At 43.8% G+C, this 461373-nt stretch carries 396 protein-coding genes, 1 tRNA gene, 1 other RNA gene, 6 pseudogenes and 1 riboswitch (2 of these 405 only partly in view); of the genes and pseudogenes, 155 read left to right on the top strand and 249 right to left on the bottom strand.

What is annotated here, in order from left to right; genetic code table 11:
* The 18 genes from hypE to BM528_RS04980 all read right to left on the bottom strand — a co-directional run.
* Positions 1-175, bottom strand: partial view of a hydrogenase expression/formation protein HypE gene (gene hypE, locus BM528_RS05070; protein ID WP_044447455.1) — the start only. Its footprint begins 878 nt before the window's first position; 175 of the gene's 1053 nt are visible here — the first part of the coding sequence; its start codon is at positions 173-175; its stop codon lies off the left edge, out of view.
* A complete protein-coding gene (hypF, locus tag BM528_RS05065) occupies positions 172-2481 on the bottom strand; it encodes a carbamoyltransferase HypF (RefSeq protein ID WP_071978953.1) in 2310 nt (769 codons plus the stop codon). The genes hypE and hypF overlap by 4 nt, the downstream gene beginning before the upstream one ends.
* The gene (hypD, locus tag BM528_RS05060) at positions 2478-3614 is read right to left on the bottom strand and encodes a hydrogenase formation protein HypD (RefSeq protein ID WP_071978952.1); all 1137 of its coding nucleotides are present in this window, start codon (positions 3612-3614) and stop codon (positions 2478-2480) included. The genes hypF and hypD overlap by 4 nt, the downstream gene beginning before the upstream one ends.
* Positions 3615-3618: 4 nt before the next feature.
* The gene (hypB, locus tag BM528_RS05055) at positions 3619-4365 is read right to left on the bottom strand and encodes a hydrogenase nickel incorporation protein HypB (RefSeq protein ID WP_071978951.1); all 747 of its coding nucleotides are present in this window, start codon (positions 4363-4365) and stop codon (positions 3619-3621) included.
* Entirely contained in the window at positions 4355-4732 is a 378-nt protein-coding gene (locus BM528_RS05050; RefSeq protein WP_232230631.1) for a hydrogenase maturation nickel metallochaperone HypA/HybF, read from the bottom strand. Before BM528_RS05050 ends, hypB begins: the two co-directional genes overlap by 11 nt.
* A 1-nt stretch (position 4733) precedes the next feature.
* Positions 4734-4961 (bottom strand): HypC/HybG/HupF family hydrogenase formation chaperone, encoded by a 228-nt coding sequence (locus BM528_RS05045; protein ID WP_071978949.1) that lies wholly within the window; start codon positions 4959-4961, stop codon positions 4734-4736.
* Positions 4962-5195: 234 nt separating this feature from the next.
* On the bottom strand, positions 5196-7079 hold the full coding sequence (locus BM528_RS05035; protein ID WP_071978947.1) for a nickel-dependent hydrogenase large subunit: 1884 nt from the start codon (positions 7077-7079) through the stop codon (positions 5196-5198).
* A 19-nt stretch (positions 7080-7098) separates the two neighbouring features.
* Positions 7099-8097: a hydrogenase small subunit gene (locus BM528_RS05030; protein WP_071978946.1), complete on the bottom strand. Its 999-nt coding sequence runs from the start codon at positions 8095-8097 to the stop codon at positions 7099-7101.
* Position 8098: 1 nt separating this feature from the next.
* Positions 8099-8533, bottom strand: a complete 435-nt coding sequence (locus BM528_RS05025; RefSeq protein WP_071978945.1) for a hydrogenase expression/formation C-terminal domain-containing protein — start codon at positions 8531-8533, stop codon at positions 8099-8101.
* Positions 8530-9084, bottom strand: a complete 555-nt coding sequence (locus tag BM528_RS05020) for a HyaD/HybD family hydrogenase maturation endopeptidase (RefSeq protein WP_071978944.1) — start codon at positions 9082-9084, stop codon at positions 8530-8532. Before BM528_RS05020 ends, BM528_RS05025 begins: the two co-directional genes overlap by 4 nt.
* Positions 9085-9100: 16 nt before the next feature.
* A complete protein-coding gene (locus BM528_RS05015) occupies positions 9101-10324 on the bottom strand; it encodes a hypothetical protein (protein WP_071978943.1) in 1224 nt (407 codons plus the stop codon).
* A gap of 12 nt (positions 10325-10336) precedes the next feature.
* A complete protein-coding gene (locus BM528_RS05010) occupies positions 10337-11131 on the bottom strand; it encodes a multiheme c-type cytochrome (protein WP_071978942.1) in 795 nt (264 codons plus the stop codon).
* Positions 11128-11886 (bottom strand): hypothetical protein, encoded by a 759-nt coding sequence (locus tag BM528_RS05005; RefSeq protein ID WP_013755285.1) that lies wholly within the window; start codon positions 11884-11886, stop codon positions 11128-11130. Before BM528_RS05005 ends, BM528_RS05010 begins: the two co-directional genes overlap by 4 nt.
* Positions 11886-13823, bottom strand: coding sequence for a 2Fe-2S iron-sulfur cluster-binding protein (locus tag BM528_RS05000; protein ID WP_071978941.1), 1938 nt, complete (start codon positions 13821-13823; stop codon positions 11886-11888). The genes BM528_RS05005 and BM528_RS05000 overlap by 1 nt, the downstream gene beginning before the upstream one ends.
* Positions 13820-14665: a hypothetical protein gene (locus BM528_RS04995; protein WP_071978940.1), complete on the bottom strand. Its 846-nt coding sequence runs from the start codon at positions 14663-14665 to the stop codon at positions 13820-13822. Before BM528_RS04995 ends, BM528_RS05000 begins: the two co-directional genes overlap by 4 nt.
* Positions 14666-14694: 29 nt before the next feature.
* A complete protein-coding gene (locus BM528_RS04990) occupies positions 14695-15051 on the bottom strand; it encodes a hypothetical protein (RefSeq protein WP_071978939.1) in 357 nt (118 codons plus the stop codon).
* Positions 15052-15115: 64 nt separating this feature from the next.
* Complete coding sequence (locus tag BM528_RS04985; RefSeq protein ID WP_071978938.1) at positions 15116-15571, bottom strand: hypothetical protein; 456 nt, start codon at positions 15569-15571, stop codon at positions 15116-15118.
* Between the two features lie 93 nt (positions 15572-15664).
* Positions 15665-16009, bottom strand: a complete 345-nt coding sequence (locus BM528_RS04980) for a c-type cytochrome (RefSeq protein ID WP_232230577.1) — start codon at positions 16007-16009, stop codon at positions 15665-15667.
* A gap of 253 nt (positions 16010-16262) precedes the next feature.
* On the opposite strand from BM528_RS04980, the gene BM528_RS04975 reads away from it, so the two are divergent.
* The 5 genes from BM528_RS04975 to BM528_RS18780 all read left to right on the top strand — a co-directional run bounded on the left by BM528_RS04975 (position 16263) and on the right by BM528_RS18780 (position 19880).
* Positions 16263-18383 carry an SDR family NAD(P)-dependent oxidoreductase gene (locus tag BM528_RS04975; protein WP_071978937.1) on the top strand — a complete coding sequence of 707 codons (2121 nt, stop codon included), beginning with the start codon at positions 16263-16265 and terminating at the stop codon, positions 18381-18383.
* Between the two features lie 75 nt (positions 18384-18458).
* Entirely contained in the window at positions 18459-18743 is a 285-nt protein-coding gene (locus tag BM528_RS18795; protein WP_232230576.1) for a hypothetical protein, read from the top strand.
* Positions 18710-19093 carry a hypothetical protein gene (locus tag BM528_RS18790; protein WP_232230575.1) on the top strand — a complete coding sequence of 128 codons (384 nt, stop codon included), beginning with the start codon at positions 18710-18712 and terminating at the stop codon, positions 19091-19093. The genes BM528_RS18795 and BM528_RS18790 overlap by 34 nt, the downstream gene beginning before the upstream one ends.
* Before the next feature lie 115 nt (positions 19094-19208).
* Positions 19209-19379, top strand: coding sequence for a hypothetical protein (locus BM528_RS18785; protein ID WP_232230574.1), 171 nt, complete (start codon positions 19209-19211; stop codon positions 19377-19379).
* Positions 19380-19418: 39 nt separating this feature from the next.
* Complete coding sequence (locus BM528_RS18780; RefSeq protein WP_232230573.1) at positions 19419-19880, top strand: hypothetical protein; 462 nt, start codon at positions 19419-19421, stop codon at positions 19878-19880.
* A 187-nt stretch (positions 19881-20067) separates the two neighbouring features.
* Here BM528_RS18780 and BM528_RS04965 read toward each other — a convergent pair whose 3' ends face one another.
* From BM528_RS04965 to BM528_RS04910, 12 genes are all read right to left on the bottom strand, one after another.
* Positions 20068-20772 carry a DUF1624 domain-containing protein gene (locus BM528_RS04965; protein WP_071978936.1) on the bottom strand — a complete coding sequence of 235 codons (705 nt, stop codon included), beginning with the start codon at positions 20770-20772 and terminating at the stop codon, positions 20068-20070.
* A gap of 11 nt (positions 20773-20783) precedes the next feature.
* Positions 20784-21269: a nuclear transport factor 2 family protein gene (locus tag BM528_RS04960; RefSeq protein WP_044447436.1), complete on the bottom strand. Its 486-nt coding sequence runs from the start codon at positions 21267-21269 to the stop codon at positions 20784-20786.
* Positions 21270-21295: 26 nt separating this feature from the next.
* Positions 21296-21775, bottom strand: a complete 480-nt coding sequence (locus BM528_RS04955; protein WP_071978935.1) for a YybH family protein — start codon at positions 21773-21775, stop codon at positions 21296-21298.
* Positions 21776-21787: 12 nt separating this feature from the next.
* Positions 21788-22702 (bottom strand): copper resistance D family protein, encoded by a 915-nt coding sequence (locus tag BM528_RS04950; protein WP_071978934.1) that lies wholly within the window; start codon positions 22700-22702, stop codon positions 21788-21790.
* Between the two features lie 14 nt (positions 22703-22716).
* Entirely contained in the window at positions 22717-23118 is a 402-nt protein-coding gene (locus tag BM528_RS04945; RefSeq protein ID WP_071978933.1) for a copper resistance CopC family protein, read from the bottom strand.
* An 18-nt stretch (positions 23119-23136) separates the two neighbouring features.
* Positions 23137-24969, bottom strand: a complete 1833-nt coding sequence (locus BM528_RS04940) for a 2Fe-2S iron-sulfur cluster-binding protein (protein WP_071978932.1) — start codon at positions 24967-24969, stop codon at positions 23137-23139.
* A gap of 1 nt (position 24970) precedes the next feature.
* A complete protein-coding gene (locus BM528_RS04935; protein WP_232230572.1) occupies positions 24971-25540 on the bottom strand; it encodes a peptidase in 570 nt (189 codons plus the stop codon).
* 131 nt (positions 25541-25671) lie between these two features.
* A complete protein-coding gene (locus BM528_RS04930) occupies positions 25672-28806 on the bottom strand; it encodes an efflux RND transporter permease subunit (RefSeq protein ID WP_071978930.1) in 3135 nt (1044 codons plus the stop codon).
* The gene (locus BM528_RS04925) at positions 28803-30803 is read right to left on the bottom strand and encodes an efflux RND transporter periplasmic adaptor subunit (protein ID WP_071978929.1); all 2001 of its coding nucleotides are present in this window, start codon (positions 30801-30803) and stop codon (positions 28803-28805) included. The genes BM528_RS04930 and BM528_RS04925 overlap by 4 nt, the downstream gene beginning before the upstream one ends.
* Positions 30803-32164 (bottom strand): TolC family protein, encoded by a 1362-nt coding sequence (locus tag BM528_RS04920; protein WP_071978928.1) that lies wholly within the window; start codon positions 32162-32164, stop codon positions 30803-30805. The genes BM528_RS04925 and BM528_RS04920 overlap by 1 nt, the downstream gene beginning before the upstream one ends.
* A complete protein-coding gene (locus BM528_RS04915) occupies positions 32164-32679 on the bottom strand; it encodes a DUF411 domain-containing protein (RefSeq protein WP_071978927.1) in 516 nt (171 codons plus the stop codon). Before BM528_RS04915 ends, BM528_RS04920 begins: the two co-directional genes overlap by 1 nt.
* Positions 32680-32778: 99 nt before the next feature.
* Complete coding sequence (locus tag BM528_RS04910; protein ID WP_071978926.1) at positions 32779-33138, bottom strand: hypothetical protein; 360 nt, start codon at positions 33136-33138, stop codon at positions 32779-32781.
* A 334-nt stretch (positions 33139-33472) separates the two neighbouring features.
* On the opposite strand from BM528_RS04910, the gene BM528_RS04905 reads away from it, so the two are divergent.
* Both BM528_RS04905 and BM528_RS04900 read left to right on the top strand, forming a co-directional pair.
* Positions 33473-34150 carry a heavy metal response regulator transcription factor gene (locus BM528_RS04905; RefSeq protein WP_071978925.1) on the top strand — a complete coding sequence of 226 codons (678 nt, stop codon included), beginning with the start codon at positions 33473-33475 and terminating at the stop codon, positions 34148-34150.
* A complete protein-coding gene (locus BM528_RS04900; RefSeq protein ID WP_071978924.1) occupies positions 34140-35552 on the top strand; it encodes a heavy metal sensor histidine kinase in 1413 nt (470 codons plus the stop codon). Before BM528_RS04905 ends, BM528_RS04900 begins: the two co-directional genes overlap by 11 nt.
* A gap of 43 nt (positions 35553-35595) precedes the next feature.
* Here the strand turns inward: BM528_RS04900 and BM528_RS18775 are convergent, their stop codons facing one another.
* From BM528_RS18775 to BM528_RS04880, 4 genes are all read right to left on the bottom strand, one after another.
* On the bottom strand, positions 35596-36141 hold the full coding sequence (locus BM528_RS18775; RefSeq protein WP_071978923.1) for a TonB-dependent receptor: 546 nt from the start codon (positions 36139-36141) through the stop codon (positions 35596-35598).
* Positions 36138-36884 carry a hypothetical protein gene (locus BM528_RS18770; RefSeq protein ID WP_071978922.1) on the bottom strand — a complete coding sequence of 249 codons (747 nt, stop codon included), beginning with the start codon at positions 36882-36884 and terminating at the stop codon, positions 36138-36140. The genes BM528_RS18775 and BM528_RS18770 overlap by 4 nt, the downstream gene beginning before the upstream one ends.
* Positions 36885-36995: 111 nt before the next feature.
* The gene (locus BM528_RS18765; RefSeq protein WP_071978921.1) at positions 36996-37619 is read right to left on the bottom strand and encodes a TonB-dependent receptor plug domain-containing protein; all 624 of its coding nucleotides are present in this window, start codon (positions 37617-37619) and stop codon (positions 36996-36998) included.
* On the bottom strand, positions 37585-38073 hold the full coding sequence (locus BM528_RS04880) for a DNA-binding protein (protein ID WP_071978920.1): 489 nt from the start codon (positions 38071-38073) through the stop codon (positions 37585-37587). The genes BM528_RS18765 and BM528_RS04880 overlap by 35 nt, the downstream gene beginning before the upstream one ends.
* A gap of 258 nt (positions 38074-38331) precedes the next feature.
* Here BM528_RS04880 and BM528_RS04875 point away from each other — a divergent pair, with 258 nt between their 5' ends.
* Positions 38332-39162, top strand: coding sequence for a hypothetical protein (locus BM528_RS04875; RefSeq protein WP_083595207.1), 831 nt, complete (start codon positions 38332-38334; stop codon positions 39160-39162).
* A gap of 10 nt (positions 39163-39172) precedes the next feature.
* The gene (locus BM528_RS19045; protein ID WP_157812665.1) at positions 39173-39325 is read left to right on the top strand and encodes a tyrosine-type recombinase/integrase; all 153 of its coding nucleotides are present in this window, start codon (positions 39173-39175) and stop codon (positions 39323-39325) included.
* Positions 39326-39670: 345 nt separating this feature from the next.
* Here the strand turns inward: BM528_RS19045 and nhaC (BM528_RS04870) are convergent, their stop codons facing one another.
* The 5 genes from nhaC (BM528_RS04870) to BM528_RS04850 all read right to left on the bottom strand — a co-directional run bounded on the left by nhaC (BM528_RS04870) (position 39671) and on the right by BM528_RS04850 (position 45687).
* Complete coding sequence (gene nhaC, locus BM528_RS04870) at positions 39671-41098, bottom strand: Na+/H+ antiporter NhaC (protein WP_071978919.1); 1428 nt, start codon at positions 41096-41098, stop codon at positions 39671-39673.
* A gap of 28 nt (positions 41099-41126) precedes the next feature.
* Positions 41127-42434 carry a DUF2254 domain-containing protein gene (locus BM528_RS04865; RefSeq protein ID WP_071978918.1) on the bottom strand — a complete coding sequence of 436 codons (1308 nt, stop codon included), beginning with the start codon at positions 42432-42434 and terminating at the stop codon, positions 41127-41129.
* 159 nt (positions 42435-42593) lie between these two features.
* A complete protein-coding gene (locus tag BM528_RS04860; RefSeq protein ID WP_071978917.1) occupies positions 42594-42734 on the bottom strand; it encodes a DUF2256 domain-containing protein in 141 nt (46 codons plus the stop codon).
* Positions 42721-44259, bottom strand: a complete 1539-nt coding sequence (locus BM528_RS04855; protein WP_071978916.1) for a cryptochrome/photolyase family protein — start codon at positions 44257-44259, stop codon at positions 42721-42723. Before BM528_RS04855 ends, BM528_RS04860 begins: the two co-directional genes overlap by 14 nt.
* 3 nt (positions 44260-44262) lie before the next feature.
* On the bottom strand, positions 44263-45687 hold the full coding sequence (locus BM528_RS04850) for a cryptochrome/photolyase family protein (RefSeq protein WP_071978915.1): 1425 nt from the start codon (positions 45685-45687) through the stop codon (positions 44263-44265).
* 113 nt (positions 45688-45800) lie between these two features.
* Here BM528_RS04850 and BM528_RS04845 point away from each other — a divergent pair, with 113 nt between their 5' ends.
* From BM528_RS04845 to BM528_RS04835, 3 genes are read left to right on the top strand one after another with little or no spacing between them, the layout of a single operon-like run.
* The gene (locus BM528_RS04845; RefSeq protein ID WP_071978914.1) at positions 45801-47111 is read left to right on the top strand and encodes a DASH family cryptochrome; all 1311 of its coding nucleotides are present in this window, start codon (positions 45801-45803) and stop codon (positions 47109-47111) included.
* Complete coding sequence (locus tag BM528_RS04840) at positions 47099-47296, top strand: hypothetical protein (protein WP_071978913.1); 198 nt, start codon at positions 47099-47101, stop codon at positions 47294-47296. The genes BM528_RS04845 and BM528_RS04840 overlap by 13 nt, the downstream gene beginning before the upstream one ends.
* Before the next feature lie 8 nt (positions 47297-47304).
* On the top strand, positions 47305-48855 hold the full coding sequence (locus BM528_RS04835; RefSeq protein ID WP_071978912.1) for a cryptochrome/deoxyribodipyrimidine photo-lyase family protein: 1551 nt from the start codon (positions 47305-47307) through the stop codon (positions 48853-48855).
* Between the two features lie 45 nt (positions 48856-48900).
* On the opposite strand, the gene BM528_RS04830 is transcribed toward BM528_RS04835, so the two are convergent.
* The gene (locus tag BM528_RS04830; RefSeq protein WP_071978911.1) at positions 48901-49188 is read right to left on the bottom strand and encodes a hypothetical protein; all 288 of its coding nucleotides are present in this window, start codon (positions 49186-49188) and stop codon (positions 48901-48903) included.
* 130 nt (positions 49189-49318) lie between these two features.
* Between BM528_RS04830 and fabA the strand changes: the two genes are divergently transcribed.
* Positions 49319-49837, top strand: a complete 519-nt coding sequence (fabA, locus tag BM528_RS04825; RefSeq protein ID WP_071978910.1) for a 3-hydroxyacyl-[acyl-carrier-protein] dehydratase FabA — start codon at positions 49319-49321, stop codon at positions 49835-49837.
* 76 nt (positions 49838-49913) lie between these two features.
* Here the strand turns inward: fabA and rmf are convergent, their stop codons facing one another.
* The 28 genes from rmf to BM528_RS04680 form a co-directional block, all read right to left on the bottom strand.
* On the bottom strand, positions 49914-50090 hold the full coding sequence (gene rmf, locus BM528_RS04820; RefSeq protein ID WP_071978909.1) for a ribosome modulation factor: 177 nt from the start codon (positions 50088-50090) through the stop codon (positions 49914-49916).
* Between the two features lie 325 nt (positions 50091-50415).
* Positions 50416-52188 (bottom strand): DUF3466 family protein, encoded by a 1773-nt coding sequence (locus BM528_RS04815; RefSeq protein WP_071978908.1) that lies wholly within the window; start codon positions 52186-52188, stop codon positions 50416-50418.
* 12 nt (positions 52189-52200) lie between these two features.
* Entirely contained in the window at positions 52201-54141 is a 1941-nt protein-coding gene (gene uup / locus BM528_RS04810; RefSeq protein ID WP_071978907.1) for an ATP-binding cassette ATPase Uup, read from the bottom strand.
* The gene (locus BM528_RS04805; RefSeq protein ID WP_071978906.1) at positions 54138-54371 is read right to left on the bottom strand and encodes a glutaredoxin family protein; all 234 of its coding nucleotides are present in this window, start codon (positions 54369-54371) and stop codon (positions 54138-54140) included. Before BM528_RS04805 ends, uup begins: the two co-directional genes overlap by 4 nt.
* Entirely contained in the window at positions 54368-56464 is a 2097-nt protein-coding gene (gene rlmKL, locus BM528_RS04800; protein ID WP_071978905.1) for a bifunctional 23S rRNA (guanine(2069)-N(7))-methyltransferase RlmK/23S rRNA (guanine(2445)-N(2))-methyltransferase RlmL, read from the bottom strand. The genes BM528_RS04805 and rlmKL overlap by 4 nt, the downstream gene beginning before the upstream one ends.
* A gap of 60 nt (positions 56465-56524) precedes the next feature.
* Positions 56525-57532 carry a quinone-dependent dihydroorotate dehydrogenase gene (gene pyrD / locus BM528_RS04795; RefSeq protein WP_071978904.1) on the bottom strand — a complete coding sequence of 336 codons (1008 nt, stop codon included), beginning with the start codon at positions 57530-57532 and terminating at the stop codon, positions 56525-56527.
* 71 nt (positions 57533-57603) lie between these two features.
* Positions 57604-62442 (bottom strand): NAD-glutamate dehydrogenase, encoded by a 4839-nt coding sequence (locus BM528_RS04790; RefSeq protein WP_071978903.1) that lies wholly within the window; start codon positions 62440-62442, stop codon positions 57604-57606.
* A gap of 174 nt (positions 62443-62616) precedes the next feature.
* Entirely contained in the window at positions 62617-64935 is a 2319-nt protein-coding gene (locus BM528_RS04785; RefSeq protein ID WP_071978902.1) for an efflux RND transporter permease subunit, read from the bottom strand.
* A gap of 15 nt (positions 64936-64950) precedes the next feature.
* Positions 64951-65997, bottom strand: coding sequence for a WD40/YVTN/BNR-like repeat-containing protein (locus BM528_RS04780; protein ID WP_071978901.1), 1047 nt, complete (start codon positions 65995-65997; stop codon positions 64951-64953).
* A 79-nt stretch (positions 65998-66076) separates the two neighbouring features.
* Positions 66077-67444 (bottom strand): DUF1329 domain-containing protein, encoded by a 1368-nt coding sequence (locus tag BM528_RS04775; protein WP_071978900.1) that lies wholly within the window; start codon positions 67442-67444, stop codon positions 66077-66079.
* A 12-nt stretch (positions 67445-67456) separates the two neighbouring features.
* On the bottom strand, positions 67457-69520 hold the full coding sequence (locus tag BM528_RS04770; protein WP_071981164.1) for a DUF1302 domain-containing protein: 2064 nt from the start codon (positions 69518-69520) through the stop codon (positions 67457-67459).
* Between the two features lie 272 nt (positions 69521-69792).
* Positions 69793-70035 carry a DUF2835 family protein gene (locus tag BM528_RS04765; protein WP_071978899.1) on the bottom strand — a complete coding sequence of 81 codons (243 nt, stop codon included), beginning with the start codon at positions 70033-70035 and terminating at the stop codon, positions 69793-69795.
* A complete protein-coding gene (pepN, locus tag BM528_RS04760) occupies positions 70022-72634 on the bottom strand; it encodes an aminopeptidase N (RefSeq protein ID WP_071978898.1) in 2613 nt (870 codons plus the stop codon). Before pepN ends, BM528_RS04765 begins: the two co-directional genes overlap by 14 nt.
* Before the next feature lie 31 nt (positions 72635-72665).
* Positions 72666-74141 (bottom strand): Na+/H+ antiporter NhaC, encoded by a 1476-nt coding sequence (gene nhaC, locus BM528_RS04755; RefSeq protein ID WP_071978897.1) that lies wholly within the window; start codon positions 74139-74141, stop codon positions 72666-72668.
* 42 nt (positions 74142-74183) lie between these two features.
* The gene (locus BM528_RS04750) at positions 74184-75518 is read right to left on the bottom strand and encodes a sodium-dependent transporter (protein ID WP_071978896.1); all 1335 of its coding nucleotides are present in this window, start codon (positions 75516-75518) and stop codon (positions 74184-74186) included.
* Positions 75519-75601: 83 nt separating this feature from the next.
* Complete coding sequence (gene prc / locus BM528_RS04745; RefSeq protein ID WP_071978895.1) at positions 75602-77644, bottom strand: carboxy terminal-processing peptidase; 2043 nt, start codon at positions 77642-77644, stop codon at positions 75602-75604.
* Positions 77645-77646: 2 nt separating this feature from the next.
* Positions 77647-78315: an RNA chaperone ProQ gene (proQ, locus tag BM528_RS04740; RefSeq protein ID WP_071978894.1), complete on the bottom strand. Its 669-nt coding sequence runs from the start codon at positions 78313-78315 to the stop codon at positions 77647-77649.
* Positions 78316-78331: 16 nt separating this feature from the next.
* Positions 78332-78622 carry a hypothetical protein gene (locus BM528_RS04735; RefSeq protein WP_071978893.1) on the bottom strand — a complete coding sequence of 97 codons (291 nt, stop codon included), beginning with the start codon at positions 78620-78622 and terminating at the stop codon, positions 78332-78334.
* Positions 78619-79077 (bottom strand): GAF domain-containing protein, encoded by a 459-nt coding sequence (locus BM528_RS04730; protein WP_071978892.1) that lies wholly within the window; start codon positions 79075-79077, stop codon positions 78619-78621. The genes BM528_RS04735 and BM528_RS04730 overlap by 4 nt, the downstream gene beginning before the upstream one ends.
* Before the next feature lie 12 nt (positions 79078-79089).
* On the bottom strand, positions 79090-79815 hold the full coding sequence (locus BM528_RS04725) for an SIMPL domain-containing protein (protein WP_071978891.1): 726 nt from the start codon (positions 79813-79815) through the stop codon (positions 79090-79092).
* Positions 79816-80035: 220 nt separating this feature from the next.
* Entirely contained in the window at positions 80036-81115 is a 1080-nt protein-coding gene (locus tag BM528_RS04720; RefSeq protein ID WP_071981163.1) for a pyridoxal-phosphate-dependent aminotransferase family protein, read from the bottom strand.
* Between the two features lie 817 nt (positions 81116-81932).
* Positions 81933-82457: a gamma carbonic anhydrase family protein gene (locus BM528_RS04710; RefSeq protein ID WP_071978890.1), complete on the bottom strand. Its 525-nt coding sequence runs from the start codon at positions 82455-82457 to the stop codon at positions 81933-81935.
* 48 nt (positions 82458-82505) lie between these two features.
* Positions 82506-83366 carry an acyl-CoA thioesterase II gene (gene tesB, locus BM528_RS04705; protein WP_071978889.1) on the bottom strand — a complete coding sequence of 287 codons (861 nt, stop codon included), beginning with the start codon at positions 83364-83366 and terminating at the stop codon, positions 82506-82508.
* The gene (locus BM528_RS04700) at positions 83353-85242 is read right to left on the bottom strand and encodes a protein kinase domain-containing protein (RefSeq protein ID WP_071978888.1); all 1890 of its coding nucleotides are present in this window, start codon (positions 85240-85242) and stop codon (positions 83353-83355) included. The genes tesB and BM528_RS04700 overlap by 14 nt, the downstream gene beginning before the upstream one ends.
* Positions 85243-85244: 2 nt before the next feature.
* On the bottom strand, positions 85245-86096 hold the full coding sequence (locus tag BM528_RS04695; RefSeq protein WP_071978887.1) for a 23S rRNA (adenine(2030)-N(6))-methyltransferase RlmJ: 852 nt from the start codon (positions 86094-86096) through the stop codon (positions 85245-85247).
* A 163-nt stretch (positions 86097-86259) separates the two neighbouring features.
* Positions 86260-88056: a dihydrolipoyllysine-residue acetyltransferase gene (locus tag BM528_RS04690; protein ID WP_071978886.1), complete on the bottom strand. Its 1797-nt coding sequence runs from the start codon at positions 88054-88056 to the stop codon at positions 86260-86262.
* 17 nt (positions 88057-88073) lie between these two features.
* A complete protein-coding gene (locus BM528_RS04685) occupies positions 88074-89051 on the bottom strand; it encodes a transketolase C-terminal domain-containing protein (protein WP_071978885.1) in 978 nt (325 codons plus the stop codon).
* Positions 89051-90238, bottom strand: a complete 1188-nt coding sequence (locus tag BM528_RS04680) for a thiamine pyrophosphate-dependent dehydrogenase E1 component subunit alpha (protein ID WP_083595204.1) — start codon at positions 90236-90238, stop codon at positions 89051-89053. Before BM528_RS04680 ends, BM528_RS04685 begins: the two co-directional genes overlap by 1 nt.
* Before the next feature lie 675 nt (positions 90239-90913).
* Here BM528_RS04680 and BM528_RS04675 point away from each other — a divergent pair.
* Together BM528_RS04675 and BM528_RS04670 are read left to right on the top strand one after the other, a co-directional pair.
* The gene (locus BM528_RS04675) at positions 90914-93277 is read left to right on the top strand and encodes a S8 family serine peptidase (protein ID WP_071978883.1); all 2364 of its coding nucleotides are present in this window, start codon (positions 90914-90916) and stop codon (positions 93275-93277) included.
* Positions 93278-93290: 13 nt separating this feature from the next.
* Positions 93291-93824, top strand: a complete 534-nt coding sequence (locus BM528_RS04670) for a hypothetical protein (protein WP_071978882.1) — start codon at positions 93291-93293, stop codon at positions 93822-93824.
* Positions 93825-93949: 125 nt separating this feature from the next.
* Here the strand turns inward: BM528_RS04670 and rmuC are convergent, their stop codons facing one another.
* Positions 93950-95335, bottom strand: coding sequence for a DNA recombination protein RmuC (rmuC, locus tag BM528_RS04665; protein ID WP_232230571.1), 1386 nt, complete (start codon positions 95333-95335; stop codon positions 93950-93952).
* A 212-nt stretch (positions 95336-95547) separates the two neighbouring features.
* Positions 95548-97077 carry a fumarate hydratase gene (locus BM528_RS04660; RefSeq protein WP_071978881.1) on the bottom strand — a complete coding sequence of 510 codons (1530 nt, stop codon included), beginning with the start codon at positions 97075-97077 and terminating at the stop codon, positions 95548-95550.
* 200 nt (positions 97078-97277) lie between these two features.
* Here BM528_RS04660 and pabB point away from each other — a divergent pair, with 200 nt between their 5' ends.
* The 3 genes from pabB to BM528_RS04645 all read left to right on the top strand — a co-directional run bounded on the left by pabB (position 97278) and on the right by BM528_RS04645 (position 100859).
* Entirely contained in the window at positions 97278-98777 is a 1500-nt protein-coding gene (gene pabB, locus BM528_RS04655) for an aminodeoxychorismate synthase component I (RefSeq protein ID WP_071978880.1), read from the top strand.
* Positions 98774-99346 carry a CoA pyrophosphatase gene (locus BM528_RS04650; RefSeq protein ID WP_071978879.1) on the top strand — a complete coding sequence of 191 codons (573 nt, stop codon included), beginning with the start codon at positions 98774-98776 and terminating at the stop codon, positions 99344-99346. The genes pabB and BM528_RS04650 overlap by 4 nt, the downstream gene beginning before the upstream one ends.
* A gap of 139 nt (positions 99347-99485) precedes the next feature.
* Complete coding sequence (locus tag BM528_RS04645) at positions 99486-100859, top strand: L-serine ammonia-lyase (RefSeq protein ID WP_071981160.1); 1374 nt, start codon at positions 99486-99488, stop codon at positions 100857-100859.
* A gap of 135 nt (positions 100860-100994) precedes the next feature.
* Here the strand turns inward: BM528_RS04645 and cysB are convergent, their stop codons facing one another.
* Positions 100995-101969, bottom strand: a complete 975-nt coding sequence (gene cysB / locus BM528_RS04640) for an HTH-type transcriptional regulator CysB (RefSeq protein WP_071978878.1) — start codon at positions 101967-101969, stop codon at positions 100995-100997.
* Positions 101970-102178: 209 nt separating this feature from the next.
* Here cysB and BM528_RS04635 point away from each other — a divergent pair, with 209 nt between their 5' ends.
* Together BM528_RS04635 and BM528_RS04630 are read left to right on the top strand one after the other, a co-directional pair.
* Positions 102179-102880, top strand: a complete 702-nt coding sequence (locus BM528_RS04635) for a sensor histidine kinase (protein ID WP_071978877.1) — start codon at positions 102179-102181, stop codon at positions 102878-102880.
* A gap of 96 nt (positions 102881-102976) precedes the next feature.
* Entirely contained in the window at positions 102977-103738 is a 762-nt protein-coding gene (locus BM528_RS04630) for a hypothetical protein (RefSeq protein ID WP_071978876.1), read from the top strand.
* 19 nt (positions 103739-103757) lie between these two features.
* Here the strand turns inward: BM528_RS04630 and BM528_RS04625 are convergent, their stop codons facing one another.
* The gene (locus BM528_RS04625; protein WP_071978875.1) at positions 103758-104699 is read right to left on the bottom strand and encodes a LysR family transcriptional regulator; all 942 of its coding nucleotides are present in this window, start codon (positions 104697-104699) and stop codon (positions 103758-103760) included.
* A 104-nt stretch (positions 104700-104803) separates the two neighbouring features.
* Here BM528_RS04625 and BM528_RS04620 point away from each other — a divergent pair, with 104 nt between their 5' ends.
* From BM528_RS04620 to BM528_RS04600, 5 genes and pseudogenes are all read left to right on the top strand, one after another.
* Positions 104804-105511, top strand: coding sequence for a CoA transferase subunit A (locus tag BM528_RS04620; protein ID WP_071978874.1), 708 nt, complete (start codon positions 104804-104806; stop codon positions 105509-105511).
* Positions 105511-106209 carry a CoA transferase subunit B gene (locus BM528_RS04615; protein ID WP_071978873.1) on the top strand — a complete coding sequence of 233 codons (699 nt, stop codon included), beginning with the start codon at positions 105511-105513 and terminating at the stop codon, positions 106207-106209. The genes BM528_RS04620 and BM528_RS04615 overlap by 1 nt, the downstream gene beginning before the upstream one ends.
* 84 nt (positions 106210-106293) lie before the next feature.
* Entirely contained in the window at positions 106294-107631 is a 1338-nt protein-coding gene (locus tag BM528_RS04610; RefSeq protein ID WP_071978872.1) for a DEAD/DEAH box helicase, read from the top strand.
* A 120-nt stretch (positions 107632-107751) separates the two neighbouring features.
* A pseudogene (locus tag BM528_RS18455) lies at positions 107752-107850 on the top strand (IS1595 family transposase); the annotation flags it as partial.
* Between the two features lie 32 nt (positions 107851-107882).
* Entirely contained in the window at positions 107883-108116 is a 234-nt protein-coding gene (locus BM528_RS04600; RefSeq protein WP_071978871.1) for a hypothetical protein, read from the top strand.
* Positions 108117-108226: 110 nt separating this feature from the next.
* Here the strand turns inward: BM528_RS04600 and BM528_RS04595 are convergent, their stop codons facing one another.
* Entirely contained in the window at positions 108227-110191 is a 1965-nt protein-coding gene (locus tag BM528_RS04595) for a cation:proton antiporter domain-containing protein (protein ID WP_083595203.1), read from the bottom strand.
* A 231-nt stretch (positions 110192-110422) separates the two neighbouring features.
* Between BM528_RS04595 and BM528_RS04590 the strand changes: the two genes are divergently transcribed.
* On the top strand, positions 110423-111322 hold the full coding sequence (locus tag BM528_RS04590; RefSeq protein WP_071978870.1) for a GGDEF domain-containing protein: 900 nt from the start codon (positions 110423-110425) through the stop codon (positions 111320-111322).
* Between the two features lie 151 nt (positions 111323-111473).
* On the opposite strand, the gene tilS is transcribed toward BM528_RS04590, so the two are convergent.
* The 17 genes from tilS to rpsB form a co-directional block, all read right to left on the bottom strand.
* Positions 111474-112784, bottom strand: a complete 1311-nt coding sequence (gene tilS / locus BM528_RS04585) for a tRNA lysidine(34) synthetase TilS (protein WP_071978869.1) — start codon at positions 112782-112784, stop codon at positions 111474-111476.
* Positions 112785-112814: 30 nt separating this feature from the next.
* A complete protein-coding gene (accA, locus tag BM528_RS04580) occupies positions 112815-113771 on the bottom strand; it encodes an acetyl-CoA carboxylase carboxyl transferase subunit alpha (RefSeq protein WP_071978868.1) in 957 nt (318 codons plus the stop codon).
* A 68-nt stretch (positions 113772-113839) separates the two neighbouring features.
* On the bottom strand, positions 113840-117304 hold the full coding sequence (gene dnaE / locus BM528_RS04575; protein WP_071978867.1) for a DNA polymerase III subunit alpha: 3465 nt from the start codon (positions 117302-117304) through the stop codon (positions 113840-113842).
* Between the two features lie 45 nt (positions 117305-117349).
* Positions 117350-117925 (bottom strand): ribonuclease HII, encoded by a 576-nt coding sequence (gene rnhB / locus BM528_RS04570; protein WP_071978866.1) that lies wholly within the window; start codon positions 117923-117925, stop codon positions 117350-117352.
* Positions 117918-119066 carry a lipid-A-disaccharide synthase gene (gene lpxB, locus BM528_RS04565; RefSeq protein ID WP_071978865.1) on the bottom strand — a complete coding sequence of 383 codons (1149 nt, stop codon included), beginning with the start codon at positions 119064-119066 and terminating at the stop codon, positions 117918-117920. The genes rnhB and lpxB overlap by 8 nt, the downstream gene beginning before the upstream one ends.
* Before the next feature lie 2 nt (positions 119067-119068).
* Positions 119069-119839, bottom strand: a complete 771-nt coding sequence (gene lpxA, locus BM528_RS04560; RefSeq protein ID WP_071978864.1) for an acyl-ACP--UDP-N-acetylglucosamine O-acyltransferase — start codon at positions 119837-119839, stop codon at positions 119069-119071.
* A 1-nt stretch (position 119840) separates the two neighbouring features.
* A complete protein-coding gene (fabZ, locus tag BM528_RS04555; RefSeq protein WP_071978863.1) occupies positions 119841-120290 on the bottom strand; it encodes a 3-hydroxyacyl-ACP dehydratase FabZ in 450 nt (149 codons plus the stop codon).
* Positions 120291-120462: 172 nt separating this feature from the next.
* Positions 120463-120978, bottom strand: coding sequence for an OmpH family outer membrane protein (locus BM528_RS04550; protein ID WP_071978862.1), 516 nt, complete (start codon positions 120976-120978; stop codon positions 120463-120465).
* 72 nt (positions 120979-121050) lie between these two features.
* On the bottom strand, positions 121051-123528 hold the full coding sequence (bamA, locus tag BM528_RS04545) for an outer membrane protein assembly factor BamA (RefSeq protein WP_071978861.1): 2478 nt from the start codon (positions 123526-123528) through the stop codon (positions 121051-121053).
* Between the two features lie 58 nt (positions 123529-123586).
* On the bottom strand, positions 123587-124939 hold the full coding sequence (gene rseP / locus BM528_RS04540; RefSeq protein ID WP_071978860.1) for a sigma E protease regulator RseP: 1353 nt from the start codon (positions 124937-124939) through the stop codon (positions 123587-123589).
* Entirely contained in the window at positions 124933-126120 is a 1188-nt protein-coding gene (gene ispC, locus BM528_RS04535; RefSeq protein WP_071978859.1) for a 1-deoxy-D-xylulose-5-phosphate reductoisomerase, read from the bottom strand. Before ispC ends, rseP begins: the two co-directional genes overlap by 7 nt.
* Positions 126120-126983 (bottom strand): phosphatidate cytidylyltransferase, encoded by an 864-nt coding sequence (locus BM528_RS04530; RefSeq protein WP_071978858.1) that lies wholly within the window; start codon positions 126981-126983, stop codon positions 126120-126122. Before BM528_RS04530 ends, ispC begins: the two co-directional genes overlap by 1 nt.
* A gap of 54 nt (positions 126984-127037) precedes the next feature.
* Entirely contained in the window at positions 127038-127820 is a 783-nt protein-coding gene (gene uppS / locus BM528_RS04525) for a polyprenyl diphosphate synthase (protein WP_071978857.1), read from the bottom strand.
* A gap of 9 nt (positions 127821-127829) precedes the next feature.
* The gene (frr, locus tag BM528_RS04520; RefSeq protein ID WP_071978856.1) at positions 127830-128387 is read right to left on the bottom strand and encodes a ribosome recycling factor; all 558 of its coding nucleotides are present in this window, start codon (positions 128385-128387) and stop codon (positions 127830-127832) included.
* Positions 128388-128408: 21 nt separating this feature from the next.
* The gene (gene pyrH / locus BM528_RS04515) at positions 128409-129149 is read right to left on the bottom strand and encodes a UMP kinase (protein WP_071978855.1); all 741 of its coding nucleotides are present in this window, start codon (positions 129147-129149) and stop codon (positions 128409-128411) included.
* A gap of 279 nt (positions 129150-129428) precedes the next feature.
* Complete coding sequence (tsf, locus tag BM528_RS04510; protein ID WP_071978854.1) at positions 129429-130301, bottom strand: translation elongation factor Ts; 873 nt, start codon at positions 130299-130301, stop codon at positions 129429-129431.
* 116 nt (positions 130302-130417) lie between these two features.
* Positions 130418-131149 carry a 30S ribosomal protein S2 gene (gene rpsB, locus BM528_RS04505; RefSeq protein ID WP_071978853.1) on the bottom strand — a complete coding sequence of 244 codons (732 nt, stop codon included), beginning with the start codon at positions 131147-131149 and terminating at the stop codon, positions 130418-130420.
* 355 nt (positions 131150-131504) lie between these two features.
* On the opposite strand from rpsB, the gene map reads away from it, so the two are divergent.
* From map to dapD, 3 genes are all read left to right on the top strand, one after another.
* Entirely contained in the window at positions 131505-132299 is a 795-nt protein-coding gene (gene map, locus BM528_RS04500; protein ID WP_071981158.1) for a type I methionyl aminopeptidase, read from the top strand.
* Positions 132300-132684: 385 nt separating this feature from the next.
* Entirely contained in the window at positions 132685-135336 is a 2652-nt protein-coding gene (gene glnD / locus BM528_RS04495) for a [protein-PII] uridylyltransferase (RefSeq protein ID WP_071978852.1), read from the top strand.
* Positions 135333-136157 (top strand): 2,3,4,5-tetrahydropyridine-2,6-dicarboxylate N-succinyltransferase, encoded by an 825-nt coding sequence (dapD, locus tag BM528_RS04490; RefSeq protein WP_071978851.1) that lies wholly within the window; start codon positions 135333-135335, stop codon positions 136155-136157. The genes glnD and dapD overlap by 4 nt, the downstream gene beginning before the upstream one ends.
* 81 nt (positions 136158-136238) lie before the next feature.
* Here dapD and BM528_RS04485 read toward each other — a convergent pair whose 3' ends face one another.
* From BM528_RS04485 to BM528_RS04475, 3 genes are all read right to left on the bottom strand, one after another.
* Positions 136239-136688 carry a flavodoxin domain-containing protein gene (locus tag BM528_RS04485; protein ID WP_071978850.1) on the bottom strand — a complete coding sequence of 150 codons (450 nt, stop codon included), beginning with the start codon at positions 136686-136688 and terminating at the stop codon, positions 136239-136241.
* A 42-nt stretch (positions 136689-136730) separates the two neighbouring features.
* Complete coding sequence (locus BM528_RS04480) at positions 136731-137504, bottom strand: pseudouridine synthase (protein WP_071981157.1); 774 nt, start codon at positions 137502-137504, stop codon at positions 136731-136733.
* Between the two features lie 62 nt (positions 137505-137566).
* Positions 137567-137905, bottom strand: a complete 339-nt coding sequence (locus tag BM528_RS04475) for a YqcC family protein (RefSeq protein ID WP_071978849.1) — start codon at positions 137903-137905, stop codon at positions 137567-137569.
* Positions 137906-138274: 369 nt separating this feature from the next.
* Between BM528_RS04475 and BM528_RS04470 the strand changes: the two genes are divergently transcribed.
* Together BM528_RS04470 and BM528_RS04465 are read left to right on the top strand one after the other, a co-directional pair.
* Positions 138275-139333 (top strand): DUF3549 family protein, encoded by a 1059-nt coding sequence (locus tag BM528_RS04470; RefSeq protein ID WP_071978848.1) that lies wholly within the window; start codon positions 138275-138277, stop codon positions 139331-139333.
* A gap of 1 nt (position 139334) precedes the next feature.
* Complete coding sequence (locus BM528_RS04465; protein ID WP_071978847.1) at positions 139335-139637, top strand: DUF3301 domain-containing protein; 303 nt, start codon at positions 139335-139337, stop codon at positions 139635-139637.
* A 707-nt stretch (positions 139638-140344) separates the two neighbouring features.
* On the opposite strand, the gene BM528_RS04450 is transcribed toward BM528_RS04465, so the two are convergent.
* Both BM528_RS04450 and BM528_RS04445 read right to left on the bottom strand, forming a co-directional pair.
* On the bottom strand, positions 140345-143155 hold the full coding sequence (locus BM528_RS04450) for a bifunctional aconitate hydratase 2/2-methylisocitrate dehydratase (RefSeq protein WP_071978846.1): 2811 nt from the start codon (positions 143153-143155) through the stop codon (positions 140345-140347).
* Positions 143156-143545: 390 nt separating this feature from the next.
* The gene (locus BM528_RS04445; protein ID WP_071978845.1) at positions 143546-144670 is read right to left on the bottom strand and encodes a PQQ-dependent sugar dehydrogenase; all 1125 of its coding nucleotides are present in this window, start codon (positions 144668-144670) and stop codon (positions 143546-143548) included.
* A 235-nt stretch (positions 144671-144905) separates the two neighbouring features.
* Here BM528_RS04445 and BM528_RS04440 point away from each other — a divergent pair, with 235 nt between their 5' ends.
* The 5 genes from BM528_RS04440 (at position 144906) to BM528_RS04420 (ending at position 151957) form a co-directional block, all read left to right on the top strand.
* Entirely contained in the window at positions 144906-145229 is a 324-nt protein-coding gene (locus BM528_RS04440; protein ID WP_156844030.1) for a hypothetical protein, read from the top strand.
* A 134-nt stretch (positions 145230-145363) separates the two neighbouring features.
* Positions 145364-146932 carry an AMP-binding protein gene (locus tag BM528_RS04435; protein WP_071978843.1) on the top strand — a complete coding sequence of 523 codons (1569 nt, stop codon included), beginning with the start codon at positions 145364-145366 and terminating at the stop codon, positions 146930-146932.
* A gap of 237 nt (positions 146933-147169) precedes the next feature.
* Complete coding sequence (locus BM528_RS04430) at positions 147170-148342, top strand: FIST signal transduction protein (RefSeq protein ID WP_071978842.1); 1173 nt, start codon at positions 147170-147172, stop codon at positions 148340-148342.
* Entirely contained in the window at positions 148339-150879 is a 2541-nt protein-coding gene (locus BM528_RS04425; protein WP_071978841.1) for a hybrid sensor histidine kinase/response regulator, read from the top strand. The genes BM528_RS04430 and BM528_RS04425 overlap by 4 nt, the downstream gene beginning before the upstream one ends.
* A complete protein-coding gene (locus tag BM528_RS04420; RefSeq protein ID WP_071978840.1) occupies positions 150869-151957 on the top strand; it encodes a response regulator in 1089 nt (362 codons plus the stop codon). The genes BM528_RS04425 and BM528_RS04420 overlap by 11 nt, the downstream gene beginning before the upstream one ends.
* Positions 151958-152061: 104 nt before the next feature.
* Here the strand turns inward: BM528_RS04420 and BM528_RS04415 are convergent, their stop codons facing one another.
* From BM528_RS04415 to BM528_RS04380, 7 genes are all read right to left on the bottom strand, one after another.
* Complete coding sequence (locus BM528_RS04415) at positions 152062-153384, bottom strand: tetratricopeptide repeat protein (RefSeq protein ID WP_071978839.1); 1323 nt, start codon at positions 153382-153384, stop codon at positions 152062-152064.
* Between the two features lie 9 nt (positions 153385-153393).
* Positions 153394-154002: an energy transducer TonB gene (locus BM528_RS04410; protein WP_071978838.1), complete on the bottom strand. Its 609-nt coding sequence runs from the start codon at positions 154000-154002 to the stop codon at positions 153394-153396.
* Between the two features lie 3 nt (positions 154003-154005).
* Positions 154006-154413, bottom strand: coding sequence for an ExbD/TolR family protein (locus BM528_RS04405; RefSeq protein ID WP_071978837.1), 408 nt, complete (start codon positions 154411-154413; stop codon positions 154006-154008).
* A gap of 31 nt (positions 154414-154444) precedes the next feature.
* Positions 154445-154963, bottom strand: coding sequence for a MotA/TolQ/ExbB proton channel family protein (locus BM528_RS04400; protein ID WP_071978836.1), 519 nt, complete (start codon positions 154961-154963; stop codon positions 154445-154447).
* A gap of 2 nt (positions 154964-154965) precedes the next feature.
* Positions 154966-156330 carry a MotA/TolQ/ExbB proton channel family protein gene (locus BM528_RS04395; RefSeq protein WP_071978835.1) on the bottom strand — a complete coding sequence of 455 codons (1365 nt, stop codon included), beginning with the start codon at positions 156328-156330 and terminating at the stop codon, positions 154966-154968.
* A 13-nt stretch (positions 156331-156343) separates the two neighbouring features.
* Positions 156344-157102 (bottom strand): DUF3450 domain-containing protein, encoded by a 759-nt coding sequence (locus BM528_RS04390; RefSeq protein WP_071978834.1) that lies wholly within the window; start codon positions 157100-157102, stop codon positions 156344-156346.
* 1148 nt (positions 157103-158250) lie between these two features.
* Positions 158251-159525, bottom strand: coding sequence for a sensor domain-containing diguanylate cyclase (locus BM528_RS04380; protein WP_083595201.1), 1275 nt, complete (start codon positions 159523-159525; stop codon positions 158251-158253).
* Positions 159526-159754: 229 nt separating this feature from the next.
* Between BM528_RS04380 and BM528_RS04375 the strand changes: the two genes are divergently transcribed.
* Positions 159755-160312: a hypothetical protein gene (locus BM528_RS04375; RefSeq protein ID WP_071978832.1), complete on the top strand. Its 558-nt coding sequence runs from the start codon at positions 159755-159757 to the stop codon at positions 160310-160312.
* A gap of 207 nt (positions 160313-160519) precedes the next feature.
* Here BM528_RS04375 and BM528_RS04370 read toward each other — a convergent pair whose 3' ends face one another.
* Both BM528_RS04370 and BM528_RS04365 read right to left on the bottom strand, forming a co-directional pair.
* Positions 160520-161167, bottom strand: coding sequence for a GNAT family N-acetyltransferase (locus BM528_RS04370; RefSeq protein WP_071978831.1), 648 nt, complete (start codon positions 161165-161167; stop codon positions 160520-160522).
* A gap of 259 nt (positions 161168-161426) precedes the next feature.
* Positions 161427-161792 carry a DUF3192 domain-containing protein gene (locus tag BM528_RS04365; protein ID WP_071978830.1) on the bottom strand — a complete coding sequence of 122 codons (366 nt, stop codon included), beginning with the start codon at positions 161790-161792 and terminating at the stop codon, positions 161427-161429.
* 315 nt (positions 161793-162107) lie between these two features.
* On the opposite strand from BM528_RS04365, the gene BM528_RS04360 reads away from it, so the two are divergent.
* A complete protein-coding gene (locus BM528_RS04360) occupies positions 162108-162401 on the top strand; it encodes a hypothetical protein (RefSeq protein WP_071978829.1) in 294 nt (97 codons plus the stop codon).
* A 66-nt stretch (positions 162402-162467) separates the two neighbouring features.
* On the opposite strand, the gene syd is transcribed toward BM528_RS04360, so the two are convergent.
* Entirely contained in the window at positions 162468-163022 is a 555-nt protein-coding gene (gene syd, locus BM528_RS04355) for a SecY-interacting protein (protein WP_071978828.1), read from the bottom strand.
* Between the two features lie 96 nt (positions 163023-163118).
* On the opposite strand from syd, the gene queF reads away from it, so the two are divergent.
* The 7 genes from queF (at position 163119) to BM528_RS04315 (ending at position 171238) form a co-directional block, all read left to right on the top strand.
* On the top strand, positions 163119-163988 hold the full coding sequence (queF, locus tag BM528_RS04350) for an NADPH-dependent 7-cyano-7-deazaguanine reductase QueF (protein ID WP_071978827.1): 870 nt from the start codon (positions 163119-163121) through the stop codon (positions 163986-163988).
* A gap of 69 nt (positions 163989-164057) precedes the next feature.
* On the top strand, positions 164058-165647 hold the full coding sequence (locus BM528_RS04345; RefSeq protein ID WP_071978826.1) for a GGDEF domain-containing protein: 1590 nt from the start codon (positions 164058-164060) through the stop codon (positions 165645-165647).
* An 11-nt stretch (positions 165648-165658) separates the two neighbouring features.
* Entirely contained in the window at positions 165659-167020 is a 1362-nt protein-coding gene (gene ppnN / locus BM528_RS04340; protein WP_071981154.1) for a nucleotide 5'-monophosphate nucleosidase PpnN, read from the top strand.
* A gap of 356 nt (positions 167021-167376) precedes the next feature.
* Positions 167377-167751: a DUF3192 domain-containing protein gene (locus tag BM528_RS04335; protein ID WP_071978825.1), complete on the top strand. Its 375-nt coding sequence runs from the start codon at positions 167377-167379 to the stop codon at positions 167749-167751.
* A gap of 6 nt (positions 167752-167757) precedes the next feature.
* Positions 167758-169425 carry a hypothetical protein gene (locus BM528_RS04330; RefSeq protein WP_071978824.1) on the top strand — a complete coding sequence of 556 codons (1668 nt, stop codon included), beginning with the start codon at positions 167758-167760 and terminating at the stop codon, positions 169423-169425.
* Between the two features lie 294 nt (positions 169426-169719).
* Positions 169720-170727, top strand: a complete 1008-nt coding sequence (locus BM528_RS04320; protein ID WP_071978822.1) for an isocitrate dehydrogenase — start codon at positions 169720-169722, stop codon at positions 170725-170727.
* A 196-nt stretch (positions 170728-170923) separates the two neighbouring features.
* Positions 170924-171238 (top strand): ComEA family DNA-binding protein, encoded by a 315-nt coding sequence (locus BM528_RS04315; RefSeq protein ID WP_071978821.1) that lies wholly within the window; start codon positions 170924-170926, stop codon positions 171236-171238.
* A 63-nt stretch (positions 171239-171301) separates the two neighbouring features.
* On the opposite strand, the gene galU is transcribed toward BM528_RS04315, so the two are convergent.
* On the bottom strand, positions 171302-172192 hold the full coding sequence (gene galU / locus BM528_RS04310) for a UTP--glucose-1-phosphate uridylyltransferase GalU (RefSeq protein ID WP_071978820.1): 891 nt from the start codon (positions 172190-172192) through the stop codon (positions 171302-171304).
* 556 nt (positions 172193-172748) lie between these two features.
* On the opposite strand from galU, the gene BM528_RS04305 reads away from it, so the two are divergent.
* From BM528_RS04305 to galE, 3 genes are all read left to right on the top strand, one after another.
* A complete protein-coding gene (locus tag BM528_RS04305) occupies positions 172749-174275 on the top strand; it encodes a peptide MFS transporter (protein WP_071978819.1) in 1527 nt (508 codons plus the stop codon).
* 168 nt (positions 174276-174443) lie between these two features.
* Positions 174444-174746, top strand: coding sequence for a DUF6170 family protein (locus tag BM528_RS04300; RefSeq protein ID WP_071978818.1), 303 nt, complete (start codon positions 174444-174446; stop codon positions 174744-174746).
* Positions 174743-175765, top strand: a complete 1023-nt coding sequence (gene galE / locus BM528_RS04295) for a UDP-glucose 4-epimerase GalE (protein ID WP_071978817.1) — start codon at positions 174743-174745, stop codon at positions 175763-175765. Before BM528_RS04300 ends, galE begins: the two co-directional genes overlap by 4 nt.
* Before the next feature lie 155 nt (positions 175766-175920).
* On the opposite strand, the gene BM528_RS04290 is transcribed toward galE, so the two are convergent.
* The 10 genes from BM528_RS04290 to ccmA form a co-directional block, all read right to left on the bottom strand.
* Positions 175921-176850, bottom strand: coding sequence for an MlaA family lipoprotein (locus tag BM528_RS04290; protein WP_071978816.1), 930 nt, complete (start codon positions 176848-176850; stop codon positions 175921-175923).
* 2 nt (positions 176851-176852) lie between these two features.
* Entirely contained in the window at positions 176853-178133 is a 1281-nt protein-coding gene (ccmI, locus tag BM528_RS04285; protein WP_071978815.1) for a c-type cytochrome biogenesis protein CcmI, read from the bottom strand.
* The gene (locus BM528_RS04280; protein ID WP_083595200.1) at positions 178130-178594 is read right to left on the bottom strand and encodes a cytochrome c-type biogenesis protein; all 465 of its coding nucleotides are present in this window, start codon (positions 178592-178594) and stop codon (positions 178130-178132) included. Before BM528_RS04280 ends, ccmI begins: the two co-directional genes overlap by 4 nt.
* A complete protein-coding gene (locus BM528_RS04275) occupies positions 178594-179265 on the bottom strand; it encodes a redoxin family protein (protein WP_071978814.1) in 672 nt (223 codons plus the stop codon). Before BM528_RS04275 ends, BM528_RS04280 begins: the two co-directional genes overlap by 1 nt.
* Positions 179262-181328, bottom strand: coding sequence for a heme lyase CcmF/NrfE family subunit (locus BM528_RS04270; RefSeq protein ID WP_071978813.1), 2067 nt, complete (start codon positions 181326-181328; stop codon positions 179262-179264). Before BM528_RS04270 ends, BM528_RS04275 begins: the two co-directional genes overlap by 4 nt.
* Positions 181328-181849 carry a cytochrome c maturation protein CcmE gene (gene ccmE, locus BM528_RS04265; RefSeq protein ID WP_071978812.1) on the bottom strand — a complete coding sequence of 174 codons (522 nt, stop codon included), beginning with the start codon at positions 181847-181849 and terminating at the stop codon, positions 181328-181330. Before ccmE ends, BM528_RS04270 begins: the two co-directional genes overlap by 1 nt.
* Positions 181850-181923: 74 nt before the next feature.
* Positions 181924-182136, bottom strand: a complete 213-nt coding sequence (ccmD, locus tag BM528_RS04260; protein ID WP_071978811.1) for a heme exporter protein CcmD — start codon at positions 182134-182136, stop codon at positions 181924-181926.
* Between the two features lie 2 nt (positions 182137-182138).
* Positions 182139-182891, bottom strand: a complete 753-nt coding sequence (locus BM528_RS04255) for a heme ABC transporter permease (protein WP_071978810.1) — start codon at positions 182889-182891, stop codon at positions 182139-182141.
* Positions 182891-183556, bottom strand: a complete 666-nt coding sequence (gene ccmB / locus BM528_RS04250; protein WP_071978809.1) for a heme exporter protein CcmB — start codon at positions 183554-183556, stop codon at positions 182891-182893. The genes BM528_RS04255 and ccmB overlap by 1 nt, the downstream gene beginning before the upstream one ends.
* On the bottom strand, positions 183556-184179 hold the full coding sequence (ccmA, locus tag BM528_RS04245; RefSeq protein ID WP_071981152.1) for a cytochrome c biogenesis heme-transporting ATPase CcmA: 624 nt from the start codon (positions 184177-184179) through the stop codon (positions 183556-183558). The genes ccmB and ccmA overlap by 1 nt, the downstream gene beginning before the upstream one ends.
* A 347-nt stretch (positions 184180-184526) precedes the next feature.
* Here ccmA and BM528_RS04240 point away from each other — a divergent pair, with 347 nt between their 5' ends.
* The gene (locus BM528_RS04240) at positions 184527-187058 is read left to right on the top strand and encodes a flagellar hook-length control protein FliK (RefSeq protein ID WP_083595199.1); all 2532 of its coding nucleotides are present in this window, start codon (positions 184527-184529) and stop codon (positions 187056-187058) included.
* A 22-nt stretch (positions 187059-187080) separates the two neighbouring features.
* On the top strand, positions 187081-187404 hold the full coding sequence (locus BM528_RS04235; RefSeq protein WP_071978808.1) for an EscU/YscU/HrcU family type III secretion system export apparatus switch protein: 324 nt from the start codon (positions 187081-187083) through the stop codon (positions 187402-187404).
* Between the two features lie 111 nt (positions 187405-187515).
* Here the strand turns inward: BM528_RS04235 and BM528_RS04230 are convergent, their stop codons facing one another.
* From BM528_RS04230 to BM528_RS04215, 4 genes are all read right to left on the bottom strand, one after another.
* Positions 187516-188724 carry an ABC transporter permease subunit gene (locus tag BM528_RS04230; RefSeq protein WP_071978807.1) on the bottom strand — a complete coding sequence of 403 codons (1209 nt, stop codon included), beginning with the start codon at positions 188722-188724 and terminating at the stop codon, positions 187516-187518.
* Positions 188708-189514: an ATP-binding cassette domain-containing protein gene (locus BM528_RS04225; protein ID WP_071978806.1), complete on the bottom strand. Its 807-nt coding sequence runs from the start codon at positions 189512-189514 to the stop codon at positions 188708-188710. Before BM528_RS04225 ends, BM528_RS04230 begins: the two co-directional genes overlap by 17 nt.
* 541 nt (positions 189515-190055) lie before the next feature.
* Positions 190056-191090, bottom strand: coding sequence for a recombinase RecA (recA, locus tag BM528_RS04220; protein WP_071978805.1), 1035 nt, complete (start codon positions 191088-191090; stop codon positions 190056-190058).
* Between the two features lie 391 nt (positions 191091-191481).
* Entirely contained in the window at positions 191482-192021 is a 540-nt protein-coding gene (locus tag BM528_RS04215; RefSeq protein ID WP_083595198.1) for a CinA family protein, read from the bottom strand.
* Between the two features lie 114 nt (positions 192022-192135).
* On the opposite strand from BM528_RS04215, the gene mutS reads away from it, so the two are divergent.
* The 8 genes from mutS to leuD all read left to right on the top strand — a co-directional run bounded on the left by mutS (position 192136) and on the right by leuD (position 204081).
* Positions 192136-194739, top strand: a complete 2604-nt coding sequence (gene mutS / locus BM528_RS04210; protein ID WP_071978804.1) for a DNA mismatch repair protein MutS — start codon at positions 192136-192138, stop codon at positions 194737-194739.
* 192 nt (positions 194740-194931) lie between these two features.
* A complete protein-coding gene (locus BM528_RS04205) occupies positions 194932-196563 on the top strand; it encodes a CTP synthase (protein WP_071978803.1) in 1632 nt (543 codons plus the stop codon).
* Positions 196564-196622: 59 nt separating this feature from the next.
* Positions 196623-197915 (top strand): phosphopyruvate hydratase, encoded by a 1293-nt coding sequence (eno, locus tag BM528_RS04200; RefSeq protein WP_071978802.1) that lies wholly within the window; start codon positions 196623-196625, stop codon positions 197913-197915.
* A 230-nt stretch (positions 197916-198145) separates the two neighbouring features.
* A complete protein-coding gene (locus BM528_RS04195; protein ID WP_071978801.1) occupies positions 198146-198898 on the top strand; it encodes a hypothetical protein in 753 nt (250 codons plus the stop codon).
* 506 nt (positions 198899-199404) lie between these two features.
* Complete coding sequence (leuA, locus tag BM528_RS04190) at positions 199405-200964, top strand: 2-isopropylmalate synthase (RefSeq protein ID WP_071978800.1); 1560 nt, start codon at positions 199405-199407, stop codon at positions 200962-200964.
* On the top strand, positions 200965-202062 hold the full coding sequence (gene leuB / locus BM528_RS04185) for a 3-isopropylmalate dehydrogenase (RefSeq protein ID WP_071978799.1): 1098 nt from the start codon (positions 200965-200967) through the stop codon (positions 202060-202062).
* A gap of 9 nt (positions 202063-202071) precedes the next feature.
* Positions 202072-203472 (top strand): 3-isopropylmalate dehydratase large subunit, encoded by a 1401-nt coding sequence (gene leuC, locus BM528_RS04180; protein ID WP_071978798.1) that lies wholly within the window; start codon positions 202072-202074, stop codon positions 203470-203472.
* A 3-nt stretch (positions 203473-203475) separates the two neighbouring features.
* Positions 203476-204081: a 3-isopropylmalate dehydratase small subunit gene (leuD, locus tag BM528_RS04175; RefSeq protein ID WP_071978797.1), complete on the top strand. Its 606-nt coding sequence runs from the start codon at positions 203476-203478 to the stop codon at positions 204079-204081.
* Between the two features lie 142 nt (positions 204082-204223).
* On the opposite strand, the gene nhaC (BM528_RS04170) is transcribed toward leuD, so the two are convergent.
* Positions 204224-205711 carry a Na+/H+ antiporter NhaC gene (gene nhaC / locus BM528_RS04170; protein ID WP_071978796.1) on the bottom strand — a complete coding sequence of 496 codons (1488 nt, stop codon included), beginning with the start codon at positions 205709-205711 and terminating at the stop codon, positions 204224-204226.
* 321 nt (positions 205712-206032) lie between these two features.
* Here nhaC (BM528_RS04170) and BM528_RS04165 point away from each other — a divergent pair, with 321 nt between their 5' ends.
* Positions 206033-207247: an HD-GYP domain-containing protein gene (locus tag BM528_RS04165; protein WP_071978795.1), complete on the top strand. Its 1215-nt coding sequence runs from the start codon at positions 206033-206035 to the stop codon at positions 207245-207247.
* A 72-nt stretch (positions 207248-207319) separates the two neighbouring features.
* On the opposite strand, the gene BM528_RS04160 is transcribed toward BM528_RS04165, so the two are convergent.
* Complete coding sequence (locus tag BM528_RS04160) at positions 207320-208546, bottom strand: general secretion pathway protein GspB (RefSeq protein WP_071978794.1); 1227 nt, start codon at positions 208544-208546, stop codon at positions 207320-207322.
* Positions 208539-209450, bottom strand: a complete 912-nt coding sequence (locus BM528_RS04155) for an ExeA family protein (RefSeq protein ID WP_071978793.1) — start codon at positions 209448-209450, stop codon at positions 208539-208541. Before BM528_RS04155 ends, BM528_RS04160 begins: the two co-directional genes overlap by 8 nt.
* A gap of 144 nt (positions 209451-209594) precedes the next feature.
* On the opposite strand from BM528_RS04155, the gene BM528_RS04150 reads away from it, so the two are divergent.
* A complete protein-coding gene (locus tag BM528_RS04150) occupies positions 209595-210749 on the top strand; it encodes a CCA tRNA nucleotidyltransferase (RefSeq protein WP_071981149.1) in 1155 nt (384 codons plus the stop codon).
* Positions 210750-210767: 18 nt separating this feature from the next.
* On the opposite strand, the gene msrA is transcribed toward BM528_RS04150, so the two are convergent.
* Positions 210768-211376, bottom strand: a complete 609-nt coding sequence (gene msrA, locus BM528_RS04145; RefSeq protein ID WP_071978792.1) for a peptide-methionine (S)-S-oxide reductase MsrA — start codon at positions 211374-211376, stop codon at positions 210768-210770.
* Positions 211377-211694: 318 nt separating this feature from the next.
* On the opposite strand from msrA, the gene srmB reads away from it, so the two are divergent.
* The 3 genes from srmB to hemW all read left to right on the top strand — a co-directional run bounded on the left by srmB (position 211695) and on the right by hemW (position 214794).
* Entirely contained in the window at positions 211695-212954 is a 1260-nt protein-coding gene (srmB, locus tag BM528_RS04140) for an ATP-dependent RNA helicase SrmB (protein ID WP_071978791.1), read from the top strand.
* A 105-nt stretch (positions 212955-213059) separates the two neighbouring features.
* Positions 213060-213662, top strand: a complete 603-nt coding sequence (gene rdgB / locus BM528_RS04135; protein ID WP_071978790.1) for an RdgB/HAM1 family non-canonical purine NTP pyrophosphatase — start codon at positions 213060-213062, stop codon at positions 213660-213662.
* Positions 213655-214794, top strand: coding sequence for a radical SAM family heme chaperone HemW (gene hemW, locus BM528_RS04130; RefSeq protein ID WP_071978789.1), 1140 nt, complete (start codon positions 213655-213657; stop codon positions 214792-214794). The genes rdgB and hemW overlap by 8 nt, the downstream gene beginning before the upstream one ends.
* A 45-nt stretch (positions 214795-214839) precedes the next feature.
* On the opposite strand, the gene BM528_RS04125 is transcribed toward hemW, so the two are convergent.
* The 9 genes from BM528_RS04125 to BM528_RS04085 form a co-directional block, all read right to left on the bottom strand.
* Positions 214840-215640, bottom strand: coding sequence for a DUF2884 family protein (locus BM528_RS04125; protein WP_083595197.1), 801 nt, complete (start codon positions 215638-215640; stop codon positions 214840-214842).
* A 174-nt stretch (positions 215641-215814) separates the two neighbouring features.
* A complete protein-coding gene (locus tag BM528_RS04120; RefSeq protein WP_071978788.1) occupies positions 215815-216375 on the bottom strand; it encodes an Lcl C-terminal domain-containing protein in 561 nt (186 codons plus the stop codon).
* A 1-nt stretch (position 216376) separates the two neighbouring features.
* The gene (locus BM528_RS04115; RefSeq protein WP_083595196.1) at positions 216377-218179 is read right to left on the bottom strand and encodes an Lcl C-terminal domain-containing protein; all 1803 of its coding nucleotides are present in this window, start codon (positions 218177-218179) and stop codon (positions 216377-216379) included.
* Positions 218180-218279: 100 nt separating this feature from the next.
* Positions 218280-218768, bottom strand: a complete 489-nt coding sequence (locus BM528_RS04110) for a PAS domain-containing protein (protein ID WP_071978787.1) — start codon at positions 218766-218768, stop codon at positions 218280-218282.
* A complete protein-coding gene (locus tag BM528_RS04105) occupies positions 218768-219763 on the bottom strand; it encodes a response regulator (protein WP_071978786.1) in 996 nt (331 codons plus the stop codon). The genes BM528_RS04110 and BM528_RS04105 overlap by 1 nt, the downstream gene beginning before the upstream one ends.
* A 235-nt stretch (positions 219764-219998) precedes the next feature.
* Positions 219999-220709, bottom strand: coding sequence for an LrgB family protein (locus tag BM528_RS04100; protein ID WP_071978785.1), 711 nt, complete (start codon positions 220707-220709; stop codon positions 219999-220001).
* Positions 220710-220715: 6 nt separating this feature from the next.
* Complete coding sequence (locus tag BM528_RS04095; RefSeq protein ID WP_232230570.1) at positions 220716-221102, bottom strand: CidA/LrgA family protein; 387 nt, start codon at positions 221100-221102, stop codon at positions 220716-220718.
* 112 nt (positions 221103-221214) lie between these two features.
* Positions 221215-221544, bottom strand: a complete 330-nt coding sequence (locus BM528_RS04090; RefSeq protein ID WP_071978783.1) for a hypothetical protein — start codon at positions 221542-221544, stop codon at positions 221215-221217.
* A 229-nt stretch (positions 221545-221773) separates the two neighbouring features.
* Positions 221774-222583 (bottom strand): MbnP family protein, encoded by an 810-nt coding sequence (locus BM528_RS04085; RefSeq protein ID WP_071978782.1) that lies wholly within the window; start codon positions 222581-222583, stop codon positions 221774-221776.
* 434 nt (positions 222584-223017) lie between these two features.
* Between BM528_RS04085 and BM528_RS04080 the strand changes: the two genes are divergently transcribed.
* Positions 223018-223094: transfer RNA gene (locus tag BM528_RS04080), tRNA-Ile, on the top strand.
* A gap of 144 nt (positions 223095-223238) precedes the next feature.
* On the opposite strand, the gene BM528_RS04075 is transcribed toward BM528_RS04080, so the two are convergent.
* The gene (locus BM528_RS04075) at positions 223239-224147 is read right to left on the bottom strand and encodes an NYN domain-containing protein (RefSeq protein WP_071978781.1); all 909 of its coding nucleotides are present in this window, start codon (positions 224145-224147) and stop codon (positions 223239-223241) included.
* Between the two features lie 253 nt (positions 224148-224400).
* Entirely contained in the window at positions 224401-227709 is a 3309-nt protein-coding gene (locus BM528_RS04070) for a type I restriction endonuclease subunit R (RefSeq protein WP_198033609.1), read from the bottom strand.
* 523 nt (positions 227710-228232) lie between these two features.
* Between BM528_RS04070 and BM528_RS04060 the strand changes: the two genes are divergently transcribed.
* Entirely contained in the window at positions 228233-228592 is a 360-nt protein-coding gene (locus BM528_RS04060; protein WP_071978778.1) for a hypothetical protein, read from the top strand.
* Between the two features lie 161 nt (positions 228593-228753).
* Here the strand turns inward: BM528_RS04060 and BM528_RS04055 are convergent, their stop codons facing one another.
* Together BM528_RS04055 and BM528_RS04050 are read right to left on the bottom strand one after the other, a co-directional pair.
* Entirely contained in the window at positions 228754-230730 is a 1977-nt protein-coding gene (locus tag BM528_RS04055) for a M1 family metallopeptidase (RefSeq protein WP_071978777.1), read from the bottom strand.
* Between the two features lie 189 nt (positions 230731-230919).
* Positions 230920-231348, bottom strand: coding sequence for an organic hydroperoxide resistance protein (locus BM528_RS04050; RefSeq protein ID WP_071978776.1), 429 nt, complete (start codon positions 231346-231348; stop codon positions 230920-230922).
* Positions 231349-231506: 158 nt separating this feature from the next.
* On the opposite strand from BM528_RS04050, the gene BM528_RS04045 reads away from it, so the two are divergent.
* Positions 231507-231947, top strand: a complete 441-nt coding sequence (locus tag BM528_RS04045) for a MarR family winged helix-turn-helix transcriptional regulator (RefSeq protein ID WP_071978775.1) — start codon at positions 231507-231509, stop codon at positions 231945-231947.
* 70 nt (positions 231948-232017) lie between these two features.
* Here BM528_RS04045 and BM528_RS04040 read toward each other — a convergent pair whose 3' ends face one another.
* Positions 232018-232392, bottom strand: coding sequence for a hypothetical protein (locus BM528_RS04040; protein ID WP_071978774.1), 375 nt, complete (start codon positions 232390-232392; stop codon positions 232018-232020).
* A 448-nt stretch (positions 232393-232840) separates the two neighbouring features.
* Here BM528_RS04040 and trhA point away from each other — a divergent pair, with 448 nt between their 5' ends.
* Both trhA and BM528_RS04030 read left to right on the top strand, forming a co-directional pair.
* A complete protein-coding gene (gene trhA, locus BM528_RS04035) occupies positions 232841-233497 on the top strand; it encodes a PAQR family membrane homeostasis protein TrhA (RefSeq protein WP_071978773.1) in 657 nt (218 codons plus the stop codon).
* Between the two features lie 8 nt (positions 233498-233505).
* Entirely contained in the window at positions 233506-234024 is a 519-nt protein-coding gene (locus tag BM528_RS04030; protein WP_071981146.1) for a hypothetical protein, read from the top strand.
* Positions 234025-234088: 64 nt separating this feature from the next.
* Here the strand turns inward: BM528_RS04030 and BM528_RS04025 are convergent, their stop codons facing one another.
* Positions 234089-234997: a hydrogen peroxide-inducible genes activator gene (locus tag BM528_RS04025; RefSeq protein ID WP_071978772.1), complete on the bottom strand. Its 909-nt coding sequence runs from the start codon at positions 234995-234997 to the stop codon at positions 234089-234091.
* 202 nt (positions 234998-235199) lie between these two features.
* On the opposite strand from BM528_RS04025, the gene BM528_RS04020 reads away from it, so the two are divergent.
* Positions 235200-236180: a universal stress protein gene (locus BM528_RS04020; RefSeq protein ID WP_071978771.1), complete on the top strand. Its 981-nt coding sequence runs from the start codon at positions 235200-235202 to the stop codon at positions 236178-236180.
* Positions 236181-236278: 98 nt separating this feature from the next.
* Here the strand turns inward: BM528_RS04020 and BM528_RS04015 are convergent, their stop codons facing one another.
* The 5 genes from BM528_RS04015 to BM528_RS03995 all read right to left on the bottom strand — a co-directional run bounded on the left by BM528_RS04015 (position 236279) and on the right by BM528_RS03995 (position 243192).
* Positions 236279-237550 (bottom strand): inorganic phosphate transporter, encoded by a 1272-nt coding sequence (locus BM528_RS04015; protein ID WP_071978770.1) that lies wholly within the window; start codon positions 237548-237550, stop codon positions 236279-236281.
* Positions 237551-237876: 326 nt separating this feature from the next.
* On the bottom strand, positions 237877-238593 hold the full coding sequence (phoU, locus tag BM528_RS04010) for a phosphate signaling complex protein PhoU (protein WP_071978769.1): 717 nt from the start codon (positions 238591-238593) through the stop codon (positions 237877-237879).
* A gap of 60 nt (positions 238594-238653) precedes the next feature.
* A complete protein-coding gene (gene pstB, locus BM528_RS04005; RefSeq protein WP_071978768.1) occupies positions 238654-239460 on the bottom strand; it encodes a phosphate ABC transporter ATP-binding protein PstB in 807 nt (268 codons plus the stop codon).
* A gap of 8 nt (positions 239461-239468) precedes the next feature.
* On the bottom strand, positions 239469-241031 hold the full coding sequence (gene pstA, locus BM528_RS04000) for a phosphate ABC transporter permease PstA (protein WP_071978767.1): 1563 nt from the start codon (positions 241029-241031) through the stop codon (positions 239469-239471).
* Complete coding sequence (locus BM528_RS03995; RefSeq protein ID WP_071978766.1) at positions 241024-243192, bottom strand: ABC transporter permease subunit; 2169 nt, start codon at positions 243190-243192, stop codon at positions 241024-241026. The genes pstA and BM528_RS03995 overlap by 8 nt, the downstream gene beginning before the upstream one ends.
* Positions 243193-243412: 220 nt before the next feature.
* Between BM528_RS03995 and BM528_RS03990 the strand changes: the two genes are divergently transcribed.
* From BM528_RS03990 to BM528_RS03975, 4 genes are all read left to right on the top strand, one after another.
* On the top strand, positions 243413-243919 hold the full coding sequence (locus BM528_RS03990; protein ID WP_071978765.1) for a glycine cleavage system protein R: 507 nt from the start codon (positions 243413-243415) through the stop codon (positions 243917-243919).
* A gap of 113 nt (positions 243920-244032) precedes the next feature.
* Complete coding sequence (ppk1, locus tag BM528_RS03985; protein WP_071978764.1) at positions 244033-246105, top strand: polyphosphate kinase 1; 2073 nt, start codon at positions 244033-244035, stop codon at positions 246103-246105.
* 16 nt (positions 246106-246121) lie between these two features.
* Positions 246122-247654 (top strand): exopolyphosphatase, encoded by a 1533-nt coding sequence (ppx, locus tag BM528_RS03980; RefSeq protein WP_071978763.1) that lies wholly within the window; start codon positions 246122-246124, stop codon positions 247652-247654.
* 288 nt (positions 247655-247942) lie between these two features.
* Complete coding sequence (locus BM528_RS03975) at positions 247943-249109, top strand: DUF418 domain-containing protein (protein WP_071978762.1); 1167 nt, start codon at positions 247943-247945, stop codon at positions 249107-249109.
* On the opposite strand, the gene BM528_RS03970 is transcribed toward BM528_RS03975, so the two are convergent.
* The 5 genes from BM528_RS03970 to tkt form a co-directional block, all read right to left on the bottom strand.
* The gene (locus BM528_RS03970) at positions 249087-251243 is read right to left on the bottom strand and encodes a S9 family peptidase (RefSeq protein WP_071978761.1); all 2157 of its coding nucleotides are present in this window, start codon (positions 251241-251243) and stop codon (positions 249087-249089) included. The genes BM528_RS03975 and BM528_RS03970 overlap by 23 nt on opposite strands.
* A gap of 299 nt (positions 251244-251542) precedes the next feature.
* The gene (locus tag BM528_RS03965) at positions 251543-252442 is read right to left on the bottom strand and encodes a fructose bisphosphate aldolase (protein ID WP_071978760.1); all 900 of its coding nucleotides are present in this window, start codon (positions 252440-252442) and stop codon (positions 251543-251545) included.
* 282 nt (positions 252443-252724) lie between these two features.
* Entirely contained in the window at positions 252725-253900 is a 1176-nt protein-coding gene (locus BM528_RS03960; RefSeq protein ID WP_071978759.1) for a phosphoglycerate kinase, read from the bottom strand.
* A 93-nt stretch (positions 253901-253993) separates the two neighbouring features.
* The gene (gene epd / locus BM528_RS03955) at positions 253994-255004 is read right to left on the bottom strand and encodes an erythrose-4-phosphate dehydrogenase (protein ID WP_071978758.1); all 1011 of its coding nucleotides are present in this window, start codon (positions 255002-255004) and stop codon (positions 253994-253996) included.
* Positions 255005-255021: 17 nt separating this feature from the next.
* Positions 255022-257013 (bottom strand): transketolase, encoded by a 1992-nt coding sequence (tkt, locus tag BM528_RS03950; RefSeq protein ID WP_071978757.1) that lies wholly within the window; start codon positions 257011-257013, stop codon positions 255022-255024.
* Between the two features lie 396 nt (positions 257014-257409).
* Between tkt and metK the strand changes: the two genes are divergently transcribed.
* Both metK and BM528_RS03940 read left to right on the top strand, forming a co-directional pair.
* On the top strand, positions 257410-258555 hold the full coding sequence (gene metK / locus BM528_RS03945; RefSeq protein ID WP_071978756.1) for a methionine adenosyltransferase: 1146 nt from the start codon (positions 257410-257412) through the stop codon (positions 258553-258555).
* Positions 258556-258888: 333 nt separating this feature from the next.
* Positions 258889-259359, top strand: coding sequence for a hypothetical protein (locus BM528_RS03940; protein ID WP_156844029.1), 471 nt, complete (start codon positions 258889-258891; stop codon positions 259357-259359).
* 47 nt (positions 259360-259406) lie between these two features.
* On the opposite strand, the gene BM528_RS03935 is transcribed toward BM528_RS03940, so the two are convergent.
* Both BM528_RS03935 and rnpB read right to left on the bottom strand, forming a co-directional pair.
* Positions 259407-259916 (bottom strand): 3'-5' exonuclease, encoded by a 510-nt coding sequence (locus BM528_RS03935; protein WP_071981144.1) that lies wholly within the window; start codon positions 259914-259916, stop codon positions 259407-259409.
* 292 nt (positions 259917-260208) lie between these two features.
* Positions 260209-260560: RNase P RNA component class A (rnpB, locus tag BM528_RS03930), an RNA gene on the bottom strand.
* 179 nt (positions 260561-260739) lie between these two features.
* Between rnpB and BM528_RS03925 the strand changes: the two genes are divergently transcribed.
* On the top strand, positions 260740-261534 hold the full coding sequence (locus BM528_RS03925) for a peptidylprolyl isomerase (protein WP_071978755.1): 795 nt from the start codon (positions 260740-260742) through the stop codon (positions 261532-261534).
* A gap of 90 nt (positions 261535-261624) precedes the next feature.
* Here BM528_RS03925 and BM528_RS03920 read toward each other — a convergent pair whose 3' ends face one another.
* Entirely contained in the window at positions 261625-262743 is a 1119-nt protein-coding gene (locus BM528_RS03920) for a zinc-binding dehydrogenase (RefSeq protein WP_071978754.1), read from the bottom strand.
* Positions 262744-263050: 307 nt separating this feature from the next.
* Between BM528_RS03920 and BM528_RS03915 the strand changes: the two genes are divergently transcribed.
* Together BM528_RS03915 and BM528_RS03910 are read left to right on the top strand one after the other, a co-directional pair.
* A complete protein-coding gene (locus BM528_RS03915; protein ID WP_071978753.1) occupies positions 263051-265918 on the top strand; it encodes a M16 family metallopeptidase in 2868 nt (955 codons plus the stop codon).
* Positions 265919-266120: 202 nt separating this feature from the next.
* On the top strand, positions 266121-267149 hold the full coding sequence (locus BM528_RS03910) for a branched-chain amino acid aminotransferase (protein WP_269529693.1): 1029 nt from the start codon (positions 266121-266123) through the stop codon (positions 267147-267149).
* A 162-nt stretch (positions 267150-267311) separates the two neighbouring features.
* Here the strand turns inward: BM528_RS03910 and BM528_RS03905 are convergent, their stop codons facing one another.
* Complete coding sequence (locus BM528_RS03905) at positions 267312-267851, bottom strand: GGDEF domain-containing protein (protein ID WP_071978751.1); 540 nt, start codon at positions 267849-267851, stop codon at positions 267312-267314.
* Between the two features lie 759 nt (positions 267852-268610).
* Here BM528_RS03905 and BM528_RS18450 point away from each other — a divergent pair.
* Both BM528_RS18450 and BM528_RS18445 read left to right on the top strand, forming a co-directional pair.
* Positions 268611-268775 (top strand): hypothetical protein, encoded by a 165-nt coding sequence (locus BM528_RS18450; RefSeq protein WP_156844027.1) that lies wholly within the window; start codon positions 268611-268613, stop codon positions 268773-268775.
* Positions 268776-268861: 86 nt separating this feature from the next.
* A pseudogene (locus BM528_RS18445) lies at positions 268862-268960 on the top strand (helix-turn-helix domain-containing protein); the annotation flags it as partial.
* A gap of 95 nt (positions 268961-269055) precedes the next feature.
* Here BM528_RS18445 and BM528_RS03895 read toward each other — a convergent pair.
* From BM528_RS03895 to zapE, 9 genes are all read right to left on the bottom strand, one after another.
* Positions 269056-269883, bottom strand: coding sequence for a M48 family metallopeptidase (locus BM528_RS03895; protein WP_198033592.1), 828 nt, complete (start codon positions 269881-269883; stop codon positions 269056-269058).
* Between the two features lie 5 nt (positions 269884-269888).
* Positions 269889-273182, bottom strand: coding sequence for a type I restriction endonuclease subunit R (locus tag BM528_RS03890; RefSeq protein WP_071978749.1), 3294 nt, complete (start codon positions 273180-273182; stop codon positions 269889-269891).
* Complete coding sequence (locus BM528_RS03885; protein ID WP_071978748.1) at positions 273179-273796, bottom strand: SLATT domain-containing protein; 618 nt, start codon at positions 273794-273796, stop codon at positions 273179-273181. Before BM528_RS03885 ends, BM528_RS03890 begins: the two co-directional genes overlap by 4 nt.
* 8 nt (positions 273797-273804) lie before the next feature.
* Complete coding sequence (locus BM528_RS03880) at positions 273805-275085, bottom strand: SMODS domain-containing nucleotidyltransferase (protein ID WP_071978747.1); 1281 nt, start codon at positions 275083-275085, stop codon at positions 273805-273807.
* Positions 275086-275099: 14 nt separating this feature from the next.
* Complete coding sequence (locus tag BM528_RS03875; RefSeq protein WP_071978746.1) at positions 275100-276308, bottom strand: restriction endonuclease subunit S; 1209 nt, start codon at positions 276306-276308, stop codon at positions 275100-275102.
* Positions 276298-277818 carry a type I restriction-modification system subunit M gene (locus tag BM528_RS03870; protein ID WP_071978745.1) on the bottom strand — a complete coding sequence of 507 codons (1521 nt, stop codon included), beginning with the start codon at positions 277816-277818 and terminating at the stop codon, positions 276298-276300. Before BM528_RS03870 ends, BM528_RS03875 begins: the two co-directional genes overlap by 11 nt.
* Positions 277819-277872: 54 nt before the next feature.
* Complete coding sequence (locus BM528_RS03865; protein ID WP_232230569.1) at positions 277873-278520, bottom strand: restriction endonuclease subunit S; 648 nt, start codon at positions 278518-278520, stop codon at positions 277873-277875.
* Positions 278521-278782: 262 nt separating this feature from the next.
* Positions 278783-279505, bottom strand: a complete 723-nt coding sequence (locus BM528_RS03860; RefSeq protein WP_071978744.1) for a YebC/PmpR family DNA-binding transcriptional regulator — start codon at positions 279503-279505, stop codon at positions 278783-278785.
* A 197-nt stretch (positions 279506-279702) separates the two neighbouring features.
* A complete protein-coding gene (gene zapE / locus BM528_RS03855; RefSeq protein ID WP_071978743.1) occupies positions 279703-280800 on the bottom strand; it encodes a cell division protein ZapE in 1098 nt (365 codons plus the stop codon).
* Positions 280801-281063: 263 nt separating this feature from the next.
* Between zapE and BM528_RS03850 the strand changes: the two genes are divergently transcribed.
* The 3 genes from BM528_RS03850 (at position 281064) to BM528_RS03840 (ending at position 284277) form a co-directional block, all read left to right on the top strand.
* Complete coding sequence (locus tag BM528_RS03850; protein WP_071978742.1) at positions 281064-281501, top strand: ZapG family protein; 438 nt, start codon at positions 281064-281066, stop codon at positions 281499-281501.
* Positions 281502-281583: 82 nt separating this feature from the next.
* The gene (locus BM528_RS03845) at positions 281584-282954 is read left to right on the top strand and encodes a DegQ family serine endoprotease (RefSeq protein WP_071978741.1); all 1371 of its coding nucleotides are present in this window, start codon (positions 281584-281586) and stop codon (positions 282952-282954) included.
* 243 nt (positions 282955-283197) lie between these two features.
* A complete protein-coding gene (locus BM528_RS03840; RefSeq protein ID WP_071978740.1) occupies positions 283198-284277 on the top strand; it encodes a trypsin-like peptidase domain-containing protein in 1080 nt (359 codons plus the stop codon).
* Positions 284278-284400: 123 nt separating this feature from the next.
* Here BM528_RS03840 and murA read toward each other — a convergent pair whose 3' ends face one another.
* The 7 genes from murA to mlaF all read right to left on the bottom strand — a co-directional run bounded on the left by murA (position 284401) and on the right by mlaF (position 289145).
* Complete coding sequence (gene murA, locus BM528_RS03835) at positions 284401-285663, bottom strand: UDP-N-acetylglucosamine 1-carboxyvinyltransferase (RefSeq protein WP_071978739.1); 1263 nt, start codon at positions 285661-285663, stop codon at positions 284401-284403.
* Positions 285664-285675: 12 nt separating this feature from the next.
* A complete protein-coding gene (locus BM528_RS03830; RefSeq protein ID WP_071978738.1) occupies positions 285676-285933 on the bottom strand; it encodes a BolA family protein in 258 nt (85 codons plus the stop codon).
* Between the two features lie 30 nt (positions 285934-285963).
* Entirely contained in the window at positions 285964-286281 is a 318-nt protein-coding gene (locus BM528_RS03825; RefSeq protein WP_071978737.1) for an STAS domain-containing protein, read from the bottom strand.
* Positions 286278-286916, bottom strand: a complete 639-nt coding sequence (locus tag BM528_RS03820; protein WP_442855909.1) for an MlaC/ttg2D family ABC transporter substrate-binding protein — start codon at positions 286914-286916, stop codon at positions 286278-286280. The genes BM528_RS03825 and BM528_RS03820 overlap by 4 nt, the downstream gene beginning before the upstream one ends.
* 176 nt (positions 286917-287092) lie before the next feature.
* The gene (mlaD, locus tag BM528_RS03815; protein WP_071978735.1) at positions 287093-287563 is read right to left on the bottom strand and encodes an outer membrane lipid asymmetry maintenance protein MlaD; all 471 of its coding nucleotides are present in this window, start codon (positions 287561-287563) and stop codon (positions 287093-287095) included.
* 8 nt (positions 287564-287571) lie between these two features.
* Complete coding sequence (gene mlaE / locus BM528_RS03810) at positions 287572-288348, bottom strand: lipid asymmetry maintenance ABC transporter permease subunit MlaE (RefSeq protein WP_071978734.1); 777 nt, start codon at positions 288346-288348, stop codon at positions 287572-287574.
* Positions 288345-289145, bottom strand: a complete 801-nt coding sequence (mlaF, locus tag BM528_RS03805) for a phospholipid ABC transporter ATP-binding protein MlaF (protein ID WP_071978733.1) — start codon at positions 289143-289145, stop codon at positions 288345-288347. Before mlaF ends, mlaE begins: the two co-directional genes overlap by 4 nt.
* A gap of 390 nt (positions 289146-289535) precedes the next feature.
* Here mlaF and BM528_RS03800 point away from each other — a divergent pair, with 390 nt between their 5' ends.
* The 14 genes and pseudogenes from BM528_RS03800 (at position 289536) to BM528_RS19040 (ending at position 301589) form a co-directional block, all read left to right on the top strand.
* Complete coding sequence (locus BM528_RS03800; RefSeq protein ID WP_071978732.1) at positions 289536-290492, top strand: calcium/sodium antiporter; 957 nt, start codon at positions 289536-289538, stop codon at positions 290490-290492.
* Positions 290492-291469 carry a KpsF/GutQ family sugar-phosphate isomerase gene (locus tag BM528_RS03795; RefSeq protein ID WP_071978731.1) on the top strand — a complete coding sequence of 326 codons (978 nt, stop codon included), beginning with the start codon at positions 290492-290494 and terminating at the stop codon, positions 291467-291469. Before BM528_RS03800 ends, BM528_RS03795 begins: the two co-directional genes overlap by 1 nt.
* The gene (gene kdsC, locus BM528_RS03790) at positions 291470-292030 is read left to right on the top strand and encodes a 3-deoxy-manno-octulosonate-8-phosphatase KdsC (RefSeq protein ID WP_071978730.1); all 561 of its coding nucleotides are present in this window, start codon (positions 291470-291472) and stop codon (positions 292028-292030) included.
* Positions 292027-292605 carry an LPS export ABC transporter periplasmic protein LptC gene (lptC, locus tag BM528_RS03785; protein WP_071978729.1) on the top strand — a complete coding sequence of 193 codons (579 nt, stop codon included), beginning with the start codon at positions 292027-292029 and terminating at the stop codon, positions 292603-292605. The genes kdsC and lptC overlap by 4 nt, the downstream gene beginning before the upstream one ends.
* Positions 292574-293167: a lipopolysaccharide transport periplasmic protein LptA gene (lptA, locus tag BM528_RS03780; RefSeq protein ID WP_071978728.1), complete on the top strand. Its 594-nt coding sequence runs from the start codon at positions 292574-292576 to the stop codon at positions 293165-293167. Before lptC ends, lptA begins: the two co-directional genes overlap by 32 nt.
* Entirely contained in the window at positions 293167-293892 is a 726-nt protein-coding gene (gene lptB / locus BM528_RS03775; RefSeq protein WP_071978727.1) for an LPS export ABC transporter ATP-binding protein, read from the top strand. The genes lptA and lptB overlap by 1 nt, the downstream gene beginning before the upstream one ends.
* A gap of 77 nt (positions 293893-293969) precedes the next feature.
* Entirely contained in the window at positions 293970-295469 is a 1500-nt protein-coding gene (locus BM528_RS03770) for an RNA polymerase factor sigma-54 (protein WP_071978726.1), read from the top strand.
* Between the two features lie 28 nt (positions 295470-295497).
* Positions 295498-295785, top strand: a complete 288-nt coding sequence (gene hpf / locus BM528_RS03765; protein ID WP_032096336.1) for a ribosome hibernation promoting factor — start codon at positions 295498-295500, stop codon at positions 295783-295785.
* A 13-nt stretch (positions 295786-295798) separates the two neighbouring features.
* Positions 295799-296245, top strand: a complete 447-nt coding sequence (locus BM528_RS03760) for a PTS sugar transporter subunit IIA (protein WP_071978725.1) — start codon at positions 295799-295801, stop codon at positions 296243-296245.
* A 124-nt stretch (positions 296246-296369) separates the two neighbouring features.
* Entirely contained in the window at positions 296370-297212 is an 843-nt protein-coding gene (rapZ, locus tag BM528_RS03755) for an RNase adapter RapZ (RefSeq protein WP_071978724.1), read from the top strand.
* A gap of 34 nt (positions 297213-297246) precedes the next feature.
* Positions 297247-297519: an HPr family phosphocarrier protein gene (locus tag BM528_RS03750; RefSeq protein WP_071978723.1), complete on the top strand. Its 273-nt coding sequence runs from the start codon at positions 297247-297249 to the stop codon at positions 297517-297519.
* Positions 297520-297724: 205 nt separating this feature from the next.
* Positions 297725-299083 carry a magnesium transporter gene (mgtE, locus tag BM528_RS03745; protein WP_071978722.1) on the top strand — a complete coding sequence of 453 codons (1359 nt, stop codon included), beginning with the start codon at positions 297725-297727 and terminating at the stop codon, positions 299081-299083.
* A gap of 54 nt (positions 299084-299137) precedes the next feature.
* Positions 299138-299866, top strand: a complete 729-nt coding sequence (locus tag BM528_RS03740; protein ID WP_071978721.1) for a CBM9 family sugar-binding protein — start codon at positions 299138-299140, stop codon at positions 299864-299866.
* A gap of 222 nt (positions 299867-300088) precedes the next feature.
* Positions 300089-301589: pseudogene (locus BM528_RS19040) on the top strand (transposase).
* 299 nt (positions 301590-301888) lie between these two features.
* Here BM528_RS19040 and BM528_RS03730 read toward each other — a convergent pair.
* The 6 genes from BM528_RS03730 to petA form a co-directional block, all read right to left on the bottom strand.
* Positions 301889-303265, bottom strand: coding sequence for an MBL fold metallo-hydrolase (locus tag BM528_RS03730; RefSeq protein WP_071978720.1), 1377 nt, complete (start codon positions 303263-303265; stop codon positions 301889-301891).
* Between the two features lie 681 nt (positions 303266-303946).
* The gene (locus BM528_RS03725; protein ID WP_083595192.1) at positions 303947-304414 is read right to left on the bottom strand and encodes a ClpXP protease specificity-enhancing factor; all 468 of its coding nucleotides are present in this window, start codon (positions 304412-304414) and stop codon (positions 303947-303949) included.
* The gene (sspA, locus tag BM528_RS03720) at positions 304411-305043 is read right to left on the bottom strand and encodes a stringent starvation protein SspA (protein ID WP_071978719.1); all 633 of its coding nucleotides are present in this window, start codon (positions 305041-305043) and stop codon (positions 304411-304413) included. Before sspA ends, BM528_RS03725 begins: the two co-directional genes overlap by 4 nt.
* A gap of 114 nt (positions 305044-305157) precedes the next feature.
* The gene (locus BM528_RS03715) at positions 305158-305892 is read right to left on the bottom strand and encodes a cytochrome c1 (RefSeq protein ID WP_071978718.1); all 735 of its coding nucleotides are present in this window, start codon (positions 305890-305892) and stop codon (positions 305158-305160) included.
* Positions 305889-307154 carry a cytochrome b gene (locus tag BM528_RS03710; protein ID WP_071978717.1) on the bottom strand — a complete coding sequence of 422 codons (1266 nt, stop codon included), beginning with the start codon at positions 307152-307154 and terminating at the stop codon, positions 305889-305891. Before BM528_RS03710 ends, BM528_RS03715 begins: the two co-directional genes overlap by 4 nt.
* A 4-nt stretch (positions 307155-307158) precedes the next feature.
* The gene (gene petA, locus BM528_RS03705) at positions 307159-307788 is read right to left on the bottom strand and encodes a ubiquinol-cytochrome c reductase iron-sulfur subunit (protein WP_071978716.1); all 630 of its coding nucleotides are present in this window, start codon (positions 307786-307788) and stop codon (positions 307159-307161) included.
* Positions 307789-308366: 578 nt separating this feature from the next.
* On the opposite strand from petA, the gene BM528_RS03700 reads away from it, so the two are divergent.
* Complete coding sequence (locus BM528_RS03700) at positions 308367-309779, top strand: choice-of-anchor U domain-containing protein (RefSeq protein ID WP_071978715.1); 1413 nt, start codon at positions 308367-308369, stop codon at positions 309777-309779.
* A gap of 22 nt (positions 309780-309801) precedes the next feature.
* The gene (locus BM528_RS03695; RefSeq protein ID WP_071978714.1) at positions 309802-311613 is read left to right on the top strand and encodes a tail fiber domain-containing protein; all 1812 of its coding nucleotides are present in this window, start codon (positions 309802-309804) and stop codon (positions 311611-311613) included.
* Between the two features lie 146 nt (positions 311614-311759).
* Here the strand turns inward: BM528_RS03695 and BM528_RS03690 are convergent, their stop codons facing one another.
* Entirely contained in the window at positions 311760-312506 is a 747-nt protein-coding gene (locus BM528_RS03690) for an alpha/beta hydrolase (protein ID WP_231401162.1), read from the bottom strand.
* Positions 312507-312575: 69 nt separating this feature from the next.
* A complete protein-coding gene (locus tag BM528_RS03685) occupies positions 312576-313079 on the bottom strand; it encodes a SixA phosphatase family protein (RefSeq protein WP_071978713.1) in 504 nt (167 codons plus the stop codon).
* 115 nt (positions 313080-313194) lie between these two features.
* Between BM528_RS03685 and BM528_RS03680 the strand changes: the two genes are divergently transcribed.
* Positions 313195-313671 (top strand): low molecular weight protein-tyrosine-phosphatase, encoded by a 477-nt coding sequence (locus tag BM528_RS03680; protein WP_071978712.1) that lies wholly within the window; start codon positions 313195-313197, stop codon positions 313669-313671.
* Between the two features lie 52 nt (positions 313672-313723).
* Here BM528_RS03680 and BM528_RS03675 read toward each other — a convergent pair whose 3' ends face one another.
* From BM528_RS03675 to BM528_RS18980, 3 genes are all read right to left on the bottom strand, one after another.
* The gene (locus BM528_RS03675; protein WP_071978711.1) at positions 313724-314227 is read right to left on the bottom strand and encodes a hypothetical protein; all 504 of its coding nucleotides are present in this window, start codon (positions 314225-314227) and stop codon (positions 313724-313726) included.
* A gap of 58 nt (positions 314228-314285) precedes the next feature.
* A complete protein-coding gene (locus BM528_RS03670) occupies positions 314286-314666 on the bottom strand; it encodes a nuclear transport factor 2 family protein (RefSeq protein WP_071978710.1) in 381 nt (126 codons plus the stop codon).
* Between the two features lie 80 nt (positions 314667-314746).
* Positions 314747-315592 (bottom strand): hypothetical protein, encoded by an 846-nt coding sequence (locus BM528_RS18980; RefSeq protein ID WP_332249004.1) that lies wholly within the window; start codon positions 315590-315592, stop codon positions 314747-314749.
* 341 nt (positions 315593-315933) lie between these two features.
* Between BM528_RS18980 and BM528_RS03660 the strand changes: the two genes are divergently transcribed.
* From BM528_RS03660 to BM528_RS03610, 11 genes are all read left to right on the top strand, one after another.
* Positions 315934-317343 (top strand): aldehyde dehydrogenase family protein, encoded by a 1410-nt coding sequence (locus BM528_RS03660; protein WP_071978709.1) that lies wholly within the window; start codon positions 315934-315936, stop codon positions 317341-317343.
* 93 nt (positions 317344-317436) lie between these two features.
* A complete protein-coding gene (gene peaA / locus BM528_RS03655; protein ID WP_071978708.1) occupies positions 317437-319047 on the top strand; it encodes a quinohemoprotein amine dehydrogenase subunit alpha in 1611 nt (536 codons plus the stop codon).
* Between the two features lie 18 nt (positions 319048-319065).
* Positions 319066-320511 (top strand): quinohemoprotein amine dehydrogenase maturation protein, encoded by a 1446-nt coding sequence (gene peaB, locus BM528_RS03650; protein WP_071978707.1) that lies wholly within the window; start codon positions 319066-319068, stop codon positions 320509-320511.
* Positions 320512-320513: 2 nt separating this feature from the next.
* Complete coding sequence (qhpC, locus tag BM528_RS03645; protein ID WP_071978706.1) at positions 320514-320876, top strand: quinohemoprotein amine dehydrogenase subunit gamma; 363 nt, start codon at positions 320514-320516, stop codon at positions 320874-320876.
* 10 nt (positions 320877-320886) lie between these two features.
* Positions 320887-322062 (top strand): quinohemoprotein amine dehydrogenase subunit beta, encoded by a 1176-nt coding sequence (gene peaD / locus BM528_RS03640; RefSeq protein ID WP_071978705.1) that lies wholly within the window; start codon positions 320887-320889, stop codon positions 322060-322062.
* A gap of 64 nt (positions 322063-322126) precedes the next feature.
* Entirely contained in the window at positions 322127-323746 is a 1620-nt protein-coding gene (locus tag BM528_RS03635) for an acyl-CoA synthetase (RefSeq protein ID WP_071978704.1), read from the top strand.
* Between the two features lie 84 nt (positions 323747-323830).
* A complete protein-coding gene (locus BM528_RS03630; protein ID WP_071978703.1) occupies positions 323831-324808 on the top strand; it encodes a hypothetical protein in 978 nt (325 codons plus the stop codon).
* A complete protein-coding gene (locus tag BM528_RS03625; RefSeq protein WP_071978702.1) occupies positions 324786-325844 on the top strand; it encodes a U32 family peptidase in 1059 nt (352 codons plus the stop codon). The genes BM528_RS03630 and BM528_RS03625 overlap by 23 nt, the downstream gene beginning before the upstream one ends.
* 14 nt (positions 325845-325858) lie before the next feature.
* Positions 325859-327577, top strand: a complete 1719-nt coding sequence (locus BM528_RS03620; protein WP_071978701.1) for an ABC transporter ATP-binding protein — start codon at positions 325859-325861, stop codon at positions 327575-327577.
* 1 nt (position 327578) lies between these two features.
* Positions 327579-328301 carry a subtilisin-like serine protease QhpE gene (qhpE, locus tag BM528_RS03615; protein ID WP_071978700.1) on the top strand — a complete coding sequence of 241 codons (723 nt, stop codon included), beginning with the start codon at positions 327579-327581 and terminating at the stop codon, positions 328299-328301.
* 42 nt (positions 328302-328343) lie between these two features.
* Positions 328344-329678, top strand: a complete 1335-nt coding sequence (locus tag BM528_RS03610; RefSeq protein ID WP_196897291.1) for an MFS transporter — start codon at positions 328344-328346, stop codon at positions 329676-329678.
* A gap of 108 nt (positions 329679-329786) precedes the next feature.
* Here the strand turns inward: BM528_RS03610 and BM528_RS03605 are convergent, their stop codons facing one another.
* Positions 329787-331232: an arylsulfatase gene (locus BM528_RS03605; protein ID WP_071978699.1), complete on the bottom strand. Its 1446-nt coding sequence runs from the start codon at positions 331230-331232 to the stop codon at positions 329787-329789.
* A 205-nt stretch (positions 331233-331437) separates the two neighbouring features.
* On the opposite strand from BM528_RS03605, the gene BM528_RS03600 reads away from it, so the two are divergent.
* Positions 331438-331806 carry a hypothetical protein gene (locus BM528_RS03600; RefSeq protein WP_071978698.1) on the top strand — a complete coding sequence of 123 codons (369 nt, stop codon included), beginning with the start codon at positions 331438-331440 and terminating at the stop codon, positions 331804-331806.
* Positions 331807-331835: 29 nt separating this feature from the next.
* On the opposite strand, the gene BM528_RS03595 is transcribed toward BM528_RS03600, so the two are convergent.
* Positions 331836-332876: an AraC family transcriptional regulator gene (locus tag BM528_RS03595; RefSeq protein ID WP_071978697.1), complete on the bottom strand. Its 1041-nt coding sequence runs from the start codon at positions 332874-332876 to the stop codon at positions 331836-331838.
* A gap of 261 nt (positions 332877-333137) precedes the next feature.
* Here BM528_RS03595 and BM528_RS03590 point away from each other — a divergent pair, with 261 nt between their 5' ends.
* The 4 genes and pseudogenes from BM528_RS03590 (at position 333138) to BM528_RS03575 (ending at position 339311) form a co-directional block, all read left to right on the top strand.
* A complete protein-coding gene (locus tag BM528_RS03590) occupies positions 333138-335501 on the top strand; it encodes a TonB-dependent receptor (protein WP_071978696.1) in 2364 nt (787 codons plus the stop codon).
* Between the two features lie 224 nt (positions 335502-335725).
* Complete coding sequence (locus BM528_RS03585) at positions 335726-337174, top strand: flavin monoamine oxidase family protein (protein WP_071978695.1); 1449 nt, start codon at positions 335726-335728, stop codon at positions 337172-337174.
* 24 nt (positions 337175-337198) lie between these two features.
* Entirely contained in the window at positions 337199-337618 is a 420-nt protein-coding gene (locus BM528_RS03580; protein ID WP_071978694.1) for a c-type cytochrome, read from the top strand.
* A 43-nt stretch (positions 337619-337661) separates the two neighbouring features.
* A pseudogene (locus BM528_RS03575) lies at positions 337662-339311 on the top strand (AMP-binding protein).
* Positions 339312-339708: 397 nt separating this feature from the next.
* On the opposite strand, the gene BM528_RS03570 reads toward BM528_RS03575, so the two are convergent.
* The 5 genes from BM528_RS03570 to rplM all read right to left on the bottom strand — a co-directional run bounded on the left by BM528_RS03570 (position 339709) and on the right by rplM (position 344323).
* Complete coding sequence (locus BM528_RS03570; RefSeq protein WP_071978693.1) at positions 339709-340773, bottom strand: patatin-like phospholipase family protein; 1065 nt, start codon at positions 340771-340773, stop codon at positions 339709-339711.
* A 51-nt stretch (positions 340774-340824) separates the two neighbouring features.
* Complete coding sequence (locus tag BM528_RS03565) at positions 340825-342036, bottom strand: acyl-CoA dehydrogenase family protein (RefSeq protein ID WP_071978692.1); 1212 nt, start codon at positions 342034-342036, stop codon at positions 340825-340827.
* A 127-nt stretch (positions 342037-342163) separates the two neighbouring features.
* A protein-coding gene (locus BM528_RS03560) for an IS3 family transposase (protein ID WP_085929716.1) occupies positions 342164-343338 on the bottom strand; the annotation gives its coding sequence in 2 pieces (ribosomal slippage) (positions 342164-343068 and positions 343068-343338; 1176 coding nt in all).
* A gap of 151 nt (positions 343339-343489) precedes the next feature.
* Positions 343490-343882 carry a 30S ribosomal protein S9 gene (gene rpsI, locus BM528_RS03545; protein ID WP_071978691.1) on the bottom strand — a complete coding sequence of 131 codons (393 nt, stop codon included), beginning with the start codon at positions 343880-343882 and terminating at the stop codon, positions 343490-343492.
* Positions 343883-343894: 12 nt separating this feature from the next.
* Entirely contained in the window at positions 343895-344323 is a 429-nt protein-coding gene (gene rplM / locus BM528_RS03540) for a 50S ribosomal protein L13 (RefSeq protein ID WP_071978690.1), read from the bottom strand.
* A gap of 315 nt (positions 344324-344638) precedes the next feature.
* Between rplM and BM528_RS03535 the strand changes: the two genes are divergently transcribed.
* Complete coding sequence (locus BM528_RS03535) at positions 344639-345586, top strand: transporter substrate-binding domain-containing protein (protein ID WP_071981137.1); 948 nt, start codon at positions 344639-344641, stop codon at positions 345584-345586.
* 74 nt (positions 345587-345660) lie between these two features.
* Positions 345661-346827, top strand: coding sequence for a hydroxymethylglutaryl-CoA reductase (locus tag BM528_RS03530; RefSeq protein WP_071978689.1), 1167 nt, complete (start codon positions 345661-345663; stop codon positions 346825-346827).
* A 71-nt stretch (positions 346828-346898) separates the two neighbouring features.
* Here the strand turns inward: BM528_RS03530 and BM528_RS03525 are convergent, their stop codons facing one another.
* The 12 genes from BM528_RS03525 to djlA form a co-directional block, all read right to left on the bottom strand.
* Positions 346899-347291, bottom strand: a complete 393-nt coding sequence (locus BM528_RS03525) for a YbaN family protein (RefSeq protein ID WP_232230568.1) — start codon at positions 347289-347291, stop codon at positions 346899-346901.
* A gap of 155 nt (positions 347292-347446) precedes the next feature.
* Positions 347447-348274, bottom strand: coding sequence for a nucleoside triphosphate pyrophosphohydrolase (gene mazG / locus BM528_RS03520; protein ID WP_071978688.1), 828 nt, complete (start codon positions 348272-348274; stop codon positions 347447-347449).
* A complete protein-coding gene (gene relA, locus BM528_RS03515; RefSeq protein ID WP_071978687.1) occupies positions 348252-350435 on the bottom strand; it encodes a GTP diphosphokinase in 2184 nt (727 codons plus the stop codon). Before relA ends, mazG begins: the two co-directional genes overlap by 23 nt.
* Before the next feature lie 21 nt (positions 350436-350456).
* The gene (gene rlmD / locus BM528_RS03510; protein ID WP_071978686.1) at positions 350457-351881 is read right to left on the bottom strand and encodes a 23S rRNA (uracil(1939)-C(5))-methyltransferase RlmD; all 1425 of its coding nucleotides are present in this window, start codon (positions 351879-351881) and stop codon (positions 350457-350459) included.
* 30 nt (positions 351882-351911) lie between these two features.
* Positions 351912-352292 carry a holo-ACP synthase gene (gene acpS, locus BM528_RS03505; RefSeq protein WP_071978685.1) on the bottom strand — a complete coding sequence of 127 codons (381 nt, stop codon included), beginning with the start codon at positions 352290-352292 and terminating at the stop codon, positions 351912-351914.
* A 64-nt stretch (positions 352293-352356) separates the two neighbouring features.
* Positions 352357-353094: a pyridoxine 5'-phosphate synthase gene (pdxJ, locus tag BM528_RS03500; protein WP_071978684.1), complete on the bottom strand. Its 738-nt coding sequence runs from the start codon at positions 353092-353094 to the stop codon at positions 352357-352359.
* Between the two features lie 192 nt (positions 353095-353286).
* The gene (recO, locus tag BM528_RS03495; RefSeq protein ID WP_071978683.1) at positions 353287-353997 is read right to left on the bottom strand and encodes a DNA repair protein RecO; all 711 of its coding nucleotides are present in this window, start codon (positions 353995-353997) and stop codon (positions 353287-353289) included.
* Between the two features lie 15 nt (positions 353998-354012).
* Positions 354013-354294 (bottom strand): hypothetical protein, encoded by a 282-nt coding sequence (locus BM528_RS03490; protein ID WP_071978682.1) that lies wholly within the window; start codon positions 354292-354294, stop codon positions 354013-354015.
* Positions 354295-354346: 52 nt separating this feature from the next.
* Positions 354347-356068, bottom strand: coding sequence for a single-stranded-DNA-specific exonuclease RecJ (gene recJ / locus BM528_RS03485; protein ID WP_083595190.1), 1722 nt, complete (start codon positions 356066-356068; stop codon positions 354347-354349).
* A 196-nt stretch (positions 356069-356264) separates the two neighbouring features.
* Complete coding sequence (dsbC, locus tag BM528_RS03480; RefSeq protein ID WP_083595189.1) at positions 356265-357023, bottom strand: bifunctional protein-disulfide isomerase/oxidoreductase DsbC; 759 nt, start codon at positions 357021-357023, stop codon at positions 356265-356267.
* A gap of 203 nt (positions 357024-357226) precedes the next feature.
* Positions 357227-358153 carry a site-specific tyrosine recombinase XerD gene (xerD, locus tag BM528_RS03475; protein WP_071978681.1) on the bottom strand — a complete coding sequence of 309 codons (927 nt, stop codon included), beginning with the start codon at positions 358151-358153 and terminating at the stop codon, positions 357227-357229.
* A complete protein-coding gene (gene djlA / locus BM528_RS03470; RefSeq protein ID WP_071978680.1) occupies positions 358154-359017 on the bottom strand; it encodes a co-chaperone DjlA in 864 nt (287 codons plus the stop codon).
* Positions 359018-359436: 419 nt separating this feature from the next.
* On the opposite strand from djlA, the gene BM528_RS03465 reads away from it, so the two are divergent.
* From BM528_RS03465 to BM528_RS03430, 8 genes are all read left to right on the top strand, one after another.
* Positions 359437-361683, top strand: a complete 2247-nt coding sequence (locus BM528_RS03465) for an LPS-assembly protein LptD (RefSeq protein ID WP_071978679.1) — start codon at positions 359437-359439, stop codon at positions 361681-361683.
* A 60-nt stretch (positions 361684-361743) separates the two neighbouring features.
* The gene (gene surA, locus BM528_RS03460) at positions 361744-363027 is read left to right on the top strand and encodes a peptidylprolyl isomerase SurA (protein WP_071978678.1); all 1284 of its coding nucleotides are present in this window, start codon (positions 361744-361746) and stop codon (positions 363025-363027) included.
* Positions 363028-363042: 15 nt separating this feature from the next.
* Positions 363043-364029, top strand: coding sequence for a 4-hydroxythreonine-4-phosphate dehydrogenase PdxA (gene pdxA, locus BM528_RS03455; protein ID WP_071978677.1), 987 nt, complete (start codon positions 363043-363045; stop codon positions 364027-364029).
* Positions 364026-364853 carry a 16S rRNA (adenine(1518)-N(6)/adenine(1519)-N(6))-dimethyltransferase RsmA gene (rsmA, locus tag BM528_RS03450; RefSeq protein ID WP_071978676.1) on the top strand — a complete coding sequence of 276 codons (828 nt, stop codon included), beginning with the start codon at positions 364026-364028 and terminating at the stop codon, positions 364851-364853. Before pdxA ends, rsmA begins: the two co-directional genes overlap by 4 nt.
* Before the next feature lie 9 nt (positions 364854-364862).
* Complete coding sequence (apaG, locus tag BM528_RS03445) at positions 364863-365237, top strand: Co2+/Mg2+ efflux protein ApaG (RefSeq protein WP_071978675.1); 375 nt, start codon at positions 364863-364865, stop codon at positions 365235-365237.
* Between the two features lie 9 nt (positions 365238-365246).
* Entirely contained in the window at positions 365247-366062 is an 816-nt protein-coding gene (locus BM528_RS03440) for a symmetrical bis(5'-nucleosyl)-tetraphosphatase (RefSeq protein ID WP_071978674.1), read from the top strand.
* 293 nt (positions 366063-366355) lie between these two features.
* Positions 366356-368380, top strand: a complete 2025-nt coding sequence (locus BM528_RS03435) for a methyl-accepting chemotaxis protein (RefSeq protein ID WP_071978673.1) — start codon at positions 366356-366358, stop codon at positions 368378-368380.
* 263 nt (positions 368381-368643) lie between these two features.
* Positions 368644-369237 (top strand): SOUL family heme-binding protein, encoded by a 594-nt coding sequence (locus tag BM528_RS03430; protein ID WP_071978672.1) that lies wholly within the window; start codon positions 368644-368646, stop codon positions 369235-369237.
* A gap of 138 nt (positions 369238-369375) precedes the next feature.
* Here BM528_RS03430 and lysC read toward each other — a convergent pair whose 3' ends face one another.
* From lysC to phoB, 12 genes and pseudogenes are all read right to left on the bottom strand, one after another.
* Positions 369376-370725, bottom strand: coding sequence for a lysine-sensitive aspartokinase 3 (gene lysC / locus BM528_RS03425; protein ID WP_071978671.1), 1350 nt, complete (start codon positions 370723-370725; stop codon positions 369376-369378).
* Positions 370726-370788: 63 nt separating this feature from the next.
* Positions 370789-371241 carry a DUF192 domain-containing protein gene (locus BM528_RS03420; protein ID WP_071978670.1) on the bottom strand — a complete coding sequence of 151 codons (453 nt, stop codon included), beginning with the start codon at positions 371239-371241 and terminating at the stop codon, positions 370789-370791.
* A gap of 222 nt (positions 371242-371463) precedes the next feature.
* Positions 371464-372339, bottom strand: a pseudogene (gene mltF, locus BM528_RS03415) (membrane-bound lytic murein transglycosylase MltF); the annotation flags it as partial.
* A gap of 12 nt (positions 372340-372351) precedes the next feature.
* The gene (locus BM528_RS18330) at positions 372352-372558 is read right to left on the bottom strand and encodes a transporter substrate-binding domain-containing protein (RefSeq protein ID WP_083595187.1); all 207 of its coding nucleotides are present in this window, start codon (positions 372556-372558) and stop codon (positions 372352-372354) included.
* Positions 372559-372564: 6 nt separating this feature from the next.
* On the bottom strand, positions 372565-372861 hold the full coding sequence (locus BM528_RS03410) for a hypothetical protein (RefSeq protein ID WP_071978669.1): 297 nt from the start codon (positions 372859-372861) through the stop codon (positions 372565-372567).
* Between the two features lie 240 nt (positions 372862-373101).
* On the bottom strand, positions 373102-374028 hold the full coding sequence (locus BM528_RS03405; protein WP_232230567.1) for a DNA ligase: 927 nt from the start codon (positions 374026-374028) through the stop codon (positions 373102-373104).
* Between the two features lie 413 nt (positions 374029-374441).
* The gene (locus BM528_RS03400) at positions 374442-377192 is read right to left on the bottom strand and encodes a TonB-dependent receptor domain-containing protein (RefSeq protein ID WP_071978668.1); all 2751 of its coding nucleotides are present in this window, start codon (positions 377190-377192) and stop codon (positions 374442-374444) included.
* Positions 377193-377286: 94 nt separating this feature from the next.
* Positions 377287-381375 carry a hypothetical protein gene (locus BM528_RS03395; protein ID WP_071978667.1) on the bottom strand — a complete coding sequence of 1363 codons (4089 nt, stop codon included), beginning with the start codon at positions 381373-381375 and terminating at the stop codon, positions 377287-377289.
* Between the two features lie 145 nt (positions 381376-381520).
* Complete coding sequence (locus tag BM528_RS03390; protein ID WP_071978666.1) at positions 381521-382231, bottom strand: hypothetical protein; 711 nt, start codon at positions 382229-382231, stop codon at positions 381521-381523.
* Positions 382224-383249, bottom strand: coding sequence for a PstS family phosphate ABC transporter substrate-binding protein (locus BM528_RS03385; protein ID WP_083595185.1), 1026 nt, complete (start codon positions 383247-383249; stop codon positions 382224-382226). The genes BM528_RS03390 and BM528_RS03385 overlap by 8 nt, the downstream gene beginning before the upstream one ends.
* Before the next feature lie 30 nt (positions 383250-383279).
* Positions 383280-384581 carry a phosphate regulon sensor histidine kinase PhoR gene (gene phoR, locus BM528_RS03380; RefSeq protein WP_071978665.1) on the bottom strand — a complete coding sequence of 434 codons (1302 nt, stop codon included), beginning with the start codon at positions 384579-384581 and terminating at the stop codon, positions 383280-383282.
* Between the two features lie 68 nt (positions 384582-384649).
* A complete protein-coding gene (gene phoB, locus BM528_RS03375) occupies positions 384650-385339 on the bottom strand; it encodes a phosphate regulon transcriptional regulator PhoB (protein ID WP_071978664.1) in 690 nt (229 codons plus the stop codon).
* A gap of 268 nt (positions 385340-385607) precedes the next feature.
* On the opposite strand from phoB, the gene BM528_RS03370 reads away from it, so the two are divergent.
* Together BM528_RS03370 and rdgC are read left to right on the top strand one after the other, a co-directional pair.
* Positions 385608-387338: a sensor histidine kinase gene (locus BM528_RS03370; RefSeq protein WP_071978663.1), complete on the top strand. Its 1731-nt coding sequence runs from the start codon at positions 385608-385610 to the stop codon at positions 387336-387338.
* 104 nt (positions 387339-387442) lie between these two features.
* Positions 387443-388354 carry a recombination-associated protein RdgC gene (rdgC, locus tag BM528_RS03365; RefSeq protein ID WP_071978662.1) on the top strand — a complete coding sequence of 304 codons (912 nt, stop codon included), beginning with the start codon at positions 387443-387445 and terminating at the stop codon, positions 388352-388354.
* A 137-nt stretch (positions 388355-388491) separates the two neighbouring features.
* On the opposite strand, the gene BM528_RS03360 is transcribed toward rdgC, so the two are convergent.
* Positions 388492-389328, bottom strand: a complete 837-nt coding sequence (locus BM528_RS03360) for an HDOD domain-containing protein (RefSeq protein WP_071978661.1) — start codon at positions 389326-389328, stop codon at positions 388492-388494.
* 370 nt (positions 389329-389698) lie between these two features.
* Between BM528_RS03360 and BM528_RS03355 the strand changes: the two genes are divergently transcribed.
* Positions 389699-391396, top strand: a complete 1698-nt coding sequence (locus tag BM528_RS03355) for a dipeptidyl-peptidase 3 family protein (RefSeq protein WP_071978660.1) — start codon at positions 389699-389701, stop codon at positions 391394-391396.
* 141 nt (positions 391397-391537) lie between these two features.
* Here BM528_RS03355 and BM528_RS03350 read toward each other — a convergent pair whose 3' ends face one another.
* The 4 genes from BM528_RS03350 to folB are packed head-to-tail and all read right to left on the bottom strand — an operon-like array spanning position 391538 to position 393614.
* On the bottom strand, positions 391538-391909 hold the full coding sequence (locus BM528_RS03350) for a histidine triad nucleotide-binding protein (RefSeq protein ID WP_071978659.1): 372 nt from the start codon (positions 391907-391909) through the stop codon (positions 391538-391540).
* Between the two features lie 48 nt (positions 391910-391957).
* Positions 391958-392758 (bottom strand): undecaprenyl-diphosphate phosphatase, encoded by an 801-nt coding sequence (locus BM528_RS03345; protein ID WP_071978658.1) that lies wholly within the window; start codon positions 392756-392758, stop codon positions 391958-391960.
* An 8-nt stretch (positions 392759-392766) separates the two neighbouring features.
* The gene (gene folK / locus BM528_RS03340) at positions 392767-393261 is read right to left on the bottom strand and encodes a 2-amino-4-hydroxy-6-hydroxymethyldihydropteridine diphosphokinase (protein WP_071978657.1); all 495 of its coding nucleotides are present in this window, start codon (positions 393259-393261) and stop codon (positions 392767-392769) included.
* Entirely contained in the window at positions 393261-393614 is a 354-nt protein-coding gene (gene folB, locus BM528_RS03335; protein ID WP_071978656.1) for a dihydroneopterin aldolase, read from the bottom strand. The genes folK and folB overlap by 1 nt, the downstream gene beginning before the upstream one ends.
* Before the next feature lie 281 nt (positions 393615-393895).
* Here folB and plsY point away from each other — a divergent pair, with 281 nt between their 5' ends.
* A complete protein-coding gene (plsY, locus tag BM528_RS03330; RefSeq protein ID WP_071978655.1) occupies positions 393896-394498 on the top strand; it encodes a glycerol-3-phosphate 1-O-acyltransferase PlsY in 603 nt (200 codons plus the stop codon).
* Positions 394499-394583: 85 nt separating this feature from the next.
* Here plsY and BM528_RS03325 read toward each other — a convergent pair whose 3' ends face one another.
* Together BM528_RS03325 and tsaD are read right to left on the bottom strand one after the other, a co-directional pair.
* Entirely contained in the window at positions 394584-395879 is a 1296-nt protein-coding gene (locus BM528_RS03325) for an alkaline phosphatase family protein (protein WP_083595184.1), read from the bottom strand.
* 43 nt (positions 395880-395922) lie between these two features.
* Positions 395923-396936 (bottom strand): tRNA (adenosine(37)-N6)-threonylcarbamoyltransferase complex transferase subunit TsaD, encoded by a 1014-nt coding sequence (gene tsaD, locus BM528_RS03320; protein ID WP_071978654.1) that lies wholly within the window; start codon positions 396934-396936, stop codon positions 395923-395925.
* Between the two features lie 367 nt (positions 396937-397303).
* On the opposite strand from tsaD, the gene rpsU reads away from it, so the two are divergent.
* From rpsU to rpoD, 4 genes are all read left to right on the top strand, one after another.
* Positions 397304-397519, top strand: a complete 216-nt coding sequence (gene rpsU, locus BM528_RS03315; RefSeq protein ID WP_012517258.1) for a 30S ribosomal protein S21 — start codon at positions 397304-397306, stop codon at positions 397517-397519.
* 561 nt (positions 397520-398080) lie between these two features.
* Entirely contained in the window at positions 398081-398527 is a 447-nt protein-coding gene (locus BM528_RS03310) for a GatB/YqeY domain-containing protein (RefSeq protein WP_071978653.1), read from the top strand.
* 142 nt (positions 398528-398669) lie between these two features.
* On the top strand, positions 398670-400448 hold the full coding sequence (dnaG, locus tag BM528_RS03305) for a DNA primase (protein WP_071978652.1): 1779 nt from the start codon (positions 398670-398672) through the stop codon (positions 400446-400448).
* A gap of 450 nt (positions 400449-400898) precedes the next feature.
* On the top strand, positions 400899-402731 hold the full coding sequence (gene rpoD, locus BM528_RS03300) for an RNA polymerase sigma factor RpoD (protein ID WP_071978651.1): 1833 nt from the start codon (positions 400899-400901) through the stop codon (positions 402729-402731).
* 236 nt (positions 402732-402967) lie between these two features.
* On the opposite strand, the pseudogene BM528_RS03295 reads toward rpoD, so the two are convergent.
* From BM528_RS03295 to BM528_RS03275, 5 genes and pseudogenes are all read right to left on the bottom strand, one after another.
* Positions 402968-404586: pseudogene (locus BM528_RS03295) on the bottom strand (methyl-accepting chemotaxis protein).
* Between the two features lie 190 nt (positions 404587-404776).
* Positions 404777-405931 (bottom strand): topoisomerase IV, encoded by a 1155-nt coding sequence (locus BM528_RS03290; protein WP_071978650.1) that lies wholly within the window; start codon positions 405929-405931, stop codon positions 404777-404779.
* Between the two features lie 61 nt (positions 405932-405992).
* Positions 405993-406397: a phosphate ABC transporter substrate-binding protein gene (locus tag BM528_RS03285; protein WP_071978649.1), complete on the bottom strand. Its 405-nt coding sequence runs from the start codon at positions 406395-406397 to the stop codon at positions 405993-405995.
* 577 nt (positions 406398-406974) lie between these two features.
* Positions 406975-410085 carry an efflux RND transporter permease subunit gene (locus BM528_RS03280; protein ID WP_071978648.1) on the bottom strand — a complete coding sequence of 1037 codons (3111 nt, stop codon included), beginning with the start codon at positions 410083-410085 and terminating at the stop codon, positions 406975-406977.
* A gap of 10 nt (positions 410086-410095) precedes the next feature.
* On the bottom strand, positions 410096-411145 hold the full coding sequence (locus BM528_RS03275) for an efflux RND transporter periplasmic adaptor subunit (RefSeq protein WP_071978647.1): 1050 nt from the start codon (positions 411143-411145) through the stop codon (positions 410096-410098).
* Between the two features lie 315 nt (positions 411146-411460).
* On the opposite strand from BM528_RS03275, the gene BM528_RS03265 reads away from it, so the two are divergent.
* The 3 genes from BM528_RS03265 to BM528_RS03255 all read left to right on the top strand — a co-directional run bounded on the left by BM528_RS03265 (position 411461) and on the right by BM528_RS03255 (position 414284).
* A complete protein-coding gene (locus BM528_RS03265; RefSeq protein ID WP_232230564.1) occupies positions 411461-411895 on the top strand; it encodes an NUDIX hydrolase in 435 nt (144 codons plus the stop codon).
* 256 nt (positions 411896-412151) lie between these two features.
* Positions 412152-412919, top strand: coding sequence for a class II aldolase/adducin family protein (locus BM528_RS03260; protein WP_071978644.1), 768 nt, complete (start codon positions 412152-412154; stop codon positions 412917-412919).
* Positions 412920-413099: 180 nt separating this feature from the next.
* Positions 413100-414284: a mandelate racemase/muconate lactonizing enzyme family protein gene (locus BM528_RS03255; RefSeq protein ID WP_071978643.1), complete on the top strand. Its 1185-nt coding sequence runs from the start codon at positions 413100-413102 to the stop codon at positions 414282-414284.
* A gap of 89 nt (positions 414285-414373) precedes the next feature.
* Here the strand turns inward: BM528_RS03255 and BM528_RS03250 are convergent, their stop codons facing one another.
* Entirely contained in the window at positions 414374-415252 is an 879-nt protein-coding gene (locus BM528_RS03250) for an amidohydrolase family protein (RefSeq protein ID WP_083595356.1), read from the bottom strand.
* A 56-nt stretch (positions 415253-415308) separates the two neighbouring features.
* Positions 415309-416058, bottom strand: a complete 750-nt coding sequence (locus BM528_RS03245) for an SDR family NAD(P)-dependent oxidoreductase (protein WP_071978642.1) — start codon at positions 416056-416058, stop codon at positions 415309-415311.
* A 191-nt stretch (positions 416059-416249) separates the two neighbouring features.
* Between BM528_RS03245 and BM528_RS03240 the strand changes: the two genes are divergently transcribed.
* The gene (locus BM528_RS03240; RefSeq protein WP_071978641.1) at positions 416250-418010 is read left to right on the top strand and encodes an acyl-CoA dehydrogenase family protein; all 1761 of its coding nucleotides are present in this window, start codon (positions 416250-416252) and stop codon (positions 418008-418010) included.
* 98 nt (positions 418011-418108) lie between these two features.
* Here BM528_RS03240 and BM528_RS03235 read toward each other — a convergent pair whose 3' ends face one another.
* Positions 418109-418582: a DUF3016 domain-containing protein gene (locus BM528_RS03235; RefSeq protein WP_071981129.1), complete on the bottom strand. Its 474-nt coding sequence runs from the start codon at positions 418580-418582 to the stop codon at positions 418109-418111.
* 126 nt (positions 418583-418708) lie between these two features.
* On the bottom strand, positions 418709-419008 hold the full coding sequence (locus tag BM528_RS03230) for a hypothetical protein (RefSeq protein WP_232230563.1): 300 nt from the start codon (positions 419006-419008) through the stop codon (positions 418709-418711).
* A 742-nt stretch (positions 419009-419750) separates the two neighbouring features.
* Between BM528_RS03230 and ccoG the strand changes: the two genes are divergently transcribed.
* The 5 genes from ccoG to BM528_RS03205 all read left to right on the top strand — a co-directional run bounded on the left by ccoG (position 419751) and on the right by BM528_RS03205 (position 426188).
* Positions 419751-421181 (top strand): cytochrome c oxidase accessory protein CcoG, encoded by a 1431-nt coding sequence (gene ccoG, locus BM528_RS03225; RefSeq protein ID WP_071978639.1) that lies wholly within the window; start codon positions 419751-419753, stop codon positions 421179-421181.
* Entirely contained in the window at positions 421178-422164 is a 987-nt protein-coding gene (locus BM528_RS03220) for a serine/threonine protein kinase (protein ID WP_071978638.1), read from the top strand. The genes ccoG and BM528_RS03220 overlap by 4 nt, the downstream gene beginning before the upstream one ends.
* A gap of 102 nt (positions 422165-422266) precedes the next feature.
* Positions 422267-422583, top strand: a riboswitch (cobalamin riboswitch).
* Positions 422584-422658: 75 nt separating this feature from the next.
* On the top strand, positions 422659-424599 hold the full coding sequence (locus BM528_RS03215) for a TonB-dependent receptor plug domain-containing protein (RefSeq protein WP_071978637.1): 1941 nt from the start codon (positions 422659-422661) through the stop codon (positions 424597-424599).
* 225 nt (positions 424600-424824) lie between these two features.
* A complete protein-coding gene (locus BM528_RS03210; RefSeq protein ID WP_071978636.1) occupies positions 424825-425457 on the top strand; it encodes a thiol:disulfide interchange protein DsbA/DsbL in 633 nt (210 codons plus the stop codon).
* A 128-nt stretch (positions 425458-425585) separates the two neighbouring features.
* Entirely contained in the window at positions 425586-426188 is a 603-nt protein-coding gene (locus BM528_RS03205) for an HD domain-containing protein (protein WP_071978635.1), read from the top strand.
* A gap of 34 nt (positions 426189-426222) precedes the next feature.
* Here the strand turns inward: BM528_RS03205 and BM528_RS03200 are convergent, their stop codons facing one another.
* The gene (locus BM528_RS03200) at positions 426223-427215 is read right to left on the bottom strand and encodes a glycosyl transferase family protein (protein ID WP_071978634.1); all 993 of its coding nucleotides are present in this window, start codon (positions 427213-427215) and stop codon (positions 426223-426225) included.
* Between the two features lie 203 nt (positions 427216-427418).
* Here BM528_RS03200 and BM528_RS03195 point away from each other — a divergent pair, with 203 nt between their 5' ends.
* Positions 427419-427658: a hypothetical protein gene (locus BM528_RS03195; protein ID WP_071978633.1), complete on the top strand. Its 240-nt coding sequence runs from the start codon at positions 427419-427421 to the stop codon at positions 427656-427658.
* Between the two features lie 64 nt (positions 427659-427722).
* On the opposite strand, the gene BM528_RS03190 is transcribed toward BM528_RS03195, so the two are convergent.
* Positions 427723-428094 (bottom strand): VOC family protein, encoded by a 372-nt coding sequence (locus tag BM528_RS03190; RefSeq protein ID WP_071978632.1) that lies wholly within the window; start codon positions 428092-428094, stop codon positions 427723-427725.
* A gap of 218 nt (positions 428095-428312) precedes the next feature.
* Positions 428313-429878: a SulP family inorganic anion transporter gene (locus BM528_RS03185; RefSeq protein WP_071978631.1), complete on the bottom strand. Its 1566-nt coding sequence runs from the start codon at positions 429876-429878 to the stop codon at positions 428313-428315.
* A 328-nt stretch (positions 429879-430206) separates the two neighbouring features.
* Here BM528_RS03185 and BM528_RS03180 point away from each other — a divergent pair, with 328 nt between their 5' ends.
* Complete coding sequence (locus tag BM528_RS03180) at positions 430207-430494, top strand: hypothetical protein (RefSeq protein WP_071978630.1); 288 nt, start codon at positions 430207-430209, stop codon at positions 430492-430494.
* Here BM528_RS03180 and BM528_RS03175 read toward each other — a convergent pair.
* The 4 genes from BM528_RS03175 to BM528_RS03160 form a co-directional block, all read right to left on the bottom strand.
* Positions 430491-431117 carry a nucleotidyltransferase family protein gene (locus BM528_RS03175; protein WP_198033591.1) on the bottom strand — a complete coding sequence of 209 codons (627 nt, stop codon included), beginning with the start codon at positions 431115-431117 and terminating at the stop codon, positions 430491-430493. The genes BM528_RS03180 and BM528_RS03175 overlap by 4 nt on opposite strands.
* 54 nt (positions 431118-431171) lie before the next feature.
* Positions 431172-431870: a phosphatase PAP2 family protein gene (locus BM528_RS03170; protein ID WP_071978629.1), complete on the bottom strand. Its 699-nt coding sequence runs from the start codon at positions 431868-431870 to the stop codon at positions 431172-431174.
* Positions 431871-431995: 125 nt separating this feature from the next.
* Positions 431996-432316: a BolA family protein gene (locus BM528_RS03165; RefSeq protein ID WP_071978628.1), complete on the bottom strand. Its 321-nt coding sequence runs from the start codon at positions 432314-432316 to the stop codon at positions 431996-431998.
* 24 nt (positions 432317-432340) lie between these two features.
* Positions 432341-433012, bottom strand: coding sequence for an alpha-ketoglutarate-dependent dioxygenase AlkB family protein (locus BM528_RS03160; protein ID WP_071978627.1), 672 nt, complete (start codon positions 433010-433012; stop codon positions 432341-432343).
* Between the two features lie 214 nt (positions 433013-433226).
* Between BM528_RS03160 and BM528_RS03155 the strand changes: the two genes are divergently transcribed.
* A complete protein-coding gene (locus tag BM528_RS03155) occupies positions 433227-434426 on the top strand; it encodes a methyltransferase (protein WP_071978626.1) in 1200 nt (399 codons plus the stop codon).
* 20 nt (positions 434427-434446) lie between these two features.
* The gene (locus BM528_RS03150; protein WP_071978625.1) at positions 434447-435067 is read left to right on the top strand and encodes a peptidylprolyl isomerase; all 621 of its coding nucleotides are present in this window, start codon (positions 434447-434449) and stop codon (positions 435065-435067) included.
* A 157-nt stretch (positions 435068-435224) separates the two neighbouring features.
* On the opposite strand, the gene BM528_RS18435 is transcribed toward BM528_RS03150, so the two are convergent.
* Positions 435225-435362: a hypothetical protein gene (locus BM528_RS18435; RefSeq protein ID WP_156844025.1), complete on the bottom strand. Its 138-nt coding sequence runs from the start codon at positions 435360-435362 to the stop codon at positions 435225-435227.
* A 208-nt stretch (positions 435363-435570) separates the two neighbouring features.
* On the opposite strand from BM528_RS18435, the gene BM528_RS03145 reads away from it, so the two are divergent.
* From BM528_RS03145 to BM528_RS03135, 3 genes are all read left to right on the top strand, one after another.
* Positions 435571-436269 (top strand): rhomboid family intramembrane serine protease, encoded by a 699-nt coding sequence (locus BM528_RS03145; RefSeq protein ID WP_071978624.1) that lies wholly within the window; start codon positions 435571-435573, stop codon positions 436267-436269.
* Complete coding sequence (locus BM528_RS03140) at positions 436266-436724, top strand: acyl-CoA thioesterase (protein WP_071978623.1); 459 nt, start codon at positions 436266-436268, stop codon at positions 436722-436724. The genes BM528_RS03145 and BM528_RS03140 overlap by 4 nt, the downstream gene beginning before the upstream one ends.
* Before the next feature lie 249 nt (positions 436725-436973).
* Positions 436974-438524, top strand: a complete 1551-nt coding sequence (locus BM528_RS03135; RefSeq protein ID WP_071978622.1) for a hypothetical protein — start codon at positions 436974-436976, stop codon at positions 438522-438524.
* A gap of 13 nt (positions 438525-438537) precedes the next feature.
* Here the strand turns inward: BM528_RS03135 and BM528_RS03130 are convergent, their stop codons facing one another.
* The 5 genes from BM528_RS03130 to efp form a co-directional block, all read right to left on the bottom strand.
* Entirely contained in the window at positions 438538-439041 is a 504-nt protein-coding gene (locus tag BM528_RS03130; protein ID WP_071978621.1) for a GNAT family N-acetyltransferase, read from the bottom strand.
* A 137-nt stretch (positions 439042-439178) separates the two neighbouring features.
* Complete coding sequence (locus tag BM528_RS03125) at positions 439179-439856, bottom strand: gamma-glutamylcyclotransferase (protein WP_071978620.1); 678 nt, start codon at positions 439854-439856, stop codon at positions 439179-439181.
* A gap of 243 nt (positions 439857-440099) precedes the next feature.
* Entirely contained in the window at positions 440100-442475 is a 2376-nt protein-coding gene (locus BM528_RS03120) for a TonB-dependent receptor (RefSeq protein ID WP_071978619.1), read from the bottom strand.
* 258 nt (positions 442476-442733) lie between these two features.
* Positions 442734-443702 carry an elongation factor P--(R)-beta-lysine ligase gene (gene epmA / locus BM528_RS03115; protein ID WP_071978618.1) on the bottom strand — a complete coding sequence of 323 codons (969 nt, stop codon included), beginning with the start codon at positions 443700-443702 and terminating at the stop codon, positions 442734-442736.
* A 134-nt stretch (positions 443703-443836) separates the two neighbouring features.
* Positions 443837-444406, bottom strand: coding sequence for an elongation factor P (efp, locus tag BM528_RS03110; protein WP_071978617.1), 570 nt, complete (start codon positions 444404-444406; stop codon positions 443837-443839).
* A gap of 36 nt (positions 444407-444442) precedes the next feature.
* On the opposite strand from efp, the gene epmB reads away from it, so the two are divergent.
* A complete protein-coding gene (gene epmB, locus BM528_RS03105) occupies positions 444443-445468 on the top strand; it encodes an EF-P beta-lysylation protein EpmB (RefSeq protein WP_071978616.1) in 1026 nt (341 codons plus the stop codon).
* 1 nt (position 445469) lies between these two features.
* On the opposite strand, the gene BM528_RS03100 is transcribed toward epmB, so the two are convergent.
* Positions 445470-445661 (bottom strand): hypothetical protein, encoded by a 192-nt coding sequence (locus BM528_RS03100; protein WP_071978615.1) that lies wholly within the window; start codon positions 445659-445661, stop codon positions 445470-445472.
* Positions 445662-445808: 147 nt separating this feature from the next.
* Between BM528_RS03100 and BM528_RS03095 the strand changes: the two genes are divergently transcribed.
* Positions 445809-446126, top strand: a complete 318-nt coding sequence (locus tag BM528_RS03095) for a hypothetical protein (protein WP_071981127.1) — start codon at positions 445809-445811, stop codon at positions 446124-446126.
* 54 nt (positions 446127-446180) lie between these two features.
* Here the strand turns inward: BM528_RS03095 and BM528_RS03090 are convergent, their stop codons facing one another.
* From BM528_RS03090 to nudF, 7 genes are all read right to left on the bottom strand, one after another.
* A complete protein-coding gene (locus BM528_RS03090; protein WP_071978614.1) occupies positions 446181-447476 on the bottom strand; it encodes a hypothetical protein in 1296 nt (431 codons plus the stop codon).
* 507 nt (positions 447477-447983) lie between these two features.
* On the bottom strand, positions 447984-450059 hold the full coding sequence (locus BM528_RS03085; protein WP_071978613.1) for a hypothetical protein: 2076 nt from the start codon (positions 450057-450059) through the stop codon (positions 447984-447986).
* Positions 450060-450222: 163 nt separating this feature from the next.
* On the bottom strand, positions 450223-452118 hold the full coding sequence (gene parE, locus BM528_RS03080) for a DNA topoisomerase IV subunit B (RefSeq protein ID WP_071978612.1): 1896 nt from the start codon (positions 452116-452118) through the stop codon (positions 450223-450225).
* A 184-nt stretch (positions 452119-452302) separates the two neighbouring features.
* Entirely contained in the window at positions 452303-452884 is a 582-nt protein-coding gene (locus tag BM528_RS03075; protein ID WP_071978611.1) for a YqiA/YcfP family alpha/beta fold hydrolase, read from the bottom strand.
* 24 nt (positions 452885-452908) lie between these two features.
* On the bottom strand, positions 452909-453661 hold the full coding sequence (locus BM528_RS03070) for a metallophosphoesterase family protein (protein ID WP_071978610.1): 753 nt from the start codon (positions 453659-453661) through the stop codon (positions 452909-452911).
* On the bottom strand, positions 453658-454053 hold the full coding sequence (locus BM528_RS03065) for a DUF1249 domain-containing protein (RefSeq protein WP_071981126.1): 396 nt from the start codon (positions 454051-454053) through the stop codon (positions 453658-453660). The genes BM528_RS03070 and BM528_RS03065 overlap by 4 nt, the downstream gene beginning before the upstream one ends.
* Positions 454054-454094: 41 nt before the next feature.
* Positions 454095-454721, bottom strand: a complete 627-nt coding sequence (gene nudF, locus BM528_RS03060) for an ADP-ribose diphosphatase (RefSeq protein ID WP_071978609.1) — start codon at positions 454719-454721, stop codon at positions 454095-454097.
* A 309-nt stretch (positions 454722-455030) separates the two neighbouring features.
* Here nudF and tolC point away from each other — a divergent pair, with 309 nt between their 5' ends.
* Both tolC and BM528_RS03050 read left to right on the top strand, forming a co-directional pair.
* Positions 455031-456404 (top strand): outer membrane channel protein TolC, encoded by a 1374-nt coding sequence (tolC, locus tag BM528_RS03055; RefSeq protein ID WP_071978608.1) that lies wholly within the window; start codon positions 455031-455033, stop codon positions 456402-456404.
* 241 nt (positions 456405-456645) lie between these two features.
* Entirely contained in the window at positions 456646-457473 is an 828-nt protein-coding gene (locus tag BM528_RS03050; RefSeq protein ID WP_071978607.1) for an ion transporter, read from the top strand.
* A gap of 105 nt (positions 457474-457578) precedes the next feature.
* Here the strand turns inward: BM528_RS03050 and prsT are convergent, their stop codons facing one another.
* Positions 457579-460365, bottom strand: a complete 2787-nt coding sequence (gene prsT, locus BM528_RS03045) for an XrtA/PEP-CTERM system TPR-repeat protein PrsT (RefSeq protein ID WP_071978606.1) — start codon at positions 460363-460365, stop codon at positions 457579-457581.
* A 226-nt stretch (positions 460366-460591) separates the two neighbouring features.
* Here prsT and BM528_RS03040 point away from each other — a divergent pair, with 226 nt between their 5' ends.
* Positions 460592-461373 carry the 5' end (the start) of a DEAD/DEAH box helicase gene (locus tag BM528_RS03040; protein WP_071978605.1) on the top strand. Its footprint extends 991 nt past the window's final position, so the window shows 782 of its 1773 coding nt (coding positions 1-782); it begins with the start codon at positions 460592-460594; its stop codon lies beyond the right edge, outside the window.

Genomic DNA, 461373 nt, shown 5'->3' with positions numbered 1-461373 from the left:
CGAAGGTTACCGAAGCCGCGTCGTGTAGCAGATCTAGTTCTTTATTGGCAGTATTTTTAAACACATCATTAATAAGTTTTTTGGTCAATATTCCACCATTGCCTTGCGCTAACCGAATAGTATCGGTGTCCAACGGTTCTGATGATGCTCGATTATTACGCTCTATGCCTTTCATGATGATCTCCTTGAGCAATATTCGTGAATTTGCCCGACACTTATTGCTGCATCGTTTAAAGGTAAACTGCTTGGGATAACAACAGGAATGTCTGATTGTGCAAAACGTTCAGCTAGGCCATCGCATAAAATGCGGTTTTGGAAGACGCCTCCGGCCAAACCAATATGTTTGAAGTCATACTTTTTGCGACAACGCTGGGTTAACTCCCACGCAGTTTCAATGAGTGATGCGTGAAAATTTGCGGCGCGGATTTGTGCGGGTACTGTTTTATCAAATAGGTCAGGCACCATCGTTCGCCAGTCCATTAGAATGAAATCATCACTTTTCTGTATCAAGGATAACGGCACAATCTTGGATGGCGTGGATGCAACACTCTCAAGCATCATCGGTGCTTGCCCTTCATATGAGACTTCACTTTGTTCACAACAGGCAAACGCAGCTGCATCAAACAGTCTTCCCATCGAACTACTAAAATAACAATTAAGTTCGTTTTTCCATGCCTTGAAACTCAGGTGCTCTGGGTCAAAGGGGGTCAAATCGACCTCCGTGAAACTAGTCTCCCATGCAAGTGCTGCGGCACTGCGCCAAGGCTGATATGGTACTTTATTCCCGCCTTGCAGTTTCATAGGAGCCAATGATGCAATGCGTTTCCAATTGCCCGGTGAGCCCCAAAACACTTCACCACCCCACAAATCACCATTACTGCCTATCCCTGCCCCATCCCATACAAAAACCAAACTAGGTGACGAGACTTCAGCAGATAACGCCCAGGCGGATGCGTGGGCACGATGATGTAAAATTTCACTGGACGGTAATGGGCTTTCCTTGGCCCAACGAGAACTAATATAGCCAGGATGTCGGTCACACAGAATACGCTGCGGACTGACATGATAAAGGTCTTGAAAATCACTGATACACTTTTCAAAATGTTCCTGCATTATAGGCGAATCTAGGTCGCCAATATGCGGCGTTACCACTAGTCGGTTCTTCCATGCGAACGATACCGTGTTTTTCTGATTCGCCCCCACCGCAAGAAGGGGTTCTTCCACGTCATAGGGAAGCGTTAATTCCAGGGGACTTAAGCCCCGCCCCAGACGAAACGGTATAGCGCCTGACATCACAGTTCTTAGAACGGAGTCGTCAAGTTTGTGACAGATATCGCGATTATGATGAACAAAAAAATCAGCCAACATGGAAAGCTGTTGTTGTGCAGACGACGTCGATGTGACCATAGGTTCACCGTATTCATTGCCTGAGGTTGCGATCATCGGACGATTGAATTGCTTCATGAGCATCAAATGCAAACCACTGCATGGTAACATCACCCCCAAATCACTAAGCATTGGCGCTACGTTTTCTGCAATGGGTGCATTGCGTTTTTTTGGTGCAAGCAAAATAGGTCTTATAGGGCTTGATAGGAGCGCTTTATCTTGACTGTTTACCACCACACAGTTATCGAGCCAACTCTGTCCAGGAACATCGCTTTGCGGCTCTGGAAGCATCACCGCAAAAGGCTTGTCGGGTCGATTCTTTCGTCGCCGCAGTAGATCAACCGCTTCAGTGTTTTGCGCGTCACAAATTAAGTGATACCCGCCGACACTTTTTAACGCAATGATTGCACCTTGGTTAAGGCATCCCACAACCGCAGTCACAACATCGTCATCACCTTGCGCGATCACACGACCGCCAACTGTTGAACAAAACACTTCAGGTCCGCATGCGCGACAACTGATAGGCTGTGCGTGAAAGCGCCTGTCATGCGGGGATTGATATTCTTGGTGACACGTCTCACACATAGGAAACGCGGACATACTAATATTTTTTCTGTCATAGGGCATTGCCCGCAACATCGAGAATCGTGGTCCACATTCACTGCAAGCGATGAAACTATAATCACTGCGCCGGTTATCTGTAGACAGTAACTCGGACTGACACGCGTCACACAAATACAAGTCTTTGGGCACTGATACCGTCCCGCTTAATGGGTCATGACTGCTTTCTTCTATCGAAAATGTACCTAAGCCATTGGGTTTAATGCTTTTCTTTTCGAGTAAATACAACGATACCAGTGACGCATTATTTAGTAATTCATATAAAAACTGTTCAACATCTAATTCTGAGCCTTCAATATGTATGCACACACACCCACAATCGTTTTTGACCCATCCCACAAGGTTTTTTTCATGGGCTAAACGGTAAATCAAGGGTCTAAAGCCAACGCCTTGGATCATCCCTGTAATGATTAGCTCATACGCAATCGTTTTTGCATTATTTTGATTTGCTTCGTGTGAGCCGGAAGCCGTCATGACTTTATCTCCACCTTTTGCATACTTCCCTTCTCAATAACTTCTATTACTGAGCGCTCGCCAGCGCTATACCAGATTCTGCAAGCCCCCTCGTCGGAAACCATACAGGCTCCTTTGGGCGAAGCCGGTATACATTCCTTACCGAAAAACGGGCACCCATCAGGTGCCATTTGCCCAAGTATCACTTGCTCACAGGGCGGGGGTGTTTTTAGACCGGTTTGTATAATTCGTGAACTAGAATCGATTGGCTCATAATGGTTGGTAACGTCTAAGTGCGACAATTTTGCAGCCAATGAAAATCCAGAACGCGGTATGACACCAATTCCACGCCAATGCGCATCAACCTGAGTAAACGCTGTTTTTAAAAGAGTTTTAGCCGCTGAGTTACCATGGTGCTTGACCACTTCGGGATAGCTATTGTTCAGCGTAATGACTCTGTTAGAAAAGTTTTTGATAAGTGCATGGATCGACAAAAGCAGACTTTCTGGATGAAATCCTGAAATACTGACGGGTAAATCATGATGGTCGATAACAAATTGCCATTCTTCACATCCCATAATGGTTGCGACATGGCCTGGTGCAATAAGGGCGTCAAATGTATCTTTTTGACTTCTAAGCACATGGGCAACAGCTGGCCAAGTAAGACGTCCAGACAATAAAACTTTAAGGTTATTGGGCAAATCAGCAAGCAATGCTGCTGCAACCGGTGCCATGGTGGTTTCGAAACCGACCGCAAAAAATACAACCGCCTTTTCAGGTTCACCTATCGCAATAGATACTGCTTCTTGCACAGACGAAATAGGACGAACATCTGCTCCACTATTTTTTGCTGCTATCAATGAATCACAACCATCGATAGCACAATCGATGGGCACGCGGAGCATATCACCAAAACTCGCAATGACGACGTTTTCGTTGAGTGCTAAGTGAATCGCGAATGCGATATCTTCTTCTGGACAAATACAGACGGGGCAGCCTGGGCCGGGGATCAGATGAATATTGTGTTGAAATAACGTTCTAAAGCCAGCGCGCGTGATCGCGCGCTCATGACCACCACAGACATTGAGAATACGGAGCGGTTTTGTAAGCGGCGTTTTCTTGATCAGAGATAGTAACGATTCAACACTATACATACTCTTAAGCTCCCCGTTCTTGCAATGAGCGAGAGTCACGAGCATTAATGGTTTCTATAAAGTAAGCAAACCATGCCTCAAGCTGGTTACTTTGCGTTGAAGACACTTCTATAACAGGGGCGTTATTGCCCACTTTACGAAATGACTGGATCGCACGCGCCACATTGAATTCGTCGTGGAACTGCAAGTAGTCGGTCTTTGAAATCAGCATGACATCTGCGGCACGAAACATAACGGGGTACTTTTCGGGTTTATCGTCGCCTTCTGGTACCGACAACAAGATCACATTCAAGTGCTGCCCTAAATCAAAACATGCGGGACAAATTAAATTGCCAACGTTTTCAATAAACAAAACGTCTAGCTTTTCGAGGTTAAATTTCCCGAGTACCTTAAACACCATATTAGCGTCCAAATGGCACCCTTGCCCTGTCGCAATTTGCTCAGCCTGCACACCATGACGCCTAATCCTGTTAGCATCATTTTCAGTTTCGAGATCGCCCTCAATCACCGCCATGTTGTATTGAGATTTGAGCGCAGTGATGGTTTCTTCCAGCAACCGTGTTTTTCCGCTGCCTGGCGATGACATCAAATTAATCACCATCACATCATGTGCATCAAACAAAGCACGATTTGTGATCGCTTGGGTATCATTGCTACTTTTTAGATTCGCATGAACCTCAACGACGTTTGTCATTTGCTGAATAGGCTTTTCGATTTTCCTAGGTGTTTCACACCCACAATTACCGCACATATTGTCTTTCCTTTGGTTCGGTTGATATTTCGGACGGGATGAATTCAATTCGCTGTAAAACAAACTCATCGCCTTGAATGAGTTCTGTCTGCCACGAACCACAGCTAGCGCATATGATACGGTTTACTACTGCACGGCTATGTTTGCCACACAATGTGCAGCGCACTGTGATAGCGCTAGTGTGTATTTGAAGCGCTGCCTGATCGCCGATAGAGTGAGTCCTACACGTCAAGAAAGCCTGATGCAGTAAATCAGGCTCAACACCTGAAAGTGGGCCGATTTTGACGTGGACAAGACCGACACACTTATCCATATTTGCGCGTTGGTAAACGGCAATTGTGTCAAGCAAGCTATAGCACAGACTCATTTCATGCATCGTAAGCAATCACCTGATCGAGCAACTCCCACGTCACTTGCGCTTCATCATACGTGATCACTTGCAGTGCATAACCCACATGCATCATTACATAGTCACCCACCTTGACACCTGATCCTTGTATTAAATGTAAACTGACCTCGCGAGAAACACCTTTGGCTTCGCATATCGCATTAAAGCCTTTTATTCCTGTGACTTTCATTGGAACAGCGAGGCACATTACTGTGGTACCCGTATTGCGTCACTTCTCACTCTCGCTCTGTACACAAAGAGCCCAACCGCCACTAACACTGTGACTGACAGGAGTGCGACTAACAGTAAGGAATGATCGCCTTGGTGGCCCGGATGCGCGTGGCTCGCTGGTGAGCCCAACACCGAGTAGAAAATTAATATTAGTGGGTTAGTAAGATGCTTTGTAATATTTTGGATGCTCATAATAGTTCCTCAACTATGACTAACGAACTTTCAGTTGCAGACGCTCTTCACCAGTTTCGTCCATCACGTGCACAGCACATGCAAGGCACGGATCGAAACTATGAAGTGTTCGCAAAATCTCTAAAGGTTGGTCAGGATCATGTAGTGTATGTTTATCTTGTAGCGCGGCTTCATAAGCGCCGGCCTGTGAATTAGGATCCCTAGGTCCTGCGTTCCATGTAGTGGGCACGACACATTGGTAGTTATCAATCTTTCCATTTTGCATGACTAACCAATGCCCTAAAGCGCCTCTGGGCGCTTCCATAACCCCGACGCCTTGACCTTTTACAGGCCAATTCGCTGGGTTAAAATATAAAGGGTTGAACGTATCGGTATCGCCTCTCGCAATATTATCAAGCAATTGGTCATACCAATCCTGTAGCTGGTTGACGATAATTTTGGTTTCAACCGCTCTGGCGAGCGTTCTGCCGAGTGTCGAGAAAAGTGCTGAGGGCGCTAAATCCAAGATAGAAAGAGAGCGGTTGACGATGTCTTGCGCTGCAGCATCCTTTTTCGCATACATCATTAATACACGCGCTAACGGACCGACCTCCATTGCATGGCCTTTCCAACGCGGACTTTTCAACCATGAATATTCAGCACTCGTATTAAGGTGCTTATAAGGGGGCCTTGGGCCCGTATATTCAAGGTTTGTTTGCCCTTCGAAAGGATGTAAGCCACTTGTATTTCCGCCGCTATAGCGATACCAAGATGAAGAAACGAATTCTTGAATTTCAGATGGATCATCTAAGTCGACTTCATATACCTTGCTCAAGTCGCGACCCAGTATTGCGCCTCTGGGAAATAAAAATGACGCGGGATCATCCATTGAGGTCGTCGGTAGGTCCCCATAGGTTAGAAAGTTACCCAGCCCCTCGCCTCGTGTACCCCACTCTTTGTAATAACCCGCAATGGCCAAAATATCTGGGTAGTACACTTGATCGACAAATGTCTTCATTTGGGTGATGGCATCTTGTAATTGCACTAATCGTCGTGTGTTAATTCCTGTTGATGCATTCAAATTAATGGGTGACGGTACACCGCCGACGACAAAATTGGGATGAGGGTTTTTGCCACCAAATATGGTGTGAACTTTGACAACGTCACGTTGCCACGTTAGCGCATCTAGATAATGCGCTAGCGCCATTAAATTTACTTCAGGTGGCAGTTTGTAGCCCGGATGCCCCCAATATGCATTGTTAAATATTCCCAGTTGTCCCGACTCAACCAGCGTTTTAACTTTTTGTTTCATATCCTTAAAATAACCAGGAGATGAACGAGGATAATCGCTAAGTTGACCAGCAAGCGCTGCCGTTTTAGCTGGATCCGCATCTAAAGCCGATACAACATCAACCCAATCAAGGGCATGTAAGTGATAAAAATGCATCACGTGATCATGCACATACTGGGTGCCGATCATGATGTTTCTGATTAATTGTGCATTTTGTGGGATAGCCATCTCAGCTTCACTCAGTGAACCTATCACGGTGCCTGAATGACGGTGCCCTTTGCCTTTTTTACCATGTTGCAACGGCCCTTTTGGCATGGACGTCATGGCCGGATGTCCAATAGCGACTCCTAACTTGGCGTTTGTACGCCACGCTTTTCTGAGGGCATCTTCGACTGCGCGAACCGATGCCATGCCATGTACCAATGTACAAACGCCACAGATACGCTGAGCAAACGCCCACGCATCCCGAGGATCTCTGCCTTGCAGGATCAGTTCAATTCCTCGTACAGAGGTACCCGAAGAGAACGCCTGTTTGATCGTATTCCCATCCAAGTCAGCTTCTATCCTAAGATGGCCTTCGATTCGAGTGATGGGATCGACGACCAACCGATCATTATTTGATGTCTTGTCCATATGCTTTGCCTATTGTGTTTTATGCGTTTTTACCGGCGTGCTTCTGTCCACCTTTACCCGGTTTAGATTTGTATCGTTCCCATGGGAAAAGGGCTTGGTAAAAACTGCCTTTATCCCAGAAGTCGGGCTCAGAGCAGCCAAGACACGGGTGCCCAGATTCAATAGGAAAACTGGTGCCTTGATTCCACTTAACGGTTGCACACGCATTAAAAGTTTCAGGCCCCTTGCAACCCAGCTCAAACAGACACCAGCCCTTCTTAGCCCCCTCGTCATCAAACGATTTTGCAAATTTACGTTGTTCAAAAAACGGACGCCGGTAACATCGGTCGTGAATGGTTTCACCAAAAAAGGCGAGTGGTCGTTGCAGTGCATCAAGGTCAGGAAAACGCTTAAATGTCAGGTAGTGAACCAACACTGCTGTTATCGCGATAGGCAGTGGTGGGCATCCTGAAATATTGACGATTGGTTTATCAGTAATGATGTCGCTGACTGCAACAGCGCCCGTAGGATTTGGGTTAGCTTTGGGGATCCCGCCAAAAGATGCGCAGGTACCAATGGCAATAATACCTGCAGCCTCTTTGGCCGATTCACGCAACATATCAACATTACTCATTCCACTGATCGTTGAGTAACCGGGATTCCCCATCGGAACCGAACCATCGACCAACAGCAAATATTGTCCCTTGTGCGCTTCCATTGCTGCGTGTCGTGCCTCCTCTGCTTGCTCTCCAGCGGCAGCCATTATTGTATGTTGATAATCCAATGAAATGTGATCGAAGATAAGGCTTTCCAGAGTGGGGGCATGAGAGCGTAAAATTGCCTCGGTGCACCCAGTACATTCTTGAAAGGGCAACCAAATAACAGAAGGTCGTTTTGCATTCCCCAGTGCATTGGCGAGATCGGCAACCGCACTTTGAGGTAAGGCGAGCAATGATGCTGTCGTAGCGCAGAACTTAAGAAATGTGCGTCTGGATATACCTGACGCTTGTAACTGCGCATTTAATGTGGGTAGAGACATATTAATCCTCCTCAGCCGCGTCATTCGTCGATGTATCAGACATTGATTGAATGTCTGACACGATATTATTGAGCGATAACACCATATCTTCTGGTTGAGATTTTATTAGCTGTGGACAGTCACAGATATGCACATATTTGCCCATGATCTCGGCTTCCTCGTTGTAATGCGTTTCAAGCCAGACACCTGTATATCGTGATTCGATTAGCACTGTGTCACCCAGTGCCTGAATATCTGCTTTCACCTCTCCATGGCCCAGAAAAGTCTCCAACTGTGATTCTTCACTTGCACTCAATGGTAATCGCCGCAGGTCTATCGTGGTTTCTTCTTGCTGCGCAAGTAACTGGGATAAGGCATGACGAATCTGATGCAAAAGCGGGATCACATTGCCCGTAGTGTCAGCATTAGATGTTATAAAAATGAGTTCTTCGTTCATCGTGACTCCTTTTCAATCGCTGGAGTATTGGCGTGAAAATTATCGGTAGAAAGACACGCACACGCGATATCCATGATGGAAGAGAGCGCGACACTGACTTTTGGACTTAAGGACGTCCCCCACTCGATTGTTTCAGGCTCTACGCCAATTAACGTCACTTCAGTCGGTTTTGAGAACAATGTTTGGCTGGTTAATAAGGTATCGCGTAACGTAATTTGGTGAACAGAGTGCGCCGTTGCCTGTTCAAATTGCTGCGCGATTTCATCATCTTTGAAGACTTTAACCGTGCCAGCTGGACATCGCATATAGGCGGCATCTATGACAATGGTATGATCTGAATTTGACACCCATTCTAATAATTCGTAGCTCAGTGTCCCAGCATCAATGCACGACACATTTGAATAGTCTTCAAACATGGGCTGTAAGGCTTGGATAGCATGTATACCAACGCCATCATCACGCTGTAAAATGTTTCCTACCCCTATTATGGTATATTGCTTAACCTTGTTTGCGACGCGGACTGCTGGCGTACATGTTTTTGCGGATTGCATTAGCCTCTGTCCTCTATTAACTGTGCGGTGCTGGTATTGACCAGCCAATCACAAAGGATAAGGAAACAACAATCGCGCAAAGACCAAGCAATTGAAGCGATTTGAAGCGTTGTTCTTTGGGCCGCAGTAGTACGAGCTTGAATGCGATGAGTGTTTGTATAAGGTAATAAAGTGCAAATCCCTTTGACGCGAGATTAATGATTTCAAATACGTTGGATGACCAAACTAATATGCCGGCAATCGCGATGACAAGAACATAATAAAACTGAGGAGATATAGATAAATGGAAGAGCTCTTTTAGCAAACCACCGCCACCTATGGTATCGGCTAATGCGGCACTTAACTGGCTTGCCGTCGCGGCCACAAGTAATAATATCGGCAATACCCAAATGGCTTGACCCAGGGTATAACTAATGGTTGTTTCATTCAGTTCGGTTATCGGAAAATCGAGAAAAATGGGACAGGTTAAACCAATAAAAACAACGTAAAGGAAAATGGCAATCCACTGGGCATATCGTCCCGCTTTAATACGCTGCTCTGCATTATAGCTATTGCCCATAAAACGCGTGGTTTCGAACCCTTGTGTCACCATGAGCATACCGGCAAGCATGCTAAGGGTTTCAAAATGGCTGAGGGATTGTATCGCCTCATGTTTAAACCACGCACTTTTTACTTGTATATCGTAAGTTGCTAGTGCTGTTAGTACACCAATAATAATCGCCAACTTAATTGTGACTGCGAATAACTCGATGGTTTCCAATCCTCTTGCACCACGAAGCCAAGCGACCAACATAATGATGACAAGCAGCCCACTGGTAAACAATTTGATGAGCGTTGTATCGTCAATAGCAAAGCGGTCAAAGACAAACGCGGCAAACAAGCTAATGTAAAACGCCACAGAAATTGCGTATGCAGCACCGAGGGCCCATTGACTGGCTTTCTCAAGCGTTGCGATACTGCCGTGTGAATTGCGAGCAAGCTCAGGCTCTGCATGACGTATATTGAAGCGAATGACTGAACCCAACAAATATGCCAGAGTCGACAATAAAATAATGCCCAGTAGCGCCCATTTACCCATTACCGAATGCAGCAGTGGTGCAATGATCAAAAAGCCACTGCCAATAATTGAAGCCAGCGGTGTTACTGTCGCTCGCCATTGGACAGATTGTCGTAGGCGAGGCAGAAACAATACTATTGCTACCAACAGTGAGGTTGCCAGGGCAATGGAATTTGTGATCACAGTTTCTCCCCCTTAATGATGCTTGTACCAGCCGGCACGCTTAATATCGTTCCAGGAAGTCGATTGATGACAGGCATAACACGCCTCCACTTTGGCTTTTGGCTCGCCAGCGACTTTGGCGGAAATCATTTTAAAATGTTGCATGTAGTGACTGGGCGGCGCTTCATGACATTGATTGCAATCACGAGATTGACTCGAGGGGTGAATAAACGTCGGCAGTGACCACTTGTCTGTACTGTGGCATTGCACGCAATCCTCTCCGAACAACGTGAAGTGGCGATCATCGTTGCTGTGGCACTGTGAACAATTCAATAATGCTTCTTTATCACTGACGTCGGGATGCACAAATAGGGGATCAGCCGTTTGCTTATTCGCTAGAACATTTTCTAAAAAAGCCATCGTGGCTGCGCCTTCGTCAAATGGCACGTTTGGGTTGGGGAGCATATTGAACCCAATATCGACCAATGCAATATGGTTCATCAGTGAAATCTTAGCATCCTCACCTTGATGCTCAGTATGACAACTAGCACATTCTGTTATGTCGGCGTGAAACGCAGTAGGTTGACGCGCGACGATATGGGTATCATTTGCATGACAGGCGACACACTTGTCGCGCTCAACGCCTTCTACTGGCGTGTGACAACTCAAGCAGTCATCCGCCAAAAACGCATGCGCTTTGCTCAGTGAACCAGGCTCTACCATTTGTTCCCACGGAATTTTTGCAAGATCCTCTGGTGTGTGAAAAAAATGGCTAACACCAAAGCCCGCTGCAACTAAGCCCAGAATAACTATTATCCACTTGCTCATAACCAGCGTAGTCCAAAATAAACTTCACTAAAAATGTGAAAGAACAATACGCCATAGAGCGTTATCGAAATCACGATATGAAACTTCAACCAACGAGCAAACCAAGTTTTCGCAGTGTCGTGAATCAGAATGCTGTATTCAACATCAGAAATGGCATCGATAATGGATAGAACCTTACTCTCTTGTCGAAACAGCTTACTTTGCGCTGAAGTAGGTACACTTAAAGCAATGTATGGAATGTGTCTCGCTGATGTTTGGGCGAAAGTCGAATATCTTACGTCGCAGACCGCGTCTTTAAGCGATTGTTTGGCGCTTGAAAGTGCACCTTGGAGTTCTGTCACTTGACGCTTTTTCTCTTTTACATTTGAGGAAATAAGCCCTAGCACATACCGACCAACAAACCCACTGATCACAACGACCATCATAAAGATGATGATGGAGACTCCAGTAGCACTATCAAAACGATGAGCGCTATGGATGAGTGCAAGAATAGGTCCCAATACTCCAGCATAAATATGAATGCGCAGCAGCGTAGGCATGGCTATTTGCTTGGTCACGACTTTCTTTAGTGCTTTGTTGCGTTTAATGATCATGTAAAGCAACGGAATAAACATTAATACCAGCGCAGTCAAACCAACGACAAATCCAGCAAAGCTGCCAGGGAATGCTGGGTCACGGTGCCACACAAACCCTAGCCAAAGTAAGATCATTAAGACCACCAAGCTGCCTACAATGGTTCGCTCTTGACTATTCACTATGCTTCCACCTCCACATCAGTTTTAGGGATGGCTTGACAGGCTAAAATATAACCACTGACCCTATCTTCTGGCTCCAACCCATCATCAACCTCCATATCAACATCGCCGCGCAGTAATTTCACTTTGCAACTGCCGCAAGAGCCTGCCCGGCACGAATTCTCAATATCAACATCAAGTCCATCAGCAACGTCCAATACGGTTTCATCTGTGCCGGCTTGTGCCTGTGCATTTGATAAACTAAATCGCACTTGGCGCGTATTGTTTACAGGCGTGTTTGGGGCGACCTCCGTTTTAGTGGCCGTTTTCTTCGGACTCGCACCACCGAAAGCTTCTGTTTTAATATTCGCTTCAGGCATACCCAATTCAGATAAAATATCCTTGGTTGCATCCATCATTGCCGGCGGCCCACAAATGTGTGCTGTTTTTAATGCTATGTCCGGCACGAATTCATTTATCAATGCCGATGAAAAACGCCCCTGAGGTCCCATCCAAGATGTGCCATCCGCCTGTGTCATACTGACGAGTACTTTCAACCTTGGGTGACGTGCTTGTAGATATTTTAATTCCTGTTCAAAAATAAAATCGTTAGACGTTCGCGTACAAAACAGAAAATAAATGTCACCGTCCCAGCACGTCGTGGTTAAGTAACGTACCGCGCTCATCATGGGCGTGATCCCAACCCCCCCTGAAATCAATACAACGCTACTTGCATCTTGACCATTGAAGTAAAACTTGCCGCCAGGCGCTTTAATTGAAAGCGTATCTCCCACATTTACGACGTCATGCATATGACGAGAAACAACACCGAATTCCTCGCGTTTGATGGTGACTTCAAAGTAATACTGCTCAGTGGGTGATGATGCGATGGTGTAAGACCGCTTCACCGGTTTTTCAACACCATCAATCGTGAGCGTAAAAGTCACAAATTGTCCAGGTTCAAAACTAAATGGGATGACTTGACCATCGGCGCTGGCAAGTCGAAACGTTTTAACATCATGGGTCTCATGAAAAATACCGGTGACTTGCATACTGCCACTATAGACACCTTTACGCGGTGACATAGTCGTAGAAGATAATGCCTGCGCTGTAGCGGGTATTAAAACAGCGTCAGTCCCTACAGGTGCGTTAGTAGGTATCTCGTTAGGTGATGTTTGCTTCGTGGGCGCAGCAGCGCTTGCGGTCTCAGTGGACCTAAGCTCTTCAAGCAATGCGGCAGCTCTGCGCATTTTAAATCCATAAACATACACCATGACGACAGTGAAGATCAGCAGAACAAGCATCACTGCAGTATGAAACGGCGTCATGCCAAACAGTGTTGAGGAATCATTCACTGGTGAACTGGGTAGCAAATTCATTTGCGATTTAAACCAGGTTAATGCCACTCTTCTGGGCTCTTGCCCATCTTGTATTGCCCGTTTTGCCGCCAGACCACTATCAAAATGCGCGATCCCTTCTTTAACGGTCTCAACAGCTACTTGCATTTGGGTATAGTCATCAACGGCTGCGGCACGGGCGAGCGATTCAAACCCGGTAGTCAGTTGTTCACTTCCTTGTTGCATACGCGCCGACGCTTTGCCTAAGATACTATCTCTTTGTTCCGTCGTGGTTGATTGCATCCGCATTAAAGTTGGATAGAGATCTTTAGGTTTAGGCGCTCCCATTTTCTCCATCATTTTATCCATTCCTTTTGCCATACCTGGCCCCATCATTGCGTTGGCATTGCCCGGCTGACCTTTAACTTGATTGGCCAAAGGTGGAGAATCTGTACTTACCGCAACACTCGGCCCATTCGCTGCCTCAGTATGATGGCTGGCATGCTCACTATCCTCAGTCTGTTGCTGTGCGTGCGCATTTATAATCACGAAAAAAAGAACGACGTTTAGAATGACACAATAGCGGTGAATCATTGATGCGCGTTTACTCCCCCTAGTCATGACGCATCCTTTTGTTCAGCCGCCCACAGCGCATTTATTTTCGCAATCTGCGGGGGTGTTAATACAGAGACGGCTTTCCCCACCGAAGCAATAAACTGTAGGCGTAGGGTGCTGTTTATGGCCTCTATTTTACTAATGGTGTCTTTAATATTGTCGTATTGAGGCAATCCTTGGGCTGTCAATTCCCACAATAATGCCTCTAATGCACTACGCTGCTGCGCAAGGCTTTTTTGGGAAGACTCCCACTCAGATTGAATCGATAACAACGTTTGATACTGCGTATCTGTTAGTTCTAATGTTGTTGTGTGGTTTAAGAAAAAGGCTTGTTCACCAAGGTGGTAAATATGAGGTGCACTACTCGCACCTGGCAAGCTTATCGTTGATGAAGGTTTGGATATCTCCGGTGTATTTTGTTCAGGAGGCATACCCATCATCGAACTATTTTTCATCATCATCTTACACATCATCCCCATGCAAGACTTTCCGTTCATTGTCATCTTCTTTTTCCCTTTTCCCATGCCCATCTTCATCTTGCTCGTCGCTTGGGGGGGCGTAGATGATTCATTGAGTTGAGGGCTGGTATCGCTCTGTTTAACGCCGGTATTGCTTTTTGATTGCGCTGCCAGTGAGTTGTCTAATGAGCGCAAAGCTGATTGGATCTTTGCAAAGTCAGCCGGCGCTAACTCGGGCGTAGTGTCTGAAGATTGTGTTTCTTTAGGTTTTTCTTTCGGACTAGTTTGTTGTGTTATCGCTGAACACGCGGTTGTGAATAAGACACTAGATAATACCAGACTCACAATAGCCGCTAAACGGTAGGTTTGGTGACACTCTCTAATCTTCACAACGGCATGCTCCTATTCAAAAATATCGACTAAAACCCACGATCAAACTCGACCATGTCATAACGTGCTAGTTCGCCATCAAGTACAATAGCCTCTGCAAAATGCTCATCCTTCGTTTTACCTAATCGTATTTTGCCAACAAATTTTCGTGAGTAGCCGTCATCAGCCTCTGAGGTCGAATAAGGATCGTACACGGTGCGATAGACATTGAAGACTTGATGTTCTTTGAGAGCATCGGTGTCAGAGACACACACCACTACTTGTTTATCATCGACGGTAACAACCTGCCCACTCATGATGTAGTCATGGTATATCTGGCTTGCACAGCCCCCTAGTAGCCCAACAGACAAGATTGCAATTGATAAAAGCTTGATTAATTTGTTCATGTAAAACTCCCGCGATTATTAAAAGAAAAGAGGCAGTCGCTTTTCCTGCCTCATAACGCATTGATTAGTTCTTTTTATGCTTGTGTATTGGCTTCGCTTTTTCAGCCGTATGTCCCATCATTTGCCCCATCATGTCTTCCATCATGGCCATACGCTGTTCCATCATTTTCATTTTGTCATCAGTCGACATATCACTGTGTTTATGCTTCATGCCCATGCCGCCTTTCATTCCTTTTCCATCTTTCATTCCCATCGAATCTTTGCCTTCCATCATGCCCATCATGTCTTGCATCTTTTGGGCATGCTCATGCAACATGGCTTCGCGCTTTTCAGGATCAGATTCACTTTTTACTGCATCTAAAACTGCTTGCATTTCTTCCATATGTGTTTGCATTTTCTTCATCATCTGACTGTCCATCATCGGCATGTCAGATTTATCAGTGTGTTGATGCGCGTAAGAAGTCGCAATTGGCGCAGCAACAAGGGCGCTGGCTAGTAATAATGACGTTAATGTTTTCATAATTTTTCCTTTAGTTGTGCTCACATGAGCGATTTAGGTTTGAAATAGACGACTTGTCACCTTAATCCTATGTCTTAGTCTCAGGTCAAGGTGCTATTTGGGCGATAAAAATTCGGCCAAAACCTCAAGCTCTTCATCTGTTATAGGCATTTGTGGCATTGCAGAAGAAGCGTTATTAAATTGAGGCTCTTTGACCTTTCGTAAAAAGAAGGCTTTGCCTCTATCGCTGATAACATTGTCTAACGATGGGCCAAGTGTTCCGCCCGCACCTTGCACCTGATGGCAGCCTTGGCAGCCATAGCGTGTGAGGACTTCTCGTGGATCCACCGCAATAACGTGCGTATGAATTCCGACATCTTCAAATGCATGCACACTGACTGATACAGAATTGATCAGTAATATGGCAATGCAGAATAGTGCTATCGTAATTTTTCGCACCCGATTTATCCTTTGCTTTTGATGAAATCCATCCTATAAATCACACGATAAATGTAATTGATTTAGATCAATCCTTCACGACAATCGGATTACAGAATCATTACATTTCCGTAATCAAATTATCGATTTATTTATCCTTGGTTCAAAATTATCTATGCTCAAGCTGCGTCAACAGGTCTCCTCATAGCTACTTTGCAGCGGCATATGCTGAATACCAGATGCAATTTTTAATTGGGTGAGCGGATAATAAGAAATGACGAAACACAAAATTGCGGTAATTACCGGTGCAGGATCAGGGATTGGATTAGCATTGACTAATGAATTCTTATCAAGGGATCCAAATATGCTTGTTGTTGCACTGTGTCGTGATAGCTCAGAACTAGGAGCGTTCAATGAAAAATTTGAACCCCGCCTCATCATAGAACACGTTGATTTTAATCACGAAGCGGCAACGATTGAAATTCAAGAAACGCTTAGCCAATACGAACAGATTGATTACTTAGTGCATTGTGCAGGTATTGTCACACCGCTTAAACCTATTCAATCAATAGGCTACAAAGAATGGCGCACGGCACAAAGAATCAACTGCGATATCCCCTTTTTGATAACACAACTGTGCCTGGATAAGTTTAAACATAGCCGCGTACTGTATTTGACAAGCGAGCAACCCGTTAGTGCAGTGAAAGGCGCATCAGCATACTGTGTGAGTAAAACGGCTTTAAATATGGTGTGTAGTTGTTTTAGACAAGAAGTTAATGAAGATGTAGCTGTTTTTGCCACCGCAGCTCCCGGAAATGTTGATACAGCGATGCAAAAAAAAATCCGGCAAGTGCCAAGCGATGTACTGCCGATGTCGGCCTTTTTAAGAGGCTTACATGAAGAGAACAAGCTACTACCGCCGCGCCTTGTTGCACAATACCTTTGGCAATTGTTAAATCGTATAGACCCAAAGACATTTAGCAGAACAAATTGGGATTTATTGCAAAGCATTGACGAAGCGCCGCTCAACCCAATTGATACCAATAAAACTATTTCAACGAAGCCAACTGAATCTGACTTACTGTCGTTGCGAAACAAGTTAAGCGGCAGTGTCTGGGACGTTGGAAGTACAGGCTATTCAGCGCGGCGTCATGTTTTTAATCGAGCCATTTCACATTTTCCATATGCGATAGTCGTGCCTGAGTCAGACGTCGATATCATTAATACAATTGACTATGCCAATCGCCTTAATTTACAAATATCAGTTAAAGGCGGCGGCCATGGGGTAACGGGTGCGGCCGTTATTGACGGTGGCATTGTCCTTGATATGTCTGCCTTTCAAAGTATAGAACTTTGCGCAGTTGGTCAGTCAGTAAGAGTGGGCGCGGGTGTGAAAAATCATAATTTGGATCTGTTCTTATCGAAATATAAGAAAGTGATCCCATTAGGCACCTGCCCGGATGTCGGTGTTGTAGGAGCAACGTTAGGCGGCGGGATCGGTTTTTTGTCACGCAAACATGGGTTAAGTTGCGACAATGTCTTGGCGTTTAATCTGATCACAGCAGATGGTCAGCAAAGAGTTATAAACACTTTGGAACACTCTGATCTTTTTTGGGCACTACGCGGCAGTGGCGGCTCTCAATTTGGCGTTATCACCCACATAACATTTAGGCTGCACCCGGCTCCAGCTTATGTTCAAGGAGGTATCATTGAATGGCCAATTCAAAAGGCAAAGCCTATTTTAAAGCAATACAGCGATGCTGTACTGCAGGGGCCGAGAACGCAATTCTTATATGCATACATCGCTCGTTCAGCGTTACAAAATGCAAAAATATCAATTATGGGGTTTAGTGAAGACCCTGACTCCAACCTAAATAACATAGCAAAATGGGAAACGGATGCCGATATCTCTGTTACGCATAAACAATACATAGAGTGCCAGTCAAATGAATATGAACAAGGGCACGCACTTTATTGGCGCAATGGGATCATTGAAGGTGAACTTACGGAACAGTTTATTGATGCGCTTTTGCAATGCTATCAGTCTTGCCCAGACAACGCAGCGGGCATTATGCTCGATCCGTTATGTGGCGCGATCCAGGATATCGAGACCCATGAAACCGCATTTATTCATCGCGATGCCTCATTTGTATGTAGCATCACGGGTGTGACTCTGCCCGATCAAGACAATACCAAGGTTATAGACTGGGTTAATCAAACCTATGAACGATTATCCCCATTTTTTAATGGCCATGCCTACCAAAATTATGACATGGGCAACGACTGTCCATTGACCAGTTATTTCGGTCACCATGTAGAGCGTTTGATTGCTTTAAAAAAGAAATACGACCCTCAACTTAGGTTTGCAGGCTCTTTGCAGCGGGATTTACAATAAACCGTTAAGCTGGTGTAATACTTACTCAAGCGCTATGGCGATCAACCGTCAGTTGCAGTAATTAGGATATATACAGTGTTTAAATGGATGTTAGTTTTTACTCTACTTCTTCCCACCATTTGCTTTGCCGATACCGATGACTATGTTCACGCAGACTTCTATCGCGGATTAGTTGGCCTTAAGAAACAGGTTGATGAGATTAATCGAGATTTACTGTTGTTGGAGAATGCTACGCTTTCCAATGCAGAAGTTAATCGTCGACTTGCGCGTATTGAACAAGATATTGATGCGGTGAAAACGTTATATAATGAAATGAAGCGATCAAAATGCAACCCTCAACGCTTAGCGCATCTGAGTTAGAGCAAATAAAATCATCTTTGGATATTCTTGATATGCAAGAGATTCGCTTACGATTGCAATCCGAGTTAACGCAACAGCATCAATCTGTTAAATCAGAGACATTGTTAGCTTCGCGCGACTTTACTAATGAAGCTACACGCAGTTTGGCCACCACAGTATTAACATTAACAGCCATCCTAGTTGCCGTTATTTCTGCAGTTATTGCTTGGATGAACCACATTCAAAGTACTCGAACTCAAGCAGTAAAAAACAAAGCAGAACAAGACTTGGAGGCGCTAAAAGAGGCAACAGATCAAGATCTACTAGCGTTAAGGGGGGTTAAAACAACGTCAAATTTCAGCGCTCACTGAGCGGCATGAGAAAGATATTAAGAGGCTCACAGACGGACACCAACAAAAAATTGAACTTTTGGAGCAGATAAATTTAGAAAAAGTTCAGTACGCGGCAAACGCTTTCGATAAGTTAATGAGTGAGACGGAGACGCAAAACGGTCTTGTTTTTAAAAATTTAGCGATATCGATTTATCTTCGCCGGTTTCTAATTGAAGACGGTTATGACCGTTTCTTTGATGATCTAAGCATGACGTCAGTTGAAGACAGCACTACCGCTCGTTGCGATCCGAGTGTTCTTAGATAGGTCATCGCAATACAAGAACATGCTATTTCACGCTTCGAAATGGTCAAAGACAAATTAGATGACGCAAGAATGCTTTACTATGAAGCGCTACTCGATTTAGCATTTTACGAAGCAGAGATGACCCGCTTTGGTGTATTAAATGACAATGCCTTGCAGAGTATTAACAAACGGTTAAAAAGTTTTGAAGAGAATTTAAATTTTTGCTTGACCGAAGAGCGCAGTGAATACCAAGATCCTGAGCGGCTTCCGCGGTTCATTTTTCGGGTGATATGCATGGTCGATAGTCTAATTTTTATTAGAGTCTGTTTACGTGATAAAAGCCTTTTTACGAAACAAGCGGCGATGCATGAAATTTCTTGTCAGGTGAGACTATTATTTGCAGAAAAAGAAATGGCCACAGACGACGCTATCACTAACGTACTCGCGGGAGCACAATGTAACAGTCTATGGCAAAAATATACTGGATTCCAGAAAGAGCGCCCAAGATTGTTTGAAGACTAGCGGTAATCTGGGTTTGTTGGCACTAAAAGCACAGCGGTCCCTACCTAAAAATGTTGTTGTACGCTAAGAATATCCACACTATTACTGATATACAAGTGCTAGAAACGCCGAGACTACTTGTAAAACAAACAACGCTCTACTTTTGTCAAAGGTCCCTTATTATCATTGTCTCATCTTCAACTTAGACTCACATAACCGAATGCGAAAGCCAATACACGCTGCCTAATGTTACAAAAAACAGAGGTTGATGTAACACATACACAGCAAGACTGTGACGTCCTAAAAACGTGATTTTAGTTGATAATTTCAGTGAAGCACAGGGATCTATACCCTTAATAAACATATGGCCAACGCCAATGCCCAGCAATACAACGCCAACCCAAGGAAATAGTGCAACATAATCGTTGGGTGATGACGGCAGCCCCAATTCCCATAAGTTAAACGGCCATTTACTTGTAACCACATTCGTTAAGAACAGTGTAATAATCCCTATCCCAATAAAACAAGCCATGACTGGATAACGTGCGAAGGGAAAGCATAGTACACTGGCCACGGCGATAAAGTGTAAAACACCAAAAAATATCCAATTAGTATTGAAAAACCAATAAGTAAATAGTGATATAACGCATGCCCATACCACTATCCACATTATTCGCTTCGCAAAGGATTTCAAATCCACGCGTTGGTGATGAGCGAACACCAATGATGCACCCACACTTAAGAAAAAGAGTGATAAAATGACATACCGAAATTGTTTCCAGCCAGGACCATTTGGCACACTCCAATCTACCCAGCCAAAGAACCGCAAGTCATACGCGAAGTGAAAGATCACCATTAATACAATGGCGACCGTGCGCATGATGTCTAGGGTAACGTTGCGAGTGATGGGCATACTGACGTCGCTTAATGATGCTTGTGGGGCTTTTTATCGCGGGTAGACGAATGTGAATGTATGACTTTCCATCCATTACTCGTTCGTTTAAACAAGTACGTTTGGTAGCCCTTTTTGTCAAATGTTGAGCCAGTTTTTCTTACTTCACCAGACACATTTACGGTCGTAATCGCCCATGCCATATCGTCATCAATTGTAATATCCATATCCAATATATCGATGGTGAGGCGTTTGAGTACTTCTTTCTCTGGCTCCACATGATTTTCGACGAGATCACTTAATCCTGTGTTTTGGCCGCCTGATTCAATGTATCGAGCACCTTTATGGTCGAGATAGTGTTCATAAAAAGGCCGTCCTTGGCCCGACTCCCAACCGTTTTCAATAGCAATGATAATTTCTTCAATCGTCGCTTTGTCTTCATCTGCCTGTGATGCAAAGACGCCCAGTGTAGTTGTGCTTAACATCAGGACGAGTGAGATTCGCATAAGTAACGTCATTTAAAGTTTTCCTATAAATTAAAGTGTTAATGGGACCAATGGATATGACTTATTTTCCAATGACCATTGATAAGGTTAAGTACCAGTGTTTCATTTCCTTGCTTATCAATTTGTTTACCTTTGTATGTGCCAAGGGTGTGGCTTCTGGCAATTGAGACCGCCGTATCCCCATAAACGCGAACATGATGTTCAATTGTTGTGGTTTTGACAGCCGCAGAAAACCGCACATCAGCGTGTAAATGATGTTGTCGATATTCTTCAGCACTGCGTTCTATTCGCGATCCCTCTAAAATAATGACTTCGGATGTCAATGCACTCATGACGTCATCCGCTTGTCCATTAGATAATGCTTCGTGATAAGCGAGCACACTGCGACCCGCTGCAGTATCCAAGCCACTGAAGTGAGTTGCAGAGCGCTCTATTGATTTGAGTGGCTCATGAGCAAACGTACTAAATGAAAGCAGCGCAATAGACAAAACAGTCGTTAAAACGTAATTAATTTTCATATAAATCCAAAGTTAAGATTGAGGACCAAGAACAGTAGTCAAAACAGCGGTGATCAGAAAAATGCATAGTCCAATGAGCATTTCAATTTGGATCGAACGGCGCATGTCTATCGCTGCGTTACTGTGCGTTAAAAGCTTGGGCGTTAATTTTAATTTATGCCATGCGGCAAGCAGCAGGATCGCATTGACAAAGCCCAGCTTTAACAGCAGGCTTTGTCCATAGATTTGATTGAATAAATTACCTACAGAACCAACTAGCTCCCATGCTAGCAGAGTGCCGGCAAGGAGCAGCAGGCTCACCAGTCCTATAGCAAGATGACCAAATTGCCGCATCAGACTGTATAGCGGTGTAGGCGATAGGTGTAGGCATGCTGCTGACAACGGCCAAAGAGCGCCCATCCAGCTTAGCGCGATGATAACATGCACAGCTAATGCATAACCATATGAACGTTCCAGTTGCACGGTATGCCCGGAAAGCATGAATACATATCCAATACTCCCCCACAGAATTATTGCACCAAGAAGAGTCACGATAAATTGAGGCGTTTTTTTGCGAGCGAGTTGCCAATAAAACGATCCACAAAAAGCAATGCCGACGATGAATATGCACAGCCGACTTATTGCAATAGTCCCTAAAGTAGATTGTGCAACCATACGTCGCATGACCGCATCAAACATGCCTGTGAAACCCGTTTGAGATAGCGACCCCACTTGGAAAAAGAAATCCAACGTAGTCGCGAAAACACCAACTAAACCAAACATAGCCATATACTTAATAATATGACCTTGCAGAAGCAGACGAACTTGAGATTGTTTTTCCAGACTAAATGGCACTAAAAGAAGGATAAGAAATCCGCCTAAAAGCGCCGACAGTCCTAGATAGACAGTAAGCTTGGTGGATAGGATCAATACTTCCCAAATTGCCATTTTAATCTTCCTCTTTAATGGTCTTTGTGTTGACTATGGGCTTTTTTGTCATCTTGCATGGACTTGCTTCCGTGAACCATGAAGTCAAATGAACCGTCCATTTTGTGCCCATCCTCACCAAGTAACATCCACTGTGCGGTATAGTTACCCGGCGATAACGTCGGTAAGTCGTAATTAAAGAAAGTGCTAGACTCCATCGATGGAGAAAAATTAAAGTCGACAGGCTCGCCGTTTTGAGAATTTAACGTCAATTTGGCCAAACGAACTGGCTCAGTAAAAACAACGGACAATTGTGGAGGCGATGACATTAACATCGCATTGTTTTTTGGCATGGATGTTTTCAACGATGTGTGAGCATAACTGCTTGTGCTCAAGAAAAGAGCGGTCAGTAAGAACGTTGACAATAGTGTTTTCATAAATAAACCTCGGTAGTTTTAAGTAGTAGTAAATGGTGAAAATGAATCGATTTGTATAGCATTTTCATTGACGGAGTAGCGTAATAGTAATTGGGTTACATCGTTCATCATTGCCGGAGGACCGCAGAGGAAAAACAAACACCGATGGAGGTCGCGGTGTGTATCTAAAAATACGGCCAAAGGTATTTGCACGCGCCCCACCGGTCCACACCAAATTGAAGAGGCGTTTGAAACAATCGGTTGATAGGTAAAATTAGAATGCTGTGTTTCAACCGCTTTTAACCAGCAATGATTTGCCAATTCAACAGGGTGTTTGGCGCCATAAAAGAGGGTTATAGGCAGTGTCGAATGCAAGCCAAATATTAGTTCATCGATTAGAGCTTTTAGAGGTGCTATACCCGAGCCCCCACCGACCAACACAATTTCTCGTACACCAAGGTCATCAAGTAAGTTAAATCCCCCTCGAGGCGCAACTATATCAACCACCGTGCCGATGCTTAAATTACCAAGGTGAAAAGAACCGATGCCAGGTCTTTGGTTGTTAGATTGTGCCGGTTGCATTTTTATATTGAATGTAAGCACGCCACTACCATCATTTCGGTTTGCAACTGAATAATGCCTGACAGTGTTTGGATGGGAAAATGTAGCTGATTCAAAACGCGGCCAATAAGGCTGATAGCGTCTCGGTAAGTCTTTCGGAAACGCTAAAGATTGACCTTCTTTAATCGTGAATTGAACAAAACTGCCAGGCTTAAAATCCAGTGGAACACTGCCTTGATATTTAAATCTTAATTCTTTGATAAAGGGTGTAATGAATGTGTTTGAGAGCAACTCGCATGATACTGTTTTGGGGTTTGGAGACTCTACAAGCTGAACGTTGCCTTTCAAATCAGTGTTTTGCTGACAAGCTAAACGATACCCGGACAACAACCTGTCTTGAGATAAGCGGTATCGTTCTGCAACTGAAATGGCAGCCGATGGATCAAGGCGCACAATACATTGGCCGCATGTTCCCCCTCCCCCACATACTGACCCAATAGAAAGGGCGTTGTGCTGTAGACAATCCAGAAGTGATTCATTGTCCTTAGCAACGACGTTTTGGAGGTAACCTTGCTGATCTCGTACCACTAAGTCTTGCTTTCTATACGACCACCCAATGAATACTTGCTTATTTTTAACGAGGCTAACCAGCCACGTAATTCCTGAAATACTCAACAGCACAGTCAGTAACGCGAGAGCCTTGATCCACCAGTGATTAAATGAGCCGGTGTTCTGATAATCCATAAAGTGCAATAGCATCAACAAGTTTGTCCATTCCCTGTTGCTATCGACGACGCCGGCTAATTCCCCTGTCGATGCTCGGACATAAATGTGTGTCGTTTCTCTGTCTGATAAACGTACATGCCAAACCGATTGTTGCTCTTTGGGTAGATGCTCTATCGGCGGATCAACACGGCGCAAATCTTGAATAGGCGAAGTTAGCCGGAACTGATTGTTGACCAGATCACGGATATCGTTCGCTGTTAGTTCTATTTTATTTCCCTTTATCGCGTCTATTAACTCATACTCTCTTTCATTGGCATGTCTAGCATAGTGCGTCATAACCTTATAGGTCGGGTTTCCCAACAAGCTAAGCAGCTCAATAGAGAGTGCATTGGGTGAGCGTATAAGGACGTTCTCGACGGATATTAGGTTTGGCGTTAATACACTTCCTGCAATAGCGTCACTTGCGATTCTGGAGAGCGGTTTACTGTGCTCAGCCTGTCCAAGTAAAAAACCCGTAGCGAGCCAAACCATTAATTGTGAAAACACAATTAATGCAAGGTATTTGTGAATGATCCGCCAGAACATTTCAGTCAGCTGCCTTTCGCGATGACGAAAAGGAATAAGGCAGCAATAGCAAGCCTGCTAATGCGGCCAACAGCCCTATGATAGTCATGCTCACTAATAGTGTATTACTAACGTCTTCACCTTCTTGGTAATCCATAATATGGAGGCGCCATAACCAATCAAATACTTGCCAAGGGGCATGTCGAATATATTCAACCGTACCTGTGTCTTGACTGACGTAAAATGTTGGCGCAAGTGCGCCTTTAAATTCAACACGCCATAATGGACGTCCTCGTTGCCCAACCGCACTATCCTCTTCGTTTTCACGCAGCAAGGTCACATTGTCGACCTCATACGACCGACTTGACCTGGACATTGCGATGGCGGCGGCTTGTTTGTCTGACAACGGTTGGATGACGTCTCCTGATAAGCCGCTGATCAGGTGCGTCTTACTGGCGAGGGTTAATCGGTAAACCGGCATCTCCCCCACACTGCCCAAAACGATTGACTTAGCATCAGGGTAGCGAGCGACTATCTCATCAAAGCCAACGTTTACCGTTGACAATGATGAAAGCGCGGGCGAACTTTTCATGAAATGATCGCCATGAATATAGTGGATATCAAACCAGACCATGTAGAGTCCACTCACTGACCAGAGGAGCATCTGCACACCGACAATCAACAGTAGGTATCGGTGTAACCGACGAGCAAGGCGACGCATAACTACCAATTACTCATCGTTTTGAGCTGCTGTTTTCGCCATATTAAATAAATGGCTGGTAAAATAAGTAGCGTCAATAAAATCGCACTGACCATCCCGCCCACCATGGGCGCAGCGATACGACTCATCACTTCAGACCCCGTACCTGAGCCATAAAGTACCGGTAATAGTCCGAATATAATGGTTGCGGTCGTCATCATGACTGGCCGGACACGCAAACCCGCGCCATGCAATACGGCTTCGGTTAGCATTCCTACGGTGGGTTTGATACCGTCCATTTTGCATTTGTCGATTAACGCCTGGTACTCATGATTCAAGTACACCAGCATAATGACGCCAATCTCGACAGCGACCCCGGCCAATGCAATGAAGCCAACGCCCACTGCCACTGAAAAGTTAAACCCCTCTAAGTACATAAGCCAAATACTACCGACCATCGATAAAGGCAACGTTCCCATGATGATCGCTACTTCAATAAAATTGCGGAAGTTGAGGTATAACAAGATCACGATAATAGCTAAAGTCAATGGCACTACATAGGTTAATTTTTCTTTTGCCCGCATCATATATTCATATTGTCCCGACCACGTTATGGAGTATCCTGCAGGCAATACCAGCTCCTCACTGACGACCTGCTGCGCCGCGACGACATAAGAGCCAATGTCTACGCCATCAATATCCACATACACCCAGCCATTAAGGCGTGCATTTTCACTTTTAATGCCTGGGGGACCATCTTCAATATACACATCCGCGACATCAGCCAACGCAATGCGTTTGCCTTGTGGTGTGACAATAGGCAACAATGACAATGATTCAGGTGATGAGCGATATGATTGTGGATATCGAATATTCACTGGGTAGCGCTCTAATCGTTCGACGCTCTGTGTAACATTCATTCCTCCAATGGCACTAGAAACAACTTGTTGAACGTCTGCTATGTTTAGACCATAGCGAGCGGCCCGTTCACGTTGGATATCGACTTTGACATAACGCCCGCCGGCAACGCGCTCTGAATAAACGGATGCCGTGCCCTCAACATCTGAAAGTATCGTTTCAATTTGTTGACCAATCTTTTGAATTTCCATAAGATCTGGACCTCCAATCTTGATGCCAACGGGGGTCTTAATACCGGTAGCCAACATATCAATCCGCGTTTTAATTGGCATAACCCATGCGTTCGTTAACCCCGGCAAATTAACCACAGCATCAAATTCTTTGATCAGATCCTGTGTCGTCATGCCTTCGCGCCATTGATCTTGAGGTTTTAATTGTATAAACGTTTCTATCATTGTTAATGGCGCAGGATCGGTTGCCGTATCGGCTCGGCCGACCTTGCCAAACACCGTTTCGACCTCAGGAACGGTCTTGATCAGTTTATTGGTTTGTTGCAATAACTCGCGTGCTTTACCTATCGAAATACCGGCATAAGTCGTCGGCATATACATTAAGTCACCTTCATCAAGCGGCGGGATAAATTCGCTACCGATCTTATCAATTGGCCAAAGCCCAATTCCCAGTACTATAACGGCGACCAGCATGGTCAACTTGGGAAAACGTAATACCGTTTTCAGTGTTGGCATGTATAAAAACGTCAAGAACCGATTTACAGGATTCTTATGCTCCGCAAGTACTTTACCGCGCACAAAGTACCCCATCAAAACTGGCACCAAGGTGATAGCAAGAGCTGCGGAAGCGGCCATCGCATATGTTTTGGTGAATGCAAGCGGCGAGAACATCCTGCCCTCTTGCGCTTCTAGTGTAAACACTGGTACGAAACTAACGGTGATGATCAACAAACTGAAAAACAGCGCAGGTCCGACTTCAGACGCTGAATCCATGACGACCTGCCATCGATTTTCTTTCGTCAGGGGGGTTCGCTCCATATGCTTATGCATATTTTCGATCATGACAATGGCCCCATCGCTCATTGCACCAATAGCAATAGCGATCCCCCCCAAGGACATGATGTTCGCATTGATACCTTGCATATACATCACGATGATTGCCGTGATGATTCCGACAGGAATACTTATAATTGCGACCAACGAAGAGCGTACATGAAATAAGAACGCGATACACACTAGGGCAACGACGATAAACTCTTCTACCAGTTTAGAGGCCAAGTTATCTACCGCCCGTTCAATCAAAGCTGAGCGATCGTAAACCGTGACGATTTCGACGCCATCCGGCAATCCTTTTTTAAGATCGTCGAGTTTAGCTTTGACTCCGTTAATGGTTGTTTGAGCATTTTCTCCAAATCGCATAACAACGATGCCGCCTACGGTTTCTCCTTCGCCATTCAGCTCAGCGATACCCCTGCGCATTTGGGGACCTAATTGCACATCCGCGATATCCCTAACCAACAGCGGCGTACCATTTTCATTCACGCCGAGAGGGATCGTTTCGATATCTTGTTTGCTTGAAATATACCCTGTCGCCCTGACCATATATTCAGCCTCAGCCATTTCAATAACAGATGCGCCAACTTCTTTGTTGCCTCTTTTGATGGCCGTTTGAATATGCGATAGCGGGATCCCATAAGCCCGCAGTTTTTCAGGATCAACTTTAACTTGATATTGCTTTACCATACCGCCTAACGCAGAAACCTCAGAGACACCGGGAACGGTTTGCAGTTCGTACTTGAGAAACCAATCCTGCAGACTACGTAGTTGTGATATGTCGTTTTTGCCTGTGCGGTCAACCAATGCATACAAGTAAACCCAACCCACACCCGTTGCATCTGGGCCTAATTGTGGCCGAGCATTTTCAGGCAAATTGGGAGCAACTTGAGACAGGTATTCTAATACGCGGCTTCGGGCCCAATATAGATCCGTGCTGTCATCAAAAATGATGTAGACATATGAGTCGCCAAAGAAAGAATAACCCCTGACTGTTTTAGCGCCTGGTACCGACAACATCGCTGTTGTAAGCGGATAAGTCACCTGATCTTCAACCACCTGAGGTGCTTGTCCAGGGTAACTCGTCTTAATGATGACCTGGACATCAGATAGGTCGGGCAATGCATCAATTGGTGTATTCTTTATCGTGAATAAACCACCGCCGATAATAATTAAGGTCGTCAGTAATACGAAGAAGCGGTTGGAAACTGACCATCGAATAATAGCAGCGATCATTCGTGTGCTCCTCCATGGTTGCTATGATCCATCGAAGCATCTTGGCTTTCAGACTGAATGCTCAGGATCCTAAAGTTGCCGTCAGTGATCTCAAACGTAAATGTAATGTCAGCACCGACCGTAAATTGGCTGATATCGATATCGTCGCTCACGGTAAAGTCAAGAGTTGCCGCAGGCCTATCCCACTTTGGGATCGCTTCACGTGAAATATTGACTACACGAGACTGCGTATTGATGGCATTAATGGTGCCTGTCACCATTGCGCTTTGCGCTGAACTTGGTTCTGCTGATTTTACATGGATGGTTGTTACCAGATAGTCGCTATCACCGGTTTTGGTGATTTCAATATGCAAATCCATACCAGCTTTCAACTGTGATAAATCGATAGTGTCAGCAACAAAGAAATCCATTGTCATCGCGGGCCAATCCCACGCTTCAATTGCTCCGTGGTCAAGATTTAGCATTTTGTGTGAGGGCATAACCGAATTAATCGTTGCTTCAGTCCATATAGTGCGTCCATTTATCGTCTGTGTATCAGCATTGTCGTCAATGATATGCACCGTCGTTACCACATACTGACCATCGTTTTCTTTACTAATTTCAATATGCGCCCCCATACCTTGCCGCAAACTCGTTAGGTCTACGTGGTTAGCGACAGTAAAATCCATTGTCATTTCTGGCCAATCCCATTCACTGATGGCGCCATGGTTCACTGTTATCATGTTATGTGAGGGCATAACATCGGTGATGGTGGCTTCGGTAAAAACCGACGACGGGAGTGCACCAGGTGCTTCCATCCGTTTAAAATCTGAACTGATACTGCTTTCTGAATCGAGTAAAAAGTGTGCCGAGGTGACAATCTGATCCCCGTCGATGAGACCTGTAGTAATCTCAGTGTAGTCCTCTACCACTCGACCTACATCTACGGCAATGGACTTGAATTGCCCGTCACCCAACGCCAAGACAACACGATCTTGCGTGCCGGTTCTGATAACCGCTTCTGATGGCACAAGAACGTTGTCTGAGTCAAAGTCTGAATGTATTGTGATCTGGGCAAACATGTTCGGCTTAAGCGCGTAATCGGCATTTTTAAAGCGTAACCGAACCCGTAGCGTTCGAGTGCTCTGTTCAAGTGTGGGGTAGACGTAATCAACCTCACCCTCCCATGTTTTGCCGGGTAAAAAATCTAACGTCATTGTGACGGGAAGTCCAACAGTGACTTGCGCGGATTGCCGTTCAAAGATTTCAGCATCAACCCACACCTCATCCAACGCACCAATGGATAGGAGGGTATTGCCTGGCTTGATAAAGAATCCTTCGCGGATATTTAAATTGTCAACAAACCCGGTTTGCGGTGCCGAAAAAGTGATCGTTTGACGAACTTTTTTGCTCGATATTAAGGACTGAATCGCTTCATTTGGCATTTGCAACGCATCTAACCGCGACCGAGCAGCATTGATCAAATCGTCGCTCCCGCGGCGCATCGCGATCAGCAGCTCTTCTTGCGCATTGACCAATTCTGGGGAATAGAGCGAATACAATGGTTCGCCTTTTTTGACATACTCTCCCGAGGCTTTCACATGCAGTGTATCTACCCAACCTTCAACGCGTGGGTGGATATGTATCAAGGTGTCTTCATTGTATTGCAAATAGCCAACCGTACGAATAGGGACATGCAGCGAGCGGCGTTGAACCGATGCTGTTCTTACCCCTAAATTATTAACTACATTGGGTGATATGCTAATGGTTCCCGGACCTTCATTACCTCCGGTGCTCTCCTCATAAACGGGGACGAGATCCATTCCCATCGGAGATTTACCCGGTTCATCACGACGGTAATTGGGATCCATCGGTGCCACCCAATAGAGTGGCTGGGGTTCTGTGCTTTGCCCTGCTGCGTTAGATGGTGCATCAGAAGGAAGTAGGGATGTATATGCTAACGCAGTCATTGCACCGCCGATAACACATCCTAAAATAATGGCTTTCGTGTTATTCATTATTGTTCTCCGAATTGAGTCTTGGAAATACCTGCGGTGGTATTGAAATAATAATTAAGTCGAATGTTTGTTCTGACGAGATCCACATCGATATCCAATGCATCAATACGCGCATTCAAATCCGCGATACGCGCGCGAGCAACTTCGGCGAAATCGCCGTCATCATTGGTGTAGGCATTCAAGGACGCATCTGCTTGTTCTTGCATTTGTGCTAATAACTCGTCGTTGTATAACGATTGCCTGTCAGTTAAACGTTCTCGCTCAGCGTATAACGACTGGATGGCAGACATCATTTCGCGCAGTGCGAGTAACTTGTCAGTCTTTATGGCTTCTGATTGATTTACGGCTGCAGAGACTTCTTTGTCTTGACGGTTTTCAGTAAAAATAGGTAAATCAAAACTAACACCGACTGACAAGAAATCAGCTCGACTTGCACCTGCCGGGGTATCATCGCGAAAAGCGTAACTGGCATTTACGCCCCATTGGGGTTTGTATTTTTCTTTAGCTAACTCAACCCCGGTTTGACTCGCTCTGATACGTTGATTAATGGATAAAATATAAGGATGATCTGCGAGTAATTCCGCGAGCTGTTGTTGGTTTTTTCTTTCTACCATTAACAACGTGTTGTCAGTGATTTTTGCAATGGCAGGTAATGTATTAGGCAACTGCAACGCGCTAAATGCATCAAAGCCAAGTTGGCGTGCAGACTGCTGGTTTTTTAGGATCCATTCCAATAACTTACCTGTTGCGCGTTCTTCCAGTGCTTGTAGTTTTGTTAATCTGTCATCTAACCGCGTCAATTCTAACTTTGCCCTAATGATGTCTTGCTGTTGCACGCGTCCAAGGGCGGTCGCATAATTCGCTTTGGCAATGTCACTGAGTTGCTCAAACAATGCCCAATCTTGATGGATTAGCTTAATACTCTGCTGCGCGCGATAAATTTCAAGCCAAATATCAGAGACCTGCACACGTGTGCGGGCGATGCGATCAGCACGCATTAATGGGTGCTCGGCGGCTTGCTCTCTTAATTGACGAGAACGAATATCTAACGAATCCCCTCTGGGGAACATCTGTGAAACCCCTGCCTTAAGTTGCGTCATGGGTTCTTGATCGAATGCTAATCCATCTGTTGGTAAGTTCGCTAAACCAATATTAACTACCGGGTCCGGCAAACTAGCGGCTGCCACGCTACTTGAAACAATGGCTTGCTCGCGATACTCACTGCCTACAAGCCAAGGATCGTTGTTAATCGCGATTTCAACAGCCTGCTCCAATGTCAATACCGACTTGGTTTGACTTTGGGCGAGCCCAGTATTCAAAAGCGTCATTAGTACAATGACATGAAATGAAAAGCGTCTCATTAGAATTGCTCCTCATAGGTATTAACTTCGGCATAAGTGGTTGCGCTGCCATCGTCATTGAGTTGCAGAACAAGATAAGGGTGAAATTGATCACCGACTTCCATACCAGGTGAGCCAATTGGCATAGCCGGCACACTGAGTCCGATGGCGCCTTCAGGTATATTGTCTAAAAATTGCTGAATGAATTTTGCTGGAATGTGACCTTCAAAAACAAAACCGTCTGGGGACAATGCCGTATGGCACGAACGGTAATTAGGCGCAACACCATATTTGTCTTTAATTCGAGACATTAACGTAACATTGGATACGTCTGCGTCGAACCCGTGCTCTTCAATATGGTTCACCCACTTTTGGCAACACTTACAAGAACGGCTTTTGTAAACTGTTAAGGACGTTATCGGGGATTCAGTCACTGCCTCTGAATCGTTATTTGTCTGTGTTGCGTCGGTACATGCTGATAAAAACAGTGCAAACACCAAGGCTATCCACATCGAGCGATGCGTAATAATTGACATAATTACTTTCTCATTTCTATTGTTTAAATAAATGGCTTGCTACGAACATTCGACTAACAAGCGATATCATTGCCCGAATTCTAGACGGACTTATCCTGCTTAAATGAGAGAGTGTTTCGGAGGGCGCTGCAATCCACCTAAAAAGATTTGGTTTAGGTTTGGGTTAAGAGACTGAATACTCAGCGACACGCCTTCGGGTGACGAATGAGCATGACTAGAGAGAAGACCAATATGAAACATCGCCATTGGACAACAGCAATCTTGCTGACAACAATCATTCATATCATCGCTTTGCGAGTGTTTCATCATGTCATGAGCGCTGTGCATATCGTGAGATCCGACCTCCATCTCCGCTGCCATTTCGTCACTGCATGGCATTTGCGCGAATGCAAATGACTCGCTCATTTGCACACTGAGCAATGCAATCACAATAATTAAGTGAATGAAGGCGCTTTTCACGGTCTCGTCGTTCCTTGGTGTTTGGCAGACAGTAGTCAATGACTGTTTATTAATGGCTGGTGATGTTAGCACCCTCGCCTGACAACCAGATTACCCCTACATTACAATTCGGTAATAAATGCAATTAGACGGATTATCATAGATCAAAGGCAAGGATTTCATTGCATAATCAGCGACCTAAGGGCTAACATCTTGATAGCGCTCAGCATTAAGATTACGGGACATTAGCGAAATTACAAAGCGACCTACATAGTAGGTGTTTCGTTTCACGGTTTCGTTACGTACATTAATATTGTAAGCGGGCTTATCATAAGTAAAACGGGCGGAACATCGCATGAAAATATTAGTCGTTGAAGACGAAACAAAAACTGGAGACTACATCAAACAAGGCCTTGCCGAATCGGGCTTTGTTGTTGAGTTAGTTCGGACCGGCCTCGATGGCCATCACAAAGCCATGCTCGGTGAATATGAGTTGATCATCTTAGACGTCATGCTGCCTGATATCGATGGTTGGAAAATATTGTCATCGTTACGAGAGTCTAACAATCATACACCGGTTCTTTTTCTTACTGCTCGTGATCATGTGAATGACCGTGTTAAAGGTTTAGAGCTCGGCGCAGATGATTACTTAGTGAAGCCGTTTGCATTTGCTGAGCTGCTAGCGCGTGTGCGCACGTTGATCCGCCGCGGCACGTCCGTGCCCAATAATATTTTACACATAGCCGATTTGGAGCTCGACATTCCTTCGCGTATTGCCACGCGAAGTGGGCGCACAATAAACCTGACAACTAAAGAGTTCACCTTATTAGAATTAATGGTGAGACGCCAAGGCGAGGTATTGCCGCGTTCTCTTATTGCTTCGCAAGTATGGGATATGAATTTTGATAGCGATACCAATGTGATTGATGTCGCCATTCGCCGTCTTCGAGCAAAAATCGATGATGACTTTTCACCAAAGCTCATTCAGACTGTGCGAGGGATGGGATATAAAATGTGCAGTAATGAATCTTAAGGATCTATCAAAGCGACCAAGCTCTCTCGCCTTTCGGGTCACTATACTTGTTGGGCTCACTATCTTTGTGTGCCTAACGTTTATAAGTCTTATTGTGCAGCAATCGATTGCTCAGCATTTTGAAGAGCAGGATGCAGATGAGCTGAATGAGGTGTTTCTAGCCGTGAAACGCAAGCTTAATACAGCGTATAGTGAAGGGGTTGCACCGTCTAGCATATTATTCCAAGCTGTCTCTGGGCATCACGGTGTCTATTATTTAGTTAAAAATAAAGACAACGAAGTTATTTTTAGCAGTGAGAGTGCGGTGCTAGAAAAATACCCTGGGGATACGTATGAAATAGAACAAATAACGCCATCCATGTTAAGCCTCTTTTTCGACGGCGAACATATGTTACGGGCAACGGAAATAACCGTGCGTATTGAAGACGGCAACATCCAAACACATTATCAAGTCATCGTTGCCTCGAACATGGAATTTCATATGAACTATATGGAAGACTTCGAGACAACATTGTGGGGGATCATTGTATTGTCTGGGGCTATTACGATCTTAGCCGCGCGGTTTGCTGTTTATCGTGGTCACTCCCCCTTACGACGTCTCAGTCGCAAAATCGGTTCCATCACCGCGGATAAATTGGATATCAGGTTGGAACCCACCGAAGTCCCAGTGGAGCTTGCTAATCTGGTGGAGTCCTTTAATGCGATGATTGAGAGACTTGAAAGCGGGTTTGAGCAGCTGTCCCATTTTTCCGCTGACATAGCTCATGAACTAAGAACGCCTATCACCAACCTGACTACACAGACCCAAGTCATACTCAATCAACCACGCTCGACGAATGAATACACTGACATCTTATATTCTAACTTAGAAGAGTACGAGCGAATGTCGAAAATGGTCAGTGACATGTTGTTACTAGCACAAACGGAGCATGGCTTGATCAAACCCAACGCTGAGCGGATAGACTGTCAGAAAGAAATCGGTGGATTAATCGAATACTTTGAGCTCTTGGCCGAAGAGAAGCACATCAGCATTCAACTTATTGGTCACAAAATAACGTTAATGTGCGACAAATCGATGTTTCTACAAGCACTGAGCAACTTGTTATCTAATGCCATTCGGTACACTCCCGATAATGCAGAAGTAACCGTATCTACTCAAATACAGGATAACGAAGCATTGATATCGATTTCAAACCCAGGTAATAAGATCCCTGACATTCAACTTTCTCGCCTTTTCGATCGTTTCTACCGCGCGGATCCATCTCGAAAACGTGACGGGCAAGGCGCTGGATTAGGATTAACCATTGCGAGATCTGTTCTTGAAGTTAACGGTGCACATATACAAGTGGGATCAGATGAGCAGGCAACCACGTTCACGGTCATCTTTCCATTGCGTAGCTGACGCCTCGAACACACGCAAGTGTTAGTTCGAGACGCCCGTTGGACTAAAAGGTATACACGCCTTTTAAATAATAGAAACCGCCGTTAATGCCAATGGGTGACGTCGTTGGGTACTTTGAACCCGCCACTTCGGTATCATAAAGCACATTTTCATCAGGGAGGTTATCAAACGCATTTCGAGCGCCTAGTGTCATAATAAATGATTCATTAATATGATAACCAACTTCAAAATCGACCGTGTATTCCGCACCCACTTCCTCTATGGGTAAACCGGCATCGATGTGATCTTCAAAAATGTCACTAAAATAATTAAGGCGCGTTAATACCCGCCAATCGCCATTCGTATGATTGCCAGTCAGGCTGAAGCGGTATTCAGGCAAATTATCCTCAATCATTCGAATGCGAGTGGGTGAAATGTTTTGGACTTGCTCACCATTCACATCGAACGTTTTAACATCATCAACTTCTGTACCGGTCCAGTTCCCCGCAAACGAGAAAACCGTATCTCCTCCCAACATTTCCATTGAATAATTAGCGACGACATCAATACCTTGTGTTGACGTTGCAAAGTCATTTGTGAAGAAACTCACTTCACTAAAGTCCTCGTACCGAATAGCTGCCCCACCATAAAATCGTCGCTAAAGAAATACTCCGAATCAATATACAGCGCTGCGCTATTACGACTATTCTTGCCTTGGAACCGAGCGGCTAGCCCAGGAAAGCCGTTTGAACCGATACCAAATCTCTGTGCGGCTAAAGGGCCTACTTCGTAGGACTTTGGATCCCCAGCGATGGCTTCAAACGCTTCATATCGATAATCAATGCCCCCGGCTAAGAACAACGGCTCATTCCCGCCAATATCAATATACTTATTGATGTCGATATTGAAGCTCGCTTCTGTTTGAATGTAGCGCCCGGGATTAAACGATGTTGGTGTCTCCGGTCCTAATGACGGATTTATGGTGTTGCTAATGGCATAATCGATTTCATTAGTACCATAAGCACCACTGACATCGTAATTTAGCTCGTTATCCAATTCTCCACGAGTACCAACAACCAATAAAGCATCAGTAACGATCCCCCCAAATTTGGGGGTAAATCCACCAGGAAAGAGTTCGTTGAATGCAAAACAATCAGGATTGTTTGCAACTTGGTTGATATAAACATGGTTGTCTAGCACGTTTGAGCCGACGGCTATATCGGTCGGACAGTTGCCCGATAGATCTGGCGTCAAGTCGGCTACCAGTAATAATTGCTCACCACTGTCATTGGTTCCGCCATCATTGACACCACCGCGGTTGTGTGGGTTTCGAAAGTAAAACCCGCCCTCCACTTCTCGTCTCGCATAGTTACCAAATAAATACGCTTCACTGTTTTAATCAAGCTCCAAACCTGCATTGGCAAAAAACTTGAGATCCCCTTTTATTTCAGGACTCCCCCAGACTTACGCCGGATCTTCAACGAACGTGTTGCCATTGTTAATCAGCGCCGCCGCATCATCGCGTTGTACGCTTCGTGACGTGGGATCGGCCGTTCGATATTCTAGAGAGAGATTGACAAACCCTTGATCAGTCAATGGCAACCCAACATTGCCCGCGACCATCGTCGTTGCGCCATCCCCTTCATAATATTGACCTTTATTAAATTCCACTAGGCCTCCTTCAGCGTCATCTTTAAGCGCAAAGTTGATCACGCCAGCAATTGCGTCAGAGCCATATTGCGCTGCCGCACCGTCCCGTAATACTTTAACTTGTTTAAGTGCAACAGACGGTATGACGGATATATCAGGCCCTTGCACACCGTCGGATATTAGACCACCTAAAAACGTAATAACCGCTGAGCGATGACGCCGTTTTCCATTCACCAGTATCAAGGTGTGGTCCGGCGCGAGCCCTCTTAAATTCGCGGGACGTACTAGGGTTGAAGCATCATTAATTGGTTGGTCGTTAACATTAAAGGATGGCACGGCGGCTTGCATCATTGTCGTGATGTCGGTGGACCCGGTACTTTTAAATTCTTCTGCGCTGATAATGTCAACAGGTACCGCTGAATCCCCTATCGAGCTCAAGCGCCGCACGCGCATCCACGTGCTTGTCCTCTAATGATTGATTATGCGTTGTCAGTAACTGGATTTCCTGTGTCATTGATGCGAGCCGTTGTTCGTAACGATCACACTCGCGAAGTGCTGTATCGCGCGCCGCTGTGATGTCAGTCACATATTGAGTCAATTCAGCGATGTCATTGTTAGCTCGCGCAATCTGAGCCTGCAACGTATCGTTTTGCTCCGATAGTGCGACTGCGCAAGCCGCCTGCTCGTCAAGTGACTTTTTAAACCTACTTTCACGTTCAACCAACGTGGCATGCGTCTCCTTTTTTAATCGCGCCGCAACGTGGCTTACAAGCTGCTGTAATTCTTCAGACAGTAAGACTTCTACCGGCGCATTTGCGCCCCCTTCGGTTAAGCGTTTCAAATGCTTATGAATAGTGCTCTTTGAGCCCGTATTCCCGAGCTCTGCGCGCACAGCGTCGATCTACACACTGTTACCGCGCGCAATGATGGCCTCTGTGGCTTGTTTAACGTTTGTCAGCGTCACGCCGGTTCGCGCCATTATAATGTACTTTATTACGTAATATGTATATACAGTATAATGTTTGAAGCATTCGAAATCAAAATAGGGAAATATAAACAAGCGATAATCATGGTTTATGCTATCTTGACTGACTAATATGCCCTATTCTTGCTAACCAGTACTGTACTGACCGGATGGTGTCATCTCTTCGTGGCGAAATCACTCTCTCAACACAATGAAGCGCATGAGCAGGAACTCGCCGAGCGAATTTCACGGTATATCAATGCGGCTACCCGGGATAACACGCGAGAAACGTATCGTTCAGCAGTCGAGCATTTTGAGGTGCATTGGGGTGGCAAGTTACCGACGACGCCTGAGAATATCGGACGTTATCTGGTGTCGTATGCTGATAGCTTGGCCCCCAGTACGCTGAGGACACGACTAGCTGCACTCAGTCAATGGCATAAAACGCAAGGGTTTGCTGACCCCTGCTCTTCTGTACACGTCCGTAAAATCATGCGAGGGATCCAGGCAGTTCACAGTAAAAAGCCAAAGCAGGCGCATCCATTACAAATAGAACATTTGCAACAGATCACTGCATCGTTGGACGCGCAAATTAGCGCTTCTGTAAACAATGCCAGCGTAATACGCGGCTACCGTGATAAAGTTCTGGTGTTATTGGGATTTTGGCGAAGGTTTCGAATTGACGAGTTATCCCGGTTAATGCTTGAGGATTTGGAGATCATCGATAATGTCTGTCTTCGTGGTTATGTAAGGCAATCCAAAACCGACCGGCATAACCAAGGGATGTACTTTGAAGTACCTGCACTTAAAACATTATGCCCAGTCAACGCTATTTCAGAGTTTGCAGCGCAGATGGAGCTGGATGATGGACCGGTATTTCGTAAGATTGATAGATGGGAGAAAATCAATACAAACGCTATCAGTGCCGGCAGTATCCCGGCAGTATCCCGGCAGTATCCCGGCAATACTCCGGCGAGTTTAATTCCAATCAAACATACCAAATTCCAAGGCATTTAGTAGCCACTCATTGCGGCGCGGATTTGCTCATTGGGCAAACCATCAAGGATGGTCATTACATGAATTGATGCAGTATGTGGGCTGGAAAGACATCCAATCTGCAATGCGATATCTCAATCATAGCGAGGCTTTTCCAAATCGAATAACTGCGAACGAGCCTTAAAATCGCTATTTTCAACATCGAAATTAGCTGGATTAGATTAGTTAGTGCTTAATTGTACTAGCACTTTACTATGCTGACTTATACCTTTAGTATGACCGCTAATTAATAAAGAAAAACGGTTTAGTATTTAGCTTAGTTTTTCCTTTTACTTTTTCTTTCAATTGTACTTATCGTTTGTCCTTGGCTCTGGCTTTGTATTGGTTGTTATTGCCTAAGGTTTAAAAATTCACGTATATCTTTCAAGCGACCCAAGCCAAGCGCCCTACTTTTTACTTGCCGCTTTTCGACTCGCTTTTAAAACCAATTAGCTCAATGGTTATGTAAGTGTTGTGGCAGTTTAAAGAGTTACTTTTTCAATAGACCTATGCCAACGGCGGCCATTATCACTGCGACTATCGCATTTAAATAATTAAAGAACGCGTAAGGTAAATAAGATAGAACATCCACTCCCAAAGTGGCTGCGTAAAAAGCGCCTGCCGTAGTCCAAGGAATTAATGCTGTTGTCATTGTTGAACCTTCTTCCACAGAACGTGAGAGTATGGCGCCTTCTAATTTTTGGTCGTCATACTTTTCCTTAAACAATTGGCAGTTGAGTATTATTGATATGTAAGCTTCACCCATCGCAATATTTCCGACAAACCCCGATACTATAGTTGTGGCGATAAGGCTTGCCGTCCGTTTTACTCTTGCAATACTGCCTTTTAGTAAAGCGCTTAAAAAGCCTGCACCATGCAGAATGCCGCCAAGCGCGATGGCCATGAGCGCTAACAGTAAAGTCCAACTCATGCTGGTGATACCACCGCGACCTAAAAGTGCGTCCAGGTTAGCTATACCTGTCGATGCTGGCGTATTTTCCCACAGTGCGTTTAATACAATTACCGTGCTTTCTATATTACTTTCACCCTGATAAAAAATGGCAATCAGTACGGCAAGTACAATGCTGCACGACATACTGACTTCTGCCGCTACTTTTTTAATGCTGAGCGTGGCAAGTAGTAAAAGAGGAAGAAGCGTTATTAAAGGCATCAGCTTATATTCTTTATTTAGCGCTGTTTGAATTTGGGTAATAGAACTAAAGGTAAGATTTTGATCGGCATTCCCAAAACTGTGGCTAAACCCGATTATTAAAAAGATTATCAAAGTGAGAATAAACGTAGGCACAGTGGTAAACAGCATGGCATAGATGTGCCTGAATAAAGTGGTTCCAGCGCTCATGGCAGCAAGATTAGTGGTATCTGAAATGGGAGACATTTTGTCGCCAAATGTTGCACCACACACAATCATGCCTGCTACTAACGGAAGTGGAATGCTCATAGCACTTCCGATACCGATGAGTACCACGCCCAAGGTTCCCACAGTTCCCCATGAAGTACCGGTAGCGACAGACATAATGGCACAAAGTACTAATCCAACGGCTAAAAACAAACTTGGGCTAAGCCAGCTAAGACCGTAGTACATCAAGGTAGCTATTGTACCGCTATGCATAAAACTGGAGATCACCATGCCGATAAGTATAAATATGTAGATAGCAGGCATGGCTTTCGATAGCGACGAGGTCATTAATTCGCGGATTTGTAGATAGTTAAATCCGATAAAAGCCGCGTTTACACCAGTCCATAAAAGGCAAACAAACATCAGCGCATGTAAGCTTATCCCAAGACCAAAAAGACCGCCCGCTATGGTAATAACGACAGCGGCGAAGCACACAAGCGAGTGTTGAAATGATGGCTGTTGTGAAGCAGCAATTGAAGACGTAGACGTTTGATTGGACATTTTAACTCTCAAGAGGGCCAGAATTAATTTACTGCTCTATAAAAGAATCAGAAAAAACATTCTCTAAACGCTCGATATCCGGTTCGAAATTTAACTGCTGCTTACTGCGCTCGAAGCTAAGCTTTGCAAAGTGTTTAGCATTTGTTTTGAAATCTTCAGCCACATGACTATCGTTGTTTTCGAAGCACTGTGCTAGTGTTTGAAGAGATTTTTGGATGCGAATTGCTACTTCAATATTGTCGGCGCCATCTCTTGATATACTGGTATATGCATCGTCAAATATGTCTTTAACAGATATTTCTGGTACCGAAATGCAGCTGTATTTTACTTCGTAATCGGGCTGCTGCTGTCTATCCTCATTACTTGCCACGTTATCTTTAGACCATAAAAGCAGCAAACGGGTAATGCTGCTTATAGTGCCTATGGCAGTACCATGATCGTTTACCGATGGCGATAGTGCCCTAGATGCAATCTCCGCCAATACGATAAAACCAAACCTGGGGTCGGCTTCAAATGAGCGTGATGTACTTATGCTAAATGCACTTTTTATTACATCGACATCAACGTCTTTATCTACAAACGCGATATTTTTATCCGGTGTGACAAACTCACCGGGAAGCATGGCAATATTCACAAAAACATTATTATCTGACGCCCATTCCTGTATTTTAGCGATATCAATCAATTGAATATATCCAACCTCATTTGATTGAACGGCATAACTCCCCTGCTCGCTTATTTCGCTTGCGGGAACAGCGCCTAAACACGGTGTTTCAATGCGTTGCTTAATTGCCCGCTCAGTTGCGCTTTCCACCTTTAACATGGTTGACTCTACTCGCCCCAAGCGGGCAACGCTGTCTACCCAACGAATAAAAGTAAGAATAACGATAGCAAACGCAAGGCAAGTGATACAGAAGAGGAAAAATACACCAGCTTCTCCATAAAACTTCTGGCTCATGGCCGTCAATGCCACAGCACTGTATATAAATGCGCCCACAAACGTTGAAAGTGCGTTTTGCGACACATCATCTGAAATAGTAAGCCCGAGAGAGCGAGGCGTAGAAGACTGACTTGCAGACGCATAGGCGTTTACCATGGTGCCGGCAGAAAAGGTAGCGATGACCATCATGCTTGATGCCATGATAGAGAGCAAGGTAGTCACTGAATCGGGCTCAATCTTTGGGATATGCTCGGCTAATGATGTTCCATCAACTATCTTTGCCGCAAATACAGCTAGCAAGGAAAGCACACAAAAACCTAGAGGCTTTATCCAAAGTTTCTCTTTAAAACTAAATAATAAAAACCGTACTTTGTCTACCGACAGCGGTGTGTCCATACCCTAACTCCAAAACCTGTATGATACCTAGTGTGGCGAGTACGCCAGTTTGGCTGTACTCTCTGTAACATTTCTTTTTTGTATCAGCTACATTACCTCTGCAGCTTAACTAGCACCACTGTTTAATTTGTATTTATAACGGAGTTGCGCTGACAAGTGTTACTGTGTCTTATTCTTATTACCTGCGCAGCGTTTTGAGCAATATCGCACGTTTTCCCAATCCCGTTCCCACTTTTTACGCCAAGTAAAAGGACGGTTACACACGGGGCACATTTTTGTGGGTAAATCAGACTTCTTCATTTTTCGTGATCTTCGTCAAAAATGCAGCGGCGTCTTCTTTCATTGCATTAATATTATCTTCTTTCATTCTTCCGTAGGTTTTTAAAATCATCGCCATACGGTGATTGTTGCTTAATTTATCTTTGTTCTTGTCTATAAAGTGCCAATACAAATAATTAAATGGGCACGCTTTTGGCCCTGTCTTTTTGGATACTTGGTAGCCACAGTTTTTGCAGTAATTCGACATCTTGTTGATGTAACTACCGCTAGCCACATAGGGCTTACTAGCAAGGTTTCCACCATCGCTGTACAAAATCATGCCTGCCACATTTGGCAGTTCTACCCATTCATATGCATCGGCGTAAACAGAAAGGTACCATGCTTGCACTTGCTCTGGGCTAAGTTCAGTCAGCAGACTAAAATTACCTATAACCATCAGCCTCTGAATATGGTGGGCATACGCATTCTGTTTTGTTTCTTTAATACACTGACGCATACAGTTCATATTAGTCTGTGCATCCCAATAGAAATTGGGTAAGTCACGCTGGTTGTTAAAGTAATTGTCAGTTTTGAGGCCGGGCATAAAATACCAATAAAAACCGCGAATATATTCTCGCCAGCCTAATATTTGCCTAATGAAACCTTCCGCAGAATTTAGTGGTACTTGACCGCTATGGTACGCCTGTTCGGCAGATTCAATTGCTTCTTTTGGCGTTAACAGTCCACAATTCAGATAAAACCCGATATGTGAGTGGTACAACCATGGTTTGCCTTCCACCATTGCGTCTTGATACTGACCAAAGTTGGGCAATCGTTCTTCTATAAATGTATTCAACACTTCCAGTGCGTCTTTTCGCGTAACGGCGAAAAAGAAGTTGTCTAGGTCGCCAAAGTGATCAGAGAATTGTGACTCTACAAGCGCCAAAACGTCTTTTGTGATCTCATCTATGGCAAAGGTGCTGTGCTTTGGCACCTTATGAGCCTCGGGCATGGACTCACGATTTTGTGCGTCGTAATTCCATTTTCCGCCTACAGGATTTTTACCGTCCATTAGCACATCATGCTTTCTGCGCATTTCGCGATAAAAAAACTCCATGCGTAATTGTTTTTTGCCTTCAGCCCAGTCGCTAAACTCTTGTGGCGTCGCTAGAAACCTGTTGTCCTCGCATATATGAACTGGAACACCTAGCGTACTTTCCCATTGTTGAAAACTATTCAACAAACGATGTTCACCTGGCGATGTAACAACCACGCTTTCAAAATCACCGTTATCTAAACTGTATTTGACTTGTTCCAGTAAACTACCTTGATTGTGCTTGTCATCATATTTTACATAGTCAACATTGTAGTTCTGCCTTTCAAGCTCACGAGCAAAGTGGCGCATGGCACTAAACAAAAACGCAATCTTCTTTTTGTGATGCTTTACATAGGTGGCCTCTTCTCTCACCTCTGCCATTAATATGGTATCTACGGTTTTTTTAGCTTCGGCAATAGCAGGAAGTGTTTCAGTTAGCTGGTCGCCCAATACAAGAATAAGTGAAGCCATGAGCTATCCTTTAATTTCTTGAAAAGCATCAAGCGCGCGCTGTCTCGAGGCTTTCAAATCAACAATGGGTTTGGGGTAATTTTTACCTAGCTCAAAATTAGCATCTTTCGCAATCACACCCGGAATTTCCCATGGTTTATGTATGTATTTATCTGGAATATCTTTCAATTCTGGGCAGTACTTACGTACGTACTTACCTTTCTTGTCAAATTTTTCGCCCTGAAGTACCGGGTTAAAAATTCTAAAATAAGGGGCTGCGTCTGCGCCAGAGCCCGCTACCCATTGCCATCCAGCGCTGTTACTCGCTAAATCTGCGTCTAGTAATGTATCCCAAAACCAGCGCTCGCCTTCGTGCCAGCTCAGCAGCAGGTTTTTTACTAAGAACGAACCTACAATCATTCTTACACGGTTATGCATATACCCGGTTTGCCATAATTCGCGCATACCCGCATCTACAATAGGAATACCGGTGTTACCGGTTTGCCATGCTCTTAAGCTTTCAGCGTCTTTTCGCCAAGGAAAGTTATCGAACTTGTCGTTGAAGTTTTTGTTTGGCAGCGTTGGAAAATGATAAAGCAAGTAATAGCTAAACTCGCGCCAGCCAAGTTCACTTAAGTAGGTGTCTATACTTTTATCTTCTGTGGAGCCGAACTTATCTTTTATGGCGTACCACACTTGATTTGGCGACATCTCACCAAAATGTAAGTGTGGTGACAATCGTGAAGTCCCCTTCATCGACGGTATATCTCTCCCGTCACGATAGTGTCTGGCGGCATGCTCTATAAAATCAGACAAATTATCGGCAGCGCCATCTTCACCGGGCTTCCACATTTTTTCGATTGTGCCGTACCACTCAATTTCTGGCATCAGGTTCAAGGCATCTAGCCCATCATCTTCGCATTGGGTGTCTGCGTAGGTAATTCTCGCTGGTGGGGCCTTTGGATAACGCGGCTGCTCAACGTTTAAGCAGCCGTTTCGATAATATGGTGTGAAAACGCGGTATGGTGTGTCATCTTTTTTGAGAACCTTCATGGGTTCCCACAATAAACTACCGTTGCTGCTATGTGCCTCAAGACCGTTGTCGATAACTTGTTTTTTTATCTCTTTATCGCGATTGATTTGCCACGGCTCATAACAGCGGTTCCAAAATATTGCTTTTGCATCAACCTCTTTCATAATTTGAGGAATGAGCTTTTTAGGATCGCCTTTGTAAAACTTCAAATGACCGTTTAGCCGTTTATTCAAAGAGGTAAGAGAGTGATGCAACCACCACTTACTCGCGCCGCCTGGCACTCTACCATCGGGGGTAGTATCGTCGAATATGTAAATAGGAAGAATTTTCCCCATGTCGCAGGCAGCGTTTAATGCTGGGTTATCATTCACTCTAAGGTCTTGTCTAAACCACATAATACTTACAGGAACGGTCACATTTTTTCCTTTTGATGTTGCTCTAATTTTTAATTACTTACGTAATTGAACTTGTACGCATTTCTACGGATTCAGGATCCGTTCGTGTTATAAAAATAAAATAGAGAATTATTATGCCAAATCATACTCTTAGCGATAATAATACGACAAAAAAGCAGCGAGGGCTGTTTTGGTTTAGACACGATTTACGCCTTCACGATCAACCTGCGCTCATTGAGTTGTGTGAAAAGGTTGATGAAGTCTCATTTATTTATATTCTGGATGAAACGCATTTTTCCCCGACTAAATACGGATTGCAACGTATGGGTGATAATCGTTATCAATTTTTGATAGCGACATTAGCAGACTTAAAACGCTCTCTTGAAAACCAAGGACACAGCTTGACTGTGCTTAAAGGGAATACTTCAGAATGTTTAGCTAATGTATTGAAGCAGGGACACTTTGTCTACCTTGGGCTGAACAAGCACAGTGGCTTTTATGAACGAAAGCACGTGGATGAATTAGCTTATAATTATCCGAATCTTTCAATTATTGAAGGCGAAGCCCTTACCTTATTCAATGAAAACGATCTGCCTTTTTCAGTTGCAGAAATGCCCGATGTGTTCAGCCCTTTCAGGCGCAAAGTTGAGAAGAAACTAACGCCTAGAGAAGCTATCGGCACTTTAGAAAACTTCCCCTCTGCGTTTGTGCCTGAGTTTGCTGAACAAGATAAGCTCGACGTAAATGCAGAGCTTGATAATGGGGTTAGCAACGAATTCAAAGGCGGTGAGACCGCAGCGCTTGAGCATTTAAACACGTACCTTTTCGATTGGCATGCAGCTGCAACCTATAAAGAAACAAGAAATGCGCTAGACAGTTGGAAAGACAGTACTAAGCTGTCACCTTGGCTTGCAGTAGGCGCACTTTCACCGAGAGAAGTGGTTCGACAGGTAGCCAAGTTTGAACAACAAGTAGAAAAAAATGAGTCAACGTACTGGATTTATTTTGAGTTACTGTGGCGAGAGTTTTTTCACTGGTTACAAACAAAATACGAAGAGAGATGGTTTAAATTTGGCGGTATTCAGCGGGCAGCTCCCAATACAAAGCATAACCCAAAAGTGTTTGTTGATTGGTGTAACGGCGACACTGGCTACCCAATTATTGATGCCTGTATGAAACAGCTAAAAGCAACGGGCTATATGTCCAATCGTGGAAGGCAGCTTGTCGCTAGCTGCTTTGTTCACGAGTTGCAGCAAGACTGGCGATATGGTGCAGCGTGGTTTGAAAACCAGCTGCTCGATTTTGATGTGGGTAGCAACTGGGGCAATTGGCTTTACCTTGCTGGTGTGGGAAGTGACCCGAGAGGACACAGACAATTTAACTTGGATAAGCAAACAGCAACTTACGATCCAGACGGTGCGTTTAGGCAGAAATGGCTGGGCTAATTGTTATTGCTCAGTCTCAAAGCGCTATGTCTCAAAGCGCTGGCGCACTAAGAGCCAGCGCTAAAGAAACTAGTAGTGTTAAGGCTCATTACGTTAGCGCCCCCTTGATGCGAGCTCCACTGCTGATAGCTTCTTTGCTGATAGGTCCTTTGCTGATAGCCCCCTTGCTGAAAGACTATGGCTAAGTAATATAATGAGTGCCTCTAACGTAAAGACTGCCACAGTAATCTGGTTAAAGCGCGACCTCAGGCTTCGCGATCACCAGCCCCTATTCGACGCTGTTCATCAGGGCGAAAATATTATATTACTCTACTGCTGGGAGCCATCGCTCTTAGCAGACCCACACATGGACGACCGCCATTGGCGTTTTGTCGAACAAAGCATTAACGATATTAACGAGCAACTTCCTGGTGAGGCGAAGGTACTTGAGCTTAATTTGGAAGTAGAAAGTGCGCTTACCTTAATCAATGAACAAGTCAGAATTGCAAGCCTGAGAAGCTATCAAGAAGTTGGTTTACTGGTTACGTATAACCGGGACAAAAGAGTAGCAAGATATTGTAATAAAAATAAAATTTCTTTTTGTGAGTGTAATTCAGGGGCTGTAATTAGAGGCTTGCCCAATCGGAAACATTGGCAAGAAAATTGGGAGGCTCACTTTAATTCTCCCACGTATGATTTCGATATTAAGGCCGCAAAGTGGCTGCCTTGGTGGAATAATAACAAGCTATCAGAAATGGCCACTACCTACTCTGCCTTTACCAAAACCTCTTTGATTAATGAACATATGCAGCAAGGCGGTGAGCGACGTGCTTGGCACGTAATGAAACACTTTTTCAAAGAACGCGGGAAGATGTATCACAAGAATATTTCTCGTCCCCACGATGCCAGGCGTTCATGTTCCCGTCTTAGCCCCTACTTAGCGTGGGGAAACGTATCGATAAGGCAGGTCTATCATTTCGTTGAAACTGAAAAGAAGCACAAGAAAACACTTTCGGCGCCAGACAAAGCTTTGTGGGCAAGAGCTCTTTCGGCGCTAACCTCTCGTCTTCATTGGCATTGTCACTTTATTCAGAAATTTGAGAGCGAACATGCTATCGAATGGCGGCCCATGAATTCAGCCTACGAAAACTTTCCGTTTATTGACGGACCAGAGGCGGAGCGGCGTTTTCTTCATTGGAAAAGAGGCACCACAGGTTATCCTCTTGTCGATGCCTGTATGCGCGCACTGTCAAAAACCGGATATATCAACTTCAGGATGCGCGCGATGGTTACCAGCTTTTTGTGCCATCATTTAAACGTTCACTGGATAAAAGCCGCTCATTATCTCGCTACACAATTTTTAGATTTTGAACCTGGTATTCATTATCCACAAATCCAGATGCAGGCCAGTGTGACAGGCATTCACACCGTGCGCTTGTATAATCCTCATACTCAGTCTATGAAATTAGATCCAGAGGGTGAATTTATAAAGAAGTGGGTTCCGGAACTGGCTGCCCTACCCGGTGATGCAGTGCATGCTCCCTATGCCATTCCGCCTTTAGAAGCCATGATGATAGACTTCGATATTGAAAGGGACTATGTATTACCTGTGGTTGATATTGTGAGTACCACTAGGCAGACTAGCGAGCGGTTGTGGACCTATAGAGAACGAAAAGATGTGTTGCAGGAGGCAAAACGGATAGTGCAGCGCCATACCATGCAAAATAGTCCAAGTAGGCAATGGTTAAAGAAAAAAGTGAAATAAACCACCTTAACAACTTAGATGCTGCTCACTTTTATACACTAACCGCTACCGTTCGTTTTTTCTTAACCATTCGGTAAGAAGCTTAATTTGGCCGCATTTATAGGCCGCATACATAAGCCGCATGGCGTTTGACATGGCTTCACTGTCTGTCCAGCCAGTTTTTTCTCTTATTTCGTCATAGCAGACTTTTGCCTCGGGTGTTACGTAGCCCCGGACGAGTTTTTTACCTGCTTCCTTCTGACGTTCTCTAAAGCGTCGCTGTTTCTCTGCATTCGCTTTTGCTCTATCGCTAATATTTCTGTTTCGCGCTGTTTTTAGTGGTTTTTCTGTCATAATCGTTACACTTATTATTGAGAATTTAGTGTACCACGCGTTTTTCTTTATAAAAATGACTGTTCGGAGTTGTTTAGCGAACAACTGTTCGCTAAATTAGCACTGAAATTTAAAACAATACGAGTTGGGAATGTCAGAGAAAAAAAATAGCTTTACTAGAGACGACTTATTAGCGTGCAGTCGAGGCGAGATGTTTGGTCCAGGTAATAGCCAACTTCCTGCACCGAACATGTTAATGATGGACCGCGTGGTTTCCATCACCGAAGATGGCGGTGAGCACGGAAAAGGCGAAATTATTGCAGAATTAGATATCAAGCCAGATTTATGGTTTTTTGACTGCCACTTTCCAGGCGACCCAGTAATGCCGGGGTGTTTAGGCTTAGACGCTATGTGGCAGTTGGTTGGTTTTTTCCTAGGATGGAGCGGCGGACCTGGTAAAGGCAGAGCACTGGGCGTGGGCGAAGTAAAATTCACAGGGCAAATTTTGCCAACGGCAAAAAAAGTGACGTATAAACTTACTATGAAGCGCGTTATCAAGCGCAAACTCTTTATGGGCATGGCTGATGGTAGTGTAGAAGTTGACGGAAGAGAGATATATGTCGCAAAAGATCTCAAAGTTGGCTTATTCCAAGATACATCTAATTTCTAAAGAATTTTAGAGATAAAAAAAGCCCCTTTATTAAAGGGGCTTTTCCTTTTGCATAATCAGTATAAAAGAGAAAATGTTATTTTACACTTAGTCCTAAGTGCCTATCTTCTACCGCCTCGCGCCATCCACCTAACCACTGTGAACGAGCATCGTTTTGCTGAAATGGACAATTTTCTTTTGCACGGCCACTGATGCCAGCTTGATAGCCTTTAGAATGTGCACGTGTCATTTTATCTCTTTTTTGTCTTTTCATTGACTAGCCTCTTTTGTCTGTTGGAAGTACAACAACGTCAGTTCGCGGGCGCTCTACATCTTTAGTTATCGAAAGTGCCGGAAAATATTTTGTGTACACTACTTAGATAGTGCACTTAGCCAATTGGTTCAAGGGCATTTTGAAATTAAAGTTCTTGACATTTAATAAATTGATGAACTTTATATGAAATTTTTTTGACAATTTTTAAAATTTTCTATTACACATTAGTCGTGGTTTTAAAATGAAAAAAGGCTACTCAACAGAGCAGCCTTTCGATTTTTATCACAAATTATGTGAGATCAAATATTCAAGTATAGCGGCTTTATTATTTACTCAGCGCTTTACTTTTTACCCTGCGACGGAATACTCCCGCACATAAAATACCGAACATAGCTAACCACCCCATAGATGCAGCCTGCCTTTCGTAAGGCTGTTCATCTTCTGGTACCTCACAATCGTCTATCTCACCGTTTGCTATGGGTGAGAGCTTGACCGCCACTATTGCATCAATATCAGTAGTTTCACCGGCGCTGTCTAAAATCTCGACACCAGTAACTTCCTTGGCAGTGGTTCTTATCCGCGCATTAACCAAAATTTCATTGTTGTCGTTAATATCTACCGCTTCAATTAGCTCATAAGTATTATCACACGCTACTAAGTCGTTAAGATTAACCAGCTCTTCAGTATCAATGTTATACATGAATGCTGCCTGCTCGCGCTGAGTTTCATTGGTTGCCGCTACGTCGGCACTGCCCACAACAATATTATTGTTGTTTATAGCATTAGGCGTTACCCCCGCACTGGTGAAGAAACCGTCAGGATAGAATTTTTCTTGCGAGTCTAGGTTGTAAACAAATAGCTTAGAGCGAGATGCCGTGTCTGATGGCGGCAATACTGCGCCAGTTACCCAATTGTTATCATTAATTGCAATTGCTTGGCTGATAATGTTTTCGTCACGTGGCAACAGTTCAACAGTTTCACCGTCTCTGAATACCGTTGCGACACGCTCACTTTCCGCTCTTCGCGACTGATTCGGACGAGTAATGGCAACGAATTCACCCGTTAGGCTCTCACCTACTGCAATACCTTGGTTGTTGATATCAAAAGCGTAAGTGTAAAGATAAAAGGTATTGTCTTCAGCCGGTTCTTCAAGCAGTGGGTATGTCTGTGTGCTTATTACGTCACCGTTAACATCAAGCTGCCAAATAGTGGCATTAACTTCTGACAAATTGACAAAGGCTGGCGCGGTTGCAACTTGCGTATTAATAAAGGGCGACGTAATACGGGGCGCGGTGAAATCGCCGGTATATAAATTAAATAAACAGCGACCGATGGAAATATCGCCGCGCTCTTCATCGTCATCACAGCGTTCTCTCGCCTCGTCTACTGATGTTTGGAAACTTACAGTACTGAAACCCGCAACTTGTAGATTGTTGTTAATCGCCCGTGCTGAAGCGAAGCCACCTAAGGTATCGTCTACTGGTGGTAATACTTTGGTTTCCCCTGAGACTTGAACAAAAGCTTGCTGCGAAGACTCTGGATACGTGTATTTAATGATATCGCCGTCTTCATTTTCGTATTCATCAAGAATAACTAAGCCACCCGAATCACCCACAATGTAATCACCACTCAGACTGTCTCGTCCAAATGCTTCAACAGACTGTGTGTAATCATCGAATTTATCGGTAATCTTATCTAACCCTGGTACTAATTCAGCATCTACTGTATCGGTAACATAGGTTCTAAATTGGGCTAACTTTTGAATTTGAGGAAGCGTTGGGTTAGAAATTAAATAACTGACTATTGACGAGTAATCTGAGTCAGTAAATACACCTTGGCGAGCTGACTCTTCGTCTTCAAGCGCGGGACCAAATTGTTCAAAAAACGTGGTCCCCTCGATGAGTTGGTCTACGTCAATAGGCGGGCTGTATTCAAGCTGCGCTATAGTAAGCATTTGTCCGGCCTCATCTATAGAGCGACCAAAGTTACTGCGTGCAGTATCCTGTAATGGAAGAGGTGTCACTGAATAAGTGGCGGCAAACGCCGAAACACTTCCTGTTGCCAACAGAACGGCGGCGGCAAGCTGAGTTCGTTTCATCTAAAATCCTATTTACTGCTGATTATCTTCCAGCATACTTTCTAATTCGTCCCAGCGCGCATATTTCTGGGACAGCAATAATTCTTTATCCGCTAAAAGTGCAAGCGTTTTTGCGGTAGCGTCACTGTCTTGTTTGAAAAAGTCAGGATCATTAACCTGCTCCTGCATTTCTTCTAACTCTGCTTCAAGGTTTTCTAACTCGGCAGGAAGCGATTCCAGTTCACGCTGATCTTTATATGATAACTTTTTCGTCTTACGGGGAGAAGACTTAGCACTAGGACTGTCTGAAGCGGAATTAGTTTCATTCCTCGTCTTGGCTTTCTCTTCTCTTTCAATTTGAAGACGCTTTTCCTGCTGCCCTTTATACCAGCTTTCAACGTCTGAGAAACCCCCAATAAATTCCCTTAACTGCCCTTGGCCCTCAAATACCAGACTGCTGTTGGCCACATTATCAACAAACTCTCTATCATGGCTTACTAATAACACTGTACCCGTGTACTCGTTTAGCAGTGTTTCTAGCATTTCCAATGTTTCTACATCAAGATCGTTTGTCGGTTCATCGAGAACAAGTAAATTGCTTGGCTTTAGCATCAACTTTGCCAGCATAAGACGATTCTTTTCACCACCCGATAAGGATTTTACCGGTGCATTTACCCGCTCTGGTGTAAAAAGGTAGTCTTGTAAGTAGCTGATCACATGTCTAGGGTGGCCGTTAACCATGAGGTCACGCTTCCCATCGCCAACCGCATCGATAACGGTTTGCTCAAGGTCCAGGCCGTGCCTATGTTGGTCAAAATAGGCCACTTCTAAATTTGTGCCGCGCTTGCAGCTCCCTGCGTCTGGCTGCAACTCCCCTAGCAGCAATTTGATAAGCGTACTTTTGCCGCTTCCGTTAGGGCCAATAAGCGCAAGTTTGTCGCCACGCAAAACGTTGAGACTGAGTGATTTGACAATGCAAAGGTCGCCAATGTTGTACGACAAGTTTTCCACTTCAAAAACCATTTTGCCAGAGCGAGCAGCCTGGTGCTGACTTACCACCGCGCTGCCTTGTACTGCACGCCTAGCTTTGCGTTCATCTCGAAGTTTTTTGAGGGCTCTCACACGACCTTCGTTTCTCGTACGACGAGCTTTAATTCCCTGCCGAATCCACACTTCTTCTTGCGCTAGTTTTTTGTCAAACTCCGCATTTTGTGAAGACTCTACCTCTAAATCGTGCTGTTTTTTCTCTAGGTAGGTTTCGTAATTACCCGGATAACTGGTTACGGAACCTCTGTCTAAGTCAATGATCCGCGTTGCCATAGACCGAATAAAGGCCCGGTCATGACTGACAAAGACAATCGCGCCATTATAATTACTTAAGCTCGACTCCAGCCAACGAATCATTTCAATGTCTAAGTGGTTGGTAGGTTCATCAAGTAACAATAGGTCTGGTGAGCGCACCAAGGCTCTTGCAAGTGCCGCTTTGCGACGCCAGCCACCGGATAGTGTAGACAACGAGGTGTCTGGCTCTAGTTTCAGCATGGTTAAGGTTTGTTCTATTTGTTGCTCGAACTGCCATGCATCTCGCGCCTCTAATGCTTCTTGAAGGCGCTGTAACTTATTGAGGTTAGCCTCGCTTGGGTCATCACCTACAAGTCGGGTTTGGTGAAAATAGGCTTTTAGCGTCTCGCCGATATCAGACAGTCCCTCAGCAACATAGTCGAAAAGAGTAACATCGGTGGTTTGTGGAGGGTCTTGTTCTAGGCGCGCAATAACAATATTGTTCTCTATGATCCGCTGGCCTTCATCGGCAATAACATCCCCAGAAATAACTTTCATTAGGGTTGACTTACCACTGCCGTTTCGACCAACCAAGCACACTCTCTCTTTCGGTTGAACGATAAGCTCTACACCATCTAATAACGGCGGATTACCGTAAATAACAGTAATATTTTTTAACTGCAAAATACTCACTGCAGAAATGCCTCCACGTCAGCTGTAGTAAATGGCCAACCTAATTCTTTGCCATTATCCTCCCGTTTTAAAACGGGAATGCGGGCACCATATAAATGGTACAAATCGGTGCTGTCTCTAATGTTAAGTTTTTCTACGTTTAATTCTGAAAAGCTGCTGGCGTTTTGCAATTCCACATCTGCCAAATCGCATAGGCTGCATTGAGGACCGGTGTAAAAAAATATCTTCATAGTTTTAGCGTCCAACACTGGTGTATTTTGCCCTTTCTTGCGAAGTCTTCTGGAATAGTTTGTTGGGTTATATTTTCGATTGTAAAACCGAGAGCCTCGAGAGCCGAATTATCGAGCTTAAATCCGCGCTTGTTATTAGAGAAAATCACTGTACCGTTTTCATTCAAGCATGCATGAGCGCGGGTAAGCATATCTACATGGTCTCGTTGCACATCCCATGTATTACTCATTCTTTTAGAGTTTGAAAATGATGGCGGGTCAATAAAAATTAGGTCGTATTTGCCTTTGTGGTCGGCTAACCATGTAGTGCAATCGGCCTGCACGAACGCATGAGGACCCTCGAGCTTATTTAACGCTACGTTTTTCTTTGCCCAATCTAGATAGGTGTTCGACATATCTACCGTGGTAACTGATTTAGCGCCACCTTTTGCAGCAAATACCGACACGCTGCCTGTGTAAGAGAAGAGGTTAAGTACGTCTTTCCCTTTCGCCATTTTCATCACAATTTGGCGCGTATCGCGGTGATCTAGAAACAGTCCGGTGTCTAAGTAATCGGTAAGGTTCACCAAAAAGCGAGCACCGTTTTCATACACTTCCATCATGTCGCCAGACTGATTAATCTTTTCGTACTGCTTGGTTCCTTTTTGCTGACTGCGTACTTTCAGCACAATATTTTTAGGCGCTATACCTGTTACCGCAGGTAAATGTAGCAAAACCTCTTGCAGGCGTTTACGCGCTTTATCTTCAGAGACCGTTTTCGGTGGAGCGTACTCCTGCACTACCAACCAGTCGTCATACTTATCGATAGCCACATTGTAATCTGGTAGGTCAGCATCATAAATGCGATAGCAGTTGGTATCGGCATTTTTTAACCAAGGTTTCAGCTTTTTTAGGTTTTTCTTGAGTCGGTTTGCGAACTCATGATTACCCGCATCTTCACTAAATTGGACGGTATTCTCTTCGTTAAGCACATAATTAGCTAAGCGACATTCTAGTTTTCCGTTGTTCATTGCGTAATCTTTCGAGGCGCGTAATTTAAGCACGCGCAACAGATCGCGATTACTGCTTAACAGCGATACATGCCAACCTTTCCAAGCTTCTTTAAAGCGCTTTCCCCATTCACTGAATAGAGGAATGAGGGATGTAAGTTCGCCAAGTCGCTCGCCGTAAGGTGGATTAGAAACTATATATCCCGGCGTTGATACCGGAGGCGATGATTTTGTGGCGTCTTGCTGACTAAACGCAATATCGTTGTACACACCAGCATAATCGGCATTAGCTTTAGCAATGGATACCATCTTTCTGCTGAAATCTGCAGCATAAATTCCGCTCGCCGAAGGTTTCTGATTAGCCAACGCGTCATCTACTAGGGTATCCCATAGTTTTTCTTCGTGGCCCAACCATTTGGTAAAGCCCCAGTACGAGCGCTTAATTCCTGGTGCTATATTTCTCGCAATATAGGCCGCTTCAATAGCAATAGTTCCTGAACCACACATTAAATCAACCAGAGGTGCTTCGGTATTTTCGGTCCAGCCACTGCGCATGAGCATGGCACATGCAATATGTTCTTTAAGAGGAGCATCACCGGTTTCTTGTCGATAAGCGCGCTGGTGCAAACTGGCACCGGACAAGTCGATACCCATAATCACGTTGTCACGTTGTAGCTTCGCGTAAACTGAAATGTCAGGGTGCCTGCGCTCCACAGACGGTCTTGCCAACCCTTGTTCTACGAAGGTATCAACGATAGCGTCTTTGATGCGAACCGCGCCAAACTGAGTGTTTTTAATCGCGAAATTTGTTCCTACAAATTGTACTGACAGTGTATGACGAGAGTCCATTTGCATCTGCCAATCTACGCTCATCGCCGTATTGTAAAGACTCTCTGCGTTGTTAGCTTTACCAGAGGCTAAGACCCATATAACCCGGTTAGCCAGCCGAGACCATAAACAAAGTTTATAGGCATCTTCCTTAGTGCCCTCGAACTGCAGCATGCCCGGCGCCTGCTTTATTTGTGCCTGTGGACATAAATTAAGTATTTCTTGTTTGAGCAGTTCGTCGAGACCGCGGCTGGTAGTCACCAGAATTGTATTCATTCATTTACCTGTAGTGGCAAGGGGCACTAATACCCCGTGCTTTATGTGAAATCGAGCGTATTATAACGCGTTTACGATACGTTTAACGAGTGATGGCCCTTGATAAATAAAGGCAGAGTAAAGTTGAACGAGCGATGCGCCTGCATCTAAGCGGGCTTGAGCCGCCTCAGGAGAATCAATACCACCTACCCCAATAATTGGCATTGATTTATCGAGGGCTTTATCGAGCTTACGAGTAACCTCTAGGCTCATGTCCGTCATCACTGAGCCACTTAGCCCACCCATTTCATCAGCATGAGGAAGACCTTGAACGGCATCCCGGGACAACGTGGTATTGGTGGCAATGACGCCGTCCATCTTACTGTTCATTAACGACACCGCAATGCTGCTAATTTCTTCATCAGTCAAATCAGGTGCAATTTTGATAAACAGCGGAACATATTTACTGTGGGTTTGCGTCAAGGTTTCTTGTGCAGCTTTAAGACCCGCTAAAAGCGAATCTAGTGCCTCACCGTACTGAAGGTTTCTAAGCCCTGGGGTATTCGGAGATGAAATATTTATGGTGATATAACTCGCGTAAGGGTAAACCTTGTTCAAGCATATAAGATAGTCGTCCAAGGCTTTCGCATCTTCAGTATCTTTATTCTTACCGATATTTATTCCAATGGGCCCTTTAAAGCGCGCATTTTTTACTTGCTCAATAAGATGATCTACGCCCTTATTATTAAAGCCCATTCTGTTGATAATGGCTTGCTTTTCAGGCAGTCGGAACAAACGAGGTTTTGGATTACCAGGCTGCGGACGAGGTGTTACAGTACCAATCTCAACAAAGCCAAAGCCCATGCTAGAGAAGGCATCTATACAATCGCCATTTTTATCCAACCCTGCGGCAAGACCAACAGGATTATCAAACGTTATCCCTGCAACTGTTACAGGACGCGCAATTGGCGTGGTGCTGTACATCCATTTCAGCGGTGTATGTTGCGTTTTATTCAGCCAATTTATGGTGAGATCGTGACTTTTTTCAGGTTCGCACTGAAGCAGCAGCTTTTGCACAAGAGATTGCATGGGTAGTAAAACACTCGCTAATATAAAAAAGCCCTGATGAACAGGGCTTAAATCATTAAGGTGCGTGTATTCTAATGGTTAGACTTCACGCTTAAAAGCATCAATTCACGTAAAGCGACAGAAAACTTCGCAAATTCGTGTGTAGAGCTGGTTTTAAACTCTGACATCATATGATACCAGCGCTTTAACAGCACCTGATTGCTGTCTATCCACTCATCGAGAATTTGATCTGCATCTGCGGTATCACTGCGAGATTGCAGTAGATTTGCAGCGATAGAACGCTGTTGCCAATCTAACTCTTCACGATAAGACGCACGAGCAAGAGCTTGCCAGTGGTTGCTTACAGCCTGATTATTAATTTGATCGAGGAACCAATGTAACTCCAATCGCGATCCTAATTGATAGTAAAGCTTCGCTACCACATCGGTTTCGTGTTTATCAGCATCAACAATTTGTGCCAAATCAAAACTTGAGAACATGTTAGAGAAGCTGGCTACTTGATACGCAATATCTGCAGGTACATCCTGTTCAATATATCTTTGCGTTGCGGCTTCAAGCTGAGCGTATTCACTTTCTACTAAGTAGTGCTGCAAGTTCTCAGACAGCTTTTTGAATGTTCCACGATAGCTTTCGATGGCATCCTCAATAGACTGCGTTTTGCTACCGTGCCTTATATACCAGCGTGCACCACGACGCATAATGCGTCTCGCTTCATCTAGCATAGTAAGCTGAAGTTTTGCGCAAATAACATTGTCTAGTTCTTCAATGCGGGCCCATAGGTTTTCCATATTGAAAATCCCGTGAACAATGGCATAGGCATCGGCAATTTCACTCACGCTTGCCCCGGTCTCTTCCTGCAGACGGAACACAAAATTGAGCCCCATATCATTCACCATATTATTGGTTAATTTGGTGGCAATAATTTCGCTGCGTAGCGGATGCTGTTGCATATGCTCGTTAAATCGACTGCGCAGTACTTCTGGGAAAGCGTGCAGCAGCAATCTAGCGTGATAAGGATTTTCGGTTATTTCAGGAATGTTCAATGCATCCTTCATAACCATTTTTCCATAGGCAATAAGAACACTTAGCTCTGGACGTGTAAGCCCTTGATCTGTTGCCACCCTATCTGATATTTCATCATCGCTGGGGATAAACTCCAGCTCTCTGTTTAACTGCCCTTCTCTTTCTAAGCCGTGAATAAAGCGAAGCTGCTCTTTTAGCTGTTTTACGTCGGCTAGTTCGGTAATAGAAATAGACTGAGTTTGGCGATAGCAGTCTTTCAATACAATGGCAGAAACATCATCTGTCATATCGTAAAGTAGCTTATTACGCTGTTTTACCGTGAGTTCGCCATCGTTCACCAAGCTATTGAGCAAAATTTTGATGTTAACTTCGTTATCTGAGCAATCTACCCCGCCCACGTTGTCAATGAAATCGGTGTTAATGCGACCACCATTAGCGGCGTATTCAATACGCCCAAGCTGTGTTACTCCTAAATTGCCGCCTTCTCCGACAATTTTAGCCTGTACTTCTTTACCGTTTACTCGCAAATCATCGTTAGCGCGATCGCCTACAGAAGGATGAGACTCTTTCGAGCTCTTAATGTAAGTACCAATGCCGCCATTCCACATAAGGTCTACTGGCATTTTCAATACATTGTGGATGAGCTCATTCGGCGTCATTGTCTGCTGTCGTGTACCCAACCATTTCTTCATTTCCGGAGAAAGTTTTATGGATTTTGCCGAGCGGCTAAATACACCCCCACCTTTTGAGATGAGCTTGCTATCGTAGTCTTCCCACGACAGACTGGGGTTTTCGAACAGACGCTGACGTTCTTTATAACTGGCTGCAGCATCAGGGTTAGGATCGAAAAATATGTGCAGGTGGTTAAACGCACAAATCAGCTTTGTATGCTCTGAAAGTAACATGCCGTTACCAAATACATCACCGGCCATGTCACCCACACCGATACAAGTGAAGTCGGTGGTTTGACAATTAACCCCCATTTCACGGAAGTGACGTTTAACAGACTCCCAACCACCGCGAGCAGTAATGCCCATTTTCTTATGGTCGTAGCCAATGCTGCCACCGGATGCAAATGCATCGCCTAGCCAGAAGTTAAACTCATCGGCTATACCGTTAGCAATATCAGAGAAAGTTGCTGTTCCCTTATCGGCGGCAACAACCAAATAAGGGTCATCATCATCCAAGCGAACCACATCTTTTGGTGGCACGATTTCGCCATTTACAATATTGTCTGTTATGTCTAGTAAGCTGGTAATGAACGTACGGTAACAGGCTTGTCCTTCTGCTTGAATAGCCTCACGCCCTTGGCCAATAGGCGCTTTTTTACAGACAAAACCACCTTTCGCACCTACAGGTACAATAACCGTATTTTTAACTTGCTGTGCTTTTACCAGGCCTAACACTTCAGTACGGAAGTCTTCTTGACGGTCAGACCAACGCAGACCGCCGCGCGCTACTTTACCGCCTCGCAGGTGAACACCTTCAACACGAGGACTGTAGACAAAAATTTCATACTTAGGTAATGGCAGAGGCATATCGGGAATAAGCTCTGGAAGCATCTTAAACGACACGTAAGACTTTTCGTTACCTGCTTCGTCTAGTTGATAGAAGTTGGTACGTAATGTGGCTGACATCATGTCTAGATAACGACGGATAATTCTGTCGTCATCGAGATTGCTCACGCCATCGAGCTGCGATTTTATGTCAGCTAAAATTCCGTCTTCTTTTTTCTTGTTACGCTTTTTCTTAGGGTTAAAGCGCTGGTCGAAAAATTCAACTAATAAGCGGGCTATATCAGTGTAGTTGGCTAATGTATTGGCAATGTAATCGTGGCTAAACGAGCTTCCTGTTTGACGCATATATTTTGCATAAGCGCGCAAGATAGTCACCTTACGACCGGTGAGATTAGCGCCAAGTATGAGACGGTTGAACGCATCGTCTTCAAGCGTGTTGTACCAGACCTTCGCAAATGCGTCTTGAAACAGAACTTGAGCGTTTTCCATATCAAAATGCTGACCGCTTTTGTGCAGCATTTTGAAGTCCATTATCCAGTTGTGCTCTCCGCCTGAACACGTGATTTTATAAGGGCTTTCATCAATTACGCGTAACCCGAAATTCTCCAGCATAGGCAGTACATCTGATAGATGAATAGGCTCTGCTCTATGGAAAAGCTTCAGCTTAACGATTTGGCTTTCAGAGTCTTCTTCTTGAGGACGATAAAACAGCATATCTAACGTATGCTCGTCATCTAACATCTCAAGTTTACCGATGTCGACAAGTGCTGCTGAAGGAAGGTTATGCTCCATATAGCTACGAGAAAACGCATTGCTGTATTTCCGCTCTAGCGACTTGCCAGACGCTTCGCCGTGGGAAGCCGATATTGCAGAAGCAAGTCTGTCGTTCCAAGTCTTGGTTAACTCGATGATATTTTGTTCTATTTCCTTCACGTCAAATTCCGCATTGTTATCGTTCACTCGCGCGATATAGTGTGTTCTCGCATACACTGATTCAGAAAAGAAGGTGGTAAATTCAACTTCTTCAGAAGCATTAAGTGATGCCTTTAAAAGCTCCTGCGTTTCTTTTCGCAGTTGTGTGTTATAGCGCTCACGAGGAACGAATACCATGCATGAGAAAAAGCGACCAAAGGTGTCTTTACGAATAAATAAGCGAGAAATGCCCCGCTCTTGCATTTGAAATATTCCCATCACAATTTGCGCTAGCTCTTGAGCAGGCGTTTGCAGTAATTCATCTCTGGGATATGTTTCAACGATATTGACAAACGCTTTGTATGCGTGAGTTCCAGGCTCAAAGCCCGACAACGCGCAAATTTTCTCAATCTTTTCTTTCAGAATGGGCAGTTCAACAACACTCTGGTTGTAGAACGAAGCAGAGTAAAGACCTAAAAAGCGGTGCTCACCAACTACTTGACCGTTTTCGTTAAACACTTTTACACCCACATAGTCCATGTAGGCAGGACGGTGAACTCGCGCTCTTGAATTGGTTTTGGTTAAAATTAGCGGGTTCTCACTTAAGGCTTCGGTGCGTGCCGATGCCGGCAGCTTTGATAACAACCGTTCTCGGTTGTTAATAGAATTCTTTAATAAACCTAAGCTACTGTCGTTATTTGGGATCCAGCGGTGATCGCCCTCAATGGCTTTCACGTCGTAATAACGGTAGCCCATCATGGTAAAGTTGTGGTCGCTTAACCAGTTAAGGAAACGATTAACTTGTTCTTTTTCATCACTCGAGATTGGCCAGTTGAAACTTTCACTGGTTTTAATCACGTTCTGTAAAGTATTAGTCATATCTTGCCAATCAGCAACGGCAAGGGAAACCTCATCTACCACTGAGCGCAATTCTTTGGTAAGCAGTTCTATGTCTTTCTTAGACGTTTGGCGGTCTACCTCAATGAAAATCACCGTTTCTTTTTTAGCACCGTTTAATGTCTTACCCTGCTCTGAAAAACTTTCTACCTTGTTGCTCTCGTCACGCTTAATGCCAATAGGACTATGAAGAAACAAGTGCGCAGTGATATTTAATCGGTTCAAAGACATGCGAACCGAATCGACTAAGAACGGCATATCAGACACAATCACTTCAACAATAGTGTGACTTGAGTGCCAGCCATGTTTGGCAATTTCCGGGTTAAAAACTCTTATGTGGGGTGCAGAGTGGTCGAATCGTGAAAGTGCGTTCCATAAACTGAGGGTGGCACCGTAAAGGTCGCTGTCGTTGCGATTTTCTAAATCATCGCTTGATATATTTTTATACAACAGACGTCCGAATTGCTGCACAAGAGACTTCTGCTTCGCATCTACTTTTTTGTCGATAAGTTCGAATACGTTATCTAGCAGTACTGAGTGTCGCTGTGAGGTGACTGTCATTTGTTAACCTTTTAGTAATATCGTAAGTGCTGAAAACCTTTGTATTTTCTCTAATAAAGCGGCCTATTAAAAGCCCCTTTTTAACCTTATATTAACAGCATAGATAACTATGCAAAAAACACCTAAAAAAAGGGCCAAAAGGCCCTTTTTTTTGCTTAGCTATGCAAAAATAATTTATGCATCTGGGTCATTTTTGTTCCACCAGAGGAAGCGTGCCAAGGCTGGCAGTACAATAATTGCACCAAGCATGTTTACGACAAACATAAATGTAAGCAATATTCCCATATCCATTTGGAATTTAAGCGATGAGAACACCCATGTGCTTACACCAATTGCCAGTGTTACGCCTGTAAACAACACCGCACTACCACGTTCTTTCAGTGCCGCAAAATACGCTTCTTGGACTGTTGCACCCTGCTTGAGCATTAAACTCTTTGTAGAAAGTATATAGATACCATAGTCAACACCAATACCCACACCCAGTGCGATAACTGGCAAGGTAGAAACGGTGAGACCAATCTGTAGGTATGTCATTAGTGCCTGAGCAAGGACCGATACAACATACAGAGGTATAACCACGACTAACGTTGCTCTAATCGAACGGAAGCTGATTAAACACAATGCGATAACAGCGCCGAAGACATAAAGCATCATAGGATCTTGTGCTTCACTCACCGCTTCGTTTGTTGCTGCCATTACGCCAACAGGACCTGAAGCAAGGCTAAATTTCATATCGTCTGTTTCATAGTCGCTGCGGTAGTCTTTCACTGCATCAACAACCCGTGAAATAGTTTCTGCTTTATGATCTTCCATGAACAGGATGATTGGCATAACTGAACAGTCACCGTTTAATAAACCCGATGAGGTAGGTACGCGTGAAATTGCCTGCACTAAAGTCTGCTGATTACGAGGGATAACTTGCCACTTCACATTCCCTTCGTTGTAACCTGCGTTTACAATTTTTGCGACCGATGCCAAAGACACAGCAGACTGCACACCATCAACGTTTTCCATTTTCCATTGGAAGTCGTCCATGGCTTTCATCACGTTATGCGAGGTACAGGCCTCTGGTGTGGTTTCTACAAGAATAGAAATATAATCGACAGTAACTTCGTATTTATCGGTAATTAAGAACGTATCTTGGTTATATCGCGAGTCTTCATGAAGAGCTGGCGCACCGGCATGTAGGTCGCCTATTTTCATCTTTTGAGCTTGGAAATGACCAAAAACAAACAAAATAGCAGTAATGGTTAATATGATAGCCGCCGGCTTCTTACGAGAGCACGCCGCAATCATATCCCAGAATTTACTGTTTGATTTTTCTTTACCCGCGAACTTTTCTACGTAGCGTTCATCAAGCTTCAAAAAGCTCATAAGCACAGGTAATAAAAGAAGGTTGGTTAAAATAATAACCGCAACACCCATACTGGCTGTGATAGCTAGCTCTCTAATAATACCTATGTCGATAACCAATAAGGTCATGAAACCTACAGTGTCAGAAAGCAATGCAATACCGCCTGGTATAAGCAAGCTTCTGAAGGCTGCCATAGATGCTTGTTTTGCACCAATCCCTTTAACAGCTTGCTTCTCTACCGCATTTATCATCTGCACACCATGGCTTACGCCAATGGCAAACACAAGGAACGGCACTAGAATAGACATGGGGTCCATGCCGAAGCCAATAGAGGTTAGTAGGCCAAGTTGCCAAATCACCGCGATGACTGAACACAGCAATGGAAGCACGGTAAGCATTATACTGCGAGAGAAGAAATACACCATGATGGCCGTAATTGCGATTGCGATGGCGAAGAAAACCAACACATCTTTTGCACCATTTGCTACGTCGCCAATCATTTTAGCGAAGCCAATAATATGAATAGACGTTTGCTCGTTCTCATACTGGCCGCGAAGCTGCTCCTCTAGCTCTGCGGCAAGCGCAAGAGTATCGAGAGGTTCGCCGGTTTGTGGGTCGATGTCAAGCAATTGCGCAGTTACCATTGCGCAGCTGTAATCGCTGGATACTTGGCGACCAACAATATTCGCTTTTTCAATGTTCGCTGCTACAAGTTCAAGCGCCTCAGGATTTGAGGAATTGAAGTCGGCTGGAATTACCGGCCCCCCGGCAAAACCACCTTCTACAATTTCGGTAAAGCGTGTAGAAGGAGAAAATAAAGAAATAACTAAAGAACGATTTACACCATTGATAAAAAACAACTGGTCATGCACGTTCTTCAACGTGTCGAAAAAGTTTTTATTGAAGATGTTATCGTTTTTATCGCACACAGAAACAAGAATATTGTTTGCGCCACCAAAATCTTGGCGATGCTCAATATAGGTTTGCATGTATTCGTGATTGAGAGGAATATTTTTTTCAAAGCCTGCGTCTAAACGCATTTGAGAAGCTTGATAGCCTAAGAAAACCGTAGCAATAGCAAAAAGTGCGACTACCACTTTGCGGTTACTGAAGACTAATTTTTCTAGAAAATGGGTCATTTTTTTTATACTGCCCTATTTTAAGTTCAACGTTTTCACGCCGTTCGCTGACACCGCGATGTTGAGGCCTTTAAACTGCTTTGCATTGAGAATTGCAGCTTTATCGTCAATTTGCGAAACGGAAATACCTTCTCCAGGCTTACAGTCGGTAGGATTAGCATAAGGGTCGCGCATGCTTGTAGGTATTGGGCGCGTCGCCTTTACCATTTTACCGTTGTTACCTAATGCATAAACTTCAGAGTCTGAGCTTATAAGAATGGAGTTTAATGTGCTTGTTGAACACGTTTGTATGTATTCCCAAGACGACGACTCGCGACTAACAAACATGTTTCCACGTAGGCCAACGGCTAACACGGTTTCATCATCTAATGGCTTGATGTCAAAAAACGAACCTGTGTAATCTACGCTGTAACGCTGCCATGATTTTCCAAAGTCATCGCTTTTTGCTAATAAACCAGCCTCTCCAGCAAGGTACAGCGTATCGTTATCTAGCGTTATTCGATTTATGTGAGGAAGAATAGATTCTAACTCTTGCTGATAAAAAGCTTCGTCTTCTTTTCTAATCTCTTCTAGATATTCCCTATCATAAGGGTCTAAAAGACTGGCATGCCGTTCCGCACTCCACGTTTTACCGCCGTCTAATGTACGATAAAAAAGGCCATAGGCGCCCGCTGCAATACCGTGTTCTTCATCAAAGAAAAGAACATCAAGAAATGGACGCTGTAAGTCGGGCTGATACTGTTGTACTTCCCAAGACTCACCTTTATCTGATGAATGGATAATGGTTGCGTCGTGACCCACCGCCCAAATGTTGCTTCCAACCACGGTATTGGCCGTTAAGGTTGACTGCGTTGGTACTTGTTTTTGGTTAAAGTCGCTGCCGTTTTCAGAAATAAGCACATGCCCACGTTCACCGACAATAACAACATATTCATCAGCGTCTATATCCAGTAAAACAGATTGTTCTACTAATGGTGCCATAAATGCTTCTTCAGCAATTGCAGTACTTACGTTATTCACTGCAAAGGTGGCGGCAATGCACGCTGCAATGGTTTTTTTCATATTGAACCATTCCCCCTAATAATAATTGTCTGTAAACAAAAACGGTTGGCAAGTGCCAACCGTTAGTTGTGTAAGGCTGTTAGCGCATACCTTCTCGTCGTAACGCTTGCGGTGTAAATTCAACATCTCGAGGACGTACGGTAAAGTCGTACATCTGCTCTTCGTTGTCTAAACCGATAGCTAAGTATCTACGCGAGTTTAAGTCGTGATATGAATCTAGCGTAGACCACTGCGTTGGCACTTCGTAATAGTTTACACCATACGCTACAGCAACACGATAGAGTTCGCCACGATTGTCATACATATCAGCAACTTGAATTTGCCAGCTGTCTTCATCTATAAAGAACACACGCTTTTGATAGATATGGCGGAAGCCCTCTTTCAATGTAGCTTCAACTACCCAAACACGGTGCTTTTCCCAACGTGTTAGATCAGGGTTAACGTGGTTTGGCGTAAGAATGTTCTCATAGCTAGCATTGTCTGAGTGTAATGCATAGTTGTTATACGCCACGTACATTTCTTGTTTACCTACCAGCTTCCAATCGTAACGGTTAGGTGAACCGTTAAACATATCAAAGTCATCGGTAGTGCGCAGGCCATCAGCTGCTGTTCCTGGTGTGTCATAGGCAATGTTTGGTGCTAGACGAACACGACGCTGACCCGTGTTGTAAGTCCACGCTTTACGAGGCTCTTTCACTTGGTCTACAGTTTCGTGAACAAGCAATGCCGTACCTGCAAGACGAGCAGGCTGAGTGACTTTCTGTTTAAACATAAACAAAATATTGTCTTCAGTAAGTTGCTCTGGAGTTGCATTTTCTTCGGCGTACTTAATGAGAAGCTGCTCGTCGAAACCAATGACGTTGTAGTCACCACCGGTAGTAACCGCTGCTTGGCCACCATTACGCTGAACGGCTTCACCGCGATAACGTAAGATGTGGTTCCATATAGCTTCCAACCCGTTTTGCGGAATAGGGAACGGAATGCCAATAGCAGCACCTTTAATACCGTTACCACCATCTAAAAGCTCAGCGCGCGTAGCGTTTACTTTAGTTGCGTCGTATATAGCCTGCGGGTTTGAGGCCGAGCGACGAGTTGGATAAACCGGCATACGGAACGTGTCAGGGTATGTTTCGAACAGCTTCTTCTGCCCTTCCGACAAGTACTCAGCATATTCTTTGTAGTTATCAGCTGTTATTTCAAATAAAACTTTATCTTCTGGAAATGGGTCTGGGTGGTGATCGCCCACCGAGTAGCCTGCAGGTGCTGAGGTAATACCGCCAGTCCATGCTGGAATACTGCCATCGGCATTGGCTGCAACTTCGCCTCCAAGCGGCGTTAACTCATTACCCAATTTGTTCGCCTCAGCGTCTGAGACTTTCGCCATTACACTTGCACCAGATAGTGCCAGTGACAAGGCGGCTGCAATAATTCCTACTTTTCTAATCATAAGTACCACTCTTTAGATTGCATATTTGATGTTAAATGAAACAAAGTCTCTATCTGCAAGCGCATTAGTTGTACCAATACCGCCCCAGAATGCACTGTATGACGCTGTTGCCGACCACTTGCTTAAGTAGTCTAAGGTCATAGAAAAAGCAGCAGACTTAACATCTTCTGTGAAAAGGAATAGAGGATCGGGTGTGGTGCCCTCTACATCATGTGAAAACGTTGCTCTTACACGTAAGTTCATACCGGCATAAATTGAATTGTAATCGGCAACCGCCAATAGACGATATCCCCATGCATCGTCAGTAGCGAACGGATTGGTTTCCGGTCCGTCTGACAAGCCTAGGTGAAGCCCCTGACGAGCATTACCCGTGGCCGTTGGCTCTAGTGATGGCGTTCTTGCCGTACCAGGTGCATTCAGTCTCACTACGTTTGGATCTGGCATATCAACAATATTTACGTAACCGGCTTCACCAAGGAGTACAAAATTGTCTGCACCAAACTTAGGTCCAAATACGTGAGACGCTGTAAACTGCATCTGCCATGTATCAGAGAAAATAAAGCCCTGCGCTGTTTCACCCGGACCCACTGCGCGACCAATGTTATTCAACTGAGAAATACCGGCTAAGTCAGGACGCAGACCTGCATTTGCAAGCTGTTCTGGCATACCCATGTACAGTAATTCAACGTCGTCAATCTGCAGTGGCTCGTCTACACGATATGCAAATTCACCCGCAAGCGCTGTTGTACCAATATTAGTGTTAAAGCTCATACCATAGAGCTTAATATCTTCAGGGTAGAAGAATTCAGACTTTGTAAACGCACGTAAGTCTGTGATGTTGTCACGAGTAATTTCATTGCCAGCAATAAACGCTAGATCGGCACCAATACCCGCTTGAGTAAAGTCTGATGTCACACCAGAGATAAGCGGACGTTGGCTGTGATAATTAATGTGATAAAAGCTAAATTCAGTTTCATTAATTTCAGGTGCAAACCACGTTAAACGTAAACCGTACTGACCTTGGTCATCTGCTTCATTGTGAGGGTCATCACCGAAACCGCGAACCGCAACCTTGGTTGGGTAGGCTAAATATGCCTGAGATAAATCGGCTGGGTTGGCCCCTGAACGTAACAAATCGCCATACCCGTTAAGCGCGCTCAGCAAGTGCTCTAGGTCGATATCTGGGTTACCACTGAAACCTAGCTGAATGTTTTGGCGTTGGCCGCCGTCACCCGCGAAGTCATTTACGGCAAAATAGCTGCCTGACACAGGCAACCAACTGCGTTGGAATTCGTATTGATAGTAACCAGAGATACTTACGTCTGGTGTTAGACCTAACGAGGCGTAAACCATGCCTACCGGTAGATATACTTCTCTTAGTTCGGCACCAGGTGCACGGGCCCGAGTTACATCAACAGGGTTTGTTGTGTTGATGCCATGCTGAATAAATGTACTCTCACCCCAGTTGATAACCTGACGACCTACGCGAAGTGTTAGCGGCTTATCGCCTACCCACCAATCACCGTAGAAGAAAGCATCGTATAGACGCACATCGGTACACAGCAAGTCTTCTGCTTCAGGGTCTTGACAAAGATCATACTGGTTGCCTGTTATTGGGTTTGAATATGGGCGGTCGCCGTCCATTTGCTCAAAATCATAAAACCAGAATCCGCGAGCAAAGAAACCGTAATCACCAAAGTTGATGTCTAACTCGTGAGTACCTGAAATCTGAGTGGCAAACGCATCGCCTGGATCGTGAGCCAAGTTACCAAGGTCGCCATTCGTAGAGTAGCCACCGTCAGCTAAGGCCCAGACATCACCGCTCGTGTAAATAGGATTAAATGCTGCTTGATAACCCGACCAATTGAATTGAGGCTGGTTACTGTTACCGATAAGATCATAATCTCTCGCCTCGGTACGAATACTTGTAGCCAGTGAAAATGTTGAATCTAACGTGATGTTTGCATCACCTACTTGCCAACTGGCGGCGTGAGCAGGAACTGCAGCAGCACCTAGCAGAGTGAGAACCCCTGCTGCAATTGGTGAAATCTTAAAAGCGCTAGGCCTGTTTTTCATATTTTTATACTCCCAAGTCGACGCGATAGCATGCTCGACATCATGACCAACCATAACGATTAACAAAATCATTACATCATTTGACCAGAACCGCAAGAACTAATCCTACCAGTTAACAATTTTTACAACATTAATCGTATCAAATAGTTATTGCTTTATCCTGAGTATAAAAGGCATTTATGCACTTGCACAAAAAATTATGAAAAAGTGAGTAAATTTCACCCACTAGTTACTGTTTTAAAAACTTTAAAAAAAAGAAACTGAGTGTAGTGCTAGCGGATGCGCTCGAAGGATTTGATTTTGTTCTGTTGATTCACAATCATTCTAAACCGCCCTTTTACTCCATCAGAGGTAATAAATTGGCGTAAACGACCGGTAGGCACCTGCACGCGCACGCCAGATTCCGCAACCATCACTACGTTGGGTACTGATGGCGAATAGAGCGCCTCACACTGGGTGTAAGGCACACTTATCGAAAAATAAAACACACTATCTGTTTGTTCAATCCGCGCCATAAGCAAGGCTCTTGCTCACTTTTTCGAACACGTCTTTACTTAACCCTTTATGGTTGAGTAGTCGACCTAACTGCTCTTTCATTAAACGTTGATGTTGAGACGCAAACCCTTGCCATTGAGTTAACGGCGTAACTATCCTTGCCGCTACCTGCGGATTGAGTTTATCTAACTTAAGTAAGTAGTCAGCAACAAACTTATATCCGCTGCCATCTAATGCATGAAACATTTCACTATTATAAAAAGCAAAACTGCCGATGACTGAGCGCACTCGGTTAGGGTTACTCATAGTAAACTGGGGGTGTTCACACAGCATGGTAATAGTAGCGAATATATCTTTTGTTGGCTGTGTGGCATGTAACGCAAACCATTTATCTAAAACCAACGGGTCCTTGTTGTACCTTTGTTCAAATTTTGCCATTAATGAATCGAACACTTCTTTACGGCAGAACTGCGCACTGCGAAGGGCGCCTAGTGTGTCTGTCATATTATCAGAAGCCTCAAACTGCTCAATAACAAGATGTTCGTGTTGCGGCAAACGAGCTAAATGCGCTAGCACGACATTTTTACAGCGGCGCTGATTTACCGCGCTTTGTTCATAACTATACGGCTTGCTCTCAATACTATTAAAAACGTCAAGAAGCGCTGCTTCTAATTGTTGAGCAAATTGATGGCAAAACTTAGTTCGCGCTTTGCTTAATTCGGCCACATCAACAGAAGTTCTCAATTGGCAGAGTGTTTCAAATGATGGAATAACGAGACATTCACCAAGAAGTTCTACATTATCTATTTCTCTGAAGATTGCACTGCGAATACCAACCCAAATATTTTCGTCGATAGAGGCTTCGGGCGATTGCTCAAGCTCTCTAATACAACGATCATAGATAGACTGCATTGCATCCCAGCGATTAAAGGCATCCTTCCCATGCTTAAATATGGTCAGGAGTGACTCAGTGGACAAGGGGTTATCGACCTTGGCCGGTGCAGAAAAGTTCCCTAATACCGCCGGAGTAAGGACGTTACCTGATGCATCCACGGTGAATGACATAGATTCTTTGTCTAATATCACCATGCCGTCGTTTATTACACCCTCATTATCTGAATACAGTTCACCGCCCTGGCCGATGATTTCAATATTAATCGGCATATACAATGGCTGTTTGTCGTGCTGATCAGACGTTTTAGGCGTGCGTTGCGATAGCGTAAACTGTACTTTCCCGTTTTCGAGCTCTTGTTGTTGAACACTTATAACGGGAGTGCCCGATTGACTGTACCATAGTGAAAACTGGCTTAAGTCTAATGATGTTGCAGACTGCATAGCAGAAACAAAGTCATCGCAGGTGACAGCTTGTCCATCATGTCTCCTGAAGTACTCATCCATCCCCTGCCTAAAGCCATCAACGCCCAACAGGGTGTGGAACATGCGAATAACTTCTGCACCTTTGTCGTAAACCGTTACTGTATAGAAGTTATTCATTTCAATAACTTCATCAGGTCTAATTGGGTGACTCATTGCACTTGCATCTTCCGCAAACTGGTGCTCGCGCATCACTCTTACATGCTTAATTCGGTTACTGAGTTCTGACGTCATATCTGCGCTGAACTGCTGGTCGCGAAATACCGTTAGCCCTTCCTTTAAGCTCAATTGAAACCAGTCGCGGCAGGTTACTCGGTTCCCAGTCCAGTTATGGAAATATTCGTGGGCAATAACGGCTTCTACATTGAAAAAGTCATCATCTGTCGCGGTATCTTGATCTGCTAAGACAAACTTACTGTTGAAAACATTTAGCCCTTTATTTTCCATTGCGCCCATGTTGAAGAAATCGACAGCGACAATCATGTAAATATCAAGGTCGTATTCCAGGCCGAATACATCTTCATCCCACTTCATTGCCCGCTTTAAAGACTCGAGCGCGAACGTGCCCTGATGCTTTTTACCTTTATCAACGTAAAGCTCTAACGCAACCTCTTTACCGCTTATGGTGGTATAGCTATCTGTTAATAAGTCAAAGTCTCCTGCCACAAGTGCAAATAAATAGCAGGGCTTAGGATGTGGGTCGTGCCATTTAACAAAATGTTTGCCATCACTCAGCTGCCCCTTATCGACAGGGTTGCCGTTTGAAAGCAGCATTGGGTATTTTTCATCGCCAACTACCGTTACTGTATATACCGATAGAACATCTGGACGGTCTAAGAAAAATGTTATTCGCCTAAAACCTTCTGCCTCACACTGAGTACAGTAAGCCCCACCTGACAAATACAAACCTTCCAAGGCTTTGTTGTTATCAGGGGCAATGCTGGTTTCTATGTAAAGCGTAAACTCGTTTTTATCGACAGGAATAGAGAGCGATGAGTCGGTAAGGATATAGCCGTCGTTATCGTCAGATTTCGCCGCAAGCGGTGCGTTGTCGATAAGCAGTTTATGTACAGGAAGATTATCGCCGTCTAGCACTAACGGCTGATTGTGACTGCCCTGCCTTGTTACTTTCAGAGTACTGATTACGCGAGTGTCTGTTGGATGAAGTGTGACGTGCAAGTCAACGGTACTGATTAGAAAAGCGGGCGGCTTATAATCCGCCCGGCGTTTAATTTGAACTGACATAGAACCCCTTTTTGAAGTGCCTATATGAATGTTATACAGACCCTTCGCTTTTAGTTTCAAATGTTGGCGGCGTGATACGTAATATCTTAATGCCTAAATACGCGTAAACAATCGCAAGAATTGGGTTAATAACGTTGAAAAACGCATAAAAAATATAATCGAATGGATTTATCAGTAGTACGCTGTGCATATAAGCACCGCAGGTATTCCACGGGATCAGCGGAGACGTTAGCGTTCCGCCATCTTCTAAGCTACGGGACAAGTTTAATTGGTCGAGACCACGTTTGCTGAATTCTTCTTTGTACATGCGCCCAGGCATTACAATCGATATGTATTGGTCTGCAGTCACTAAGTTGGTGGCAAAACAGGTTAATATGGTACGACTGACCATATCGCCAGCAGACTTAGCGCCCAATAAGATAGTGGCGACAGCGCGTTTAAGTAAGCCCACGCGTTCGAGCACGGCACCAAACGACATGGCACAGATAATAAGCCAAATAGTATTAAGCATTGAAGACATGCCGCCGCGAGAAAGTAAGCTATTTAGGTTTTCATCTGGCGTAGAAAAGCTGACACCATCAAACAGTGCTGTCCACACTACCTTTAGCGCACCAATGCTGGCGCTATCGTCTGTACTGGCCATTTCTGCTACTACATCCCATTGAAATACAACGGCCCAAACACCGCCCAACAGTGCGCCAATAAAAACCGCAGGAAACGCAGGCATCTTTTTAATCGCGAGCGTAAGCAGAACAACAAGCGGGACTAGCAAATGCCAGCCAAGGTTGAAAGACTCATTAAGTAAAAGCTGCATCTGCTCGATTCTGTCTGCTTTCGCTTCACCCACCTCGCTAAAGCCGATAACGGTAAACAGGATGAGTGCAATAACAAAGCTAGGAATTGTCGTCCACAGCATATAGCGAATGTGATCGAATAAGTCAGTACCCGCAACAGCAGGTGCAAGGTTTGTGGTTTCAGATAAAGGTGATATTTTATCTCCAAAATACGCGCCCGACACCACCGCCCCCGCGGTAATTGCGGCCGACATTTCCATGCCTGCCGACACACCCATAAGCGCGACACCTACGGTAGCTGCTGTTGTCCACGAGCTTCCAATACTCATAGCGACCACTGCACATATTAGGCAGGTTGCGGCATAGAAAAACGATGGGTTTAATAGTTCGAGACCATAATAAATAAGCGTAGGCACGGTACCCGCTAGCATCCATGTTCCAATAAGAGAACCAACAGCAAGCAATATCAGGCAAGCCCCCAGGGACATTGAAATGCCGTCAACGATGCCTTTTTCTATGGTTTTCCAACTGTAACCGTTCTTCATCCCAATGATGGCGGCCATTCCCATTGCTAGTAATAAAGCTATTTGGTTTGGACCATAAGACGAGTTGTCTTCAAAAAGATAAACGGCAGTGCCCATCATCAGAACAAGCGCCACAATTGGAATAAAAGCGTCTAGAAGTGAAGGAGTTTTTAATTCTTTATTTGTCATTGTTATTGTTTTAATAAACCTTAATTGAAAACGTCGAGTGTCTTAAAAAACAGAACGATAAAACATCAGCGCGATAATAACCGGACACACAAAGCGCACATACCAAGGCCAAATTTTCCAAAATAGGCCGTGTTCTACGTTTTCATTTCCTTGTTTAAGCTCTGCCAGTATTGCATCTCTTCGCCACACCCAACCCGCGAATATACACAGGGCAAGGCCAAGAAGAGGTTGGCTGTATTCTGTGGTAAGCGCAATAACAAAACCGAATAGCAATTCGAAATTGAAAATAACAATACAGCTTAGAATAAAGATAACCGCTGCGATAAATATCACGGCCTTGTGACGTTTCATACCTTTACTCTCAACCATGAACGCCACGGGCACCTCTAACATAGATATTGATGATGTCACGGCAGCAATGGCCATTAAAGCAAAAAAGGTAAACGAAACAAAAATGCCGACAGAGCCTATAGTATCGAAAAGCGCAGGCAACACCTTAAAAATCAGCGTGTCACCTTGTATTAACGCACCATGATCGGTGAATATTTCTACGCCGTTATTCAGCGCTACATACATAGCGGGTATGATTAGCATGCCTGCAATAACGGCAACGCCAATATCAACTAAAGCTACCGAAGCTCCTATTGTTGGCAAATTTTCATTTTTACTGAGATAAGAACCATAAACCAACATAGTACCTACACCCAGTGACATCGAAAAGAATGCCTGCCCCATGGCATTGATAAGCAGCTCTGGGTCGAGCACTCGAGAAAAGTCTGGAACTAAATATGCACTCCAGCCTTCTACAGCACCCGGTTGCATGCTCACGTAAACGATCAGCGCTAAAATGAGAATCACCAAAGTCGGCATTAACCTTACCGACCATTTCTCTATTCCTGACTTTACCCCACCAACCACGATAAACGCGGTCAACATCATGAACAAAGCACAGAATATTACGTTACGCGTAACCGATGAGGTAAGTAGCCAGTCGCTCGCAGACTGCATTCCTACAAGGCGCACTGCAGAATCGGCAAAGTAGACCAACATCCAGCCACCAACGATGGCATAAAAAGCTAAAATAAGAGAAACGGTGACACAACCCCATATCCCTGTGGCTCTACCGACAAAGTTTCCAGATATTTTTCCCAGTGCATCAACCATATTTGAACGCGAGCTTCTTCCAATAATTAACTCTGCCATCAACACTGGATAAGCAAGTACAAACGCAAGCAGTAAGTAAACCAATACAAAAGCTGCGCCGCCGTTACTCGCTACTTTTGTTGGGAACCCCCAAATATTTCCCAGACCCACTGCTGAGCCTGCTGCTGCTAGCACGAAACCTATTCGAGAAGAAAACTCGCCTCGTATCGCCATATTATTTGCCTTTATTATTGTTGTAATATTTATATAGACACAAAAAAAGGGCTGGCCCTAGACCAGCCCTTTTTCGATAGCGCTTAATTTGTTGTTATAGCGTATCGACCTGTCTCAATCATATCAAAGGTGATGTTAGCTGCCTCATCTAAGAACGGGTCTAACTCTTCCATATCTTCTGGAAGGTCATCAAGCGTAGCGACTGGCTCTAACCCCATTCTTTGGAGACGTTCGTTAGCGCGGGCTAAGGATTTTGCCTCGCCCTCTTTTTTCTTCGCTTCTCGCTCTGCCTTCACCAATGATATAAAGTTTTTATCTTTATTCTCTTTGTACTCCTGAATATCCTCGTCGATATACGAAAACTCAGGATTTTGCATAATTCGTTTATTATGTTTTGCCGTTAACACATCTAGTGCCGATCTATCATCCGCAAAAGTTGTGTAATTGGCTCGATTAATACTGTCCCAAGGTAGTGCGTTATCAGCTTGACTTTCACCCCACTCAGCCGGTTCAATTGCCGATGGATATAAGATGTCTGGAATAACTCCCTTGTGTTGGGTACTTCCACCGTCTATGCGATAAAACTTCGCGATGGTAAACTGAACACTACCTAGCGGATTGTCGTATAGGTCGTAAATTTTTCCTAAGCCGCGATGCTGCTGAACCGTTCCCTTACCAAAGGTTTGCTCTCCAACAATAAGCGCACGATTGTAATCTTGCATTGCCGCTGCAAATATTTCGGATGCTGAAGCACTGTAACGGTCTACCAACACAGTAAGCGGCCCGTTATACGCAACCTCACCATCAGTATCGCGATTAACACTCACTTTCGACTGCCCGTAGCGAATTTGTACTACCGGGCCTTTCTCAATGAACAGCCCAGAAAGTAATGTGGCCTCAGTTAATGAACCGCCACCATTACCTCGTAAATCAACAATAATGCCCTTCACATCTTGAGATTTAAGAGAGTCAATTTCTTTGGCTACGTCTGCACTTAAATTGTTGTAAAAGCTTGGGATAGTTATCACACCTAACGACTGACCAGCATGTGGCCCTTCATCAGGAACATAAACTTCTGATTTCGCAGCTCTGTCTTCAAGTTTGATTTTATCGCGAGTTAACTTAACCACCGACGTTGATTTAGATTCTGTTGCGCCTTTTTCAACTTGCAGGCGAACTGTGCTACCCTTTGGCCCCTTAATGAGTTCAACAACTTCATCAAGTCTCCAGCCGATAACATCAACAAATTCCTCGTCGTCTTGCGCTACACCAACAATTTTATCTTCAGGCTTAATAGCACCTGATTGATCAGCTGGACCACCAGGCACAACGCTTTTGATAATGGTATAGTCGTCTTCGCTTTGCAGTACTGCACCAATTCCCTCAAAGGAAAGGTTCATCTCCATTTGAAAACGATCAGCATTTCTGGGGGACAAGTAACTGGTATGCGCTTCAATAGTTCTTGCAAACGCGTTCATAGCAGTTTGAAAAACATCTTCGCTTTTTGCCTGTTTCGTGCGTTTAATTGCACGAGTATAGCGCTTGGTAAGAAGCTCTTTCGCTTCTTCCCAGGTTTTGTCAGCTAGAATAAGGTTGAGCGCGTCGTATTTAACTCGCTGACGCCATATTTCGTCAAGCTCTGCAGTATCTTTTGCCCAGTCAGCATCTTCTCTGTCGTAATAGAACTTATCGTTCTCTTTCGCAAAGTCGAAAGGTCCCTTTTCTAATAGGGCTAGAGCATATTCGTAGCGTTCAACCCTTCGCTGCGCAGATACGTTGTACATATCGTATGCAATAGACAGATTGCCCTTGCTCAACGCATCGTCGAACAAATCGCGATACTTTTCGAAACTCACCACATCTTCAAGTAAAAGCACTTGTTTGTTATGGTCAAGGGATTCTATGAACCTTTGATATACTCTTGCCGAAAGAAGATTATCCAACGATATTTCTTTATAGTGTGCACGTGTGAATAACGCGCTCACTCGTTTTGCTGCAACACTGTGCTGAGATTCTTGTTGGAGTATTGGTAGCTCATCAACGTCAGGCGTTGATGTTACAGCACCAGCACCTACACCAACGGTAAGGAATGCGCTAGCAATAGAAATTCGAAGGATATCTTTCATATTTACGACCTCTTGGAACGTGCCAAACGTAAAGCGTCTGCTTTTACTTTTACCACCATACCGGTATCGAGCTGAACATGGATGCCATCTTTAGCAATTTCGGTAATCACTGCCGGCATGGGTTCTTTACCCAGCTTTACCGTTACGCGAGTACCTTGCTTCATGTCACCGTCTGTCAATTTGGCAGGGGGTGTTGTAGTTGGTCTATTATTCTTCGGTTTAGTTCCGCGCTTACTCTCAGGTTGAGCAGAATTGGCCGGCTTTTCGCCCTTTGGACGATTAAACTGACGCTTTTCTGAACGCTTAGGTTGCTGAGCCATTTTGGCCTTGCGTTTTTCAGCTGCCTTCGCCTTACTCTCTTCAAGTTGTTTTTGCGCGTGATCCGAATGCTCTTTTTCAATCGCGTCACCTTCAACACCATCTAAGTCGACGCGATGGGCACCTTCTTTAATGCTGTACAGGTACCGCCAGCTGTTTGTGTAGTGACGAAGCGTAGAGCGTAATAGCGTTTTGCTAACCCGTTCATCATCGTCTAACCGCTGAGCAAGATCTTGGAAAATACCGATCTTAAGTGGAAGGGCCTCTCCTTCAGTGCTAAAACACTTTGGGAAGGTCTCTGCAAGGAAAGCAATAACTTCCTTACTTGTAGTAAACTTCTCTGTTGATTCCATTAACTTTCTAAATTATTCAGGAGATTTCTTCGTTATTTGCATCATCCCAAGTTGCCAGCGTGTGGTCAACCCAATCGAGCAATTCGTCGTCATCAATTTCTAATAAATGTGCATCTTGTTGCCAAGACTCCCAAGCGTAGTGCAAAATTTGCTCTAAACGCTGTGTTTCTATATCTTCTTCTGCGGCATCATATATTGCATGAAGAATAAAGTTTAAACGTTCCGACGCCTCATCTGGGTCATCGTGAACGTCTTCCATATCTTCATAGGTAGACAATACTACATGAATATCGACGCTTATTTTCATGATGGCTGTTGAGATTGGACAAGTATTTGCGCTATTTCTACCAAACCGTTTTCATCTTCTTGCGAGAAACGACCGTGGCTTGGGCTGTCAATATCGAGAACGCCTATAAGGTTTTCATTGACGATGAGCGGCACAACTATTTCGGAGTTTGACGCAGCATCACATGCAATGTGACCATCAAATGCGTGAACATCATCTATGCGTTGAACAGTTTGTGTTGAGGCACTGGTGCCACACACTCCCCGCCCCATTGGAATGCGTATGCACGCCGGCTGCCCTTGAAATGGCCCAAGGACAAGCTCTCCCTCTTTGTATAGATAAAAGCCCGCCCAGTTCACATTCTCTAAGCCATTGAACAATAATGCGCTCAGGTTTGCCATATTGGCAATTAAATCGTGCTCGCCCGATACTAAGCTTTTTGCTTGGCTTATAAGCTGGCTGTAATCTTGTTTCAAACGGTAACCCTGTTATTGTTTAATTTTAAATGTGACATTCACTCGTGCTTCAACATTACTCTGACCTGGCAAAGATACTGACATTTCCTTTGCAAATGTATCGGCACGCATGACTGGAATCGGCATATTGCCACCAGATTCAGATATTGCAACCACTTCACCTACTTCAACGCCTAATTCTTTCGCTAAAAGCTGTGCTCTATTCTTTGCATCACCTACTGCAGCGATTAGCGCTTTTTGATAGAACGACGTTTCACCGAGAGTTATAAAGTTAAACTGCTGAATACGATCAACTCCCCGTTTAAGCACGCCATCTAACACTCGGTCATAATTATCTAGGTTGGTTGAAGTAATAGAAATTTCTCTTGAAAGAGTAAACCCATCTTGATTTCTTCCTTGTGGCGTATTCACATAACGGGGCGTTAAACGCACTTCCATGCTTTGAATATAACGTTCTTCTATACCCTCTTTCAGTAAAAATTTAACGATGGCCTTTAAATCACTCGCCAGCGACTGACTTAATGGGCTAACCGTCTTACCTTGTGCCTCTATAACAAAGGTAACCGAAAATGCATTAGGAACAACATCAATAGAGCCAACACCTTGCACACTCACTGTTGCCGCCGGCAACACTTCTTTTGAGTTCACACCTTCAGAATGCGCCCACAGAGAAGTTGAAACGAAACTAGTAAGAAAAGAAAACAGAATTAACGATGTTACTGCATATTTATTTTTCATGGGGCGTCCTTAACTATTTTTTGTTATCCACAATGCCGCAACGCGGCCTATTAACGTTTTTGTGCACCGAAGACTATATTCTAATATAAATGAACATGGAGTGAATGATGAAGCAGTTTACCCGTTTGAAAATGAAAAAAGGTGAGCAGCAACGCTCACCTTACACTTCATTAGAATGAAGGATTACTTGTAACAAGCACTAATTTAAACAGGATTGGGGTTAATTTAGCACGCTTTTCAACGATGCTATGCAATGGTCTATATTACGCTGTTTGCAGGCATAACCCATTAATCCGATTCGCCATACTTTTCCAGCGTGCTCCCCCAAACCTGCGCCAATCTCTAAATTGAATTCGTTGAGAAGGTGACTTCGTACTTTGGCATCATCCACTCCCTCAGGGATACGAACCACGTTGAGCTGAGGTAACCTGAAACGGCTGTCTACAGTAAGCTCTAAACCTATTTCATTTAGCCCTTGGGCTAACCTGTCATGACCCGAAGCATGTCTTTTCCACGCATTCTCTAAGCCCTCTTCTTTTAGCATTAGCAAAGATTCATACATGGCATACATACTGTTTACTGGTGCGGTGTGATGATAAGCACGCTTTGCACCTTTGCCCCAATAACCCACAATAAGATTCATATCTAAGAACCAGCTTTGTACCTTGGTTTTCCTGTTTTGAATTACTGATACGGCTTTTTCACTAAATGACACCGGAGCGATTCCAGGAACACAACTTAGACATTTTTGTGACCCTGAATAAATAGCATCAATCCCCCACCCGTCAACGTCGAGCTCTATGCCGCCTAATGAGGTGACCGAGTCAACAATCGTAAGGCAATTGTGTTTTTGAGCAAGCTCGCACAATAACTTTGCTTCGTTACGTACACCCGTTGAAGTTTCTGCGTGAACAAACGCTAGTATTTTGGCGTCTGGGTTGGCGTTAAGCGCGTCTTCAACCGCGTTTAGATCGGTTTGCTCTCCCCAGGCGTTGTTAATAGTGACGGCCTCGCCGCCGCATCTTTCGACGTTTTCGACCATGCGCATACCGAAAACACCATTTATACACACAATCACTTTATCGCCCGGTTCGATAAGATTCACAAAACAGGCTTCCATCCCAGCAGAACCCGGTGCAGATATTGGCATAGTGAGCGGGTTTTCAGTTTGAAATGCGTACTGAAGAAGATTTTTTGTTTCGTCCATCAGTTGAATAAACAGAGGGTCTAGGTGCCCAATTGTTGGACGTGCCATCGCATTGAGGATACGAGGGCTTACATCTGATGGACCCGGCCCCATAAGTGTGCGTTCAGGTGGTAAAAATGTGGCGTTTGACGGTAGTGGCATGCTCAATTCTCTAACTTTTAGAATGCTTAATCATGCAGACATACTACTAGGATAGCTCTCTGGTACAACCATCTGTAGTCAACATAATTTATATGAATGGTAAGTCTGCTGCACATTAGTCTTCGTCTTAGGCGTTGAACTCATATTTTGCGGTGCGACTTTTAGTGACAATCCTTAATGGTTGATGAAGTTTATAATCTGCCCGTTGAGGGATTGAGTAAGCCAGATTCTCTAGTATGTGTATATTCTAGCTATCGATAGAAACGGAATAGAGTGAGGTTATGTGGTTAGACCAGAGTTTTTATAAACATTAACCAATTGATTTTAATCCAGTTATTTATAATTTTGAGCCTGTAATAAAAAATTAACACCTATTTTGTTTATAAAATGAGCAAACATCATCTATAATTGAGATTCGTGCAAGATTTACGTTAAATCTCTCCCTTTAAAAGTTAGCGCACGGCTCAGCAATGGGCCATTTCCCTAGGCCCAGAACGGTTGTTCTGGGCGTTTTTTGTTTGCCCAGCGAAGCTGGCAAACCCGTCAGGTTGAATGAAACCTGAATCACCCTGACTGAGGGGAAGATAATCCGAATGGCAAGGGCGTTGTTGGCCAACGGCAGGGTCTGAAGGAAGCCATAGGAAGTTAGAGGTTTAGCAAGTGATATGAAGTATGCAGGAGCCGTATACGAGGCCCGTACGTACGGTTCTGTGAGAGGGATGAGGCGCAAGCCTCACCCTACTCGATATGCACAACACATAATATCTACCTATACATCAGTCGCCTTTAGCGAATGTGCGTAATGTTGAGCGTTATCCTTATAGTGTGCAGCCGAGGCTTCTAACTTAGGTTTAACACTTTCATCCAAGGTTTTAATGACTTTTCCCGGGGAGCCGACGACTAAACTAAAGTCAGGAATATCCATATTTTCTGTAATTAAGGCGTTTGCGCCAACGATACAATACTTTCCTATATTTGCGCCATTGAGCACCACTGCATTTATGCCAATAAGCGAATAATCGCCAATAGTGCAACCGTGTAGCATTACTTTATGCCCCACTGTCACCCCCGTACCAAGGGTTAAAGGTACACCAGCGTCAGTATGTAATACGCTGCCGTCTTGAACATTACTTTTTTCACCTACAGTAATAAGGTCCATATCGCCGCGTATAACAGCATTGAACCAAACGCTGCTGCCTTCACGCAAATCGACGTTTCCAATAACATGAGCACCTGGTGCAATATAGGCGCTTTTATCGATTTTAGGGGTTAAATTGCCCAGTGAATATTGCATATCATCTTCCTTTTTTGCCCATAACTATTTTGAAATTATCGGTCAATTTTATGAATCAACCTGACGCATAAGACCTTCTTGTGTGGTCGATGCCACGAGTTCGCCTTGCTGCGTAAAGATCTGCCCTTGTACCAAACCTCGAGCACCGCCACTGAACGGACTTTCCATCGCGTATAGCAACCATTCATTTAAGTTAACAGGGCGGTGAAACCACATAGCGTGATCAATAGTGGCCATTCGTAAAGACTTATCAGTAACCGCGACGCCATGAGGTTGCAAAGAGGTGCTTAAAAAGTGGTAGTCTGACGCGTAAGCCAGCGCCGCTTGATGAACAGATAAAGACCCACTGAGCGTATCTCTCGCCTTCATCCATATATAGCGCGTTGGCTCGTGTTTAACAGGTTGATAAGAGTTGGCCGCATTAACCGTGCGAATATCAACTGGCTTGTGGTAGCTCAAAGCCTCTCTCATTGGGCGAGCGATTTTATTGAAATTCTCTTGATAGAAATCGATGTCAGACTGAACCTCCTCTGGCGGAGGAACATCTGGCATTGTTGGTTGCTGATGGTGCATACCCTCTTGAGGTACCTGAAAAGATGCTGTCATATAGAAAATGTTTCTACCGTCTTGAATTGCTTTAACTCGGCGAGCAGAGAAACTACGGCCATCTCGAACAATTTCGACGTCATAAACCACAGGTTTTTGTGCGTCTCCTGGCAATAAAAAGTAGGTGTGAAATGAGTGGGCCACTCTTTCTTCGTCAACGGTCTCGTAAGCAGCGGCTAGCGCCTGTCCAAGAACTTGTCCGCCAAATAATGCCCGAAAACCCAAATCCCAGCTCTCACCTCGATAAAGGCCTGCTTCTATGGTTTCTAACTCAAATAGCGAAGATAGTTTAATATCCGACATGTTGTGCGTTCTCTTGTTTCATTGCTTTGGGATTTCTTGGGTAGTACTTTTCTGGCAGTGTTGCCTTATGCTCAAAAAAGCGAGTGTCTTTATAGGGTAACTTCATAAACCCTGAAATACCTAACCCTTTTATAAGCGGTATCTGCTTAACCAAATCATTAAGAAGCGCTCTGAATGACGCCTCTTGGCTGTGATCGAGCAAGGTATAATAATTGTGAATTTTTAGATGGGTAGCTAATGACTCGAAAATAATACACCCCGTATGATGGATGGCGTTAAGCGCTTTTATCGTATCTATTATTGTATCCGGTAATTTTAGTAGCTCGTCTGGATCATCACCATCTTCAAAATAAGAGTGTGTGCGACTATCGTCTTTTGATAAGGACGTTTTAGACAACTCATAGGGAATTTCAAGACCTTCTGATGGTATGAAATCTTCATCCTCACTTTCTCGCTCAATGTGCACCGTGTTTTTCGCATTGAACATACAACATTTAAATACAGCGGGCTTATGTATGGCGCGAGCAAGGGTAATTACATTATTAACCGCCTGTTCGAAGGCAGACTTTAAACCAGGATCGTGAAGGTTAAGACTTGAATCTACATAAATACCTTCAGGCTCCCACCTCACGGCCATTCCACCAACCACTGGATAGCGACCCAAGCGACTTATTGCAGAAACGAAGGCTTTTTCGGTATCGCCCATACCTTGAAGATAATTTTTGTAGTACCGGTCAAACTGCGCATCATCGATATAGCGCAACTCTTCGCTCTCAAGCGCGGCTTGTTGTCGCAGATAAGACTTTCTTGAGCTATACACTACCGTTTCTATATCCTGCCCGGTTTGATGTACCCATGTTGGAATAAGCGGTGTATACACCGCCTCTTTATCTTCAGAAAACACCATGTTTTTTAAAACATGTAGGTGATTAAGAAAATAATCGCCTCCCTGTCGGCGTTTGGTAGCGTCGTCATCGAGCATGTAGGTTAAAATGTCTGCGAGCATTTTCGGCAAGCCTAAAGACGAGGGAGTAATAACTTTGCTGCCGTATCGACATGACTGCCCAGAGGCCAGTGCATAAAGGGTACTTGCTAAGCCCTGTTCATCAAAACGGGGGCTAGAAAGCGCACCATTTAACTGTTCTTCACCAATAAAATACACATCGCCAAGCCTAGCATTTGTTTGCTGCAGCTCGCCCGACATTAAATCCATTACATTGTTGGTAACGAATTGCCCAGAGGCATCTGTTTGTGCAAATACGGAAGACCCCCAATCTATCAAACCAATACTTTCATTTTCGCCGTCCCATACCAGATTAGATGGCTTTATGTCCCCATGTACTATGGGCTTGTCCATTCCTTTTGCCATATATTGCCGCAGGTAGACCAGTATTTCCCCTACTTGAACGGCTATTTTGACGATGACTCGCGGTGATAATGGCCCCACGTGAAGACTTACTTTTTCTAAGTCTTCCCCCGGCGCTTGTGCCATGACAAGTATGGACTGCTTTCTTATTTGCTGGTACTCAATAAAACGAGGAACGTACTTGTGATCGACATGAGACAGCATAAAGCCTTCTTCCTCAAGCCGTTCTCGTATGTGCTGTGGTAACGTAATTCGGGAAAATTTAAATACGCGTTTTTCTCCATTAGAAAGCGCGCCATTAGCAAGCACGCCAGAAGGAGACTCGCCAGAAAAAGCAAACCCAAAAGCCCCCTTGCCTAACAACTCAATATTTATATATCCAAGGCTTTTCAGCTCAGCAATACAAAGGCTAACCCAATCTTTTAGCTTTTTCGCGTCTGCGTGAGAAAGCAAATAAATAGATTGTTCATCAGGTATGTAAAAGTGTTTGAGTCCCTTGAGTTGCGACATAGTTAATTATCTTTATTGACCCAAATAACACTGCTACTGCTCTGCTCTCCCATGTGTTGCGTCACTTCAAGCATTGCTTCACTAAGCTGTGTGTCAAGCTGCCAAGCAGGGTTTAACACCATTACTCCTGAGCCGTACATGCCCGCATCATGAGTATTTTCAGCAATTTGCATTTCAGCTTTAAAACAGGGCACCTGCAACTCGCTTAGCTTTTCACACATTGTTTCACTAGCGCCATGCTTGTTGCCAGAACGGGCCGAAAGCAAAGGATACCAGATAACAATCTGAGCCTGCTGCCATCGCTTCAGCACTCGTTCTACGTTTGTAACAACATCTTCATATTCATTCACCCTTTCATAAGGAGGGTCAATTAATATTGCACCTCTATTAGGCTTAGGTGGAGTGAGAGCAATGAGTCCTTCAAAGCCATCGCGCTTATGGGAATGGGCGTTACTGCTGGCATAAGCAGCAATATTTGATTCTAATTTTGCGAACTCCCCAGGATGAAGCTCCATAGCGTGCAGCACATCACTCTCTCTTTTTAACTCTGCACTAATAACAGGTGAGCCTGGGTAAGCATCTTTGCTAACAAAAGACTGACAAAGAGACACATAGTCGTTTAAGAGGGAGCTTTTCGCAACAACATCCTGCAAACTGGCAATACCATTTAAATACTCTTTATTTTTTGACGATAAATCATCTGTGAAGTCATACAGTCCTGCACCAGCATGAGAGTCGTATAACGTAAAAGGCTTTTCTTTCTTTTTAAGCGATTTTATAACGCCTAACCAGCACAGGTGTTTGATAACGTCGGCATGATTGCCAGCGTGAAATGCATGTTGGTAACTTAACACAATTTTCCTAGGTAACGTTGCGTTCAATGTATTTCGCTATAATAGCGTTTTGCGTTAACCGAGTACATGACTTACCAAGAGGGCAAACAAAAAGGGCCAACTTCCATTGAAGTTAGCCCTATCGTGTTATCTCTCTTACCCTGAAAAGGTTATTTACGAGATGTTATTTTAAATGCATAAGCATCTTTTCAGGCGAGGTAAGATAGCTCATCCACAAGTTGTTAAACCTTACCATGGTAGCGCCATCAATAATGCGATGGTCTCCTGACCAGTTCACCGCCATGATGTTTTGTGCCGTCACGTTGTCATTGTCATCGAAGCGAGGAAGCTTCTGAGTTTTTCCAAGTGCAACGATCGCAGCTTCTGGCTTATTAATGACCGGCGTTGCCGTAATGCCGCCAATTGCACCTATATTAGAAATGCTTATCGTGCCGCCTTTTAAGTGCTCGCCTGATACACGACCGGCTCTTGCCTGCTCAATGATATCCTGCATCTGTACCGCGATGTCAAACAAAGACAATCTTTGCACGCCCTTGATGTTTGGTACTAATAGCCCAATTTTCGAGTCTACAGCAAACCCAATATTGTGGTCTTCAAAATAGGTTTGCTCTGAGCCTTCATCATTAAGCTGGCTGTTAATAACAGGGAATTCAGTCAACGCCAAAGACATAGCTTTTACGAAAAACGGCATAAAGCTGAGTTTCACATTTTTCTTTTCAAACTCAGGCTTCAAGTTTTTGCGAAGTGCAATCAAGTTGTCCATCACGACTTCGTCGCTTACCGTAAAGTGCGGAATGGTGTAAACGGACGCTGCCATTTGCTTAGCCATTGCTGATTGAATGCCGCGTACTTTTTCTACGCGTGTACCACCTGTGGCTTGGTTGTTATTAGAATTAGCACTAGTTACTTGTTGAGATGATGTCCCACTCTTCAATTCGTAGGTATTACTTGCATGTGATCTCGTATTCTCTGATACCGCATCCTGCGATGCCTTTGCCAGTTCAAGAACATCGGTTTTTAATATTCGACCTTTTTTACCAGAGCCCGATACTTCGGATAAGTCCAAGTCTTGCTCGCGAGCAATACGTCTAACGGCCGGACTTGCCAAAACTCTTCCCGGGATAGCAATAGGCGGCTCGAATTCCCCATCCTTCCATTTAGCTTCGTTTTCTAGACGAGCTGCGGCTTTGCTTTTTGTCGATGCCTTATTTGAAGAAACGCTATTGGCCTGCTGTTCTTTTGCTACTTCAGGCGCACTAAGTTTTGACTCACTGGGTACTGAACCACTGTTCTCTGATCCACTGATCTCTGACCCACTGAGATTTGTTCCGCTGCGCTCTACCATCAGTGCAAACAAGGGGGTGTGTACTTTGGCAATGTCGCCCTGAGCGTGATAAAGCTTATGAACAGTGCCGGCATTTTTGGCTGGAATTTCTACCACGGCTTTGTCTGTCATTACTTCAACAACGGCCTGGTCTTCTTCAATACTGTAGCCTTCTTGAACGTTCCACTTCACTATTTCACATTCAACGATACCTTCTCCGATATCTGGCAAAATAAAATCTTCAATGGCGCTAGTTGAAGATGAAGCCCGCGTTTCGCCTACATTCGAGTTTTCGGAGCCCGAATTTTCCGAAGCGGTATTCTGTGGATTATCATCAGTCGATGTTAGGTTTGCTGTTGCGTCTTCAGACTCAACACTATCTGCACTAATAGACGAGTCATCTGTGACCATGGCAAAAAGAGGCTCGTGTACCTTTGCAATATCACCAACAGCGTAATGCAGCTTTTTTACCGTACCGGCGTGCATGGCCGGAATTTGCACTGTCGCCTTGTCCGTCATCACTTCAGCAACCGGCTGATCCTCTTCAATGTGTTCGCCTTCGCTAACAAGCCACTCAAGCAACTCGCATTCAACGATACCTTCACCAATGTCGGGTAAAATAAATTCAATTGTCACTGCTACTTCTCCCGTTATTAATAGTGAAGCGTACGCTTGATAGCTTCATACGTTTTTGTTTCATCAGGCATGTATTCTTTTTCATGCGCAAGAGGATATGGCGTGTCCAAACCGCACACCCTAGCGATAGGTGCTTCTAGGTAAAGAAAGCAACGCTCTTGAGTACTGGCAGCTATTTCACTAGCGAAGCCGCCTGTCAGAGGCGCTTCATGGTTTATTAATAAGCGCCCTGTTTTCATTACAGATTGCATCACTGTGTCCACATCCCAGGGTAGAATGCTTCTTAAATCTACGATTTCGCAAGAAACGCCATCTTCTAAGGCCATGTCCGCAGCTTTTTGTAGAATTTCGATTTGAGCACCCCAGCCTAGTAAGGTAATGTCATTACCTTCTTGAACAATATCCGCTTTCCCTAACGGTAATTCGTAATCATCTTCAGGCACATCGGCCACAGACGCACGGTAAAGCCGCTTTGGCTCCATAAATAGCACGGGGTTTTTATCTCTGATAGACGCAAGAAGAAGACCTTTCGCATGATACGGATCTCTTGGAACGACGATTTTCAGACCCGGACAGTGAGCAAAAAATGCTTCCGGCGACTGACTGTGGTAAAGCCCTCCTGCAATTCCACCACCATAAGGCGTGCGAATAGTGAGAGAGCCAACATCAAATTGGCTTCCTGAGCGATAGCGCCATTTCGCGGTTTCATTTACAATTTGGTCAAACGCTGGAAAGATGTAATCTCCAAATTGAATTTCAGCCACAGGCACTGAGCCTTGCGCAGCTAAACCATTGGCAAAACCGATAATACCCTGCTCAGTAAGTGGGGTGTTGAAACACCGCCCTTTTCCAAACTTTTCTTGTAAATGGCTAGTTGCGCGAAATACGCCACCGAAATGGCCAACGTCTTCACCAAACACCATTACTTTTTCATCGTCGGTCATGGCAGTAATGAGTGCGTTGTTTATTGCTTGTAATAGATTCATCTTTGCCATTATTTCACTCTCCCTGATGTTTTAGGGTATCTCTTGGGGTACTTCTTAATGTGCGCTTTTAGTGCGGTGAGTTGCTCTTTCAAATGCCAAGGTGGTGTATCGTAAACATCTTCAATAATGTCATCGATAGCACATACATCTGTTTTTTCGCAGGCTTTCATTGCAGCTAACACATCTTGTCTGGCCTGCTCTACGCGCTTGTCGTTTTCTGTTTTATCAAACCAGCCTTTACCCTCCAACCAGTTTGCCATTCGAGTGATGGGATCCTTCGCTCTCCACTTGTCCTCTTCATCTCTTGAACGATATCCCGTAGGATCATCTGAGGTAGAGTGCGCTGCTAAGCGATAAGTCATCGCTTCAATAAGGACTGGGCACTTTTCTTCGACAGCTAACGCGCGCGCTTCCTTGGTTGCCGCATACACAGCAAGCGGATCATTACCGTCCACTCTTATTGTTTTAATACCGTAGCCCAACCCACGAGATGCAATACCATCGCCAGCAAACTGCTCTTCTGCGGGCGTTGAAATAGCATAGCCATTGTTACGGCAGAAAAAGATGACCGGGCAATTCAACACCGCAGCCATATTGAGGCCAGCATGAAAATCACCTTCAGACGCGGCACCCTCTCCGAAATAGCATATTGTCACAACGTCTTTACCCGACATCTTTTGCCCATATGCATAGCCCGACGCCTGTGGAATTTGAGTACCAAGGGGAGATGATATGGTCATAAAGTTTAATTCTTTATCACCGTAGTGAATGGGCATCTGGCGGCCCTTATTCGGATCATCCTTATTACTGAACATTTGGTTCATAAACTGATTGGTCGTATAACCGCGATAAGCCAATGCACCCTGCTCACGATACTGCGACATAATCATGTCATCTGGAGAAAGAGCTGCTGCGCTTGCGACCGAGGCCGCTTCTTCACCGGTACTGGCAAGGTAAAAGCTAATTCGCCCTTGGCGCTGTGCGCCTACCATACGTTCGTCAAGAACCCGGATGTATTCCATTGTGTTATAAATTTTTAATGATTCGTCTTTAGAAAGCGAAGGCTCAACGGCACCTTCAATAACATTTCCTTCAGCAGATAAAATCTGCAGCATAGGTATATCAACCACACCATTTTTAATTATTTCTACGTTGGTAACGGTTTTTACATCAGCGAGATGATTTCTATCTTTCACGATTTTTCCTCTTTATTTGAGGGCTAATAGCATCAAATTTAGTGGATACCATGCTAGTTGAAACAAAGAGGGAGTGTCTTTCTCATTAGAATTGAATTTGTTTAAAGGAAGAATGTAGCGACCTAGAAACAAGGCTAAAAATAGGATGCGCATCCTAAAAACGTAAAATGATTGTAAATTTTGTGACAGAGATGAGAATTTTTATATTCTCTAAAATTAAATATCGAAATGCCCGGTAATCTCGTTCCTAGACAGTTCGCAAGCGTTTAACATATTTAGTTACAAACTTGTTTTGTCGTCTTGCCGATGAAGAATGCTTCAGTTTTTTTAAGGAAATAATTTGGAATAACGATAGAAGTATCAATCTTCATAACCAACGACACCAATCTTTACAAGGCCTCCAGCAATACTAACGACCGGCAATCATTCTCAACACATAAAACAAATACTGACTACAATATTGTTCAGAGCCGTTGATTCCGGCAGATAGAATTTACGATTACTTGCATGCGATTCATTTTCAAACTTTCAAAAGGTTTCACGCTATGATAAATCTGTAAACGAAGCGTCTCACAACCGAAATGTTATTGTTAATAAAAGACGTAAGCATTGGGTGTACCTTGTTGAAATCAAAAGTTGTGATTTTCAGGGGCACAGCATAAAAAGGGAAAATCAATGAATAAAAACGTATTTAAACTATCTGGGATTAGCGCAATCGTTGCTTTGACGCTTGCGGGCTGTGGGGGGAGTGGCAATAGTGACTCGTCAAGCACAGAAATTGTTGACTCTGCACCATCGGCACAGAGCATAGTCATCGCGGAAGCTCTTCAATGGATACCAAGCCAAGTTGAACTATTGGGGGCAGATCCTGACGGTGACCCGATTAGTTACAGTATAATGGAAAACGGCGAACAAATTGAACCGGTAGAAGGTGTTTATACGCTAAGCCACGGCCAGGTTACCATTGAACGAGAAATGCTCACATATACATCGTTTTCTGGCGAACCAGCATCTTTCGAATACGTTGTATTCGCAAAAGGAAAGTCAGCTTCTGCAACAGTGAGCGTTCAATCTGTTATTAACGATCCCTTGGCAGTTCAACAGTGGCACTTGAGAAACACTGGTCAAAAAGCGTATGCTTTAAGCGATGAAATGAAGCAGGGATGGTTTGATTACCTCATATCACTTGGGTTTAGTGAAGAAGGTGCTAAGGCAAACGTTGAAGCACAAAGCGAACCTGGCGAGGCGGCTCTTGTAGCGGGTGAAGATATTAATGTTGTTGGAGCATTCGCGAAAGGTGTTACTGGTAAAGGGGTAACCGCTGTAGTTGTTGATTCGGGACTCGAGCTTCGTCATGAGGACTTATCACCAAATGTCGTTCCAAATAGATCACTCAACCTCGAGACAGAAGGCGTACTTGATAGAACGGACCCTACTAGTCAAAGCACCACTGGTGACCACGGGACCAGCGTTGCGGGCTTAATAGCAGCGAAAGGTTGGAACGGAAAGGGTGGTAGAGGCGTTTCGCCCGATACAGGTCTGATCGGAATGGATTACATTGGTCAACCATCTCCGTTAGTACCTCAGGCAGAGTTGTTAGTCCATGGATTTCCTGGTAGTGGCATTAGTGTTGACGAAGAGGTTTCAACTTTCAATCGCAGTTATGGGCGCTCTATCCCCTCATTTATCGGCTATTCGTTTTTGAATGAAGCCATAGAATCATATCCAAATCGGATTTTGCGTAGTGGAAAAGGTGCTGTTAACGTCAAATCTAATGGAAACAGTTTTGGTGATGGAGGGGGGTTCGATGGTAGTTTGTGTCAGGACAATGGTGCAATCGCCTTGGGCTTAACTTGCCTAAATGGGAATTTCGATTCAACACAAGGGCACCCATATTATTTCAGCGTTGCTGCGGTCAACTCCGACGGAAAACATACTAGTTACTCTACTGCTGGAGCCAACACACTTGTGGCGGCCCCTGCGGGTGAATTTGGACGTTGGTTTCCCGCAATGGTTACTACAGACCAGGCTACATGTATCAATGGCTATTCTGGATTCAATGGGTCAAGCATTTCCATATTTTCAAATGCAGGTGGTGAAGAGTTCGCTCAAAGCCAATTCCCATTCAACTATCCAGGCCACCCCGATAATGCAGGCTGTAACTATACGTCAACTTTTAATGGCACCTCTTCTGCAGCGCCTAATGCATCAGGTGTAATATCTCTCATTCTTTCGGCCAACCCGTCACTTACTTGGCGCGATGTTCGTCACATTTTGGCCTCAACGAGTACTGTAAACGATCCTGAGAACTCACCTGTAGTTATTGAAATGGGTGAAGAGGACGTATTTGTGGCACATGATGGCTGGGTCGAAAATGGAGCAGGCTTTAATTTTAACAATCTGTATGGTTTTGGTCGAGTTGATGCAGGTTTAGCTGTTTCAATGGCGCTAGCATATGAAGAAAATCTTGGCGAAGAAGTTATCACTGACTGGACCGGCTTAGGTACAGCAATCGGTGTAGAAGAAACGCCTGTTAACAGTGCGATACCAGACAACAATGCACAGGGTCTTACCGTTGAAGTTGAAATGACTGATGATGTAGTAATTGAAGCAATGCAATTTTCGTTTGATGTATTCAACCAAGATATGGGCTTTGGTTTTGTGACTACTGATGAATTAGGAACTCGCTCTGTTCAGACATCGGCGGGTATGGATTTAGCTATTGAGGTAATATCTCCCTCTGGCACTCGTAGCGTTTTGTTATCTTCAAAACAATCATTATTCCTGCCTGCTCTCTCCTCAGATTTTGCGTTCTTACCCGAGTATATATTAAATGACTCTGTCTTTCTGTCTAACGCGTTTTATGGGGAAAGTGCAAAAGGTACTTGGACGATCCGTTTGATAGATACCGGAAACACATCATTTAATTTCAGTGACGGCGGAAACAACTTCTTTGGCGTATCAGGAATAGCTAACAATACAGCTGACAGCGTTTTAGAGGGATTATCTATGAGAGCGTTCGGTCATGTTGAACAATAAAAAGGAAACGAGAATGAAATTAAATAAAATGATCATTTTAGTGGCGTCGATAGGTTTTTCATATAACGCACTTGCTACCGAGCAGACAGCTGTAATCAAAGACCCAAATCAGCAGCCGGTATATCAAGCTTTTAAGAATGAAGTTCCCGACTTTGGCCCTTACAAAGTAGAGCGCTCAATGAGTAGTGTACCCACATCCATCGTTAATCCTGCGGACGTTGTGGCCAAAAAGGGAGCTTTGTCTTTCGTTAGTGGGCAAAAACTTCAAAAAATTGGAAAAGGCGCCGTAGTCAGGAACCTTCTTACAGGTGACTTAAGCACTGTGACTGGAAATTTTATCTTGTTGCTTGAAGATGGAACTAGCGCAAATGAAATTGCCAATGCTGCAGGACTAAATCTAGTATCTGTGTTTCCGGGAACACCGATAGCCGTTTTCTCTATTCCTGAGAGCGGTGACCTTTTGACGGCATTTGAACAATTGAAAGCTATAGATGGAGTTTTAGAGACGAAAATCGAGGTAGCAGAGAACATGTTCAAATCAAATTAACTGTTGAATGTGATATTCGCACATAAATATGTTGAGACCACTTCATTTTGAAGTGGTCTTTTTTTATTAGCTTTTTAACATTTACAGGAACCTTAGACATATCACCTTTGTCAACGTCATCACTACTAGTCTATGTCTAATTCGCTGTCTTGATGCACATTATCCAAACGCTTAGTTGGTTGCACTCCTAATTCTCTGAAATGCTCTATTTGACGAACAATATTTCCTCGTCCACGGCTAAGCTTATTCATTGCTTGTTCGAAACTTCCTTGGGCACTGTCTAACGACTTTCCTACTTTCTCCATATCGTTAATAAAGCCCACGAATTTATCGTAAAGCTTTCCAGCTTGTTCGGCGATTTTCTGTGCATTCTGGTTTTGATATTCATATTGCCAAATATTGTTAATTGTCCTTAAAGCTACTAACAGATTAGTTGGACTTACCAGCATAATATTGTGGTTAAGGGCTAGGGTAACTAGTTCTGGTTCCTCCTCAACTGCTAATAAAAATGCAGGCTCGATGGGGATAAAAAGAAGTACATAATCTAGTGTCCTCAACCCTTTGAGATTTTGATAGTCTTTCGCGCCTAGCCCTTTGATATGTCCCTTAATAGAAGCTACATGCTGGGTGAGAAAATGTGCTTTTTGTGAGTCATCATCACAGTTATAAAAACGCTCGTAAGCGGCTAGGCTCACTTTCGAATCGATAATTACGTCTTTATCGTTGGGTAAATGAACGACGATGTCTGGCTGTAAACGCTTACCTTCTTCCGACTTTGCAGAGACTTGAGTTTCGAACTCGTGCCCCTCTCTTAACCCCGACTCTTTTAGTATACGTTCTAACACCACTTCGCCCCAGTTTCCCTGTTTTTTATTGTCACCTTTCAATGCGCTGGTTAATGCAGACGCTTCTTCGGTTATTTTACGATTGAGCTCTTTTAAGCTAAGAATTTCAGTTTTTAATGAGGCACGCTCTTGCCCTTCTCTTATGTGTTGCTCTGAAATTTGCCGCTTAAAACCTTCTAAGTCATTTTTAAATGGTGCCAGCACGGCTTCTATGTTTTGTTTTGTTTGAGTACTGTATCGCTGCTGTTTTTCTTCAAAAATTTTGTTGGCCAAGTTTTCAAACTGTGTATGCAACCGCTGCTCAGAGGCGGCCATGTTGGCAAGCTTTTCTTCATGACTTTCGTGCAGTGCTTCAATTCTTGATTGCTGCGCTTCATTCTGTGCTTTGACTTTAGCAAGGGTAATACGTTCTTCCTGAAGGGATTGATGAAGCGCTTGATTAGACTGCTCTAAGTACTCAACTTTTTCTGATTTCGCGCTCATTACAGCATATTCCTGCTTTAATTCTGTAAGGGCATCTTGCAGTGTTTTTGTCTCTGCAGTCTGTGCATTTAGCTGAGACTTTAATGATAAAGAACGAAGAAAGAAAAGAATACAAAGTGTGAAAATGAGTAACGTAAGTGCAAGTAACGTTGAAGCATGAGAAGTTAAAGATTCGATGGTCATAAAGCCTTTACACCGTATTGATTTGAAATATGTGTTAGTACGAGTATTTAAAACTCGAAAACACTGGCATTTTATACAGCACTATAAACAAAAACAGGTGCCAATGGCACCTGTTTTTATTATTCCGCGTTGACCTGTAAAACGCTGATATAAAGTGAAGCGTGTTTGCGCATCGCTCCATCAACGTCAGTCGTGTACTGCGGTAAGTGGCTTTATTTACTTAATGAAGCATCTAAATCTTCAATCTTTGCTTTCCAGATAGCGGGGCCATTCTTATGCGCGTTTGCACCTGTACTGTCTACCGCCACCGTTACCGGCATGTCTTCAACATCGAACTCGTAAATTGCTTCCATACCCAGTTCTTCAAAAGCAACAACACGAGACTTTTTAATTGCCTTAGACACTAAGTATGCAGCACCACCTACAGCCATGAGATACACCGCTTTGTGCTTCGCAATTGAATCTACCGTTGCTGGGCCGCGTTCTGCTTTACCAATCATGCCAATAAGGCCTGTTTTCTCAAGCATCATATCGGTAAATTTATCCATGCGGGTTGCAGTGGTTGGACCCGCCGGCCCAACTACTTCATCGCCAACAGCATCCACAGGACCTACGTAATAAATAAAGCGGTTTGTAAGATCAACGCCCTCAGGCAAACCTTCGCCGTTGTCCATCATCGTTTGAATGCGTTTATGCGCTGCATCGCGGCCGGTTAGCATCTTTCCTGAAAGCAGTACGGTTTCCCCTACTTTCCACTCCTGAATGTCTTCTTTAGTAACCTCATCGAGGTTTACGCGGCGTGTGTTCTCGCCAACTTCCCATGTTACTTCAGGCCAATCTTCTAGTTTTGGTGGCGTTAGTTCGGCAGGACCAGAGCCGTCAAGGTAGAAATGCGCATGACGCGTTGCCGCACAATTAGGGATCATCGCAACAGGTTTTGACGCCGCATGCGTAGGCAATGATTTTATTTTCACATCCACTACCGTGGTTAAACCACCTAGCCCTTGCGCACCTATCCCTAATTTATTTACGCGCTCGAAAATCTCCAGACGTAATTTTTCATCCGTTGTTTGGGGGCCACGCTCGATAAGCTCTTGAATATCCACCGGGTCCATAAGACTTTCTTTGGCAAGTACAGCTGCTTTTTCTGCAGTACCACCAATGCCTATTCCCAACATGCCAGGTGGACACCAGCCAGCGCCCATTGTTGGGAGCGTTTTGACCACCCAATCAGCAATGTCATCACTAGGGTTTAACATTACCATTTTAGATTTGTTTTCTGAGCCACCGCCCTTCGCTGCAATCATTACCTCGATTTTAGCACCGGGTACCATATCAATATGCACAACTGCTGGAGTATTGTCTTTGGTATTTTGTCTGGCTCCTGCGGGGTCGGATACAATAGACGCACGTAGAGGGTTATCGGGATTGGTGTAGGCACGTCTCGTACCCTCATCAACCATTTCCTGAACGGTCATGTCAGTTTTATCCCAAGAAACTTCCATTCCTACTTTAACAAAGCAAGTCACTATTCCCGTGTCTTGGCATAGAGGGCGTTTTCCTTCGGCCGACATGCGGGAGTTGATAAGAATTTGTGCCATAGCGTCTTTTGCCGCTTGGCTCTGCTCTTTGTTATAGGCCTCTTCAACTGCTTTTACATAATCTAATGGATGGTAGTAAGATATGAACTGCAGGGAATCTTCAATACTATCAATGAAGTCTTGTTGACGGATAACGGTCATGACATCCTCTTTTTATTTGGCTTTCGTGGTCTTAGCTAGCTAAAAAAGCGTATACTAGCGCATCTATTATCGTCGTACCATGCAAAAGCGCGTGCTGAGCGACAATTATCAATATTGGCTGCGCTTAATGCGCTAATGCAAGGCTGTCGGATATGCATTAGTAAGCTCAGTATAGAAACAACCTAATACTAATAACATTTATGTCTCTTATTGCCGGTATATCTAAAATTACAGTAACACCTTTAACAGAGAAACAGTTACGCCACGTTATTTCAAACGACACAGGTGAAAACGCTGCTTTTTTCCTTCAGTTGTTTAAGCGCATTGCCGAACTAGAGTGGTCTCTTCTATTTGACACCGCCGGCTCTGAAAAAAGCAATGGCCGTTTTAATATCATGGTATGGAACCCTGCGTTGGTCGTAACGGCTAAAGAGGGTCAAACAGAACTCATCGACATCCAGCAACAAAAGCGGTACGACTTAGATGAGAAGCCCTTTGAGGCATCTGAAAAATACTTACACGCTCACGTCGTAAAATTGAGAGCAACCATAGACGTAAAATTTGAGCATCTGCCATTCATTGTTGGTGTTGCGGGTATGGCGGGTTATGATGCTGGAAGGTTTTACGAAAGCTTGCCTAGCAAGGCGTTAAACGATTATACGACTCCCGATTTCGCCGCCGGTCTTTATTTAAATTCGTTTATTGAAGATACCAAAACTGGTACGTTTTATTATTGCTCTACAGACGACAGTACGTTTCCTGACATTTTAGATACGGAACTTGATAATACGCCAACCTCACCTGCATGTTCTAGTAATGGTGCTTCTGAAGCCATCTATGACAAAAAGACTTTTAATATTACAGAACCCTTCGCATCGAATTTATCTCAAGAGGAGTACGAGCGATGCATAGACGCTATTCATCGATACCTCAAGGCGGGAGATTGCTACCAGGTTAATATGGCGCAGCGGTTTACAGCGCGTTTTCAGGGTGACTTTTATAGCGCATATTGTCGATTGCGCAATGAGAATCAAGCTCCCTTCTCCGCATATTTCAAGCTGCCAGAAAGTGCGATAGCAAGTATATCGCCAGAGCGCTTTCTAAGCGTGAAAGAGGGTTTAGTAGAAACAAAACCTATCAAAGGAACCAGGCCTCGATACGCTGAAAAGCAGCGAGACGCTGAGAGTGCATATGCTCTACAGCATGCCGAGAAAGACCGCTCTGAGAATTTGATGATAGTAGATTTACTACGCAATGATATTTCAAAGCACTGTAAGGCGGGTTCGGTTAATGTACCCGCGTTATTTGCCTTGGAGAGCTATGAGGCTGTTCACCATTTAGTGAGTACGATAACCGGCGAATTAGCAGAGGGTAGCACGCCCCTTGACCTATTGGCTTCGTCATTTCCTGGCGGCTCTATAACCGGCGCACCCAAAATTAGAGCTATGGAAGTCATTGATGAGTTAGAGCCCCACCGCAGAAATATCTATTGTGGAAGCATTTTCTACATGGGGTGTCGTGAAGACATGGACTCTAGCATTTGTATTCGCACCGTTTTGGCAGAGGATGACAAGCTACATTGCTGGGCAGGCGGTGGTATTGTTTTAGACTCGCAAGCTGATGAAGAGTATCAAGAGACCCTCGATAAGGTATCAAAAATTGTGCCCGTATTGGCTAAATTTAACGAGAGGTATGAATGAAAAAAGCCGAGTTTCTCAATCAGTTTCACCATTTAAGGCTACCGCACAGTGAACCAGATTTTCCGTTAAAAAAAGCTGGGCGACCTGCAGCTGTGCTTATCCCACTGATTGATTACGGCACATCATTGCATGTACTTCTTACAGAGCGAGCGCATCACTTACGGCACCACCCTGGTCAAATTAGTTTTCCCGGGGGGGCTGTCGAAGACGCCGATAATTCGTTTTTTGACGCGGCTATGCGGGAAGCAGACGAAGAAATAGGCTTGCCGCCACACCACGTTGAAATTGTGGGGATGCTGCCTCGATACCGTACGGTAAGTGGGTATGAAATAGCGCCTGTTGTGGGTTTTGTAGAGCCAGGCTTTGAATTGAAATTAGACGCAAACGAGGTGGAAAGTGCTTTTGAAGTGCCCCTCGCCCATGTGTTAAATCGAAAAAATCATTTAATCCATAGAACTCATTTAGGTTCGCGTTCTTTCCCTATTTATTTCATACCTTGGCAAAAGCGAATGATTTGGGGCGCTACCGCAGCAATTATTCGCAACCTTTCCCATCATATACATCCATAAGTACTGTTATAGACTAGCCACTATCAATTTATCTTTACAGGCCATTAGCAAAACTAATCATATTATTAGCATTTCTGTATTGTAGTTAATGTTTGGTAGATGCATGATCTACACATTATTGATTAACGGCTTGAAGTTTATGATTAGTGTATTTGACATGTTTAGCGTTGGTATCGGTCCTTCTAGTTCACACACAGTAGGCCCCATGAAAGCAGGAGCAGAATTTGCCGGCGCACTTGCAAAGGATACTTCGCTCTTTGACAGTGTCGATAGCATTAAAGTTGAGCTGTTTGGGTCGTTAGGACAGACCGGAATTGGGCACGGTACAGGCAAAGCCGTTATTCTAGGGCTATTAGGACACACGCCAGAGCACGTAGATGTTGATAAAATTGACGCTATGCTTGAGCAAGTTCGCCTGTCAGAAACACTCTGCTTAAATGGCACAAAAGACATTAATTTTCCTAATAAAAACGCCATTGTTTTCCACAGAAGAAAAACGTTACCTAAACACGCTAACGCACTCACTTTCTTTGCTATGCGAAACGACACCGTAGTTGCACAACAAACGTATTACAGTATTGGCGGTGGTTTCATCATCAAAGATGAAGACTTTGACGAAACTAAAGCCCATGCTGCAACCCTACAAGCCTCAGTTCCCTACCCGTTTAAAACAGCCGAGGCACTGTTACACCTTTGTAAAACAAACGGGCTAAGTATTAGTTCGTTAATGCTCAACAATGAAGCCACTTTTCGGCCCAAACATGAAGTAAAACAGGCGCTGTACAATATTTGGCTTGTGATGAAAGCATGCATTCAAAGGGGTATAGAGAGCGAAGGCATTCTTCCGGGAGGACTCAAAGTTGTTCGCCGAGCTCCAGGCCTCTATCGCCGCTTGCAGACTGAGCACACAACCGATCCTATGCAAACAATGGATTGGGTTAACCTATTTGCACTCGCGGTTAATGAAGAAAATGCTGCTGGTGGGCGTGTTGTCACTGCACCAACAAATGGTGCGGCGGGAATTATTCCTGCTGTACTTCAGTATGTAGATAAATTTATTAGGCCAGTAGATGAAGAAGTCGCCAGTAGATTTCTGTTAACCGCCGGAGCTATAGGCATTCTGTATAAAGAAAATGCGTCTATCTCAGGTGCCGAGGTAGGTTGTCAAGGTGAGGTTGGCGTGGCTTGTTCAATGGCCGCGGGGGCTCTAGCAGAAATAATGGGCGGTACTGCATCCGCAGTTGAAAATGCCGCTGAAATTGGTATGGAGCATAATTTGGGTCTTACCTGCGATCCGGTGGGCGGCCTAGTACAAGTACCGTGTATCGAGCGCAACGCTATGGGGGCAATCAAGGCGATTAATGCCTCTAGACTTGCACTTCGCGGAACAGGAGAGCATAAAGTGTCGCTAGATAAAGTCATAAAAACCATGCGTGATACCGGCAACGATATGAAAACAAAATATAAAGAAACTGCACGGGGTGGACTCGCCGTCAACATCATTGAGTGCTGATAAAAAAAGAGGAGCTTGGGTGCTCCTCTTTTTCTCATTCATTTGTTTGCTGTTTCGCTTTGTTGATTCAAGTTACTGTTTCAGAGCCAACAGCAGTAACAAGTTCAATGCCAGCAGCGGTAACAAGCTTTGGACCTACTTCACAGGCAAAGTAACGCCTTTAAACATTTTTTCGACTTCTTCGTTATTCTTAAGCATCATGGCTTTTTCGACCTTGTCTTTCGTCAAATGCGGGGCAAAACGCTCTATAAAGTCGTACATGTAGCTTCGTAGAAATGATCCCTTTCTAAAGCCAATTTTGGTTGTGCTGTAATCAAACAAATGACTGGCGTCAATTTTAACTAAATCAGAGTCAAGTTCTTCATTGACTGCCATTGAAGCAATAACCCCAATTCCCACGCCCAGTCGAACATAGGTTTTAATCACATCTGCGTCTGTTGCTGTGAAAACAATTTTAGGTGTAAGCCCTGCTCTTTCGAACGCCTGGTCTAGTTCAGAGCGACCGGTAAACCCAAAGACATAGGTAACGAGCGGATATTTGGCAATGTCACTAATATCAATTGAGCCTTTCTTCGATAAGGGATGATCTTTATTAACGATAACGCTTCTATTCCAGTGATAGCACGGAAGCATAACCAAGTCGTTGTAGAGGTGAAGAGCCTCGGTGGCAATGGCAAAATCTGCTTCGCCTTTAGCAGCTAAATCGCTAATTTGCGAAGGCGTGCCCTGATGCATGTGCAACGATACCTTCGGGTATTTGGTCATAAACCCCTGAATAACGTCTGGGAGTGCATATCTCGCCTGCGTGTGTGTAGTGGCTATATTCAGCTTACCTTGATCAGGTAATGTGTGCTCCCTTGCGACGGCCTTAATACTCTCTACTTTCGCCAATATCTCACGAGCGATAGTAATCACATCGCCTCCAGCATCGGTAACATGCGTCAGGTGTTTGCCGCTTCGCCCAAAAATTTGCACACCAAGTTCATCTTCAAGCATACGAACTTGTTTACTTATGCCAGGCTGAGAAGTGTATAGACTCTCAGCTGTGGCAGACACATTCAGATTGTTATTGACGACTTCTACAATATAACGAAGTTGTTGTAATTTCATTCTTCACACCGCTGATTTGCTCTTTATATACACTATACTCCTATCCTTATAACCAAAACTACATTTTTTTAAAGGTTGATATTACTAATCGCCCATATTAGGCTTCAATTAAGCATCAAAATTAATAAAATTCAAAAACATGTGCTCAAAAGTACTCTTTTTATTCTACATTAAGAGTAGCGCTAAACTTTTGCATGAACTGAGAAACAATGACCTCAAATAGGCAAATATCTGCAAAAATTGATTTTTCTTCGGTACTAGCCGCAGCTGTACACGATATGAAGAATTCATTGTTTTTGCTTATTCAATCAATAGAATCACTAAGAGATACCCTGCCAAAAGAAAATACAGGTGCGAGAGAACAAGTAGCTAATGTTCACTACGAAGCGTCAAGACTTAACACCAACCTTGTACAGATTCTTTCACTCTACCGCTCAGAGTTAGAAAGTATTCCAATTAGTGCAGACGAATGTTTTATTGCCGATATAATTGAAGATGTGGTCGGCTCAAATAGATTTTACATAGAGCAAAAGAACATAACACTACACGTAAATGTACACAGCGATATAAGCTGGTACCTAGATAGTGAGCTTTTTTATTTGCTACTCAATGACGTTATTGTTAACGCGCTGAAATACGGCGCTTCACGTATTCAGGTTTGCGCCGATATTGTTAATGACTATCTTGTCATTAAAGTTGAAGATGATGGAAATGGCTATCCCGAAGAAATGCTAAATAAAAGTCACGCTACACTGGATAACTTTGAACTCAGTCAAGGTAGAACCGGATTAGGACTCTTCTTTGCAAAATTGATTGCTGATGCTCATTCTCACAATGATAAAGTGGGTGTAATATCATTATCTAATGGCGGTAGCTTTGGCGGAAGTGTATTTGAAGTGAAAATACCGTAGTATTATGTCGTGTGCGAGATTATCAACGAGTACGGTCTCTTCGCCGGTGTTTCCCATCCGGGAATTATAAAAAAGTAAACTGATGGAACTACACGCATGTACTTGATTATAATAATAATTTTAGTTGTTTTGTTGCTTATAGCCGCAATTTTTATCAATGCGGTTCAGCAAAATCGCCAGCGACTAGAAGCTGAGCGCAGAACGGAATTAGCTAAGCAGCGCACCGTCGTTGATGAAACCGAAAATGTACTTTCCGCTTGTATGCAAATGCCCATTTCCTCCCGGTTAATCGGGATACTTCACAAAAGAATGGCAAATGCACTACGAGTAATTGATAGTTTAGCTAGCACACGAGACATCAAGCAGCGCATTGAAAGTAGCGAGCAAGCGGCGGCTACTGCATTGGAAAATAATGTTGGTGACAACGCTGAATTTGCTTTACCCGATAATGATAAAACGATTATTCAGTACATTCAGGCAGTAAAGAAACTGAGAATTCTGCTTCGCTCAGAGCATAGCAAAGGGCAAATAGATACTAAGATGTTCTCTGAAGAGGACAAACAGCTAGAGCGTTTACAGTTAAAAGTGAATGTAGAAACACTTATTAAACGGGGTCGTACAGCGCAATCTACTAATATGCTCGGCTCGGCTCGTCAGTATTATGAAAAAGCTAAACTGGCACTAGAAAATCAAACCGTTCAAGATGAATATACGTCAAGTAAGCTTGCTACATTAAACTCATGGTTACATGAAATTCAGTCAGATCTTAAAAGTGTAAACGAAAAAGACAGGGCAAGAAAACAAGAAGAAGAAAGAGACGAGCTGGACGAACTGTTCGCCCCTAAAAAGAAATGGTAGCTGTTAGGTAGTAACATATTCATTGGGTCGGCGTTCGTTCATCATAATGTTCATATTGACTACTTTCATAATGGCTACTTTCATAATGGCTAACGGTAAGCTTCCATAACGTTTGCGCCGATACCGATAACCCTCTTCGTTCATTGCGTAACAACCCTACCCGCTTAAGTAACGGAGAATCGACAAATTCCAGTGCTTTAACTCCTAAAGCCTCCATCTGTGGCTTACATATTGAGGGCATGATTGAAATGCCTAACCCGCTTTTGATAAGCTTTCCCAATGTAGCCAACTGCCCTGTTTCAGCAACAATATTCGGCTCACCATACCGACATAACTCTGCTTCAGTCCACTTTCTCACTGCAGATCCCCTATTCATCATAACAAGCGGAAAAGCTAAACATTCCCTCCAGCTAGGCTTTTGATTGAAGCGAGCAGCCTGCGCCTTATTTGCAACGACAACGAATCGATCGGTAAATAAACTATCAAATATCAAACCGTCTTTATGTTCGGGTTCAAAGGTAAAGCCTATTTCCGCCCGTCCATTTCGAATTTCTTGAACAACTTGCTCCATCACCACATCGACAACGCGAAGATTGATATTAGGTGCTATGTGATGAAACTCACTAAGAAGACCAGGCAAGTGCGATTCTGCAAATGATGGCATTGCAGATATTGTTAATTGTCCTTTTGCCATAGCAAATAAATTTTGAATATCGGAAAAGGTATTATCCCAGTCTCTACTTAACCTAAGCGCATTAGGCAGCAGAATTTCGCCTTCCGGAGTTAGACTTACGTTACGCGTATTCCTCTCAAACAACTTACCTCCTAGTTCTTGCTCCATCTTTTTGATAGACGATGACAAAGCAGGCTGAGTAAGATGCAGCTTCGCTGCAGCTTCAGCAAATGTTGTGGAGTGCGCCACCTCGATAAATGCACGCAAGTGCCGGTAAGAAATATTCATTTTGATTAATAGATTTTAGTTATCAATTAAAAGATAAATTCAATTTTACATAACTAGCAACAGAACAGATACTATTTATTAACAAACCATTGGTGGAGATAAAAATGGCTGGATTTAATAAAGTAGTTGATACATACGAAGAGGCTCTAGCGGGCTTAACCGACTCAATGACGGTTATCGCTGGAGGATTCGGACTTTGCGGTATTCCAGAGGGCTTGATTGCACATATAAAGACGATGGGTGTGAAAGATTTAACCGTGGTGTCTAATAACTGTGGTGTAGATGGCTTTGGCCTAGGATTATTGCTTGAAGACAAACAAATCTCAAAAATGGTGTCTTCGTATGTTGGCGAAAATGCATTATTTGAGAAACAATTACTTAATGGAGAGCTTGAGGTAGAACTTACCCCTCAGGGAACACTTGCAGAGAAAATGCGCGCGGGTGGTGCTGGTATCCCGGCCTTTTACACTGCAACTGGTTACGGCACGCCGGTAGGTGAAGGTAAGGAAGTAAAGGAGTTTAACGGCAGACCTTATATTCTAGAACACGCTATTACCGGCGACTTTGCTATTGTCAAAGCGTGGAAGGCGGATAAATTTGGTAACTGCGTATTTAGACATACCGCGCAGAACTTCAATCCTATGGCGGCCACAGCGGGAAAAATTACTGTTGTAGAAGTTGAAGAAATTGTTGAGCCCGGCACGCTTTCGCCTAGTGAAATCCACACCCCAGGCATTTATGTAAACCGTATTATAAAAGGCGAGTTTGAGAAACGTATTGAGCGTCGCGTAGTAACAAAGGAGGCAGTGTAATGGCTTTAACAAGAGACCAAATAGCAATGCGTGTAGCCCAAGAGTTTAAAGACGGTGACTATGTTAACTTGGGTATAGGAATACCCACATTGGCTGCTAACTACGTTCCGGAAGATATTAGCGTTATGCTTCAATCGGAAAATGGTTTACTGGGAATGGGACGTTACCCCACGGAAGAAGAAGTTGATGCGGACATGATCAATGCCGGAAAAGAAACCGTTACGGCTATTACAGGCGCTTCAATTTTCAATAGCGCGGAAAGCTTTGCGATGATCCGCGGTGGTCACGTAGATTTTACCGTTCTTGGTGCTTTCGAGGTGGATGTATCTGGCAATATAGCGTCGTGGATGATTCCTGGGAAATTGGTTAAGGGCATGGGCGGTGCCATGGACCTAGTGGCTGGAGCTAAGAACATTATTGTTACCATGACTCATACTGATAAGCATGGGAACTCAAAGTTATTACCAGCGTGTACACTTCCACTCACAGGCGTGAATTGTATAACGCGTATCATCACTGATTTAGCTGTTCTTTCAGTAGAAGACGGCGCTTTTGTATTACAAGAGAAAGCACCTGGTGTTTCTGTTGATGAAATAAAAGAAAAAACAGCCGGTAAGCTTATTGTTCCTGACAATGTAGCTGAAATGTCTTTTTTTAAAAAACCTATAGGGGCCGTTGGGAAAAGACGGCCCTTATAAAAAGCGAGCTTCTCTATTGGCTTGCTTTCAAATCCTCCTGCTTTAAGGGATAATGCACCTGAAAATTAATATAGAGGCGTTATCTTGCTAGTTACTGACTTACCTGTTCACCATAAAATCATAGCGAAACTTGAAAGTAAGAGTATTACAACTCTTACCGAGATTCAGGAGCGCACAATGCTACCCAGTATTCAGGGTAAAGACATTATCGCCTCCTCAAAAACCGGCTCAGGTAAGACATTTGCATTTTTAGTTCCCGCTATTAATCGATTATTGTCTCAAAAAGCGTTGAGCCGACAAGATCCAAGAGCACTAATACTTGCACCAACAAGAGAACTGGCCAAACAGGTATTCATAGAAGCTAAATCTATGTGCAGTGGTTTGAGTTTATCTTGTGAACTTATAGTGGGTGGTGAAAATTTTAATGACCAAGTAAAAGGTTTGCGCCGCAACCCTCACATTATTGTGGGTACCGCTGGTCGTATTGCTGACCATCTTATCGGCAAAAGTATGTATCTGAACGGGCTAGAGCTGCTTATCTTTGATGAAGCCGACCGCATGTTAGATTTAGGGTTTGCTGCACAACTCAAGCTTATTAATAAATATGCCGACCACAGAAAACGCCAAACCATGCTGTTTTCCGCTACTCTCGATAATATTGAGTTGCAACATATGACAACTCAACTTACCCATGGGGCAGTTCGAGTTGCCGTTGGTAATGCTACTGGCGAGCATGGCGATATTGAGCAAACCTGTTTTTTTGCCGATAACGTGAGTAACAAAGACGAAATCTTGCGCTTCGAACTCAACAAACGCGAGTACAACCAGGCCATTGTATTTACCGCAACGCGAGAAGACACCGATAGAATTGCAGCAATTCTTAATGAAGACAATTTAGAAGCAGTCGCACTGCGTGGCGACTTAGCGCAAAACCAGCGCGCGTCAATAATGAGCAGTTTTTCTAGAGGCCAGCAAAGTGTATTAGTAACCACCGATTTAGCATCTAGAGGCTTAGATCTTTCAAAGGTTGGACTGGTTGTAAATTTCGACCTTCCTAAAAATTCAGATGAATACATACACCGTATTGGCAGAACGGGTCGCGCAGGACAGAAGGGTGAAGCCTTTTCACTAGTGGGTCCACGGGATTGGAATAGTTTTGAGTTGCTCAAAACTCACTTGCAGTACGCGTTAGAGTGTACGCCACACGATGAGTTTGATGCCAAATTTAAAGGTTTCTCAAAGAAAAAGAAGGCTTCTGCTAAAACGAAAGCTTCTGTGGAGACAAACCGAGATAATAATAAACCCGCTAGGCCAAAACCAGTGAGACGTGTCGACCCGATGCAGGGCGAAGATATTGGTATGGTACCGATAAAACGTAAGCCTCGTAATACGAGTGTAGAGCCTGATGACAGTGACGAATAGTTATCAACCCTCGTAGCTAAAAAGAGAAACAAATATCGAGTAGGGTGAGGCTTGCGCCTCATCCCTCTCACAGAACCGTACGTACGGGCCTCGTATACGGCTCCTGCATACTTCATATCACTTGCTCACTACCTGGGTTGGTTCAGGTTTATGGATAATCCAGAAAACCTTAACGAAAACAGGCTCTTTTCGATTCAACAACAGTTAATCCGAACATAGCCTTTTTAAAACTGTTTGAGAGGGATCACACTGTGAATTTAACTGCTATTATTATCGTTGCTATCTGTGCTTGGGCGCTTGTGAGTATTATTGAAACTGCAAAAGATAAAAGTAAAAAGAAGATTAATGACAAGGAGTTAGGTACGTACAAAGCAGAAATTGCCGAATTGAAAGAGCGAGTTTCTGTGTTAGAAAAAATAGTTACAGACGAAAAGTACGACCTGAAAAAGCAGTTTGCTGACCTAGAAAAAGACCGCGTTGCATAGAAAGCTAACAAACTTGCACTACACTATATTTTCAAACGCCGGCATTCACAAACGTCGGCTAATTGCTTTATTTTTAAACGAGGGCTGACTGCGCTACTTATCATCGAGGGCTAATTGCCCTCGAGAAGTTTGCGCTCTGCTCGCTCTACGCGTCTAGGCTTGCCCGCAATAACGAGCACATCGTGCGCCTGTAATACTGCGTTTTCATCGGGCTCTTTTACTTCTTTACCGTTTCTGCGCAATCCTTTCACCGTGACGCGCATTCGCGCAAAATCAATATCCTTTATGGGCTTGCCGATATATGCCGCGTGCTCAGATAATACAACAGCGTGAATAAACTCAAGTTTATCCTCTGTGCCATAAGTTATCTCTGTGGTTTCACCAGGGTAGAAACCGTGCATATGGTCGTAACGTCCTTTACGCTCTGCGCGCACTCGTTTTAGGATCCTAGACATAGGAACGCCGGCATAATGCAGCACTTGGGAAACGAGCATAAGGCTGCCCTCTTGCAACTCAGGCACAACTTGGTTTGCACCTGCAGAATAGAGACTGTCTAGCTGATAATCTCGCTTAGTTCTCACCATAACATCTGTTGTTGAAATAGTTCTTGCCTGCGTAATCACCTGCTTAGCTTTATCGACTTGGTCGAACGTAACTAACACTAATTTAGCTTGCTCAATAGCAGCACTAATTAAAATATCTTTCTGGCTGGCATCGCCAAACACGACAGGCTCACCGGCATTACGACTCTCGTGCACACGAACAGGGTCCATATCAATGGCCACAAATTTAATGCCTTCCATCTTCAACATTCTCGCGACTGATTGTCCGACACGCCCAAAGCCGCAAATAATAACGTGGTTACTCAGCGTATCATGCCTTGTGGGAGAGTCATCGTCAGTTAGCGTCATATCGCTTTTCACGATACGTTTCGCAATCACTACGCTGTTACTCATTAACCATGGCGTTAAAGCCATACTAATGACCCCCATACTTATAATAAGCGAGGACTGCTGAGTGGTTAGCACACCGTGGGTTGTCGCAAGGGCTGCAATAACAAAGCTGAATTCGCCAATTTGGCAGAGTTTAACGCCAGCAGACCAACCGTCGATAGGATCTGTTTTTACCAGCATTGACGCCACTCTAACTAATATGACTTTCACTAGCATCAATGCAAACACGCCAAAAACAATTTCGAATAGACTGTCCCACAACACGGTGAGATCGAGCTGCATACCAACCGTAACGAAGAACAAACCCATTAAGATATCTCTAAAGGGTCGAATATCCGCCTCTAGCTGATACTTGTATTGACTTTCTCCCAGCATCATTCCCGCTAAAAACGCACCCAGCGCCATTGATAGACCAAAATAATAGGTTAACCCACCTGCCAATAGCGCAATTAAAATAGTGGTTAGCACAAACAGTTCATCGGTTCGTGTTCTCGCCACCTCCCTGAACACCCAAGGAAGCACCCACTTACCCACCGACATCAGAAAAGCGATGACGAAAACGCCTTTAAGCAACGCTTCACCGAGCGCTAACGCGATGCTGACCTCTCCTGTTTGTGCCAGCAATGGAATAGCGATAAGAAATGGCACCACAGCAAGATCTTGGAAAAGCAAAATACTAATAGCGAGTTGCGTGCGCCTGTTATTCAGAATTCCCATTTCCGTGGCTTGCTTGATAACAATGGCTGTGGAACTTAACGCAAGTGTGCCCCCTACGATGACTGATGCGCTAAGGGATAAGCCAAAAAAATAGGGAATACACGTAAACACAGCAGTTGTAATAAACATTTGCCCTAAGCCCACACCAAAAACTAAGGAGCGCATAGCAAGCAATTTGGGTAAGGAGAACTCCAGACCCAGTGAAAATAGCAGAAAAACAATGCCGACTTCAGCAAGAAGATGCATCTGCTCGGGATGAGCAAAAACAGATAAGATTTGTGGCCCGGCGAGAACGCCCGCAAAAAGGTAAGCGAGAATTGGTGGTAAATGTACGCGCTTAAAGATGGCAACAGCACACACAGATATAAACATTAGAATAACTATATTTATAAAGCTCGTTCCCACGTTACCTCCGTTATTTGTTGTTAAATTTAAGAGCACAGCAGCGTCAAAAAAGAATTGGCACTTAGTTTGCTAATTCATAGTTAGATGTCTCGAATGACGACGTTTCAGAGCAATTAGGCTCTAGTTTATGACGATCTTTGCCGTCTTTGGCTACGCATGACGGCAAACCTAGCTTTTGTGTCAGTGATTTGACACACAACCGATGCAAAATATTGCGAAAAAGGGTACGCCGTGGAATTTTCAACGACAGTATACGATAGCACACACCATAGCAGCTTTTATCCAAGAGAGTCACAAGCACATGGACTTTCTGTTGCTGAGTTGACCTTGTTTATCAATCGGCTACTTTCAACGCTTGAGCTTGAAGAGCTTGGAACGTTATATTTTCAACAGCTCAATGCACTGCTTCCCGTTGCCGGTCTAAGTTTGACCGACTTCGACTCTCGTTGGGTGTTCGGTAATGCAAAAATATCTTCAACGCTCATCGATTTACCATTACAAGGCTCTGCGTCAAGCAGCGGCGAACAAGCTCACGCTTATTATTACATTAGCTCACCCCTATCCTTGTCGCAACGAGAAATTTTATTCCAACTACATGATTTATTTGGGAAACAAGCAAAACATGCGGTTTCACATTTGCGCATGAAAGGAATGGCAACGAAGGACGCACTAACGGGCTTGGGAAATCGTATCGCTTTTGAGCAGTCAATGATGAGGCAGCGCAGTTGGGCTCAGCGCAGAGACGAACCGTTTTCACTGTTGGTGCTCGACCTTGATAATTTCAAGCAAGTTAACGACAACTTCGGTCATAGTGAGGGAGATAGAGTTCTGGCTCATGTCGCTACACACTTGGTTAACGTATTGCGTGATGAGGACGAACCCTTTAGATTTGGCGGCGATGAATTCTGCTGTATTTTAGATTGTCAGACCGACCAACAGCTGTCGTGCGCAGCGGAACGCATTAAAACGAGCATCAGCAGCTCTGAGTATTTGGCCAAACTTGGCGTATCATGCAGCTTAGGCGGTGCCCTTTATCGTATAGGCGACAGTACCAACAGCATGTTCGACCGTGCCGATAGCGCATTGTATAAGGTTAAAAATTCAGGAAAGAATGATTATCAAGCGGCCTAACAAGAACAGATAAACATAAAGAGTATAAAAACTTAGGCTGAATAGTAATTATCGTTTTGGCTAGAGGCAATAATTTGCCGTTAAGGACGACATGTCTTTTTTGATGCTCTGTGCCAAGGCTTATTTTGCTTATCACCGCAAAAAACGCGTTCTATTTATGTTCTATGTGCACCTGCGTGTCGATACCAAGATTGTTTTTTAAATACATACACTCGCCGTGCACGATTAAAGCAACAGGCTCTTCCCCAACAAAAATAACAGGTACCCCCTCTCGCTCCCAACGAGGTATCTTCCAGACTTTAAACCAGTTTTTTAACTCTTTAGACACACCAGAGTGTTCTGGTTTAATTTTGAGGCTACGCATATCAGTCTTAAGTGATATTGTCGATTGGGCATCGTCAACCTTCACAGTCACCTCAAGCGAGAGCCACGGAAGAAGAACAGGCTTATTATTTTCAAAAGAGAGCGTTTTAGGAATGTCTAGGGTGCGCTTTGGTACCCAATATAAATCACCGTTCGAGCGCGCTACTTTGCCCCACTTAAACGTCATCTCAGGTGTAGCATCTTGCTTTGCGTTTAACATAGAGAGTAATTCTTCAAGCTGCGCTTTTGATGGCGCTAACTGCCCATTTTGCGTAAACCACAGTCGAATAACCGCCTTACGCCAGGATACAGATAACTCCGCTAACGCTGCACCATCGAGCTGTGTGGGTGATAACTGACAATGATTTAAATAACTTGCAGCAGCATCAGTAATTAAATGAGATTGCTCGGCGCACAGAAGCGCGCTGCGGCTCACGGTTTTTGCCAGTTCTGGCCAACGGGCAACTAAATGGGGAATGATGTCATTTCGCAGAAAGTTGCGCTCGAAACTTGTTTCAAAGTTAGACTCATCTTCAACCCAACTTAAACCTTCCTCTCGGGCAAAACTCACAATATCCTGCTTTTTTAGATTCAGCATTGGTCGTAAAACCAAGGTGTTATTTCGCCACTGGGCTTCTGCCATTCCCGCAAGTCCCTGCGGTCCTGCTCCTCGTTTAAGCTGCAGCAGCACGGTTTCTAGCTGATCTTCACTGTGTTGTCCAAGTAGCAAAACACCGCCAATTTGTTGGCAAACATTGAGCAAAGCATGATATCTCGCTTTTCTTGCTTCGGCCTCGATGCTTTTTCTCGCTGAAGTATCTACGTCGACTTTTTTAGAATGGAATTCAATGTCGTTTATTCGACACTGCAGGTCGCAATGCTTAGTCCAGGCATCTGCGTTATCACTAAGGCCGTGATGAACGTGCACTGCGTGTAAATCACAGTGATGCTTATCTCGGTATTCTAATGCGGCATGAAGGAGTACAGATGAATCCACTCCCCCGCTATACGCGATAACGAGGGGAGCATCTAATGGTTGGTTAGCCTCTAAAAGACTTGCAGCAATAGCATCACTAATCTGCACAATGACATTCGTCATTGTTGAGGGAACATCGTTTTCATACTTTGATTAGCAATAGCCAAATGACATAAGGCGCTGATAGCGCTCATCCAATAGCTTGCTGTTATCAAGTTCTTTAAGCTGGCTTAGCTGCTGCTTTAACACTGCTTTTAAGTTGGCGGCCATACCGTTATGGTCACGATGCGCGCCACCTAAAGGCTCTTCAACAATGCTGTTGATAAGCCCTAGTTCTTTTATCTGCGGTGCACTTACACCCATTGCCTCAGCAGCTAATGGTGCCTTTTCTGCGCTTTTCCACAAAATAGACGCACAGCCTTCGGGTGAAATAACCGAGTAGGTTGAGTATTGAAGCATGTTCACTCTGTCGCCGACACCAATAGCTAGCGCGCCGCCAGATCCACCTTCACCGATAACAGTACAAATGATCGGAACCGTTAACTCCGCCATCTCAAATAGGTTCTTAGCGATGGCTTCACTTTGACCGCGCTCTTCAGCGCCAACTCCCGGATACGCGCCCGGAGTATCGATAAAGGTAATAATAGGTAAATTAAAGCGCTCAGCCATTTTCATCAGGCGTAGTGCCTTGCGGTAACCTTCAGGCTTAGGCATACCAAAGTTGCGCCTGACTTTTTCGTTGGTATCTCGACCTTTCTGATGACCAATAACCATAACCGGTTGGCCGTCTAACATGGCCGGTCCGCCAACGATAGCTTTGTCGTCAGCAAAGGCTCTATCGCCCGCCAATTCATCAAATTCAGTGAAAATTCGCGGAATGTAATCTAGCGTGTAAGGACGCATTGGATGCCTGGCTAGTTGAGAAACCTGCCATGCCCCGAGGTCAGAAAAAATCTTTTTAGTCAGATCTGCGCTCTTGCCACGCAGCTTATTTATTTCTTCCTCAATACCTACGTCGAACTCACCACCTTGATTAACCAACCTTAGCTCTTCGATTTTTGCTTCTAATTCGGCTATGGGTTGCTCAAAGTCCAAAAACTGTATGCTCATTTTATGTCCTATTCTTTCTACGCTCGTTTATACAAACGCGAGATGTCCAATCTATCGAACTCTGACCATTAATGGTAGAGAATTGAAACGGCTTTTTCTCCCAAACATTGTTTGAGGTCGTGCAATAGTTGATCCTCCGGCGTTACATACCATTTAGCACCACATGCTAACGTTACCTCAGCATCTGGGTGTGTAACCGCCATTTGAACGGGACAACTGCCGCCATTAAATGCCTGTAGAATAGATTGCATCTGACTCATTTTTTTCGTTTCAAGCGTCTGGGTATCTACTTTTATCGCCAGCGCTTTCGCGTTTTTCTCTCGTGCCTGAACAATGTCCATAACATCACGGGCGGTGATTGTATTGCCCCCAGAGAAATCATCAAAGCTGACCTGTCCCTTTATGAGCAATATTTTGTCCGTTTCCAACACACTTTCGAACTGTTCGTAAGTATCGGGGAAAAAACGTACGTCCATTCTGGCACTCTTATCATCCAGTGTCACTATTGCCCACCGGCGTCCGCGCTTGTTTGTCATCACCCTAACACCAAGCACCAGACCAACGGCACTAGCCATTTGATCTTTATTTGTCGGTTTTAAATCCACAAGGCGACCATCGGTGTAATAACGGAGTTCATCGGCGTACTGATTTATTGGATGCCCAGTAAGGTATAAACCAAGAGTGTCTTTTTCACCCTCAAGCCAGACCTTCTCAGGCCACTCTGGTACATCGGCGAATGCCTGCTCTACCTCATCGGGCTCTGTGGTTAACAGCCCGAACATATCTGACTGACCGAAAGACTCAGCTTTCGCATGCTGCCCAGCAGCAGCAAGAGCCTCTGGCAGTGTTGCCATCAGCGTCGCTCTGTGCGGCCCTAAATTGTCCATTGCACCAGACAATACTAGCTTTTCTAAAACTCGTTTATTTACTTTCTTGGTGTCTATTTTTGCACAAAACTCGAACAGATCTTTAAACGCACCGTGACTATTTCGGGCCTCAATGATGGCCTCAATAGGACCTTCACCCACACCTTTAATAGCGCCAATTCCGTAAACAATGCGGCCTTTGCTATCTACCGTAAATTTGTATTTTCCGGCGTTAAGGTCTGGCGGTAAAATCTCAATACCCATGCGCTCGCATTCGTCAACTAGGGTCACTATTTTGTCTGTATTATCCATATCAGCAGACATAACAGCGGCCATAAACTCAGCCGGATAGTGTACTTTTAGCCATAAAGTTTGGTATGACACCAAAGCGTATGCCGCAGAGTGAGATTTGTTAAACCCGTAACCTGCAAACTTTTCAACCAAGTCGAAAATTTTCATGGCCAAGTCGGGGTCAATATTATTTCCCTTTGCCCCTTCAGCAAAAGCGCCTCGCTGCTTAGCCATTTCCTCTGGCTTTTTCTTACCCATTGCCCGACGAAGTAAGTCAGCGCCGCCAAGGGAATAGCCTGCCATTTCCTGGGCAATCTGCATCACCTGCTCTTGGTATAAAATAATGCCGTAGGTTGGCTCTAGAATTTCTTGCAAACACTCATGTTGATAATCTTTATCGGGATATGAAATAGCCTCCCGGCCGTGCTTACGATCGATAAAGTTATCTACCATGCCCGACTGCAGTGGGCCGGGGCGGAACAACGCCACCAGTGCAATGATATCTTCGAAACTGTCGGGTCTAAGGCGCTTGATTAGCTCTTTCATACCCCGTGATTCAAGCTGGAACACTGCGGTGGTTTCAGCATTTTGAAGAGTTCGAAAACTTTTAGGATCGGCGAGAGGTATAGCAGAAATGTTGATATCAATATTTTTGCCTTCTTTGACCATATCAATAGCCCACTGAATGATGGTCAGCGTTCTCAGTCCCAAGAAGTCAAACTTAACTAGCCCCGCAGTTTCAACATCATTTTTGTCAAACTGGGTGACAGGGTTGTTCCCCTCGTCATCGCAGTACAATGGTGAAAAGTCGGTGATGGTGGTGGGCGCAATAACAACACCACCGGCGTGCTTACCTGCGTTACGGGTAACACCTTCTAAAATACGCGCCATATCAATGAGGTCTTTTACCTCTTCATCTTGCTCGTATACTTGAGGTAATTGTGGCTCTGCTTTGAACGCTTTTTCTAGCGTCATACCGGGATCGGAAGGGATAAGCTTTGAAATTCTATCAACAAAACCATAGGGGTGACCTAGCACGCGGCCAACATCACGAACCACGGCTTTTGCCGCCATCGTTCCAAAGGTGATAATTTGTGATACTGCTTGGCGGCCATAAAGCTCAGCAACGTGATCGATAACCTCGTCTCGTCTGTCCATACAGAAGTCAACGTCGAAATCGGGCATAGATACACGTTCTGGGTTCAAAAATCGTTCGAAAAGCAAATCAAACTCAAGAGGGTCAAGATCGGTAATTTTTAACGCATAAGCCACTAACGAACCGGCACCTGAACCGCGACCTGGCCCAACGGGTATTCCGTTATCTTTACTCCATTGGATAAATTCCATCACGATGAGGAAGTAACCGGGAAAACCCATTTGGTTAATCACTTCAAGCTCTACGCGAAGACGGTCGTCATACTCTGGGCGCTTTTCTTTTCGCTCGTTTTCATCAGGGAACAAAAACTCAAGCCTGTCCTCAAGTCCTTCTTCAGAAACCTTGACCAAGAAGTCTTCGGTTGTCATGCCTCCAGTTGGAAACTGGGGCAAGAAATATTCGTTGAGACGAACCGTCACATTACAACGCTTTGCTATTTCAACGGTGTTTTCTATGGCTTCGGGAATATCGCTAAACAGCTCTATCATTTCATCTGCGGTACGAAGATATTGCTGCTCGCTATAGCGTTTAGGTCGGCGGGTATCATCTAACGTGTAGCCATCGTGAATACACACCCGAATTTCGTGCGCCTCGAAGCCCTCTTTATCGATAAAGCAAACTTCATTAGTCGCAACAACCGGTAAGTCTTGCTGTTGGGCAAATTCCACTGCTCGGTGTAAATAGTCTTCTTCGCCCGGGCGGCCAGTGCGCACTAACTCTAAATAGAAACGATCTTGAAAATGGGTTTTATAAAATTGCAAAGAAGAATCAAGCAGCTTGATGTTATTTTTGGTAAGCCCTACGCCAACATCGCCATGCAAACCACCAGATAACACGATAATACCTTCGCTATGTTCAGCAAGCCATTCTTGGTCAATCACCGCACGGTGGGAAAGATGACCGCGTAAATAGGCTTTAGAGATAAGAACGGTAATATTCTTATAGCCCTCATTATTCATAGCTAACAGTGTCAACCTGAATGGTTCGTCACCAAATACTTCGTTGGTTACCCAAAAATCGGTGCCAATTATGGGTTTGATACCGCGGGAGTGAGCTTCTGAGTAAAACTTCACCAAGCCACACATATTCATTTGATCGGTAATGGCCACCGCTGGCATCTCTAGCTCGGCAACCTTACTCAAAATAGGCTTAACCTTATTAAGCCCATCCATCATTGAATAGTCGCTGTGTACACGTAAATGAATAAATGGCGAAGACATGATTTTTTCTCTTTTATTTTGCGGCGCTTTATCTGTTTTACGAAACTAACTATTACCCGTAAGCATTGCCTTGACCGGCTTAAAGCTCTTACGATAACAATCTAACACACCAAATTCGGCTAACGCCGCAAAATGTGCTTTTGTAGGATAGCCTTTATGACCTGCAAAGTTATATTGAGGATAAGCTTCGTGAAGCGCCTGCATATCATTATCGCGCTCCACTTTCGCAATGATGGATGCAGCCGATATTTCTTGATGTAGGCCATCACCTTTTACAATCGCTTCTGATGAGTAGTTCCAATCAGGCAAGCGATTACCGTCCACTCGAACAAAATCAGGAGTAACTTGCAGTCCGTCTACTGCGCGAACCATAGCCAGCATAGTGGCGTGTAGAATATTAAGGTTGTCAATTTCAGCGGGGCTAGCTCGGCCAATATTCCAGTAAAGCGCTTTCTCTCGAATTTCTTGTGCTAGAGCAACGCGCTTTTTTTCACTTAGTTTTTTAGAATCGTTCAGGCCCTCAATAGGATTTGAAGGGTCAAGGATAACGGCTGCGGTGACAACATCACCCACCAGCGGACCGCGGCCTACCTCATCTACACCGGCTATTAATTTATCCAACTAACTCCTCCACTACCGCTTTTGCTGCTGTCTTATCAGCGTCACATTTTAGCGTATGGTGGAGTTCGGTGAAACGGGAAATAAGCGCTGAATTATCACTTTCGAAAAATTCAAGAAGCTGGCTGCACATATTCTCAGCATTTACCTGCTCTTGAAGAAGTTCAGGCACGATTTCATCGTTAGCCAATAGATTAGGTAAAGCAAAGTAAGGTGCTTTGTAAAGACGCTGCATTATTTTATGTGTAAGCGGGGCGAGTTTATAAGCAACCACCATAGGGCGTTTACACAGCATTGCCTCTAAGGTGGCTGTACCCGAAGCCAACAATATTACGTCGCTGGCAATCATGGCATTTCGTGACGTTGTGTTCGTAATATGGATAGGTAATCGCGCTAATGCATCATTAGTCTGTGATAAAAACGTTTCGATTTGCTCAAAGCGATGATCATTTGCTGCGGGTATCACAAATTGGATATTGGGGCGCTTTTTGTGGATAGCTTCAATCGTTTCTAGAAATACTGGAAGAAGCGTTTCTACCTCACCTCTTCGCGAGCCTGGCAACACAGCTAACACGGGTTTATCAAGCTCAAGATCCAGCGCTATTCTTGACTCTTTTTGGTTTGGCTCTATGGCAATGGAATCTGCCATTGTATGGCCTACAAAGGTATAAGGTACCTTATACTTGTCATACACTTTCTGTTCAAAAGGGAACAGTCCGAGAACGCGATTAGCAGCTTTTGCTATTTTGTGGATACGCTTTTCTCGCCATGCCCATACTGTAGGACTGACATAGTGAAGTGTTTTTACACCTCGAGCTTTCAACGCTTTTTCAACACGCAAATTAAAGTCTGGGGCATCTATCCCGACAAAAATATCCGGTGGGTATTGTTCAAAATGCGCAAGCAGCTGCTTTTTAACTTTTAGGATTGCGGGAAGGTGAGAAATAACTTCGACAAGCCCCATTACCGACAGGGTTTCCATGTCAAATAATGTCTTAAAGCCCTGGGCCTGCATATTTGGCCCGCCAATTCCCTCAATGATGGCATCAGGGTATTGGCGTTTCAGTTCAGCCACCATTCCGGCAGCGAGTACATCGCCAGAGGGCTCTCCGGCCACCATGCCGATACGTAATGGCTTGGTCATAATTATCGAATAATGCCCCGCTCGGCATGACGAAGAAAGTCAGCCATACGGGCTACGCTTTCGTGGTCTTTCGCTGGAGATTCAAGTGCCTCTATGGCTTCTTCGATAGTATTGCCTGCACGATAAATGACCTTATACGCACGTTTTATCGCCAGCACTTCATCTTTTTCAAAGCCTCTACGCTTGAGGCCTTCGGAGTTAATGCCCTGAGGAATGTTTTTGTGCCCACTCACCATCACAAAAGGAGGGACATCTCTTAAAATGATACCTCCAGCGCCTAGGAAAGCGTGAGCACCTATTTTGCAGAATTGATGAATACCCACTGCACCACCAACAATAACAAAATCGTCAATGTGCACATGACCTGCGATTGCACAATTGTTGGCAACAATAATATCGTCGCCTAACACACAATCGTGTGCGATATGGGCATTTACCATAAATAGGCCTCTAGAGCCTATTTTTGTAATACCTTCATCTTGAACCGTGCCGCGGTGAACAGTCACGCCCTCGCGAAACTCATTATTATCACCAATGATAAGTTCCGTGGGTTCGCCGGCATATTTTTTGTCTTGGCAATCTTCGCCAATAGACGAAAATTGGAAAAACTTATTGTTTTTGCCTATTCGCGTTTTACCGCGAACAACTACGTGTGATTTCAATATGCAACCATCACCAATGGTTACGTTATCGTCTACCACACAAAACGGGCCAATAGTGACATTTTCACCAATGGTTGCGCTATCTGAAATTACCGCAGTTGGATGGATCACGTTATGCTATCTCTCTCATCGCACACATAAATTCTGCACTGCAAACTAAGTCTCCCTCGACAGTTGCAGTACCTTTAAACTTCCAGATCCCTCTTCTTTCCTTCACTAATGCCACGTCAAACTCAAGCTTATCACCAGGCACAACAGGACGCTTAAAACGCGCATTATCTATTCCCGCGTATAAATACAAACTATCATTTTTCCCCATGGTTTTAAAACCGAGAACGCCAGCCGCTTGGGCCATTGCTTCTAAAATAAGTACGCCTGGAAAAATAGGCTGGCCAGGAAAATGCCCCGTAAAGCAAGGTTCATTTATTGTGATATTTTTATACGCTTTTATTGATTCACCGAGTACATAGTCGGTGACACGATCGACTAACAGAAAAGGATAACGATGAGGCAAAAGTGCCATTATTTCCTGTATTTCGATGGTATTAAGTGAATTGGCCAAAAACTTTCTCCTGTATTCAAGCATGACCTAGCAACTGATTTATGGTCAAACTCGCCGTAAAAACTAAATTCGGCGGCAACCATACGCTGTTAAACGCGAAAAACAAATCAGACCAACACCTTTCGGTTGTTGGTCTGATGAATTGTCACACACTACCAGCCGTGGCAATGTTTTAGTTAGCTTTGCTAACCTGTTCTAGAACTTGCTCAGATAAGTCGTGCTCTTCTTTTGCAAACGCAACAGCACCAGCATTAAGGACAAGGTCGTAACCCTGTTTAGCCGCTACTGAATCGATAGCCTGCTTGATAAGACCTAACAACTTGTTACGCTCTTCGTTGCTGCGACGCTGAATGTCCTGCTGAAGAGGCTGACCCTTTTTAGAAAGCTCTTCACGAACAGATAAGATCTTTTGTTCTAGTTCTTTTTTCTCTGAGTCGCTCATTGTTGCTGCATCGCGCTGAAGGCGTTCTGCGTAGAACTGACCGTCACGTTGAAGCTGATTAACTTCTTCAATTTGATCTTTAAACTCTAATTGAATTGCGTTTTGCAACTCTGCAGCCTGAGGCATAGCTTGGAAAATACCTTGCACGTCCACCACGGCCATTTTCTGTTCTGCCATTACTGACGTACTGACTAGTGCACTACTTAACATTGCACCTGCAACGATATGTTTAACCAACTGTTTCAAAGGGAACTCCTTTTTGTATCTTCTTGTTTGGGACACACGAAGTGCGAGCCCGCTTTTCTAATTAAAAAGTATTTAAAAAGTTTGACCGATGTTGAAGGTAAAGAATCTCGCATCATCACCGTCACGCTCTCGTATCATTCTAGAGAAGCTAAATACCATCGGCCCCATGGGTGATACCCACTGAACAGACACACCTGCTGCACTGCGATACAGAGTCCAATCAGAATAGTCCAATAGCTCACCACGCTGATTCGGGCTCACCTCTAACTGACTGAATCGGTCGAAATCGAACTCAGTATCCCATACGTTACCCACATCCACAAACAAACTTGTACGTACTGAGTTGTCCATATCAGCTTCAACAAATGGCGTCGGTACAATAAGCTCTATACCACCAAGTGCCATTGCGTTACCACCAAGGCTCTGTCGAGACCAAGATATCACTGCATCGGCAGGGTCGCTCGGGAATGTCTCGCCGTCTGGACCAACGATATTACCCGTTGATGATACTAGTAAACCTCTAGGCCCCACGGTATTATTTTCGAATCCACGCAGTGAATCTGCACCACCTGCGGTGAAGTTTTCGGTAAACGGGAGAATTTGCTCATTGCCGTCAATATCGCCATAACCGTTACCATAACCCAAACGAATTCGGGCAAGGAACGACCAGCGCTGATTACGTGATAGTGGGAAATACCACTTACCGTCAAACACAGACTTAAAATAGGTTACATCTGAATTTGGTGTTGTTGCACTAAACGAAGCGCGCTGTGATGAACCTGCAGTTGGAAACAAACCGCGGTTCAAAGTCACTCTACTCCAGCTTACGCTAGCTAAGTAGCTGTCGTATTTTACCGCCGCGTCAGGATCGTTGCCATCAGGGAACTGATTGTAAAAACGTTCGGTTTGCTCGTAAAATCCACGGTTGAAAAGCTCTACATTGCTGTATGTAAGACCAAAATTAATACGGTTTACTTCGTTAATTGGATAACCAATGTTTGCGCCTACAGACCAACGTTTCGAGTTGTACTGAATAACGTTAAAGTCGGAACCGTCAAATTCGCTGTACCCGATACTTCCACCTAAACTGATGCCGTCTATCGTGAAATAAGGGTCGTTATAGGTTATTTGCGCTGACTTCTGATAAGAAACTGTACTTAGGTTAAGGCCTACTCGTTTACCGGTACCTAGGAAGTTGTCCTGTTGAATACCCGCTTGCAGACTCAATTTCGTTCTGTCGCCGTAACCGATACCTGCGTTAAATGAGCCAGAGGGTTGTTCTTTAACGTTGAAGTTTACGTCTACTTTGTCTTCTGATCCCGGAATTCGAACTGTTTCAAATTCTACGTTTTCCATATAAGTAAGACGAGACAGCTGGCTTTTTGATACCTCAAGCTGACTATTAGATAACCAAGTACCTTCCATCTGACTCACATTTTGGCGAAGGACGTCATCGGCAGTAACTACGTTTCCATTAAATTTAATACGATTAACGTAAATACGCTTACCTGGATCAACGGACAGAGTCAGTTTTACCGTTTTGTCTTCATCATTGATATCAGGAACAGTAGTCACAGTAGGATACGCATAACCAAATCGGCCAAGGTACTTACTTATAAACTCTTCTGTGTAAGTCACTTCTGCTTGGTTATAAAGTTCACCAGGCGTAAGCGGTAGCACACGCTCTATGTATTCTTCGTGTCCGAGAACATCACCGACAAGCTCCACTTCGGAAATAGTGTACTGCTCGCCTTCTGTCACGTTCATGGCAACGTAAATGCCGCTTTTTTCTGGCGTCATGGACACCTGTGTAGAATCGACATTGAAACGCAAATAACCACGGTCGAGGTAATGGTTTCTCAACGACTCCATATCGCCCTGCAGCGTTTGCTGTTGATAGCGCGTTTCAGATAAAAAGTCCCACCATGGAGTATCGTATTGAAGTTCAAACGACTCCATTAACTCTTCATCGGAAAACAACTCATTACCAACAATATTGATTTGCTCAATTTCTGCCGCGTCGCCCTCTTCAAAAAGAAGCTTTAAATCGACGCGATTACGGGGCAATGGGGTAACAATAGCGGTTACATCAGCGTTGTATTTACCAATACTGTAGAAAAAATCTTTAAGCCCGTTTTCAATTGAAGTGAGTACCGTTTTATCGAGCGGTTCACCCACTCTCACACCGTTACCGTCTAGACTCTCTTGTAATTGTTCATCTTTAATATCATCGTTATCTTCAAAGATGATATTACTAATGGTTGGGCGCTCTGATACGCGAACAACAAGAGTATTACCATCTCGTAAAATTTCAACGTTTTCAAAGTGAGTGGAAGAATATAACGAACGGATAAGCTGTGTTACACGAAATGTATTTAGCTCATCACCTACCTGTACAGGTAGATAGGTTAACGCCGCACCAAGTGCTACACGCTGTAACCCTTCAACTCGAATATCTTGTACTACGAATTCACTGTCTTGCGCCGCAGCATTGGCAAAGCTAGCACTGGATAATACTAATCCGGCTGCTACTAACTGTTTTAACTTCATCTATTTTTCTTTTCCTGGCCGCGTTTCATATTTGCTGTTTTGTACTTCCTGACTCTCATCAGGTTATGCGAGCAATATCGTTAAAAATAGCGATACCCATAATCATAAACAGAAGCACGCCACCTATTCGGTAACCCCATTCCTGTACCGCTTCAGGCACAGGCTTGCCGGTGATCCATTCCACGATGAAAAACATCAAATGACCACCATCGAGCATAGGCAGGGGTAATAAATTTATAATGCCTAAATTTACGCTTATTAAGGCAAGAAAACTCAAGAAGTACGCAAGCCCGTAACCGGCACTTGTACCTGCTCCTTGAGCAATTGAGATAGGCCCACTTAAGTTTTTAACTGACACATCGCCAGTAAGTAACTTTCCTATCATTTCGACACTGAGTGTCATTAAGCGCCATGTTTTATCTAGCGCAATTCCTATAGCCTCTATAATGCCATACTGATGCGTAAACACATACCCCTCAGGCCAAGGCTCAAACGTTGGGCTTACACCGAGATACCCACTTTGCCCCTGTGCTGTATCGCGGCGCGCTATCGTGGCACGTAGGGTGCGTTGTTGTCCATCCCTTTCAATTGCAAGAGAAATAGTCTCACCGGGATTATCAACAATCACATCAACTAGCGCATTCCACGATGAAAGCTCATCGCCATTTAACCCAGTAATTTTATCACCTGGCAAAAGGCCGGCTTCTTGCGCTGCACTGCCCTCTCCAACAAAACCCACGGTTAATGTTGGGTCGGGTCGAAATGGCGTTAAACCCAAACTGCTTAGTGGAGACTCAATATCTGGATCAAAGTTCCAAGTAGTCAGGTTAAATGTCACTTCTTTTTCGCTATTTGATGCATTTCTGACCGTTACTACCGTATTCTCACCACCAATGTTGGAAACCATTTCCAAATTAACGGCTTCCCAATCTGGTGTGCGTCGGCCATCGATACTAATAATTTCATCGCCCGCTTTTACGCCTGCAATTTCCGCAATACTGTTATCTTCGACAGCTTTTACCACCGGCTTTACTGTCTCTAGCCCAACTAAGTACATAAGCCAAAGGGCAAAGAACGCAAATATAAAATTGACGCCAGGGCCAGCCGCAATAATAGCCATGCGCTGCAGCACCGGCTTGTGATTAAACGCTTTTTCTTCGAGTTCTGGAGGGACGTCGTCTATACGCCCATCGAGCATGCGCACGTATCCACCTAATGGGATCATGGCAATAACATACTCGGTACCTGATTTACCCTGCCTGCGCCAAATAGGCTTGCCAAAGCCAATTGAAAAACGTTCTACCTGTACACCGCATTTGCGTGCCACGTAAAAATGGCCCCACTCGTGTACGGCAACAAGAATACCGAGGGCAAGAATAAATGCGCCTAGGCTCCAAAAAAATGCTAGCACTGAAATTTACCTCTGATTAACTCGTTTGCTTTTACTCTTGCCAACGAGTCTTGTTCTAATAATTGCTGAATGGAGTTCATTTCTACCATCGACATCGCGTTAAGCGTTGCTTCATTAACCTTTGCGATGTCACAAAAACTAATATTTCCGTGCAAAAAGTGCTCTACAGCAACTTCGTTAGCCGCATTGAGACTAGTGGTGGCACATTGGCCAGCTTCACAGGCTGCTATGGCTAACTTCAAGTTTGGATAACGCTCATAACAAGGGGTTTTAAAGCTAAAATCAACAATCTCTTTAAAATTGAGCGGCTTGACGCCAGCCTCTATACGCTGAGGGTGAGCTAATCCATAGGCGATAGGTGTGCGCATGTCTGGATTTCCCATCTGAGCGATCACAGAGCCATCAACGTATTGCACCATGGAATGAATAATGCTCTGAGGGTGAATAACGACGTCGATATCTTTGGACTTAACGCCGAACAGCCAACATACTTCGATAAACTCAAGCCCTTTATTCATCATGGTGGCAGAGTCTATTGTAATCTTTCTCCCCATTGACCAATTGGGGTGAGTGCTGGCCTCGTCAACCGTGATGCTTCCAAACGTATCAAGCGCTCTTTCTCGGAAAGGGCCGCCCGACCCTGTAAGTAGAATTTTTTCAATACCTGAGTTACCTAAGTCGCCGTAGGTAAAATTGTGGGGTAAGCATTGAAAAATCGCGTTATGTTCACTGTCAATTGGCAGTATTTGAGCACCGCTTTTGTTCGCGGCGTCAATGAAGAGTGCGCCAGACATTACGAGCGCCTCTTTATTTGCCAGCAACACGCGCTTTCCTGCTTTCACCGCAGCCATAGTAGGTAGCAAGCCCGCGGCTCCCACAATCGCGGCCATAACTGAGTCAACTTCAGGAGCGCTTGAAACGTCTTCTAATGCCTGCTGTCCACACAGAATTTCAGCTTCAACTTGATACTGCTTTGCTAGCTCTAATGCCGCGCTGTAATGTGATGGGTCAGCAATAACCACATAGCGTGGGGAGCATTTGTTGGCCTGCTCCATAAGCAGCTTTAACTGATTGTTACCGGTAATGGCGAAAATACGGTACTTATCAGGATGACGATTAATTACATCAAGAGTATTGCAACCAATGGAGCCCGTGGCCCCTAAAACAGTGACTGTCCGCATTACGCCATCCAAGTAACATAACAAAACGCGAAGACAGGGAACGCAGCCGTAAGGCTGTCTATGCGGTCAAGCACACCGCCATGCCCAGGTAGAATTTTTCCACTATCTTTAATACCGGCACAGCGCTTGAGCATACTTTCGTTCAGGTCGCCAAGGGCAGACACTGCCACGGTAACTCCACCAATGGCTAAATGCAGCCAAATGCGAGAAGGCTCCACCTGATAGTGCAGCGCCGCGAATGCGATAATGGCAAACGATGCAGCAATTCCACCTAGTAGTCCCTCAAGGCTTTTCCCGGGTGATACATTCGGACGAAGCTTGTGTCGACCAAATTTCACGCCCACAAAAAAGGCGCCAATATCGGCTGCCCATACAATGCCAAGCACATAAAAAATAAGGGACGCGCCGTAGAAAGGGTCTACGTCGTGCAGACTTGTTCTCAGTGCTATCACTGCAACCCAAGTTGGAATAAGTGTTAACAACCCAAAAACAGTACGAACAACCCTACTGTCTCGCCAAAATTTGGAGTATTTAGGGTACGCTAACACCATAGCAAGCGAGGCCCCCCACCAAATCACTGCCACGCTAAGGATACTGGTATATAAACTATGTAACTGTCCCTGATACCAGATCACGCTAGCATCAACAACAAAAGAAAGCGCGATACATATAGCAAAAGCGCCAGCCATAAAAAGAAGCTTTTTAGGACGTTCACAAACGCCAGCCATGGCTGCCCATTCATAAGCGCCAATACCTACAACACCGGCAATAGCAATTTCGAACCAAAAAATAGGTAGGAACAATATGGCGTATAACGCTGTTGGCGCAAGAATTAATGCAGTTATTATTCGTTGTTTTAGCATAATTTGCCCTTGGCTGTGATAATCAGGATGAAGCCGACAATCTTCTGAATGAGGTTAATCATCAGAAACGATAACCTGTTCACCAGTAAGGCCAAAGCGACGTTGCCTAACGTTAAAATCGTCAACAGCACGTTGAAACTCGTCTTCATTAAAATCTGGCCAAAGAACATCGGTGAAGAAAAGCTCGGCATAAGCACATTGCCACAAAAGGAAATTGCTAATACGGTGCTCGCCACCAGTTCTAATAAGAAGGTCTAATTCGGGAAGGTTTGCGGTAGACGTGAACCGGGTAAACATGGCTTCGTCAATATCTTCTGCATCTATGTCGCCAGCTTTGACTTGATTTGCCAGCTGCTTAGTCGCATTTACAATGTCCCAGCGGCCGCCATAATTCGCTGCGATGTTAAGTATTAAATCCGCATTGTCTTGCGTCATCTCTTCAGCTTTGCGAATTTTTTCGACTAATTTAGGGTCAAAAGCACTTAAATCGCCAATAACTTGGAGGCGTACACCATTTTTATGAAGCCGCTTCGCTTCGCTATTTAACACAAGGTTAAACAACTCCATAAGTACGCTTACTTCTTCTTCCGGCCGTTTCCAGTTTTCACTTGAGAATGCGAATAAAGTAAGCGATTCAATGGCGTTTTTTCTCGCAAAGCGCACCACATTTCTTACAGATTCCACACCCGCTTTATGACCGAAAGTACGAATTTTCCCTTTCTTCTGCGCCCATCGACCATTGCCATCCATAATGATAGCAACGTGTTTAGGGCCAGCAACTGGTGCTGGCCCTATCACGCTAGTCTTTTTGGCTGCGTTTAAACGCTTTCCAATCATAATACTAACTTATACTTCCATTAATTCTTTTTCTTTGTCAGCCAGTAGACTGTCAACTTTCTTAATGATTTCGTTAGTGATCGACTGGATATTTTCTTCAGCTGCACGACTTTCGTCTTCGCTGATTTCTTTTTCTTTCAACAGCTCTTTGATATCGCTGTTTGCGTCGCGGCGAATATTGCGGATAGCAACCCGCCCACCTTCCGCTTCATTGCGAACTACGCGAATAAGATCTTTTCTTCGCTCTTCAGTTAGCGGCGGAAGTGGTATACGGATAGAACCGCCAGCGCTCATGGGGTTTAACCCAAGATCAGACTGCATGATAGCTTTTTCAACTGCTTGGATAGCTGATTTATCAAACACAGTTAAGGCAAGCGTACGGCTGTCTTCAGCAATTACATTAGCCACTTGCTTTAGCGGTGTATCTACACCGTAGTACGGCACCATAATACCATCTAGCAGGCTTGGGTGCGCGCGCCCCGTGCGAATTTTGCTAAATTGGCCTTTGAGCGCCACTACGCTTTTTTCCATACGCTCTTGCGCATCTAATTCAATTTCATCAATCACTGTTGTGTGTCCTATATGTCTTTACTTATCATTGCCAGCGTGGCTAATTACGGTGCCTTCTTTCTCGCCCATTACAACACGCTTAAGACAGCCGGGTTTGTTCATATTGAAAACGCGAATTGGAAGGCTGTGGTCACGAGCCAAAGTAAACGCTGACAAATCCATTACTTTTAGTTCCTTATCCAGCACTTCATTATAACTGAGGTGCTCGTACAGGGTAGCGTCTGGATTTTTAACCGGGTCGTCACTATAAACACCGTCGACTTTAGTCGCTTTTAATACGGCGTCTGCTTCAATTTCAATTCCGCGTAAGCACGCAGCGGAATCCGTTGTGAAAAATGGGTTTCCGGTGCCTGCTGAAAAAATAACGACTCTACCAGACTTCAGTAAGCTAATTGCTTCTGCCCAATTATACGCATCGCAAACGCCGTTTAAAGGAATTGCTGACATCATGCGTGCATTTACAAATGCTCTGTGTAGTGCATCTCGCATTGCCAAACCGTTCATCACAGTAGCTAGCATACCCATATGATCGCCTACTACGCGATTCATACCCGCTTTTGCTAAACCTTCGCCGCGAAATAAGTTACCGCCACCAATAACAAGGCCCACTTGAACACCAAGTTCAACCAACTCTTTAATTTCTTGTGCCATTCTATCTAGCACTTTGGGGTCTATGCCAAAGCCTTCTTCACCCATAAGGGCTTCACCGCTAAGTTTTAACAGAATGCGTCGATATGCTGATTTAGGTGTGATACTCATTATTCGATATGTCCTCGTAAACCCGGTTTGTGCTATGTATTTTAAATACATGCCTTAGCATGAAAAAACATAGAACAAATCGCGTTAGTTTTTTGAAAGGTTTATGCTTTCTTAACCCAGCGCCGCTTCAAAGCCGTATTTTCAAATGACTTGCAAAAACGTCACTCACACTAACGTGAAACCGCTGCAATAGAAAGAGATTCGGCTATAAAAAAGCACCCCCGAAGAGGTGCTTTTAGTTTATCTGACATTCTCTGAATGCAAAAGAAAAACGCTCAATTATTTCTTAGCGGCTTCCATTTGCGCAGCTACTTCTGCTGCAAAATCTTCAGTTTTCTTCTCGATACCTTCGCCTACTTCAAAACGCACGAAGTTGATAACGTCTGCACTGTTGTTCTTAAGAAGTTCAGCAACTGTGATCGACGGATCTTTAACAAAAGGTTGGCCAGTAAGACTCACTTCACCAGTGAACTTCTTCATACGACCTGCAACCATTTTCTCAGCGATGTCTGCTGGCTTACCAGACTGCATTGCGATATCGATTTGGATCTCTTTTTCTTTCTCAACAACTTCAGCCGGAACATTTTCAGGCTTAACATATTGAGGGCTTGCCGCTGCAACGTGCATAGAAACGTCTTTAGCTAGCTCTTCGTCGCCACCAGTAAGAATAGCGATAACGCCAATACGACCACCGTGAACATAAGCACCTAGTGTGTCACCTTCAACGTTGATAACGCGGCGAGGTGAAATGTTTTCACCAATTTTTGCTACAAGCGTGTCACGTGCATCGCTAACTTTTGAGCCGTTTAGTTCAGCGTCGTTAAGTGTTTCGATGTCGTTGATGTTGTTAGCAGAAGCTAATTCAAGTAGGTCATTACCAAACTTAAGGAAACTCTCGTCGCGAGCAACGAAGTCTGTTTCGCAGTTTAGTTCAAGCATAGTCGCGCGACCCGCTTCAACTTTCGTTAGGATTACACCTTCAGCTGCAATACGACCTGCTTTTTTAGCCGCTTTTGCTTGACCTGATTTACGCATGTTTTCAATGGCTAATTCAATGTCACCATCTGTCTCAACAAGCGCTTTTTTACAATCCAGCATACCTGCGCCAGTACGTTCGCGCAGTTCTTTAACTAGTGCTGCAGTCACTGCCATTTTTCAATTCCTCAGCAATAAATATAAATTCGTTAGGTAAAAGGGGCTAATCGCCCCTCTCAATACGTCTCGTAGCAAATTCGCTTCCAATTTAAATTGGCAGCGAGTGTACAGAATTACTCTGCTGCTTCTACGAAGTCGTCTTGCTCAGCTTGTACTTCAAGGTTGCTCTCGCGACCAGAATTAACAGCGTCTGCAGCAGCGTCCAAGTAAAGTTGGATAGCGCGGATAGCATCGTCGTTACCAGGGATGATGTAATCAACACCGTCTGGGTTAGAGTTAGTATCTACAACACCAACAACAGGGATACCAAGGTTACGTGCTTCTGTAACTGCAATGTGCTCATGGTCTGCATCAACAACAAAGATTACGTCTGGAAGACCGCCCATGTTTTTGATACCACCAAGGCTGTTCTCAAGCTTATCCATTTCGCGTTGAAGCATAAGCGCTTCTTTTTTGGTTAGCTTTTCAAACGTTCCGTCTTGGCTCTTTTGCTCAAGCTCTTTAAGACGCTTGATTGACTGGCGCACTGTTTTCCAGTTAGTCAACATACCGCCCAACCAACGCTTGTTTACGTAGAACTGGTCGCATTTTACAGCAGCATCTTTTATCGCATCACCAGCGGCACGTTTAGTACCAACAAAAAGGATTTTACCTTTTTTTGCTGAAACACTTGAGATGTAGTTCAAAGCGTTGTTAAACAGTGGAACTGTTTTTTCTAGGTTGATGATATGAACTTTGTTACGAGCACCAAAGATGTATGGTTTCATCTTTGGGTTCCAGTAACGAGTTTGGTGACCGAAATGCACACCGGCTTTCAGCATGTCACGCATAGAAACATTAGCCATTTTATTTTCCTCTTGGGGTTAGGCCTCCATATACCCCTTGTATCGATCCACCCTAGCGAAAAACGATAGTGTGGACACCCCGATAACAAGTGTCGGTATATGTGTGTTTTAATAAGAAATATACCCTCTACGACGACTTCGCTTTCACAAAAAAATACGAGCTTTCCGTCAGGGCGCGCGCTTTATACCATAAAGCTTTAGTGGTAACAAGTTTTCAGCCCTGCTTGCCTGTTGTTTGTCATTATTTTCTGAAAGACGGTTGAACGCATGTTTACTGCATATCCAATAGTGGTCATATTGGTGATATACTGCGTAAAACTGTTTATTAATCAAAAGACGATTATTGAGAGGCATTGTGGCAGCAATTATCAAATCCCCTGATGAAATCGAAAAAATGCGCGTTGCTGGTAAGCTAGCAGCCGAAGTTCTTACTATGATCACGCCCCATGTAAAAAAAGGCGTAACGACCGATCAGCTCAATACGCTTTGTCATGACTTTATTGTGAACGAACAAAAAGCGATACCTGCACCGCTAAACTATGGCAACCCACCTTTTCCTAAGTCAGTGTGTACTTCGGTGAACCATTGTATATGTCATGGTATTCCGTCTGACAAAAAGCTAAAAGATGGTGACATCATTAATATAGACGTAACTGTTATTAAGGACGGTTATCACGGCGACACATCAAAGATGTTTACTGTGGGCAAACCTACTATTCTGGCTGAGCGTCTTATTCGTGTAACGCAAGAATCGTTATACAAAGCCATCGAGCAAGTTAAACCTGGCATGCGTTTAGGTGATATTGGGCATATCTGCCAAACTCATGCAGAGGCGCATAACTATTCAATAGTTAGAGAATATTGCGGCCATGGTATTGGCTCCAGTTTTCACGAAGAACCACAAATTGTGCATTACGGCAAACCAGGAACAGGCGAAGAGTTAGTACCGGGTATGTGTTTTACTATCGAACCTATGGTCAATGCAGGTAAGCGCTATTCCAAAGTACTTCCAGACCAGTGGACTGTGGTAACGAAAGATAGAAGCTTAAGCGCTCAATGGGAACACACGCTGCTAGTCACTGAAGACGGCGTTGAGGTACTTACGTTGAGAGAAGAAGAAACATTACCTCGCGTTATTTCTCACAAATAGCTGTTACGCTTTCGAGCTATTTCAATAAAAGTTTCATACGAGTTAAGAGCTTGGCTATTGACGACAATAACCAAGCTTTTTTTCGAATCTATATTATCGCTTAATTAGCGCTTAGTTTTGGGCTTTGTCCCGTCCCTGTTTTTACTATTTTGTGCAGGTGAAATTGCCTTATGAAATAGCGTTTAGAGCTGCTCACTACCCACTTTTTTTCGATATTGCTCACGTGTCAAAAACGACGATTTAGACAATCATTCACCACGCTATAACGTTTTTCCATATTTATTCATAAATAGACCTAAAATATGCACCTAATCGATACTGCGATTTTGTGCTAAATCGTGATAAAGTTTATAGCGTTTACACTTAAGCAATCCAAAGGTGCAGTTTGACGCTCCAATCTCTAATCCAAGAAATAGACAGTATCAGTAGTGTTGATGACATTCCTAAAATCAAAACATGCGTTGAGAAAAACTACGCGTGGATTACAGACTCGTTTAATTCCGCTCCTGTCAATCAATTAGTTACAGGCAGAGCACAATTTGTCGATGCACTGCTTTGTCATTTGTGGCAACTGTTCGGCCTAAGTTCTATCAACGATTTATCGCTTTGTGCCGTCGGTGGATACGGTCGTGGTCATTTGCAGCCTTATTCTGATATCGATCTACTTATTGTTAGTAAGAAGAAGCTTAGCGCCGATGCACAAGACAAAGTCGGTCGCTTTATTACGCTGTTGTGGGACATCAAATTAGATGTTGGCCAGTCGGTGCGAACGATTAAAGAGACCGTCAAGCTCGCAAAAGATGATATTACCATCGCCACTAATTTGGTTGAAAGTCGCCTTCTATCCGGTAGCGAAGAAACCTTTGAGAAGCTTTGGGAAGAAGCGAATGGAAGAAATTCGTGGAGTAGTAAAGCGTTTTTCTCTGCTAAATACGAAGAACAGAAAAAACGACATGCCAAATTTAACGGCACTGCATACAACTTAGAACCCAACATAAAAGAGAATCCTGGTTGTCTTCGAGACATTCAATCTATTGGCTGGGTAGCTAAGAAACATTTTAAAGAATACGATGGTTGGAACTTGGTAGGTCATGGTTACTTCACTGAACAAGAACACAGTGAGCTCATCGCCTGCCGCATGCACCTTTGGAAAATGCGCTGTGCACTCCACTTGGTTGCCCAGCGAAGCGAAAACCGTCTATTATTCGATTATCAGCCAGATGTAGCGGAGATGATGGGCTACGGTGAAGAAGGTAAATCATCAGTAGAAAAGATGATGCGAGACTTCTTTCGCACTGTGGCTCGTGTAACAGAGCTCAACCAAATGCTGCTTCAGCGTTTTAAATACGACATGCTGAATCAAAGCGTTCAACACAGTGCCGTTATCAATGAAGACTTCGAGCTTCTTGATTACATGATTTCTCCTCGCCATGAGCGAGTGTTCTCGACTCCTGAAGCTATTCTCGATTTCTTACACCTGGTAACCAATACACCAGATGTTAAAGGCCTCAGCACCACGTGTATTCGTCAACTGCGCAATGCCCATAGGGAATTTGAAAGTACCTATTATGTCGAACGTCCAGCGTGTCGTGAGAAATTTATGATGCTGATGAAACAACCCGATTTTTTTAATTTTGGTTGGGACATAATGCATCAATATGGAATTATTCAGGCTTACTTACCTGAGTGGGACGCTATTGTGGGCATGATGCAGTTTGATTTGTTTCACGCTTACACTGTTGACGAGCACACCCATAGGCTTGTTAAGCATGTTAATTACTTTTTTTCGAAAGAGAATAAAGACTTTCCCCGATGTGGCCGAATTTGCCGACATCTCGATAAACCAGAAGTGTTGTATATCGCCGCTATTTTTCACGATATAGCGAAAGGCCGCAATGGCGATCACTCGAAACTTGGTGCCAAGGATGTAGCCACATTTTGCGAACTTCATAATGTTCCATCGTCCGATGCAGAGATGATTGCCTGGCTTGTTGAAAATCACTTGCTGATGTCTGTAGTCGCTCAGCGAAGAGATATTTACGATCCGGATGTCATCAGTGAGTTTGCCAGCGCAATACGAAGCCACAACCACTTGAACCTGCTCTATACATTAACGCTTGCAGATATTCGTGCCACCAATGATAACTTGTGGAATGACTGGAAAGCATCTTTGCTAAGAGAATTGTATCTCATGACGCAAAAGGCTTTAGATAACGGTCTTCAGTGTCAGGTGACGCTTAATGAACGAGTTGCCACGCACAAACATCAAGCGCGACAAATATTGCAAGAGCGGGCTATCAGCCCTGTTTCTGTAGACGCTCTCTGGGCGCGTTTGGACGATGACTACTTTGTACGTTTTAAGCCAACACAGGTGGCCTGGCATACAGAAGAAATTATAACGGCTCAGGAAGATTGGTTAACGCCAGATAACGACGCTTTATTAGTTAGAGCCAATGACAATAGCGCCAAGGGTGGAACGGAACTATTCGTTTATGGCAAAGACAGAAAGGCATTATTCGCACAGGTTGCCTCTGTACTAGATAGCAGAAATTGCTCTATCCACGATGCACACGTTACCGTTACACGAGACGGCTACGTATTCGACAGTATGATAGTGTTAGAAAATGACGGTACGCGTCTTTCATCTGAGTCTCGTATCATGTCGCTAGAAAAAGCCGTCTCTACCCAGTTAGAAAAACCTGGCCGCTCCCACGAAAATAAGCGAAAGCTACCCCGTCAGATGAGGCAATTAGACGTTCCTACCAAGGTGCGCTTTTTTAACTTAAACGACGAGGCGACGCTTGTTGAGCTTGAAGCACTAGACGCGCCCGGCATTTTAGCTAAAATTGGCCACGCGTTTGTTGACACCAACATGACATTAAAGCTTGCTAAAATAGCAACCATCGGCGAACGCGCCGAAGACATTTTTATCGTCAGCAACGAGGCTGGCACCGCATTAACCCAAGAACAACAAGTTAGCTTGAAAAAGCGTATCTTGTTTAAACTCGACCAACTTGAAGATATTACAATACCATGAATGAATTGAAAGCCATTATTGAAGACGCCTTCGAAAACCGCGATGCCATTAGCCCAAATGAAGCTCCTGACGAGGTAAGAAACGCCGTTGCAGAAGCAATTTCACTGCTAAACAGCGGTCAAGCTCGAGTCGCCGAGAAAATTGCAGGGGAATGGGTAGTTCACCAGTGGTTGAAAAAAGCTGTGTTGCTTTTTTTCCGACTTCACAACAACGAAATGATTGACGGCGCCGAGAGCAAGTATTTTGATAAAGTGCCATTAAAATACACCAACTACACAAATGAACAGTTTGTTGCAGATGGCGCCCGTATAGTGCCACCAGCTGCAGTTCGTACCGGTACATTTGTAGGCAAAAACGCAGTAGTAATGCCGTCTTATGTCAACATTGGCGCCTACGTTGACGAGGGTACTATGGTAGATACATGGGCAACTGTTGGCTCATGTGCACAAATCGGTAAAAACGTTCACCTTTCTGGTGGTGTAGGTATTGGTGGCGTACTAGAGCCATTACAAGCAAACCCTACCATCATAGAAGATAACTGCTTTATCGGCGCTCGCTCTGAAATTGTAGAAGGCGTTATTGTTGAAGAGGGCGCGGTTATCTCAATGGGTGTTTATATTGGTCAAAGTACGCGTATTTATGACCGTGAAACTGGAGAGATCCACTACGGACGCGTACCTGCAGGTTCGGTAGTGGTATCTGGAAACTTACCCAGTGCAGATGGTAAATACAGCCTTTACGCTGCCATAATCGTTAAGAAAGTAGATGCCAAAACCCGCGCTAAAGTAGGAATCAATGCCCTGTTGCGCGGCGTAGAGTAATTAAAACTGTTCTGAAAAATAAATAAAAAAGGGGCGCTAACATTCTTTAGCGCCCCTTTTTAATGCCTTTGCCTCAACAATTTATGACAAAAGTTTGTCTTTTATACTGTTTACCCAATCAACCACATCTTTCTCAGGCTCAAGGGTTTCCATTGCATCCACCTCTAGCATCTCAGACGCTGGCTTGCCCTGCAGCTCAACAAGAAGCGCTTGAAATTGTTTACCCGCACCACAGAAGCTCTCCCCATAGCTGCTATCGCCAAGGGCGGCAACAGCAAAGGGTTTGTCTTTCAGCAGGGGCGCGTCGTCCTTTAAGTCTGAAAAAACAAACTCAAGGTTAGGTGGAACATCCCCTTGCCCTGTTGTAGAGGTGATAATTAATATAGCGTCTGCATCAGTAAAATCTTCAACCGACGGGTCGCTTTCAAGCTCGCAATCTACGCCTTGTTCAGCTAAGTTTTCTTCTACCTGTTCAGCGACATGCTGCGCGTTCCCATACACTGTGCCCGCTATTATCTTCAATGTACTCATTACTACCCCTACTAACTGTTTTATAAACTTTGCTACAACGTTTTACGAAGGAACAACGCGAAAGTTTTCTAAACGACGTATAAACATCGCCATTTCATGATGAAAATCTGAAGATATTGTCACCCACTTTTGAGAAGTTGGATGATAGAACCCCATACCTGTACAGTTTAAGGCCAAATTATTAAAACTAAAGTGCGACTTAGCGAATTTATTCTGCTTTCCGTCGCCATGGGTCGTGTCACCTATAATAGGGTGTCGAATATGTGCTAAATGCCTACGTAATTGATGCTTTCTGCCCGTACTTGGTGATAATTTTACTAATGAATATCGCGCACTTTGATATTTTCCGACAGGCTGTGGTACTTCATAACAAGCTACAGATTCATACACTGTTGTCGCTATTTGCGGTGGCTGCTGTGGCCGCTTGTGCTTGTCTGCTATTTTGTCGTACTTGTATTTAAGTGCGTAATCAATGAATCCAGTATTATGCACAAACCCTCTCACCACAGCATGATAGGTCTTATGCACCTGTTTTTGCATCATCTGCTGTCCAAGTTCCCCCGCTAACTGACCATCGAAGGCAAATAGAAGAACGCCAGACGTAGGTCGGTCTAACCGATGTGCAGGAAAAACGCGCTTACCAATTTGGTCTCGCAAGGTTTGTACCGCGAATACTTTTTCGTGTTTATCTATTGGGCTTCTATGCACCAACATGCCAGGCGGCTTCTCAATAGCAACAATATCCTGGTCTTGATACAAAATTTTTAACGGATGAGGTGTTGCACTTATTTCAACGGAGCGACTGTTGGCAGACATGCCTTCTCTACTTTCGTCTTGGCCGGTATCTTTTTCTCCAAGCTTCTCTTGCGAGTCCTCTCTCATTGGGCCATTCCTTGCTCAACTCTCGCTGTCTGAACTAAACCATCTATAGCCGCTATCTGCTTAATGATAGGGGTTGACCTGTCTTCCAAATACAGCCGAGCCGCCGGCGTGATTTCCATCTCAGGCAGTGCGGCATCAGAATGAATTAGTTGCGACATTTTTGGAATAAATATAAAAGCTAGCCAGCTCTCAAAATCCATAGCATCAACCGCAAAAGGAACAGTGCTATTTAGCGCTTCATTAGAAGGACTAGTTGAAGGCCATACGCCCTCTTTTCTCATCGATAATGCCAATGCTTCAAGGGCAGTTAGAATAGCCTGTTTACCGGGTGTCATATGTCAGTTTCCAACGAGGTGTTTTTAAGTGAATTTTTTCTAACGAGCAGCATAAATTAGAGTAAGCCAAAGCGATCGGCCTTGTTAGGCACTTTTAAGAGTTATCAGTATACCAGCCTTCAAAAATTACTGTCACCGCAATGATTCTAGAGATAGACGCGTGACAGACAATAATTTATCTGTGATAAACTAATCGCTATTGATTTTGGGGCGGTGCTATTTTCTCGGCGCTGCTATCTGCTCGGCGCTGCTGTCTGCTCGATATTTGAGATCGAGGTGCAGGTCGGTGTGCTAGAACGTTATTATAGAGTTCATTTACAGAGCTTTAACGAGACCCCAGTGGTAATTTGCAGTATTTAGGATGTTTTGATGAGCGCAAACACAATTAATTCCATCAGCGAGTTTTTACTCCACGCTGGTACAGAATACAAGATATTTGATATCGGGCGAAGGCTAACTCTGACCGACAATCAAACATTCTTAGATATTGAGAATGGCAAAGCCTATGCGCCATTCCCTCGTCAGCAACACGCGTGGTTTGGAATTGTTTTTTGGAATAAAAACGCATCGTCAGAGCACTACATTTGGTTTGTTAAACTTCCTACAGATGAGCAAGGGTTGGTAGTTTCGGCAGCTCGAAATCACTTTCTTGATATAATTGTAGATGCATTAGGTCAGTCAATTTTAGAAGACACAGAAAAGGCCCAAAAGCTGCCGGACAACCCCTACTCTTTTGTGCCCAATCAATCCCTACTCGCCCAGTTCAACGCAGCGGTTAAACAAGCACTGTTACAACCATTGAGTGATGAAGCAAGGCAAGTAGAAGCCTATATTCAAGCGCCGCAGTTAGTAGATTGGCAGCGTTTGTCAATGCAAAGCGTTGCAGACTTTGCCTCTTCTTTACCAAAACACAGCAAGCAAGATATGTTAGAAAAAGCTGTTGCCAAAAACTCGACCTTATATTCTGAAGTATTTTTGAATACGCTCATGGAGATGCTCGAATATGTGCCTTTAAGCGCTACCATGAAAGAATTTATTACCACACGCTTTTTCAGCAGTAATCACACAAGTGAAGTTAATCTTGCCGCTTTACGTGCTCTATCTACTGGTTCATTTGACCAAGATGTGCACAGCGTCTTACAAAGAGTGCTCGAGAACGAGAGCTGTGCTCGCTTAGATATCCTGAGTGTCATCGCCGCTCGCCATTATGAACAAATGGATGACTCACTCCTTACATTGTTTTTAACACAGGCAGCCAAAGCAGATAATCAAAGCGAACATGCTGGCGCATTTTTTTCCGGTTTCTTTTCTGACTTGGTACAGATTCCAAAGTTACGTCGGCAAGTTTTATCACTTCTTCGTTCACCTGACAGGCCCGCAGAATTAGCCTCTGCATTCAACAAACTGTTTGCGCAAACGGGAAAATAATATGACGCTTTTAGAACTCGTGTTGTGGCTAAGTATCGCATTCGTAAGCTATCAATTTTGGCGAATAAGAGAAATCTCGGAAAAGACCAATACGTATTTAAGACAATACTGTGACAAACACCAGCTTCAGCTGTTAAGCGTCGCGAGGGTCAAAACACGAATTTCATTAAAGTACGGAAAACCAGATTGGAATAGTGTTTTTATGTTCGAGTTTTCCAGCAACGGAGAAGACAGATACAGTGGAGAAGTAGAATTGGTAGGAAGTCGAATTATGCGAACTGATTTGCCGCCGCATCGTGTTTAATGCAGGCCATTTTGCGTTCATATGTTTGAATCGGACATATCGAGTAGGGTGAGGCTTGCGCCTCATCCCTCTCACAGAACCGTACGTACGGGCCTCGTATACGGCTCCTGCATACTTCATATCACTTGCTAAGATAGATCCTATCAAACACAATGCTGATAGTCGGCTTGGTTTTACCCTCCACACCATTACTGGCTTTCATCGGCCTAGCCTTACTCACTACTACGGGTTCTATCTGGTAACCACGTTATGCCACCTCACACTCGCAACATTCTTGGATCACTCCTTGAACGATACGTCCAACCATTTGATTGGATCCAATGCCAGGCTTCCCCAGTTACTGTGCTGGTAACCACGTTATGGCTCCCTGTTAGAAATCCCACCCTCAAACACAAAACAGGACTGACTGAGTATCGGGCTTCACGCTATTTTGCACGCTTACCCTCCTGTCTTGCCGAATCAGGTTCACTTGCGTTGTGTACCTCTAACTTCCTATGGCTTCCTTCAGACCCTATCGTTGGCCAATAGCGCCCTTGCCATTCGGATTATCTTCCCCTCAGTCTGGGTGATTCAGGTTTCTTCCAACCTGACGGGTTTGCCAGCTTCGCTGGGCAAACAAAAAAGCCCCAACTCACGTTGGGGCTTTTCAATAGATTAACTTGGTTTCAATAGAATGTTACTTTACGCCTTGAAACCAGACGTTCAAATTAAACGTTTTGAACTGCTACATCTGGTGTAAACTTAGGCGCAACTGCCATGTCTTCTGACGGTGGAGCGAAGTCCGTAAGGTTAATACCCTCAACCGCTGCTTTGTACTCATCCATAGTTGGGAAACGACCTAGCACAGCAGAAAGTACTACTAGTGGCGTAGAGCCTAGTAGCGACTCACCTTTCTTCTCTTCAGAGTCAGCAACAACCCGACCTTGGAACAAGCGCGTAGAAGTAGCAATAACCGTATCACCAGGCTCTGCTTTTTCTTGGTTACCCATACATAAGTTACATCCTGGACGCTCTAGGTACATAATGTTGTCGTACTTAGTACGTGCAGACTCTTTAGGCTTAGCGTCGTCGAATTCGAAACCAGCATACTTAGCTAGGATTTCCCAGTCGCCCTCTGCTTTTAGCTCATCAACAATGTTGTACGTTGGTGGAGCAACAACAAGCGGTACATTAAACGACACACTGCCGTTTTGCTTTTCTAGGTTGCGAAGCATTTGCGCAATGATCTGCATGTCACCTTTGTGAACCATACAAGAACCAACAAACGCCAAATCTACAGCCTTACCGTCATAGTAAGAAACTGGGCGGATAACGTCATGGGTATAACGCTTAGACACGTCATCATTGTTTACGTCTGGGTCGGCAATCATTGGCTCTGCGATCTGGTCTAGATCAACAACCACTTCCGCGTAGTATTTCGCGTTATCGTCTGGTGCAAGTGCTGGCTCTTCACCAGACTTGATTTCAGCAATACGCTTATCCGCAAGGTCGATAAGACCTTGAAGCATATTCGCGTCGTTGTCCATGCCTTTGTCGATCATTATCTTGATGCGCGTTTTAGCAAGCTCAAGTGATGCAATCATGGTCTCATCGTTTGAAATACAGATTGATGCTTTCGCTTTCATCTCTGCAGTCCAGTCGGTAAACGTGAATGCTTGGTCGGCAAGCAAAGTACCAATTTGTACTTCGATAACACGGCCTTGGAACACGTTCTCACCGCCAAATTGCTTAAGCATTTGCGCTTGTGTTGCGTGTACCACATCACGGAAGTCCATGTGGCTCTTCATTTCGCCTTTAAAAGTTACTTTTACAGACTCTGGAATTGGCATTGCCGCTTCGCCTGTAGCAAGTGCTACCGCTACCGTTCCCGAGTCGGCACCAAAGGCTACCCCTTTAGACATACGAGTGTGCGAGTCACCACCGATGATGATGGCTCTGTCGTCTACAGTGATATCGTTAAGTACTTTGTGAATAACGTCTGTCATTGCGTGGTAAACGCCTTTAGGGTCACGAGCCGTGATAACGCCAAAGTTGTTCATGAAAGACATGAGTTTAGGAATGTTCGCTTGAGCTTTCTTATCCCATACCGATGCTGTGTGACAGCCCGATTGATATGCACCATCAACGAGTGGAGAAATGGTTGATGCCGCCATAGATTCTAGCTCTTGGCATGTCATCGGTCCGGTTGTATCTTGTGAACCTACAATATTTACCTTAACACGCACATCTGAACCAGCGTGAAGTGGTGTTTCTGATTTAACACCTACTGCATTGCGGTTAAAGATTTTTTCTACTGCTGTTAGGCCTTGCCCCTCATTAGACACTTCTTTAGACGGTGCATAAACTTGAGGGACATCTATACCTAAGGTTTTTGCAGCAAACGTTTGTAACTGCTTACCGAAAGTTACCGCGTAAGAACCACCCGCTTTCATGAATTCCATTTTTTGCGGCGTAAAGGCACCAGATACGTCAGCGACTTCCTCATCGCCTTTGAATAGCTTTTTAGCTTTAGTATCGATAGTCAATACAGTGCCTGTAGCCACTGAATAGGCTTCTTCAAGAACTGGGTCGCCATTGGCATCGCGAACCACTTCGCCGTTTTCATCAGTTTTCTTCACCCAATTTTTAAGGTCAAGACCGATACCGCCGGTTACATCTACCGTGGTTAAGAAGATAGGTGCAATACCGTTAGTACCCGCAACAACAGGTGCTTTGTTTACAAACGGAATGTAAGGGCTTGCTGGCTCGCCGGCCCACAGAGCTACGTTGTTCACACCAGACATACGTGAAGAACCTACGCCCATGGTACCTTTTTCAGCCACCAGCATCACTTTTGCGTCTGGGTGTTTTTTACCAAGTTCAACAATGTCTTGCTGTGCTTCAGGCGTGATCATGCACTTGCCGTGAAGTTCGCGGTCTGCACGAGAATGAGCTTGGTTGCCCGGAGAAAGCAAGTCGGTAGAAATATCACCTTCTGCAGCAACATAAGTCACTACATTAATTTTTTCTGGTACATCAGGCAATTTAGTGAAGAACTCTGCTTTTGCATAGCTCTCTAGAATTTCTTTGGCTATTGCGTTGCCTGCTTTATAAGACGCTTCTAAACGCTCAGTATCTGCTTCGTACAAGTAAACTTGTGTTTTCACAACTTCAGCAGCAGGTTTTGCTACTGCGTCATCATCAGAAAGCGCTAGGTCTAGCAATGCTTCAACAGAGGGGCCACCCTTCATGTGAGAAAGTAGTTCTAAAGCAAACTCAGGCGTGATCTCTTCAACGCTCTCTTCACCAAGCACAACCTCTTTCAAGAATTTTGCTTTAACTACCGCTGCACTGGTTGTGCCTGGCAGTGTGTTATAGATAAAGAATTTAAGAGAATCTTCACGATGCTCATTACCTGTATCTTTAATTTGAGCAATGATTTCTGATAGTAAATCAGCGCTATCGATGGGCTTAGGGTTTAAACCTAGTTCCGTTTTACGGGTCTCGATCTCTGCCAGATATTCTGAATACAAACTCATAGGGTTCTCTCGGTCATAGTTTTACGTGGGCGTAGTGTTAAGTCGGTCTTAGCTATACGCATATAAAATTGGGATGTATTTTAACTGATTTTTGCTCGTTACGTAATCTCTGTAAGAAAAGAGTGAAAGTGGTCATATTCTCACCAGTGTAGATAGCTGAAGTGAATAATAGCCATGCTTATTCTTGCCAAGAAAAAATTAAAGCAAATATTTTCAAACACTTAAAAATAAAACCTTAACGTTATTTTTGCGGCTCTAACAACGCTTTACCGTCAGTTAAATAAGTAATGGTGTTATATTTATGTCAGACATTTCCTATGGTTATGGTTGTACCAGTTCAAATTACAGACAAAAATAAGGACTTCATCTCAATGTTAAAGTTCAAATACTTCACATTTTTGTAGGAGATATTCTAATAAGTTTGGCTTGTTCTCCATCGGTTAACAGCAATATGTCGCCGTTAAGATCGATAGCCACATCTCTTAATCGTGTTTTGACTTTATCTGATAGCAATTGCTCAGTCATCTTTATCCCATCATTACTAATAACAAACGCACGCTGAGCTTTAAGCGCCGTTACAATAAATTTTTCGTTGAGTTGGGGGAATGCATTGCCTTGGTAAACCGCCATAGATGAAGGTGCAATAGATGGTGTCCAGTTTAAAAGCGGGTCTTCCATACCTGTATAGGTATTAAACGGAGATATTAGCGCGCCTGAATAATCTACGCCCAGCGTGACCACTGGCCAACCATAGTTTTTCCCTCTGCTTAACCGGTTTATCTCATCACCGCCGTCCGGACCATGTTCATTAAGATAAATAACGCCCTTTTCTGTTTTTACCAGCCCTTGGGGGTTGCGATGCCCCAAGCTAAAAATGAATGGGTGTTCGGGAAAAGGAGGGTTATCAAGGGGAGAGCCATTAATTGTAAAACCCAGTACTTTGCCCATATGGGAGTTCATTCGTTGCGCATCTTCACGGTAGTCAAACCCATCGCCAGACGTTACCAAGTAAGTATCATTTCCCAAACTGAGTAACTTTGCACCATAGTGAACAGGTGTGTCCTTTGCTTTGTTCACTTCAAATACAGGCTTGAGATCGGTGATGCCGTTTTCGGGAGAATAAAGGCCGGACAAGACTACCAGTTTATTGTTGTCATCAACCCCTTTAGAGTAAGACAGAAGTAATCTTGAGGTAACATCAAAAGCGTTTGTGGGAATAACGTCTAACCATCCCCCCTGCCCCTTTGTATACAACTCGGGAAATGTGATAGAAAAACGCTTTTGCTCATTCGATTTATTGATGAGAACTAATTCTCCATCTCGCTGAGCAATGAGTATGTTACCGTCTGGCATTACCTCAATTGACTTTGGGAATGCCAGATTTTCAACAACTACACCGATCGTATATTCATCATCTGACAGAAACGTTTCCAGCGTCTTTGCATTGATAGACGCGCTTATTAACACCATGAGACTTGCAAGGAGTAACGGTTTCAACGGTTTAAATACTTTCATTTCTACTCTCGTGTATTGTTTCTTTAGCAACACTATCATGCTATACCAGATTTACACGCCCTATGAATCAACCTTTTTGCGGTAATCTATGCGAGCTTTTTTACAACTTTGTTTTTTGCGCTTTTTTCCTGCTTGGTTTTTAGCTTTTATTCTTGCTAGTGTTTTTCATTCTCACTTCGTGCTTTTTGAGTTGGTTGCGCTCAATATCGATATCCCAATAACCAAGTGGGCATATATGGTTTTTGCTGATATGCGTGGTTTAGCCCTTACTTATGGAATGATTATCGCGGTTGCGCTGGCTATCAGCTTTTTCATTGCTCATCTCCTATTAAACTGGCTCAAAAAAACAGACAACTCCAGTGCTGGGCAAAGTAAGAGTAATGCGATTACCATATTGATGTTTGGTGTCGCCGGCGCCGTTGGTTTTTTCGTCATGCTAGTGGCTATGCAACCAATATTAAACGTCACTCTCATTGCAGGAGCTAGAACATGGATGGGCATAATAGCTCAGTGTTTTGCGGGCTTCGTATCTGGAATCTGCTTTGCCAAGCTGAGCTAAGTAGTAGTGATAGATCATTACTAATTACATTATCAAAATTTATACTCATTTATAAGCCAACAAACATGTAAATAAAAAGTTAACTTTGCTAATGTTAGGGTAATAAAAATACATGCCCTCATAGGAAAAGCAATATGATAACTTATCCAGAAAACGTAACCTGCTTAGCAGATTACATTGAAAGTGTATTAACGAAGTTTGCTGATAGACCTGCCTACACGGCATTAGGGCAAACTCTCACATTTGCTGACATCGATAAAAAATCAGCAGCGCTAGCTCGTTATCTTGTCCACGATGCGAAGCTTAAGCCCGGTTCTCGTGTGGCTATTCAACTTCCTAACCTTATTCAAAACCCTATTGCAGTTTACGCGGCACTGCGTGCGGGCCTTGTCGTTGTAAATACAAACCCGCTTTACACCGAACGTGAAATGAAACATCAATTCACTGACAGTGGTGCTACCGCTTTAATCATCCTTAGCGATTTACTGCCTAAGTTCGATGCGATAAAAAGTGATACTGAGATAACAACGGTCATAGCAACGTCGGCCACAGAGTTGCTCGATCCATCCAGTGCTCCCGCTATTGAAGGTACGATTTCACTTACCGATGCTGTCGAAAAAGGCACTACGCTTCCTGAGTTTGAACGCAAAAAAATAGAGCAAAACGACTTGGCCATGCTGCAATACACAGGCGGCACAACCGGTGTAAGCAAAGGCGCAGCATTGAGCCACAACAATGTGTTAGCCAACTGCATTCAAATGCTCGACCGCATTGGCCAACAATTTAAAGACGGTGAAGAAGTAGTTGTATGTCCGCTACCTCTTTACCATATTTATGCATTTACCGTTTGTATGATGGCGCTGTTCTCAAAGGGCAGTCAAATTGTGCTTATTCCCAACCCTCGTGATATAGACGGGTTTATTCAAACACTTAAACCTCATGCAATTACCGCCTTTGCTGGCATCAATACCCTATTCGTTGGTTTAGGACGTCACCCTGAATTCGCCAAACTCGACTTTTCCAAATTGCATTTAACCATGTCTGGCGGAACAGCACTTACGCAAGCGGCTGTTTCAATATGGAAAGGCGTTACAGGAAACACTATTACCGAAGGCTATGGGATTTCTGAAACCGCTCCCGTTGTCTCTTTCAATATTCCTGGGAAAGAGGAAATAGGTACCGTGGGCATGGCGCTAGAGGATACCGAGGTGGCCCTACTAGACAGTTATGATAAACCCGTTGCTGATGGCGAGTCTGGACAAATAGCGGTAAGAGGGCCCCAGGTCATGTTGGGCTACTGGCAAAGAGACGATGAAACAGCGAAAGTGATGACCAGCGACGGCTTTTTCAAAACCGGAGACATTGGCGTTCGCACAGAGTCTGGTGCTATCAAAATTGTTGACCGATTGAAAGACATGATTATTGTGTCTGGTTTTAATGTATACCCTAATGAAATTGAGGACATTCTTACCTCACACCCCGATGTAATGGAAGCGGCAGTAGTGGGCAAACCTGACGATAAGACAGGGGAAAGAGTATGCGCGTTCATTACGGTGAGTAATGAGGTTAACGTAGACGACGTCACCGCTTTCTGTAAGGAGCAGTTGACTAATTACAAAGTGCCCAAGTCTATTGAAATACTAGAAGAATTGCCTAAGTCCACCGTGGGCAAAATACTTCGCAGGGAGCTTAGGGACAAGTAGAAACTTAGCTTATTGAGCGGCGAATTAGTGGCAAAAAAATGAGCCGCCCTCCATTAGGGCGGTCTATTTTAAGCTTCTTTGTGTTGTAACCTTTTGTCGCTCTTTTGTTGCTCCCTATCCTCTGGGCAATAGTCCGCTCTTTCTAATGCAGCAACTAAAGAATAAGATGTTAAAGGTTGATGCTTAACGGGTTTATATCTATAAGTATTATATAGCTTATTAAACTGATCACATTGTATGTTGTCCGCCTCATTCTCATTTACTAGTTCCGACGAAGTTAGATCGCAAAAACATAAGATCGAGGAACTTGTCCCATCACTTATTATTGTCTATGCCTCTCCACTGTTTTTTGAAAATGATGATTGGTTTTTAGAGTTACGAGAGATCTCTCCCAACATTGTGGGTTGCAGTACCGCTGGTGAAATTAGTTCAGACCAAGTGCATGCAGACAGCATTGTGATTTTAACAATAAAGTTAGAGTACGGCAGCGATATAGCCATTCATACCTCGACATTAGCTAACATGCAGGCCTCTTTCGATACCGGCATGGCACTAAGTCAAAAAGTTAACCCCCAAGGTCTCAAAGGCGTTTATACACTAGCGCCTGGTCTTGCTGTAAATGGTTCAGCAGTGATTAACGGGTTAACCAGTTTATTGCCTTCACATGTAAAATTAAGTGGCGGGCTTGCTGGTGATAACGCTTCGTTCGGCAAAACCTTTGTCATCAGTCCAGAGGGAATTAGTGAAAATACCGTAGTGGCAGTGTGTTTTTACGGAGAAAACTTAACCTTTGGATATGGCGCATACGGCGGATGGCGCTCTTTCGGACCGTCAAGAAGTGTTACCAAAGCAAATGAAAACCTACTTTTTCAATTAGACGATGTACCGGCTCTTACTATTTATAAAGATTACCTCGGTGATTACGCTTCCGACTTGCCTGCAAATGGGCTGCTGTTTCCACTCGAAGTAGTTGGAAAAGACCAGAAGGGGACCGGACTTATTCGAACCATTTTGGGTATTGATGAAGACACCAACAGTTTGACTCTAGCCGGTGATGTGGTTGAGTCAGAATACGTTAGGCTGATGCACGCTTCTACTGATGATCTTATTGATGGAGCACAACTCGCGGTTGCCAATGCACTCTCTACCGCTGAGTCCACGTATTCCTCACCAGTAGTGAATAAGGCGCATCACAGCCTTGCTCTAGTAACCAGCTGCGTTGGAAGAAAGCTCGTTATGGGCGATAGAATTGAAGAAGAGCTAGAGTGTATTAAGGAACAGCTGCCACAAAATACGAATATCGCAGGCTTTTATTCCTATGGCGAAATATGTCCGTTCGACAATAAGTCTCAGAGCAAGCTATATAATCAAACCCTATCGATGACGTTAATTCAGGAAATCGCCCCTTGAACTCATTGCTTGCAAGGCAAATTAAGAAGGCATTTGGCTTAAAAAGTATTGAAGGGCTTGATGAATGGCTCTCTGCACTTGCTAATTCAGAAGCAAAGGAATTAAATGCCAAAGCGCTTCAAGAGGGCTTGGTTAATCTGTTAAAGCGTATCGAAGAAACGTATGAATTTCACGAACGAGATCTAACGCTTCGTGAAAGAAGCTTGCAAATTAGCTCTAAAGAGCTGCTTGCTGCGAATGAGAAGATAAGAAATAAATTAGCCGTACAGCAACAAGTTGTCGACACTCTTCGCTCTTCAGTTAACCTCTTGCTGGTTGACCAAAACAAGCCCCCCATAAAGGATGATTTAGCCAATATTTCTGCTCTTTCAGAAATGATGCTAGAACTCATCAACGAGCAAAAAACGGTTGAAAGGCAAGTCCAGCAAGCATTGGATGAAGCCGAGAGTGCAAACAGAGCAAAAAGCGAATTTTTAGCCACGATTAGTCATGAAATACGCACTCCAATGAATGCTGTGATTGGACTTACTCACCTCGCTCTTGATGCTGAAGACACTGACACAAAGCAAATGTACCTTGAAAAGGTGAAAAATAACGCGGCGTCTTTGCTTAGCCTTATCAATAATATTTTAGATTTGTCCAAGGTAGAGGCAGGTAAATTCGAAGTGGCCAACGAGACCTTTACCCTCGCAGGTACCATTGAAAAACTGGCGTATGTTTTTCAAACAAAGGCGAGCGAAAAACAAATTCAGTTGCTGTTTGATATTCAAATCGACCCCGCAATGAACTACCAAGGCGACTGCGAAAAAATCTATCAGGTATTACTCAATTTACTTAGCAATGCCCTCAAGTTTACTGCGTCAGGCACAATTGTGCTCACCCTTTCACAGCGACTCGACAAGGTTTTCTTTTGTGTGAGTGACACGGGCATGGGTATTAGCGAGGGCAATAAGGCCAAGCTTTTTGATGCCTTCGTGCAAGCTGATAATTCAATATCCCGCAAGTTTGGTGGCACCGGCCTGGGATTAACTATCTGCAAGAGCCTTGTTGAGCACATGGGTGGGCAATTAAAAGTAGACAGCGAGGAAGGAAAAGGAAGCGACTTCTATTTCTCTTTACCCATTTGCTGTAAACAAGAACTTAAGCAAACTGACTCACCCTCTACTGGTATTGCTAAAAAAATACTTTGCATCAAAAGCAGTGAAACGGTATCGAAGGGATGTGTTGTATTGCAAAGGACATTAAAGCGCTTAAGCATAGAGTGTGAGATTGTAGATCGCAATATTGAATTATTTCCAGAGGATGCAGAAGCGTCAGTTATTTTTCTACCCGATGATGATGAAGTGTGGCAACGTTTTATTAATCAATTGCGTTTAGGCGATTTTGAACACTTAAACCTGCGTTGTGTTGTCAGTCCTCGTTCAAAGCTGAGCGTCACACAAAAATTAAAAAATGCCAACATCGCAAACATCAGTGTTATCGAGCTTCCATTTACTGACAGCGATTTGATAACGGCACTGTCTCCAACCAAAATAAACAAAGATATTCAGCTTCATGATGGCTTAGAAAGCATCGAATGGCGTAGGAAACGCCTCTCTGGCAAACACGTTCTCGTGGTCGATGATGACGCAATAAGTGTTGAAATAAGCCAGCAAATATTGCGTAACGTTGGCATGGTAGTTTCCACCGCGTCTTCAGGTAATGAATCTTTAGCCTTGTGCGACGAACAACACTTTGATGCAATTCTTTTAGACTACCATCTTTCAGATATGTCGGGTCAAGAAGTAGCCCACGCGCTATCGCAAAAAGACCGATGGGCCACGCCCATTATTGCGCTGAGCGCAGATGAATCTTCTACTGCAGAAAAAAAAGCGCTAGCCGCTGGAATGTGTCAGTTTTTGCTTAAGCCTGCTGTTGCCGATGACATCATTCATGCCATCGACAAGCACATTCACTCTGGCTACACAGAAATTAAGCAACCGCCTAGCGACAGCCCATTTCTTGTTGCGCTAAGACAGTTTTACGACACTTACAAACATGCATCAATTGTGTCGAAGCTTTTGAGCATTTCGGCTATTAGTGAAAGCACATTATCAAAAGACCACGAATTAATTAGGCATATGTTGGAGGATTCGCAGAGTATTGGCGCGCTATCTCTTCATCAATTTTTGCTGGAAATAACAGACAAAAGCTTTAGCTCAAAAGATGAGTTAATTGACGCTATTGCAAAACTTTCGCAATGTCTGGATATCACGTTACGGCTCATTGCACATACATTAGAAAGTACTAACATGACTGAACAGTTGATAGAAGCTGACAAACAACCTCTTATAGAGAGTATCACTACACTCAAATCTTTATTAGAGACATTTGATGCACAGGCAATCAATCTTATCGAAGAAGTACGTCGCAATAATAGCGAGAATGAGTATGTGGATTATATAGACAGAATAGGGCAGTTTTGTGCTGTTTATGATTTTGAACGGGCTTATGAGCAAGCTGACAAACTATTGGAAGCACTAAGCAATGAACAGTGAATTACAAAGCCAGCGTAAACGATTTAGCGTGCTCATTGTAGATGATGAGCCAGCAAACATTGATTTGCTGCGCGGAATTTTAAGCCCGTATTACGACATCAAGGTAGCACCCTCTGGTATTGTTGCGCTGAAAATTGTTGAAAAGTTTACGCCCGATCTTATTTTGCTAGACGTAATGATGCCTGAGATGGATGGATTTGAAGTATGTCGCAGACTGAAATCAAATAAACATTATGCCAATATTCCCGTTATTTTCGTCACCGCTTTGGTGCAAGGCGCAGATGAAGAAAAGGGGTTTGCGCTCGGTGCCATTGATTACATTACCAAGCCTGTGTCGCCAAGCATCACATTGGCTAGAGTTAAAACCCATATTTCGCTTGCCCACCAGATGCGAACAACAGAGATGCTAGTTGAACAAAGAACAGCAGATTTACAAGCTAGCCAACAGAGCGCCATAACGATGCTTGCTGCGGCTGGACATTACAACGACAATGACACTGGGCACCATATATGGCGAATGGCTGCATACAGCAAGTGTCTTGCTTTAGCAAGTGGTTGGAGCTATGAAGACGCCAATCTACTTACACAGGCTGCCCCCATGCACGATACTGGCAAAATTGGCATACCCGATAGCATATTAAAGGCACCTAGAAAACTCACTGATGAGGAAATGGACATCATGCAAAGTCATGCATCCATTGGCTATAACATACTGTGTCAAAGTAAAACGCCCCTATTCGAACTTGCCGCTGAGATTGCTCTTAATCATCATGAAAAGTGGGACGGAACGGGCTACCCTAAAGGACTAAGGGGGGAAGCGATACCCGAAAGCGCAAGAATAGTAGCCATCGCCGATGTATTTGATGCGTTAACGATGAAGCGACCATACAAAAACGCATGGAGTGATAACGACGCATTTCAGTATATTGCCGAGGGAGCACATCAGCACTTTGACCCAAGATTAGTCGAAATTTTCTTAGGTATAAAAGAGCAGTTATTAGAAACAAAGCGCTATTGGAATGATTTAGAGAAGCAAGGCATTGTTCCATCACTTACAGCGTTTACCCCGACAATGTGAATAGCGTTTAGCAAACAAAAAGCCACACTAAAAAGTGTGGCTTTAAACGTTTCCAAAACTTAAATACTTCTACCCACACTTATGCAGACTTTCAAAACTCAAAGTTAGCTAGCACCAAGTTCAGCCGCAATAGCTTCAGCCTGACGCTTTTCGCCTTGTACAAACTGCTTCCATTGCTGCGCCATAGCGCGACTCTTTTGGTGTTTTTCAGCCTCTGCAAGCTGGTTAAGCGCAAGTGCGTACTGTTTTTTATTAAACAGCGCCATGCCTTTAACGAGGTACACTAAACCAGGATTTCTTAAATCGCCTTTTTCTAACGCTCTATCGACAGCGGCAATAGCATCGTCCCAACGCTCTTCGTTCAAAAGAATTTGAGCAAGTTGTGCATCAAGCTCACCATCATCAGCAAGGTTTGCCGCCTGCATCATGACAGGTATAGCTTTTTCTTGCTCTTTTGCTAACGACCAACTTTGACCTAAGAACTTGAGGTTACGAAGGTTCTTTTCCAACACACCTTCGTTCATCGCTTGCTCCATCAGCTTGGCCCCTTTGTAAGGCGCACGATGGTAGTAGTAAAGCTGCGCAAGATTAAAGATATCTGCCGACGATTCTATGAAGCCTCGTTGGTAGGCGGTTTCCATCATGGCTAGCTGCTTTCGCTCTTCGCCAAGTTCGCCGTACATGCCTGCTAATTGAATCCAATACTTTGGCTCGTCAAATAGCTTAACCATTTTTACCAGCACATCTTTTACCTTTTCAGGCTGCTTTAGCTCATAAAATACGGCCCGCTGAAGAATTAGCCAGCCCTCATCGGGCAGCATGCCTTCAGCTTCATGGTCGGCTATCGCCTGTGAAATCCAATCTGCAGCTAACTCATACTGCTGACTTTGGTAATAAGCCTGTGCTTTAATCACCTTATTTTTAGGTGGTATTGGGCCCGTATTCAACGACTCCCAGCGCTCAAGATACTTAATAGTCTCATCAAAATTACCCTGCATAAGGTTAAGCTGGGCAAGACTGAAAAGTGTCGTCATCTCAAACTTTTCTGGGATTGGTTGTTGCTCAACGACTTTAGCGAATGACTCAAGCGCTTTGTCGTAGTCTTCATCGTTGTAGTAGATGAAACCATAAAAGTTATACATCATGGCCTTTTCATAGGCGTTCATTGAATAACTTTTTTCCTCAACCTCTCCTAATATAGCAAGAGCCTCTTCCACATCACCAGACTCATCCGCTGCAGCCTGCGCGCGCGCCAGCTGCTCGTACACTTTGCCTCTTAGCGTTGGAACACGACGCGTTTTTTTCTCACTAGCCTTCTGCTCTTGAGCTACTGCTTCGGTTGCCAGTAGTAAACCTGGAATAGAAACAGTCGCTGAGGCGATAGTAAACGCGATAGCGCTAAACAATTTATTCGTCTGTTTTCTCATCTTGTTCTACTACCCGTCAATTTGGAACGTAATACGGTTTTGAATACCGGACACTTCTGTAGGCTCACCATTGACGACTCGCGGCTTGTATTTAAACTTCATTGCCGCATCTATTGCCGCTTGCTCGAACAACCCTTCTGGATTGGCTTCGATTACGATTGGGTCGCGCACCGCTCCCTGTTTCGTAACGGTGAACTCAACAATCACAAATCCTTCGATACCGCGCTGAAGTGCACGTCTTGGGTAAACCGGCGCAACCTTAACGATTGGCAAGTATTCCCCATCCCCAGATTCAAGGGCTAAGCCGCCATCTAGTGATATTTCGTCGCCTACTTCAGCACCAAAATCCATCGACGTACCTTCTGCATCAGGCGAAGGCGAATCCATTTGAGGCTGCTCCATTTGCGGTGGCGGCTGTTCCGGCTTAGGTGGCTTCTTAGGCTTGCGGTCTTTTTTCTCAACCTGTTCATCTTGCTTAACCCTTACAAAGTCAAGCACGCTTCCCTGAGGCGGCTCCGTTAGGGCGCTGCCACCCATCTTGATCAATGACTGCATCAAGAAGAACAGGCCTAACGTGATCGCAAGGGAAATAACAAATGCGATTATATATCGTGGCATGATTTATTGCTCTTGGGCTGCAATCGAGACATCAAATACACCTGCCGCACGCGAGGCGTCCATCACCTTGATCAAGGTTTCTGTTGTCGACTTTTTATCGGCCTGAATAACAACAGTTCCCTGCGGATTTTCCGCATGTAAACGCTCGATGTTGGCCTGCACAGCACGCACATCTATACGACGCTTGTTAATCCAAATTTCACCCTTATCAGAAATAGCGATGAGGATGTTCGCGCGATCTTTCTTAACCGCAGTCGCTGCTTCTGGGCGATTTACATCAATACCTGCTTCTTTAACAAAAGACGCAGTAACGATGAAAAAGATCAGCATGATAAATACAACGTCCAGCATGGGCGTCATGTCGATGGCTGCTTCTTCTTCATCGACCAAATTTTGAAAGTGCTGCTTCATAATAAATACCTTACCTTAATGCGCTGGCGCATTAACGTTGAATAATCAATGCATCCTCAAGATGCGTGCGTTCAGATTTCACCATACGATTTAACCAAGTAGCAGCGAAGACACCAGATAGTGCCCCAACCATTCCTGCCATTGTAGGAATAGTTGCCTTCGATACGCCCGAGGCCATAGAACGGGCATTACCCGAACCAGAGATAGCCATAACGTCGAACACTTCTATCATACCGGTTACTGTACCCATCAAACCCAACAGCGGACATAGCGCTACAAGTGCTTGGATAATTGGAATACTGCCATTTAGCCGTATAGTTAATTGCGAAATTGTTTTCTGACGTATTTGCTCAGCAACCCAAGATGAACGGTCGTTGCGCGCTTTCCACATTGCGACCGCATCTTTCTTTGCTTGCTTGTGCCAAACCAACAGATACATTGCACGCTCGAGGATCAAAAGCCACATAACGAATATCAGCAGACCGATGACCAGGAGAACCTGGCCACCTGTTTCTGTGAAATCGCGAATTGCTTCTAGAAACTCGATCATAATTAGCCTCGCTCAGAACGCTCTGCGATAACGCCAGATGCTTGTTCTTGAAGAATGTACACGATGTTTTTAGAACGTGTATTAAGCATGGCGTAAAGCAGCGTCATAGGAATTGCCACAACCAAACCAAGTACAGTTGTTACAAGCGCTGTTGAAATACCACCAGCCATAAGTTTCGGGTCACCTGTACCAAACAAGGTGATTGCTTGGAAGGTATTAATCATACCGGTTACCGTACCAAGTAGACCCATAAGCGGCGCCACTACTGAGATAATCTTGATAATAGTAAGGTTACGACCTAGCTTAGGTACTTCACCTAGAATTGCTTCAGTAAGGTGTAGCTCTAGCGCTTCTACGTCAGCATTCGGGTGCTCGTCACGAACTTTCAACACGCGACCAAGAGGGTTATTAGTATTAACTTCTTTGCTCTTAAGCTGTTTGTTCACTTTCATACGCGTTAGCGTAAGGGTTACTAGACGCTCAAGTGCAAGTAATAAGCCGAACGCACCAACGATAAGGATGATATATCCAACTACACCGCCCTGCTCAACACGCTCTTTCATATTAGGCGCTTGAACAAGAAGACCAAGAATAGAACCACCCGTTGGGTCGATACCAAACTGCACTAACTCGCCGCTTGACGCTTGAAGTTCTGCCGCTGAGTCGTTGTAACGATCAGCTGGCTGACGAATGAGTTCAGATACTGTGCCAGTAACACCGTTGTAATCTAGGTATTTACCGTCTGATACAAGGGCAAATGGACCTACACGAACCACAGGTTTATTCACTTTCTCACCACCAGCTTCTACAACGTCAGTTGTGAAGGTAGTGACTTTGCCAGATTCCGTCATTTCACGCTGCATTTCGAACCATACGCGCTCAATTTCTTCAATTGATGCTAGCTTCGAGCTTGAGCCCATGTCTTGAGCCATTTGGTCTAAAAATTCAGAACGACCAGGAATCTGCGCTGAAATAACCGAGTTATAGAATTTATTCTTTGTATCACCAGCAACTTGCTGTAATACACCAAACAGCTCTTTTAGTGAACCTAAGCGAGTATCTAATGCGCCATTAAGGTCGGCTAGTTTAAACTCGTTTTCTTCAAATTGCGTTTCAAGCTGCTCAGATTGAGCAAGCATTTGGTCGCGCTGCTCACGAGTCTCGCGAAGAATGCGGTCTTGCTCTGCGCGCTGCGCTTGGAAGTCGCGCTCACGCTGTTTGTTTTGCTGTGACTGTGCGAACTGACCTTCTTCTAACTGTTTAAGAAGTGCGTCTAAGTCCATAGCGCGGTCGTTTTGTGCCAAGGCACCTGCGCTGATGCTAAGGGCTACTAGACCAACAGCGATACGTTTTACTGTGTTAAACATTCTCATCAACCTCTTAGTCTGTAATTGCTACTGGCAGCATTAGCAAGTCTGGAGCAAGTTGCTTCTTCGCCATGCGCAGACCTTTTGTAATTTGTGTGCGGTAGCCGCTATCAAGCTCTTCCCACTGGCGAGTTTGTTTGTTCCAAACTCCCTGGCGGCTTGCATCACGCGTTTGATAAATTAGCGCAGTACGACCAAGGCGCAAAAACTCTACGTCGCGCTCTTGACCATCGATAGAATGGATACCGCTGTAAGCTTCCATAGTGCGGCCGTAATCCATCTCAACTTGGAATGCTTCCATTACGCGGCGGAATTTTTCAGAAGCAGCAACATCAGCTCTATCCATCATGGCACGTAAATCAGCTACGCGGTTAGCGCGCTCTTCTGGAAGAAATGGCATGTCTAGTTCAATGAACTGAGCTAAGCCGTCAATCATACGCATCATCAATGGTGTAATTTGACGCTCAACAACCGATACTTCATCGATAGCAGAGTTTAGATCCGCCATTTCTTGCTCTTGACTATTGATTTGCTTACGAAGCTGAGTGTTATAAACCTCAAGACCTTCGATTTCTTTCATCAATGTTTTGAACTGTTGAAGTTTGCTGTCAATTTGATCGGTAATGCCGTTGATCTTTTCCTGCGATTTCGCCGCAGACTCGTTTATTTTCGCTGCCTCATCGACAACGGGTTTTAAGACTTCATCGTCTTGTGCAAGCACTGGTGCGGCAGTAAGCACACCTGCAACAAGCAAGGCGTTGATAAGCTTCATACATTCAAACCTTTCAAATTAAAAGAAATCGGTAATTTCCGACTGTAAAAATCAGCCGGTAGGATAGGAGTTTTCCGTGACAGTTTTATTACAAAAGAATTTAAGTGCAATATCGAGTAGGGTGAGGCTTGCGCCTCATCCCTCTCACAGAACCGTACGTACGGGCCTCGTATACGGCTCCTGCATACTTCATATCACTTGCTAACGCCCTTGCCATTCGGATTATCTTCCCCTCAGTCAGGGTGATTCAGGTTTCTTTCAACCTGACGGGTTTGCCAGCTTCGCTGGGCAAACAAAAAAGGGAAAGTCATAAGACTTTCCCTTTTTCAGAATTTTGAGCATCCCTCTCCGCGGTCCCTTGCGATAAAAATCTTCCCGATCAGAATCCGTCTTCGCCCCTTTCCATCTTTTCTCACAATACCTTTTGTGAGCCACAAATCCCTTCGTGGGTCCCTTTCCTTTGTTCCCTCTAAACTGCAAATCCATTCTGCAGCGTTCCCCATTCCTAGGGCTGTCCTTGTCGGACTCCGCCGACATCCTTTCCATCAATCCTTATAAGCTACACATCCTGCTGTAGCGAGTGTCATCCCTGATACTTTCCTGATAAATTCCCTAATTTTACCTATCCCTGTCCGCTTGTCCTTTTCAAATACAAACAATAATCAATTGCTTGCCCACGTCCAACTGTGGTCCTTCTCTCTGCGTATATCCCTAAGTCCCTTACATCCTGTAAAAGCATCCTTCGCTTTTTCCATTTCCTTTTTCTTACTGCCCTGCAAGAATCTTATCCTTAAGTTGTCCTAGGTCATCCGTGTAAATCATCCTGACTCATCGTGTTTCCTTGTGACGAGATAAATAATATAGGCTTTGCATATTACTGCTATATGAAATTACAAAGTTTTAAGAAGTGATCGTTTGCTACTTTTGTATAAAAACAAAAAAATTATTATAAATCATTTGCTTTAGACTTTAGTCTAAAAAATTACTTCATAAAAAAAGGAGTAATGCTCACAAATTTTGTAGGAGATATCTTACATTCGTTTGAGCGATTATTGAGATAGGTGGATGCATACCAACCGCGAATACGGCTATTTAGAATCGCTTTTCTGTGTTGGTCGGAATAACTTATGTAGCTAGCGGTTTAGGACTCATTTAACAAGCTTTGGTATTATTTCTGAATCGGTTACACAACAGTTTCTGCCGTTGGCTTTAGCGGTATATAAGTGACTATCAGCTCTCTTGAGTGCTGATTTAAACTGTTCATTCTTTTCCACTTTAGTGTAACCAATACTCACAGTGACTGAGTATCCCTCTCTTAGAAATGAAAAGTCTTGTAAAGAAATGACATCTTGTATTCTTCCGGCTAATTGTTGCATACCAACCTTATCTGCGCCGTGAACAATGACTACAAACTCCTCTCCACCAAGCCTTCCAAGTGTTTCGTCTTTGCGAAGAGAGTTATTCACAGCTTGCGCTACAGATTTAAGTACCTTATCACCCGCGTCATGACCATAATTATCATTTACCGATTTAAAGTTATCGAGGTCCAACATCATCACACCCATATCGTAACCCAAGCGTCTAGAGCGTCTTAATTCCTCTTCTGATTTATTAAGCAGGGCAGATCTATTCGCAACTCCAGTCAAGCTATCTGTATAAGCAAGCTTCTCAAGCTTTAAATTGGCTTTTTTTAGTTCTTCCGTACGCTGTTCAACTAATATCTCGAGTTCTTGAGTACTTCGTTGGAGTGACTTACCGACGATGTTAATCTCATCTTTTAGCTCATCTATTTCATCGTTACTGGATTTGGAATTGGTGAACGCAAGAGGTGTAAAATTATCCTCTGCGGAATAGGACACCAGCCATCGATGAATGGCATCTATCCGGCTAATAATTAAACGATGAAACAGAATTAGTAGAATTCCGGATACCAAAAAGGTTTTGATTATCTGAGTAGTCAGTATTACGAAAAAGCTTTGCTTTATGTGATCATATAAATAGTTGGCATCTGATTGAATTTCTACCGTTCCCACCGGCATCGCTAAATTTGCAAAGACAAAAACGATAGGAAATTGACGACTTGCAACCGCAGCTGATGATGTCCGCTCGCCAGCCTCTATAATTTTAACCCCGTCTTGTTCTTTTATACTTACAGAAACATATCCAATCGCATCATAAGATAACATCCCGTCGATAATACTTTGTGCAGCTTCATTATTTATTTCAAAAACATTTCTTGCTAGTGCTTCGCTGTGAACGGTTTCTAATTCAGAAAGAAATTTTGAAAGCGCTTCTTTTTCATCTAGATAAGAAAGCAGCAGTTGAACGACGGTTAAGATAGATGTAATCACACACGTAATTAACAATATTTTTTTCAGTAGAGCAAACGACAGCCTACTATTAAAAAAGTTTCTTCCCGTCATTTATTGCAGTCCTTGCTTATTATTGCTGTCTATTGCTAACGCTGTACTTTTTATGAGCGTTACGAAAAATGTTATGTAAGTTGTTTAAAGTATGCCATGAGTTTGAATATTTCAATATGCGTATTGATGGAGGCACAACTCACCATCAACTAAAGCCACGTTCTACTTTGCTAATGCGAATTAACAATTTATTGTGGTCTCACTATAAAGTTCATTCCTGAGAGAACGTATGGCAACTCACTTCATTTTCACAAGAAAACAGCGCTCTTCCGCGCTACTGCTTGTTTTTAATGCTGGCGTGGCGCTTGTTTTATACGAAGCAGCACATCGATATCTTCCAATTTTAACAACCGATAACACTGCACTAAATGAACTTTTTGATGTGCTAGATATCGCCATTTGGTTTATTGAAGCTACTTTGCTTGGGTTGGCATTATGGTTTTGGTATGAAAATAAAGAGATTAGAGTTTGTGTGTCATCCACTAAACTGTCCTACTTCGACCCTACCTTCAGTGATATCAGTTGGCAGGTCAACATTGATGACATTATGGAGTTAAAGCAAATCAGTGACACAAGGCAAAATATTGCTAATTTCATTGAGTTGAAAAGTGGAGAGAAGAAGCAACTTATGTATCACAATTATCACGGCTTTAATCGACACGCTTTTTTCGAAGCACTTGCAGCAGCTAATCCAAGTATCATTCTTCCAGATAATCCAAATCGTTACAAAACACAAAGACCCGCATGGGCAAAACGAATCAGGAAAAAGTTTGGAAGAGATGAGTAACATTTAGCGCGGCAAACTGCCGCCAGTACCACGACAGGGTATCTTCGACAACGAGTACTGACCTTTGCGCCATTGAGTAACCACTTCATCCTTGTGGGCAGAATAGTTCAAAAAGCTGGGCTCGCATATCGGTTTTTACCCCCAGCCCTATGTATAAAACAAAAAGGCGTTACATCTAAATGAAATAAGGAGTACTAGCGCGGAACACTATTTGCCTCTGAACATGACCGCCCCATTGACGTGCGATAGAGACAAGTTGCCGACAACGCGGTATTTGTCGTCGCCGAAAAATGATTTGTGCTTCTCAACTGTTACAAACACCGCGGTTCCTTCACTCTTTTCATCATCCTCAACCACACTGTCGATGGCACCGAGCAATATGTGGCCTAAGCCATGCTCTTGGTAATCTGGATGGACAGCGATAAAGCTGAGCATATGAAAGTTCTTCGCCGGTACAAGTGTTCTTACCTTCTCTTCTTTTTCAAGCATTTGCTTGGTACCAAAGAGCCCAGCTGTTAGAAGCATGCGTAAACGCCAGTGCCAGTATCGCCCAGCTCCGAAAGCTGCATCGGGAGCAGTAAGACACGCCACAGCAATTAGGCGTTCTTGCTGAAATAAACCGATCATGGGTTGCTCAGCAACCCAGAACGCATTAATTTCTTCGCGTATAGCTGAGCGCAGCCTGCTTTCATAGCCTTCTTTTTCTGCTTGGAAGATATCTATAAACAGCGGGTCGTCAACATAGGCATTGTAAAGAATAGACGCCGCCACTTTTAAATCGTCAACTGAAAGGTAAATTGCTTTGACACTTTCAGTTGAAGGTACTAAAGCAACATCGTTCGATTCGATTTCCATAAGCAGGCCTCCATTTAGGCTAATTTAAGCAGGCTAATTTAAGAATCAGTCTGGAATATCATTATTATTCTACGACGTGAAAAGAATTATAAACCGCGGTCAAAAGCGCAAATGAATAACCCCTTCCGATAAATCTTTAACGACATTTACTAAATTATTACGCTGACCGACTGAATAATGATTAGCCTACGCGAAAACCAGCCAACTGTTAACCTTTTATTAACAAGTATACCCTATCTATGCTAGTTATCCGTGACGACTAACGCATTAAACTGTAAGCGCTGTCGCCCCACCCAACCAAATCACCATTTTTGAATACCAAAGGCGTGCATTCATCTTTCGTTGTGACGCCATCACCCATTGTTTTTTGCGTGCGATAATAAAGCACTCGATATGTACCATCTGCCTTTTCAAAAAGTTCATTGAAATCAGCTACTCCCATTTTTCTGAGAACTGACTCATAACCCACACCTGTTTCTAAATTTGCAATGTGTTTACGATTATTAAACTCTCTGTCTTCCCAATCACTACCATAGTGACTGTCTGATCCTCCCCCTACCGACACCACACAGCCAGAAAGCAAAAGAGAGGATGCAACTGCAACAGATAAAATGAGTGTTTTCATGTATATTCCTTAATTATTATTAGCATTTTTCCATCAGTTCGCCCAAGATCAACGATTGGGTGTATAAGTTATTTGTGACGAGTGAACGATGGTCTCAGGTTGATAACTATGAACTGATAATCAAAATTGACGCCAATATGTAAGACTTTGTTTTTGTTAAATTTTAAAAAGCGAAGGCATGCTAAAAACCGCAACAATTAGTAACTATCACAACTTATTAGTATTTTTCATTTATATTATTGTGCAGTAATAGAAGTCATTTTGACGATCAACCGCTGCGCAAAACTCTAGTTTTAAGGTATTAATCACTCAATTATGAGCAACAACATCAACCAACTTATTATTCTTTGCCATAAAATGTACGAAGATGGAAAAATACCTACTGTTGGAATTCTTCGTTCTAAAGCGCCTTTCAAAACATCCGTTACTGAAGCAATCGAGGCTATTAAGCGGTTTAACGCCAGCAAGCCAAGTACGAGCAATGTTGAGACAAAGTCAAATTCATCTGCTGAAAATGAGCGAGTATCCCTTGCAAACCGTGTCGATATTCTTGAACAAGAAGTAAGTGAACTGAAGACTGCGCTAGCTCGGATATTGCAGGCGCGCTAGCTCAATTATTACAAGAAAAGGGATAACTCTAATACCGGGCTTTATTTCAGACTTTATATTCAGCTATTATGAGTTTTGCGGTGGTGCGGGCTTTAATACGCTCAGAAACTCGGCTAATGAGGGCGCTAAAATTTCTTTTGGTTCCTGACCTACTTGTTCAAGCGCTACCTCACCGGTGCTATTGATAACAGTTAAAATAAAATCGTCTTCATCAGTCAGACCAAAGAACAAGGTAGGCTGCTGCGACAAACGTTGCTTCATCAATAAATGACCGATAAGGTTTTGCTGTAGCCGCTCAAAATCGTCTTCGTTCCACACCTGCAGCAATTCACATTTCCCCTGAGGCGCCTGGGCTATGAGGTTATTGCTAAAATAACGCGTAAAATAATTGCAGTAAGCCTCATCCAATTCGAGTTCGAGCGCCGCTGCTACATTATCAAAGGATACCGATACACTTTGTCGAACAGGCCTCCATTGAACGAGTTGCCCTTGACTTGCTTCGCTCTGGTAACAAGACGACGGCCAATCTTTATCGAAAGGAACAGCGAGACCACATTCGTTGGCATTTTCTACATAAGATGATACAAAATTGTCGAGTTCTTCAGACATTGAAAGAGCCATAATTCAATTACCTTCGTATTTTTGAGTTACACTATACGTAAAGATGGCTAAGTCAACTGTTAGCCCCGATATACCCATTAAAGTCCTAGAGTTTTTATGCCAACAGACAGCAAGCAAGAAAAAATTACGATATCCGCACCAGACAATTTATCTCTGGGCAAAACAGTAGACTACGAGTTTGAATACAATCCTGAGTTGTTGCAGGGAGTGCCTCGTAGTTTAAGTAGAGACACATTATCTCTTACTTCATCAACGCTTCCATTTGAAGGCATTGATACTTGGACTGGTTATGAGTTGTCTTGGCTTAATGCAAAAGGCAAACCGCAAGTTGCTATACTTGAATGCATGGTTCCAATCAGCTCAATGAACCTAATTGAATCAAAGTCATTTAAGCTGTATTTAAACAGTTTTAACCAAACTAAATTTGATAATAGCGATGATGTAAAACAGGTTCTTGTAAAAGATTTATCCGCCTGTGCCGGAGAACAAGTGGAAGTGAACCTGATTTTACCCAGTGCATTTGAGGACCTGAAATTTCGTGAGTTTAAAGGCACATTGCTAGATGATCTGGATATTGAAGTTGATAACTATGAACCTGACTCGAGCTATCTGCGCACTTCTATATCCACCGAAAAGCCGCAAGAAATTAGCGAAACCCTTGTATCTCACTTACTCAAGTCAAACTGTTTAATAACCAGCCAACCCGATTGGGCAAGCATTCAAATTAGGTACGAGGGAGCGCCAATAGATCATGAAGGTTTGCTTCGCTATCTCATAAGTTTTAGGCAGCACAATGAGTTTCACGAACAATGCGTCGAGCGCATTTATACCGACATCTACACGCAATGCAAACCAAAAAAACTCACTGTTTGTGCTCGATACACTCGAAGAGGCGGGTTAGACATTAACCCATTTCGCACCAATTTCGAGGCCCCCTATCCAAACGATAGGCAGGCTCGACAATAATCCTGTTATCGATGCCATACGGCCCTTAATAATCATAATTATCCCGTAACAAAAAAGAAGACGGTACACATGAAAGATAAACAGCTGCAGGCAATTAAAAAAAATAATGCACTTCTTTGCCAATTTATTGTGAAACTGTCCTCTTTCTACGAAGGCTTTTCAGATAGAGTTGATGGTGAGCTTCAAACCCTGAGAGGCCATCTCTCTGGAACACCCAATTTTAGCCTGGCGACAGTGAGTATTGGAAAGTTAAATACAGCCTTACAAAACCAGGATATTAGTCTTCGTAAATACAGTTTAGAGACTGTTTCATCTATAGAAGACGCAATGAAGCAGCTGCAGAAGATTGTGTTTGATGATGAAGACTTACGCAGGCTGGCTACACAAGAACTGATAAAGTTAAATCAGCCTGTGTCAGATATTTTTAGCATATATCGATTGTACGCCAGGGCCCTTCAGCTTCACCGTGTTGCATTAAACAAACAAGTAAAAGGGATTTTAAGCGAATCTAGCGCATGTTCTGAAACCAGTACGCCTGAAGAGAGCAAAGGCTCAATGGATGGCAGCAGTGAACGCAACATATCTGACAGTAAGCGTGGCAGTTCACACTTCTACCGTTCCATTTTTATAGAACTTAATCAGTTAGTTACTTCATATACTCAAAAAAAACCCAACGATAAACAGTTACTAGATATTAAGCATAGGCTCGATGAGGGCATGGCTGATGAGCAATTACTAGAAAGCTGCATTGTTATTCTTCGCATGATTGTACAAGATGCGATGACTGAAGCCAGTCTCACCGGTAAAGTTATTCAAGGCTTACACACTTCTTTAAGTAAGATAGGTGATGACGTTAACAAAAGCATTGCGGGGAGCCAGGCGCAATTTGAACAGCGTAATGAAAATAACGCAAAGCTTAAGTCTTACATTGACAATATTGAAGATGCCGTCTCAACAAGTGATTCATTTGATGCATTGAAAACGCAAACTCAATCTTGCGTTAAAGCATTATCTAAAACGCTAAGCGCAAGCCAAATAAGTGATAACGACGGTCAGGCGGCGTTAATCTCTTTGCTTTCATCAATGCAAGAACGAATTGATACTCTTCAGCAGCAAACAAACTCTTACCGTCGAAAATTGGCCGAGCAAGTAATACAAAGTAAAACCGATGCGCTTACTCGCCTACCCAATCGCCAAGCTTACAATGAAGAGCTTGAAAAAGCTTACCAGCTGTATAACGCAAACGGTGGAGAGCTCTCAATAGCCGTTATTGACATCGACTTCTTTAAATCTATCAACGATAAGTTTGGCCACTCTGCAGGTGACAAAACTCTGCAACTTGTAAGCCGAGTATTTAAACGCCATATAAAAGGTAATGAATTTTTAGCTAGGTGGGGAGGTGAAGAGTTTGTCATCCTTCTTCCCGATATTAATGAAGATAAGTTACGCCAGAGGTTAGAGCTTATTAGAAGTGACTTAGAGAATATGCAACTCAAGTTCAAGCAAGAGAGAGTTGTGATCACCGCATCGCTTGGCGGCACCTGCTTCATGGCAAAAGACAGCATTGATTCAGCGTTTGACAGGGCAGACAGACATCTTTACCAAGCCAAACACAACGGTCGTAATCAAGTTATTACCGACGTAAATGCCGATAAATAGGATGTAACGTGATAAAAAAAGTACAGCTAAACCCTTTAGGTTGGATGAGTCAGCTTTCACAAGCTGAGGTAGCACGCTTACAAGACGCTTCAGACAGCGAATTATTCTCCATGTTTCGAAATTGCTCACTAGCAGTGCTCAATAGTGGCGTAGATGAAGACAATTTTGAGACGTTATTTGCCCCTTATGAAAATTTCGACATTAAACTGATTCGCCGAGAGCGAGGGGTAAAAATAGAACTCATCAATCCCCCTGAAGTGGCATTTGTTGATGACAAATTGGTAAAAGGTGTGCACGAGCATCTATTTGCTGTACTTCGTGATCTGCTTTACATGGGAGATAAATACGATCTCTTGCATGAGCATGCTCCCTCAGACGGTGCTCAAATTACAGATATGGTATTTGACATGCTGCGCCATGCCAAAGCGCTTGAGGGGAATGACAATGTGAATACTATCGTGTGCTGGGGCGGCCACTCTATTAACCAAACGGAATACAAATACACTAAAGAAGTTGGCTATCAGCTTGGCTTAAGAGATATGGATATTTGCACCGGTTGTGGCCCTGGCGCGATGAAGGGACCAATGAAAGGTGCCGCCATTGGACATGCAAAACAAAGGAACAAAACCGGGAGATATATCGGTATATCTGAGCCCAGCATTATTGCCGCAGAGCCTCCCAACGCCATTGTTAATGAGCTCATCATTATGCCGGATATTGAGAAGCGCCTAGAGGCATTCGTCAGACTTGCCCATGGTATTGTCATTTTCCCCGGGGGCGTGGGTACAGCCGAAGAGTTGCTTTATTTACTGGGCATATTGATGAACGAGAGAAACGATCAGCAGCCAATACCCGTTATATTGACGGGCCCCGCCGGGAGTGAGGAATATTTTGAGGCAGTAGATAAATTTATTGCCGACACCTTGGGCAAAGAGGCTCAGAAGAAGTATCAAATTATAGTCAATGACCCAGAAGAGGTTGCCAGAGCTCTATGCAGCGGCCTTGAAAAAGTAAAAAGGTATCGCGGTGCTATGGGTGATGCTTTTAGTTTTAACTGGTCTTTAAAAATAGAGCGCGACTTTCAGCAGCCGTTTATTCCCACCCACAAAAGTATGTCCTCACTACAGCTGGATCATAATCAGGAGGGTAGCGATTTAGCCTCTAACTTGAGAAAAGCCTTTTCAGGTATTGTGGCAGGTAACGTGAAAGCTGAGGGCATAAAGCAGATTAAAAAACACGGGCCATTCGAGATAACCGGTGACAAAGCGCTAATGAGCAATATTGATGTGCTGCTAGAGTCTTTCGTAAAACAGCACAGAATGAAATTACCAGGCAGCGCTTATGAACCGTGCTACGTGGTTAAACAAAAGTAGCTTAAATAAAAAGATTTAAATAAAGTGACATTAGTAAGCTGGGTAAAATGTACTGCGTAAGAATCTGCCAACATTGCAACATACCGCAATATTGCTGTCGGCATTTTTACCGATAGAGTGCAGAAATTTATTCAAAGTAGAAGTTTTACAAGCGTGCTCTATCATTCAATTATGCTTAGGGTGCGTAGCAACTATAATCACTTATTATTCCTACGCATTTTAAGGTAGACTAAAACAAATAACAGAAATTGGGCTGCAGAAACTGAGGTTTTGCTAATTTTTATAACCAAGCGAACTCAATGCATTTTTCCCAAGGCTTATCAGATTAATATATTAAGAGACGAGAAGTAACGGTTATGAACACCAAAGTTATTCGGCTTATCTTTGCTGGCGTTGGACTTTACGCACTGTTTGTTTTTATGATCATTGCATTTTATCCCGACAAGCCCGAGAACATGGATTGGAAAGATCGAGAGGAATACAATCGTGTTCAAATTACTAAGTTAAAACTAGGCAGCACTCGCGAAGAAGTACTAGCACTTCTCGGCTCACCAGATCTTACAGAGGCCAAACGCCAAGGCGTTAATGCTATTCAAGTTATGTTTTTTAGAACTCAACATGTTCGCGCAGATGGCTTAACCACCCAAGATGAATGCACACCGCTACTTTTCGAAAACGACAAACTAATAGCGTGGGGAGATGGTGCCTATTCTAGCTATCAAGAAAGCTAGCATATAATGGCAGAGGCCAGCATACCAACCCCGCTTTCCAATTTATTGACCGCCCCAGATAGCGATGAAAGCGCTGAAGAAAAAGTTAATTTATGGCTGAAAAATGCAAAAGGTATTGTTGCCTTAGTTAATGAAGAGCCAGCCGTTGCTATTGCGACAATATCCATAAGTAGCACGTTACCATTCCAATTAAGTCACCTAATAAGTACTGCGATATTTGGCAAACTCAATCATTTTAACGATCATTATTTACAGCACATTATTGCGGCAGTTTATGCAACAAATTATCTTGCTAACACAAAAGCTCAAACTAGCTGTAAAAAAGCTATCACTCAATTTTTACGCTCAAAAGGGTTACTGCTGTGGCTTGACATAGTTCGTCTTCAGCGAGTTTTATTTACCACAAAAAGCAGCCATGCTCTCAGTCATATTAAGCTTAACAGTGCCCAGCGTTTATGTGTGCTTGCTAGTGTAGTAAGCAGTTGCAAGCAAGAACATCGCTCTGCGGTATTTTTGAGATGCATTCGGCTTATTCCGACACATCAGCGGAATTTAGTTAAGCCACTTATTGAACTGTTCGAGCGCCCCTTACCAGGAGCAAAAGTGTATGCCAACGGCATGCCGGCCACAGTTATAGATATAAAGCAGGGTCATAGCTATGTTTATATCCCAACCGCTAAAAATACAAAGGAAAAAAGAGACGCCCAAGTTAAAAACAGCAGTTCTAAAATCAGCGAGCCTCAAAATGCTTGGATAAAAAATGCATCAATTCGTGCGCCTTTTGAACAGCATATTGAGCTTGATGAGTTTATTGCTGTTTACTATAAAACCGCAGCGGATAGAGTTGCGACAGGAGGGCAAGGCTTTTTCCCTTCGACATATGGAATTCAGAAACCTCCGACACCTTTGTTACACATTATTGATGAACTGCAAAAAAGGGACATCGACATACCATCGCTTTGCGAAAAAATCGAGCGAGTGCCTTCTTTCAATAACTTTTTAGTTTATACGGCCAGCCAAGATAATCGCCTTAAACTACCAGTTAAGAGTATCAAACAAGCAGTACTCACTTATGGCACTGAGCGCGTGGGAGATATGCTTATTCAATTTGCTTTGATGGAACGGCTAACGCAGCACAAATATCCTCTTGTAGAAACATGTAAGCATTTCACCTTATTGGCGAGCGCATTTGCTAGTAAACTTTCATCGCTAACAAAAACAAAGTTTTCGCCACAATCTGCAGCGCTGACCATGACATTTGTATGCTCGCCACTTTTTACGCAGCCAGAACTAAAAGTGATGACCAGATTACAAATTCGAGAAACGGCGAAGTTCTCCATTAACACCACATTTAAAATAGCCTCCTCATCCACATGGCTTTCTATAGCGGGAGAACTGTCGGGAAACTGGCATCAGAGCTCTACTTGGCGTGCTTTGTTGCATCACTGCAATAAGACAAATGACAAAGTACCTAAATCATTAAGAAAGGAGCACGCCATAATATTGTCTGCGTTTTATCTTGCTAAAACCTGCCTTTTTAACGACTACAACGCGCTCAACGGCGTTGATAAAGAAATTGCCCCTTGGTTGTCTGTGCTTTCGCTTTCACCTTCAGATTTATCACGAATTATTGATGAACATCGGGAGCAATTTTACTGCCCTCTTCCCCACTGAAGATTCTAATTATGAACTTATAACTCACGCTCTTTATACAACAATGCTGTCTTACGCCATGGAGCGACAATAGTTATTACTCACACCGCTTAATTTATATTTACGAATGGCTATAACTTACGCCCTGTATCGTATAAAATACGCGAACTTTTGCACTGCTCAACATAAATAATCCCTACGTTTTTCAGTTTAATAATAGGCAGGCAAGCGATGGCGTGTTGTGCCAGCAGCAATAAAGCAGTGCAATAAAAACCTAACGATTTAGACAACAGAATTACCAGAGGATCTCTCATCATGACTCAGCAACACATTACCGTCATCCGCGGTGACGGCATTGGCCCAGACATCATAGATGCAACCACAAAAATTTTAGATAAAGTTGGCTGTGACTTCGTTTACGAGTATGCCGACGCAGGTTTAGTTGCATTAGAAGAGCATGGCGAGTTGTTACCACAAGAGACACTCGATCTTATCGCAAAAAATAAAGTGGCACTTAAAGGCCCTTTGACTACCCCAGTAGGCGAGGGATTTACTTCTATTAACGTTAGCCTTCGCAAACAGTTTAAGCTGTATGCAAACCTTCGCCCTGTTATTTCTTTTAAGGGCACCAAGGCACGCTATGAAGATATCGACATCATTACAGTACGTGAAAACACCCAAGGCATGTACTCTGGTCTTGGACAAGTGGTATCTGAAGACGGCAACGAAGCAGAAGCTATGAGTAAGATAACTCGCGAAGGTGCAGAGAAAATTGTTACTTTCGCCTACGAACTTGCTCGCCGTGAAGGTAGAAAGAAAGTAACTGCTGTTCATAAAGCAAACATCCTAAAATCGACATCTGGTCTGTTCCTTAAAGTAGCGCGCGAAGTTGGCGAGCGTTACCCTGACATTGAGTCGGCTGAAATGATTGTAGACAACTGCTGTATGCAGCTTGTAATGAACCCTCACCAATTCGACGTAATCGTAACGACCAACCTATTTGGCGACATTCTTTCTGACCTATGTGCAGGTCTCGTTGGCGGATTAGGTATGGCCCCAGGCGCGAATATTGGCGAAGACTGCGCTATTTTTGAGGCAGTTCATGGTTCGGCACCTGATATTGCAGGAAAAAATCTTGCAAACCCAACGTCAGTCATCTTGGCCGCTGCGCAAATGCTTGAGTACTTAAATATGAGTGACAAAGCTGAAAAAATTCGCACGGCGCTTAAAGACGTTATTGAAAGTGGCGACCGCACTACTCGCGACCTTGGCGGTGAAGCCGGTACTATTGAATTTACAGACGCTTTAATCGAGCGCCTATAAATTCTCACTGAATTAAAAATAGCGGGCATTGCCCGCTATTTTTTTACCCGTCACCACCTCCTCGTTTTAAGAAGGCAGTAAAACTGTACTAAAACTGGACTACCCCTCTGTCATTAATCTCGTAACATTCGTTGTTGTACACACAGCGTACAAAAGATATGCAAATGGTGCATATCGCTAAAAACAAGGAATGATGATGAAAAAACAACTCTCAAGCTTAATATTACTCGCCGCAATTGCTTTACAAACACCTTTAGCACAGGCAGAAGTCGCTAAAACTGATCCGGTTTCTTCTACAAGTAGCGTTTCAATAGGCAACAAAATAGATTTAAACCTCGCGACTTTAGCAGAACTGCAAACCCTGCCTGGTGTAGGCATATCAAAAGCGAAGGCGATTATTAGCTATCGTGAGCAGGTAGGGCCTTTTTTGGAAGTGGCGCAACTGACTGAAGTCAAAGGGATTGGTAGTAAGATGCTAGCGAAGATAAATGATTTAGTTGTGGTTAAATGAGACGTTTCGTTGACATAAAAAATGCGCCTTTTCATGGGCGCATTTTTATGTTTTAGAATCCAACTACTTTATTGTAGCTAAAAACTCTTTGAACTCTTCGCCTAATGAAGGGTGACGCAATGCGTACTCCACATTAGCCTTCATGTAGCCAAGTTTACTTCCGCAGTCGTGGCTTTTGCCTTTCATGTAGTAAGCATCAACCTGCTCTAAATTCATAAGGGCATCGATAGCATCGGTAAGCTGCACTTCCCCACCTGCACCAGGAGGGGTAAATTCGAGTAGATCCCAAATTTTCTCCGATAGCACATAACGACCCACAACAGCTAAATCTGATGGAGCTTCATCTAGAGGTGGTTTTTCTACCATTTTGTGAATCTTAGCAGATTCACCTTGAGTAATAGCTGCCCCATCAAGGTCTGCAATACCAAACTTAGATACATCTTCCTGCGCTACTTGCTCTACCATAACCTGACTAACTCTGCTCGTATTAAACTTAGCAACCATGTCGGCAAGATTGTCTTTTTTCGGATTGCAGGCAGCATCATCAATAATAACGTCAGGTAACACAACGGCGAAAGGCGCATCACCAATAAGGGGGCGAGCACACAAGACAGCATGCCCAAGACCGTTTGCTACGCCTTGACGGATGTGCATTATTGTTACGTCTTTGGGACAGATAGATTGAACTTCTTCAAGCAACTGTCTCTTAACCCGTGCTTCCAATGTAGCCTCAAGTTCGAAAGAGGTATCAAAGTGGTTTTCTATACTGTTCTTACTCGCGTGGGTAACAAGAATAATCTCTTTTAGCCCTGCAGCGACACATTCACTCACAACATATTGAATAAGTGGCTTATCTACAACGGGTAGCATTTCCTTTGGGATTGCTTTTGTTGCTGGAAGCATCCGCGTTCCTAGTCCTGCTACCGGAATAACAGCTTTTTTTACCTGGCTCATAGTCTCTATCCTTTTGTTCAAATTCCTCGACGCAATCGCTGCAAGTCCGTTTAGCGGATTTGCGTTTCGAAAAAATGCGTGCACTTTTCGAAACAATGCAATCGATGTTCCAATTAACTAACTTTGCGCATAGATGACCTTTCTACGAGCAAAGCTTTAAATTCTGTCTCTTTTAAGCACCATATTGGGGTTGTAATGGTATAACACGCACCAAGATGGTGAAAGGTAATATACTTACGTCTTTCCAGTAAACACTGACTTTTTTAACCTTTAATGATGACCGCCAAAAAATCTTAAAGTATTTTTAAAACTTTGAGCAAAAAGCGTAGCCCGACAATTCAAGCATATTACCTCGCTTACGATAAATGATTTTTCAGTAAGCTTGCTCAAAACTTGGTCGGTTGACACCTAAGCTTAGTTCTTTATACGCATAATCTTGTGTCTTATGCCTAGCTCTAGTATAAGAAGTTATCCGTATTCGGACCATTATCAAAGAGCCAACCGACAGAGAGCTCTACAATAACAACCATAAGCAATGTGGAATTAAAAAATAATTATGAAACCATCTATTGATACAAGCTTTTTTGGTCATCCAGGGGGCCTGAGAACGCTATTCTTCACTGAAATGTGGGAACGCATGAGTTACTACGGTATGCGTGCTCTGCTCGTACTATTTATGACCGCAAGTCTTCAAACCCAGGGGCTTGGGTTCACCGTAGCGACAGCAGGTGCTATTTATGGCTTATATACCGGTGCCGTTTACTTTCTTGGATTACCCGGTGGTTGGTTAGCTGACAGACTTATCGGCGGTAAGCAAGCTGTATGGTACGGCGGCCTAATTATCTTTGCAGGGCATGTTGTACTTGCTATTGATTTACAGAACCTATTCTTCGTTGGTCTTATCTTAGTGGCATCAGGTACTGGGCTATTAAAGCCTAATATTTCTGCCATGGTTGGGCAGCAATATGGTGAAAACGATGGTCGTCGCGACAGTGGCTATGCCCTTTATTATATGGGTATTAACATCGGTTCTTTAATTGCCTATCTCGTTACCGGTTATCTTCAAGAAAACTGGGGATGGCACTACGCCTTCGGTGCTGCCGCCGTAGGTATGGCGATTGGCCTTATTCAATATTATTTCTCAAATCGCACACTTTCTGCAGAATCAGTTGCACCTGCAAATGCCTATCAAGGCGTAGCGAGAAAGCGCGCTTGGACAGGCGTGCTTGTGGTTGTTGCAGCTGCCATTGCTGTAATCATTATGGCTCATATGGGAACTATAATTATTGAGCCCGTTGCCCTTGCACAAAAAGTCGCAATATTTTTCACCGCTATATTCTTTTTATACTTCGGCTTTATTTATTTTAAAGGTGAACTATCAGAGAACGAAAAAAGACGCATGTGGGCTCTTTTCCTTGTTTGTGTTGCCTCAGCGTGCTTTTGGTCTGGTTTTGAACAAGCAGGCTCTTCGCTTAATTTATTTGCCCAAAATTATACCGATCGTGTGTTGAGTGATGGTTCGTTCCTTACCTCTTGGTTTGGTATGTCTGCCATACCTACGGTTTGGTTCCAGCTATCAAATTCATTATTTATCATCATACTATCGCCATTTTTTGCCGCGCTTTGGATCAACCTTGCCAAGCGTATGATTGACCCGTCTTACACCATCAAATGTGCCGTGGGTATCATTATTATGGCTTCAGGCTTCTTAGTTATGTTTATGGCATCGCAGTATGCAGCACAAGGTCTCAAAGTAGCGCCTATGTGGTTGGTAACAACCTACTTTCTACATACAGTAGGCGAGCTATGCTTAAGCCCCGTGGCATTAAGCGCGGTAAGCAAGCTCTCGCCTAAGCGATTTGCAGGACAAATGATGGGTGTATTCGTACTTACCTATTCAATTGGTAACATCATTGCGGGTCTTCTTTCTGGTAATTTCGATCCGGAAAATGTCCAAGAAATGCCTAACCTCTACTTACAAATCGCCTTGTTTAGCATTGCAGTAGGGATTGTCATTGCGCTTCTAAGCGTTAAGTCACGCTTTTGGGAGAAAGCGGGCATTGAAAATAAAGCCGAAGTTTAAGACTAGGCTTGGTTTTGGTTACATAACCTTAGGTTAGCAGAACTTTGGGTTAAAACAGTTTTATGCTAACGCTGTTTTAACTACCTAAAGATTGCCCTACAATAACCGCCGTAACAGTTGTGTTTCGGCGGTTTTTTATTGAAAGTAAATTTTTACTGAGAGTACGTAATGACGTTTTATTTTTCTACACGCAACATCCCAGCATTGAAAGGTTTACCTTTAGCTGAACGAGCACGTTTGCTCGAGCAAGCCTCTAAGCGACTTTCTGTTCCTGAAAAAACACTGCTCAATGTTCTAAAATTACTCGTCATAGTACCGGTATTTGCATTTATCCTTCAAACAGCAACAAATTGGACGTCGCTACTGTGGGCATTTGTGGTATTTTTATTTTATCCACTGGTCATAAAACCTATACAGTATTCCTTATGTGCTAAATACATAGCGCAACCTTCAAACAAGGAGAATGAATGAAAACCATCTTAGTCACGGGCGGTGCAGGTTACATTGGTAGCCACACCGTTTTACAGTTGCTCGAACAAGATTATTCTGTTGTTGTACTCGACAACCTGTGTAACGCCAGCCCCGAGTCACTTAGACGTGTTGAGGGGCTTACCGGGAAGTCAGTAACTTTCGTGCAAGGCGATATTCGCGACACAGCAGTTTTAGATGATATTTTCAGCGAGCACAGTATTTTTGCCGTCATACACTTTGCTGGTTTAAAGGCTGTTGGAGAGTCTGTAGCCAAACCACTGTCTTATTATGAAAATAATGTTTATGGCACGCTCACTTTGTGTAAAGCCATGCAAAAACATGGTGTTAAGAATATAGTATTTAGTTCTTCTGCTACCGTATACGGAGATCCCGCTTCTTTGCCTCTAAGCGAGCATATGTCCACAGGGCATCCAACTAACCCCTACGGTATGTCAAAACTTATGGTTGAGCACATGCTCAGCGACCTGTATAGCTCAGATAACGAATGGAATATCGTATTACTGCGCTACTTCAACCCCGTAGGTGCGCACAAATCAGGGCAGATTGGAGAGGATCCTAATGGTATTCCTAACAATTTAATGCCTTACATATCGCAAGTAGCAACGGGCAAACTTCAGCAGTTAAGCGTGTTCGGCGATGACTATGACACCAAAGATGGCACCGGTGTGAGAGATTATATCCATGTTGTTGATTTGGCCAATGGTCATTTAAAAGCTCTTGACCGCTTATCGCTAAACATGGGCTTAGATAAATACAATTTAGGTACAGGCCAGGGTTATTCAGTGCTTGAAATGATAGCCGCCTTTGAAAAAGGGTCTGGTAAAACCGTTTCTTACAAAATTGCACCAAGACGCAGCGGAGATGTTGCCGCGTGCTATGCAGACCCTACTAAAGCTGCCAAAGAGCTTAACTGGCACGCTGAAAAAGGATTAGAAGATATGTGTGCCGATACATGGAATTGGCAGTCTCAAAACCCCATGGGTTATCCTAAGGACTGAGTTAGCTTTCGCTAAATGTTGAAAAAACCATGCTCTCGCATGGTTTTTTTCATTAACTATTACGTTTTTTCTCTCTACATTTTTTCTCTCTGCGTTTTTTCTCTCGGCGTTTTTAGCAAAGAGGCGTCAAAACACTAAAGCTTTGACCTCATTTATCAGTACTCAATTTGATCATTATCTGAAGATTGGCTTTTGTCATCCTTTGGATTTTTATCTTTCTTAATCTCTTTATCATCTTCGGGCTCGTCGCTTTGTTCTTCTTCATAATCAAAGTCTTCAAAGCTGGAGTCTTCTAACATGGCCTCGAAGTCAGCAAAATCATCAAGCTGCTGTTCATCAATGGCTTTATCGCCACTTTTACCATCGGTTACGCGAAACGCTAAGTTTTCAAAATAAGCGTTTTTAACGAAAGCATAGTCATCTACAGATTGCTCAAGTTGAGCCTCTTGGTCCATTAATTGAGCACGAGTCTCAACTAGAGAAACCACATAGCGAGCGATAAAAAAGTTGCTAGCGATAACCGCCATAGGATAAACCGTGCCATCAACAAATTGACCGGCAAAACTTCTCGGATCGTTGGGGCCTAACACAGGCAGCATGGCAAATGGACCTGTTTCTACGCCCCATGTTCCTAAGGTTTCTCCAAACTCCTCATCTTTTCGCGCTATGCCGATGTCTGTTGCGACGTCGATAGTACCAAACAAGCCAATGGTAGAGTTTAATAAAAAACGGGCTATGCTATCTAAACCGTCGTCTACCTTCCCTTGCAATACATTGTTCATAAAGTTAGCAGGCTCTTGTAAGTTCCTTGAGGCATTCAGCAATCCAGTTCTCGCAAACTGAGGCATGACGGTTACATAGCCAACAGTCAAAGGACGCACAAAATAGGCATCAAGAACTTCCCAATTAAAGTCCCACATTAAACGGTTTATCGGCTCCAACGGGTCGCGAGGGTCTGATGAATCTATTGCAGCGCTGTTTGATGCTACTTGAGATGTCTGTTCTGACGCATTATTAGATGCACATCCGCTTAGAAGGCTACTAACAACAAAAGCGCCAGCCACCAGATATCTGGTTATATCCATTACTACAATTCCTTATTTATGATAACTGTTAACTCAGGCGTCTGCCCTTCTAATACCTGCGCTGATGCACTACCCTGCCACTCGCCTTCTGAGACAGACACATCGCCATCGATAGAGAGTCTTGCGGTAACATTGACCTGTGAGAGAGAAGTAATATTGTATTGAGGCATCATTGCATTTTTATTGGTCAAAGTAACTGATGTAGGCAGTGTGCCTATCGGCATTTTCACTACGGCAGCGGGCATTCTATTTTCAGATAAAGCATCCTGAGCAAATACAATAAGAAAACCTTCCTTTGGAGCTGCTTGCTTTGCCGCCTCAGATAGTTCGATGTTAATTAAGAAGCCGGTCTCGCTTACCTGTTCAGATGCAGCAGTAGCTTCAGAGTTTGAACTGGCATCACTCAGTTTGGCAACTTCGTTTGCACGCCCCTCTAGTTCGTCTATGCGTGATGTCAATCGCTTCGTCATGTCGCTATCGGCAGGAAGCTTATCTTTTACCTGCTCGTAATAACGCTTGGTTTGTTCCACATCACCTACTTGAGCTGATACTACCGCCATCATTAATGCTAAATTATCATTACCGGGGGTATTTGCTAGTAGGCCGCTGAGTATAGACTGCGCCCGTTGAAGATTATTCACATCTCCAGTCGTCATAAGCGCCTGTGCGAGTGTGACTTTGTGTGCGCTATTTTTAGGAGCCAGCTTGGTCGCTTTATCGATAGCTTCAATTGCCTGTACTTCTTGACCAATACTGAGCAGAAGTCTTCCCAAATACATCCACCCTGTATCGTCCTGAGGGTCTTCACGAAGCCGCTGACGAATAGCTAATGCTAAATCAGCAATATCTTGTTGAGTCAGGTTGTTGGCATTGCCAGTAGCCAACTGCTCGCTTAGTTGAGGAAGAGCAGCAATGGCATCTGTAGAGCGCTTTACTTGCGACATTTGATTAACTTGAGAGTAGACAATACCACCGCAAATAAGCGCAATAACACCACCCACTAACAATACAAGAGGGGCCGTTCCTGTTTTTTTCGATTCAAATGCGCTTTCGTCGACTAGCGCTACTTTGAGTTCATCAACTGCTTGGCGCTTATCTATTTCGCTTATTAGCCCTTCTTTAACTTCCCGCTCCAGTTCAACAAGGCGTTGCCTAATAATTTGCGTATTACTTAAGCTATCTTGCTTTGCGTGTTTTTTGTTGCGTAAAAATGGAAAGGCAACAATTAAAAGAACAAGCGTAATCAGCCCAGAAACTATTAAATAAAACTCAGCCCAACTCATTCTTTATCTTGCTCCAACATTTCATCGGCTTTCGCTAATTTTGCTGCCATATCTTGTGGCGGTTGATTTGATTTTCGCTTAACAATAAATATCATGGCTATAAACACAAAAAGTACTGGAATTGCCCACAACCATAGGGTAGCAATAGTAACGGGGGGCTGATAATGAACGAAATCACCATACCGCGCCTTCATATAATCAATGACCTCAGCTTCAGTCTTACCCTGCTTTAGAAGGCTATACACTTTGCGCCGCATATCGTGTGCAATCATGGCGTCGCTATCAGCAATATTTTGGTTTTGACACATTGGGCAACGAAGCTCTGCGGTGAGCTCAAGAAAAACAGCGCGCTGCTCTGGCGTATCGAAGGAAAAATTGTCCTGTGCTGAGTAAGCTTTTCCAGTGAGTAAAAAAACTCCCACCGCGATGATTTTTAGCGCCGTGATAAAAAAGTGCTTCATTATTTCACCGCATCCCTTGTGCTATTCAAAGAGGCATCAATGCCATTATCGGCGCTTGCACTTTTTTCAGTGCCCGTTTTAAGCCCAGCAGTAGACGCTTCAGCGACCAATTTATTGTAAAGCGGCCCCACTTTGTTGCGCCAAACGCGTTCATTTATATCGCCGATATAATGCATGCGAATTACTCCATTTGTATCGATAACAAAGTGCTCAGGCGCCCCTGTTACGCCTAAATCCAATGAGGTATCACGATAAACATCAAATATATTAAATGCATAGGGGTTACCATAGCGACTCAACATCGATGTGACTTCTTGTTGAACACGATTTAAAGTTTTAGTTCCAAAGTCGGGGTCTAAATCTTGATCGAAATACAACCCTACTATGTGAACACCCTGCTCATTTTTTAATTGAGTAAGATAAGGCATCTCCACGGCACACGTAACGCACCAAACGCCCCATACATTTAACAGCGTCACCTTACCTTTAAGACTATCGGGAGTGTAGATAACATCAGGCTGCATCAAATCCGGTAACGAAAACTCAGGCAGCATTTTGTCTTGTACTTGTGAATCAAGCTCTCTTGGATCTGAGAATAATCCTTTGAATAGAAACACAGCCAAAAGCAAAAAAAGTACGAGAGGTATTACAACTAAACGGGCATTTTTCATAAAGGTCCACCACTTTTCTCATTAGCAGGCGTATTAGTAGCAGCGTTGTGTGAAGATGCCGATGAGTGCGAAGTACCCGCACTAGACACTTTTACATTTTTCAGCGCGTTTTTAACCTTTTGCACTTTTGCGATCCTATAGCGTTTATCGCTAATAGAAAAAACACCACCTAACGCCATCACGACCGCGCCTGCCCATAGCCAGACAACAAAAGGCTTGATGTAAATTCGAATTGCCCAGGCACCATTATCAAGAGGTTCTCCCATAGCGATAAACACATCTCGTGTTATCGTAGAATGAATTGCTGCTTCCGTCATTGGCATACGCTGAACGGTATAAAGTCGTTTCTCTGGCTCTAGCCTTACCACTTTTTCGCCATCCTTATAAACGTCAAAAACCCCTGCATCGGCATTGTAGTTTGGACCATCCGCGCGCTTAACATCAGTAAAGGTGAAGTCGTAATCACCTAAACTTACTGTTTCACCCACGTCCATCCTGATATCCCGCTCTAGCTCATAATTAGAGACAAGCGTTATACCAATAATAGAAATAGCAAAGCCAACATGGCCTAACACCATGCCCCAGTGGCTGGGTGTTAATTTCTTAAGTGAGTGAAGTGTGCCACTCTCATTGGGCATAGACGACACCCTTTGAATAACCTCTTGCACTGTCATAACCAATATCCAAAATACCAGCACCATTCCGAGCACGCCCATATAGGTTGGCGTGTCATAGGCAAAATTCACAAGCACGCCAGCGCTTAACGCAATACCTGATGAAATGAGAAGCTGTTTCTTTAAATCACCTGCCTTTTGATGCTTCCATCGAGTTAATGGCCCAAGGCCAAGCATAAGTACAAAAGGTACAATCAGAAGTGTAAACATTTGGTTGAAAAACGGCGCTCCAACGGAAATGCTACCTAAACCTAACTCTTTGTGAACTAGAGGAAATAATGTCCCTAGCAGCACAACAAGGGTAGCGGCGCACAAGAAGACATTGTTCCCCATGAGCAATACTTCGCGCGAAAACGCTTGGTATCGGCCCGGACTTTTAAGTGACGCAGCTCGCATGGCATACAGTAATAAGCCAAAGCCACTGAGCACAATAAGGATCCCCAAGATAAATAGGCCTCGAGTAGGATCGCTGGCAAAAGAATGCACCGATACAATCACCCCAGAACGCACTAAGAAGGTTCCCAGTAAACTCATGCTAAAAGCTGCTATCGCGAGCAACACTGTCCATGATTTAAATGCTTTTCGCTTTTCAGTTACAGCAAGAGAATGCATTAGTGCCGTTCCTACCAGCCAAGGCATGAATGAGGCATTTTCTACCGGGTCCCAAAACCACCAGCCTCCCCAGCCAAGTTCGTAATAGGCCCACCAGCTACCAAGGGCAATACCTACGGTAAGAAATGCCCAAGCCGCGATAACCCATGGCCGAGACCACCTGGCCCAGGTTGAATCTAACTGCCCTGATATTAGCGCTGATATAGCAAATGCAAACGCCACCGAAAACCCAACGTAGCCCATGTAAAGCATTGGAGGGTGAATGATCATGCCAAAGTCTTGCAGCAGCGGATTCAAATCCCGCCCATCAACAGGGAAAAATGGCAGCATGCTGTCAAAGGGATTTGATGTCAGCAGCATAAACAAATAAAACCCAATGCCGATCATTCCCAGCACAGAAAGAACTCGTGCGACCATCGCCAAAGGGATCCCTCGGCTAAAAATGGCTACAGCTACCGTCCATAAAGAAAGCATTAGCACCCATAATAAAAATGAGCCTTCATGGCCGCCCCACACAGCGGTAATTTTGTAATATATAGGCAGCTTGCTGTTTGAATGCTGTGCAACGTAGGCCACGCTGAAGTCATCGGTAACAAATGCGTACGTTAAACACACATAGGCAATAAGTGTAAAAACGAAGAGCCCGATGGCCAAAGGTTTCGCTGTTGCCATAAGAGTTTCATGTTGACGATGAGCTCCCCATAACGGATATACAGCCAATAAAATAGACAGTACTAAGGCTAATGTCAGGGCAATGTTACCAATTTCAGGGATCATTAATACAGCCCTCCGTTTTTACCTGCCGAACTGCTAGCCTCATTGGTCGCCGAGTTATAGCCTAAGTTCTCAGTTGGCTTAACGTGTTTAATCCCTTTCATTTTTTCAGCCAATTCCGGCGGCATATATTCTTCATCGTGTTTAGCGAGGACTTCTTGGGCGTTAATCTGTCTTTTTTCAGTGAGTACACCTGTAGCAACAATTCCCTGCCCCTCACGAAACAGATCCGGCAAAATTCCTGTAAATGTCACCGTAACAGTTGGCCCTGTATCTACCAAATCGAAACTTACGGCAAGGCTTTCAGGATCGCGACTTACGCTACCTGGCACTACCATTCCGCCTATCCGTAGGCGCTGACCTACCTGTGGTTTTTGTCCGTTTTTACCCTCAATGATTTCGCTTGGTGTGTAAAACAGGTCGATACTGTCATTCAATGCGTAAAGCATCAGCCCAATTGCACTGGCAACTAAAAGGCCGATTGTAGCGACTACAGCTAAACGCTGCTTACGTCTTGGGTTCATTCAACTATCTCACTTCGATATATAGAAAATGGAAAAATATTAATCACAATCCGCGTCTCGTCGACGCTACTGACTTAGTCGATTTTATTCTGCGCGCTTTTATGCGCTCTTTGAATACGCGCTCTGCGATCTCGCTCTTTGATCACTGTTCTAAGCAGTGTTTTTTGTTTGAGGTAGCTTTGCACCGCAATCACGGCCATAGCTCCAAAGGTAATAAAAAACGATATCCAAACGTAAAACGCGTAGCCGCCCATGGCGATAAAGCTAGCAAAGGAGTCAAACTGCATTTTTAAGCCTCCTTTTCTAATCGCTGTTGAGCGAGCGCTTGTACCCAAGGACGGTGTAGTTCTCGCAGTACAATTTCATTGCGTAATCGAATTGTTGTTACTGCACCTATAAAAAGAGCAAAGCCCAATAAGTTAATAAGTAGCGGCCAAAGCATTTCCGGTGCTATGGATGGGTTATCAAATTTACTTATCGTCGCTCCCTGGTGAAGCGTATTCCACCATTCAACGGAATAATGAATAATAGGGATATTGACAACGCCCACCAACGCCATGACACCTGCGGCCTTGCCAGCCTGCTGTTTGTCCTCAAAAGCGCCATACAAAGCAATTACGCCAATATACAAAAACAATAAAATTAGTTCAGAAGTCAATCGAGCGTCCCACACCCACCAAGCGCCCCACATAGGTTTACCCCATGCAGCTCCAGTAAAAAGTGCGACAAACGTCATTACAGCGCCAATAGGGGCTATGGCTATCATAGTCATATATGCGGTACGCCACTGCCATACCATACCTACGAGCGCGGCCACCGCCATAGCTACATACGTGCCCATGGACAAAATAGCGCTTGGCACGTGGATATAAATAATACGAAAGGAATCACCCTGCTGATAGTCTTGCGGAGCGAAAGCAAGCCCCCATACAGTTCCAACAACAAGACAAATACACGCACCAGCCCAAAACCAAGGCTGTAACGTTATGCAAAGCTGATAAGCTCGCTCAGTTTTTGCGTAAGGATGTAACCACTTCCACATCAGTTTTGACTCACTTTTAAAGAATACGCTATCGCAAAAGGCGCTATTGCAGCAGAGAGCAATAGCATGGCGGCAATAATAGCAATTTGCGGGTAATAAGGTAATTGCAGTGCGGCAGATTCCACAGCAGATGTGGCAAAAATTAGTAACGGAATAAAAACGGGAATTAGCAACAGAGCCAACAATACCCCACCTTTCTGCAGTCCTACTGTTAAACCAACCGCAATGGCGCCAATAAATGACAGCAAAGGCGTGCCTAGTAACAAAGTAATAATAAGCGCCACATACATATCAAATGTTAAATTTAAAAACATCGCCAATAGAGGTGAGAGCACAAGCATAGGAACAAAGCTCACTAACCAGTGTGCACATACTTTCACTGCGCTGATGCCAGCCAAAGACATACCAGAAAGCACGTATTGCTCCATGGTGCCATCTTGAAAATCATCGCGAAACATACGCTCCATTGCCATGAGCGAAGACAAAATCGCAGCAATCCACAGTACTCCAGCACCAATCCTCTGCAACGTATCTGGCGATGGGCTAACCCCTAGTGGAAACAAAGTAACTACCATCAGCAAAAACATGATCGGCTGAACCAGCTCCGCTTTTTGCTTAAACGCTATGTGCATATCTCTGACAAAAATGCCTTGGTATAACGACATTAAAATCGATACTCCAAATCGAATACTCTGTACCTGCCCGCTTCTTCAGACAAAGCTTGGTGAGAGGTCGTTATAACAACCCCACCGTTTTCAACATGATGTTTCATAAATTGTTCAAGTAGTGCTACGCCTTTTGTATCGAGGGCAGTAAAAGGCTCATCCAGAACCCACACACTCGCTTTTTTTAACCACAATCGAGAGAGTGCAACTCGACGTTGCTGTCCTGCTGATAGATAACGCACAGGAACATCTTCAAGCCCTACCAACCCTATGCGCGCTAACGTTTCATAAAGTGCATCGTCATTCACATTAGTACTGTGTTGCGCAAGCCAGAACTTCAAATTATCTATGGCAGACAGGCTGCCGTTTGTACCGCTTTTGTGGCCTAAATACACCAAGTTTGACAAATACGCAGATGCATTTACGGCAATGTCTACAGAATTAAATCGTACAGTCCCCGAGTCAGGTGCACTCAGTCCTGTTAAAATTCGCAGCAAACTTGTCTTACCCGCGCCATTTGGCCCTCGCAAGTAAAGAAGATCTCCGGCATCTACCGACAAAGAAATACCCTCGAACAAGGTTCTATCTCTTTTGATGCAAGTTATTTCACATGCTTCTAGCACTACTAAGCCAGCCTTAGTCACAAAATAGGTCTTTAAAAAATGGCCATAGTTTATCACAGGATGACTTTTTCGCAGTCGCGAATATCAATTAAATATGATTTACTTCAAAGGTATTTCTAATAAAAAATTAAGCTCTTAGCCCACTAAATATAGGTTTCACCTGTGCATTTAGGCGGATAAAAGTGAACAGATATAACTAGGGCGTGAGGTGGATGTATAGATGGATAAATACATGGCTAAAGTCATAGCTAAAATCATCACTAAACTCATCGCAAAAGATATCTAAAAAACTAAAGGCCTGCTTTAATATCATTAAGGAAAACGACCTTTAGGCCGATAGTTCAACTATGACGCAGCAACTCTCCAACATCCTTGCCAACATTATGCAAAGCGCCTCGAAAGCTTCTGTGCAAGATGCTACACGGAGCGCTTCGCCAAACGAGGTTCAGAATAGGACCACTAGCACAGCACCAAGTGCAGTGTTGAATCCTGCGCAAAGTAAAACGCTTACGCAAGCGGCTGCTCTAGATAACGCGGCTAAAGTAATGATTGCTAAACTACCTGAAAATATTCTTGCCATTAATTCACCTCAATTAAGTGCAAACATACGCTTACCAAACGGGCTATCTTTTCAATCGTCACAGCAAATTCAGTTACTTTCTCTGGGCTCGGTTCAAACTAGTTCTGCTCAAGCTAACTCAGCGCAAACCCGATCGATACAAGCAGCCTTAACTTCAACAGGCATTGTTTCGCAAGAAATTAATATTCCATTTGATAAACAAGGCCAACTTTTCAAAGCCATTGCCGAGACTTTAAAGAACGTGGACGGCACAGCTGTATCACTGAAAGCACAGGTGTTTGCGGTAACCAACAAAGAAATCTCGCTCAATGTAAATGGTGAAAAGCCACTTAAATTCCCAACGACGCAGTTAGACACAAAGTTATTATCCTCATTTCAAAGCCTTGTCGGTAAAAACGTGACATTAGCCATGAGTCGCACGCAAAGCGGTAATATTTCTCTAAGCCTATCTTCCAATCAGCCAGGTCTTAGCGGGCAGAATGGAAAAGGCATATCACTGGGAAATGTAGATATAAAAATGCAAAGCCAATTCGTTGAGAGCGCCCTCAAACAGGGCGCTGTGGCTATATCGCAAAACGATAGGACGCCCTCGGCATTAAAGGCTTTTATGCCCACACCTTTGGATGCGGGAAACAACGCATTAAAAACGGTTAGCTTGTTATCTTTGTCTGCTAAAAACAGTTCAAACGCTACGCTTACTGTACATACGGCTAGGAACAATGTGGTAACTACATTTACCATGCCGGAAAGCGCACTTTCAACGCCCCCTCTAGCAAAAGAACAAATACGCAATATTGAGATAAAGAAGCTTCCAGTGTCGCAACTTATAGGCTCGGAATCGTTCAAGGCAAATAACAGCGGTAGCACTGCCGCTTCTCAAGATGCCTCCTTTCAATATACTTCGCCCAGCAAAATACAGTTAGACAATCTCAAAGCATCGCCAGAAGTACTCAAAGCGTCGCCAGAAGTACTCAAAAGTAGTGAGGTGCATAAGGCTATTCAAGCACTTTCCAGGGTACTCCTCAATCAAACTGGAAATACAACCACCGCATTAGCCTCGCTTATTTCCATTGTTGAGGGCAATCCGAACTCGTTATCCAATACTCAAGTTGAAGCTTCAATAGCGGACAAACAATCACCGTCTGCGGCAATATCAAGATTAATACAGCACATAAAAGGTCTTGATGTAGGTACTGCTCCCACTGCATTATCTAAACTGCATCAAGCAGAACAAAAACAAAACCTTTTACAAACCTCAACAAATTACCCGAGTAGCGAAGCCGAGAAACCTATTTCTGTGAATAAGGAAGTTGATGGTGGAAAGGCATCTTTAGGCAGCATTGCGCAATTACTGAAATCTGAGGCAAAAAATGCTTCAGTAAGTCTGATAAACAACCTTTTACAGCAACTTTCAAATACAAATAGTAAACAGCAAACAACAGGGGCTGAACGCCTAAATGGTCTAAAAGAAGAAGCAAATACTCAAGTAGGTACAGGAACAAAAGCGATAGACGATAGCGGAAAGAGCAAAGCACCGAATGTTGTATCAACACCGGAGTCAACGCTGCCGCAACGGATACAAAACTTATTAAGCAGCCCTGCACTTTTGGCAACGCCGTCGACACTAGCTTCACCGGTTGCGGTATCGAGCTTTGTGCAAGGACTTGTTGCACTGGTGCAACTTGCGTTAGCTGGCAGGGCATTGCAACGACAACCCAGCTTAAAAGCACAGCTCGATGCACCTGATTCAATCGTTTCTAAAACGTTGGCAAGTGTGGGTGGAAACTCACAGCCAAGCAAAGTAAGTCAAGATTTGCATCAATTAGACAGTCGTCAGCAAATTCTCAGCCAGCTCAAAACGTTATTGGCAAATCATCAGCAAAGTAAATTGACACAAGCCGACGCGCGTATTCAAGGCCAAGATAGTTTTTACTATGTACTCCCCTCGCTCACCCAACATAATACGCCACCAGAGCTTCTCATTCAGCGCGAGCCTAAAAAGCAGCATGAACAACAAGAGAGTAAAGGGCAGCAGTCTCTGTGGAACGTTACCATGAAGTTGGATATAGGCACTGTTGGACAAGTACTTGCCAAGTCAAAAATAGACAAAGAGACAATTACCCTCGACTTATATGCCTCAAATGAAGTTATCTTGGCAAGAGTTGCCGACACATTGCCTTACCTCACTAAACGCTTGGAGGAACTTGGATTACAAGTAGAAAAGAGTAGTTTTCAGCGCGGGCATATTCCAGATACCCTCAATAGCCGTCCTCATCAAATTTTTGAGACTAGAGTATGAGTGCTAATTGCGAGAAGACAGTATGAGTACTGACAAACAGAACAAAGCTAAGCGGGCAATTGGTCTCAAATATGAAGGCGGAGACAAGAAAAACACCCCAAAAGTGGTAGCAAAGGGCTATGGCGACTTAGCCGAAGCGATAATTGCTATGGCTGAAGAGACAGGCATACTCATACATGAAGATCCCTATCTTAGCGAAGTGCTGGCTACATTGGATGTAGGTCAAGATATACCAGAATCCTTGTACTATGTTATCGCCGAACTGCTTGCCTATTCTTACGTGTTACAGGGGAAAATTCCTCCTGGTTGGGAAAGTATAATCAAGAGAATTGATTTTGAGGTTTAAACAGTACAAACAAAAACGCCACAATGTGTTTATAACAAATCTCTAAAACAACACGTGGCGTCTTTTTCTTTAACGTGATTTCACTTCGTTAACTTTCTCAATTACCTGCTATTACCTAAACAGTACTTTCTCTTTATTAAACCAATGAATACAAAACATTATTAATCCAATAGCGATGACTGCGGTAGAGGTAAAAATGCCAAACAATGCGAAGTAGTCCATCGTTCCTTTGAACAGCTCCTTCATAGCAAGTGCAACATTAGTCAGGGGCACCCAAACCCATGCTCCTTTTAACTCAACGCCCGGCATCATGGCAATTAGCACGGGGAAGATCACGACCATGATTAAAGACCCCATGTAACTTTGCGCCTCTTTAAACGAGCGTGCATATATCGATAGTGAGAGTAGGATCGCGGCAAACACAGCAACAACCGGCACGAGCATAAGAAAGATAAGTACAAAATCGACTATGCCTATCATCGACATAACTTCAACAACAAATTCAATTGCCATGCCCTGAGATAAAACAATACCCCAAATAGCCATGGAAGATACGGTGATGAGAGCAGTAATGATACCCGCGGCGCTTACCGTAAAGAACTTGCCAAGTACCAGTTTGTACCTGTCCATTGGTGAAATAAGCAGTGTTTCCAGCGTACCTCTTTCCTTTTCCCCTGCACCCAAATCAGCAGCGGGTGCCATAGCCCCCTGTAAGCACAAGATAAAAATGAAGTAAGGTAAGAAGCCGCCAATACGCTCGCCCCAAACCTCTCTATCATCAGCTACGTTTTGCTTTTCTATCGAAATAGGTTTTAGCAAAGCTTCTTGTTGCGCTTCATTTAACCCCAGCTCGGTAAATGCCGCTAGCTGAAATTCGTCCATATAAACGTCAATGATTTCGGCTACTCGCCCATAGACTTTGTTAAGCCCTGCATCATTTAAATAAAGCCCAATTTTATGCTGTCCCGATGCCAAAATATCTGCATCAAAAGTGTCAGGTATTACTAACACAAAGTCTAAAGTTTCGTTTTTGATAAACTTGGCATAATCACTCTCGCTCTCAAAAGCACCGTCAACACTTACCAATTCAAACTTTTCAGACGCCTCAGCAAAAGATTCTACAATGTCAGGCGCATATGCTTCACCAACGATGGCATATTTTAGAATTTCATTTTCCGCTTTTTCAGCGGCGTTACTCATAAAGAAAATGCCTACGCCGAAAATAGCAGGGAACAGTAAAAGCGGTAACAGAATCATAAAGATAATGGTTTTTTTATCCCGCAATAACTCTTTAAATTCCTTCTTAAAGATTAACCACATTGCTCTTCTCCTGTGATTCTGTTGACAGTGTTTTAAGGAAACTCTTATGCATTTGCCCATCAGACAGTGCGCTGAACGCAGCAAGTGAGTCATTAAATACAGTTTCGCCCTGATTGATGACGGTGACCTTGTCACACAGAGCTTGCACCTCATCTAAGTGATGGGTGGAGAAGATCACCGGTGTTCCCTTATCTTTCAATCGTTGAATAAACTCCATAACGGTACTGGTCGCCATAATGTCCAGGCCGGTAGTGGGCTCATCAAGTACTACAAGCGAGGGCTCGTGAATAACAGCACGTGCAATGGATACTTTTTGCTTCATACCTGATGAGAAATTCTCAGCGCGTCTTTCCAAAAAGCTCTGCATATCGAGCAAATCAGCCATTTCTTCTATACGCGCGTTAATGGTACTTTTCGACAAACCATGCAACTCACCAAAATAGCTGATATTTTCACGACCTGTTAATCTGCCGTACAGACCAGTAGAGCTTGATAAAAAGCCGATTTTCTTTCGTGCAACATTTGGATTTGCCAATACGTCTTGACCGTCTATCGTCACGCTTCCGCTATCAGGGCGTAGCGCTGTAGACAGCATGCGAAGTGTGGTTGTTTTTCCTGCGCCGTTAGGCCCTAGCAGTCCGAGTACCTCACCGCTTTGACAGGCAAATGATACATCTCTTACAGACTGGAAGTAGCGTCCTTTTAAGCGTGGGTCTTTTTTCTCTTGCTCGCTAAGCTTTTTGGGGTTTTCCACCTCAAAACGTTTAGCGAGACCAGTTATTTCAATCATGGATGCGTCCCTCTCCTCGTTTATTATTATTTTCTTCAACTATGCTTATCGAAATGTCGACTCACAGATTTCTATTTTGATGTAATACGAACTCGTTTTATTACTTTTATAGCGATGGCAACTACTTATACTAAACAGTAAAACTGCCGCCTCTACAAATCTATAGTCTTTGTTTTTTATTCTTAATTACAGAATTCATTTAATTTTTAGCTCACGCAAGATAACTACCAATAATAAGTGTTAGCAAATGTGTTATCTGAAAGCCGTTTTTCGTTTACTGGCCATATCGAGTAGGGTGAGGCTTGCGCCTCATCCCTCTCACAGAACCGTACGTACGGGCCTCGTATACGGCTCCTGCATACTTCATATCACTTGCTAAGTCGCCCTTGCCATTCGGATTATCTTCCCCTCAGTCAGGGTGATTCAGGTTTCTTTCAACCTGACGGGTTTGCCAGCTTCGCTGGGCAAACAAAAAACCCGCTTAAAGGCGGGTTTTTAAATGAATCTCATTGATAATAGTCAGTTTGGATAAAGTTCGTACTTACGACTCTTCGTTTACGTCTTCACTATTATCTACTGCAACCTTACTAGGCAAAAGCAATTCTCTTAACTTTGCTTCAATTTCATTTGAAACTTCAGGGTTGTTCTTCAAAAATTGCATGCTGTTTGCTTTACCCTGACCAATGCGATCAGAGTTGTAGCTATACCAAGCACCTGCTTTATCAATGAGCTTGTGCTTAACACCTAAATCAATCAATTCGCCATGCTTAGAAATACCTTCACCGTACTTGATGATAAACTCGGCTTGCTTGAAAGGAGGAGCAATCTTATTTTTAACAACTTTTACGCGAGTCTCGTTACCAACAACTTCATCGCCCTCTTTAACAGAACCAATTCTTCTGATATCCAAACGTACCGACGCATAGAACTTAAGTGCATTACCACCTGTCGTTGTTTCAGGGCTTCCGAACATAACACCAATCTTCATACGAATTTGGTTGATGAAAATCATCATTGTATTCGAGCGCTTCAAGTTACCTGTAATTTTACGCATGCTTTGCGACATCATTCTCGCCGCAAGACCAACGTGTGAATCACCGATATCGCCTTCAATCTCTGCCCGTGGTGTTAACGCTGCTACAGAGTCGACAACAATAACGTCTACAGCACCAGAGCGTGTCAGCATGTCACAAATCTCCAGCGCTTGTTCACCGGTGTCTGGCTGAGAAACCAGTAGCTCATCAATATTAACACCAAGCTTTTCTGCGTAAATTGGGTCAAGTGCGTGTTCTGCATCAACGAATGCACAAGTTTTGCCCTGACGCTGAGCTTCAGCAATAACTTCAAGTGTAAGCGTTGTTTTACCCGATGACTCAGGACCGTAAATCTCAACAATACGGCCTAGGGGCAATCCACCAGCACCAAGCGCAACGTCTAGCCCAAGCGAGCCCGTAGAAATGGTTTCTACATCCATTGTCTTGTTCTCGCCCAACTTCATAATTGAGCCTTTACCAAATTGCTTTTCAATTTGGGATAACGCTGCATCTAATGCTTTGCTTCTATTCTGATCTGTCATCTTAACTATGCCTATGCTTGATCTTTGGTGCGTCACATCTTTAATTATATGGACACGGGTGGGAGTGAGACCGCTGTTACTTGTTCTTACTCGCCTGTAATTTGTTATGCTGTTTAGCGATTACTTTACGCGCTTTATTTATTCCCAATAGGTTGCTACTTGCTTTTATGAACGCACTTTTAAATACGAATTTTTAAACAAGAACTTCTATAATCATACCCTAACAACTTCCACACACATTCTATACTGTACAAGCATACAGTTTCAACCAGTGTTTTAATTATTTTGTCTTGCAAAACGGTACAACACAAAAAGACATTTAACCGCTGTCTAGCTGATACTAAAACTTTTACAAACAAGCTTAATATTCATGTTTGCGGCTGCTCAACAGTTACACTTCGCTAAGCATTTTCAATGCATAATTGAGAGCAAACTCCACCGCTTGACCGCGAACATCATCTCTATTGCCACTGAATACTTGTTTTACTTGCTGTGCATGCGTACCGCATATAAAACCGAACCACACAGTGCCAACAGGCTTACTTTCACTACCGCCACCGGGCCCGGCGATGCCGCTAACCGTTATCACTAGTTCTGCACCGCTTCGCTTTTGAACACCCGCCGCCATTTCAGTTACAGTCTGTTGGGAGACAGCGCCATATTTTTCCAACGTTTCGCTTTTTACCGATAACTCACAGTTTTTAGCCGCGTTCGAATAAGTAACCCAAGACTGATTAAACCAGTCTGAACTGCCTGCAACACTAGTAAAAGCAAACGCAATTCCTCCACCTGTACACGACTCTGCAGTCGATGCCGTCCACTTTTTATCACGCAATACATCGCCAATAGCCATCACTTGAGTAGTTAACGCGCTATCAATCGTTAAAGATATGGTTTTTGTTTCGGAATCGGTTGAAAATGGCGTAGTCATGTCAATTTATCATCAGCGTGTTTGGTAGCGGAGAGTTTATCATTTATTTGTTACCATACGCATTAACACCGTAAACAAATCTATTGAGGTCGTTTTTTGGAATCACATACTCCTATGATGCGCCAATACCTTACGATTAAGGCGCAGCATCCGAATATTCTCTTGTTTTATCGCATGGGCGATTTTTATGAATTGTTTTTTGATGATGCCAAAAAAGCCGCAGAACTCCTCGACATTTCGTTAACTGCCAGAGGTAAATCTGGCGGCGACCCCATCCCAATGGCTGGGGTACCCTATCATGCGGTAGAAAGTTACCTTTCTCGCTTGGTTAAAATGGGGGAGTCGGTAGCGATATGTGAGCAGGTTGGCGATCCGGCTACCAGCAAAGGGCCAGTAGAGCGACAGGTCCAGCGTATTGTCACACCAGGTACGGTTACCGACGAAGCGCTTTTAGAAGAGCGGCGAGATAATATATTAGCCGCAGTGTGTGGCCACTCTATGCATTATGGCTTAGCCACGCTGGACGTTACTAGTGGGCGCTTTGTAGTATTTGAATGCGATAACGATGAAAATTTATTAGCGGAAATACAGCGGGTTAATCCAGCCGAACTGCTCTATCCAGAAGGCTTCGAGCAACTCTCACTCATTGAGAGCCGAAAAGGATTAAGAAGACGTCCTGAATGGGAATTTGATATTGATACCGCAGATGAGCAGCTTAATCTACAGTTTGGAACTAAAACCCTCGATGGTTTCGGACTTAAAGGTATCACCAAAGGCTTAGGCGCAGCGGGTTGCGTATTACAATATGTAAAAGACACCCAGCGAACCGCCCTACCTCATATTAGACAAATACAAACAGAACAGCAGGACAGCCGCGTTCAGCTAGATGCGGCTACCAGACGCAATCTAGAGCTCACCCATAACTTATCTGGCGGTCAAGAAAACACGCTTTTTAGTGTAATGGACACTACCACAACGGCCATGGGTAGTCGCCTGTTACAACGGGTTATCCACTCGCCGCTTACCGACCAACATGAGCTACAGAGTCGATTAGACGCCGTTGACGCCTTTATTGATGATAGCCCTGACGATATTCGCAGCGCCCTAAAACACATTGGTGATATCGAACGCATCATGGCACGCTTAGCTCTTCGCTCTGCACGGCCTAGAGATTTTGCCAGATTAAAAAACGCGTTTAACGCTTTACCTGATTTACACGACGCATTATCGCGCTATGAAACGGGGCAAATAAGGCAAATCAGCCAAACTGTCGGCACTTATCCCGAGCTGCAGACACTACTCAATCACGCCATTATTGATAACCCGCCGGTAATTATACGAGAAGGCGGCGTCATAGCACCTGGCTACAACGAAGAATTAGACGAATTGCGAGCCCTCTCTCAGGGTGCTACTGACTATCTTGAGGCAATGGAACGCCGAGAAAGAGAGCGTACTGGTATTTCTACCCTTAAAGTAGGATACAACCGAGTACATGGCTTTTTTATAGAAATTAGCCGCGCCAACAGCGCAAATGCACCATCGGAGTATATCCGTCGTCAAACGCTTAAAAATACCGAACGCTTTATTACCCCAGAACTAAAAGAGCACGAAGACAAGGTGCTTAGCAGTCAAGGCGCGGCGCTTGCACTTGAGAAAAAGCTGTACGAAGCACTATTTGATGAGTTTACGCCGCACTTAAATAACCTAATAGACAGTGCCGCGGCACTGGCAAAACTCGATGTTTTGTGTTGTTTCGCCGAACGGGCAATTGCTTTAGATTGGCACAGGCCAAGGCTCAGTAACGAGTGTGCACTTACTTATGAGGAAGGGCGCCATCCTGTTGTAGAAAATGTAATGAAAACACCATTCATCGCCAATCCACTGCAACTAGATACCGCTCGGCGAATGCTGATAATTACGGGCCCGAACATGGGTGGTAAATCTACTTACATGCGTCAAACAGCGCTTATTGCTCTGCTAGCGTGCATAGGTAGTTTCGTTCCAGCTCAGCAAGCGCATATAGGGAAATTAGATCGTATCTTCACCCGTATTGGTGCATCTGATGATCTTGCGTCAGGGCGCTCAACCTTCATGGTCGAGATGACAGAAACGGCCAATATTTTAAACAACGCTACAGAAAACTCTTTGGTGTTAATGGACGAAATTGGTCGCGGTACGAGTACTTACGATGGATTATCACTGGCGTGGGCATGTGCAAGTTACCTTGCTAAACAGCTTAATGCCTATACCCTTTTTGCTACCCATTACTTTGAACTAACCGAGCTGCCAGACACACAGCAAGGTGTGGTCAACGTGCATTTGGATGCTGTTGAGTTTGAAGATACTATCCGCTTTATGCACACGGTGTCAGAAGGAGCAGCAAGTAAGAGTTTCGGGCTACAGGTAGCCCAGTTAGCTGGTGTACCAAGAGCGGTTATTCAAGCGGCTCAACTTAAGCTAGCGGCATTAGAGTCTTCTCATATTATGACTCAAGGGGAAGAGAGTGCGCCCGATAAGGCAGCAAGTATATCGAAAGCTACATCAAAGGCTGCATCACAGGCTACATCAAACGCAAAGCCAAAAGGCCAAGCAGAATTGCTGTTTCCAGATAAACCCAACCCTGCTGTCGATGCTCTAGCGAACATATCTCCCGATGAACTCTCTCCGCGGCAAGCTCTCGACCTTATATACACCTTAAAGCGCTTAAGTCAGTCTTAGCCGCAAGGCCAAGTTTAGGTCACAACTGGCCTAAACTTGGTGTAAATCTGGCGTAAATTTGCACATCATGTGGGCAAATAGATTGTCTGTTTACATGGTTTTGCGTATACTATCGCCCCGTCCAAAGTGTAGATGGTTTCTTTCTGAAATCGGCCTATATTTACCATACAACCCTAACGTTCTAGGTTTCGCATGACACATTATATTTTCGTCACTGGTGGTGTAGTTTCATCGCTTGGAAAAGGTATTGCAGCAGCATCTCTGGCCGCAATTCTTGAAGCTCGCGGTCTCACCGTTACCATGTTAAAACTCGACCCTTACATCAACGTCGACCCGGGCACAATGAGCCCTATACAGCATGGTGAAGTATTTGTTACCGATGACGGTGCAGAGACAGACCTTGATCTTGGTCACTACGAGCGTTTTATTCGCACCCGTATGACTAAGCGTAATAACTTCACTACAGGTCGTGTTTACGAAGAAGTACTAAAACGTGAGCGTCGCGGCGATTACTTGGGGGCGACCATTCAGGTTATTCCGCACATTACTAACGAAATTAAGCGTCGCGTTATTGAAGGTGCTGAAGGTCATGACGTTGCCATCGTAGAAGTGGGCGGTACCGTAGGTGACATTGAGTCACAACCTTTCTTAGAAGCCATTCGTCAACTAGGTACTGAGGTGGGTCGCGAGCGTGCTATGTACATGCACTTAACACTTGTGCCTTATATGCCTGCGTCAGGTGAAGTGAAAACAAAACCCACTCAGCACTCGGTTAAAGAATTGCGCTCAATTGGTATTCAACCAGATATTCTTGTGTGTCGCTCTGTAGGTGCACTACCTACCAGCGAACGCTCTAAAATTGCGCTTTTCACCAACGTAGCAGACAAAGCGGTTATCTCGTTAAAAGATGTGGATAGTATTTATCGCATTCCAGCTGCGCTTAAAGCACAAGGCATGGACCAGCTTGTTGTCGATCGCTTCGGATTTGATTGCCCAGAAGCTGATTTAGTTGAATGGGAACAAGTACTTTACGCAGAGTCCAACCCAACTGCCGAAGTGAATATAGGCATGATTGGTAAATATGTTGAATTACCCGATGCTTATAAGTCGGTAAACGAAGCATTAAAGCATGCAGGCCTTAAAAATAGACTGACAGTCAACATTCACCATATCGACTCTCAAGATGTGGAGAGTAAAGGAACGCAAATACTTGAAAAGCTAGACGCTATCCTAGTGCCCGGCGGTTTTGGTGAACGCGGCATCGAAGGTAAAATTGCAGCAGCTCGCTACGCCCGAGAAAATAAAGTTCCATATTTAGGTATTTGCCTTGGGATGCAGGTTGCACTTATTGAGTTTGCTCGAAACGTTGCAGGCATGGCCAATGCCAACAGTACTGAATTCGACCCTGAAACTGCATATCCTGTAGTAGGTTTAATCACGGAGTGGTTAGACGCTGCTGGAACTACCGAAACACGCACTGAAACATCAGATCTTGGCGGTACAATGCGATTGGGCAGCCAGCTGTGCCATTTAATTGAAGGCACTAAAGTGCATGAGATCTATGGGAACGTTGAAATTTACGAGCGCCACCGTCACCGCTACGAAGTGAACAACAACTTACGCGATGAAATCGAAGCTGCAGGCCTTAAGGTAAGTGGTTTGTCCACTGACAAACGACTTGTAGAAGTTATAGAAATACCTGACCATCCTTGGTTTATCGCTGGTCAGTTCCATCCTGAATTTACTTCAACACCTCGCGATGGTCACCCATTGTTTAAGGGGTTTGTTGAAGCCGCGGGTAAATATCAAAAAGAAAATCACTAGTTTCTAATAAAGGGAACGCTTTCCCGTTGCGTTCCCACATCAAATGTTGAGGAAATAACATGGCGAAAATTAGTCGCATAATCGGACGTGAAATCTTAGATTCACGCGGTAATCCAACTGTAGAAGCAGACGTTTACTTAGAGTCTGGCGTAATGGGTCGTGCGGCTGCACCATCTGGCGCATCTACTGGTAGCCGCGAAGCATTAGAACTGCGCGACGGCGACAAGTCTCGTTACCTTGGTAAAGGTGTAACTAAAGCAGTAGCGGCTATTAACGACGCAATTGCTCCAGCGCTGCTAGGCAAAGACGCACTTGCACAGTCTGATATCGATCAGGTGATGATTGACTTAGACGGCACCGAAAACAAAGAGACTCTTGGCGCTAATGCTATTTTGGCTGTGTCTCTTGCAGTTGCAAAGGCAGCCGCGCTTGAAAAAGGCGTTGCACTTTATGAGCACATCGCTGACCTAAATGGTACGTCTGGCCAATACTCAATGCCGGTGCCTATGATGAACATCATCAATGGTGGCGAGCACGCAGACAACAACGTTGATATTCAAGAATTCATGGTTCAGCCAGTTGGCGCGAAAAGCTTTAAAGAAGCACTGCGTATGGGTGCTGAAATCTTCCACGCGCTTAAGAAAGTACTTTCAGCGAAAGGTCTTAACACCGCAGTAGGAGATGAAGGTGGTTTTGCACCTAACCTTAGCTCAAATGCAGAGGCACTTGCTGTTATCGTGCAAGCCGTTGAAAACGCTGGCTACAAAATGAATGAAGACATTACTCTTGCGCTAGATTGTGCCGCGTCTGAATTCTACAAAGACGGTAAGTATGTGTTGTCTGGTGAAGACAAGAGCTTCGATTCTGAAGCGTTTGGCGACTATTTAGCCGACCTTTCTTCACAATACCCTATTGTATCTATCGAAGATGGCTTAGATGAAAGCGACTGGGATGGCTGGGCGAGCTTAACGAAGAAGATTGGTGACAAAGTACAGCTTGTTGGCGATGACTTGTTCGTAACTAATACCAAAATTCTTAAGCGCGGTATCGATAACGGTATTGGTAACTCAATCCTTATCAAGTTCAACCAAATTGGCTCGCTAACAGAAACGCTTAATGCAATTAAGATGGCGAAAGACGCTGGCTTCACTGCTGTTATCTCTCACCGTTCTGGCGAAACTGAAGACGCGACAATTGCTGATTTAGCGGTAGGTACTGCTGCAGGTCAAATCAAAACTGGCTCTCTTTGCCGTTCTGACCGTGTCGCTAAGTACAACCAACTTCTACGTATCGAAGAAGCGCTTGGTAGTGCAGCAACCTATAAAGGCCTTTCTGAAATAAAAGGTCAGTAAAGCGTTGCCTAATATAGCTCAACGAGAGTAGACAGGCTCTACCTTTGAGAAGGCGTTAGTGCTACTTGTACTAACGCCTTTTTTGTTTTTAGTGCAACTGAGGGCAAATTTTAATTGGGCGCTGAGGGATGGTTATTCTCAAACAAAGACTAATTCTTGTTTCTAGAAGTGGCTAGCTTCTCATATTCTTGATACGGTTAGTGCAGAGACAGTCAAAACGCGATGTTAACGTGAGCACAAACAGTCATCCGCCAAAAACACAATCAGGTTTTTTTAACGACTTAGGCGAACTGGGTGGAAATCACGCACAGTTTTCTGAAGTGTGTACGGCGCTGTACGAAAGGGAGCTTTTGTTTATTGCACACAGCGGGATCACTAATGCGTCTATTCTTAAACGCCGAATCGGCGGATTACCTCATCACATTAGAAGCGTCGCTCGATATTTTGTCACTAACCCAACGCCTCTATCTACCGACACATACAACGGAAGCTGGTATGCCAAGCAGCCTAAAGCAGCACCTCGTTTACCTCAAGACACCGACGCAACTGCTCAGTGGTTTAGAAAACACGCAGATTATGGATTAATTGTTCCTGTATTGATAAAAACCATCGAAGGTATTCACCTTGAATTAGACGCTATCGACAAAACGATGTTGGTAGATGATGTCGTTCATTTGAATAAACACGGTTGGTTTACAGTTGATGGAATCAATCGGGGAAACAGTCAGGAAGCTGATCAAAGCGAGAAGCAGGCGAGCCCTCACGATGAAGACTCCTATAGAGAGTCACAACAAAAGGGACTTGAAAACCACGGCTCTTTTGATAGTAAAGTTCTTCTTAAACCAACGAAAACTATCATGGCGAGCGCCTGCTCAGGTCATGCTTGGAACTTCAAATCTCGAGTATCACCTCGTGCACTGTCTATTAGAGAGATGCGGCTGTCTACTCAAATAAACTGGAAGAACTTTACCTTATTAAAATAAAGGACTTGTCGACGCCGCTTCTTTCTACCTAAGCGACAGTAGCAATGCGCCCACGAACAAAAATATGAATAAAAATTCAAAAATAATAATTATTAATCCATTTAGCAACTTCCTCATACTAGTCAAAAAGAGTACAAACATACTAACCATGTCAAAAGTCAGACTCCTTATCTGCATTAGCAGCATTCAAACAGGCGTTTAAGACATGAAACCAGAGAGTCCCCACCACTAATTAGGACAGGCATCCTAATATAGGCATCAAGATCAACTATTTCATAAAAATATAATCATTATGGTAAACAATGGTTGACGTTTAAGGCTCACATGGTTAAATTGGCGCTATAAATTTTGGTCTGCAAAGATAACTGAAAAATGCGTATCCGTTTTCTTCTTACACTACTCCTGATGGCAGCTAGACTGCACGGGTAGATTGCGACCAGCGATTAATCACACAAAACCCGTGCACAGCACGGGTTTTTTTTTAACTATTCTATTGAGAGAGCGTCATGACAAATCAAGTGAAAATCTTTGATACCACATTGCGAGACGGTGAGCAGGCCTTGCCAGCAAGTCTAAGTGCCAAAGAGAAGTTACAGATTGCGCTGGCGCTCGAGCGATTGGGCGTAGACATCATAGAAGCAGGTTTTCCTGTGTCTTCACCTGGCGATTTCCAATCAGTACAAATGATTGCGAAAGAGATCAAAAACTCAGTAATTTGCGGCCTATCCCGCGCCCTTCCCGGTGATATCGATGCATGCGGCCAAGCCCTTAGCGTAGCTGAACAGTTTAGAATACATACCTTTATTGCCACATCGGAAATACACGTTGGTGCGAAATTACGCAAGTCTCATGATGATGTGGTAGACATGGCCGTAGCTGCGGTAAAGCATGCCCGTAAATACACCGATGACGTCGAGTTTTCATGTGAAGACGCTGGCAGAACGCATATCGACTACCTGTGCCGTATGGTAGAAGCCGCTATTACAGCCGGCGCCACCACGGTAAATATTCCTGATACTGTTGGCTACACAACGCCCACTGAGTTCGGCGGTATTATTCAGCAGCTGTTTAATCGAGTTCCTAATATCGATAAAGCCATTATCTCTGTGCATTGCCATAACGATTTGGGCCTAGCTGTTGCTAATTCTCTCGCCGCAGTAGAGCAAGGTGCTCGTCAGGTGGAGTGCACTATTAATGGTATTGGTGAGCGTGCGGGTAACGCATCGCTTGAAGAGATTGCAATGATCTTGCAAACCCGAAAAGGCTTGCTTGGTATTGATACCAATATTAACTCAACAGAAATCTCACGTACCTCGAAACTCGTCAGCCAGTTATGCAATATGCCAGTTCAATCTAACAAGGCTATTGTTGGGGCCAACGCCTTTAGTCACTCGTCAGGCATACATCAAGACGGTGTCTTAAAAGCGCAAAATACCTATGAAATTATGACACCTGAGAGTGTCGGTATTAACAAGAACAACCTTAACCTAACCTCTCGTTCGGGTCGCCATGTAATAAAACACAGGCTAACCGAGTTAGGTTACAAGCCTGAAGAGTTTGATTTAGAGGCCGTTTACGACGCATTTTTGAAACTGGCTGATAAGAAAGGACAGGTCTATGACTATGACCTTGAGGCACTGTTGTTTTTCGATAAACAAAAGCACGACCAAGCGCACTATCAGCTTCTTTACCTTCAAGCTAATTCAGGTAGAGAAATTATCCCTAGTGCTACCGTAAAGATGAAAGTAGGTGAGCAAGAGATTACGCAAGCATGTACAGGTAATGGACCAGTAGATGCAGCATTTAAAGCCATAATCTCTATTTTGGGTCATGAAGACTTAGAAATTGTCGACTTTAAACTAGACTCGAAGGGCGAAGGTGCAGATGCATTAGCGCAAGTCAGTGTTATTGCCACATATAAAGAGCGTCGGTTCCACGGTATCGGCTTAGCCACAGATATCGTAGAAGCCGGTGTAAAAGCATTGATATTCGTACTGAACAATACTTATCTGGCCGACCAGATTGATCAGCAAAAGAATCAACAAGAACGCGTTGTAGGAGAATAAATGAGCCAGTTTTCAATTGCCGTATTAGCCGGTGACGGTATCGGTCCAGAAGTTATGCAAGAGGCCAACAAGGTCTTAGATGCTGTAGAAAAGAAGTTTAGCATTACATTGAAGCGCACTGAGTTTCCCGTGGGTGGTTATGCTATCGATACCGAAGGCGAAGCGCTTCCAGCGAAAACGCTACTAGGTTGTGAACAAGCAGACGCGATTTTGTTTGGCAGTATAGGCGGGCCTAAGTGGGACACACTGCCACTTGAACAGCGTCCTGAACGCGCCGCGCTGCTTACTTTAAGAAGCCGCTTCGATTTATTCAGTAACCTGCGACCTGCCCGTATCTATCCTGGCCTTGAAGGTTTATCTCCACTTCGTGAAGACATCGCTAAGTCTGGCGTAGACGTATTGGTAGTGCGTGAACTTACTAGCGGAATATATTTTGGCCAACCCAAAGGTCGCGAAGGTGAAGGCGAAGAAGAGTTTGCCTACGACACCATGCGCTACAGCAAACGAGAAATTCGCCGCATCGCAGTGGCAGCGTTTGAAGCAGCGCAAAAGCGCCGCGGAAAAGTGACCTCAGTGGATAAAGCCAATGTACTGGTTACCAGTAGATTGTGGCGAGAAGTAGCAGAAGAAGTAGCAAAAGACTTTCCGGATGTAGAGCTAGATCATATCTACATCGACAATGCGACCATGCAAATAATGAAGAACCCCGCGCAATTTGACGTCATGCTGTGTTCAAACTTGTTTGGCGACATCGTATCTGATGAGTGCGCAATGATGACCGGCTCTATGGGGCTTTTACCTTCAGCTAGCATGAATGAAGAAGGATTTGGCTTATACGAGCCTGCAGGCGGTTCAGCGCCAGATATCGCGGGACAAGGTATTGCAAATCCCATCGCTCAAATTTTATCAGCAGCTATGATGTTGCGGTTCAGCATGAACCTAAATGACGCCGCAGATGCAATAGAAAAAGCAGTGGTAGCGACTCTTGAAAAAGGCGTACTTACCGGCGAGTTACTGCCTGAAGATAAAAGAGAACAAGCTTCAAGTACATCGCAAGTAGGCGATGAAATTGTTAAACAATTAATGGCGCAGGAGTAGAAATTCCACATGGCCAAGACCTTATATGACAAAGTATGGCAAGCACATATTGTTGACCAACTAGGCGATGACAGCCTAATTTATATCGATCGTCACCTAATTCACGAAGTAACTTCTCCGCAAGCTTTTGCTGGACTTAACGAAAAAGGCCGTAAAGTGCGACGCCCAGAAAAGACTGTTGGTACTATGGATCACAGCATTTCAACCCGTTCACTTGCGATTGATGCCTGCGGCCCAGATAACGCGCTACAACTTCACACTCTTGCAAAAAACTGTGAAGAGCACGGAATTCAGCTTTACCCTGTCGGCCATCAAAAGCAGGGTATTGTGCATGTAATGGGGCCGGAGTTAGGTCTCATTCAGCCTGGAATGACGGTAGTATGCGGAGACTCTCATACCGCTACACACGGAGCTTTTGGCGCTCTTGCTTTTGGAATTGGCACATCTCAAGTAGAGCATGTTTTAGCAACGCAAACCCTCAAACAAAGCCGCGCAAAAAGCATGCTTATTAATGTAAATGGCAAGCTTCCTGTGGGAATTACGGCGAAAGATATTATTCTTGCCATCATTGGCAAAATTGGCCATGCCGGCGCAACAGGGCATGTCATTGAATACGCTGGTGAAGCTATACGCAGTCTTACAATGGAAGAGCGTATGACCGTGTGTAATATGAGTATTGAAGCGGGTGCAAAAGCAGGTTTAATTGCGCCAGATGACATTACTTTTAATTACCTAAAAGATCGTGAATATGCGCCGAAAGACCAAGCATGGGATGATGCCCTAGCCTATTGGAAAACCTTATATACCGAAGAAGGCGCAAGCTTCGACACTTTTGTTGAATTAGAAGCTGCCGATATAGCACCACAGGTTACATGGGGAACCAACCCAGGCCAAGTAATTGGGGTTAATACGCCTGTTCCTGCACCTGAAGACTTTACCGACCCAATTGAAATAGAGAGCGCGAAAAAAGCGCTGAGCTACATGGGCTTAAAAGCTGGCGAAAAACTAGCTGACGTAGCAGTGAATCATGTTTTCATTGGCTCGTGTACCAATGGCCGTATAGAAGACTTGCGAGCTGCTGCTCACGTTGCCAAAAAAGGCAAAGTATCATCATCAGTTACCGCTATTGTGGTGCCGGGTTCTGGGGCAGTAAAACGCCAAGCTGAAGCTGAGGGTTTAGATAAGATTTTCGAAGAGGCTGGCTTTGAGTGGCGCTTACCTGGCTGTTCAATGTGTTTAGGTATGAACGATGACAAACTTGTTTCTGGCGATCGCTGTGCATCAACCAGCAACAGAAACTTTGAAGGACGCCAAGGTCGTGGTGCACGCACTCATTTAGTGAGCCCCGCAATGGCTGCGGCCGCAGCGATTAACGGCCACTTCGCCGATGTTAGAGACTATCAGGAGTAATACATGTTAGAGCAAGGTTTTACACACCACACGGGCATTGCAGCACCGTTAGACCAAGCCAATGTGGACACAGACCAAATTATTCCTAAGCAGTTTCTTACGGGTGTCACCCGTATAGGCTACGGCAAGCACCTTTTTCACGATTGGCGCTATTTGGATTTAAAAGAGCAAGAGCCTAATCCAGACTTCTCACTGAATAAGCCTGAACATAAAGGCGCTAGCATTTTACTCGCTAGGGAAAACTTTGGTTGCGGCTCTAGTAGAGAGCATGCCCCGTGGGCGCTTGCAGATTTTGGCTTCAAAGCTGTAATCGCAACAAGCTTCGCTGACATTTTTTATGGTAACTGCATCAACAACCAGTTGGTTCCAGTCGCTTTAACGAGCGAACAAATGGATGCGCTATTCGATGCGGTAAAAGCTGATGCTGCTATTACCATTACTGTCGATTTACCTGCACAAACCGTTAGTTTTGGCGATGTATCATTTAGCTTCGATATTGCCCCTCACCACAAAACTAACCTAATAAAAGGTCTTGATGCCATAGGTCAAACACTAGAATTAGCTGATGCCATCGATGCATTCGAGGCAAAGCAACCTAGTTGGTTATAGGCGTTTAGCATTACCTGCACTGTTGCTGAAGACTAAACTGGCCAGCTTGGCCTTAGACGCAACAAACTGATAGCAACAAACTGATAAAAGAAAAGCGAGCGTAATTTTATTACGCTCGCTTTTTTATGGTGACTGATCCGTCCTAACTTGTCACTGGTGTGCCGTCATCGTTGAATTTGGCAATATCAGCACCTGATGACTCCCACTCTTTTCGCTCTTCGTCAGTTGCTTTAGGCGAGAACCAGCCAACGTAAGCGTAAAATATTCCAATAAGCGGCGCTGTCCAGCATGCGAAAGCCAGCGGTATGTACAATAGGTTCTGCAAATTATCGCCAGAAATTCCAAGCCCTAGCGCCGAGATAACAAAAGCACCACCAGCGTTCCAAGGGATCATTGGCGACATAAGTGTTCCGCCCTCCTCAATGCCTCGGGAAAGATTAAGCGTTGAATACCCCATGCCGCGATAAACAGGAGAATACATACGTCCTGGTAGAGCAACAGACAAATAGGGGTCGCCGGCAACGAGATTAGTTGCAAACGCAGTTCCTACCGCTGCAACTTGAGTACCTGCGAACGTTTTTGCTTTACTTTTTATCGCATTAATAATGCTTCTCAAACAGCCTGTCGTCTCTAACGCCCCTCCAAACCCTAGTGCAATAAGCACCAATGAAATTGTCCACATCATCGACTGTATACCGCCGCGATTCAGCAAACTATCTATTTCGCTAATGTTTGTTTGAATTGAATATCCGTTGTTCGCATAATCAAAAACAGCTTGTAAGCTTTCACCTTGAGTAATCATGGCAAAAGCGGCACCTACTACAACCCCTGCAAACAAAGAAGGCAGCGGCGGAAATTTCTTTAATGCTAAGCCCATTACCACCAAAGCAGGCAGCAATGCCCATGCAGATATATAAAAGTTATCTTCCAGTGCGTTAGTTATGCCTTCAATTTTTTCAAAAGACACACTTTGAGCATCGATCACAAAAAAACCAACGGCAATATAAATAAGAAGAGCTATAACCATCGCAGGGATAGTGGTGGCCATCATATTTTTAATGTGGGAGAACACATCAGTGCCGGTAACCGCAGGGGCGAGATTAGTTGTATCGGAAAGAGGCGACACTTTGTCCCCAAAAAACGCACCAGATACCACGGCACCAGCTGTCCAATACATAGGTATGTCAAAGCCCTCGCCTATACCCATTAGCGCTAACCCAACAGTGCCCACACTCCCCCAACTCGTTCCTAAAGACACCGATACAACCGCACATATGATCATATCCGCTGCCAAGAAAATCTCGGGAGAAAGTGTTTTTAAGCCATAGTAGATAATGGTTGGAACCGTTCCGCTGGCAATCCAAATACCAATAATCATACCCACGGTAATAAGTACACTGACCGAAGGCAGTGCCACGTGAATAACTTTGAAAATGCCCGCGCGTATATCCTTCCAGCTAAGGCCGAGATAAATACCAACAAAGCTAGCCAAAGCCAACCCTATAGCAAGCGGGATATGAGGCTCAAAAACCCCAAAATAAAATATCTGAGTTCCCAAAATGAAAAGTGTTAGTACAACGGGCGTTAGTGCTAGTAATAAACCAGGCGTAACCTGTTGTTCATCTTTCATGCTAATTCCTTAAATGTTGAATCAAGGGCGTACTAAAATCACCCCTTACAAAAAAGCTAACCACTTTAAACTTTAGTCTATTTGCTACGTCAGGTTTTACAGAACAGATCGGGAACATGCATATGAACAAGTAGCTACAAATTTGCAAAGCCTCATTGCAAAAATACCAAAAGTGCCAAACTCGCTATTTAGATATGAATGACACAAGAAAACATTCAAATACATGAAGTATTATTTGGCATATTAAATCAAAGCACCCTATGCTACTTTAACTACGCTTGAAACTATCGAATTCAAAAATTGCAGTAAATGGAAAAACAAATGCTAGAACAAGTGCCTATCGATGAACTGAAGCCAGGAATGTATGTGACTCAAGTTCTCGAGCAGTCTGGTAACTTGCAAATACGCTCTAAAGGCGTTGTAAAATCGCAAAGCATCATACAAACATTGAAAAACAAGGGTATTTTATTGCTGGAGGTCGACTTAACAAAGTCAAAACACTTCAATGATAATAGTGCCGGCGATATAAACGCTAATACAGTCGAGCAAGCTGAGACTTCAGAAAGCGTAAGCGCGTCAAAGCCCAAACCTGTTGGCAAAGACTCCATCAGTGAAGCGAGCGAACTGTACGAAAATGCGCTTTCTATTCAAAGCAAGTTTATAACTGCGCTAAATAAAGGTGCAGTAACAGACTTGTCGCCAATGTCGTCCTTATCTCACAGTCTTATTGAAAGCGTATTTGATAACGGCGATGCACTTAGCTGCCTAACTCTTATAAAAGATGCTGACAACTATTTACTAGAGCACTCTATTAACTGCTCAATACTCACCGGTATTTTCTGCAAGTTTCTTGGCTACAATAGAGACACTATCGAACAAGCAAGCTTAGGTGCTCTGCTCATGGATATTGGTATGTCTTCAATACCAGCCGATGTGCGAAATGCCCAACTTCCGTTATCAGACGACGATTTTGCCGTGTTAAAAACCCACGTTGAAATAGGCACATCGTTAGTTGAACAATGCGGAGACATCTCAGATTTATCATTGCAGATTATCGAACAGCACCAAGAACGTATAGACGGCAGCGGCTACCCAAGAGGTCTAAGAGGAGATGAAATAACGGAGTTCGCCCGCATTGCTGCTATTATCGATAACTACGATGAAATGACATCAAACAACAATGCTCAGCCCAGTCTAACGCCAATTCAGGCGCTAAAACGCCTTTCAAGCTCTGACGGTCTCGACCAAGAACTTGTTAAACAATTTATTAAGTGCATCGGGGTCCATCCCGTGGGCTCTTTAGTAAAGCTGAAGAGTGGTAAATTGGGCATTGTAAGCAAGGTTAATCCAGCCGACCCGATAAGCCCGCATGTAATGACGTTCTACAGTTTAAAGGGCAACCATTTCAACGAAATCAAAAAAATCGATTTAAGCCATTACGATGATGAAGTGGTGTCGGGCGTAAAACCTGAAGAATTTAGTCTTAATCTTCCCAAATTTTTCAAAGAAGTATTTATTCATCAAGCCCCAAATTAAGAGAGACCTGTTGACTGCATCCCTAGCCTTTCATGCAGTCAACGCTCCCATTTAAACCCTACTATGGCGTCCTTACCAGTCAGTTAGCGCTGCCATGGTGAATATCTCATCTTCGAAAGCTAGCACTACGCGCTGCGCCTCAATATTGATTATTTGTACTTTATCAGCAATCCAGTCACCCTCAGAAAGTTGACGACCATTTACTCTTACCCAGCGATCACGAGGATTAGACGCATACATGTGCGCGCTAAAGTTCATAGTAGGTAAGCGAGTTAACAACCTAACCGGTAACTGATCTACGCGTAGTGTGTCATCACGAACTTTTACCTTTGTTTCAGGTTCAGCATTTGCGCTCGATGTTTTATCGTCTAGCGCTTCAACAGCTGCGTTGAACCTCGCCATAAGTTCGGGTGAAACTTCTATCTTTCCCGAGTCTTCTGATTCGTTTAATACCTTGCCTTCATATTCATTAGTAACATCTTTGCTAGTGCCATTGTCTGGCAACGGAGCTTGAGTGAGAAGCTCATTGTTCACTTCTGGGGTGCTAGAATTGCTAGAGGTCGTATTACTGGAGTTGGGGTTACTGGTGTTTCTATTAGCATTTGAAGCGGCAACTTGTGTTCCCGCAGGAGTTGATTCAGAAGCTTGCTCTATGCTGTTATATGTACTTTTATCTGTGCTTTTATCTGTAGTTGGCTCTGAAATTCGTTCAGTGCCCTGCCAGGGCATTTGACCACTATTATCAATAGCACCGTTTGAAGCACTGTCTCCTTCAGTTGAGTTAGCTGATGCCTCTTTCAAATCATCGCTTTTCTGAGCATTATTTACGTTAGCAACAGGCGATGTTGATGGCTCTGAAAACGATGCCGACAGTGCTGGCCACCAGTAGCTTTTCGTTGCAGCAGTGAACCCTAAAGCTAATCCTCCCACAATGACCACAGCGAAGGTTAAAGCTTGTTTTGCATATAGCGAAAACGACGATGGGAGACTTTCAACAGTAGGTAGAAACAAGCTGCGATTAAATTGATCATTCAATGATTTATCGAACCGCGCAGACGTGTCGTGCTGTCCGCGTAATAATGCCTGTGTCTGGGTTCGATGGTGAGTAGGTGTAGCAACCTCAACCGTCTGCTCTGGGTCAATCTCTACCTCTTGCACGCCCATTTCAGACAAACCTTGTACCATGGCGTCGCTTGAGACCAGCCCCGACTTACGAATTTTTACAGGGCCGTTTTGCTTGGTAATTTGAATTATTACCATGCCCGGCTTTACGTTCTCTATGGCAATAATGCTAGACATACAAACTCCCAATGCCATACCCGCACACAAGCGCTAGTACAAACGCACAAGCAAGATACCATCTGTTTTGCCCTCGTACCCTCTGGCTTACAACATCTTCTCCCAAGATTTGCTCGGCAGCGGCAAGAAAGATGGGCTTTTTAACCACAGCGTGCTGTTTTGTAAATGAGAGCGTTAGCGCCCTATCGCACAGCAAATTTATAACCCGAGGGATCCCTCCAGTTATTTGATGTACTGCACGCAACGTGCCCTTACTGAATATACTAATATCACCATCTGCCACGCTTAAACGGTGGGCAATATATGAACTAACTTCTGGTGCGGTAAGAGGCAATAAATGATACCGAGCGGTTATACGCTGCGCTAACTGACGCAACTCATTGCGTTTGAGAAGTTGTTGTAATTCCGGCTGACCAATCAATACAACTTTAAGTAATTTTTCTCTATTAGTCTCTAAGTTGGTTAGCAGTCTAAGTTGCTCTAAGACTTCGGGCAAAAGGTGCTGCGCTTCATCTACCATCAGTACAGTATTCATGCCAGACTGATGGTTCTCGGCTAGCTTAGATAAAATAAGGTCGGTGAAGTATTTAAGACTGGCCTTGTCAGAGGAATACGATAGCCCTAACTCGTCGCAAACCGTTGCCAACAACTCTAACGCTGACAGCGTGGGATTTAAAATCATCGCAACCTGAGTATTGTCGGGTAGCTGCTGTAATAGCTTTCGCGATACCGTTGTTTTACCTGTGCCCACTTCGCCAGTAAGCATAACAAACCCACCGCTTTCACGCAGTCCAAAGGTTAGGTGCGCAAGCGCCTCTTTGTGCCGAGGGCTCATGTACAGGTAATGGGGGTTGGGCGCTATCGAAAACGGGTTGTCATTTAACCCGAAGTAATTCAAATACATGGTATTCGCTAATTAATCAAAAAACGATGATTAAACTACCAGAGCAAGGCAGTAAGTAAAAGCGTCATTATGTGCAGCAACAAATTTATTTGTAACATTGGTATACTATCCACTGTTTCCTTTGATTTAGAAGAGCGCAAGTACATGCAAGTATATTTGGTTGGCGGTGCCGTAAGAGACGCACTTTTAGGACGGACCGTTACCGAACGAGATTATGTTGTGGTTGGGGCCACTGTTGAGGACATGCTAGCTAAAGGCTTTACTCAAGTAGGAAAAGATTTTCCTGTATTTTTGCACCCAAAAACAGGCGAAGAGTACGCTCTTGCGCGCACTGAGAGAAAATCTGGCGCCGGATATACAGGGTTTGTCTGCGACGCCTCCAAAGACGTGACGCTTGAAGACGACCTACGCCGTCGAGACTTCACTGTTAACGCCATGGCGCAGGACAACTTAGGCCACATTATAGACCCCTACCATGGCAAAGTTGATTTAGAAAAAAGATGTCTACGCCACGTATCAGAAGCGTTTAGTGAAGACCCCCTTAGGGTATTTCGAGGCGCCCGCTTCGCCGCCCGATATGCATACCTTGGCTTTCATATTGCCGATGAAACATTGGCGCTAATGTCGTCAATGTCGAAAAGCGGCGAATTAACAGCGCTCAGCGCAGAGCGAGTATGGCAAGAAACCAAACGAAGTCTTTTAGAGCGCTCACCCGAAGTGTATTTTTCAGTTTTAGTGAAAGTCGGTGCGTTAAATAGCTGGTTCTGCGAGTTAACGGACTTAATTGACGAAGCATTATCGTTACTGGCTAAAGCGCTAGAAACAAAAGATGACAATGCTCTTATTACTCGATTTACTTCACTATGTATTCCACTAGATGAGCAACAAGCCACTACATTGTGTAAACGCTTAAAAGTACAAAATCAGGTCTCTGAAATTGTTGAACTTGCCTGTAAGTATAAAAACCGATTGTTTACCAATAATATCGAAGCTGGAAATACTGACGCCGCTACACAAGAGGCAGAAGAATTGCTCTCGATTTTTAATGGTGCTGATGCATGGCGACGACCAGAGCGATTTGCAATGTTACTTGCGGCCATGTCACCGTCTGCCCAAGAAAAAGGAATAGACTGGACCAACAGGCAAGCGCTGATATCTCAAGCACTTTTTGCGGCTAATAATGTAAATGTTAAAGATATTATTGCCAGAGGGCATAAAGGGGCGGCTATCAAGGAAGCGTTGAATCAAGAAAAGCGAGTGGCAATTTGCAACGCCATTGAAAACCACACAAGGCAATAAAGCGCATAGGCAAACGCTCTATTTTTTAGCTCCCCCTGCTTTGTCACCCCATATATCTTCTAAACGGCTATCGCGACCGCAGCCCCAACGATATGTTGTGTAACGAATAGGGCTCTTTTTATAAAAATCTTGGTGATAGCTTTCATCGCCTTTGATGGGATAAAACTTAGATGTATTTAGAATGGGAGTGACAACCGTTTGATTAGGAAACATATCCATAACAGCTTTTTTAGACTGCTCTGCTAACTTGCGCTCTTTATCGTTGGCAACGAAAATCGCACTTCGATAACTAGGCCCTTTGTCACAAAACTGCCCTTTGTCGTCAAATGGGTCAATATTCACCCAGTAGTGGTCGAGAATATCTTGATATCTCAGTACACTGGTATCATAAGTTATCAATACCGCTTCGTAGTGGCCTTTATGGTCACCATTGTAGGTTGGGTTCTTTAACTTACCGCCCGTAAAGCCAGAAATTACATCGGTAACCCCCTCAAGCGTTTCAAAATCTTTCTCCATGCACCAAAAACATCCGCCAGCTAGTATGGCCTGCTCAGTGTTTTTTGCCATAGTGAATGGAACGGTAAGCAGTGCTGCACAGGTTATTACTATCGCTAATATATTTTTCATAAAATTATCTATTTACTCTTTTATTTAGGCCATTTAAAGACTGCACATTACTTACGAGGCTATAACATAGTGCGAGTTCATTAATGCTATTACGTTCATATTCTATTCGCGGTTTTCAAGCTTCTATTTTCTCGTTGCTTAAATTTACGGTTAAGCTTGTCGAGTAAGCTGCATTAGCCAATAAAACGTCCGAAGGCGTTACCATTAAGAGCCCGATTAAAAAGCGGCCTAGTTATTCGCAATTCTTGCAGAGTTTTTTTCTGCGTTTTCACCCATCAATGCTACAATACGCGCATTCATTATGAGCGTATTTTTACTATGACTTTCGAAGAACTCGAATTAGACGAAACTCTATGCCATGCAGTGGCAGAAATGGGGTACGAAACCCCTACCAGCATCCAAGAATTGGTTATCCCCCACGCTATGGACGGGAGAGACATTTTAGCCTCTGCTCCCACAGGTACGGGCAAAACTGCGGCGTTTCTTTTACCCGCCTGTCAGTTCTTGCTTGATTACCCCCGAAAACAGCCTGGCGCAACCCGTATTTTAATACTTACGCCAACACGGGAACTCGCACTGCAGGTTTATGAGCAAGCCAAAAGCATCACCAAACATACTCAATTGGTGTGCGGCGTTATTACCGGCGGCATTAATTACGGCACCGATAAAGAAACCCTCAGTCAGAACTTAGACATCTTGGTTGCTACACCTGGCCGTTTATTAGAGCATATTGAAAAAGAAACCGCCGACTGCCGTGATATCGAGTGCTTAATTCTTGATGAAGCTGATCGTATGCTTGATATGGGCTTTTCATCTGTCGTCAATCAAATAGCCACAGAAGCGCGCTGGCGTAAACAAAACCTCTTATTTTCTGCCACTCTTGAGGGTGCTGGAGTTAAAGCTTTCGCTAGAGACATTTTAAATAACCCAGAAGTAGTTGAAGCAAACCCTTCTCGTAAAGAAAAGAACAAAATACATCAGTGGTATCATTTAGCTGATGATCTTGCACACAAACAGGCGCTACTTGTGCATATCCTTAAAGAACAAGTTACTTCTGCCGTGGTTTTCGTTAAAACACGAGAACGCCTGCAAATGCTGAAAGACTTTCTTGCATCAAAAGATATCAACGTGTGCTGGCTTCAAGGCGAAATGCCTCAAGATAAACGCAATGCCGCAATGGCACGCTTTAAAAGTGGTGAAGTACCTATTTTGCTAGCCACCGATGTTGCGGCGCGGGGAATTGACGTACCAGATGTTAGCCATGTGATTAACTTCGACATGCCTCGAAAGGCCGATATATACGTACACCGAATTGGTCGAACAGGTAGAGCTGGCGCGAAAGGGACTGCAATTTCTCTTGTTGAAGCTCACGACTTTGCCATGATCCCAAAAGTGGTTCGCTATATGGATGAGCCAATGAAGGGGCGCGTTATATCTGAGTTGAGACCCAAGAACAAAACGCCAAAAATTGGTGCCAAAAAGAAAAAAGTAGCAGGCAAGACTAAGGCGAAGAGAAAAACAAAGCCTAAAACTAAGTCAAAAGCGAAGAAAGCACCATCAAGCGATAAACCTTCATAGCAGAAGGTCTCATGAGCGCTGAATTAAGTAATTACACTTAAAGCGCTCTGCTTTGTAAGGTCTAAAAGCCTTGAGCTTTGGTACAAAATCGACTGAGGAATTACTATGTCATTTCCCCAAAAAATTGTGTTGGCATCGGGTAACCAAGGAAAGGTTCGTGAGTTCACTGCGCTTTTCGCTGATTATGGCGTTGATGTAGTGGCGCAAAAGGAACTTGGCGTAGAAGATGTCCCTGAAACAGGCACTACCTTTGTAGAAAACGCTATTATTAAAGCTCGCCATGCAGCTGAAGTCACTGGTTTACCGGCAATAGCCGACGATTCAGGCTTAGTGGTAGATGCTCTAGGTGGTGCACCAGGCATTTATTCGTCTCGCTACGCAGGCGAAAATGCGAGCGACGGTGATAACATCGACAAGCTACTCGCCGCATTAGACGGCGAAGCAAACCGAAAGGCGCACTTTTTCTGCACGCTAGTATTTATGCAACATGCTGGCGATCCGGTTCCCTTAGTAAGCCAAGGTAAATGGCAAGGTGAAATATTGCAGGCTCGACAAGGTAATGGCGGTTTTGGTTACGACCCTATTTTCAATGTATCGTCTCATGGGCGCACCGCTGCAGAACTTGAAAACAGTGAAAAGAACCGCATCAGTCATCGCGGCAAAGCGCTGGCTATCTTGCTTGATAACATGAGAGCGGCCTTTGCGTAATCCTCCTCTTAGTTTATATGTTCATATTCCGTGGTGTGTTCAAAAATGCCCCTACTGCGATTTTAATTCACACGGGTTAAAGTCGGCCCTACCGGAAAAAGAATACGTTGCACACCTTCTAGACGACCTGGCAATAGATGCCAAGGCCGTAGGCGATAGACCTGTAGACACTGTTTTTATCGGTGGTGGCACGCCTAGCCTGTTCTCGGCACAAGCCATGGCAGATATTATTGAAGGCATAAAAAGCAGAGTTAATTTGGCATGCGATGCCGAAATTACCATGGAAGCTAACCCGGGCACGGTTGAAGCTGGAAAATTTGAAGGCTTTTATCAAGCCGGAGTTAACCGTATTTCTGTTGGTATTCAAAGTTTTCAGCCTCAACATTTGTCTATATTAGGGCGCATTCATAGTGAGAGCCAAGCGGTAAATGCGGTAGCGCAGGCACACAGCGCTGGGCTTCCTACCTTTAATCTTGACTTAATGCACGGCTTACCTCAGCAAAGCGTCGATAACGCCATGTCGGATTTAAATCGGGGTATTGACCTAAATCCTTATCACTTGTCTTGGTACCAATTAACTATTGAGCCAAACACCCCCTTTTACTCGCGCCCTCCAGAGCTTCCCGACGATGACATATTATGGGAAATACAGGAACAGGGGCACAGGGTATTAGAGGCCGCCGGCTACAAGCAGTATGAAATATCAGCCTATTCAAAAGAAGGGCACCAATGTAGACACAACCTCAACTACTGGCGTTTTGGTGATTACTTAGGTATTGGCTGCGGTGCCCATGGCAAAATAACGGATGTTGACACCGGCTCTATTCAAAGGTTAGTGAAGGTAAAACACCCTAGGGGTTACATGGAAATGAGCAGACCCTACATTGATAAGAAAAACACCGTGGAAGCAGGCGACCTTCCCTTCGAATTTTTTATGAACAGGTTTCGTTTGCTGGAGCCTTGTCCAATTGACGACTATAGGGCGCTAACTGGGCTAGATATTTCTGATGAAGTAAAATTCGCGCTCGAAGATGCTGCCCAAAAAGGGCTGCTTGATATTTCGTCTCAGCATTGGCAAGTAACATCTATGGGACGTCGCTACTTAAACACCTTACTTTCTTGCTTTGTATAATACGACAAGGCTTAATAAAACAAATGAGTAAATGAAACAGAGGTCCTAATTACTTTCTTCGTCTTGAGACGTAATAATATTGTAAGGTTCAAAAGCGGGTAAGCTTGCTCTCAAATTTTCTTCTGCAACATCTAAACGCTTGAGCTTTTCGCAAAACCACTCGGCTTTTTTACGCAAGGTTGTTGCTTTATCGCCAACATCCAAACGTTCGCCAACGGTATTCAACTGACGGGTTATTTCAGCCACTCTATCTTCGTTTACTTCGCCGTTTTCGGTATTTATTCCACTGATTGCAGATAAAATACCGCCTACAGACGTCGAGATCGCCTCTTCTAGCTGCGCTTCAATTTCGCTATCAACAAATTCGTCAACGCTTTCAAGGGATCCCGGGCCAATAAAATAATGATTACTGGCATGTCTAAACTTATCGCGTACTCTGCTTTGAACCCTAGACATGGCAGAATTCAAACGCTCGTAGCTATCGTGATCGCTTCCCACCAAACCTAAATACACATGCTCAATGGTGTCGATAGCCAGGTCAACCCCTTCTGTGGCCAGCACAATCATTTTGGGCACCACGTAATGTAAACCACTAGCGTATTCTTTTAACCACTCTCTTTGCTGTTTATCAAGGGTTTGCCAGCGTCCGCCGATAAAAAGTTGAGATTGCTCGTTTATTTGCACAACCGTTCGAGTTTTGTCCATAACTCGCAGCTGATCGCTATTTACTGCGATCCCATAGGCAAAATCGATATTACAGGTGTATTCAGCCTGAGTAGAAAAAGGCAGCCCCGCTAACAAGCAGAACAAGACTGAAAATTTGTGAAAACGCGGAAAAAATTTCATACCTCTATTGTGGCTAGCTTAAGGAAAAATAAAAAGCCGTGTTGAGTCTAACGTGCTAAAAATCAGGTTGAACTTGAACTAGCTCTCATAAAAAGAAAGCACTTAACAGGATATGTGCTGAATACGTGCTTCTTTTCAAATTAACTAGGGCGTGTTTGTCTTAAAACCCAATGCTCACTCATTTTCTCCGGTAAAGGTTCTTACCAAACGGACATAAATAAACCGGTCTTTCTCTTTAATAGAGTGGCTAGCGTTAAAGAACGCCACAACCCAAGCTCTATCAGGATCATCTGCAGAAGGTGTGGATGTCCAAAAGTCATCGGCGGGAGTTTCTGGAAAAAGCCCACTATTAACAGCTGGCCTAACGCAGTTTCGCTCGGTGATAGAAGCAAGCTCTTTCACATTCGGCAACCGCCAACCTAATAAATCGTTATCACTGGCTTCATGAGCAAGCTGAAGGGCTTGTTGCCAGGTGTACTTTGTCGCTTCGCCATCACACGTTGAACCATTCCATGTTTGTCCTTCCGAGCAGCGTCGCCAAACCAAATCTGTCGCAGTGTCGAGTAAAGATGAAGTAGTCACCGCGGTAAACCTATCACTGGGAGTGGTTTCCAAACCGCTTGAAAGGCATTCTTGGGCAATTGCAGCACTAGGAAAAATAAACGCCGAAGTTAATAGTGTGGCTAGCGCAGCACCAACCGCTGTTTTTTTATTGGTTATTCGATGAAGTGCCATATTATCTTCCTGCCCTTACTAAGCGTACCCTTGCTGCAGTTGATTTATTCAAAAAATTATCAACCCCCGAATCAAAGTCTAATGCCCATGCGTTCTGCGCATCATCACTATTTACCCCGTCAGCACTTGGCACAGAAGTCCAATACCACAGAGGCTGGTTGCTAAGTGCGCCGGTGTTGGGGAAATAGTCTGCATCAACAGCTACCACGTCTTTTAAGCCTAAATGCAGCAAAGAGAAAAGCTCCTCATGAGTTGGCATTCGCCAGTCAAAAAAGCCGCACAACCCTTGAGCATTCACCGCTGCCACATAAGCTTCTGTATTACAGTTTGCCAATGTGCAAGATGCTGCCAAACCGGCTTCATCACCCTCAAAGCCGCCGTTATCGTCTTGGCTATACCATGTGTAGGTAAAATTCTGATCTCGCAATAATCCGTCGTCTGTTTTAACTTCCCATACAAGGCCAGTTACGTTGTCTCTAACGCAAGACCATGTTTGCGCATCAGCGTCCTGCTCATCGCCGTTTGCGTTCAAGCGCGTGAAGTCAAAACCGGCTAGCCCTCGCCCTGCTTTTTCTATCAAACCATTTTTACCAACAATATCGGCCCCTCGCTGACCATCTTGGCCTGGAAATTCGTTTTGCTGTACCTTGGTAATTGCATTATTCGTGGCCTGATCCACAAATCCCGTGTCGTTTATAAGGGCTGTTGGCATAGGCTGCACTCGAACAGATATACTGTCTTCCACGCTATTGTTGTTAGCATCGGTTACTGTAAGCGTATAAGTCAGTACTGTAGGGCTCGATACTAAAGGCGCAATAGCAAAAGTAGAGAGTGCATTGCTATCATCTACCGCTCTTATGCTTACATCTGCGTTTGAAGACGAGGCCTCGTTGGTAAAAGAAGCATTACCGGCAGAAGAAAGTACGCTGCCAAATCGCTCCCACTGGTAGGTTAATGTATGGTCGCTTGCGATACTGGTGCTTGCCTGCCCATTAAGGATAATGACTTCACCGCTGAATACTCCTTGCGAAAATCCGGCATCGGCTACAGGCAGGGTTTGGGATTCAGATTGAATAGATAGTGAGACTGACGTTGTGTTGCTTGCGCCTTCGCTATCGGTTACCTCAAGCTGAAACTCTATTACTTGAGGATCGTTGGCAACAGGCGTGCTAATGCTAAGCGTAGAGGAGTGAGTATCAACGCCGGTGATTACATTGATTCCCGCGGTTTGCGACCATCTAAAGCTGGCAATTTCATCCCCTTGTGATGGAGCGTCGGCATCACTACTGCCCGAGCCATCAAGCACAATATCGACACCACCTGGAAATTGGTTTTCTGCTAAACCTTCCCATTGCGGAACAAAAATACTCGCCACTGGAGCTATATTAACTGGGGCAACAGTAATAATGGTAGAGTCGCTTCTCGTATTACCGCTCGTGTCATTCACAGATAGAGTTAGCGTGTAATTGGTGTCCTCGCTTACTGACGGAGCGACAAAACTTGCCGTAGAAACCGTGTTGTCTTCATGCGTAATATCCAAAGTAGGTGAAGAAGACCAGTTATAAGTGTAAGTACCGTCACCGCCGGTTACTTCGCCGCTTAATGAGTAAGTTACGCCCTCTGTAACTGTGGCATCGGGGCCTGCATTGACGGCAAGCCCAGTGCTATTTGGAGGACTATCGGAATCCCCACCGCCTCCACAACCACTTAAAATAAAAATAGCAGTGCACATGGCGAGAAATTGCGAGGAGCTGCTAGCTCGCGAAGACAAACGATTGAAAAAGGTAAAAGGCGTTACGTGCATATCAACTCCAACCGCACGGTAGCAAGAGTACCGTGCGCAAAAAACAGTATGTATATTAAGACCTAGGGAGAATAAGAAAGGTAGCTATGGCGGAAAAGCACTAAAGAGTTCGTTTTAACTCCTGCGCTTCTGACACCGATACCTGTAACGCTTCTAATTGCTTTTTCCCTACTGCCACATCGGTCATGTCGTAAATCATCATACTGATGTAATCCACGTTCCCCGTTGCCGAAGTTAACGGCGACAGCGTGATATTTTGATACATATATGACTCACTACCTGTAATCGGCCGGTAGTTAGGAAACTTAAACAAATATGGGCGTTGTTCCCATGTCATGAAAGCACGGGTTTTCAATTCAAATACTGGCTTAGCTTTTTTCATAAACCAGTCTTTTTTAATTGCGGGAAATAAATCAAACAGCGATTTTTCTCTTACCTCACTAGGCAAAAGTCCGCTGTGGCTTTCCATAAAACCATTCCACACTTGCACAGAAAAGTTTTTGTCTAATACTACAATACCAACATCCACAGTTTGCAGCATGTCCATCATCCAGTGGAATTCTAATAAATCATCTAAATTCTGACTCATTAAAAATCCTCCAATAGATGGGCAAGTTTAGAATTCATCATTTTCATCGATTCTTCAGTAAACAGCAAAATGAGGTCGCATTGTACGTCGTACCCTTCAAGTCCGTAACTTAGCTCTATGGCCAATGTACGCTTCCACTTAATTTGATTCATACTGATGATTTCTGTAATTGCTCGATGCTGGCCAAGAACAATTGGGTGACCTTGACTGAAGTTCACATCCATTTGATTTGCCAAGCCAGTAAGACAAGTACCAATTAAGATACTTGCTGCATCCATCAATAATTCTAACTGGAGCTGATCGTCTACCTCACCTTCTACATTAAGGATTTTAGCAACGTCATCGAAGCTTGAATCACTTAAAATGCACAGCGCCTCACCACTTATACCCGGCCCCAAAAAGCCTTGGCAAACAGCGGTCACCTCTTCATGACTCTCTATATCAGACAGCATCATGTGAAGTTCAGACACCTCAATAAGGTTAACGTTAGGTATGGGAAGTTCTACAAACACATCCATTGTTCGGGCTAGGTGATCGCCGGCCTGCCCCATAGCAATGTTGGTAATTTCTTGATAACAGTCGCGAATATCTGGGTCTAAAGGAGTAACTTCACGAACGGGTTCACTGTCGGCATGCAGTATATTGTGTTTATCCAACACATCTGCCAAGGCTTGGGGCTCGACAGGTTTGCGAATAAAGTCTAATGCGCCGAGAGATAACACCCTATCTTTCGCTTCAGGCTGAATATCGCCCGACACCACGATAACCTTTGTTTTTAAACCCTGTTGCTGAATGGCTTCTAACGTTCCATACCCGTCTAACACAGGCATGTTTAAATCGAGAAGGAGAAGATCGCCTTTACCAGCGGCAAGGGAAGCCAGCCCCTCTTGACCATTCTTTGCAAAGTGTACGGCAACGTCCCAATCTTGCGGGAGGCACTTTGCCACTTGCTTTCGTGCAACTAAAGAGTCATCACAAACGAGTACGGAAAACATTAAGCTTTAATACCACCTAATTTTGGAAACCAGTTTTCACCGACTTAGTTAACTTATTTACCCTATTAGGTAATTATCGGCAGGACAGCAGCAAACTGAAACGTACTTTCGTCCGCGCTTACATCATCGTCCATTCCTTTTGTCTATACACAGAATGATACGAAATGCTTCACTAAGAAATAGCACTTTTGGACAATATTGCCAAAGATAACGCTAAAAAATCTTATCAACCAGTTTACATCATAATACTGAAAATTAGTGGTAACACAAAGGCCGTAAAAATACCGTTTATGCATAGACCAAGCGTGGCCATTGCGGCAACGTCTTCTCCCATATGAATAGCTTTTGCAGTACCCACCGCATGGGCAACCGTTCCTAATGCAATCCCTTGAGCTACTGGGCTTGTCACATTGAACAACGTAAACATTGTGTTAGACAGCACAGCGCCGACAATACCCGTTACTATCACAAACACAGCTGCAAGTGGAGCTATGCCACCTATTTGCGCACTCGCCTCCATGGCAAGTGGCGTGGTAATAGATTTAGCTAACATAGTAAGTTGTAACGCTATAGGGGTGTTTAAAATATAAAGGGTAATCCAAGCCGTGAGAGGCGCAATAATGCCGCCAATCGCTATGCTGATAAACAGCCTCCACCCGTATTTTTTTAAACTTTGCCATTGCTTGAATATAGGTATTGCCAATGCCACCGTTACCGGGCCTAACAGCCAATGCAAAAAGGAAACGGATTGCTGGTAACGAGGAACGTTCACCTGCGTAAGCACTAGAAGAAGTGCCACTAATGCCGCAGTGACCACAAGGGGATGTAACGCAGGATGCCCACTAAAATAAACATTTACTTTAAGGCTAACAAAATAGCAAAGTAGCGTTACCGACACCCAAAACAAGCCACTTAATGTAAAAGTATTCGCTAACGCATCTATCATTTTAAGCTATCGCCGGTCTTTCGAGTCAGAGCGTATAACATTACCTTCCCCCATCAATTTACCGGCAAACCAGCCCGTTAGCCCAAGACACAATGCCGTAGTGCCCACAATAGCAACGAACAAGGCCACGCTATTTGATGTAATATCATTCCAGTAAAGACTCACGCCAAGCACTGCAGGTACAAATAATACCGACATATGCTTGAGAAAAGGCAAAGCAACTAGTGTGGTGGATTTTTCGAGGTTGGGAACAAAAAATAACACGGCTAACAAAATTACCAAGCCAAGCAAGGGACCGGGAATGGGCAAGCTCAGCTGATGAGATAAAAACATGCCGCAATAGTACGACAGTAAAATCATAACGCCGCCAATCATCCTACTTTTTACTTGCACCCTGTTCCCCTAGTGTTTACTTGTTTTTATGGCTACTTGGATACCTAGCTTGATATCAGGCAAAAAAAAGGCTGGATTCACCAGCCTGCCACTTTCAATCAGTCTTTGGAGATCAAAAGAAACTGTCTTGGTGGATTTTAATAAACATACTCGTACCAATTTTCGAATAGTCTATTTTGTATTCTTTTCCATTTAGCGTTTGTATAAACACCAATGTTTTTTCATCGCCAAAAACGTCACTCGTAGTTACATCGACAAGTTCCATGTCCATCATTTTGGCTTCACGCTTGTTATCAGGTACTTTTCCTTCGAATTGCTTTATACCTTTATAAGTAACGAGTATTGGTGGATTGTCATCACCATTTGTCACTAGTAAATCTAGCTTTCTAATTTTGTGAATGATGGTGTTTCGGCCACTTGTGATAAAGGCTTTTTCTGTCATTTTTGTCTCCGCGACAGCGCACCTGCTGTATAAGGCAATGCAATGTTAAATAATTATTATAAGTTTACCACTGTTTACACGCGTAGCACATAAGCAGTAATTTCATACTTTTGACTAAAGTATAAACATAAAAGCAAGAAAACAGGCAAATTATTGCGAAATTATCACCATTCATAAAATATTATATTCAGCTGCTATCTCATTAATATCAATTGAGCATTAACGCGATTTACTGCCACTTAATCCACGGGCGATTCACTAGGTTGTGTATTAGTTTGTCGCACGGGGCTGATTCAGGAGATGCAAACTTGCAATCCGGCGCTTCATTAATGTCTATTTGAGCAAATATATTCGACACAGAAATATCAATATCTAAATCGGTATCAAGCTGTGTCATGGGCAAAATAAATTCCACCCTATTGGTAAAAGCACACTTTTCGACCTTGTTGCTATCGTCGTTGGAAAACTCACACCCTGCATTACCTAAATGATAGGACCAAGTTGCTTTTTCATCATTGACTTTTGAAAGGTCTAACTTCAAAAACATATGCCCATTAAGTGCGTCTGCGAACATAGACTCATCATTCAAAGGTACTGGTTGAACATTAACGTCTGCATGATTTTGTTCAAACGGAAGGCCCATGGTAAACCGCAGGTTTGTTGATAGCTTTAATAACTCCTCAGAAACATCGAGCACAATTTTGCTATTTGCGTCGCTAGGCTCGCTACATGCAGAGTGAAATTTCAACAGCGCTGTTTGCGGTGTTTGCCAGTGGCTTTGCTTGAACTTTACTCGCTGCCACTTTCCATCTACTCGCACTTCAGGGTTGCTAAGATAAAAGCCAAAGTAGTCGATATTCCACCTATTATTGGCCGCGCTCAGTATAATTGGACAAGCGTCGGTCTCAACCCCAACCAAGTTAAAGGGAATTTCGCCAGCCTCTCGCCCTTTAAATTTGCTTATATCACAGCCGCTTAATGCCAACATAGTAGTTAGAAAAAGTGCAAGTGCATTGCTAGAGCGAAGGTATGTGTTCATGCGAGTCTGTTGTTCCTGTAAATGAGAGCGTAACAATGAGTAGACGGTATTGATGGGGTAAAGTTTAAAAAGCCTGCAAAATATTTCAATAGTACTCCCTTTGTGCACCTTTAACAGGAGGCGGTCAAGAAAGACTAGGTATAAAAAACCTAAAGCGGCAGTTTAGTTAGCAACTCTCAAGATTAACCCTAAGTACCTAGACTTAAGTAACTAGGCTTAAGCCCCTTGACTTAAATTTAGGATATTTTTATGCCGGCTCTTAGAATGTGAACAAAAATAAAGCAAACAATTCATAAAGCTATCGCCAAGGCGTGACAAGCCAAATAAAACTGCTTATACTTGCGGTCGCTTGGAATTGCGGATGCAGAGATTAGCTATAAAGCCTAAGTCAATAACCGTAATAACAACGCAGCGCAAGACAATCAGTTCAAAATGGCCCCATAGCTCAGTTGGTTAGAGCATCCGACTCATAATCGGCAGGTCCCCTGTTCAAGTCAGGGTGGGGCCACCATTTTTTCTAGCCTCAAGCGATAGTCATCACTAACACCACCTACGAAATTGCAGTTTTAGTCGGATAATTAGTTGGGTAAGTATAAGTTCTTAGTACAGCTCTATAATGGGATAAACTGAGGGAATGTGGTGGAATTTCGTTTTTTCACTTCTGCTTGAAAAGCTCTACATACCGTTCTGCATATAATAGTACATTGTTCGCTAAATCTTCATCATCTAGCATTTTTATCGGCAAATCTTCTAAGGCGGGTAAATCACCGAATTGAGGTGGTTTCTTTTCTAGCCATCGCCAGCACTTATTTCGATTAGGCTCTACGGTTAACAGTAATTCGAAAATGCGCTCTAAAATCTCTGGCTGCCCGAACCACCCAACAGGTTTGGTTGCTGCTTTTCGTCCACCTTGTACTATTCTCGGCAGCTGCGAAGCCTTTAATTCTTCCTCAAGTATATTCTTGCGTGTCCAATCCGCAAACTTATCAAGTTTCTCATTAGGCTTTCGAATGCTATCCATAGTTGGTATAACTAACCCTACCTTAACCCTATTCAAAGACTGAATTTTTTCCAAAGCGCTCGATAAGTCAGTATCGTTCGTTACGAACACTACTTGCTCTAAATTATCATCCGTCATTACATCAAAAAGTGACTCAACCGCAATGTTAACATCGGTTTGCTTTTCTTCCAGCTTCCAAACGTTGACGTATTCGCACTCATTCGGATGTTTATTTAAATTATTTTCATCGACTTTAAATGCACGAATTTGGTTTACCGAGTAGTAGCCTTTGATTATTTCAAAATTGACTTCTTGAGCATGAAACTTAAGCGCGCGATGATATGTCTGCTGGTCATTCAGGGAGTCAGGAGACATCGCAGCTTTACCAACAATATCAGCGGTAAAGTATTTTATGCTTATGTCACTATAATCGCTTACGCGCTGGGAGGAGGAAGGGAGTATATATTCTCGGAAGAGCTTAGCTAAATCCAACCACTTATATGGAGTACGCTTAAGACAACCGTAATATAAATTATATCCGTCAATATATACGCGTGTTCTCAAGCAAACTTCCTTATTTTTGATACAAAAAAACCGACACAAAGGTCGGCTTTTTTTCCCTATATCCAGGAGATATAAAATCTACACGTGGAAGTAGGGTTAGTTGTTATTTGTAAGTATACACACTTAAAGCACAGATCTGGTCATACCAGTAAACAGCAAAAGACCCTATTACATAGTTCTAAGTTTACATGATAACTGTACGAATAAATAGCCTTCAAATTAGGCCTCGTGTAGTCTCGTTGACTTAACAACTTCAAGCTTCGTCCCTATTCTTTTTAAAATTCTCCGCTTGTTCGAAAATTTCTTTATATACTTCATCACTGTCTACCGGTGGGTAGCCATGTTTTGCGAGCAGAATGATTAAATCTACCTTGAGTTCGGCCTTGATATCGTCTCGCTGACTCCAATCTGTGTATTTAGCTTTATCATCTACAACGGCTTTTACAGACTTGGCTAACTCAACCAGTTTTTCTTCTGGGTAGTTAAAGTCATATTTGGCTGCTAAGGCGAGTAGGATGTCGTAGAACGCTTTCTCTTCGAAATTGATACCCATGTCTTCGAACGAGTTCATTTCGTCTCTGAGGTCGTTATACATATTGATAATTTCATCAGAGAAATCTTCGAGTACGTTACTTACAAGTACATCATCTTCTTTGCGTTCATTGTATCGTTCTACCAACGATTTAAAACGCTCAGAGAAATCAAACGCTTTCGATTTATTTACCTTTTTGAATTCGCCCAAGGCTTTAGCCAACATTTGTTGAAGTAGCTGTATCTTGGTATTGGGCAGCTTTATCTTTTCAATTTTGGCGAGGTAATCGTCATCAAAGATGTCTACGCCATCTTGCCCCTGCCCAAGCTTGAAGATTTCCTCAACGCCATCGGCTTTTAAAGCCTCGGTAATCATCTCTCTAACCTTGGCATTCATCTGTGCGGTGTCGGGCGCATTACCTTTAGTGAGCTTGTAAACAATAGAGCGCACAGCAAGATAAAAATGTATACGGTCTCGCTCTGTTTGATTGAGCTTTTCACTCCCGCAGCAAACGTCGTATGCGGCCTTTAATCTTTTGACCAACCCCATGAAGCGGTGTTCAAGCTTTTTGGTTTGTAGTACGAATTCTGCAGCGTTATTCAGGCAATTTAACTGCGCTAAGGGTTTACCTGTGAAGTACTCAGTAGCATCGAATCCATGTGTAAGTTTCGCCAACAAGTCTAGATGGTCTTTTACCACTACTACCGACTGAGCGATATCTTCAAAGTTGGTTTCGTCGGTCTTGGCATATTGCGCCAGCGCTTTGTTCATCTGGCTTTTAATACCGATATAGTCAACCACTAAGCCTTTGTCTTTGCCTTCATACTTGCGATTAACACGGGATATTGTTTGAATAAGATTGTGGCGTTGTATGGGCTTATCGATGTAAATTGTATCTAGAAACGGCACATCGAAACCCGTCAACCACATGTCTACGACGATAGCGATTTTAAAGTTGGATTTTTCATTCTTGAATTGGCGATCTAGCTCTTTGCGATACTCTTTGTTTCCAAGTGCATCCCATAATACTTTGGGGTCATCTTTGCCACGGGTCATCACCATTTTAACCCGTTCCATCGGCTTAATTTTTTTCTTCTCTTGTTCTGTGAGCGTTGCGCCTGCCTCACACTCTAACACCTCAAACCACTCTGGTTTTATATCTTTGAGTGATTGATAGAATTGCCATGCAATCTCACGACTGCTGCATACAAACATTGCTTTGCCTTTAATGGTTGAGCCTTCTGACAATCGTTGCTTATAATGCGCTACAAAGTCTTTTGCCAAAGCCTCAATTCGGTCTGGGTCACCTAGAATCGATGTCATATTTGCAGAGGCTTTCTTGCTTTCTTCGATTTGGTGTTCGTTGCTACCGTCCTCGGCGCATTGTCGGTAATACGCTTCAATCTCTTCAAGCTTTGCATTATTCAATATAACTTTAGCAGCCCGACCTTCATACACGATGCGAACGGTGATTTCATCTTTCACTGACTCTGTCATGGTATAGCTGTCTACCACCTGCCCGAACACATCTAAAGTAGCGTCTACAGGCGTACCTGTGAAGCCCACATAAGTGGCGTTAGGTAAAGAGTCATGCAGATACTTTGCAAACCCGAACGTGCGCTTTACGCCCGCATCAGGCCCCTTCTCGACTATGCGAAGTTTTTGGTCAAGATTAGTCTGGCTGCGGTGGGCTTCATCCGAAATGCAAATCACATTACTTCGTTCGGTTAACAACTTAGTATCTTCGGTGAACTTGTGAATTGTAGTAAGAAACACACCACCACTATTACGGCCTTGAAGCTTTGCGCGCAAGTCCGAACGGCTCTCTACAGACTCTACGGTCTGGTCGCCAATATACCCTTTTGCATTGGTGAATTGCTGAGATAACTGGTCGTCCAAGTCGGTTCTGTCAGTAATAAGTACAATAGACGGGCTTTCGAACTCCACACTCTTCATCAATAAACGCGTTAGGAACTGCATAGTGAAGCTTTTACCGCATCCTGTTGCCCCAAAGTATGTACCGCCTTTACCATCGCCTATTGGCTTACGGTGCTCTTTGATGTTTTGGTATAGCTTTCTAGCGGCATAGTACTGCGGATAGCGGCAGACGATTTTCACTTCATGCTTCGAAGTATCAGGAAAGTAAACGAAGTTGCGTATAACATCGCGAAGCCGTGTTTTATCAAACAACCCTTCCAACATGGTGTGCAATGAACTGATACCTTCTTTTTCAATCGGCTCGTCACCCGTCACTTTACGCCACGTATAGTAGAAATCGTAAGGTGCGAATAAGCTCCCCATCATGTTATTCACGCCATCGCTAATTACGCATAGCGCGTTGTAGATAAACAACTGAGGAATATCCCTTCGATATCGTATCGTGAGCTGAACAAACGCATCGTGAATGCTCGCCTCTTCACCGCGAATCGCACTTTTAAACTCGAATACAACGATAGGTAATCCGTTGATATACAAAATACCGTCAGGAATTCGTAGCTCGCCCTCGGCACCTTCTATTTCAAGCTGATTAACGACTTTGTAGATATTATTGTCGTTATTCAGGGCAGTGGTAGTTTTGAAGTCTGAGCTTTGCTCAGCCACATTGCGTAGAGGGGCGTCATCAATATGCCTAGTGTTCGGTTGGCCGTTAGATATTACAGGCAGCAGCGACCCAACCACATTATCGTAATCAATAAGCTGAATATACAAGTCTTTCTGTGAGGCTTTACCTGCTTCGCTACTGGCTTCTCGTTTAAGTAAGAAACCATCGCTTAGCCACTTACAAAAGGTTTTATTGCTTTCGTATAGGTCACTAGCAGGCAGAAGCTCAATCTGACGTATTATGCTGTCGATTTCACCGCTGGTAATATTATCATCGCCATATCGCTTAGCTAAAAACTCACGCAGGTCATCTTTGATAATAACGTCGGTAGGCGCACGCGCGATCTGATTACCTGGCACATAAGGATATCCCTGCCCTTCTAGTAACTCGATGATTGCCGCTTCTAATTGCGCTTCGGTGAAATTCAGCATAGCTACACTCCTTGTAATTCACCCTCTTCATTGATACCGCTTTTTCCTGTCGGATTTAGTCGGATTTCGCCGGATATCAGCTTTGGAAGTAAAGAGTCTTTAACATGCATCAAACTAGAGGTTGTTGATCTTTGTATGAAAAGCAGCCGGCATAGCAACGAGGTATAATTGTTTCGCCAAAAATAATTAACCGTAATGTTGCTATGCCAAGACTCGGCTATAAGCTTTGTAAATTGTGCTGGGATCATGATCAACCCTCAATAACTGTATTCATATACAGTATAGCAACAATTTAGCAGAACATAGCCAATTGGAAAGTATTATGGAAATGGTAAAAGAGAATCAGATTAGAGAGCTTTCGATTGACGAAACCAACGCAGTAAATGAAGGTAACCCATAGGTATGGATGGCACTTGGATATGTAGGAAGAAAAACTCTAGATTCAGCTATGGGTATTTCTTGGGGGAGTGGGCAAACAAGTTAACACTGACGTTTGTGATTAACTTCTGAGGCGATGCACATGAATAAATACTTCTACCTCGCCTTGATAAGCACGATTGCAGGGATAGTTTCAAAAGTAGCAAGAGATATGAGTGTTGATAGCACTCCTGTCAATGTTCTTTTAGGCAGCGCCCCTTCATTTTTCTCTATTTTGGGCGTGCTATTTTTCTCGAAGGTAATGGTTGCCAAAGAAAAATATAGTTATAAATATCCTGCTTTTATTCTGCTTGGAACACTACTTTACGAGATCGAGCAAATTTGGAGCAACAGAGTTTTTGACGTATACGATATTCTAGCCCTGATTTTAGGGTATTTTCTATTTTTAATAATTACTGGGGCATCGGGAGTAGAGCTAAAAAAACAAGCATCTACAGAATAGTTTGGCTGATGTAGCGACAAAAGCAATCATGCTGGTCAATGCCGCGTTTAAACTGCATAAAAAAGCCCTACCTACCAAAGTTGATAGGGCCTTTATATAACGTACACTCTGAGAGAGCAGGCTTTACCTACTCACTCTTTAAGAGACTACTCATACAGCGCTTAGTTAACAAAACCTTCGTTGGCTCTTATCGTCAATGGATGGTAGCCAGGCTTTGCCTCTTCAAATGCTTTTTTCGCCAATGCTTTACCTTCGGGTGTTTGCGAAAGCGTGCGATAAAGCGGCTTAACCAGTTTGTTGCGACCAATGCTTACAAGGTAGGTGTATAAACGCTCGTATGCTGGCTTGTACTCATTGGCTACCGCAATCATCAGCCAGCTGTGGGCAATTTCGTTGTTTTGTGTTTCTGTTAGCGAGAACGCACTGTCTAATTCGACAAGCTGCGTGTCGGTCAACGACTCAGGCATGTTATTAAGGAAATACAACCACTCGTGCACAGTCCATTGCGCGGTTTCAATATCCGCTGCTTTTACGTCACCAGAAAGCCAAGCGCTTCGTGTATCATCGATTTTGGTAAAAGCATCAGACTCAGGCTTTGGTGCATCTTCTGGAATACCAGGCTCAAAAATCCACTGCTGAATACGCTCAGCATCTAGCTTTTCTGGATATTGCTTAAGTAGTGTCTCATCCAAATAGTCGATAAAGGTATCTGTAGTGATGCTTTTGAATGCAAAGTCTTCGAAGTACTGCATTAAAAATGCATCAAAATTCTCACGCCCAACTTTTTGCTCTAACTCTCGAAGGAAAAGCGCGCCTTTTTCGTAAGGGATATTTGAAAATACATCGTCAGGGTTACGACCACGTAAATCGATAGCAAGAATTTCATCGTTTTGTTCTAGTGAAGCGATATCGTTTCGCAAGTCTTGATAGCCTAGCATGGCCTCTTTTTTAAACCGCTCATGACCATAAATCATTTCCATGATGCGATAAGTTAAATAGGTGGTAAAGCCTTCGTTTAACCACAAATCACGCCACGTAGCGTTAGTGACGGTATTCCCAGACCAGCTATGAGCTAACTCATGGGCAATAAGAGATACTAGGCTCTTGTCACCCGCAATTACGGTTGGCGTGATAAACGACAGACGAGGGTTTTCCATGCCACCAAAGGGAAATGATGGGGGTAAAATTAATAGGTCGTATCTATCCCACTGATAAGGCCCGTAGGTCTCTTCAGTCACTTCAAGCATCGCCTCGGTGTCTTCAAACTCTTTTGCGGCACTTTCAAGAAGCGCAGGTTCGGCATACACCCCTGTTCTTTCTCCCATAGCCTTAAACTGCAAATCGCCAATGGCTAGAGCAATTAGGTAAGAAGGAATGGGTTGCGGCATGGTAAATGTGTATTCTCCATCGCGCTGCGTTTGCGGATCGTTTGCTGCGCTCATTACTGCCAATAGGCTTGGCGGTGTTTTAATGGTGGCCTCGTAAGTCACACGCACTTGTGGAGAATCTTGCAATGGTATAAAGCTTCGAGCGTGAACGGCCTGAGCTTGAGTAAATAAGAACGGATGCTTTTTACCTGCAGTTTGTGCTGGTGTGAGCCACTGAACGCCTGATGCATTCGGCGATGTGGCATAGTTCACCGTAACCTGATTGGCGTTCTCGGGTAACGAGATGGAAAGAGGCGTTCCTAGGTCAGCATCGGTTTCGCCTAAATCAAAAGGCACCGGCTCTCCATCAACACTAACACCTGAGATTTCAAGAGCTCTGGTATCAAGAACAAGTTGATTGTTGCCCGGAGCACTGCGCTCCACGCTTAAGGTTGCAGTACCTATTAATTGCTTTGTGTTGAAATTCGCAGTGAGGTCTAACGACAAATGCGTAACGCGTACTTCATCGGGATTAGAAAACGAGTGGTAATCTACACCCGAGGTCATAGCAGCGTCATTCACGTCTACTTTATTAGACATTTCAGACTTATCTAGGCTTTCGTTTGTTACAGCCGCCTTTGAATCTACGCTGCTTTTATTACTATTACTATTACTATTGCTGTTGTCGGTACACGCAAAAAGCGCGGGGACACAGATCAAAGTGGCAAGTAATCCACTTTTCTTCACAAATTGGTTCCCATTTGGTTTCATGTTGCTTCCTGTCTTTTATAATAATTCGTTCAACATCGTTATAGTAACAATTTGGCGCGAAAGGAGCGAAGGATAAACAAAGGGAATAAACCGGCTTGGTGAAAACGAAACAAGCAGCACCTGAATACCTTGCTTTAAAGTATTAGGTTTTCAGGCGCTAACTTATGAATTAAATGGTATTGCTACGCTTTACGCCAATGCAATATCTACTGCAATGTTTCCTCGGGTTGCATTTGAATAAGGGCAAACTTGATGTGCAGCGTCAACTAAGGCTTGGGCTTTTTCACGCTCCAGCTCGCCAAGATCTACAGTTAGTTTGACGGCAATAGCAAAGCCTTGTTCGATTGGGCCAATAGACACATCGCCCGTTACGTTTATATCGTCAGCTAGTTTAATTTTTTGCGAAGCCGCAACGTGTTTTAACGCTCCGATAAAACAGGCAGAGTACCCTGCTGCAAACATTTGCTCTGGGTTTGTGCCCTCACCACCTGCACCACCTAGCTCTTTCGGAGTCGAAAGTGCAAGCTCTAGTTTGCCATCGTCTGATTTCGCAGTACCTTCTCTGCCGCCTGTTGCTGTAGCCGTACCTGTATAAACAACCTGTTGTAATGTATGCATAATTTTCTCCTAATTCAAAGATAAAGGTGCAAAGTAAAATTTATTGCTCAAGCAAACACACGCGATTACTTTGCATGCAAAATAAAATAGCATTACGACGACTTGATAATCAAGTACTTTGCATACAAAATATATAAATTAAATGAGGAGTTTTGGTCGTGTCTGAATTATTGAAGCTAGAAAATCAACTTTGTCATCGCTTTTACACGCTGTCTAATGCGTTTACGCGTGCTTATCGACCACTGCTGCGAGAACTCGATATTACCTACCCGCAATATGTAACACTAATGGCGCTATGGGAAACCAATAACATCACAATTGCCGAGTTACTTGAGCGCACGGCTATCGACGGCGGTGCTATGACGCTTATTCTGAAGAAGCTTGAGGACAAGCAGTTTCTTAGTATTAAAAAAGATGAAAGCGACAAACGGGTTAAACGTGTGGTGCTCACCTCTAAAGGAATAGAGCAAAAACAAGTTGCTGAAAACGTACCCAAGCAAATGCTTTGCAAGTTACAAGGTATGAGTCAAGAGGAGAGTATTCAGCTGCGTCATTTATTAGATAAACTGAGTGGGTGTTTCGATAACAGCAGCGACTAGAGAGAAGCAAAACTCCTGTCCTCGCCGCTCGCTGTTATTCAATAACTAGAATTTCATGGAAAATAAAAGCTTAGCGTGCAGATGCATAATTAACGGCAGTCGCATCAGATTCTTGTGCATATTGCGTTAGGTGATGAGCTAACATATTTTCTACACGCTCTATCATCTGATCGCGCTTATAGTCCCAACCACGCTTATCGGCTTGTTTAGCTTGCGCAATGTAGTAATCCATACGGCTTTTGCGTAAAAGGTGCGTTTTTTTACTTAGATCAAACTCGACTCTTGTGTATGTCTTCTCAATTTTCGTTATGTTTCCATGATAGGGCTTTGCCGTATCTTCGGCGGTAGCGCGACTAACAAATGTGTCTCCGTTACCTAAAACTCCCACCAATACAATTAGTAACGACACTACAATTCCAGAAAAAAACCAACGTAAAAAAGACATATATTACTCCTTGGGTGCACTTTATCATTACCGTCCCGACAAACCCCTCGTCAGTAATGATGATCAAAACAATCAAATCTACGTTTTCCGTTGCAGCTTTCGCACCAAAAATAAACCTTTATAAAATCAGCAACATAAATAAAAACACAGTATTACGAATTCATTTATTGGAATTTTCTACACTCTACTCGGTAAATACGCGCTAAATACCCGCTTAAATGCATTAGCGCATTAAAGTGGCAGCTTTCACCAACAACAAATCAACCACACTTAATAATAAAAAGCGGTAACGTAAATATCATTTTGTTAGGCTCCTTTTCTGCTATCATTCTATTTCAGCGAACAAGTGTTCTCTGAAGTCTTTTTCAACCATTCTTTGCAGTGTTCAAAAAGATTAAACGGTTTCTTTAATCACCAGAGAGGAACAAAGGGTTCGATAGGAGGATTAATGTCAGCAGTAAAACATCAAATAGAACGCATACCTGCTAGAGCATATTCAATAATAGAAGAGTGGCTTAATAGTGTAAGTCATGGTGTGGGTTTAGTGGCCGCTATTGTTGGCCTCATATTTCTCCTCAATCGAGCAGACGACACCTTATCTCTCGTCACGGTTTCTATTTACGGCAGCACATTAATACTTATGTTCTTAAGCTCTACGCTTTATCACGCAATATCTCATCACAAGGCCAAAGAGTGGCTAAAGCTGTTCGACCACAGTGCAATATACTTATTGATAGCAGGTACTTACACACCGCTCTTATTGGTCTCTATTGGCGGCGTACTGGGCATTGTCATGACTACCCTAATATGGGCACTAGCGTTTGCTGGTGTTGCGTTTAAGCTGGTTGCGCAACATCGTTTTCCTAAGGTTTCGGTAATGACATACTTGCTTATGGGCTGGATAGCAATTGGCCTTATTTATCCGCTTTACGTAGCTTTACCGGGTGCAGGGCTTTGGCTACTCGTAGCAGGAGGGCTTTGTTTCAGCGTGGGTGTCTGTTTTTATGTGGCGAAAAAGGTAAAATACACACATGCAATATGGCATGTATTCGTAATTGGCGGGTGCGGTTGCCATTACTTTTCAATTTATTACTTTGTGGTGTAACACGCGCTGTGACTAAAAATGAATTTGCAAACGGCATTGAGGACAACGTCCCTCAGGCAATAGCTTGGTTTTCGCTAAAAGCAGGAAAAATATGCTTAGGTAAAAAACCTATAGCGAATGCATACGACAAACTGAAAATGCTAGGTGTAACCCACATTGCTACCGTTCAAACCGGCGAGGAAAATGCCCCGGAAGTGCGCGACGCTGCGTTAAATAGCGGGCTAGAGTGGCTTTGGGTGCCGTATTCTCACCCGTCTTCACCGTCGCTTACCGATGATGTTTACCTTCACCAGTATCTCAACGAGCTGTCAAAAATGCTCTCTGAATGTGCGAACATATATCTGCATTGCGACGGCTCTCAACATCGCTGCAGCCTTTTGTTTTACGCCTTGTGCCACTACTTAGGAATTCCCTCAAACAGCGCTTATAACGCATTACATAGCTTTGGGAGAAATGCCGCAAATGGACTGTCTCGAGCTGAACTTACATGGGCAGCAAAGCTTGGCCATGCTGCCCCTAAGCTATAATTTTCACACTGATAAAGCGCACTGCAATATTGCTACTCACGAAGCTTAAAGCTTTATGCGCAAGTTATTTAAGCATTGGAACAGGCAGTAATGGAGAAACAATCTCGCCAATACGACGAAATAGCTGCATACGTGTAGTGCCTGATCGCCATACTAACCCAATTTCTCTGAATCCTTTTTCTTCCGCAGGAAAACTTTTAAGTCCAGTGTGTTCCAAAATTGACTGGTTAATAGCTAACTCTGGTAAAAAGGTATAGCCCATTTTACTGTTAGCAAGCTGAACCAATGTATAAAGACTGCTTGCTGCAACACTGCTAATTTGGTCGCGATGCTGAAGATTACATGCACTAACCGCATGGTCGGTCATACAATGCTCTTGCTGAAGAAGAAAAATACTCTTCTTAGGAAGCGACGAAATGTCCACCGGATTTGGTAAAGCAGGCATCATATCTTCGTGCGCTATAAGGTGGAAAGGATCGTGACCAAGCACCATTTGCTTACATCCGGGTGTATCCATTGGAAGTGCAAGAATAAGTAAATCTAACCTTCCATCGGTAAGCTGCTGTAAAAGCTTTTCCGTGGTGTCTTCCTGCATTTCTAAATTAATGTCGGGAAGAAACGCTTTAAACGCTCCCATCATGCCTTCAAACAAAAACGGTGCAATGGTAGGAATAACACCTAACTTAAGCGTACCGCGCTGCCAGTTACCTGCATTTTGCGCGTACTCTACTAGTTCTCCCGCTTCCTGTAGCAGCACTTTGCTGCGCTCTACAATATCTATACCTAGTGATGTAAACACAAAGGTTTTGTGCTCTCTTTCTAGTAACTGGCTACCGAAGTGCTCTTCGAGATTTTGAATCGCCGTACTTAGAGTTGATTGGCTAACGTTGCAACGCTGAGCTGCTCGGTGAAAATGTTGTTCCTGATGCAGTGTGACAAGGTAGTGTAAATGTTTAAGATTTGGCCACTTCATGATCATCTCATAATAGATTGATAATATACTTTCTAATCTAGCATAAAGATTAACTTATCACACACCCAAACCTTTCAACTGCAACAAAAAGTTCTTAAACCTTTTGTGGCACAGCAGGCATTCTGAGGCTAGTATTATGGTGTGTTGCCACTTTTTAAAACATTGGAATTTGCACGGCAGCAACAGTGCTAACGAGGCTACTATGAAAGGACATTATAAGAATATTCTTTGCGTACTCAGTGACTCTCATCGCCAGGATGAGACTGTGGCGCAAGCAATTCATATTGCGAAAACCCATCAGGCTGAAATTACTATCATGCTTGCGCTAGAAGCCCTTCCCCCTAACGCCAACATGGTAATGGAATCTTTTTCGTATATAGAATCGCAACAGAATATGGAAACTCAAGCACAGCAATGGTTAAGCAAGCAGTCGAAAAGCTGGAGTCAGCAGTACCCAGTGAACACTGCGGTCGCTATAGGGGACCCATTGATCAATGTTGTTAGTCGTGTGGTGAACCATGATGTCGATCTTGTTATAAAACGCGCTGAAGAAAGCTTTTTAGACAGACTTTTTGGCAGCCTAGATATGCGCTTGCTGCGCAAATGCCCATGTCCTGTTTGGATAGTGGACCGCAAACCAAAAAGCCAATACAAAAACGTGGTGGCCGCCCTAGACTTGAATTACCACTACCCTGAACATGAAGCCGAGGTAAGGCGAGAACTCAACCGCGATGTATTGCGCCATGCAAGTCAAATTGCTCTCCTAGAATTCGCTCAGCTACACGTACTTCATGTATTCGACGCTATTCCAGAGAATATGACGAGAGATGGTTTTGTTACTGTAGATAACGAAAATATGGAAGACAATGTCGCCTCTTTTTTTGCCGAGCGTGATGCAGAGCTAACTCGACTGCTTGACGAACTAGAGAGTGACCTTGATGACCATGTTCTTGAATATTTAAAACCGCAAAAACATATTGTTCACGGCCACCCTAGACGTGATATCGCTGCCACTTCAACATCTGTTAACGCCGACGTGGTCATTATGGGTACAGTGGCGCGCGTGGGCATTCCGGGCTTTATAATAGGTAATACAGCCGAAGAAACTATGCATCAGCTTCAGTGTGCTGTGGTAGGCATAAAACCGGCGGGGTTTAAAACCCCCGTGTCAGTAGAAGAGTAAAAGGTTTTTCAAGGACCAAAAACAGAAAAGCCACGTTGTTGTAGATTACTAAAGCAACCAACATCAACGCGGCTCTTGGTCTCATTAAGGCGCTTTTTCTAAGCTACGCCGAATGACGCCTTTAAGATATAGAAGAATATAATTGAGAGCACGGCACCTGCGGGTAAGGTAACAATCCAAGAAACAACGATGTTTCTTACAATACCTAGGTTTAACGCAGACACACCTCTTGCTAAACCAACACCCAGTACGGCACCGACAAGAGTTTGCGTAGTAGATATAGGCAGACCGGTGCCTGAGGCAATAACAACCGTACAGGCCGCGGCTAATTCTGCCGCAAAACCTCGACTAGGAGTTAGATGCGTAATGCCTTGACCGATGGTTTTTATGACTCGATGACCAAATAATGCCAAACCGGCAACAATGCCTAAGCCGCCTAACGGCAAGATCCACACGGCTAATTTTGCATTAGCATTTATTTCGCCGCCACTGCTTACTACACTGACAACCGCAGCTAGCGGACCAATAGCGTTTGCAACGTCATTAGAGCCGTGTGCAAATGCCATACAGCAAGCCGTTACTACCATTAGTAACGCAAATACTTTTTCAACATTAGCAGCCTGTAAATCTGCATCTTCAGAACCGCTGAATTTCATACGGCCAATAAACCATTTACCAACAATACCTAGCGCAACAGCAATAGCCACAGCCAGTAAGTAACCGTTTACAGCACTCATCTCAAGACCAACGTGCTTGAGGCCTTTTTTGATGGTTACAAGAGACATAACAAAACCGGCAAGCGCCATGTAAAAAGGCACGTACCGCTTTGCGCTTTCGAAAGGAGAAGAAGTTTGGAAAATGAGCTTATGAGCACTCATAAAGATGAGGTAAGCAATAACACCAGAAATCGCGGGGGTTACCACCCAGCTACCAACAATGCCGCCTACTTTACCCCATGCAACGGCATCCATACTGACACCTGTTGCGGTAAATCCAATAATTGCACCAATAATAGAATGCGTTGTTGATACCGGCCAACCTAACCATGACGCTACAGCTAGCCAAATGCCGGCCGCTAACAATGAGGAAATCATGCCTAGCACTAGCAATTCAGGTATATCAATGAAAAAACTTGAGTCGATTATGCCTTTACGAATCGTAGAGGTAACTTCCCCTCCAGCTAGGTATGCCCCAGCAAACTCAAAAATCATCGCAATGAAAATTGCTTGTTTTATCGTTAATGCTTTTGACCCTACAGATGTTCCCATAGCATTGGCAACATCATTCGCTCCAATTCCCCACGCCATGACGAAACCTACGCCACCGGCAAGAAGAATTAAAATCAGGCCATAACTTTCAAAAAAATCCACGAATTATCGCTCCCGAGCTTTTGCGATTTGGGCTTCACGCTACATCACCGTGTAGCACTTTCTCTAGACCTACTTGGCTAGAGTGTGATGTTAAAGACAGGTTCTATAATGGCACAATGTTCGTTTTTTGCACGACCTGTCCTCGGCTCCGGCGCATGATAACGTAATCATCTTCGAAGCCATAGCGAAAATCATCGAATTTCTGCAAAAGTTTAAAACTGCGACGATAATTCAAACAAATATTTCATTTTTGTGACAGAAAGATTTCAATCAGCTCGCCATGCCACGTCTTTCGGGCGCTTTGGCAATTTTTCTAGTTGCTCGCTTTAGGTCAAATCTTCAATTTTTTGATGGATACTTTCAAGAGAAGTGTGGCGAACGTCGGTACCTCTGGTGAGATAAACAACATATTCGCACACGTTCTTGCATCTGTCCCCTATTCGCTCTAAAGAACGCAACGCCCAGAGCACATCTAGCCAGTCTTGCATGTCTTCAGTAATTTTTTCCATTTCGTGGGTGGTGTAGGTAATCAGCCTCTTATATTCACTATCAATTTGGTTGTCTTGACGGTAAACCTCAAGTGCGGCCGCTTCATCTTGACGAGCAAAGGCATCGAAGGTTCCACGCATCATATCGATTACACGCTCACCAATAAGCACCATGCTACTTTTTATTGTGTCAGATGATGGCAATTTGTTGCGGGTAACTAATTTGGCTATTCGTTCAATCTCATCACCCATACGTTCTATGTCAGTAATCGCCTTGGAGATCGTCATAATTAGGCGAAGATCACTTGCTGTAGGGTGGCGCTTCGCGATAATTCTTAAACACTCTTCGTCAATTTGAATTTCCATTGAGTTTATTTTCAGGTCATTCAACACGACTTTTTCGGCAAGTGCGGCATGATTGTGTTTAATGGCATAAAGCGTATCCACCATCTGCTGCTCAACCTCTCCCCCCATCGTTAGCACAGAGTTACGTAAATTCTCTAACTCAACGTTAAAGGTAGCGGAGATGTGCGTATTAAGAGCAACTTGGCGCATTGTGATATAACCCCATCAAAAATTTCGAACAAACCCAATAAATATACTCTATCAAGCAGCCTAACCATACCGACCAGTTATATAATCTTCGGTCTGCTTTTTCTCTGGCATGGTAAAAAGCGTGTCGCTGTCTGCATATTCTACCAACTTACCTTGATGAAAAAATGCAGTATAATCGCTCACGCGTGCCGCCTGCTGCATGTTGTGCGTAACAATAACAATAGTGCACTGCTTTTTGAGCGACTCCATCAACTCTTCAATAAACAAGGTGGTAAGAGGGTCGAGCGCAGAAGTTGGCTCATCGAGCAACAATACCTTAGGTTTAAGTGACAGCGCCCGAGCAATCACCAAGCGCTGCTGCTGCCCTCCAGATAGCGTCATTGCAGGGTCGAAAAGTCTATCTTTTACTTCATCCCACAATGCCGCCTGCCTCAATGCTTTTTCTACCGCATCGTCAAGATGCCGCCGTACTTTTACGCCTTGCAGTTTAAGCCCGTAACACACATTTTCGTAAATGCTCATAGGAAAGGGGTTGGGCCGTTGAAACACCATGCCTACCTTGGCGCGAAGTCGAGATACATTAACCTTTTTACTGTTAATATTTTTACCATCTATGATTACCTCACCGTTATAAGAACAGCCGTCGTACAAGTCATTAAGTCGATTAAAACAATTGATTAGCGTCGACTTTCCACAGCCGCTTTGTCCTATCAGCGCGGTTACCTTGTTTTCCGGAACACGCATGGTGATGTCTTTCAGCACATGTTTCTCGCCAAACCATAGGTTTAAGTCCTTTACATCTACTGCGGTTTGCTCGCTAGTTAGCTCACTGACAGGCTTTATATTATTTTTAAACAGCGTAAGCATGTTGACATTTACCCTTCTAAATAGCGTTTGCGCAAGCGCGTTCTTAATAACACGGCCAGAATATTAAGAACGAATACGACTACCAGCAATAATAAACATGCAGCAAACATCATAGAGGCACTTTTCGCGTCAGTCTGGCTATGGAATGCACTGTCATAAATTAACACGCCTAAATGCATAAACTGGCGATCTAGGTGTAAAAATGGAAACTCTCCGTCTATTGGCAGTGCGGGCGCAAACTTCACCGCACCAACCAACATTAAAGGAGCAACTTCACCAGCAGCTCGGGCAATAGCAAGTATTACACCGGTCATAATACCCGGCGACGCTATGGGCAAAATAGTGCGCACGATTGTTTCAATTTTGGTGGCGCCCAAAGCATAACTGCCCGCTTTAAGACCCTCAGGCACTCGCCGTAGGCCCTCTTCGGTAGCGACAATAACCACCGGCAGTGTGAGTATGGCCATGGTGAGTGCGGCCCAAAATATTCCCGGGCTTCCCATAGTAGGAGATGGAAGAGTATCGCTAAATAAGAGACTATCTATACTGCCACCTAGGGTATATACGAAAAAGCCGAGACCAAATACCCCATAAACAATGGATGGCACCCCCGCCATATTGCTTACGCTTACCCTGATGACTGTGGTCAATGCTGTGTTGGGGGCGTATTCACTTAAATAGATTGCCGCTAACACACCAAAGGGCGTTACTATTATGGTCATGATAAATACCATCAGCACTGTTCCAAATAACGCAGGAAACACGCCTCCCGAGGTATTTGCCTGCTTAGGTGATTCGGTTAAAAAAATGATGACTTCACTAATGGCAACCTGCCATTTTTCAAGCAGCGATAAACGGCCAACAAAGTCGACGCTTTGAATATTAGAAACCGGAATGATAAATGATTGCCCATCAGCAAATTTAACCGCCAGTTGATATTGCTCTCGTTGACGTTCAAGGTTTAGCACTTGCTGTTGATACTGATTGAATTCAGCAACCCGTTTTTCGCGTGCTGGTGCATCTGCAGCTACGTCTCGATTGTCAAAGCGAGAAAGTGCCTCATGAATAGGGGCAAGAAATTGTGTATTCAGCGTGGTAATTTTCTCAGAGAGAAGTGCTACTTTCTGCATAACTTGTGGCAGCTCTGACAGCTGATTGTTTGTCCCCTCTGGGGTGATAACATGATCGGGTATAGCAAGTACCTGCCTGCCGTCATTCAACTTTATTTGTGCGCTATCTTTGGCGAGTGCAATTCGCTCTACCCTTTCTCGCTCAACAAGTAATTGTGTACCGTAAGGGTTGTTCACATCTGCATATTTTAGCCGTATTTCTTTTTTCGCATCATCGTCGAATACATTGGCGAGCAGCGTTGTAGACTGCTGGCCGTTATCCGACTTTATCGATACGGCATAAATAGGCTCTGGCCAGAAATAGGCTCCGCCGCGAGCAGTTATCAGAACAAGTACGCTTATTAGCGCAATAACCAACAAACCGGTAAAAAAAGCGGTGAGACTGATAACGAGTGATTGACGCTGAACCGCGTTCAAGCCTAAGAAGGACGGTTTAACCATGCTTTTTCCTCGTCGCAAGCCTTTGACGCATTACCTCGGCAACCGTATTTACCACAAACGTGAATGCAAACAGTATGCAGGCAGTGAAAAAGAGAATTTGATAATGTGCGGAAGACACATCAGCCTCTGGTAGCTCTATGGCTAAATTGGCCGTGAGCGCGCGCAATCCCTCAATAAGGCCCCAACTGGAAATAGGGGTATTTCCCGTTACCATCAATACAATCATGGTTTCACCAAACGCTCGGCCAAAACCTAGCATAATGGCAGCGATAATACCGGGAAGTGCTACATGCAACACCACATGCATTAGAGTTTGTAGTCTCGTAGCACCTAAGGCAAACGACGCATTTTTTAAATCGTCTGGCACGCCGTTTATGGCGTCTTCAGCCAGAGAATAAATGGTTGGTGAAATAGCAATACCCAATGCAATCGCTACCACAATGGTAGTCTTGCCAATAGGGCTGTCAGACTCAGACGCTAGTACTGCAAACCCGTCAACACCCAACAAGGAGAAAATAAAATCAGGAGCCAATTCAACGCTGATAAACCCTAAAAATAAAGTGCCTACTAATGCGCATACCAACTCACTTCCGTGGCGCAGGCGCTTGGGAAGGTATTCAGCAACTCTTCGTTGAAATAAAGCCACAATAATAAGCGCAATAGGCACAAAAATAATGAAAAAAGCGACTGAGAATAAAAACTGCTCTGCCTTAGGCGATAACCAAATAGCGGCGATAAAGCCAATGAGCACGCTTGGGATCGCTTCCAACATCTCAATGGCAGGTTTAATCAAGTGTCGAAGTCTGGCTTTGGCAAAATAAGCAGTGTAAATGGCTGCGCCAATGGCAACGGGAATTGCAATAGCCAATGCCAATAATGACGCTTTCATACTGCCAATAATTAAGGGCGTTAAGCTAAATTTGGCCTCTTGATAGTCGGACGCGCTGGTAGTTTGCCATACGGTCGCCTGGGAGTCGTACCCCTCATACTGTTGCGGTTCAAACAACGACGACCATGTTGTAATTCCGCTTAAATACTTTCCTTGCCACGCGACAATACGATTGTCGCCTCGCCCTATTAGTGTATCGCCATGCCATGCAATATCCGACACCGTTTCATCACTTTTATAAGAGCGAATAACTTCTCCGGTTATGCGATTAAGCAGCAAAATCTTTTGCTTACTGGTCAGCACCGCCACAATGTTCATACTGGCATGTTCGGCCACATCATAAGTGTATTCATTGTTTTCTAGTGCAACACTGTAGGTATCCTGAAACACCAAGCCAGCTTGGGTTTTGCTAAGTACCCAGCGAGTGAGCGTGTTGGTTTCGCTGTTTTGTAAATAAAACGTGCGCTGTTTTGCTAGCGGGAATATGAAAGTTTGGTTGTTTTGATAGGGAATACCGGTAATCATTGCACTTGGCGCAGTTTCATTATCGGTCAGCCTATGCAGAAAGAACTTATCTCCCTTGTGTAAGATCATGCTTTCACTACCGGGCAGCAGCGTTACGTTATCTACATCAATAAACTGCTTATCAATTACTTTGGTGGGTGTTTTTCGATTTACCCAGCGCACAAAAACGCTTCCCTCATTTTCAATTTTCGCTGCAATCCATTGAGTAGACATGCTCATGCCCCATCCATCGTTTTTACGCCAGAGCTTTTTGGGTAGCGCAAATGTTAATGCACTTGATGGCCCGCTCTGCGTCACGCCTTTTCCAAGAAGTCTATTGGCAGAATAGGTTCGCACCGGAATAATTCGCACTTGCCCGGCAGCTGAAATATCTACAATGTAATCTTCGCCCATTACGGTCTGCGACGACAAGGTGTGCGAACATGGCTTTGTATAGTCTTGGGTATTGCGCAGCGCTTTATTAGAAAGCACTTTAAGGCCAATTCGGCAATTCTGTTTTTGAACTAGAAGGGGCTGGCCATTGAATATATCGCCTGTACTTATAATGACTTCGTCATTTGCCACTGACACCGTTGACACTTTTTCTAGCGTAGGGGTATAGGTAAGCGGCAAGGCTTGACTGAGAAGGTGAGAAACAAGAATAACCAGTGTCAGCAATACAAGACCACCAAAGCCGGTCACGAGAATGCGAGACCGTGTGTCGGTCCGCTGGCGTCTCTTATTTATGCTGTCGCTGTTAAAAGTCATTATTCTTTTTAGTGTTTTATGTATACAAACTCATCTATAACAACGAATTTGGAGTAAATTGCACTGGTGAGCAGTGTAAGTTTTGTTATGCTAATAGCAAGCGAAAATTTCGCGCGTAGCCTATGCTACCGAATCTATTACCAAATCTGCCTTTCGGTATGGTATTACCCTGTGAGAACACGTTCAAAGTATTTCTCAGCCAGTCATTAAGGAGCTTTACATGCAATCAATAGTCATCAATATCATGGGCAAAGACAAACCCGGATTAGTCGATGCATTAGCTAAGTGTATTTATACCCACAAGGGTAACTGGTTAGGCTCTAGCTTTGCACATATGGCGGGCATGTTCACTGGTTTTGTCGAAGTGCACGTAAACTCTGAAGAAAAACAGCCGCTGATCGACGCTATTGAGGCCCTTCCAGATATCACTGTTCAACATGTAGCGGCAGCAAGTTCTCAGGGAGACAATCACGTAAAATGTACGGTAGATGTTATGGGCAATGATAAACCCGGCATAGTTCAAGAACTGACGTCGGTATTGAATCAGTTCAACCTCAATATACTTACCTTTGCCTCACACTGCGAAAGTGCGCCTAACTGGGGCAGCTTAATGTTTAAAGCAAAAGCAGAAATAGCGGTGCCCGAAGGTTTCGACGATGGCGCTTTACAAGATGCGTTAGAAGCACTAGCAAATGACTTGGTTGTAGACATCACCACAACCCGCTAATGTCGCCAAAGGGCAAGTAGACTCCTTACATAAGGATAAGAGGCAGTTTGTCATCAAAATGTCACTCACTAATGACAGCCTTTGACCATTTTTGTACATGTGATTGAGAGATTATGGATAGCAACGTTTTATATTATCCCGCAGAGCTAAGTTGGTTAGCATTCAACGAGCGAGTGTTACAAGAAGCCGCCGATAAAAACACCCCCGCGGTAGAGCGTATACGCTTTTTAGGTATTTACTCAAACAACTTAGATGAGTTTTACCGCGTACGGGCAGCGGGCGTTAAGCGACAAATTACCATAGCGCAAAATGACGGTAATGAAGAAGAAGCAGAGCGTCAGATAAAGCTGATGGCCCAAATTCAACAGAAAGTGGTACAGCTTTCTGAGAAGTTCGATGAAATTCACAAAGACGTAGTGACAGAACTGGCTCGTTATAATATCTACATTTTGCGCAAAAACGACTTAAACGACTATCAGCAGCAGTGGGTACGCAACTTTTTTATCAACAAAGTTTTGCGACATATCGCGCCCATTATTATTGACAAGAAAACTGACTTGTTAAAGCGCCTCAACGGCACATCTGTATATCTTTACGTAGCGCTTAGACGTAAAGAGCGAAACACGCGATATGCGGTTATCCAAGTTCCCACTACCGAAATGTCGCGCTTCATGCTCATACCGCCTGAGAAGAGCAAGAAGAAAAAGCATATTATTATGCTAGACGACATGATTCAGCTTTGTCTTGAGGATATTTTCCGCGGCTTCATTAAGTACGATGAACTTGAGTCTTTCTCATTCAAAATGACGCGAGATGCAGAATATTCCATTAACGATGAGATAGACGAAAGCTACGTAGAAAAAATGTCAGAAAGCATGAAGCAGCGCCTCATTGCAGAACCGGTTCGCGTTATTTACGACACCGATATGCCTGATGACATGATGCAGGACTTGCGCAAGCGCTTAAAAATTACAAAGCTTGATACCATGCATGCTGCCGGGCACTATCGTAATTTTAAAGACTTTATCGGCTTCCCCAATGTAGGTCGCGAATACTTAGAACATACTCCGCTGCCGGCTATTGATAGCAAGGCGTTTTCTAAACACAACACTGTGTTTGATGCGATATCCGCAAACGATATTTTGCTGCACTACCCCTATCATCGGTTTTTGCATTTTACTGAGTTTTTACGTCAGGCAGCTTTCGACCCTAATGTTCGCACAATACGTATTAACATATACCGCGTGGCCAGTAACTCGCGCATCATCAACTCACTCATTGATGCTGTGGATAACGGTAAAAAAGTGACAGTAGTGGTAGAAATACGTGCCCGATTTGACGAAGAGGCGAATATAGAGTGGTCGAAACGAATGACCGAAGCGGGGATCCGGGTTGTACTGGGCGTACCAACACTAAAAATACACTCTAAGCTTTGCATTGTAAGCCGAGAGGAACGCGGTAGCTTAATTCACTATGCCCACTTTGGTACCGGTAACTTCAACGAGAAAACCGCAAAGATATATACCGACTATAGCTTGTTTACCCGCAACCAAGAACTTGCGGATGAAGGCGTGGCTGTATTCGATCTTATTCAATACCCATACCGCCGTTATAAATTTCAGCACCTGCAGATCTCGCCGCTTAACTCGAGGACTAAAATTCAGTCACTGATAAGACAAGAGATCCAGCATTTAAACCAAGGGCAGAACGCGCAAATAACCTTCAAAATTAATAACCTCGTTGATAAAGAGCTTATCGATGATTTATATCGCGCTAGCCAGTCGGGTGTAAAAATTCGCGGTATTGTTCGCGGTATGTGTTCGCTAAACCCCGGCATTAAAGGGGTTAGCGATAACATCGAAATTATCTCTATTGTCGACAGATTTTTAGAGCACCCCAGGGTTATGATTTTTGAAGGTGGCGGGGACAGAAAAGTATTTATTTCTTCTGCTGACTGGATGACACGAAATATGGATAACCGAATTGAAGTAGGTTGCCCGGTGTATGACCGCGAACTTCAGCAGCGCATTGTTGACATAATGGAGCTTCAGTTTAACGACACCTTGAAAGCACGGGTCATTGACACAGAGCAAACCAACCAGTACGTTCCAAGAGGGAATCGCAAAAAAGTGCGCTCTCAAGTGGAAATATATAACTACCTTAAACAACTTGAAGCTGACCTTTAGGATAACGTAAACATTAATGACCGAGCATGAATCCATCTTTAACGGTGTAACGTCCCGTGAAGTTAGCAAAGTAGCCGCTTTAGATATTGGCTCAAACAGTTTTCACCTGGTGGTGGCGAGAATTGTGGCCGATTCTGTTCAAATTCTTCATCGAGTGAAGCAAAAAGTACGGCTGGCCGACGGGCTCGACGATGATGATATTTTATCTGACGAGGCCATTGCCCGTGGCCTCTCCATACTTAAAGTGATTGCTGAAAGCTTAAAAGGCTTCGAACCTGACTCGGTGCGTATTGTTGCTACCCATACGCTGCGCAAAGCGCGTAACGCCAGGCACTTTATTAAAGCGGCAAAAGAAGTGCTTCCCTATCCTATCGAGGTTATCTCCGGCGTAGAAGAAGCTCGCTTAATTTACTCAGGTGTTGCGCACACTAATCATGCCGATGGACAGCAACTGGTTGTAGATATCGGTGGCGGCTCTACCGAGTTTGTTATTGGAAAAGGCTTCACCCCGTTGCTTTGCCGCAGTTTACAAATGGGATGCGTAAGCTACACACAAAGGTTCTTTTCAACAGGAGAACTTAAACGGAGCGCGTTTAACAAAGCGATCACCGCCGCCGCTCAAGAACTGGAGATGATTGACGCTAAATATCGTAAATTAGGGTGGGTGCAGTGTATTGGCACATCAGGCACTATCCGCTCGCTGTTTACGTTATGCCAGCGCGATAGAACCAATGAGCACGATGTGCCGGTTACGCTAAAGCGACTGCAAAACCTAATGGAACAATTCATTGAGGCAAAGCACGTTGAAAAGCTCGATTTCCCTAACTTGAGTGACGATCGTCGTATAGTCATCGCTGGCGGTATCGCTATCTTAATTGCGGTTTTCAAAGCATTAAAAATAGATACTTTAGTGTATTCCCCTGCGGCACTGCGCGAAGGTGTGCTTTATCAAATGGAAGATGAACTGCACCACGCCGATATTCGCGGTAGAACCGCGAGCAGTTTAGCTACCCGTTACGATGTAGATACCTCGCAGGCGACTATGGTGCTCAACACATCGTTAATGCTATTGAGCGAAGTGGAAAAAGCGTGGAAATTAAAAGGCCAAGACTTTAAAAATATGCTTGGTTGGGCAGCCCTACTTCACGAGGTAGGCATACAAATTAACTCTCGTGGCGTACAGCGTCACAGTGCTTATATTCTCGCTAACGTTGATATGCCCGGTTTTACTCAAGAGCAACAGCTTTTGTTGGCCACCCTGGTGCGCTTTCATCGCAAGAAAATACGCATTAGCGACCTGCCAAGTTTCAACCTTTTTGATAATAACGCGGTTAAACGCTTAATAGCGTTACTGAGATTAGGTGTACTTCTTAACCTTAAAAGACAAGAGCAATTTTTGCCGGAAATAGACTTTCAGGTCTCGCATTCTGAGCTTACGCTTAACTTCCCGAAAGGATGGTTAGAGGAAAAACCCATTTTATCTGCTGATTTAGCCAGTGAGAGCCAGCATTGGAAGGCGCTAGATTTAGAGCTATTAATTAATAGTTAGCGGGATTTTCTCTCTGCAGCGTTTGACACCTAGAGAGTAGCTAGCGAAAGTGCTAGCTACTTTCTGAACTTTAAGAAGTAAGTCAATTTGACGAGTAACAGACCAGTGTCGCTTGTGGCGCATATTGCCCTGAACACATTCCAGAAAAAATCATAGGCGCAAAACGAATAAACGTTTCGATACATTTTTCATTTCGATTTTACTTATCAGACTCGCTACACTGCTGTAACACCAAACTGCTATTATTCCAAACTAATGGCACTCCATTTTCTTTTACAAGGAATGTAAATGCGAATTCATTCGATAGACGCCATTCGAGGCCTAGCGATCCTCGGTATACTCTTTTTAAATATTACGTTTCACCAAAATTTTTACACTGGCTACGCGTTTTTCGAAGAACCGCTTTTATCTGATGATATCATTTCGCTAGTCAATGCCCTTTTCTTAGATGGAAGATTCCGTTCGTTATTTTGCTTACTCTTTGGTGCAGGCTTGGCTATTCAGTTTGAACACTGCCAATCGCGAAGATACGATTTTTTAACGTTTGCTAAGTCTCGATTAAAGTGGCTTTTTGTATTTGGACTGCTGCACGGCGTATTCATTTTTGGTGGCGATATTCTGCTGTATTACAGTATTTGTGCATTTTTAATTCTAAAGAATTTTTCCCTTAGCCAAGGCGAACTGAAGAAGAAAAGCCTCACTTACTTAGTAATTGGCAGTGTTATTATGCTTGTAGTTGGAGTGGTATCTGCCTATTTTTTCGACTTCGGCGGCGAACTTCCACTTAGGGCAAGTGAAGTGTACAGCGATGAAGTGGCGCAGTGGCAGAGCAGCTATTTATTTCAAATTGAAACACAAGTTACCTTTCAAGTAATAAGCATTATTGCCGCACCATTTACCATGTTTTGGCAATCTATGGGGCTTATGATGTTCGGCGCTTACCTTTATCGAAATGGCTTTTTCAACCAAGGCTTTTCTTCAGCGGCGTTTATAAAGATAGCCGCCATTGCAATAGTGACATCCATCGCTACTGCCCTTCCTTTGATGTTGATTGAGCAAATGACAGCAGACGTTACACCGATGCTGTCGAGTGCCTCCGCTATCTTCTGTGCGTTGGTTTACGCTCACTTGTTAGTTAAGGTAAAAAATACAGCAGCGTGGTGGTATCAGTCGCTAATTAACTGCGGAAAAGTCGCGTTTACGCTATACCTCACTCAATCAATTGCGATGGCGGTCCTCTTTCGAATAGTCATGCCCGCTTACTTCCCTGACTTTGCTTTTACAGTCACCTTGCTCGATTTGCTTATGATTACGTTAGCCTTTACTGCTATTCAGATAGTGCTGGCGAATGTAATAACGAAGCACTTCCGCCAAGGCCCTTTTGAAGCCATTTGGCGAAAGTTGTATTTGCACAGTTTTTACAAGAAACGTTCTAGAGAGAATCTGGCCTTGTAGCTTCGTCAGCACCGCTGTACTTTTTAAACCACGCTAAGATATTTTCTACCTTGCCAATCATTCGCGACGGTTTTGCGGCAATGCCATGAGACGATTCAGGTACCTTTACTAGTACCGTATCGACTTTCTGAATTTTAAGCGCTTGGTAAAACTGCTCAGTTTCAGACATAGGCGTACGTTTATCGTTCACCCCGGTAATAAGCATTGTAGGGGTTGTAACATTGCCAACTAGCGACAGTGGTGAGCGTTTCCAATAATGCTCTACATTGTCCCAAGGCTTGCCAGGAAACTGAAAAGGTATTTGATATAGCCCCGAGTCGGCAGTAAGTACTTTCGATAGCCAATTAATAACAGGCTTTGCTACTACTGCAGCTTTAAATCTGTCGGTGAGTCCAATTGCATAAGCCGATGCGATTCCACCTGCTGAACCACCTGTTATATACAGGCGCTCTGGGTCGGCAATTCCTTTTTCAATAAGCGCATCAACACCCGACATGTGATCGGCAAAGTCGTACTTCGAGCTGTATTTCCCTTGTAACAACAAGGCAAAACGTTCGCCATACCCCGTACTTCCGCGATGATTATCATAAAAAACAACATAGCCTTCTGCCGCCATTCTTTGTAGCTCTGCTGTAAATACCGGGCCATACGCTAAGTTTGGTCCACCGTGAATTTCTAGAATAAGCGGATAGGTTTTACTGCTGTCGTAATCTGGCGGAAGAATATACCAGCCCTGTATTTCCTCGCCGTCAATTGAGGAGCTGTAAACAATTTCTTTTACTTCACCTAACTGTTTATGTCCTAACACATCTTCATTAAGGTAAGTGAGCTGTCGCTCCTTTTTGTCAGATACATACAAGTCGGCGGGTCTGTCTGTAGCTCCTTTTGTGTATGCAACTATATCGTCGGAGGCGTGATAGGTAGCAAATACATAGGGACGCCCTAGGGTAGTTCCACCAAGTCCTTTTGCTTTCGTTTTTATTTTACCGCTTAAGGTTACACTGTTCACTTGCGCCAGCCCGCGAACAGACTGCTGAAAGTATAAGGTTTTGTTATCTTTCCATTGAATATTGCTGACCGAGTTATCTACATCTTCGGTAAGGTTTTTATGGTCGCTTCCGTCTGCGTTCATTACGTACAAATAGCTATTTTTGTACATCACTTTTTCATCGCTTCGACGTTCGTAAGCCACATACTTTCCGTTTGGTGACACAACGGGTGATGCTTCACGGCCTTTAAAATTGGTGACTTGCTCTATATTGCCACTCATATCTACCGTGTAGATATCTGCCTCAACTGGTTCGTATTCCCAGTTGTCACTTCTATTTGCCGAAAAGTAAATTTTCTCTGCATCGGGTGAAAAGCTTAGACTCCCCCTGTGATGATAATTACCAGAAGTTAATTGCCTTGCTGTGCCACCATCGGTGGGTACAACAAATATGTGCGTGTAAGCTGGCTCTAGTATGCCTTTTCCATCTGCCTGATATCGAGCTTTCGTAATATACTCAAAGCCTGGCGACCATTTAGCTCCCTTTGGCTTTTTAGGCATCTTAACGCTTAATGGCTTTTCATTTGCTTCAACACTCATAGTAAAAGCAATATATTTACCATCTGGTGACCACGTAATGGAACTAGGCGAAGAAGTAACATTAGTAACTAGTGCGGTCTGGCCGGTGTCCATCCAACGAATATAAAGCTGAGGCTTTCCATTTTCGTTCGATAAATATGCCAAACGTTTGCCGTCTGGTGACCAGCGGGGAGAATAAAAGTTATGACTCGCTGAAAGCAAAGGGCGATGACTACGCCCGTCGACAGTTGCTACCCATATATTTGAACGAGTGCTGTCTGACATAATATCGTTAGAACGTCGTACATAAGCCACCTCCTCACCATTGGGCGACACCTGCACTTCACTTACATACTCCAAGTTAAAAATATCTTCCGACGCAAAGTGATGGGCATTTTTTGCTGCAGATATATTTGTTGTAGCACTGGCATTATCACTGTGGCTTGTTGCTTTTACTGCAAAGCTACTACTTACGAATAGAGAACCGAGTAACGCCACTACAACACGGCTTTTTCTCGTTGGTTTTATGCTTTTTTTGCGATGTATCAGGAAGTCGTAATATGTCATCTTCGCCCTTTTCTTGTTGTTCGAATTTATAGGTCTGTAAACGTTTTATACTAGCGTAATCCAACTTGCTGACGAGAACGCATTTGCCAATATGCGGCGATTGACGCTATTTAATAGATAAAACGTACGTACCTCAAAGAGAAGATGCTATTTGTTATATATGATTGAGAGCTTTTAAATGTTGTCACAAATATGGAGCAACGTTTAACGCAGACACAAAAAAGGAGAGCACTGCTCTCCTTCTCTCATATACGTTTTTACATGCTAACGTAAGTGTAAAGCGCTCACGCTGCCTTAAACTAAGACTTTGACGCCTGATATATACCTTCAATAGCAGTATCTAGTGTTGCTTCAAACTCTTCTTCAGACTGCTTAGCAGACACGCCCTCAGTCAATGCACGAGAAAAGCTTGCTATCATGCCTTGGTTTTCAGCTAACTTGGCGTTTGCCTCGTCGCGGCTGTAGCCACCTGAAAGCGCAACCACTCTTAATACGCGAGGATGGTCGATTAGCTCTTTGTAAAAGTTTGCCTCGTTAGGTAACGTTAGCTTTAACATCACCTCTTGACCTTCACTTAACAGGTTAAGCTGCGTAAGAATTTCAAGTTTAAGCAGCGCCTCGGCTTCCGCCTTTTCTGGGCTATGAATGTCAACTTCCGGCTCTATGATAGGCACAAGCCCTGCAGCTAAGATTTGCTTACCTACTTCAAACTGCTGCTCTACAACTGCTTTAATACCTTGTTGATTAGCCAGCTTCACAACACTGCGCATTTTTGTACCAAATACGTCTTGTGCTACTGCCTTAGCAAGCAGAGCATCGAGTTCTGGCATAGGCTTCATTACCTGCACGCCATCACTTTCTTCCGCCAGTCCTTTGTCCACCTTCAAAAAAGGAATAACACGCTTTTTCTGCCATAAGTAGTGGGCCGTAGGCATGCCTTCAATTTCTCTATCAAGAGTGTTTTCAAACAGAATAGCGCCCAGAACACGCACGCCGTTAAACGGCTCGCTAGTAATAATGCGTGTGCGCATATCATGGACAAGGTTGAACATTTCTTCGTCTGAACTGTATTCAGACTCTTCAATGCCATAAAGGCGTAACGCTTTTGGTGTACTGCCGCCACTTTGATCTAGGGCTGCAATAAAGCCGACCTGTGTGTTGAGTTTATCCAGCATAGATTGCTGAGCTTGTGATGCCATTGCAACACTCCTTTTGTTTTATTCTGCCTTTACGACAGTTGTAGGGTTTATAGTTATTTCGCCAGCAAACGTCACTGTAAAGCTGGCTATATTATTTCCGGAAAAGTTGACTCCTTAAAAAGGCTATTTCCGAAAAGGAGCTTACACACACCATACTGTTTTTGCTGTTTTCAGTATATGTAAGCACCGGTAGCATACTATGTGCTATTTCTTTCGTTACTTCTTTAAGTAAGCTAATGAGGGCCTTTGGCTTAAACAGCTTACTTGAGGTAACGACAGCGCTTATTTATTTTTTTCTTCTAGTATAGCTACAGCAGGCAGTGTTTTTCCTTCAAGAAACTCAAGAAATGCACCACCGCCAGTTGATATGTAAGAGACCTTATCGGCAATCCCATACTTATCTACTGCTGCAAGTGTATCACCGCCCCCTGCAATAGAGAATGCGTCACTTGCTGCAATTGCTTCAGACAGGGCTTTCGTACCTGCGCTGAATTGTTCAAACTCAAATACACCCACTGGGCCATTCCACACAATTGTTCCTGCGTTTTTAATAATGCTTTCTAAGGCTTTTGATGAGTCTGGACCAATATCGAAAATCATATCTTCATCGCTTACTTCAGACACATGCTTTAATGTGGCCTCGGTATTTTCATCAAATGCTGCGCCTACTACTACATCTGTTGGTACGGGAATGTTTCCGCCGTTAGCCTGAGCGTCGTTCATCAACTGCGTGGCTTGTTCAGTTAGGTCCATCTCAACAAGAGACTTGCCTACATTGTGACCCTGTGCAGCAATAAAGGTATTTGCGATACCGCCACCTACAATTAACTGGTCTACTTTTTCAGCCAGAGTTTTTAGTACGGTTAGCTTGGTAGATACCTTTGAGCCACCCACAATCGCGACCATTGGGCGTTTAGGGTTATCTAACGCCTTGCCAAGCGCATCGAGTTCAGCGGCTAATAGTGGGCCTGCACATGCTTGCGTGGCGAATTTGGCTACGCCATGGGTAGACGCTTGTGCACGGTGAGCCGTACCAAACGCATCCATTACGAAAATATCGCATAGCGCTGCATATTGCTTAGCAAGGGTTTCATCATCTTTCTTTTCGCCTTTATTAAAGCGAACATTTTCCAAAATAACTAATTCACCTTCAGCAAGTTCTACGCCGTCTAGGTAGTCTTTAACTAACTTTACTGGAACGTCCAACGCTTCGTTAAGGTAATCAACCACAGGTTGCAATGAAAATTCTTCTGCAGGCTCGCCTTCTGTGGGACGGCCTAAATGCGACATCACCATAACGGCGGCACCAGCGTCTAACGCTGCTGTAATAGTGGGGATGGATGCTTTTATACGAGCATCTGAGGTTACTTTACCGTTCTTAACAGGTACGTTTAAATCTTGTCTAATGAGAACACGCTGACCGTTTAAGGCCATATCGTTCATACTTGGAATTGCCATCATATTTCCTATGTTAATTTAAAAATGTTGTCATTAATTAACGTGTGAAAGCTGCGCGGGTTGGTGCCACCAACCCTGGCAGCATTAAACGGTTTATTTTGCTTCAAACATCACTTTAGCTGTGTCGAGCATTCGGTTTGCAAAACCCCATTCGTTATCGCACCACACCAATGTTTTTACTAATTGCTTATGGCTTACGCGAGTTTGTGTTCCATCTACAATACACGAGTGTGGGTCGTGATTGAAATCTACTGATACAAGAGGCTCTTCCGTGTAATCTAAAATACCCTGCAAACGACCGTCTTTGGCATTGCGTAGAGCCTGGTTTACTTGCTCAATAGACACCTCGCTTTTCAAGCTAACGCTTAAGTCCATAGCAGTGACATTAATGGTTGGCACTCGTACCGCTATTGCCTCGAACTTGCCGGCAAACTTGGGCAAAATGCGCTCAATTCCCGCCGCTAAGCGCGTATCTACTGGAATAATAGATTGGCTAGCCGCCCGAGTTCTGCGCAAATCTTCATGGTAGGCATCGATAACCTGCTGGTCGTGCATAGACGCATGAATAGTGGTAATAGTGCCACTTTCCACCCCAAAAGCGGCATCGAGGGCCTGAATAACCGGAACGATACAATTTGTAGTGCACGAGCCATTAGAGACTAATTTATGGTCACTGGTTAAGGTATCTTCGTTGGTGCCAAAAATCACCGTGTTGTCTAAATCAGGAGAACCGGGAGATGAAAACAGCACTTTTTTCGCACCCGCATCGAGATGAGACTGCCCTGATGCTCGGTCGTCAAATTTGCCGGTACATTCAAGAACAATATCTACACCCAGCGCTTCCCAAGGCAGAGCACTAATGTCGGCTTCAGCAAGTAACTGAATGTCATCACCGGCTACCGTTAGCGTTTTATTTTCTAAGGCCACATCGAAACGAAACCGCCCGTGGGCGGTATCGTATTTGAGTAAATGTGCAATGCCCTCGGGCTTGGCAATGTCGTTAATGGCCACAACGTTAAACTCGTTATTACGCCCACTCTCGTAGAGTGCGCGTAATACGTTACGACCAATTCGACCAAACCCATTTATGGCAATATTTACCATTGGCTTTTATTTACCTCTTAAAGAGACAGCGCGGCCTCTACAACAGCATCGGTAGTGATACCAAAGTGTTTGAACAAGTCGCCCGCAGGTGCCGATTCGCCGAATGTATCCATACCGATAATTGCGCCATTAAGGCCAACATATTTGTACCAGCTGTCTTTCGACAATGCTTCAACTGCAACGCGCTTAGTCACTGAAGAAGGCAGTACACTCTCGCGATAGTCTTTAGACTGGCGATCGAATACGTCTGTTGATGGCATTGATACTACGCGCACCGATTTACCTTGTTCTCTTAACTTGTCTGCCGCTTCCACAGCAAGTTGAACTTCAGAGCCAGTGGCAATAAGAATAATCTCTGGAGCAGCATCACTATCGCTAAGTACGTAACCGCCTTTCGCGATGCTAGCAACTTGCTCTTGAGTACGCTCTTGCTGAGCTAACCCTTGACGCGTAAAGATAAGCGTTGTTGGCCCGTCAGTGCGCTCGATAGCTGCTTTCCAAGACACGGCAGATTCAACTTGGTCACAAGGACGCCAGTTATCTAGGTTTGGTGTAGAACGAAGCGCAACCACTTGTTCAACCGGCTGGTGAGTTGGACCATCTTCTCCTAAACCAATTGAATCGTGCGTGTACACAAATATAGCAGGCTGTTTCATCAGCGCTGCCATACGCACTGCGTTACGAGCGTACTCCATAAACATCAAGAATGTTGCGCCGTAAGCCTTGAAGCCGCCGTGTAGCGTGATGCCGTTCATCATGGCTGACATACCAAATTCACGTACGCCATAGTAGATGTAGTTACCCGATGCATCGTTCGCTTCTACGCCTTTACTGCCTTCCCAAATAGTTAGGTTAGAACCTGCAAGGTCAGCAGAGCCGCCTAGCAATTCAGGCAATAATGGACCGAATGCATTTAGCGCATTTTGAGATGCTTTACGAGACGCAATGTTCTGCGGGTTAGCTTGAAGATCTGCAATAATTGCATCAGCTTTCTCGCTGAAATCGGCCGGCAGTTCGCCGTTTACACGACGTTTAAATTCTGCGGCTAGCTCAGGGTAAGCGGCTTCATAAGCGGCAAATGTTTGGTTCCACTGTGACTCTGCTTCATTGCCCTTCGCTTTATTATCCCACTGAGCGTAGATGTCGTCAGGAATTTCAAACGCGCCGTGTTTCCAGCCTAACTTTTCACGGGTTGCAACAATTTCGTCGTCACCTAGTGGTGCACCGTGACAAGACTCTGTACCTTCTTTATTCGGCGAGCCAAACCCGATAGTTGTTTTACAACAAATAAGCGTAGGCTGAGCGCTGTTTGCTTGCGCTTTTTCAATAGCCGCTTTTACTTGCTCTGCGTCATGCCCATCTACGCCTTCAATAACTTCCCAGCCGTAGCTTTTAAAACGTGCTGGCGTGTCATCAGTAAACCAACCTTCTACTTCACCGTCGATAGAAATGCCGTTGTCATCCCAAAATGCGATAAGCTTACCTAGCCCCAATGTACCGGCAAGCGAGCATGTCTCGTGCGAAATACCTTCCATTAAGCAGCCATCGCCAAGAAATGCGTAAGTGTAATGATCGACTATATCGTGACCTTCGCGGTTAAACTGTGCAGCAAGTACTTTCTCTGCTAGCGCCATGCCCACAGCATTACTCACACCTTGGCCTAATGGGCCAGTGGTGGTTTCTACACCTGGTGCATAGCCATACTCAGGGTGACCAGGCGTTTTCGAATGGAGCTGGCGGAAGTTCTTCAATTCTTCAATTGGTAGTTCATAACCAGAGAGGTGAAGCAGTGAATATAAAAGCATTGAGCCGTGACCGTTCGATAACACGAAACGATCGCGGTTTGCCCATGAAGGGTTCTCTGGGTTGTGCGATAGAAAATCTTGCCACAATACCTGGGCAATATCGGCCATTCCCATAGGTGCACCTGGGTGACCTGATTTGGCTTGTTGAACAGCGTCCATACTTAATGCACGGATGGCATTGGCAAGTTCACGACGAGAGGGCATGTTGTCTCCTGATTATAATTCGTATCTAAGTGAGCGTGGAGGTAAGCCGCGCGTTCGGCCTAAGCTCTACTTTTATGTACTTTTGAATGTGGCGTTATTCTTACCCATGCCACCTCACAGTTCAATGGCTTTTCATTGCCAATAGCGAAACTAAATACAAAAAATGGTCTATTACGCAAAACGCACGTAAATGCACTACGCTAAAACACAATTTTGTACCTGATAACTCACTATTCTCAGTTTAGTAAAAACAATGAAGCTGATCGTAACGTGTCAAGAATTCGTAACGATGTATAGCAAAAAGACTTTTAGACGTCTAGAAGTAAAGACTGGTATTTGTAGTTTGTTTTAGTACAATACTCAAAATTTAGAATTTTAAATGCAAACGGAGCACATATGGCCACGAATCTATTCACCTCTGAATCGGTCTCTGAAGGACATCCGGATAAAATCGCTGACCAAATTTCTGATGCGGTTCTCGACGCTATTTTAGAGCAAGATTCACGGGCTCGCGTGGCCTGCGAAACCTATGTTAAAACAGGTATGGTTCTTGTTGGCGGTGAAGTGACCACTTCAGCATGGGTCGATATTGAAGAGATTACTCGCAATACCGTGAAAGAAATTGGTTACACCCATTCAGATATGGGTTTTGATGCCGATTCATGTGCAGTGCTTAACGCCATTGGAAAGCAATCTCCTGATATTAATCAGGGCGTAGACCGCGAGAGCTTGGAAGAGCAAGGTGCAGGCGACCAAGGTTTGATGTTTGGTTATGCAAGCGACGAAACAGACGTGCTTATGCCAGCACCTATTACCTATTCACATCGCTTGGTTCAAAAGCAGGCTGAGGTGCGTAAATCGGGTAAGTTAGACTGGCTTCGTCCTGACGCGAAAAGTCAGATTACTTTTAAGTATGAAAACGACAAGCCTGTGGGTATCGACGCAGTTGTGCTTTCTACTCAGCACTGCGACTCAGTGTCTACCGACACCGTACGCGAGGCGGTAATGGAAGAAATTATTAAACCAGTGCTTCCAAGCGAGTGGATTGATGGTAACACCCAATTCCACATTAACCCGACAGGTCGATTTGTTATTGGCGGCCCTATGGGCGACTGTGGGCTTACAGGCCGTAAAATTATTGTTGATACCTACGGCGGTATGGCACGTCACGGTGGTGGTGCATTTTCGGGTAAAGATCCATCGAAAGTTGACCGCAGCGCCGCTTACGCAGGCCGTTATGTAGCAAAGAACATCGTAGCTGCTGGGCTAGCAAAGCGCTGTGAAATTCAAATTTCTTACGCTATTGGCGTAGCGCAGCCTACATCAATTAGCATCGATACTTTTGGTACAGGTGTGGTTGATGAGAAAACATTGGTTGCGCTAGTGCGCGAGCATTTTGACCTTCGCCCATACGGCCTAATTAAGATGTTAGACCTAGAGCGTCCAATTTACCGTGCAACTGCGGCATATGGACACTTTGGCCGCGAAGCCTTCCCTTGGGAAGCGACGGACAAAGCTGAAGCGCTTAAAGCATCGGTTTAAATAGCACGTTAGTAATGTTCAAAATGCAGAAGCCTCCACGTCGGAGGCTTTTTGCATTAGTGCAAATTTTAATTATCGTATTTGTTTAATTTCCATTCACTTTTCTTCAGCTTATTTTTGTCTATGCTTAAAATAACAGTGGGTATGGAAAACTAAACATGCCTTCAAGCGTTGATAAAAATTTGCACGATGCCTTCTGTAATCACATTATGTGTAATGATGCGTTTTGCTAATAAACATGCTATATCTAAATTAAAATAAAAAAACGTTGCTTACTGCGTGGTAACAAGTTGTTTGTAAAAAGCAATGACTTTCATAGGCTAAGTGGAACACATGACAACAATACGCATCTTGCTTTTGTTACTGATATGCGGAGTTTACTTCACCGCTAGTAGCGCCTATGCAAGCAGCGTAGAGTCTAACTATGGCCCAATACACTTTCAAAGCGCCAAGGTAGCAAATTGGCAACTTAAAAGTCGCTTCAGACCCCATTCGATTACCGAAACTCATTACTACGACAGTAGCTTTACCTATCCTGCAGGTTCGCAAACCCTTGTCAGCGCAAAGCGCACATTTAATACGCGATTGCCACAACAGGTATATGCCACCTACAAAACAAACAATACGGCATTTCGACACTATGCCGAGTGGTTATATTTACCCACAGACATTGGCACCTTTACGCGATTAGGCTGGCTTCTTGGCGACAATAAGGGGCTTAATATGGCGGTGGAGCTAGAGCACAGGCAGGTGGGAGAAGAAGAAAATATGGGGTTGTCTCTTGGTGTTCACTACTTCTTCTAATGCACTTTTATCTCGCACTCTATTTTTGTCCTCTGTTTCTTAAATACTTACTTTCCCTGTAAAGAAGCCTCGTAAGTTTTAATAAAGGTTTGCTGTATAAGGAAAGCATCGGTGCTTGCACGGTGACGTTTCGTATCACACTGCTCCAACAAATCATCTTTTACTTCATGCCACAGACACATTTGGGTTTCATTTAAAATGTATTCCATAGCTCTGCAGGTAAATGTCATATCTATTTGTGCCGCAGAGAACAACTTAATTAGCCACGGATTGTCTACTACCCAACCATCGCTATACACAACCGTGTTACCCAAAAAGTGGTTGAGTTCTTGGCACACTTTTACGGGCTCTAAACCTCGTGTATGCAACATCTCTCTGGTAATGCCATGTAATGCCTCTGCTTTTTCATCCCAATGCATCCATGCGTCGTAGGGACGGATCAACTTGCACCACTTTGCACCATCATAGCGCACAACCCCTATTTCAATTGGATAACTCGCCGCACCAAAACCACTGGCTTCGATATCGACAATAGACGGGAGCCATTTTTTCTGCACTTGTTCTCCGCGTGAATAATCACTCACTAATCACTTACATCACATCGTAAATTGATACTGAAATCGCTTTCTGACTCGGCGATATATTCCAGTAAGGTGTAAATGCCAACACTCAATGTCGAATTTACTCCATCTTAATACCAGTTTTGATAGCAGAATCATGCCACTTTTCCTGTAACCGGTTTTCAATGTCACGAATTAGCCACTATTAGCCGTAAAATCTGAGTGTTCACGCCGCAAGGGAGGGGATATTTGGTAAATAGATAAGCGGCGCCAACCGCGTAAGTTTGAAAGGTGGAGTTGGCCGATAAGCCGGGTTCTGTCGTGGGCAACCATTCCTCTAGATCAGCAATCACTCACTGATTCAAGCAACCTACCCGATCCCCATGCGGGCCGCACGTTGAGGGATCCTATTTGGTCTTGCTCCGGGTGGAGTTTACCTCGCCACACTCTGTTACCAGAGGTGCGGTGCGCTCTTACCGCACCCTTTCAGCCTTACCGGCATGTAAACATGCTTAGGCGGTCTTCTCTCTGCTGCACTTGTCGTCGGCTCTCGCCGCCCAGACGTTATCTGGCACCCTGCCCTGTGGAGCCCGGACTTTCCTCCCCTTTCTTACGAAAGCGGCGATTGCCTGGCCAACTCCGCGGCGCATTCTACATGAAGCCCCCTTTAATAGCGAACAACTTACAGCATTAACGTTGATATTCGCACGGTAAAATGAATGCCTTCTAATCCAAAGATCATAAGACAGCATGTTTATTTGATAAAGATTGCGTTTTTCACTTAGACTGACCACTTTATTTTTCACAAGCGTAATCAGTAATGTTAACACTAGCTAAATCTACCTCTTTGCAAGCTATGGGCGTTTTATGCCTGCTTGCAGCCGCCTCTGCGCACGCCACTGTTGTTGAAGTACGAACCGCACTAGGCAACGTACAAATAAACCTCTTCGATGAAGAGACTCCTGAAACCGTCGAGAACTTTTTGGACTATGTAAACTCAGGGGCTTATGCAAATACAGTGGTACATCGTCTAGAGCCAGGCTTTGTAGCGCAAAGCGGCGGTTTTGTTTATAACGGTATGTTCCCTCTTGATAGCGTACCCACAGGAACGCCTGTTATTAATGAGCCAACGTTGTCTAACGTTCGCGGCACTATTGCAATGGCAAAGCTCGCCAGTTCACCAGATAGCGCCACATCACAATGGTTTATTAACTTATCTGACAACAGCGCAAACTTAGACGTGCAAAATGGTGGGTTTACCGTGTTCGGCCAAGTACTGGGAAATGGAATGGAAGTGTTTGATGCAATTGAAGCACTACCACGTTTTGATTTAGGCGGTGCGGCCTCGTCTATTCCACTGAGAGATTACACCAGCACCGATGCAAGTAACGAGGTTGAGATAACGGGCGACAACTTGGTGATTATTACTGATATTGTAGTGACAGATAGCGCAACGGTTACCAATCCAGATATTGTACCGGTTGAAAATACGCTGCTAGACGCGGGCTCACCTAATGTACCGGGTTCTAACAACAATTCGTCTGGCGGTGGAAGCTTAGGCTTTTTCCTGCTTAGCTTAGCGCTGGTATGTCGCTGCGTTAAGTTTAAGCGTTAATAAGCCTTTAGCCGGCTATAAGACGCCTTTAGAGACTATAGGAAGCCACCTTTAATCAAAAGGTGGCTTTTTTACTCATAAAATTAAAATCTATTTCTGTGGATTAATTAAATACTTCTCGCCGGTTTTTTTCGCATTGTATTGAGCAATTTTTTCAGGCTGCAATGCTTCTTCTAAGCTTAATATATCTGTGAAGTCGCTCTTAAACGTGGTGTTAATTTCATTTGCTACACGATGATGTAGCGCACCCACTTTTTCTGGGGCTAGCTTGCCTAAGAAGCGCATTAATAGCCATCCGCCAATTCCCCAAGTCATGCCGTAGGCACGGTTTAATATAGTAGGTGAAAAGTCTAGGCCGCCATAAATGTACACTTGTTTGTTGGCGTCTGAGCCATAGGTATTGAAACCTTCGGCGTCTTTGCTTCCAACCGCTTCCATTGCCGTTAGTATGTCGCTTACTAACTCGCCCCCACCAATGGCATCAAACGCCAATGTAGCACCGGTTTCTTCAATGGCTTTGTAGAGATCTTTTTTGAAACTATCGCTTGATGAGTTGCACACGTATTTCGCGCCAATCTCAGTGAGTAAATCAGCTTGAGACTGCTTACGTACTATATTGACCAAGGGCACGCCTTCGGCAATACAAATTTTGTTTAGCATAATACCTAAGTTAGAGGCCGCTGCTGTATGAACCAATGCACTATGACCTTCCATGCGCATGGTTTCTACCATACCCAATGCCGTTAGCGGGTTTACAAATGAAGACGCGGCTTGCTGTGGCGTAGTCTCTTCTTTATGAACAATGCACGCTTGAACCGGAACGCAGCAATACTGCGCAAAACATGCACCCGATAATACTGCTACTGTTTTACCTAACATAGACTGCGCCGCTTCACTTTCACCGGCAGCGACTACTACGCCAGCCCCTTCATTACCGATAGGCAGTGACATATCCAGGCGGGATTTTATACGAGGTAGTAAACCAGGGTGCACGGGTGCTGTTAACTGTCCCTTATTGGCATCGAAGGTGGCCTCATTTAAATTTGCTGGGCCAAACATGGGCCACATATCCGACGGATTGATAGGTGTGGCTTCAATTTTAACAACAACCTGGTGCGCTTTTGGCTCAGGAATATCAGAGTCAACGAGGTTAATTTCTAGCTGACCTTGTGAAGTGATTTTTGTTAGTAGCTGTTTTGATGTTGTCACAGTAATTCTTCTCCGTGTAATTATATAAAGTAATAGCGTTTGCCCAGAACCTTACGCTAGCACTAAGAAAAGCCTCATGCGAATAAATTAGGTGGATAGGCAATCATAAGAGTTTATCGGTACACGGTGCCGGCTGTTGTACTTATGCAGTCAGTTGTACTTATGCAGTCAGTTGTATTTATACAGTCAGTTGAACTTTACAAAAAGGCACTTTCGCCTATTTCTAAAACCACCAGCAACTTGTACCCATCACCAATAATCACTATTGTAGAGCGATTAGCATCCACTTAAAAAAAGGATTTACTCCATGAAAGCAGGTACTTACCTCTTAGGTATTTTTGCTTTGGCAACGGCGGTAACCGCATGTGCCCCTACTGCGCCTTCCTCTAACGATATCGCAAAAAAAGAAACGAAGGCCGAAGAAGCAGGTCTTAAAATCGATTACGAGAAATATCAATTAGACAACGGCTTAACGGTCATTTTGCACGAAGATAAGTCTGACCCTATTGTATCCCTTGCCACTGTGGTGCACGTAGGCTCAAACAGAGAAAAGCCCGGTAGAACAGGATTTGCCCACTTCTTTGAGCACATGGCCTTTAACGATTCTGAAAATGTACCTAAAGGCGCCAATCGAAAAATGATCCCTGAATTAGGTGGTAGTCGAAATGGAGGAACCTGGAGTGACGGTACTATTTACTACGAAGTGGTGCCAAAAGATGCGTTTGATAAACTGCTTTGGATAGACTCCGACCGTTTAGGCTTTATGATCAATACGGTTACCGAGCCTACCCTTGAGCGCGAAAAGCAGGTAGTAAAAAATGAAAAGCGCCAGCGTGTGGATAACCGCCCTTATGGCCATACCGATCACGTTATTCGCAAGGCGCTTTACCCTGAAGGACACCCTTACAGCTGGACGGTTATTGGCGACCTAGAAGACTTACAGGCGGCGACATTAGATGATGTAAAAGGCTTTTATAACGAGTTTTATACCCCATCGAACGTAACGCTAGTGATTGCCGGTGATATCGACATTGAAGCAACAAAAGAAAAAGTGGCTTATTGGTTTGGCGAAATTGATGCCGGTAAGTCGGTTGACCCAATAGAGCCAATGCCAGTGTCAATAGACAGCGATATTACACTGGTGCATGAAGATAATTTTGCTCGCCTTCCTGAAATTAGAATTACGCTGCCTACTGTTGAGCAATATCATCCCGACGCATACGCCCTTGATATGCTTGGTGAATTATTGGCAGGGTCTAAGGACACGCCGCTATACGAGTTATTGGTTACTGAAAAACAAGTGGCTCCTAATGTTTCTGCCTACCACTCTGCTCAAGAAGTTGCTGGAACATTTACATTGCGAGTACGGGCAAATTCAGGCCAGCCGTTAGATGAAGTACACGCACTCATTGAGCAAGGTTTAGAAACTTTTAAAAACAAAGGTGTTACCGATGCACAACTGACTCGCATACGCGCGAAAACTGAAACCGCGTTTTACGAGCAGTTTGAAAGCATTCTTAATAAGTCGCTACAGCTTGGAATATACAATGAGTATGCACAATCTCCTGATTTTTATAATACTGAAATTAAGCAAATAAATAGCGTCACTACCAAAGACATCATGCGTGTATTTAAGCAGTATGTGTTTAACAAGCCTGCCGTTATTACTAACTTCGTTCCTAAGGGCGAAGCTGAGCTTGCTATGGATAACGCAATTAAAGCCAATGTGGTTGAAGAGCAAATTATAGAAGGGGCAGAAAAAGAGTTTAACGAGTCGGATAGCGTGGTATTTAAGCGTACCGAAACTAAAAACGATCGCAGTGAACCTGCACTCACAGACTTACCTGCTATCAATGTTCCTGATGTGTGGCAACATACTACCGATCTGGGTATTCATGCTTATGGAATTGAAGATACAGAACTGCCGTTAGTGAATTTCAGCATGCGCTTTCCAGGCGGCCAGCTGTTAGACGCTAGCGGTAAAGAAGGCACATCAGCGCTTCTTGCCGATATGTTATTTGAGGGTACCGAAAAAAGAACGGCGGCAGAGTTTGAACAAGCGCTTGGTCTACTTGGCGCGTCCCTAAACGTAAACGCATCGAAGTACGATATTACGCTTCGAGGAAGTGTGCTAGCTAAAAACTACTCTCAAACAATGGCGTTGGTGTCAGAAATGCTAACTATGCCTGCGTTTAAACAGGCTGATTTCGATAGAATAAAACAGGCTCAAATAACAAATATCAAGCAGAGCTTGAGCAACCCCTCGCGCACTGCATTCAACGTTTTCTCTACCAAACTTTACGGTGATGAACATCCGCTAGGCATTGCCACGGGTGGAACGCTCACCAGTGTAGAAAGTATTACACTGGAAGATGTTGAAGCCTTTTACGCAACCAATATCAAGCCACAAGGCAGCCAATACCACAGTGTGGGTGCGGTAGATAAAGAATCAGTAGTGGCCGCGCTCTCCTCGTTCAGCGATTGGTCTGGCGCCACAGCTTCACTACCTAAGCTTAAACCTGCCACTACGTCTGCAGATAGCCGAGTATTCTTTATTGATATTCCAGATGCAAAACAATCCGTAATCTATATGGGTAAACTGCTGCCTAATGCACAAAATGACGATATCTATCCCATTGAATACGCGAACACATCACTCGGTGGCGGAATTAGCGGACGATTGGCGCAAACCTTGAGAATTGAGAAGGGATACACCTACGGCGCATACTCGTATGTAAGAGGAGGTCCTTACAATTCTGCATTTATCGCCAGCTCGCAGGTGAGAAGCAATGTCACTAAGGAATCGCTAGAGGAATTCAAACGCCTAGTGGGCGATTACAAAGATACGTTTAACGAGGAAGACCTTGCTGTTATGCAAAATATGGTCATAAAAGGTAACGCGAGAGCATTTGAAACCCTTGGTAGTAAACTTCGTATGCTTGAAGATATCAGTGAATATGCGCGCCCAGTTAATTACGTTGAAAAACAGCAGGAATACGCCCTTAACGCAAATTTAAGTGAAGTGCATAGAGTGATAGACACCTATATACAAGAGCCTGAAATGATTTACGTTGTCGCGGGCGACGGAGCCACGCAACGGGAAAAGGTGAAAGCTTTTTCAAAGGCATTAAACGCTAATTTTGTGGAACTCGATATTCATGGCAATACTTTGTAGCCTTGAATAACATCCCAATTCACAAGATTGGTTCTATTTACGATTGAAATATTTGAACCAAAAGCCCCGTCTGTTCTTTGTCACGATGGGGCTTTTTTAACTGTAAACGGCAAAAGTTTACATTTTGACACCTAAACCGTGTTTCCTTTTGCACATTCTTTTAGCAAACAGGGTAATTTTTGATAAACTCATCGCAGTATTTTTGAGAACACATAAACAGGAACCCCAAATGGCCGTATTCGGTACCGTATTCATGCCTGAAATGGCGCTTACCCGCTTTGAAAACGACGCATGGTCTGAGACAGAGTTTGTCAGTTCAGACGCTATACAAATGCATCCTGGCGCTCATGTTCTTCATTACTCGAGCACGTGTTTCGAGGGTCTTAAGGCGTTTAAGCACGAAGATGGTAGTATTAACATTTTTCGCATGGATAAAAACATCGAACGGTTTGCGCAAAGCAGTCGTCTACTTAACTTGCCAGAAATCGACAAAGCGCAAGTTGAGAAGATGATCCTAGATGTGGTAGCAAAATACAGCTCTGAAGTACCAGAGCCTCCTGGTTCAATGTACATCCGCCCAACGCATGTGGGTACTGAAGCGTCTATCGGTAAAGCAGCAGCGCCTTCGGCCACATCAATGCTATATGTTCTTTTATCACCCGTGGGTGATTATTTTGCTGGTGGCTTAAAGCCGCTGCGCTTGTTGCTAGATGAAACAGGTATGCGCTGTGCGCCGCACATGGGTATGGTAAAAAGCGGTGGCAATTACGCCAGTGCACTACCACCTATCCTAAAGGCCAGAGAAGAAGTTCAGGCAGACCAAATATTGTTTTGCCCCAATGGTGATGTTCAAGAGACTGGTGCAGCAAACTTCCTTCTTGTGGATGGTAACGAAATCATCACAAAAGCATTAGATTCAACATTTTTACACGGAGTTACCCGAGCAACCGTGCTGCAGTTAGCGAAGGATCACGGCATGACCGTAAGCGAAAGAGAGCTTACCGTTGCTGAATTGCTGGAAAGAGCGGCCAAACCTGGCACTGAAGCAGCTTTATCTGGCACAGCAGCCGTACTTACGCCAGTTGGAACACTTATTCATAATGAAAAAGAGTATCAAGTAGGTAACGGCGAGGCAGGCCCAATAACAATGAAGCTACGCCAAGCGCTGAACGATATTCAGTGGGGCAAAGCTGAAGATACGCATAATTGGTTAGTGAAAATCAAGTCGTAACACATCGCGTTTATTAGTGTTCGACTTTTAAAAGACTAGCCCGTAGCGGCTGTATTGTGACAGGTGTTAGGTGACGAATGGCGAGTTACCTAACTCCTTTTAGTAATACATTTTAATGCAACTGGAGGGTTTGTGGGCTTGCTTAATTCGGTTCTGATCCCTTTATTCGGAATAAAGCGCGACTTGATTTCTACCGCGGTTTTTAGCTTGATATAGCGCCCAATCTGAATGTTTGTATAAATCATCATACTTAGCGTGCTCCATACTTGCTGTAGCAACACCGATACTTACAGTAAGGTTAAGGCCTTTTGGACAGTCACTTGGTAGTGCCATTCCTTCAACGCGCTCTCTCAGGCTCTCGGCAAAGTCTACGGCGGCTTTAGGCTCTTTATTAAACGTCATAATAACGAACTCTTCACCACCAATGCGGGCAAAAATGTCAGCATTATCCTTGCCTTTACCGCACATAGACTGCAATGCGTTAGTTAGAGCGATTAATACTTTATCACCAGCGTCATGCCCGTAGGTATCGTTGATTTCCTTGAAGTAATCGATATCTATCAGTAAGAAAGCGCTTTGAATATTAGCCCCCTGCATACTAGTAAACTTACGTTCAAGATAGCGACGGTTTCCTATTCCGGTTAAATAGTCAGTTTCAGATGTATCGGCTAAAAGCTGATTAGCCTGTTCAAGTCTCAGCAACTTTTGCCTTCTCAGCATTAGTGTAAGAAACAATACAGCGCAAATAAGTGAGATAACGATGGCGGAAAAAAGGTAGAAAGACGCGTTGCGTGCCTCTCTTTCTCGCTGAATCAGATTTTCTTGCAGTTTAATTAATTCCCTTTCGCTTTTTATTTGCGCTTCTAGGGGTTCTAGGGATTTTCCCCTCTAAAAAGACATAATCCTCTGTAGACCACACCAATAAATGGCTGCGGAGGTGGGTTACTACTTATAAGTGTGGCAAAAATTCTTTGGTGTAACGCTTTCTTTCAGGCATCTCTTTCTCCAGTTAAGCTGATATTATACTCTTAACTGGACTGGTCAATTCAATTGGACCACGTCATCCTGCATATTTCACCCGCTCTTTATACTCGGAAATATGCTTACGAGTGAGGTCGGTCACTCGGGGTTGGTTAAGCTTTGGTTTTGTATCTGCCTGTGTATTCATTGCTATCCTTCCAATTCATCGAACCCATTAAATATGGCATTCGACACTTAAATTGAAATATAGCAGCTAATGAGATATTTTCTATTGACTTTACCAATAATATCAATCACTTATAGTAACAAATAAAATTCTAAAGTCAATTTGAACTCTAACCATAGTCGGCAGTTAAGCACCGATTTTGAATGCTTTGCACCAAAGAAAAATCGAACGATTCAAGTAACACAAAAAATGCGGATGTAAACAGCGGCATCGGATAAAACACTTAAATTACAAGGTTGTAAAACGGAGGACTTATGAAGATCACTGAGGAAAAGCTGAATCACTTTGCAAATTTTGTTGGTCAGTATGCAACCAAGAAGGAAGCTTTCAGACATTTTCAGCAAGAAGTAAATCAGCACATATTTTCAGATATGAAGAAAAATTTCTCAAAAGAAAAGCGCGATATAAATCAAAAATAATTACTAACAAGCAGGGCATCGAGCAATTTATTGCTCCCGTATTCCCTCAGGCTAGGACTTGTGAGAAAAGTTGTGACAAAAAAATAATGGCCCTAAAAGGGGTCGCAGCATACTTGAAATTGACCGAAAAAACAGTGTACAGGCTAGCTGCGGAGAAAAAACTACCGGGTTTTAAAGTTGGCGGACGTAGCGGAGGTATCTGATTTAGAAGCTTGAATAGTAAAACAAAAGGACAAAGGACGCGGAATTTCTAGCTTACTGAAATCAATCTTCATATTTTCTACTCATTCAAATACATCTCCGCCATGTCATCTAATCTGGCTTTTACTTCTTTCCAGTTTGGCATAACTTGGGTTAATAAACGCCAGAAGCGCTCGCTGTGGTTGTGTTCAGCAATGTGGCAAAGCTCATGTAGTATCACGTAATCAATGCATTCTTTCGGTGCCTTAACGAGGTGAGGGTTGAGCATCAAGTTGCCTTTAGTTGAGCAGCTTCCCCATTGCTTTTTCATTGCCATCACACGAAAAGAAGGAATGCCTGTTACCCAAGTGGCTTTCGGAAGTAGTTCGGCTAGTCGCTCACGAAAAATTGCATTTGCTTTATGTTGATACCACTTGTCGATTAACGGCTTAATTTTCACCAACCGATCATCAATATTTTTAACTTCTTCCCGCTTGATTGTTACGTTCAATTTGCCACGGCTAAGCTTCACATTGGGCACTTGCTTGGCATCATTGGTGATCTTTAATACATAGCGCTTACCTAAGTAAAACTGCGTTTCGCCACTCACGTAACGCTTGGGTAAAACGGTATCTTTTTGCTTAGCAAACTCATCAATGCTTTGCCAAATCCATCTGGCACGCTTATGCATGGCATCTTGAATAGCATCATCACTTGCATCATGTGGCACTGTAGCCACAACACGCTGATCAGGGTGAACCTTAATAATTACCTTGCGTGCTATTTTTTTAGCGTTATCAGCAGGCTTGGTTTTACGAATAACATCATAGTGAATGGTGTCGTTACCATAGGTAAACACACCTCGTTCACTGGTTGTAGTTCTGCTTTCTTTTGGGCAAATAGCGGCAGCAACGGCTCGTCTAGTCACGCTTGTTAGCCCCTTGCTAAGCCTAGTCGAGTGATCTTGAGCACTTCTTCAATCAGCTTTTGAGCGTTATCAAGGCCAAGTTCGCCAAATAACAGCGGCAACAACTTCATGTGTATGGCGTTTTCAATCTCCGCTGGATTGATGGAATACTCAGCAACAGCGGTGTTCACCACATCATCAATACTAAACGCCAACGCTACTAACTTGTCGTTATCGAGTTCCTTTTCAGTCAAGAATTCAGCATCAAATAGGTGTTTAAACAACCCAAAGTAGGCTTGGGCATATTTATTTAGCTTGCCAGAGTCATCTATAAAGTCATTGGGGACATCAGCGACTTTGCGGTCTTTCACTTCCTGTTCAAAATCTGCAAAAAGGATGTATTGCTTAACAGGCGCATCAAACATCGCTTTGGCGTCTTCAATCGCCTTTTTCAGCATCTTAGAAAAATATTCCTGTGCATAAGGATCATCTGCTAAGTCTTGCTCAATCATCTTAGTGATACGACCTGTGATTTTATCGGTCTGGTTACGAGCTTCGTCATCGCTCATATCCTGTGGCTTAACGTCTTTTCCTAAGTTACCAACTAAATAGGCACCGTCAGGCTCTTTAACTTCAATACCAGCAATATGCTTGTCTAGAAGGCTACGAATATCTTCTGCGTATTCATCATAATTAATGGTTTCGTCAGCATCTTCACGTACTTGTTTACGCAAATCGACAAAGGCTTTTAGGTCACGCTTGTACAAGTCTCGCTTGTTATCGAATGACTTATCTTCAAAGTAGGTTGCTGATTGCAACGCTACTTTCATACAGTTAGAAAATGCAGTTAGTGCTGAATAGAAGTCATCACGCTTTTTAAGATTAGTATCGACAAGCTTACCATCGACATCTTGCACCTTAGGCGCTAACGCTTGGCGAAGCGCTGGGCCATCTTGTTTGTTTTTAACGCCATCGAATATCTCCCATAAATCGCGGTGTAAACCCGGAAGCTTTTTGTATTCCGTATCCATGCGGTTATACAAACCTTTCAGATCATCAATATCAAAGCCGCCTTGGGTGCGTTCTGCAAGGTCTTGGTACTTCTCTATGGTGGTATCAAGCTCTTTTAAAATACCTCGATAATCGATTAAGTAACCAAACTGCTTTTTGCTGTGCAATCGGTTAACACGAGCAATGGCTTGAATTAGGTTGTGCTCTTTTAGTGGCTTATCGATATAAAGCACAGTGTTCTTTGGTTCGTCAAAGCCTGTTAGCAGCTTATCTACTACGATCATGATGTCAGGGCCATCATCTCTACCAAAGTCTTCAATAATGGCTTTGGTGTAGGTTTTTTCGTCCATTTTATTAACGTTAGCTTTCCACCAATTTTGCACAATGTCTTTGCTTTCCTGATCAACCGCCTCGTGACCCTCACGCGTATCTGGAGCCGACATCGCCACAACCGATGTAACCGTGCCTATTTTATCCAATGCCTTCTTATAACGAATAGCAGAGGCTTTGGAATCACAGGCTAACTGGCCTTTTAAGCCTTGTTGTTTAAAGTTTTGGAAGTGGTCGGCAATATCATAAGCAATCAGGTCAATTCGACCTTCAGTTTGGTAGATCTGACCTTTTTGCGAAAACTTCTTCTTTAAATCCGTTTTTTGTTTGTCAGTTAGTTTACTGGTGCTGCGTTCAAACCAAGCATCAATGGCTTTGTCGTTAACGTTCAGCTCTGGAATGCGTTCTTCGTATAACAGAGGGGTAACGGTTTTATCTTCAACCGCTTGCTGCATGGTGTAAGAGTGGATTATCTTACCGAATTTGTTTTCGGTCTTATCGTCTTTTAACAGTGGCGTACCAGTAAAGGCAATATAGGCCGCTTTAGGCAGCGTTTGCTGCATACGGATATTATTTTCACCGTTTTGGCTGCGGTGGCCTTCATCCACTAACACAATTATATTTGGGCTATCGTTGTAGCAGTCTTTTTGTTTAATAGCAGAACCAAACTTATTAATGATCGAGAAGATAACTCGCTCATTCCCTTTACCAATCTGTTCAGCTAAACGCTTACCAGTGGTCGCCATTGCATCTTTTTTATCTCGGTCAGTTAATACACCACCAGATGCAAAGGTTCTACTGAGTTGATCTTCCAAATCCACACGGTCTGTAACTATGATCACACGGCACTGAGCCAGCTCTTCTAGCCAAATAAGCGCTTTGGATAAAAACACCATAGTAAATGACTTGCCACTACCTGTAGTGTGCCAAATAACACCACCTTCACGAGCGCCAGTGTCATCGAAGGTGTTTATGCGTTCAATAAGTGCTTTTATGCCAAATACCTGCTGATATCGAGCAACTATCTTGCCTGCTTTTTTATCAAACAAAGTAAATAAGCGAGTCATATCCAATAGGCGCTCAGGACGCAGTAAGCTAACAATAAGCCTATCTTGATCGGTAACGGTTAAGTCACCTGCTGCAACCAAAGATAGGTAGTCATCTTTCGCTTTAGCTGGGCGATGATTAAATAGTCCACCTAATTGTTCATTGCTTAATTTGTGATTTTTCAACCTGACAAATTCCGCTTCAGGTATTTGCTCCTCTTTCCACTTCGCCCAGAACTTTTCAGGGGTGCCGCATGTCGCATATAAACCTTCATGCCCATTTACTGCTAATAACAATTGGCTATAGGCATACAAGTGAGGAATTTCAGCCTGACCTTGGTTACGAATGTGCTGAGAAATCGCTTCAGCGTTGGTCGATTTACCTTCTTTATTTGAATCCGGGCGTTTCGCCTCAATCACTACTAGCGGCAACCCATTCACAAAACACACAATATCTGGAATGCGATTACCAGTGCCTTCGGAATTTTGAACAACTAATTCTTCGGTAAAATGGAATTGGTTATTATCAAGATTGTGCCAATCAATAAGCTTAATGGTGGGGGAGGCTTTTTTACCTTCTATGAATTCGGTAACGCTCACGCCATACATTAGCGCATTGTAGATTTTCTCATTAGCCGCTTTTAACCCTAAGTTCATAGCAGGGATTAACTCATGCATGACCTTATCAATAGCTGCTTCTGATAACGAATGCTGCTTACCAGCAAACGAAAACGTTTGTTTCGCTAAGAAAGCACGCATGACGGGCAATAAAACAACCTGATGAGTGCTTTTCTTATCACTTGCTAGTGAATTGCCACGCAAGGCTTCACATTCACTTGGTGGAATAAAGGTATAGCCTAAATTGGTTAAGAGGGTAAGTGCAGGGATTTTTGCGCTGAATTCTTCTTGGAAGCTAACAGAACCATTCCTCATGAGTTGACTCCTTCTGTTTGAATGAATTTACAAACATGAGTCATAATTGCGTCTGTATTTAGCAAAACAATAATTACCATCACTATTAAGGAAATCCAAAAAGTTAGAGGTACTTTATCCCTAAAAAAGCCGAATTTCCTTTGTTCATCTATCCAAGCAATTTGCTGTTCCCAAAAGAATTTATAGTGAGCAAACCAAGTTGCAAACATAATGTGACTTGACGCACAGCTATTGTTATATCGCAGTTCAATGTCATTAAGTTTGTTCGCTATATCAGTAGTATTTGGAGATTGAGATTTTGCGTCCAACATTAAATGTTTAAGTTCATTGAACAGACCAGTTAATGCAATACCTTTTTCTTCGTATATCTTCTTATCCCCATTTTTCATGGAAATATAAAGTCCAATAAGTCCAAGTACTAAAAGCGTGCAAGACATGAATTTTGTCGAAAGGCTAGAGAACGCTAACGCATAAACACCAAAGGCCATTGAAAAAAAGCTAATTAAGCCGGGTAGTCTTTCTATCATTTCATAGCTAGCGAAATGTAGCTTAGCTGAGTAACCAACGTTATAAGCTGTTTCAGCAATGTGCTTTTTCAAGTTATTAATATCCATTCTTTCTCCTATTGAATCGGCACGTCAATTCTGTCTCTCGCCACTACCACACCGTTTTGAATGGCGTAACATTCAACAATATGCTCGCCATTAAAGTCTGTCTTTTCTTCTTTATTTCTAAAGCCTTTATCGATCACAATATCGCCACGGATACAATCACGCCTCTCAGCTTCCGTACCCCGATTCAAAACTTTCCACTTCAATATGAAATCTCCGGGCACATTGATATCAGCTACATAAAACTTCAATTTTTTCTTTGCTTGTAATTTTAATTTTCTAGCCAACATCGTTCTCAATAAAACTTCTCTAAATCCATTTTGTGACACTTCGCATTCAAGAGTTAAGTTGTATCTGATGTCTACACTGTAAGAATCCTCAATAAATTGCTCGGTATTTCTATAGTTATAAGCTGAGGATTTACTCTCTTGAATTACTGCGGCAGGGAATGGTCTTCCAAATATTTTTTTCCACTTTTTGTTAGCTGATGATGACTCACCAGCGTCTATAGCTTTTAACGAGTCTTCATATGCTATTTTCGCTTTTCGCTGAAAATTTGCTTTAACGTTTACTCTTTGGTTGCTACCAAGAGCCAGATAATAATCTTTAGTTGGCTCTTCAGATAAATACTTAAAAAAATCTCTGCACATCCAGTCATAGTATGCTGTAGATCGATTGTCATAATCAGATGAGGACTTAAGAAAATTGTACGCTAGTGTATCGATAAGTAGGCCGCCCATACCAACACCGCTCTTGTTTTTCCATGCTCTAGCCATTTTGCAAAGCTTACGTAGATTCTTATTCTTTTGATCCACGAACTCTTTCATAGCCTTTATTTCTTCACGAGGCTTTGTAATTTTCCAACTACCACTATTGTATGTGTCAGGGTACTTAAAGCTGCCATCGTCTTGCTCAAACACAGGTTGAACTTCGACCATAAAACCATTGTAGTTAACTTGAACTACCAGTCGGTCTTTTTTAACGGTGGTTCTAGGATATCTAGCGGAAATCGCATCTTTCGTATCATCTAACAACTTAGATTGTTTACCATCTTTGTAATCATTCCATTTTGAAGCTGGCATAATGTAAAGCATATCAAGGTCTGAAATGCCTTTTATACCAGTCCAGCGACCATATGAACCGACCTGTAAGCTATTTGCCGTTTTGGATTCGGTATCGCGAAATTTTTTATTTAACGCTGATGTTATTTCTTCGTACTTTGATGTAATAGAAGCAGCATTATCAATTTTTAAATTTGCTAAAAAATCGGTAAACATTTCAGTTGTTGTCATTGATATTCCCTTATCTAGATCTTAACTCTGCGCTTGCCTGTTAAAAGCTGCTGCATTAGCGCTTTTTTCTCTTGTTTTAAATCAGCAAGTTGTTGTTCTAATAGCTCTATTTCTTGATCAGCATTAGCCAATACAGAAGCTATCTTTTCTTGTTCAATTCTTTTCGGATAAGTTAATTTAAATTTATTTAAATCAGACTGATTGACAGAAGGAACAGCTCCGTCTTGAACAAATTTGGCGAAATCAATGGCTAACATTATCTGATACAAAAATTCTGTTGTGACAGAATCTAATGGTGTTGCAGCCATCATGTTGTTATCAATAATCGTTTCTCTCGTTAAGATTCTTCTTCGATTTAGTAACAAAGCCGCACCAACTTTGGCAAACACGACAGCCCCCTTAGGGAATCCCTTTGCTTTCATTTTTTTAGCAATATCTTTTGTCACCCAGTTATTCGCTTCGCAAATGAACTTTCCATTTCGTGGCAAGTTCATATCGCTCACTTTAATAAATGGAATTTCTCCAGTTGAGTTACCTTGATAAACCTCTTTAAACGCTGAACCACCTTTAAAAACACATAAATCACCCAAGTAACCATGAGTCCACTCACCCTCAATCGGTTTACCTGAATCATCAAGTAGTCGTTTCTTGCCTGTGAGCAGTTGTTGCATCAGGGCTTTTTTCTGCTGTTTGCTGTTGTCGATTAGGCGCTCAGTGGTACTAATCGCTTTATCCCACGTGGATAGGATTTTGGCGATTTTGCGTTGTTCGGGGAGGCTGTCAGGAACTAACAAGCTCTGACTCTCAAAAGTTGTCTTGTTTATGATAGGAACAGCTTGTGTGCCAGCAAGCTTAGCTATGAATACAGCTCGTAATTCCAACTGATAATATATAAAATCATCGTCAAATTTGTCATACGGAACGACTGCATTAATTTGTTGGTTTGTCGCAACTTCTGTAGCAGACATACCTAATTTTCCAATGGTAGAACCAATACAAGTAAATAAAGTTGACCCTGCTCTAATAGATCGAGCTTTCTTAAAGCCCTCAACCGTTAGTTTTTTTGTTGCAACAGAAATATGTTTTGAACCACCTAAGTCAGCCGGAGATACAAAAGGAATATTACCTCCATAATATTCTCTGATTTTAGTTGAAGGGGTATTCCCTGTTATAACTTTACTCGTGTCAGAAATTAACTTTAAACTCCATCCATTAGGCACCATAACCCAACTCCTTTAAGTAACCTTCCATTTCTGCTTCAAGGGTTTGCAGTTCACTTTTAAGCTGTATACGCTCAGTGCGCACTGCCACTAAATCAATCTCGGCTTCTTCTTCAAAGGTATCAACATAGCGCGGGATGTTGAGGTTAAAGTCGTTTTCTTTGATTTCATCAAAGCTGGCGAGGTAGGCGTATTTATCAACGCTTATCCGTTGCTTATAGGTATCGATGATTTTTTGAATATTATCGTCAGTTAATTGGTTTTGGTTTTTGCCTGATTTAAATTCACGACTGGCATCAATAAACAATACGTTTTTGTCTGTTTTGTGCTTTTTAAATATCAAAATCGCTGCTGGAATGCCTGTACCAAAGAACAACTTTTCTGGCAAACCAATCACGGTATCGAGCAAGTTTTCTTCAATTAGTTGTTGGCGGATTTTGCCTTCGCTTGATGCTCTAAATAACACACCATGCGGCACTACCACACCCATTCTTCCGCTTTCAGACTTAAGCGTTTCAATCATATGGCTGATAAACGCATAGTCGCCTTTGGTTTTTGGTGGAATACCTCGCCTAAAACGCCCATAAGGGTCGTTACTGGCATCATCATGGCCCCACTTATCTAATGAAAATGGCGGATTTGCCGTTACTACATCAAAGTGCAGTAAGCCGTTACCGTCTTTCTCTTTTAGTAGTGGGTTACGAATGGTGTCGCCCCATTCAATGCGGTGGTTATCTTCACCGTGAAGGAACATGTTCATTTTGGCTAATGCCCAAGTTGAACCTATCGCTTCTTGCCCAAATAAGGCGTATTTTTTTGAACCAGAGTTTTTACGTACCATAGCACCACATTTAAGAAGTAGTGAGCCACTTCCTGTACATGGGTCGCATATTTGGTCGCCTTCAACTGGCTCTAAGACGGTTGCTAAAAGGGTTGATACCTCTGGCGGGGTATAGTATTCACCAGCGGTAGCGCCACTGCCCGCGGCAAAGTGTTTGATCAGGTATTCATAGGCATTACCGATTATATCTAAACTGCCGACACGCTCTGAGCTTAAATCTAAAATGTCTTTGCCAAAGTCTTCTAACAAGTGGCGCAGCAAATCATTCTTTTGTTTTTCTTGGCCTAAGCGGTCGGTGTTAAAGCTGATATCTTGGAATACGTTTTTAAGCTTACTGCCGTTGGCTTCTTCTAGTGCGTGTAAGGCTTTATCAATGCGTTCACCATTGCCGGCTTCATAACGTTTTTCATATAAATCCCAGAAACTCGCGCCTTCCGGTAATACAAAGCGCTGCTTCGACATCATGGCGTGGATCAGCTCTGGATTATCGCCATATTGAGTTACCAGTTTGTTGTATTCGTCTTTATACACATCAGAGATGTACTTTAAGAACAGCATGGTCAGGATGAAGTCTTTGTAGGTATCGGCACTGATCACACCACGGAAGGTGTCACAAGCGGCCCATACTGCTTTGTTGATATCGTCCTGATTGATTTGGTTGGTTGTGGTCATATTTTTTAAGTCCTTATCATTAATTTTTAAATCTGTTTTGTTTTAGGCTCTCTTTCAAACGCATGAGCTTTCAAGTGCGTGAATAGCAATGGCTTCTAGTTGTTGCTGTCTATTTTCAATCAGCTTTTGTAATACTTTTTGCTCTCTAACAGCGCAGCGGTGCATTGCAGAGAGTTGTTTTTGTTTCTCAAACTTAAGCACCTTAATGGGCACATTCTCTAATACTTGCCTGCGAATACTTAGGTACATTGAACCCTCGGCAGTCGCTTTGAAATAACGCTGTGCAGGTTGTTGGTTAAGTTGCCAACACAAGAAATCGGGCACGATCACATCTTTAAACTCAGGCTTTAGACGCACCACAAAAAAGTGTGGTGAGCAGACTGTGCGCTCTAATACTTGTTCTACTAATACGCTGTAATGTTTTGCCCCTTTAGCGACAAATAACACATCACCATTTTGTAACCAGTCGGGCTGTTTTTTCGTATTTAATACGGTTTCAACCATAGTGTATTGATTGATCTCACCTGTTGGCTCGGTATCCCTTACCTGAACAACATTTACGTCACCATTGTCGTATTGCTTCACCGTGCCGCGAAAAGGGTGGCCTAAGCGGATATCGGCAATATCACTCAGACGCAGCTCTTCAGTAGCTTGGTGCATTTTTGCATTCATCAGCGTTAAGTCTTGGTTGTGTTCAGCCAATGGGTTCCTCTCAACTATTTCAGCCACATCAATTGATGTGAAATTTATATTGGCTGATATTACTCACGCGATCAATTGATTTTTGCAGTAATGAAATACTGCATTTTTAATAAGGATAATAATACAAACGCTAGATGGAACTAGGTGGGACAATTAAAAACAAAAAGCCCACTTTGAGAGTGGGCTTTTAAACTGTTTAAACAACTTATTTCCAATAAAAAACTTACATAAAGCCGTTAAACAACTTAATTACTGTGAACAATTAACTTGGCGTTATTGCGTTATGATAAACGTCTTGCACGTCGTCACAATCGTTCAACATGTCCATGAATTTTTCGAACATGGGCATATCTTCTTCGCTAATCTCTGTTTCAGTTTGCGGCATCCAGCTCATTTCGTCGGCAATAAAGCTAATATCTGGATACGCCTCTGTGAGTGCGGTTTTTACTTGGTAGAACTCTGTATGCGGCGCGTATACCGTTACTTTGCCGTCGTTTACTTCAACGTCGGTAACATCAACATCAGCTTCCATCAATACTTCTAAAATAGCATCTTCGTCGTCACCTTCAAACTGAAATACAGCTTGGTGATCGAACATATGTGATACCGCGCCTTGGGCACCTAGCTTTGCATTAGTTTTTGTGAAGCAGTTACGAACTTCAGTGATAGTACGGTTAGCATTATCTGAAAGACAGTCGACAATAACCATGCAGTTACCTGGTCCAAAACCTTCATAACGCATAGGTTGGAAATCTTCACCTACACCACCTGCAGCTTTGTCTATCGCCTTATCTATTACGTGGCCTGGAACTTGGTCTTTTTTAGCTTTATCCATAAGGCGGCGTAGTGAAAGGTTGGCGTCCGGATCCGTTCCGCCATTTTTCGCACAAACGTAAATCTCTTTACCGTACTTTGAGTAAACCTTGGTTTTCGCCCCAGCAGTTTTCGCCATGGCGTTTTTTCTTACTTCGAATGCTCTTCCCATCTTAAGATTCTCTTCCTCGCAATTTTAGTGCAACTTTGCGTATTTTATCGGGTTGATGCGCCTGCCATCACCAATCCACTACATTGGCTATCGGTATATGTTTATCGTCACATAAAGCGCAATAGTTATGTCATAATTCTACTTAGTTTACGCACAACAATACAGTGTTTATAGCGTTTTACTTTGCCCATCCCTCGCTACGGAAGGTGCTCAGTGGCTAGGTAGTCATGAGACTGCATTTCTTTTAGCCGGCTTAAACAGCGTCTAAATTCAAAGCTAAGCAAGCCTTCTGTGTACAGTTCTTCTAGGGCAACCTGTGCTGAGATGATCAGCTTTACATTGCGCTCGTAAAACTCATCAACCATGGCAATAAAGCGCCTTGCCACATCGTCAGTGCCCTGACCCATTTGTTCTACGTTCGCCAACAACACAGAGTGATAGCAGCGACTAAGCTCGATGTAATCGCTTTGGCTACGCGGGCCTTTACATAAACTTTCAAACTCAATCATTAATACGCCGTCTGCGTTTCGCATCGTCGGTATCTGGCGATTGTTTACTTCAATTACTTCATTCTCAGACCCTGGCTCTGGCGCAAGTTGAGTAAAATAATTGATGAGATTTTCCGTAGCTTGTTTATCTAATGGATAATGGTAAATTTCCGCCTGTTCAAGAGTACGTAAACGATAATCAATGCCGCTGTCTACGTTTACAACACGGGTATTTTGGTTAATTAAATCTATTGCTGGTAAAAATCTAGCCCGCTGCAGACCATTTTTATAAAGGTCATTAGGGATAATATTGGAAGTTGCCACCAGCACAATGCCATGACTAAACAATTCTTCCATGAGTGTTCCCAGTATCATGGCATCTGTAATATCGGAAACAAAAAACTCGTCAAAACAGATAACCCGAGCTTCTTTGGCAATTTTCAACGCAATTATTTTGAGTGGATCTTGCTCGTTCTTTAACTGCTTTAACTCATCGTGAATACGATACATAAAACGATGAAAGTGAACTCGCATTTTTTTATCAAACGGCAGACACTCAAAAAATGTATCTACCAAATACGTTTTTCCACGCCCTACGCCACCATAAAAATAAATGCCCTGAATACCCGGTGTTAAGTGCCCTTCCCCAAAGGCCGCTTTTAGCTTAACTCGCCACGTCATTTTTCTTTCGGGCTGAGTAAGTTCGTCGTATAAACGTTGAAGCTCTTTCACTGCCGTTTCTTGCGCAGCATCGTAATGAAAATCGGCTAACTGAAGATCTTGCTGATATTTTTCCCAAGGCGTCATCGCCAAAACCACTCCATCCGAATGTCAATAGTGGTGCACGCTGCACCGACCTGCTTGAATTTATTAATTATGACCTTAATTTTAATGAAAATCACGGTAGAATCACTCGCTCATAGAGAGCGCAACTCGTCATTATCACAATTAATGTAACGAACAATGCGCTTTTAAGGTTCGACCTTGCTATATTCAAGTTATGGTCGAAAGCAGCATTTACCTCGTATGAAAGGTCGTGCTGTGGGATGTAGATTGATTCGGAGAATATAATGGAATTGTTAGTATCTCTTGCGTTGTTAGTCGTTGGGGTAGTAATTGGCTTTTTTGTCGGCCGGTTTGCCCAATCGAAAAAAGGGGCGGGTAATGCTGCACAAACAGAAAAGCAAGTTAAAGAAATCCTTGCCCAGCAAGCGCAGCACCACATACATCAAACGCGTCAGAGCCTAGAGAGTATTGAAGGGCAATGCGATGTGCTCAAGCAACAGCTTGAAGAGTATGAAGCGCTACTTGAGCAAAATGGTGATGATAGTGACAGTAAGGTTCCTTTTTACGGGGAGCAAGCTACAACGTATTTACGTAACAACCTAAAAGGGTCTGATAAGTCTAGGGTTCAGCGGGTCTCAGATACGCAGCCTAAAGACTTTGCTAATTCAGGTTCTGGGCTGTTCGTCGGCGGTTCTGAGCAAAATACCGCAGAAAAACAGTAATTTCAGGAACTTTACGAAGGCCACAGACTCTTTTAGTGAAACCATGCTTTATCGCATATAACATTAAGGAGTGTAAGCGAACATGAAAATGTCTTTTCGCCAATGTCTTGTGGCGTCAGCCGTTGTTGTTAGTTCATTAGGCTTTACCGCTACCACACAGGCGGCGTTGCCTTTCTTTTCTGATAAAAAAGCAGAAGTACCCTCTTTAGCCCCCATGCTCGAAGAGGCCACTCCTGCTGTTGTGAGTATTGCTGTTGAAGGTACACAAACCTCTCGTCAGCGCATGCCCGAAATGTTTCGTTACTTTTTCGGCGCCCCTCCACAAGAGCAAGTTCAAGAGCGACCTTTTAAGGGCTTAGGCTCGGGTGTCATAATCGATGCGGATAAAGGCTACGTTGTTACCAACAATCACGTTGTTGATAATGCAGATGAAATTACCGTTAAGCTTACAGATGGTCGTGAGTTTGTCGCTAAAAAACTTGGCTCTGATGAGCAAAGCGATATTGCTCTGCTTAAAATAGCCCCTGACGATTTAAAAGCTCTGCCACTAGCAGATTCTGACGAAATAAGAGTGGGCGATTTCGTAGTAGCCATAGGTAATCCCTTTGGATTATCGCAAACCGTGACCTCTGGCATAGTGAGTGCGCTAGGCCGCTCAGGACTAAACATCGGTGGCTACGAAGATTTTATTCAAACCGATGCAGCCATTAACCGTGGTAACTCTGGTGGCGCACTAGTTAACCTTCACGGTGAACTGGTTGGTATTAATACCGCCATATTTGGCCCTAACGGCGGCAACGTAGGCATTGGGTTCGCCATTCCTGCGAATATGATGAAAAATCTTGTCGATCAAATTGCCGAATATGGTGAAGTACGTCGAGGCCTTCTTGGTATATTGGGTAGCGATATTGACGCGGGTCTTGCTGAGGCTATGAACGCTGAAATTAATCTCGGTGCTTTTGTGAATGAGGTTCAGCCAGAATCTGCCGCAGAGAAAGCGGGACTTCAAGCAGGCGACATTATTACTGCTATTAACGGAAGAAAGTTAAGCAGCTTCCAAGAGCTCCGCGCTAAAATAGCCAGTATGGGCGCAGGTGCAGAAGTTGAGCTAACGGTTATGCGTAAAGGCAAAGAGATGTCTGTAGACGTAACCTTAGATGATGCTACAGAAACTACGGTAACTGCTGCGCAAATTCACCCAGCATTGGAAGGTGCAACACTAACGAACGGCGCTGATGATTCTGGCAATGCTGGCGTTATAGTGTCTGACATTGAACGAGGGGCACCAGCGGCACGCATTGGTTTACAGGCTGATGATGTCATTATTGGCGTTAACCGCGTTCGTGTATCAAGTGTAGCTGATTTCAGGAATGCCCTTGATGAAGCAAAAGGCGTTATCGCACTTAATGTAAAACGGGGCAATTCAACGCTTTATCTGGTCATTAGACAGTAAAAGGCTACTAGAAAGAGTGGTATAATCCAAACTTGTTAGCAGCGCCTTCGGGCGCTGTTTTGTTTGTGGCATTGAAAAAACACAGATGACACAAAAAACAATCAGGATTACGGTAGTTTAATCAATAAAGTGATATCCTAATTTACTTAATCAATAATCATAAATAGCTGTGGGTAGTTTTCGCATGTATTGAAGTGCGAAGATGAACGATACGTATTGCTAACTAACAAATAAGTGTGACTCGTGACAAGCCGCTCAATAATTCGCTTTTTCATAAAATCTGTCGTTCTTGGCGCTGCTGTAGCGGCGCTATTGCTGTTATTTTTACCCGACTTGCGTCAGGGTAACGGATTTGCCAACGGGCTTTTCACCGAGCCCTCAGTAAGCGCAAGCAGAGAAAGTTATTTTGCCGCGCTAAGTCGCTCAGCGCCCGCCGTAGTCAACATCTATAGCGTGAGTATTGAAACAGACGCAGGCTTGTTTAGAAACCAACCCCGAGAGCGAGCGAGTTTAGGTTCTGGGGTTATCATGACCGAAAACGGGTACATTCTTACCTGTCATCATGTAGTGGAAAATGCAGATAGTATTTATGTAACCGTTCAAGATGGACGAGGACTTGAGGCACAAATAGTAGGTAACGATCCCCTCACTGACCTTGCTGTTTTAAAGGTAACCGCAGAAAACCTGAACATTATTCCTCAGGTTGCTGAGCCAGATACCCACGTAGGTGATGTGGTAATGGCAATAGGAAATCCCTTTGACCTAGGCCAGACAATTACCCAAGGCATTGTAAGCCGCGCAGGTCGTAATGGTTTGTCGAATTATGTCGACTTTATTCAAACCGACGCGGTGTTGAATCAAGGTAACTCTGGTGGTGCACTCGTAGACAGTAACGGCATATTACTTGGCATTACCAACGCGAACTTTCAGGTAAGAGATTCTCGCAACAGAGTACGAAATGTAGATGGAATTAATTTTGCGGTACCTTACGAATTAGCTAAACGCGTAATGGACGAAATTATCAGTAATGGTCGAGTAATCCGTGGGCAACTTGGCTTTATTGGCAGTGAGAGAAGAAACCTTGCGGGTATTCCTGGTATAGATGTTACTGCCGTTGCAAAGGGCAGTCCGGCAGATATTGCAGGATTGAGGCCTGGCGATATTATACTGTCTATTGATGGTGTAAGAGCAGAGAGCGCATCTAAAACACTGGATATGATTGCTGAAACTAAGCCGGGAACTAAGCTAGAAATAGAAGTTAGCCGCAACGACGAGCCGCTAACCCTAACCGCCATAGTGGCTGAACTTAGAACCAATCAGTAATGTGTTTGCTGAAAATCAGGTTTTTATTTAGCAATAAAAAAGCGCCGAGGCGCTTTTTTTTAGTTTAAATTTGCAGACCGCTTAAATCATAAAATGAGCTTGGAGTTGAAATTCTACTCTTTGCTACTCTTTTACTCTTTCAATGTTAGCGCCAAGAGCCCCTAGTTTCTCTTCAATTGCCTCATAACCTCTATCTAAATGATAGATTCGATTAACATGAGTTTCGCCCTCTGCGATAAGGCCTGCAATAACTAAGCTGGCTGATGCGCGCAAGTCGGTTGCCATCACGGGGGCGCCTTTAAGCTTGGAGCTACCTTTAGATACTGCGGAATTAGCTTCTAGCGCGATTTCAGCTCCCATGCGCTGTAGCTCAGGCACGTGCATAAATCGATTTTCGAAGATAGTTTCTGTAATTACGCCTGTACCTTCTGCAACGCAATTTAGGGTAACAAACTGCGCCTGCATATCCGTTGGAAAAGCGGGATGTGGCGCGGTTTTTACGCGCACGGCTTTAGGCTTTTGCCCTTTCATATCAAGCTCAATCCAATCATCACCTATGGTAATGTCTGCACCGGCCTGCTCCAGCTTATCAATTACTGCATCTAACGTTTCTGGCGCTGCGTGGGTACAGCGAATTTTACCGCCTGTCACGGCCGCAGCTACGAGAAATGTGCCCGTTTCTATGCGATCAGGCAACACAGCATAGTCGCAACCATTTAAGGTTTCGACACCCTCTACAGTAATTTTATCGCTACCTGCACCACTAATTTTAGCACCCATTTGAATTAGGCAGTTGGCAAGGTCCACAATCTCAGGCTCTCGCGCTGCGTTTTCTAATACAGTGGTACCGTTGGCAAGTGCAGCGGCCATTAGAAGATTTTCAGTTGCCCCTACGCTAACCATATCCATAAATATACGCGCACCTTTTAAGCGACCTTTCACTTCGGCACGAATGTAACCCTCTTCAACTTCAATAATTGCGCCCATTTTTTCAAGGCCAGTAAGATGAAGGTTTACAGGACGAGCACCAATGGCACAGCCACCGGGCAAGGATACATTTGCTTTACCTTGTTTCGCTAACAAAGGGCCAAGCACCAAGATAGATGCTCGCATAGTGCGCACAAGGTCGTAAGACGCCGTCACGCTCTCAAGCGTGCTCGCATCTATTAATACGTCGTTTGGCGATGGCTGTGCTACTTCAACGCCTAGCTCTCTCAATAGCGACGTCGTTGTATTAATATCACGAAGGCGGGGTACATTGGTGTAACGGCATGGAGAGTCTGTTAGAAGACTGGTCATCAGCAAAGGCAGTGCCGCATTTTTTGCACCAGAAATTCTCACTGTCCCCTGCAGGGCAGGACTCTTTTTAATTACAAGTTTATCCACGAAAAACGCCTATTACTGAGGAATATTAAACTGGCGCTCGCGCTCCCAGTCTTTCACTGAAAAAGTTTTGATTGAAATAGCGTGCATTGATCCATCGGCAATTTTGTCTGCAAGTGGCGCATAAACAGCCTGCTGACGCTTCACCCTGCTCATTTCATTAAATGAGTCGCTTACTGCAATAATATTAAAATGCGACCCCTCGGCCTTTACGTGAACCTCATGAAGGTCTAATGCTTCCTTCAGTATATTTTCTATCTCTGACAGTTCCATAATGTACTTCTTTATCTGGTTGATTGAGCGTTATTCTACCGCTAAAAAGCCATCAACATTGCTAATTTTAGCCAATTTAACTAGCTTTTCTGGCATGTGCTTAAACACCATGCTAACACCGTTTTGATTGGTATCCCTAACCGCATTGATTAGCCACGCCAATCCAGCGCTATCTACGCGCTCTACGTCATTTAAATTTACCGTGCAGGCTCCTGCGCCTTTAAGCGATTCACGCTGCTGAGCGGTGAGCTGTTGCCAAAAGTTTGTCGACAATGTCGACAAGGTATCGCGGTCTAAATGACCATGTACGTTTATGTCTGTGCTGTTGTCAACGTCGAAAAGGCTCACACAGACTCTCCGTCTATTTCAATTGGCTCACCTTGATTCAATTCAACAGGTTTACCAATTTTCTCACGCATTAGCGCAATAACGGCGTCAATACCGTCAGTACGTAAAATTGACTCGAACTCACTGCGCTTGCTGTTTAGCATACTTATGCCTTCAGCCACCATGTCATATGCTTTCCATTCGTTTGTTTTGCTGTCTTTGCGCACTTTGAAAGCAATTTTGATGTCTGGACGAGAAGGATCTTTTACAACCGCATGTACGGTAACCGACTTTTCTTTAGAAAAATCTGACTCAGGTTCAAAGATAACTTCTTGGTCATCGTAATACCCCATAGCAACGGCATAAGTCGTTACAAGATACTGACGGAATACGCTAATGTACTCGCCCATCTTTTCTTTGGGTACCGATTTAAAGTGCTTACCTAACACCATAAACGCTGCAAACTTGTAGTCGATATGAGGCACTAACTCTTCTTGCATAATAGTGCGAAGCATTTCAGGGTCGGCTTGTATCTCAGCTTGACTTGCCTTTATGCGCTCAAAAGTGGTGTTTGCCACGCCATGAACTAATTCATAGGGGTTCTGCTCGTTAACTTCCTGTGCATTTACCGCACTGTAAAACGACATTACAACCATGCTCAAAATGGCGATTAACTTTTTCAACGTGACTCTCCTAACGAACTGTCTGTATATGCAATGCATACTCACTATGCTTTACAGCAGACCCGACTAACTTAATATAAGTTTCATCAGGCCGATGATAAATTCTTAATATTGCTTCAATTAAGCGTTAACTAAAGTGACCGGTCGTTCTATTCATCGCTTCCGCGATTAAACAAGAATTGACCGATAAGATCTTCTAGCACTAGTGCTGATTTGGTGTCTTGTAAATAATCACCGTCCTCTAAATTGGCGACGCCGTCGAAGGAAAAACCCGGTTGAAAACCCACATATTGCTCACCCAACAAACCAGATGTAAGTATTGAAACTGAACTCGTTTCTGGAAAACCGTTGTATTGCTTGAGTATCGATAATTCAACCACGGGCGTGAAATCGTCTTTATCTAGCGTGATAGACGTTACACGTCCTACCGTTACGCCCCCCACTTTCACAGCAGAGCGAGCTTTCAAGCCACCAATATTGTCAAACTTCGCGTAAAGGGTGTAGCTGTCACCTTCTGTGGCAACAGACTGTTCGGCTACTTTCAATGCCAATAACAGTAATGCGCTAATAGTAAGGGCAACAAAGAACCCCACCATGACTTCCGTTTTATACTTATTCATTCTGTCCTCTACTCGATACCAAACATGAGGGCGGTTAACACGAAATCCAGCCCTAGTACTGCTAATGATGAATAGACCACTGTTTCAGTAGTCGCTTTGCTGATCCCTTCCGATGTAGGAACAGAATCGTAACCTTTAAATATGGCTATCCAGGTAACAACCAAGGCAAATACGACGCTTTTTATTACGCCATTTAACACGTCTTGGTTCCAATCTACTGTCGACTGCATAATCGACCAGTAGCTTCCTGAATCAACGCCAAGCCAATCAACGCCAACTAAATGTCCACCTAGGATACCAATAGCGCTGAAAATAATAGCCAACATCGGCATTGCCAGCATGCCAGCCCAAAAACGCGGAGCCACAATACGGCGCAGTGGATCCACTGCCATCATCTCAAGACTACTTAGTTGCTCTGTCGCCTTCATCAACCCAATTTCTGCCGTTAATGCAGAACCTGCGCGACCTGCAAACAATAGTGCAGTAACAACAGGACCCAACTCACGAAGCAAGGATAGCGCTACCATGGGCCCTAAGCTTCCTTCGGCGCCGTAGTCGACCAAGATGGTGTAGCCTTGCAGCGCCATTACCATGCCGATGAATAAACCAGACACCATGATAATAAGAAGAGACTGAACACCGACCACATAAAGTTGATGAATAATAAGCGGCACATTTTTCAGCCGTGGCACCGCTACTAATGCACCAAATAACATCAGTGTGGCTCGACCAATGGCCGCCACCTTAGTAATGGTTTTAGCACCTATAGACTGTAAGAATTTCATTTTCCCTCTCCCAAGAAACTCTTTTTCAGCTCTGGTGCAGGATAGTGAAAAGGAACAGGTCCGTCTGCTTTACCATTTAAGAACTGTTGTACAAGCTCAGAATCGCTATCTTTAATTTGCTGTGCGGTCCCCTCACCAATTACACGCTTATCGGCCAGTATGTAAATATAGTCTGCAATTGTGAGTACTTCTTTTACATCATGGGTAACAACAATGCTGGTAAGGTCCAGCGCATCGTTTAGCTCGCGAATTAACTTCACCAACACCCCCATAGATATGGGATCTTGGCCCGCAAATGGCTCGTCGTACATAATAAGGTCTGGGTCGAGGGCAATTGCTCTTGCCAGTGCAGCGCGTCGCGCCATGCCGCCAGAAAGCTCGCTAGGCATCAAGTCTGCAGCACCTCTTAGTCCTACTGCCTGTAGCTTTAAAGCGACAATAGTTGCGATGATATCATCCGATAAATCAGTATGTTCTTTAAGCGGGAACGCCACATTGTCAAACACCGTCATATCGGTAAACAATGCGCCACTTTGAAATAACATGCTCATTCGACGACGGGCTTTATAAAGCGCTTTTCTAGACATTGACACAATAGAATCTTTATCAAAAAGAATATCGCCCTCGTCTGGTATCAACTGCCCGCCAATAAGGCGAAGCAGGGTTGTTTTCCCTATCCCGCTTGGCCCCATGACGGCAGTAATTTTTCCTTTAGGCACGTTAAGGGTAATGCCGTCATAAATGACGCGTTCCCCTCTGCTAAAGGTCAGATTATCTATTTCAACTAAATGTTCCATAGTGTATTTTTGTCGACCCTCGACTGGGCGCTGCCGCTTTAAACTCGGAGTAAAGTGTCTTGGAAAGCAACGCAACTTTGTTATTGTGGAATTAAAGGCAGTACAAATTCCATGCCTTTGAACACACACTGACCTTCGTAAAGTCAGTAAGTTTAAAATTTTCAGTATTGTACGCTTTTTCCTACCCTGCGCCAAAGTCAAAAAGTTACAACTTATGTTCGATGAAGACGAATGATCCATAACGTAAGCTGAATATCATTAACGCAGGCTGAACATGTCTCTTTTTCATACAATCTCGTTCGAAAAGGCAAAATAAAAGCCTAGCGCCATAGGCAAATGGCACCGTTTTTGCGACAATCTTGCGAAATAGACTTTTAATTACAGGTTGTTGTGCTTCTAAACATTGTTATTTTCATCATCGGACTCATCGTTTTAAGTTGGAGTGCGGACCGATTTGTCTACGGTGCATCCGCGCTGGCGAAAAATATTGGCATTTCACCCATGATGATAGGATTGACTATTGTTGCCATGGGGTCTTCTGCACCTGAAATTGTGGTGTCTGCCATTGCCTCGATTAACGGTAAGATGAATACGGCAGTCGGAAATGCGCTAGGTTCAAATATAACCAATGTCGCACTGGTACTTGGAATAACCGCTCTAGTAAAACCACTTCTTGTTTCATCCACAACATTAAAGCGGGAACTGCCAGCATTGGTCGTGATCTCGTTAATTGCCATTGCCTTTATGTTCGACGGCGAACTCAAATCTTATGAAGGCGTTATTTTACTTGGCCTTTTCGTTTTCGTGTTAGCGATGATGGCGTGGCTTTCGCTGCAGGTAGACAAGGAAGACCCGCTCATTGCTGAGACGGCAGATGAAATTCCTAAAGGGGTATCAAACACCGCTGCCCTTGTGTGGATTGGTTTGGGCTTGGTGCTTTTACCGTTAAGTGCCCACTTCTTGGTTGACTCTGCTGTAGAGATTGCCCGTTATATGGGATTGTCTGATTTAGTCATCGGACTCACTATTATTGCATTTGGTACCAGCCTTCCCGAGCTTGCGGCAAGTATTGCCGGCGTACTTAAAGGTGAAGATGATCTAGCGCTAGGTAACATCATTGGCTCGAATATATTTAATCTACTCGCCGTACTTGGAATGCCAGGGCTTATTGCACCCGGCTTGTTAGACCCAGATGTGTACAATAGAGATATGTATGTGATGCTAGGGCTAACCTTGCTACTGTTTTTATTCAGCTTCGACCTCATCGGCAAACGTAAAATATCTCGCACTAACGGTGCAATTCTTTTAGCCTGTTTTGTGGGCTATCAATTTTGGCTGTTTGGATAATGACAAATAAACAACACCATTACATTGCTTCGGCAAAACGAGTTATCGATATTGAGGCTCGTGCAATTACCGATTTAGCACAACGACTAGACGACAGTTTTATCGATGCTTGTAACATGCTTTACAACTGCTTGGGTAAAGTTGTCGTTTGCGGCATGGGCAAGTCGGGACATATTGGAAACAAAATAGCTGCAACCCTAGCAAGCACTGGTACTCCAGCGTTTTTTATGCACCCTGGCGAAGCTAATCACGGTGACTTGGGCATGTTAAGCAAAAACGACGTGCTTTTAGCTATTTCTAATTCTGGTGAAACCAGCGAGTTAATAAATCTGCTGCCCGTGGTAAAACGGCTGGGTGTTAACGTGATAGCAATGACCAACAGTGAATCAAGCACACTAGGTCAACATGCTAATGTGGTGTTAAATATAAGCGTGGAACAAGAAGCCTGCTCCCTCGGTCTGGCTCCCACAAGCAGTACAACCGCTACACTGGTAATGGGCGACGCTCTAGCTGTAGCGTTGTTGGACAGAAAAGGTTTTACCTCTGATGATTTTGCGTTGTCACACCCGGGAGGCTCGTTAGGTAGAAAACTCTTGCTAAAAGTGAGCGACATTATGCTTACGGGCGATGACATACCGCTTACCAGTAACGGAGCAACAGTGGCGCAGGCACTGCTTGAAATATCCCGCAAAGGGCTCGGCATGACCGGTATTGTCGATGAGTCTGGCAAGCTAACCGGCGTTTTTACCGACGGAGATTTAAGGCGAATTCTAGATGCCCGGGTCGATTTACATGACGCTAAGGTCAGTGACGTGATGACAGTAGGCGGAAAAACCACAACACCAAACCAACTGGCTGTTGAAGCACTGAACGTAATGGAAAGCTTTAAAATTAGTGCGTTAATGGTGCTTGACGATGAGCACACTCCGGTTGGCGCATTTAATATGCACATGCTGCTAAAAGCGGGAGTTTTATAAATGGAAACCACGCCAACCCAAACGCTTTACACCATCATGCCATCGGTGTTATTCGATGCATTGTCAAACATCAAACTGCTGGTGTGTGACGTAGATGGGGTGTTTTCTGATGGCCGTATTTACCTAGGCAACGACGGTGAAGAATTGAAGGCATTCCACACCCGAGATGGCTATGGAGTTAAAGCGCTTGTTAGCCACGGCATTAATGTTGCCGTTATTACCGGCAGGCGCTCAGCCATTGTCGAAAACAGAATGAAAGCATTAAATGTAGCTCACATTATTCAAGGTGAAGAGAACAAGTTTGATGCATTGAAACATTTAATGAACAAGCTTGAGCTAGCGCCCGAAAATATCGCTGTTGTTGGTGATGATATGCCCGACACTGGTATGTACGAACTTGCCGAAGTGAAAATAGCGGTGGCAGATGCTCATCCCTATGTCAAAAATCAAGCTAACTGGATCACTACTTTGCCCGGCGGATTTGGCGCGGTTCGAGAAATATCTGACACACTATTACAAGCTAAAGGAATTGAAAACGGTATTTTTGGGGCCAGCGTATGAACGCATTCGGCTTTAACCGCCTTGGGTTGAGTATTTCTGCGCTTTTTATTCTCGCCATGCTGATGTATATCCCAACATGGATGGAAGAAGAACCTGTGCTAACCAGCTCAGAAGGGCTCGATGCCCTCAAGCCAGCCTATAAAGCAAAAAACTTAACCACAACCTTGTATAACAGTGAAGGTCAGCTGAATCACAAAGTGTTTGCTTCATCAATGGAGCATTATGACCAGTTGGGCTTTGTTTCTTTTGAGCAACCCAGCTATACATTGTACAGCAGCGATGCAGATTCCCCGTGGGTGGTAACTGCATTAGAAGGAACACTTTACAATAACGAGCTTATTCAGCTAGAAAATAAGGTCAATATTGAGAACCAAAGCCAGGATGACTTTGTCAAAACAATCACCACTGAATATATTCAAATTAATTTAGACAGTAAACAAATGACGTCAGACCAACCAGTAGAAATACGTGGCATGCAGTACGTTATTCAAAGCAATGGATTTAACGCAAACCTGCGTACACAAAAATATGAGCTTATTGACCATGTACATACAACGTATTCTCCTAGCAACTAGCGCTATATTTGTCTTATGCGCCGGCCCAGTGCTTGCCAACGAAAAGGACTTTAGCCTTCCTATCGAGATTGGCTCGAACTCTCAGTTTATAGATGGGAAAAATAAAACTGCTTTGTACAAAGACAATGTGCTTATTACCCAAGGCTCTTTAGTTATTGAAGCTGACGAAGTAGAAGTTATTGCCTCTGGAGGCAGTGGTCGTGAGATTTTTGTCGCGCGAGGTAAACCTGCTAGCTACTCGCAAAAACTAGAAGATGGAAATCCAGTATCGGCACAAGCTAACGAGATTCGTTACGAGGTTGCAAAGCGCACTATTTCACTGAGCGGCAACGCTGAATTACGGCAAGATAGCAGCCAAGTAAAGGGCGATAACATTACCTTTGATATGATAACTGAACAGTTATTAGCAACTGGCGGCAATCAAGAAGATGGTAAAGGTCGCGTTACCACGGTATTTACGCCAGAGTCTATTAGAAAAGTCAAAAAAGACGATTCGAATAGTGATGATGGCAGTGATAATGACACAGACAAAAGCAAAGACGGTAAAGGCAAGCAACAGTAATGGCTACTCTTAGTGCAAAAAACCTTGCTAAGGCATACAAATCCCGCCAAGTTGTGATTGATGTTAGTCTGTCAGTCTCTACAGGGCAGATTGTTGGGCTGTTAGGCCCAAATGGCGCGGGAAAAACGACAACGTTTTATATGATTGTCGGTCTGGTGCCGTCAGACAAAGGGCAGATATTAATAGACGATAAAGAATTAACGCATCAGCCCATGCACGAACGCGCTCGCGGTGGAATTGGTTATTTACCTCAAGAAGCGTCTATATTTAGAAAACTGACTGTGCATGAAAATATCATGGCTATTTTGCAAACCCGAAAGGATTTGAACTCTCAGCAACAGGAAGAAGAAGCTGACGCACTACTTGATGAATTCAATATCAACCATATACGTAATAGTGTGGGTATGAGCCTTTCCGGTGGAGAACGTCGCAGGGTAGAAATAGCAAGAGCACTTGCGGCTAAACCCGAATTTATTTTGCTCGATGAGCCCTTTGCTGGTGTTGATCCAATATCAGTTAATGATATAAAGAAGATAATACAGCACCTTCGCGACAGAGGAATAGGCATCCTCATCACCGACCACAATGTGAGAGAAACATTGGATGTCTGTGAAAAAGCGTACATTGTGAGTCATGGCGAACTTATTGCGCAAGGAACGGCGGAACAGGTTTTAAGTAATCAAAAAGTAAGGGATGTATACCTAGGCGAACAATTCAGGCTATAGTTATTATATGTAACCTAATTGTCATTTTTCTCAAGCGCTCTGGTACATTCACTGAAGAGCATAAATATAAGACGTAGATGAAACCATCTTTACAGTTAAAATTTAGTCAACAACTAACAATGACTCCCCAGCTGCAGCAAGCTATTAAGCTGCTTCAGCTGTCTACACTCGACCTTCAGCAAGAGATACAGGAGGCGTTAGACTCAAACCCTCTTTTAGAAGTTGAAGAAGGTAGCGACGAGCCTCAAGCTGAAAAAAACAACATCGATAATGATGATAGCGCTGGCGAGGCCACTGCTTCGGCATCTAGCGACACTATCGAATCTGGTGATGCTCTAGAAAAAAACGACCTTCCTGATGAACTGCCCATCGATAGTACGTGGGACGAATATTATTCTGCATCTTCCGCACCTGCCCCCGGCCCATCAAACAACGATGATGACCAAATTTTCCAGGGTGAAACCACAGAAGATATTCAAGCCCATTTATTATGGCAAATGCGTCTCACTCCTTTCTCTGATACCGACAGAGCGATTGCCATTGCCATTATCGACTCTATTGATGAATCGGGTTACCTCACGGCAACGTTAGACGAAATATTAGAAGCCGTTAATTTTGAAGATATTGAAACCGAAAATGTTGAAGAAGAGATAGAGTTAGACGAAGTGGAGTGCGTGCTAAAACGTATTCAAATGTTCGATCCCATTGGCTCTGGTTCGCGCACTCCACAGGAGTGTCTGATGGTTCAACTTCGTCAGTTTGCCGACGATACCCCTTGGTTGGAAGAGGCAAAAAGACTGATAGAGGACTATTCGGATTTGCTTAGCAGCAAAGACTACAGAACCTTAATGCGTAAGAGTCGTTTGAAAGAAGACGAACTTCGCGAGGCAATGCGTTTGCTTCAAACCTTGAATCCTCGCCCAGGTAGTGCTTTAGTTACTAAAGAGCCTGAGTATGTTATCCCCGATGTATCGGTAGCAAAGAAAAACGGTCGCTGGACTGTAGAACTGAATCCAGACAGCTTACCTAAACTGGGTGTAAACCAGCAGTATGCAGCGATGAGTAGAAAAGCGAAAAATAGTAGCGATTCACAGTTCATACGCTCTCATATGCAAGAAGCCAAATGGTTTATAAAAAGCTTAGAGTCGAGAAACGATACATTAATGAAAGTGGCTAACTGTATTGTTCAGCAACAAATGGGATTTTTTGAGCACGGCCCCGAAATGATGAAACCAATGGTTCTCAATGATGTCGCAGAAATGGTAGACATGCATGAATCGACAATTTCACGGGTTACTACTCAAAAATACATGCATACTCCACGAGGAATTTACGAGTTAAAATATTTTTTCTCCAGCCACGTGGCAACGGAATCAGGCGGCGAGTGTTCATCTACCGCTATCCGTGCGTTAATAAAGAAATTGGTTGCAGCAGAAACGCCTAGCAAACCATTAAGCGATAGCAAGATTGCTTTATTGTTGGCAGAGCAAGGCATAAAAGTCGCTCGGCGGACAATAGCAAAATACCGGGAGTCTTTATCGATACCCCCGTCTAACCAACGCAAAAGCCTTATTTAAAGGCGCTATATTAAAAGGAAGACGAAATATGCAAATCAACCTAACTGGTCATCATGTCGAAATCACCGACTCTTTGCGTAATTATGTCGATACGAAGTTCAGCAAACTTGAGCGGCACTTTGATCACATTTCTAATGTCCATGTCATCCTCAACGTAGAAAAAATAAATCAAAAAGCCGAAGCCACTATGCACCTTAGCGGTGCTGAAGTGTTTGCATCCTCAGAAAATACTGATATGTATGCAGCGATTGACAGCATGGTGGATAAGCTCGACCGGCAGGTAATCAAGCATAAGGAAAAACTGAAAAAACATTAATAGATAATTAAGCATGGACATTAAAGCCATCGTAAGCCTGGACCGCACCGAGTGTGCGGTTCAGTGCAATAGTAAGAAACGAATCTTAGAAATTATTTCTGATATAGCAGCGCAGGGTAATGAGAATATAGATCAAGTCACTGTGCTAAACAGTTTACTGGCTCGGGAGCGAGTAGGCAGTACAGGAATAGGCAACGGCATTGCGCTTCCACACGGCCGCTTGGCAGGATTAGAGCAAGTAATGGCGATTGTTGTAACCTGTATACCTGCAATCAACTTCGATGCTATTGATGAAAAGCCTGTCGACATATTTTTTGCGTTACTGGTACCTGAAGAACAAACTCAAGGCCATTTGCAAACGCTGGCTACTGTTGCAGGTAAACTTAATGATAAAGATACGGTGAAAGCCATACGCAGAGCCAAAACGAACGAAGATATCATCTCTGCTCTTGGCGTATAAATTGACGCAGCACGGAGAAGCATCGCGCTCTTTGTTGCTGCTCTTTTCTGGAATATGCGCTTAATTGAAAAATCATTTTTGAATTAGCTTTTGGCACATAAAAAAATTTTAGGGAGAATTATCGGTGAAGCTGATTATTATCAGTGGTCGTTCTGGCTCAGGGAAGTCAGTTGCGCTTAGGGCCCTAGAAGATTTGGGTTATTACTGCGTAGATAATATTCCCGTAAACCTGCTACCTACCCTCACCCACACGGTAGTAGACGAATATGAGCAGGTAGCCGTAAGCATAGATGTGCGAAACCTGCCTAAAAACCCTAACGATTTGGTAGAGATTTTAGACTACCTGCCCTCTTCCTGGTCTATGACCATCGTTTATATTGATGCCAGTGACGATGTGCTGGTGAAGCGTTTTAGCGAAACCCGTCGACTGCACCCTCTCGCTAAACTCAACAAGTCACTGTCGGAAGCTATAAAGGCAGAATCTAACTTACTTGCACCAATTGTTGAGCGCGCAGATCTGTATTTAGACACTGATAAATTAACGATTCACCAGCTTGCTGAAATTATTCGCGAGCGTATTTTAGGGAAGAAGAGCTCCCGTCTCGTTCTGGTATTCGAGTCTTTTGGATTTAAACACGGTATTCCTAAAGATGCCGACTATGTGTTTGATGCCCGTTTCCTTCCCAATCCTCATTGGGAGCCAGATCTTCGGCACCTAACCGGTGTCGATGCTCCGGTAGAGGTATTCCTTGGCTCACAACCCGTTGTAACCAAGTTTGTATGGCAAATACAAAATTTAATTACCACTTGGCTTCCTCACCTGGAAAGAAACAACCGAAGCTATGTCACGGTTGCTATAGGCTGTACCGGCGGTCAGCACCGTTCGGTTTATATTGCTCAAACGTTGTCAAAAACATTCAGCGAAATTCATCCCGACGTGCAAATACGTCATAGAGAATTAAATTAACAACCTGCGCATTAAGTAGAGAGCTAGACAAACTGTGACTATCGAAAAAACGCTAACAATCGTCAATAAACTTGGTCTGCATGCAAGAGCAGCAACTCAATTGGTACAGTTAGCAAATCAATTTGACGCAAAAATCATTCTCGAAAAAGGTGACAAACAAGCCGATGCTAGCAGCGTACTTGGCCTTATGATGCTAGAAAGCCATCAGGGTGAGCAGGTAAACGTGATTGTTGAGGGCAATGACGCTGAAGCCGCTCTGGCGGCCATTGAAAAGCTCATAGAGGGTCGATTTAACGAAGACGAATAACACTTTCCTGCTTTGTGCTTTTCTTGCTTAAATTTTTACAGCTGCTGTTATTATCGCCAAGCGCGTAAAAACGTATTTCAAATCAACGTATTTGTCATGACACCAACAGGGTAAGTACGCTATTCTATTAACACGCAACATAGTCTCTGTGTAGCCACCAAATTAGGTTTTCTTCGGGCATCTAGTAAGTTAGGAATTGCTCTTCATGGCAGAAGCTCTCGTTTCTAAATATGTACAAACTCAGCTGAGAACGCTTAACAACGCATTAAGCAACGGTCAGTTCGTGTCTGTAAGAAAGCTATTATTAGAGCTTCCCCCTTCCGATGTTGCCCATATTCTCGAGTCTAGCCCTAGTCGTACCCGCGACGAACTTTGGGAGTTAATCGATAGCGATTTTCACGGCGACATAATAGAAGAACTCTCCGATGATGTGCGTAATGGCATAATCACAAAAATGCTGCCGGCCAATGTGGTTGATGCGCTTGAGGAAATGGACACCGATGATTTAGCAGAGACGCTCAGTAGCTTACCTGAAACCGTTTTGCTCGACATTCTTGACTCGATGGACGCTCAAGACCGTTTGCGAGCCGAGCAAGCGTTGTCTTACGGTGAAGAGACCGCCGGGTTCATTATGAACACCGACACCATTACGTTGCGCCCAGATGTCACCATTGACGTTGTACTCAGGTACATTCGCCTGAAAGGGGAGCTTCCAGAAAATACCGATACCTTTTACGTGGTTAATCGAACCGATAATCTGGTGGGTATTGTCCCGGTTACTCGGCTATTAACCGCTGATACCAGCGACAAAGTATCGGACGTCATGGATGAGGAATCAGAAGCTATTCCAGTCAACATGCCAGATGATGAAGTAGCGAGTTTATTCGAACGCTACAATTGGCTTTCAGCCCCCGTTGTTGACGAAAAAAATCGTCTCGTGGGACGTATAACCATTGATGACGTTGTAGATATTATTCGTGAAGACGCAGAGCACTCTATGATGAGCATGGCCGGTCTTGACGACGACGAAGATACCTTTGCCCCTGTTATGCAAAGTACAAAAAGACGTTCGGTATGGTTAGCGGTAAATTTAGCCACAGCACTTTTGGCTGCCATGGTGAGCGACCTCTTCGAAGCGACACTAAGCGCCTTAGCAGTATTAGCCATACTCAATACCATCGTGCCCAGTATGGGGGGCGTGGCAGGAAACCAAACCTTAACGCTAGTTATACGCGGTATGGCCCTTGGCCATGTGAACGCCAGTAACTCACGCTGGTTAATAAGCAAAGAAATTGCCATTGGTGTGCTCAACGGCGTTATTTGGGCCGTGCTGATAGCTTCAGTAATTGCTCTGTGGAAACAAGATTACATGCTTGGGGTTATTATTGCGTTTGCTATGCTCGTTAACATGATAGCCGCCGCACTCGCTGGTGCTACTTTACCATTGGTAATGAAGCGCTTGAAGATAGACCCCGCTCTCGCCGGAAGCGTCATTTTAACCACCATTACAGATGTCGTGGGTATCTTTGCATTCTTGGGCACCGCAACCCTGTTTTTAATCTAGCCGCCCTATTTAAACGCCAATCGCCTCCCCCATCTGTTTCACATGGAGATATTTATGAAGGAAACATTATTCACTGTTTGCTTGCTCTTTACACAGTCGCTTATGGCTACCGGTGTTAATTACACGTCAACACCTATTCATATCGATGGCGTCTCTGAGAGCGCCTGGAACAATGCAACTTGGCATCCTATGCCCTATTTAATGGATGGAAGTCTTCCCTCTTCAGAGGCAGATTTTAACGGTCGCTATCGTTTATTATGGGATGAGAACTTTCTGTATTTGCAGGCAAATATTAGTGATGATGTGCTCGTTGATACCCAACCTAACCCAACAGTGAAATATTGGGACGACGATGCTCTTGAAGTGTTTATAGACAGCGACGCTTCTGGTGGTAATCATCAGTTTAACCACACTGCCTTTGCATACCATATTGGTCTAGATAACCAAGCGGCCGATTATGGGCCTGACAAAAAGGCGCATCTTTACACCGAACACTTGATTAGTCGGTGGCAGCGATCTGCGCAAGCGCCGTTTGACATTACCTGGGAAGTGGCGATAAAGCTCTATCCAAATAGCTATCAAGAAAACGGTGAAAATGTCCCTCTTACTCTGAGCGAAAAACAAGTTATTGGGTTTATGCTGGCCTACTGCGACAACGATGGTAGTGAAGTGCGCGAGCACTTTATGGGTTCACATGAAATAGAACCTGTAAAAGGTGATAAAAATCGCGGATATATTGATGCTGATGTATTTGGTGAAATTAAACTGCTGCCCAAAAGGTAACTTTTTATGGCTATTTGCATTCTAAGGTTGGAAATCAGCTTTTCTGTCAAAGTAATGAGGAAGCGCTGCTGGTTGGAATCTAAAGTATGAGGGGCGGCATTGTACGTGAAGCGGACCTTGGAGCAATGAACTTTCCATCTCAAAGACCAGTAGACTAACAACAAAACTATCTGCAATCTGGGCTACCAATCCCTGGCAAGGACGCCATTGTTAGCCATTAACATGCATACCTATAAACGACATCGGCCAGAGCAAACATTGCTATACCAATTGGTTGAGCAATATTATCCAGATTTTCTGGAGTACCTTTCCCATCAAGGAAAGACATTACCACTTCATGTAGATAAAGAGTTTGCAGAATTTCTAAAGTGTGGTCGGTTTGAGCATGGATTTCTCAGAGTCGTGTGTGACGACTGCAAACATGAGAAGCTGGTCGCGTTCAGTTGCAAACGTAGGGGCTTCTGCCCTATTTGCGGGGCAAGACGGATGGCAGAGAGTGCGAAGTTACTGGTTGACGACGTTCTTAACGGCTATCCCATACGTCAGTGGGTGTTGAGTCTACCTATCCCATTGAGGCTGCTACTTGCCAGATATCCCAAAGAGCTCAGCAAAGTCATGCAAATCATCCATCGCACGATTTCAACTGACATCATCCATCGAACAGGTTACTTGAAAAAGCAAGCCAAGACGGGTGCAGTAACGTACATTCAGCGTTTTGGAAGTGCGCTAAACTTGAATATACACTTCCATATGCTCTTCCTCGAGGGCGTTATTACAGAAGAGCGAGGGCAAACCAAATTCAAGCTCGTCAAAGCGCCGAGCCATAGCGATATGGAACAGATAGTTGACAACATCAGCCACCGCATTGCGGCCTATTTAGAGAAGGCCGGGCTCATTCAGCGTGATATGGACAATGCTTTTCTCGATTTTCCCATGGATGATGAAAATAGCTTATTGCCCTTGCAAGCGGCCTCGGTTAGTTATCGTATTGCTTGGGGCCAGATATGGGCAAAAAAGTATTTACCTTACAAACCTTGCCCGCCAAAGACAAACAACACTACGGACAATTAGCCCAGATAGGCGGTTTCAGTTTACATGCTGGCGTATTCGCAGACGGTCACCAAACCGATAAATTGGAACGCCTGTGCAGATACATCTCAAGACCAGCCATAAGTGAACAACGATTGAATCTTACAGATTCAGGTAAGGTGAGGTATAAACTAAAGACCCCTTACAATGACGGAACGACCCTCGTGTTCTTCTCTCCACGGAATTTTCTCGGCAAACTCGTTGCTTTGATACCACCACCTCGACTTAACCTCACGAGGTTTTATGGGGTATTTGCTCCCAATGCTATAGTTCGTGCCGAGGTGACTGCTTCACAACGTGGTAAGAATAGTCCTCGTTTAGCAGAACACCTGAAAGATTCAGAAAAGCCGTATCATTCCCGCAATATGTCTTGGTAATCCGGTCACCGGCGCAAAGACTGAAACGCGTATTCAACATCGACATTACCCAATGCGAGGTTTGCGAAAAATTTAACGTAAAGGTCATTGCTTGCATAACTGACGCGATCATTATCAATAAAATCTTGTCATATTTGGACAAGCACAATTTACCGGAAGCGAGCAATAATCCCCGTACGCCGCCACTTCGTGCGCCACCAAGCATTGACGCATTCTGCGACTATACCATTCAACGTGACTTCGACTTTAGTGCATGAACCACAAAAACCTACCATTACTTAAACACGCAAATTGTTGGGGTGAGGGCTTTCACATATCTTATTGCAGATTTCAGTACCAAAGACCAGTTAACTTGCCTGTCTTGATGACAACTACTCCACTGATTTCTGAAAAGTACCCGTTTGACACACGTTCAACTAGCCTTAAATACATCTGACACGGTGGGTAGTACATAGCGTTAATATTTCTTATACACACAAGCTGTCCTGACCATTCAGGCTAACACATCCGGCTTCCTTGCCGTGAGGATGCGCTCTGCGATGCAGATGTAAATCTGTTAGGTGCCTTGTTGGTAGCTCTGCCAGGCTTGCATTGAACCAATAAAAACATCCACGTTTTCAAAACCCTGTGCCAGCAGATAACTGGCTGCTACGGTGGCGCGCTTACCGCTGCCACAGGCCAGTGTATAATGGCGGGATTTATCGAGTTGGTGGCACATTTCCGGCAGATAGCCTAAGTAGATATGCTTTGCCTGGTCAAATTCGTTGTTTTCAACCTCTTCCTGTTTGCGAACATCCAGCAGTTGCCAGTTAGCACGTGGTGCTCTAATGCGCTCATCAACCTTATCTGCAGTAACGGCGTTCACCTGCTGACGATGGTAAGCCTCAATGGTATCTGGCTTTGGTACCATGGTCAGATAACCACTAATCTGCTGGTAGCCCATCCGCCACAGCTGTTCGGAGCTTTCGGTTGCCTGTTGATGGGAATCTGCCACCAGTGCGATAGGTGTGGAGTAGTCCAGAAACCAACCACCATAAGCGCTGAGTAAGCCGCCCGGCAAATTAAGACTGCCGGGATAGTGACAGTCTCGAAACTGGGCATGACTTCTTACATCAATGAGCACGCCGGGACGTTCTGCGCTTTTCTGCCAGGCTGACTGAGCATCCTGTGCCAGCTTCTGGCACGCCACTGGCGGTAAAGGCGTATCCATCCCGGTAACGTTAGACTGCTCCATTTTGCTAAAGTAGGGAGCAATATAATGATTCTCTTTTAACTTACGCTCTATAAAGGCTTTTTTAGAGGTACATTGATAGCCCGGGTTTTGCCGTTTCTCAATGCCTATGGTGGTAAACTCACGTTCTGCCATGCCTGAGCCACACACCGACCCTGCGCCATGAGCCGGGTACACAATAATGTCATCACCCAGGTTGGCCAGCGTTTGTAGGCTGTCATAAAGCTGGCCAGCCATTTTTTCCATTTCCTCGGGGTAGAAGTCTGTGCGACCGACTTCACTGACAAATAAGGTATCGCCGGTAAATACGCCGATAGGCTGACCGTCCTGTTCGTTGTCGATAGCCAACACACAAATACTGTCTTTAGTATGGCCGGGCGTTGCAATAACTTCGAGTGTCCATTTGCCAATCTCAAATTTATCGCCATTACCGGCCTTGCGGGCATATTCGATAGGCTCGTCAGCGTATTTACCATGGTAAATATCAGCACCGGTCTGGTTGGCCAGCGCTACCGCGCCAGAGATAAAGTCTTCATTGCGGTGGGTTTCGATGATGGTGGTGATCCGGCATTCATGCTTTCCGGCAAGGGTGAGATAATGCTGCGTATCTAACTGAGGATCAATCACACAGGCTTCACCATCGCTGCCAATCAGGTAGGAAAGGTGCGCAATGCCCGGTGTTTTAACAGATTCTACAAACATAGGTTAGCTCCACTTTGGGGTTGTGCCGCGCACAACGTGAATGTATTCACTTCACCCTAAGCTTTCAAATGTCACGCCGAATAAAAAGTTTATATAAAACAAGTAGTTACATTTTCTACCCACAAGGCTTCCCAGTAAATTAAGAAATATTCACTTAATCCTATGTAAAATTTACATGCTATTGCGGGATAAGCGTGCCCGTTGCAGACGCTGTTTGAGGTATTGCAGTCTGGGAAGCAAAATCAGCAAGGCTATTGCCCAGTAAATTAACGGTTCCTGCAGGCCGGTTTTGCGAGACCAGCTAAAGTGTAACAGGGCCAGTAAAACAACCAGGTAAATGGTGTTATGCAGGGATTGCCAGCGATTGGCGCAAAGCAGAAGTAGCTGTTCAATAATCTGTTGCGTCCGCAACTTGTCTTTAACTGCCCTTGGCTAACCAACAAATTCCCAACCAAGTTTTGCACAAAACGGAATTTTCGCCATTTTACATAATTTTCAATTTCCAACCTTAGAATGCAAATAGCCCTTTTTATTTCCGCCGGTTTGTAGCCCTCTTCTTTGCTCAGTATTTTGCTTGGTATTTAGCGCAGTGTTTAGCGCAGTATCTAGCGACACAAAAAAACCGCTGTATTGAAAATACAGCGGTTTTTTGAATATTTAAACCTAATCTTTTAGTAAGGATTACTTAATAACTTTAAGCGTAGGCTTACCTTTCTTTGGCGGTACAGGTGCATCACTAGCACCTACATCGTCAGCGTCGCTTAACGATGTTGGCCCTGTTTGCTCAACTTCGGTAGATTCAGACTCAGGCGCGTCTGAACGCGCTATGTCTTCCTCTGTAGCGAACACTGTACCTGCGCCATTTTCACGTGCATATATGGCTATGACAGCCTCACAAGGCATGCTTAAACGACGAGGTTGCCCACCAAAACGTGCCTGAAACGATAAACCGTTTACATCGAGGTTAAAACCTACGCATGCACTCGGCGAAACATTCAGAACAATTTGTCCATCTTTGACAAACTCTTGCGGTACCTCAACTAACTCGTTAGTTGCGTCTACCACAACGTAGGGTGTCATATCGTTATCTACTATCCATTCATAAAAAGCCCTAAGCAGATAGGGCTGGTTCGACGTCATAGATGTCATAATGGATTGTGGATCTCACGCTCTTGATCAGTCAGTGATGCTTTGAACGAGCTACGAGAGAAGATACGGTTCATGTATGTGTTGATTTCTTTACTTCCTGCGCCATTTAGCTCAATGCCAAGAGCAGGTAAACGCCACAATAGTGGTGCTAGATAGCAGTCTACAAGGCTAAACTCTTCGCTCATGAAGTAAGGCATTTCAGCAAAAACGGGTGCCAAAGAAAGTATAGCTTCGCGAAGTTCATTGCGAGAAGCTTCCACGTCACCTTCACCTCGGAAAACCCGAGCTGCAAGTGAATACCAGTCTTGCTCTATACGGTGCATCATCAATCGGCTTGTACCGCGTGAAACTGGGTATACAGGCATCAATGGTGGATGCGGAAAGCGCTCATCAAGGTATTCCATGATGATGTGAGACTTGTAAAGTACGAGTTCACGATCAACAAGAGTTGGTACCGTACCGTATGGGTTTAACTCCAACAGATCTTCAGACAAGTTACTAGGATCTGTGTAGCTGATCTCAACACCCACACCTTTTTCTGCCAACACAATACGAACCTGGTGGCTATAAATATCAATTGTGTCAGAGAACAACGTCATAATAGAACGTTTATTCGCGGCTACGGCCATTCAATTTCCTCCGTCGAGAAACAAGTTAAAGCTCACTGTTAACATGAGCGAATTACAAATGCCAAAAAAGGGGGCGAGATGCCCCCTTTTGGTATTATACATAAAACTGTGCGATTAGTGCACTTCTCGCCAGTATTCTTTCTTAAGTAAGTACACAAATACAAACAATACAGCAATGAAGATTAATACCCACTTACCAATTTTGTGTGACTCAAGTTTAGATGGCTCACCGGTGTACTCTAAGAAGTTCACGATATCGGCAACTGCTTGGTCGTATTCATCAGGAGACATTGAACCTGTGCCGTCTGACTTAATACCCACATAGCGTTTTACCATTTCACCATCAACCATCTGCTCCTCGTAGGTACGCGTTGGCGTACCTTGAAGAGGCTGCAGCACATGCGGCATACCCACTTCAGGGAACACGGTGTTGTTCACACCGAATGGACGACTTTCGTCAACATAAAAAGAGCGCAAGTACGTGTAAATCCAGTCTTCACCACGAACACGTGCTACAAGAGTAAGATCGGGCGGAGCCGCACCGAACCATTGGGCTGATGCATCTTCAGGCATAGCGCGAGTCATATAGTCTGAAACTTTATCACCCGTGAACTGCAGATACTCTTCGCCAAGCTCATCAGGAATACCTAAATCGTTAAACGAACGCTGATAGCGTTGATATTTCATTGAGTGACAGCCTGAACAAAAGTTCATGAACAACTGTGCACCGCGCTGCAACGACGCCTTATCTGACAAATCAATCGGCGCTTCGTCTAGGTGCACATTCCCACCTGCTGCTAACGCAACACCAGGTAGGAAAAATGCTAAAAAGCACATCATCTTTTTCATTTAGGAATCCTCTCTGGCACAGGTTTGGTATTTTCGTTTTTGCTGTACAAGAACAATGCAATGAAGAAACCAAAGTACATAACGGTTGCTACTTGAGATGCAATAATTTTCCAGTTCTCTTGTGGTGTACCACCTAGGTAGCCCAAGAAGATGAACACAATTGCAAATACAATCAGGTTCACTTTGTGAAGGCCACAGCGATAGCGCCATGATTTAACGCGACCTCTGTCTACCCAAGGCATTGCGAATAATGCTGCAATAGCACCAAACATGGCAAGTACACCGAATAGCTTGTCTGGAACAGCTTTCAGAATTGCGTAGAACGGAGTGAAGTACCAAACAGGGAAAATATACTCAGGTGTCTTCAGCGGGTTAGCAATTTCAAAATTTGGATGCTCCAAGAACTTACCACCCATTTCTGGTGCAAAGAATAAAACGTATGTAAACAATGCGAGGAACACACAGAACGCCACAAGGTCTTTGAGAACAATGTGCGGGAAGAACGGCAATACGTCGTCAGCAATATCATACTTGCTTGTGTAGTACTCGTGAATTTCATACTTAGTCTTTTCAGACTCTGGCAACGAGCCCTTCTTGTGCTTTATTGCCACACCGTCAGGGTTGTTTGAGCCCACTTCGTGAAGTGCAATGATATGAAGAAATACAAGAATTACGATAACTAATGGCAATGCAATTACGTGTAGTGCGAAGAAACGGTTAAGCGTAGCACCAGAAATAACGTAGTCACCCTGTAGCCATATTACCAAGTCTGGACCTACTACCGGAATAGCACCAAATAGTGAAACGATAACCTGCGCCCCCCAGTAAGACATCTGTCCCCATGGTAGCACGTAGCCCATGAAAGCCTCAGCCATAAGTGCTAGGTAGATAAACATACCGAACACCCATAAAAGCTCACGAGGCTTTTGATAAGAACCATAAATCATGCCGCGGAACATGTGCATATACACAACAATAAAGAACGCCGACGCGCCTGTACTGTGCATGTAACGAATGACCCAACCGTAGTCGATTTCGCGCATGATGTATTCAACAGAAGCGAAAGCGCCCTCTGCTGATGGTACAAAATTCATGGTTAGCCAAATACCAGTAATTATTTGGTTTACCAAAACAATTGTTGCTAAAAACCCGAACACATACCAAAAATTCATGTTCTTTGGCGCTGGGTATTGAATGGCGTGCATATTTGCAACGCGTCCCACTGGGAGACGGTCTTCAATCCAACCTAGAAAAGCATTCATATCATTAAGCCTCCGCTTCTGAACCAATGATGACATTTGTATCATCAACGAACTGATAAGGCGGCACTACTAGGTTTAATGGTGCCGGTACGTTTTGAAATACACGTCCTGCCATATCAAACTTAGAACCGTGGCACGGGCAGAAGAAGCCTTCAGGTACACCTTCAACGTACTCTGCAAACGCACCATCTTTTAGATGCTGTGGAGAGCATCCAAGGTGAGTACAAATACCTACTAATATTAGGTACTCTTCTTTCAACGAGCGGAAGCGGTTTTGCGCAAACGCTGGCTGCTGCTCTGCTTCTGAGTTTGGATCCTTAAGCTGATCTTCGTGCCCACCTAGCGCCTCTAATAGCTCAGGGGTACGGCGTACAATCCATACAGGCTTGCTTCGCCACATAACACGTACTAACTGTCCAGGCTCAATCCCGCTGATATCAACTTCAACGTCAGCACCAGCAGCTTTCGCTTTGGCACTCGGATTCCAGGACGCAATAAAAGGCACTGCAGCACCAACGACACCTACACCACCAACAACCGACGTGGCAACGGTCAAAAACCGACGACGAGTGTTGTTTTCAGGCTGATTTTCGTTTTGTGCAGACTTTGTTGCATCTACAGATACATTGCTCATCCACATTTCTCCAGGTTTGGATAATTATGATGCCATCTTACAGGCTTATACTGGTTTTATCTCGCCTGTATTACCGCATCATATGGCTTGTCGTGATAGCGAAAGCACAGTTTTTAGCAACTGATTGGCGAAACCACGAAAGTTATTAAATTTTTCGATTGCAAATGATAAAAGAAAAGCCCTTATAAACACAAGGTTTTACTGGAATTTAGACATAAATTTAATTCTCCGTTTTCTTAAGTAAGACGTCTCATAGTCGCCTAAAATCAGAGCATTGGTTACCTTTGAGGTTGAAAACAGAATGAAATTAAACCTTTTTTATCTTGGGCAGTGTTTAAAGCACTTTTTGTCGAGCAATATCGAGTAGGGTGAGGCTTGCGCCTCATCCCTCTCACAGAACCGTACGTACGGGCCTCGTATACGGCTCCTGCATACTTCATATCACTTGCTAACACTGATTCCTGAAAAGTACCCATTTGACACACGTGCAACTGGCCTTAAATACAGCTGACACAGTGGGTAGTACATAGCGTTAATATTTCTTATACTCCGCGAGTGCATTTACTGAAGTTATCATCGTGGATGAAAATCTTGCACCTTTCGTGGATATCGAAGTGAAACAAGCAGGTGTTCCAGTTAACGTTATCGACCCAGACAACGGCACGGTCTCGTTAATCGCAACGGTTAACGATGTTAACAAAGATGATAGCCATAACATTGAGTGGTTCTCAACAGATAGTGCTTTTGCTGATCTAAATGGGGAGTTCGTCTATAGCTTCGAGCCAAACACACTTAATGAAGGTATTTATCAGTTAGATGTTATTGTTACTGAAAGTAATACACAAGAGCAGTTAACTACTTATCAATCTATTCAATTAGTGATTGAGAATGCTATCGATCTTTCTTCAATTATTGACAGTGATAATGACGGTACTGTTGATGCTGAGGAGGGGCTTGCTGATAGCGATGGTGATGGCATAGCGGATTACCTTGATAATGATGACAACACTAGCCGAATTCCTAGTAGTCAAAATAGTTATCCAATCGAAACTAATCCAGAGTTAACACTTGTCGTAGGTTCTTACGTGCAAGCGATAAATGGCTTAGAAAGTGAATATACTGCACTGACAGAAGAGGAAATTGCTGCAGTATTAAATGATGGCGACGCTGACATTATCGATGATGATTATCAAGCGTATTCACCACTATTTAATTTTATTTTAGAAGGTATCTTACGTCATGGAGAGTCTGCAGCGATAGTCATTCCATTATCGCAAGGGGAGAGCATTCCAGCAGATGCGGTATACCGAAAGTATAACTCTCGTGATGGTTGGTATGACTTTATTGAAGATGAACGTAATATTGTTCGTTCTGCGCCATTTAATAGTAATGGTACTTGTCCAGCAGCTCAGGACTCGAGTTATAGCCTGGGCTTAACCGTAGGTGATAACTGTATCGAGTTAACGATAGAAGATGGTGGCCCTAACGATGCTGACTTGTTAATTAATGGCAGCATTGAAGATCCGGGGGCTTTAAAAGTTAAGCCAACATCGATAAATCATGCACCGGAGATCAAGCTCTCAGATTATTCAACGCAAATTAAATCAGGTGAATCGATAGAGTTACAAGCAGTAGCAACCGACAGTGATGGAGACTCGCTAACTTATACCTGGAGTCAACTCAGCGGTGCAGCAGTTAGTTTTAGTAACACTAACTCAGCGACGGTGATGATTACAGCACCGATTTTAACTGCAGATGAGACGGTTGAAATAGAAGTAGTCGTAAGTGATGGACAGCTTTCATCTAATGCTGTCGCGACAGTCCTTATCAATAGGGAAGTAAAAGAAGTCGTTGAAAAAGAAAATGACAAAGCGTTAGAAAAAGATACTCAAAATAGTGGTGGCGCCGTTAACTGGCTGCTGTTACTCGGGCTTATGCTCATTTTATCTAAAAGAGCAAATATGCTTCGCTTACACAGTTTTATTAAATAGTTATCTCCGGGAGTCGTTCGGAATGAAGAGTTCAATAGTAAAGTCAAACACTAAAAGTCACCGTTTCATCTTAAAAAGCTCAGTAATTGCCATGCTGTGTGCAATATCGACATCGGCGATGGCAGAAAACACAAAGCTTGGCACTAACGCAGGTGCAGCGCTCACCTCCGGTGATGAAAACACCCTAATTGGTGTTGATGCAGGTGCCGCTTTAACTACCCAAGGCCAAAGTACTTTTGTTGGTCAAAGTGCTGGTGCAGCTAATACTACAGGCCAATTTAACAGCTTCTTCGGTTACCAAGCGGGTATGGCTAACACGATAGGCCACCACAATAGCTTTTTCGGTTATCAAGCAGGGAAGTCTAATATTAATGGAGCTAGTAACACTGCTATTGGTTATCAAGCAGGTACTGCTAGCACCACAGGGTTTGGTGGCACTTATATTGGTTCACGAGCAGGTTATGCAATAACAACCGAAAACAAAAATACTTTTATCGGCGAAGAAGCCGGTTATCAACACACAGGAGGTCAAGGTAATACGAGTATTGGTTATGGCTCCATGTACGACGCTCAAGGAGGTAATTATAATACGGCAATGGGAACAGGCGCAGGTTATAGTTTAGGAAAGCCAAACAGTATAGCAGGAGAGTTATATAACGGTTCACGAAATACAGTAATAGGAACGGCAGCTGGTGGTGATATTGGCGGTGGTAATGCTAATACCATGATTGGTGATAATGCCGGACCAAATACAGAAAGTGCCGATTTTAATACCTTTGTCGGTTTTCAAGCGGGATTTGATAATAACCGAACAAACTCAATCACTAACGCTAACCGTAATACCGCTTTAGGTGCCTATGCCGGATATACCAACCGTGAAGGTGAAGATAATATTTGGATCGGTACCTTGGCTGACTCAGCAGATTGGACATTTTATCATGATAATGAAGTCGAGTTTGTATCTACGCATGGTAGTGATTGGTATGTTACTTATAACGACTTAGACGGTACCGCACGGGCTAATAATAGTACTAATGTAAGCCGCACTACAGTATTAGGAAACCAAGCGACAGTTATTGCCAACGATGGTGTTGCTGTCGGTTATTCAAGTCGTATTGCGCAAGTAGGTTCAATTGCCATTGGTACCAATGCCACTAATGCTAATACCAACAGTATCGTCTTAGGTTATAACGGCACCAGCCATTCAGATAACGCTGTGTTATTAGGTAATAGCACCACTACTTTATGGTCAGCTCAAACTGATGCAACGACAACTTTAGGTAATGCGAGCTATCGTTTTACTGATGTCTTTTCGAATAAAGTCTCTGTTAATGCTGCAACCGGTAATGGCGCGCAAATTGATTTATTTGCCGATGCAGGCGCTGCCGACGACGATAAGTGGACAATAACTGCTGCCAATGGTGGCGATTTTGCTATTTCATCATTTTCGACTGGTTCAGATGTTAATTTATTGAGCATAGATAATACTGGTAACGCGACTATCGCAGGTAACTTATCGTTAAATTCAGATCGACGCTTAAAAACTGATATTCAGTCAATTAATGGCGCATTAGAGACTATAGATAAACTAGATGGTAAGCGATATCACTGGAAGCCTGAGTTACAAAAAGGCAATGAGCAACAAGTCGGTTTAATTGCGCAAGAAGTTGAAGCGGTTTTACCTGAATTGGTTAGCGAAAATGACAAAGGCATTAAGTCAGTTAACTATGTTGCACTTGTGCCTGTGTTAATTAATGCGGTAAAAGAGCAACAAGCACAAATTGCAGCGCAACAAAAACAAATTGAAGCGCTGATGAGGCTAGTACAAAAATAAATTTAATCTACTAAGAAATCGCTTCAATCTAATCCATCGCTAGAGCTAGAGTCAAAAACTAACGCAGGCGAAGTGATTGAAGCGGTGTTTTGCCAAACGATCCAAAGCAGTTACCTGTTTGTTTGGTACAACAACAGGTAGGCTGTTTAGTTTTGGGTATTATCAGTTATCCATTGTTTAACAGGCTCTACCCAAACAGGTAATGGATTATAAAATGCGCCGTGCGATTTACCTGTGCTTATCGATATTTCATTAAAAGACGCCACATCGTCACTTCTATCTATCAGAAATTGGCACGAGCCAACTTGATCAGAGGTCTCATAAATCGACTTTACATGCCCATATACTTTTACCTGAGTATGTTTTTTTATTAAGCCCGCGCAACCCGCTAAGATAATAGTATTTATCTCGCTTAACTTAAGTTCATTTGTAGTTAATATAGATAATGCACCGCCACGAGAAAAACCTAATAAGGTAATATTACTTGGTTTAACGTCTGCAGCGATTAATTTAGCGACATCTTTTGCCAGCTTTTTAGCAAATTGAAATGGCTCGGTATGCTTTGCTCTGTGGTAAGCGATTAAATGGTAGTTATCATCAGCTAGGACTTTTTTAATCTCAGGAAAATCATAGATGCCCCATTCTGGGTGCTTTGGTTTGGCATTTGTCCCTTCAACAATATAACCGTGAGAATAAAATACGTATTTTTGATTGGCATCGATAGTTTCTGGAAAAGACTCATATATTTCTCCAGCGTTTGCAGCGTATGAATAACTTAAAGTAATAAGCGTTAAAGGTAGTGAAAACAAGCACGTTTTAATAAAAGGTTTTAGCATAGCTGATAGCGGTAAATTTATAGATGAAGAGGTATTTGAAGATATTGATAAAAGCATTTTAATGTATTGACCAATAAGAGGTTTTTATAAATTTATAGTTTTGAAGATTATAAAGAAGTCTCATGTTTATCGCACGAGATCTTTTGGTCGAATAAAGGATGTTAATGTAAACCTTTGTGTCATTAAGTCGCGCCACTTAAACGGCATACTGGTATTGAGCGCGACATAGCCACAGGTAGGAATATTGGCGAGTGTGCTATTGCTAACTCTGTTACAAAATTCAGTGAAGGCAGGATTGTGACCAACTATGACAAGTTCATCTATAGAATCATGTAAACCTAAACAAAACCTGAAAAGGTCATTCGAATCAAATGTATATAAATCAGGTACAGTGCACCAATTAATGGTGGTGTTATCTAATGCTTTATTGATTATGGTAATAGTAAGCTGGGCGCGTTTAGCTGGGCTAACATACACGTTTTCAAAATAACAACCTGCATTTAAAATAGCTGGCGCCATCAATTCACACGACTTTACGCCTCGCCGGTTAAGCGGTCTGTCAAAATCAGTTAGAGAACCGTCTTTCCAACTTGATTTAGCGTGTCTGATAAGGTGAATTTTCTTGCCCATTATATTTTGATGTTCATCAACATAGGTTAAGGTATAGCCTGTTATTAAATAGACGAAAATAACGATATACTTTAAGCTTAATTAAAGTTACTCAAATAATAAAAACAAGGTCAGCATGGACGTTAATTATTCAACAATTGATTCGGTACTTTTTGTCTGTATGGGCAATATATGCCGCTCTCCAACAGCAGAAGCTGTATTTCGACATAAAGCGGCACAACAATGCAAACAAGTTAATATTGATTCGGCGGGGACTATTGGTGCTCATGCTCGAGAAAAGCCTGATCATCGTTCTGTTAAAGTCGGTCAAAGTGCAGGGTACTCATTTGATGGTATTAAAGCGCGCAAAGTAACGGTAAATGACTTTGAACACTTTGATTTAATTTTAGCGATGGATGAGAATAACTATAACGATTTAATCGATCTTGCCCCCCAAGAAAGTGCACATAAAGTGAAGTTGTTTCTTGATTTCGCGGAAAATTTTGATGAAAGAGAAGTTCCTGACCCATACTACGGCGGTGCAGGTGGCTTTAAATATGTGCTTGAGCTTGTTGAAGATGCGAGTGAAGGCTTATTAGCTAAAATGCGGTAATTAAAAAGCTGCACACATACACACTTATGCGCAACTTTCTATCGTTAGTAGTTTAGACATTGCGCGAATCATATGCCCAATGCAATAGCGCTTGTCGCTGCTTGCGCCTGCAGCTGTGATCAAATGGCTCACAAAATTTGATCACAGCGCTTAAATGTCGGCGAAAGTTCTTCCAACGTTTTATCTGACGTAAATCCTCTTTCTCTAATCGTCTTCCTTGGTAATAACGGCAGTACCACTGAAACCAACCTCGTGGGTCTTGGTGGTAAATCCAACCTTTTTTACGCCACTCGCTTAATGGTTGTGATGCATCAACGCGAAAATAGTTTAAGGTTATATCCTTATGGCTTGGGCTAAGTAGGGCATTTTCAAACCAGTCAGTTGGAAATTCTTCTTGGCAGTCAGTAAGGTATTTACCACCAAATACACCCAATTCGAGCATTTCTTTTGGTGTTAGTTGTGGCTTAAATTCAGGATGGAAATCTTGGCCGACTTGTGCCGTTAAGGTGTAACGATAATTTTGCTGCATTTGATCGTTTACAACGATAGTGGTCATTTAACGCTCTATATTTATCTAGTATTTGAAAGACATACGAAATAAAAAGACGATAGGTTTACTCTGGAATTGGTAATTGATGCGCACGTAAAAAACTTAACTTATCCCAATAACCGCGCTGTAACTTAATTAATCCATCGTTAAAATGAAAGAAGCCACAACCACGCAAGCCTATTGGATCTTTCCATTCTAAAATCGCGACATTACCGTCTTCGAAGATGTTTTCAATAATACAAACCATTTCTGCTTGGGCAAATTCTTCTTTAAACATCTCATAAATTGCTTTCTTTCCAATGACTGGTTCATTGGCAACCTGATGATTAATTGCATCAGTGGTGTAAAACTCAGCAAGTGTTGAGGCATCTCCTTGATTAAAAATATCCACCCAGCGTTTGATTATGTCGCTTGGCGTGTTATTTGTTTTGTTTACCGTAGTCATTGTCTTACCTGGTAAAGCCTTTGCCTATCAATATTTTTGCTTATTAACGTTGATAATACCCTTGTTGAAAACGTTACTAGCTAATTTTCTATTATGCGTTGTTTAGTACCTGCGAAGTTTTCATATACCTTTTGATGTGCTTTGCGTGAAAACTCATCTTTTCTGTCGTCATAATTTTTAATCCAATCAATTAACAGCGACAAATTGGCATCTTGTGCTTCTTTTGACGGGTATTTATGTGGTTCCCAAGGTCGTTGCTTAGCGTTTTCGACACAAAGCGAAGCCGGTAAATCAAGAAATACTAGCTCTGTTGCATCATCGAGCACGAGTTCAACAAGGTCACTATAACAACCTTCAATTACCCATGAATAGTGCTTTGATAGAAAGTCATCAATTGTGTCTTTTGACTCATTAATGGGTTTACGGGTTGGAGGTGTGGTAGCTTGCCAAGCTAATGTATCTAAGTCCAAATGTTCACAGCCAACATCCGTAACCATTTTCTTTGCTAAGGTCGACTTGCCTGAACCAGAATTTCCGATAATAACGACTTTTTTAAGGGATTCGTTTTTAAAGTTTGCTTCTAAGCCGATTCCTGCAGGAGAATTAAAAAATACCTGAGTACAATTAACATCTGATAAATAGGTTACGTCAAATTGTATGTTTTGTGCTTGTAGCTTTTTGACAAAGTCAGCGACACCTGTTAATTGGAATGCAATATGATCAATGTACGCATTTTTAGTATTTGGAACGTGCTTGTCACTTTCTGTTAAATGAATTACTGCTTGGTCTTTCGCATATAGCCAATAACCGTGTTTTTTAAAATTCGGACGTTCGCCTAAAGTTAAGTCAAATACTTCACAGAGGTAGTCTTTTTCCTTAGCCAATACATCGGCTGGCGCACTAATGTTGATATGATCAAATTTCATTATTTTTGTCGCTACTTGTAATTTCTATTAAATAGTTAGTCTGATAAACAGTTAATTTCGTTTTTAATTTATTATCTATTGCCACACTTTAATATAAATCAAGGGTTAAACTTCTTAAGAGATTAATCATCGGTTTAGCTTATTTTAATGGCGTGTTCTGCTAATTCTGTGGCGTACATTGTCAAATCAATGGCGTAAACAGTCGATGTTGCCGCCCCTATATTCCAATAATCTAATTCAGAAATTCGATAAGTGTAGCTGATATAAAGATTCTTAAGAATCACTTCTACGATAAATAGCTACATAAAAACAACTGTATAGCAAGTAATTGGGGTAAAGTTATGAGTAACTATGGGTTATTAATAAATGGTGAATTAGTTAAGAGTGATATGACACTAGATGTCATTAACCCTGCAACAGAAGAAGTATTTACTCAAGTGCCGCGTGCTGATGAAGCTATGCTTGATCAAGCGGTAGCTGGCGCAAAAGTGGCGGCAGCTAAATGGGCGTTAACTGATATCGATGAGCGCAAGGCGTTAATACATAAGATTGCAGATGCGATTAATGCCAATATTGAGCCTTTAGCCAAAGCATTAACGCAAGAGCAAGGTAAGCCGTTAGCAGCAGCAACCATGGAAGTGCAATATGCTGAGATTTTTTGTCGTTACTTCACTTCTCTTAACTTAGAAAATGAAGTGTTAGTCGATGATGAAAATCAGCGCGTAGAAGTACAACGTACGCCGTTAGGTGTTGTTGCAGGCATATTACCTTGGAACTTTCCGTTATTAATCGGTATATACAAAATAGCGCCGTCTATTTTAGCGGGTAACAGTATTATTCTTAAACCGGCTCCTACCACGCCAGTTGTTTCGGTAATGTTAGGTGAAATTCTTAAAGATGTAGTACCAGCAGGCTTAGTTAACATTCTTGTTGATGATAATGATCTTGGACCTAAAATTACCAGCCACCCTGGTATTGATAAAATCTCTTTCACAGGCTCAACACCAACTGGTAAGGCGATCATGTCAAGTGCTGCGAGTACATTAAAACGCATCACATTGGAGCTTGGTGGAAATGACGCGGCGATTGCTTTAGATGATATTGACGTAAAAGCGGCCGCTCAAGGTATCTTTAATACTGCCTTTATTAATAGCGGCCAAGTATGTATCGCGTTAAAACGCTTGTACGCACATGAGTCGATTTACGATGAGCTATGTGAAGAGATCGCAAGTCTTGCTCGACAGGCAGTTGTGGGTAATGGCTTAGACGAGGCCACTCAATTTGGCCCAGTACAAAACAAGATGCAATATGCCAAAGTATGTGATTACTTAGAAGACGCCAAAGCGAACGGTAATGTTATTGCAGGTGGTGAGCCATTAGACCAAAAAGGTTACTTTGTACCATTAACTGTTGTTAAAGATATTAGTGACGGTACCCGAGTAGTTGATGAAGAACCATTTGGCCCAATTTTACCTATCGTAAAATACTCAGAACTAGACGATGCAATCGCTCGAGCTAATAATTCTGAATTTGGTTTAGGTGGCTCTGTGTGGTCTTCTGATATCGATAGAGCGTCAAAAGTGGCAAGCCAAATGGAAAGTGGTACGGTTTGGATTAACCAGCACTGTGCGTTTGCTCCTAATATTCCATTCCCTACATCTAAACAATCAGGTATTGGTGTTGAGTTTGCTCAAGAGGGCTTAAACGAATTCACTAATATGAAAGTAGTCAATATCAATAAAGCGGGATAGTTGCTTGTTTTCCGGCTGTTTAACTTTTGGTAGTGCTTAATAAACAGCCGGCTTTTTCTTTCCGTTATATTTCAAACACACTAGGAGTAAACCGTGCTAGTTAATCGATTAAAAAAATCACTGACCGCAACTGCTTGCTCAGTCGCTTTGCTTACCTGTGGTGCAAGTGTATATAGCACTGAAGTTGTCGCAAGTGAAAGCTTATTGCAGCAACATTGCTCAGGCTGTCATATTGAACAAAGTCAAGATCCGCTAACATTAAGCCGTATCAGCTATCAACGAAAAACACCAGAAGGTTGGTTAATGACCATTGCTCGTATGCAAACTACCCATGGTTTGAAAATTGATGGTGAGACAAGGGCAAGTCTCGTTGAATATTTAGCCAATACTCAAGGTTTAACACCTTCTGAGTCAGCACCATATCGTTATATTTTAGAAAGACGACTAAACCACATTGAAAATAAACAACCTGAGCTTGAACAAATGTGTGCTCGTTGTCACTCAGAAGCACGAGTCGGTTTGCAACGCAGAGATAAAAAAGATTGGGAACATCTAGTTAACTTTCATCTGGGGCAATGGCCGAGTACCGAATATTCAGCCATGGGACGTGATAGAAAGTGGTTTGAAATCGCGATTAATGAAACGGTACCATTTTTAGCTAACAAATATGCTTTAAATACGCAAGACTGGGTGAAGTGGCAAGACAAGAGTAAAGTTTCTCCTGGTGGCAATTGGCGCATTACTGGCCATATGCCAAGTAAAGGGGCGTTCCAAGGAACGGTTGCTTTAAAAGATAAGGGCAATAACCAGTATGCTATGACTTTTACCGGTACTTTTGATGATGGTGAGTCGTTATCAGGTACGGGAAGTGTATTAGTTTACAGTGGTTATGAATGGCGTGGCTCGCTAACAGTTGGTGATAAGCAGTATCGTCAAGTGTTCGCGTTAAACGAGGCGGGCGATAGCTTATCTGGCCGTATGTTTTTAAATGGTCATGAAGATATTGGTGTTGATATCTCAGGTCATCGAAGTGATAAGGCATCGATTTTATCGCTAAGCCCTACTTACATTAAAGCTGGCGAGACACTGCAAGTGTCAATTCGTGGCTCTCAATTATCTGGTGATGTTACTTTTTCTAACGGCTTAACGGTTGTTTCTGAAGTTTCCCGCACGGCAGATGAAATTATCGTACAGGTAAAAGCACCTAAGATGGATGCATCTGCCATGAGCAGTACAGTTAACGTTGGCAAGCAGTCACTTGATAATGCCTTAGTTGCCTATCAACAAGTCGATCAAATCAAAGTTAGCCCAGCTTATGCCGTAGCTCGCGTTGGTGAAGGGGGCGGCAGTCAACCTAAAGTGACCGCATCGTTTGAGGCCAAAGCATTTGCCGCTGGTCAAGATGGTGAAGTGGGCACCGATGATGATGTCTACATTGGCTTATTCCCAGCAAGCTGGAGTGTCAAACCATTTGATGCTCAATCAGAAGCGGATGAAGATGTAAAGTTTGCTGGTGTTATTAACCCTGAAACGGGGGTCTTCACACCAGGCGATGCCGGGCCTAACCCTGATAGAAAATACGGAACTAACAATGCAGGGCGCTTAGCTGTCGTGGCTAAATTACAAGACGGTAAAAACATCTTAGAAGGGCAAGGGGAGCTGATTGTTACCGTACAACGTTGGAATAATCCGCCAATTAAATAGCGGCATCAGGTACTCGTAATGACCAAAGTTCTAAAAAAAGTTCCAACTAATTCACGCACTATAGCAGTGAATGATAAGCAGATGATGTTTCATGTGCCGACAACTAGCTTGTTTGAATTGGATGAATTATCGGCTCAGCTGATTGAAGCGGCAGATAGTGAAAGTGGCTTATCTGTAGATAAACTAACGCAAAGCTTATCAGCTCAAACGGCAAAAGATATTGATGATACGGTTGAACAATTAATTCAACTTAAAGTGGTTGCTTCAAATGATGCTGGCGTTCAGGCGTTTGAGCCTGATAACCCTGAAGTTACTCAGCTTGAAAATATCCCATTAACCACTTTAGTGCTTAATGTAAATACAGGTTGTAATCTCAGTTGTAGCTATTGCTATAAAGAAGACTTAGATACCCCGGCTAACGGGCAAAAAATGAGCTTTGATACCGCGAAAAAGTCCATTGAAATGATGTTAGCAGAATCGCCTGATCAGCCAAGGTACAACATCGTATTTTTTGGCGGGGAGCCGTTAAGCAATATGCCATTAATTCGCGAAGTGGTTGAATATGCACAAGCACGCTTTGCCGAGCTTAATGTGCCGATTGATTTTTCATTAACCACCAATGCTACTTTGTTAAATGAAGAGATTATCGAATTCTTCCAAAAACATAAATTTGGCATTGCGGTAAGTATCGACGGCCCTAAAGCCATTCATGATAAGAACCGCATTACCGTTAATGGTAATGGAACTTATAAAGCGGTGACTCGAAAAATTGAATTACTGATGAAAGGCTATAACGCCAGACCTATTGGTGCTCGTGTTACGTTAACCAAAGGGGTGACTGATATTGAAGAAATTTGGCAACACCTGTTTCATGAGCTTGGCTTTGCAGAGGTTGGCTTTGCGCCAGTCACCTCAGGTGATATCAGTGAATACAACTTATCTGAAGATGAGCTTAAAGCGGTATTTGCCAGTATGATAAAAGTCGGTCGTCATTATATTGATGAAGCAAAGGCTGGACGCAATATTGGCTTTTCTAACATGCACCAGCTGATGACGGATATTCACGAAGGCACAAAAAAAGCACTACCGTGTGGTGCGGGTATTGGCATGGTGGCAATTGACCATAGTGGCGGCGTTAATTTATGTCACCGCTTTACTGGCTCAGATCTGCCAGCCTTTGGCTCTGTTATTGACGGTATCGATAGCGAGGGCTTGGCTGGCTTTATTGAAACGCGTATGGATAGAACCAACACGGGTTGCAGTACTTGTTGGATCCGCAATATGTGCTCTGGTGGTTGTTATCACGAAAGCTATGCTCGATATAACGACCCACAAAACCCGACTTATCACTATTGTGATCTTATGCGTGACTGGGTTGAGTTTGGCTTAAAAGCCTATGCTGAAATCAATGCGGCAAACCCAACATTTATGGATACATTTATCACCCCTCGTCGAGGACACTAACAATGAAACATCTAAAACCACTGAATAAAAAAGCAGAATTATTAGACTCTGCAATGGATAAAAACAAGAGTGAAAATCAGGTTAAGGGCGATGACGCTACCGTTGAAGAAGTTGTTGCTATGCAATCGGTTGTCGGTTGTACAGGCACAACTGATCCAGGCTGGGAGGTTGACGTTTTTGGTGGCGTCGCAGGGTTATGTCAACCAATGGAGTCAGACTTATATGGTTGTGCCGATCCTTGCTGGTGGCCGGCGCAAGTTCCTGATGTCATGAATACTTATCCTGACTGGACTAAGGGTGCCGACTCTGCGGGTGATGACTGGCGAAAACTAGGCGATGTCTTTCCAAAAGATGATAAAAAGTAGGCGAGATACCATGATTAGCTTTTCAAATAAATTACGCCAATTGTCCGTAGCTAGCTCGTTAGCTCTTTTACTTGTTGCTTGCGGCAGTGAGCAAGTCGCTGAAACTAGTGATACTAAGAAAGTAGCATCTGAAAACAGCGCTGAAAAAAGTGATTATATGGTGGTGGTTAACCGCCCTAATAATATGCACTTTGTAGATTTGAGCACCGACGAAATCGTGCGCACTTGTCAGTTACCCGATGCAGTTTTACCGGGTACTGTGGTGATGTCGCCGGATAATTTAACCGCTTATGTCCTTGCAGGGCGCTTTGATCGCATATTAGGTGTTGATGTCAATAATTGTGATCTCACTTTCGATGCTAAATTTTCTTACGATAATGTCCGTATCAAAAGTATTGGCTCATTAGCGGTAAGTACCGATGGTGAAGAAATTTACACCATCCATAATCCAACCAAGTTACATAGTGATCACTACGAGGTATTAGCGAGTCAATTTGCTGTTTACAACGCGAAAGATGGTATTGACGCTAAGCCAACCCGTACGTTTGATGTACCTCGACAAATTAACATTATGGCAGCTGCTGACGATGGCAGAGTGTATTTATCTGGCGCGGATGTTTTTGTTATCGACCCGAAAACGGGTCAAGTAGATACCGCTATTGCCAGTCACTCTCATAATCGCAGCAATTACGGTCAACCAGATGTGTTAACCGTATGGCCACTGGGTAAAGTGAATAATGAATTTGTCCGTATGTATACCGTGCCTAAATTTACTGATGAAACTCAAAACATGGATACTGCCACATTTATGTGGGGCTATGAAAAAGTGGATTTAGCAACCGGTGAAACTGAAGTAAAAGACTTTGGCGTTCTCGAGCAAATCTTTTTTACCGGCATGGCAAGGCCACAGCATCCTGATGAATTTTATGCGGTATTAACGCAGTTAAAACGCCATAAAGTGTCTGATTTAAGTGTTATCAAAGAAATTGATCTAGAGCGTACTTATTATGTTATTAATTTCTCAACTGATGGTTCTAAGCTCTATTTAGGCGGCACGTATAATGATATCGCTGTTTATGACGCAGAATCATTAACTAAGTTAAACAATATTGTGTTACCAGGTGGCGATATGTCACTGGGTACCTTCCAAGTTTTCTCATTACCACGCGATAAAGTGGTGTATTAAATTAAAAGTAAAGTGTATGAGGCTAAAACTTGTTTATTAGCCTCTTTAGAGTTAGGTGTTCTTAATGGATATTTTTGAAAGAGATTTAGATTTAAATCAGGCGAACTATCAGCCACTATCGCCAATTGGCTTTTTAGAAAGAAGTGCAATGATTTACCCTGATAAAGTGGCAATCATCCATGGTGAACGAAAAATCACCTACCGTGAATATTTAGCTAATGCTAAGCGCTTGGCGTCGGCTTTATCAGCGAAAGGCATTAAAAAAGGCTCAACCGTGTCAATTATGGCGACCAATATTCCGGCATTTTTAGACGCAAACTTTGGTGTCCCGATGACAGGTGCAACACTCAATGCATTAAATACGCGTCTTGATGCCGAAGGTATTGCATTTATATTAGACCATGCTGAAACCGATATTTTGATCATGGATACCTGTTTTTCACCTATCGTTAAGAAAGCATTAACGCTTGCGAAAAATAAACCTTTGGTGATTGACGTTGACGATCCGATGAATACCTCTGGTGGCGAGCGTATCGGTGAGATTGAATATGAAGACTTTATTGCATCGGGTGACCCACAGTATAACGAAGTACATATTCACGATGAATGGCAAGCCATTGCTCTGAACTATACGTCTGGCACAACCGGTGATCCGAAAGGCGTTGTATACTCACATCGAGGCGCTTATTTAACCTCTATGGGTAACGTAGCTATGTGGCCTATGGATGAAGATTCTGCTTACTTATGGACACTTCCAATGTTTCACTGTAACGGCTGGTGTTTCCCTTGGTCTGTTACGGCACGCGCGGCAACTCATGTTTGTTTACGTCAGTTTGATGTGGAAACCGTAGCAAATCTGATGGCTGAGCATAATGTTACCCACTTTTGTGGTGCGGCGATTATTCTTAACGCGATTGTTAATGCCCCTGATGCCGTTAAAGCAAAAATTCCTAAAGCGATTAAAGTGATTACTGGTGGTGCGCCACCACCAGCAACAGTACTTGAAGGCATGGATAGCTTAGGTTTTGAAGTTACTCACGTTTATGGCTTAACGGAAGTATATGGCCCAAGTGTTATTTGTCAGTGGAAAAAAGAGTGGAATGATCAACCCGCAGCAGAGCGTGCACGCTTAAAAGCTCGTCAAGGGGTTAGATACGTTACACAAGAAAATGTTGAAGTGCTTGATCCTGAGACGTTAGAAAGTGTGCCAGCAGATGGTGAAACTATTGGCGAAATTATGTTTCGTGGTAACCAAACCATGAAGGGGTATTTGAAAAACCCAGATACTACGGCAAATTCGTTTGAAGGCGGTTGGTTCCATTCTGGCGATTTAGCGGTTAAACATCCCGACGGTTACATTGAAATTAAAGATCGCTCAAAAGATATTATTATCTCAGGTGGTGAGAATATCTCATCTGTAGAATTAGAAGGGGTAATTTATCAACACCCGGCGGTATTAGAAGCGGCAGTGGTTGCTAAGCCTGATGATAAATGGGGTGAAACACCTTGTGCTTTCATTGAGCTAAAACCTGGGCAAGAAGCAACAGAACAAGACATTATTGATTTTTGTCGCGACAATATTGCCCACTTTAAGTGTCCTAAAACTGTGATCTTTGGCGCATTGCCGAAAACTTCAACTGGTAAAATCCAAAAGTTCTTATTACGAGAACGCGCAAAAGCTTAGCTAGAATAGGTAACTGGCGTTAACCGTTAACGCTAGTTACCTCGTTCTCACTTACTCTTCAAACATTATACAAATGTGATCGCTATGTCTAAAAGTACTGAAATTGCAGTTGCAATCACCCGAGAAGAAGCGGTTAGTCAATTGTTAGCCTCTGGCAACGAGCCGACATTAGCTGATTGCATTAAGGTGTTTAATTGGCAAGAATTTCCCGAGAAGCACTTCTCAACAGAGCAAAAAGTCACTCGTATTTATTTTGGTGGTGAATTTTGTGATCGTTTACTGCCAGATAAAAAAATTATGCAACGAGTGCTTAATTTAATTGAGCAACATCAGTTATCGTTAAGCCTATTAACCCCTTTGCTTTCTGATTCCGCATTAGCACGCCTTAAACAAGTTTTCGCTATTTTACCCAAAGGGACTGAAGTGGTGGTCAATGACTGGGGTACGTTAAATATATTAAGGCGAGAGTATAAACATTTAACGCCAATTATTGGTCGTCAACTTTGCAAAATGATCAAAGATCCACGGCTACCTTCTGAGCAGTGGACTAAGCTTTACCCCCATGGCGTGCAATCGGGGCCGTTTCATCAGCTTTTAAAACGTTTCGATATTGAGCGTATTGAAATGGATGTACCACCGTTTGCCAAGGTGGTTGACTTTGAGAGTGAGGATAAATCGGTATCGGCACATTTTCCTTATGGTTTTTCGGTCAAAGGTAGAATGTGTAAAATTGGTGCCATGGAAATAGAAACTCACCGTAAATTTGGTCCAGGTCATGGCTGTAATAAAGAATGCTTGACTTATTCTGCGAAAGTGAGTCGCGGTTGTTCGTCGTCAACTCAAGATGAACAAGCGGTTAATGTGACAGCTAGTCAATCATCCAAACAACCATTAACACAAACGCCGAAAGCACCTGACTTACGAACTTTCCAGCAAGGCAATACCATGTTTTATCGCCACACTGAAGAAATGACGGAAACATTGGCACAAGCGGTGGCGCAAAATAAAGTTAACCGTATGATTTTTGAAGGAGACTGGCATGAAGATTACCGCCCCCATTAGTCGCGTTGAAGAAATCGAAATATTAGCAGCAGCGGGTGCTGACGAATTTTACTGCAGTGTTGTTCCAGAGTCCTGGACCAGTACCTTTAAAACCTCCGCAGTGAGTCGCCGAGCGTTTGGTAATTTACCGGAATTTAGTGATTTAGAAAAAGCAGTAACTGAAGCGCATCGATTAGGTAAACAATTGCATCTGGTGATGAATTCTCAACACTATACGGGTGAGCAACTGGCTTGCTTATTAGACCTTGCAAGGCTATTTGATGAGATGCAAGGTGATTCAGTGATTGTCGGTGATGAAACCTTATTAGCACTTTTAGGTAGCCATGATTTTAATTTTCAAATTCATGTCAGCTCGATTGCCAGTTGCCGCAATAGTGAGTCAGCGAGCTTTCATCAAGCATTGGGTGCTGATCGTATAATTTTCCCACGCGATATGAAAATTAGTGAAATGGAAAGCATGGTCGCTGCTAATCCATCACTAGAATTTGAAGCTTTTATGCTAAACGATGGCTGTGTGTATGAAGAAGGCTCGTGTCACACCATACATTTACCGGGTAAGTTAGGTGGCGCTATTTGTATTGATAACTATCAATCTAATGATCAACGTATCGATGGCAAACCGTTAAGCGATGCCGAGAAAAAAGCGTTTGAAATAAACGATAAAGATTACCAAAAATGGTTGTGGTATCGCTTTGGTAATGGCTTTTCTGTTAGTCCTAATGGTATGCCATACGGGCCTTGTGGTTTATGTGCTTTACCACGATTTTTAGCCAGCTCTGTCACCTCGGTAAAAATAGCTGGTCGTGACGCGCCAACTGAACGTAAATTAAAAAGTGTGCAAATGGTTAATGCGGTGCGAGAAACATTAATCGAGCAGGGTGGTGATGCGGCAAAAGCGCTAGCCCGTGGCATGCGAGAGCAACCTGAGCATTGTCAAACCGGTTATATGTGTTATTACCCAGAAGTACGTATGAAGCCAGATGCGAAAACGTTGCAGAAAACACAAAATGCAATTGAAGTGGTTGACTTAAGTTAACCTAGTATATTTTGATGTCTAATCTAGCTTCTTTTGTTAGCGAAAATCGTACTATAGAACAGCATTCAGCATTTGCATGGTTATTTCGCTTTGTCACGCCCCATAACAAACGAGTCTTTGGTTTATTTTGCTTATCACTCGTTGCTTCCTCATTAGCGCTTTTACAACCATACCTAACTAAGCAAGTGATTGACGAAGGCTTGATCGCTAAACAATTTGATCTACTGCTACAGTTTTCGTTAATGCTACTTAGCTTAGGTGTTTTTTCTACCTTATTGTCTGGCGTTTCTCGGTATTTTCATACGCAAATCTCAGGCAATATTTTATTTGATCTTCGTGAGAGTGTTTATCAGCATTTGCAAACATTATCACCGAGTTTTTACGGTAGGCAGCGGGTCGGTGATATTTTGTCGCGCTTAGATGGTGATATTGCTGAAATTCAACGCTTTGCTCTTGATGGCTTATTTTCGTTAGTTAGCGCGGTGATTGGTCTTGTTGGCTCGATTGTCTTTTTGTTTTATTTAAATTCATCATTGGCGCTTATTGCCTTTGTTTTATTACCACTAGAGTGGGGCTGGCTTAAATTTATGCGCCCTAAGGTGGAAATTAAAACTCGTAAGATGCGCGAGCGGGCAGCAGATATTTCTTCGTTTTTAATTGAAACTTTACCGGCAATGAAGTTTATTCAAACGGTATCGGCAGAAGCACGTGAGGCAAAACGCTTACAAGGCCTAAACCATAACTACCTTAATACCTTATTAGGGCTGCAAGTTACAGAGTTTGCAACAAGCTCAGTACCGACAATACTGACAACACTAAGCCGTACTTTAGTATTTATTATTGGCGGTTATTGGGTGATTAACGATCAAATGGCGTTAGGTTCGCTTATCGCGTTTTCTGCTTATTTAGGCATGGCGGTAGGTCCAGTACATACGCTATTAGGCTTATATGTTGCGATTAAACGTGTTCGAGTCAGCTTAGACCGCGTACAAGAATTAACGTTAACAAAAGCAGATGTCGAGCCAGCTCAATCAAAAGAACAACCGTTAATTATTGAGGGTAATATTAGCGCTCATTCATTGGCTTTTTCTTACCCTAATAGCAATCAAGTAGTATTTAGTGACGCAACTTTTACGATTCCATCAGGGGCAAAAGTGGGTGTGTTTGGACCATCTGGCATAGGTAAAAGTACTCTTGTCGATTTACTGTTAAGACATTTTGAGCCAACTGATGGCAAGATTGAAATTGATGGTGTTGATTTAACCAAGTTAGATTTAGCCAGTTGGCGAAAACAAGTAGCGCATGTTGCCCAAGAATTGGTGCTATTTCGTGGAACGCTGCGAGAAAACATTCGCTATGCGGCACCTAATGCAACAGATGAACAAGTGAACCAAGCAGTAGAGCAAGCCGAATTAACAGGCTTTATTTCACAATTACCGCAAGGGTTAGATACAGTTATTGGTGAGCGAGGGGCAAGGCTTTCTGGCGGGCAAAAACAGCGTATTGCGCTTGCTAGAGCACTCTTGCAACAACCAAGCATACTCATCTTAGATGAAGCGACTTCAGCTGTAGATAGTCAACAAGAACACAAATTGATGACCGTTATTGATAAGTTATTTGCTAATAAAACTCGACTGATTGTTAGTCATCGAGAGCAACCGATTCAAGATGCAGATTATTTATTAACGATTGTCGATGGCACGATTGAATTTCGCAGTGGAGTAAAGCAGTAATATGTTAATAGGGGTGATTGACTCTGGCTTTTTGGGGTCAGATGTAAATGACGGTAAAGACAATAACCTATATCAGCAACAGGGTTTTTACCTTGAAAATGACCAGGTTGAAGCTAAGCCAACCACAGGTGATATGCTAGGTCATGGTACTGTCATTACAGAATCTATCTTAACGCAAGTTCCTGATGCACAAATTGCCATGGCGCAAGTGTTTCATCAAAGACTGGTAACAACACCGCTACAAATTGTTGCTGCGATTGATTGGCTAATCAGTCTCAATGTTTCTGTCATTAATATGAGCTTTGGCTTACCTAATGATCGACAACTATTACATGAGGCGGTAAAGCGAGCTAGAGACAACAACATCATAGTCGTTGCGTCGTCCCCTGCGCGTGGAAATTTAGTTTTTCCGGCAGCTTATCCAGAAGTGGTCAGTGCGACAGGTGATGCCCGCTGTCAGCCTGATGAGTTTTCATGGCTTAATACTAAACAAGCGGATTTTGCTGCTTGTGTCCGTTCTTCTAATCCTAACGTTATTGGTGCAAGTGTTGGTTGTGCCAATGTCGCAGGGCATATCGCCCGTTATGTAAAACAAGCGAGTGTAATTGATTTAACTCAGATGACAGAATGGCTTAAAGAGCATGCCAAATACTGGGGTTTAGAAGATAGAGTTGAGCTTCGAAGAAAAAGCACAAAACCATTGAATAAGACGATGATTTTTTAGTCGTTAGAAATAATTATAAAAACAAGCAAGCTAGGGGGAAGGATGAGTACTAATGTCAGTGCTTTAGAGACAATTCACCAAGAGCCAATGGCAAAGAGACAATGGCTGATTGTTGCTTTGTGTATCGGGATATTAGCATTAGATGGCTATGATGTTTTATCTATCGCTTTCGCCGCGCCCGGCATGACCGCTGAATGGGGCTTATCTAAAACCGTTCTTGGTATTATCTTACCACTAGAGCTAGTCGGTATGGCGTTTGGTTCAATTATTCTAGGTAGCGTAGCAGATAGCCATGGTCGTAGGCCGACTATGCTGATTGGCTTAGTTATTTTAACTATTGGCATGGAAGTGGCTGCACTTGCCCCTAATATTTGGGTGTTAGGTGTAGCCCGGGTATTTACCGGTATTGGTATAGGTGGCTTACTAGCTGCGGCAACTGCGACGACATCGGATTATTGTAATAATAAAAACCGCGCTTTAGCGGTAACCTTAGTTGCCGGTGGCTTTGCCTTTGGCATTTATGCCGGTGGCTTTGCCTTTGGCATTTATGCCGGTGCGACATTTTTAGCGCCACTACTTAAGCAATACGACTGGCGCGTGACATTTCATTTAGGGGCAGCTCTAAGTCTTGTTTTTATTCCGCTTGTTTATTTTTGGGTTCCTGAAACCATTAGCTTTTTAGAACGAAAACGCCCAACAGGGGCATTGCAACGTATTCAACAGATTATGGTAAAGTTAGGGCATAGTGCACCTGAGACGTTGCAAGAAATTAGTGAAAAAAAAGGAGAACCAGAAGGGACTAAAAACTTATTTAAAGGGACTATGGTAGCCACTACTTGTATATTGATTTTTGCCTACTTTGGTAATGTCGGTACGTATTATTATTTTGTCAAATGGCTACCAACCATAGTTTCTGATCTAGGACATAACGCCTCAAACGCAACTAAGGTCTTAGGAGTTATCAGTCTTGGCGGTGTACTTGGCTCTGTTGGTATCAGTGTTGTTGCTCGTTTTGCTCCAATAAAAATATTAATGATTTTTTGTTTAATTACTGCAGCAATTGGCGTTGCCTTATTTCCGTATTTTACTGAAACATTGGAGTCGATGAAGGTGATTGGTTTTATCACCGGTGCGTTAATTTTTGCCGCAATTTCCGGTTTCTTTGGCTTATTTGCTTCATCATTTCCGTCTTCGCTATTAGGCTCTGGGTCTGGCTTAGTGCTAGGTATTGGTCGAGGCGGGGCAGTATTAGGGCCGATGCTCCCTGGCTTTTTATTTGCCGCTAACTTACCTTTGACAATGGTGGCGTTAATAATGGCAACTGGTTCATTTATCGCAGGTGTTACCATTTTATTTCTTAAACAAAAAGCAGCTTGAACAATGCTTTAAATTTATTGTACCAAGGTGTTTTTGAAATTTTTATCACCAGTTGCTATGTCATTTACAACTGGTGATAAGAATAAGGATTAAAGTTAAGAAAAGCGTTTAATTCTTTTTAGTGTTAGGTGGGATATAAGGGTCTTTAGTTCCAGGCTTAATTGGTGGGTATTGTGCAAATGAGCGTTTATGCTCCGCTAGTAATTTATGAGCAGCTTTAGGCACCCAACTGTTTGAAAGGATGACATTGTCCCTTTCTTGTGGATCGCTTAACAAATTATAAAGTCTTGGCAGTTCATAGGTGCGTACTTCGGTAAAAGCCGTTTCTTGCTCCTTTAAGTGAATTTTCCAATTTTTCCATTTTACGCCATATATTTCATTACCCATGTAAACAATAAAGCCATCACGACCTGATTTTTTTTCTTTGCCAGTAAAAAAGTCAGTCATGTTAATGCCATCAATGGCTCTGTCTTGAGGGATTTGTTCACCGGCTAGGTGAGTTAATGTTGGGAAAATATCCATTGCATGAACAATTTCGTCACTGACACGACCGGGCTTTATTTTTTCAGGCCAGCGCATGGCAAAGGGCACGCGTAATGCGCCTTCAAAACCAGTAAATAAAGTGCCGCGCCAAGGTCCTGCTGAGCCATGAAATGCGTTTTCAACGGTTAGCGTATTGTTACCGTAGCTAGTAGCTTCAGGGCCATTATCCGCGGTAAAGATAACAATGGTATTGTCTTTGATGTCTAAATCATCAATTGTTTTTAGTATTTGTCCTGTGTAATTATCAATTTGGGTTAACATATCTGCCCATTGCCCTTTACCTGACACTCCTCTAAAATCTGGATGAGTCATGGTCGGAAAGTGAGTCGCAGTATAGGGAATAAAAGCAAAGAATGGTTGCTGCTTTTTAGCTTTTCGGGTGATGAATTCGATGGCTTTATCGGTAATATCTTTGTCGATAATAGGTCGATAATCTAGTCGGTAGGGGCGTACCTTTTTGGGTATTTGCCCTTTAAGCCCTGACATTACATAGGTTTCAGATACACCACTGTCGGCAAACCCTTGCTGGGTAAAGTAAACGGATTCATCACTAGAATTCGGGATACCAAACCATTCATCAAAACCTTGATCTGTTGGAAACCTGCCTGGTGTACGACCTAAATGCCATTTACCAAAAATACCTGTGGTATAACCGGCGTTTGAAAGCGTTTCTGCTAAGGTGACTTCCCAGTTAACCAGACCGTAGATATTATTACCGATCGGCACTTTACTATTACCACTTCTAAAGGCATAGCGTCCAGTCATCAGTGCTGAGCGAGAAGGCGTACATTGAACTTCAACATTGAAGTTAGTTAAACGCAAGCCTTCATTGGCAATTGTATCTAGGTTTGGTGTTGCCGCCCCACGCACAATACCGCCGCCATTAAAGCCCGGCTCTCCCCAGCCAAAATTATCCAGAAATACAAGTACGATATTAGGTTTATTTTGTGACATAGCTTTAATGGATGTTAGCGACAACATCAACACTAAAATAAGCTTAAAAAGCCTCATATAATTAGCTCCTTTGATTGTTTGAAGTTACCTTACTCTCTATTAAAGAAAATGATATTGATAATATACGCCATGTAGTTGTTAATTTACGCCACTTTAGCTGTTTGTAATGGCGCGTATTGTCAATGGTATGGCGTGTAAAGGTAATGTTTATTCGCTTTTATTATTTAAGCTGTCAGGCATGTATTTTTAATGAGAACAAATCATGTCAATTACTGTTTTTACCAAGCCAAAATCTATTTTATCGATTGTTGTGGCTTTAGTTTTTATCTTTGATGCTAATCTTATTATGCAATTATTTGGTATGTCTTTAGATGACGCAGGTATTATGATGACGCGCATTTTAGGCGGGGCATACTTAGGTTTAGGTATTAGCTTCTGGTTTATCAACGGGCCTGATGATATTGATAAAAAGTCAGCTTACCTGTACGGCTTTAGTGAAGGGATTGCATCTCTTGCTTGTCTAGCGGGAACACTAAATGGTGCGATGAATGCTGCCGGCTGGATATTTGTTGTCGGATATTTAGCGTTTTCTTTGTGCTTTTTCTGGGTAGCAACTAAAGCACAAGGTTAATTTTTTATCAGATTAAAGCTCCACTCTTATTAAAAATAGCGATTGGAGCTATAATCTATATCAACGTATTTTTCTCTAAATTGAATCGGCGTATAACCTGTTTTTTTCTTAAACATGCGATCAAATGAGCTAGTTTCAGAAAAGCCCATTTGAATAGCAATTTCATAAATACTTGTATGGGTTTTACATAACGCAGTTTTCGCTAATTCTTCTATGACGTCAGCTTTAATTTCTCTTAAACTGGTATTGATACTAGAAAGGTGCCTAACTAAGGTTCTTTGGGATACATTTAACTGCCTTGCGATATTAACTGAATTACAGTTTCCGCTAGCAAGTGATGAAGCAATACAAGCCCGTACCTTACTAAATAAATCGTTAGTCCTATTATTGTAGTTACTTAGCATTTGGTGAATTTCAGCTTTCATTAACTCCAATAGCTCAGGATCAGTTTCATTGATTACCGTTTTTAAGAGTTTGGTTTCAAAAAATATACTATTGGTAGGTTGATCAAATTTAATATTTTCACCGTACTCTTCATAGAGTCTAGACATATCATCAGGCTTTGAATAAGAGACATTAACTCTATTCGGACGCCAATCGCTGCCGCTACACTCTTTAATCATATCGACGAACATTTTTAATGTATAGTCAACGTCAATGCGTGTTCCTGCTTTTGTTGGAACCAAAATATTATACTTTATCTCACTTTCGATAGTGCCTACATTTAAATGCAAGTCTATAGCTGTAGTCATTAAAGACTGGTATTGAATCAGGGTATCGATAAAATCTTTAAAGGTTGGGGTTTGATAAGCAATTAATGTCACCGGGCCTAAATCACCAGGTTGAGCGTTGCTTGATAAATCAAAACCGAGGTTCGGGTTATTCTCTGCCTTACCTAAAAAGTCTAATAAAATTAATACATTTGGATATGGCATCAGTTTTAGGTTAGAGGTTGGAGACTTTTTATCAAGTCCAGCACCCTCTAATATTTGTGTCTTTGTATAGCCTTTCTCAAGCATATAGTCACTCAGCCACTCAGCCGGCAAAACCGGCTTTTGATAATTACTCACAATATATCCTTTGTATCATTTCAATCAGTTCATTTAATAGGCATAATTTTTATAAGGCTTTTATTAATAAAAATAAACTATATTGTTCTTAAATGGCTTAAAAGGTCAATCGTAAGGCGTAATATGTCTATTTGGTGGCGTGTTACGGTAATTTTTTGGCGTTAATAGTCAACAGGTATATCTATTTTTTCATTTAGTCTTGGTCTCGATAATAAAAATTACATTTTAATTTAGGTCTGCTAAATAAAACGGGAAAGTGACATGAACAAACAATTTTACCTCTCAGCGGTTGCAGCAGCCGTATCACTAGCAACAACAGTTCAGGCGGCAGAGATAGAAACAATCGAAGTGACAGCTACAAAACGTGTAGAAAACGCACAATCTATACCTGTTTCTGTCTCAGCATTAAGTGCTGATGAACTTAAAAATCTAAAAATACGAGATACCACAGAGATTTCAGCACAAGTCCCAAATATGCAAATTTCTACACCCGGTGGAGATAGTTATCCTGTAATATCGATACGTGGTATCTCAATGGATGATTACAGTATTAACCAATCGAGCTCAGTTGCCATTTATGTCGATGAAGTCTACAAAGGCAACCCTTCTCTACAAAGTGGTCAAATGTTCGATCTACAAAGAATTGAGGTGTTAAGAGGGCCACAAGGTACATTATTTGGTAAAAACTCTACCGGTGGTTTAGTTAACTTTATTACTAAAGGACCATCTTGGGATACAGGTGGCTATTTAACAGCGGGTATTGGTAACAATAATCGTAAAGAAGTAAAAGGCGCGTACGAAACTGAATTATCAGATAAATTAGCGGTACGTGTTGCCGGTACTTTTACTGAAATGGACGGTTGGAAGAAAAACTCATTCCCAGGTGCAGCAGACAGTAATGCGATAGATGAGTGGGCAGCTAGAGCAACCTTCAATTATTTGCCCACTGATGATGTAGATATCACGCTAAAAGTTGCAGCAAGTAAGGCAAATCCGTACAACTACGCATATACCAATATTCCGGGTGAAGCAGGTTATGGCGCAGGGTATTATGAACTATTTAATAACGCTGAAGTTGGTTTGCCTGCGTTATTTGGTGTAACACCACCTGAAGGGGCTCCACAAAATTCTTACTTTGTACCCGAAGGGCAAGATTTCGATGAAATTCAAGAAGACCATGTATTAAAACGTGAAATTGAAAATAGTAGCGCATCACTAAATATTGTTTGGGATGTAAGTGATGAATACAGCTTAACGTCAATCACTTCTTTTGATAGTGGCGATATTACTATTCCAGAAGGTGATGGCTCTCCGAATCAGGTCAATAGTGTGGTAGTTTCAGGCGATACCACCCAGTTTACTCAAGATTTACGCTTAACTAGCAACTTAGATGGACCATTTAATTACATTGTTGGTGCATTCGTATCAAAAGAAGAAATTGATGCACCGACAAGCCTTAGTTTATTTCAAGATTTAGATTTAAATGTTGATGGTAACTTAGATTACCTTGATTGTTACGATCCTCTCGCTGCGGCATTCGGTTTAGAGATGTCGCCAAATGGTCAACAAGTTGAAGAGGCTTTATTAACGGAAGGAGCAAGCTTAGGCTTATTTGCTAGTTTAGGTTGTAGTTTACAAAATGACTATACCCAAGAAAAAACGAGCTTAGGTTTATATTTTGATGGTAGCTATGACTTAACTAAAGATACCAAGCTTCGATTTGGTGCTCGCTCAACAAATGATGTTATTGAGTTATCTAATTTCAACGCAGGCTACTACGGCAGTGACGGTACTTTAGTTGTGCCAACTATCGCCCAAGAGCTATTGCCAGAAGATGAAATTGATGAGAATGAATGGTCAGGCAAGGTAAGTGTTGATCATATCTTGTCAACAGGTGATCTGGTGTATGTAAGTTACAATCGAGGTTATCGCTCTGGTGCCTTTAACGGTCAGTCATTTAACGACCCATCAGAAGCTGCGCCAGTAGATCCTGAAATCTTAGATGCCTTTGAGCTTGGTTTTAAAGCGGACTTTTTAAGTCGTCAACTTAGAATTAATGGTGCAGCTTTCTATTACGACTACGAAGGACAGCAGTTTATTAATGTTGATCCAAACACAGCGGCGCAAACGTTACAAAATATCGATAGCTCAACCATTAAAGGTTTAGAGTTTGATATTACCGCAGCGTTAACAGACGATTTAATGCTAAGAGCGGGCTTTGGTTACTTAGATACTGAAGTTGATGGCGGTGTTATTAGTGGTGTTGATGTATCTGGTAATCAGTTAACACAAAGCCCTGAATACAACGCCAATATTGGTTTAGATTATAACCAAACACTGGGCGATTCTGGCTCTATTAATTGGCATGTCGATGGGACTTGGTCTGATAAATACTATTTTGATATTCACAATACAGAAGCTATTGCTCAAGATGCGTATGCAGTTGTAAATGCTAGAGTGACATGGACATCACCTGATGAAGGTTATGAGATTGCCATTTGGGGTAAAAACTTAACTGATGAAGAGTATCTTACTAAAGCATTCGACTTAAGTGGCTTTGGCGGCGTAATGGCCCATTACGGGCAACCAGTAAGTTATGGTGCTGAGCTAACTGTAAACTTTTAAAAGATAAGGAGTTAGCATTTAAGCTAACTCCTTTATTTCATTAAATATTAATTTTACCAGTCGTAATCATCCTTTTATCTAAATTACTAAATAGGATGTAGTAGTTACCTATTTATGTAATTGCTAGATATCTATCTTTCCAATAAACATTTTATACGTTTAGTGATTGCAGATTGTTTTTAGAAGGTGTTACAGATTAATGAATCAAATTCGGAGCAAACCTTATGTCAAAAAATGATGACGTAAATAACTTAAACAGAAGAAAGTTTTTAAAGAGCGCGGCAACCATAGGTGCAACGACCGTAGTTGCTGCGGGTACTGCGTTATCAACAACGGCCAATGCACACGATGCTAAACCAAGTTCATCTAATTCAGAGTTTGATTATGATGTAGTAGTGATTGGTGGCGGTTATGCAGGGGTTACAGCCGCAAGAGATGCGAAAAAGAACGGCCAAAGCGTACTCGTATTAGAAGCTCGTAATCGTTTAGGTGGACGTACTTTCGCTAGTGAACTCGATGGCGACCCTGTTGAGTTAGGTGGTCTTTGGGTACATAACACACAGCCATTTGTTTGGGCTGAAATTGAGCGTTATGGCATGAAAATCAAAGAAACACCGGGTGCAGCGGCAGAGGCAATGTTTGTTGTTGAAGAAAATGGTAAGCGTAATGCGTTAACCCTTGAGCAGTTCGGTGAAATTATTGCCGGTTGGGAAAAGTACAATGCTAGAGCACGTGAAATTGTTCCTCGCCCGTACGATATCCTTTATAACAAAGAAGCTGCACTTGCTGCTGACAAAGTTAACGCTATTGATTTTCTCGATCAAAATGGTTTTACGCCACTGCAACATGCTTTTAATAAATGCATGATAGAAGTTGTCGGTCATCGTTCTCCGATGGAAATGTCTTATATTGATGTGATGCGTTATCACTTAGTCGGTGGTGGCTGTTTTGCTACCTTTATGGATTCAACAACACGCTTTAAATTAGCCGATGGCACTAATAGCTTAATTGAAAAAATGATAGATGATGGTAAACCAGAAGTGCGTTTATCGACACCAGTTAAGTCTGTTCAAGACAAAGGTAATAAAGTTGTCGTAACAACAGTCCGTAATGAAAAAATCACTTGCGGCAGTGTTATTAGCACCTTACCAATGAATAGCATTACGCAAGTAGCTTTTGAACCAGCACTCCCTAAAGCGGTGCACCAAGTAGCAAAAGAGCGTGCCCCAGGCAGTGGTGTTAAGCTGTATATTAAAGTTAAAGGCGATATCGGTAATGTTGCGTCACTTGCGCCAAGTCGAGCGATTAACTTTGCTATGACTTACCAACAAGCGAAAGATTACACCATCTTAGTTGCCTTTGGTAATGATCCAGAAAAATTAGATATCTACGATGACGAGGCTATAGAAGAAGCGTTATCACTACTTATTCCTGACGTTAAAGTACAAAGCACTATGGCATATGATTGGAATAACGATCCATATTCAATGGGGACTTGGGGTATTTATCAAACTGGTTGGTTAAATAAATACTACCAAGATTTACAAAAAGAGCAGGGACGTGTTTTCTTTGCCTCAGGGGATCATGGCGAAGGCTGGCGTGGCACTATTGATGGTGCTATCGCCGCTGGCGCAAGAGCTGCACGAAAAGTTAACGACTTATTAAACAGTTAGTGTTAAGCCGGTAGAGGAAAAACAATGCAGTTATTTAATAAATCCAGCTTGTTAGCAACGGCTCAAAAAGCCTATAAACAGCAATCAAAGTTTTCTTTGCTGACCGTTACGCTGTTATTTTCAAGTGTTACTAGTGCGCAAAACTGTGATTTACAGCAAGCTAAAAAGCAGTTTAACAAATGTATCGCATGCCATGATGTGAAAGAGGGGGTCCATAAAATGGGACCATCTCTTCACCAAGTTATCGATAGAAAGGCGGGTACTCAGCCAGGTTTTTATTACTCAGAAGCAATGAAAAATAGTGATATTACTTGGACCAAAGAAAACTTATCGCAATTTCTTAAAAAACCAAAAGACATGGTTAAAGGCACAACAATGCCCTTTAGCGGCATTAAAAAACAGGCACAAAGAGATGCCATTATTTGCTATTTAGGACAACAGTAAATCATTAAAGGTAAATATTTTGGCAGTATTAACTCAAAGTTATATGACAGGGGAAAGCTCTGGACAATTGCTTTATCAAACAATTGGTCATTGCTTTGATGAGGTCGTTAATCAATATCCTGAAAATGAAGCGCTCGTTGTTTTACATCAAGGTATTCGTTGGACATATCAGGAGCTTAAAACACAAGTTTAACGCCTTGCAACAGGCTTGCTTGCATAAGGTATAGAAAAAGGTGATCGCGTAGCTATTTGGGGTCCAGATAGCTACGAATGGGTACTGACTCAATTAGCAACAGCTAAAATTGGCGCTATTATGGTGTGTATTAACCCAGCATATCGCCTACACGAATTAGAGTACGCACTAAATAAGGTGGAATGTAAGGCGATCATTACCGCAGAATCTTTTAAAAGTTCTCGGTATTTGGATATGTTAAATGAATTAGCTCCTGAGCTTAAAACTTGCCAACGGGGTCAGTTAACAGCGGTTAAACTTCCTCATTTAACTACTGTAATACGAATGGGCACCGAGCAATGTTCAGGTATGTTCAATTTTGAACAAGTTTGTGGAAAAGGAGAGCAAAAGCACTATCAATTTCTTGAACAGTTAGGTTCTGAATTACAGCCTGATGATGCGATTAATATCCAGTTTACTTCTGGTACTACAGGCTATCCTAAGGGGGCAACCTTAAGCCATAATAATATTTAAAATAACGGCAATAACACGGCTAATGGTATGGAGTTTAGTTATAAAGACAGACTGTGTATCCCTGTACCTCTATATCATTGCTTTGGTATGGTGTTAGGTGTGTTGGCCTGTATTACTAAAGGCGCAACTATGGTGTTTCCTAATGATGCTTTTGATCCAAAGTCGACACTAGAAGCTGTTCATAAAGAGCGTTGTACTGCGCTTCATGGTGTGCCAACCATGTTTGTGATGGAATTAGAACATCCTAATTTTGAACAATATGATTTAACCTCATTAAGAACAGGCGTTATTGCGGGTGCGCCATGTGCAGAAGAGTTAATGAACAACATCATTAATAAAATGCATATGGAAAACGTATTAATTGGTTACGGTCAAACAGAGTTAAGCCCATTAAATCATATGACTTTACCAAATGATAGTTTGAAAAATCGAACACAAACAGTAGGCCGAGCTATTCCCTATGTGGAAATTAAAATTGTTGATGGCGATGGAAAAGTTGTGCCTATCGGTGAGCAAGGTGAAATTTGTACCCGTGGTTATTCGGTAATGTCTCATTATTGGAACGATGAAGAGAAAACAGCAGAAACGATTAAAAATGGCTGGCTGTATTCAGGTGATTTGGGCACTATGGATAAACATGGCTATGTTCGTATTACAGGACGCATAAAAGACATGGTAATTCGTGGTGGTGAAAATATTTATCCACGAGAAGTAGAGGAGTTTCTTTATACACACCCTAAAATTTCTGAAGTTCAAGTGTTTGGCGTACCAGATGATAAAATGGGAGAAGAAGTGTGTGCTTGGGTACAAATCAAAGATGGCGAACAGCTGACAGAGGACGAAGTTAAAGACTTCTGTCAAGGGCAGATTACTCACTTTAAAATTCCAGGTTATGTGCGCTTTGTCAGTGAATATCCGATGACGGTTACCGGTAAAATCCGCAAAATTGAAATGCGAGAAATGATGGTTAAAGAACTAGCTAGCTAAGTAGCTAGTTTTAGGGCGTGTTGATCTTTCGAGATTAAATTTTGTTCTTTTTAAAAGCGATTTAATCGCGGCGTAGCGAGCAATGTATAGTTATTCTATATGCGAGAGCTACAACAAAGAGTAAATCGCTTTTAAATGAATCCAAATGACAACGTTTGTTTGGCATTTCTACTAGGTTTTCACCTTTTAATGTGGAATAACCACACGGCAAAGGCTCTGCCTTGTATAAATACCAAACAAACAGTTGCAAAAGTAACCCTGAAAGATCAACACGCCCTAGTAACTTTTAAAAAATGCCTCAGCACTTAGTTAAGTGTTGAGGCATTTTTATTGGCTAAAGCTTTAACGCAATCAATAACGTTGTGAAGGTTTATATTGAACAATCGGATTTGTTCACTTAATTACGTATTAGATCACTCATCGGTTTTATTCTGTCTAGCTTTTGCTTATTCATAAATTCATCAAAACTAATTGCTAGTTGCTCGCTTTGTTTGAGCACGTGTTGCCAATTCTTTATACGTTGTTCAGTTTCAATATCGGAAAAATCAGTTCTATCTGGAATTTTCTGATTAGGCAGTGATTGTATAAACGCTTTTGAAGGGCAGATAACGACCGTATTTTGATAATTTTCTTGGTGTACGCTTCGCTTTAAGTTTTTATCAAACCATCCTGCTTTTATATTGGCGCTAAAGTGAGGGTATAGCGTTAACCCTGGGTTATGAACTTTGATATCAAAGTGATAGTCAATGATGCCTCCGTCTCGATACATGCCATTTGGCGATCCTGGGATGTTTTCAATACCTGACATGACTAAGGGTATAGAACCTGAAGCCAATAGCGCTCCACGAAGGTTATCTTGTGTTAAATATTCTATTTGTGTGGTAAAGCCGGAAGGATCTGATATGGCTAAATCACTTGATTGTGGTTGATAGATAAAGCGCTGGTACTGACCTGATAATAGGCGTCGTGAAATTTTATTTTTAATAAAGCTGCTGGTTAGCCCTAGTATTTGTAATGCTTTATTTTCTCTTGCAACTAAACCACGGCACTTGGCAACGATAAAGTGTGATCTAAACACTGGGTTATGGATAATTTCTTTAACGCCATTATCACCTAATGAGTAATCAAGCATTTCCTGAGCAGATACTGAAATCTCACTTGCAGTTGGTTTGGTTGTGGCATAGCGCGCTTGTGAATAGTTTTCAGCAAGACGAGATATTGCAGCAACCGGATCATTTTGACCAAAACATGCGGCTCTAAACGCGCCTGCGCTAGAGCCAATAATATTAAGAGGATTTGTTCTCGAGTTAAAAAATTCGCCAAAAACGTATTTGTCTAAACCAAATAATGTGAACCATTTCGGACCACCACTAGCGCCAAGAAAGGTGTTGAATAGTTCTTGGCTAAACCCACGTTCTTGAATTGTTTTTAACGCGGTGTCTCCGGCGTAAATCTCTAACATAAATTTCAGTTTTATTTATTCAACAATACGTTATGCAAGCTTTTTACACGATTACTTACTGTAGTGTCTAGCTAAGTTTCTACCTAATTGCATCATGTGTACTTGATCTGGTCCATCTGCTAGTCGCAAAGTGCGTTGTCCTGCAAATTGATGTGCTAAGAAAGTATCTTGGCTTACTCCTACCGCGCCGTGTATTTGAATTGCTCTATCAAGGACATCAAGCGCTACATTTGGGGCTACAATTTTAATCATTGCAATAAGGTCTTTTGCCGCTTTATTTCCCACAGTATCCATTTTTTGTGCCGCTTTAAGCGTTAACAAACGTGCTTGTTCAATTTGACACGCCGATTTAGCGATATCTTCACGAACAGATTGTTGTTTTATCATCGATTGACCGAACACTACTCGGTTGCTTGCTCGTTGGCACATTAGCTCGAGTGCGCGTTGTGCAGCGCCAATTGATCGCATACAGTGATGAATACGTCCAGGACCTAATCGTCCTTGTGCGATTTCAAAGCCGCGACCTTCACCTGCGATGATATTATCAACGGGTACCCGCACATTATCAAAAATCACTTCTGCATGTCCTTCAGGGGAGTCGTCATAACCAAATACTTTCATTGGACGAGTGATGTTAACACCTGGTGTATTGATAGGAACGAGGATTTGCGATTGTTGTATGTGGCGGTTTTCATTGTCAGGGTCTGTTTTACCCATGACGATTAAAATTTTGCATTGTTCTCGACATGCGCCGCTAATATAGAATTTTTTGCCAGAGATAACGTACTCATCACCATCTCGAATAATTCGAGTTTCTATATTTGTTGCATCACTTGAAGCGACATCAGGCTCTGTCATGGCAAATGCCGATCTAATATCGCCGCTTAGTAGTGGCTCTAACCATTGTTGTTTTTGTTGTTCACTGCCGTATTTAGCTAATACTTCCATATTGCCCGTGTCAGGTGCACTGCAATTAAATACTTCCGGTGCCCAATATACTTTACCCATAATCTCAGCTAAAGGCGCGTACTCTAGATTTGTTAATCCTGGGCTATAGTCTCCGTAAGATAGAGGTAAGAATAAATTCCATAACTTTGCTTTTTTTGCTTTGGCTTTTAACTCTTCCATTATGGCTGGGGTTGTCCAAGGATTTTGCTCAACTTGTTGCTGATATAACGCCTCATTCGGGTAAACATGCTCATCCATAAAAGCAGTTAACGTTGCCATTAATTGTTTTACTTTATCGCTATATTCAAAATCCATGATTATTCCTGTAGTTATTTGTCTTTTAACTTATGTATATGGACATGCTATTTGTGCTACGTTAATTACACAAATGAATATTAGTTATCTGTTAGTTGACGTGGTCAACCAAAATTGACCAACCCAGTTAAGCTACTTTTTTCAATTTCTTCATGTCCGCCTCATATTGATTTGGACTTCTGTAATCTAGATACGAATGCAACCGTTCAGGATTATAAAATGTTGTGATGTATCGCAGCATATCCTGCTGTGCTTCATAACGAGTTTGGTATTGCTTCCAATGCACCAGTTCTTGCTTCAAGCTACCGAAGAAACTCTCAACAACACTATTATCCCAACAATCACCTTTTCGACTCATACTGCCAACAAATTGGTGTCCTTTAAGCAAGCGCCGATAGTCTGCACTCGCATATTGGCTGCCGCGATCTGAATGGACAACCAATCCGGCTTTTGGATTCCGCTGCCATATCGCCATCGTTAGCGCATCACATACTAATTTAGCTTTCATTCTTGAACCCATACTCCAGCCAACGACTTTCCTTGAGTAAAGATCAATAACAACGGCCAAATATAACCAGCCTTCTTGTGTCCAGATATAAGTAATATCCTGCACATAAGCTAGATTGGGTGCATCAACATCAAATTGTCTGTCGAGCACATTGTCAAATATTGGTAACGTGTGGTTGCTGTTTGTCGTGACCTTATATTTTTTCTTGTAGCGAACTTGCACGCCTGCTTCTTTCATCAGTCGGCGTGTAAGACGCCTACCAATAGGATAGCCCAAACAATTCAGTGCTTTTTGCATCCGTCGACTGCCATAACTATGCTCACTGGCTTTGGCAATCTTGTGCATCCATTCTACTATTTCTTTTCGCTTGTCATCATCCGTTGTAGGTTGATGTTGAGTTTTCATATATCTATAAAACCCATTGCGCTTTACGCCTAGTAACCGGCACAACCGATCAACAGGATAGGTATTCTTTCGCTCGGCGATAAACGCGTATTTCACTTCATTTCTTTGGCGAAGAATACAGATGCTTCCTTTAGGATGCGTTTGTCCATTTCAAGCTGTTTCACCTGTGCTTTCAGCTTTCTGATTTCTGCCTGCTCTGGCGTCAGTTTACCGTTTCCTCTGAACGCATGGCCGTCATCATCTTGTTGAAACTCTTTGACCCAGCGGCCAATGATTTGCTGACTCACATCCAACATTTTTGCGACTTCAGAGCGCGTGTGACCTTGGTCTAGCACCAGGCTCACAGCATCCAGTTTAAATTCTTTCGTATACCGCTTTCTTCCGGCCATTTACTTTCTCCAGCTAACGCCCTTGCCATTCGGATTATCTTCCCCTCAGTCAGGGTGATTCAGGTTTCTTTCAACCTGACGGGTTTGCCAGCTTCGCTGGGCAAACAAAAAACCCGGCATAGCCGGGCTTTTGCAATACAAAAAACGTCGATTAACGTTTTGAGAATTGTGGACGCTTACGCGCTTTGTGTAGACCCACTTTCTTACGTTCAACCTGACGAGCGTCACGTGTAACGAAGCCAGCTTTACGAAGTGCTGGACGTAGCGCTTCATCATACTCCATAAGAGCACGAGTGATGCCGTGGCGAATTGCGCCAGCTTGACCATTTGAACCACCACCTTTTACAGTGACGTATAGGTCGAACTTTTCTAGCATTTCTACAAGTTCTAGTGGTTGACGAACAACCATACACTCTGTTTCGCGACCAAAGTACTCGTCAAGAGCACGTTTGTTTACCTGAATGCTACCTGTGCCTGGACGCAGGAAAACACGAGCGGTAGAACTTTTGCGGCGGCCGGTGCCGTAGTATTGAGTATCTGCCATGTCGATTTCCCCTTAGATGTCCAAAACTTGTGGTTGCTGTGCTGCATGATTGTGCTCTGCACCAGCGTAAACTTTCATTTTGCGGAACATTGCACGGCCTAGAGGACCTTTTGGCAGCATTCCTTTAACTGCTTTTTCGATAACCATTTCTGGTTTGAAAGCTAGCAGTTTTTCAAAGTTCGTTTCTTTTAGACCACCTGGATAGCCGCTGTGCGCATAGTACATTTTGTTCAATGCTTTACGGCCAGTAACCGTAATTTTGTCAGCATTAACAACAATAATGTAGTCACCAGTGTCCACGTGAGGCGTGTACTCTGGCTTGTGCTTGCCGCGAAGGCGCAATGCGATTTCTGAAGCCAAACGGCCTAGAGTTTTGTCTGTGGCGTCTACCACGTACCAGTCACGTTGTACCGTTTCTGGCTTTGCAACAAAAGTTTTCATTTAAATATCACCCGAATAATATCGTCGTTACTGATTTCTGAACACCAGAAATCACCATAAAATCAACTCGTAGACCCCTTCGAGTCTGCTGATTCTTCCACCTTCCCAAAGGTGGGCGTAACTGGGCAGGGCGCGAATTATACAGATTTTATAGCAAATGCGAACCCCCTACCGTGAAAAAATGCACAGTTTTTCTGCATCAAACCATGACTTTTGCAAAAACATAAGATAATGTCTATCTGCTCTAAATTTATACAACTCGAACTTAGTTGCCAGTACCCAAATAAAACAAATAAAACAAATAAAAAAATAATAATGAATATCGCCATCAAAGCATTTTTACTACTAAGCATCGCTGCAAGCACTGCTTTAACTAACGCGGCTATCGCATCTTCGTCGGCTGCTAATACAGTAGTTCTAACCCGCGCGTTCGCTGATGATACTTACGGGGAATACCAAATAACGGTATTAAAAAGAGCACTTGACGTAACCCCTGAATACGGAGATACCACACTAAAATTGCATCCGCAGCCCATGTCGCAGAGCAGGCAAATGCGCACTCTACTCAATGGCAAAGCGGATGTTATGTGGAGCGTTACAAGCCAGTCGCGAGAAGAAAAACTCATACCTGTGCGTTTACCACTTCTTAGAGGCTATTCTGGGCATCGCGTTTTTGTGGTCAACCCTGCTAAGCAAACCGAGTTTCAGCGCGCAACCTCCCTTGATGAGCTTAAACAAAAACAATTTGTTCAAGGTGCTGACTGGCCTGATTTTACGATACTTGAGGCCAACGGATTTGGTGTAATAGGCGAAACTTGGAGCACATGGTTTACATCTATGTACTTGCTAGTAGAACGTGATGTTGTTGACGGATTCCCGCGTAACGTCATTGAAATTCACGATGGTATACGCCGGCTAAACAGCAAAAAACTCACCATTGAGGGCCGTCATCTACTTTCTTACCCTAACTATGAGTATTTTTTTGTCCGTGGAGACAGACAAGCCTTAGCGGACAGGATACGTCTTGGGCTTATCAGATTAATTAAGTCTGGCGAACTAGCACAAATATTCAATAGCATTGAGACACACCAGTTAGCCAACGAGATCGTTAACGATACCAATAGGCTTGTGCACAAGTTAAATAATCCTCTTATTTCTTATCGGCTCAATTATGCCGACTGGATTAATACACCCGAGCTTGCCGTAAAAGCAATGGAAAAAGAGATAGGCTATATGTCTCTAGCAATAGATAGTAGTGATTAGTATATATAACCGTTTTTCAGTTCCAAAACACCCCTGTTGCTTTCATGATACCTAAAACAAAAAAAGGAACGCTCATGCCCAAAATACCACGCTCTTCAACTCAAGATTACTCCGCAGCCATGAGCGAACAGCGACGAGATTTTATTGAAACGCAAACCAAAGCGTCACTTTCTAACGTGGGTCACTTCTCAATTTCGCCAGAATCACTTGCTGGAAACATAGAAAACTTCACTGGCGTAGCCCAAGTTCCTATTGGATTCGCCGGTCCTATGTTAGTGAACGGAGAGACGGCAGAGGGTGAATTTTATGTTCCTATGGCCACTACAGAAGGTACATTGGTGGCTAGTTACAGCAGAGGTATGCGCTTAACGCGAGAAGCTGGAGGAATTACAACAACTGTTATTGATGACGCTATGCAGCGCGCTCCTATGTTTGCATTTGCAGACGCAAGAGAAGCATTAGCATTTGGAAAGTGGGTTATTCAGCACTTTGATACCATCAAGCAGGCTAGCGAAGAAACGACGAAAGTTGGCCAGTTAAGGGATATCGAGCAGCATGCGGTTTCGAAACTACGCTGGCTTCGCTTTAATTTTACCTGTGGCGATGCGGCAGGTCAGAACATGGTTAGCAGGGCAACCAAAGCGGGCTGCGATTGGATACTGGAGAACTACCCCGGCAAGGTAGAACACTTTGTATTAGCAGCCAATATGGACACAGATAAAAAGCACTCTCATTTAAATTCTTTGCATACCCGAGGGAAACGAGTAGTTGCTGAAATTACATTACCTAAGCAATTAATGACAGATATTATGCACTGTCCACCGGAAGCACTTTTTAAACAACGCCAGTACTCAAACATGGGCGCGTTTATGGCAGGTAGTGTTAATAACGGCGCCCACTTTGCCAATGGCATTACCGCAATGTTCATTGCCTGCGGCCAGGATGTCGCCAATGTTGCAGAGTCTTCTGCTGGCTTTACCTATGCAGAAATTTTGCCTAATGGTGATTACTATTTCTCAGTCACCATTCCTTCTCTTATCGTTGCTACCTACGGCGGGGGAACTGGTTTAGCTACTCAGCACGAATGCCTAGAAGTGTTAGGTTGTACAGGGAAGGGGAAAGTGAATAAATTTGCGGAGATAGTTGCGGCGACGGTGTTATGTGGAGAGCTTTCACTCGGATCAGCAGTTGTTGCTGACGAATGGGTTTCTAGCCATGAAAAGTTGGGCAGAAACCGATAAATACTGAATCTCAGGCCTGACTATATGGTGGCAGTGCCTAGGCTTGCAGTGCTTAAATTAGGCTCTGAGCACTAAACTTTGATTGAATCTGGCCGGGTTATAACAAAATAGGCGCCTATACCCATAAATAAAGCTACACCTCCATGGGCATAAATAGGCGCATTCACAAAAACACAGAAAGCGATAAAACTAAGTAGCATGCTGCAACAGGCAATGCACTTAGTGCGTTTTGATATGGCCCCATTTTTTTGCCATGCGCTTAATGTAGCGCCGTACTTTGGATGATTTAGCAGCCACTGCTCAAGTTTTGGCGATGAGCGTGTAAAGCAGTAAAGCGCGCCTATAAGAAACACAGTAGTGGGCATTACGGGAAGAAAAGCACCAATAATGCCTAGTAGCGTAAAAAATACGCCAAGCGCAGTAAAAACTGGCTTACTTATTTTATCTACGATGCTAATGCTCACTAACACCCCTTAAAACAGTACAAATTAGCAATTGATACAGCACTAAAGACAATCTGCACTGCAATAAATAGCAGGACCTGAGAGATAAGCTCTAGACTGGCTTTAACTGTTGTTATTTATTAGCGTAGCACGAGATTTAAAATACAGGTATGTAATTAACTTTTTTCTCTCGCCTTTGCTTTACACCACAGCGCTTCTAGCTCGGCTAATGATAGTTCTTCTAGAGATTGATGCCTATCTAAGGCTAATGCTTCAACTGCACTAAAGCGGTTAGCAAACTTTTGGCTTGCTTTTCGCAAAGCAGTGTCTGCATCAACATTGCAGTGCCTCGCTAAATTCACCATTGCAAAAAGTGCGTCGCCAATTTCTTCTTCTATGGCAGCTTTGCTGCGCGTTTCAGCTTCTAGCTCTTGGCGTATTTCACCCACTTCTTCTTCAACCTTGTCTAACACAGGAAGTGTATTAGGCCAGTCAAAACCTACTTTGGCGCACTTTTTCTGCAGCTTTTGCGCGTACATGAGTGCGGGCAAACCTGTTGGCACATCGTCAAGAAGCCCTGATGCATTATTTGCTCTTTTCTCTGCTTTTTCTTGCGCTTTAATTGCATCCCACTGAAGCGCTAGTTCATCCTGAGAAAGCGCCGAGGCAATTGTCTTTGAGAATACGTGAGGATGCCGGCGAACCAGCTTGTCACTTATGGCGTTAGCCACATCGTTGAAATCAAATTCGCCTTCTTCCTGAGCAATATGAGCATAAAATACAATTTGAAATAGAAGGTCGCCAAGTTCATCACGAATATCGTCGCTATTGCCTTTAGCAATGGCATCGACAACTTCGTAGGCCTCTTCAATGGTAAAGCGGGTTAACGATTGCATTGTTTGCTCTTGATCCCAAGGGCAACCATTTTCCTTATCGCGCAACGATTCCATGATAGAGAGCAAGCGATTTAAGCCAGACAAACTAGTTTTGTTTTCTTCTGGCATCTGTTACTCCTTTAAGCTGGCGTAAGCGCGTAATCACTTTTGAAAGCGTGTCTAAATCTATCACTTCTATTGAGATTGTAATTAACGCAGTTTGCCTATTCTTATCGCTCAAACTATTTACGCCCAGTAGCGGGACATTTTCGTTAGCCAGAACCGTTGTAATGTCTCTCAGTAGCCCTGTTCTATCGTGACAGTAAATATCAATAGCCGCCTCAAAGCCTACTTTTAACTCTTGCGACCAGTTAACTTCTATTTGACGTTCGGGGTGCTGTATCAACAAATGCTGTAGCTGATCACAACTTTCCTTGTGCACACTTACGCCACGACCTTGCGTTATGTAGCCCATGATAGGCTCACCAGGCACCGGCTTGCAGCAATTTGCCAACTGACTCATTAAGTGGCCTACGCCCTGCACCACAACCGCATCTTTCTTGCCTGTGCCTGCGGCGGTTTTACGGGTTTTAACCTTAGGACTTATTTCTGGCTCAGGCTGAATAGGCTCTTGTAAATGGTGTATAAAATTAACCACCTGCATAACACGAACGTCGCCACCGCCTACCGCTGTATACAAGTCGTCTTTAGTTTGCAGGTTAAATTTCTCACAGGCTTCGCTGGGTATTTTTAAAGGCAAGCGCGCCCTGTGAAGCTCTCGCTCTAATAACTCTTTTCCGGCGGCGAGGTTCTTTTCCCTATCCTGCTTTTTAAAATACGAGTGAATGGTGGCTCTAGCGCGAGTAGAATGAACGTATCCCAAGCCTGGGTGCATCCAATCTCGACTAGGGTTGAGTTCTTTGCCTGTTAGCACTTCTACTTGATCGCCACTTTGAAGCAAGTAGGTAAAGGGGACGATCCTGCCATTTATTTTTGCACCATTGCAGCGATGACCTACATTACTGTGAATGTAATAGGCAAAATCGAGAGGAGTTGACCCCTGCGGCAAATCGATCACATCGCCCTTCGGCGTAAATACATACACCCTATCGTCGAAGACTTGGCTTCGCAGCTCCTCAACTAAGTCACCAGATTCAGCCACCTCTTCTTGCCACGCCAGAATGCGGCGTAACCAGTTTATTCTTTCATCGTAACCTGACTGTTTACCTGCGCTGCCCTCTTTGTATTTCCAGTGGGCAGCCACACCTAGCTCTGCATCTTGATGCATTTGCTGCGTACGAATTTGAATTTCTATGGCCTTTCCTTCTGGCCCTAACACCACCGTATGTATAGATTGATAGCCATTGGGTTTTGGTGTTGCTATGTAATCATCGAATTCATTGGGTAAGTGCTTGTAATTAGCGTGAACAGTGCCTAACGCGGCGTAGCAGTCTTGTAGCCTCTCGGCAATAATTCGAACCGCTCGAATATCAAACAACTGCTCAAAAGTAAGCCGCTTTTTCTGCATTTTTTTCCAAATGCTGAAAATATGTTTTGGTCGGCCATATACCTCAGCGCGAATGTTCTCGTTATTCAGTATTTGCTGTAAGTCGCCCACAATAGCATCGATATAGTCGGCCCGCTCTTTGCGCTTACCATCTAACTGCTTTGCTATTTGCTTGTAAGTTACCGGGTGAAGATAACGGAAAGCGAGATCTTCAAGCTCCCATTTTAACTGTCCTATACCCAAACGATTAGCCAATGGCGCATAAATGCTGGAACACTCTCTGGCAACCATTACCCGAGTTTCTTCATCGGCCAGCTTTGCTTGCTGCAGTGCGCATATTCGCTCGGCCATTTTAATTACCACAGCTCGCACGTCTTCAACCATAGCCAGCAACATTCTACGAATGCTGTCTGTATGTTGCTCATCACTGGCGTCTGAATGCTCTTTGCTACTTATTTTGCGTGCATGAAGCGACTTTATCGCATCCATTCTGCGAACGCCGATAATAAGATCTTTTATCTCTGCGCCAAACTCATCGCAAATATCGTCTTCATTTAATGCGTGCTGTTCGCAATAAGGAAACACCAGTGCAGCTTGAAGAGTGACGTCGTCCATATTGAGCTGGCAGAGTATTTCTACCATCTCTTGGCCCACCAGCAAGCGCTCTGGCATGGCAGAGACCGCGCTTAATTTTTCTTTGGTATGCTCTTGAATCGCTAAGCTATCCAGCCATACTTCAAAGGGAGGCCTTTTTGCCTCATGTACCTTTCTTGTTGATACCATGTCCGTAACCCACTGCCACTGCTAACGTGTGAAAAGAGCCATCATTTCCATGTGATGGGTAAAAGGAAACATCTCTACTGCTCCCGCCTTTTTCATTTGATATCCTCCTTGTATCAATACCGCAGCATCTCTTGCAAACGTACTAGGGTTGCAAGAAACGTACACTATTGACTTCGGCTTGGCATTAACTAGCGCCTGACAAACGGTTAACGCCCCCTCTCTTGAGGGATCTAAAAGTACTTTGTCGAAGCCATGGCCTAGCGCACTTTCTACATCTGCTTTATTACTCAAATCAAGATGCCGCCACTGAACACTATCAACGCCCTGCTTGTGAGCATTTTCTTGTGCCCGTTGCACCATTTCTGCCACCCCTTCCACGGCCTGAACAATTGCGCCGCGTTTTGCCAGTGATAACGTAAAGTTACCAAGACCGCTGAACCAGTCGGCTATTCGCTCTTGCGGCTGAGGGTCGAGCCAAGCCAGTGCCTGTTCAATCATCTTATTATTAACTTGATTGTTTACCTGTACAAAATCATTGGGTGCTGGACTTAACGTGTAGCCATCGTAACTGTTTATCACTAAGGGGGCTACAAGGTGAATAAGGTTGAATCGCCCTTTTTTATTTTCAAGAGCGATATTCACGCTGTGTTTTTCACCAAACAATACCAACGCACTATACAATTCTGGGCTAAGTGCTTTGGTGTGTTTAATTGTCACCTGAGACACATTATCACCCGCTAGCAAACTGATGTGACCGATATGCATGCTGCTTTCGCAAGAAGATACCAATTCCCGTAGCGGTGCAATGAGCTTGCTAAGTTCCGTCACCAATACAGGGCAAGATTCTACATCTACAATGTCATTGCTTGATTGAGCGCGAAACCCAAGTTTGACATCGCTCTCACGTCTAGCATCTATAGCCAAACGCGCCTTGCGACGGTAGGCGGGCTTATCCCCCTCAAGAGGCCTCTGCCAAACGCTTTTTTCCATGCCAAGCTGGTGTTCCAGCATTGTTCTGAGTGCATCATCTCGTTGAGACAGTGCGGCGCTTTGCTCAATGTGCTGCAGCTGGCAGCCACCACATTGATTAAAAACAGGGCAAAAGGGTTCAACTCTACTTTCACTCGGCTGGGCAATTGAAATTGCCTTTCCGCTTATCACATTTTTTTTGGCCTGGGTAATAGCGATGTGGCATAACTCTCCCGGCAGCGCCCCCTCAACAAAATGAACGGGTGTAGTGCGCGCCACGCCCTGTCCCATCCAATCTAATCTGTCTATTAATACTTCTAACTGATTCTTATCAGTGGACGTATCTTGGGTTTTGTTTTTATTGCTAAAACGAAGATTGGCAACTTGTTCATTAGCACTGGTTTTTCGTTTAAGCGTTGGAGATTTAAAACGCCCACTTTTGCGACTACCTTTTGAGGGCTTATTAAACTGTGACAAGGGAACTCCGGTGAGAAAGTAATTTATGTTTTATATTGATTCTAGAATAACTGTGGCAACGGCATAGTGCTGCTCGTCTGAAATACTGATCACACTGTTTGAAATATGACGTAACTCACACTGCTTAGCAAACTCACCACTGAACGTTAACGCTGGCGCACCAAGGTCATTATTTTGAACTTCGATATGTTGCCAACTAATGCCATTGCCAATACCTGTGCCTAACGCTTTCACCGCCGCTTCTTTAGCCGCAAATCGCTTTGCAAGAAACCGGTTTGGCTGTTTATGCTGTTGAAATTGCTCTAGCTCGTTATCAGTTAAAATGCGCTTTGCGAGTCGTTGCATGGCTCCGTCATTTTTACCTAACCGCGCAATTTCAACGATATCTGTTCCTAGGCCTACAATAGCCATGATGAGCTCCCTCTTTTACGGACTCAAAGTGCTACCCCAAAAGCTAGCACTTTACACATTCTTTCTATAGCCCCGCTCTGGCTTCCAGCATAAGTTTACGCATATCGGCAACAGCAGTATGTAAGCCATCAAATGCAGCTCGAGCTATGATCGCGTGACCAATATTGAGCTCAATTAACTGCTTAATTGCCGCAATAGGTTTTACGTTGTGATAATGCAAACCGTGTCCAGCATTTACTTTTAGCCCTAAGCTGTCTGCGTACTCTATCCCTTCAACTAAGCGAGCGAGCTCTTCGGCTTGCTGCTTCTCGTTAGTAGCGTCCGCATACTGTCCAGTATGAATTTCAATATAAGGCGCTTTGCACGCTACCGTGGCATCAATTTGAGTTTTATCTGCATCGATAAACAACGACACCTGTATATCTGCAGCGGCTAGGCGCTCACAAGCAGCTTTCATTACATCAAGGTTTCCCGCAACGTCTAACCCACCTTCGGTGGTAAGCTCTTCACGCTTCTCTGGTACTAAACAGCAAAATACAGGCTTAACCTCTTCGGCAATAGCGAGCATCTCATCGGTTACCGCCATTTCTAAATTCAGGCGAGTATTAATAGTTTGAGCCAGAATACGAACGTCCCTATCTTTAATATGACGACGATCCTCTCGCAAGTGCACAGTTATACCATCTGCCCCAGCTCGCTCTGCAATGTCCGCGGCATGCACAGGATCTGGATAGTGTGTACCACGCGCATTTCTTAGTGTTGCAATATGGTCAATGTTGACGCCTAACAAAATTGAGCTCATAAACCCGCCTTATAAGTAAAATAATCAGATGGAGTGTATCAAATTTTTACGGCATGTGAGGTTGCTAACAGCTTGTGTTAAAGGAAAATAATTTCTTTTACCCGTGCTCTTTTCGACATGAACTTCGAACTGACAGCGGTTTTACGTCGCCAGTTTTTGCCGATTTAGTTAGCTATTTAGTCACAGCTGTAATTACCGCTTAGGTGAAATTCTACTGAACAACTCTCTACTTTTTAGCGGTTTATCACCAATAAGGGGGCGCAGTAAGTCACGACAAAGCACTTTGGCAACACGTTTACTCAAGGGTGTAAATTCACCATGCGCCAGTGCCAGTAACGCCTCGCCAGGGAAGCCTCGCAAATGAGTAATGTCTTCAGAAATAACCACAAATCCAACCTCTGGCTCGAAGTTATACAAGCGCCCTGCCTCGATAGGAAGCTCGTATTCAACGTCAAGGGTAAAATCGGGTAACAGGCCCATTTCATCAAGAAGCGCAAATTCAAATTGCCGCAGCGTAACCTCAACATCTACGGCATCACTCAGCGATGCCAGTGCTTGCTGGTAAGCATCAAACACTAAGTCGCTCGCCAACCCAGCGGGCATTATCCGATTGCATAGCTCATTGACATACATGGCACAAAACAAAGCCGTGCCGGGAAGAATAATGGAAGGCGCTGTACTTTCGACGTGACGCAAATTTTTAAGCTCTGACTTACCGCTTAGCTGCAGGCGCAATGCTTGAAAGGGTTGAAGCAGGCTTTTTTTATCTGACTTACTGTTTTTAACACCCTTTGCAACGGCGCTGACCCTGCCTTCTTCTAGGGTAAAAAAATCGACAATGTAACTGGTCTCTCTGTAAGGGCGACGGTGAAGCACATAAGCTGTAAGCCAGTCAGTATTCATTATTATTAGGCCTCGTTAGCTGCGCTTTATCCGAACCACCTTCATGGTTTCAAATTCGATACCAGCCACCTCTTCTATGTGCCGATAATAAGTAATATTCACTCTCGCACCAACAAGGCTTTGATATTTTTGTTTGCGTCGATAGATAAAGGGAACGTCTATACCTTCAAGCATTATGGTATGGCGCAACCACTCTCCGTCTTTCTCTTCGCGCTGCACGTGAGAAACAACTTTGGCATTGTCGGTCTGATTTAGCTGGCTGTGTTTTGCAATGAGCTTTTCTTTTTCGCTTTTCACCTGCTATTAATCCTTTACTTTAAAACCATATCGCAAAACGTTTTGGTGCAAATCATACCGCTTTTATCTGCTCAACAATTAACTGCACAGACTCTTGGCCCCTGAAAACATTAATATCAAGTCTATAGGCTAATTGAACACTTTTCACCATAGCGTCAGGCCACTTTTTGATATCTACATTAAATGCAATGGCATCAATCTCGTTACCATGAGCAGGCTTTACCACCATTTTAAGGTGTTTTTGCCCCACTATACGCTGATCAACGATTTCAAACTCGCCATCAAACAGTGGAGACTCAAAGCCTTGACCAAACGGTCCCGATTGACGCAGCAAATGAGCAAAGGACAGTGACAGCTCCTCACTACTTAAATCACCATCAGACAGTAATGCATGGGCGGTTTCCATTTTCGCCATGTGGGCCTTAGTCACCTCACTGAAAGCCTTTTCAAATTCAGCAAGCTTTTCCACACCAAGGCTCAAGCCCGCAGCCATGGCATGACCACCAAACTTATCAATAACGCCGGGGTAGCGGGTGTTTACCTCATCTAGAACATCGCGAATGTGTACGCCAGGAATAGAGCGTGCAGACCCTTTTATCACCTCATCATCTTGATGCGCAAAGGCAATGACAGGCTTTAAATATTTCTCTTTAAGTCGCCCCGCTACAATACCGATAACCCCCTGATGAAAATCGGCTCGATACACCACCAGCGCAGCAGGTATATCGCCCTCATCAATAGACATTTTTTCAAGCGCCTGTTCGGCTTGTTCTTTCATACCCGCTTCTATTTCTCGGCGCTCTTTATTAAGTGCATCAAGCTCTGCGGCTATCATGCGGGCTTGAATTTTGTCATCTTCCAATAAGCAAGCGATACCTTGGGACATATCATCAAGTCGTCCGGCAGCGTTAAGGCGAGGACCAACCACAAACCCTAAATCGGTGGATGTAAGATGGGCACATTCTCTATTCGCCACTTCAACTAGCGCCTTGATACCCGGTCTGCATTTTCCCGCTCGAATACGCTGCAACCCTTGATGAACCAAAATACGATTGTTTCTATCCAGCACTACCACATCGGCTACCGTGCCTACGGCCACAATGTCGAGTAGTGAGGCTAGATTCGGTGGTGGAATGGCCGTTTCCTGAAAATAGCCTCGCTGCTGTAGTTCTGCTTTAATCGCCAGCATGATATAGAAAGCAACGCCAACCCCGGCCACATTTTTAGAGGGGAAATTACAGCCAGGCTGGTTGGGATTGACAATAGCGTCGGCAATTGGAAGAGATTCACCAGGTAGATGGTGGTCGGTAACGACAACCTGCAAGCCCTGCGCTTTAGCATGCGCCACACCTTCAAGGCAAGAAATGCCATTATCGACAGTAACGATAACATCTGCCCCATTTTCTATTGCAACATCCACTATCGGCACGCTAAGCCCATACCCAAAGTCAAAACGATTTGGCACTAGATAATCAATGTTGTTGAAGCCCATTGCGCGCATAGAAAGCAGACATACCGCAATACTGGTTGCTCCATCTGCATCAAAATCGCCGACGATAATAATACGTTTATTTTGCTGTATGGCATTAGCAAGAAGAGATGCCGCTGCAGTCATCCCCTTTAGCTCATTGTAATGCAATAACCCCTTAAGACCATGCTCAAGTTCATCCGGGTGCTGAACATTTCGACCTCTATAAATTCTATCGATAACGGGGTGTAACTGTGAACTCAACATCGCACCGCTAACTTCGCGGCGCACAATAGGCAATATCATGAGGGACCGTTTTTTAATAAAAGGTTATGCTTAACGCGCAATTCTAACGCACTGGTCGAAATGGGTACAAGACGCGCGGCGCTCATTTCAGCAAGTCAGGGGGTGTCTGCTTAGGGCGTGAAGGGTGTGCATAAATTTACGCACACCCAATTATTTATATCATTCTCTATTGTTTAGGCTGAACGATAGAGTTTAATTACCCGGCTTGATTTAACACGTCAACAATTGCGTCTGCCGGCTGATAGCCAGGGATCACCGAGCCATCAGGTAAGATTATGTTTGGCGTTCCTCTTACCCCTAGCTTTTGACCTAACATGTACTGCTCCGCCACCTTGTTATTGCAAGATGCAGAGTCAACAGATTCACCAGCTTTAGCGTTAGTAAGTGCCCGCTGAGGGTTAGCAGCACACCACACCGAAACCATTTCTTCATAGTTTTCGCTGTTTAGGCCTGCACGAGGAAAAGCCAGGTAATTTACGGTGATACCCTTGTCATTCAACTCGCCAATTTCATTGTGCAGTTTACGGCAATAACCGCAAGAAATATCGGTAAACACTGAAATTACGTGTTTCTCGTTTTTAGCTTTAAACGTAATTGCTGAAGGCGCCATTTTTTTAACTCCTTCTAACCTTAACGCTGTCATGGCAACTTCGGTTTCGTTTCGCATGCCTTCATCGATATTTAAAACAACAGCTTGTAAAAGAAACTGGCCATCGTCGCTAATGTAGAAAAAACCGCGATCGGTAGAAACCTGCACCAAACCAGGTACCGGAGAATCGGCCACCGACTCAACCTCTAAGCCAAGCACCGTATTGAGCTTCTGTTGAATTGCAGCATCGTCTGCGGCATGGGTGAAACTGCTTACCATGAGTGCCGCTAAGGCAAAACTATTTGCTGCAATCTGTTTTACTACTTTCACTTTAAAATACTCCACATTGGCTAGCCAATTTTTCATTTAACGTTGCGCGTTTTACTCTTTACTTAGAAAGAGAGAGCTGAGAAAACACGATTTCGTTTCATCTCTGAGGTAACTTTGTTTTTCAGCGCGGATGCAATGGTTGAAGACTAACATACACAAGAGAAGTTAAGGTAGGCATAGGCAACCGTTTGTCGCTACTTTTACCTCTTTTACAGTTTTTGCAGCTTTTACAAAAAAGATTAACCTCGAGGGTGGTGGCTATGGATGAGCGTTTGTAATCGCTCAGTCGCCACATGGGTATAAATTTGTGTTGTTGATAAATCACTGTGCCCCAATAGCATTTGTACTACCCTGAGATCTGCACCGTGATTTAACAAATGAGTTGCAAATGCATGGCGCAATGTGTGGGGCGATAGATGCTGCTCTATACCAGCTTTTACAGCATAATATTTAATGCGATGCCAAAATGTTTGTCTTGTCATCTTTTGCCCACGCCGGCTTAAAAACACCACATCCGATTGTTTATTTGCCAAAATTGGTCTTGCAGTTTTGATGTAGGTTATGAGCCACTCAATTGCTTCTTCACCTAGCGGTACTAGTCGCTCCTTATCACCCTTCCCCACAACTCTTACTACACCTTGCTGCAAACTGATTTGATCCATGGTAAGCCCAATTAATTCGCTTATTCGAAGCCCAGTGGCATACAGCACTTCAAGCATGCTTTTGTCACGACACTCGATGGGATCGTCAGTTAACGGTGCGGCCAACAAATCTTCTACCTGCTGCTCACTTAACGACGTCGGCAGTGCTTTTAACGTTTTAGGGTTAGAAAGCGTAGAAACCGGGCTATCTACTCTTATTTGTTTTGCAATCAGATAAACAAAAAACGACCGAATGGCGCTCAGCGCGCGTTGGGTACTTCTACTAGACAGCCCTTTTTCATAGCGGTATGCGAGGTAATCTTGCAATTGCTCAGTGGTTAAAATAGATAGGTCTTTTACGCCCTGATTATTGGCATAAATCGCCAACTTATTTAAATCGGTTCGGTAGCTTTGCTGCGTGTGCTCCGATAGCCCCTTCTCCAACCACAGCATCTCTATAAAACCGTCAATATGCGACTGACTTGCAGCTGGTACGTAAGTGAGTTCACGGGTTTTGTTGGTCATTTAAAAGCCACGACGCTGTTTAATTAACTCATACGCTGATTGAATATCTTGCGCCTTCTTTTTTGCTATCTCCATGGCTTGCTCTGGCAACCCTTTTGAAACTAGTTTATCAGGGTGATGCTCTGACATCCGTTTGCGATAAGCACGTTTAATCACTTTCTCATCATCGGATGCGTCAACACCGAGAATACGATAGGCATCGTCGAGGGTTTGCTGAGCAGAATAAGTCTGTTGCTGGCCTGAATGCTGGCGTTTGCGGTTACTGTTTGTCTGCCCTTGCTGACCTTGACGCTGACGAAAACGAATTTCGGCTTCATACATAGAGATTAAGTAGTCAAGGTCGCGACGCCTAAAACCTAGTGGCTTAGCCACTTTTTCTAAGACAGCATATTCTTCTTGCGACAATTGCCCGTCTGCAAATGCGGCTTGTATCAATATTTCTAAAAATACTTGCAGTATATCTCGTCTGCCATGACTGGCATCATAAAAGCCTTTAAGCATATCGTTGAGCGGAAAATCTCGTGCTTTGCCCTCTCTAAACGCATCTTGAGCCTCACTGCGGGCGTCGCCAGACAACCGCATATCGTCCATTAACGCAGTGGCAATCTGAATTTCTCTGTCAGTTACCTTCCCATCAGATTTGGCAAGGTGGCCTAACGCGCTAAAAAGACTATGAAAAAATATCGCCTGCTGCTTAAGAGAGTTCTTATCACTGAAAAACCGCCCAAAACCACCCATGTGATTAAAATCTTGGCTGTACGCTTTATCAAAGAAATGACCAACCACAAGCCCTAATATCGCACCGGGAATCTTTAAAAACATGAAACCGAAAAGGGCTCCGAGAACCTTACCCCAAAAAGACATTAAATTTTTCTCTCCCGTAATGCAGCGAATGCAAGCGCTTATACCCTCGCTACTGCTCTAATTTGTCACCGTACAGTGGAATAACTATACCAAAGACCTACACACATTGAAGTAGTAATGTTTCGAGCGTTCTCAAGCCTATTGAGGTCATAGCAGAGGTAAATGTCCAAATCAGCTCAAAATATCTACTATTTCGCTGTTTTTTTTGTCCAACGGTTGGTAATTGTTACAGAAGTGCTTAGAATTGACCGGTTGTCGTCAATATACAAATGTTGGTTGCCTCAAGCGCAGGCTCGTCGCGTTTTTTTAACATCTGCTGCCAACAGTTTTTAACAACACGACACCGAACTTAAAAAGACCTTTGGCGTCTTACACGGGGTTTAACGCATCATATTTTTTAACAGGCCGCCTTTTTACGCATGAAAAACACCTGCGCCTTGCTAGTTTGCGCGACACTTTTGCCTGTCGTCGCTTCCGCACAGGATACAACCGTATCTCAACCCGCTCCCGCTATAGAGCCAATGGCGTTTTGTGGTGTAGAGCCCGTGGCGTTCAGCAGCAAACAACTGATGCAAAAAGGCCACATAAAAGTTGAAGCTAACCGCACTGAGATTATTGAGAATAAAGTTGCCCTGTTTTCTGGCAACGTAGACATTACCTCAGACGCAGCAGTGATAAGTGCATCTCAAGCTCAAGTAAACAGCGGCGGTAAAGATTTAATAGCCAAAGGCGACGTTACCTATCAAGACGAATCCCTGAAAGTGCAAAGCGATACCGTTTCTTTGCGTTCTGAAGAAGAGCGTTTAGAGATGACAAACACAAAGTATCAACTCACTGGCTTTGTGGGACAAGGTGCTGCGAAAGATATCCTATTAGATACCAACACAGGTATTGTTCTAAATGAAGTAAGCTTTACCACTTGCCCACAAGGTAGCGAAGACTGGTTAATTAGGGCTAGTGAAATCAGTTTAGAAAAAGGCACTGCGTGGGGCCAAGCCAAACACACCCGTTTCTATATTGCTGATGTGCCTGTTTTTTATCTGCCGTATTTTGCATTTCCTGTAAGTAATGAACGTCAAACAGGATTACTTTTTCCCGAGCTAACCAGCTCGAGTAGAACTGGGGTCGACTATACTCAGCCATTTTATTGGAATATTGCCCCAAACTACGACATGACCATCTCACCAAGGTTAATGACTCGGCGAGGCTTACAACTCAATACCGAGTTTCGCTATTTAACCGAAAAAAGTGAGGGAATGGCTTATGTTGAATATCTTCCAAGCGACAGCGATATAAGCGGTAATCCAGACCGATATTTTTATCGTTTAGAGCATCAGGGCCTAATAGGCGAGAACTGGCTATTGAATATCGATTTCAATGGTCTAAGTGACGACAACTACCTTCTCGACCTTGGTTCAGACTATTACAGCCGCGCAGATACGCATTTATATCGCAGCGTGGGGTTAAGTTATTATTCTGAGAATTTGTCAGTCAATGTACAGGTAAAAGACTTCGAAGTACTAGGCGACACCGCAGATAGCTACCGAGCAGTACCTCAAATAAAGCTCAACTATAACACTGCGCTAGGGCGCTATTTTGAGTTCAGCATTGATTCAGAGCTAGCCCACTTTGACAACACGTTAACAACCGCCCCTACTGCCACTCGTTTTCACGTAGCGCCAACGCTCGCCTTGCCGCTACGTGCAGCATGGGGAGAAGTAGTAGCAGAGACAACACTATTTCAAACCGTTTACCGCCAGGACAATGTAGCGGGAACCGAGCTTGAAGAGGATGTCGAGCGTAGCCTAGGCCAAGCAAGACTTTACGGCGCTTTATACTTTGAAAGAGATACTTCGTGGTTTGATGACGAGCTTTCGATGACTTTTGAACCAAAGGTACAGTATTTATACACCTCTTATGAAGATCAAACCGCTATCGGTCTATACGATTCAACCGCACTACTTACAGATGTTGAAGGTCTTTTTCGGGGACAGGAATTTACCGGCCTTGACCGTATTAACGATAATAATCAAATCACTGTCGGCGCAACCACGCGAATGTTAGATAAAAACAATAGGGAACAATTTGTTCTAAGTGTGGGTCAGATATTTTATCTTGAAGATAATAAAGTAATAGCAGCAAATAAAGACCAAGATCGTTCAGCTTTAGCCGCCGAGTTAGATTGGCGTTTTGATCAAAACTGGTACTTTCACTCCGATGTACAAGTAACCACCGATACCGACAAGGTTGATTTAAGCAGTGTGGGCATCGAATATCGAAAAGATGCGTCTCGCTTTCTTCAACTCAGCCACCGGTATGTACGCAACTTAAGTGGTGAAACTATTGATCAAATAGGTCTATCGGCGAATTGGCCTATCACTAAGAACTGGCAATGGGTTGGCAGAACTTATCGGGATCTTGAGAGAAATCGCAGTGTTGAAACCTATGCAGGCATTCAATACGAGTCTTGCTGTTGGGCAGTGCGTCTCGTAGCACAGCGAACGCTCAACAACCGATTCAACGATAGCGGCGAACAAACCACTGATGATTTCGATTCAGGGGTTTCACTACAGTTTATATTCAAAGGAATTGGCTCGATGGCGAGCCGAAGAAGCATGCTGGAAGACGGTATGTTTGGCTATCGACAGCCTTATAGTTTAAATTAACCCGTAATTACGCATACAAAAGTGTGTGTTAATGCAATTAACCAATAATAAAGAGTGTGTATGAAGTTCATTATCCGTGCATTGATGTTAGGTGCAATACTCTCATTTAGCAGTGTGGCACAAGAGGTCATGCTTGATCGCGTTGCCGTGATCGTAGACCAAGGGGTGATACTAGAAAGCGAAATTAACGCACTAGTAAAAGAAGTTAAGCGTAATGCTGAGGCGAATAATCAAGAGCTACCGTCAGATCGGGCGCTGAGAACGCAGGCTATTGAGCGTTTAATTACAAAAAATCTTCAGCTTCAAATGGCTGAGCGTATGGGTATTCAAATAAGTGACCCTCAACTAGAGCAAACCATTGGCAACATTGCTGCCAATCAAAACGCCACGATGGAGCAGCTTCGAGCTTCGCTTATTGCAGAAGGCATCTCCTACGACGACTATCGTGAAGATATCCGTGAAGAAATTATCATGGGCGAAGTAAGACGCGCCAATGTGCGCCGTCGTGTATACATCACCCCACAAGAAATTGACACTTTAATGGGCTTAATTGAACAGCAAGGTGCAGAACAAGCTGAATATCGTTTAGGCCACATTCTTATTGGTTTCCCTGCCGATCCAACAGATGAAGATATCCAGGCAGCTCGTGAAAGAGCAGATAAAGTTATCTCACTATTGGAGTCTGGCTCAGATTTCACCAAAATTGCTATCGCATCATCGTCGGGTAATGAAGCCCTTGAAGGTGGTGATATGGGCTGGCTAAACATCAACGCTATGCCTACACTTTTTGCCGAAGCGGTGCAAAATGAAGATGTCGACTCTCTAGTAGGCCCAATACGCAGTGGCGCTGGTTTTCATATTCTTAAAGTAATCGATACCCGCGGTATTGAAAAAGTGACGGTGCAAGAAGTGAAATCCCGTCATATTCTTGTTAAGCCTTCAATTATTTTAAGTGAAGACAAGGCAAAGGCCATGCTTGCTGGTTTTAAAGAGGATGTAAAAGCTGGCGAAGCTGACTTTGAAGAGTTGGCTAAAGAATATTCTGAAGATCCTGGCTCTGCACTTCGCGGTGGCGATCTTGGATGGTCTAACCCAGATAATTATGTGCCTGCATTTAAAGACGCATTAGCGCAGTTAGAACCAGGTGAGTTTAGTGAGCCGGTTCGCTCTGTGCACGGTTGGCACTTAATTCAGCTTATCGACCGCCGTGTGGATGATGCAACAGATAAACGCAAAGAAGAAAAAGCATACCAGCTGATCTTTAACAGGAAGTTTGCAGAAGAAACAGAAAACTGGCTTCGTGAAATGCGTGATGCAGCGTATGTTGAAGTTATTGAGTCCTAAAACTATAAGTCATTCATGAGCAGACCAATTAAAATAGCAGTAACGCCGGGAGAGCCGGCGGGCATCGGGCCAGATTTGATCATCAAACTGGCTCAGGAGGCATGGCAAGCGCAGCTTGTCGTGTTTGCCGACAGCGATATGCTAATGGCACGAGCCAAAGATTTAGACCTTCCGTTAACGCTTATTGACTACGACCCGGCTATTGAGGACATTCAAGCGCCGGGTTCACTGTTTATCAAACATATTAGTAAATCAGCAGATGTAGTGGCTGGAACCCTTGACAGTGAAAACGGGCTTTACGTAGTAGAGACACTTCGCGAAGCATGCCAAGCCAACATAGACGGTGACTTTGATGCTGTGGTAACCGGTCCAGTGCACAAGGGCATTATTAACCAAGCGGGCGTTTCATTTAGCGGCCACACAGAGTTTTTTGCCTATCAATCAAATACCATTGATGTTGTGATGTTACTGGCAACAGAGGGGCTAAATGTGGCGCTGGCTACCACGCATATTCCATTGGAATATGTTGCCAAGGCAATCACCGGCACACGCCTTCATAAAGTCATTCATATTATTCACACAGATTTGAAACTGAAATTTGGAATTAAAAAGCCAAGAATTTACGTTTGTGGGCTTAATCCCCACGCCGGAGAAGACGGCCATATTGGCACTGAAGAAATTAATACCATAACACCGGCACTCAATGAACTTCGTGAAGAAGGCCTCGATATTATTGGTCCCCTTCCTGCAGACACTATTTTTCAGCCTAAATATCTTGAAGATGCTGACGTAGTATTAGCCATGTATCACGATCAAGGCTTGCCTGTGTTAAAGTATAAAGGGTTCGGCGCATCGGTAAACATAACGTTAGGTTTACCTTTCATCCGTACGTCTGTTGACCACGGTACTGCTCTCGATTTAGCAGGAACAGGCAACGCAGACGCCGGCAGTTTCAGAAAAGCATTGGAAAAAGCCATTGAGCTTGCGCAGCATCAACAATGAGTAAAACACATTTAGGCCATACGGCACGAAAACGCTTTGGGCAAAACTTTCTACACGACGATTATGTCATCGGGAAAATTGTAGCGGCAATTGGGCCTAAAAGCGGACAGAACTTAGTAGAAATTGGTCCAGGTTTAGGCGCATTAACTGATCCAGTTTGCGATGAAGTTGACCGACTTACCGTAATTGAGCTAGACCGTGACCTAGCCAAACGACTTCGCCACCACCCGTTTAACGGTGAAAAACTCAACGTTATCGAACAAGACGCGATGACGATGGACTTCACTGCGCTTGCCAAAGAGATGCCCGATTGTGATGGCAAGCTTCGCGTTTTCGGAAACTTACCCTACAACATATCTACACCTTTGATGTTCCATCTATTTGATCACGCATCTAGCATTGAAGATATGCACTTTATGCTTCAAAAAGAAGTAGTGAACAGGCTTGCCGCGGGCCTTGGCTCAAAGAGCTATGGCAGACTTTCGGTAATGGCGCAATACTACTGCCACGTTATCCCAGTATTAAATGTGCCTCCTGGAGCATTTAAGCCACCTCCAAAAGTAGATTCGGCAGTAGTAAAACTCGTTCCCCATAGCGTTCCTCCTGTGCAGGTAGAGTCGTTAAGCACACTTGAAAGAGTATGCGCTCAGGCCTTTAATCAGCGCAGAAAAACAATTCGAAACTCTCTGAAAGATTGTTTGGATGAGGAAGAAATCAGTGCGCTTGGTCTCAACCCCAAGTGTCGAGCAGAGACACTTTCTTTGACTGATTTTGCTACTTTAGCCAATGCGGTCTCAAACAAAGAATATAACCAAGAGTCTTAGTTTCTTTCTATGCATGAATTAGACATTCAAGTGCGAGTGAAAACTCGCCACTTGCCCGAGCATCTACCCTCAGATTCAGAGCAATTCGCATTTGCTTATCATATTATTATCAAAAATGAGAGTAACGAGACCGTGCAGCTAATTAATCGCTACTGGCGAATTACTGATGCCAACGGAAAGACATCGGAAGTTCAAGGTGCCGGTGTCGTAGGAAAGCAGCCGATACTAAAAGCAAGTGAAAGTTTTGAGTACACCAGCGGTGCCGTCATTGACACGCCCGTTGGTAATATGGAAGGCTACTATGAAATGGAACGAGAGAATGGCGATCGATTCAAAGTACCTATTGACGTGTTTCGACTTGCTGTTCCCCATATACTTCACTAAAGGCCAATAATGTCTAAAGGCAACACCTATTTCATTGGGGACATACAAGGCTGTTATAGCGGCTTAAGACAAATTCTCGACAAAGTAAATTTTGACCCTGCGCAGGATAAACTCTATGCGGTGGGTGACTTAGTAGCGCGTGGTGAAGACTCATTAAGCACGCTGCGCTTTCTTAAGTCTCTTGGTAAAAGCTTCTCAAGCGTTCTTGGCAATCACGACCTTCATTTTTTGGCAACGCTTAACGGTATCCATAAACCCAAAAAAGCAGATAACCTAGAGCCGTTATTAAACGCAAATGATGTTCATGAGTTAGAGACTTGGTTACGCCAGTTTCCACTTGCCCTTCGACTAAACAAGAAAACCCTAATTGTGCATGCAGGCCTCTACCCCTTGTGGTCAATCAAAGATGTAGTGGCGTTAAGCGATGAAGTGTCGGACATTTTAAAAGGGCCAGACTACGTTGCGTTGTTAAACACTATGTATGGCAATACACCAGTAAAGTGGAATTCCAACCTCAGCGAAGAAGAACGACGCAGATTTACCGTCAATGCTTGCACACGAATGCGATTTGTATCGCAAGATGGTGAGCTTAACTTTGAAAACAAATCACACCCCGACAGCGCGACAGATGAAATAAAGCCTTGGTTTGAGGTAAGTAATAGTAAACTAAAACCCAAACACCGCGTTATTTTTGGTCATTGGGCTGCGCTTGCCGGAGAAACTGACTCATCACAGTTTATTGGCCTCGATACCGGATACGTTTGGGGGCAAACCCTTACCCTTCTCAACGACACCACCGGCGAGTTGATCACACTTTCTGCCTGAACATTGCGGGCCCCACTGGTATGACCAGAAAAATAAATTAATGTTTTCTCCAATACGGGTAAACATTAAGTAATTGTAGTCGATACATTTATTTGAAAGCGACGGGATAAAACCGAGATTAGAATGCACTGCGAGCTATTCTACCTCTGAAACAATGAGGTATATTTTGTGCGGTTTGCGAGGTAATATTGCAAGCTACTGACGGTTTATCTTGGCCGCTAAAAACGTACGTGAAGGCCAACAAATCCTAATATCGTGGAAATAAAAACTAAAACACTCATCCAGGAGTTCCGATGAAAATAACCGTAGCCACTCGCGTAATCGGTGGGTTTATAGCGATCAGTGCTCTTCTTGTCGTTGTTAGCGTTGTATCACTCATTAACCTTAATTCCATAGGTTCAGCAACAGAAGAAGTGAACGATGTCGCTTTGCCAAGTGTTGCAGGAAGTAACGCGCTAAAGGCCAGTTTCCTGAACATGGGCCGCCTTACCTTCGAAAGCTACATTGAAGAGGAACTGTCTGGTCTATCGGAAAAGCGCACGGCCTTTAATGCAGCGAAAGACTCATTCGACTCAGAATACAACCGGCTAGCGCAGGCCGTTAATAAAGATTCTGAGTTGAAAGGCTCACTTAACTCGGTTCGTGAAGCCTATGAGTCCTATACTCAAAACGTCGACAATATGTACGACAATCACAAACAATATCTAGATTTACGCAACACCATTGCAGACCGCCTTGGCGATGCCGAAGACAACGCTGACGATGCATCTACATACCTACTCGATTTTTCAGATTTAGAGTCTGTTCAGCGTATTCCTGAATTACGTCGAGCCTCTGAAATTGGTGGCGAACTGGAAACTTCATTATTGTCGCTGCTTACAGTGTCTTACGAATATATAAAAACGCAAACGCTGCAGCGCTCGCAAACCCTAGGTAACGAGGTTGACCTAGTAGTTGATAAAGTGGTTACTCAGCTAAGTGAAATGAATGATGCCGCAGATGGCAAAGACACTTCAGGTACGCTTAACGATATTAACGACTTAGTTAATGATGCAGTCAATGCAATTAAAGCAAGCGATGGCGTTATGCAATTACACGTTAACCGCCTAGAACGTAGAAATGATGCCGAGCGTGCACTCAATGCGTCTGATGCCAATATTAATCAGGGCATATTGGAATTAGGTCGCTTGCTTACGCTTGCAGATAAAAAAGCCAGTGACATTGAAACGCAAGTTAACTCTGCCATTACAACGGGTAATACCTTCGTTATCGTGGTTGTTCTGGCTTCTATTGCCGTTGCTGCTTTTATTGGCTATATCACTGTACGCGCCATTACCCTGCCATTACACAGAGTAAACGAGTTATTGACGGTAGCCTCTTCTGGAGACTTAACCCACCGCCTCGATGACTCGGCCGAAGACGAGTTTGGTCTTTTGGCGAGAAACTGCAATACGCTAATTGGAAGTCTTAAAGAGCTTATCACCGGTATTAATGTTCGCGCAGAACAATTAGCTGCAGCGTCGGAGCAAACCTCTGCGGTAACGGCGCAAACCACACACTCAATTCAAGATCAGAAGTCGCAGATTGGACAGGTCGCTACTGCCACTACCGAAATGCACTCAACGTCTCAGATGGTGGTACAAAACGCTGAAGATACCCTAAGTCAAATTCGTCATGCCGATAAAGAAGCTGAAAATGTTCGTCAAATCTCTCTCGAGAACAAGAACACGATTGAGATACTTGCCAAAGACGTTCAAGACGCAGCTGATGTTATCAACAAGCTACACCAGGACAGTGCAAGCATTGGTGGCATTCTAGATGTTATTCGCGGCGTAGCCGACCAAACCAACCTATTGGCGCTTAATGCCGCAATTGAGGCGGCACGAGCTGGAGAGCAAGGTAGAGGATTTGCCGTAGTTGCTGACGAAGTACGCACACTTGCAAGTAGAACACAGCAATCTACTCAGGAAATCAACGCCATGATCGAGGTACTTCAAGCAGGAGCAGAACGTGCGGTTTCGGTAATGAATCAAGGTAAAGAACAAACCGCAGCTTGCGTATCGCAAACAGAAAAAGCCACGCAAGCGCTGGATATTATTTCTGATGCCGTACACAAAGCTCACGATGTAAGCTCTCAAATTGAGCAGTCTGCTCGAGAGCAAAACACAGTTTCTCAAGAGATCAGTCAGAAGTTAGAGACTATTGTAGGCATTGCTGAAGAGACAACTGCAGGAGCTCAACAAACGTCAGACTCTAGCCACGAAGTTGCAAGGCTTGCTGACGAGCTTCAACAATCAATACGTCAATTTAAGGTGTAGGTAAGCTAGCGCCGGCTAAATCTAAGATTTGGCTATCGCGTTTAAATTGACAAAAATGATGAAACGGCCCTTAGCGTTTGCGCAAGGGCCTTTTTTTATTTTCTAATTTTTTACTTTGTATTTTTAACTTTCTGGGCGTTAAATGACCAAATAATCGGGTAATAACGTAGTAATTTAAAATATAAAAATAGTGGTTAATGATGAAAATAGTCACAATGAGAGGTTCATTACTTCTTGTATTCACTTCAATATGCGGATTACTTATGACGAGCTTTTCTGCCGATGTTAATGCCAATGCCGATAAAGTCTATTACAAAGATAATGAGACCATTGCCTATGACACTGTTGCGTCTTTAAGCGACGATGTAGAAATTCGAAGCTATCCAACTGCATTGGCTGTTATGTCAAAAGGAAGCAGCGACAACGGAGCATTTAGGCTACTGTTTAACTATATTTCAGGAGAGAACAAAACCCAGAGTGAAATAGCAATGACTTCGCCCGTGGAAATGGGGAACAACTCAGCGCAAAGTGCTGAAATATCGATGACATCTCCTGTTGAGGTTACATCATCAAACACCATGATGTTTTTTCTTCCCAGCAAATACACGGCAGACAGCGCCCCAGTACCAACACATGCCAACGTGCAACTTGTTGAAGTTCCAGCGAGAAAAGTAGCCGTGATACGCTATTCAGGATTTAATAACGACGACAAACGTAATGCCTATACTGAAACGCTAATGAGCACATTGGAGGAAAATAATTACAAGGTTATCGGCAAGCCTAGCTATTTGGGCTACGACTCTCCCTTTACACTACCTTGGAATAAGCGGCACGAAGTCGTTATACCTGTGGAATAGCTATTTCCCGCAGACTCGTGTATTTCACTTAAATGGATGCGTGTTTTACATAAGAAAACGGCCAATTAAGAATGGCCGTTTTCGTTTATTTTAGAGGTCTGAGCGGTAAAGTCGCGAATCATTACCGCTTAAACAGGGCTACTCAAACAACGCTTTATGAAGCTTTCTCACCACATCGTCACTGTTACTTTCGTTAACCAGGAACGACAGGTTGTGAGGGTTCGCACCAAAACAAATCATGCGCAGATTAAAGTCTGATACCGCTGCCAAAATCTTGCTCGACACGCCTACTGCGGTTTGCATGTTATTACCAACTACAGTAACGAGGTCATACCCTTTTTCCACAGTAACGTCACAGATAGTTTCTAGCTCGGCAATAGTCTCTTTATTTAGTCGCTGAGCTACCGAGTTTGCTGGATTATCAAGGGTAAAAGATACTGATATCTCGGACGTAGTAACCAGATCCACACTGAGTTTATGTTTGGCAATAATAGCGAATACCTGTTGAAGGAAACCCTGCGCGTACATCATCTTCGGCGTTTTAACTGTTACCATAACCTGTTCTTTACGACGGGTTATAGCACGGTATGGCGGCTCGTGCTCACAATCGCGAACAATCCAAGTGCCACCTTTCTCTGGCTCTTTGCTGGAGCCAACAAACACTTTAATATTTTTACGTAGTGCAGGCTCCATCGTTGCCGGGTGAAGTACTTTAGCCCCAAAGGTTGCCATTTCAGCGGCTTCTTCAAAGCTAAGCTCAGGCAATGGTCTTGCTGCATCGGTAATTCTTGGGTCAGTAGTATAAACGCCAATCACATCGGTCCAAATCTCACAGGCCTCTGCATTTAAGGCTTCTGCCAATAAAGCGGCCGTAAAGTCTGAACCGCCGCGCCCCAAGGTAGTTGTATTTCCGTTCTCATCAGCGCCAACAAAACCTTGAGTTACCACAATAGCATTCTCAATTTCCGGTGCTAACAACTGGCTTGCCAATGTTTCAATTTGTTCAACTTGCGGAGCTGCTTCACCAAACTCGCTATCGGTTCGCAATACTTTACGCACGTCAAAGTTAATAGTGCTCACGCCCTGCTCTGCTAAAACCGACGAGAACATAAGAGAAGATATTCGCTCCCCCATAGACAGCAGTTGGTCTTTTAAATCGTTACGATGAAGAATTTCTTCATGAAACGCTAAAGCGCGAACTTCGTCGAGAAGGTCATTAAGTTTGGGTTCTATAGAAGCTTTATCAGCAAGTTTGTCGAGTATCGCCAGCTCAATGTTGGTAATAGCTTGGCAGGTATCATCTATTTGCTGCTGTGTCATGGGCGTATGCGCAAGACTTACAAGGTGATTTGTTATTCCAGCAGATGCACTTACTACAACGATGCGCGTGTTTTTGTTACCGGCAACAATTCGGGCGCAGTTTTGCATTACTTCATAATTGGCAACACTGGTTCCGCCGAACTTAGCTATCGATAAGGCATTTGTCACTTTAATTAACTCCAGATCTACACCAGCTATTCACTGGCTTTACTGCGCACTTAGATGCGCAGCTTAACGATGAATTATTAATTGGTCACCAACCCGAATATTGTGATTGGCAAACCACCCTTGGTTCATTTCCAGTGCGTACAGTACCTTTTTCGATGAGCCTACAGATTCGAGGCTATGAGGCATCAAAGATTTTATGTCAGTAATTACACCGTTTCTGTCGATAAATGCTACATCTAAGGGTATGAACGTGTTCTTCATCCACATACCAGCATACTTAGCGGTATCAAAGGTAAAAAACATGCCGCAATCTTCACATAATTCCTTCCTAAACATAAGCCCCTGGGCACGCTGTTCAAAGGTTTTTGCGTACTCAACGTCGTATTTTTTATCACCCATGGTGATTGAGATACGATCAAAGCTAACCTTGTTCATTTGAGCGACAGGGTCCACTTGCGCCTGCACGCAGCCAGCAGATAAACAAAGAACCATTAATACAAAGAGAAGCTTGTCCATTAGACATTCCTGTAAGCTAATAAAGCTAATTATTTGGTGAGTAGTTTATACATTAATGTTGGTAACATCCAATGATGCTGCTATCTAGAAGAAACCTTTCTTATGGTCATGTTAATCACTGAGCATTGCAGCGAATTTGTCTTTGGATAAAAACGCAAATAAAGTAAACGTAACACTGCGTATTTAGCTGAAGGAGAGGCATTCCCTATACTGAGCCATCTTTTACTCTAACTCATTTTCTATAATATGGTGATACTCACGAATTCGCTGAACGTACCGCACTGGCTCAGTACCCCGAGCGTAACCATAGCGTAAATCTTTGTAATATCGCCTGTCGCTAAGTAAAGGCAATACTTGTTTCATGTCAGCCCATTTATGGGGGTTCAAATTAAGTTGACGCGCCAGCGTTTGCGCATCGTGTAAATGCGCTCGACCTACGTTATATGCAGCGAGTGCAAGCCAGGTGCGATCGGGCTCTTCAACTTCATCGACAAATCTATGGGTTCTTATTTTAGAGAGGTAACGCGCCCCACCAAATATACTCTGCTTAGGATCTAACCTGTTGCTTACACCCACCTCTTTGGCGGTTTTTTGGGTAAGCATCATTATGCCCCGAACCCCAGTAGGACTGACGGCGTCGGCAAGCCAATGAGACTCTTGATAAGCTTGAGCTGCCAGTAAGTGAAAGGGTAAATTATATTTCTTGGCAGCATCGCTAAAATACTGTCGAAACTCAGGAAATCGTTCGTCTACACGTCGAATAAACGTACGAGTATCTACATAATCAAACACTTCAAAAAAACCATAATATTGATCGAGCGTGCTGTCTAAACGACCCGTTTCTTGGTAATCGAGAAACCACTCATTTACCGCCTCGGCCAGTGCTCTGCTCGAAGTATTTAGCATCCAAGCCAAGTTTTCACTTCTAGCAAGGTTAAACGGCGCAATTAACTCAGGAAAATATCGACGATTGAGATCCACAATGTTCGAGTCAGCTATACTGTAATCTATTTCTCGCTGCCATACTTTATAGAGGATTTGCTCGGTGGTTAAACTGGCACTTTCCACCCAGCTCAGATTTGGATACTGCATCTGAAGTGTTTTAAGCCGTTAGCTATAAGCGGTTCCCGCTGCCACCATAATATCGAGCCCTATAAGCTCCTCTATTGATTCTGGCTGAACATTATCCCGCCGACAAACCACCTGCTGCGTAATATCTTGATAGCTGGGGCCAAACATAAACTCAGCTGCTCGAGATTTGGTTTGGGTGAGTCCTGCAGCCGCAATATGTCCCTCTTTATTTTTTAGTGCTGAAATGACAGCCTATATAGAATTTTTCTCAATAACCTCTAGCTCAACTCCTAGGAAAGAGGCAAACGAGTCAGCCATGTCAAATTCAGGCCCTCGAGGCATAACGTCACGGCCTATGAAATAGGTAGTAGGGGCATTTCGCGTAATAACTTTTAATACACCCGCCGCCTTAATTTGCAAAAGGAGTTCGTCCTCAGATTGGGCTTTTGCCATTGGTTCAATAGCTTGGTTAGCACGCTCTGAGTTATCGCATGCTGCAAGTAAAAATAAGCCACCTACGATGAACAACGTTTTCCATAAGCACCTCATAACGACTACCTTATCTATTGAGTCTTAAGCCTCAAAAGGCAACTTTGGCCATTTGAAACACAGTGGATAAATATAACCGTATAGTAGGTAATCACCTTTTGCAATCTAACCGCTTGATGTAAAAACAATTACTAAAGCGCGATTAGGTACTGACCGGTTCGCTGCTTGTCTATTACCACAAAGCTTTGGTTTAGTGCCCCGTGCCAAACTGACGTTAGTTATTATTCATCACGATGTTTTTTATTGCTGTGTTTCTTGCGCTGTTTTCTTCGGTACTGTTTCGGTAGATGCGCGGATATTGTGCTGTAAATCTTTTTGCGGCCTAACATGCATGAAACTGGCGAAGCGAGGCTTGCCTGTTCCTGTGTAACCGTAATATTTGTAAGTTACCCATTGCCCGATATGGGGCGGATGCAAACGCTCTTCGTTTGAAAACCCTGTCCCAAGTTTGAACTGAATTCCTTCTGCCGTTTGAACGAGAAGAGAGCCCAACATACTTTTAAACTTACCCTTTCCCTTGATGTGGGCGATCACCTTCGCCTCGCTGTCTTCATGCTTTTTTAGCTTGAGTAAATGAGAACTGCGGCCATGTGTATATCGCGCATGACGATAGTGAAGCATCAGCCCTTCTCCACCCGTATCCGTAATCTTGTTCAATGCTGCTTTTAAAGTTTCATGGGTATCAAGACCATATTGAGGGATAGCCATTAGCGCAGAGCTTTTTGTTTTAGCAATAATGCGCTTTATTTCGTCCACTCTTTTCTCAAACGTTTGTTTTGACTGCGGCATATCAAACACCATAAATGTGATTGTTCGCCACCGTTCGTCAGGAGTATCTGAAAGCACTATTGAGGCAGTTTCTTCAAATTTGCCACGGGCCAACCACAACTCGCCGTCTAACATTTTTCTCGGCCAAGACTGTGTAAACCATTCTGGCGCACTAATAGCATGGCCGGTTCGGGTAAGAAGCTCTTCGCCTGTCCATCTTGCGCGAATTCCATCAAGCTTTTCGCTAACCAAATAATCGCTAATCTTTACCGATTGATGAGATACTGTGTAGCGACTTGCTAACTGCTGAGGGTTATTGAGCATTCCAGCGCTAGAAACATCACATAGAAGCAAAGACAGCACGGCTATCCAAATCAATACCATCTTGTTTGTTTTCACAATACCCATTCCATAAACCGTTTTGTTAAGTAGAGTGTATGGATATAGGTAAATAAATATACTGGGCCTTAGTTCGGTTTTAAGGTTCAAATTAAAAGAGCATGTCGCCAGTGCAAGTGAAAGCAGACACGCATTGCAACGGCACGATAAAGAAATTAGTGCTATATGTTCTATATAGCGTACTAACCATTTGCTAATCGCTAGGGTCTGTTGATCTTTGCTGTACATATTTCACTCAGCAGTACATGGGTAGCCACATCATTGAAAATGCCAGTGATACCATGCTGGCATAATACGCCCTTGCCATTCGGATTATCTTCCCCTCAGTCAGGGTGATTCAGGTTTCTTTCAACCTGACGGGTTTGCCAGCTTCGCTGGGCAAACAAAAAAGGGGCTTACGCCCCTTTGTTATCCTAGAATTCGTAGGTGTATCTCACACTTACGTCAACGCCTTCTTGTTGGCGAAATATCGGTAGGTTTTCCTGCAGTACTTCCTTTTGCTCATCAAATATATTTCGAACTGCAAAACGTATCTGAGAGTTAAAATCTGGGAAATAAGTATAGGTTAAATCCAACGAGTGGAAAGTTTCTTCCTCAGCATCAGCGTTGCCACGTGTTCCAGGAACAATAATTCGCGGACCAAAGGCATTATACGCCAATGTAGCTGTGTGCTCACCGTTATCAGAATCCCAACCAAGTTGTAAATTCACAACCCATTCACTGTGACCCACCAAGCGACGCTCGTTATTAGTTACAATATTAGAAGCACTTGTGGCGTCTAGCGCATCTAGTACTTGGCTTTCAAACAATGAAATCTCATCGTCATCAATAGCACCAATGGTCACGTTAGAATCTGACAGCGTGAAGTTTCCGGATAAAAAGAAGTTATCAAATTTCTCGCCAAGGGTGTTAAGCCCCTGAAGGAAATCAACCTCTACGCCGTACAACTCGCCCTGCTCAGCGTTGGCTGTAAGCAAGTTAGGTGCGGCACCACCAACTGTTCCTAATTCAATAAGTTCGATAGGATTAGTAATGTCTTTGTAGAACAACGCTACAGAGACGTTATCGCCACCATCTCGATACCACTCCCAACGCAAGTCAGCATTGTCAAGCTTTGAGCTTTGTAACAAAGGCGAACCACGGACCAGGAACTGTGTGATTGGGTCGATAAAGAAACTTGAGCTTACATCACGTAAATCTGGACGGATAGTAGATTGACTGATGTTGAAACGGAACTGCATTTCATCGTCAAGAATATAAGTTAAACCCAACGCAGGAAAGAAATCGTCTTCTTGGAAGGTAAAGTCGATTAAATCCTCTACAGACTCTGAAAATTGATTAGAGTGTGCAGTAAATGGTACTGATACTTGACGAAAGTCTTCGTAACGGAAACCACCGCTTACACGCCACTTTTGGTCAATAAACGCATCTGCCATTAGGTAATAAGCGTCTAGCTTCATACCTGCCGAGAACTCGTCACCGTCGGCCATACCAGAAAGGAATAAACCTTGACCTGAACCGCTGCGATAGAAATCTGGATTATTAATTCGCTCTTGCGAAAAAATCTCATCAATTCTGTCGCCGCGCGATAACTCTTGGTCTAACGAGCGATGCGTAACCTCAATAGGAATGTTAGTAGCTTTACGACCTTTATTATAAAAATCAGCACCTGCTTTGAGGTCAATCTCAGCACTGCCAATGGTAAACGGGTAGCTTGCTGCCCAACCCCAATTATCCGCTACGTCTCGCAAGTCTTGCCATTCAAGATTTACACTGGTAGCCGATACATTTTGCAATTGCTTCTGAACAACATTACCGTCTTCAATCGTCAGCTCAAATATCAAGTCTAGATTACCTGGAGAGTAACGACGCGCCCGGCTGGTGCCAACGTACCAATCGAACGTCGCGAAATTGTACTCAGGAAAAGTGTGCTCGCCTTTCAACTGTGTTGAAGACATGCGACGTTCTTCATAGACAATATCTACGCGCTCAAATTCTCTTACACCGGCAACAGTTTCGTTTACGTCGGTAAAATCACGCTGTCTCAAACGGTCGCTCATATCATGAAGCAATACATTGTTTAGAGAGAACCGGTGATTATTGCTATATTCGTAACCAAAGTTCAGCATGCCACTCCAAGTGACTGCTTGCTCAGTCTGAACACCGTCAAAAAACTGAGCAAAACACTTGGTTCCGCTCACTTGTTCCTCAGGTAACTCAGAACACCCAACTGTACCCATATTGGCGCCGATCGTTTGGTCTTTTACATTCCATTCATTACGATAGAAAACCGATGACAGGAAGCCAAACTTGCCGTATTCAGTCTCATAGGAATTACCTAATGTTGCACGGGCTGTGGTATCGGGATCAACACTGATTTGGTCCGGACCAATATCCCAGTTGATGTCCGACAGCATTTCCTGACGGTCTTCCAAGGTTACAGGAAACGACAAACTACCCTCGATACCAGCGCTTGACTGCGCAGCATCTAGACGGCTGCTAATGCTTGTTGGTAGCGCGCGAGTTCCATCGTCACGCCCAGTCCAATCATCGCTTCCACCGTCGTAAAAAAAGCCATCGTCAAAGTTATTTGTATTGGTACCAAAACCACCAGAAAGCCTGAATATAAACTCCGATGGGATTGATTTCGTTCGAATATCAACGTTACCACCACCAAAGTGTGCAGGCATGTCAGGAGAAAACGACTTCTGTACACTTAAGCTTTCGATTATATCCGAGGGGAATAAATCGAGAGGAACTACTGAACGTGTAGGGTCCGGACTTGGAACGTACATACCGTTTAGCTGTGTGCTTGAATAACGCTCACCCAAACCGCGAATGTAAATGAACTTGCCATCTACCAGTGTCAAACCTGTAACACGTCGAAGTGCAGCACCAGCATCGCCATCACCCGTACGAGCTATCTGCTCAGCACCCAGGATATCTGCAACAAACGCTTGGTTTTTACGCTCTTGCATTACTGCGGTAGCAGTACCTTTTAGGCGCGAGGCCGTTGCAACAACTTCTTCTATAACTTCGTCTTCAGATGCTTCAGCTTCCTGAGCTAGAGCAAGAGACGGTGCGGTTGTGCCAAGCGCTAAGGCGGCGCAAACTGCCATACCAAGGCGAGACGGCCTCGATAGTAAGCGGGAAATATCACTCATTATTAAACTCCGAAAATCTAGAACAACACGTGCTTTAACGCATAAAACGTGGCGCTCTTAAAGAGCGCCACATTGCGTCGTGCGATTTATGTGACTATTCCAGACCTACAGTAACCCACCCTTCAGTCCAGTCGTTTTCTTCGCCTACCGCGCCAACAAAGTCAACACTGTCGAAAAAGCTGTTGATTTCTTGAACGTCAGTTGCACCCTCTAGAAGAACCGAACCTGCCGCAGGCTGATAACCGTTTGTAGCTAGTCCTAGACCATCTGGAGCAACAACTCTGTTTGAAGCTTCACCTGTGAACCAGTCACGAGAGAAGTCCGTTCCAAAGTTATTAGCTTCAGAGCATGCAATCACTGAACTCTGCATTGATAGGGTTCCGTCGGTAGCAAGAGCTTCAGACTCCGCACCATTTACACGAAGGCAGTTAGCAAAGTTCTCAGGGCCAGTAACTAGCACGTTGTAAAGTGAACCTGCAGTACCTGCGCGCAGACGAACACCATTGTTTGTATTGTCACCAATAACAGTTAGGTTAGCCACGGTGGGGTTAGTAAGTGGTCTTGCAGCAGCATCAAACTCACTGTTATCCGCTTCTATACCGTTGTCACCAGCAGCTTCGTCTTGCTTGATAAGTACATATTGGATGTTACCTGTCCAGCCAAATGACCAGTCAAGGCTATCATCACCGTTTGCAGTTAGCACTACGTGCTTAACGCTTACTGTGCCGCCGAAGAACTCAAGACCATCATCTAGGTTTTTGTGAACCTGGATATAATCTATTGCAGTACCAGAACCTACACCCGCTAGCGTGATGCCGTTAAGCTCGTCGCCATTACCTAGTGTACGTCCAGCGTGCTTCACTACTACGTAGTTAATAGTACCTGAATTATCGTCAGCAACGTTGCCGCCAAACTGACCGGCATCACCTTCTGCAGCTACACCACAGTTTGCTAGTTCATCTTCGGTCGTATCACCAACTTGATCACCACAGCTGTTCGCTGGAGCGCGCCCTAGAACAACTAGGCCACCCCACTGACCAATGTCAGTCTCTTCACCAGTTACATCTTGGATAGAAGTCATAACGATAGGTGCAGCAGCTGTACCTAAAGCCTGAACTTTAGAACCACGGCGAACCACTAGGAAGTCTTCGCCACGTTGACCAATAATTGTTGTACCTTGCTCAATCCATAGCGTTGCAGGGTCAACATTGTCGTTACCTACCGCTGTACGACCATTTAGTACCCAGTGTGCATCGTTAGTTAGTGTAACGTCCGCAGTGAACGTGCTGTCAGCGTTAAGCAAATAAACTGGCTTGTCAGTTATTTGTGGGAAATCAGCTGAAACATCCGTCGCCAAACCTTGGTCGAAAGCGTTTTGAAGATTGGTTGGGAAGTTACCTGGTAGGAATGCCCAGCCTTCAGTCCAATCGTTTTCGCCATCGAATGCGCCTTGATAATCAGTTGGAACGAAGAAACCGTTAGTTTCTGATAGGTCAAGACCTGTTCCAAGAAGCGGAGAACCGTCTAGTGGTGTTCTGCCGTCTACGCTTAAACGTAGCGCGTTTGCTGTGCTTACCGAGTTGCTGTCTTGGCCAGTAAACCAGTTGCGAGTAAAATCGTTGCCGAAGTTTGTCGCTTCTGTACATGCTACTGTTGAGTGAGTCATTGTTAGCTCGCCAGATGTGGCAAGTGCTTCAGACTCTGCACCGTTAACACGCAAGCAGTTTTGATAACCTTCAGGGCCAGTCACTACTAGGTTGTGAATCTTACCTGCAGTACCTGCACGAAGGCGTACGCCGTTGTTTGTGTTATCACCCACAATAGTCATGTTTGCGATAGTTGGGTTAGTAAGAGGGCGTGCGCCAGCATCAAATTCACTGTTATCAGCTTCGATGCCATTGTCGCCAGCTTCTTCGTTCTGACGAACGTAAACAAACTGTGCATTACCTGTCCAACCGAAAGACCAATCTAAGCTGTCATCGCCATTATCAGTCAATACAACATAACGAACGCTTACTGTACCGCCGAAGAATTCAAGGCCGTCGTCCAAGTTTTTGTGTACTTGGATGTGGTTTACGTTAGTGCTTGAACCAACACCAGCAAGCGTAATACCGTTTAGCTCATCACCGTTACCTAGCGTACGCCCTGCGTGCTTAACTACAACGTATTGAATAGTACCTGAATCGTCAGTAGGAACGTTTCCACCGAACTGGCCTGCGTCACCTTCTGCAGCAACACCACAGTTCGCTAGCTCATCTTCTGTAGTCTCACCCACCTGGTCACCACAGCTGTTTGCTGGAGCACGACCAAGAACAACCAAACCACCCCACTGACCGATATCAGTTTCTTCACCGGTAACATCTTGGATAGACGTCATTGTGATTGGAGCATTTTCTAGACCAAGCGCTTCGATTTTAGAACCACGACGTACCACTAGGAAATCTTCACCAGCCTGACCGATGATAGTTGTTCCATTTTCGATGAATAATGTCGCGCTATCTACGTTATCACCACCAACAGCAGTACGGCCACTTAGTACCCAGTGTGCGTCGTTGGTGAAGGTAACGTCTGATGTGAACGTAACGTCTGTGTCTAACAAGTAAACTGGCTTGTCAGTGATCTGAGGGAACTGCGAAGAAACGTCTACCGCTAGGCCCTGGTCAAATGCATTTTGAACGTCAGTTGGGAAACCACCATTGATACCAACTGTCCAACCTGTCATCCAGTTGTTTTGACCGTCGAATGCACCAACATATTGTGCATCTTCGAACTCTGGCTCGATATCGCGAGGATCTACACCACTAGTTAACAAAACAGAATCAGCAAGTGGTGCATAACCGTTTGCCGCAAGGTTTAACTGTGCAGTAGGTAGCACTTGGTTGCCGTCTTGAGCTAGGAACCATTCTTCAGTTGAAACACCACCAATATCGCCAGATGTGAACTGCTCTGCGTCGTCAGCACATGAAACTATGCTTCCTGTAATAGCAAGTTCGCCACTTTCTGCATTGGCAACACTTTCGTCACCGTTTACGCGTAGGCAATTGCTGTAACCTTCTGGGCCAACAACAAGTAAGTTACTGATTTTACCCGCTGTACCTGCACGCAGACGCACACCGTTTGTCTCAGGTGCACCGACTACAGTTACATTAGAGATGCGTGGATTAGTAAGAGGACGCGCTGCGGCATCAAATTCACTGTTATCTGCTTCAAACGCATTGTCGCCAGCAGCAGCGTCTTGTTGGATATATATATATTGTGCGTGACCAGTCCAGCCGAAAGACCAATCTAGGCTGTCGTCACCGTTTGCAGTCAGTACAACGTGGCTTACGTTTACAGTACCACCGAAGAATTCTAGACCATCATCAAGGTTTTGGTGTACTTGAATATATTCCACTGTGGTCTCAGAACCCACACCAGCTAGCGTAATACCATTAAGCTCGTCACCATTACCTAATGTACGACCAGCGTGCTTAACTACAACATAGCGAATTGAACCAGAATCGTCATCAGCAATGTTCCCACCGAATTGACCCGCGTCACCTTCTGCAGCTACACCACAGTTAGCAAGTTCGTCTTCTGTTGTTTCGCCAACTTGGTCGCCACAGCTGTTAGCAGGAGCACGACCAAGAACAACTAAACCGCCCCACTGACCAATATCTGTCTCTTGACCTGTTACATCTTGAACCGATGTAAATACGATAGGTGCATCAGCACGGCCTTCAGCTTCAATCTGTGAACCACGACGAACTACTAAGAAATCTTCACCAGATTCACCGATGATAGTAGTGCCGGCTTCAATAGTAAGTACTGCAGAGTCTACGTTATCGCCGCCAACTGCTGTACGACCTTGTAAAACCCAATGTGCATCAGCTGTGAAAGTAACGTCTTCTACAAAAGTAGTTCCTTCATTAAGACGATAAACTGGCTTGTCAGTAATTGAAGGGAACTCTGCAGAAACATCTGTTGCCAGACCTTGAGTGAACGGGTTGTTCGCATCAGTTGGAGTAGGTGTTGGTGTTGGAGTAGGTGTTGGTGTAGGTGTTGGAGCTGGGTTGTTAACAACAGAAGAGTTATCAGAATTGTCGATAACGTCGCCTTCGCTGATGTTAATGTCGCCACCACAACCAGCCAACACAAGTGCCGCTGCTACTGCAGATATTTTGAAGCTTTGCTTGATAAACATTAATTTCTCCGCTGGAAATAAGATCTTGTACTAATCAGCGGAGAAGGTTACCTAAGATTAATGACACTTTTGTTACACTATGACAGTGTAACAAAAGGTTCATTTGGTGGCAGGTAGACGGCACCATTGGGTAATTACATACTTCTCACCTGCCTCTACCGGATGTGCTTGGTGCAGGCTTTTCGGGTTTACTATGCCGTTTTTGTGTACGTTGCACCATACACGTCCAACTACGCTGCCCCCTGCGGCCAGCAAACTTGCTGTATTCAGACGAACCCGGCTCAAAGTAGTCGGTATGCTGTTTAAACTCTTGGTCTATATCGTAGTGTTGAGCCTGAATGGGCTCAGACGTATCGTGCACTTTTCCCATTAATGATTTTAATTTATCACTCAAACGTTCTGCCAAACCGGCTTCAAGGCTGGCGAAGTCACATGTGCTTGAAGTGCGATATTGCTGAGGTTTGTCGCTACTCACTGTGGTAATGGTGGAAGGCCTCAATCCCTTTTTTATGCTGCTAACGGCCGCTTCACACAAATCTGAGTCAAAGCCACCTGTTAGCTTATAGACACAAAAATCACTATCACCAAAGGTTTCATAATCAACTGTTTCAGAGGTTCTTATATTAGAACAATGCGAATCATCACTTTTATCATCACCGAGAAAAGCCGGTAGTGGTACAGACACTCTATACTTATTAGCTAACTTTTGTGTTTGCTGCGCCGATAAATTCGCCCCCAATAAAGGCACAATTTGCTCATGCACAAAACCGTGCTTTATTAAGGTTAAATAAAGTTCTTTTCCACTTACACCTTTAAGTGTGTTTTCTAACACCCAGCGCTTCCACGTACTATTCACTCACAACTCCAACGCTTTGGACATTATCTTCTAAAAGCCGGCGCTGCCTAAGCAATACATCTTCTCGAATAGGAAAGTACCCATCTCTTAATACTTGGTTTTGTCCTTCTTTCGACAATATGTAGCGAATAAACTCGCGCTCAAGAGTGGGCAGCGGCTCGCCGGGCTTTTTATTGATCACCAAATATAAGAAACGGGCGAAAGGGTAAGTTTCGTTTCTAACTGTATCAATAGAAAGCGGTATTAAATTATCAAGAGAGTCGCCTAATGCCAGAGCACGAACGCCCGCAGTTTTGTATCCATAAGCTGCATAGCCGATTGCCCCCGTGCCACTGGCTACAGATAACACCACTGAGGCTGACCCTGGCTGTTCGTTCACGGTATTTTTAAAATCGCCGTCGCACAGGGCTGAGACCTTAAACAGACCATAAGTTCCCGATACGGAATTACGGCCATATAGTCGAATTGGAGACTGATAACCGCTCTCGTTGACGCCTAACTGCGACCATCGATTGATATGCTCATTGGCACCGCAGTACAAGGTACGTGAAAAAATGGCGTCCACATGTTCTAACGTCATTCCCTCTAGCGGATTCCGTCTATCTACAAAAATGGCAATGGCGTCCATGGCCACCTTTAATACGGTAGGGGGATAGCCGTGCACGTTGATAAAATCGCGAATTTCACTGGGCTTAAGCGCTCTACTCATAGGCCCTATGGTAGCGGTGCCTTCAATAAGGGCTGGCGGTGCGGTTGATGAACCCGAGGCTTGAATTTGAAAACCTACCTGCGGATAGAGAGTTTTGAACTCTTGCGACCAAAAGGTCATTAAGTTAGCTAGGGTATCGGAACCCACCGATGATAGTTTACCTGCTACGCCAGGCACACGCTCATAAGAAGGCACTTTGGAAGCAGAGCTATTCGAAAGAGCGTCCGCTTCCTGTATCGCGCTAACTGACTGCGTAGCAAGCAGTGAACATAAGCCTATTGCTACTCTTCTTAAGAGCCGTAATTTCATATGTTCAATACCCCTTTAGGTGGCGCACTTTTAAGATTGTTCAGCAATAAGTTCGTTATCCAATTCGAATGAAAAATTGCTGCCCTTTCCTACTGTGCTGCTAATGTCCAAAGATGAATTATGGTGGCTTAGCACATGTTTCACAATAGAAAGACCTAATCCAGAGCCGCCTGTTTTTCGAGACCGTGCTTTATCCACGCGGTAAAAACGCTCGGTTAGTCTGTTCAGGTGAGCTTGCTCTATGCCTTCGCCATTATCTACGACAGAAAAACAGGCTCCCGATGGCTTACGGCTCCAGTAAACGTTAATCTCTCCGCCTGCTGGCGTGTAATGCACCGCATTAAATACCAAGTTAGAGCACGCGCTTCGCAACTCTGTCTCAACACCGTAAACCGATAACTCTTTGTCTACATGGAATGTGATGGTGTGACCTTTATCTTTATTTAGTGCCTGCGCCTCACGTTCTATTAGCGACAGCATTGAACCCACGTTGACTACATTTTCATAAACCCGTTCTGAACTTGCTTCAATTCTTGATAACACCAACAGGTCTTCTATCAAATTTTGCATGCGATGGGTTTGTGTCGCCATTTCGCTCATGGCCTTTTTAACGAAAGGGTCCGCGCCTTCCGCTTCAGGCATAATTTCTAAATAGCCGTTTATAACAGTTAAAGGCGTTCGTAACTCATGAGACACGTTTGCAACAAAATCTTTTCGCATCGCCTCTAGCTGAGATACTCGCGTAATATCTCGAGCGATGAGCAGCAGGTGCTCTTCCCCGTAAGGCATAATGCGGTATTCAAAGGTTTTATTAGGATTTGTGGGCGACGGTACTTCAATGGGGTATTTGTAATTTCCCGCATGAAAATACTGAATAAACTCTGGGTGCCTGAGTAAATTGTCGAGGCGGCGCCCAGCGTCTTTTGGCCACTTTAAACCTAACTCTAGTCGCGCTAACCGGTTACACCATAGAATACATGCTTTAGAATCAACCACCACTGCGGCGTCGGGCAATGCTTCCGACCCTTCCCTGAAACGCTTAACGAGCTCGCCGAGTTCTTTTCGCTTGTTTCGATTTCTTCGCTGCAGGTAATAAATACCTTCATAGATATGTTCCCACACGCCACGGACTGTAGGCGGAGACATTTTTCTACTGTGCCAAAGCCAACGATTTAACTTATACAAATGCCAATAGTTGAAAATAAGTAATACGACAGCTCCAAGTGCCACAGCAAACAGCATATCGTCTAACAGCCATCCGCCTAGCGCAAAAAGCACTAAGAAGATCAGCAAACGAATGGTGCTTCTAAACCATGAAAAGGGGTAATACATATTGGAACTCGTGTTACAGAAATTGAGGGACACGCCGCTGCGTAGCAACGTGCCCAGAATGTCGAGCGCTAGGCCTTACCAGAAAAACGATACCCCGCACCGCGAACTGTTTGGATCATAGCATCGTGACCATGCTTAGAGATAGCTTTACGCAAACGACGTATGTGCACATCAACCGTTCTGTCTTCAACGTAAACATTAGTACCCCATACGTTATCAAGCAGCAGTTCTCGGCTATAAACCCGCTCTGGGTGAGTCATAAAAAAGTGTAGCAGCTTAAACTCTGTTGGGCCCATATCTAGAGGTTCATCGTTGGCAGTAACACGGTGAGATACTGGCTCAAGCTTTAGACCGTTGAATTCGATTGGCTCTTCATTTGATGTTGGCGTAACTCGTCGCATAACGGCTTTTATACGTGCAACCAACTCTTTAGGTGAAAACGGCTTGGTAATATAGTCGTCTGCACCGGCGTCTAGACCGCGAATTTTATCTTCTTCTTCGCCACGTGCCGTAAGCATAATGACTGGGATATCGCGAGTGAATTCGTGCTGCTTCAAGCTTTTTGCTAACTGAACACCGCTGCCACCAGGTAGCATCCAATCTAGCAAGATAAGATCAGGATATGGCTCGCATACTTTCTCTTTAGCAATATCAAAATCTTCTGCTTCAATAACAGTAAAACTCGACTGTTCTAAAACGAATTTTAGCATTTCACGAATAGGGGCTTCGTCTTCAACCACCAATATAGTGCGAGACATAGTTGTCTTCCTGGTCATTTTTAATTTTCGCTATTATTAATGTGGTCTATGACAGTTTTATTAAAACGATTACATTTGTGTGTCAAGTTTTACATATATCCTACTATGTATATAGTTTGAGCTGATAATCTTGTTAATTAATAGAATTTTGCATATTCTTAGCAAACAAAACTGCACTAATCTATAACGCTAAATCAGATTAAGGATACGCGTGTAGTTAGGGTTTATTTTAGTCAGAGCTCGATTTTAGACAGGGGTAAGTTAGTCGATGGCTGCGGTGAAAACAGGGTTATCAAGGAAGCTGTTAACAAGAGTACTCTCAGTATATTTTGCCCTCACACTTATTGTGACCGTAGGCCAAATATTTACCGAATATCTCAGTACTAAAAATCATGTCGAGCAAGAACTACAAACACTCAAAAACACCTTTTCATCTAGCTTAACCCGCGCCATGTGGGAGATTAATGAAGAGCAAGTCCGCGCTATAGCCGAAGGGCTTATGTCAATTCCAATCGTAGAAGGCCTTCAAGTAAGGGGCGAAAACGGTAATTTCATTACACAGCAAGGTATTAGAAGAACCCGCTCTCCTAACCCCGTAGAACGCGAACTTATTGAAGACCACTCGGGCGGTGTTTTCAGTTACAGTTTCCCCCTTGTATTTAAATTCGCTGGACGCGAGTCAACCGTCGGCGATGTCACTTTATATTCAAGCTTCGATACTATTTTCAGCCGTATAGAAGTGGGTGTATTTTTCTTGATTGGCAATGCCATGGTCAAAACCACTTTTCTGGTCTTTCTCTTTATGACCGCATTTCGCACTATGCTGTCTGAACCTCTGCAAAACATTACCGAACAAATGGGTAACTTCGACCCGCTTCATCCGGAAGAAAGTAAGCTTACCTTAAAAGTTGAAGACGACAACGAACTGCTGCAGTTAAGAGATTCCTATAACGGCGTAATTGATGACTTAATCGCATCGAATGAAAAACTGAAAAACGCACAAAAAGAGCTTACCGAAGCCAACGCAAAACTCGATGATCAAAACCTTGTGTTAGAACAAGAAGTCGCAAAGAAAACAGCCTCACTTTCGCAAATAATGTTAGATTTAGAGCAGCAAAAAGACGAGCTGATATCCCACCAGCGCGAGTTGCGGCAAGAGAATAAAAACCGTCAATATATAGAAAGCGAGTTGCGTAAGAAAAATGATGAGCTTGCTGGGTCAATGGAAACGCTCCATCAAGCGCAGGCACAGCTAATAGAATCGGAAAGGATGGCCTCTCTTGGGGGCCTAGTAGCCGGTATCACTCACGATATAAACACCCCACTTGGCGTGAGCGTTACCGCGGCAAGCTTTCTTCAAGAAAGGCTTAACAATTTAAAACAAGACTTTTCAGACAATAGCTTAACCAGTAAAAGCATGGCCAGCTTTATTGACGAAGCTGATCAAACCGCCCTTTTGCTTTTAAATAATCTAGAACGAGCTTCCGACCTTATCGCTAGCTTTAAGCAGGTAGCTGTAGATCAGACCAGTGAAACCGAGCGCGATTTTGTGTTGTGCGAGTATATTGAAGAAATCTTACAATCACTGAAACCAAGTTTTAAGCACACGCAGCACAATATATCCCTGAGCTGCCCTAAAGACTTGGTGGTCACTTGTGCCCCGGGCGCAATAGCGCAAATCGTGACTAACCTTATCGTTAATTCACTGAATCACGGTTTCGAAGACAAAACATCTGGAAACATCTCACTGAATGTTGAGGTTGTAGACGGTCAAGTGGTTATGCACTACGAAGATGATGGAAAAGGCTTAGCCAAGGAAGAACTATCGCAACTGTTTGATGCATTTTTTACTACAAAACGCGGTTCCGGTGGCAGCGGTTTAGGTACGCACATTGTGTACAACTTAGTTACTCAATCGCTTCAAGGCAAAATTGACGCTCAAAGCGAACCAGGGAAAGGGCTTAGCTACACCATAAGCTTTCCCATTTCCCAACATTAAAGCCACGGCTTTAAAACGACAACGCTAAACATATTTCCAATTGCGCGGCGCGAGATAGGTTGGTACGCTTGCGCCCCGTTTTCTTCAATGAGATTTCCCCTTCTATGTGGTTTAAAAATATAAAAGCATTTCAACTAACACAGCCACTGTCGCTAAACGATGAAGACTTAGAACGTATGCTCAGCGAGCATGCTTTTCGCCCTTGCGGCAGTCAAGACTTAGCCACTATGGGGTTTGCATCACCCTTTTCTCAAGCTGGTAAGTCGGGCACCATGTTTCACTGCGTTCAACAGCGTTATTGGATAACTCTTAAAAAGCAGGAAAAGATTTTACCCGCTGCCGTGGTGAATGCCGAGCTCGAAGAAATGGTTGCCAAAATAGAAATGGAAACCGGCTCACCGGTAGGTAAAAAAGCCAAATCAGATCTCAAGCAGGAAATTCAAACTCGATTACTGCCCCAAGCATTTACTAAAAACAGCTATACGCACGGTTTTATTTCTCTTCCCGATAACCTAGTGGCTGTTGATGCATCATCAGATGGCAAAGCAGAAGCATTTTTAGCCATGGTTCGCAAAGCGATAGGCTCTTTGCCAGTGGTGCCATTTACTCGTCATAGCCTTCAAAGTGAATTAACTCACTGGGTAACAGACGCAACGCCAGAGAATATAGAACTGCTTGAAGAAGCCGAATTAAAGTCTACTGACGATACTGGCAGCGTTATACGCTGTAAAAATCAGCCTCTTGATAGCGATGAAATTAGTCTGCATTTATCTGGCGGAAAACTGGTGCAAAAGGTGGCCTTCGAATATGCTGAAAGTCTCTCGGCTATTATGTGTGAAGATGGCGCGCTTAAGCGTATAAAGTTTACCGACCGCATTAAAGAAGAAACTGAAGACGTTCCTAAAGATCAGGTTGAAGCTCGTCTAGATGCTGAATTCGCCCTGATGTCAGCGGAAATTACGACGCTACTCAACTTCCTTAGAGATACATTAAAACTTAACGATACGGATATTTAGACTAGTTCAACGTTATAAATTCCTGAACACTCCCCTGACACAAAAAAAGCACGTATGTTTTTCTACATATCGTGCTTTTTTTACCTGTTATTCATACCACTAAGGTGCTCAGAACATGGGCTCTGAGCGTTTTCTAGTTACATAAATATTTGTTTTGCCGCACTCGATAGATCATTAAACTCATCTGAGTGCAAAATACTTATGTCTTCAACAATGTTTCGCTGGACAGCAAGATTCATAATCGCATCTTTCTGGCTGCCAATGGCGCCAGAGAGCGCTGCACCTACGCGAACAAAATCGATGTAGCCTACATTTTCCGGAATGAAGCTTAAGTCTTTCCAATACTGCGCAATGTTCACAAAGGCTTCGTCAAATTCCCACTCTTTCATAATGCTAGCACCAATGCGGCCCGACAGCTTATCTATAGCAACATCAAGAAAAGACGGGTTTGCAAACACTTCTGGATGGCGCTCAGCTTCAGTAAGAACCGGCAATACCCCGATATTGTGTACCAAGGCTGCCAGCGTCATAGTATCTATGCTCATTTCGCGCTTTTTAGTTCTCGCTATATACAGCTGCAGTACCGCCATTGAGTTAGCAACAATATTCACGGTAGACGCCCACTCTTTTTGGAGATAGCGGGTTACTATATCGTTTTTTGAAACGAACAATTGTTCCATCGCAAGAGCGGTAGAAATATTCTTTATTTGGCGCAAACCAATTCTGGTCACCGCTTGGTTAATTGAGGTCACTTTTACACTGCGCCCCATGTAGGCACTGTTCGCTATTTTGATCATACGAGCGCCTAGGGACGGATCTTGCCCCACCACATCGGCCATCGCATTTAAATTTATATCCGGGTTATCCGCCGCTTTTCTCACTTTTAACGCAATTGCAGGTAGCGTTGGAAGTACAAGCGTATCGTTATTAATTTTTTCAACCAAAATTGTTGAGAGCGCGTTCTGTGTAGACATAGTTCTACCCTTAGAAAATTCTATATGGCTTTTACAAGCCACTCATTTAATTACATATTGATACTACTCACGCATGTTGCCGCCCAATCTTGCTGTTAAGCAACCAGACGAAGCGTGCAACCGTCACAATGAATACAGCATCCCTTTGTATTTTCGGTGGGACTAACCAAATAATATGATATAACTTTAACCATACTATCTTAGTGATTCAGTTTCGACCAACGAAATATTGTTAGCCGCATTACATTCGAAAGAAAGTATAGACAAGTCACTGAAAAGCACTATTGATATCAAACAACTAAGTGAATACTTTTTGCAAAATCAAAAATATAGCTTTTAAATTATAAATAAAAAACAGTAAGAGTTACTTATGATAAAAACCAAAATTTCAACGCTTTCTCCTATAGCAGTGGCTCTCGCAGGCGCCCTTATGCTAGGAGCATGCAGCAAAGCAACAGATACAGCTCCTTCAACAACTGTAGCTGATGAACAATCTTCACAACAGACACTGATTGTGGATGAATCTCGCCTGTCTATCTATCACCCAGTCGACCTTACCGCTGACTTAAGCCATCTTAACGAGAATCAGCACAAGATGCTGTCACTGCTTATTGATGCCTCGAAAATAATGGATGACTTGTTTTGGCAACAAGCATTTTTTGGCGACAAAGACAGTTTTTTAAATGGGATTGAAAGTGATGAAGTGCGACATTTTGCCACTATCAATTACGGTCCTTGGGACCGTTTAAACGGCGATGCTGCATTTCTCAGTGGTTATGAAGAAAAGCCTCAAGGCGCGGAATTTTATCCTCACGATATGGATAAAGCTGAATTCGCCACCGCTAATTTTAGCGACAAGCAAGGGCTGTACTCATTAGTTAAACGCGATGAAACGGGCAGCCTGTATTCTCAACCGTACTCTCAAGCCTTTAAAAGTGAATTAATGAAGGCGTCTGAATTACTCGTTCAAGCCTCTGAGTTGGCTGAAGACGAGAGCTTTAAAGCGTACCTTAAACTTCGTGCAGATGCCCTTTTAAGCGATGATTACCTTGCTTCAGATATGGCATGGATGGACATGAAGACCAACCCTATCGAGCTTGTTATCGGCCCTATTGAGTCGTACGAAGATCAGTTATTCGGCTATCGTGCCGCGTTCGAAGCCTATGTACTGATTAAAGATTTGGCGTGGAGCGAAAAACTTGCTAAATATGCCGCATTTTTACCAGAGTTACAGCAAGGTCTTCCGGTAGCTGAAGCTTACAAAGCTGAAGTGCCTGGGTCGGACGCAGACCTCAATGCATACGATGTTATTTACTACGCTGGCCATTCCAATGCCGGTAGTAAGACTATTGCGATTAACTTGCCAAATGACGAGCGCGTTCAGCTTGAGAAAGGAACCCGAAGACTGCAACTTAAAAATGCGATGCAGGCCAAGTTCGACAATATTCTTGTCCCCATTGCTGAAACGTTAATTGTACCTGAGCAACGCAAACACATTACATTTGACGCATTTTTCGCTAACACCATGTTTCATGAAGTTGCTCACGGATTAGGTATAAAAAATACACTAGACGGCACTAGCACCGTGCGTCAGGCATTGAAAGAACATGCATCGGCTTTAGAAGAAGGCAAAGCAGATATCCTTGGCCTTTATATGGTGCAAAGCCTACTAGAAAAAGGGGAAATAGCAGAGGGTTCTCTGGAAGACTACTACGTTACCTTTATGGCCGGCATATTCCGCTCAGTTCGCTTTGGCGCAAGCTCAGCGCACGGAAAAGCCAACATGATACGGTTTAACTTCTTTGCACAGCAGGGCGCATTTGAGAAAACCGAAGATGGGTACTACCGAGTAAATATGATGAAGATGGGTGCTGCTGTTGAAGCGCTTTCTGAGTTAATTTTGACATTGCAAGGTGACGGCGACTATGACGGTGTTGTTGAATTGGTCGAGACGATGGGTGTTATTAAACCCGACCTAAATAGTGATTTGGCGCGTTTGAGTGACGCCAACATTCCTGTCGACATCCATTTTAATCAAGGTAAAAAGGTACTTGGGCTAACTGATTAGCCGGTATTAATAAGCCCCCAGCCGTTGACTGTCTCAATGGCTGGGGGCTTTCAACTTTCATCACCTTGAATTTGCACCTACATGAGCACCTGCATTAGCACCTACACTAAAACCCACCTAACTAGTGTGGCGTAACAACAGCTACTCTACGTGCTTTTTCATATCTTCAGTATAAGGCGGCCAACCTAGTGGCTTTCCAGCTAAAACATGTAAGTGGATATGGTAAACCGTTTGGCCGCCAAATTCGTTACAGTTCATCACTGTTCTAAAGCCCTGCTCCGCCACTCCCAAGTCGTTTGCCACTTTTGCTGCAACCAAAGACAGGTGCCCAACAATCTCTCTGTCCTCATTTTGGATATCATTTACCGTTGCAATGGGCTTTTTAGGAATAACAAGGAAGTGAACTGGAGCCTGAGGATTAATATCTTTAAACGCCAGAGCCATATCGTCTTCATAGAGGATATCAGCGGGAATTTCTTTATTAATAATTTTAGTAAAAATAGTTTCTGACATACCTGTTGTTCCTTTTTTATTAACTTGGCTTTTTCGGGGCGTTAGTTTTTAAGCAAAAACAAACCACAATAATATCGTGCCCAGTGCAAGACGATAGAGCACAAATGGCAACATGCCAATTCGCGAAATCCAGCTTAAAAACAAATAGATACAGATGTAAGCGCTAATAAATGAGAATATAGCGCCATACATGAGCGCTTGCCAATCTACTGCTTCGTTCGCTTCGATAAGATCATAAGTAGCCAGTAAGCCAGCACCTAATATTACCGGAATAGACAATAAGAAAGAAAAGCGCGCACAGGCCTCTCTTTTCAACCCCAGCATAAGGCCCGCGGTCATGGTAATACCTGAACGGGAAGTTCCAGGTATTAGCGCCAGCACTTGAGCCAAACCAATCCAAACCGCCTGTTTCATAGTGAGTTTATCAAGCTCTTGTGTTCGCTTTGCCGTTGCATCGGCGTACCACAACACAAGACCGAAAATAATGGTGGTACCAGCAATGACTAGCGCCGTGCGTGCATTATCCTCAATCCAGCCTTTCATTAGAAAACCCACAATTACAGCAGGAACAGTAGCTATAATTACATACCAAGCTAGCTTACTGTCTGTCGATTGTTGTTTACTGAACCCCTGAGTGCACCACGCCACCGTCATTTGTGCTATCTCCTGACGAAAATAGATCATAACCGCCAAAAGACTCCCCACATGAACCGCAACATCAAATGCCAAACCTTGGCTTACCCAACCAAATAACTCTGCCGGCAATAACAAGTGGCCAGAACTACTAATAGGAAGAAACTCCGTTACTCCTTGGATAATAGCCAGAATTATAATTTCAAAAAGTGTCATTCCTTTGTTTAACTCCAGGTAAATTCAATAGGCCAGAGGCGCTGTTTTTGTTTATCAAAAGACGCCCACATTTGGGCATAAGTTTTCTTTGTTTCAGGATGAAAATGGTTGGGCATAAGTTCTGCTAAAGGCCAAAGTACAAAGGCATTGTGACAAATCTCTTCTCGTGGCAGAACCACCGGTGAGCGAGTTACCACATCATCATAGGTCAGCAAATCGAGATCTAGCGTTCGCGCGCAAAACTTTTTATCAGTATGAACTCGCCCATTGTCTCGCTCAATTTGTTTTAACGCATCGCACACCGCATCAATACTGAGGGACGTTGAAGCACGAGCAACTAAATTGTAAAAGGGGCTACCATTAAAACCAACAGCCTCGCTCTCATACACGGAGGATAGGGCTACATCAGTAAAGTGCGCTTTTAGCGCAATTACCGACTGCCGAGTGTAATGTTCGCGCTCAATATTAGAACCAATACTAATTAAAATAGTGTGTTGTGACATTAATTACGCTCTCGCGAGAGCGCTACAGCCACGGTTTGCGCATTTGGTAATATATTCGGTTTTACAATTTTTACCGTTATTGCAGCTACATTAAAGGTTTCGAGCACAGCGGACATCACTGCGTTGCCAAAGGCTTCTAATAATTCAAATTCGCTGCGTTTACCCACTTCAACAATACACTCTGCCACTTTGGCATAATCGATGGTGTCGTTTACGTTGTCGCTGCGCATTGCCGCGTTTAGGTCAGCAGTTAGTGTTACATCTAATAACAGCGACGTTTGCTGCGTACGCTCCCAATCGTAAACACCAATTAACGTTTCAACCGTTAATCCAGCTATATAAATTTTACCCATGAATTTTGTCAACTTATGTTGTTACTGGTCTTACTACTGCGAAATAAGCGACATTTACGTCGCTCAAAGGTGGTATATCGTATTTGGATGAAGTAGCGTTATGCTGATACAAGGCTAACCGCAGTAAACGTGGCACAACTATACCTTTGTATAGCAACATGGGGCAACTGAGGTTTTCGTTTTTAATCAAGGTTTAGGTGAATTCATTTTTTACATTGCCCATTGTTTTATTAACTCAATTAGCAAAGAACAACATTCAATAGAGCGATAATTTTATACCTATGATATCCCTAACCGTGTTAATGATTGCAGTAGCCTACCTTTTTGGTTCGCTCTCTAGTGCGGTTGTAATTAGTCAGGCGTTTAACTTACCCGATCCGAGAACAGCAGGTTCTAAAAATCCGGGAGCCACCAATGTCTATCGATTAGGGGGGAGAATTCCTGCTCTGCTGGTATTGGTTATGGATATTTTAAAAGGCACTACTCCGGTTTACGGCAGCTACTTTTTGGGTATTGAGCCACTGGGGTTAGGATTAATTGCTATTGCGGCCTGCCTAGGCCATATTTTTCCACTGTATTTTGGGTTTGAAGGCGGTAAGGCCGTGGCGACAGCCTTTGGCGCCATGCTGCCAATTGGATTAGATCTTGCGGGCTTTTTGATAGTAAGTTGGATAGCGGTGGTTTTTCTAACCGGCTACTCATCTCTTGGGGCGCTTATCGCAGTAAGTCTAGCACCTATTTTCACTTGGTTCGTAAAGCCTTTATATACAGTGCCCGTTGCCATGCTTTCAATTCTTATTGTGGTGCGTCATAAAGACAATATTTCACGATTACTCAGCGGCACAGAAAGCAAGGTGTGGGACAAAGGTAATATCAAAGAGTAGTCGGTATTTAGTATTCGGGTATTCCGGTATTCAATTGTTCCCGTTTAGCTCTTGACTACTTGATTAGCTCTCTATAACTGCTTTTCTATAATTGCTTCTCTGCAAGTGCTTCGGATAACACTTTAAGTTCGCCATCAACAGGCGTAAAAACGTCAATCCCCATAACTTCAGCCATTGCTGGATAGACTTCTAAATTGCTGAATGTAGGCAGCATAATGCCCTTTTTAAAAGCCGGGCCAGTAGCAATAAAGGCAGCTCCCATGTCATCAAGTGTATTGAGGTAACCATGCCCACCTTTACTGATATGACCTGATGGCGTGTCGATAAACCGCGATGGTGGAGCAATTTCTAACACGATATCTCCAGTACGGTTGTTTTTTTCAAAGTACCTTTCTTGACGTTGCTTGTCAGTTAGTACGATAAACCGTCCTTTCGCTATTGATGACAGACGTGATGATTCCCCTGCTATATCTTCCTCGCTCACTTTTTCTCGTGCGTAAATATGTACCTGAGCGCCCTCACTTTCCACCAAAAAGTGGTCTGGGATAGATAGCGTTGATACCGCAATCACTTGTTCAGCATCAACGTTTGTCATGCCGTGATCTGAAACCACCACTAGGTTTACATTAATATCGAGAGCCTGAATACGCTCATAAAGCTGGCCAATCAATTCATCTACACGCTGAACGGCTGCAGTGGTTCTTTCTGAATATGGACCTTCATCGTGCCCCACCGTATCGGTAAGAGAAAAGTAGCCCGCGATAAAACGAGGCCGAGAGACTTCGGGCATACTCAGCCACTGAATAATTTGGTCAACTCGCTGTTGGTAGTCTGCATATTTCGAATAATGGAAGTGATAAGTAGGCAATGAGCCACTAATACGGGCATCAGACTCTGGCCAAAAAAATGTAGCAGCTTTAAATCCGTTTAATTCAACCAAATTCCACAAGGGCGTTGCAGTAATCCAGGTGCTATCCGATTGCCCGCTTCCCATTTTATAGTGCGCGTATCCGTCTTTAGTTGGACGCGACTTGTCAAAAAATCGATTGTTTACAATGCCATGATTTTTGGGGTGCAGGCCCGTCACTAACGAGATGTGATTGGGGAAAGTATTGGCAGGATAAACTGGCGTCATACTCTTAGCACGGACGCCCTCTTTTGCAATTTTCGCTAAATGTTTAGCCTTGTGAAGTTCGATGTAATCGTGCCTGAAGCCATCTAGGGAAATCATAACAACATGCTGCTGTGACGAGTCTGGCGAACTAAGCTCTGATTTCGCTGACGAGGGCAACAACAATGCAGAAGCTTGCAAATGACCGCCTACAACCAAACACGTAAGAAAGGTGAATATAGATGTAGGCATTGCCCTGAACTTAAACATTTTTTGAGTCCTTGTTATTAAAAAATTAAGCGCAGTAGATAGTCTAAACGGCCGTTAAGGTATCTAGCGGCCATCTTGGTTTAGCCTGCGAACTAAGGTCAAGTATCTCGCCCGCCTTCAACCTTTGCATACCCGCGTAAGCTATCATGGCGCCATTGTCGGTGCAGTATGCCAAACCCGGATAAAAAACCTCACCGCTGAGCTCGCTCATCAATGACTTCATTTTGTCTCTTAACATATGATTAGCGCTCACCCCGCCAGCAATCACTAAGCGATTCATGCCCGTTTGCTCTAAAGCGCGTTTGCATTTAATGATTAAAGTGTCGACAACTGCCTCTTGAAAAGCATAAGCAATATTCGCCTTCGTGGCTTGTGAGTCATCTGCGGCTCGAATGGTATTCGCGGCAAAAGTTTTAAGACCGCTAAAGCTAAAGTCTAGACCAGGTTTATCTGTCATTGGACGAGGAAATTTGTAATGACCCGGCTCCCCTTTTTCCGCAAGCTTAGCTAGCAAAGGACCGCCAGGGTAATCTAAGCCCAGCAACTTTGCTGTTTTATCAAACGCCTCACCGGCCGCATCGTCTACAGATTCGCCGAGCACTTCATACTTCCCGATTCCCTCTACCTTGACTAACATTGAATGACCACCAGAAACCAATAAAGCGATAAACGGAAATTCTGGGGCATTTTCTTCTAACATAGGTGCAAGTAAGTGTCCTTCCATGTGGTGGACACCTACCGCAGGAACTTGCCATGCATACGCCAAGGAACGTCCTACCGACGAACCAACAAGTAGTGCGCCTATAAGGCCTGGACCTTGAGTAAACGCAACACCATCAATATCCCGTGGCGTTGTGTTTGCGTCTACAAGGGCTTTTTCGATAAGAGGAATGATTTTACGAACATGATCTCGCGATGCTAACTCTGGAACCACGCCACCATAGTCTGCATGCAGCTTAACTTGGCTATAAAGCTCATGTGACAATAAACCTTGCTCATCATCGTAAACAGCTATGCCGGTTTCGTCACACGATGTCTCAATTCCTAAAATTCGCATTAAGCGCTCACCTTCTTAAAACAAAAACAAATAATTTTACTGGCGATCTTCGGCGATCATCTTTATGATCCACCCGTGATTATCTTTCTAACCCGAAATTCCGACCCCTTACACGCTTTAAAAAGGCAGCGTTAGGGCCTGAATGTTAGTGGCCTATACATCTTAGGCGCAGAGTTTACCTGTAAACCAACATTCATGGAATGCTAGCAAAGGAGTAAATGCACGATATTGGCTAATTTTTAGCAATTCATCCTTTACTTTCTTCGCAGAAATGATTAGAATTTCGCACCATTTTTAACCCGGGTGGCCTTTTTAGCGCACAATTTTACCCGGATATACACAGTAAAGTTTTGAGGTGAGTGTTTAAATGCCTATCGTTAAAGTTAGAGAAAACGAGCCGTTTGATGTGGCGCTGCGTCGTTTTAAGCGTTCTTGTGAAAAAGCAGGTGTTCTATCTGAAGTTCGTCGTCGTGAATTCTTCGAAAAACCTACGTGGGAACGCAAGCGCAAGAAAGCTGCCGCTAAAAAGCGTCATCTTAAGAAGCTAGCTCGTGAAAACGCACGTCGCGTAAAACTCTACTAAAACAGGGTTATTTACGAGTCTGAAAGGTGTTGCAATTGCAGCACCTTTCGCGTTTCTGAGGCTTGATTGTTTAAAGCTCCTTTATATTAGAAGAGTCATATTAGAAGAGTCATATTAGAAACGCCGCTTTGTATTAGAAACAGTTCTGTTGCTAATATTGCCTTATTCAAAATACAACTCTATTTCAGTCTATCCCTAATATCTAGTAGTTCCTACCTTGTGATGTCTTAGGCATTTAAAGTTCTATTTGCTCTGTTCTCTTTTTAGTATCTCTTCTATTTTCTTTAATCTATTTCTTTATTTTGCAGTGTCTTTACTACTTGTTTTGCTATGACCTTTAAACAGCGCCTATAGGTATGACCTTTAAGTACGTCGCTTAGTAAGTACGCAGCTTGGTAAGTAAACCGATTAGTAAGTATGCCGCTTGGCAAGTACGCCGCTTAGCTAGCTAAGAACGAATATAAATGTAAGATAGGCACTATCGTTTGATAACGCTTCCATTTATTATTCTATTCATTATGCTTGTAGCAATATAATCAAATAGACACGACGGAACACATTATGGCACTTATTGACGATTTAAAATCGGCTCAAAAAGACGCAATGCGCGCAAAAGAGAAGCTTCGCTTAGGCACTATTAGAATGGCTCTAGCTGCCATTAAACAAAAAGAAATAGATGAGCAGATTACGCTGGACGACGCCACTATTTTAGCGGTACTTACAAAAATGGTTAAACAGCGTCAAGATGCCGCGGCTCAATTTGACGCTGCAGACCGCAGAGAGCTTGCAGATAAAGAGCGCGAAGAAATTACTTACATCGAGGACTTCTTACCTCAGCCTTTGACCGACGACGAGCTTAATGCATTGATAGACGACGCCATGGCCTCAACTGGTGCCTCTGGCATGCAGGATATGGGCAAAGTAATGGGTGTACTCAAACCTAAGGTACAGGGCCGCGCAGACATGGGCGCTCTGAGTGGGAAAATTAAGGCGCGTTTAAACGCCTAAGCTTGTCGCTAACAGCCCGTTGATATCAGCGGTTGAAAATGATCGCTAAAATTACCGCGTTGAATTTTACAACGCGGTAATACGTTCTCATTACTATCTATCCCTGTTAAAGTAACCATCGTTTAATTGACACGAATCCCTCATGGCCGGAAAAATACCTCGCGACTTTATTGATGACCTACTATCTCGTACTGATGTAGTCGAGATTGTAGATAGTAGAGTTAAATTAAAAAAAGCTGGCAAAAATTATCAGGCTTGCTGCCCTTTTCACAATGAAAAGTCGCCATCTTTTACGGTCAGTCAAGACAAGCAGTTTTACCATTGTTTCGGTTGCGGGGCCCATGGCAACGCCATTTCATTTATTATGGAGTTTGACCGACTCGAATTTGTCGAAGCCATCGAAGATCTCGCTCGTTATCACGGCTTAGAAGTGCCTCGCGAAAAAGGCAGCCGCCCGGCAATGAGCGAAGAAAAAAAGCAGCAGCTGCAAGATGACTATTCCCTCATGGAACAAGTCACACGTTTTTTTCAACATCAACTACGCCAAAACGGAAACAGCAAGAAGGCAATCGATTATCTTAAAAACCGCGGTCTAAGCGGTGACATTGTGAAGCAATGGGAAATAGGATACGCACCTGATGGGTGGAGTACGCTTCTCGACACGTTTGGTAAAAGCCCGCAACAGATCAAACAGTTAATCGACTTGAGATTAGTCAATCAGAATGACCAAGGCCGCACATACGATTTCTTTCGCGACCGGATAATGTTTCCAATAAGGGATAAGAGGGGGCGAGTTGTTGGCTTTGGTGGGCGCGTATTAGAGGATGGCGGCCCCAAATATCTTAACTCACCCGAAACCCGAATATTTCACAAAGGTAACGAGCTTTTTGGATTTTATTCTGCTCGTCAGCAAAATCGGCAGTTAGACACTGTCGTTGTGGTTGAGGGTTACATGGATGTTGTCGCTCTAAGTCAATTTGACATCAACATTGCTACCGCTGCACTTGGTACAGCCACGACACTAGAGCATATTCAGATGCTAGTGCGCGCAACCCCTCATATTGTTTGCTGTTACGACGGCGACCGCGCTGGACGCGAGGCTGCTTGGCGGGCATTAGAAAATGCGTTACCCGCCTTGAAAGACGGTGTACGTCTGTCATTTTTATTTCTTCCCGACGGTGAAGACCCAGACACCATGGTTCGTCAAATAGGTAAAGATGCATTCTTAGACATGCTAAATGGCGCTATGCCTTTGTCTCGATTCTTTTTTGAAAACCTACTTAAAAGCCATAACGTTGGTACTGCCGAAGGTAAAATTGCGCTGAAAAAAGCGGCCATGCCGCTTATCGAGTCGACTTTAGGGGCTGAGCAAAAAAACATGCTGCTTGAAGAGCTCGCCAAACACACCGGAGAGTTCGATAGGTTTAAACTACAGCAAGACATTTCTAAAGCGAACCAAGGAAATAAAAAAGCGTACTCTCCCAATCTCACACAGGTAAATAAACCCAAGTTATCACCGCTGAGAATGCTCATCCGTTTACTTTTAGACGCCCCTCAGCTGGCGACAAAATGCAACGATGTACAAATAGAAATATTTGCTGGAAGCAATGCTGCTGGCATGGATTTGCTTCAAGATGTACATGCCTATTGTGTAGCAAACCCAAATGCAAAAACAAGCCAGCTTGTTGAAAACTTCCGCGAGCACCCCCACTCTACTACTATCGCAAAGCTTTTATTACAAGAGCATTTGGTAAAGGATGAAGACGCAGAACGCGTTTACAGCGATAGCTTTGCTCGCTTGCTCGACGCCCATTTAGAGAGCCGTATAGAAACACTGATTTCGCGCTCCAGAGTACAAACACTCAGTAGGGCAGAGAAAGAAGAGTTAACGCTATTGATGAAAGAGCGACAAAATAGCTAGAAAACTATAAGTGCACTTTTACTCGTAATTTTCTGCTGGCTTGCGTTTAGGCTACGTATTAATAAACGTATTGCCGAACGCACTCGTAAACACGGGAGTTGCAAATAACCGTTGTTTAAAAAATCAGCCGACATTCTGGTAAAACCACTGCAAATTCTGCTATACTGGCTAATTCGCTGCGTTCGGTGGTTATTTGCGTTTTTTGTAGGAAATATCACAAAAAAACAGTCAAAAACCTGAACAAAAAAGCAGCAATGTGAGTAACCAATATATAGCCGATAACACGAGCAGAACCAAACTCGGGCGGATGCGCATCGCATACTAAGCGTCGCATTGGGCAGATACGGCATTGATACGAACACCAGTACTCCAGCAGACAAGATGAACCATACGGTTATTTATATTGTCTTGTCTATTGCAAACTAATTGAATGTGAGAAGTGTAGGTTATATGGCGCAAAGCAAGCAGTCTCAGATTAAGCTCCTGATTGCAAAAGGTAAAGAGCAAGGTTATTTGACCTTTGCAGAAGTTAACGACCACCTGCCGCAAGATATTGTCGATTCTGATCAAATCGAAGACATTATCCGCATGATTAACGACATGGGAATTCAAGTATCTGAATCAGCTCCTGATGCAGATGAACTTCTCATGCAAGAGGCAAATGCAGACGAAGACGCAGCAGAGGCTGCCGCTCAAGCACTTGCCACAGTAGAAAGTGAAATAGGCCGCACCACAGATCCAGTGCGCATGTACATGCGTGAAATGGGTACGGTTGAACTATTAACACGTGAAGGCGAAATTGAAATTGCCAAGCGTATTGAAGATGGCATTAATCAGGTTCAGTGTTCTGTTGCAGAATACCCAGAAGCCATTACATACTTGCTCGATCAATGGGACCTCTACGAAGCAGAAGAAATTCGCCTAAGCGATATTATCTCTGGTTTTGTTGACCCGGATGACGATCAAGACCTCGCCCCAACCGCAACGCACATCGGTTCTGACCTTTCAGAAGAAGAGTTAGAAGACGAAGATGATGATAGCGATGATGAGGACGAGGAAGAAGAAGACACTGGCGTAGATCCTGAACTTGCAAGAGAACGCTTTGACGAACTTCGCACTCAGTACATCAAAACTCGTGATGTAATTGAAAAGAAAGGTCGTTCGCATGCAGAAGCACGCAAGCAAATCAACGCACTAAGCGACATCTTCAAAGAATTCAGACTTGTTCCAAAGCAATTTGATCGCATGGTGAAAAACATGCGTCACATGATGGACAAAGTGCGCATTCAAGAACGTCTCGTTATGAAGTTCTGCGTAGTGAATGCAAAGATGCCGAAGAAAGACTTTATAAAAGCTTTCTCCGGCAACGAAACATCGACAGCATGGCTTTTTGAAGCAGTTAAATCTGGTGCTCCGTACTCCGATGAGCTAGCGATACACCAAGAAGAAGTTGAACGCTGCATAAGCAAGATGAATCAGGTTGAACAAGAAACCGGTCTAGTTATCGCAGACATTAAAGACATTAACCGTCGTATGTCTATTGGTGAAGCGAAAGCCCGCCGTGCGAAGAAGGAAATGGTGGAAGCTAACCTTCGTCTTGTTATTTCAATTGCTAAGAAATATACCAATCGCGGACTTCAGTTCCTCGACCTTATTCAAGAAGGTAACATTGGTCTTATGAAAGCAGTTGATAAATTTGAATACCGCCGTGGGTATAAGTTCTCAACTTATGCAACGTGGTGGATTCGCCAGGCTATTACTCGCTCAATTGCAGACCAAGCACGTACTATACGTATACCGGTTCACATGATTGAGACGATTAACAAGCTAAACCGTATTTCTCGCCAAATGCTGCAAGAGATGGGACGCGAGCCAACACCAGAGGAACTATCGGAGCGCATGTTAATGCCTGAAGATAAGATTCGAAAAGTGCTTAAAATCGCTAAAGAGCCTATTTCAATGGAGACGCCGATTGGTGACGATGAAGATTCACATCTTGGTGACTTTATTGAGGACAGCACGATTGTGCAGCCTCTAGACTCGGCAACCGGTGGAAGCTTAAAAGGTGCAACTCAAGAGGTGTTAGCGGGTCTTACAGCTCGTGAAGCTAAGGTTTTGCGTATGCGTTTTGGTATCGACATGAATACTGACCATACGCTTGAAGAAGTAGGCAAGCAATTTGACGTTACCCGTGAGCGTATTCGTCAGATTGAGGCGAAAGCATTGCGTAAACTTCGTCACCCAAGTCGCTCTGAACAGCTTCGTAGCTTTTTAGACGAGTAGCCTCAAGAGAAACAGCAATCAAATATTGCTAAAGTAAATAAACAGAATCCTCGGCGTTTGCCGGGGATTTTTTATTTGCGCAGTTATTTATATATGTTTACGTCTTTCTTTGCGTATTTGTATGTTGAAATACCCCTTCGTGAATGCCTTCGTACTGCTTGGTAAATCGAATCCTCAACCAAAAGTTAGACATTAAAAAACCTCCAACAGGAGGTTTTTATGAAACTAGATACGTCTTAAACACGGAATTGTTTAGCAATCGATTCTAAGTGCTGAGCCAAGTTTGCAAGCTCGTTACACATACTGCCAAGCTCGCCGGAGCGACTGGACGTTTGCTCTGTACGCTCATGAATTTCATCAACATGACGCACGATGTCGATAGCCACTGTACGTTGGTCTTCAGTATTTTTGGCAATTTGCTCGTTCATATTATTAATACGACCGATTGTGCTAGTAATAGTCTCTAGGCTTATACCCGCCTTGTTCGCGGTTTCTACGCTATTTGATGCTTGCTCTGTTCCTTTCGCCATTACTTGCACGGCCGATTTAGCCGCATTCTGCAGCTGCTCAATAGTGTTTTGAATTTCTTCGGTAGATTGCTGCGTTCTTGAAGCAAGAGTACGTACCTCATCAGCAACAACCGCAAAACCACGACCTTGCTCGCCTGCCCTAGCAGCCTCAATAGCCGCATTCAGCGCTAGCAAATTAGTTTGTTCTGCTATGCCTTTAATAACGTCTAAAACCGACCCGACTTTGTTTGAATCAGATTCTAAGCGCGCAATGACATCTGCCGTTTCTCTAACGTTGTCCGCTAAGTGCTGAATACTGGTCACTGTTTGTTGAACAATTTGACGTCCTTCACTAGCTGCATCAGTCGCTTCGTTTGCATCGTTTGCCGCTTGGGCCGCGCTTTGCGCTACACCATCTACAGAACCGCTCATCGTATCAACTGCTTGTTTCGCGTTAGTCGCTGAGCGTTGTTGCACATCAATGGTACGCTGCGTTTCTTCAGTCACACCGCGTAGGTTTTGGGCTAAATTAGACAGAGGCAGACTTGCTTCAACCACGTCTTTTACGACGCCTTGAAGTTTGTCCATGAATTGATTGAACCAATAAACAAGGTCGCCAATTTCATCTTCGCTTTTTGTTTCTATGCGAACGGTTAAGTCACCGTTTTCTTGCGCTATATCTTTAAGTGAGCGCACCACATCATCAATACTCTTCTTGATACCGCGAACGATGGGAACTGCTGTGGCAAACAAGAGAATTGTTACTACTATCGCTAAGATAATGCCCGTACTAATTAGCGAAGTGTTAGCAGAGTCAGTGTTTTTGAATGCTGTTTCAAAAGCATTCTGTTGATCGTCTCTAAAGCGAGTCATTGCAGCAATTACGCCATCGTACGACTCGTTCATCTGACTAGACAGTTGTCCAATTCGGCTGAAATCGGCAGTTCCATTTACCATAGACTGAGATACATCAAACGCAACTTTGAAATAGTCGTCAAAGCCCTCTGAAATTTTAGCCATATCCGAACGAAATTCGGGCTGATGCCCCCAATTTGGTTCATGCCTGATTTAGCCTCTTTTGCCAACGTTTGAGCTGCTGTTAGCGTATCTTGGTCGCCCGTTGTCACTGCGCTAGATAAGGTATCTCTTACCTTTTGCATTTCGACAAGGGTTGAGGCTGATAATTGAAGTGCTGGGAACTGTACTTTTTGTACTTTTTCTAGAATTGCGTCGTTGTTTAATGCAGTGTAAATAGTGATTAATAGATAAATAACAAAGCTCAAAACCGCAATCCCTGGTATCAGGAAAATTTTTGACGCTATCGGCATTTTTTTAAGAAAACTCATTTGCTATCTCTCTATTTTTATTCATCGTCCAACAATAGTTAGGTAACCACTAACACGACGCTTCTAATGTTATTTATCTACTGCATTTTTGAATACTTTAGCAAATACTCCAACGAATACTTAAATAAAGCCTTAAAAACTTTGACAAATAATTGGGGCTCAGCAAAAAAGTCTGAGCCCCACTAGCGTTTTAGAATGTGTAGTTTACGCCAACTTTAAGCAAGGTTGCATCGTTCAAGTCATTTAAGTCATCGCTGTACCAGGTTACATCGGCTTTTACCGCAAGACCTGGCTCGACATCGTAACGTAGGCCTGCTGTTACTGCTGACACGTCTAGGTTTTGCTGAGCAGCAATACCACTTGCTGCTTGATAGATACCAGACCAGGTAGCATCTGTAACAGCATCACCAGAGGAAATTGTTGGTGGAAGTGCTGCAACTAAACCAAGCTGCGCACCGTTGTCCGCCTCTTCAACTTCATAAGTGATATGCGGAGTGAATTTACCAAAGCGTAAACCAGCAGTCACATACCATGCTTTGTTGTCGGCAATAACAGAACCATCAACTTCTGTTTGCGTGTATTCTGCACCCACAAACCAATCGTACTTATCAACACCAACGGCTACTTCAAAGAAAGTACCGGTGTCTTCTTCTACGCGTAAACCAGTCGCTAACGCTGATGCACCAGGAACAAAAGCACCAAATTGACCCGCGCCGTCAACAAACGCATCAAATTCTGGGTTTGCAGCACTTGTTTTACCAGTTGCTATTAAAGTACGAGCACTAAACCAATCTCTTGTTGCTTCAAAAGATAACGCCAAAACGTTATCTAGGGTTAACGCAGCAGGAGTTCCAGAAATAGTGGTGTCTGCTTGAGCACGACCTGTAGTGAACTGTGCGCCATACTCCCAATCGCCTGCATAGTTGGCATAGTCAACTCTTACACCATCAATGTTGTTAAAGTCGATACCGTAAACAGCGTCTGGTGGCGTTAACCAGTGATAAGAGTAACCCACATCTAAAGATGCAGAGTATTTGAATAACGGCAAACGGATTCGGCCAGCACTAATACTAGTAGTATTAGATAAGCTATATGTCATGTAGGCCCATTCGAAATCAGCGTTGTAATCGTCTCTACCCCGCCCTACAACTTGTGCTGTGGCAGACAGTTTATCGCTAATTTCACCGCGAACTTGCAAACCAAATACACTTGCTGGGTCGAAGCTAACGTCGCTGTTGTAATCATAAACCGATTCGTCGTCATCCAGTGTCATACCAGCGATAAGGTTGGCAAAACCGTTAATTTGAACGTCTGCTATAGCGGGAGCGGCCAAAAGACTAGCCATTGAGAAGATAGCAAGTTTTGTTTCATGCTTGTTCCTTTAAATTCAGTGTAATTCGGTAAAATTAAAACGTGGCTACAACGCGTACGCTGTCATTCACAGCACCAGCATCAACGTAGCCTATGGCGCCAGGATTTCCCGCCTCAGTGGAGAGCACTTCTGCATCGCTACCAAGCGATTTTGGCGGTTGGCCTTTCCCTGTAAATACAAGCTTCGACCAAAACGCTGTTAATTGTGATGCCGTTTTATTGAGAACTTTACCGTTAAATTCGTCGGTAACTGCGTTACCTTCCGCTAGCGCTACAGGCTCAGCGCGAGTTCCGTTAGGAAATGCTTTGGCTTTGTTTAAGAACAATCTACTGATCGTTGCTTTGTCTAACGAATCGCCATTACTTGGATGAACAACAACCGCTACATCTGCGAATGCCATATTGCAGCAAAGGCTCGCTGCGAGTATCCATTTTTTCATAATTATCCTCTTAACTTTGTCGCGGTGATATATCACCGCTTCAATTATGCTTAGCCCACGTTTTGCTCGTGTGGCAAAACCAGTGCTGGGTAAAACAAAGCGCAATCGTAGCTTCAATTACACAATTGCCTAAGTATTGGTCACAAATGGTAATATCGCCAACAAAGCTACTAAGTTTTTAGATTCGAAAAATGAAGAACTTACGTTTGAAGGCTTGTGATGGCGCGCAGTTTAATGCGCGAGAGATTTTAAACAACTAGACGAATGACTAATAGCGCTACTTAGTGGTTGGATCAGTGTTTAAAAAAATAAAAGAAAGAATACGATTAAAAATTTAAACTATAAAAATCAGATAATTAACTAAAACCAGCTATTTTAATAGGGCATCAAAACCCATATGGAAGTATGAAAAAACATACCAAAAGCCTAGCTGACGTATAATGCACTATACGAATACTTCTGACATATTAAATGTAAGCGGGATATCAAGCTGGCAACAAGCACTTAAACTACATCCCACTTAATCATCACCTAGCACACTCGACTCAGCTAACTCAGCAAGCAAATCGACAGGAAACTATTCAACATCACCCTTTTTGTATGGAATCTCTTTGTGCAACCGTTCTATCTCTTGAGTGCGCTTAAGCGGTGAACTTGTATTTCTGGCAAGCCAACTGTAAGCCGTTGGTACAACGTACAAGGTCATGAAGGCCGATACTAAGACGCCTGAGAATATCACCATACCTATTACCATTCGGCTTTCTGCGCCAGGCCCGGTGGCAAGAACCAGAGGTAGCGCACTAAACACCGTAGTAAAACCTGTCATTACGATAGGACGAAGCCTTTGGGTAGCCGCTCTTTTTAGGGCCTCTTCAAAGGCCATGCCGCTATCGCGAAGTTGGTTCGCAAATTCAACAATTAAAATACCGTTCTTCGCAGCTAGCCCAATAAGCATGACTAACCCAATCTGACTATATATGTTTATCGTCATGCCCGAGAAAAACAGCCCAATATAAGCACCTACAAGAGCCAGAGGCACCGTAAGCATAATAACGAGAGGATGCACCCAACTTTCAAATTGTGCGGCCAAAATAAGATAGGTGATTGCTAATGCAAGCATGAAAACATAAATAAAGGAACTACCGGCTTCTTGATAGAGCTGTGACTCGCCTTTGTAGTCAATGGATACGGTGTCAGGAAGCTCTGTACGAACAATGTCTTCTAAATAAGTCAGTGCCTGACCTAGCGTGTAACCCTCGGCTAAGTTTGCCGATATAGTAACAGCGCGCATTCGGTTATAACGGTTTAGACGAGACGAAGTAGCCTGCTCCTCAAAAGTCAGTAAGTTATCCATAGGAACCAATTCGCCGGTTCTTGACGAACGCACATAGAGGTTTTCTATGCTGTTTGGGCTTCTAAAGTCGTCTTCAATACCTTCTAAAATAACATCGTATTCCTCTCCTCTATCTAGGAAAGTAGATACTCTGCGCTGACCCAGCATAACTTCTAAGGTGCCACCGATATCACTAATAGAAACACCGAGATCTGCGGCTCTATCGCGGTTAATGTTAACTAGCAACTGAGGTGACGTTTCTTTGTAATCTGAATCTAATCGAATAAGCCCGGGGTTTTCAGCGGCTTTTTCAAGTACCGTATCTCGCCATGCAACAAGGTTTTCATAGGTATCGCCTTTTAAAACAAATTGCACTGGTCTTCCGAACCCGCCCCCAGATACACCACTTCGCATAATCGAAAAGGCTCTTACATCAGGTACCGTAGTTAATTTTTCGCTTAACTCATCCATAAGTTCAAAGGTGCTGAAATCTCTTACATCCCAATCTGCTGAACCTACAATGGCAATACCTGCATTGCCACCAAAGCCCGGTGTTCTTACTAGCAAACGATTAATTTTACCGTTTTCCCGATAGGGCATTAAGATATCTTCAATTTGCTTTAGGTTTTCAGCATTACTTTTAAAACTCGCCCCCTCCTGCGCATTCATAAGAATAAAAAAGTTACCCCTATCTTCTTTTGGTACAAACTCGCTGGGCACTTTTTCTGAAAATTGAATAATAGCGATGACTGCAAAAACGAGTAACAGCAACATTAATATTGGCTGATGTAAGGTTTTCCCCAAACTTTGAAAATAACGGTTTTCGAGCGCCGAGAAACGCTTATCCATCCAACTTCCGAAACCAGATGCTCGCTCACGCTTTTTAAGTATTTTCGACGCCATCATAGGTGTTAGCGTTAGGGCAGTGAAACTGGAAAATGCCACAGCGGCAGCAATGGCCAATGCAAATTCAGTGAATAAACGTCCAATGTTCCCCTCCAAAAACACAAGAGGTACAAATACCGAAATCAGCACCAATGTAGTAGCAATAACGGCGAAACCAACTTCTTTGGCCCCCCGATAAGCAGCTAAAATAGGGGGCTCGCCCAACTCAATTCTGCGATAGATGTTTTCTAACACCACAATAGCATCGTCTACTACTAGTCCTATGGCCAGCACCATGGCCAGTAGTGTTAAGAGGTTGATTGAAAACCCAAGGGCATACATAACAATGAATGCAGCAATAAGAGATACCGGAACGGTGACCGCAGGAATAAAGGTAGCGCGAACATTCCCCAGAAATAGATAAATCACTACCACCACCATAAGCATAGCAATGGCAAGGGTTTCATAAACCTCATCAATAGAGGCCTCAATGAAAACCGAGGAGTCGTAGCTAGGTACAATAAAAATGTTATCTGGCAGAGATGCCTCTATTTTTGCTATTTGTGCCTTTGCCGCACGTGCTACTTCAAGGGTATTCGATTTAGATTGCTTGATAATGCCAAGACCAATCATGTTTACGCCGTCGCCGCGAAACTCGGTCTCATCATCTTCTGCAGTTAACTCAACATTGGCTATTTCGCCTAGTCGCACCAGATAGCCGTTATCGCCTACCGCCACAGTGAGGGCAGCAAAATCTTCAGGGGTTAAAAAGGTTCGGGCTACCCTTACTTCAAAATCACGGTCGACAGACTCAACTTCGCCGGCGGGCAGTTCAACGTTTTCTGCGCGAATAACTTGCTCTACATCGCTAACGGTGATGCCCCGGGCAGACATAGCGGTTCTATCTAAAAACACTTTCATGGCATAGCGGCGACCACCGCCAATTTGCACCCGCGCAACGCCATCAACAATGGAAAGCCTATCAACGAGGAAGCGCTCTGCGTAGTCGGTCAATTCCATTGTGTTTAGGTTTGTACTTCTCAGGTTGTACCACACCACGGCGCTCTCATCGGAGTTAGCCTTTGACACTTCAGGCGGATCTGCTTGGTCCGGTAGATTATTTAATGCGCGACTCACGCGCTCCCTTACATCATTGGCCGCAGCATCAATATCGCGAGAAAGCTTAAATTCAATTGTGATGTCAGAACGACCGTTGCGCGAAGTAGAGGTAACGTTTTTTATACCCTCTATACCCGATATACGGTCTTCTAGAAGTTGGGTTATTCGAGTTTCAACAATATTTGCCGATGCACCAGCATAGGTGGTATTCACCGACACTATGGGTGGATCGATATCGGGGTATTCACGAAGTGACAGCATAGAAATAGCAACAACGCCAAATATCACTAACAGTAAATTGATAACCGTTGCAAAAACGGGGCGTTTAACTGAAACGTCAGACAATAACATGGTGCGCGCCCTATCGATTAAGTACGTTGACTGGAGATTGGTCACGCACACGCAGCGTACCTTCGGTAATAACTTCATCGCCTTCACTTACACCTTTGATTATCTGGACTATACCTGGCTTTCTCTCCCCAATAACCACTTCTGTTTGGTGCGCCACATCGTCTTTAACCACATAAACAAATTGCTTATCTTGTACGGGAACCAGTGCTTTTTCTGGAAGAACGAGGGTGTTTAAAACACGCTTTTCTACTGTAACGGTTAGCAGCATACCTGGGCGTAAACGGTTGTCTTTATTCTTTATGACTGCTCGCACATTAATGGCGCGGATCACGGGGTCTAATCTGGTGTCGACATTACTAATAACGCCTTCGAACTCTACGCCTGGATAAGCAATTGAAATTGCAGTTAACCGCTGGCCTGCTGCAACACTCGCTAAATGCGTTTCTGCAACACTAAAGTCAACTTTTACCACGCTGATGTCGTCTAGCGTAGTAATAGTATTTCCAGGCTGGATAAGTGAGCCTTTACTGATCATTCTATTGCCAAGCAAACCACTAAAAGGAGCGCGAACCTGCAAGTCGTCTAACTGTGCTTTTGCGATATCTAGCTGAGCTTCCAACGCTTTTACGCGGGCTTGTTGTTCGTCTAAAAGCTGCTCAGAGGTAGCATTGGTTTGGCGTAAATCAGCTATTCGGGTGAATTGTCTTTTTGCTTCAACAATATTGGCCTTGAGTTCTTCAACACGCGCGAGTTCTTCCGAGTTATTAAGCTGAACAAGTACTGTGCCTGCGTCAACTTTATCACCGTCTTCAAAGTTGATACTGGCTATCGTTTCTGTAACTTGGGCAGTGATGTTTACCGATTCGTTCGCCACCGCGGTACCTAGCGACTCTATGGTAATGGGCAATGCTTGTGTACTCGCCAATGCCGTTTTGACCGGCGTAGCCTTTGCTGCATTTTGTTGTTCAGCACTTTCTTCGGGTAAATTAAGATAGACAACAATGCCGGCCAGCAGGGCAACACCAATGAGTAGTGGAGATAAAGAAAATCGTGAAGACATAACCTTTCCTTTAGGTAAAATAACGCCTTGTGATAAAGTAGTTTGCGAAGTGGTTGCCAATTTTAGTAAAAAGCACTCTATTCACATTCGGCTACGCATCTCAAACACCTTCTCCAATATGCACCCTGGGCACGTTTTGGTGCAAGGCGCGAGCGGTGGTTTTGTGGCGCTATTACTTGTTTTTATTTTAATAAGGGTATTCTACCTTTTTCGATGACTTTCTATTTTCGCTTATCAGCTATTTTGGCACTTTTAACGCTTTTTGCCTGCTCGGACTCTACTCCTAGCCAACCCGCTTGTAGACAATCAACGCAATTGAGTACTGAAACTGCCCAACCGCAAAATAATACCGTCAACTCAAAAGCCGCAGCCTGCCTTGTGAAAATTCAAAATAAAGTGTTACTTATTAGGCATCGGCTAACCGGCAAACTTGATTTTCCTGGAGGTGGGGTCGATAAGGATGAATCTTTGTCTTGTGCCGCTCACAGAGAAACCTGGGAAGAAACCGGTTTTAATGTTTTTGTTCGCAAACACTTGCTCACAACCCGGCGGGGTCTCTCGGTATTTGCCTGCGACCTAGATGCAGGAGTTGGCGCTTTTCCCGATAATTTTTCACCACCGGCATGGGCTAAAATTGAGGTAACGGCTGTAGAAAAAGTTGACCCCTTTGTTATAGAACATAACGCAATGCGATTCCCAGACGATTTAGTTTCACTTAGAGATGGTTTTATTGCATTTACGCCACAGTAAACGGGCAAAAATCGGTATTAGCATATCTTTGCGCTGAATATATGTCAGCTGTATGTATCAAAACGGCCATATATGCTTGTGATTCAAAATCCAAAGAAGTTCTGGCTTTTGATAAATAGCCTGAACTGGTAATCTTTGCGGTACGGTTAAAGCGATTCTATGGCTGTGCCTTGTATTTGTAATTCACATTCGCTTTCAACGCCCTGCACTACTTTTTCTACCAAGTGCAGGGATAAGATTATCCAAGGAGTAAAGCGTGTTTTCACTACCGCCTCAAAGTCTTAAAAATTCTGTTTCAGAACAAGAATGGCAAACCCGAGTGGATCTTGCAGCCTGCTATCGCCTGGTAGCAGATATGCGCTGGGGCGACCTCATTTACACGCATATTTCAGCCAAAGTGCCGGGAACAGAACATTACTTGGTGAATGCGTTTGGTTTAGGCTTCGACGAGGTGACGGCTTCTAATCTCGTTAAAGTAGACCTAGACGGTAACATTCTCGATGATACACCTTATGGAATAAACCCTGCGGGCTTCACTATTCATAGCGCTATTCATGAAGTGCGTCACGATGCAAAATGCGTAATTCATTTGCATACATTGGCCACCATTTCAGTTGCCTCGGTGAAAGGTGGCTTAAAACCATGGAGCCAGTATTCTTTATTTTCTCTTCCATCGCTGTCCTATCACAAATATGAAGGACTGGCTGTTGATGCCCAAGAAAGAAAGCGTCTGCAAGAGGATTTAGGCGATACTAACCATATGTTATTGCCCAATCATGGCGGCCTTACTCTAGGCCCCACCGTAGGTGACGCGTTTATGCGATTTTATGATTTACAAAGAGCATGTGAAATTCAACTTGCGCTGATGCAGTCTAATGAAGAAGTGATTGAGATCCCTCAACCCATTATCGACGGTATATATGAGCAAGCAAGCATTGTTCACAGCGGAGAGACGGGTGGCCAAAAAGCATGGCCAGCGATGCTTAGAAAAGCCTATAAATTAGATCCAAGCTTCTGTGAATAATGCGTCTTTGTGATTACAAGGCTATTTCTCATCACAAAAAGCTACCTTGTTATCACAAAATAACAGGCAGGGAAAAGGCGAGGCAGTTAAAAAAGTACGAGTTGGCGCTCTAACATTTAAGATAGGTTTCCGTAGGGAAATCCTCAAAATTGACTTAAAACACGGAATTGAACATAAACTATGAAAGTGACCAAAGTAGAAATATTCGACATTCAATGTCCAAAACGCCCTCAGTGGAACCCTGTATTTGTAAGAGTTTATACCGACGAAGGAATCACCGGTGTGGGTGAAGCGGGTCTTGCTTACGACTGGGGACACAGCGCTGCTGCACACATGGTAAAAGAAATTGCTGAGGCATTGCTCATTGGCTTTAATCCTTTTCAAACCGAACTATTATGGTCTCGCATGCTACGTGAAGGTTTCTGGGGATTAGGCGGCGGCCCTGTTTTTTATTCTGCAATGAGTGCCATAGATACCGCGCTTTGGGATATCAAAGGGAAAGCACTAGGCTTACCGGTATACGAACTACTAGGCGGAAAAACAAACGGCAAACTGCGTAGCTATGCCAGTCAGTTACAGTTTGACTGGGATAAGGAAGTTACAAAACTGAATGACCCTGCCGATTATGCTCGCGCGACAGAGAAAGCGCTTAAAGACGGCTACGATGCGGTTAAAGTCGACCCTATTGTTTATGACAAAGATGGCAACACCCATTTCGACAGAACTAAGTTGTTTACTAAGCCAGAACTCAAGCTATTTAGAGCTCGCCTGCAGGCAATGCGCGATGTTATGGGCGACGATGGCGATATTATCTTTGAGTGCCATAGCTTACTAGGCGCTTCTACCGCCATTCAGCTAGGTAGTATTGTAGAGGATATTGGTTGCTTGTATTACGAAGAGCCTGTGAACTACTTAAACTCAAAGCTTCACGATAAAGTTGCCAAGAACGTAAATGTGCCTATTGCTGGCGGTGAGCGTTTGTACCACCGCTGGGATGTTCGCCCTTATCTTGAAGATCAGTCTATTGACGTACTGCAACCAGATGTCGGTCTTTGTGGCGGCTTCACCGAAGCGAAAAAGGTGTGCGATTATGCTGACATTTACGATGTGCGTATTCAGGCCCATGTTTGTGGCGGCCCGGTAGCAACCGCTGCCAGCTTACATCTTGAGACCGCAATACCGAACTTTTTAATTCACGAGCATCACACCTACGCCATAAAAGAGTGGAATAGAGAGTTGTGTATTCAAGATCCTCAGCCAGTGAACGGATTCATTGAAGCACCAGACACGCCAGGGATCGGAATCGATTTGAATGATGAAGTTGTGTATCGCTCACCACATATGACGGTTACCGAGCTAAAATAGTTATTACCTTTAAAACAGGCATCTTAAAAGCGAAGTGGTACATTGCGTTGCCACTTTGCTTTCAATTCACCGGCTCTTATTAGCGCGTGTTATTCTTCAAAATCTTGCGGAGTAAATTTGTACCAGCGATAAGCATTGCTATATCGTAACTGCTCGGCTGTTTGGCGATCGAAGCGCTTTAATAACCTGTCGTAGCCACGAAGAAGCTCTGAATAAGGCATTCTTAAGTTACATAGCGGAAAATTACTTGCCAACATAAGCTTACTTAAAGGTACACTTTCGATAACATCACAAAGTACCCCATGCGCATACTGCCACGACCACTGTCTCTCCTGCATCTCCATACCAGAAAATTTAAATGCCAACTTGTTGTGCTGCCCAAGCTCTCGCAAATGATGCTGCCAATGTTTATAAGCCAGATTGGCTCTGCTAGAGGGCGCAATTCCAACATGATTTACCATAACTGTGAGGTGTGGAACTTGCTCAAGTACTTTAACTAATGCACTGACGCTTGCCGTGTCGGTTAAATCTAACTGAGCATCAAAAGAAAGCTGGTGCTGCGCCATGTATTTAAGTGTGTGTAAAGCTTTTGGCGAACGCAAAATGGTTTGTGCACCGTCATCGAGAATATGGCGTAACCCGACTACGGAGTGAAAGCGGACCAGCCTATTGATATCTGCTTGCGCTGAGTTTGCGGTTAAATGAATATTGGCAACGCTGCGAAATGGCCCTTTGCAGTACTGCTCTAAAAATTGTACTTCCCGCCAAGGATGATGGTTATCAAACCCAGCTTCTATATGCACAAACCCTGCGAGCAGGTTTCGGTTTCCTTCGTACAGGTGAGGCTCTAAGGTAGTTTGATTTATTACTGCCTTGTCGCTCCAGAACGGCGGGTTTTCAGGCTTTAGCCATGCATAATGTCCGTGGGCTAGTGCAAAAAGGTGGATGTGTGGATCAATCCATTTCATATCTTCTTCCCCTCTTTTCATACTCAGCCTCACAGCATTATGATGATTCATATTCACTACTGCGCTGTATAACCGCCATCAACCGCATACAGGCTGCCTGTAATAAAGGATGCTTTGTCACTGCATAAAAAATAGGTGAGTTCTGCAACATCCTCTGGCTGCCCAAGCCTACCTAATGGCTGTGCTGACGCTTCTTCAGCAACCACTTCCTCTTTATTTGCACCAGATTTCGCCACATAGTTATCGATAGCGTTATGAAACAGAGGCGTTTCCACCGTACCTGGGCACACAGCATTCACACGTATTTTACATGATGCGTAATCAAGCGCCGTTGTTTTAGCCATAGACGCTAATGCAGATTTTGTTAAGCCATACGCGAAAGAGTTTTGCTTACCTACAAAGGATTGATCTGACCCCATTACCACAATAGCGCCAGATTGCTGCAACTTCATCACCGGCAATGTGTATTTAATTGCGGCGTAAGCGCCTTTTATATTTAAATTAATCACGCTGTCTAGAAGGGCTTCATCGGTTTCTTCTATAGTGGCAGATACGTGCTTACCTGCATTACACACTAGTGAATCAATTCGTTCATATTTGCTGGCAACAGAAGATAACGCAGTTTCAACATCACTAACCTTGCTAACATCACAACTTACCCATTCACAATGAGCTGGCGTGATATCAAAAGGCCTGATGTCTAAATTGACCACGCGATAACCGTTTTCGGCAAAGGTTTTACATACCGCAAGGCCAATTCCCAAGCTGCCTCCCGTTACTACGCATACTGGACTATTATTACTCATACGCTTTTTACGCCTTAACTATGTCGCCTTATTTAGGGCGTTAGCATGCCAGTGAGATGGATAAATGCAAGAAAAAGCCAAGTGGTATAAATAATATTTATTATTAACTTTCGATTAACGGACTACTCTGACCACTTGTTTTATGGCTATAATAGCGAGATTAAAACACTTGTTTGAAAAAGGAGTCATCCATGCCTCTACACCACGCCCCTACCGCTGATTTTCAGTTTCTTTTAAAAGAATGGCTTGGACTTGATGCTCATTACCAAAAGCTAGGTATTAGCGATTTCGATAGTGACTTGGCGAATGAAATTATTTCCCAAGGCGCCAAATTTGCCTTGGACGTTATTGCTCCGCTTAACCGCGAAGGCGACGAAGAAGGCTGTAAACTTGAAAATGGCAAGGTCACTACCCCTAAAGGCTTTGCAGACGCTTACCAAGAGTATGTTGCGAATGGCTGGAACGCCATGCTTGGCTCTGCAGAATACGACGGTCAAGATTTACCTTACACAATGGCAGTGCCGGTGCATGAAATGCTAAACGCGGCCAACTTGAGCTGGCGCTTAACAACCATGCTTACCGAAAGTGCCACGCTGGCAGTAACAAAGCATGCGAGCAAAGAGTTAAAAGATAAGTATTTAGCCAAGCTAATTAGCGGTGAGTGGACAGGCACAATGAACCTCACCGAGCCTCACGCGGGAACCGACTTAAGCTTGTTAAGCACAAAGGCGCTTCCGCAAGAAGACGGTAGCTTTAAAATTACAGGTAATAAGATCTTTATTACCGGCGGCGACCACGACTGGAGCTCTAATGTCATTCACTTAGTACTGGCTCGCTTACCTGATGCACCAAAAGGTGTTAAAGGAATAAGCTTGTTTCTAGTACCTAAATTTTTGCCCGATGCCAGCAATGAGCCGGGCGAAGCGAATAGTCTTTCAGTGGGTAGCATTGAACACAAGATGGGGATTAAGGCTAGCCCAACATGTGTAATGAATTTTGACGGCGCCACCGGCTGGTTAGTTGGCGAGGAAAACAAAGGCTTGACATGTATGTTCACTATGATGAACGACGCACGATTCCAAGTTGGCCTGCAAGGGTTGGGGGCAGCTGAAGCATCGTACCAAGGTGCACTAACATATGCCCGCGAGCGCGTGCAGTCTCGTGCACCTCAAGGTATTCAAAACCCAGACGGCAAAGCCGACCCAATCGTGTTTCAGCCAGATGTGGCTCGAATGCTGTTAACACAGAAATCGCTTATTGAGGGCTGTCGTGCCCTGTCGCTTTTCTACGCTAAGTTTATGGACATTGAAAAGCACACCGACGGCGAAGAACAGAAAAACGCAGAGAATGTGCTTCAATACCTAACGCCTATCTGTAAAGCTTTCATGACTGATATGGGCCTTGAAACTACAAACCTTGGTGTTCAAATCTTTGGTGGCCATGGGTTTATACGCGAGTGGGGCATGGAGCAGCTTGTGCGCGATGTTCGTATTGCTATGCTTTATGAAGGAACAAACGGCATTCAAGCGCTCGACCTTATTGGACGTAAACTTACTCGCGACGGCGGACAAATGCTAGAGTCTACCTACAACGCGTTTAACGCACTCGTAGCAGACATCGAAAACGCAGAAGACAAAGGCCTAGCTCAAGGACTATTGGATGACTGGCGCGCCTCTTCTGCTGACTGTTTGGGCATGGATGCGACTACAGCTGCATCAGCGGCCTGTGACTTCCTTAACTACAGCGCTTACTCTCTACTTGGTGTGTTGTGGTACAGCATGGCAGATAAAGCCCAGCGCGGAGAGAATGCAGTACTTGCGGCATCAAAGGTAAAAACACGGGATTTTTATATGGAGCGTATTTTACCTCGTCGTGATGCTCACAAAGTAGCCTATACAGCAGGACCAGAAAGTACGTTAGCCGTCAGCGGTGATGAGTTCGATTATCTATAATCGCTGAACTAACTGTGCTTTAAATCAGTTTTTTGCACCAATAAAAAAGGCCGCGTTGTTTAGCTAAAGCAACGCGGCCTCTTTGTTTATGCTTTCTTTTACTTTTCTTTTTCTACAAACGTGTCGTCAAACCAGTCATCAAGCATGGCTTTTTCATAAAACAGATTTTCATTTCTATTATTGCGAGTATTGGTGTCCATGAACCCCATGTCTTTAAGGCTAAATTCCTCTTCGCTTTTAATTACTTCACCATCGCTATCGGTAAGTGAATAGCTAAACGTCATGCGTGGAATATCAACACGCTGTATCACGCGCACGTCTTGCCCCATGTTATTACCAAAGCCAACAAACTGACTGGGCCATACCTGCCCTGCCAAATCGATATTCGTCACTACCATTGTCAAAGTTTGTGATTCAGGTAACGTCGCAGCTAACTCCACGAGATGCGATTCCAATTCCTCAAGAGTGCGCTCGCGAAAACGAACACGAGACTCGTTTGATGGCCTAACGTCGGTATAAGACTTTGGTTCTTCCCATGTTATTTTTAATTCAGCCGCGTGAGCAGGCGTCATGGTGGTAAAAACTAAGGCGCTGCTGAACAGTGCTGAATAGATAAGGGTTGCTGAAATAGGTAACTTATTCACGTTTACTCTCCTCGTTAAGGTCTTCTCGCAAACGTTTTTCGGCCTGTTGTCGCTTTACTGTGGCTTTCTCATCAGAGAAGACTGCATGATGGTATGGCACAGCTGAGCACGTTTAGTTCCCGAAAAGTTGGGGTTTATGTCGTCTTTTTCACAGTATGTTGCGTAAAAACGTTTAACACTGTCTGTGGATACGGTTATTTGTTCGACATAGTTTTGTTGGTAAGGTTTTAATGGCTTTAGCTGCTGCAGTATATCGTTGCGCAAACCGCTCAACGCGCGCTGCTCTGGCAAAGTAGACATAGAAATAAACCAGTCGGAAACAGAATGCTGAATATCTTCAAATAAATACTGCACGAAAGGCGATCGTAAGATTAATACGAGCACAATAATTTCAGCAGTAATAATGAAAAAACGTAACATAATGTCTTACATAGCCTTTCTAAAATAACCGTAATTGAATAGCTAATATAATCGCCAGCCTGTTTAATCATTCCTTTAACGTGCGCTTATACATAGCAAAACATCTAGCTATATATAGGATTTGCGGCAAGCGTGGTTCATTGTATTCCGCTTTGATGTATGTAATTACATAGCTAAGTCTTGTTGAAATTTACGGCTAAAAAGCCACTAAAAGTTCAACTATTCGGTGATATTACACCATGTTCTCTACATTTAAGAACACTAATAGTAATACATCAGTATGGAAAACAACCATATGTATATGAAATTTATCTTAGCTTGCCCAGCAAGCATGCTCAGATGGCTGCTGATCATACTGCACCGCAATTCTCATTAAATAAGCCTCACTCATTAAACAAACTTATTAAGAAAACTTATTAAGAAAACTTTAATGCTATGCCCCACACAGCATATAGCTGTTTGGTATTTTACTAACTACGCTTTAGGGCGTGTTGACCCTATTTTTGACTTATTTTAACGAAGGCATATTTTTCAATGAACATTTCTGAACTTTCAGTATTGACTGAAAGTTCAAAAGGACCGATCATAATGAGTATTCTTGATCTACATTAATTATGACATTCTTCTTGCTGTTATACTGCTTATGTCACTTAAAGATGTTAGCTAAGGTTATTTTATGAATGAACAGATACCGGTTAAAAACGTAACACCGGTAAAGGTCCACAAGCCAAAAGGTGAAGGTCAGGGGAAGCGTCACGATTCCCGCAGTCGTATTTATGTGCGTGCTGTGAAAGGCCCTTTAGAATCGTTTCGTCGCTTTTTTGGGCTTATCTTTCTTGGCCTGTTTGCCATTATCCCTTGGCTTCAATACAACGGTCAACAAGCTGTCTTGCTCGATATTGGCGAACAGCGGTTTACCATATTCTCGTTAACTCTGTGGCCGCAAGACCTGACTCTGTTGGCCTATATTTTTATTGTGTCAGCCTTTGCTCTCTTCTTTGTTACTACCTTTGCTGGGCGGGTATGGTGCGGTTTTATGTGCCCGCAAACTACTTGGGTGTATATCTACACTTGGTTTGAAGAAAAATTTGAAGGCCCGCGCAACAAACGCATGAAGCTTGATGAAAGGCCGATGGATGCCGATAAGTTTATGCGTAAAACTGCTAAACACACTGCATGGGTTGTTGTTGCACTGTTAACCGCACTGACTTTTGTGGGATACTTTACGCCTATCGGCGCACTCTTTATCGACTTCTTCACTTTCAATGTAGGATTCTGGGCTGGCTTTTCAGTTATCTTTTTTGCTGTTTGTACCTACGGTAATGCGGGCTATATGCGAGAAATCATGTGTACCCATATTTGTCCGTATGCGCGCTTTCAGTCAGCGATGTTCGATAAAGATACCTTTACCGTATCTTACGATGCCACCCGAGGTGAAAAACGAGGCCCTCGCCCACGCAAACTCAGTCATGAAGACGTTAAACAGAAAGGGCTTGGCGACTGCATAGACTGCAACTTATGTGTACAAGTTTGTCCTACCGGTATCGATATTCGCAATGGTTTACAATACGAGTGCATTAACTGCGGTGCTTGCGTTGATGCATGTAACGGCGTTATGGAAAAGATGAATTACCCCAAAGGCTTAATTAGCTTTACCTCAGAACATGAGCTATCTGGTGGTAAAACGAATATTATTCGACCTAAGCTGGTGGGTTACTTTGTTGTACTCGTCATCATGATCGGACTTCTATTTGCCAATATCTACACCCGTAGTCCTGTTGAAGTTGATATTATTCGCGACAGAAACTCTCTATACCGCGAAACCAATGAAGGGCTTATTGAAAACGTATATACCATTAAGGTGTTGAACAAAACTCAACAGCGTCAAAGCTATACGGTTGAAATAAAAGGGCTACCCGATTATCAATATATTGGTAAACAAGAGTTTGAGGTAGAGGGTAGCGCGGTTTACTCAACACCGATATCGGTTGCAACAGACGCCTATAATCTGGAAGATACTGTCACTGACATATTCATCAGTGTTACTGTTACCGTAAATGGTGAGACGGTAACCGTTGATGAGCCAACTAAGTTTCTTTATCGATGACAGATTTCTCCTTCTCGGGCTTAAGCCCAGATACGATATTAGATGCCCTGGAAACCCAGGGCATTTTTCTTCAAAGCGGACTACTCGCGCTTAACAGTTATGAAAACAGGGTTTATCAGTTTATTGCTGAAGACGGCAAGCGCTACGTTGTGAAGTTTTACAGGCCAGGTCGCTGGACTGACGAACAAATTCAAGAAGAGCACAGTTTTGCTAAAGAGCTGGCTGACAATGAAATTCCCATTGTCGCCCCCATGGCACTAAATGAGAACACATTGCATCATCATAAAGTTGTTGATACCGACTACCGCTTTGCCCTTTTTCCCTCAGTGGGAGGCCGACAGTTTGAAAATGACAATTTAGATCAGCTGGAATGGATGGGGCGCTTTATCGGCCGAATACATCTAACAGCGCAGGCCACGCCATTCACTTCACGCCCCGCTATTGATGTAGAGAGCTATTTATTAGAGCCGCAAAAAATTCTTGAGCAGAGCGAGTTATTGCCAGAGGGTTTAAAAACCGCTTTTTTCGCTATTCTTAACCCTGTTATTGAAGCTACACAAAAAGCGTATAAAAACGTTTCTTCGCCTATACGTCTTCATGGTGATTGCCACCCGGGCAATATTTTATGGCGAGATGGACCTACTTTTGTCGATTTAGATGACTGCAGAATGGGGCCTGCCATCCAAGATTTGTGGATGATGCTAAGCGGCGACAGACAACAGCAGCTATTGCAACTTGACACATTAGTTGAAGCTTATGAAGAATTTCAGCCCTTCAATAAAGCAGAACTCTCGCTTATAGAGCCATTAAGAGCCATGCGAATGGTTCATTACATGGCATGGCTATCTCGCCGTTGGTCAGATCCGGCCTTTCCCCGCGCCTTTCCATGGTTTGCTGAAGATAAATATTGGGAAGGGCAAATATTAGCCTTGAAAGAACAAATGTCTGCACTTCAAGAGCCCCCGCTTAAGCTTGGAATGTAATCCCATAACGTGTTCACTAAAGGCTCTTTCTGCCGTTCCACGTCAGAATATAGCAGCTTGGAGTATATAAAGTCTTAAATAAAGGCTATATACTCCCCCCCGCGTAGGTGCCCATGAACCGGTGTCAGTTGGTTAACATCAACAAGATGCCAGTGATTGTGTTAAACGGGAAATCAGTGTGATGCTGATGCTGCCCCCGCAACGGTAATCTCAATACTCAACGAGTATGTCTTTTCAAACGCCACTGTCTATAACGTAAGTGCTATGCTTGCTGATTAGATGGGAAGGCAAAAGAGTTACAGCTCCTCAGATATTTTTTTATGCTAGTGATTTTATTAGTTTGATTAAAGATATTTGATTTCAATTATGTGAGCGACTAACGAGAGAGCCCGGATACCGGCCTGTGCTTCACGGCTTAGGTAATGCTTTGCATTGCCTCTCGCTTCCGCTAAATCATGTACTCGGGTGGAGTACATAAGAGATTATTTTTGATTATGGACGTATCTTTTACACACACTGCAATTACTAAAGCTGCAGCAAGCGCAGCGCTACTTGCTTTTATTTCTTCAACACCAACATTTGCACAATCTATTGCTGACGATATAGAAACACTGACTGTCACCGGCACCCGATTACCCATAGAACTGACCAAACTTCCAGCGGCAGTATCGGTTTTAACTGAAAGCGATATTAAAGCATCGGGAGCCCTGCAACTTACCGAACTTATTCGCGGGTTACCCGGTGTAAGCTTGTCTCAATCTGGTAGCCCAGGAGGCCTCACAGAAGTTAGGGTGCGAGGTAGCGAAACAAACCACTTATTAGTGCTAATAGATGGCGTTATTGCCAATGATATTGGTCAAGGAAGCCTAATTGACCTTGCGCATTTAACTGCCGCAAACGTGACTCGAATTGAGCTTTTAAAAGGCCCGCAAAGTGCCCGCTGGGGAAGTGGTGCTATTGGCGGCGTTTTAAGCATCACTACCAAAGCCGGGCAGACGCAGCAACCTTCGAAAAACGTAAGCATGTCGGCAAGTGCGGGTACGCAAAGCACTTATAAAGGCAGTGTTAACACTGCATCGCAGCATAATGACTTTGGCCTTAACGCCTACGCCGGCTACTTGCAAACAGACGGCGACAACATTTCTCGTGTCGGCAATGAAGACGATGGTTACAACAACCTTACAGCGGGACTTAATGTTAGTTTTGAAGCCTCTAGCGAACACTTACTTAACGCGTATCTTCGCGCGGTAGATTATCAGAACGACTACGATGCTACCGACTTCCTCAGCACCGGCCTGCCGGCAGATTCAGATAATGTCACACGAGGCTTTCAAGTTAGTTCAAAGCTTAAGTGGGAGTATCAGCCCCACGATTCGGATTACAACTCAGCGCTTACTGCACAGTATCGAAAGGATAAGAATGATAATACAGCATCAGGTGACGATGTTGGGGGAACTACGGGAGAACGCGTAGAATTCAATTGGACCCATTTTTACAGACTCGATAACTGGAACGTGGCGGCGGGGGCTGAATATTTACAGCGGTTATTTTCTCAGCGCGGTCCTGTGGTATTTGGCGACCCTAATCAAGCGCAGCGAGATAAAACGTACAGTGCATTTGGGGAAGCAAGCGGGAACCTTGGTGATAATGTATTCACTTCTGTAAGTGCTCGATTCGACAACAACAGTGAGTTTGACAATGCGTCAAGCTATCGCGCCGGATTGACTTGGCAAGTCCACAATAACGTCTCTGTTTTCACCAGTTACGGAAAGGCGGTTAAAACTCCCACTTTCACAGAGCGATTCGGATTTACGCCCGCCAGCTTTATCGGCAATGCTGACCTGATGCCTGAAAAAAGTGAAGAAATCGAGGTCGGTATCAAGACACGCTGGGAAACACTCTCGACACAGGTAAGCATATATAGCACCCAGCTTGAAGATGAAATAAACGGCTTCGTTTTCGACCCGGCCGCTGGCGCATTTACCGCGGATAACATTGACGGTGAAAGCCTACGAGACGGTGTAGACGCAGAGTTTAATTGGCGCGGGGAAATGGTGATTGTTACGGGCTCATACAGTTACCTTAATGCGCAGCAAGATGTTGATGCTGTAAATACAACTGAGCTTCGTCGCGCCCGTCATCAAGGAGCTTTAACGGTTTCCTCCGATTTTGGGCTTGATAAATTCAGTTTTTATACGAAATTGGCTTATACAGGGACGCGGTTTGATACATTCTTTCCGCCCTTCCCCGCACCTTCACAAACGCTTGCACTTTCGGCTTATACACTTACTAACGTTAATGTAAGCTACCGTATTAGTAATGAATGGCAGTTGTCATTGAAGGTGAATAACCTATTTGATACTGAATTCGAAGATATTATTGGGTATGTGGGTCAGGAACGTCGTGCTTTGGTAACCGTAAACTACACACCTTAACGAAGTACGTAGCTTAACTGTTGATATCGGCGCTTACACCACCTATTAGTAAGCGTCCTAAACTTCACTTTATGCTTGTTCATCAAGGGTTAAGTTTTAACTGATATTATTTCGTTGTATTTTTTCGCTTGCTGGTCGTTGAAACTAGGGCACGCTCTAGTTAACGCATAAAGCCTGTGATAATCTTTTGATAGTTTATATTTTTAATACAAAGGAACTTATTCCATGAAAAAGTTTGCAGTAATGTTTGTCATGGCAATGCTTTTGCCGTTAGCGGCTTGTGCTCAAGAGCCAGCCACAAAATGGAAAGAAGGTACGCATTATAAAGTCATTAATGATGAAGCCACTGATAAGCCAGTTATTACTGAATACTTCTCTTTTTGGTGTCCGCACTGCTTTCAATTTGAGCCAATTGTTGAACAAATAAAGCAAAAGAAAAGTGACGGTACTTCGTTTAACAAAGTACACGTGAACTTCATGCGTTTCACTGGCCCTGATGTTCAAGACGCGGCAACGAAAGCCATGCTTATTGGCCGAGCTATGAAACAAGAAAATGCAATGAATGGTGCTATTTTCAACTACATTCATAAGCAAAAAGCATCTATAACCAACTTGAAAGACTTGCGTAATATCTTTGTTGTAAACGGCGCCGACGGCGAAGAGTTCGACAAACTTGCAAAAAGCTTTGGTGTAAACAGCATGTTGCGTAAAAACCAGCAGCAAATCGACGAAAACCGCGAACACTTAACCGGCGTTCCAAGCTTTATTATCAATGGCAAGTATCAACCTACGTTCACATCTGACATGTCTTTTGATGATATTGCAGATTTGATTGTGTGGTTATCTGAACAGAAATAATTTTTCTTAATCGTTGTGCGGTATGTAAAACCGCGCAAGACGAAAGACAAAATGAGCGCCGTAACAGCGCTCATTTTTTTTATTGGCTTATGGTTTACTGAACCGGTTTTCACTAAATAAGAGACGTTATGACACCCGTAGATTCGTTTGCAGACTTTATCTGTGAACTTGACAAGTTGAAGGCGGTAAAACGGAAAATCACCCTACCTGCTGATAACAACCGAGAAGAAAACTCTGCCGAGCATAGCTGGCATGTGGCTCTAATGGCCTCGATGTTAAGCCAATATGCAGCAAAACCTATCGACATCCAGCGAGTGATACAAATGATCCTCATTCACGATGTGGTGGAAATAGATGCTGGCGATATGTTTGCCTTTAACACTCAGCAGGATCACGCGGCTCAGGCTGAAAAAGAAATGGCAGCGGCAAAACGGATATTTGGCCTTCTTCCCCCACCGTTTGATGAAACTATGCTGCAGCTGTGGCTAGAATTTGAAGACGCAGCTACGCCAGACGCTGAGTTTGCGAAGGCTATGGATAGGGTGCTCCCCGTGTTTCAAAATATGAATGCCAAAGGTGGCAGCTGGGCAACCCATAAGATCTCGCGTCAGCAAATAGAAAAGCGCAATGCTCACCTGAAAACCTGTGCACCTGCCCTCTGGAATTATGTCAATCAGCAACTGGACATCGCCGTCGAAAATGCGTGGCTGGTTGACTCAACTACACGTTAATTTTAAAAGACGTGTTCCAATGCATGCTGTTGCTTTAAACACTAAACGGCAGGTTGGCTTTATCACGCTCATGCCAAAGTATGTTGGCTTGCTCAATGGCATCTTTTACCTCAATGCTGCGGAGCAAAACTAAGTAGCTTGCCAATGAGCTAACAATAGCTTGCTCTCCATAATCACTGTTTGCCTTGCCATGCCACACGTCTAGCATATCGCTAACTGCCATGGTTTTGTCTTTTAGCGCCCAGCGCTTAGCGATAACGGGCAACTGATATTCTTCCGTTTTACCATTTCGAGTAACAAACAACTCTGTTTCACGCTCGCCATTGACTTCAGGGTCGCCGCCATCACCGCGAAAGCACAGGGCATCTATGTTCTCGTAATTTTCGTTCACCCTACAATGTTTGTGATCGAGGTGCATATGGTAAACCCCTTGAACACAGAATTTGGCGCCAGTGGGATTTAACAAGCGGGCCAGTGTGTTCGCGCAAGAGCGTAACCCAAACACCTCTCGCAACTTAATAATACTGTTAAGAGCAGGCAGCAGATATGATAAGTCTAAATAGGTCGCTCCCTGTGCATCGAGTTGCTGTTTTGCCTGGCTGATACTGTGTACCTCAGGCAAGCCTAGTAAGGGTAACGCTGCACTGGCATACAAACGGCCTGAACCAGGTTCATGAGCACCGTGCAGCATTACTCGCATTCCATTTTTAACAAGCACTGCAACGGCAAGTAAATACCACGGGAGCTGACGGCGTTTTCCAGCGTAACAGCCAATATCTAGCACTGGAGCCAGAGTTTTTACTTCAGGCTCGATAAGCTCTCTGCACGCATCCACAAAGCCAATGACTTCTTCAGGCGTTTCTTCCCGAGTACGCAGTAACATTAAAAAAGCGCCGCGCTGATCGCCGGTGACTTTATCTGCAAGCACCATTTTCATGGCGTGATACGCCTCTTCGCGAGTAAGGCTTCGACCGCCCCGCTGGCCTTTTCCAATAATTTTAATGTAGTCACTAAAAGGTAGCTGCATGGTGTTTTAATTGAATCTCGATAGCGTACACAGTGAAAAGAGAATATCATTTTTTGCCCTTAATAAACCAATTTTAGCCTCTGACAACAATCTGTATAACCTCCAAACACCGTTATCTGTCTGTGGACGAATTACTATAAATAGCTTTAGCAAAATATATTTCCGCCGATACAGCTATATTACCGGCATAAAGGGCGTTAGACATGAACTACAAAAGATATTTTGACGGAAAGCAGCGCTTGACCAAGCAAGCTTTGGTAAACCTAAACACATTGAGCGCTATGTTTAGAGGCCGCTCTTTTGACTTAGAAGCGGTGAATGAATACAACCGCTGGACAAACCGATTCAACCGAGCCACTACTCGAGCGGAGCAAGAGCGGGCCCTCGATGAAAGGCAGCGCTTCATGTTAAAAGTCATACATGCGCCACGACAGGCAGCATAAGCTTACCTGTGCTGTGTCTCACCAGTGCTTTAAGCGCAATTTGAGCGTTTAACGGTACGCCCACCTAACCGAAAAAGTTAAAGCAAATCTTGTTGCCGTCAAAGTCTCTTACATAAGCAGCATAAAACTTTCCTGGTACTCGTTGTCCTGGCGCGCCGTCGCATGTTGCACCAAGAGACAATGCTTTTTCATGCATTCTGTCTACTTTTTGCTTATTTCCAGGTGCGATAGAGAACATGTTGCCGTTTCCTGGTGACGGCTCTTTCTCATCCCATGGAATACACACTGCAACCATGGGCTCTTTCATCGATTTGCCGATGTATTTAATTCTATCCATATTTACCAGACGCTTAACGCCAAAATCTTCCAGCAAAGATTCATAGAATGACGCTGACTTTTCAATATCGCTCACGCCTAGCGTAATGTAATTAATCATAAAACCTTCCTTAACAAAAAAGTAATTAGTGATATGAGCTACGGCGGCAAAATGGATATTGTTCAGTGAGGAATATTTAATAAAAAACCGCACGCGTTTGCACGGGTGCGGTTTTGTGTTTTTCACTTAGCTCTTATATGTCTCTGATGTGTCTCTTGCGTCAACATCAGCGCCAGCGAATGCCTTTGTGCAATTAATCAAATATGTTGATAAGAACCTTAGGCTAGCTTGTCTGTCGCAACGCGATAACGAGGGTCTTCGTTCACGTTAATCTCTACAAACTTATCGGCCTTGCGCAACAAGCTTCTGCACTCGTCACTGATATGACGTATATGAAGCTTTTTACCTTGTTCAAGATACTTGTCTGCAAGAGTGTCTAGCGCGTCGATACCCGATGAATCCCAGATACGAGACTCTTTGAAATCGATAACCACATCTTCCGGGTCGTTTGCGATATCAAATAAGTCTTTAAAGTGAGTGACCGAGCCAAAGAAAAGCGGCCCCTCTAACTCGTAAACCTTCCAGTCGTCGCCATCAATATGTGTTTTCACCGCAATGTGACGGGCGTGCTTCCAAGCAAATACTAAGGCAGATACGATAACACCTACCACTACCGCAATGGCCAAGTCGGCTATCACCGTCACGCCGGTAACTAAGAAAAGCACAAATGCATCTTCTTTGTTAACACCACGTACAATGCGGAACGATGCCCATTCGAAGGTAGCAATAACTACCACAAACATAACACCTACAAGAGCTGCCAATGGAATCATTTCAATAAGCGGCGCTGCAAATAGAATAAATCCAAGAAGCACTAATGCTGCGCTTATTCCGGATAAACGACCGCGGCCGCCAGAATTAATGTTAATCATGCTTTGACCAATCATGGCGCAACCGCCCATGCCGCCAAAGAAACCGTTAACGGTGTTAGCAACGCCTTGCCCGACACACTCTTTATTGCCGCGGCCACGGGTATCGGTCATTTCGTCAATAAGCGATAGAGTAAGCAGTGATTCGATAAGACCAACCAAGCATAAAATGATAGACGTTGGCAGCACAATCATTACCGTTTCCCAAGTGAAAGGCACCATTGGAATAGCAAAGGTTGGCAACTCGCCCGCCAAGGTGGCACTGTCTTTTTGATCAGCCGGTAGTAAGTCTCTTACGAAGTCAATAACCGTACGCGCTTCTAAATCTAAACCGTGCACTAAAGCGGTGACCGTTACAATAGCCACCAAAGACGCAGGTACGGCCTTGGTAAGCTTTGGCAGCAAATAAATAATCGCCATGGTGAGGCCTACAAGACCCAACATCCAGTACAGCATTGAACCCTGCATCCACTGCAGCTCGCCAAGTGAGTTAACCACTTTAAACTGTCCAAGTTGAGCTAGGAAAATAACGATAGCAAGCCCGTTCACAAAGCCCAGCATCACCGGATAAGGCACCAAGCGTATAAACTTACCGAGCTTAAACACGCCGCAGAGTATTTGCAGCAGCCCTGCTAGGATAACGGCTGCAAAAAGGTATTGCACACCATGCTGCGCAACAAGTGCAACCATAACAACGGCCATAGCCCCGGTTGCACCTGAAATCATACCTGGTCTACCGCCAATGGCAGAGGTAATCAGCCCCATCATAAATGCAGCGTATAGACCAATCATAGGCTCTACACCGGCAACAAAGGCAAAGGCTACCGCTTCGGGGACGAGCGCTAAGGCAACGGTTATACCCGAAAGCACGTCATTTTTTACGTTGCTATCTTTACTGGTTATTAAATCGAACATGTTCTCTCAGAGTGTAAGACGTTTAAAACACAACCCCTTGTAACTGCACTTGTGTGTACACCTAAGGGCTTGCTGGAAATTTGCTGGCGATTCTATCACCATTGTAGCTTAAAATCTTTTAATAGAATGTTAACCGTACTGCTCCCTCTTTCGAGCTTTCTCTTCTAGTCAATTGCTTATACCTTAGCCAGCGTAGTGAACTATTTGCCTAACTTGCTGACAAAACATCGCGAACATGGCATCGTGTAATAGGCGCACTGATTGGCACAGACGCGTCAATAACATTTGAATTCTCAGCACTTATTTCTACAAACAACTAGGAGTTAATGTGGTTCCCTATATCCTTACTATTTTATGTGTTTTAGTCGCAGGAGCGATACATTGGGTTTCTCCAAAGGCGTACTGGAAAGCAACAATGGTTTCTACCGGTGTTATTTTGCTTTTCTCTGTAGCCGCCCTTTTTATCTTTCAAGCCTCTGGAATGTTAGTAAGTGAACAAACGGGGGAAAGCGCCGACTTCTCAGGACAGCTATTAACCATTACCGTACTTATCGCCTTTTTCGGTTTACTTATTTCACTGTTTGTAGGCTGGTTTTTGCGGGTGGTAAGAAACTAAGCCTGTGGCGCGACCACTTTAAGCTGTGGCCAAATGTCACACCACTTTTTGTCTGTTACCCGTTTATTGAAAATCTCGTACCGAGGAAGTTTAGGGTTAATACTAATCTGCCCCTTAAAGTTATGTGCAAGACCAAAAGGCGCCAAAATATCGAATTGGTTTACGGTCGATAGCGCTATTGCAACGCAGGTTTCTCTCTCTATCCAATAGGAGATGGCATCCTCACAGTCTTTATACGGGGCATGATCATGCAAAACGTGCATACGAGCTTGATTCTTAACTTGCCAATTTACACCGGGCAACAAGGCATTAAGTTGCTCTTGGAAGGCTAAATCTTGTTCGCGTTCTCTGTTTACAGAATCGCTTGGGTTCAAAGTGTGGCTTATGTTTGAAACAAAGCTTGTGTTTAAAACGTGAGCATCGAAATAAATAACATCAACATCGTTCAGGGGTGTAGAAGTTTTTTTGCCATGTAAATCATCCCATATGGCGTTTCGCAGAAATCCTGCTCCAATATACCCCTGCGGCAAAGCCAGCTGCTCAAGCGCCTGCAAGCATTCCATACGAAACGCATCGCCCTCAATAAGATGACAAACCCTTTGGTAATATTGCGAACTGCTCATATTTATCGAACTGCTCATAATTGTAATGTGCACTTCATCATTTCAATGACTCAATTACTGTTCTTTTGGCTGCACGGGTTCTATTTTACTGATGTGAAGCTTTTGCTTCCATTTAATAATATACAGGCAAATAGCAACCACGCTGCCACCCGCGAACCAGCCACCTAACACATCACTAGGCCAGTGAACGCCTAGCATGACCCTTGATAGCCCAATAGCAAAAACTAAAAATGCGGCAGCAAAATAGGTAAAGGCATTTACCTTGCGATGGGAAGAAAAGTGACACAATAAGTAGGCAAGATAAAAGTAAACTAGCGTAGATAGCGTAGCATGAGCCGAGGGAAAGCTTTGAGTGTAAACATCTACGTTGTGCTGACTCAGTGGCGGGCGTGGTCTATCTATACCTGCTTTTAAGGCAAACGCTATACACAAACCTAGTAATACAGCCAGCGCAAACGTATAGGCTTTATTTCGCTGCTTATGCATTGCTAAACCAACCACTACCACGACAGCAACAAATAACAACACCGTATTACTTCCAAGTGCAGTGATATCTCTTAGCACATCAGCGACCCATTTAGGCGCGTCAGTATTCAGCTGTAAGCTAGCGTATAACGCCTCATCCATCGACTGACTCACACCGAGATGCACGAAAAGCATCACCAACACAAAACAGGTGCCTAACAAAATAACCTGCACAGACGGTGTTTTTAGCATATCGATATAATGACCAACTTCACTGTTTTGTTTCATTGCTTACTTCCATTTATTTTGAAAAGGATGACTGCAAAAGGTCCTTTCACCGAAAAAGACTGACACCGAGAAGAACTGGCACTAATACAGCCGGTCTCACATGTGTCGGCATTTTCTTATCTAATTTAATTATCTAATTTACTGCCGCCTAAACAATTTGGAGATGATAGCGCTTCGCCACCTCGCTTTATCCATTCTTCTTGCGTGTAAGTATGCAATGCTAGAGCATGTACCGGCCCTTCCAGCGCTTCTGCAGCCAATGCATTTATTTCTCTGTGCCGAGCAATTAGACGTTTTCCTTCAAAAGTATCGCTTACTACTGTTACCTTAAAATGACTTTGTGCTCCTTCAGGAACATTGTGCATGAAGCTTTCGTCTACCACCTCTAAATAGCTTGGTGATATCGCTTCGGTGATAGTCAACTCTAAAAAGGCTTTTACCTGCATAACTGACAAACCCTGTGAAAAAAATTACATTGAATTGGAGACGATTAACCGCCTAAACGTAAGGTTAATTCTACCATCTATTGGTTTTACCGTCTTCGCGATACCGTGTAAATAATGACTCTGCGTCGCTCCTGCCATAACTAGTAAGCTACCGTGCTCTAAAACATGCGTGTGGCGTACTTTCGTTTCTCTATGTTTAAAGATGAAAGGTCTGGCTTCGCCCAAAGTAATAGACGCAATGATTGGGTTAGGCCCTAGCTCTGGCTCGTCGTCAGCGTGCAGACTCATACTGTCTTGACCATGGCGGTACCAGTTGGCAAGCACGCTATTAAAACGCGTTTTACACACATGGTTGCAGCGGTTTCGAACATCAGTGAGTGTAGATGTCCAGGGATTTGGCGGCATAGTAAGCCCAGAATAAGTATATGTGCACTCCGGATCACCATGCCAGCTTTGCAACCGTGGTATGGGAATAGTCTTGCCAAACATACGCAGAGAATCTTGCTGCCACGGCAATTCGTTCTGCAGTGCCTTAAAGAAAGCGTCTGCAGTATCTGGGTTTAAAAACGCCGGATAGTAGATTACATCGGCTTCAGGCAGAGGCAAACGCATCGCTTTTTTTGGCCTTTCAGCGTTGTCTAATTGCTCGAATAGCGAAAACTGCCTATCACCGCCTGTGGTATTGCTTGGTGGCATAAATCTATTTGACTTCCGTTTAAGGCAAGTTGGCCTTCTTATGAAGGCATAAATGCATGAGTGAATTACATTCGCGATGTCTGTATTTACGCAGATTGACGTAATCTGATCATGCTCTTTTGGTTCACGAAATGGTATTCTTTAGCCATTACTAATTCAAAAGCACGGTATACATTACTGGATCATCGCTGCTTTTGTTATCAGAGCTTTTTGAATGAATACAGAATTTATCTTTGCAGATCGCAATTTGTCGCTAATTCGTTACCCTGAGAAACACCAGCATGTCAGTTTGCAGGCATGGGATAGCGCCGATGAGTTACTTATCGATCACGTAGAATCATTGCTGAACGACAATGTTATTTCACCAGATTCAGATAATACTGGGCTAATGATTTTTAACGATGACTTTGGCGCACTTGGCTGCTGGTTTGAACATCTTAATCCAACCTGGGTATCAGACTCTTATATTTCTCGTCGCTCTTTACAAGAAAACTTAATGAGAAATGCGCTTAGTTCAGAGCAAACTAAAGACGTTAATTTTATCACCAGTGTAGATAGCTTAACCTTCTCTCCCGCCGTTTCGCCCTCTATCGTAATGATCAAAGTGCCGCGCGCGCTAGCCTTGCTTGAGCAGCAATTAATTGACTTAAAGCGCTATATTTCTGCCGACACACAAATTATTGCCGGCGGCAAAGCCAAGGCTATCACCAAATCGGTACTGGCTTTGTTTGAAACATATATTGGCCCCACCAGCACGTCGCTAGCTAAAAAGAAATCGCGCTTGGTATTTTGTCGCCCCGATTTGGATATTCCTCAGTACCCCTCCCCCTACCCCACTAGATGGGAATGTAAAGGCACTACCGGCGCTAAAATGACTTTGGACAATGAAGCCAACGTTTTTTCTCGCCAGTCGTTAGATATTGGTGCTCGAATTATGATGAAGCACATGACCGTAAGTAGTAACGATACTGTGGTTGATTTAGGCTGTGGAAACGGTGTTTTGGGCATAAACGCATTAACCTTAGCGCCAGACTGTAAGGTGATTTTTACCGACGAGTCTTACATGGCACTAGAAAGTGCCCGTCAAAATGTGCTGAATAATCATCCAGACAAAATAGACCAATGCACCTTTATTGCTACCAACTGTTTGGAAAGTCTGCTTACCGAACCCAACACACCAGCCATTACAAAGATTTTATGCAATCCGCCTTTTCATCAGCAAAATGTGATCACCGACCATATTGCATGGCAAATGTTTATTGATTCTCGAGATTTACTGGTAAGAGGCGGACACTTAGTTGTGGTCGGGAACCGTCACCTCGATTATCACATAAAACTCAAAAAACTCTTCGGCGGCGTTGATATACTTGCCAGCGACAAAAAATTCGTTATTTTTAGCACCGCAAAGCAATAATTTTACTTTAAGGATTTCTTATGCGAGAGACTGTGAAAAAAATCTTCTCCAGCCTTCTTTTAGCCTGTGTTTTTCTTGGTACTAGCCCCATTGCCACAGCTAAAAAAGACGATGGCTCACAAATACAGCCAGACAACTATTACCCGCGGGTGAAAATAGAAACTACCATGGGTGATATTGTGGTGGAGTTAGATAGAAGAAGAGCTCCCATTACCGTGAATAACTTTTTACGCTACGTAGACAAACGGGCGTATAACGACACCATCTTTCATCGCATTGTTCCTGGGTTTGTTGTGCAGGGGGGAGGATATACCACTGACTTTAACGGCAAGTCGAATTTTCCTGATATCTTCAATGAATCGGGTAATGGCCTTACTAACGATTTACATACCATCGCCATGGCTCGTCAAAATGGACCGCATACAGCGAATAGGCAGTTCTTTTTTAACGTTAATGACAATGAAAGCCTAAACCCGGGAAGAGATTGGGGCTATGCGGTTTTTGGCTTAATTGTAGAAGGTTCGGATATCGTCGATGCTATGTCTGAAGTGGAAACAGAGTACTCAATTCGCTTAAACGCCAACAACGTGCCTATTGAGCCCATTGTTATCAAAAAAGTGACCGTGCTACCGCCGCTTTAGGCGCACTTTTTTTGCATTAAACGCACTGCTCTAACCGCATTATTTTAACCGCGAATAATGCTGGTTTGCGGTAATCTTAAAAATACCTACACCACCGCCTTGGTTATGCAACTTCCCAAGGCTGGTGGCGTGTGAAGCGTTAGTTATCAAATTCCCGTCAAATTCCCGTAAAAACGGTATTCATTAGATACACGCCAATTGATAGACACACCAAGCCTAGCGTGACCATGGGTACCATCATTGTCGCAACAACTTTTGCCGTTTCTTTACTCGTATCGTTTTTCTGTTTAGTCATGTCTTAGCCCTCACGAATTAGGCTTTAATTGTACGCGATCACGACCTTTCGCTTTAAGCGCTAAACCGCTGATTTTGAGACAATAATTTTTAACTTTTGTTTATGAAATGTTAAAGGTAATCGGCTAGTTTTGTCTGACAAGTGTTCATTGCTGCCATTAAGCCTACAGGAAAGTTGTTATTCTATTAATTGCCCATAAATCTGATTAATGAATTCTACGTCACTCAAAAACAGCATATTAATCACCGCATTTGCCGTTGGTTTCATTTGGTGCTTTAAAGCTTTTGAACTCAACTTTAACGTCGACCTGAGTTGGCTTGGGGTTTATCCTTTAGCCCTGCATGGCTTGATTGGAGTCATAACAGCGCCTCTCATTCACGGCTCATTAGAGCACATTTTCAACAATACGCTGCCTATGTTAGTACTTGGCTCATTTCTCATCTACGGTTATCCGAAAACACGTTGGCGTGTGTTAACAACAGTGTGGTTACTATCTGGTATTGGTGTATGGTTTTTTGGGCGCGAAAGCTATCATATTGGCGCTAGCGGTTTAACTCATGGTGTGTTTTTTTATTTATTCGTGGTGAGTATATTCCGCCGAGATAAACGTTCAGTCGTGCTTATGATGGTTGCTTTTTTCATGTACGGTGGAATGACGATGAGCATATTTCCTCGCCAAGAGGAGATTTCGTTCGAATACCATTTATTCGGTGCTTTGGCTGGTGTTCTTTGTGCCTGTTTATGGCATTCGCTCGATCCAAAACCGACAGTTAAGGCATATTCTTGGGAAGTAGAACCTAAATCGGAAGACCCTGTTATAGGTGACCAGTGGCGTCTTGATGGGCAAGCTGAAGAAAATGAAGGGCGTAGACACACTGCTCCGAATGAAAAGGAAAAACATGAATGACCAACGTTAAACCTAATACATTTGAATTACTGCTAAGAGTTCGATACGCCGAATGCGACCCTCAAAACGTTGTATTTAATGCGAGATATGCAGACTACGCAGATTTAGCCGCCACTGAATTTATGCGAGCGCTAATAGGTGGGTATCAAGCATTAACAAACCAAGGCTTAGATAATCAGGTCGTCAATCTCAATATATCATGGCAAAACTCAGCGAGATTCGACGACATTTTGTGCTTGTCGGTGCATGTCAGTAAGGTTGGCAATACGTCTTTTACAATGCAAATTGACATGCTGAATTGGCAAACTAAATACGCTGTCGCATCGGCTGAAATTGTCTATGTGATGGTCGATTCACTGACATTTGAGAAGAAACCCGTACCCAATGAATTTAAAGAAACGTTATTAAAAGGGGCCCCTGGAAAAACGATGAACCTAGCAGGCATTGAGCTTTAATAGCGAAAAGAACCCAGCTAGCAGATTTACACTCTACGATACAGCAGCGCTGTATCAGCACCTTTCAATTACGTGTTTCGTCTTGAAGCATCACCTGTTAAGCTTAAAAACATTAGTTCACATAGATAATTGCTGAGTGAGTAATTATCTATGCGAACTGACATAAAATGCTAGCTAGGGAGGGCTGTCTATTCAATGATGTTTATTCAATATGCCTCTCCAATGTATTAATTATTTGAAAGAGGTCTCATGAAAGCAGGTTACTGGATAGTTATAATTGTTGTCACATCCGCGATAGCTTTCACCATTGGGCGTGGTATCGGGAGTAGTACAGGGCAAGAAGTAACGCCAAACACAAATGAGGGCGTTAATGTAAATAGCACGTCAAACAACCAAAAGTCGTCATCTAATAAAGCGATGACAAGTTATGTCGACAACAATATCGCAGACAACTCGCCGTCAAAGTCATCCCAAAGTTCCCCTAGGTCAATGGAAGATATTGTAGTAGAGGTGGGCGAGTTGTTAGCAAAGATAGAAGAAAGCCCAAGAAAAGCAACATCAATTGTTAGACTAATTGCATTCTTAGAAAAGCTAACTATCGAAGAGCTGTTAACGTTAGCCCCGTTATTCGAAAACAGCAGTGAGTCACAACGAAGTCAGCTAATTAGTATGATTACTACGCAAATAATTGAGAAAGACCCCGGCCAAGCACTAGCATTTGCACAACGTTACAACCCCATGCCAGACTTTCCAATGTACTTACCATTGATAAAGGCACAAGTTGCTGAAAAAAGACCTGATCTCGGATTTGAATATTTAAATCAAATACTTAATCTTGCACCTGAAGACATCGATTTAAACGCTCACTCCGCTTTGCTCAATGTGCTGGCGAAAGAAGACTTAACGCTATTAATTGACACCCTCGCACAATTTAAAGAAATGGGGGCCGACCTTGAGAATAGTTTTAATTTGATGGGCTATGAGTTGGAAACAAGTGAAGAATATCTAAATCTATTTAATGAACTTAGACGCTTGGATGATATGTCGATACTGCATTCGGTAATGATTAATTGGGCAAAAACCTCACCCACTGATGTGCTTGAACGCTTAAATCAAATTGAAGATAACGCAGAACGCAAAGAATTAAGTAGAACTGTTTTTTACAGTTGGATGCGTAATTCACCGGAAATCGCTGCTGATTATTTTTTAGCGGAAGCGGCAAATAAAGTGGAAATACTTAAAGATATCATGCGGGCATGGCCAGAAGACCGAGCCTCTGATGCATTAGTATGGATATCATCGCAAAGTAATATTGATGCTAATCGCTATAAAATTGACTACTTGCAAAGTTTAAGTTATCTAAAGCCAAATTTTGTACTGGCTAATTTAACTAGCATCAATTTAGACAAAGACGAAGAAGTAGCGTTCCACCGCAATTTATACAATAGTTTTAAGCGCAAAAGTAGCAAAGACGCTGCACAGTTCCTAAATACCACTCCGTTTAAAGATGAGATACTCGGTATAGCAACAGAACAAGAAAACTCTGATGAAAACAGAGTCGCTAAGATTAACCAAGTCTTTAATAAATATTTTGATTTCAAATACAAGAAAGCGTTTGCGCTGGCCTTAGGTGCCAATGGTACCTACGCATACTCTTATGTGGTGAATAAACCGTCTCAAAATGAAGCGAACCAGCTCGCACTTAGTCGATGTGAAAAGTATCGCTACAGACATAACGTTGATAATGCGTGTGAAATTTATGCTGAAGGCGATGTGAAAATGTTTAATTTGATGCCATGAGAGCGCATTTGCGTTAAAGCGACAGCCAATAGAGCGCTTGAACGGGGTATGACTTGTCGAAATACCATCCCTGTTTTTCATACCCTAATTTAGTCAGCAGTGCTTGAGAGCGAGTGTTATCTGGATGGGTCATTCCCGTGAGAAAGCTGTAACCTTGGTTCCTTGCCCACTGTATAACCAGCTCGCAAGCTTCTTGGCAAATACCTCGCCCGCGTGCCTCGGGCAGTAATGCAAACCCCAAATCTGGGCACGTAAAAGCGAAGCGATTAAACAGCCCGCATACTCCCAGTGGCAAATCAGTCTCTATATCCTCAATGGCTAATAGCCCATATCCCCACTCTTCGCGCTGCGCGTTGGTGCGGGCAATGTAGTCACAGGCATCTTCCTGGGTATTCACGCCGCGACTGCCAATAAACTTCACCCACTGGGGATCTTGTTGTAGCGCCAACACCCATTCTTGATCTTGATAACTCAAAGGCCGCAACCGTACACGCAAGCCATGAAAATTAATATTCATATTGTTGGAACGCCATTTAGCTAGTTTTCACGCTGTTCACACTTCGCTTTATCAAACTTACTGCACTCATAACTTACTACGCTCAGAACTTACTACATTAAAAAGCGTATTGGGACTATTTACTTTACGAACTACAACTACTGACTAAGCGTTGCGGCTAGCACTGCGTCTATTTTTTCATGCATATCAGCGCTAACCTTGGCAGCTCTTGGATATTTTGGCAATGCTCTGTCATTAATTCTAGGGTGATCCCACATTGAGGTGTGAACAACAAAATCTCGCGCCGCTTTTTCACCCGCGTGTTCAATGCAGCCAGCTAGACAAGTATCAATATAGGTTTGGCTTACTGGAAACGCCTCGGTAGCTGGGCTGCACTCAAGTGTTTCGCATACCCATAAATGATAGGCACTAAGCACCTCATACAATTCGTCAAGCTGGGCGCCTGCTTTTAGGTTTTGCGAGTGTGTAGCTAGGTCAAATGTAATTTGGTCTGCTGACACTTGGGTAAAGCGATAGTCCTTTTCTCTTTCTTGTAATGCTGGGTTTAATTGGGTGGGTATTAGTTGGGCATTGAGCTTTTTGCTGCTGTTTTTTATCGCACCCACATAGGTTTGCTGCTCTTGAATACTTCTAGTTACCCACGCGCGTTCAAAACCGCTTACCATTACTGGAATACCCAAAGTATTTATCTGTGAATAACGCTCTCTGCTATCTCGGCTTAGTAAACTTCCGTATCCAGGCACAATGTGTGACTCATCAAGTTTATTCAAATATTCAACAATGTCACTGACTGACGGAGCATTCGGGTAATTCAAGCTATCTCCTATAAAACAAAGCTTGGACCATAGAAGTAGTCTACAATTTCACAGCGGTATTTACTGCGCCAAATTGATTAATACCCATTAATAAGCCAGTAGCGGGAAGAAGTTCAGCAGTGAAGATCATTACTTTTAAGAGCATTACTTTTAAGAGCTTTGCAGATTACGCCACATTAAAGAAAAAAGGCGATAACCATCGCTGGTATCGCCTTGTTTTTCTGCTGTCGGTTAATACGCTATTTAGAAAACAGCCCTTACGCCGAAGGTTAGGTTTCTACCCGGAAGTGGTGCCTGATCCTTAAGGAAGGATGTATGAACACGTGCTTCTTCGTCAGTTAAGTTGTCGCCTCTTGCAAACACAACCCAATCTACGCCATCACCTGCAAACTCATATTGAACGCTCGCGTTAAGCAATGTGTAGCCTTCCGTTGATGTTTCAAAAGATGCTGTATCGTTTTGGTCGTCTACCCATGTAAAACCGGCATCGGCACTTAAGCCGCCGCTCACGTAGCTTAACTCTCCACCAATTCTCATAGGAGGTGTACGCGGTAGATTATCGTCTTCAATTTCTGCACGAATGTAGTCGGTAAATACCGTTACACGAAATTCGTCATTTAAATCGAAGTACGCTTGCGCTTCTACACCCCAAATATCCGCATCGGCTTGCTGGAAGTAATAAACAGGCAATCCTTCGTCGCTGTGCGACTCGTGGCCTGCAAGTGCAATTAAACCCGTGTTGGTTTGAAAAATGTAATTGTCGGCCTGGTTGTAAAACAATGAAACACTGTAGCCCCAATCACCAGTAAACTTGCGGAATGTCACATCAAGGTTAGTACTAACTTCTTCAGAAGCACCCCTTAAGTTCTCATCAATATGGCCCTCTTCGTCCATATCAAACACCAAACCTACCTCATAGCTCTCTGTAGCTAAATGCTGACCCGCGGAGAACAGCTCTTGTTGACTTGGCGCTCGCTCACTGCGAGATAAGGTTACCGCCACCGATTGGCCATCGGTATATTCCCAATTAGCCCCTGCAGATAGTGACACTGCGGAAAAGTCATACTCGGGGAATGAAAATGCTACCCCATGGGCTTCGTGTTCTTCGTCGTGCTCTTCATGAAGTACTTCCAACTCTACCTCACTATTGGCCACATCAATGGTGGTCGACTCAAGACGTCCGCCTATTTCAAAAGTAACATTACCCACTTTTTTCTGCTCTATCAGGTAGAGTGAAAAGCTGTCAGTCACATTTGCCGGCGTAAATGCCTCTTCACCCACGGCGTTGTAATCACTTTTGGTATATTGCATGCCGAATACACCATGCCATCCTGCTACTTCTTCGTGATAGGCCGACAGACGAATATCAGTGGACTCATTGGTGAACACGGTACCCTGTTCGCCATCTTCAATTTCAGCATGTTCATAATCGGTATACGCTGCAGCAAATTTTAAATTTGAGATACCCTCAACAGGTGAGTACCACTCACCTGCTGCTTGATAACGGGTCATATCAACATCAAGCAACACACCTTCTTCGGCCATGTGCTCTTCGTCGTGCTCTTCGTCATGAGCACCTTCGTCATGTTCATCGCCTTGGCCGTGGCTAGGCCCAGGCACGCCATACTCGTTATCTAGTTGTTCAACAGCGAAACCAAAATAGCCTTCGTCAGCAACGTATGACAAACCTGCAACTATATTCGTGGTTTCCATGGCACTGCTTTCTAGTTCGCCACGTTCTTCATCTTCATCAGGCTCTACCGATGCAAAGCCAGGAATGTCTGCATTGTCGGTATCGCGAAGAAAGCCGTCTAGATGCCATACAAAGTTGCCTTGCCCGCCGGTAATATCACCTCGAGTGTATTTACCCTCGTTAACGGTGCTGTAACTCATTTCAGCTTCACCTTCCACACCATCAACTTGATATTGTGGAATACGTTTATCAACAACGTTCACCACCCCACCAATGGCACCACTACCGTATTGGAGCGTAGCCGGACCGCGAAGTACTTCTACTTGTGTTGCACTTGCCATCGTAGTTGCTACGTTATGGTCTGGACTAACACGAGATACATCCGATACGTCTAAGCCGTTTTGCACAATTTTTACGCGAGGACCATCGTTACCACGAATAATAGGGCTACTTGATACCGGTCCAAAATACGTACTGTGAACTCCCGGAGTGTTTTTTAAGGTTTCACCTAACGTTGGCGCTTCAATTTTACGAAGCTTATCTGCACTAATTACCGTTACTGGTGTTACTGATTCTAAAACTGAAGACTGCAGCGCTGTAGCAGTTACCACAATGTTTTCAACCGATGCAGGCTGCAACACAAAGTCGACTTTCTGATCGCTAGAAACATCGCCAAGATCGTTGTCGCCGTGAATATAATTACTGGAATAAACATGCAAATGAATATGAGGTTTTTGTACGTCATTAAACCGATAAACGCCGTTTTCATCGGTGAATGCAACATAACGTGTGCCTTCAATCTTCACCTCCGCTCCTTCAACGGGTTTACCAGAAACATCCGTTACCTTTCCGGTTACTGTAGTTGCTAACACTGGGGCACTTAAAAGCCCAGCAATTGTCATACTTAACAACGAGCGCATTCTCATGAATTTCCTCTGAAATGTGAGTTTACTTACAATGTGATGTTATAACATTTTTAAGCATGCAGAGTTCAAAGTCAACCGCGGCGAAGTATTACTTTATTTTCATCAGCTGAGATATGCCGAGATATGTGCGGAAGGGTTTACGTTTTTAGGAGCCACGCTAGCGCAATAAGAGTTAGCGCAACTGATTTATCAGGTTGGGCTTATTGAGTTGGGTTTATCAAATTGGGCTTGCGCAGTTGTACTTACTAACTTGGCTTATTAGGCTCGGCTTACGGGGAAGTTGATAACGTCTTGAATATGCTTGGCGTCAACTTTAAGCATTAAAAGTCGGTCTATGCCCATGGCTACACCAGCACACTGAGGTAAGCCTGAGTCTAGTGCAGCTAAAAAGTTCTCATCAATAGGCTTTGTCGGTAGACCAGCACAAGCGCGCTTTTTATTATCTTGCTCAAACCTGCTTCGCTGTTCTTCAGGCTCGCTGAGTTCATGGAACCCATTGGCTAATTCAATTCCTTTGAAATAAACCTCAAAGCGCTCGGCTACGCGACTATCTTCACGGCTTAGTTTTGCCAGTGCAGCTTGAGAAGCGGGGAAATGATAAATAAAACATGGGGTCTTATTGCCAATTTTAGGCTCGATGCAATAGGAAAACAAAAGTTGTAGCTTACTGTCGATGGATAGGGTTTCAACATCGTCAATGTCGATGCAACATTCTTGCATTTTGTGATTCAGTTCTTCGTTTGAGCACGTAAGCGGATCTAACGCCAAATGCTGTATAAAAGCCTGCTGGTAGGTTAACCACTCGCCTTTTTCTGTTCCTAAAACCGCTTGCAAAAGTTCGTCAACTTCTTGCATTAGCGCTAAGTGATCGTACCCAGGCTGGTACCATTCAAGCATTGTGAATTCTGGATTGTGCCAACGACCGGCATCTTCATGGCGGAATGCCTTGCCTATTTGGTATATGGCACCACTTTGTGCGCATAACAGTCGTTTCATCGCATATTCGGGAGACGTTTGTAAATATAACGACTGAGGTTTTCCCTGTGAACCAAACAGAAACTGAGTTTCAAAAGCCTCTAAATGCTCATCGGTCACTGTGCCTGCCGATAAAATGGGAGTTTCAACTTCTAGTACGTGTTTACGGTCAAAGAAATCTCGAATAGTGCTAAGCAAATTTGCTCTAGCCACTCTCGTGCTATGGGTGGTGGTGGGTTGCCATGGCTGCATATTTAGGCCGACGCTGTTATGAAGAAATGAAAGCTGTTTTTAGCGCGTTATTGAAAGCGATAAATAAAAACCGGTACATTCACGTACCGGTTTTACCCATTTTTTCGCAAAAAATAAGCGAACAAATTGTCGAGTTATTTTTGGACTCGAGATACATACTCACCAGAACGCGTATCTACGCGGATAACTTCACCAGTTTGTACGAACAAAGGCACGCGAACTACTGCTCCGGTACTCAGTGTGGCTGGCTTTCCGCCAGTACCTGCTGTATCGCCTTTTAAGCCAGGGTCGGTTTCAGTAATTTCCAACTCAACGAAGTTAGGCGGAGTTACTGTAATTGGCGCACCGTTCCACAAGGTGATAGTGCAAACGTCGTTTTCCACTAACCATTTTACATTTTCACCTACCGCTTTTTCGTCAGCCGCGATTTGTTCGAATGTATCGTTGTTCATAAAGTGGTAGAATTCACCGTCGGTGTAAAGGTAGGCAAGCTCGGTGTCCATAACGTCTGCGCCCTCTACTGATTCACCAGAGCGGAACGTTTTTTCTAAAACTTTACCTGAAATAAGCTTACGAATTTTTACGCGGTTGAACGCTTGCCCTTTACCAGGCTTTACATATTCGTTTTCTAAAATGTTGCAAGGTTCGCCATCCAGCATGATTTTCAGGCCGCCTTTGAACTCGTTAGTGCTGTAATTAGCCATAATTCCTCTGTCCAAACATAAGGTACAAAAAGTTTCGTGGAACAAATAATACCTAAAAAAGCGATTTCTGTAGAGCATAACTGGCAAAAAGATCTATCGAACAGCTTTACCGACCCAGTAAAGCTTATTCATCACTTGAATTTAGATGCAGAAAAATACCACCAGCACGCCAAAGCCAGACGTTTGTTTCCCATGCGAGTTCCTCAACATTTTGTTGAATTAATGGAAAAAGGAAACCCTAACGACCCTCTGCTTTTGCAAGTTATGCCCTTAAGCGACGAGTTTTTAACGTCGCCGGATTACAGTGAAGATCCTCTTGATGAACACGACACCGCAGGGAAAGGGCTGCTGCATAAATACGACTCACGAGTTTTACTGATGGTTCGTACCGGTTGCGCTGTGAATTGTCGATATTGTTTTAGACGTCACTTTCCCTATGCAGAAAACGCGGTCAATAAATCACAATGGAAAGATGCTTTATCTTATATAGCCAGCGACTCCTCAATTAACGAAGTTATATTTTCCGGAGGCGATCCATTAATGGCTAAAGACGAACATTTAGCGTGGCTAGCCTCTGAAATAGCGGCGATTGACCATGTAAAGCGCCTTCGTATTCACACTCGGCTACCGGTGGTATTGCCTAACCGTTTGTGTCAGGAATTTGAAGACTGGTTTACCGCCTTACCCTTGCAAACGGTATTGGTGCTTCATGCAAATCACGAAAAAGAAATATCATTTGAGCTTGAAGAAGCACTTAATAGGCTAAGGAGAAAAGGAGTTACCTTACTCAATCAATCAGTGTTGTTGAAAGGCATTAATGACAGTGCGGATGCCATTTGCGAACTCAGTGAGAGGCTTTTTGCAGCTGGCGTACTGCCTTACTACCTACATGTATTAGACAAGGTACAGGGAGCAAGTCACTTTTTTGTCAGTGACGATGATGGCAGAGCGATAATGAAAGAAGCGATAAAGCGTCTGCCGGGATTCTTAGTGCCCAAACTCGTGAGAGAAATTGGGGGACAACCCGGCAAAACGCCTATCGACTTACACTTGCATCCCTAACCTATGCGAAGGTATCGATGTTGGCGCCCAACGCAGGGTTTGCAGAAGATGCTTTTGGTACGTCAGAAGCTGATTCTAGCAACTGAAGCGACGCTTGACCCTCTTGCTCTTGCTGGCTTTTTGCCAACTTAAGAGAGGCCAACTCAAGCGAAGCACCGGACGCTGCAGAGGCATTTGCACCTTGTAGTTCCATACCGTTTTCCTTTGTTGCTTGTAGCAAAGTGAAAAAATGGGCAAAATTGCCCACCTCAAAGGTTATCGGCCATATGCGCAGAAACTTTAACCAATTTTTAAATCACACTCTATGTAGTCACAAATTTAAGGCGTTCTCATGCAAGAAATGCACAATGTACATCAACAACTTCAAGAGACCATGCAAACGCTTTATCGAAAAGCCGTAGATGCTGACAAAGCACTAGATGAACTTCAGCGAGACCAGAAAGGCAAGTTTTCAGCTGTATTTGCAGCTGATAGTGGCTTCTCTACCTCGGCAAAACGCTTTGTTCCTTACGTTGAAGAAATTGCTTTAGACTGGCAAGCGATGAAAGACATGGACGAGGAGCAAACCAAAGCAGCTCTTGCTCCGCTGGTAAAAAAGATTGAGCTAGCTCTTTTAACCATAACCCAGTTTCAACAAAGCCTGGCTACTAAGTCTTAAGCTTTACCCACTGGTGAACGAAAGGCCTAAGCAGCATGTTACTTCATTAAGCCACTAACGCTTATATAAAGGAATTTCCACTATCCGCTGCTTAAGCCTTGCAACTTCATTCAGGTAAGCATGGCTGTCTACACGACCGTATTGCTCGGTGAACGCCTGCTTGCTAAGCCCTTCCGGTATATCATCAATAGCTGGGATAATGTCGACTTCAGAGCGAATTCGGGCTAGCGTGTTTTGCACATCTTCTGCGCGATGCAGCGTGGTCGCTGTTTTAGCCAGTTCGGTACCAGACATATCCGCCACTAGGTCAACAAAGCTATAGCCAGAACCACCAATACCTCTATCCATAAGCTCTTTGAATTCGCCAATAGCAAATGACATACTTTGCTCTGACAGCAGCTCCAAGGCCGCAGAAATAATATAATGACGAGCAAGGTCGTTGCGATTGTGCAGCACCGCACCGGCACGAGGCCTCAGAGCCTTGTCTTTATCAGGCTGAATATCGCCGACTAAATTTCCTACCCTGTGGTGACCAACATAGGCTGCCAAGGCAAGTATTACTGCTTTGTTATGCAACACGGCTTGCTGCGGAGAATTGCTTTGCTCGCGGGCACGAGCCATTCCCTCACGTAAATATTCGATAAGTGAAACAGGCGTATTAGAAAGAGCAATTTCGCGCCCAGAAATGTAACGTAAATAATAAGCGGTAAGCGTTTGAAGCTCGGTTTCTTCATCTACCGATAAGTTCGATGCTACCGTGTTTAATTCGTTAAGGAAGGTATCTAACCGACCAATATCGAGGGTGAGCTCGCCCCGTCGCATAGACACTTTTTCTACGCGACTAAGCGCTAATGTGGCAATTTCTGAGTTCGTATAATTGTTTACTGCATATTCAATTACGTTAAGTAAGAAGCGACCTGGAATTGACAAACTGCCAACTTGAACGTGCTCAATGCGCAAATTGTCGCCGGGAAGAACTAAAGCCGACACATTAAAAAAATAACCAGTATCTTTGATCGCATAGGTTAGGTTTGCCGTGCCGCCCGTGGAAGTGATATTTACTTGGCCTTTGAAATCGGGAAGCCCCCGCTGTAATACGCCAACAAGACTCTCTACTTGTGTTTCACTTAGCACAACTTGGTGCCCCTCTTCCCGTCGAGAAAAGGCGCGTTTAAGCTGACTTAATAAGACTTGAACGCTATCGGCGCCATCAAGCTGGCTCGATGCGCTGCTCGTGACTAAAGGAGTCGATTGAATGGCCATTGCGGTAAGCGTGATAGCACTAACGAGAGATAAAAACGCGATTACAACTAACGCGATAGAGAACCATTTGATGATGCGCAATATCATATGTGTTGAGATGAACCTTTATTTGTAATGATATATGAACTGATTAGAAGATCGCCGAATGTTTGAAGTTTTAAACGCTTATTATGGCTAACTTAGGCGTCTATTTTTTGCGCATTTGTCTCGCTTTGCTCTCGCTTTTCTTTCTTTAATTACGCAAATTTGTAGCGCTTTCTTTTGTAGAACCAAAAAGTAATAATCTCTGTTTTGATCATTGTTTGTTTTAGACACACTTATTTTTCAACAAACACCTCCAAGGGGTAACAACCAAAAGCGAGTGAAGAATAGCGCAATAAAATTAATAATACACTGTTTCGAAACAGTATGTTACCTAACAGGCTTCGCTGTCTACGTTTATTGATGATATCAAGCGAATGCGAAACAGGCAGAAATACAAAAAGAGGCCGACGTAATCACGCCGCCCTCTCATCTCATTGACTCATTTGCCCACTAACGTCTTCGCTATAAGTAGCAATGACGGTGCATAAATAGCACTTGATAAATAGCTAATTAGTAAAGAGAAAGCACCGATACCGATTCAGGCGCCGTGAATGACACACTGTAATCTGGTGCCACATCACCTGAATTCGCATTCAGAATATTGTCAAAACGCAACACCGCGCCATTTGACTTTTCAGCCACATAAACATGCCCATTGCTTAGCATCAGGTCAACAGGGTTACCTAATAGAGAAGCTGGACCAGCAATATTGACGGTAACGTCTGTTTGTCCCTGAGCAGTTTTAGCACCAGGTATCACGTAAATCTTACCGTCTGTAGCATCAGCAGCACTACCCACATCCGATACCACCAGGCTGTCGCTTTGACTATCGTAATCGATACCGTGCAGATTTGTTGGTGCAGCAAATGCTACGCCTCCGCTAGTAGGAACGATTAAACGATCTTCACCAGTGATAACAGACTCGCCGCTATCTAGGCGCCTTACCACTTCTTCAAATACAGCAACCGTACCATTGGTTAATGCCATATATGCGCTATCTGTTGCTGGGTCGTAGTCGACATCCCAAGGACGAGCACCGTTTGCCGCTTCAAGCGTTAACAGCGGCGCCATATTACCCGACGCACATGGAGAGAACACTCTAACTGCCGGTGTATTTTCATTAACATCAGCAACAAATACCAAGCCGTCATCAGTTGATATATCTAATCCCTTTGGCGCTATTAAGCCTGTATCAGCACCTACAATCATGTGGTCATAACTGTCGCTGTAAGTCATACCATCGCGAGATGACGACAGTCTATTCACCACTAGCAGGCCACCTGTTGACGTATCTGGATTATCAAATGTGATAACGCCATCGCCGAAAGCAGTATAGGCAGCACTTTCAATACTCATCCCACTATCGAAGCTTTTTAGCTGACTTGAAAGCAGTGCACTAAACTGAGTCACTGCACCTGTGCTATCACCTGCTGTGCTTGGGTTACTCGATACAGACAGCCCCGCAATAGGCATAGTTGTAATACCATCGTCAGAAGAATCTACCCGTGAAGTTATCTCCTGCACCTCTGCAATAGACTCAGGCTTAATGGACGGTGTTGATAACGTGGGCGCTATGTCTCCACTATCACCGTTAAAGATGTTTGAGAATACAAGGATAGCGTCATTCGACTTTTCTGCAACGCGAAGGTCTGAACCAGATAAGGTTATATCAACCGGGTTACCAAGCTGTGTGCTTGCGCCACCTACCACGCGAGTGGGTTCGACCGCACCAGAAGCCGAGGCGGCATTTTCAATAACGAAAAGTTGTCCATCGTCGGCAATACTTGCATCGCCAACATCTGAAAGCACTAAGCGGTCCGACATTGGTTCGTACACGATACCGTGAAGGTTTACAGAAATCTGATTGCCATCAGCGTCCGATGGAGTAATGACACGGGTTACCGTAGGCGCAAAGTCAGAGGCAGTTACATCGTCGTATACCGCTACAGTACCGTCGGTCAAAGCCACAAAAAGTCTGTCTGCCGCTTCATCAAAAGCAAGATCCCAAGGTGGCGCAGAGGTAACCAATTCGGCAATGGGCGCTACATTGCCCGCCGCTTGTCCACTAAATACTGTTACTCGCTGACCGTTGAAATCAGCAGCCATGATAAGACCGGCTTCTTCGGCAAATACAATTCCTTTAGGATTCACTAATCCCGAAGCTGACCCGGTAATATCGTGACCAAAATTGGCATTGTAGTCATCGTTAGCTGAAAAAGAACAAAATGAACGAATAAGAGGTAAGTCACTATCGCCAGCTTGAATAAAGGTGTTGCTCTGGCTTAGTACCAGACCTTCATTAGCACCGGTAGATAAGGTATCGAGAACGTTGGCGTTTTGATCGACCACCGATACCGTGTTGCGATTGCTATCGCCGTTGTTGGCTACTAAAAAAGTAGCGGAAGGAAAACCTGGGCTTCCATCTTGTCCTGGTGCACCGACTTGTCCGTCTGCGCCGTCAGCTCCGTCTACGCCATTTACACCGTCAACGCCATCGTCACCGTTACAGGCTGAAAGAGAAAAAACAATTGCTGTTGCTAGTAGAGATAACTTGATGTTGCGTTGTGATGTTTTTGATAAATCCATCATCGTCTCCGTTTTCTTTTTGATAGAAGTGACGCGATACAACTTACGTCCTGTTCAAAAAGCCAAACGCATGAGACGTTAAACTAGATGCAAAGAATTAAAATTTTTTAAAAAATGTTTTTTCTCTGTTTTTCTTTTTGCGCCTTGAATGTGCTGCGCCTGTTTAAAGCACAACCTCAGCCATATTCCCTTTACTCTCTAGCCAAGTTTTGCGATCGCCAGAACGCTTTTTAGCCAGCAGCATATCCATTAACTCCATCATATCTTCAGCATCTTCAATAGTTAGCTGAACCAAACGGCGAGTATTTGGATCCATAGTGGTTTCACGAAGCTGTAGAGGATTCATTTCACCAAGACCTTTAAAGCGCTGCACGTTCACCTTACCCCGTTTTTTCTCTGCCTCTATGCGGTCAAGAATGCCCTGCTTTTCACTTTCATCTAACGCATAAAATACTTCTTTGCCAACATCTATTCTAAATAGTGGTGGCATTGCCACATACACATGGCCTTCGTTAACAAGGGTTCTAAAGTGGCGAACAAACAAAGCACACAATAGGGTAGCAATGTGCAAACCATCCGAGTCAGCATCGGCGAGAATACAAATTTTGCCATACCGCAAACCAGACAAGTCGGTAGAATCTGGATCAATGCCTAACGCTACCGAGATATCGTGGATTTCCTGTGAGGCCAGAACTTGAGAAGAGTCTACTTCCCAGCTGTTAAGAATTTTACCTCTAAGGGGCATAATAGCTTGAAACTCTCTGTCTCTAGCTTGTTTAGCTGAGCCACCCGCCGAGTCACCTTCCACCAAGAACAGCTCTGAATAGCTAATATCTTGCGAGGAGCAGTCGGTGAGTTTTCCGGGTAAGGCCGGGCCCTGCGTTACTTTTTTACGGGCAACTTTTTTGGTTTGACGCAGTCGGCGCTGAGCATTGTTTATACACATTTCGGCCAGTGCTTCGGCTATTTCAGTATGCTGATTTAACCATAGACTGAAAGCGTCTTTTACCACGCCTGATACAAACGCACTCGACTGACGAGAGGACAAACGCTCTTTAGTTTGACCAGCAAATTGTGGGTCCTGCATTTTGGTAGATAGAATGTAGGCACACCTATCCCAAATATCGTCGGGAGAAAGTTTAACGCCTCGAGGCATTAAGTTTCTAAACTCACAAAATTCACGCATAGACTCTAACAGGCCTTGGCGCATACCATTTACGTGCGTACCGCCCTGAGCTGTGGGAATGAGGTTTACATAGCTTTCCGTAACCAACTCACCGCCCTCAGGCAACCACATTACGGCCCAGTCTGCGCCTTCAGTATTTCCGCTAAAGCTTCCCACAAACGGGGTATCTACCGGTAGGGTTTCGTATTCTGCTACCGCTTGATACAAATAATCTTTCAAACCATCTTCGTAGTACCATTCCTGGCTTTCTTTTGAAATTTTGTTGTCAAAGCGAATGCGCAAGCCTGGGCTTAGCACGGCTTTTGCCCGCAAATTATGCAGCAGCCTGCTTACCGAGAACTTGGCAGAATCAAAGTATTGAGGGTCTGGCCAAAAATGAACACGGGTACCCGTATTGCGTTTGCCACAACTGTCTATAACTTGAAGATCTTCGACTTTGTCGCCGTTTTCAAAGGCAATTTGGTACACATTACTGTCGCGGCGAATAGTGACTTCCACACGGTGGGACAATGCGTTAACCACAGAAATACCCACGCCGTGTAGACCACCGGAAAATGCATAATTCTTATTTGAAAACTTGCCACCAGCATGCAGCTTACACAATATAAGCTCCACCCCGGAAATACCTTCCTCGGGATGAATATCTACAGGCATTCCACGGCCATCATCAATGACTTCTAACGACTGGTCTTCGTGCAGTATTACTTTAATATTCGATGCGTGACCGGCCAGCGCCTCATCCACACTATTATCGATAACCTCTTGCCCCAAGTGATTCGGGCGGGTGGTATCGGTGTACATACCCGGGCGGCGTTTTACTGGGTCGAGGCCATTGAGAACCTCGATAGCGTCTGAATTATATTGATTTGACATAGTTATGGTTATTATTCAAGCCAGAAACATGAGTAAACGTACGCAGAGTTCTCCTGCAACGCAAGGTAAAAAGATGTTATCAGGGCGATTTAACCCTGGCAATTCAATCCTGCCAATTCAATCCTGCAGTTTCAATAGTAGCTGCGTAATAGGCTATTGCCTTTTTGCCACCCGCAGACACAGTTTAATCAAGCAGAAACTCGGCTATGGCCGGCAAATGATTTTCATAGCCTACAAAACTGTGATCGCCCCCCTCCTCTATCACTAAATCACTTAGCGCATATTTAGCCGCAGCCAAGCGATAGTCGAGGGTTTCATCATTAGTTTGGAGAAGCACCTTATACGCTTTGTCATTATTGAGTGCATCAGTATCAAGGGCTTTTATAATATCAATATCCGTGAGCTCAATACTAAATTTCTCACCACTATACGGATTCACATGGGGGCCAATAAATTGTTGCAGCAACTCGTAAGGGCGTACGGCGGGGTTAATGAGTACCGCTTTACCTGAGTATTTTTCGATAAGAAATGTTGATAAGTACCCCCCCATAGAACTACCAATAACCTTAAGCCCTCCTTCAAGCAACTCAGGATTGTTCTCAATGAGTTCTACTAACTGGGCCTCTACTTTACTGGGGAAATTCGATAGTTCAGGTATGTGCAGAGTATCCTCAGGATGGTGCTTGGCAAAATAGTTTTTCGTTGCCTGTGCTTTCACGGAGGTTGGCGAACTTAGAAAACCGTGAAGATATAAAAGATGGTGCATGTGGAATCTCTGTAATTGCTATTGTTAGTTTATTCTTTTAACCGTCACTTCTGCATGACCATTATCGTGAAGTTCTATGACTTGGTAACCCGGCGGTTCATTGCTTACGGCAAAGTCTGGCTGCATCTCCCATTGCCAACAGGTAGACGGACAGCCGTAGCTGTTTATGCGACGTTTACCTACACATTGACGCAAGCTTGAATGCACATGACCGTGTATCACGTTCGCAATACCCTTCACATCCTCTAACCATTGAATAAAGTCCTCTGCGTTTACTAAATTATGTTTATCCATCCAACTGTTTGAAGGCAAAATATGATGGTGTAAAGCTAGCAGATGGTACTTATGAGCATTTTGGGTAACGCCAGAGTGAACTTGCTCTACATGCGCAAAGTCTATTTCTCCCTGCGCACCTACTGCATTTACTTTTGGCCTTGTATCTAAACCGTGAATGCACCAATCCCCCAGTTCAAGTGGTGAGTTAGCATCTAACCTTTGGTTTTTGAAGGTCCAGTCGAAGTGGGAATTGTTATCGTGATTTCCAGGTATAACATACCAAGGAATGTCGACATACTTTTCCATAAGTTGTAGGAAATGGTCGTAGCTGCCCTGCGAATCATCACCACTAATGTCGCCGGTGATAAGCATACAATCAGCATGTGTATCCAGTGAGATAAGCACCTGCTCTAGAGAGTAGTAAGGCGCCAGATTTGCGTATCCTTTTCTCTCTTTTTCTCTTAGCAAGTGACAATCGCTAATCTGTATTATCGTTTTCACGCTTCAGATGTGACTCGCGGCGTTTGCTGTAGACAGAAGTTAAGCCACTCAGCAAGAAATATATTCACCATCTGTTTCTCGTTTCGATGGCGCATTTTGAGGTTCGGATACTCATAGGAAGGCTCTAGCGCTCCCGTATTTTGGCTGTTAATCACTTCAGCCAGTCTGGCATCGTGGTACAAGCGCACTGTCATTGACGGGGTTAGGTAATCCGGCATGTCCTTTGTGGTTTGCTTGATACTTAACGAGCTGGTGTAGCGAGATGACTCAACAATTTTTATTTCATACGCTAAATGTTTTCCAATAGAGAAGCGGTAGCTTAAATCTTCCGTGTCGCAATCGGGCAAAATACGCAAAAGGTGCGCATAATTCACCTCACACACAGCCTGCATGGTAGGTAAGTGAGGTATGTATTTTCGCGGTGTACGATAAGTCACGGTGTTTTCCACTGCTCCAAAAGTTGAGTTTTATGCATAAAAAACCATTGTAGCGCAATTAAGGCCGCTGCGTTGTCTATGCGACCATTTTCCAGCCATTCAAGGGCTGTATTTTCTTTCACGCGATGCACCTTGATATCTTCAGACTCAGTTTCTAAGCCGTGTATACCATGCGCCTTAGTCGCATCTGTCTTCGCTATAAAAATATGTAATCTTTCTGTTGTACCACCTGGGCTCGACAGATAACTTAACGCTTTTGTCAGCTGTTCTAGCTCAATGCCTGCTTCTTCCATGGATTCTCGGTGGCAAACATTTTCTTCTGTTTCGCCTTCGTCAATCATGCCAGCAATAATTTCTATTAACCAAGGGCTTGAAGATGTAGGTAATGCCCCAATTCTCACTTGCTCAATAAGTACAAACTCTTGCGTTATTGGGTCGTAAGGCAATACACCAACGGCATGGCCGCGCTCAAATATTTCGCGACTAACCGAGTCACTCCATTCACCGTTAAAGCATTTATGACGAAAAATGTATCGATTCATGGTGAAAAAACCGCGGTAAACAGGACTAACTTCGGTAATTTCAACGTCATTTGAGGTAAACGAAAGGATTTCTTTGCTCATTTGCTGACACTTATGGTTCAAATAGATTTATCATGTAGTCTACATTTGCACACTTCACATGTATACGCGTGATAAACGCCGTATTTTAAATGTACAAATAACAGAAAACTCAAGTTACAAGTCGTTTATATAAAAATAATGAGCGTGGGTAGATCACATATTCTGTTACAGTTAAAGCAATACTGTTACGAGTATGGACTTTCGGTTTGTGGTTGATTTTTCATACACTTGGTTTTAACAGGTCGGTGCGATACTTTACAGTGAACACAGTAAGCCGACACAACTCGAACACTACAGGAAGACGTAAGCATGAAACGAACACTTCTATCGCTGGTAATCGGCATGTCGATAACCACGGGCGCGATCGCTGATGACCTAATGCAGGTTTATCAACAAGCACTCGCCAACGACCCGCTGGTAAACCAAGCGAAAGCGCAACGCAATGCAGCGTTCGAAGGAATAAGCATTAGCAGAGCTAATCTTCTTCCTCAAATTTCAGGCTCAGTAGCCTACAACACCTCAACCTCTGAGCGTGCACAATACTTAGGTTCGAACGCCGAAGATTTACAAATTGTTGTATTTGAAACCGGCGTGGATAGCTATAGCTATGGTCTACAAATGTCGATGTCGCTTTACGACCATGCAAACTGGCTTGGCTTAAACCGCGCTGAAAAAGTAGCGGAACAAAGTGATGCACAGCTTGCCTCCAGTATTCAAGACGTTATTGTACGCACAGTCACCGCTTATTTTGACGTGCTTCGCGCCAGAGATAATGTTGAATTTGTTGGTGCTGAAAAACGCGCTATTGAACGTCAGTTAGAACAAACTCGTCAGCGTTTTGAAGTAGGGCTTACCGCCATTACTGACGTACACGAGGCGCAAGCTAATTTCGATCGCACAGTGGCACAAGAAATTCAGGCTAAAAACGAGCTTGAATTTGCCCTAGAAGCTCTTCGCGTTATTACTGGTAAATACCACGACAAGCTGTTTGGCCTGAATACAGAGAGTTTTTCTGCCTCCATGCCAACGCCGGCAGACGTGACTACTTGGTTAGAAACGGCTGAAGAGAAAAACCTTGCGTTGCTTGTAAATCGCTTCGCTATGGATATTGCAAAAGAAGACATTTCTATTGCGCGCTCAGGGCACCTTCCAACGCTCTCGCTATCAGCGAACGCCACAAGAAGTAAAGATGACATTGAATACCTGGTAGTGCAGTTTGAAACGCCGTACTTAAACAGCCAATCTATCAATGTGTCGCTTAACGTACCTATTTACCAAGGCTCACGAGTGACCTCTCAAACAGACCAGGCTAAATTTAACTACGTTGCAGCGAGTCAAGCGACAGAGCAGACTTACCGTCAAACCGTGCAGTCGGTGCGCAGTTCATTCAACAACGTAAAAGCAGCCATATCTACTATTCGTGCCTTAGAGCAGTCTGTTGTTTCAGCAGATAGCGCATTAAAAGCTACAGAAGCTGGGTTTGATGTAGGTACACGTACGGTTGTTGACGTACTAGACAGTACTCGTAACTTGTTTGATGCACAGCGTAACTTGGCTGGCGCACGCTACGATTTTGTACAGTCAGTCATTACGCTCAAGCAGGCAGCTGGAACGTTAACAGCAGAAGATGTAGAAATGATTAACCGCGGCCTAAAGCCGGTGGATATGTCATCAGATAGCTAATATAGCTAATGCTGTAACGAGCAGAACCTAAAGGGCAGCATTTTTTGCTGCCCTTTTTTAATGCCCCTAATGTCTCCTCAAATACTATGTGGCAGGTTGATTTTGCTTGCATAGCACCTATCTCATCATCCATCATACTGCCGCTTCAGCTGCAGCCTAATTAGCCGTGCTATTAAGCAGCTGTGCTAGTACCCGACCTGAACGTCCTTAATCATTGTTCGATATAGAGTGATTTAAAAAGATGCAAGCTTCTGCACTACAGAATAAATTTGAACGCATTCGAGCCAATAAATGGTTTGAGATATTTGTGGTAAGCGTCATTGTGGTTTCTGCGCTGCTCGTTGGCGCAAAAACTTATGAATTACCCAACGGTATGGTCTCGCTTACGGTCTTTCTAGACTGGTTTATTAGCGCTTTCTTTCTTACCGAAATATCTATTCGCTTTCTGGCAGAAAAGCGAAAACTGCACTTTTTTAAAAGCTTTTGGAATTGGTTCGATACGCTGATTGTGGTGATAAGTCTTATTCCCGCTGATGACGCAGAGCTTGCACTTATTGCACGTTTAGTCAGGGTGTTTAGGGTACTTAGGATGATATCCATCATTCCAGAGCTGCGCATTTTGCTGGTGTCTCTGGTAAAAGCGCTACCTCAGCTTGGCTACGTTATGCTGCTTATGTTTATCATTTTTTATATTTACGCAGCTGTTGGCAGTACGTTATTTGAAAACATTAACCCTGTTTTATGGGGTGATATTACGATATCCATGCTCACGTTGTTTAGAGTAATGACGTTTGAAGATTGGACTGATGTAATGTACGAAACGCAAGAGGAATACCCGCTAAGCTGGATATACTATCTTACGTTTATCTTCTTCACGGCCTTCGCATTTCTTAACATGGTCATTGGTATCGTAGTAAACGTAATGGAGCGTGAGAACGAAAAAGCACGGGCAGAAAAACAAGCAGAGCTGCTCGCCGAGCTAAAAGCTCAGGGTAATGTAGAACCAACACTAAGAGATGTAATGGCCGAACTTAATGATATAAAAGCGCGGTTAAATCGCTCGGAATAATAGCCATTATTCGCTAATGATTCGGTTAAAAATAAAAAGCCACTTCAACTGAAGTGGCTTTTTACGCGTTACAGAAATAGCAGTGCTTATACTTTTCTGCCCATCTTAGCCATTGCTGGCAATACCAAGCGCTTTTCTCAGCTCAGCTGCTTTTTGCTTTAAGTCGTCACGTGTGAACTCACGCGCTTGCAATCTGCGCTTAGCTAAGGCCGTTTTATCCAGCTCCACAAGAAGCTCCACATGGTTCAGATACACCTCTTCATTAGGAATATCGCGGGTGGCTATTTCTTCATATAACGAAAAGGCTGCTTCATTATCGCCTTTTGCTATATAAATTTGTGCCAGCGTATCTACGGCATCGGCATTATCGCTACGTAAGGCTACAGCTCGTTTAGCTAACGTTTCGGCCTGTACTAAGTTATTATCTTCGAAAGCTAAATACGCCAAGTTATTCAGGGCGACAAAGTTATCCGGCGTTTGCGTCAAAATGGCTTCATACGTTGCTAGTGCCGCCGCTCTATCTTGGCGAATCTGGCGCTCGGCTAACAGCATACTGCTCGATACGTCTTTACTGTTTTCAGCTACATGTTTTTCTAGAAACTTAAATGCCTGCTCGGCCTTACCCGACATTTCATACGCTGCTACCAGCAGCAGCGCGTTGTCTGAGTTAGACGTAGCATCATAAGCTGCCTCTGCATGCTCTACCGCTTCAGCAGGTGCATTATCAATAAGGTGTAAGCGCGCAATAATGCCGCGTACAAACGGCAGCTCTTTTACGCTATCTGCGCTGTTATTAATAATGCTCCACGCTGGCTTGCTTTGACCAATGCGGCTATGAAAGTAGGCTTTCAATAGACTAATTTGCGCATCTGGACGCTTGTCTAATACTCTGCTTGTTAGCGCCACGCCTTGGGTAAACTGCTTTTGCGAGTCGAGAATAAGCAGCTTGCCTAACACCGCACTTTTGTCTTGTGGATAGAATGACAACCAGCGATCAAAAAAGGTTTCTGCATTTTTCACGTTGTTAGCTGCAATCAGTGCCTGACCTTTAATATTCCAAAACGCCATGGGCGTTTCTTTATCCCCTTCAACGTCAGCCAGCAGCGCTACTGTTTTATCAATGGCGTTGTCAAAGGCATATAGCCTAGCCAATAACAAGCGCATTTCGATGGCATCTGGAGCACTATCTAGCTGCGCCTCAACGTGACTTACCACCGGTGCCACTGCATCGTTTTGTGCAGCAAGCGCATACCACATAGTAAGTGCTCTAATATCGTTTGGATTTTCATCGATAAAGGCGCGTATAAACGCAGTAGCAGACTCGTTGTCATCTTGTGCAATAAGCAGCTGCGTACGGGCATAAACAAGCTCATTCTCTGCACCTTCACGAGTACTGGCGTCGTCAAAATAAGCGGCCGCTTTGTCAAACTCGCCCTGCGCTGTAGCAATGGCACCTAAGTAAACAAGAGGTGTAGCATCGTTTGGAGACTGCTCAAGCCAATTACTAGAGGCATCTTTGGCTTTATCGAGCTGCTTGGTAGCAATATAGGCACGAACCAAGGTGCTTTGCGTGGTTGCCGATTCAGGCGCCTGATTTACTGCCTCTTCTAAATTCACCAGCCCAGCTACATCGTTAAGCGACAGCTGAAGTACGCCTAAACGCGCAAGATCCTCGGCAGACGTACTGATTTCTTCTGAACGCTCGACCATTTGCTTAGCGCCCACGACGTTACCGTCTATTAGCAATTGATAACTTGCCTTTGAAAACAGAGCCGCATCGGATGCCGCTTCACCTTCCACCCGCTCTAAAATTTCGAGTGCGTTATCGTTTTCACCGAGTTGCAGCATGCTGTCTGCCAGCATACGAAGGCCTGGATGATTATCGGGTAAACTAGACGCAATCATAGTGAGATGACGTTGAGCCGACTCAAAATCTTGTATTTGATAGGCACTAAACCCCGCAATTAAACGAACAACTTGGTCACTTCTGCCATTTTGTACCGCAATTTCTAATCGCTCTAGCGCCTGGGCATAATTGCCTTTGGCAGACTCAATAATTCCCTTGAACGTGTTTAGCAATGGGTGTGTATCATTAAGCGCCAACAGCTCCTCTACAATAGGTTCGGCGGTGTCAAGGGCTCGCAGTTCAATCAGTAATGCGGCATAAGCAAACTTACTTGCCGTATCGTTTGGATAACTTTTTATATAGTCCCCATAAACTACCGCGGCCTTCTCAGGCGTACCGTTTTGTAAATACAGTTTGGCAAGCTGCTGCAAAACATCTTTATTGGTTGGAGCTTGCTCTCGCAGTGCTTCTGTTGCCGCAATGGCAGCTTCTGCATCGTTGTTTAAAACAAACACATAGCTGTCGATTAAGCCTTTATACACCGAGCTGGTGTCAAGTGTGGTTAAGTCGGCAATAAGTGCTTCTGCTTCTTCGCGCTTATCTAACTGCATGAGCGCCTGCAGTTTATAAAAGCCCACCTCTGCCGATTCAACCTCTGTCATTCCCTGAGCGCGATAATCCACTTCAGACAGCGCGTTTTCGGCTCCCGACTGCTGGTAGGCTTTTGATAGAAGAGGAATAACTTCACCTGCGGCATAGCCTAACTCCAGCGCCTTATTCAATTCTTTTTCTGCCGCAACAAAATTGTTTGTTTCTAAATACAGCTTTCCAAGCTCGAATCTAGGCTCTGGGGCATTTGGAGATTTCTGTATTGCGTTCTTATATTCAACTACTGCTGCGTCGGGCTGCTGCTCTGAGACATAATTACGGGCGTCGGCTAAATGACTTTCCATAGATTTTTCGCTGCACCCAGACAAAAGAGCTGTTAGTAGCAACACTGCCACCGTAGAGCGTTTAAAGATTTTATTTGAATTGTTCTTACTCATTGTAATTCCCTGCTCTGTCTCGAAAATTTTGACTTCTATTTAGCGACTAAGTGTAAGCCACTCCCAAAAACTGGTTATTATTTCAGCATTATTGTGCAATTTCATGGCAACCTGCCCATTATTCGAATATAATACGTTTTTTAGCAATACTGCAGGCACACTTCAACGTTTTTAGGCGTTACTCACGTATGCCGCACCCTCCTTACTTTTAACATCAGGACCCTTAATGACAACAACTGTCGACATGACATTTAAAGACCTAAATTTACCAGAACCTATCTTACAAGCCCTTGAAAAAGTTGGCTACGAGAAACCGTCACCTATCCAAGCTGAGAGTATTCCACTTTTGCTTGAAGGTCACGATTTACTCGGTCAGGCACAGACAGGGACAGGAAAAACCGCTGCGTTTGCCCTGCCCATGTTGGCAAATATCGATCCTGAACAACGTAAGCCGCAATTACTGGTATTAGCCCCAACTCGTGAATTAGCAATTCAGGTTGCAGAGGCATTTCAGGTTTATGCGAGCTTTAGTCAAAAAATTAAAGTACTTCCAGTATATGGCGGTCAATCTTACGATAACCAAATTCGTCAGCTAAAACGCGGCGTTCAGGTTGTGGTAGGTACACCAGGCCGTATCATTGACCATATTAAGCGCAAAACATTGGATTTAAGCGAACTTAAATTCCTTGTGCTTGACGAAGCTGATGAAATGCTTCGCATGGGCTTTATTGATGATGTAGAGCTTATTCTAAGCCATGCACCAGCTGAACGTCAGACGGCGTTATTCTCAGCAACAATGCCTGGTCCAATTAAGAAGATAACACAGCGTTATCTTAACGATCCTAAGCACGTAAAAATTGCGTCTAAGGTAAGTACTGCCAGCACCATTCGTCAGCGCTACTGCCAAATTGCACCTCATCACAAGCTTGAGGCACTAACGCGTATTATGGAAGTCGAAAAATTCGACGGCATGATCATTTTCGTTAGAACTAAAACGGCAACGGTAGA

Source organism: Alteromonas sp. RW2A1 (genome assembly GCF_001886475.1).
GTDB lineage: Bacteria > Pseudomonadota > Gammaproteobacteria > Enterobacterales > Alteromonadaceae > Alteromonas > Alteromonas hispanica.
This window is presented reverse-complemented; position numbering and strand designations above follow the sequence as displayed.

What these genes read in the sequence shown, in the direction of transcription:
- hypF (WP_071978953.1), bottom strand. Translation starts at nt 2,481, where the DNA reads ATGACGGCTTCCGGCTCACACGAAGCAAATCAAAATAATGCAAAAACG.
- hypD (WP_071978952.1), bottom strand. Translation starts at nt 3,614, where the DNA reads ATGTATAGTGTTGAATCGTTACTATCTCTGATCAAGAAAACGCCGCTT.
- hypB (WP_071978951.1), bottom strand. Translation starts at nt 4,365, where the DNA reads ATGTGCGGTAATTGTGGGTGTGAAACACCTAGGAAAATCGAAAAGCCT.
- BM528_RS05050 (WP_232230631.1), bottom strand. Translation starts at nt 4,732, where the DNA reads ATGAGTCTGTGCTATAGCTTGCTTGACACAATTGCCGTTTACCAACGC.
- BM528_RS05045 (WP_071978949.1), bottom strand. Translation starts at nt 4,961, where the DNA reads ATGTGCCTCGCTGTTCCAATGAAAGTCACAGGAATAAAAGGCTTTAAT.
- BM528_RS05035 (WP_071978947.1), bottom strand. Translation starts at nt 7,079, where the DNA reads ATGGACAAGACATCAAATAATGATCGGTTGGTCGTCGATCCCATCACT.
- BM528_RS05030 (WP_071978946.1), bottom strand. Translation starts at nt 8,097, where the DNA reads ATGTCTCTACCCACATTAAATGCGCAGTTACAAGCGTCAGGTATATCC.
- BM528_RS05025 (WP_071978945.1), bottom strand. Translation starts at nt 8,533, where the DNA reads ATGAACGAAGAACTCATTTTTATAACATCTAATGCTGACACTACGGGC.
- BM528_RS05020 (WP_071978944.1), bottom strand. Translation starts at nt 9,084, where the DNA reads ATGCAATCCGCAAAAACATGTACGCCAGCAGTCCGCGTCGCAAACAAG.
- BM528_RS05010 (WP_071978942.1), bottom strand. Translation starts at nt 11,131, where the DNA reads ATGAGCAAGTGGATAATAGTTATTCTGGGCTTAGTTGCAGCGGGCTTT.
- BM528_RS05000 (WP_071978941.1), bottom strand. Translation starts at nt 13,823, where the DNA reads ATGACTAGGGGGAGTAAACGCGCATCAATGATTCACCGCTATTGTGTC.
- BM528_RS04990 (WP_071978939.1), bottom strand. Translation starts at nt 15,051, where the DNA reads ATGAACAAATTAATCAAGCTTTTATCAATTGCAATCTTGTCTGTTGGG.
- BM528_RS04985 (WP_071978938.1), bottom strand. Translation starts at nt 15,571, where the DNA reads ATGAAAACATTAACGTCATTATTACTAGCCAGCGCCCTTGTTGCTGCG.
- BM528_RS04975 (WP_071978937.1), top strand. Translation starts at nt 16,263, where the DNA reads ATGACGAAACACAAAATTGCGGTAATTACCGGTGCAGGATCAGGGATT.
- BM528_RS18790 (WP_232230575.1), top strand. Translation starts at nt 18,710, where the DNA reads ATGCAACCCTCAACGCTTAGCGCATCTGAGTTAGAGCAAATAAAATCA.
- BM528_RS18785 (WP_232230574.1), top strand. Translation starts at nt 19,209, where the DNA reads ATGAGTGAGACGGAGACGCAAAACGGTCTTGTTTTTAAAAATTTAGCG.
- BM528_RS18780 (WP_232230573.1), top strand. Translation starts at nt 19,419, where the DNA reads ATGGTCAAAGACAAATTAGATGACGCAAGAATGCTTTACTATGAAGCG.
- BM528_RS04965 (WP_071978936.1), bottom strand. Translation starts at nt 20,772, where the DNA reads ATGCCCATCACTCGCAACGTTACCCTAGACATCATGCGCACGGTCGCC.
- BM528_RS04960 (WP_044447436.1), bottom strand. Translation starts at nt 21,269, where the DNA reads ATGACGTTACTTATGCGAATCTCACTCGTCCTGATGTTAAGCACAACT.
- BM528_RS04955 (WP_071978935.1), bottom strand. Translation starts at nt 21,775, where the DNA reads ATGAAAATTAATTACGTTTTAACGACTGTTTTGTCTATTGCGCTGCTT.
- BM528_RS04950 (WP_071978934.1), bottom strand. Translation starts at nt 22,702, where the DNA reads ATGGCAATTTGGGAAGTATTGATCCTATCCACCAAGCTTACTGTCTAT.
- BM528_RS04945 (WP_071978933.1), bottom strand. Translation starts at nt 23,118, where the DNA reads ATGAAAACACTATTGTCAACGTTCTTACTGACCGCTCTTTTCTTGAGC.
- BM528_RS04940 (WP_071978932.1), bottom strand. Translation starts at nt 24,969, where the DNA reads ATGTTCTGGCGGATCATTCACAAATACCTTGCATTAATTGTGTTTTCA.
- BM528_RS04935 (WP_232230572.1), bottom strand. Translation starts at nt 25,540, where the DNA reads ATGAAAAGTTCGCCCGCGCTTTCATCATTGTCAACGGTAAACGTTGGC.
- BM528_RS04930 (WP_071978930.1), bottom strand. Translation starts at nt 28,806, where the DNA reads ATGATCGCTGCTATTATTCGATGGTCAGTTTCCAACCGCTTCTTCGTA.
- BM528_RS04925 (WP_071978929.1), bottom strand. Translation starts at nt 30,803, where the DNA reads ATGAATAACACGAAAGCCATTATTTTAGGATGTGTTATCGGCGGTGCA.
- BM528_RS04920 (WP_071978928.1), bottom strand. Translation starts at nt 32,164, where the DNA reads ATGAGACGCTTTTCATTTCATGTCATTGTACTAATGACGCTTTTGAAT.
- BM528_RS04915 (WP_071978927.1), bottom strand. Translation starts at nt 32,679, where the DNA reads ATGTCAATTATTACGCATCGCTCGATGTGGATAGCCTTGGTGTTTGCA.
- BM528_RS04905 (WP_071978925.1), top strand. Translation starts at nt 33,473, where the DNA reads ATGAAAATATTAGTCGTTGAAGACGAAACAAAAACTGGAGACTACATC.
- BM528_RS04900 (WP_071978924.1), top strand. Translation starts at nt 34,140, where the DNA reads ATGAATCTTAAGGATCTATCAAAGCGACCAAGCTCTCTCGCCTTTCGG.
- nhaC (WP_071978919.1), bottom strand. Translation starts at nt 41,098, where the DNA reads ATGTCCAATCAAACGTCTACGTCTTCAATTGCTGCTTCACAACAGCCA.
- BM528_RS04865 (WP_071978918.1), bottom strand. Translation starts at nt 42,434, where the DNA reads ATGGACACACCGCTGTCGGTAGACAAAGTACGGTTTTTATTATTTAGT.
- BM528_RS04860 (WP_071978917.1), bottom strand. Translation starts at nt 42,734, where the DNA reads ATGAAGAAGTCTGATTTACCCACAAAAATGTGCCCCGTGTGTAACCGT.
- BM528_RS04855 (WP_071978916.1), bottom strand. Translation starts at nt 44,259, where the DNA reads ATGGCTTCACTTATTCTTGTATTGGGCGACCAGCTAACTGAAACACTT.
- BM528_RS04845 (WP_071978914.1), top strand. Translation starts at nt 45,801, where the DNA reads ATGCCAAATCATACTCTTAGCGATAATAATACGACAAAAAAGCAGCGA.
- BM528_RS04840 (WP_071978913.1), top strand. Translation starts at nt 47,099, where the DNA reads ATGGCTGGGCTAATTGTTATTGCTCAGTCTCAAAGCGCTATGTCTCAA.
- BM528_RS04835 (WP_071978912.1), top strand. Translation starts at nt 47,305, where the DNA reads ATGAGTGCCTCTAACGTAAAGACTGCCACAGTAATCTGGTTAAAGCGC.
- BM528_RS04830 (WP_071978911.1), bottom strand. Translation starts at nt 49,188, where the DNA reads ATGACAGAAAAACCACTAAAAACAGCGCGAAACAGAAATATTAGCGAT.
- fabA (WP_071978910.1), top strand. Translation starts at nt 49,319, where the DNA reads ATGTCAGAGAAAAAAAATAGCTTTACTAGAGACGACTTATTAGCGTGC.
- rmf (WP_071978909.1), bottom strand. Translation starts at nt 50,090, where the DNA reads ATGAAAAGACAAAAAAGAGATAAAATGACACGTGCACATTCTAAAGGC.
- BM528_RS04815 (WP_071978908.1), bottom strand. Translation starts at nt 52,188, where the DNA reads ATGAAACGAACTCAGCTTGCCGCCGCCGTTCTGTTGGCAACAGGAAGT.
- BM528_RS04805 (WP_071978906.1), bottom strand. Translation starts at nt 54,371, where the DNA reads ATGAAGATATTTTTTTACACCGGTCCTCAATGCAGCCTATGCGATTTG.
- rlmKL (WP_071978905.1), bottom strand. Translation starts at nt 56,464, where the DNA reads ATGAATACAATTCTGGTGACTACCAGCCGCGGTCTCGACGAACTGCTC.
- pyrD (WP_071978904.1), bottom strand. Translation starts at nt 57,532, where the DNA reads ATGCAATCTCTTGTGCAAAAGCTGCTGCTTCAGTGCGAACCTGAAAAA.
- BM528_RS04790 (WP_071978903.1), bottom strand. Translation starts at nt 62,442, where the DNA reads ATGACAGTCACCTCACAGCGACACTCAGTACTGCTAGATAACGTATTC.
- BM528_RS04785 (WP_071978902.1), bottom strand. Translation starts at nt 64,935, where the DNA reads ATGACCCATTTTCTAGAAAAATTAGTCTTCAGTAACCGCAAAGTGGTA.
- BM528_RS04780 (WP_071978901.1), bottom strand. Translation starts at nt 65,997, where the DNA reads ATGAAAAAAACCATTGCAGCGTGCATTGCCGCCACCTTTGCAGTGAAT.
- BM528_RS04775 (WP_071978900.1), bottom strand. Translation starts at nt 67,444, where the DNA reads ATGATTAGAAAAGTAGGAATTATTGCAGCCGCCTTGTCACTGGCACTA.
- BM528_RS04770 (WP_071981164.1), bottom strand. Translation starts at nt 69,520, where the DNA reads ATGAAAAACAGGCCTAGCGCTTTTAAGATTTCACCAATTGCAGCAGGG.
- BM528_RS04765 (WP_071978899.1), bottom strand. Translation starts at nt 70,035, where the DNA reads ATGGCGCGGATTGAACAAACAGATAGTGTGTTTTATTTTTCGATAAGT.
- pepN (WP_071978898.1), bottom strand. Translation starts at nt 72,634, where the DNA reads ATGTCAGTTCAAATTAAACGCCGGGCGGATTATAAGCCGCCCGCTTTT.
- nhaC (WP_071978897.1), bottom strand. Translation starts at nt 74,141, where the DNA reads ATGACAAATAAAGAATTAAAAACTCCTTCACTTCTAGACGCTTTTATT.
- BM528_RS04750 (WP_071978896.1), bottom strand. Translation starts at nt 75,518, where the DNA reads ATGGCGATACGAGGCGAGTTTTCTTCTCGAATAGGTTTCGTGCTAGCA.
- prc (WP_071978895.1), bottom strand. Translation starts at nt 77,644, where the DNA reads ATGAAAGATATCCTTCGAATTTCTATTGCTAGCGCATTCCTTACCGTT.
- proQ (WP_071978894.1), bottom strand. Translation starts at nt 78,315, where the DNA reads ATGGAATCAACAGAGAAGTTTACTACAAGTAAGGAAGTTATTGCTTTC.
- BM528_RS04735 (WP_071978893.1), bottom strand. Translation starts at nt 78,622, where the DNA reads ATGAAAATAAGCGTCGATATTCATGTAGTATTGTCTACCTATGAAGAT.
- BM528_RS04725 (WP_071978891.1), bottom strand. Translation starts at nt 79,815, where the DNA reads ATGAAAAATAAATATGCAGTAACATCGTTAATTCTGTTTTCTTTTCTT.
- BM528_RS04720 (WP_071981163.1), bottom strand. Translation starts at nt 81,115, where the DNA reads ATGGGGCCGGGTCCATCAGATGTAAGCCCTCGTATCCTCAATGCGATG.
- BM528_RS04710 (WP_071978890.1), bottom strand. Translation starts at nt 82,457, where the DNA reads ATGCAATATTCACTGGGCAATTTAACCCCTAAAATCGATAAAAGCGCC.
- tesB (WP_071978889.1), bottom strand. Translation starts at nt 83,366, where the DNA reads ATGTCGGATATTAAACTATCTTCGCTATTTGAGTTAGAAACCATAGAA.
- BM528_RS04700 (WP_071978888.1), bottom strand. Translation starts at nt 85,242, where the DNA reads ATGTCGCAACTCAAGGGACTCAAACACTTTTACATACCTGATGAACAA.
- BM528_RS04685 (WP_071978885.1), bottom strand. Translation starts at nt 89,051, where the DNA reads ATGGCAAAGATGAATCTATTACAAGCAATAAACAACGCACTCATTACT.
- BM528_RS04675 (WP_071978883.1), top strand. Translation starts at nt 90,914, where the DNA reads ATGAATAAAAACGTATTTAAACTATCTGGGATTAGCGCAATCGTTGCT.
- BM528_RS04670 (WP_071978882.1), top strand. Translation starts at nt 93,291, where the DNA reads ATGAAATTAAATAAAATGATCATTTTAGTGGCGTCGATAGGTTTTTCA.
- rmuC (WP_232230571.1), bottom strand. Translation starts at nt 95,335, where the DNA reads ATGACCATCGAATCTTTAACTTCTCATGCTTCAACGTTACTTGCACTT.
- BM528_RS04660 (WP_071978881.1), bottom strand. Translation starts at nt 97,077, where the DNA reads ATGACCGTTATCCGTCAACAAGACTTCATTGATAGTATTGAAGATTCC.
- pabB (WP_071978880.1), top strand. Translation starts at nt 97,278, where the DNA reads ATGTCTCTTATTGCCGGTATATCTAAAATTACAGTAACACCTTTAACA.
- BM528_RS04650 (WP_071978879.1), top strand. Translation starts at nt 98,774, where the DNA reads ATGAAAAAAGCCGAGTTTCTCAATCAGTTTCACCATTTAAGGCTACCG.
- BM528_RS04645 (WP_071981160.1), top strand. Translation starts at nt 99,486, where the DNA reads ATGATTAGTGTATTTGACATGTTTAGCGTTGGTATCGGTCCTTCTAGT.
- cysB (WP_071978878.1), bottom strand. Translation starts at nt 101,969, where the DNA reads ATGAAATTACAACAACTTCGTTATATTGTAGAAGTCGTCAATAACAAT.
- BM528_RS04635 (WP_071978877.1), top strand. Translation starts at nt 102,179, where the DNA reads ATGACCTCAAATAGGCAAATATCTGCAAAAATTGATTTTTCTTCGGTA.
- BM528_RS04630 (WP_071978876.1), top strand. Translation starts at nt 102,977, where the DNA reads ATGTACTTGATTATAATAATAATTTTAGTTGTTTTGTTGCTTATAGCC.
- BM528_RS04625 (WP_071978875.1), bottom strand. Translation starts at nt 104,699, where the DNA reads ATGAATATTTCTTACCGGCACTTGCGTGCATTTATCGAGGTGGCGCAC.
- BM528_RS04620 (WP_071978874.1), top strand. Translation starts at nt 104,804, where the DNA reads ATGGCTGGATTTAATAAAGTAGTTGATACATACGAAGAGGCTCTAGCG.
- BM528_RS04615 (WP_071978873.1), top strand. Translation starts at nt 105,511, where the DNA reads ATGGCTTTAACAAGAGACCAAATAGCAATGCGTGTAGCCCAAGAGTTT.
- tilS (WP_071978869.1), bottom strand. Translation starts at nt 112,784, where the DNA reads ATGACGAATGTCATTGTGCAGATTAGTGATGCTATTGCTGCAAGTCTT.
- accA (WP_071978868.1), bottom strand. Translation starts at nt 113,771, where the DNA reads ATGAGCATACAGTTTTTGGACTTTGAGCAACCCATAGCCGAATTAGAA.
- dnaE (WP_071978867.1), bottom strand. Translation starts at nt 117,304, where the DNA reads ATGTCTTCGCCATTTATTCATTTACGTGTACACAGCGACTATTCAATG.
- lpxB (WP_071978865.1), bottom strand. Translation starts at nt 119,066, where the DNA reads ATGACCAAGCCATTACGTATCGGCATGGTGGCCGGAGAGCCCTCTGGC.
- bamA (WP_071978861.1), bottom strand. Translation starts at nt 123,528, where the DNA reads ATGAAGTTAAAACAGTTAGTAGCAGCCGGATTAGTATTATCCAGTGCT.
- ispC (WP_071978859.1), bottom strand. Translation starts at nt 126,120, where the DNA reads ATGCGGACAGTCACTGTTTTAGGGGCCACGGGCTCCATTGGTTGCAAT.
- BM528_RS04530 (WP_071978858.1), bottom strand. Translation starts at nt 126,983, where the DNA reads ATGCTAAAACAACGAATAATAACTGCATTAATTCTTGCGCCAACAGCG.
- uppS (WP_071978857.1), bottom strand. Translation starts at nt 127,820, where the DNA reads ATGATTGGAAAGCGTTTAAACGCAGCCAAAAAGACTAGCGTGATAGGG.
- pyrH (WP_071978855.1), bottom strand. Translation starts at nt 129,149, where the DNA reads ATGAGTATCACACCTAAATCAGCATATCGACGCATTCTGTTAAAACTT.
- tsf (WP_071978854.1), bottom strand. Translation starts at nt 130,301, where the DNA reads ATGGCAGTGACTGCAGCACTAGTTAAAGAACTGCGCGAACGTACTGGC.
- rpsB (WP_071978853.1), bottom strand. Translation starts at nt 131,149, where the DNA reads ATGGCTAATGTTTCTATGCGTGACATGCTGAAAGCCGGTGTGCATTTC.
- dapD (WP_071978851.1), top strand. Translation starts at nt 135,333, where the DNA reads ATGAATGAATTGAAAGCCATTATTGAAGACGCCTTCGAAAACCGCGAT.
- BM528_RS04485 (WP_071978850.1), bottom strand. Translation starts at nt 136,688, where the DNA reads ATGAGTACATTGAAGATAATAGCGGGCACAGTGTATGGGAACGCGCAG.
- BM528_RS04480 (WP_071981157.1), bottom strand. Translation starts at nt 137,504, where the DNA reads ATGTCTGCCAACAGTCGCTCCGTTGAAATAAGTGCAACACCTCATCCG.
- BM528_RS04475 (WP_071978849.1), bottom strand. Translation starts at nt 137,905, where the DNA reads ATGACACCCGGTAAACAGGCTATTCTAACTGCCCTTGAAGCATTGGCA.
- BM528_RS04470 (WP_071978848.1), top strand. Translation starts at nt 138,275, where the DNA reads ATGAGCGCAAACACAATTAATTCCATCAGCGAGTTTTTACTCCACGCT.
- BM528_RS04465 (WP_071978847.1), top strand. Translation starts at nt 139,335, where the DNA reads ATGACGCTTTTAGAACTCGTGTTGTGGCTAAGTATCGCATTCGTAAGC.
- BM528_RS04450 (WP_071978846.1), bottom strand. Translation starts at nt 143,155, where the DNA reads ATGAGTTTGTATTCAGAATATCTGGCAGAGATCGAGACCCGTAAAACG.
- BM528_RS04445 (WP_071978845.1), bottom strand. Translation starts at nt 144,670, where the DNA reads ATGAAAGTATTTAAACCGTTGAAACCGTTACTCCTTGCAAGTCTCATG.
- BM528_RS04440 (WP_156844030.1), top strand. Translation starts at nt 144,906, where the DNA reads ATGGTTTTTGCTGATATGCGTGGTTTAGCCCTTACTTATGGAATGATT.
- BM528_RS04435 (WP_071978843.1), top strand. Translation starts at nt 145,364, where the DNA reads ATGATAACTTATCCAGAAAACGTAACCTGCTTAGCAGATTACATTGAA.
- BM528_RS04430 (WP_071978842.1), top strand. Translation starts at nt 147,170, where the DNA reads ATGTTGTCCGCCTCATTCTCATTTACTAGTTCCGACGAAGTTAGATCG.
- BM528_RS04420 (WP_071978840.1), top strand. Translation starts at nt 150,869, where the DNA reads ATGAACAGTGAATTACAAAGCCAGCGTAAACGATTTAGCGTGCTCATT.
- BM528_RS04415 (WP_071978839.1), bottom strand. Translation starts at nt 153,384, where the DNA reads ATGAGAAAACAGACGAATAAATTGTTTAGCGCTATCGCGTTTACTATC.
- BM528_RS04410 (WP_071978838.1), bottom strand. Translation starts at nt 154,002, where the DNA reads ATGCCACGATATATAATCGCATTTGTTATTTCCCTTGCGATCACGTTA.
- BM528_RS04405 (WP_071978837.1), bottom strand. Translation starts at nt 154,413, where the DNA reads ATGAAGCAGCACTTTCAAAATTTGGTCGATGAAGAAGAAGCAGCCATC.
- BM528_RS04400 (WP_071978836.1), bottom strand. Translation starts at nt 154,963, where the DNA reads ATGATCGAGTTTCTAGAAGCAATTCGCGATTTCACAGAAACAGGTGGC.
- BM528_RS04395 (WP_071978835.1), bottom strand. Translation starts at nt 156,330, where the DNA reads ATGTTTAACACAGTAAAACGTATCGCTGTTGGTCTAGTAGCCCTTAGC.
- BM528_RS04390 (WP_071978834.1), bottom strand. Translation starts at nt 157,102, where the DNA reads ATGAAGCTTATCAACGCCTTGCTTGTTGCAGGTGTGCTTACTGCCGCA.
- BM528_RS04380 (WP_083595201.1), bottom strand. Translation starts at nt 159,525, where the DNA reads ATGACGGGAAGAAACTTTTTTAATAGTAGGCTGTCGTTTGCTCTACTG.
- BM528_RS04375 (WP_071978832.1), top strand. Translation starts at nt 159,755, where the DNA reads ATGGCAACTCACTTCATTTTCACAAGAAAACAGCGCTCTTCCGCGCTA.
- BM528_RS04370 (WP_071978831.1), bottom strand. Translation starts at nt 161,167, where the DNA reads ATGGAAATCGAATCGAACGATGTTGCTTTAGTACCTTCAACTGAAAGT.
- BM528_RS04365 (WP_071978830.1), bottom strand. Translation starts at nt 161,792, where the DNA reads ATGAAAACACTCATTTTATCTGTTGCAGTTGCATCCTCTCTTTTGCTT.
- BM528_RS04360 (WP_071978829.1), top strand. Translation starts at nt 162,108, where the DNA reads ATGAGCAACAACATCAACCAACTTATTATTCTTTGCCATAAAATGTAC.
- syd (WP_071978828.1), bottom strand. Translation starts at nt 163,022, where the DNA reads ATGGCTCTTTCAATGTCTGAAGAACTCGACAATTTTGTATCATCTTAT.
- queF (WP_071978827.1), top strand. Translation starts at nt 163,119, where the DNA reads ATGCCAACAGACAGCAAGCAAGAAAAAATTACGATATCCGCACCAGAC.
- BM528_RS04345 (WP_071978826.1), top strand. Translation starts at nt 164,058, where the DNA reads ATGAAAGATAAACAGCTGCAGGCAATTAAAAAAAATAATGCACTTCTT.
- BM528_RS04335 (WP_071978825.1), top strand. Translation starts at nt 167,377, where the DNA reads ATGAACACCAAAGTTATTCGGCTTATCTTTGCTGGCGTTGGACTTTAC.
- BM528_RS04330 (WP_071978824.1), top strand. Translation starts at nt 167,758, where the DNA reads ATGGCAGAGGCCAGCATACCAACCCCGCTTTCCAATTTATTGACCGCC.
- BM528_RS04320 (WP_071978822.1), top strand. Translation starts at nt 169,720, where the DNA reads ATGACTCAGCAACACATTACCGTCATCCGCGGTGACGGCATTGGCCCA.
- BM528_RS04315 (WP_071978821.1), top strand. Translation starts at nt 170,924, where the DNA reads ATGAAAAAACAACTCTCAAGCTTAATATTACTCGCCGCAATTGCTTTA.
- galU (WP_071978820.1), bottom strand. Translation starts at nt 172,192, where the DNA reads ATGAGCCAGGTAAAAAAAGCTGTTATTCCGGTAGCAGGACTAGGAACG.
- BM528_RS04305 (WP_071978819.1), top strand. Translation starts at nt 172,749, where the DNA reads ATGAAACCATCTATTGATACAAGCTTTTTTGGTCATCCAGGGGGCCTG.
- BM528_RS04300 (WP_071978818.1), top strand. Translation starts at nt 174,444, where the DNA reads ATGACGTTTTATTTTTCTACACGCAACATCCCAGCATTGAAAGGTTTA.
- galE (WP_071978817.1), top strand. Translation starts at nt 174,743, where the DNA reads ATGAAAACCATCTTAGTCACGGGCGGTGCAGGTTACATTGGTAGCCAC.
- BM528_RS04290 (WP_071978816.1), bottom strand. Translation starts at nt 176,850, where the DNA reads ATGGATATAACCAGATATCTGGTGGCTGGCGCTTTTGTTGTTAGTAGC.
- ccmI (WP_071978815.1), bottom strand. Translation starts at nt 178,133, where the DNA reads ATGAGTTGGGCTGAGTTTTATTTAATAGTTTCTGGGCTGATTACGCTT.
- BM528_RS04280 (WP_083595200.1), bottom strand. Translation starts at nt 178,594, where the DNA reads ATGAAGCACTTTTTTATCACGGCGCTAAAAATCATCGCGGTGGGAGTT.
- BM528_RS04275 (WP_071978814.1), bottom strand. Translation starts at nt 179,265, where the DNA reads ATGAAAAATGCCCGTTTAGTTGTAATACCTCTCGTACTTTTTTTGCTT.
- BM528_RS04270 (WP_071978813.1), bottom strand. Translation starts at nt 181,328, where the DNA reads ATGATCCCTGAAATTGGTAACATTGCCCTGACATTAGCCTTAGTACTG.
- ccmE (WP_071978812.1), bottom strand. Translation starts at nt 181,849, where the DNA reads ATGAACCCAAGACGTAAGCAGCGTTTAGCTGTAGTCGCTACAATCGGC.
- ccmD (WP_071978811.1), bottom strand. Translation starts at nt 182,136, where the DNA reads ATGCAGTTTGACTCCTTTGCTAGCTTTATCGCCATGGGCGGCTACGCG.
- BM528_RS04255 (WP_071978810.1), bottom strand. Translation starts at nt 182,891, where the DNA reads ATGTGGAAGTGGTTACATCCTTACGCAAAAACTGAGCGAGCTTATCAG.
- ccmB (WP_071978809.1), bottom strand. Translation starts at nt 183,556, where the DNA reads ATGTCGTTATACCAAGGCATTTTTGTCAGAGATATGCACATAGCGTTT.
- BM528_RS04240 (WP_083595199.1), top strand. Translation starts at nt 184,527, where the DNA reads ATGACGCAGCAACTCTCCAACATCCTTGCCAACATTATGCAAAGCGCC.
- BM528_RS04235 (WP_071978808.1), top strand. Translation starts at nt 187,081, where the DNA reads ATGAGTACTGACAAACAGAACAAAGCTAAGCGGGCAATTGGTCTCAAA.
- BM528_RS04230 (WP_071978807.1), bottom strand. Translation starts at nt 188,724, where the DNA reads ATGTGGTTAATCTTTAAGAAGGAATTTAAAGAGTTATTGCGGGATAAA.
- BM528_RS04225 (WP_071978806.1), bottom strand. Translation starts at nt 189,514, where the DNA reads ATGATTGAAATAACTGGTCTCGCTAAACGTTTTGAGGTGGAAAACCCC.
- recA (WP_071978805.1), bottom strand. Translation starts at nt 191,090, where the DNA reads ATGACAGATCAGAATAGAAGCAAAGCATTAGATGCAGCGTTATCCCAA.
- BM528_RS04215 (WP_083595198.1), bottom strand. Translation starts at nt 192,021, where the DNA reads ATGACTACGCCATTTTCAACCGATTCCGAAACAAAAACCATATCTTTA.
- mutS (WP_071978804.1), top strand. Translation starts at nt 192,136, where the DNA reads ATGATGCGCCAATACCTTACGATTAAGGCGCAGCATCCGAATATTCTC.
- BM528_RS04205 (WP_071978803.1), top strand. Translation starts at nt 194,932, where the DNA reads ATGACACATTATATTTTCGTCACTGGTGGTGTAGTTTCATCGCTTGGA.
- eno (WP_071978802.1), top strand. Translation starts at nt 196,623, where the DNA reads ATGGCGAAAATTAGTCGCATAATCGGACGTGAAATCTTAGATTCACGC.
- leuA (WP_071978800.1), top strand. Translation starts at nt 199,405, where the DNA reads ATGACAAATCAAGTGAAAATCTTTGATACCACATTGCGAGACGGTGAG.
- leuB (WP_071978799.1), top strand. Translation starts at nt 200,965, where the DNA reads ATGAGCCAGTTTTCAATTGCCGTATTAGCCGGTGACGGTATCGGTCCA.
- leuC (WP_071978798.1), top strand. Translation starts at nt 202,072, where the DNA reads ATGGCCAAGACCTTATATGACAAAGTATGGCAAGCACATATTGTTGAC.
- leuD (WP_071978797.1), top strand. Translation starts at nt 203,476, where the DNA reads ATGTTAGAGCAAGGTTTTACACACCACACGGGCATTGCAGCACCGTTA.
- nhaC (WP_071978796.1), bottom strand. Translation starts at nt 205,711, where the DNA reads ATGAAAGATGAACAACAGGTTACGCCTGGTTTATTACTAGCACTAACG.
- BM528_RS04165 (WP_071978795.1), top strand. Translation starts at nt 206,033, where the DNA reads ATGCTAGAACAAGTGCCTATCGATGAACTGAAGCCAGGAATGTATGTG.
- BM528_RS04160 (WP_071978794.1), bottom strand. Translation starts at nt 208,546, where the DNA reads ATGTCTAGCATTATTGCCATAGAGAACGTAAAGCCGGGCATGGTAATA.
- BM528_RS04155 (WP_071978793.1), bottom strand. Translation starts at nt 209,450, where the DNA reads ATGTATTTGAATTACTTCGGGTTAAATGACAACCCGTTTTCGATAGCG.
- BM528_RS04150 (WP_071981149.1), top strand. Translation starts at nt 209,595, where the DNA reads ATGCAAGTATATTTGGTTGGCGGTGCCGTAAGAGACGCACTTTTAGGA.
- msrA (WP_071978792.1), bottom strand. Translation starts at nt 211,376, where the DNA reads ATGAAAAATATATTAGCGATAGTAATAACCTGTGCAGCACTGCTTACC.
- srmB (WP_071978791.1), top strand. Translation starts at nt 211,695, where the DNA reads ATGACTTTCGAAGAACTCGAATTAGACGAAACTCTATGCCATGCAGTG.
- rdgB (WP_071978790.1), top strand. Translation starts at nt 213,060, where the DNA reads ATGTCATTTCCCCAAAAAATTGTGTTGGCATCGGGTAACCAAGGAAAG.
- BM528_RS04125 (WP_083595197.1), bottom strand. Translation starts at nt 215,640, where the DNA reads ATGAAATTTTTTCCGCGTTTTCACAAATTTTCAGTCTTGTTCTGCTTG.
- BM528_RS04120 (WP_071978788.1), bottom strand. Translation starts at nt 216,375, where the DNA reads ATGGCACTTCATCGAATAACCAATAAAAAAACAGCGGTTGGTGCTGCG.
- BM528_RS04115 (WP_083595196.1), bottom strand. Translation starts at nt 218,179, where the DNA reads ATGCACGTAACGCCTTTTACCTTTTTCAATCGTTTGTCTTCGCGAGCT.
- BM528_RS04110 (WP_071978787.1), bottom strand. Translation starts at nt 218,768, where the DNA reads ATGAGTCAGAATTTAGATGATTTATTAGAATTCCACTGGATGATGGAC.
- BM528_RS04105 (WP_071978786.1), bottom strand. Translation starts at nt 219,763, where the DNA reads ATGTTTTCCGTACTCGTTTGTGATGACTCTTTAGTTGCACGAAAGCAA.
- BM528_RS04100 (WP_071978785.1), bottom strand. Translation starts at nt 220,709, where the DNA reads ATGATAGATGCGTTAGCGAATACTTTTACATTAAGTGGCTTGTTTTGG.
- BM528_RS04090 (WP_071978783.1), bottom strand. Translation starts at nt 221,544, where the DNA reads ATGACAGAAAAAGCCTTTATCACAAGTGGCCGAAACACCATCATTCAC.
- BM528_RS04085 (WP_071978782.1), bottom strand. Translation starts at nt 222,583, where the DNA reads ATGAACACATACCTTCGCTCTAGCAATGCACTTGCACTTTTTCTAACT.
- BM528_RS04060 (WP_071978778.1), top strand. Translation starts at nt 228,233, where the DNA reads ATGAATAAATACTTCTACCTCGCCTTGATAAGCACGATTGCAGGGATA.
- BM528_RS04055 (WP_071978777.1), bottom strand. Translation starts at nt 230,730, where the DNA reads ATGAAACCAAATGGGAACCAATTTGTGAAGAAAAGTGGATTACTTGCC.
- BM528_RS04050 (WP_071978776.1), bottom strand. Translation starts at nt 231,348, where the DNA reads ATGCATACATTACAACAGGTTGTTTATACAGGTACGGCTACAGCAACA.
- BM528_RS04040 (WP_071978774.1), bottom strand. Translation starts at nt 232,392, where the DNA reads ATGTCTTTTTTACGTTGGTTTTTTTCTGGAATTGTAGTGTCGTTACTA.
- trhA (WP_071978773.1), top strand. Translation starts at nt 232,841, where the DNA reads ATGTCAGCAGTAAAACATCAAATAGAACGCATACCTGCTAGAGCATAT.
- BM528_RS04025 (WP_071978772.1), bottom strand. Translation starts at nt 234,997, where the DNA reads ATGAAGTGGCCAAATCTTAAACATTTACACTACCTTGTCACACTGCAT.
- BM528_RS04020 (WP_071978771.1), top strand. Translation starts at nt 235,200, where the DNA reads ATGAAAGGACATTATAAGAATATTCTTTGCGTACTCAGTGACTCTCAT.
- phoU (WP_071978769.1), bottom strand. Translation starts at nt 238,593, where the DNA reads ATGCGCCAAGTTGCTCTTAATACGCACATCTCCGCTACCTTTAACGTT.
- pstB (WP_071978768.1), bottom strand. Translation starts at nt 239,460, where the DNA reads ATGCTTACGCTGTTTAAAAATAATATAAAGCCTGTCAGTGAGCTAACT.
- pstA (WP_071978767.1), bottom strand. Translation starts at nt 241,031, where the DNA reads ATGGTTAAACCGTCCTTCTTAGGCTTGAACGCGGTTCAGCGTCAATCA.
- BM528_RS03995 (WP_071978766.1), bottom strand. Translation starts at nt 243,192, where the DNA reads ATGACTTTTAACAGCGACAGCATAAATAAGAGACGCCAGCGGACCGAC.
- BM528_RS03990 (WP_071978765.1), top strand. Translation starts at nt 243,413, where the DNA reads ATGCAATCAATAGTCATCAATATCATGGGCAAAGACAAACCCGGATTA.
- ppk1 (WP_071978764.1), top strand. Translation starts at nt 244,033, where the DNA reads ATGGATAGCAACGTTTTATATTATCCCGCAGAGCTAAGTTGGTTAGCA.
- ppx (WP_071978763.1), top strand. Translation starts at nt 246,122, where the DNA reads ATGACCGAGCATGAATCCATCTTTAACGGTGTAACGTCCCGTGAAGTT.
- BM528_RS03975 (WP_071978762.1), top strand. Translation starts at nt 247,943, where the DNA reads ATGCGAATTCATTCGATAGACGCCATTCGAGGCCTAGCGATCCTCGGT.
- BM528_RS03970 (WP_071978761.1), bottom strand. Translation starts at nt 251,243, where the DNA reads ATGACATATTACGACTTCCTGATACATCGCAAAAAAAGCATAAAACCA.
- BM528_RS03965 (WP_071978760.1), bottom strand. Translation starts at nt 252,442, where the DNA reads ATGGCATCACAAGCTCAGCAATCTATGCTGGATAAACTCAACACACAG.
- BM528_RS03960 (WP_071978759.1), bottom strand. Translation starts at nt 253,900, where the DNA reads ATGGCAATTCCAAGTATGAACGATATGGCCTTAAACGGTCAGCGTGTT.
- epd (WP_071978758.1), bottom strand. Translation starts at nt 255,004, where the DNA reads ATGGTAAATATTGCCATAAATGGGTTTGGTCGAATTGGTCGTAACGTA.
- tkt (WP_071978757.1), bottom strand. Translation starts at nt 257,013, where the DNA reads ATGCCCTCTCGTCGTGAACTTGCCAATGCCATCCGTGCATTAAGTATG.
- metK (WP_071978756.1), top strand. Translation starts at nt 257,410, where the DNA reads ATGGCCACGAATCTATTCACCTCTGAATCGGTCTCTGAAGGACATCCG.
- BM528_RS03940 (WP_156844029.1), top strand. Translation starts at nt 258,889, where the DNA reads ATGACAACAATACGCATCTTGCTTTTGTTACTGATATGCGGAGTTTAC.
- BM528_RS03925 (WP_071978755.1), top strand. Translation starts at nt 260,740, where the DNA reads ATGTTAACACTAGCTAAATCTACCTCTTTGCAAGCTATGGGCGTTTTA.
- BM528_RS03915 (WP_071978753.1), top strand. Translation starts at nt 263,051, where the DNA reads ATGAAAGCAGGTACTTACCTCTTAGGTATTTTTGCTTTGGCAACGGCG.
- BM528_RS18450 (WP_156844027.1), top strand. Translation starts at nt 268,611, where the DNA reads ATGAAGATCACTGAGGAAAAGCTGAATCACTTTGCAAATTTTGTTGGT.
- BM528_RS03890 (WP_071978749.1), bottom strand. Translation starts at nt 273,182, where the DNA reads ATGAGGAATGGTTCTGTTAGCTTCCAAGAAGAATTCAGCGCAAAAATC.
- BM528_RS03885 (WP_071978748.1), bottom strand. Translation starts at nt 273,796, where the DNA reads ATGGATATTAATAACTTGAAAAAGCACATTGCTGAAACAGCTTATAAC.
- BM528_RS03880 (WP_071978747.1), bottom strand. Translation starts at nt 275,085, where the DNA reads ATGACAACAACTGAAATGTTTACCGATTTTTTAGCAAATTTAAAAATT.
- BM528_RS03875 (WP_071978746.1), bottom strand. Translation starts at nt 276,308, where the DNA reads ATGGTGCCTAATGGATGGAGTTTAAAGTTAATTTCTGACACGAGTAAA.
- BM528_RS03870 (WP_071978745.1), bottom strand. Translation starts at nt 277,818, where the DNA reads ATGACCACAACCAACCAAATCAATCAGGACGATATCAACAAAGCAGTA.
- BM528_RS03860 (WP_071978744.1), bottom strand. Translation starts at nt 279,505, where the DNA reads ATGGGAAGAGCATTCGAAGTAAGAAAAAACGCCATGGCGAAAACTGCT.
- zapE (WP_071978743.1), bottom strand. Translation starts at nt 280,800, where the DNA reads ATGACGCCTTGGGAAAAATATCAGCAAGATCTTCAGTTAGCCGATTTT.
- BM528_RS03850 (WP_071978742.1), top strand. Translation starts at nt 281,064, where the DNA reads ATGGAATTGTTAGTATCTCTTGCGTTGTTAGTCGTTGGGGTAGTAATT.
- BM528_RS03845 (WP_071978741.1), top strand. Translation starts at nt 281,584, where the DNA reads ATGAAAATGTCTTTTCGCCAATGTCTTGTGGCGTCAGCCGTTGTTGTT.
- BM528_RS03830 (WP_071978738.1), bottom strand. Translation starts at nt 285,933, where the DNA reads ATGGAACTGTCAGAGATAGAAAATATACTGAAGGAAGCATTAGACCTT.
- BM528_RS03820 (WP_442855909.1), bottom strand. Translation starts at nt 286,916, where the DNA reads ATGGTTGTAATGTCGTTTTACAGTGCGGTAAATGCACAGGAAGTTAAC.
- mlaD (WP_071978735.1), bottom strand. Translation starts at nt 287,563, where the DNA reads ATGAATAAGTATAAAACGGAAGTCATGGTGGGGTTCTTTGTTGCCCTT.
- mlaE (WP_071978734.1), bottom strand. Translation starts at nt 288,348, where the DNA reads ATGAAATTCTTACAGTCTATAGGTGCTAAAACCATTACTAAGGTGGCG.
- mlaF (WP_071978733.1), bottom strand. Translation starts at nt 289,145, where the DNA reads ATGGAACATTTAGTTGAAATAGATAATCTGACCTTTAGCAGAGGGGAA.
- BM528_RS03795 (WP_071978731.1), top strand. Translation starts at nt 290,492, where the DNA reads ATGACAAATAAACAACACCATTACATTGCTTCGGCAAAACGAGTTATC.
- kdsC (WP_071978730.1), top strand. Translation starts at nt 291,470, where the DNA reads ATGGAAACCACGCCAACCCAAACGCTTTACACCATCATGCCATCGGTG.
- lptC (WP_071978729.1), top strand. Translation starts at nt 292,027, where the DNA reads ATGAACGCATTCGGCTTTAACCGCCTTGGGTTGAGTATTTCTGCGCTT.
- lptA (WP_071978728.1), top strand. Translation starts at nt 292,574, where the DNA reads ATGTACATACAACGTATTCTCCTAGCAACTAGCGCTATATTTGTCTTA.
- lptB (WP_071978727.1), top strand. Translation starts at nt 293,167, where the DNA reads ATGGCTACTCTTAGTGCAAAAAACCTTGCTAAGGCATACAAATCCCGC.
- BM528_RS03770 (WP_071978726.1), top strand. Translation starts at nt 293,970, where the DNA reads ATGAAACCATCTTTACAGTTAAAATTTAGTCAACAACTAACAATGACT.
- hpf (WP_032096336.1), top strand. Translation starts at nt 295,498, where the DNA reads ATGCAAATCAACCTAACTGGTCATCATGTCGAAATCACCGACTCTTTG.
- BM528_RS03760 (WP_071978725.1), top strand. Translation starts at nt 295,799, where the DNA reads ATGGACATTAAAGCCATCGTAAGCCTGGACCGCACCGAGTGTGCGGTT.
- mgtE (WP_071978722.1), top strand. Translation starts at nt 297,725, where the DNA reads ATGGCAGAAGCTCTCGTTTCTAAATATGTACAAACTCAGCTGAGAACG.
- BM528_RS03740 (WP_071978721.1), top strand. Translation starts at nt 299,138, where the DNA reads ATGAAGGAAACATTATTCACTGTTTGCTTGCTCTTTACACAGTCGCTT.
- BM528_RS03730 (WP_071978720.1), bottom strand. Translation starts at nt 303,265, where the DNA reads ATGTTTGTAGAATCTGTTAAAACACCGGGCATTGCGCACCTTTCCTAC.
- BM528_RS03725 (WP_083595192.1), bottom strand. Translation starts at nt 304,414, where the DNA reads ATGACATCTATGACGTCGAACCAGCCCTATCTGCTTAGGGCTTTTTAT.
- sspA (WP_071978719.1), bottom strand. Translation starts at nt 305,043, where the DNA reads ATGGCCGTAGCCGCGAATAAACGTTCTATTATGACGTTGTTCTCTGAC.
- BM528_RS03715 (WP_071978718.1), bottom strand. Translation starts at nt 305,892, where the DNA reads ATGAAAAAGATGATGTGCTTTTTAGCATTTTTCCTACCTGGTGTTGCG.
- BM528_RS03710 (WP_071978717.1), bottom strand. Translation starts at nt 307,154, where the DNA reads ATGAATGCTTTTCTAGGTTGGATTGAAGACCGTCTCCCAGTGGGACGC.
- petA (WP_071978716.1), bottom strand. Translation starts at nt 307,788, where the DNA reads ATGAGCAATGTATCTGTAGATGCAACAAAGTCTGCACAAAACGAAAAT.
- BM528_RS03695 (WP_071978714.1), top strand. Translation starts at nt 309,802, where the DNA reads ATGAAGAGTTCAATAGTAAAGTCAAACACTAAAAGTCACCGTTTCATC.
- BM528_RS03690 (WP_231401162.1), bottom strand. Translation starts at nt 312,506, where the DNA reads ATGCTTTTATCAATATCTTCAAATACCTCTTCATCTATAAATTTACCG.
- BM528_RS03685 (WP_071978713.1), bottom strand. Translation starts at nt 313,079, where the DNA reads ATGGGCAAGAAAATTCACCTTATCAGACACGCTAAATCAAGTTGGAAA.
- BM528_RS03680 (WP_071978712.1), top strand. Translation starts at nt 313,195, where the DNA reads ATGGACGTTAATTATTCAACAATTGATTCGGTACTTTTTGTCTGTATG.
- BM528_RS03675 (WP_071978711.1), bottom strand. Translation starts at nt 314,227, where the DNA reads ATGACCACTATCGTTGTAAACGATCAAATGCAGCAAAATTATCGTTAC.
- BM528_RS03670 (WP_071978710.1), bottom strand. Translation starts at nt 314,666, where the DNA reads ATGACTACGGTAAACAAAACAAATAACACGCCAAGCGACATAATCAAA.
- BM528_RS18980 (WP_332249004.1), bottom strand. Translation starts at nt 315,592, where the DNA reads ATGAAATTTGATCATATCAACATTAGTGCGCCAGCCGATGTATTGGCT.
- BM528_RS03660 (WP_071978709.1), top strand. Translation starts at nt 315,934, where the DNA reads ATGAGTAACTATGGGTTATTAATAAATGGTGAATTAGTTAAGAGTGAT.
- peaB (WP_071978707.1), top strand. Translation starts at nt 319,066, where the DNA reads ATGACCAAAGTTCTAAAAAAAGTTCCAACTAATTCACGCACTATAGCA.
- qhpC (WP_071978706.1), top strand. Translation starts at nt 320,514, where the DNA reads ATGAAACATCTAAAACCACTGAATAAAAAAGCAGAATTATTAGACTCT.
- peaD (WP_071978705.1), top strand. Translation starts at nt 320,887, where the DNA reads ATGATTAGCTTTTCAAATAAATTACGCCAATTGTCCGTAGCTAGCTCG.
- BM528_RS03635 (WP_071978704.1), top strand. Translation starts at nt 322,127, where the DNA reads ATGGATATTTTTGAAAGAGATTTAGATTTAAATCAGGCGAACTATCAG.
- BM528_RS03630 (WP_071978703.1), top strand. Translation starts at nt 323,831, where the DNA reads ATGTCTAAAAGTACTGAAATTGCAGTTGCAATCACCCGAGAAGAAGCG.
- BM528_RS03625 (WP_071978702.1), top strand. Translation starts at nt 324,786, where the DNA reads ATGAAGATTACCGCCCCCATTAGTCGCGTTGAAGAAATCGAAATATTA.
- BM528_RS03620 (WP_071978701.1), top strand. Translation starts at nt 325,859, where the DNA reads ATGTCTAATCTAGCTTCTTTTGTTAGCGAAAATCGTACTATAGAACAG.
- qhpE (WP_071978700.1), top strand. Translation starts at nt 327,579, where the DNA reads ATGTTAATAGGGGTGATTGACTCTGGCTTTTTGGGGTCAGATGTAAAT.
- BM528_RS03610 (WP_196897291.1), top strand. Translation starts at nt 328,344, where the DNA reads ATGAGTACTAATGTCAGTGCTTTAGAGACAATTCACCAAGAGCCAATG.
- BM528_RS03605 (WP_071978699.1), bottom strand. Translation starts at nt 331,232, where the DNA reads ATGAGGCTTTTTAAGCTTATTTTAGTGTTGATGTTGTCGCTAACATCC.
- BM528_RS03600 (WP_071978698.1), top strand. Translation starts at nt 331,438, where the DNA reads ATGTCAATTACTGTTTTTACCAAGCCAAAATCTATTTTATCGATTGTT.
- BM528_RS03590 (WP_071978696.1), top strand. Translation starts at nt 333,138, where the DNA reads ATGAACAAACAATTTTACCTCTCAGCGGTTGCAGCAGCCGTATCACTA.
- BM528_RS03585 (WP_071978695.1), top strand. Translation starts at nt 335,726, where the DNA reads ATGTCAAAAAATGATGACGTAAATAACTTAAACAGAAGAAAGTTTTTA.
- BM528_RS03580 (WP_071978694.1), top strand. Translation starts at nt 337,199, where the DNA reads ATGCAGTTATTTAATAAATCCAGCTTGTTAGCAACGGCTCAAAAAGCC.
- BM528_RS03570 (WP_071978693.1), bottom strand. Translation starts at nt 340,773, where the DNA reads ATGTTAGAGATTTACGCCGGAGACACCGCGTTAAAAACAATTCAAGAA.
- BM528_RS03565 (WP_071978692.1), bottom strand. Translation starts at nt 342,036, where the DNA reads ATGGATTTTGAATATAGCGATAAAGTAAAACAATTAATGGCAACGTTA.
- rpsI (WP_071978691.1), bottom strand. Translation starts at nt 343,882, where the DNA reads ATGGCAGATACTCAATACTACGGCACCGGCCGCCGCAAAAGTTCTACC.
- rplM (WP_071978690.1), bottom strand. Translation starts at nt 344,323, where the DNA reads ATGAAAACTTTTGTTGCAAAGCCAGAAACGGTACAACGTGACTGGTAC.
- BM528_RS03535 (WP_071981137.1), top strand. Translation starts at nt 344,639, where the DNA reads ATGAATATCGCCATCAAAGCATTTTTACTACTAAGCATCGCTGCAAGC.
- BM528_RS03530 (WP_071978689.1), top strand. Translation starts at nt 345,661, where the DNA reads ATGCCCAAAATACCACGCTCTTCAACTCAAGATTACTCCGCAGCCATG.
- mazG (WP_071978688.1), bottom strand. Translation starts at nt 348,274, where the DNA reads ATGCCAGAAGAAAACAAAACTAGTTTGTCTGGCTTAAATCGCTTGCTC.
- relA (WP_071978687.1), bottom strand. Translation starts at nt 350,435, where the DNA reads ATGGTATCAACAAGAAAGGTACATGAGGCAAAAAGGCCTCCCTTTGAA.
- acpS (WP_071978685.1), bottom strand. Translation starts at nt 352,292, where the DNA reads ATGGCTATTGTAGGCCTAGGAACAGATATCGTTGAAATTGCGCGGTTA.
- pdxJ (WP_071978684.1), bottom strand. Translation starts at nt 353,094, where the DNA reads ATGAGCTCAATTTTGTTAGGCGTCAACATTGACCATATTGCAACACTA.
- recO (WP_071978683.1), bottom strand. Translation starts at nt 353,997, where the DNA reads ATGAATACTGACTGGCTTACAGCTTATGTGCTTCACCGTCGCCCTTAC.
- recJ (WP_083595190.1), bottom strand. Translation starts at nt 356,068, where the DNA reads ATGATATTGCCTATTGTGCGCCGCGAAGTTAGCGGTGCGATGTTGAGT.
- dsbC (WP_083595189.1), bottom strand. Translation starts at nt 357,023, where the DNA reads ATGAAAAATTGGCTAGCCAATGTGGAGTATTTTAAAGTGAAAGTAGTA.
- xerD (WP_071978681.1), bottom strand. Translation starts at nt 358,153, where the DNA reads ATGACCAACAAAACCCGTGAACTCACTTACGTACCAGCTGCAAGTCAG.
- djlA (WP_071978680.1), bottom strand. Translation starts at nt 359,017, where the DNA reads ATGTCTTTTTGGGGTAAGGTTCTCGGAGCCCTTTTCGGTTTCATGTTT.
- BM528_RS03465 (WP_071978679.1), top strand. Translation starts at nt 359,437, where the DNA reads ATGAAAAACACCTGCGCCTTGCTAGTTTGCGCGACACTTTTGCCTGTC.
- surA (WP_071978678.1), top strand. Translation starts at nt 361,744, where the DNA reads ATGAAGTTCATTATCCGTGCATTGATGTTAGGTGCAATACTCTCATTT.
- pdxA (WP_071978677.1), top strand. Translation starts at nt 363,043, where the DNA reads ATGAGCAGACCAATTAAAATAGCAGTAACGCCGGGAGAGCCGGCGGGC.
- rsmA (WP_071978676.1), top strand. Translation starts at nt 364,026, where the DNA reads ATGAGTAAAACACATTTAGGCCATACGGCACGAAAACGCTTTGGGCAA.
- apaG (WP_071978675.1), top strand. Translation starts at nt 364,863, where the DNA reads ATGCATGAATTAGACATTCAAGTGCGAGTGAAAACTCGCCACTTGCCC.
- BM528_RS03440 (WP_071978674.1), top strand. Translation starts at nt 365,247, where the DNA reads ATGTCTAAAGGCAACACCTATTTCATTGGGGACATACAAGGCTGTTAT.
- BM528_RS03435 (WP_071978673.1), top strand. Translation starts at nt 366,356, where the DNA reads ATGAAAATAACCGTAGCCACTCGCGTAATCGGTGGGTTTATAGCGATC.
- BM528_RS03430 (WP_071978672.1), top strand. Translation starts at nt 368,644, where the DNA reads ATGACGAGCTTTTCTGCCGATGTTAATGCCAATGCCGATAAAGTCTAT.
- BM528_RS03420 (WP_071978670.1), bottom strand. Translation starts at nt 371,241, where the DNA reads ATGGACAAGCTTCTCTTTGTATTAATGGTTCTTTGTTTATCTGCTGGC.
- BM528_RS03410 (WP_071978669.1), bottom strand. Translation starts at nt 372,861, where the DNA reads ATGAGGTGCTTATGGAAAACGTTGTTCATCGTAGGTGGCTTATTTTTA.
- BM528_RS03400 (WP_071978668.1), bottom strand. Translation starts at nt 377,192, where the DNA reads ATGAGTGATATTTCCCGCTTACTATCGAGGCCGTCTCGCCTTGGTATG.
- BM528_RS03395 (WP_071978667.1), bottom strand. Translation starts at nt 381,375, where the DNA reads ATGTTTATCAAGCAAAGCTTCAAAATATCTGCAGTAGCAGCGGCACTT.
- BM528_RS03385 (WP_083595185.1), bottom strand. Translation starts at nt 383,249, where the DNA reads ATGAAATTACGGCTCTTAAGAAGAGTAGCAATAGGCTTATGTTCACTG.
- phoR (WP_071978665.1), bottom strand. Translation starts at nt 384,581, where the DNA reads ATGTATTACCCCTTTTCATGGTTTAGAAGCACCATTCGTTTGCTGATC.
- phoB (WP_071978664.1), bottom strand. Translation starts at nt 385,339, where the DNA reads ATGTCTCGCACTATATTGGTGGTTGAAGACGAAGCCCCTATTCGTGAA.
- BM528_RS03370 (WP_071978663.1), top strand. Translation starts at nt 385,608, where the DNA reads ATGGCTGCGGTGAAAACAGGGTTATCAAGGAAGCTGTTAACAAGAGTA.
- rdgC (WP_071978662.1), top strand. Translation starts at nt 387,443, where the DNA reads ATGTGGTTTAAAAATATAAAAGCATTTCAACTAACACAGCCACTGTCG.
- BM528_RS03360 (WP_071978661.1), bottom strand. Translation starts at nt 389,328, where the DNA reads ATGTCTACACAGAACGCGCTCTCAACAATTTTGGTTGAAAAAATTAAT.
- BM528_RS03355 (WP_071978660.1), top strand. Translation starts at nt 389,699, where the DNA reads ATGATAAAAACCAAAATTTCAACGCTTTCTCCTATAGCAGTGGCTCTC.
- BM528_RS03350 (WP_071978659.1), bottom strand. Translation starts at nt 391,909, where the DNA reads ATGTCAGAAACTATTTTTACTAAAATTATTAATAAAGAAATTCCCGCT.
- BM528_RS03345 (WP_071978658.1), bottom strand. Translation starts at nt 392,758, where the DNA reads ATGACACTTTTTGAAATTATAATTCTGGCTATTATCCAAGGAGTAACG.
- folK (WP_071978657.1), bottom strand. Translation starts at nt 393,261, where the DNA reads ATGTCACAACACACTATTTTAATTAGTATTGGTTCTAATATTGAGCGC.
- folB (WP_071978656.1), bottom strand. Translation starts at nt 393,614, where the DNA reads ATGGGTAAAATTTATATAGCTGGATTAACGGTTGAAACGTTAATTGGT.
- plsY (WP_071978655.1), top strand. Translation starts at nt 393,896, where the DNA reads ATGATATCCCTAACCGTGTTAATGATTGCAGTAGCCTACCTTTTTGGT.
- BM528_RS03325 (WP_083595184.1), bottom strand. Translation starts at nt 395,879, where the DNA reads ATGTTTAAGTTCAGGGCAATGCCTACATCTATATTCACCTTTCTTACG.
- tsaD (WP_071978654.1), bottom strand. Translation starts at nt 396,936, where the DNA reads ATGCGAATTTTAGGAATTGAGACATCGTGTGACGAAACCGGCATAGCT.
- rpsU (WP_012517258.1), top strand. Translation starts at nt 397,304, where the DNA reads ATGCCTATCGTTAAAGTTAGAGAAAACGAGCCGTTTGATGTGGCGCTG.
- BM528_RS03310 (WP_071978653.1), top strand. Translation starts at nt 398,081, where the DNA reads ATGGCACTTATTGACGATTTAAAATCGGCTCAAAAAGACGCAATGCGC.
- dnaG (WP_071978652.1), top strand. Translation starts at nt 398,670, where the DNA reads ATGGCCGGAAAAATACCTCGCGACTTTATTGATGACCTACTATCTCGT.
- rpoD (WP_071978651.1), top strand. Translation starts at nt 400,899, where the DNA reads ATGGCGCAAAGCAAGCAGTCTCAGATTAAGCTCCTGATTGCAAAAGGT.
- BM528_RS03290 (WP_071978650.1), bottom strand. Translation starts at nt 405,931, where the DNA reads ATGGCTAGTCTTTTGGCCGCTCCCGCTATAGCAGACGTTCAAATTAAC.
- BM528_RS03285 (WP_071978649.1), bottom strand. Translation starts at nt 406,397, where the DNA reads ATGAAAAAATGGATACTCGCAGCGAGCCTTTGCTGCAATATGGCATTC.
- BM528_RS03280 (WP_071978648.1), bottom strand. Translation starts at nt 410,085, where the DNA reads ATGTTATTGTCTGACGTTTCAGTTAAACGCCCCGTTTTTGCAACGGTT.
- BM528_RS03275 (WP_071978647.1), bottom strand. Translation starts at nt 411,145, where the DNA reads ATGTCTTCACGATTTTCTTTATCTCCACTACTCATTGGTGTTGCCCTG.
- BM528_RS03255 (WP_071978643.1), top strand. Translation starts at nt 413,100, where the DNA reads ATGAAAGTGACCAAAGTAGAAATATTCGACATTCAATGTCCAAAACGC.
- BM528_RS03250 (WP_083595356.1), bottom strand. Translation starts at nt 415,252, where the DNA reads ATGAAATGGATTGATCCACACATCCACCTTTTTGCACTAGCCCACGGA.
- BM528_RS03245 (WP_071978642.1), bottom strand. Translation starts at nt 416,058, where the DNA reads ATGAGTAATAATAGTCCAGTATGCGTAGTAACGGGAGGCAGCTTGGGA.
- BM528_RS03240 (WP_071978641.1), top strand. Translation starts at nt 416,250, where the DNA reads ATGCCTCTACACCACGCCCCTACCGCTGATTTTCAGTTTCTTTTAAAA.
- BM528_RS03235 (WP_071981129.1), bottom strand. Translation starts at nt 418,582, where the DNA reads ATGACGCCTGCTCACGCGGCTGAATTAAAAATAACATGGGAAGAACCA.
- ccoG (WP_071978639.1), top strand. Translation starts at nt 419,751, where the DNA reads ATGAATGAACAGATACCGGTTAAAAACGTAACACCGGTAAAGGTCCAC.
- BM528_RS03220 (WP_071978638.1), top strand. Translation starts at nt 421,178, where the DNA reads ATGACAGATTTCTCCTTCTCGGGCTTAAGCCCAGATACGATATTAGAT.
- BM528_RS03215 (WP_071978637.1), top strand. Translation starts at nt 422,659, where the DNA reads ATGGACGTATCTTTTACACACACTGCAATTACTAAAGCTGCAGCAAGC.
- BM528_RS03210 (WP_071978636.1), top strand. Translation starts at nt 424,825, where the DNA reads ATGAAAAAGTTTGCAGTAATGTTTGTCATGGCAATGCTTTTGCCGTTA.
- BM528_RS03205 (WP_071978635.1), top strand. Translation starts at nt 425,586, where the DNA reads ATGACACCCGTAGATTCGTTTGCAGACTTTATCTGTGAACTTGACAAG.
- BM528_RS03200 (WP_071978634.1), bottom strand. Translation starts at nt 427,215, where the DNA reads ATGCAGCTACCTTTTAGTGACTACATTAAAATTATTGGAAAAGGCCAG.
- BM528_RS03195 (WP_071978633.1), top strand. Translation starts at nt 427,419, where the DNA reads ATGAACTACAAAAGATATTTTGACGGAAAGCAGCGCTTGACCAAGCAA.
- BM528_RS03190 (WP_071978632.1), bottom strand. Translation starts at nt 428,094, where the DNA reads ATGATTAATTACATTACGCTAGGCGTGAGCGATATTGAAAAGTCAGCG.
- BM528_RS03185 (WP_071978631.1), bottom strand. Translation starts at nt 429,878, where the DNA reads ATGTTCGATTTAATAACCAGTAAAGATAGCAACGTAAAAAATGACGTG.
- BM528_RS03175 (WP_198033591.1), bottom strand. Translation starts at nt 431,117, where the DNA reads ATGAGCAGTTCGCAATATTACCAAAGGGTTTGTCATCTTATTGAGGGC.
- BM528_RS03170 (WP_071978629.1), bottom strand. Translation starts at nt 431,870, where the DNA reads ATGAAACAAAACAGTGAAGTTGGTCATTATATCGATATGCTAAAAACA.
- BM528_RS03165 (WP_071978628.1), bottom strand. Translation starts at nt 432,316, where the DNA reads ATGCAGGTAAAAGCCTTTTTAGAGTTGACTATCACCGAAGCGATATCA.
- BM528_RS03160 (WP_071978627.1), bottom strand. Translation starts at nt 433,012, where the DNA reads ATGCCACCAAGCAATACCACAGGCGGTGATAGGCAGTTTTCGCTATTC.
- BM528_RS03155 (WP_071978626.1), top strand. Translation starts at nt 433,227, where the DNA reads ATGAATACAGAATTTATCTTTGCAGATCGCAATTTGTCGCTAATTCGT.
- BM528_RS03150 (WP_071978625.1), top strand. Translation starts at nt 434,447, where the DNA reads ATGCGAGAGACTGTGAAAAAAATCTTCTCCAGCCTTCTTTTAGCCTGT.
- BM528_RS18435 (WP_156844025.1), bottom strand. Translation starts at nt 435,362, where the DNA reads ATGACTAAACAGAAAAACGATACGAGTAAAGAAACGGCAAAAGTTGTT.
- BM528_RS03145 (WP_071978624.1), top strand. Translation starts at nt 435,571, where the DNA reads ATGAATTCTACGTCACTCAAAAACAGCATATTAATCACCGCATTTGCC.
- BM528_RS03140 (WP_071978623.1), top strand. Translation starts at nt 436,266, where the DNA reads ATGACCAACGTTAAACCTAATACATTTGAATTACTGCTAAGAGTTCGA.
- BM528_RS03135 (WP_071978622.1), top strand. Translation starts at nt 436,974, where the DNA reads ATGAAAGCAGGTTACTGGATAGTTATAATTGTTGTCACATCCGCGATA.
- BM528_RS03130 (WP_071978621.1), bottom strand. Translation starts at nt 439,041, where the DNA reads ATGAATATTAATTTTCATGGCTTGCGTGTACGGTTGCGGCCTTTGAGT.
- BM528_RS03120 (WP_071978619.1), bottom strand. Translation starts at nt 442,475, where the DNA reads ATGAGAATGCGCTCGTTGTTAAGTATGACAATTGCTGGGCTTTTAAGT.
- epmA (WP_071978618.1), bottom strand. Translation starts at nt 443,702, where the DNA reads ATGCAGCCATGGCAACCCACCACCACCCATAGCACGAGAGTGGCTAGA.
- efp (WP_071978617.1), bottom strand. Translation starts at nt 444,406, where the DNA reads ATGGCTAATTACAGCACTAACGAGTTCAAAGGCGGCCTGAAAATCATG.
- BM528_RS03100 (WP_071978615.1), bottom strand. Translation starts at nt 445,661, where the DNA reads ATGGAACTACAAGGTGCAAATGCCTCTGCAGCGTCCGGTGCTTCGCTT.
- BM528_RS03095 (WP_071981127.1), top strand. Translation starts at nt 445,809, where the DNA reads ATGCACAATGTACATCAACAACTTCAAGAGACCATGCAAACGCTTTAT.
- BM528_RS03090 (WP_071978614.1), bottom strand. Translation starts at nt 447,476, where the DNA reads ATGATATTGCGCATCATCAAATGGTTCTCTATCGCGTTAGTTGTAATC.
- BM528_RS03085 (WP_071978613.1), bottom strand. Translation starts at nt 450,059, where the DNA reads ATGGATTTATCAAAAACATCACAACGCAACATCAAGTTATCTCTACTA.
- parE (WP_071978612.1), bottom strand. Translation starts at nt 452,118, where the DNA reads ATGTCAAATCAATATAATTCAGACGCTATCGAGGTTCTCAATGGCCTC.
- BM528_RS03075 (WP_071978611.1), bottom strand. Translation starts at nt 452,884, where the DNA reads ATGCACCATCTTTTATATCTTCACGGTTTTCTAAGTTCGCCAACCTCC.
- BM528_RS03065 (WP_071981126.1), bottom strand. Translation starts at nt 454,053, where the DNA reads ATGCAGGCTGTGTGTGAGGTGAATTATGCGCACCTTTTGCGTATTTTG.
- nudF (WP_071978609.1), bottom strand. Translation starts at nt 454,721, where the DNA reads ATGAGCAAAGAAATCCTTTCGTTTACCTCAAATGACGTTGAAATTACC.
- tolC (WP_071978608.1), top strand. Translation starts at nt 455,031, where the DNA reads ATGAAACGAACACTTCTATCGCTGGTAATCGGCATGTCGATAACCACG.
- BM528_RS03050 (WP_071978607.1), top strand. Translation starts at nt 456,646, where the DNA reads ATGCAAGCTTCTGCACTACAGAATAAATTTGAACGCATTCGAGCCAAT.
- prsT (WP_071978606.1), bottom strand. Translation starts at nt 460,365, where the DNA reads ATGAGTAAGAACAATTCAAATAAAATCTTTAAACGCTCTACGGTGGCA.